The organism is Pseudomonas sp. LS44 (assembly GCF_024730785.1).
Taxonomy (GTDB): domain Bacteria; phylum Pseudomonadota; class Gammaproteobacteria; order Pseudomonadales; family Pseudomonadaceae; genus Aquipseudomonas.
The window spans coordinates 3,156,211-3,505,000 of sequence record NZ_CP102830.1 but is presented as its reverse complement, the minus strand read 5'-3'; the positions used below and the strand labels follow the sequence as shown (position 1 = coordinate 3,505,000).

General features: G+C 62.6%; 316 protein-coding genes, 3 tRNA genes, 2 rRNA genes, 1 other RNA gene, 4 pseudogenes and 1 riboswitch (2 of these 327 running past the window's edge). Of the genes and pseudogenes, 175 read left to right on the top strand and 151 right to left on the bottom strand.

Annotation, left to right across the window (positions count from 1 at the left end; all coding sequences use genetic code 11):
- The 5 genes from NVV93_RS15710 to NVV93_RS15690 all read left to right on the top strand — a co-directional run.
- Positions 1-531 (top strand): 23S ribosomal RNA (locus tag NVV93_RS15710); it begins 2,360 nt to the left of the window's first position.
- Between the two features lie 139 nt (positions 532-670).
- Positions 671-786 (top strand): 5S ribosomal RNA (gene rrf, locus NVV93_RS15705).
- Between the two features lie 166 nt (positions 787-952).
- Positions 953-1,612 carry a paraquat-inducible protein A gene (locus tag NVV93_RS15700; protein ID WP_258251578.1) on the top strand — a complete coding sequence of 220 codons (660 nt, stop codon included), beginning with the start codon at positions 953-955 and terminating at the stop codon, positions 1,610-1,612.
- The gene (locus NVV93_RS15695; protein ID WP_258251577.1) at positions 1,599-2,219 is read left to right on the top strand and encodes a paraquat-inducible protein A; all 621 of its coding nucleotides are present in this window, start codon (positions 1,599-1,601) and stop codon (positions 2,217-2,219) included. Before NVV93_RS15700 ends, NVV93_RS15695 begins: the two co-directional genes overlap by 14 nt.
- Positions 2,212-4,512, top strand: a complete 2,301-nt coding sequence (locus NVV93_RS15690; RefSeq protein WP_258251576.1) for a PqiB family protein — start codon at positions 2,212-2,214, stop codon at positions 4,510-4,512. Before NVV93_RS15695 ends, NVV93_RS15690 begins: the two co-directional genes overlap by 8 nt.
- Before the next feature lie 97 nt (positions 4,513-4,609).
- Here the strand turns inward: NVV93_RS15690 and mksF are convergent, their stop codons facing one another.
- The 3 genes from mksF to mksB all read right to left on the bottom strand — a co-directional run bounded on the left by mksF (position 4,610) and on the right by mksB (position 9,515).
- Positions 4,610-7,441, bottom strand: coding sequence for an Mks condensin complex protein MksF (mksF, locus tag NVV93_RS15685; protein WP_258251575.1), 2,832 nt, complete (start codon positions 7,439-7,441; stop codon positions 4,610-4,612).
- Positions 7,438-8,133, bottom strand: a complete 696-nt coding sequence (gene mksE, locus NVV93_RS15680) for an Mks condensin complex protein MksE (RefSeq protein WP_258251574.1) — start codon at positions 8,131-8,133, stop codon at positions 7,438-7,440. Before mksE ends, mksF begins: the two co-directional genes overlap by 4 nt.
- Positions 8,134-8,279: 146 nt before the next feature.
- Positions 8,280-9,515 (bottom strand): Mks condensin complex protein MksB, encoded by a 1,236-nt coding sequence (gene mksB / locus NVV93_RS15675; protein ID WP_258254393.1) that lies wholly within the window; start codon positions 9,513-9,515, stop codon positions 8,280-8,282.
- Positions 9,516-9,784: 269 nt separating this feature from the next.
- Between mksB and NVV93_RS15670 the strand changes: the two genes are divergently transcribed.
- The 10 genes from NVV93_RS15670 (at position 9,785) to can (ending at position 21,543) form a co-directional block, all read left to right on the top strand.
- A complete protein-coding gene (locus tag NVV93_RS15670; RefSeq protein WP_258251573.1) occupies positions 9,785-10,864 on the top strand; it encodes a DUF6160 family protein in 1,080 nt (359 codons plus the stop codon).
- A gap of 2 nt (positions 10,865-10,866) precedes the next feature.
- On the top strand, positions 10,867-12,045 hold the full coding sequence (locus NVV93_RS15665; RefSeq protein ID WP_258251572.1) for a hypothetical protein: 1,179 nt from the start codon (positions 10,867-10,869) through the stop codon (positions 12,043-12,045).
- Positions 12,032-12,640, top strand: coding sequence for a DUF6160 family protein (locus NVV93_RS15660; RefSeq protein WP_258251571.1), 609 nt, complete (start codon positions 12,032-12,034; stop codon positions 12,638-12,640). The genes NVV93_RS15665 and NVV93_RS15660 overlap by 14 nt, the downstream gene beginning before the upstream one ends.
- An 11-nt stretch (positions 12,641-12,651) precedes the next feature.
- Complete coding sequence (locus tag NVV93_RS15655; RefSeq protein WP_258251570.1) at positions 12,652-15,015, top strand: DUF6160 family protein; 2,364 nt, start codon at positions 12,652-12,654, stop codon at positions 15,013-15,015.
- Between the two features lie 449 nt (positions 15,016-15,464).
- The gene (locus NVV93_RS15650; RefSeq protein ID WP_258251569.1) at positions 15,465-16,562 is read left to right on the top strand and encodes a carboxynorspermidine decarboxylase; all 1,098 of its coding nucleotides are present in this window, start codon (positions 15,465-15,467) and stop codon (positions 16,560-16,562) included.
- Positions 16,563-16,584: 22 nt separating this feature from the next.
- Entirely contained in the window at positions 16,585-17,829 is a 1,245-nt protein-coding gene (locus NVV93_RS15645) for a saccharopine dehydrogenase family protein (protein ID WP_258251568.1), read from the top strand.
- A gap of 167 nt (positions 17,830-17,996) precedes the next feature.
- Positions 17,997-18,809, top strand: a complete 813-nt coding sequence (locus NVV93_RS15640) for an energy transducer TonB (RefSeq protein WP_258251567.1) — start codon at positions 17,997-17,999, stop codon at positions 18,807-18,809.
- On the top strand, positions 18,802-19,254 hold the full coding sequence (gene rimI, locus NVV93_RS15635) for a ribosomal protein S18-alanine N-acetyltransferase (RefSeq protein WP_258251565.1): 453 nt from the start codon (positions 18,802-18,804) through the stop codon (positions 19,252-19,254). The genes NVV93_RS15640 and rimI overlap by 8 nt, the downstream gene beginning before the upstream one ends.
- A 229-nt stretch (positions 19,255-19,483) precedes the next feature.
- Positions 19,484-20,827 carry a flavin monoamine oxidase family protein gene (locus NVV93_RS15630; RefSeq protein ID WP_258251564.1) on the top strand — a complete coding sequence of 448 codons (1,344 nt, stop codon included), beginning with the start codon at positions 19,484-19,486 and terminating at the stop codon, positions 20,825-20,827.
- 71 nt (positions 20,828-20,898) lie between these two features.
- On the top strand, positions 20,899-21,543 hold the full coding sequence (gene can, locus NVV93_RS15625; protein ID WP_258251563.1) for a carbonate dehydratase: 645 nt from the start codon (positions 20,899-20,901) through the stop codon (positions 21,541-21,543).
- A 42-nt stretch (positions 21,544-21,585) separates the two neighbouring features.
- Here the strand turns inward: can and NVV93_RS15620 are convergent, their stop codons facing one another.
- The 7 genes from NVV93_RS15620 to NVV93_RS15590 form a co-directional block, all read right to left on the bottom strand.
- Positions 21,586-21,999 (bottom strand): hypothetical protein, encoded by a 414-nt coding sequence (locus NVV93_RS15620; protein WP_258251562.1) that lies wholly within the window; start codon positions 21,997-21,999, stop codon positions 21,586-21,588.
- A 189-nt stretch (positions 22,000-22,188) separates the two neighbouring features.
- Positions 22,189-22,265, bottom strand: a tRNA-Met gene (locus tag NVV93_RS15615).
- 158 nt (positions 22,266-22,423) lie between these two features.
- Positions 22,424-23,116 carry a peptide-methionine (S)-S-oxide reductase MsrA gene (gene msrA, locus NVV93_RS15610; RefSeq protein WP_375162933.1) on the bottom strand — a complete coding sequence of 231 codons (693 nt, stop codon included), beginning with the start codon at positions 23,114-23,116 and terminating at the stop codon, positions 22,424-22,426.
- 75 nt (positions 23,117-23,191) lie between these two features.
- Complete coding sequence (gene msrB / locus NVV93_RS15605; RefSeq protein WP_258251559.1) at positions 23,192-23,704, bottom strand: peptide-methionine (R)-S-oxide reductase MsrB; 513 nt, start codon at positions 23,702-23,704, stop codon at positions 23,192-23,194.
- A gap of 79 nt (positions 23,705-23,783) precedes the next feature.
- Complete coding sequence (locus NVV93_RS15600) at positions 23,784-24,062, bottom strand: hypothetical protein (protein ID WP_258251558.1); 279 nt, start codon at positions 24,060-24,062, stop codon at positions 23,784-23,786.
- 71 nt (positions 24,063-24,133) lie between these two features.
- Positions 24,134-24,922 (bottom strand): molybdopterin-dependent oxidoreductase, encoded by a 789-nt coding sequence (locus NVV93_RS15595; RefSeq protein WP_258251557.1) that lies wholly within the window; start codon positions 24,920-24,922, stop codon positions 24,134-24,136.
- A 9-nt stretch (positions 24,923-24,931) separates the two neighbouring features.
- Positions 24,932-25,567: a cytochrome b/b6 domain-containing protein gene (locus tag NVV93_RS15590; RefSeq protein WP_258251556.1), complete on the bottom strand. Its 636-nt coding sequence runs from the start codon at positions 25,565-25,567 to the stop codon at positions 24,932-24,934.
- Positions 25,568-25,717: 150 nt separating this feature from the next.
- Between NVV93_RS15590 and NVV93_RS15585 the strand changes: the two genes are divergently transcribed.
- Positions 25,718-26,440: a response regulator transcription factor gene (locus NVV93_RS15585; RefSeq protein ID WP_258251555.1), complete on the top strand. Its 723-nt coding sequence runs from the start codon at positions 25,718-25,720 to the stop codon at positions 26,438-26,440.
- Positions 26,437-27,894 carry a HAMP domain-containing sensor histidine kinase gene (locus NVV93_RS15580; RefSeq protein ID WP_258251554.1) on the top strand — a complete coding sequence of 486 codons (1,458 nt, stop codon included), beginning with the start codon at positions 26,437-26,439 and terminating at the stop codon, positions 27,892-27,894. The genes NVV93_RS15585 and NVV93_RS15580 overlap by 4 nt, the downstream gene beginning before the upstream one ends.
- A gap of 85 nt (positions 27,895-27,979) precedes the next feature.
- Here NVV93_RS15580 and ychF read toward each other — a convergent pair whose 3' ends face one another.
- From ychF to NVV93_RS15540, 8 genes are all read right to left on the bottom strand, one after another.
- A complete protein-coding gene (ychF, locus tag NVV93_RS15575) occupies positions 27,980-29,080 on the bottom strand; it encodes a redox-regulated ATPase YchF (RefSeq protein WP_258251553.1) in 1,101 nt (366 codons plus the stop codon).
- A gap of 44 nt (positions 29,081-29,124) precedes the next feature.
- Complete coding sequence (gene pth / locus NVV93_RS15570; protein WP_258251552.1) at positions 29,125-29,709, bottom strand: aminoacyl-tRNA hydrolase; 585 nt, start codon at positions 29,707-29,709, stop codon at positions 29,125-29,127.
- Positions 29,710-29,740: 31 nt separating this feature from the next.
- Positions 29,741-30,343: a 50S ribosomal protein L25/general stress protein Ctc gene (locus NVV93_RS15565; protein ID WP_258251551.1), complete on the bottom strand. Its 603-nt coding sequence runs from the start codon at positions 30,341-30,343 to the stop codon at positions 29,741-29,743.
- 123 nt (positions 30,344-30,466) lie between these two features.
- Positions 30,467-31,408, bottom strand: coding sequence for a ribose-phosphate pyrophosphokinase (locus tag NVV93_RS15560; protein WP_258251550.1), 942 nt, complete (start codon positions 31,406-31,408; stop codon positions 30,467-30,469).
- A gap of 46 nt (positions 31,409-31,454) precedes the next feature.
- Positions 31,455-31,529: transfer RNA gene (locus tag NVV93_RS15555), tRNA-Gln, on the bottom strand.
- A gap of 34 nt (positions 31,530-31,563) precedes the next feature.
- On the bottom strand, positions 31,564-32,415 hold the full coding sequence (ispE, locus tag NVV93_RS15550; RefSeq protein WP_258251549.1) for a 4-(cytidine 5'-diphospho)-2-C-methyl-D-erythritol kinase: 852 nt from the start codon (positions 32,413-32,415) through the stop codon (positions 31,564-31,566).
- Between the two features lies 1 nt (position 32,416).
- Positions 32,417-33,037: a lipoprotein insertase outer membrane protein LolB gene (lolB, locus tag NVV93_RS15545; protein ID WP_258251548.1), complete on the bottom strand. Its 621-nt coding sequence runs from the start codon at positions 33,035-33,037 to the stop codon at positions 32,417-32,419.
- 4 nt (positions 33,038-33,041) lie between these two features.
- Positions 33,042-34,772, bottom strand: coding sequence for a tetratricopeptide repeat protein (locus NVV93_RS15540; RefSeq protein ID WP_258251547.1), 1,731 nt, complete (start codon positions 34,770-34,772; stop codon positions 33,042-33,044).
- Between the two features lie 190 nt (positions 34,773-34,962).
- Here NVV93_RS15540 and hemA point away from each other — a divergent pair, with 190 nt between their 5' ends.
- The 6 genes from hemA to NVV93_RS15510 all read left to right on the top strand — a co-directional run bounded on the left by hemA (position 34,963) and on the right by NVV93_RS15510 (position 40,569).
- Positions 34,963-36,231 (top strand): glutamyl-tRNA reductase, encoded by a 1,269-nt coding sequence (gene hemA / locus NVV93_RS15535; protein ID WP_258251546.1) that lies wholly within the window; start codon positions 34,963-34,965, stop codon positions 36,229-36,231.
- Positions 36,228-37,310: a peptide chain release factor 1 gene (prfA, locus tag NVV93_RS15530; RefSeq protein ID WP_258251545.1), complete on the top strand. Its 1,083-nt coding sequence runs from the start codon at positions 36,228-36,230 to the stop codon at positions 37,308-37,310. Before hemA ends, prfA begins: the two co-directional genes overlap by 4 nt.
- Before the next feature lie 159 nt (positions 37,311-37,469).
- A complete protein-coding gene (gene prmC, locus NVV93_RS15525) occupies positions 37,470-38,318 on the top strand; it encodes a peptide chain release factor N(5)-glutamine methyltransferase (RefSeq protein ID WP_258251544.1) in 849 nt (282 codons plus the stop codon).
- On the top strand, positions 38,318-39,073 hold the full coding sequence (locus NVV93_RS15520; protein ID WP_258254392.1) for a molybdopterin-synthase adenylyltransferase MoeB: 756 nt from the start codon (positions 38,318-38,320) through the stop codon (positions 39,071-39,073). Before prmC ends, NVV93_RS15520 begins: the two co-directional genes overlap by 1 nt.
- On the top strand, positions 39,066-39,860 hold the full coding sequence (gene murI / locus NVV93_RS15515) for a glutamate racemase (RefSeq protein ID WP_258251543.1): 795 nt from the start codon (positions 39,066-39,068) through the stop codon (positions 39,858-39,860). The genes NVV93_RS15520 and murI overlap by 8 nt, the downstream gene beginning before the upstream one ends.
- Before the next feature lie 196 nt (positions 39,861-40,056).
- Entirely contained in the window at positions 40,057-40,569 is a 513-nt protein-coding gene (locus NVV93_RS15510) for an acyloxyacyl hydrolase (protein WP_258251542.1), read from the top strand.
- Between the two features lie 71 nt (positions 40,570-40,640).
- Here the strand turns inward: NVV93_RS15510 and NVV93_RS15505 are convergent, their stop codons facing one another.
- Both NVV93_RS15505 and NVV93_RS15500 read right to left on the bottom strand, forming a co-directional pair.
- Positions 40,641-40,949 carry a YkgJ family cysteine cluster protein gene (locus NVV93_RS15505; RefSeq protein ID WP_258251541.1) on the bottom strand — a complete coding sequence of 103 codons (309 nt, stop codon included), beginning with the start codon at positions 40,947-40,949 and terminating at the stop codon, positions 40,641-40,643.
- 158 nt (positions 40,950-41,107) lie between these two features.
- Positions 41,108-42,094, bottom strand: coding sequence for an NAD(P)/FAD-dependent oxidoreductase (locus NVV93_RS15500; protein WP_258251540.1), 987 nt, complete (start codon positions 42,092-42,094; stop codon positions 41,108-41,110).
- Between the two features lie 191 nt (positions 42,095-42,285).
- On the opposite strand from NVV93_RS15500, the gene NVV93_RS15495 reads away from it, so the two are divergent.
- The 3 genes from NVV93_RS15495 (at position 42,286) to NVV93_RS15485 (ending at position 45,774) form a co-directional block, all read left to right on the top strand.
- Positions 42,286-43,188, top strand: a complete 903-nt coding sequence (locus NVV93_RS15495) for a TIGR01777 family oxidoreductase (protein WP_258251539.1) — start codon at positions 42,286-42,288, stop codon at positions 43,186-43,188.
- Positions 43,189-43,200: 12 nt separating this feature from the next.
- Positions 43,201-44,229, top strand: coding sequence for a ferrochelatase (gene hemH, locus NVV93_RS15490; protein WP_258251538.1), 1,029 nt, complete (start codon positions 43,201-43,203; stop codon positions 44,227-44,229).
- Between the two features lie 171 nt (positions 44,230-44,400).
- A complete protein-coding gene (locus NVV93_RS15485) occupies positions 44,401-45,774 on the top strand; it encodes an MFS transporter (RefSeq protein ID WP_258251536.1) in 1,374 nt (457 codons plus the stop codon).
- A gap of 57 nt (positions 45,775-45,831) precedes the next feature.
- On the opposite strand, the gene NVV93_RS15480 is transcribed toward NVV93_RS15485, so the two are convergent.
- Together NVV93_RS15480 and upp are read right to left on the bottom strand one after the other, a co-directional pair.
- Positions 45,832-47,109, bottom strand: coding sequence for a uracil-xanthine permease family protein (locus tag NVV93_RS15480; protein ID WP_258251535.1), 1,278 nt, complete (start codon positions 47,107-47,109; stop codon positions 45,832-45,834).
- 3 nt (positions 47,110-47,112) lie between these two features.
- Positions 47,113-47,751, bottom strand: coding sequence for a uracil phosphoribosyltransferase (upp, locus tag NVV93_RS15475; RefSeq protein WP_258251533.1), 639 nt, complete (start codon positions 47,749-47,751; stop codon positions 47,113-47,115).
- Between the two features lie 271 nt (positions 47,752-48,022).
- Between upp and NVV93_RS15470 the strand changes: the two genes are divergently transcribed.
- Entirely contained in the window at positions 48,023-48,580 is a 558-nt protein-coding gene (locus tag NVV93_RS15470) for a hypoxanthine-guanine phosphoribosyltransferase (RefSeq protein ID WP_258251531.1), read from the top strand.
- Positions 48,581-48,584: 4 nt separating this feature from the next.
- Positions 48,585-49,058 carry a WbuC family cupin fold metalloprotein gene (locus tag NVV93_RS15465; protein WP_258251530.1) on the top strand — a complete coding sequence of 158 codons (474 nt, stop codon included), beginning with the start codon at positions 48,585-48,587 and terminating at the stop codon, positions 49,056-49,058.
- Here NVV93_RS15465 and dauA read toward each other — a convergent pair.
- Complete coding sequence (gene dauA, locus NVV93_RS15460; RefSeq protein WP_258251529.1) at positions 49,025-50,773, bottom strand: C4-dicarboxylic acid transporter DauA; 1,749 nt, start codon at positions 50,771-50,773, stop codon at positions 49,025-49,027. The genes NVV93_RS15465 and dauA overlap by 34 nt on opposite strands.
- A 113-nt stretch (positions 50,774-50,886) precedes the next feature.
- On the opposite strand from dauA, the gene NVV93_RS15455 reads away from it, so the two are divergent.
- The 3 genes from NVV93_RS15455 to NVV93_RS15445 all read left to right on the top strand — a co-directional run bounded on the left by NVV93_RS15455 (position 50,887) and on the right by NVV93_RS15445 (position 51,902).
- Positions 50,887-51,051, top strand: a complete 165-nt coding sequence (locus tag NVV93_RS15455; RefSeq protein WP_258251528.1) for a hypothetical protein — start codon at positions 50,887-50,889, stop codon at positions 51,049-51,051.
- Between the two features lie 66 nt (positions 51,052-51,117).
- Positions 51,118-51,405, top strand: coding sequence for a PA4642 family protein (locus tag NVV93_RS15450; protein WP_258251527.1), 288 nt, complete (start codon positions 51,118-51,120; stop codon positions 51,403-51,405).
- Between the two features lie 92 nt (positions 51,406-51,497).
- Positions 51,498-51,902: a VOC family protein gene (locus NVV93_RS15445; protein ID WP_258251526.1), complete on the top strand. Its 405-nt coding sequence runs from the start codon at positions 51,498-51,500 to the stop codon at positions 51,900-51,902.
- A 77-nt stretch (positions 51,903-51,979) separates the two neighbouring features.
- On the opposite strand, the gene mqo is transcribed toward NVV93_RS15445, so the two are convergent.
- Positions 51,980-53,536 carry a malate dehydrogenase (quinone) gene (gene mqo, locus NVV93_RS15440; RefSeq protein WP_258254391.1) on the bottom strand — a complete coding sequence of 519 codons (1,557 nt, stop codon included), beginning with the start codon at positions 53,534-53,536 and terminating at the stop codon, positions 51,980-51,982.
- Between the two features lie 412 nt (positions 53,537-53,948).
- Positions 53,949-54,182: a hypothetical protein gene (locus tag NVV93_RS15435; protein ID WP_258251525.1), complete on the bottom strand. Its 234-nt coding sequence runs from the start codon at positions 54,180-54,182 to the stop codon at positions 53,949-53,951.
- Between the two features lie 174 nt (positions 54,183-54,356).
- Here NVV93_RS15435 and NVV93_RS15430 point away from each other — a divergent pair, with 174 nt between their 5' ends.
- Positions 54,357-54,941: a YajG family lipoprotein gene (locus NVV93_RS15430; RefSeq protein ID WP_258251524.1), complete on the top strand. Its 585-nt coding sequence runs from the start codon at positions 54,357-54,359 to the stop codon at positions 54,939-54,941.
- Between the two features lie 82 nt (positions 54,942-55,023).
- Here the strand turns inward: NVV93_RS15430 and NVV93_RS15425 are convergent, their stop codons facing one another.
- The gene (locus NVV93_RS15425) at positions 55,024-55,230 is read right to left on the bottom strand and encodes a hypothetical protein (RefSeq protein ID WP_258251523.1); all 207 of its coding nucleotides are present in this window, start codon (positions 55,228-55,230) and stop codon (positions 55,024-55,026) included.
- A 209-nt stretch (positions 55,231-55,439) separates the two neighbouring features.
- On the opposite strand from NVV93_RS15425, the gene NVV93_RS15420 reads away from it, so the two are divergent.
- The gene (locus tag NVV93_RS15420; protein WP_258251522.1) at positions 55,440-55,730 is read left to right on the top strand and encodes a hypothetical protein; all 291 of its coding nucleotides are present in this window, start codon (positions 55,440-55,442) and stop codon (positions 55,728-55,730) included.
- A 48-nt stretch (positions 55,731-55,778) separates the two neighbouring features.
- On the opposite strand, the gene NVV93_RS15415 is transcribed toward NVV93_RS15420, so the two are convergent.
- On the bottom strand, positions 55,779-56,945 hold the full coding sequence (locus NVV93_RS15415; RefSeq protein WP_258254390.1) for a 1-acyl-sn-glycerol-3-phosphate acyltransferase: 1,167 nt from the start codon (positions 56,943-56,945) through the stop codon (positions 55,779-55,781).
- Positions 56,946-57,191: 246 nt separating this feature from the next.
- On the opposite strand from NVV93_RS15415, the gene NVV93_RS15410 reads away from it, so the two are divergent.
- The 3 genes from NVV93_RS15410 (at position 57,192) to NVV93_RS15400 (ending at position 58,377) form a co-directional block, all read left to right on the top strand.
- Positions 57,192-57,374, top strand: a complete 183-nt coding sequence (locus NVV93_RS15410) for a CPXCG motif-containing cysteine-rich protein (protein WP_258251521.1) — start codon at positions 57,192-57,194, stop codon at positions 57,372-57,374.
- Positions 57,374-57,634: a DUF2007 domain-containing protein gene (locus NVV93_RS15405; RefSeq protein ID WP_258251520.1), complete on the top strand. Its 261-nt coding sequence runs from the start codon at positions 57,374-57,376 to the stop codon at positions 57,632-57,634. Before NVV93_RS15410 ends, NVV93_RS15405 begins: the two co-directional genes overlap by 1 nt.
- 125 nt (positions 57,635-57,759) lie before the next feature.
- A complete protein-coding gene (locus NVV93_RS15400; protein WP_258251519.1) occupies positions 57,760-58,377 on the top strand; it encodes an SOS response-associated peptidase in 618 nt (205 codons plus the stop codon).
- Positions 58,378-58,467: 90 nt separating this feature from the next.
- Here the strand turns inward: NVV93_RS15400 and NVV93_RS20200 are convergent.
- A pseudogene (locus NVV93_RS20200) lies at positions 58,468-59,064 on the bottom strand (methyl-accepting chemotaxis protein); the annotation flags it as partial.
- A 309-nt stretch (positions 59,065-59,373) separates the two neighbouring features.
- Positions 59,374-60,342 (bottom strand): annotated as a pseudogene (locus NVV93_RS20195) (methyl-accepting chemotaxis protein); the annotation flags it as partial.
- Positions 60,343-60,776: 434 nt separating this feature from the next.
- On the opposite strand from NVV93_RS20195, the gene NVV93_RS15390 reads away from it, so the two are divergent.
- Together NVV93_RS15390 and NVV93_RS15385 are read left to right on the top strand one after the other, a co-directional pair.
- Positions 60,777-61,595, top strand: coding sequence for a M48 family metallopeptidase (locus NVV93_RS15390; RefSeq protein WP_258251517.1), 819 nt, complete (start codon positions 60,777-60,779; stop codon positions 61,593-61,595).
- 64 nt (positions 61,596-61,659) lie between these two features.
- A complete protein-coding gene (locus NVV93_RS15385; RefSeq protein ID WP_258251516.1) occupies positions 61,660-62,646 on the top strand; it encodes an NAD-dependent epimerase/dehydratase family protein in 987 nt (328 codons plus the stop codon).
- Positions 62,647-62,661: 15 nt separating this feature from the next.
- Here the strand turns inward: NVV93_RS15385 and NVV93_RS15380 are convergent, their stop codons facing one another.
- The 5 genes from NVV93_RS15380 to NVV93_RS15360 form a co-directional block, all read right to left on the bottom strand.
- Positions 62,662-63,105 carry an ester cyclase gene (locus tag NVV93_RS15380; protein ID WP_258251515.1) on the bottom strand — a complete coding sequence of 148 codons (444 nt, stop codon included), beginning with the start codon at positions 63,103-63,105 and terminating at the stop codon, positions 62,662-62,664.
- 103 nt (positions 63,106-63,208) lie between these two features.
- Positions 63,209-63,790, bottom strand: coding sequence for a TMEM165/GDT1 family protein (locus NVV93_RS15375; protein ID WP_258254389.1), 582 nt, complete (start codon positions 63,788-63,790; stop codon positions 63,209-63,211).
- An 80-nt stretch (positions 63,791-63,870) separates the two neighbouring features.
- Positions 63,871-64,002: riboswitch (yybP-ykoY riboswitch) on the bottom strand.
- 38 nt (positions 64,003-64,040) lie between these two features.
- Positions 64,041-65,444: an amino acid permease gene (locus NVV93_RS15370; RefSeq protein WP_258254388.1), complete on the bottom strand. Its 1,404-nt coding sequence runs from the start codon at positions 65,442-65,444 to the stop codon at positions 64,041-64,043.
- A 381-nt stretch (positions 65,445-65,825) separates the two neighbouring features.
- Entirely contained in the window at positions 65,826-66,827 is a 1,002-nt protein-coding gene (locus tag NVV93_RS15365) for a class I SAM-dependent methyltransferase (RefSeq protein ID WP_258251514.1), read from the bottom strand.
- A 47-nt stretch (positions 66,828-66,874) separates the two neighbouring features.
- The gene (locus tag NVV93_RS15360; protein ID WP_258251513.1) at positions 66,875-67,834 is read right to left on the bottom strand and encodes a 2-hydroxyacid dehydrogenase; all 960 of its coding nucleotides are present in this window, start codon (positions 67,832-67,834) and stop codon (positions 66,875-66,877) included.
- Positions 67,835-67,974: 140 nt separating this feature from the next.
- Between NVV93_RS15360 and NVV93_RS15355 the strand changes: the two genes are divergently transcribed.
- Both NVV93_RS15355 and NVV93_RS15350 read left to right on the top strand, forming a co-directional pair.
- Complete coding sequence (locus NVV93_RS15355; protein ID WP_258251512.1) at positions 67,975-69,552, top strand: sensor domain-containing diguanylate cyclase; 1,578 nt, start codon at positions 67,975-67,977, stop codon at positions 69,550-69,552.
- A gap of 310 nt (positions 69,553-69,862) precedes the next feature.
- Positions 69,863-70,495: a LysE family translocator gene (locus NVV93_RS15350; protein WP_258251511.1), complete on the top strand. Its 633-nt coding sequence runs from the start codon at positions 69,863-69,865 to the stop codon at positions 70,493-70,495.
- Positions 70,496-70,936: 441 nt separating this feature from the next.
- Here the strand turns inward: NVV93_RS15350 and mapR are convergent, their stop codons facing one another.
- Complete coding sequence (gene mapR / locus NVV93_RS15345) at positions 70,937-72,346, bottom strand: GntR family transcriptional regulator MpaR (RefSeq protein WP_258251510.1); 1,410 nt, start codon at positions 72,344-72,346, stop codon at positions 70,937-70,939.
- A 64-nt stretch (positions 72,347-72,410) separates the two neighbouring features.
- Complete coding sequence (gene ccoG / locus NVV93_RS15340) at positions 72,411-73,826, bottom strand: cytochrome c oxidase accessory protein CcoG (protein WP_258251509.1); 1,416 nt, start codon at positions 73,824-73,826, stop codon at positions 72,411-72,413.
- Positions 73,827-74,373: 547 nt separating this feature from the next.
- Between ccoG and NVV93_RS15335 the strand changes: the two genes are divergently transcribed.
- The 4 genes from NVV93_RS15335 to NVV93_RS15320 all read left to right on the top strand — a co-directional run bounded on the left by NVV93_RS15335 (position 74,374) and on the right by NVV93_RS15320 (position 78,293).
- Positions 74,374-75,207: a hypothetical protein gene (locus tag NVV93_RS15335; RefSeq protein WP_258251508.1), complete on the top strand. Its 834-nt coding sequence runs from the start codon at positions 74,374-74,376 to the stop codon at positions 75,205-75,207.
- Positions 75,208-75,536: 329 nt separating this feature from the next.
- On the top strand, positions 75,537-75,950 hold the full coding sequence (locus NVV93_RS15330) for a PaaI family thioesterase (protein ID WP_258251507.1): 414 nt from the start codon (positions 75,537-75,539) through the stop codon (positions 75,948-75,950).
- A 166-nt stretch (positions 75,951-76,116) separates the two neighbouring features.
- Positions 76,117-77,787, top strand: a complete 1,671-nt coding sequence (locus tag NVV93_RS15325; protein ID WP_258251506.1) for a nitrite/sulfite reductase — start codon at positions 76,117-76,119, stop codon at positions 77,785-77,787.
- Entirely contained in the window at positions 77,784-78,293 is a 510-nt protein-coding gene (locus NVV93_RS15320; RefSeq protein ID WP_258251505.1) for a DUF934 domain-containing protein, read from the top strand. Before NVV93_RS15325 ends, NVV93_RS15320 begins: the two co-directional genes overlap by 4 nt.
- A 345-nt stretch (positions 78,294-78,638) precedes the next feature.
- Here NVV93_RS15320 and NVV93_RS15315 read toward each other — a convergent pair whose 3' ends face one another.
- Complete coding sequence (locus NVV93_RS15315; RefSeq protein WP_258251504.1) at positions 78,639-79,814, bottom strand: acetyl-CoA C-acyltransferase; 1,176 nt, start codon at positions 79,812-79,814, stop codon at positions 78,639-78,641.
- A 145-nt stretch (positions 79,815-79,959) separates the two neighbouring features.
- On the opposite strand from NVV93_RS15315, the gene NVV93_RS15310 reads away from it, so the two are divergent.
- From NVV93_RS15310 to NVV93_RS15295, 4 genes are all read left to right on the top strand, one after another.
- Positions 79,960-81,642: a fatty acid--CoA ligase gene (locus tag NVV93_RS15310; RefSeq protein ID WP_258251503.1), complete on the top strand. Its 1,683-nt coding sequence runs from the start codon at positions 79,960-79,962 to the stop codon at positions 81,640-81,642.
- A 218-nt stretch (positions 81,643-81,860) separates the two neighbouring features.
- Positions 81,861-83,816 (top strand): DUF1302 domain-containing protein, encoded by a 1,956-nt coding sequence (locus NVV93_RS15305; protein WP_258251502.1) that lies wholly within the window; start codon positions 81,861-81,863, stop codon positions 83,814-83,816.
- A gap of 28 nt (positions 83,817-83,844) precedes the next feature.
- Positions 83,845-85,212 carry a DUF1329 domain-containing protein gene (locus NVV93_RS15300; RefSeq protein WP_258251501.1) on the top strand — a complete coding sequence of 456 codons (1,368 nt, stop codon included), beginning with the start codon at positions 83,845-83,847 and terminating at the stop codon, positions 85,210-85,212.
- Between the two features lie 389 nt (positions 85,213-85,601).
- A complete protein-coding gene (locus NVV93_RS15295; RefSeq protein ID WP_258251500.1) occupies positions 85,602-88,328 on the top strand; it encodes a LuxR C-terminal-related transcriptional regulator in 2,727 nt (908 codons plus the stop codon).
- Between the two features lie 108 nt (positions 88,329-88,436).
- On the opposite strand, the gene NVV93_RS15290 is transcribed toward NVV93_RS15295, so the two are convergent.
- Positions 88,437-89,300 (bottom strand): hypothetical protein, encoded by an 864-nt coding sequence (locus NVV93_RS15290; protein ID WP_258251499.1) that lies wholly within the window; start codon positions 89,298-89,300, stop codon positions 88,437-88,439.
- Between the two features lie 313 nt (positions 89,301-89,613).
- Between NVV93_RS15290 and NVV93_RS15285 the strand changes: the two genes are divergently transcribed.
- Positions 89,614-90,555 (top strand): alpha/beta fold hydrolase, encoded by a 942-nt coding sequence (locus NVV93_RS15285; protein WP_258251498.1) that lies wholly within the window; start codon positions 89,614-89,616, stop codon positions 90,553-90,555.
- A gap of 365 nt (positions 90,556-90,920) precedes the next feature.
- Here NVV93_RS15285 and NVV93_RS15280 read toward each other — a convergent pair whose 3' ends face one another.
- On the bottom strand, positions 90,921-91,355 hold the full coding sequence (locus NVV93_RS15280; RefSeq protein WP_258251497.1) for a MerR family DNA-binding protein: 435 nt from the start codon (positions 91,353-91,355) through the stop codon (positions 90,921-90,923).
- A gap of 193 nt (positions 91,356-91,548) precedes the next feature.
- On the opposite strand from NVV93_RS15280, the gene NVV93_RS15275 reads away from it, so the two are divergent.
- Positions 91,549-92,187: a cation transporter gene (locus NVV93_RS15275; protein ID WP_258251496.1), complete on the top strand. Its 639-nt coding sequence runs from the start codon at positions 91,549-91,551 to the stop codon at positions 92,185-92,187.
- A gap of 13 nt (positions 92,188-92,200) precedes the next feature.
- Here NVV93_RS15275 and NVV93_RS15270 read toward each other — a convergent pair whose 3' ends face one another.
- Together NVV93_RS15270 and NVV93_RS15265 are read right to left on the bottom strand one after the other, a co-directional pair.
- The gene (locus tag NVV93_RS15270) at positions 92,201-93,040 is read right to left on the bottom strand and encodes a metal-dependent hydrolase (protein ID WP_258251494.1); all 840 of its coding nucleotides are present in this window, start codon (positions 93,038-93,040) and stop codon (positions 92,201-92,203) included.
- Between the two features lie 312 nt (positions 93,041-93,352).
- Entirely contained in the window at positions 93,353-94,186 is an 834-nt protein-coding gene (locus tag NVV93_RS15265) for a metal-dependent hydrolase (protein WP_258251493.1), read from the bottom strand.
- A gap of 132 nt (positions 94,187-94,318) precedes the next feature.
- On the opposite strand from NVV93_RS15265, the gene NVV93_RS15260 reads away from it, so the two are divergent.
- The 3 genes from NVV93_RS15260 (at position 94,319) to NVV93_RS15250 (ending at position 96,848) form a co-directional block, all read left to right on the top strand.
- Positions 94,319-95,344, top strand: a complete 1,026-nt coding sequence (locus NVV93_RS15260; RefSeq protein ID WP_258251492.1) for an AraC family transcriptional regulator — start codon at positions 94,319-94,321, stop codon at positions 95,342-95,344.
- A 79-nt stretch (positions 95,345-95,423) separates the two neighbouring features.
- Positions 95,424-96,062 (top strand): MBL fold metallo-hydrolase, encoded by a 639-nt coding sequence (locus tag NVV93_RS15255; protein WP_258251491.1) that lies wholly within the window; start codon positions 95,424-95,426, stop codon positions 96,060-96,062.
- A gap of 99 nt (positions 96,063-96,161) precedes the next feature.
- Positions 96,162-96,848, top strand: coding sequence for an OmpA family protein (locus NVV93_RS15250; protein WP_258251490.1), 687 nt, complete (start codon positions 96,162-96,164; stop codon positions 96,846-96,848).
- Positions 96,849-96,917: 69 nt separating this feature from the next.
- On the opposite strand, the gene NVV93_RS15245 is transcribed toward NVV93_RS15250, so the two are convergent.
- The 4 genes from NVV93_RS15245 to NVV93_RS15230 form a co-directional block, all read right to left on the bottom strand.
- Positions 96,918-97,826 carry an acyltransferase gene (locus NVV93_RS15245; protein ID WP_258251489.1) on the bottom strand — a complete coding sequence of 303 codons (909 nt, stop codon included), beginning with the start codon at positions 97,824-97,826 and terminating at the stop codon, positions 96,918-96,920.
- A 426-nt stretch (positions 97,827-98,252) separates the two neighbouring features.
- Entirely contained in the window at positions 98,253-100,346 is a 2,094-nt protein-coding gene (gene pta / locus NVV93_RS15240; protein ID WP_258251488.1) for a phosphate acetyltransferase, read from the bottom strand.
- A 91-nt stretch (positions 100,347-100,437) separates the two neighbouring features.
- Complete coding sequence (locus tag NVV93_RS15235) at positions 100,438-101,625, bottom strand: acetate kinase (RefSeq protein WP_258251487.1); 1,188 nt, start codon at positions 101,623-101,625, stop codon at positions 100,438-100,440.
- Positions 101,626-101,630: 5 nt separating this feature from the next.
- A complete protein-coding gene (locus NVV93_RS15230; RefSeq protein ID WP_258251486.1) occupies positions 101,631-101,963 on the bottom strand; it encodes a DUF3565 domain-containing protein in 333 nt (110 codons plus the stop codon).
- Between NVV93_RS15230 and NVV93_RS15225 the strand changes: the two genes are divergently transcribed.
- From NVV93_RS15225 to NVV93_RS15200, 6 genes are all read left to right on the top strand, one after another.
- Entirely contained in the window at positions 101,932-102,417 is a 486-nt protein-coding gene (locus NVV93_RS15225) for a peptidylprolyl isomerase (RefSeq protein ID WP_258251485.1), read from the top strand. The two genes, NVV93_RS15230 and NVV93_RS15225, sit on opposite strands and share 32 nt — an antisense overlap.
- A gap of 72 nt (positions 102,418-102,489) precedes the next feature.
- Entirely contained in the window at positions 102,490-102,972 is a 483-nt protein-coding gene (locus NVV93_RS15220) for a glutathione peroxidase (protein ID WP_258251484.1), read from the top strand.
- A gap of 372 nt (positions 102,973-103,344) precedes the next feature.
- Positions 103,345-104,082, top strand: coding sequence for a nitroreductase family protein (locus NVV93_RS15215; protein ID WP_258251483.1), 738 nt, complete (start codon positions 103,345-103,347; stop codon positions 104,080-104,082).
- Between the two features lie 236 nt (positions 104,083-104,318).
- The gene (locus tag NVV93_RS15210) at positions 104,319-104,909 is read left to right on the top strand and encodes a TetR/AcrR family transcriptional regulator (protein ID WP_258254387.1); all 591 of its coding nucleotides are present in this window, start codon (positions 104,319-104,321) and stop codon (positions 104,907-104,909) included.
- 59 nt (positions 104,910-104,968) lie between these two features.
- Positions 104,969-106,075 carry an NADH:flavin oxidoreductase gene (locus NVV93_RS15205; protein WP_258251482.1) on the top strand — a complete coding sequence of 369 codons (1,107 nt, stop codon included), beginning with the start codon at positions 104,969-104,971 and terminating at the stop codon, positions 106,073-106,075.
- 384 nt (positions 106,076-106,459) lie between these two features.
- A complete protein-coding gene (locus NVV93_RS15200) occupies positions 106,460-108,322 on the top strand; it encodes an ABC transporter ATP-binding protein (protein ID WP_258251481.1) in 1,863 nt (620 codons plus the stop codon).
- Positions 108,323-108,650: 328 nt separating this feature from the next.
- On the opposite strand, the gene NVV93_RS15195 is transcribed toward NVV93_RS15200, so the two are convergent.
- On the bottom strand, positions 108,651-109,751 hold the full coding sequence (locus NVV93_RS15195; RefSeq protein ID WP_258251480.1) for a CapA family protein: 1,101 nt from the start codon (positions 109,749-109,751) through the stop codon (positions 108,651-108,653).
- A gap of 373 nt (positions 109,752-110,124) precedes the next feature.
- Positions 110,125-111,462 (bottom strand): amidohydrolase, encoded by a 1,338-nt coding sequence (locus NVV93_RS15190; RefSeq protein ID WP_258251479.1) that lies wholly within the window; start codon positions 111,460-111,462, stop codon positions 110,125-110,127.
- A gap of 90 nt (positions 111,463-111,552) precedes the next feature.
- Here NVV93_RS15190 and NVV93_RS15185 point away from each other — a divergent pair, with 90 nt between their 5' ends.
- The 3 genes from NVV93_RS15185 to NVV93_RS15175 all read left to right on the top strand — a co-directional run bounded on the left by NVV93_RS15185 (position 111,553) and on the right by NVV93_RS15175 (position 113,918).
- Entirely contained in the window at positions 111,553-112,497 is a 945-nt protein-coding gene (locus tag NVV93_RS15185) for a LysR family transcriptional regulator (protein WP_258251478.1), read from the top strand.
- Between the two features lie 41 nt (positions 112,498-112,538).
- Positions 112,539-113,261, top strand: coding sequence for a lipoate--protein ligase family protein (locus NVV93_RS15180; protein ID WP_258251477.1), 723 nt, complete (start codon positions 112,539-112,541; stop codon positions 113,259-113,261).
- 69 nt (positions 113,262-113,330) lie between these two features.
- Entirely contained in the window at positions 113,331-113,918 is a 588-nt protein-coding gene (locus NVV93_RS15175) for a DUF4157 domain-containing protein (RefSeq protein WP_258251476.1), read from the top strand.
- Between the two features lie 241 nt (positions 113,919-114,159).
- Here the strand turns inward: NVV93_RS15175 and NVV93_RS15170 are convergent, their stop codons facing one another.
- From NVV93_RS15170 to NVV93_RS15160, 3 genes are all read right to left on the bottom strand, one after another.
- Positions 114,160-114,873 carry a tRNA (adenine(22)-N(1))-methyltransferase TrmK gene (locus NVV93_RS15170; protein WP_309137396.1) on the bottom strand — a complete coding sequence of 238 codons (714 nt, stop codon included), beginning with the start codon at positions 114,871-114,873 and terminating at the stop codon, positions 114,160-114,162.
- A 241-nt stretch (positions 114,874-115,114) separates the two neighbouring features.
- Complete coding sequence (locus NVV93_RS15165) at positions 115,115-115,612, bottom strand: hypothetical protein (protein WP_258251475.1); 498 nt, start codon at positions 115,610-115,612, stop codon at positions 115,115-115,117.
- 193 nt (positions 115,613-115,805) lie between these two features.
- On the bottom strand, positions 115,806-116,300 hold the full coding sequence (locus tag NVV93_RS15160) for a helix-turn-helix domain-containing protein (protein ID WP_258251474.1): 495 nt from the start codon (positions 116,298-116,300) through the stop codon (positions 115,806-115,808).
- Positions 116,301-116,412: 112 nt separating this feature from the next.
- Here NVV93_RS15160 and fabF point away from each other — a divergent pair, with 112 nt between their 5' ends.
- Complete coding sequence (fabF, locus tag NVV93_RS15155) at positions 116,413-117,687, top strand: beta-ketoacyl-ACP synthase II (protein WP_258251473.1); 1,275 nt, start codon at positions 116,413-116,415, stop codon at positions 117,685-117,687.
- A gap of 191 nt (positions 117,688-117,878) precedes the next feature.
- Here the strand turns inward: fabF and cysZ are convergent, their stop codons facing one another.
- Entirely contained in the window at positions 117,879-118,625 is a 747-nt protein-coding gene (gene cysZ / locus NVV93_RS15150; protein ID WP_258251472.1) for a sulfate transporter CysZ, read from the bottom strand.
- A gap of 530 nt (positions 118,626-119,155) precedes the next feature.
- Here cysZ and trxB point away from each other — a divergent pair.
- Positions 119,156-120,103, top strand: coding sequence for a thioredoxin-disulfide reductase (trxB, locus tag NVV93_RS15145; protein ID WP_258251471.1), 948 nt, complete (start codon positions 119,156-119,158; stop codon positions 120,101-120,103).
- 161 nt (positions 120,104-120,264) lie between these two features.
- Here trxB and NVV93_RS15140 read toward each other — a convergent pair whose 3' ends face one another.
- The 5 genes from NVV93_RS15140 to NVV93_RS15120 form a co-directional block, all read right to left on the bottom strand.
- Positions 120,265-120,606, bottom strand: coding sequence for a HopJ type III effector protein (locus tag NVV93_RS15140; protein WP_258251470.1), 342 nt, complete (start codon positions 120,604-120,606; stop codon positions 120,265-120,267).
- Positions 120,603-120,896 carry a DUF1244 domain-containing protein gene (locus NVV93_RS15135; RefSeq protein ID WP_258251469.1) on the bottom strand — a complete coding sequence of 98 codons (294 nt, stop codon included), beginning with the start codon at positions 120,894-120,896 and terminating at the stop codon, positions 120,603-120,605. Before NVV93_RS15135 ends, NVV93_RS15140 begins: the two co-directional genes overlap by 4 nt.
- Complete coding sequence (locus tag NVV93_RS15130) at positions 120,893-121,426, bottom strand: hypothetical protein (RefSeq protein ID WP_258251468.1); 534 nt, start codon at positions 121,424-121,426, stop codon at positions 120,893-120,895. The genes NVV93_RS15135 and NVV93_RS15130 overlap by 4 nt, the downstream gene beginning before the upstream one ends.
- Before the next feature lie 22 nt (positions 121,427-121,448).
- Positions 121,449-122,132: a dihydromonapterin reductase gene (gene folM, locus NVV93_RS15125; protein WP_258251467.1), complete on the bottom strand. Its 684-nt coding sequence runs from the start codon at positions 122,130-122,132 to the stop codon at positions 121,449-121,451.
- Positions 122,133-122,332: 200 nt separating this feature from the next.
- Entirely contained in the window at positions 122,333-122,938 is a 606-nt protein-coding gene (locus tag NVV93_RS15120; RefSeq protein ID WP_258251466.1) for a PilZ domain-containing protein, read from the bottom strand.
- Between the two features lie 351 nt (positions 122,939-123,289).
- Between NVV93_RS15120 and NVV93_RS15115 the strand changes: the two genes are divergently transcribed.
- Positions 123,290-123,739 (top strand): flavodoxin, encoded by a 450-nt coding sequence (locus NVV93_RS15115; protein WP_258251465.1) that lies wholly within the window; start codon positions 123,290-123,292, stop codon positions 123,737-123,739.
- The gene (locus NVV93_RS15110) at positions 123,739-124,203 is read left to right on the top strand and encodes a cupin domain-containing protein (RefSeq protein WP_258251464.1); all 465 of its coding nucleotides are present in this window, start codon (positions 123,739-123,741) and stop codon (positions 124,201-124,203) included. The genes NVV93_RS15115 and NVV93_RS15110 overlap by 1 nt, the downstream gene beginning before the upstream one ends.
- A gap of 208 nt (positions 124,204-124,411) precedes the next feature.
- Here NVV93_RS15110 and NVV93_RS15105 read toward each other — a convergent pair whose 3' ends face one another.
- Positions 124,412-125,299 (bottom strand): LysR family transcriptional regulator, encoded by an 888-nt coding sequence (locus tag NVV93_RS15105; protein ID WP_258251463.1) that lies wholly within the window; start codon positions 125,297-125,299, stop codon positions 124,412-124,414.
- Positions 125,300-125,387: 88 nt separating this feature from the next.
- Between NVV93_RS15105 and NVV93_RS15100 the strand changes: the two genes are divergently transcribed.
- From NVV93_RS15100 to NVV93_RS20105, 11 genes are all read left to right on the top strand, one after another.
- Positions 125,388-125,771, top strand: coding sequence for a CidA/LrgA family protein (locus NVV93_RS15100; protein ID WP_258251462.1), 384 nt, complete (start codon positions 125,388-125,390; stop codon positions 125,769-125,771).
- Positions 125,761-126,447 (top strand): LrgB family protein, encoded by a 687-nt coding sequence (locus NVV93_RS15095; RefSeq protein ID WP_258251461.1) that lies wholly within the window; start codon positions 125,761-125,763, stop codon positions 126,445-126,447. Before NVV93_RS15100 ends, NVV93_RS15095 begins: the two co-directional genes overlap by 11 nt.
- 106 nt (positions 126,448-126,553) lie before the next feature.
- Entirely contained in the window at positions 126,554-127,330 is a 777-nt protein-coding gene (locus NVV93_RS15090) for a class II aldolase/adducin family protein (protein WP_258251460.1), read from the top strand.
- Positions 127,330-128,229, top strand: coding sequence for an alpha/beta fold hydrolase (locus tag NVV93_RS15085; protein WP_258251459.1), 900 nt, complete (start codon positions 127,330-127,332; stop codon positions 128,227-128,229). The genes NVV93_RS15090 and NVV93_RS15085 overlap by 1 nt, the downstream gene beginning before the upstream one ends.
- 355 nt (positions 128,230-128,584) lie before the next feature.
- Positions 128,585-129,496, top strand: coding sequence for an SDR family oxidoreductase (locus NVV93_RS15080; RefSeq protein WP_258251458.1), 912 nt, complete (start codon positions 128,585-128,587; stop codon positions 129,494-129,496).
- Positions 129,497-129,630: 134 nt separating this feature from the next.
- Positions 129,631-130,398 (top strand): crotonase/enoyl-CoA hydratase family protein, encoded by a 768-nt coding sequence (locus NVV93_RS15075; protein WP_258251456.1) that lies wholly within the window; start codon positions 129,631-129,633, stop codon positions 130,396-130,398.
- A 608-nt stretch (positions 130,399-131,006) separates the two neighbouring features.
- Entirely contained in the window at positions 131,007-132,857 is a 1,851-nt protein-coding gene (locus NVV93_RS15070; protein ID WP_258251455.1) for a DUF1302 domain-containing protein, read from the top strand.
- An 18-nt stretch (positions 132,858-132,875) separates the two neighbouring features.
- The gene (locus tag NVV93_RS15065; RefSeq protein WP_258251453.1) at positions 132,876-134,249 is read left to right on the top strand and encodes a DUF1329 domain-containing protein; all 1,374 of its coding nucleotides are present in this window, start codon (positions 132,876-132,878) and stop codon (positions 134,247-134,249) included.
- Between the two features lie 211 nt (positions 134,250-134,460).
- Entirely contained in the window at positions 134,461-137,055 is a 2,595-nt protein-coding gene (locus NVV93_RS15060; RefSeq protein WP_258251451.1) for a LuxR C-terminal-related transcriptional regulator, read from the top strand.
- 529 nt (positions 137,056-137,584) lie between these two features.
- On the top strand, positions 137,585-138,949 hold the full coding sequence (locus tag NVV93_RS15055) for a DUF1329 domain-containing protein (protein ID WP_258254385.1): 1,365 nt from the start codon (positions 137,585-137,587) through the stop codon (positions 138,947-138,949).
- Between the two features lie 131 nt (positions 138,950-139,080).
- Positions 139,081-141,672, top strand: coding sequence for a LuxR C-terminal-related transcriptional regulator (locus tag NVV93_RS20105; RefSeq protein ID WP_309137378.1), 2,592 nt, complete (start codon positions 139,081-139,083; stop codon positions 141,670-141,672).
- Here NVV93_RS20105 and NVV93_RS15040 read toward each other — a convergent pair.
- Positions 141,647-142,451: pseudogene (locus NVV93_RS15040) on the bottom strand (SirB1 family protein). The gene NVV93_RS20105 and the pseudogene NVV93_RS15040 overlap by 26 nt on opposite strands.
- A gap of 355 nt (positions 142,452-142,806) precedes the next feature.
- Between NVV93_RS15040 and NVV93_RS15035 the strand changes: the two are divergent.
- Positions 142,807-143,829, top strand: coding sequence for a Glu/Leu/Phe/Val dehydrogenase dimerization domain-containing protein (locus tag NVV93_RS15035; protein ID WP_258251450.1), 1,023 nt, complete (start codon positions 142,807-142,809; stop codon positions 143,827-143,829).
- A gap of 143 nt (positions 143,830-143,972) precedes the next feature.
- Here the strand turns inward: NVV93_RS15035 and NVV93_RS15030 are convergent, their stop codons facing one another.
- The 4 genes from NVV93_RS15030 to NVV93_RS15015 form a co-directional block, all read right to left on the bottom strand.
- Positions 143,973-144,233 (bottom strand): YebG family protein, encoded by a 261-nt coding sequence (locus NVV93_RS15030; RefSeq protein WP_258251449.1) that lies wholly within the window; start codon positions 144,231-144,233, stop codon positions 143,973-143,975.
- A gap of 182 nt (positions 144,234-144,415) precedes the next feature.
- Positions 144,416-146,107 (bottom strand): GMC family oxidoreductase, encoded by a 1,692-nt coding sequence (locus NVV93_RS15025; RefSeq protein WP_258251448.1) that lies wholly within the window; start codon positions 146,105-146,107, stop codon positions 144,416-144,418.
- Positions 146,108-146,400: 293 nt separating this feature from the next.
- Positions 146,401-147,024 (bottom strand): metalloregulator ArsR/SmtB family transcription factor, encoded by a 624-nt coding sequence (locus tag NVV93_RS15020; protein WP_258251446.1) that lies wholly within the window; start codon positions 147,022-147,024, stop codon positions 146,401-146,403.
- Between the two features lie 61 nt (positions 147,025-147,085).
- Entirely contained in the window at positions 147,086-147,721 is a 636-nt protein-coding gene (locus NVV93_RS15015; RefSeq protein WP_258251445.1) for a hypothetical protein, read from the bottom strand.
- Between the two features lie 356 nt (positions 147,722-148,077).
- On the opposite strand from NVV93_RS15015, the gene NVV93_RS15010 reads away from it, so the two are divergent.
- Both NVV93_RS15010 and NVV93_RS15005 read left to right on the top strand, forming a co-directional pair.
- Positions 148,078-148,545: an aminoacyl-tRNA deacylase gene (locus tag NVV93_RS15010; RefSeq protein ID WP_258251443.1), complete on the top strand. Its 468-nt coding sequence runs from the start codon at positions 148,078-148,080 to the stop codon at positions 148,543-148,545.
- Positions 148,546-148,741: 196 nt separating this feature from the next.
- Positions 148,742-149,239, top strand: a complete 498-nt coding sequence (locus tag NVV93_RS15005) for a phosphate-starvation-inducible protein PsiE (RefSeq protein ID WP_258251441.1) — start codon at positions 148,742-148,744, stop codon at positions 149,237-149,239.
- A gap of 40 nt (positions 149,240-149,279) precedes the next feature.
- Here NVV93_RS15005 and NVV93_RS15000 read toward each other — a convergent pair whose 3' ends face one another.
- Entirely contained in the window at positions 149,280-149,552 is a 273-nt protein-coding gene (locus NVV93_RS15000) for a DUF3509 domain-containing protein (RefSeq protein ID WP_258251440.1), read from the bottom strand.
- 248 nt (positions 149,553-149,800) lie between these two features.
- Here NVV93_RS15000 and NVV93_RS14995 point away from each other — a divergent pair, with 248 nt between their 5' ends.
- The 5 genes from NVV93_RS14995 (at position 149,801) to NVV93_RS14975 (ending at position 154,766) form a co-directional block, all read left to right on the top strand.
- Positions 149,801-151,969 carry a TonB-dependent siderophore receptor gene (locus tag NVV93_RS14995; RefSeq protein ID WP_258251438.1) on the top strand — a complete coding sequence of 723 codons (2,169 nt, stop codon included), beginning with the start codon at positions 149,801-149,803 and terminating at the stop codon, positions 151,967-151,969.
- 165 nt (positions 151,970-152,134) lie between these two features.
- Positions 152,135-152,428, top strand: coding sequence for a DUF3649 domain-containing protein (locus tag NVV93_RS14990; RefSeq protein WP_258251436.1), 294 nt, complete (start codon positions 152,135-152,137; stop codon positions 152,426-152,428).
- Positions 152,425-153,957, top strand: a complete 1,533-nt coding sequence (locus NVV93_RS14985; RefSeq protein WP_258251435.1) for a PepSY domain-containing protein — start codon at positions 152,425-152,427, stop codon at positions 153,955-153,957. Before NVV93_RS14990 ends, NVV93_RS14985 begins: the two co-directional genes overlap by 4 nt.
- Positions 153,957-154,283, top strand: coding sequence for a DUF3325 domain-containing protein (locus tag NVV93_RS14980; protein WP_258251433.1), 327 nt, complete (start codon positions 153,957-153,959; stop codon positions 154,281-154,283). Before NVV93_RS14985 ends, NVV93_RS14980 begins: the two co-directional genes overlap by 1 nt.
- Positions 154,284-154,481: 198 nt before the next feature.
- Entirely contained in the window at positions 154,482-154,766 is a 285-nt protein-coding gene (locus NVV93_RS14975; protein WP_258251432.1) for a DUF3509 domain-containing protein, read from the top strand.
- Positions 154,767-154,839: 73 nt separating this feature from the next.
- On the opposite strand, the gene NVV93_RS14970 is transcribed toward NVV93_RS14975, so the two are convergent.
- The 3 genes from NVV93_RS14970 to NVV93_RS14960 form a co-directional block, all read right to left on the bottom strand.
- Positions 154,840-157,377 (bottom strand): TonB-dependent receptor, encoded by a 2,538-nt coding sequence (locus NVV93_RS14970; protein ID WP_258251429.1) that lies wholly within the window; start codon positions 157,375-157,377, stop codon positions 154,840-154,842.
- A gap of 97 nt (positions 157,378-157,474) precedes the next feature.
- Positions 157,475-158,434: a FecR domain-containing protein gene (locus NVV93_RS14965; protein WP_258251427.1), complete on the bottom strand. Its 960-nt coding sequence runs from the start codon at positions 158,432-158,434 to the stop codon at positions 157,475-157,477.
- 9 nt (positions 158,435-158,443) lie between these two features.
- Entirely contained in the window at positions 158,444-158,947 is a 504-nt protein-coding gene (locus NVV93_RS14960) for a sigma-70 family RNA polymerase sigma factor (RefSeq protein WP_258251425.1), read from the bottom strand.
- Between the two features lie 152 nt (positions 158,948-159,099).
- Here NVV93_RS14960 and NVV93_RS14955 point away from each other — a divergent pair, with 152 nt between their 5' ends.
- Both NVV93_RS14955 and NVV93_RS14950 read left to right on the top strand, forming a co-directional pair.
- The gene (locus NVV93_RS14955; RefSeq protein WP_258251424.1) at positions 159,100-159,492 is read left to right on the top strand and encodes a PA2779 family protein; all 393 of its coding nucleotides are present in this window, start codon (positions 159,100-159,102) and stop codon (positions 159,490-159,492) included.
- Positions 159,493-159,557: 65 nt separating this feature from the next.
- Positions 159,558-160,445: a PA2778 family cysteine peptidase gene (locus NVV93_RS14950; protein WP_375162932.1), complete on the top strand. Its 888-nt coding sequence runs from the start codon at positions 159,558-159,560 to the stop codon at positions 160,443-160,445.
- Between the two features lie 67 nt (positions 160,446-160,512).
- On the opposite strand, the gene NVV93_RS14945 is transcribed toward NVV93_RS14950, so the two are convergent.
- A complete protein-coding gene (locus NVV93_RS14945; RefSeq protein WP_258251421.1) occupies positions 160,513-162,102 on the bottom strand; it encodes an AMP-binding protein in 1,590 nt (529 codons plus the stop codon).
- Here NVV93_RS14945 and NVV93_RS14940 point away from each other — a divergent pair.
- Entirely contained in the window at positions 162,091-162,237 is a 147-nt protein-coding gene (locus NVV93_RS14940; RefSeq protein ID WP_258251420.1) for a hypothetical protein, read from the top strand. The genes NVV93_RS14945 and NVV93_RS14940 overlap by 12 nt on opposite strands.
- 115 nt (positions 162,238-162,352) lie before the next feature.
- Here the strand turns inward: NVV93_RS14940 and NVV93_RS14935 are convergent, their stop codons facing one another.
- A complete protein-coding gene (locus NVV93_RS14935) occupies positions 162,353-163,228 on the bottom strand; it encodes a helix-turn-helix domain-containing protein (RefSeq protein ID WP_258251419.1) in 876 nt (291 codons plus the stop codon).
- 327 nt (positions 163,229-163,555) lie between these two features.
- Between NVV93_RS14935 and NVV93_RS14930 the strand changes: the two genes are divergently transcribed.
- Complete coding sequence (locus NVV93_RS14930; protein WP_258251418.1) at positions 163,556-164,467, top strand: DMT family transporter; 912 nt, start codon at positions 163,556-163,558, stop codon at positions 164,465-164,467.
- 8 nt (positions 164,468-164,475) lie between these two features.
- Here NVV93_RS14930 and NVV93_RS14925 read toward each other — a convergent pair whose 3' ends face one another.
- The 38 genes from NVV93_RS14925 to NVV93_RS14740 form a co-directional block, all read right to left on the bottom strand.
- Positions 164,476-164,706 carry a hypothetical protein gene (locus tag NVV93_RS14925; RefSeq protein ID WP_258251417.1) on the bottom strand — a complete coding sequence of 77 codons (231 nt, stop codon included), beginning with the start codon at positions 164,704-164,706 and terminating at the stop codon, positions 164,476-164,478.
- 78 nt (positions 164,707-164,784) lie between these two features.
- Positions 164,785-165,174, bottom strand: coding sequence for a hypothetical protein (locus tag NVV93_RS14920; protein ID WP_258251416.1), 390 nt, complete (start codon positions 165,172-165,174; stop codon positions 164,785-164,787).
- A gap of 64 nt (positions 165,175-165,238) precedes the next feature.
- Positions 165,239-165,889 carry a pyridoxamine 5'-phosphate oxidase family protein gene (locus NVV93_RS14915; RefSeq protein WP_258251415.1) on the bottom strand — a complete coding sequence of 217 codons (651 nt, stop codon included), beginning with the start codon at positions 165,887-165,889 and terminating at the stop codon, positions 165,239-165,241.
- A gap of 144 nt (positions 165,890-166,033) precedes the next feature.
- Positions 166,034-166,687: a glutathione S-transferase family protein gene (locus NVV93_RS14910; protein WP_258251414.1), complete on the bottom strand. Its 654-nt coding sequence runs from the start codon at positions 166,685-166,687 to the stop codon at positions 166,034-166,036.
- A gap of 104 nt (positions 166,688-166,791) precedes the next feature.
- Positions 166,792-167,226 (bottom strand): GFA family protein, encoded by a 435-nt coding sequence (locus NVV93_RS14905; RefSeq protein WP_258251413.1) that lies wholly within the window; start codon positions 167,224-167,226, stop codon positions 166,792-166,794.
- Positions 167,227-167,404: 178 nt separating this feature from the next.
- Positions 167,405-168,070: a uracil-DNA glycosylase family protein gene (locus NVV93_RS14900; RefSeq protein ID WP_258251412.1), complete on the bottom strand. Its 666-nt coding sequence runs from the start codon at positions 168,068-168,070 to the stop codon at positions 167,405-167,407.
- Between the two features lie 135 nt (positions 168,071-168,205).
- The gene (locus NVV93_RS14895; protein ID WP_258251411.1) at positions 168,206-169,036 is read right to left on the bottom strand and encodes an SDR family oxidoreductase; all 831 of its coding nucleotides are present in this window, start codon (positions 169,034-169,036) and stop codon (positions 168,206-168,208) included.
- Between the two features lie 256 nt (positions 169,037-169,292).
- The gene (locus NVV93_RS14890; protein ID WP_258251410.1) at positions 169,293-169,757 is read right to left on the bottom strand and encodes a multidrug transporter; all 465 of its coding nucleotides are present in this window, start codon (positions 169,755-169,757) and stop codon (positions 169,293-169,295) included.
- Positions 169,758-169,999: 242 nt separating this feature from the next.
- Positions 170,000-171,445, bottom strand: coding sequence for a mannose-1-phosphate guanylyltransferase/mannose-6-phosphate isomerase (locus NVV93_RS14885; protein WP_258251409.1), 1,446 nt, complete (start codon positions 171,443-171,445; stop codon positions 170,000-170,002).
- Positions 171,446-171,727: 282 nt separating this feature from the next.
- Entirely contained in the window at positions 171,728-172,396 is a 669-nt protein-coding gene (locus tag NVV93_RS14880; protein ID WP_258251408.1) for an alginate O-acetyltransferase AlgF, read from the bottom strand.
- Between the two features lie 23 nt (positions 172,397-172,419).
- Positions 172,420-173,568 carry an alginate O-acetyltransferase gene (locus NVV93_RS14875; RefSeq protein ID WP_258251407.1) on the bottom strand — a complete coding sequence of 383 codons (1,149 nt, stop codon included), beginning with the start codon at positions 173,566-173,568 and terminating at the stop codon, positions 172,420-172,422.
- Positions 173,569-173,578: 10 nt separating this feature from the next.
- Positions 173,579-175,087 (bottom strand): MBOAT family protein, encoded by a 1,509-nt coding sequence (locus NVV93_RS14870; RefSeq protein WP_258251406.1) that lies wholly within the window; start codon positions 175,085-175,087, stop codon positions 173,579-173,581.
- A gap of 493 nt (positions 175,088-175,580) precedes the next feature.
- Positions 175,581-176,693, bottom strand: a complete 1,113-nt coding sequence (locus NVV93_RS14865; RefSeq protein ID WP_258251405.1) for a mannuronate-specific alginate lyase — start codon at positions 176,691-176,693, stop codon at positions 175,581-175,583.
- Between the two features lie 10 nt (positions 176,694-176,703).
- Positions 176,704-178,131 carry an alginate O-acetyltransferase gene (locus NVV93_RS14860; protein WP_375162931.1) on the bottom strand — a complete coding sequence of 476 codons (1,428 nt, stop codon included), beginning with the start codon at positions 178,129-178,131 and terminating at the stop codon, positions 176,704-176,706.
- A 29-nt stretch (positions 178,132-178,160) separates the two neighbouring features.
- Positions 178,161-179,705 carry a mannuronan 5-epimerase AlgG gene (gene algG, locus NVV93_RS14855; protein ID WP_258251403.1) on the bottom strand — a complete coding sequence of 515 codons (1,545 nt, stop codon included), beginning with the start codon at positions 179,703-179,705 and terminating at the stop codon, positions 178,161-178,163.
- A 321-nt stretch (positions 179,706-180,026) separates the two neighbouring features.
- The gene (locus NVV93_RS14850) at positions 180,027-181,472 is read right to left on the bottom strand and encodes an alginate export family protein (protein ID WP_258251402.1); all 1,446 of its coding nucleotides are present in this window, start codon (positions 181,470-181,472) and stop codon (positions 180,027-180,029) included.
- Between the two features lie 11 nt (positions 181,473-181,483).
- Complete coding sequence (gene algK / locus NVV93_RS14845; RefSeq protein WP_258251401.1) at positions 181,484-182,896, bottom strand: alginate biosynthesis TPR repeat lipoprotein AlgK; 1,413 nt, start codon at positions 182,894-182,896, stop codon at positions 181,484-181,486.
- Positions 182,889-184,079, bottom strand: coding sequence for a PilZ domain-containing protein (locus NVV93_RS14840; RefSeq protein ID WP_258251400.1), 1,191 nt, complete (start codon positions 184,077-184,079; stop codon positions 182,889-182,891). The genes algK (NVV93_RS14845) and NVV93_RS14840 overlap by 8 nt, the downstream gene beginning before the upstream one ends.
- Positions 184,080-184,112: 33 nt before the next feature.
- Complete coding sequence (gene alg8, locus NVV93_RS14835; RefSeq protein WP_258251399.1) at positions 184,113-185,594, bottom strand: mannuronan synthase; 1,482 nt, start codon at positions 185,592-185,594, stop codon at positions 184,113-184,115.
- Positions 185,595-185,804: 210 nt separating this feature from the next.
- Positions 185,805-187,115, bottom strand: coding sequence for a nucleotide sugar dehydrogenase (locus NVV93_RS14830; protein ID WP_258251398.1), 1,311 nt, complete (start codon positions 187,113-187,115; stop codon positions 185,805-185,807).
- A gap of 471 nt (positions 187,116-187,586) precedes the next feature.
- Positions 187,587-189,026: a mannose-1-phosphate guanylyltransferase/mannose-6-phosphate isomerase gene (locus NVV93_RS14825; RefSeq protein ID WP_258251397.1), complete on the bottom strand. Its 1,440-nt coding sequence runs from the start codon at positions 189,024-189,026 to the stop codon at positions 187,587-187,589.
- Between the two features lie 301 nt (positions 189,027-189,327).
- Positions 189,328-189,993, bottom strand: coding sequence for an alginate O-acetyltransferase AlgF (locus NVV93_RS14820; protein WP_375162893.1), 666 nt, complete (start codon positions 189,991-189,993; stop codon positions 189,328-189,330).
- A gap of 15 nt (positions 189,994-190,008) precedes the next feature.
- Positions 190,009-191,157, bottom strand: a complete 1,149-nt coding sequence (locus NVV93_RS14815; RefSeq protein ID WP_258251395.1) for an alginate O-acetyltransferase — start codon at positions 191,155-191,157, stop codon at positions 190,009-190,011.
- An 11-nt stretch (positions 191,158-191,168) separates the two neighbouring features.
- Positions 191,169-192,701, bottom strand: coding sequence for an MBOAT family protein (locus NVV93_RS14810; RefSeq protein ID WP_258251394.1), 1,533 nt, complete (start codon positions 192,699-192,701; stop codon positions 191,169-191,171).
- Positions 192,702-193,004: 303 nt separating this feature from the next.
- On the bottom strand, positions 193,005-194,090 hold the full coding sequence (locus NVV93_RS14805) for a mannuronate-specific alginate lyase (protein WP_309137377.1): 1,086 nt from the start codon (positions 194,088-194,090) through the stop codon (positions 193,005-193,007).
- Between the two features lie 170 nt (positions 194,091-194,260).
- Entirely contained in the window at positions 194,261-195,688 is a 1,428-nt protein-coding gene (locus tag NVV93_RS14800) for an alginate O-acetyltransferase (RefSeq protein ID WP_375162892.1), read from the bottom strand.
- Between the two features lie 7 nt (positions 195,689-195,695).
- Positions 195,696-197,288, bottom strand: a complete 1,593-nt coding sequence (gene algG / locus NVV93_RS14795) for a mannuronan 5-epimerase AlgG (protein ID WP_375162930.1) — start codon at positions 197,286-197,288, stop codon at positions 195,696-195,698.
- A gap of 440 nt (positions 197,289-197,728) precedes the next feature.
- On the bottom strand, positions 197,729-199,213 hold the full coding sequence (locus tag NVV93_RS14790) for an alginate export family protein (RefSeq protein WP_258251391.1): 1,485 nt from the start codon (positions 199,211-199,213) through the stop codon (positions 197,729-197,731).
- Between the two features lie 32 nt (positions 199,214-199,245).
- Positions 199,246-200,688, bottom strand: a complete 1,443-nt coding sequence (gene algK, locus NVV93_RS14785) for an alginate biosynthesis TPR repeat lipoprotein AlgK (protein WP_258251390.1) — start codon at positions 200,686-200,688, stop codon at positions 199,246-199,248.
- A 2-nt stretch (positions 200,689-200,690) separates the two neighbouring features.
- Complete coding sequence (locus tag NVV93_RS14780; protein WP_258251389.1) at positions 200,691-201,857, bottom strand: alginate biosynthesis protein Alg44; 1,167 nt, start codon at positions 201,855-201,857, stop codon at positions 200,691-200,693.
- A gap of 34 nt (positions 201,858-201,891) precedes the next feature.
- Entirely contained in the window at positions 201,892-203,373 is a 1,482-nt protein-coding gene (gene alg8, locus NVV93_RS14775; protein ID WP_258251388.1) for a mannuronan synthase, read from the bottom strand.
- 226 nt (positions 203,374-203,599) lie between these two features.
- On the bottom strand, positions 203,600-204,910 hold the full coding sequence (gene algD / locus NVV93_RS14770) for a GDP-mannose 6-dehydrogenase (RefSeq protein ID WP_258251387.1): 1,311 nt from the start codon (positions 204,908-204,910) through the stop codon (positions 203,600-203,602).
- A 772-nt stretch (positions 204,911-205,682) separates the two neighbouring features.
- Complete coding sequence (locus NVV93_RS14765) at positions 205,683-206,723, bottom strand: DUF2157 domain-containing protein (RefSeq protein ID WP_258251386.1); 1,041 nt, start codon at positions 206,721-206,723, stop codon at positions 205,683-205,685.
- Between the two features lie 332 nt (positions 206,724-207,055).
- Positions 207,056-208,522, bottom strand: a complete 1,467-nt coding sequence (gene rhlB, locus NVV93_RS14760) for an ATP-dependent RNA helicase RhlB (protein ID WP_258251385.1) — start codon at positions 208,520-208,522, stop codon at positions 207,056-207,058.
- A 102-nt stretch (positions 208,523-208,624) separates the two neighbouring features.
- The gene (locus NVV93_RS14755) at positions 208,625-209,788 is read right to left on the bottom strand and encodes a dipeptidase (RefSeq protein ID WP_258251384.1); all 1,164 of its coding nucleotides are present in this window, start codon (positions 209,786-209,788) and stop codon (positions 208,625-208,627) included.
- Positions 209,789-210,082: 294 nt separating this feature from the next.
- Positions 210,083-211,021, bottom strand: a complete 939-nt coding sequence (locus NVV93_RS14750) for a GGDEF domain-containing protein (protein ID WP_258251383.1) — start codon at positions 211,019-211,021, stop codon at positions 210,083-210,085.
- Positions 211,022-211,231: 210 nt separating this feature from the next.
- The gene (locus tag NVV93_RS14745; protein WP_258251382.1) at positions 211,232-213,139 is read right to left on the bottom strand and encodes an acyl-CoA synthetase; all 1,908 of its coding nucleotides are present in this window, start codon (positions 213,137-213,139) and stop codon (positions 211,232-211,234) included.
- Between the two features lie 292 nt (positions 213,140-213,431).
- Entirely contained in the window at positions 213,432-214,088 is a 657-nt protein-coding gene (locus NVV93_RS14740) for an alpha/beta hydrolase (protein WP_258251381.1), read from the bottom strand.
- 431 nt (positions 214,089-214,519) lie between these two features.
- Between NVV93_RS14740 and NVV93_RS14735 the strand changes: the two genes are divergently transcribed.
- The 8 genes from NVV93_RS14735 to NVV93_RS14700 all read left to right on the top strand — a co-directional run bounded on the left by NVV93_RS14735 (position 214,520) and on the right by NVV93_RS14700 (position 221,949).
- Positions 214,520-215,548 (top strand): amino acid ABC transporter substrate-binding protein, encoded by a 1,029-nt coding sequence (locus NVV93_RS14735; RefSeq protein WP_258251380.1) that lies wholly within the window; start codon positions 214,520-214,522, stop codon positions 215,546-215,548.
- 91 nt (positions 215,549-215,639) lie between these two features.
- Positions 215,640-216,824, top strand: coding sequence for an amino acid ABC transporter permease (locus NVV93_RS14730; protein ID WP_258251379.1), 1,185 nt, complete (start codon positions 215,640-215,642; stop codon positions 216,822-216,824).
- Between the two features lie 148 nt (positions 216,825-216,972).
- Positions 216,973-218,067, top strand: a complete 1,095-nt coding sequence (locus tag NVV93_RS14725; RefSeq protein WP_258251378.1) for an amino acid ABC transporter permease — start codon at positions 216,973-216,975, stop codon at positions 218,065-218,067.
- A gap of 10 nt (positions 218,068-218,077) precedes the next feature.
- Positions 218,078-218,845 (top strand): amino acid ABC transporter ATP-binding protein, encoded by a 768-nt coding sequence (locus tag NVV93_RS14720; protein ID WP_258251377.1) that lies wholly within the window; start codon positions 218,078-218,080, stop codon positions 218,843-218,845.
- Positions 218,846-219,109: 264 nt separating this feature from the next.
- Entirely contained in the window at positions 219,110-219,823 is a 714-nt protein-coding gene (pcsA, locus tag NVV93_RS14715; protein ID WP_258251376.1) for a phosphatidylcholine synthase, read from the top strand.
- A gap of 131 nt (positions 219,824-219,954) precedes the next feature.
- Positions 219,955-220,653, top strand: coding sequence for a glutathione S-transferase family protein (locus NVV93_RS14710; protein WP_258251375.1), 699 nt, complete (start codon positions 219,955-219,957; stop codon positions 220,651-220,653).
- Positions 220,650-220,967 (top strand): GIY-YIG nuclease family protein, encoded by a 318-nt coding sequence (locus tag NVV93_RS14705; RefSeq protein ID WP_258251374.1) that lies wholly within the window; start codon positions 220,650-220,652, stop codon positions 220,965-220,967. Before NVV93_RS14710 ends, NVV93_RS14705 begins: the two co-directional genes overlap by 4 nt.
- 46 nt (positions 220,968-221,013) lie before the next feature.
- Positions 221,014-221,949 (top strand): glutathione S-transferase family protein, encoded by a 936-nt coding sequence (locus NVV93_RS14700; protein ID WP_258251373.1) that lies wholly within the window; start codon positions 221,014-221,016, stop codon positions 221,947-221,949.
- On the opposite strand, the gene NVV93_RS14695 is transcribed toward NVV93_RS14700, so the two are convergent.
- The 5 genes from NVV93_RS14695 to NVV93_RS14675 all read right to left on the bottom strand — a co-directional run bounded on the left by NVV93_RS14695 (position 221,930) and on the right by NVV93_RS14675 (position 226,492).
- On the bottom strand, positions 221,930-222,871 hold the full coding sequence (locus NVV93_RS14695; protein WP_258251372.1) for a DUF4344 domain-containing metallopeptidase: 942 nt from the start codon (positions 222,869-222,871) through the stop codon (positions 221,930-221,932). The genes NVV93_RS14700 and NVV93_RS14695 overlap by 20 nt on opposite strands.
- Positions 222,872-222,998: 127 nt before the next feature.
- Positions 222,999-224,006: a nucleoid-associated protein YejK gene (yejK, locus tag NVV93_RS14690; protein WP_258251371.1), complete on the bottom strand. Its 1,008-nt coding sequence runs from the start codon at positions 224,004-224,006 to the stop codon at positions 222,999-223,001.
- Positions 224,007-224,160: 154 nt separating this feature from the next.
- Positions 224,161-224,787: an isochorismate family cysteine hydrolase YcaC gene (gene ycaC / locus NVV93_RS14685; RefSeq protein ID WP_258251370.1), complete on the bottom strand. Its 627-nt coding sequence runs from the start codon at positions 224,785-224,787 to the stop codon at positions 224,161-224,163.
- 59 nt (positions 224,788-224,846) lie between these two features.
- On the bottom strand, positions 224,847-225,533 hold the full coding sequence (locus NVV93_RS14680; protein WP_258251369.1) for an isochorismatase family protein: 687 nt from the start codon (positions 225,531-225,533) through the stop codon (positions 224,847-224,849).
- 92 nt (positions 225,534-225,625) lie between these two features.
- A complete protein-coding gene (locus tag NVV93_RS14675; protein WP_258251368.1) occupies positions 225,626-226,492 on the bottom strand; it encodes a pirin family protein in 867 nt (288 codons plus the stop codon).
- Positions 226,493-226,620: 128 nt separating this feature from the next.
- On the opposite strand from NVV93_RS14675, the gene NVV93_RS14670 reads away from it, so the two are divergent.
- A complete protein-coding gene (locus NVV93_RS14670; RefSeq protein ID WP_258251367.1) occupies positions 226,621-227,526 on the top strand; it encodes a LysR family transcriptional regulator in 906 nt (301 codons plus the stop codon).
- Positions 227,527-227,713: 187 nt separating this feature from the next.
- Here NVV93_RS14670 and yjeH read toward each other — a convergent pair whose 3' ends face one another.
- Positions 227,714-229,009: an L-methionine/branched-chain amino acid transporter gene (yjeH, locus tag NVV93_RS14665; protein ID WP_258251366.1), complete on the bottom strand. Its 1,296-nt coding sequence runs from the start codon at positions 229,007-229,009 to the stop codon at positions 227,714-227,716.
- A 187-nt stretch (positions 229,010-229,196) separates the two neighbouring features.
- Between yjeH and sbcD the strand changes: the two genes are divergently transcribed.
- Together sbcD and NVV93_RS14655 are read left to right on the top strand one after the other, a co-directional pair.
- Positions 229,197-230,414 (top strand): exonuclease subunit SbcD, encoded by a 1,218-nt coding sequence (sbcD, locus tag NVV93_RS14660; RefSeq protein ID WP_258251365.1) that lies wholly within the window; start codon positions 229,197-229,199, stop codon positions 230,412-230,414.
- A complete protein-coding gene (locus NVV93_RS14655; protein WP_258251364.1) occupies positions 230,411-233,833 on the top strand; it encodes an AAA family ATPase in 3,423 nt (1,140 codons plus the stop codon). The genes sbcD and NVV93_RS14655 overlap by 4 nt, the downstream gene beginning before the upstream one ends.
- A 65-nt stretch (positions 233,834-233,898) precedes the next feature.
- On the opposite strand, the gene rlmF is transcribed toward NVV93_RS14655, so the two are convergent.
- The 6 genes from rlmF to NVV93_RS14625 all read right to left on the bottom strand — a co-directional run bounded on the left by rlmF (position 233,899) and on the right by NVV93_RS14625 (position 240,770).
- Positions 233,899-234,903, bottom strand: coding sequence for a 23S rRNA (adenine(1618)-N(6))-methyltransferase RlmF (rlmF, locus tag NVV93_RS14650; protein WP_258251363.1), 1,005 nt, complete (start codon positions 234,901-234,903; stop codon positions 233,899-233,901).
- Between the two features lie 95 nt (positions 234,904-234,998).
- Positions 234,999-235,295, bottom strand: coding sequence for a winged helix-turn-helix domain-containing protein (locus NVV93_RS14645; protein WP_258251362.1), 297 nt, complete (start codon positions 235,293-235,295; stop codon positions 234,999-235,001).
- 148 nt (positions 235,296-235,443) lie between these two features.
- On the bottom strand, positions 235,444-238,275 hold the full coding sequence (locus NVV93_RS14640; RefSeq protein WP_258251361.1) for a valine--tRNA ligase: 2,832 nt from the start codon (positions 238,273-238,275) through the stop codon (positions 235,444-235,446).
- Positions 238,276-238,408: 133 nt separating this feature from the next.
- Positions 238,409-238,780 (bottom strand): DNA polymerase III subunit chi, encoded by a 372-nt coding sequence (locus NVV93_RS14635; protein WP_258251360.1) that lies wholly within the window; start codon positions 238,778-238,780, stop codon positions 238,409-238,411.
- A gap of 8 nt (positions 238,781-238,788) precedes the next feature.
- Entirely contained in the window at positions 238,789-239,208 is a 420-nt protein-coding gene (locus NVV93_RS14630) for a DNA polymerase III subunit chi (protein WP_258251359.1), read from the bottom strand.
- A gap of 74 nt (positions 239,209-239,282) precedes the next feature.
- The gene (locus tag NVV93_RS14625) at positions 239,283-240,770 is read right to left on the bottom strand and encodes a leucyl aminopeptidase (protein ID WP_258251358.1); all 1,488 of its coding nucleotides are present in this window, start codon (positions 240,768-240,770) and stop codon (positions 239,283-239,285) included.
- Between the two features lie 136 nt (positions 240,771-240,906).
- Between NVV93_RS14625 and lptF the strand changes: the two genes are divergently transcribed.
- Together lptF and lptG are read left to right on the top strand one after the other, a co-directional pair.
- A complete protein-coding gene (gene lptF, locus NVV93_RS14620) occupies positions 240,907-242,028 on the top strand; it encodes an LPS export ABC transporter permease LptF (protein ID WP_258254383.1) in 1,122 nt (373 codons plus the stop codon).
- Positions 242,021-243,082 carry an LPS export ABC transporter permease LptG gene (lptG, locus tag NVV93_RS14615; protein WP_258251357.1) on the top strand — a complete coding sequence of 354 codons (1,062 nt, stop codon included), beginning with the start codon at positions 242,021-242,023 and terminating at the stop codon, positions 243,080-243,082. Before lptF ends, lptG begins: the two co-directional genes overlap by 8 nt.
- Positions 243,083-243,123: 41 nt before the next feature.
- Here the strand turns inward: lptG and NVV93_RS14610 are convergent, their stop codons facing one another.
- The 10 genes from NVV93_RS14610 to NVV93_RS14565 form a co-directional block, all read right to left on the bottom strand.
- Positions 243,124-243,618, bottom strand: coding sequence for an RDD family protein (locus tag NVV93_RS14610; protein ID WP_258251356.1), 495 nt, complete (start codon positions 243,616-243,618; stop codon positions 243,124-243,126).
- Between the two features lie 86 nt (positions 243,619-243,704).
- Entirely contained in the window at positions 243,705-243,917 is a 213-nt protein-coding gene (locus NVV93_RS14605) for a cold-shock protein (RefSeq protein WP_003459665.1), read from the bottom strand.
- A gap of 594 nt (positions 243,918-244,511) precedes the next feature.
- Complete coding sequence (locus NVV93_RS14600) at positions 244,512-245,132, bottom strand: hypothetical protein (protein ID WP_258251355.1); 621 nt, start codon at positions 245,130-245,132, stop codon at positions 244,512-244,514.
- Between the two features lie 72 nt (positions 245,133-245,204).
- Complete coding sequence (locus NVV93_RS14595; protein WP_258251354.1) at positions 245,205-245,750, bottom strand: hypothetical protein; 546 nt, start codon at positions 245,748-245,750, stop codon at positions 245,205-245,207.
- A complete protein-coding gene (locus NVV93_RS14590; protein WP_258251353.1) occupies positions 245,747-247,333 on the bottom strand; it encodes a hypothetical protein in 1,587 nt (528 codons plus the stop codon). Before NVV93_RS14590 ends, NVV93_RS14595 begins: the two co-directional genes overlap by 4 nt.
- A 35-nt stretch (positions 247,334-247,368) precedes the next feature.
- Complete coding sequence (locus NVV93_RS14585) at positions 247,369-248,211, bottom strand: toprim domain-containing protein (RefSeq protein WP_258254382.1); 843 nt, start codon at positions 248,209-248,211, stop codon at positions 247,369-247,371.
- 104 nt (positions 248,212-248,315) lie between these two features.
- On the bottom strand, positions 248,316-248,561 hold the full coding sequence (locus tag NVV93_RS14580) for an AlpA family transcriptional regulator (RefSeq protein ID WP_258251352.1): 246 nt from the start codon (positions 248,559-248,561) through the stop codon (positions 248,316-248,318).
- 77 nt (positions 248,562-248,638) lie between these two features.
- Positions 248,639-249,361 carry a hypothetical protein gene (locus NVV93_RS14575; protein WP_258251351.1) on the bottom strand — a complete coding sequence of 241 codons (723 nt, stop codon included), beginning with the start codon at positions 249,359-249,361 and terminating at the stop codon, positions 248,639-248,641.
- Positions 249,358-250,590 (bottom strand): tyrosine-type recombinase/integrase, encoded by a 1,233-nt coding sequence (locus tag NVV93_RS14570; protein ID WP_258251350.1) that lies wholly within the window; start codon positions 250,588-250,590, stop codon positions 249,358-249,360. The genes NVV93_RS14575 and NVV93_RS14570 overlap by 4 nt, the downstream gene beginning before the upstream one ends.
- Positions 250,591-250,754: 164 nt before the next feature.
- A tRNA-Leu gene (locus NVV93_RS14565) sits at positions 250,755-250,839 on the bottom strand.
- Between the two features lie 109 nt (positions 250,840-250,948).
- Between NVV93_RS14565 and queA the strand changes: the two genes are divergently transcribed.
- The 6 genes from queA (at position 250,949) to NVV93_RS14535 (ending at position 257,026) form a co-directional block, all read left to right on the top strand.
- Positions 250,949-251,998: a tRNA preQ1(34) S-adenosylmethionine ribosyltransferase-isomerase QueA gene (queA, locus tag NVV93_RS14560; RefSeq protein WP_258254381.1), complete on the top strand. Its 1,050-nt coding sequence runs from the start codon at positions 250,949-250,951 to the stop codon at positions 251,996-251,998.
- A gap of 14 nt (positions 251,999-252,012) precedes the next feature.
- A complete protein-coding gene (gene tgt, locus NVV93_RS14555; RefSeq protein ID WP_258251349.1) occupies positions 252,013-253,128 on the top strand; it encodes a tRNA guanosine(34) transglycosylase Tgt in 1,116 nt (371 codons plus the stop codon).
- Positions 253,129-253,167: 39 nt separating this feature from the next.
- Positions 253,168-253,497: a preprotein translocase subunit YajC gene (yajC, locus tag NVV93_RS14550; protein WP_258251348.1), complete on the top strand. Its 330-nt coding sequence runs from the start codon at positions 253,168-253,170 to the stop codon at positions 253,495-253,497.
- 63 nt (positions 253,498-253,560) lie between these two features.
- Positions 253,561-255,429 carry a protein translocase subunit SecD gene (gene secD, locus NVV93_RS14545; RefSeq protein ID WP_258251347.1) on the top strand — a complete coding sequence of 623 codons (1,869 nt, stop codon included), beginning with the start codon at positions 253,561-253,563 and terminating at the stop codon, positions 255,427-255,429.
- 12 nt (positions 255,430-255,441) lie between these two features.
- The gene (secF, locus tag NVV93_RS14540; protein ID WP_258251346.1) at positions 255,442-256,353 is read left to right on the top strand and encodes a protein translocase subunit SecF; all 912 of its coding nucleotides are present in this window, start codon (positions 255,442-255,444) and stop codon (positions 256,351-256,353) included.
- A 121-nt stretch (positions 256,354-256,474) separates the two neighbouring features.
- A complete protein-coding gene (locus tag NVV93_RS14535; protein WP_258251345.1) occupies positions 256,475-257,026 on the top strand; it encodes a glycine zipper 2TM domain-containing protein in 552 nt (183 codons plus the stop codon).
- Between the two features lie 52 nt (positions 257,027-257,078).
- Here the strand turns inward: NVV93_RS14535 and suhB are convergent, their stop codons facing one another.
- Entirely contained in the window at positions 257,079-257,894 is an 816-nt protein-coding gene (gene suhB, locus NVV93_RS14530; protein ID WP_258251344.1) for an inositol-phosphate phosphatase, read from the bottom strand.
- A gap of 145 nt (positions 257,895-258,039) precedes the next feature.
- Between suhB and trmJ the strand changes: the two genes are divergently transcribed.
- From trmJ to NVV93_RS14425, 21 genes are all read left to right on the top strand, one after another.
- Entirely contained in the window at positions 258,040-258,819 is a 780-nt protein-coding gene (gene trmJ, locus NVV93_RS14525; protein ID WP_258251343.1) for a tRNA (cytosine(32)/uridine(32)-2'-O)-methyltransferase TrmJ, read from the top strand.
- Positions 258,812-259,588 carry a serine O-acetyltransferase gene (cysE, locus tag NVV93_RS14520; protein ID WP_258251342.1) on the top strand — a complete coding sequence of 259 codons (777 nt, stop codon included), beginning with the start codon at positions 258,812-258,814 and terminating at the stop codon, positions 259,586-259,588. The genes trmJ and cysE overlap by 8 nt, the downstream gene beginning before the upstream one ends.
- Before the next feature lie 138 nt (positions 259,589-259,726).
- Positions 259,727-260,218: a Fe-S cluster assembly transcriptional regulator IscR gene (gene iscR, locus NVV93_RS14515; protein ID WP_258251341.1), complete on the top strand. Its 492-nt coding sequence runs from the start codon at positions 259,727-259,729 to the stop codon at positions 260,216-260,218.
- A 29-nt stretch (positions 260,219-260,247) separates the two neighbouring features.
- A complete protein-coding gene (locus NVV93_RS14510; protein WP_258251340.1) occupies positions 260,248-261,462 on the top strand; it encodes an IscS subfamily cysteine desulfurase in 1,215 nt (404 codons plus the stop codon).
- 46 nt (positions 261,463-261,508) lie between these two features.
- Positions 261,509-261,895: a Fe-S cluster assembly scaffold IscU gene (gene iscU / locus NVV93_RS14505; RefSeq protein WP_258251339.1), complete on the top strand. Its 387-nt coding sequence runs from the start codon at positions 261,509-261,511 to the stop codon at positions 261,893-261,895.
- A 23-nt stretch (positions 261,896-261,918) separates the two neighbouring features.
- On the top strand, positions 261,919-262,242 hold the full coding sequence (gene iscA, locus NVV93_RS14500; protein WP_258251338.1) for an iron-sulfur cluster assembly protein IscA: 324 nt from the start codon (positions 261,919-261,921) through the stop codon (positions 262,240-262,242).
- An 8-nt stretch (positions 262,243-262,250) separates the two neighbouring features.
- On the top strand, positions 262,251-262,772 hold the full coding sequence (gene hscB, locus NVV93_RS14495) for a co-chaperone HscB (RefSeq protein ID WP_258251337.1): 522 nt from the start codon (positions 262,251-262,253) through the stop codon (positions 262,770-262,772).
- A 41-nt stretch (positions 262,773-262,813) separates the two neighbouring features.
- The gene (gene hscA, locus NVV93_RS14490) at positions 262,814-264,679 is read left to right on the top strand and encodes a Fe-S protein assembly chaperone HscA (RefSeq protein WP_258251336.1); all 1,866 of its coding nucleotides are present in this window, start codon (positions 262,814-262,816) and stop codon (positions 264,677-264,679) included.
- Between the two features lie 6 nt (positions 264,680-264,685).
- Positions 264,686-265,024, top strand: coding sequence for an ISC system 2Fe-2S type ferredoxin (fdx, locus tag NVV93_RS14485; RefSeq protein ID WP_258251335.1), 339 nt, complete (start codon positions 264,686-264,688; stop codon positions 265,022-265,024).
- A 21-nt stretch (positions 265,025-265,045) separates the two neighbouring features.
- On the top strand, positions 265,046-265,246 hold the full coding sequence (gene iscX, locus NVV93_RS14480; protein ID WP_258251334.1) for a Fe-S cluster assembly protein IscX: 201 nt from the start codon (positions 265,046-265,048) through the stop codon (positions 265,244-265,246).
- Positions 265,247-265,348: 102 nt separating this feature from the next.
- The gene (gene ndk, locus NVV93_RS14475; RefSeq protein WP_258251333.1) at positions 265,349-265,780 is read left to right on the top strand and encodes a nucleoside-diphosphate kinase; all 432 of its coding nucleotides are present in this window, start codon (positions 265,349-265,351) and stop codon (positions 265,778-265,780) included.
- Between the two features lie 23 nt (positions 265,781-265,803).
- On the top strand, positions 265,804-266,952 hold the full coding sequence (rlmN, locus tag NVV93_RS14470; RefSeq protein ID WP_258251332.1) for a 23S rRNA (adenine(2503)-C(2))-methyltransferase RlmN: 1,149 nt from the start codon (positions 265,804-265,806) through the stop codon (positions 266,950-266,952).
- Between the two features lie 11 nt (positions 266,953-266,963).
- A complete protein-coding gene (gene pilW, locus NVV93_RS14465; protein ID WP_258251331.1) occupies positions 266,964-267,725 on the top strand; it encodes a type IV pilus biogenesis/stability protein PilW in 762 nt (253 codons plus the stop codon).
- Positions 267,722-268,780: a RodZ family helix-turn-helix domain-containing protein gene (locus tag NVV93_RS14460; protein ID WP_258251330.1), complete on the top strand. Its 1,059-nt coding sequence runs from the start codon at positions 267,722-267,724 to the stop codon at positions 268,778-268,780. Before pilW ends, NVV93_RS14460 begins: the two co-directional genes overlap by 4 nt.
- 3 nt (positions 268,781-268,783) lie before the next feature.
- Positions 268,784-269,896: a flavodoxin-dependent (E)-4-hydroxy-3-methylbut-2-enyl-diphosphate synthase gene (ispG, locus tag NVV93_RS14455; RefSeq protein WP_258251329.1), complete on the top strand. Its 1,113-nt coding sequence runs from the start codon at positions 268,784-268,786 to the stop codon at positions 269,894-269,896.
- Positions 269,897-270,040: 144 nt separating this feature from the next.
- Entirely contained in the window at positions 270,041-271,330 is a 1,290-nt protein-coding gene (gene hisS / locus NVV93_RS14450) for a histidine--tRNA ligase (RefSeq protein ID WP_258251328.1), read from the top strand.
- A gap of 24 nt (positions 271,331-271,354) precedes the next feature.
- Positions 271,355-271,996, top strand: a complete 642-nt coding sequence (locus NVV93_RS14445; RefSeq protein ID WP_258251327.1) for a tetratricopeptide repeat protein — start codon at positions 271,355-271,357, stop codon at positions 271,994-271,996.
- A complete protein-coding gene (bamB, locus tag NVV93_RS14440; protein ID WP_258251326.1) occupies positions 271,989-273,140 on the top strand; it encodes an outer membrane protein assembly factor BamB in 1,152 nt (383 codons plus the stop codon). Before NVV93_RS14445 ends, bamB begins: the two co-directional genes overlap by 8 nt.
- A gap of 77 nt (positions 273,141-273,217) precedes the next feature.
- Entirely contained in the window at positions 273,218-274,687 is a 1,470-nt protein-coding gene (der, locus tag NVV93_RS14435; protein WP_258251325.1) for a ribosome biogenesis GTPase Der, read from the top strand.
- Between the two features lie 132 nt (positions 274,688-274,819).
- Entirely contained in the window at positions 274,820-275,968 is a 1,149-nt protein-coding gene (locus tag NVV93_RS14430; RefSeq protein ID WP_258251324.1) for a pyridoxal phosphate-dependent aminotransferase, read from the top strand.
- Positions 275,969-276,049: 81 nt separating this feature from the next.
- Positions 276,050-276,832 (top strand): amidohydrolase, encoded by a 783-nt coding sequence (locus NVV93_RS14425; protein ID WP_258251323.1) that lies wholly within the window; start codon positions 276,050-276,052, stop codon positions 276,830-276,832.
- A 130-nt stretch (positions 276,833-276,962) separates the two neighbouring features.
- Here the strand turns inward: NVV93_RS14425 and leuA are convergent, their stop codons facing one another.
- The 3 genes from leuA to xseA form a co-directional block, all read right to left on the bottom strand.
- Positions 276,963-278,633 (bottom strand): 2-isopropylmalate synthase, encoded by a 1,671-nt coding sequence (leuA, locus tag NVV93_RS14420; RefSeq protein ID WP_258251322.1) that lies wholly within the window; start codon positions 278,631-278,633, stop codon positions 276,963-276,965.
- A 478-nt stretch (positions 278,634-279,111) separates the two neighbouring features.
- On the bottom strand, positions 279,112-279,930 hold the full coding sequence (locus NVV93_RS14415; RefSeq protein ID WP_258251321.1) for a M23 family metallopeptidase: 819 nt from the start codon (positions 279,928-279,930) through the stop codon (positions 279,112-279,114).
- Between the two features lie 56 nt (positions 279,931-279,986).
- Entirely contained in the window at positions 279,987-281,366 is a 1,380-nt protein-coding gene (gene xseA, locus NVV93_RS14410) for an exodeoxyribonuclease VII large subunit (RefSeq protein WP_258254380.1), read from the bottom strand.
- A gap of 153 nt (positions 281,367-281,519) precedes the next feature.
- On the opposite strand from xseA, the gene NVV93_RS14405 reads away from it, so the two are divergent.
- The 5 genes from NVV93_RS14405 to tadA all read left to right on the top strand — a co-directional run bounded on the left by NVV93_RS14405 (position 281,520) and on the right by tadA (position 287,521).
- Positions 281,520-282,107 (top strand): sugar ABC transporter ATPase, encoded by a 588-nt coding sequence (locus tag NVV93_RS14405; RefSeq protein WP_258251320.1) that lies wholly within the window; start codon positions 281,520-281,522, stop codon positions 282,105-282,107.
- Between the two features lie 66 nt (positions 282,108-282,173).
- Positions 282,174-283,643 (top strand): IMP dehydrogenase, encoded by a 1,470-nt coding sequence (gene guaB, locus NVV93_RS14400; RefSeq protein WP_258251319.1) that lies wholly within the window; start codon positions 282,174-282,176, stop codon positions 283,641-283,643.
- Between the two features lie 215 nt (positions 283,644-283,858).
- A complete protein-coding gene (guaA, locus tag NVV93_RS14395; protein WP_258251318.1) occupies positions 283,859-285,439 on the top strand; it encodes a glutamine-hydrolyzing GMP synthase in 1,581 nt (526 codons plus the stop codon).
- Between the two features lie 129 nt (positions 285,440-285,568).
- Positions 285,569-286,936 carry a multicopper oxidase family protein gene (locus tag NVV93_RS14390; RefSeq protein ID WP_258251317.1) on the top strand — a complete coding sequence of 456 codons (1,368 nt, stop codon included), beginning with the start codon at positions 285,569-285,571 and terminating at the stop codon, positions 286,934-286,936.
- 108 nt (positions 286,937-287,044) lie between these two features.
- Complete coding sequence (gene tadA / locus NVV93_RS14385; RefSeq protein ID WP_258251316.1) at positions 287,045-287,521, top strand: tRNA adenosine(34) deaminase TadA; 477 nt, start codon at positions 287,045-287,047, stop codon at positions 287,519-287,521.
- A gap of 33 nt (positions 287,522-287,554) precedes the next feature.
- On the opposite strand, the gene mltF is transcribed toward tadA, so the two are convergent.
- Positions 287,555-289,018 (bottom strand): membrane-bound lytic murein transglycosylase MltF, encoded by a 1,464-nt coding sequence (gene mltF / locus NVV93_RS14380; RefSeq protein ID WP_258251315.1) that lies wholly within the window; start codon positions 289,016-289,018, stop codon positions 287,555-287,557.
- Between the two features lie 165 nt (positions 289,019-289,183).
- On the opposite strand from mltF, the gene purL reads away from it, so the two are divergent.
- The 3 genes from purL to NVV93_RS14365 all read left to right on the top strand — a co-directional run bounded on the left by purL (position 289,184) and on the right by NVV93_RS14365 (position 293,945).
- Positions 289,184-293,080 (top strand): phosphoribosylformylglycinamidine synthase, encoded by a 3,897-nt coding sequence (gene purL / locus NVV93_RS14375; protein WP_258251314.1) that lies wholly within the window; start codon positions 289,184-289,186, stop codon positions 293,078-293,080.
- A gap of 100 nt (positions 293,081-293,180) precedes the next feature.
- Positions 293,181-293,456: a CDGSH iron-sulfur domain-containing protein gene (locus tag NVV93_RS14370; protein WP_258251313.1), complete on the top strand. Its 276-nt coding sequence runs from the start codon at positions 293,181-293,183 to the stop codon at positions 293,454-293,456.
- A gap of 171 nt (positions 293,457-293,627) precedes the next feature.
- Entirely contained in the window at positions 293,628-293,945 is a 318-nt protein-coding gene (locus NVV93_RS14365) for a YqfO family protein (protein ID WP_258251312.1), read from the top strand.
- Positions 293,946-293,995: 50 nt separating this feature from the next.
- On the opposite strand, the gene NVV93_RS14360 is transcribed toward NVV93_RS14365, so the two are convergent.
- Together NVV93_RS14360 and NVV93_RS14355 are read right to left on the bottom strand one after the other, a co-directional pair.
- On the bottom strand, positions 293,996-294,499 hold the full coding sequence (locus tag NVV93_RS14360; protein WP_258251311.1) for a murein L,D-transpeptidase family protein: 504 nt from the start codon (positions 294,497-294,499) through the stop codon (positions 293,996-293,998).
- Positions 294,500-294,538: 39 nt separating this feature from the next.
- Positions 294,539-295,093 carry an NUDIX hydrolase gene (locus NVV93_RS14355; RefSeq protein ID WP_258251310.1) on the bottom strand — a complete coding sequence of 185 codons (555 nt, stop codon included), beginning with the start codon at positions 295,091-295,093 and terminating at the stop codon, positions 294,539-294,541.
- 164 nt (positions 295,094-295,257) lie between these two features.
- Here NVV93_RS14355 and NVV93_RS14350 point away from each other — a divergent pair, with 164 nt between their 5' ends.
- From NVV93_RS14350 to purT, 4 genes are all read left to right on the top strand, one after another.
- Positions 295,258-295,860: a CoA pyrophosphatase gene (locus NVV93_RS14350; protein ID WP_258254379.1), complete on the top strand. Its 603-nt coding sequence runs from the start codon at positions 295,258-295,260 to the stop codon at positions 295,858-295,860.
- 36 nt (positions 295,861-295,896) lie between these two features.
- On the top strand, positions 295,897-296,421 hold the full coding sequence (locus tag NVV93_RS14345; protein WP_258251309.1) for a gamma carbonic anhydrase family protein: 525 nt from the start codon (positions 295,897-295,899) through the stop codon (positions 296,419-296,421).
- Positions 296,421-296,609, top strand: coding sequence for a DUF1289 domain-containing protein (locus NVV93_RS14340; protein ID WP_375162891.1), 189 nt, complete (start codon positions 296,421-296,423; stop codon positions 296,607-296,609). The genes NVV93_RS14345 and NVV93_RS14340 overlap by 1 nt, the downstream gene beginning before the upstream one ends.
- 66 nt (positions 296,610-296,675) lie before the next feature.
- Positions 296,676-297,857: a formate-dependent phosphoribosylglycinamide formyltransferase gene (gene purT, locus NVV93_RS14335; protein WP_258251308.1), complete on the top strand. Its 1,182-nt coding sequence runs from the start codon at positions 296,676-296,678 to the stop codon at positions 297,855-297,857.
- 83 nt (positions 297,858-297,940) lie between these two features.
- On the opposite strand, the gene NVV93_RS14330 is transcribed toward purT, so the two are convergent.
- The 3 genes from NVV93_RS14330 to NVV93_RS14320 are packed head-to-tail and all read right to left on the bottom strand — an operon-like array spanning position 297,941 to position 300,875.
- Positions 297,941-299,254: an MFS transporter gene (locus tag NVV93_RS14330; RefSeq protein ID WP_258251307.1), complete on the bottom strand. Its 1,314-nt coding sequence runs from the start codon at positions 299,252-299,254 to the stop codon at positions 297,941-297,943.
- Complete coding sequence (locus NVV93_RS14325) at positions 299,251-300,078, bottom strand: transporter associated domain-containing protein (protein WP_258251306.1); 828 nt, start codon at positions 300,076-300,078, stop codon at positions 299,251-299,253. The genes NVV93_RS14330 and NVV93_RS14325 overlap by 4 nt, the downstream gene beginning before the upstream one ends.
- A complete protein-coding gene (locus tag NVV93_RS14320; protein ID WP_258251305.1) occupies positions 300,075-300,875 on the bottom strand; it encodes an inner membrane protein YpjD in 801 nt (266 codons plus the stop codon). The genes NVV93_RS14325 and NVV93_RS14320 overlap by 4 nt, the downstream gene beginning before the upstream one ends.
- 154 nt (positions 300,876-301,029) lie before the next feature.
- Between NVV93_RS14320 and ffh the strand changes: the two genes are divergently transcribed.
- The 5 genes from ffh (at position 301,030) to rplS (ending at position 304,493) form a co-directional block, all read left to right on the top strand.
- Positions 301,030-302,403 (top strand): signal recognition particle protein, encoded by a 1,374-nt coding sequence (ffh, locus tag NVV93_RS14315; protein ID WP_258251304.1) that lies wholly within the window; start codon positions 301,030-301,032, stop codon positions 302,401-302,403.
- 130 nt (positions 302,404-302,533) lie between these two features.
- Positions 302,534-302,785: a 30S ribosomal protein S16 gene (gene rpsP / locus NVV93_RS14310; RefSeq protein WP_258251303.1), complete on the top strand. Its 252-nt coding sequence runs from the start codon at positions 302,534-302,536 to the stop codon at positions 302,783-302,785.
- 5 nt (positions 302,786-302,790) lie between these two features.
- Positions 302,791-303,327, top strand: coding sequence for a ribosome maturation factor RimM (gene rimM / locus NVV93_RS14305; RefSeq protein ID WP_258251302.1), 537 nt, complete (start codon positions 302,791-302,793; stop codon positions 303,325-303,327).
- A gap of 20 nt (positions 303,328-303,347) precedes the next feature.
- The gene (gene trmD / locus NVV93_RS14300; RefSeq protein WP_258251301.1) at positions 303,348-304,100 is read left to right on the top strand and encodes a tRNA (guanosine(37)-N1)-methyltransferase TrmD; all 753 of its coding nucleotides are present in this window, start codon (positions 303,348-303,350) and stop codon (positions 304,098-304,100) included.
- A 42-nt stretch (positions 304,101-304,142) separates the two neighbouring features.
- The gene (gene rplS / locus NVV93_RS14295) at positions 304,143-304,493 is read left to right on the top strand and encodes a 50S ribosomal protein L19 (RefSeq protein ID WP_258251300.1); all 351 of its coding nucleotides are present in this window, start codon (positions 304,143-304,145) and stop codon (positions 304,491-304,493) included.
- 92 nt (positions 304,494-304,585) lie between these two features.
- On the opposite strand, the gene NVV93_RS14290 is transcribed toward rplS, so the two are convergent.
- Positions 304,586-305,260: a hypothetical protein gene (locus NVV93_RS14290; RefSeq protein WP_258251299.1), complete on the bottom strand. Its 675-nt coding sequence runs from the start codon at positions 305,258-305,260 to the stop codon at positions 304,586-304,588.
- A gap of 294 nt (positions 305,261-305,554) precedes the next feature.
- On the opposite strand from NVV93_RS14290, the gene xerD reads away from it, so the two are divergent.
- The 4 genes from xerD to thrC all read left to right on the top strand — a co-directional run bounded on the left by xerD (position 305,555) and on the right by thrC (position 310,108).
- On the top strand, positions 305,555-306,451 hold the full coding sequence (xerD, locus tag NVV93_RS14285) for a site-specific tyrosine recombinase XerD (RefSeq protein ID WP_258251298.1): 897 nt from the start codon (positions 305,555-305,557) through the stop codon (positions 306,449-306,451).
- Positions 306,452-306,544: 93 nt separating this feature from the next.
- Positions 306,545-307,270, top strand: coding sequence for a DsbC family protein (locus tag NVV93_RS14280; protein ID WP_258251297.1), 726 nt, complete (start codon positions 306,545-306,547; stop codon positions 307,268-307,270).
- Between the two features lie 112 nt (positions 307,271-307,382).
- Positions 307,383-308,687, top strand: a complete 1,305-nt coding sequence (locus NVV93_RS14275) for a homoserine dehydrogenase (protein WP_258251296.1) — start codon at positions 307,383-307,385, stop codon at positions 308,685-308,687.
- A gap of 11 nt (positions 308,688-308,698) precedes the next feature.
- Positions 308,699-310,108 carry a threonine synthase gene (gene thrC, locus NVV93_RS14270; RefSeq protein WP_258251295.1) on the top strand — a complete coding sequence of 470 codons (1,410 nt, stop codon included), beginning with the start codon at positions 308,699-308,701 and terminating at the stop codon, positions 310,106-310,108.
- 187 nt (positions 310,109-310,295) lie between these two features.
- On the opposite strand, the gene NVV93_RS14265 is transcribed toward thrC, so the two are convergent.
- The 3 genes from NVV93_RS14265 to NVV93_RS14255 all read right to left on the bottom strand — a co-directional run bounded on the left by NVV93_RS14265 (position 310,296) and on the right by NVV93_RS14255 (position 313,092).
- Positions 310,296-310,991, bottom strand: coding sequence for an endonuclease I family protein (locus NVV93_RS14265; protein ID WP_258251294.1), 696 nt, complete (start codon positions 310,989-310,991; stop codon positions 310,296-310,298).
- Between the two features lie 90 nt (positions 310,992-311,081).
- Positions 311,082-311,864: an ABC transporter substrate-binding protein gene (locus NVV93_RS14260; RefSeq protein WP_258251293.1), complete on the bottom strand. Its 783-nt coding sequence runs from the start codon at positions 311,862-311,864 to the stop codon at positions 311,082-311,084.
- 31 nt (positions 311,865-311,895) lie between these two features.
- Entirely contained in the window at positions 311,896-313,092 is a 1,197-nt protein-coding gene (locus tag NVV93_RS14255; RefSeq protein WP_258251292.1) for a CaiB/BaiF CoA-transferase family protein, read from the bottom strand.
- Between the two features lie 216 nt (positions 313,093-313,308).
- Between NVV93_RS14255 and NVV93_RS14250 the strand changes: the two genes are divergently transcribed.
- The 4 genes from NVV93_RS14250 to NVV93_RS14235 all read left to right on the top strand — a co-directional run bounded on the left by NVV93_RS14250 (position 313,309) and on the right by NVV93_RS14235 (position 317,840).
- Positions 313,309-314,454 (top strand): diguanylate cyclase, encoded by a 1,146-nt coding sequence (locus tag NVV93_RS14250; RefSeq protein WP_258251291.1) that lies wholly within the window; start codon positions 313,309-313,311, stop codon positions 314,452-314,454.
- A gap of 120 nt (positions 314,455-314,574) precedes the next feature.
- Entirely contained in the window at positions 314,575-315,114 is a 540-nt protein-coding gene (locus NVV93_RS14245; RefSeq protein WP_258251290.1) for a YaeQ family protein, read from the top strand.
- A 148-nt stretch (positions 315,115-315,262) separates the two neighbouring features.
- Positions 315,263-316,975, top strand: a complete 1,713-nt coding sequence (gene recJ / locus NVV93_RS14240; protein WP_258251289.1) for a single-stranded-DNA-specific exonuclease RecJ — start codon at positions 315,263-315,265, stop codon at positions 316,973-316,975.
- A 79-nt stretch (positions 316,976-317,054) separates the two neighbouring features.
- A complete protein-coding gene (locus tag NVV93_RS14235) occupies positions 317,055-317,840 on the top strand; it encodes a hypothetical protein (protein ID WP_258251288.1) in 786 nt (261 codons plus the stop codon).
- A gap of 219 nt (positions 317,841-318,059) precedes the next feature.
- Here NVV93_RS14235 and NVV93_RS14230 read toward each other — a convergent pair whose 3' ends face one another.
- Positions 318,060-318,536, bottom strand: a complete 477-nt coding sequence (locus NVV93_RS14230) for an ester cyclase (protein WP_258251287.1) — start codon at positions 318,534-318,536, stop codon at positions 318,060-318,062.
- A 209-nt stretch (positions 318,537-318,745) separates the two neighbouring features.
- On the opposite strand from NVV93_RS14230, the gene NVV93_RS14225 reads away from it, so the two are divergent.
- Entirely contained in the window at positions 318,746-319,546 is an 801-nt protein-coding gene (locus tag NVV93_RS14225; RefSeq protein ID WP_258251286.1) for an SDR family oxidoreductase, read from the top strand.
- A gap of 181 nt (positions 319,547-319,727) precedes the next feature.
- Here the strand turns inward: NVV93_RS14225 and NVV93_RS14220 are convergent, their stop codons facing one another.
- The 6 genes from NVV93_RS14220 to ydcS all read right to left on the bottom strand — a co-directional run bounded on the left by NVV93_RS14220 (position 319,728) and on the right by ydcS (position 325,555).
- A complete protein-coding gene (locus tag NVV93_RS14220) occupies positions 319,728-321,152 on the bottom strand; it encodes a gamma-aminobutyraldehyde dehydrogenase (RefSeq protein ID WP_258251285.1) in 1,425 nt (474 codons plus the stop codon).
- A 171-nt stretch (positions 321,153-321,323) separates the two neighbouring features.
- Positions 321,324-322,130: an ABC transporter permease gene (locus NVV93_RS14215; protein ID WP_258251284.1), complete on the bottom strand. Its 807-nt coding sequence runs from the start codon at positions 322,128-322,130 to the stop codon at positions 321,324-321,326.
- Positions 322,120-323,067: an ABC transporter permease gene (locus tag NVV93_RS14210; protein WP_258251283.1), complete on the bottom strand. Its 948-nt coding sequence runs from the start codon at positions 323,065-323,067 to the stop codon at positions 322,120-322,122. The genes NVV93_RS14215 and NVV93_RS14210 overlap by 11 nt, the downstream gene beginning before the upstream one ends.
- 1 nt (position 323,068) lies before the next feature.
- The gene (locus tag NVV93_RS14205; RefSeq protein WP_258251282.1) at positions 323,069-324,112 is read right to left on the bottom strand and encodes an ABC transporter ATP-binding protein; all 1,044 of its coding nucleotides are present in this window, start codon (positions 324,110-324,112) and stop codon (positions 323,069-323,071) included.
- Between the two features lie 146 nt (positions 324,113-324,258).
- Positions 324,259-324,333, bottom strand: a non-coding RNA gene (locus NVV93_RS14200) — sX9 sRNA.
- A 61-nt stretch (positions 324,334-324,394) separates the two neighbouring features.
- Positions 324,395-325,555 (bottom strand): putative ABC transporter substrate-binding protein YdcS, encoded by a 1,161-nt coding sequence (ydcS, locus tag NVV93_RS14195; protein WP_258251281.1) that lies wholly within the window; start codon positions 325,553-325,555, stop codon positions 324,395-324,397.
- A gap of 203 nt (positions 325,556-325,758) precedes the next feature.
- Between ydcS and NVV93_RS14190 the strand changes: the two genes are divergently transcribed.
- From NVV93_RS14190 to NVV93_RS14145, 10 genes are all read left to right on the top strand, one after another.
- Complete coding sequence (locus NVV93_RS14190; protein ID WP_258251280.1) at positions 325,759-326,475, top strand: tellurite resistance TerB family protein; 717 nt, start codon at positions 325,759-325,761, stop codon at positions 326,473-326,475.
- A 105-nt stretch (positions 326,476-326,580) separates the two neighbouring features.
- The gene (locus NVV93_RS14185) at positions 326,581-327,336 is read left to right on the top strand and encodes a tellurite resistance TerB family protein (protein WP_258251279.1); all 756 of its coding nucleotides are present in this window, start codon (positions 326,581-326,583) and stop codon (positions 327,334-327,336) included.
- Between the two features lie 10 nt (positions 327,337-327,346).
- The gene (locus NVV93_RS14180) at positions 327,347-328,339 is read left to right on the top strand and encodes an autotransporter domain-containing protein (RefSeq protein ID WP_258251278.1); all 993 of its coding nucleotides are present in this window, start codon (positions 327,347-327,349) and stop codon (positions 328,337-328,339) included.
- Positions 328,340-328,431: 92 nt separating this feature from the next.
- A protein-coding gene (prfB, locus tag NVV93_RS14175) for a peptide chain release factor 2 (protein ID WP_258251277.1) occupies positions 328,432-329,527 on the top strand; the annotation gives its coding sequence in 2 pieces (ribosomal slippage) (positions 328,432-328,503 and positions 328,505-329,527; 1,095 coding nt in all).
- Positions 329,528-329,589: 62 nt separating this feature from the next.
- Positions 329,590-331,107 (top strand): lysine--tRNA ligase, encoded by a 1,518-nt coding sequence (lysS, locus tag NVV93_RS14170; protein ID WP_258251276.1) that lies wholly within the window; start codon positions 329,590-329,592, stop codon positions 331,105-331,107.
- 238 nt (positions 331,108-331,345) lie between these two features.
- Entirely contained in the window at positions 331,346-332,023 is a 678-nt protein-coding gene (locus NVV93_RS14165; RefSeq protein ID WP_258254377.1) for a TetR/AcrR family transcriptional regulator, read from the top strand.
- Positions 332,024-332,235: 212 nt separating this feature from the next.
- Positions 332,236-332,787, top strand: coding sequence for a hypothetical protein (locus NVV93_RS14160; RefSeq protein ID WP_258251275.1), 552 nt, complete (start codon positions 332,236-332,238; stop codon positions 332,785-332,787).
- Positions 332,788-332,812: 25 nt separating this feature from the next.
- On the top strand, positions 332,813-334,102 hold the full coding sequence (locus tag NVV93_RS14155) for a flavohemoglobin expression-modulating QEGLA motif protein (protein ID WP_258251274.1): 1,290 nt from the start codon (positions 332,813-332,815) through the stop codon (positions 334,100-334,102).
- 166 nt (positions 334,103-334,268) lie between these two features.
- Positions 334,269-335,201, top strand: a complete 933-nt coding sequence (locus tag NVV93_RS14150; protein ID WP_258251273.1) for an alpha/beta hydrolase — start codon at positions 334,269-334,271, stop codon at positions 335,199-335,201.
- Complete coding sequence (locus NVV93_RS14145) at positions 335,198-335,524, top strand: hypothetical protein (protein ID WP_258251272.1); 327 nt, start codon at positions 335,198-335,200, stop codon at positions 335,522-335,524. Before NVV93_RS14150 ends, NVV93_RS14145 begins: the two co-directional genes overlap by 4 nt.
- Before the next feature lie 243 nt (positions 335,525-335,767).
- Here NVV93_RS14145 and NVV93_RS14140 read toward each other — a convergent pair whose 3' ends face one another.
- A complete protein-coding gene (locus NVV93_RS14140) occupies positions 335,768-336,112 on the bottom strand; it encodes a pilin assembly protein (RefSeq protein WP_258251271.1) in 345 nt (114 codons plus the stop codon).
- 219 nt (positions 336,113-336,331) lie between these two features.
- On the opposite strand from NVV93_RS14140, the gene ppc reads away from it, so the two are divergent.
- From ppc to NVV93_RS14105, 7 genes and pseudogenes are all read left to right on the top strand, one after another.
- Positions 336,332-338,968 carry a phosphoenolpyruvate carboxylase gene (gene ppc / locus NVV93_RS14135; protein WP_258251270.1) on the top strand — a complete coding sequence of 879 codons (2,637 nt, stop codon included), beginning with the start codon at positions 336,332-336,334 and terminating at the stop codon, positions 338,966-338,968.
- Between the two features lie 154 nt (positions 338,969-339,122).
- A complete protein-coding gene (adk, locus tag NVV93_RS14130; protein ID WP_258251269.1) occupies positions 339,123-339,770 on the top strand; it encodes an adenylate kinase in 648 nt (215 codons plus the stop codon).
- Positions 339,771-340,017: 247 nt separating this feature from the next.
- Positions 340,018-340,695 (top strand): tRNA (adenosine(37)-N6)-threonylcarbamoyltransferase complex dimerization subunit type 1 TsaB, encoded by a 678-nt coding sequence (tsaB, locus tag NVV93_RS14125; protein ID WP_258251268.1) that lies wholly within the window; start codon positions 340,018-340,020, stop codon positions 340,693-340,695.
- Positions 340,696-340,794: 99 nt separating this feature from the next.
- Positions 340,795-341,106 (top strand): hypothetical protein, encoded by a 312-nt coding sequence (locus NVV93_RS14120; RefSeq protein ID WP_258251267.1) that lies wholly within the window; start codon positions 340,795-340,797, stop codon positions 341,104-341,106.
- A gap of 11 nt (positions 341,107-341,117) precedes the next feature.
- Positions 341,118-341,981 (top strand): DUF72 domain-containing protein, encoded by an 864-nt coding sequence (locus NVV93_RS14115; RefSeq protein ID WP_258251266.1) that lies wholly within the window; start codon positions 341,118-341,120, stop codon positions 341,979-341,981.
- A gap of 6 nt (positions 341,982-341,987) precedes the next feature.
- Positions 341,988-342,215 (top strand): annotated as a pseudogene (locus tag NVV93_RS14110) (extensin family protein); the annotation flags it as partial.
- A 75-nt stretch (positions 342,216-342,290) separates the two neighbouring features.
- Complete coding sequence (locus tag NVV93_RS14105) at positions 342,291-343,073, top strand: class I SAM-dependent methyltransferase (RefSeq protein ID WP_258251265.1); 783 nt, start codon at positions 342,291-342,293, stop codon at positions 343,071-343,073.
- 140 nt (positions 343,074-343,213) lie between these two features.
- Here NVV93_RS14105 and NVV93_RS14100 read toward each other — a convergent pair whose 3' ends face one another.
- The gene (locus NVV93_RS14100; protein ID WP_258251264.1) at positions 343,214-343,858 is read right to left on the bottom strand and encodes a TetR/AcrR family transcriptional regulator; all 645 of its coding nucleotides are present in this window, start codon (positions 343,856-343,858) and stop codon (positions 343,214-343,216) included.
- A gap of 104 nt (positions 343,859-343,962) precedes the next feature.
- Here NVV93_RS14100 and NVV93_RS14095 point away from each other — a divergent pair, with 104 nt between their 5' ends.
- The 3 genes from NVV93_RS14095 to wecB form a co-directional block, all read left to right on the top strand.
- Positions 343,963-345,066: an efflux RND transporter periplasmic adaptor subunit gene (locus tag NVV93_RS14095; protein ID WP_258251263.1), complete on the top strand. Its 1,104-nt coding sequence runs from the start codon at positions 343,963-343,965 to the stop codon at positions 345,064-345,066.
- Between the two features lie 5 nt (positions 345,067-345,071).
- Complete coding sequence (locus NVV93_RS14090) at positions 345,072-348,140, top strand: efflux RND transporter permease subunit (RefSeq protein WP_258251262.1); 3,069 nt, start codon at positions 345,072-345,074, stop codon at positions 348,138-348,140.
- Between the two features lie 168 nt (positions 348,141-348,308).
- Positions 348,309-348,790 carry the start of a non-hydrolyzing UDP-N-acetylglucosamine 2-epimerase gene (gene wecB, locus NVV93_RS14085; RefSeq protein WP_258251261.1) on the top strand. It continues 670 nt past the right edge of the window, so 482 of the gene's 1,152 nt are visible here — the first part of the coding sequence; its start codon is at positions 348,309-348,311; its stop codon lies off the right edge, out of view.

Genomic DNA, 348,790 nt, shown 5'->3' with positions numbered 1-348,790 from the left:
CGAAAGTAGGTCTTAGTGATCCGGTGGTTCTGTATGGAAGGGCCATCGCTCAACGGATAAAAGGTACTCCGGGGATAACAGGCTGATACCGCCCAAGAGTTCATATCGACGGCGGTGTTTGGCACCTCGATGTCGGCTCATCACATCCTGGGGCTGAAGCCGGTCCCAAGGGTATGGCTGTTCGCCATTTAAAGTGGTACGCGAGCTGGGTTTAGAACGTCGTGAGACAGTTCGGTCCCTATCTGCCGTGGACGTTTGAGATTTGAGAGGGGCTGACCTTAGTACGAGAGGACCGGGTTGGACGAACCTCTGGTGTTCCGGTTGTCACGCCAGTGGCATTGCCGGGTAGCTACGTTCGGAAAAGATAACCGCTGAAAGCATCTAAGCGGGAAACTTGCCTCAAGATGAGATCTCACTGGAGCCTTGAGCTCCCTAAAGGGCCGTCGAAGACTACGACGTTGATAGGTTGGGTGTGTAAGCGCTGTGAGGCGTTGAGCTAACCAATACTAATTGCCCGTGAGGCTTGACCATATAACACCCAAACAATTTGCGTGTTAGACGTCGAAGCCGACAATAAACCGAAAATTTGCAAGAACTCGCAATACCGCCGCAAGGCTCTATCACACACCCATTCGGGATGGCGTCTAACCACGACATCCCAACCCAATTGCTTGACGACCATAGAGCGTCGGAACCACCTGATCCCATCCCGAACTCAGTAGTGAAACGACTCATCGCCGATGGTAGTGTGGGGTCTCCCCATGTGAGAGTAGGTCATCGTCAAGCTTCTATCCCAAACCCCCGATTCGCTCACGCGAATCGGGGGTTTGTCTTTGGGCCGAGGAAGCTCAGGGCTGCTCTGGAGGCAGACTCGGCAAGCTACAGACTCAGCAATGGGCAGAGTTGATACGACCCCGTCTAAAATAGAGCCTTATCTTCAAGAGTCTTGCATATGCCAGATCCGGTCGATTCTCGTAGGTTATCTGAGCTCCCCTTGGAAGCGCTGACGGGCTGCCACGAGTGTGATTTGCTAATGTACAAGCCCCAGCTAGTGGACGGTGAAAGGGCCGAATGTCCGCGCTGTGGTTACGAGCTTTTCGCTTATCGCCATCAGGTGATTCGTCGCAGCATGGCGTTAGTGCTCGCTGCATTGCTGATGTATATACCCGCCAACTTCCTTCCCATCATGCGTCTTAATCTTCTCGGTCAAACCAGTCAGGATACCGTGTGGAGCGGTGTTATCAGTTTGTATGAGAGTGGCATGCAGGGACTCGCGCTACTGGTTTTTCTCTGCAGTATGGGAATACCGCTGCTCAAGTTGCTCTGCCAATTACTGGTGCTTTTAAGCATCCGCTGGAGCATTGGGCGTAGCTATGGCTTGGTGATCTATCGGATCTACCAACACTTGCGCGAGTGGGGAATGCTTGAGGTTTACTTGATGGGCACTTTGGTGGCCATCGTCAAACTGATCGATCTGGCAGAAGTTAGCCTGGGTATCGGCCTGGCAGGATTCGTCAGCTTATTGCTGCTGCAGGTCTGGCTGGAAGTGACCATGTCGCCACATCAAATCTGGGAAGCCTTGTCTGGGGAGGACGCTGTTGCGCGCCATTGATGCAGGGATTCTGATTTGCCCTGAATGCCACCAATTAAATCGGCAAATTGCACAGGAGGATAGCCAGACCTGCACGCGTTGTGGCTCGATAGTACATGCGCGGCGGCCCGATAGTCTGGTACGCACTTGGGCATTGTTGGTGACGGCAGCGATCCTTTATATCCCGGCCAATCTGCTCCCCATCATGACCGTCAGCACGCTGGGTAAAGGCGATCCGTCAACCATCATGGCGGGTGTGGTTGAGCTTATTAAGTACGGTATGTGGCCGATTGCTGCGGTTGTGTTTATCGCCAGCATCCTGGTGCCGACCTTCAAGTTGGTGGGGCTGTCCCTGCTGCTGTATTCGGTGCAGCGACATCAACCGATGTCGGAGAAGCGGCGCATCATCATGTACCGTTTTATTGAATGGATAGGGCGTTGGTCGATGCTCGATATCTTTGTAATCGCGATTCTGGTGACCTTGGTGAAATTCGGCAGTTTGGCCACGATTGAACCCAATTTTGGGGCTGTGGCTTTTGCCAGTGTGGTGGTTTTGACCATGCTGGCTGCTCTTACTTTTGAACCGCGGATGATTTGGGATAATACGGAGACGGATGACCATGAGTGATTTGCCTGCGGCGAAAGTTCGCCCCGCTTCCAGCTGGAATGCTATCTGGGTGCTGCCGCTGATTGCTCTGGTAATAGGCGGCTGGCTCGGCTGGCGTGCCTATAGCCAGGCCGGGATCGACATCGAGGTGTTCTTCGAGTCTGGCGATGGCCTCCAGGCCGGCAAGACCGAGGTGATGTACAAGGGCATGCCGATCGGCAAGGTCAAGGCCTTGGCCCTGGACAGCACTGGGGAAAAGCGCGGGGTGATCGCGACCATCGAGATGAACAAGGAGGTCGAGCCGCACCTGCGCAGCAATACCCGCTTCTGGCTGGTCAAGCCGAGCGTGACGCTGGCCGGCATCACCGGCCTGGAAACCCTGGTCTCCGGCAACTACATCGCGGTCAGTCCGGAGGACGGCGAGCCCACCCTGAAGTTCAAGGCGCTGGACGCGCCGCCGCCGCTGCCGGACGACCTCCCTGGCCTGCACCTGATCCTGAAGGCCGAGCGCCTCGGCTCGCTGAACCGCGACAGCCCGGTGTTCTACAAGCAGATCCAGGTCGGGCGGGTGAAGAGCTACACCTTGGCAGAGGATCAGAGCACCGTCGAAATCAAGGTCTTCATCGAGCCGGCCTACGCCAACCTGGTGCGCAAACACACGCGGTTCTGGAACGCCAGCGGGGTGACCGTCAATGCCGACCTCACCGGGCTGAAGGTGCGCACCGAGTCGCTGGCCAGCATCGTTGCCGGCGGCATCGCCTTCGCCACCCCGGAGAATCGCGCCGACAGCCCGCCCACCGACCCGAGCTTTCCCTTCCGCCTCTACGAGGACTTCGATGCGGCGCAGGCCGGGATCAAGGTCACCGTGACGCTGAGCGATTTCGACGGGCTGCAGGCCGGGCGTACCCCGGTCATGTTCAGCGGCATCCAGGTCGGCACGCTGAAGATGCTCAAGCTCAATGATGATGCGAAGAGTGCCACCGCCGAGCTGACCATGGCGCCGCAGGCCGAGGACTATCTGGTCGAGGGCACCGAGTTCTGGGTGGTCAAACCGTCCATCTCGCTGGGTGGCATCACCGGCCTGGAGGCGCTGGTCAAGGGCAACTACATCGCCGTGCGCCCTGGCGCCAAGGGCGAGGAGGCGCGCCGCGAATTCGTCGCGCTCAGCAAGGCGCCACCGCTGAACCTGGATGCTCCCGGCCTGCATCTGGTGCTGTCCAGCGACAGCCTCGGTTCGCTGCAGGTCGGCAGTCCGGTGCTCTATCGTCAGCTCAAAGTCGGCTCGGTGCAGAGTTTCCAGCTGTCCAGGGACCGTCGCCGGGTGCTGCTAGGCGTGCACATCGAACCGGAGTACGCCGCTCTGGTGAACAGTTCGACGCGCTTCTGGAACGCCAGTGGCATCACTCTCAGTGGCGGGCTGAGCGGTATCGAGGTCAAGAGCGAGTCATTGCAAAGCCTGCTGGCCGGCGGTATTGCCTTTGAAACCCCGGACGTGAAGGCGCCGGTGACCAAGCGTATTCAGCGCTTCCACCTGAACCCGGACCGCGAAAAGGCCCTGCAAAGCGGTCAGGCGATCCAGATTCGCGTCGACAGCGGCGACGGTTTGCGCCCTGGCATGCCGATTCGCTACAAGGGCCTGGATGTCGGCAAGGTCGAGACCGTCGAGCTGACCGACGACCTGCAGGGCGTGATCCTCAATGCGCGCATCACCGAAGGCGGCGAGCGCATCGCCCGTGCCGGCAGCCAGTTCTGGGTGGTCAAACCGGAAATCGGTCTGATCCGTACCGCCAATCTGGATACCCTGATCAGCGGGCAATACCTGCAGGTGCAACCGGCGAGCAAGCCCGGCGCCGTGCAGACCCGTTTCACCGTGCTCGGCCAAGCGCCGAGTCAGGCGGAGCGCGAAGCCGGGTTGAGTCTGGTGCTCAGCGCTTCGCGGCTGGGCTCGGTCAAGGAAGGCGTGCCGGTGACGTTCCGCGAAGTGCGGGTGGGCAAGGTGACCGGTTTCGAGCTGGGTGCCCAGGCCGACCAGGTGCTGATCCGGGTGCTCATCGAGCCGCGCTATGCGCCCCTGGTGCGCTTCGGCAGCCGTTTCTGGAACGCCAGCGGCATCGGCGTCGAGGCCGGGCTGTTCAAGGGCGTGCAGGTGCGCACCGAATCGCTGGAGGCCCTGGTCGCGGGCGGTATCGCCTTCGCCACCCCGGAGGGCGCGCAGATGGGCGCACCGGCCAAGCCAGGGCAGACGTTCGTGTTGTTCCCCGAAGTCGAGGACGAATGGCTGCGCTGGGCGCCGCGGATTTCGCTCGCCAAGTGAGCCAATGCCAGGCGCCGCGTTGGCGCCAGGCAAGAAAAACGCCGCTTACCGGGAAAGGTAAGCGGCGTTTTTTATGGCGCCCGTCTGAGTCGGTGCATCACGCTTCGGCGCGCTCCAGCGCTGGCTCCATGACGCTCGTCTTGGCCGTTTGGCGCGGTCTGATGAACTTCCAGTCGGCCTCATCGATGTAGATGCCGCTCGGCCCGCTGCCGCCTTCCAGGTCGATGGCCACATGCGCCGAGACCTGCGGCTTGACCGAGGCGAGGATCGGTACGAAGCCCAGCTGCAGGCTGGTCTCGATCAATGCCTGCTGGTTGCGCTCGTCGATGTCGGCCGCCTCGTCGAGGTAGTAGGGCAGGCGTACGCGTCCGGCCTGCTCGCGGTCCATCAGGTGCAGCAACAGGTACATGTTGGTCAGCGCCTTGATGGTCATGGTCGTGCCGTTCGAGGCCGCGCCGTCGATGTCGGTATGGATGACGGGCTGGCCACCGACCTTGGTGATCTCGAAGGCCAGCTCGAACAGGTCCTTCAACCCCAACTGGTTGTGATTGGCCGCCACCAGGCGCGATAGATAATCCTTGGCTTCTTCGTTTTTGGCGTCCTGATCGGCGCTCTGCGACAGGTCGAACACCGACAGGGTTTCGCCTTCCTCGTACTGGCCGGCGCTGTGGATGATCTGGTCGATGTGCTTGAGTGCCTCGCGGTTCGGCGCCAGGACGATGCGGAAGCTCTCCAGGTTGGAGACTTGACGACGGTTGATCTCGCGGTTGAACAGCGCCAGCTGGTGTTCCAGGTTGTCGTAGTCGCTGCGGATGTTGCGCAGCGTGCGGGCGATGTCGGTGACCGCCGCGCGTCTGGCCTTGGCTAGAGTGAGCGCCTCGTCCTGGCGGTGCGCGTAGGCGTTGATCAGCAGTTGCAGGCGGCGCTCGACGTCGTCCTCGCTGTCGAACTTGGCCACGCCCTTGAGGCGGATCTGCGCGTACAGCGCCTCGATCTGGCCGTCGACGCGCTGCAGCGCCTGCCAGCTGTCCTGGTAGTCATTGAGCAGCGGCAACAGGTTGTCCAGCGAGTCGTCCACCGGGTCCATGAACGGCGTGCCGAACGGTAGGTCGGCCGGCAGTAACTGGCGACGGCGCAAGGCGTCTTCCAGGGTGCGTTGCTTGGCTTCCAGGTCGGCCAGTTGCCGGCCAATTAGTTGCAGCTTGGCGGACAGCTGTTGGACGCGCTCGGCGAAGGCGTCGCTGGCCCGCTTGAGCTCGTCCTGGGCGGCTTCGCGCACGGCCAGCTGTTCCAGTTTGCTGGCCTCTTCGACACTCAATGTCTGGCAGCGACGGAAGTCTTCCAGGGCCTTTTGTGCATCCAGCACGGCTTGATACAGCTGCTCGGCCTGGGCCTTGCTGGCATGGCGATCGGCAGTCACCGCCTGTTGGGTCTTGAGCTGTTTCAGCTCCTTCTCCAGGCGCTCCTTCTGGTCGCGCAGTGCGGCGCGGTCGGCCAGTGCTTGCAGCGCCGGTGGTTCGATGTGCGACAGGTCGATGGACAGACCCGGCACTTCGAACTGGTTGCCTTTGAAATGATCGAGGACGTTTTCCACGGCCTTGATCCACGCATCGCCTTCAGTCTGGATGCCTTTTTCGCCCAACGGCAGGCTGAACAGCGCGCCGTTGAACAGGCGCATCAGGCGGTCGACATCGGCTTGCGAGAACTCCTCGCGCAGCCGGGCATAGCTGTTGTTGTCGGCGTGCTCGAGCTGCTGCTTGACCGACTTCAGGCGTTTTTCCAGGTCGCGCAGACGCTCGTCGAGATCTTCAGCGGAGAACTGCCGCGACTGCGCGAGGGCGCCGGCCAGCTCGTCGTGGGCGTCCTTGGCAGCGAGCAGTTGCTGTTCCAGCACCAGGGTGTCGTCGACCAGGGCGAAACGGTTTTTCAGTACTGCCAGCTCGCCGAGCCAGCGCTGGGTCTCGCTGATCTCGCGCTCCAGACGCATCAGTTCGGCGGTGCCGCTGCGCTGCTCGTGCTGCAGGCCGTCCTGCTGGCTGCGGTAGTGTTCGGCCTGGATCACCAACTCTTCCTTGCGCGCGCCGGCGTAGTCCTGCCAGGTGCCGAGCAGCGAGTCGAGCAGTGGCGAGAGGCGGTGCAGCTTGCCGCGCTGCAATTCGCGCTGGGCCACGCCAGCGGCCAGCGCCTCGACCAGCGGGCCGGCGGCGACCAGGGCTTGGTAATCGCTTTCCATGCGCCGCACATCGCGGAACGCCTCTTCGGTGGCGGCGATGTAGTCGACGCTACCCGAGCGCAGGCTGTGCTCGAAGGCATCGAGGAACAGCTGCTTGAGCTTGGCGGCGGTGATTTCGCGCATGTGCAGCAAGTTGATGAATAGCGCGCGGAAGGTCTTCAGGCTCTGTTCGCTGGTCGAACGCAGCGGAATCAGGGTCAGGTCGAGTGGCACCGAGGTGTGCCCGCCGACCAGCAGGCGGCGCAGTTCCTCGGGCTTCAGTTCATAGGCCTTGATGCCTTCGCGTTCGAGGTTGTTGAACAGCTCGCGCTGACGCAGGCAGGTGCCGTTTTTCTGGTAGTGCTCGAGATCCAGCTCGCCCTGATAGGCGAAAAACTGGTGGCCGAAGCCGCCGCCTGGACCGCGACCGGCCACGCCGATCACATGCGGGCCGTGGGGCAGGGCGACTTCGACGAGGATGTAGCTGGTATCCGTGGCGAAGTAGAACTTGCGAGATTGTTCGAGGCTGTACTTGCCGAAACTCATGTCCGACATGCGCGCCAGGATCGGGAACTGCAAGGCGTTGATCGACGCGGATTTGCCGAGGTTGTTGGCGCCGTACACCGACAGCGGATTCTCCAGCGGAAACAGGCCGAGGCTGTAGCCGGCAGTGTTGAGCAGGGCGAAGCGGCGAATGCCGTAGCGTTCCGTGGTCATGCTTCAGCCTCCAGCAGTGCTTGTTCTTCGGCGATGGCGCGGGCCAGGGCGTCGTCTTCGGATTCGGTATCGGTGGGCGCGTCGATGATCACGATTTCATCCTCGTCGGCGTCGTCCAGCAGCACCGGAGTCGGCAGCGGCAGGTCGCTGTGCAAGGTGGCGGCCAGATCGCGGTCCTGCTGCACGCTCAGGCACACATCGAGGAAGCGATGCATCGGCGGCAGGAAGCGGTACACGCCATTGTCTTCGCCGGCGAAACCGAGCTGGGTCATACGGCGCATGACCTTCTCTTCCAGTTCTTCCTGGGTGGTGACTTCGGCCTGCAGGAGCAGGTCGCGGTACTTCTCCAGCAGCGGCGGTAGTTCGTCGCGGCCGAGGCTGCCGCCATCCAGCACGGCCAGCGGGTCGCGGCCCTGGTCGGCGAGGTGCTCGACGAGAATGAAGGTGAACAGCGCCAGGCGTTGGGCGGTCTTGTTGACCTGCGCGCCCATCTGCTCGGGAACGAAGTAGTAGAAGCCGCGGCGGTCGCAGACCAGCTCGAAACCGAGCGCGCGGAACAGCGCGCGGTACTGGTCCTGCTGATTGGTCAGCTGGGCGTACAGCTCGGCATCACGCTGGCTGACGTGGTAGCCCTTGAATAGCTCGCGGAAGATCGGCGCCAGCTGGGAGAGTTCTTTGAGGTCGATGTTCATCGGCGTGCTCGGAAGTTAAACCTTGATCTCCCCTCGCCCATTTATGGGAGAGGGGCCGGGGGAGAGGGAGACAGGCGACACATGGCCCTCTCCCCAGCCCTCTCCCGCAGGCGGGAGAGGGAGCAGTCCGGTGTGGCGGGGAAGGCTCATGGCCTGCCCATCAGCGCATAGGAGCTCAGGCTGACCTGATGCTCGCGGGTCAGGTAGTCGCGGCGCTCCAGGCGCTCGCGCTGGAAGCGCGCATCCCGCGACAGGCGCGAGAACCAGTAGAGCAGTTCGTCGGTGGCGCCCTCCGGTTCCTGCTCGAGTAGCCAGACCATCAGGTCGGGTAGCGGCAGCGCCTGTTCGCAGCGGTCGAGCATTTCCCGGGCGGTCTGCGGCGCGCGTGGTGCGTCGCCCTTGCGTGTGCCGCTGGCCTTGGGGAATTGCGCCGGCTTCGGCTCGAAGCGGGCCAGGGCGTAGACGTAGGCTTCGACTTGCGAGGCATTGCCGAGGAAGGTGCTTTGCGGCCGCGAGAAGAGGGGTAGCGATGCTTGCGGCACGGCGTCCAGGCCCTTGCGGCGGATCGCCGCCAGCGCCAGTGCCGCTCCGCGGGTCACGGCGTTGTGCCGGCGCGCTTCTTCGCGCAGCGGCAGCAGCAGTTCGCGAGCGCGGCGCAGGGTCAGCTGGGCGGTGGTCTGCATCTCGAGGATGCGCGCGTGGGTGCGCAGCAGCAGGTCGTCGTCGACCAACTGGCCGAGGCGCTGCTGGTCGCCGAGCAGTTTCAGCAGTACCTGCTCGACGCGGCGTACGCCCTGCTCGAAGGCGCCGTCGGCGGCGACTAGCTGGATCATCGGCTCGACGTATTCGTCCCAGGTCGCCAGCACTTCGGCGTAGCGCTGACGCAGCGGGATCTGCCGGTCGCTGGTCTTGGCCCGCTCGGCGACGGCGACCAGCGCCTGTTCGTCGTTGGCCAGCTTCTTCAGTACATCGCGCACGCGCATATCCAGCAGACGCAGCTGGCGTGCCAGGTCGCCGGCGTCGCGGACCTCGAAGGCATCCTGGATATAGCCGGCCAGGCGCTCCAGGTGGCGCAGGTAGGCCTCGATCTCCAGGCACAGACCCAGGCGATGCTCACGGCGCAGGTAGGCGAGGAAATCGTGGATCTGCGCGTTCAGCTCGAAGCGGTTCGGGCTCTTGGCCACCGGGACGAGGATGTCCAGGCGAATCCACTGATCGAGCAGGGTGGTGATATCGACGGGGTTGCTGTCCGGCAATTGCGCCGCGAGCTGGCCGCGCAGTTCGATCAGGCTCAGGGTGCCCTGATCAAAGCGTTCGCACAGCGGCTCGAGCAACGTCCAGTGTTCGGCGAGGGCGCGCAGTACGCGCTTGGGGTCGATCATCGAGGGGCCGCTGGTCTGCCTGAGAAAGGAAAGGCCGGATTGTACTGCATCCATCGGGGCTGGCTTCACCCTCGAGCGATCGGAGGTTTGTACGTCCGTGCGGTGTTACGCGGTTGTGGCAATGGGTAACAGCCGCTGCGCCCGTTTGGCCGACTCAGTGCACGATTCTCGACTATGGGTCGGCCCGGCGCTTGGCGGCGCTGCTTATAGTGCTTACACGGATTCGAGTCGTCGCTGCTCGAGCAGAACAAGAATAAGCAGGTGTTCGTATGCCGCTGTCCTTTCGTCCTTTAGGCCGCCTTATCGTCCTGCTTGCCGCCAGCCTGTTGGCTGTCAGCGCCCAAGCGCAGCTGCAGGCGCTGGAAGACCACGAGTTGTCGAACATCACCGGCCAGGCCTTCATCAACCTGAGCACCGAGAGCGCCAACGGCATCAATTACTCGCGCATCAATTTCGGCATGGATGTGAATACCCAGCTCAATATCAACAAGCTCGAGCTGGGCAACTACGCGCGCACCGGCGAGACGGTCCCGGCGGACCTCTCGATCAACAACTTCGCCCTCGGCACGGTCAACGCCGACGACAGCATCAACCCGTTCCTGATCCGCAACCCCTACCTGGAACTGGCCTACAAGGACAGCAAGGTGGTCGGCGTGCGCATCGGCTTCGGCGAGGCGCAGGGCTTCCTGTCCGGCGACATCAACAGCTTCACCGGCAACCTGGCGATCGATATCTATGGTACCGGCCAATACCTGGCCCAGCAGATCAAGGCGCAGAACGGCTGCGGTACGATCGATCTGCGCATCAACTGCACCCTGGCAGGCGCGCTCAACCTGTTGTCCAGCGATGCGACGTTCAAGGCCCAGGCCGAACTGGTCTGTGGCCCGGCCATGAGCAACTGCAACGCAGGTAACCCCGATGCCCTGCGCGCCCTGTACGCTGGCCTCAAGGACGGTACCGTCCTGACCATTCCGGAGAACAACGGCTTGGGTTCGGTGCTGGTGTCTGCCCTGCTGCCTTTGATTACCTCCCAGGACTGCTCGATCGTCGGTCTGACTTCCTGCTTCAAACTGAGCGACTACAAGACCCTGCCGGTCGGCAAGTTCGACACCACCACCCAGCAGTTCACCGACACCGCCAAGGGCGTATTCATCGCCATGCAGACCGAGAACCTCAACTGGCGCGACCCGCAGAACGCCAACAACTTCATTACCGCGCTGGCTGGTGCGTTCATGAACATGCCGCGGAACGCCGATGGCTCAGGTGCGGTAACGCTTGATTTTGTGCAGGCGCTGCAGGGGGCTGCTCGCCAGGACACCTGCCTCGGTGCTGCGACCCACGGGTGCTGAACATGCGCCGCCTGAGTTGCCTCGCCCTCGCCCTGCTGAGCTTCGCCGCCCAGGCCGAACTGCGCGAGCTGGACGACGGACAGATGGCCGAAGTGCAGGGTGCCGGCTTCGGCTTCGTCCTCGACCAGGTGCTGATGGACGCCAGCGGCGCCAAGATCACTGTCAACGACATCACCCGCAGCAACGGCACCACCACTGAGAACATGCCGATCAAGGTCTCCGAGTTCTACCTCGGCGCCGCCGGCAGCAACAAGGGCGCGACCCTGACACCGGTCAGCGTCGGCCGGCTCAACTATCCGTTCACCCTCAGCCTGGACAAGGGCGAGGCGATGCGCACTTTCAGCGAGACCTACACCCTGCAGAGCAAGCCGGTCACCGAGGGCGGCGAGCCCAAGACCGTGCAGTACTGGGGGCCGAGCGGCACCAGTCAGTGGGTGCAGACCACCCCGGACAACGTCGCCGTGCTCGGCCTGACGTTCCCCGAACGGCTGCAGACCGGTGGCGGCGAGTGCATCGCCGGCTACACCCGCGCCGGTAGCAATTGCTCCAGCCGGGCCAGCGAGAAGGCCGACCTTGGCCTGCGGCTGGACTTCGAGGTGGCCAAGAGTGCCCGCACCGACGTGCTCAATATCGACATCGGCCAATTGGCGATGGACGGCTCCTACCTGCGCCTGTGGGGCGACAAGGCCCGCGCGCAACTGGTCGGCGAAATGCGCCTCAACCTGTTCGCCAAGACCCTCGACATCAGCATTTGCAGCATGGGTACCGGGCAAACGGACTGCAGCCCTGCCGCGGCACTGGCGGGCACCGTCTACACCAGCAACAGCTTCGCCAACATCGCCCTCGGCTTCGGCAAGCTGCAGCCGCTGCTGTTCGACGTGACCAGCGACGGCCAGTTCGTCCTTGAGCTGCTCAGTCCGGTGGATACTGCACTCAACCAGACTCAGCGCAACGCCCAGGCGGCCGACTACTACGCCAATGCGCCGCGCACCAGCCTGGTGTTCGACAACCTCAACGTCGGCCTCGGCCGTCCACCGGCGAACGGTTTCGCAAACATGCCGGCGGCTGCCGCCGGTGCCGGCAACGGCGGGTACACCGGCGGCGGCTACAACCTCGGTCGCAACGAGATTTCCGGGCTGACCATCAACTACATGAGGGCGACCAGCCATGACCTGCGCTAGAGCCGTGCTGGGCCTGTTGCTGGTGCCGCTGCTGGCGCACGCCGAACTGCAGCCGCTGGCCGACGAATCGCTCAGCCAGATGAGTGGCCAGGGCGGGGTGTATCTGTCCGGTGAGTTCAGCATCAACAAGGACGGCGGCGCGCTGTGGAGCACACCGGCGAGCAATAACCCGGCGCAGTGGACCGCCAGCCAGCGCAGTTGCGCCAGCGGCGGTACCTCGGCGGCGGTCGAGGCCTGCGGCATGCGCCTGGCGATCCGCTCCGAGGCCGCCGGCGGCTGGTACGTGCTGGACAACCTCAAGGGTATCTTCAGCTTCGAAGGTCTGACCCTGCGCACGCGCACCATCAACAGCGGCTTCAATGGCGACGGGGTCGGCTTCAATCAAGAGGTACTGGAGTTCGGCCTGCCCAACGAGCTGCGCTGGAAGCAGGGCAGTTTCGCCTTCGGCGTGGCCAACCAGGGCGGCTGGCGCAACAAGGCGATCAGCGCGGCCAGCGGCGGCGATCCGAGCTACCAGCAGACCAACATCTTCTCGGCGCAGATCGACGGCAGCATTCGCATGCAAGGCAATGTGCTGGTGTTTCCGAAGAACTGAGGGAGTCGTCCATGCGTAAGACCCTGCTGCTGCTGCCGCTGCTGTTCAGCCCGCTGAGCCAGGCCATGCAGGCACTCGACGACGAAAGCCTGTCCGGGGTCTCCGGGCGCGACGGCATCAGCATGGAAACCACCGGCAGCGGCTGGTCGGCGAGCAGCCTCAGCTACAGCGACGACGGCCAGAGCATCGCCCTCAAGGAGGTCAGCGACCGTCCGCAGAGCGCCGGCAGCAAAACCACCACCAGCCTCGACGTGAGCAACGGCCAGCTGCGCATCGAGCACGCCGCCGCGCCGCAGGTGCTCAACATCAACAACGTCGAAATGGCCGGCAGCAGCAAGAGTTTCGGCGCCTTTAAGGCCTTCTACACCCTGGGTGCCAGCCTCAAGCTGAAGGGCGGTGGGGCCAGTGGGGTGACGGGCTTCGCGGTCGACGACAGCCGCCTGTCGCTGCGCGACGTGACCTTCTACTACCGCGACAACGGCCTCGACCTGATCGTCAACGGCCCGTCCTTCGACCTGTACCTGAACAACGCCTACGTCGACATCGTCAACGGCGGCAGCGGCCAGCGCGTCCAGCTGAACCTCGGCACCACCCGGCTGGTCGGCCAGCTCGGCGGCATCAGTCTGGATCTGGCGCACAGCGAGCCGGCTGGCCTGAGCGTGACGCCGAGCACCCCGGACACCCGCGACCCTAACTACCTGCGCAGCCTCGGCCAGATCAAGCTCGACCTCAACCTCGGCGGCAGCCTCAGCATCGGTGGCGGTGGCGGTGGGGCCAGCGGCAGCGGCCTGCGCATCCTGCCCAACGTCACCATCGCCAACAGCCTGTTCGAGTACACCGACGAGGGCGTGCTGCGCGCGGAGAACTTCGGCGGGGTGCTGAGCAGCAGCTCCGGGCTGACCCTCGATCTGGAACAGGATGCCGGTGGCAGCTACGCCAAGGTGGCCTTCGCCGACCTACGCCTGAACGCCACCCTCGGCGGCCTGGTGATCGGCAACGCGGCCAACCAGAAACTCGGCAGCCTGGCCATCGACCTCAATTTCCAGGACGACGGCGTGCGGCAGAACTGGCTGAAGCTGCGCCCCGGCGGCGACCCATCATCCGGGCTCAAGGGGGTGAGCGCCGACCTCAGCTGGAACATGGTCAACAGCTCGCTATCGCTCACCGATAATGGCAACAGCTTGTGGTTCAGCGGCCTGCGCACCCACGGCAGCGGCCTGATCACCGTCGACCTGACCAAGAACTGCGCCGCCGCCGGCAACGGCTGCCACCCGAGCATCTGGGGCGGTGCCGACCAAGGCAGCTACGCCGGTCACTTCGACGGCCTGCGCCTGGGCCTGAACAACGTCAAGGGCAGTTACAGTTTCGACGGCCTGCGCGTCGGCACCGCCAACGCACCGCTGCAGGGTGGCACCGAGCTGCTGGTGCTGATGGAGATCTTCCCGGCCTTCGACTTCAACCTCAACGGCCAGTTGACCATCCAGCCCGGCGGCTCGGTCGGCAACGGCCTGCGCTACAACGCCGACTTCTTTATCAGCGAGTCGCGCGCGGCGATCACCGTCGACGAGACCGGCAAGGGCCTGTGGCTGGACGGGATGAACTACGACATGCACTTTCGCGGCGGCAGCCTGGATGTCAGCAGCGGCACCGGCGTGGCGGGCGATAAGGGCGGGATCGAGCTGCGCAAGGGCACCTATTGGTCGAAGCTGGATGTTTCCAACGTGCGCTGGGGTGATCGCGCCACCGGCACCAGCCTCGGTCGCATCGTTCTCAAGCGCTACGAAAGCGGTTCGACCCTGGCGCTCAGCTCAGGTGGCGCGGGTGCGCTGTGCGTGGGCGGGGCCGGCAGCAGCGCGGCGGCCTGTTCGGCCAGCGGCGGGCGCTGGGAAGATCGCGGCAACGAAGGGGTGTCGGTCAAACTGAAAAGCGTATTGGTCCGCGACACCAGCGGTAACCCGGCCACTACGGTGTCGACCAACGACAAGCGCAACCAGCTGATCTGGGAAACTAATCGCCAGAAAGACAGCAACGGCAAGGACATCAACGGCAGCGGCAGCCAGCTGGTGGTCGACAACTTCTATACCGCCGATGGCGACGTCGCCAATCCGAACAAGAATGACTATGGCCTGCAGCTCGACCTCAACCTCGACGTCGCGCAGACCAAGGTCAAGGTCAAGAGCGGGCCGAACGCCGGGCAGAGTGTGACGCCGGACCCGCTGGGTTTCGCGGTCAACGGACAGATTCGCTTCAAGGAAATCAACGTCGATCGCCTGCAGAGCGTCCATCCCACCGGCGGCGCCACCACCGCCATGTACGGCATCAAGGCGCAGAACGCCGATATCCGCGCCAACCTCACCGCCACACCGATCAACTGAGCCGCTCGAACACCGCGTTCGGCCTCGGCGGGTTACGCTGTAGGCTAACCCGCCCTACACAAGCCCCGACACCTGCTCGAAACCGTAGGGTGGGTTAGCCGCGCAGCGGCGTAACCCACCAGCGTTGTCGGCATGCGCTCGATCGGGCTGACCAGGGATGCTGGAGATCCAGATTCCGCGCTGACCGCTTCCCGGATTGCATCCGGGCTACGGCTGGCTGTCGTCTGATTGTCACGCCCGAAAGGCATTCTGCGCAGCGCGCCATTCACCTATCTTCACCACGTGGCGAGGCCTGCAGAACGTGCGTGAGTGCGTCACCAATGGTCAGCAGACTGACGAAATGCCATCAATGGACTTTCGATATGCGCCGGTTGTCGGCACAATTCGCCTCCGCTTTTCCGGGTGGGGGCCGCGCGGTTCCTGCCGGCTGACTTTGCATGGGGGCAGAGATGATTAAGACGCCGTACTACCTCATCGACAAACAGAAGCTGCTGGGCAACTTGCAGAAGATCGCTTATGTGCGCGAGCAATCGGGTGCCAAGGCGTTGCTGGCGCTGAAGTGCTTCGCCACCTGGTCGGTATTCGACCTGATGCAGCAGTACATGGACGGCACCACGTCGTCGTCGCTGTACGAGCTCAAGCTCGGCCGCGAAAAGTTCGCCGGCGAGACCCACGCCTACAGCGTGGCCTGGGCCGACGACGAGATCGACGAGATGCTCGTCAACTGCGACAAGATCATCTTCAACTCGATCGGCCAGCTGCAGCGCTTCGATGAAGCGTCGGCCGGTGCGATTCGCGGTCTGCGGGTCAATCCGCAGGTCAGCAGCTCGGATTATCTGCTCGCCGACCCGGCGCGGCCGTTCAGTCGCCTGGGCGAGTGGGACCCGGAAAAGATCGCCGCAGTGATCGGCAAGATCTCCGGTTTCATGTTCCACAACAATTGCGAGAACAGCGACTTCGGTCTGTTCGACCAGATGCTCGGGACCATCGAGGAACGCTTCGGTCACCTCTTGCATCAGGTCGAATGGGTGAGCCTCGGCGGCGGCATTCATTTCACCGGGGAAGGCTATCCGCTGGATGCGTTTTGCGCGCGGCTCAAGGCTTTCGCCGAGCGCTACGGCGTGCAGGTGTATCTGGAGCCGGGCGAAGCGGCCATCACCCAGAGCGCCTCGCTGGAAGTCTCGGTGCTCGACACCCTGTACAACGGCAAGCATCTGGCGGTGGTCGATAGCTCGATCGAAGCGCACATGCTCGATCTGCTGATCTATCGGCTCGATGCCAAAATGGCGCCCTGCGACGGCGAACATACCTACATGGTGTGCGGCAAGTCGTGCCTGGCCGGGGATATTTTCGGCGAATACCGTTTCGATCGGCCGCTGGCCATCGGCGATCGCCTGTCGTTCATCGACGCGGCGGGTTACACGATGGTCAAGAAAAACTGGTTCAACGGACTCAAGATGCCGGCCATCGCCGTGCGCCAGCTCGACGGCAGCGTCGAAGTGGTTCGCGAGTTCGGTTTTGCCGATTACCTGCACAGCCTGTCTTGAGGCTGGCAGCGAGGGGAAATAGATGAAAAAGAATGTACTGATCATCGGTGCCGGAGGTGTGGCCAAGGTTGTGGCCCATAAGTGCGCGCAACATAACGACGAGCTTGGCGAAATCGCCATCGCCTCACGCAACATCGCCAAGTGCCAGGCGATCATCGACAGCGTCAACGCCAAGGGCGCCCTCAAGGTGCCGGCTGAGATCCGCGCTTACAGCCTGGATGCGCTGGACGTCGAAGCAACCAAGGCACTGATCCGCGAAACCGCTTCGCAGATCGTTATCAACGTCGGCTCGGCGTTCCTCAACATGGCGGTGCTGCGCGCCTGCATCGACACCGGCGTGGCCTACCTGGACACCGCGATCCACGAAGAGCCGGGCAAGGTCTGCGAAACGCCGCCGTGGTACGCCAACTACGAGTGGAAACACCTCGAGGAATGCGCGGCCAAGAACGTCACCGCGATCCTCGGCGTCGGCTTCGATCCGGGCGTGGTGAACGCCTACGCGGCGTTGGCCCAGCAGCAGTATTTCGATCAGATCGACTCGATCGACATCCTCGACGTGAATGCCGGCTCGCACGGCAAATACTTCGCCACCAACTTCGACCCGGAAATCAATTTCCGCGAGTTCACCGGGCAAGTCTGGAGCTGGCAGAACGCCGAGTGGACCAGCAACAGCATGTTCGAGGTCAAGCGCACCGACGACCTACCGGTGGTCGGCGAGCAGAGCCTGTACCTGACCGGGCATGACGAAGTGCACTCGCTGTCCAAGCACCTCAAGGTGCCGAACGTGCGTTTCTGGATGAGCTTCGGCGAGCATTACATCAATGTGTTCACCGTGCTGAATAACCTCGGCCTGCTTTCCGAGCAACCGGTCACCACCGCCGAAGGGGTGAGCGTGGTACCGCTCAAGGTGGTCAAGGCCGTGTTGCCCGATCCGGCCTCGCTGGCGCCGGGCTACAGCGGCAAGACCTGCATCGGCGATCTGGTCAAAGGCCAGAAGAACGGCCAGGCGCGTGAAGTATTCATCTACAACGTCGCCGACCACGTCGACGCGTTCGTCGAGACTGACAGCCAAGGCATTTCCTACACCGCCGGAGTGCCGCCGGTAGCCGCGGCGCTGCTGGTCGCCCGTGGTGAGTGGGATGCACAGCGCATGGTCAACGTCGAAGAGCTGCCGGCCGAGCCGTTCCTCAAGCTGCTCGACGTGATGGGTCTGCCGACCCGCATCAAGGACGAGCACGGCGACCGTCCCTGGGATCAGCCGCTCTGATCAACTTGGCACCCGGGCCATCAGGGCTCGGGCGCCAGGCTTCCCGCTCGCGACGTTTCACGCGACAATCGCGCATCCATCCCGCGCCGCTCCAGGATCTCCAGCATGAGCCCCAGACTTGCCATGACCCACGCTGCTCTCGGAGCGACTCTTCAGGTGCTGCGCAGTTGATTCCCGAACTGCGCCGCCGCGCCTATCTGAGTGCCATGCAGGTGGCCGCTTGGCTGCCGCGGGTGACGCTGCCATTCGCCGCGCCCTCGCGTGCCGAGTTGCTGGCACCGCAGCCGGTCGACAGCCAAGGCGCCAAACCCGTGCTACCGGCAATCGTGGAAGCGCCGGTCGCGGCAGCCGAAGTCGTCGTGCCGCGCAGCGCAGAACGGGCTCCGCAGGAACGCCTGCCCCAGGAAAGACCACGGGTCACTCTGCCGACCCCGGTAGCCGCCGAGCCCAGCGTCGAAGCGCAGCCCGCTGAAAGCACCGCGCCCGTGCGCCAGGCGCCGCCGCGCTTCGCCCTGCAACTGCTGCGTTCCGATCGCTGTTTGCTGCTGGTCGAGCTGCCCACCGGTGAGCCGTTGGAGCGCCGCGATCCGGCTTATCTGCTGCTCAAGGATCTACTGCGCGCCGCCGGCCTATCGGACAGCCCGCAGTTGCTTGGCGAGCCGGTGCGCTGGCCGCTTATGACGCGCGGCTCGATGGATCAAGGCCCGCAAGCGGCGCTGGAATATGTGCAGAGCTTCGTTGCCGCGCAGCTTGAGCAACAGGCGGACTGCGTCTGCCTATGGCTGGTCGGCCTGCCGGCGGTGCGTTTCGCCGGCGAGGCAGATGCCGAGGCGTTCAACCGCGAGCTACAGATCGACGGCCTGGGCCATGCCTGGGCGCTACCCGGATTGGAGTTGTTGATGGACGAGCCGGCACGCAAAGCCGAGTTGTGGCGCGCCATGCGCCGGGTAATGCGCCGCTGGCAGGTTGCCAATGAGTGATGCAGTGGTGTTCCGCCGGATGACCGAGGCGGATCTGGAAACGGTACTGAAAGTCGAATACGCCGCGTTCAGCCATCCGTGGACCCGCGGGATCTTTCAGGATGCACTGAACTCCTACGACTGTTGGGTGATGTTCGAAGGCGGCCAGCAGGTCGGTCACGGGGTGATCAACGTGATCATCGACGAAGCACATCTGCTCAATATCACCGTCAAACCGCAAAGCCAGGGTCGCGGCCTGGGTCTGCTGCTGCTCGAGCACCTGATGCGCCGATCTCTGGAGCTCAACGCCGGGGTGTGCTTTCTCGAGGTGCGCGCCAGCAACCAGTCGGCCTACCGGCTGTACGAGCGCTACGGCTTCAACGAAGTGGGCCGGCGGCGCGATTACTACCCGGCGGTCGGCGGGCGTGAAGACGCGCTGGTGATGGCCTGCACACTGCTCGACTAACAACTAGTCCTGGTCCGGACGGCGCTTCTCCGGCTGTCCATCGAGCGAATCGACTTCTGCCAGTTCGGCCTCATCGAGACCATCGCTGCCACCGATGTCGTCTTCGCCGACGATGCTCAGATCGTAATCCGCCTGCCGATTTGCCTCGCGCTTTTGGCATTCATGGGCTGTTGCGGCAACTTGGTACTGACGTACTCTTTGGCAGGCGCTGGATCAGGGGAGGGCGCGTATGAGCGATGCCGAGGTAATCGTCGTAGGCGCCGGGATTTCCGGGCTGACCGCCGCCTGGCGGCTGGCCCAGGCCGGCAAGCGGGTGCGCGTGCTGGAAGCCAATGGGCGCGTCGGCGGGCGCACGCTGAATCACCGATTTGATAGCGGCGAGGTGGTGGAGGTCGGCGGTCAGTGGGTCGGGCCGACCCAGGAACGTATCCTCGGTCTGCTCGGCGAACTCGGTCTGCAGACCTTTCCACTGTGGAATCAGGGCGACAACCTGACTCTGTTCGGCGGCAAGCTGAAACCCTATCGCGGCACCATTCCGCGCTTCGCCCCGCATGTGCTGCTCGATGTGTTGCAGGCCCAGCTGCGTCTGGATCGCCTGGCCCGGCAAATTCCGCTGGATGATCCGAGTCGCCATCCGCGCGCCGCCGAATGGGACCGCATGAGCTTCGCCGAGTGGATTCGCCGCAGCCTGAAAACCGCCCATGGCCGCCAGGTGATGGAGCTGGTCAGCGGCGCGGTGTTCGCCGCGGCGCCGCACGATCTGTCGTTTCTCCATGTGCTGTTCTACATTCGCAGCGGCACCGATCTGGACACCCTGCTCGGCGTGGCCAACGGCGCGCAGCAGGACCGCATCGTCGGCGGCTCGCAGCGCATTTGCACGGAATTGGCCGAGCGTCTCGGCACCGCCGTGCAGCTCGATCAGCCGGTGCGCGCGCTGCGCCATAACGCCAGCGGCGTCGAGCTGATCACCGACAGCGGCACGCATCGAGCGGAGCGGGTGATTTTCGCCATCCCGCCGACCTTGCTGCTGCGCATTACCCAGGAGCCGCTGCTGCCGGGCTGGCGCGACCAACTGCTGCAGCGCCAGCCGCAAGGCTCAGTAATCAAATGCATGGCCTTGTACGACACGCCGTTCTGGCGTACGCGTGGCTTGTCCGGGCAGGTGACCAGCGAGCGTGGCCCGGTGCGCCTGACCTTCGACAACAGCCTGCCCGATTCGCCAAAAGGCGTGTTGATGGGCTTTATCGAAGGCGACGAGGCCCGTCAGTGGAGCGCCGCACCGGCCGCCGAACGCCGCACGGTGGTGCTCGAATGTTTCGCCCGCTACTTCGGCGACGCGGCGCTGCAGCCGTTGGAGTACGTCGACCAATGCTGGGCCGACGAGCCCTTCGCGCGTGGCTGCTATGCGGCGCTGTTTCCGCCCGGGCTATGGACCAGCGGTGCGGCGCGCCTGCGTGAGCCGTTCGGCCGTGTGCATTTCGCCGGCACCGAGACGGCGACGCGCTGGATGGGCTACTTCGATGGCGCCGTGCAGGCCGGGGAGCGCGCCGCGGCCGAAGTGCTCGCGGTGTGACGCGGGTCGCCAGCGGCTTGTCAAAGCGCCGCACGCTTCGTAAGGTGCGCCAGCGGACAAGAGGATGAGCAATGAGCGATCTACAGCAACTACTGGACAACAACGCCCGTTGGGCCGAAGCGATCAAGGAAGAAGACCCCCAGTTCTTCGAGAAGCTGGCCAAGCAACAGACGCCGGAATACCTGTGGATCGGCTGCTCGGACGCGCGGGTGCCGGCCAACGAGATCGTCGGCATGCTGCCCGGCGACCTGTTCGTCCACCGCAACGTCGCCAACGTGGTGCTGCACACCGACCTCAACTGCCTGTCGGTGATCCAGTACGCGGTGGATGTGCTCAAGGTCAAACATATCCTGGTCACCGGCCACTACGGCTGCGGCGGGGTACGCGCGTCGATGCAGGACACCCAGTTCGGCCTGATCGACGGCTGGCTGCGCAGCATCCGCGACCTGGCCTACGAGCAGCGCGAACACCTGGCTCAGTTCGCCACCGAGGAAGAGCGGGTCGACCGCCTCTGCGAGTTGAACGTGGTGCAGCAGGTGGCTAACGTCAGCCACACCACCATCGTCCAGAACGCCTGGCACCGCGGTCAGGAGCTGGCGGTGCACGGCTGCATCTACGGCATCAAAGACGGCCGCTGGAAAAACCTCAACGTCACCGTCAGCGGCCTCGAACAACTGCCGCCGCAATACCGCCTGCGCCCGATGAGCGCGAACTGAAGCAATTAAGGTGAGAGCAGCGGAAGCGCTGGCTGGGCGCGCTTAGCCCTGGCGGGCGTTGACGCTGCGGGTGGCGGCGGGGAGTTGCGGTGGCAGACGCTTGCTGCTGTCGATCTGCAGGCTCTGCGGTATTGCCGAACCGAGCTTGGGCGAGAAACTCTCGCCGATCAGCTTCACCGTGAAGGTCGCCAGCAGCAGGTTGAACAGGAACCAGGTGAGCATCAGGCCAACCCCGCCAAGCCAGATACCCAGGGCGATCTGCAGCGTCAGGCTGCGCTGGCGAGCGGGGCGCCGAACCTCGGGCTGGCGGTAATCGTCCAGCTCATCCATTCCCATCGACTCGCCCTCGCGAGCACTGAAACTTTCCAACCGCGTACGCTTGTCCCGCTCCATCCTGCTGCCCATCCGCTTCGGTGAATGCTTGTTGGACTGCTCGGCGCGAAGCTGAGTTCGCACGGCGCACAGCCAATCGGGTTGTCTCTTAACGAGCTGCTGTTGTCATTCGCCGCGCGGTCGCCGTGTAGCGAAGCACTAAAGGGAGCGGCTTGTAGTGGCCGGTTATGCTCTTTTGTCCACTGAAGCGCGGGCGTAATAACTACCCCAGAAAGCACAAAGGCCTACCTTTCGGTAAGCCTTTGTCTTGTATGGTGGCTACGCAGGGACTTGAACCCCGGACCCCAGCATTATGAATGCCGTGCTCTAACCAACTGAGCTACGTAGCCATTTGAGGCGCGCATTATTCTAGCGGTCGGGCAGGCTGTCAAGCTTTGGTCTGATGAATTTTCTGCGCGCGATCAAATGCTTAGATCATGCACCTGGGGCCGGTAGGCGGCTCAGGCGACGCGTCCGGGTCGGTCGCGCTTTGCCAGCGCTGCCATGTCTATGGATTGACCAGCACCGGCTCGGGCCGATAGCGCGCGGCGAACAGCTTGGCCAGGTTGTCGATCTTCGGTTGGTCGTTGATCACGATGTACATGCTTTGCGGGTTATGGACCAGGTAGTCCTGGTGATAGGCCTCGGCGGGGTAGAAGCCCTTGAGCGCTTCGATAGTGGTGGCTAGCGGTTTGGCGTAGACACCGGTTTGGTTCAGTTGGGCGATGTAGGCCCGGACGATCTGCCGCTGCTGTTCGCTGCTGGTAAAGACGGTGGAGCGGTACTGCGTGCCCGAGTCCGGGCCTTGGCGGTTCAACTGGGTGGGGTCATGGGCGACCGAGAAGTAGATCTGCAGCAGTTGCCCGTAGCTGATCTGCGTCGGGTCATAGCTGACCTGCACCGCTTCGGCGTGCTTGGTGGCGCCCGCGCTGACGTCCTCGTAGTTAGCGCTGCTTACGTCGCCGCCGGCGTAACCGGACAACGCCTGGGTGACGCCGGTGACGTGCTGGAACACTGCTTGTACGCCCCAGAAACAGCCGCCGGCAAAGACTGCGGTGGCGCTGTGGGTCGGCACTGCCGGCTCATCAAGAGTCGGGGGTGGAATGACGAACGCCTGCTCGGCGGCGTGTCCGCCACGCAGACCGCTGAGCAGCACCGCGGCGACTAGTGCGGCTGCGCCCAGCCAGTAGAGGGCCGGCATGTAGGGGCGGGCGAGGGTGGTAGTGGATGGCGATCTGTTCATGATGGGTCTCCGGAATCGAGCGGGGAGCGCCGATCAGGCGGGGCGGAAGGTCATGGCCACGCCGTTCATGCAGTAACGCAGGCCGGTAGGCTTGGGGCCGTCATCGAAGACATGGCCGAGGTGCCCGCCGCAGCGGCTGCAATGCACTGCGGTGCGCAGCATGCCGAGGCTCTGGTCGCGGGTTTCGCCAACGGCGTTGGGCAGCGGTTGATAGAAGCTCGGCCAGCCGGTGCCGCTGTCGAATTTGCTCTCCGAGGCGAACAGGTCCTGCTGGCAACCGGCGCAGGCGAACGTGCCTTGCCGGTGTTCCTCGTTAAGTGCGCTGGAGTAGGCGCGTTCGGTGCCTTCTTCGCGCAATACCCGGAACTGCTCCGCGGTCAGCAGCTCGCGCCATTCGCTGTCGCTGTGGGTCACGGCGAACGCTGCCTCGCCGGCCGCGTGCGCTTGGTTGATCAGGCCGGACTGCCGCGCCCAACTGCCAAACAGGCCGGCCGCGAGCAGGCCCGAGGCGGCGGCCGTCAATATCGATCTACGGGTGTAGCGCATGGTGCCCTCCCAAGGGAGTTACGTGCCGGCCGCGGTGGGTCGGCATGCTGCGATGAGTATCCGGGCAGGATCGGGGCGGTTAGTAGCCCGACGGTTTGGCAGGCTTGGTGTCCTTGGTGTCCTTGGACATGCCGTCTTTCGACATGCTGTCGTGCTTGGTGTCGGCTTTGCTGTCCTTGGACATGCTGTCGTGCTTCATGCCGTCCTTGCTGTTCTGGCCCATCGGGTCGTTGGACATGCTGCCTTTGTCGGTGCCGTCTTTGCCGGTGTCATCCTTGTTCATGTCTTCGCCGGCCAAGACGCTGGCAGCGCCCAAGGCCAGGCACATGGAAAGGATGGTTGCGGTGAGCTTTTTCATGCTGTCACTCCTTCGAGCGTGGGGTGGAAAGACGCGCAACCGGTGTCGCGCGCGGTGCTTGGCGTGGCCGCTCAGCTGCCGGCAAACCAGTTGTAGCCTTGGTCTTCCCAGTAACCGCCGGGGTAGGTGTTGCTGACGAAAATCGCCTGGATGTGCTTGGGATTCTTGTAGCCAAGCTTGGTCGGCATGCGCAGCTTCATCGGGAAGCCGTACTCGCGCGGCAGCCGGTGGCCATCGAAGCTCAATGTGAGCTGGGTCTGCGCATGCAGGGCGGTGGGCATGTCGATGCTGGTGTAGTAGTCGTCGGCGCACTTGAAGCCGACGAACTTGGCGGTGGTGTCGGCGCCGATGCGTTGCAGGAAGTCGGAGAAGCGCACGCCGCCCCAGCGGCCGATGGCGCTCCAGCCTTCGACGCAGATGTGCCGGGTGATCTGCTCGGTCTGCGCCATGGCGCGCAGTTCTTCGAGCCGCCAGCTGCGCTTGTCGGCGACTAGTCCGCTGATTTCCAGGCGATAGCTGTCCTCTTCGACGTTGGGCGCCTCGTCGATACCGTAGAAGGCGTTGAACGGAAACGGCCGGGTGATCATCGACTCGGGATAGGTCGGGGCCATGGCGTTAGGGTCGAAGATCCAGGCCTGGGCGCGGTCGTTGAAGCGCGAGATGGCCATCAGCGCCGTCTCGACGCTGTTGTTGTCGGTCAAGTTGCAACCCGACAACATGGCTACGCCGCCGAGGGTCAAGGTGCGCAGCAGGAAGGCGCGGCGCGCCGGTTGCTCGATCTGCGGGGCGAGGATCTGGCGGGCGTCCTTGAGGATCGAATCAGCATCCAGATCCAGGCGCGGGCGTTTTCCGATAGGCATGGCGACTCCTTAGCGTCCGCGAATCATGCTGAGCAGGCTGCGCGGCACCAGCGCCACCATCAACAGGTGTACGCCGACAAAACCGACCAGCAGAGCCATGCTGACGAAGTGCACGTGGCGCGCGACTTCATAGTCGCCGAGCAGTTCGCGGAGCAGGTCAAACTGCACCGACTTCCACAGCACCAGGCCGGACACCACCAGCACGGCGGTGTCGAGCATCACGAACAGGTAGGCCGCGCGCTGCACCTGGTTGTACTGGCGCAGGTCAGCGTGGGTGAGTTTGCCGCGCAGGGCGGCCCGAAAGTCGCGCAGCACGCCGCGCGGTGAGAGTGGGAAAAAGCGCCGGAAGAGGCGGCCGCTGGCCAGGTTCAATGCCAGATACAGCAGGCCGTTGAAGACCAGCAGCCACATTCCGGCGAAATGCCACTGCAGCGCGCCCGCCAACCAGCCGCCGAGGGTGATGGCGTTGGGGAAGGCGAAATCGTACAGCGGCGAGGCGTTGTAGATGCGCCAGCCGCTGGGGACCATTACCAGCACTGCCAGGGCATTCAGCCAATGGGTCAGGCGCAGCCAGCGCGGATGGATGACACTTCCCGGCTGGTGGTGAGGAACGGCGGGGCTGGAAAGCTCGGATGCCACGGACATTGTCGAACTCCTGCTGATGCAATTACTGAGGCTCAGTGTTGAGGGCTGGCGGTCGCGGAGTCCTCACGCAAACTTAAATTAAATGTGATAACTCCCAGGACCTTTACTAGTGACAATGAAGTCACGGTTTTTGTCGGGGCAAATACGGTTATGGATCGGCTCAAGCGCGTGTTGATCGTGGAAGACGATGCCCACATCGCCGAGCTGCTGCGCATGCATCTCAGCGATGAAGGCTATGTCGTCGAGCATGCGGCCGATGGCGCCGTCGGCATGCGCATGCTCGAAGAGAATAGCTGGGACGCGCTGGTCCTCGATCTGATGCTGCCGGGCATCGATGGCCTGGAGATCTGCAAGCGCGCCCGTGGCATGGCCCGTTATACGCCGATCATCATCACCAGCGCGCGTTCTAGCGAAGTGCACCGGATTCTCGGTCTGGAGCTGGGTGCCGACGATTACCTGGCCAAGCCGTTTTCCATGCTCGAACTGGTGGCACGGGTCAGGGCGCTACTACGGCGTAGCGATGCACTGGCGCGCAATGCGCGGTTGGACGCCGGGTTGCTGGTGCGTCACGGGGTTACTATCGATCCGCTGGCGCGCGAGGTGAGCCTCGAGGGCGTGCCGCTGGAGCTGACGCCGCGGGAGTTCGACCTGCTGTATTTCTTTGCCCGCCATCCCGATCAGGTGTTTTCCCGTCTCGAGTTGCTCAACGAGGTGTGGGGTTATCAGCACGACGGCTACGAACACACCGTCAACACCCACATCAACCGCTTGCGCACCAAGATCGAGGAAGACCCGGCCGCCCCGCGGCGCATCCTCACAGTCTGGGGGCGCGGCTACAAATTCGCCGCCGGAGTCGAGGAGGGCGGAGCATGAAACACCTGACCCTGACCCAGCGACTGTCCCTGGTGTTCGCGGTGCTGTTGCTGGCCTGCAGCGGCGTGTCGGTGTGGTTGCAGATCAATGCCAGCACGCGTCATGAGCAGGAGGTGGTGCAGCGGCTGTCCAGCGGTCTGGCCGCGCATATCGCCGGCACGGCGCAGTTGATGGATACCAGCGGTTGGCGGCCCGCTGCGGTGCGCGAGCTGTTCGACAAGCTGATGGCGGTGAACCCGGCGGTCGAGGTGTATCTGCTCGGCAACGACGGGCGGATTGTCGGTAGCGCGGCGCCGGCCGGGCATGTGAAGCGCGACAAGGTCGACCTGGCGCCGATCCGCCGTCTGTTGGCGGACGCACCGTTACCGGTGCTCGGCGATGACCCGCGCAGCACGTCCGGACAGAAGGTGTTCAGCGCGGCGCCGGTGCGGGTGGCCGGGCGCGACGCCGGGTATGTGTACGTGGTGTTGCAAGGCGAGGCGCACGATGCGCTGGTGGCGTCGCTGGCGGCCGACTCGGTGCTGCGCCTGACGCTGTGGGCTATGGGCATCGTCGCGTTGCTCGGGCTGATCATGGGGCTGGTGGCGTTTCGTTTGATCACCCGGCCGCTGCGCGCACTGACCCAAACGGTGCGGGGCTTCGCGGGCAATGGCGAGCTGGCGGCAGCGTTGGCGGCGGATGCCGAGCCGCGCGGTGATGAGATATCCATCCTGCGCAGTGCGTTCGCGCAGATGGGCCAGCGGATTGCCGAGCAATGGCGCGAGTTGACCCGTCAGGACCAGCAACGCCGCGATCTGGTGGCGAATATCTCGCATGACCTGCGCACCCCGCTGACCTCCTTGCATGGCTATCTGGAGACCTTACGGGTCAAGGATGAAACCTTGAGCGTGGCCGAGCGCCGCCGCTACCTGGATATCGCCCTCGGTCAGAGCCGCAAGGTCAGTCGCCTGGCCCAGGAGTTGTTCGAGTTGGCGCGCCTGGAGTCGGGCCTGGTGCAGCCAGAGCCGGAGGCGTTCGCCTTGCCGGATCTGGTCCAGGACGTGCTGCAGAAGTTCGAACTGGCCGCCGAGGCGCGTGAGCAGCAACTGCTGGTCGAGATCCCGCAGGCATTGCCGGCGGTGCGCGCCGATCTGGCGATGATCGAGCGGGTGCTGACCAATCTTCTCGATAACGCGATTCGCCACAACCCGCACGGCACGCGGATCGCCGTGCGCCTGCAGGGCCAGGCGCAGGCCGTACAGGTGGAGATCAGTGACACCGGTGCCGGCATCCCGCGAGACATGCGCGAGGGCTTATTTACCCGGGCCAGCGCCTTGCGGCGCAGTTCGCCGGAAAGCGGCGGGCTGGGGTTGATCATCGTCCAGCGCCTGCTGCAGCTGCACGGCAGCGACATTCAGTTGGTCGACGATGCCCAGCCAGGGGCGCTGTTTCGCTTCAGCCTGGCGGCCGCTTAGGCCCTTGCCTCGACTGACTCGTAGCGGAAACAAAAAAGCCGCGAATCCAAAGATTCGCGGCTTTTTCCGTGAGGCTTTTTAAGCGTCAGACGTTGAAGCGGAAGTGCATCACGTCGCCATCCTTGACGATGTATTCCTTGCCTTCCAGGCGCCATTTGCCGGCTTCCTTGGCACCGCCTTCGCCCTTGTACTGGATGAAGTCGTCATAGGCGACCACTTCGGCGCGGATGAAGCCTTTCTCGAAATCGGTGTGGATCACTGCGGCGGCTTGCGGCGCCGTCGCGCCGACGCGCACGGTCCAGGCGCGGACTTCCTTCACCCCGGCGGTGAAGTAGGTCTGCAGATGGAGCAGCTCGTAACCGGCGCGAATCACGCGGTTCAGGCCCGGCTCTTCGAGGCCCAGCGATTCGAGGAACATGTCCTTCTCCTCGCCATCATCCAGCTCGGCGATTTCCGCTTCGATCTTGTTGCATACCGGCACCACAACTGCGCCTTCTTCATCGGCGATGGCCTGGACCACGTCGAGCAACGGGTTGTCGTGGAAGCCGTCTTCGGCGACGTTGGCGATGTACATCACCGGCTTGCTGGTGAGCAGGTGGAAGCCGCGAACCAGTTGCTTCTCGTCTTCGCCGAGGGTCTTCAGCAGGGTGCGTGCCGGCTTGCCTTCGGTGAAGTGCGGAATCAGCTTCTCGAGCAGGGCTTTCTGCGCGACGGCTTCCTTGTCGCCACCTTTGGCGTTGCGAGTGACTTTCTGCAGCTGCTTCTCGCAGCTGTCGAGGTCGGCGAAGATCAGTTCCAGATCGATGATCTCGATATCACGCTTCGGATCGACGCTGTTGGATACGTGGATGACGTTGTCGTCCTGGAAGCAGCGCACCACATGGGCAATCGCATCGGTCTCGCGGATGTTGGCGAGAAACTTGTTGCCCAGGCCTTCACCTTTCGAGGCGCCGGCAACCAGCCCGGCGATGTCGACGAATTCCATGGTGGTCGGAATCACGCGCTCGGGTTTGACGATCTCGGCCAGGGCGTTCAGGCGCGGGTCGGGCATCGGCACGATGCCGCTGTTTGGCTCGATGGTGCAGAACGGAAAGTTCTCTGCCGCAATACCGGATTTGGTGAGGGCGTTGAACAGGGTGGATTTGCCAACGTTGGGCAAACCGACGATGCCGCAATTGAATCCCATGATGTATCCCTCGCGCGGAGTAAGACAGAGAACGAAAAAGTGGGTCAGGCCTTCTGACTGTGCAGTTTGTGCATCGCTTTGCTCCATTCGCCGGCAAGCATTTCCGGCAGGACGCCCAGAGCGAAATCGATGCTGGCATCCAGTAACTCCTGCTCGCTGCGCGGTGCGCGGCTGAGCACGAAATTGGACACCATGCTGGCATGTCCGGGATGACCAATACCCAGGCGCAGACGGTGGAAACTGTTCTGATTGCCGAGCTGGGCGATGATGTCGCGCAGCCCATTATGCCCGCCGTGCCCGCCGCCCTTTTTGAGCTTGGCGACGCCGGGAGGCATATCGAGTTCGTCATGCGCCACCAGAATCGCCTCCGGAGCAATCCGGAAGAAATTTGCCAACGCCGCCACGGATTGGCCGCTGCGGTTCATGAAGGTGGTGGGGATGAGCAGACGAACGTCGCGGCCCTGATGGCTGAACTTGCCGACCAGGCCAAAATATTTGCGATCAACGCTAAGTGTGGCGTTCTGGCTATCAGCCAGGCGCTCAACAAAAAGGGCCCCTGCGTTATGCCGGGTCTGGTCGTATTCAGGGCCTGGATTTCCCAGGCCGACGATCAGTTGGACGGCAGTCACGACAGGAGCCCCCTTCAGGCTGGGCGAGTGATTACTCGGCCGCGCCTTCTTCTTTCACCACGCGGGAAGCGTGGATGTTGGCTACAGCCAGGTCATTGCCATGGGCCAGAGCAACCAGCTCAACACCGGCCGGTACTTTCAGATCGGAGAGGTGAAGGATCTGGCCGATTTCGACTTTGGCCATGTCGACTTCGATGAATTCCGGCAGGTCTTTCGGCAGGCAGGAAACTTCGACTTCGGCGATGGTGTGGGAAACTTCGCCACCTTGCTGCTTCACGCCAACCGAACCTTCTTGGTTGATGAAGTGCAGCGGTACGTGGGCGGTCAGTTTCTGGCCGGCAACGACGCGCTGGAAGTCAGCGTGCATTACATAGCCTTTGGCCGGGTGACGTTGCAGCGCTTTGATCACGACGTTTTCGGCAGTGCCGTCAACGTTGAGGCTGATCACGTGGCTGAAAGCAGCTTCGTTTTCCAGCAGCTTGGCAACATCTTTAGCGATCAGGCTGATGGATTGCGGGGCTTTGTCGCCACCGTAGATCACAGCCGGGATCAGGCTGGCGAGACGACGCAGGCGGCGGCTCGCACCTTTCCCCAGGTCGGCACGCGATTCGGCACTCAGGTTAAAGTCATTCATGTTGAATCTCCAAAATAGCAACACGCCCGCAACGCTTGCGACCGGCGTTCGGGCGGTTGGCAAAAAAGCCCCGCACTAGGCGGGGCGCTTTTCGTTCGACGCGGTGGGCTGAGGGGTGAACCCTCAGCGGAACATCGCGCTGATCGATTCTTCGTTGCTGATACGGCGAACCGCTTCGGCGACGACCGGGGCGATATCCAGTTGGCGGATACGCTTACAGGCCTGGGCCGCGGCGGACAGCGGAATGGTGTTGGTCACCACCAGCTCGTCCAGCATGGAATTTTCAATGTTCTCGATGGCGCGACCGGACAGCACCGGGTGGGTGCAGTAGGCGAACACCTTGGCGGCGCCATGCTCTTTCAGCGCTTTCGCTGCATGACAGAGCGTGCCGGCGGTGTCGACCATGTCATCGACCAGGATGCAGGTACGGCCTTCAACGTCGCCGATGATGTGCATCACTTCCGATTGGTTGGCTTTCTCGCGGCGCTTGTCGATGATCGCCAGGTCAACGCCCAGGGATTTGGCCACGGCACGTGCACGCACTACGCCGCCAATATCCGGGGAAACGATCATCAGGTTTTCAAAGCGCTGGTCTTCGATGTCATCCACCAATACTGGCGAGCCGTAGATGTTATCCACGGGGATATCGAAGAAGCCTTGGATTTGATCCGCGTGCAGGTCGACGGTGAGTACCCGGTCGATGCCTACCACAGTAAGCATGTCAGCCACGACTTTAGCGCTGATTGCCACACGTGCGGAGCGCGGACGGCGATCCTGGCGGGCATAGCCGAAGTAGGGGATAACAGCGGTGATTCGAGTAGCTGAGGAGCGGCGGAAGGCATCGGCCATCACTACCAGTTCCATCAGGTTGTCGTTGGTTGGCGCGCACGTCGGTTGAATCAGGAAGACGTCTTTACCGCGAACGTTTTCGTTGATTTCGATGCTGATTTCGCCGTCGGAAAATTTTCCAACGGAAGCATCACCGAGAGGGATGTGCAGCTGACGTACGATACGTCGCGCCAGATCGGGGTTAGCATTCCCCGTAAAGACCATCATCTTGGACACGCGCAGTACCTGCCGGCTGAGGGTATACCTGGATGAGTATAGAAAATGGCAGGGGCGGCTGGATTCGAACCAACGCATGGCAGGATCAAAACCTGCTGCCTTACCGCTTGGCGACGCCCCTGTATAGTGCAACTGGATGCTTGCGCATCCGCTTCTCAGGACAAGTTTTCTAGTGTTCGGTGCAACATCGAAACGTTGCTGCCTTTCGCTACAAAACTTGGCAGGGAGGCTGGAAGTTGGGCGGCGACTCTATCAGCTTCGCCTTGGTTTGGGAAGCTCCCAAACACACAACCTCCAGTGCCGGTTAATCTAGCTGAAACAAATTTATTCAGCAAGATCAAAGCGTTACGAACATCTGGGTAACGCTTCTCGACAACCGACTGACAGTCATTACGACCGCCTCGCTCGAGAACGGAGCGCACTTTAATTGCCGGAGTATCGCGTGTCAACTCCGGGGCGGAGAAAATTTCTGCTGTGCTGACAAATACTTGCGGCACTGCGACGAGGAACCACGGTTCGTCGAGTTCCACCGGGGTCAGCTGCTCGCCCACGCCCTCGGCGAATGCCGCGCGGCCACGGACGAATACCGGCACATCCGCGCCCAGGCCCAAGCCCAAGGCTGCCAGACGATCGTCGCTCCAGTCGAGCTGCCAGAGATGATTGAGGCCGAGCAGGGTAGTGGCGGCGTCCGAGCTGCCACCACCAATGCCGCCGCCCATGGGCAGGCGCTTATCGAGCCAGATATCCGCGCCGAGTGGGCAATTGCTCTGCTGCTGCAATTGGCGAGCCGCGCGGACGATCAGATTGCTGTCATGAGGGACGCCGGTAATCTGCGTGTGCAGGCGGATTTCACCGTCCTCGCGTACGACGAAGCTGAGTTCGTCGCCGTAGTCGAGAAACTGAAATAGGGTCTGCAGTTCGTGGTAACCATCGGCGCGTCGGCCGAGGATGTGCAGCATCAGATTGAGCTTGGCGGGAGCTGGTAGGGTTAGGCGCTTGCCGGGCATTTCACAGGCCGAGCTGGCGCGGTTGCCAGTCCTTGATCACCAGGGTCACGTCAAGATCGCGGCCGTGCAGTTTCATGCGTTCCGGTAGCCAGTAGCCGTTTTGCTCGACATAGCTGAGATATTCGACCTGCCAGTCGTCCTGCTCGAGGCGGGACAGGCGGCTGGCGCTGTCGAGGGTCAGCTGGCTCTTGCTATCGGGAGCTGGTAGGCCGCGTATCCACCAGACCAGGTGGGAAACCGGCAATTTCCAGCCTAGCTGTTCTTTCAGCAGGTCTTCCGGGGACGTGGCCTGGTAGCGGCCCTGATTGGCGACCTCCAGAGTCACGGCGCCGGCATGTCCGGTCAGGCGGGCGGCGCCGCGACCGAGCGGGCCGGATAGGCGGATATCGTAATAATCCTGACGCTGCAGCCAGAACAGCGTGCCGCTGCCCGAATCTTTAGGTGCGCGGATGCCGACTTTGCCGCTGATTTGCCAGCCGTCGAGGCGGGTGGTCTGCTGCTTGTGGGTTTTCCAGCGGGCTGGGTCGCCAGTGCCCTGCAGGGATTCATGGGAAATCAGGCCGGCGCAACCGCTCAGCAGGGCGAGCAGGCCGAGGGCCAGGAGATGATGACGCGCGCGCATGAATTTACAGGGTCTCGGAGCCAGTCAGGCGCAACAAGGTGTCGCGCAAGATGCTGTTGTCGGGTTGTTGATGCAGAGCGTCGGCCCAGACTTTGCGGGCTTCGCGTTGTTTGCCAGCGGCCCACAGGACTTCACCTAGATGCGCGGCAACTTCCGGATCGGGGAAGCGCTCGACAGCCAGTCGCAGCAGGCGTTCGGCCTCACCGAGATTGCCCATCCGGTAATTGGCCCAGCCAAGGCTGTCGAGGATTGCCGGGTCGTCCGGGCTGAGCTGATGAGCTTGCTCGATCAGTGCCTTGCCCTCGGCGTAGCGCGTGGTGCGGTCGACCAGCGTATAGCCCAAGGCGTTGAGGGCCATGGCATTGTCCGGCTCGCGCTCGATGATGAAGCGCAGATCCTTTTCCAGCTGGCCAAGGTCATTGCGTTTTTCCGCCAGCATCGAGCGGGTATAGAGCAGGTTGAGATCATTCGGAAACTGTTTCAAGGCCTGCTGGATCACTTGCCAGGCAGCGTCATAGCGTTCACGGTTGGAGAACGCCTCGGCTTCGATCATGTACAGCTGGATGGCTACATCCGGTTGAGCTTCGCGCGCCTTGGCCAGTCTGCTCGAGGCCTCTGCAGCGTGGCCTTGCTTGAAGAGCAGCTCGGTCTGGCGCTGCTGGGCGGGCAGATAATCATTGCCGGCGCCGACCATGCCGTATTCGCTCAAGGCGCTCTCGGTTTCACCTAATTCCTCATATGCGCGGCCAAGGTTGAAGTGGGCGGAGTCCACATGACTGCGACGTTCGACCAACTCTTCCAGATAGACAATGGCTTCTTTCCAAGCCTTGGCTTCCAGGCACACGAGGGCCAGCGAAAAGCGCAGGTCATCATCATCGGGTGCCTGTTGCAGCAAGGTGGCGAATTCGGCCTTGGCATCCTCGATGCGGTTCTGTTCGACCAGCAGGCGTGCATAGGACAGGCGCAGGCGCTTGTCGTCAGGGTTCTTCTTGATGGCTTTTTCCAGCAGCGGCAACGCTTCTTCGCCACGCTGCATGCTTTGCAGTAGGCGGGCGCGGAGCAGTAGCGGTGCGACATCGTTATTGGCTGCTGGCTGATCTTCGAGCAGCTTCAGGGCTTCGTTGGGATGGCCATCTTGCTGCAGTAGCAGGGCCTTGCCGAACAACAGTTGGCCGTTATCTGGATATTTGGTCAGCAAGCGATCGAAGCTCTGCAGCAGGCCGGCGCGGGTGTCTGGATCGGTCTCTGCCGCGGATAGCGCGAGGAAGTCGAAGTGGGTGTCGCCCTGGCCTTTGAGCACGCGTTCCATGTAGGCCATGGATTCGTCGTAGCGGCCGGCGCGGGCCAGCTGGATAGCGGCGGCGCGCTGCGCGTCGAGGTTGTCCGGCGCGGCTTTGGCCCAGATCAGCCCGGTATCCAGCGCGGCCTGGTCGGCACCCAGGTATTCGGCGATGCGAAAGCCACGTTCGGCGACGCCAGGATCCTGAGTCTTGGTGGCCTGCTCGACGTAGTTGTTGAGCGCGATATCGAAGCGATTGCGCTGCCCGGCCAGTTCGGCAGTCAGCAGGGAATACAGGGTGTCTTCGTTGAAGGAGCTGTAAACCTGCGGTTCGGCCTTGGCAGGCGTAGCTTCGGAGTCATCGACAGGGGCGCTGCCGTCGGATGGCGACGAAGTCAGAGATTGGCAGCCACCCAGGAAGGCCAGGGCGGCGAGCAAGGCGAAAAATCTATTCATATTAGGAAAGGATGACTTACCTGCGGTGGGCGCATCATGACACAAGCCGGTAGGCAAACCCATGGGCGACTACCGCACTAAAGAGAGGGTGCAGACTTGACCTGAGAGTTAGGACAATCCGTCGCAGTAGTTGTTCTACCTCTGGCGAAGTAGGAGAATTACCGGCCCCCGTTTTTGTCAGCGACTCTGCATGGCCTTTCTTGCCCTCGGTATCAACCATAAGACCGCTTCAGTGGAGGTTCGCGAACGCGTGGCCTTCAGTCCAGAGCAGTTGGTTGAGGCCTTGCAGTTGCTTTGTTTGCGCACTTCCAGCCGTGAAGCGGCGATTCTTTCGACCTGTAATCGCAGCGAGCTGTATCTCGAACAAGACGCGCTGGGCGTTGACGAGGTGTTGGTCTGGCTGGCCGATTACCACCAGTTGAGCCTCGACGAGTTGCGTGCCTGCGCCTACGTGCATGAAGACGACTCGGCGGTGCGGCACATGATGCGCGTGGCCTCGGGGCTCGATTCGATGGTGCTGGGCGAGCCGCAGATTCTCGGCCAGATGAAGTCCGCCTACGCGGTGGCGCGCGAGGCCGGCACTATCGGTCCGCTGCTCGGTCGCCTGTTCCAGGCTACGTTCAGCACCGCGAAACTGGTGCGGACCGACACCGCCATCGGCGAAAACCCGGTGTCCGTGGCGTTTGCCGCGGTGAGCCTGGCCAAGCAGATCTTCAGCGACCTGCATCGCAGCCAAGCGCTGCTGATCGGCGCCGGAGAGACCATCAGCCTGGTCGCCCGACACCTGCATGATCAAGGCGTCAAACGCATCGTTGTCGCCAACCGCACGCTGGAGCGCGCCAGTTCGCTGGCCGAGCAGTTCGGCGCGCATGCGGTGTTACTGTCGGACATTCCCCAAGAGCTGGTGCACAGCGACATCGTGATCAGCTCCACCGCCAGCCAGCTGCCGATTCTGGGCAAGGGTGCGGTGGAAAGTGCGTTGAAACAACGCAAGCACAAGCCGATCTTCATGGTCGACATCGCCGTGCCACGCGATATCGAAGCGCAGGTCGGCGAGCTGGACGACGTCTATCTGTATACCGTCGATGATCTTCACGAAGTTATCGCCGAGAACCTCAAGAGCCGCCAGGGCGCTGCGCAGGCGGCCGAAGAACTGATTGCCGCCGGTACCGACGACTTCATGCAGCGGCTGCGCGAACTGGCAGCGGTGGATGTGCTCAAGGCCTACCGTCAACAGGCCGAACGCCTGCGCGACGAGGAACTGGCCAAGGCCCAGCGGTTGCTCGCCAATGGCAGTTCGGCCGATGAAGTGCTGGCGCTGCTGGCGCGCGGGTTGACCAATAAATTGCTGCACGCACCCAGCGTGCAGTTGAAGAAACTCTCCGCCGATGGCCGCATCGATGTGCTTGCCGCGGCTCAAGAGCTGTTCAGCCTCGATGAAGGCGAGTCGAAACAATGAAAGCGTCATTAGTAAACAAGCTCGACGCCCTGCAAGATCGCTTCGAGGAGCTCACCGCGCTGCTCGGCGATGCTGAAGTGATCAGCGAGCAGACCAAGTTCCGCGCCTACTCCAAGGAATATGCCGAGGTCGAGCCGGTTGCCCAGTGCTTCCGCGACTACCGCAAGGTGCAGGAGGATTTGCTCAGCGCGCAGGCGCTGCTCAAAGACAACGACCCCGACATGCGCGAGATGGCGGCGGAAGAAGTCGCCCAGGCCAAGGAGCAGCTGAGCGAGCTGGAGAGTCGCCTGCAACGCATGCTGCTGCCGAAAGACCCGAATGACGGTCGCAACGTATTCCTCGAGATCCGCGCCGGCACCGGCGGCGACGAGGCGGCGATCTTCTCCGGCGACCTGTTCCGCATGTATTCGCGCTATGCCGAGCGTCGCGGCTGGCGCGTCGAGGTGCTCTCCGAGAACGAAGGCGAGCACGGCGGTTTCAAGGAAGTCATCGCCCGCGTCGAGGGCGACAACGTCTACGCCAAGCTCAAGTTCGAGTCCGGCGCACATCGCGTGCAGCGCGTGCCGGAAACCGAGTCGCAAGGGCGCATCCACACCTCCGCGTGCACCGTGGCGGTATTGCCGGAGCCGGACGAGCAGCAAGCCATCGAGATCAACCCGGCCGATCTGCGCGTCGATACCTACCGCTCCTCGGGCGCCGGTGGCCAGCACGTCAACACCACCGACTCGGCGATCCGCATCACCCACTTGCCCACCGGCATCGTCGTCGAATGCCAGGAAGAGCGCTCGCAGCACAAGAACCGTGCACGGGCCATGGCCTGGCTGGCGGCCAAGCTGCAAGACCAGCAGGAAGCCGCCGCGCACAAGGAAATCTCCGAGACGCGCAAGCTGCTGGTCGGCTCTGGCGACCGTTCCGAGCGCATTCGCACCTACAACTATCCGCAGGGCCGGGTCACCGATCACCGCATCAACCTGACCCTCTACAGCCTCAACGAAGTGCTCGCCGGTGGCGTGGATGCGGTGATCGAACCGCTGCTAAGCGAATACCAGGCCGACCAGTTGGCGGCGCTCGGCGATTGATGGATTGCGCCCCTCTCCCACTCATGGGAAAGGGGCGGGGGAGATGGGTGTTGGTAAGCGTATGGCGTGATCCTGCCACCCCTCACCCCAACCCTCTCCCCAGTGGGGAGAGGGAGTAAAGGCATCGCCAGTACTTTGGCTTCCACGGACACCTGCCCCATGACCACCATCCAATCCCTGCTCGACAACGCCGCGCTGCCCGACTCGCCGACCCCTGGTCTGGACGCCGAGCTGCTGCTCGCCGCCGCGCTGGGCAAGCCGCGTAGCTATCTGCGTACCTGGCCGGAGCGAGAGTTGTCGGAGCAGCAGGACGCCGACTTCCAAGCCGCCCTGCAACGCCGGCGCAACGGCGAGCCGGTGGCTTATATCCTCGGCCGCCAAGGCTTCTGGAGCCTCGATCTGGAAGTTAGCGAACACACCCTGATTCCCCGCCCGGACACCGAGTTGCTGGTGGAAACCACCCTGGCCCTGTTGCCGGCGACACCGGCGCGGGTGCTCGATCTGGGTACTGGCAGCGGCGCTATTGCCCTGGCCCTGGCTTGCGAACGGCCGGGCTGGACGGTCTGCGGGGTCGACCGGGTGAGCGAAGCGGTGGCGCTGGCCGAACGCAATCGCCAGCGCCTCGGGCTAACGAATGTTGAATTTCGCGAGAGCCAGTGGTTTTCCACGCTGCTTGGCGAGCGCTTCCAGGCGATCGTCAGCAATCCGCCCTATATTGCCGCTGACGACCGCCACCTCGGCGAGGGCGATGTACGTTTCGAACCGGCTAGCGCGCTAGTGGCAGGCGCCGATGGTCTCGACGACATTCGCGCGATCATCGGCCAGGCGCCGGCGCATCTTGAGGTTACTGGCTGGTTGTTGCTCGAACATGGTTTCGAACAGGCCGTGGCGGTACGGGCGTTGCTCGCAGCGGCCGGTTTCACTGCCGTGGAAAGTCGCCGCGATCTTGGCGGCCACGAGCGCATCAGCCTGGGCCGTTGGGCGGGCGACGAGAAGGTGGAATGTTGATGCTTACTGACGAAGAACTGCTGCGCTACAGCCGCCAGATTCTCCTGGCGCAGATCGATATCGATGGCCAGCTGCGCCTTAAGGCCAGCCGGGTCTTGATTGTCGGTCTCGGCGGGCTGGGCTCGCCCGTGGCGCTGTACCTGGCCGCCGCTGGGGTGGGCGAATTGCATCTGGCCGATTTCGACACGGTCGAGCTGACCAACTTGCAACGGCAGATCGTTCACGACAGCCAGAGCATCGGCCAGAGCAAGGTCGATTCAGCCAGCACGCGCCTGATCGCCCTGAATCCCGAGATCCACCTGCAGGCGCATCGCCAGGCGCTGGACGAGGATTCGCTGGCCGCCGTGGTGGCCGCGGTCGATCTGGTGCTCGACTGCTCGGACAACTTCGCCACCCGCGAGGCCGTCAATGCCGCCTGCGTGGCGGCACGTAAACCTTTGGTTAGCGGCGCGGCGATTCGTCTGGAAGGCCAACTCTCGGTATTCGATCCGCGGCGTGCCGACAGTCCCTGTTACCACTGCCTGTACGGTCACGGCAGCGAGGCCGAGCTGACCTGCAGCGAAGCCGGCGTAGTCGGCCCGCTGGTCGGTCTGGTCGGCAGCTTGCAGGCGCTGGAAGCACTGAAACTGCTGGCCGAGTTCGGCGAGCCGCTGGTGGGCCGCTTGTTGTTGATCGATGCGCTGGGCAGTCGTTTCCGTGAGCTGCGGGTCAAGCGCGATCCGGCGTGTGCCGTGTGCGGTAGTGCGCATGGCTGATCAGGCGCCGATCGGGGTATTCGATTCCGGCGTCGGTGGCCTGTCGGTGTTGGGGGAAATCCGCCGTTTACTGCCCAACGAGTCGCTGCTCTACGTCGCCGATAGCGCCCATGTTCCCTATGGCGAGAAAACCCCTGCATTCATCCGCGAGCGCAGCACGGCGATTGCCGAGTTCCTCCTTGGTCAAGGCGCCAAAGCCTTGGTGTTGGCCTGTAACACCGCCACGGCGGCGGCGGTAGCGGAGCTGCGCGAGCGTTATCCGCAGCTGCCGATCATCGGCATGGAACCGGCGGTCAAGCCCGCTGCGGCGGCGACCCGCAGCGGTGTGGTCGGCGTGTTGGCCACCACCGGCACGTTGAAAAGCGCCAAGTTCGCCGCTTTGCTCGATCGTTTCGCCAGCGATGTGCGAGTGATTACCCAGCCGTGTCCGGGCTTGGTCGAACGCATCGAGGCGGGCGAACTCAACGGTGCGGCGACCCGCGAATTACTCCGCGGCTGGGTCGAGCCGCTGCTCGCCGAGGGCTGCGATACGTTGATCCTCGGCTGCACGCATTATCCCTTCATCAAACCGCTGCTCCGCGAGCTGGTGCCGGAGTCGGTCAGCCTGATCGATACCGGCGCGGCGGTGGCTCGACACCTGCAGCGCGTCCTCGGCGAACGCGCGCAGCTGGCTGCGGGGCCTGCACTTGCCGCGCGCTTCTGGTCGAGCGGTGCACAGAGCGAATTGGCGGCGGTATTGCCGCTGCTGTGGGGTGATAAAAAAAATGTCGAAGCTTTCGTTGGCTAGCGCGGAGCAAGCGGTAATTGGGGGTCAACGCGAACGATCAGTCGCGATCTGACAATATTCCTTGCTCGCGACAGTGGCATCCAAGGACGACTTTTCGATGTCTGTCAGTGGCTTTCGTTTGCGCTGGTTATTCCTATAATTCCTAACAATCACACCTGTTGCGCTTTTCTTACTGACACTGAAAAAGGAAGTTCCCATGCAGTTACGTTCTCTAGCTGTGATTGCCGCACTCTCGCTTGGGGTTGTCGTTCCCGCATCGGCTGCCGATGTGACCTTCGCGGTCGGGCAGTCGGGAGAGTCGACCATGGTGTACCGGTTGGGTGCCCAGTTCGATTTCGCTTCTAGCTGGTGGCAGAGCGATGTCGGACGCCTGACCGGTTACTGGGATGTCGGTTACACCTATTGGGACGGCGACGAGGGCTCGAGTAACCACAGCATTTCCTTCACCCCAGTGTTCGTATACGAGTTCGCCGGGGAAGCGGTCAGACCCTATATTGAAGCCGGCATCGGCGTGGCGGCGTTCGCCAATACCGAGTTCGAGGACCAGGATCTCGGCTCGTCTTTCCAGTTTGAGGATCGCATCGGTCTGGGCCTGCGTTTCTCCGGGCAGGAAGTCGGCGTGCGGGCCATTCACTACTCCAACGCCGGACTGCAGACGCCCAACGATGGTTTGGAGTCTTACACCCTGCATTACCGGCTCAGCTTCTAGACTTAGCGCGTTAAAAAAACCGGGCTCTGACCCGGTTTTTTTATGCCTGCAATGGGCTCGGCGAGACGGGTTCAGCGATAGATATCGGACATGCCACGGCGCTCTTCGAGGCATTCGGCCGAGCTCATCTCGAACTCACGGCAGATCAGCGGGCGTTGTTCGTAAATGCTGCAACGCATGGTGTCGCGGTCGAGGGCCGCGCACCAATTGTCATCCAGACGCCGCATCACTTCGCCGCCCCAGTCGTCGGTGTCGATGAAGCGTTGCGGCACACCGGTATCGGTGATCAGCATGACTTCCAGCTGACAACAGCAGGCGGCGCAATTTGAACAGCTGACGGCGGGTTCGACAGGGAGTTGGACCAGAGGGATTTCGATCATGGCCGGGAGTTTACGGCAGCCATCCGGCGATGTGGCGGCGCGGCGACCAGCGACAAAAAAGCTGCACATAAATTATCTGTGCCGATTCGCTCTGGCTGGTTGCGGCGCATCAAGCTGCACCGTGCCCGGATACTGAGCAAAACGGCAAGGAAGAAGATTTACTGCAGGTGAGCAAGCAGGCGCCGTGCGGCTTCCTGGCCGCTCAGCCAGGCGCCTTCGACCCGCCCCGATAAGCACCAGTCGCCACAGGCATATAGGCCCAGATCGGCATCGGCCAACACCCCCCACTCATGGCTACTGACCGGGCGGGCGTACAGCCAGCGGTGGGCGAGGCTGCTGATCGGCGCAGGCACGGCGCAGCCGATCATCTCGGCGAAGGCGCCGTGCAACTCTTCGATCACCTGTTCTTTGGGCAAGTCGAGGTGCTCGCGGCTCCAGGCGCTGCTGGCGTGCAATACCCAGGTGTCCTGCGCGCCGTTCCGTCCGGGTTTACTGCGGTTGCGGGCCAGCCAACTGAGTGGACTGTCTTGGACGAAGCAGGCCTCGACCGGCGTATCCAGGGGAACGCTGAAGCCCATCGCCACCGCCCAGGTCGGCTCCATGGCCACACTGGCGGCGGCGCCGGCGAGCTTCGGTGCGGCGGCCAGCAAGGCGCTGGCCTGGGGCGCCGGCGTGGCGATGATCACCTGGCTGAACGGGCCGTGGTTTTCGCCGTCGGTGTCCTGCAGCTGCCAGTGGCGGGTGCCGCGAAACACTTCGCTGATGCGGCAGGTGAACTGCACCGGCAGGGCGCCGAGCAATGCGCGGGTGATGGAGCTCATGCGCGGCGTGCCGACCCAGCGGGTCTGCTCGTCCGGCGAGTAACTCAGCTGGCCGGCGCTGAAGCTGTACAGGTTGGGAGCCCATTCGGCGACCCAGCCGCGGCTGTTCCAGCGGCGCACGGTTTCCAGGAAGCGCCGGTCGCGGGCGGTGAAATATTGCGCGCCCAAATCGAGTGTGCCGCCGTCGCTGCGCCGGCTGGCCATGCGTCCGCCGCTGCCGCGACTTTTCTCGAATAACTGCACGGTCTGACCGGCGTTGACCAGGGCTTGGGCGGCAGAAAGACCGGCCAGGCCGGTTCCGATGATGGCAATGGAAGAACTCATTGGGACTGCCTCGTTACCTTTGTTACAGGCTACGGTTTAGACAAATTCCGAGCCAGTAGATTACTGGCTGTGCGTTCGGCAGTTCGGGCGCTGCTATTAAATAGGACAGCAAGTCGTCCGAAAAAAGACACGTGAGGTAGAGATAAACCACGCTTATCTGACATCAGCCTAGGCCATGCGAGGAGAACGTCATGCATATCTTGTTGACCGGAGGAACGGGTTTGATCGGTCGCGGACTCTGTCGTCACTGGCTCGCCCAGGGCTATCGAGTTACAGTCTGGAGTCGCCGTCCGCAGCAGGTTGCCAGGCTGTGCGGCGCCCAGGTGCGTGGTATCGGTCGGCTCGACGAGTTGGCCGACGAGCCGCTCGATGCGGTAATCAATCTGGCTGGCGCACCGATCGCCGACCGGCCCTGGACGCACAAGCGCAAGGCGCTGCTGTGGACGAGCCGGATCAATCTGACCGAGCAGCTGCTGGCGTGGCTGGAAAGTCGCGAGCAGCGGCCGGAGGTGCTGATCTCCGGCTCGGCGGTGGGCTGGTATGGCGATGGCGGCGAGCGCGAGTTGCGTGAGGATATGCCGCCGATCAGCGAGGATTTCGCCAGTCAGTTGTGCGTGGCCTGGGAAGAAACCGCACAACGCGCGTCGACGCTGGGGATCCGAGTGGTGCTGGTGCGCAGCGGGCTGGTGCTGGCCCGCGATGGCGGATTTCTCAAGCGCCTGCTGCCGCCGTTTCGTTTGGGGCTGGGCGGACCGATTGGCAATGGCCGGCAGTGGATGCCGTGGATCCATCTGCAGGACGAAATTGCCGCGATAGATTTTCTCCTCCGCCATCAGGGCGCCGAGGGTCCTTATAATGCGTGCGCGCCGCAAGCGGTGCGCAACAAGGACTTCGCTCGCGCGCTGGGTCGGGCCTTGCACCGTCCGGCGCGGCTACCGGTGCCGACGCTGGTGCTGCGCGTCGGCCTGGGCGAATTGGCCGGGCTGTTGCTCGGTGGCCAACGAGTGATCCCGACGCGGCTCGCAGAGGCCGGCTTCATCTTTCATTACCCTGAACTGGATCGAGCCCTGGACAATTTGCTCGGTTCACCCTGACTAGGATTGCGCATGACCGATCACGCCCTGCTGCTCGTCAATCTGGGTTCGCCTGCCTCTACCAGCGTCGCCGATGTGCGCCGCTATCTTGATCAGTTCCTCATGGACCCTTTTGTGGTCGACTTGCCCTGGCCGCTGCGACGTTTGCTGGTCTCGCTGATCCTGCTCAGGCGCCCGGCGCAGTCGGCACATGCCTATGCCTCGATTTGGTGGCCGCAAGGCTCGCCGCTGATCGCCATCAGCCGCCAGTTGCAGGAGGCGATGCGTGATCATTGGCCGCATGGCCCGGTGGAACTGGCGATGCGCTATGGCGAACCGTCCATCGAGCAGGCGCTGCGTGGGTTGGCCGGGCAGGGCGTGCAGCAGGTGACGCTGGCGCCGCTGTATCCGCAGTTCGCCGAGAGCACCACCACCACGGCGATCACCGAGGCGCGGCGGGTCATCGCCGCGCATGCTTTGCCACTGGAGGTGCGCGTGCTGGAGCCGTTCTTCAGTCAGCCGGAATACCTCGATGCCCTGGTGGCCAGCGCCCAGCCGTATCTGCAGCAGGACTTCGATCACCTGCTGCTGAGCTTCCACGGCCTGCCGGAGCGGCACATCCGCAAGCTGGTCAAGTCGCTCGATGCGCATCACGACCTGCGTGCCTCGAGCAGCCGCGAGGTGCGCGCGGAGATCCTCGCGCTGTGCTATCGCAGTCAGTGCCAGCGCACCGCCGAAGCCTTCGCTGCGCGGGCTGGGCTACGCCCGGAACAGTGGTCGGTGTCGTTCCAGTCGCGTCTGGGCCGTGACAAATGGATTGAGCCGTACACCGAGGCACGTCTTGATGAATTGGCGCGGCGGGGGGCTAAAAAGGTGTTGGTAATGTGTCCGGCGTTCGTCGCCGACTGCATCGAAACCCTCGAGGAGATCGGTATCCGCGGCGAGGAACAGTTCACAGCGGCGGGCGGCGAGGAGTTGCAGCTGGTGCCGTGCCTGAACAGTCAACCGCAATGGGTGGCCGCTCTGGCGAAATTGGCCGAACGGGCCGGCGGTAGTCTGTAATCAACAAGCCGTTATTAGTGGGGCCAGGGTGCCAGCATTCGCGCGAGACCAGCGCGCCGATTCAGCGTGCTGATAATTCTTTAGAGCGATATTAACGAATCTTTATATCGGCCTAAGCTGGCATATCTTTCAACCGTCGCGCGCCGCAGTTCAGCGCCGAGGAGAATGCCAGTGCCTAATAACAATAACGGTTACCCCTCCAGCCTTTCCGCCTGGACCACAGTGTCCATCCTCATGGTCGCGTACGTGCTGTCTTTCATCGATCGGCAGATTCTCAATCTGCTGGTCGGCCCGATCCGCCGCGATCTGATGATCAGCGATACCGAGATGAGCCTGCTGATGGGTTTGTCCTTCGCGATTTTCTACACAGTCTGTGGCATCCCGCTGGGGCGCCTGGCCGACACCAAGAGCCGCCGCGGCTTGATCGCCATCGGCGTGCTGTTCTGGAGTGCGGCCACCGCGGCCTGCGGTATGGCCAAGCTGTACTGGCAGTTCCTGATCTGCCGCATCGGCGTCGGTGTCGGTGAGGCGGCGTTGTCGCCAGCAGCCTATTCGCTGATCGCTGACAGCTTCCCCAGCGAGCGCCGCGCCACCGCGATCAGCGTCTACTCGATGGGCGTGTACCTGGGATCGGGTATCGCCTTTCTGCTTGGCGGCTTGGTGATCAAGTTCGCCTCGGCGCAAGGCGATGTGGTTCTGCCGGTGCTCGGTGAAGTGCGTCCCTGGCAGTTGATCTTCCTGATCCTCGGCGCTGCCGGGGCGTTGTTCACCCTGTTGATGCTGGCCGTGCGCGAGCCGGCGCGCCGCGGCGTCGGTGCCGGTGTGGCGGTGCCGCTTTCCGAAGTCGGTCGCTATATCCGCAGCAACCGCCGGACCGTGCTCTGCCACAACCTCGGCTTCGCCGGCCTGGCTTTCGCCGGCTATGGCAGCGCGGCCTGGATTCCCTCGTTCTTTATCCGCACCTATGGCTGGGACGCCGGCCATGTCGGCGTGGTCTACGGCAGCATCGTCGCGGTGTTCGGTTGCCTCGGCATCGTCTTCGGCGGGCGTCTGGCGGACTGGATGGCCAAGCGCGGGCGCACCGACGCGAACATGCGTGTCGGCTTGTATGCGGCCATCGGTGCCTTGCCAGCGGTGCTGCTATTCCCGCTGGCAGGAACCGGCAACCAGGCCGCGGCGCTGCTGGCGCCTTCGGTGTTCTTCCTGAGCATGCCGTTTGGCGTGGCTCCGGCGGCAATTCAGGAAGTGATGCCCAACTCCATGCGCGGTCAGGCATCGGCGATCTACCTGTTCGTGATTACCCTGATCGGCCTGGGCATCGGTCCGACGGCGGTGGCGCTGGTCACCGACTTCGGCTTTGGCGACGACAACGCGCTGCGCTATTCGCTGTTGATAGTCACGGCGATCGCGGTGGTCAGCTCGATCATCCTGCTCAGCAGAGGCCTGCGGCCGTATCGCGAGAGCATGCTGCGCCTCAAAGAGTGGCGTGCCGACAGTGCGCAAGTACGCGACGGGTCTGGCGAGGCGCTACTGCGCCAGAGCTGAATGGCTGATTAAGACGAACAAAAAGCCCCGCATTGCGGGGCTTTTTGTGGAGCTGGGTCAGAGGTCCGGCGGTGCAGTCGGCGCCTTGTGCTTCCAATTCTCATGGCCGGGCAGCAGCAGATTGAGGCCGATAGCCACTACGGCGCACAAGGCGATGCCTTTCAGACCGAAATCCTCGGCGCCGGTGCCGGTACCGATCAGCATGCCGCCGATGCCGAACACCAGGGTCACCGAGACGATCACCAGATTGCGGGCCTCGGCCAGATCGACCTGGTGGCGGATCATGGTGTTCATCCCCACCGCGGCGATGGAACCGAACAGCAGGCAGAGGATGCCGCCCATCACCGGCACCGGAATGCTCTGCAAAATGGCGCCGAACTTGCCGACGAAGGCCAGGCCGATGGCGAAGCAGGCCGCCCAGGTCATGATTTTCGGGTTGTAGTTCTTGGTCAGCATCACCGCGCCGGTGACTTCGGCATAGGTGGTGTTCGGCGGGCCGCCGAACAGGCCGGCGGCCGAAGTAGCCAGGCCGTCGCCGAGCAGGGTGCGGTGCAGGCCGGGTTTTTTCAGGTAGTCACGGCCGGTCACGCTGCCCACCGCGATTACTCCGCCGATGTGTTCGATGGCCGGCGCCAAAGCGACCGGGACGATGAACAGAATCGCTTGCCAGTTGAATTCCGGCGCGGTGAATTTCGGTAGTTCCAGCCATGGCGCGGCGGCAATCTTGGCAACATCGACCACGCCGAAATAGAACGACAGGGCAAAGCCGAGCAGCACGCCGGAAATGATCGGCACCAGGCGGAAGAAGCCTTTGCCGAATACCGCGACGATCAGCGTGACGAGCAGCGCTGGCATGGAGATCAGCAGCGCGGTGCGATAGGGAATCAGCTCGCTGCCGTCGCCAGCTTTGCCCATCGCCATGTTGGCGGCGATCGGCGCCATGGCTAGGCCGATGGAAATGATCACCGGACCGATCACCACCGGCGGCAGCAAGCGGTCGATGAAACCGGTGCCTTTGATCTTCACGGCGAGGCCGAGAAAGGTGTAGACGAAGCCCGCGGCGACCACGCCGCCCATGGTCGCGGCCAGGCCGAACTGGCCCTTGGCGAGGATGATCGGGGTGATGAAGGCGAAGCTGGAGGCCAGAAACACCGGAACCTGGCGGCCGGTGACGATTTGGAACAGCAAGGTGCCAAAGCCGGCGGTGAACAGCGCGACGTTGGGATCGAGGCCGGTAATCAGCGGCATCAGCACCAGCGCGCCAAAAGCGACGAAGAGCATCTGCGCGCCGGAAATCACCTGGCGCCAGAGAGGATCGTTGAATTCACTGCTCATCAATCAGGCGTCCTTCTGCTTGGTGCCGAAAATCTTGTCACCCGCATCGCCGAGGCCGGGAATGATGTAGCCGTGTTCGTTGAGGCGCTCATCGATCGAAGCGGTGAAGATGGTCACGTCCGGGTGCGAATTGGCGACGGCGCGGATGCCCTCTGGCGCGGCGACCAGCACCATGGCACGGATTTCCTTGCAGCCGGCTTTCTTCAACAGGTCGATGGTGGCGACCAGCGAGCCGCCGGTGGCGAGCATCGGGTCGATGATCAATGCCAGGCGTTCGTCGATCTCCGGTGCGAGTTTTTCCAGATAGGTGTGCGCTTCGAGGGTCTCCTCGTTGCGCGCAACGCCGACGGCGCTGACCTTGGCGCCGGGAATCAGGCTGAGCACGCCGTCGAGCATGCCGATGCCGGCGCGTAGGATCGGCACCACGGTGATCTTCTTGCCGGCGATTTTCTCCACGGTCACGGTGCCGCACCAACCCTTGACCTCGTAGTTTTCCAGAGGCAGATCCTGGGTGGCTTCATAAGTGAGCAGCGCGCCCACTTCCTGGGCCAGTTCGCGGAAGTTTTTCGTGCTGATGTCGGCGCGGCGCATCAGGCCGAGCTTGTGGCGGATCAGCGGGTGGCGGATCTCACGGATGGGCATGGCAAAGGTCTCCGGCGGGCTCGCAAAAAAAGTGCGTTAGAGTAAAGCATTGGCTATGCCAGTTAAGGGCATGACCGCATGGTCAGCGAAATTTCTTGGCTCTATGGGCAGGAGTCCGCCGTTCGGTTGCTCAGAGTATGGTCGACGTTGGTCTGCAGAGGGTTGCTCGGCAGTCAGCGGATGAGTACCTTTGCCGGCTTTTATCTTGACGCCCCGATCAACTTCCCTGGACGCCGACCGCTCCGCTCCAGCTGAAACCGAGGAAATTCCCATGTCCGTTGATCTCGCCCACATTCGCCAGGTGATGGCGGAAGCCGACTGCCTGTACCCCGAAGCCGAAGTGGAGGCCGCCATCGACCAGGTCGCCGAAGCCGTCAACGCGCAGCTGGCCGAGCGCAACCCGGTGGTGTTCTGCGTGATGAATGGCGGGCTGATCTTCGCCGGCAAACTATTGCCCAAGCTCAACTTCCCGCTCGAGCTGTCCTATCTGCACGCCACGCGCTATCGCAGCGAAACCACCGGCGGTGAGCTGTTCTGGAAGGCCAAGCCGGAAATTTCCTTCATCGACCGCGACGTGCTGATCATCGACGACATTCTCGATGAGGGTTACACGCTCGGTGCCATCGTCGACTTCTGCCGACATGCTGGGGCAAGCAACGTGCATATCGCCGTGCTGATCGACAAGGATCATGACCGTAAAGCGCGTCCGGACATGCAGGCCGATTACGTCGGCTTGTCGTGTGTCGACCGCTACCTCTTCGGCTACGGCATGGATTACAAGGGCTACTGGCGCAATGCGCCGGGCATCTATGCGGTCAAGGGACTGTAAACCGATGAGCAGCCCACGTTTTCTCGATCAAGCCTTGTTCGGTGAGCTGGCGGATCTAGCTGCGGCCAACCCGCGCGGCCGCCAGCACCATAATTTTCACGCCATGGAAGAGCCTTGCCACCGTCTGGCGGTTGGCTTGCAGCCCAATACCTACATCCCGCCGCATCGCCACCTGAGCGCCGACAAGGCGGAAACCCTGCTGGTGCTAAAGGGTCGGCTGGGTTTGCTGATTTTCAGCGTTGACGGCGAGCTGCTGGAGCAACGCGAATTGGTCGCCGGCGGCGATTGCGTCGGCGTCGACCTACCGCCTGGGGTATTCCACAGCTTGGTGGTGCTGGAGCCTGACACTCTGATGTTCGAGTGCAAGGCCGGCCCCTACCGTCCGGTGGGTGATGGCGAACTGGCCCCTTGGGCGCCGCGCGAAGGTGAGGCCGGCGCCCCGGCCTACTTGGCCTGGATGCGTTCGCTGTTCGCCTGAGCCGGTTCCGGGTTCAACCATTGCAAGGCCTTCTCGCGCGCTTGTTGCAGGTTGCGGACGAAGGCCAGCAGGCCGTCGGCGCGCTGCACCCCGGCGCGCCGCAACTTCAGGCGCACCTGCGCGGTGGTGCCGACCAGAATCAGGCCGATGCCCTGTTGGCGGTAATCGCGCAACACGTTATCCAGCGCCGCCAGGGCGGTCATGTCCAGCAGCGGCACCGCGCTCATCTCCACCACCACGACCCGTACCTCCGGATTGAAGCGGCGCAGCACGCTCAGTGCCTTTTCCGCGGCGCCGAAGAACAGCGGGCCGCGGATCGCATAGGCCTGCACATGCGCGGGCAGGTCGTGGAGCTCCCGGTACAGGCGCTTGGGCAATTCGGCGGTATCGGTCAGGTCGCTGATGCGCTTGATGAACAGGCCGGCCGCCAGCAGTAGGCCGACGCCCACCGCCATGACCATGTCGAACAGCACGGTGAGCGACAGACAGGTCAGCAGCACCAGCACGTCGTTGCGTGGAGCGATGCGCAGGGTGTGAGCGACATGGCGGGCCTCGCTCATGTTCCACGCCACCATCAGCAGCAGGGCCGCCAGCGCGGCCATCGGCAGATAGCTGAACAGCGGCGCGAGCAGCAGAATCGCCACCAGCACCACGCCGGCATGGATGATCGCCGCCAGCGGCGAACAGGCGCCGGCGCGGATGTTCGCGGCGCTGCGGGCGATGGCGGCCGTGGCGGTGATGCCGCCGAACAGCGGGGCGGCCAGATTGCCCAGGCCTTGGCCGAGCAGTTCGGCGTTCGGATCGTGTTTGCTGCCGGTCATTCCGTCGGCAACCACGGCGCACAGCAGTGATTCAATCGCGCCGAGTATGGCAATGGCGAAGGCCGGGGAGAGCAGTTGGCGAAACAGCTCGAAGGACAGGCGTAGCGGCTGGCCGTTAGCGTCGGGCAGCTGCCAGGGCCAGGCCAGGCTCGGCAGGAAGGGCGGGATGCCGGCGTGGGTCACGCCGTCGAGGCTGTAGCTGAAGCGTTCGCCGAGAGTCGCCACCGGCAGGCCGATGCGTTCCAGCAGCAGGCCGAACAGCGCGCCGACCGCGAGGGCGACCAGGTGCCCTGGCACCTTGGGCACCCAGCGCGGCCAGAGGATTAGCACCGCCAGGCAGACCAGCGCCACCAGGGCATCGCCGGCATGGGCACTGGGCAGAGCCAGCGCCAACGCCTGCAACTGCTCCACATAGTTCTGCGGCTGGCCGCCCGGCTGCAGGCCGAGCAGGTCCTTGAGCTGCAGAGTGGCGATGACGATGCCGATGCCGGCGGTAAAGCCCAGCGTCACCGGATAGGGAATGAACTGGATCAGCTTGCCGGCGCGCAGCAGGCCGAGGCTGATGAGGATCAGCCCGGCCAGCATGGTGCACAGCAGCAGGCCACCGAGGCCGAACTGCTGGGTGATCGGCAGCAGGATCACCACGAACGCGGCAGTCGGGCCGCTGACGTTGAAGCGCGAGCCGCCGGTCAGGGCGATCAGCGGGGCGGCGATCAGCACCGTGTACAGGCCATGCTGCGGCGCCACTCCGACGGCGATCGCCAGGGCCATGGCCAGGGGAATGGCGATGATGCCGACGGTAAGGCCGGCACTGATATCGCCGCGCAGGGCGCTCCAGCCATAACCGGCGCGCAGCACCTGGCGCCAGGCGGCGAACAGCGGTGGCAAAGTCATAGTCCTTCCCCCAGACAATTGCCGGCAGTATAGGCGGCGGAGCCTGGCCCGTGGCCTCGACTCTGGTCGGCTTGTTGGTGGGCTAAACCCGCGTGCTAGGGTGTCTGGCTGATTTGCCCGGGGGCGAAAGCCTGAAGAAACCCAGCTACGCCCCCAAGACCCGGATGCTCAGCCTGAACTATCCGCCGACCCAATACCGCGTACGTATTGCCGGTTCCTCAGCTCCCAACGGCCATGTCTGGGCCGACCTGCATACCGGCGTGCAGCGCGCGCGTTGAGCCGCGCTGCGGCGTGGGGGTAAACTGCGCGCCCGAAGTTATCCGGTCAGTGGGTGGGAGTGAGCGATGCGCAAAGACAAGAAACAGGTGATTGGCGAAGAGGTCGGCGACGAGCAGATCAAGCTGTTCCTCGCGGTGGAGCCGGGCGATGCCACGCCGCCGTCGCTGCACAAGCTGGTCAAGGCCTATCGCGGTCTGCGCGTTGATGACTTCGAGCGTTTCGTAGGCTTCTTCGTGGCCGCTGGCTACGACCTGAGCGCCAAGGATGACCAGGGCAATGACTTCATCGCCCTGATCCGCGACCAGCGTCAGGCTGAGCCCTATATTGAAGTGATCGAAGCCGCCCGCGGTTAAGTCAGAATCGATGTAAAAAAGCCCGCGAACATCGCGGGCTTTTGCTGTCAGCTCCTAAACCGGGTGTGCCCGTCAACTTTGGGAGCTTCGTTATGCAAGTCGAACCGTATCTATTCTTCAATGGTCGCTGCGAAGAGGCGATGGCGTTCTACGGCAAAGCCATCGGCGCGAAAACCTCCTACCTGATGCGCTTCAAAGAGGCTCCGGAGGCCGAGAGCAACGGCTCTAACGATCCGGAAAAAATCATGCATGCCAATCTGCAGATCGGCGCCAACCAGATCATGTGTTCGGACGGCATGAATGAGGGCCCGACCAATTTCGCCGGTTTTAGCTTGTCGATTGCCGTTACCAGCCCGGAACAGGCGAAACAGTTGTTCGATGCGCTGGCGGACGGTGGTCAGGTAACCATGCCGCTGCAGCAAACCTTCTGGGCGAAAAGCTTCGGCATGCTGGTCGACCGCTTCGGCGTGCCATGGATGATTAACTGCGAGCAGTGACAGTCGGTTGGCTCACCATCCCAGTGGGCATAAAAAAACCGCCCGAGAGGGGCGGTTTTTTTAGGGCGCAGCAGGCGTCAGACGCTGGCTGCAGCAACCGAGCTCTTGTTGGCCAACTGCAGCAGTTGATCGCTGTGCTCGCTGACCTTGCGGTACAGCTCGGCATCGCTTTCCAGGGTTTTTTCCCGCGCCGGGAAGATTTCCGCCAGTTTGCCGACCCACTCGTCACGGGCCTTGCCGGCGAAGCAGCGCTCGATCAGCTCGAGCATGATCGACACGGTCACCGACGCGCCCGGCGAGGCGCCGAGCAGGGCGGCGATGGAGCCGTCTTCAGCCGCGACCAACTCGGTACCGAACTGCAGGATGCCGCCTTTTTTCGGGTCTTTCTTGATGATCTGCACGCGCTGGCCAGCAATCTCCAGGCGCCAGTCCTCGGTCTTGGCATCCGGGTAGAACTTGCGCAGGGCGTCCAGACGCTGTTCCTGGGACTGCATCACTTCCTTGATCAGGTAGCGGGTCAGGTCCATGTTGTCGCGCGCCACGGCCAGCATCGGGCCGAGGTTGCTCGGCCGCACCGACAGCGGCAGGTCGAGGAACGAGCCGTGTTTGAGGAACTTGGTGCTGAACCCGGCATACGGGCCGAACAGCAGGGAGGTCTTGCCGTCGACGACGCGCGTGTCGAGGTGCGGAACCGACATCGGCGGGGCGCCGACTTCGGCCTGGCTGTAGACCTTGGCCTGATGCTGTTTGACCACTTCCTGGTTGTCGCAGCGCAGCCATTGGCCGCTCACTGGGAAACCACCGAAGCCTTTGCTTTCCGGGATGCCGGACATCTGCAGCAACGGCAGAGCACCACCGCCAGCGCCGAGGAACACGAAGCGCGCGTTGACTTCGCGAGCCTGGCCGCTCTGGGTGTCTTTGATTTCGACGCGCCAGCCGTTAGCGGTGCGTTGCAGGCCGGTTACTTTCTGGTTGCACTTGACCTCGGAAGCGGTCTGCTTGTTCAGGTAACCGAGCAGTTGGCTGGTCAGTGCGCCGAAGTTGACGTCGGTGCCGCCCAGCACGCGAGTCGCGGCGATGGGCTCGTCGGCCGGCCGGTTGGCCATCATCAGCGGCATCCACTCGGTCATGGTGGCGCGGTCTTCGCTGTATTCCATCTCGGCGAAAGCATGGTGCTTGCTCATCGCGGCGAAACGGTTCTTGAGGAAGTTCACACCCTTGGCGCCACGCACGAAGCTCAGGTGCGGGATCGGGTTGATGAATTCGCGCGGCGAGGTGAAGGCACCTTTGGCGATCAGATAGGCCCAGAACTGTTTCGACACCTCGAACTGGGTGTTGATGTTCACGGCTTTCTTGATGTCGACCGAGCCGTCAGCCGCTTCCGCCGTGTAGTTCAGCTCGCACAGGCCGGCGTGGCCGGTGCCGGCGTTGTTCCAGGGGTTGGAGCTTTCGATCGCTCCGGACTCCTGCAACTCGACGATTTCAAGTTTGATGCCGGGGTCGAGCTCTTTCAGCAGCACGGCCAGGGTGGCACTCATGATGCCAGCGCCTACCAGCAACGCGTCCACGGTTTCAATTTCGTTCTGCGCCATTAACGCTTCTCCAAGATCTACAGCACTAGATTGACGACATATGCCTGCGCGCGATGTTCAGCGCAGGGTATGTGAAGGCCGGAAGTGTCGAGAGCAGGAAGGGGGATCGTTAAGGGTGCACTGGTCAGCCGCAAAACTATTCATCTGTCGCCACACTCTTGTGAAGTTGATAACCCGTTTTTTCACGCTCTTTTGGAGTCGTGAACCTCAAAGATCGTGCGCGTGCGGTGCGCTGTCGGCACCCGTGCGGCGTTGTGCGCCAAGGGGTGAAGGCAGTCGGCAACCGTGTGGGGCAGCACGAAGTGGGCGGCTCTACTGTGGGCGAAGCGGCTGATGCTGAACGCGTCAGAATAAGTGCGGGGCCCGATCAGGAGACGTCCTTATAATCGGGGCGCGATTATAACGGTGAAATCGGCAAAGTTGGGCGTTTACGCTGACTTTTCTTTGCCGCGGCTCAGGCTGCCCGCGGCAAACGGCGCGGGCTCTGGGCGATTTGCGGGCGGCGGTGGGCGCTGGCGGGCAGGGGCTGGTGCAGCCAGGAGAGGCGTGATTCATTGACTTCAACCCAGCCAGCGCCTTGCGGGGCCATGCGCGCGTGGCGCAGCGCGCGGCAGATGCCTTGTGCATCGAGCAAGGCGTAATGGCGCCATGGGCTTGGCCAGAAAGACAACAGGCTGAGCAGATTCATGGCGCGGTCTCTGGTAGTGGCGATGCCGGCTTTATCCCATGGCCGCGTGACGCCCGTATGACAGGAACCGCTACGTCGCCGCCGGGTCGAAATGTTCGGCGCTGTTAGACGTTTGCAGCGCTGGGTATACTGCCCGCCGGTTTTTTAGCCCGATTTCCTTTTGGAGAGATGAGCATGTTGCATCGTTTGTTGTTTGGTTTGATCGCTGTCACCGGCCTGACCCTGGGCGGTTGTGCCCTCAGCCCGCAACAACTCAGCCCGCAGCCCAAGCTGACCAGCTCCCTGACCGCGGTCGGTCAAGGTCAGCCAGTGGTGGTGCGGGTGGTTGATGGTCGTCCTTCGCCGTCGCTGGGTACCCGCGGTGGTTTGTATGCGGAAACCAGCGCGATCACCGTCACCAGCGCCGATATCGTCCCCAAGCTGCAGGCCCAGGCCGAGGCCGCGGTGCGTTTGCTCGGCTACACGCCGACGCCGAACGCTTATAACGCGCCGCAGCTGACCCTGACCTTGGCCGAGCTGAAGTATCAGTCGCCGAAAGAAGGCATGTACGTCACCGAGGCGAACATCAGTGCCTCGTTCCGCGCCGATGTGCAGAACGCTAGCCGTCGCTACAGTGGCCGTTACGGCGCTTCGCTGAATCAGCGCTTCGGTACCGCGCCGAATGAGCAGACCAACACCAAGCTGGTCGGCGATGTGCTCAGCGATGCCATGACTCGGGCGTTCAAAGACCCGACTATTGGCCAGATGCTCGGTCAGTGAGGCCGCGCGGATAACTCATCGCGAATTAACGGAAAAGCCCGGCTCGACCGGGCTTTTTTGTGCCTGACGGATTCTTCGGCGCTCAGTCTGGTTGTTCGTACAAGGCCAGTTGCGAGATGCCGGTAAGCAGGTCGGCCTCGGGCAATTCGGGGTGCAGATGGCCGCCGAGGGCGCAATAGGTCAGCCAATTGCAGTCCTGGACATTAATGGCGAACGCGTCGATCAGCGCCTGTTGTTCGTCGCTGTGGGCGATCCGGTACAGCGGGTCCTGATTGTGCGCATGCAGCATGGCCGAGCTCCGGCTGGCGAGGGAGCAGCAAGGCTGCCGATCCGTGATGACAAGGCCATGACAGACGCCTGGCAGTCCGTCGGAAACGACGCGCGGCGCAGAATCGCTCGGGTAGACTGCGCCGCCATATCCTGACCGCCAGATCAATTTGGCGCGGTTGCCTTTCCGGTAGTGTGCTCGCCACCGTTTACCTAAGCGGAGTTTTCTCGATGTCGTTGCAGGTGCTCTGGAGCCTTTTGCAGGCCTATCCCGCCCACGTGATCAATGGTCTGGCGCTGTTTTTTGCGGTCGCCGGTAGTTGGCTGCTGCTCGCCACCCGTCTTCGCGAGCATCGCGCCCTGGCGCGCCTGGCCATCGATAGCGAGCTGCAGACGCTGGACGATGAGACCAACCTGCTGGTGGACGGACGCACCCTGCGCATCAATCGCTTCTTCACGCGTTTCGGCGGGCTATGTCTGGTTGCTGCGCTGTTGCTGTCCTGGGCGAGCACTCAGTTGTAACGGCAATTACGCATACAAAAACGGCGACCCTGAGGTCGCCGTTTTGCGTTACAGCTCCAGCCCAGCGGTGATCCGGTAGTGATTTCGCACCGGATTGGCGTATTGCAGGATCAGGTACGGACGCTGCTCGGCAGGGCAGACGGCCAGGCGCTTTTGCCATTCGGCCTGGGCAGCGGCCAGCTCGGCGGCGGGGAACAGTTCCGCAGCGCTCGGTACCGCGAGTGCCGGATCGCGCTGATCCCACTGGGCGTAGGCCAGGTAATGCACGGGAAACAGGCGATAACTGCTGAGAATCTGCCGGTCGATTTCGCTGGCCAGCAGCTTGGCGTCGGCGGGCGGCGCGCTGATTGGCGCGCAGAAGCTCAAGTGCACGCGGCCTTTGTAGCCGGTGATGCCCAGGCCGATGCTCTGGTCATCCTCGCCCGGTACCTTGGTGTAATCCCCGGTGCTGGCGCGGATATACAGCTCGCGGGCCTTGGCTTGGTCGCAGGGATCGTATTCGTAGCTGATCGCCACCGGCGTCACGCGCAGCTCGCGCACCACGTCGGCAAACGCCTCGTTTTTGCGGCTCATGTGGAACATCTTGAGGATCGCCGAGTCGGTACGGTCGTCGCCGTCTTTGGCACGCCCCTCGGCTTGGGCGATCCACACCGATTCGCCGTCCGCGCGGATTGAATGATTGATGTAGGCCGACAGCAGCTGGAACGCCGCCAGCTTCTCGCGGCGATTGCTCAGTGAGCGGTGCACGATAAAGCTCTTGTTCAGACGCATCAGGTCGCTGACATACGGCTTCTGCAGCAGGTTGTCGCCAATGGCGATGCGCGGGGTTGGCAAACCGGCGTGGTACACCGCGTAGTTGACGAACGCCGGGTCCATGACAATGTCGCGGTGGTTGGCGAGGAACAGATAGGCGCTGCCGGCCTGCAGCTGTTCGACGCCGGAATAGCTGATGCCATCGGTGGCGCGCTCGATGGTGTGGTCGACGTAGGGTTCGACTTTATCCTGCAGGCGGGCCACCGAATCGATGCCGTTGAACTCGCGTTTCAACCGATGAGCTATAAGAGGTTTAAGCAGCCAGCCAAACGATTTGGCCAGCCGCGGAAAGCGGAAGCGCGTGATGATTTCCAAGAATGCCTGATCGGTCAGCAGGCGCGCCAGCACCGCGGGGACTTCGGCGTCGGCGTAAGGTCGGATGGCATCGAATTCGCCCATCATGTTCTCTTGTTTGTGCGTGCGGTGATGAAAAAGCAACAGGCTCTAGCAGGCCGTTGAAAAACGTAGCGAGCGAAGGCTAGACAAGGCGAAATCAGGCGAAAAAGCGCAGTTTACGAGTGGTAAATGAGCATTTTGAGCCTGATTTCAACGCGGTATAGCCGAGCGCAGTAGTTTTTCAACGGCCTGCTAAGCGGAGGTCGAAAATAGACCGGCCGAGTATACGGCAAGTCACAACCGGAGGCCGCGATGCTGGAAACGCAGGCGTATCAGTGCCCTTACTGCGGCGAGCCGGTCGAGGCGTTGCTGGATTTGTCGGGCGGCGATCAGCAATACATCGAGGATTGCCCGGTGTGCTGTCGGCCGATCGTCTTCGACTTGCGCAGCGACGGTATGGAATGGTCCCTGGACGTGCGTACGGAGAACGATTGATGCAGCGAATCTATGATCCGCAGGATTTGATCGAGGCCGAACTACTGGTCGGCATGTTGGCCAGCGAGGGCGTCGATGCGCATGTGGTCGGTGGCCACCTGCTCGGTGCGATTGGCGAGCTGCCGGCGTGCGGCTTGCTGGGTCTGCTGGTGGTCAACGAGCAGGCCGAGCGCGCGCGCAACCTGATCGCTGCGTACAATACCGCGCAGCCTCTGCCGGGCGATGAGCCCGATAGCTTTCCCGGCGTGTTGCTCTGCTGAGAACCTGCCTCGATCTGCGGTGTGTCGGCGATACGGCGTTAGAGCTAGCCTCAGAACGCAGCTTGCCGCTAGTGCGCTTCGGCCGTTGCAGTCTTCCATTTTCCTTTTGAAGAGTTGTTCCGCCCATGTGTGGACGTTATGCCCTGTTCCGCTGGTCGCCCGCATTTGCGGCGTTACCCGGTTTCCCGGCGGACCAGCAGCCGGCCTGGAGCATTGCTCCGAACAGCCAGGTGCTGCTGGTGCGCAGCGTGGGTGGGCAACGTCAGCTCGAGCGGGTGCGCTGGGGGTTGACGCCGGCTTGGCTGACCGACTTGACCAAGACCCCGGCGCAGGCGCGCGCGGAAACCCTCGCCGAGCAGCCGATGTTCCGTGAGGCGTTCGTCGCGCGTCGCGGTCTGCTGCCGGCCAACGGTTTCTATGAGTGGCGGGGGAGCGTGCGCAAGCGCCCGTACTGGCTGACTGGCGAAGCACCGACGCTGTACTTCGCGGCGCTTTGGGAAGCCTACCCGGTCAGCGGTCATACCTACCTGAGCGCGGCCGTGGTGACGTTAGCGGCGGCCAATCAACGCCGACCGCTGATCCTCGATGAGGCCGGTCAGGCCGCCTGGCTAGCGGCGGAAACAGCGTTGCCCGAGCTGCATGGGCTGCTCTGCCAAGCACAGCCGCAACTGCGCGAACGGCCGCTGGCCACCCTGGTCAATGATCCCAAGCTCAATGGGCCGGAGTGCCTGACGCCGGCCTAAAGGTGGGGTGGCCATCGCGAATGAATTCGCTCCTACGATTCAGGTACGGAGCCGTAGGAGCGGCCCATGGCCGCGAAGACCTCCGTTCCCCTACACCTTGAACTGATTGATCAGGCGGCGCTGCTGTTCGGCCAGTTTGGTCAGTTCGGCGCTGGCCTGGCTCGACTCGTCGGCGCCGCTGGCGACCTGGTTGGCAACTTGGCCGATGGTGGTGACGTTACGGTTGAGATCCTCGGCCACCGCGCTTTGCTGTTCGGCGGCGCTGGCGATCTGAATGTTCATGTCATTGATCACCGACACCGCCTGGGTGATCGATTCCAGCGCGTGCGCTGCTTCACTGGCCTGTTGCACGCTGTTCTCGGTCTTCGCCTGACTGTCTTCCATGACCTTCACCACCTCACGGGTACCGTGCTGCAGCTGCTGGATCATGCTCTGGATTTCTTCGGTGGCTTGCTGGGTCTTTTGCGCCAGGTTGCGGACTTCATCGGCGACCACCGCGAAGCCACGTCCTTGCTCGCCCGCGCGCGCCGCTTCGATGGCGGCGTTCAAGGCCAGCAAGTTGGTCTGCTCGGCGATGCCGCGAATGGCGACGAGGATCGCGTTGATGTTCTCGCTGTCCTTGGCCAGGGTCTGCACCACGCCGACTGCACGGCCGATTTCGTTGGCCAGCGCGCTGATCGAGTGGGCGGTGCCTTGCACCGTGAGCTTGCCGTGACTGGCCGCCTGGTCGGCATGATTGGCTGCTTCGGCCGCCTGGCTGGCATTGCGCGCGACATCCTGCGCGGTGGCAGTCATCTCGTGCACCGCGGTGGCGACCAGTTCGATCTCCGAGAGCTGTTTCTGCACGCCCTGGTTGGTGCGGATGGCGATGTCGGCGGTGTACTCCGAGGAGTCGCTGACCTTCTGCACCGAGCCGACCACCTGGCCGATCATGGTTTGCAGTTTGCTCAGAAAGGTATTGAAGCCGCTGGCGATCAGGCCCAGCTCATCGACGCGATCGCTGTGCAGGCGGCGGGTCAGGTCGCCTTCGCCCTGGGCGATATCGTCGAGCATGGCGACCATCTGCTTGAGCGGTCGCGCGATGCCGTGGCCGACCATCCAGACCACCAGCAGGCCCAGTCCGGCGACCAGCAGGCCGATCAGAATCATGCCCAGGGTGTCTTCTTCGCGCTGCTCGGCCAGATCCTTCTGCATCGCGGTCAGCTCGGCGAAAACCGCCTGCTGGGGAATTTGCAGCATCAGCGTCCAGCGGGTATCGGTGCCCGCCACGCTGAATGGCAGATACAGCTCGAGGTGACCATGTTCTGGGTCTAAATCGAATTTGGCCTCATCGATTTGCAGGTTCTTGAGGTTCTTCAGCTCGTTGGCATCCAGCGCATTGGTTGCCGTGGCCCCGAGTTTGCTCGGGTCCTTGGTGTAGGCGACCAGTCGATCGTTGCTGGAGATCAGGGCCATTTCCCCAGCACCGTCGTACAGCTGCTGGTCGGCCTTGACCAGCAGTTGCTGGATGAACTCCAGTGACAGGTCGGCGCCGGCAACACCCTTGAACTCGCCGTTGACCAGAATCGGCGCGTTGAACGAGGTGAGCATGATCTTTTTGCCGTTCAATTCGTCGGGGGTCGGGTCGATGGCGCAGTTACGCTTGCTCTGCTTTGGACACAGGTAGTACTCGCCTTCGCGTACGCCGGTGGACAGTACCTTTTCGCTGTCCATGCTGGCACCGAGGGTTTCCAGCTTCAGGCTGCCATCGCTGTCGCGGAACCACCAGGGCATGAAACGTCCACTCGCGTCATGGCCTGGTTGGTTGGCGTAAAGGGCGTCGCTGGCATCGATGGCATTTGGCTCCCAACCCACATAGGCATCCAGCAGCTTGGGATTGCCGTGCAGAGTCTGCTGCACTAGCCGGGACAGTTCCTCGCGGCTGATACCCAGCTGCGCATCGCCGTTGGCGTCGGTTTTACCCATCAGCACATTGCTTTGCGCCAGGCTGCTGGCGATGGTCATCGGCAGGTCCAGCTCACGCTGGATTTGACTGGCCTGGGCACGGGCCAGGGCGGTCAGGCGACCTTCAATCAGCTGCTGAAGCTGCTTCTGCGTACGCTCCTCGACCAGGGCCTGGGTACGACCGCTGGCGAACAGTGCATACAGCACCAGGGCGATCACGACGGCCAGGACACTCGCGCCAGCCAACGCGGCAACGGAAAACTGAATGGATCTGAATTTCATGCGGCACCACAAGTCGATTGCAATCGGTGGCCGGTTATCGGCAGGTGGCAAATAAGTCATGAGTACAGCGGTGAGAAAAATGAATACCGTTGGTCTATTCGCTCAATACGCCGGCGGTTGCCCGGGCAATTGACGGCGCCTAGCATGTCGTCCTCGTTCACTGGAGAGTCACCATGGTTTCCTTGTTTCGTCTTGGCGGGTTGAGCGCAGCGTTGCTGCTGGCAGGTTGTCAGGCGGTGAATACCACCAGCGGCGGCGCCGTTGGCGTCGAGCGCAAACAGTACATGTTCAGCATGCTGTCGACCGACCAGGTCAATCAGATGTATGCCCAGTCCTATCAGCAAACCCTGAGCGAAGCCTCGGGCAAGGGCGTGCTGGACAAAAACAGCGCGCAGTCCCGCCAGGTCGATAACGTCGCGCGCCGCTTGATCGCCCAGGCGCCGGTGTTCCGCCCGGACGCCGCGCAGTGGGACTGGCAGGTCAATCTGATCGATAGCCAAGAGCTCAACGCCAACTGCGGGCCGGGCGGCAAGATCATCGTCTACAGCGGCCTGATCGATCAGCTCAAACTTAGCGATGACGAATTGGCCGCGGTGATGGGCCACGAAATCGCCCACGCCCTGCGCGAGCATGGCCGCGAGGCCATGTCCAAAGCCTACGGCGTGCAGATGGCCAGCCAGATCGGCGCCGCGATGGGCGTTGGCGCGGGCAGCATGCAGATGGCCAACATGGGCGTGGAGTACCTGATGACTCTGCCCAACAGCCGCAGCAATGAGAACGAGGCTGACTTGATCGGCCTGGAGCTGGCGGCCCGCGCCGGCTACAACCCCAACGCCGCGGTCACCCTGTGGAACAAGATGGCCCAGGCCAGCGAAGGCGCGCCGCCGGAGTTCATGAGCACCCACCCATCGTCCGGCAGCCGCATCTCCGCGTTGCAGGCGGCGATCCCCAAAGTGATGCCGCTGTATGAGCAGGCCAAAGGCCGTCAATGACTGCTGGTGTATCGAAAAATGCCGTCCTAGACTGCTCGCTTCGGGTTGAAGGCAAGGAGCTGTCGTGAAGATTGGCGTTCTGGGGGCGACCGGTTTGCTCGGTCATCATTGCGCCCGCGCGGTGCGGGCGGCCGGCCACCAATTGGTGCTGATCCACCGGCCATCCTCACGCATCGAGCGGTTGGCCTATCTCGAGCCGGAATACCGCTCCGCCGAGTTGCTCGATCACCAGGCCCTGAGCCGCGCCTTGCAGGGGCTGGACGGGGTGATGTTCTGCGCCGGTTACTACCCCACCAAGCCGCGGCGCTGGCAGGACGATGTGTCCAACGCGTTGAGCCGCAGCAAGCACTTCTACGCGGCCTGTCAGGCCGCACGGGTACCGCGGATTCTCTATGTCGGCGCGGCCATCGCCTTGCCACGCCATCCACGGGGCCTGCCAGGGCATGAAGGGTTGTTCCACGAAGCCATGCCGAGCTGGCGCAATGCCTATCTGCTGAGCAAGTGGGCGCTCGACGAGCAGGCCCGCGAGCAGGCGCGTAGCGGTTTACCAGTGGTGATCGGCATTCCTGGTATGAGCCTCGGCGAATTCGATGTCGGACCGAGCACCGGGCGTTTGATTACCGCCATGAGCAACGGCCTGATGAGCCGTTACGTATCGGGCCAGCGCAACCTGATCGATGCCAGCGATGCCGGGCGCGGTTTGCTGTTGGCATTGGAGAAAGGGCGCATTGGCGAGCGCTATCTGCTCACCGGGCACAACATCGATATGCGCGAACTGACTGGGCGGGTCGCGGCGTTACTGGGTGTGCCGGCGCCGACCCCGTTGCCATTGCCGGCCGCCAAGCTACTCGCCGGGCTCGGTCGAGTGCGTTATCGACTGACCGGCAAGCTGCCGTTGCTGGACGACACGACGATTGCGGTGATGGCGGGCGGGCAGTATCTGGATGGCCAGAAAGCCCGTGACGAACTCGGCTTTGTCGCCGAAACGTCGGTGGAAGAGACGCTGACCCGCACCATCCAGTGGTTTCGGGCCAACGGCTATCTGAACTAATCGGCGGACGCTGCTTTACGGCAGGGCGGTTTCCGCCAGCGGGCGAGACTGCAGCCCCAGCTGAGCGCGGAAGCTTTCCATGTCGAACATGGTGCAGATTTCTTCGATCAAGCCGTTGCTGCCGATGGTCCAGCAGGCCATGGCGGAAATACTCAACACCTTGTCGCTGACCGGATAGCCAAACGCCGGTTTGCTGATAGTGCCGATCAGCGTGCTCCAGCTGAACACCTTGTTGCCCTCGGCCAGGCACTCCTCGACCACCACCTCCAGATCCGGCATGGCACCGCGGATTTCCTGAACCAGAGCGACGAAAGCGGCGCTATTTATGGGGTGACCGGCAAACGAGCTTTTGTACAGAAAGGTCTTGCTGTGTAGGTGCTCGGCGAGAGCCAGCCGCCCACGATTCCAAGATAGATCGATGTGCTGGCGAATCAGCCGTTTCATGTCGTCCAGGGTCATCCGTTACTCCAGAGTGCGTCGAGGAAGAGGCTTCGACGCACTCTAGCAGTGCGGATCGGAGCGGCATTGGCCGAAACGCCGCTCTGCCGGCGTCAGGGTCAGGTCAGATGAAGCCGCTCAGTTGCAAGGCGTGGTAGCCGGCAGCTGCCGCCAGAATGGCGAAGGCGATGGCAGCAATCTTGCGAATCAGATCCAGCGGTAAGCGCTCGGCGGCAAAGTTGCCCGCTAGTACCACCGGTACGTTAGCCAGCAGCATGCCCACCGTGGTGCCGATCACTACCATCAGCAGGTGCGGGTATTGCGCGGCGAGCATCACCGTGGCGATCTGCGTCTTATCGCCCATCTCGGCCAGGAAGAAAGCGATCAGGGTGGTGAGGAACGGGCCATAGCGTTTGAATTTCGAGGCTTCGTCGTCATCCATTTTGTCCGGCACCAGCGTCCATAGCGCCACGGCGGCGAACGAGGCAGCCAGAATCCAGCTGAGGGTCACGGCGGAGAAGAAACTGGCGACCCAGTTGCCGATGGCGCCGGCGGCGAAATGGTTGGCCAGGGTCGCGGCGACGATCCCGGCGATGATCGGCCAGGGCTTGCGAAAGCGTGCGGCCAGCAGCAGGGCGAGCAGCTGCGTCTTATCACCGATTTCGGCGATGGCAACGATTCCGGTAGGGACCAGTAGGGATTCCAGCATCAGACTTCCTAAGGGGCGGGTCGACTAATCACATATGACACGTACGCCTGCCCACCCCGGGTCAGGTCATTCGTGTCATAGGTCTTGTCAAACCGCGAGCCTGTCTGAGCAGGCTTGGGTCGTACGCGCCATGGTCTGTGGACCAAGTATGTTGACGCGTACCATACGAGCAGGGCGCTCGTGGGAGACTACTCCCCTAGGACGGGGTGCATTGTGCCCAAGACGTGGGGGGTGAGCAACTTTTTGCTCACTCTTGCTCGTGGGCCGAGCGTACGTTCATTTCCTCGTAGCGCACGAATTGCGAGTGATTTTTCAGCCGATAGCCCCACCAGATGGCGAGGAACAGCGGCAAGCTGATGTACGTGGCGACCAGCCCGGCCCAGTCGATCTGCTCGCCAAAGAAGGCCTGATAGTTCTGCCCGAGGGTAATCGCCAGACACAGGCAGAAGGCGAACAGCGGGCCGAATGGAAACCACTTGGCGCGATAGGGCAGCTCGTTGAGATCGCCGCCTTGCAGCACGAAGCCCTTGCGGAAGCGGTAGTGGGAGATGGCAATACCCAGCCAAACGATGAAGCCGCACATTCCCGAGGTATTCAGCAGCCAGGTGTACACTGTCTTGTCGCCGACGAAGCTGGTGAGGAAGCACAGCGCACCGATCAGCGTGGTCGCGTACAGCGCGTTGCGTGGCACGCCGTTCTGCGACAGGCGGCTGAACAGCTTGGGCGCCTTGTGCTGCACGGCCATGGTGTAAAGCATGCGCGCCGAAGCATACATGCCGGAGTTACCGGCCGAGAGGATCGCCGAGAGGATCACCGCGTTCATTACCCCGGCCGCCGCAGCCAGCCCGGCGCGCTCGAACAGCAGGGTGAATGGCGAAGTGCTGATGCTCGCATCGCCGGTCTTCAGCAGGTTGGGGTCGGTATACGGAATCAGCATGCCGATGACGAAGATCGACAGGATGTAGAACATCAGGATGCGCCAGAACACCTGGCGGATCGCCACCGGAATGGTCTTCTGCGGGTTCTCCGACTCGCCGGCGGCGACCCCGATCAGCTCGGTGCCCTGGAACGAGAAGCCGGCAATCATCGCCACCCCGACCATCGCCTGCAGGCCGCCGACGAAGGGCGCGTCGCCACTGGTGAAGTTGCTGAATCCGGGCGAGTCGATGCCATGCATGATGCCGATGATGCTCGCCAGGCCGACGCCGATGAAGATCACCACGGCGATCACCTTGATCAGCGCGAACCAGAACTCGCTCTCACCGAAACCCTTCACCGAGAAGAAGTTGAGCAAGAACATCAAGGCGAGAAATATCGCGCTCCAGTACAGGCCGGGCACGTCGGGGAACCAGAAGCTCATCACCAATTGCGCCGCGACCAGCTCGGCGGCGATGGTCACCGCCCAGTTGTACCAATAGTTCCAGCCCATGGCGAAGCCGAAACCCTCGTCGATGAAGCGACTGCCATAAGTGCAGAACGAGCCGGAGTCCGGAATGTAGGCGGCCAATTCGCCCAGGCTGGTCATCAGGAAGAACACCATCAGGCCGATCAGCGCGTAGGCCAGCAGTGCGCCGCCGGGGCCGGCGGTGGCCACCGTGCTGCCGGAAGCAACGAACAGCCCGGTGCCGATCGAGCCGCCGATGGCGATCATGTTCAGGTGGCGTGGTTTCAGCGAACGCTTGAGTTGCGGTGGGGTCTTTTCCGGCGATTTGGCGAAGATTAGCGCGGCTTCACGGGTGACGGTCTTCAAGACAACCTCGATAACAGGGGGCATGCGGCAGTGCGCCGATCCGTTGGCTTCATGGAGTGTGCGTGCTGATTGTACAAAAGCAAGTGGGCGGGCTTGATGGGAAGATGCAGGCGAAGGTAAACCGTAGGGCGGGTTAGGCGCGCCACGGAGTATTGATTGAGCGCCGATATGAGCGCGCCGTAACCCGCCGCTTGGTGTCCGGGCAGACAGCGCTGGTGGGTTACGCCGCGCTCGGAGGCCGTGATGAATTTAGGCCTCTCGGTATGGCGCTGCTAACCCACCCTACGCTTTGCGCCGCGCGCGGTAGATGCGGAAGCCGTCGCCGCTGGCGAGGGTCTGGCAGGCGCCGAGGTACTGCTCGATCAATGGCGGGTATTTGAGAAAACTGTTGGCCACCAGGCGCAACTCGCCTCCGGGCTGCAAATGGCGGGCGGCCTCGCGCAGCAGATCTTCGCTGGCCTGGTAATGGGTATGCACGCCCTCGTGGAACGGCGGATTACTGAGAATCGCGCTGAGCTCTAGCGGCGCGGCGGCGATGCCGTCACCGCACAGTACCTCGGCGTCCAGCGCATTGGCGGCCAGGGTCAGACGGCTGCTGGCGGCGGCGAAGGCATCGACGTCCAGCATGGTCACCCGGTTGTGTGGGTAGCGGCGCTTGAGCACCGCACCCAGGACTCCTGCGCCGCAACCGAAATCGAGCAAATGTCCGGCTGGCAGATTGTCGAGCTGACCGAGCAATAGCGCGGTGCCGCGATCCAGGCGGCCATGGCTGAACACCCCGGGCAGGCTGACCACCTGCAGTGGGCCATCCTCCAGCGGCAATTCATAACGGCGCGCCAACCCTTCGAGATCGGGCGCGGCGGGCGTCTGCTCGACCTGCACCTTCCACAATTGGCAGTGCCGCGCGCTATCGAGCTTGTACGGCTGGCCGAAGGGTTGCAGTTGCTTGGCCGCGCGCTCGATACCGGCGCGTTTCTCGCCGACCAGGAACAGTTCGGCGCCGGGCAGGCGCGCGGCCAGGGCGGTGAGCAGGTAATCGGTGAGTTCGCGGGATTTCGGCAGGAACAGTACGGCGGCGCTGAATGCGGTTGCCGGTGGTGCGACGCCGAACTGGCTGCGACCGGTGAAGCGTTGCTCGAGTCGCGCCTGATCGCCGGCGTGCCAGCTCCAGCCCTGGGCGTGCGGCAACTCGGCGAGCAAATCGTCAGCTGGTAAGCCGGCCAGCAGCAGGTTGCCGCCGAACAGTTCGGCTTGGCGCAGCAGCACTTCGCTTCGCGGGTCCATAGGCGTTCTCCGATTAAAACCGCAGCTAGAAAATAAAGCCGCGCAGCTTAGCCGACCACGCGGATCGGTGCACCGGCGAAGAAGGCCTGGGCATTTTCGCTCAACTGACCAACGATGCGTTGGCGCGCCTCGCGGCTGCCCCAGGCGTTGTGCGGGGTGATGATCAGTCGCGGGATGTCGCCGGCCAGCAGTGGATTGCCCTGGCGCGGCGGCTCTTCGGTCAACACATCGGTGGCCGCACCGCCCAGGTGACCGGCGCGCAAGGCATCGGCCAGCGCCTGTTCGTCGATCAAGCCGCCCCGTGCGGTATTGATCAGCAAGGCGCTGGGTTTCATCAGCCGTAGCTCGGCGGCGCCGATCAGGTTGCGGGTTTGTTCGTTGAGTGGGCAGTGCAGGGTCAGGGCATCCACCTGCGGCAGCAATTCGCTCAACGGCAGGCGCCCGTCGCGCGCCGGGCGGCCGGGCAGCTGACCGAGCAACACGCGCATGCCCAGCGCTTCGGCGAGCTTGGCCACCGCGCCGCCCAGTTCGCCATGTCCGAGCAGGCCGAGGGTCTTGCCTTGCAACTCGATGATCGGGAAATCCAGCAGGCAGAACTGGCTCGCCTGCTGCCAGCGCCCGGCCCGTACCGCGTCGTGGTAGTCGGGCAGGCGGGTGGCGAGGGCGAGCAGCAGCATCAAGGTGTGCTGGGCGACCGATGGGGTGCCGTAGCCCTGGCAGTTGCAGACACGCACGCCCTGGGCGCGCGCGGCGTCCAGGTCGACATTGTTGGTACCGGTGGCCGACAGCAGCACCAGCTTGAGGTCCGGGCAGGAGGCCAGGGTGGTGGCGTCGATCGGCGCCTTGTTGCTGATCACCACCTGCGCGCCGCGCAGGCGTTCGGCAATTTCTTCCGGGCGGCTGGCGTCATGCACGACCAGTTCGTCGAACGACTGGCGCAGCGGGATCAGATCAAGATCACCTAGGTCGAGGGAAGCAAGATCGAGAAAAACGGCACGGTTAGTCATGGGGGATTCCGCTTTAGCTGACGAGATGAGCAGAGCACGATAATCGACTTATTGGAGTAAACCATTGCACCTTTGGCTGTCGGCTCGGCGGCAAAGGTGCTTATATGCGTGCTATCCATCCGCGACTCCAGTAGTGGTCCATGACCGATCTGTCGCCACGCCAACCGCTTTCGACGCGCTTGCTCAAACCTCACAGGCTGCTGCCGATGGCACGGCTGTTCGTGGTGTCGGTGGCGCTGTCGCTGATTCTCGGCGTGGCCTGGATGATCGATGCGGCCCGCGACGCCCGGCTGCAGGAAGCGCAAAGTTCGACCTCCAACCTCGCCTACGCTCTGGCGCGCCATGCGCAGGACACCCTGATCAAGGCCGACACCGTATTGGTCGGGCTGGTCGAGCGGCTGCAGACCGATGGCCAGGGACCGGCGGCCATGCCCCGCTTGGAACGCTTTATGAAGCTGCAGACTGGCGGGCTGTCGCAGTTGCTCGGTCTGTTCGCCTTCGATCGCGACGGTAACTGGCTGGCCAATTCGTTCAACCATCTTCCATCCGGCGTCAATAACAGCGACCGCGAGTATTTCCAGTTTCATCGCGATAACCCCGGCAGTGGTCCGCATGTCGGCCTGCCTGTGCGCAGCCGCACCACCGGCGACTGGATCATTCCGGTCTCGCGGCGGGTCGACGATGCGCAAGGCCAGTTCGCCGGCGTGGTGCTGGCGGCGATCAACATGAGCTACTTCCAGCAGTTCTACGACACCTTCGATCTGAAGGATCACGGTGCCATTACTCTGGCTCGCGATGACGGCACGCTGCTGGTGCGTCAGCCGTACCTGGAGAGCATGATCGGCAAGAAGCTGTCTTCCAGCCCGATTTTCAGCACCTACCTGCGTCAGCAACCGGTCGGTAACGCGCGCTTCGTCTCTGTCATGGATGGTGTCGAGCGGCTGTACAGCTACCGGCATCTGGAAGGCTACCCGCTGGTGGTCACCGCGGCGCTGTCGCGGGATGAAGCGCTGGCCAGCTGGCGCAGCGAGTCGTATCGACAGGCGGCTGCGACACTTTTCGTGGTCGTGCTGCTGGGTTTGTTCGGCTTCTACCTGATTCGTTTGATCAAGTCCGGGATGCTTGCCGCAGAGCAGCTGCGCAGCGCTCGCGACAGCCTGGAAACGCTGAATCAGCGCCTGGAAAAGCTGGCCCTGGAGGACGAGCTGACTGGCTTGGCCAACCGCCGCTGCTTGATGGCCCGGCTGGACGAGGAGGTCCTGCGAGCCACGCGTCATCAACGGCCGCTGGCCTTGGTGCTGCTGGACGTCGATCACTTCAAGCAGTTCAACGACCTGTATGGCCATAACGCCGGCGACGAGTGTCTGCGCAACGTGGCGCAGGCGCTACGCTGTGGCCAGAAGCGCCCGGGCGATCTGGCGGCGCGTTACGGTGGCGAGGAGTTCTGCGTGCTGCTGCCGGAAACCGATGCGGCGGGCGCTGAGAGCGTCGCCGAATTGATTCGGCATACCCTGCAAGCCCAGCACATCGTGCATGCCGGCAGCTCGTTCGGCGTGGTGACTATCAGCGCCGGGCTGCACGTGCTGGTGCCGTCTGGCGAGGGCGAAAGTGCGGCTGCTTTGCTGCATTGTGCCGACCGGGCGCTGTATCAGGCCAAGGCTGCTGGGCGCAATCGGGTGCGGCGGTTCGATCTCAGCCTGTTCAAGGAAAAGCTCTAAGAACCTGTTTACGATCTGCTGCGCGTCGGCCCTGCTGCGTTAAAAACAGGCTCGGAAAGCCGCTTGTGGCTAACGCGCTGCAGCGCGACCCGAAGGGCGAGTGAAACGAGTAATGCTCATTTACAGCCCGTAAACTCCGCTTCCTCGCCTGTTTTGTCTTGCATGGCTCTAGCTCGCGAGATCGTAAACAGGTTCTAAGTCAGGTGGTTTGGCGAGATTTGCCTGCTGATCCTGGTCGATCGCTTCCAACTGTATCTGTCGACGGCTGCCAAGGCGGCGTAAGGTGAGCCGCGAGCTTTTGGAGAGTGCTATGTACTGGGCGGAATTCCTTACCGTTGTCCTCATTCACCTACTGGCTGTCGCCAGCCCCGGTCCGGATTTCGCCATCGTGGTGCGTGAAAGCGTGGCCAACGGTCGCCGCGCCGGTACCTGGACTGCGCTGGGCGTCGGCACCGGGATTTTCGTGCATGTCGGCTATTCGCTGCTCGGCATCGGCTTGATCGTCTCGCAGTCGATTCTGCTGTTCAACGCGCTGAAATGGCTGGCCGCGGCTTACTTGCTGTACATCGGCATCAAGGCCCTGCGCGCCAAGCCGGCGGCGCCGGCCAGCCTCGAGTCGTCCAGCGTCGAGCCACTGGCGCGCAGCTCTCGCGGCGCTTTCGTCACCGGCTTCGTCACCAACGGTCTGAACCCCAAGGCGACGTTGTTCTTTCTCTCGCTGTTCACCGTGGTCATCGACCCGCACACCCCACATTGGGTGCAGGCCGGCTATGGCGTTTACCTGGCGCTGGCCACTGCGCTGTGGTTCTGCCTGGTGGCGCGGTTGTTCAGCCAGCAGCGCGTGCGCGCCGGTTTCGCGCGCATGGGCCATTGGTTCGACCGGGCGATGGGTGCGGTGTTGATTGCCTTGGGCGTGAAGCTGGCGTTCACCCAGCTGCGCTAGTTGCTGCTTGGGTGGGTCGAGCGTAGCGATACCCATCGCTATCGGTTTTTTGGGCATCGCTGTGCTCAGCCCAACCTACGGTCTGTGGCGATACGGTGCGCTGACTCCCCTCTGCCCATTTATGGGAGAGGGGCGGGGGGAGAGGGCTGAGGTGTAGCGTCTGCACGACCCCTCTCCCTAACCCTCTCCCCGGCGGGGCGAGGGGATACGAAACATGAAATCCCCGCCGTCTATTCATACCCGGATCGTAGGATGGGTATCGCTGCGCTCAACCTGCGCGGCCCGCCCCATCCTACGGTTCTCGCCTGTGAGAATTATCGGCCGGCGGAGTGGTGGATAAGCACAGCGTTATCCACCCCTGTCAGGCCAGCGCTGGCCGGTTCGTATCGCTGCCCGCGTAGGGTGGAAAACTGCGCAGCATTTTCCACCGTTTGCACGGCTTCAAAACGTCGCGAGAATCCGCCCCAGCACTTCCATGGCCCGCTCGCTCTGCGCCGTCCACGGATGGCCGTGGTTGAGGCGGGCGCAGTTGCGAAAGCCGCGGGTGGCGGAAAAGATCGGCCCGGGGGCGAGGCTGATGCCTTGGGCCAGGGCCAGCTGGAACAGCTGCAGCGAATCCACCGCCGCGGGGAACTCGAACCACAGAAAGTAACCGCCGCTCGGTCGGCTGACTCGCGTGCCCGGCGGAAAGTGTCGGGCGGCGGAGGCGAGCATGGCGTCTTGCTGGCTTTCCAGGGCATGCCGCAGCTTGCGCAGGTGGCGATCGTAGCCGCCGTGCTGCAGGTAATCGGCGATCGCCGCTTGGGCCGGCACCGAGGGCGAGATAGTAGTCATCAGCTTGAGCCGGCTGATCTGCTCGGCATACCGCCCGCCAGCCACCCAGCCGACCCGATAGCCCGGCGCCAGGCTCTTGGAGAACGAGCCGCAGTGCATCACCAAGCCGTCGCGGTCGAAGCTCTTCACCGGCTTCGGCGGCTGGCTGCCGTAATACAACTCGGCGTACACGTCGTCCTCGATCAGCGGCACCTGATGCTGGTGCAGCAGCTCGTACAGCGCGCGCTTGTTGTCTTCGCTGATGCTCGCGCCGAGTGGATTTTGCAGGCTGCTCATGAACCAGCAGGCCTTGATCGGCAGGCGCGCCAGGCTATCGGCGAGGGTCGCCAGGTCGATGCCTTCGCGCGGGTGCACGGGAATTTCCACCGCCTTGAGCTGCAGGCGTTCGAGCACCTGCAGGGTGGCGTAGAAGGCCGGCGACTCGATGGCGACCAGATCGCCTGGGCTGGTCACGCATTGCAAACACAGGTTCAGCGCCTCCATGGCACCGTTGCTGATCACCAGCTCCTCCAACGGCAGGCGCACGCCGCTGGCCATGTAACGCAGGGCGATCTGCCGGCGCAGGTCGGGATTGCCGGCGGTCATGTCGGCGATCACCGCGTGCGCCGGCATGTCGCGCAGGGCATGAGCCATCGAGCGCGCCAGGCGCGCGAGGGGAAACAGTTCAGGGCTCGGAAAGGCCGAACCGAATGGCACGGTGTGCGGGTCTTTCAGCGAGCCGAGCACCGAGAACACCAGCTCGCTGACGTCCACCGAGGTGGTGCGCGCGGCTTGGGCAGTGGCCTGCGGTTCGGCCAGCGGGTGCTCGGCCAGTTCGCGGACGAAGTAGCCGGAGCGCGGCCGGGCGCTGATCAGACCGCGATCTTCGAGCAGGTAATAAGCCTGGAACACGGTCGATGGGCTAACCCGGTAGGTGCGGCTGGCATGCCGCACCGACGGCACCTTGTCGCCGGCGGCGAGCACCCCGGAGCGGATCAGGTGAGCGATCTGGTCGGCGAATTGTTCGTAGCGTTTCATCGAGTCCGCGCGAGCTGCCTGCAGGTGCCGCCACTTTACGGGGAGTTGTGCGGCCATGCGACGCTCAGCGCAGCGCGGGGGCGATGAAGATGCTGCCGGCCTGGGCCCGCTCGCCGGCAGCGGCCAGGTTGCGCACCTGAAACTGCACGGGCGTGGTGCTGGCCGGCGCTTGAGCGGCGGTCAGGGTGACGCTTACCGGTAACTCAAGAATCTCCCCGGCCGCCAGCTGCAATTGCTGGTGCGCGCCCTCCAGGCGGAACGGCCCTTCATTCAGCAGGCCCAGGGCATAGCGCTGCGGTTCCTGGGTCTTGTTGATCAGCTTGAGGCGATAGACGTTCTCGATCTGCCCAGCGGCGTTCTCGCGGAACAGGCTGCGGTCGCGGGCTACTTCGAGCGATACCAGCGGACGCACATCCAGCGCCCAGACGAACGCGCCAAGCATCAGCAGCAGGGCGCCGGCATAGCCGAGCAGGCGAGGGCGCAGCCAATGCGTGCTGCCGCCCTGCAGCTCGCGTTCCGAGGCGTAACGCACCAGGCCGCGCTCGTAGCCCATCTTGTCCATGATCGAATCGCAGGCGTCGACACACGCTGCGCAGCCGATGCAGTCGACCTGCAAGCCGTCGCGGATGTCGATGCCGGTCGGGCAAACCTGCACGCACAGCTGACAGTCGATGCAATCGCCGAGGCCGGCGGCGCGATGGTCGCTGCCTTTCTTGCGCGGTCCGCGGCCTTCGCCGCGCGCCGCGTCGTAGGCCACGGTGAGGGTGTCCTGATCGAACATCACGCTCTGGAAGCGTGCGTAGGGGCACATGTACACGCAGACTTTCTCGCGCAGCCAGCCGGCGTTGAGGTAGGTCGCGCCGGTGAAGAACAAAATCCAGAACAGCTCGGCGCCTTCCAGTTGCAGGCTGAACAGCTCCAGCGCCAGCGGCCGGATCGGCGTGAAGTAGCCGATGAAGGTCAGTGCGGTGGCCAGGCTGAGTGCCAGCCACAGACCGTGTTTGGCGCTACGGCGCAGCAACTTGCTCGGCGACCAAGGCGCGGCATCCAGGCGAATACGCTGGTGGCGCTCACCCTCGGTGAGGTTTTCCGCCCACATGAACATCCAGGTCCACACGCTCTGCGGGCAGCTGTAGCCGCACCAGACCCGCCCGGCGACCACGGTGATGGCGAACAAGCCGAATGCGCAGATGATCAGCAACGCCGACAGGAGAATGAAATCCTGCGGCCAGAAGGTCGCGCCGAAGATGTAGTAGCGGTGTTCGGCGAGATTCCACAGCACCGCTTGGCGCCCGTCCCAGTCCAGCCAGGCCGTGCCGAAGAACAACAGGCACAGCAGGCCGGCGCCGTAGCGCCGCAGATTGCGAAACTGGCCGCTGAAACTGCGGGTGTGGATCGGCCCGCCGGCCAGGGACGGGGTCAGGCGGATTGGCTGGGGATCGATGGATTCGACGATCCGGGCGGGGATGCGTTCGGTCATGGCATTAAGCCTCATCAGAGCTTTCTAGGAATGAGGCGAATGGTCCGCGCAAGGCTGATTGAGTAACAGATTCAGATCGGCGAATAAAAAACGGATCAGATGGGGTGTGGCCGATCCGGCTGGTGCAGGAAGGGAGAATCCTGATGGTTCCCACGCTCCGCGTGGGAATGCCTCCCAGGACGCTCAGCGTCCGGCTCGGGCCTGCGGCGCAGAGCGCCGCGGGTCGGTGCTCCCACGCTGGAGCGTGGGAGCTATCAAAGGAAGGGAGGATTAGTTGTCGCGGGTTAACGACGGACAGTCGTTTTGGGGTGGTAGGGAAGTAGTGGAATTGGGCGATTGTGTTTGCTCAATCGGCCACGCTAACCTCGGGCTCGGCAAAACATTGCGAATACGGATTTTTCGTTATGGGGCATAACCGCCATATGCCACTGTTGCCTTTCCGTTTGCTGCGGCCTGTGTTGTGCGTGGCATGTACCCACCAACCCCGTTTGGCGTGATATGCACCAATTGGTTTATAAGCCCAGTTAGACACAACCGGAGATTAGCCATGGACAATGAAGATAAACATATTCGAACAGAAGAATTTATTGTCTATGATCTTGCTATTATTAAAAATAGAAGCAAGTGGAAGAGATACTACAGAGTAATTGCAAATGCCATGAGCTCAATTCCTTGGGTAGGGCCAATAATTTCGGCGCAGAAAGAGTTTTCTGGAGACCCAGAGCAAGACGAAGTAAATGAGCTGTATCAGGAATGGCTAAAAGTACACAAGCACAAAATAGAAGGACTCATGATTTCTCTAGATGAGGTTACTGAGCGATTAGAGACAGTACCTGACCAGCTAGAAAGTAGAATAAATTCAGAAGAGTACCTCTCGCTAGTGCGGCGCGCGTTCAAAAGCTGGGATAATGCTGAAACTAAAGAGAAAAAAGAATACATTGTTAATCTTATCTCCAACTCAGCCTCCACAAACATGTGTCCGGATGACCTAATTCGGCTTTTTAATGACTGGCTTGATCAATACCATGAAATTCATTTCAAAGTCATTCGTGCCATTTATCAAAGCAATGGCATCACTCGTTTGGGCATATGGAAGTCTGTAAGTAGCGTAATACCGCGCGAAGATGGCGCAGAAGCGGATTTATTCAAGCTACTAATTAGAGATTTAAGCACTGGCGGCGTTATAAGGCAGTATAGGGAAACAAATTACCACGGTGAGTTTGTAAAGAAAACGCCCGCAAAGAGCAGTTTCAAAGGCAGTTCATCTAGCACAATGGAGTCTGCTTTTGAAAATACAAAACCCTATCAGCTAACCGAGCTTGGGTCGCAATTCGTACATTACACTATGAATCAAGTAGTGAAACGAATTGGGAGCGCCTAACAAATCGCTCACTTCGTTCGCTGGGACGGGCTAAAGCCCGCCCCTTAGCTTAATCGTTAGCGAGGTAGCGTGGATAACTTGCGGTGGAAAACGCTTCGCGGTTTTCCACCCTACGGGATCGAGAGGTAGGGTGGACAACGTTTACTTGTCCACCATCAATGTATCCCGCAACGCAACGCTCAAGGGTGAGCCGTCATGTCCAATTACCGCCGCGCCTTACTTGGCATAGAGTGTGGCGCGGAGAGTGGTCATTACAGAATTCAACCTCGCACCCCTTCGTTCGCTAGACAGCCACAAACCTAATTATTAGCCATTCCTTGGACCCGACCATGTCAACCAAACAACAAATTGCCGACTTCATCAAAACCGAATTCCCCCACTCCAGAATCGCCATCGAAGCCGTCGGCGATAAGTGCGCCACGGTCTCGCAGGAAATCGGCGAGTCTGAACTGCGTCCCGGCGGTACGGTGTCTGGGCCGACGCTGATGGCGGTGGCGGATGTGGCGCTGTATGTCGCGGTGCTCGGCGAGATCGGCATCGTGCCGTTGGCGGTTACCACCAACCTGACCATCAACTTCCTGAGAAGGCCGGAGGCGGGCAAGCGCATCATCGGCGAGTGCCGGCTGATGAAGGTTGGCAAGACGCTGGCCATTGGCGAGGTGTCGCTGTATTCGGAAGGTGGCGAAGAGCCCGTCGCCCACGTGGTGGGGACCTACGCGATCCCGCCGGTGCATCTGCGCTGATCTCGGTCAGGGCGGGCGTAGCTGCAGGGGTGCGCCGCCTGAACGCCATCTGATCTGCTTTTTCTCTTTGGATCTGAGTCTGTTACGTATCCCCGCCACCACGCCACCACGCCATAGTCGCCTCACGCTGAGCCCCGCACAGAGGGCCGCTGATGAGGCCATTGGCATGTATCAATACGACGATTACGACCACGCGCTGGTACGCGAGCGCGTCGCGCAGTTCCGCGATCAGGTGCGCCGCCGCCTCAGCGATGAGCTGAGCGAAGAAGAATTCCTGCCGCTGCGGTTGCAGAACGGCCTGTATCTGCAGAAACACGCCTACATGCTGCGCGTGGCGATCCCTTACGGCACCTTGTCGTCCGTGCAGCTGCGCACTTTGGCGCACATCGCTCGTGAATATGACCGGGGTTACGGCCACCTCACCACGCGGCAGAACATTCAGTTCAACTGGATCGAGCTGGAACAGGTGCCGGACATCCTCGAGTGGCTGGCCGAGGTGGAAATGCATGCGATCCAGACCTCCGGCAACTGTGTGCGCAACGTCACCACCGAGGCGTTCGCCGGCGTGGCAGCCGACGAGTTGCTCGACCCGCGACCGCTGGCGGAACTGCTGCGCCAATGGTCGACGGTCAACCCGGAGTTCCTGTTCCTGCCGCGCAAGTTCAAGATCGCGCTGAGCTCCGCCCGTGAGGAGCGCGCCGCGGTGCAGGTGCATGACATCGGCCTGCAGCTGTACCGCGATGGCGACGGCGAACTGCTCCTGCGCGTGCTGGTCGGCGGCGGCCTGGGGCGCACGCCGATCATCGGCGTGGCGATCCGTGACGGTCTGTCGTGGCGTCACCTGCTCAGCTATGTCGAGGCCGTCCTGCGTGTCTACAACCGCCACGGCCGGCGCGACAACAAGTACAAGGCGCGAATCAAGATTCTCCTCAAGGCGCTGGGCGCCGAGGCCTTCGCGCGTGAGGTGGAGGAGGAGTGGGCGCAGATCAAGGACGGTCCGGCCGAGCTGACGATTGAGGAATACGCGCGGGTCGCCGCGCACTTCTTGCCGCCGGGTTATCTGGCACAGCCCGCTGTCGACCTCGATTTCGGCAGCCAGTTACAGCGCGAACCGGCCTTCGCCCGCTGGTTTACGCGCAACGTGCAGCCGCACAAGGTCGCCGGCTACGCCAGCGTGGTGCTGTCGACCAAGCCGGGAGCCAGCGCACCGCCGGGGGACATCACCGCGGCCCAGATGGAGGCGGTCGCCGATTGGGCCGAGCGCTTCGGCTGCGGCGAAATCCGCGTCAGCCACGAACAGAACCTGGTCCTGCCGGACGTGCCGCGAAACCAGTTGTTCGCGCTCTGGCAGGCGGCCACGGCAGCCGGGCTGGCGACGGAGAATATCGGTTTGCTCAGCGACATCATCGCCTGCCCCGGCGGTGATTACTGCGCGCTGGCCAACGCCAAATCGATCCCTATCGCCCAGGCGATCCAGCAGCGTTTCGAGGATCTCGACTACCTGCATGACATCGGCGCGCTGAGCCTGAATATCTCCGGCTGCATGAACGCCTGCGGGCACCACCACATCGGCAATATCGGCATCCTCGGCGTGGATAAGAACGGCAGCGAGTGGTACCAGATCACCCTCGGCGGCGCCCAGGGCAACGCCAGCGCGCTGGGCAAGGTGATCGGCCCGGCGTTCAGCGCCGAACAGGTGCCGGAGGTGATCGAGCGGATCATCCGGGTCTATCTGCAGCGCCGCGAGGAGGGCGAAGCATTCGTCGACACCTGTGCGCGCGTCGGCCTGGAGCCGTTCAAGGCGCAGATCTATCGGGCGCAGGAGCAACCGGCATGAACAACCTGATCAAGTTGCTGGATGGCGCGGCGCAGGTGGTGCAGGACGATCCTTGGCAGCTGGTGCGCGAGGCGGAAGAGCTGGACGCGTCGGGACCGCTGATTCTACCCCTGGCCGTGTGGCGCGAACGGCAGAGCGATGCAGTACTGGCCGGTCGCGAGCCCAGCGCGGATGGCCTGTGGTTGGCACCTGACGATGAGGTGGAAAGCCTGGTCGCCTGCCTGTCGGCGTTGCCGCTGCTGGCCGTCGACTTTCCCAGTTTTCGCGATGGTCGCGGTTACAGCCAAGCGTATCTGCTGCGCTCGCGCCTCGGCTGGAGCGGCGAGTTGCGCGCGGTCGGCGAGGTGCTGCGCGATCAGCTCAGCCATATGCGCCAGTGCGGTTTCGATGCCTTCGCGGTGCGTGCCGACAAGTCGGTGGACGATGCACTGCTCGGTCTGGCCGGCATGAGCGTGCAGTACGGCCGCTCGGTGATCGAACCGCGGCCGTTGTTTCGGCGGCGTTGAGGGATTTGCAGCCTGCCCGTTCGCGTAGGGTGGAAAACTGCGAAGCATTTTCCACCAGATCTCGGATCGCGAGACGTTGAACAGCTTTGGAGGATGGGTCGGGCCGCGCAGGTTGAGCGAAGCGATACCCATCGACATCGGTCGTGGTCGTTGGGCATCGCTGCGCTCAGCCCAACCTACGGTCTGGCTCCCCTCTGCCCATTTATGGGAGAGGGGCGGGGGAGAGGGCTCAGGTAGGAGCGGTGTGATCTGCCCCCCCTCTCCCTAACCCTCTCCCCGGAGGGGCGAGGGGATAAAAAGCAAAAGCCCCGCATTAGCGGGGCTTTTTATTAGCGGTAAAGCCGATCAGATCAGCTCGATCGCCACCGCCGTCGCTTCGCCGCCGCCGATGCACAGCGAGGCCACGCCGCGCTTGCCGCCGGTGTTCTTCAGGGCGTTGATCAGGGTGATGATGATCCGCGAACCCGTCGAGCCGACCGGGTGGCCCTGGGCGCAGGCGCCACCGTAGACGTTGACCTTGGCGTGATCCAGGCCGTGTTCGCGCATCGCCAGCATGGTCACCATGGCGAAGGCTTCGTTGATTTCGAACAGGTCGACGTCGTCCTTGCTCCAGCCGGTCTTCTTGAACAGGTTGGTCATGGCGCCGATCGGGGCGATGGTGAACTCGCTCGGGTCCTGGCTCTGGGTGGCATGGCCGACGATCTTGGCCAACGGCTTGAGGCCGCGTTTGGCGGCTTCTTCAGCGGTCATCAGGACCAGCGCGCTGGCACCGTCGGAGATCGAGCTGGCGTTGGCCGCGGTGATGGTGCCGTCTTTGCGGAAGGCCGGCTTGAGGCCAGGAATCTTGTCCAGGTTGGCATTCAGCGGCTGCTCGTCGTCCTTGACCACGACTTCGCCTTTGCGGCTGGTCACGGTGACCGGGACGATTTCGGCATCCAACGCGCCGGCCTTGATCGCGTTCTGGGCGCGCTTCAGCGACTCGATCGCATAGGCGTCCATGTCTTCACGGCCAATGCCGTACTTGTCGGCGGTTTCCTGGGCGAAGGAGCCCATCAGGCGGCCGGTGCGCGCGTCTTCCAGACCGTCGAGGAACATGTGGTCCTTGATCTCGCCGTGACCCATGCGCAGGCCGCTGCGGGCTTTTTCCAGCACGTAAGGCGCGTTGGACATGCTTTCCATGCCGCCGGCGACCATCACGTTATTGGTGCCGGCCTTGAGCAGGTCATGGGCCAGCATCACCGCTTTCATGCCCGAGCCGCAGAGCTTGTTGATGGTGGTGCAACCGGCGGCGCTCGGCAGGCCGGCGTTGAGGGCGGCCTGGCGGGCCGGGCCTTGCTTGAGGCCGGCGGGCAGCACGCAACCCATGATCACTTCCTGCACGTCGGCAGGAGCGATGCCGGCACGGCTGACGGCTTCGCGAATGGCGATGGCGCCCAGGTCGACGGCGCTGACGCCGGACAGGCTGCCTTGAAAGCCACCCATCGGGGTACGGGCTCCGCTGACAATAACGATATCGGTCATGGTGTCACCTCTACTTAACTAGGCTCTAACGAATTCGGGCTGCGGATTCTAGCGGAAATCATTCTTAGGGCTGATTCTTCCGCCTCGCGAGCGTCCTACAGTCTGACGAAATGTCCAATAATCGTCACGTTCCCAGGTACTTGCCATGCTCCAGACCCGTCTCATCGCCCCGGCCGACAATGCCCATGCCTATCCGCTGCTGATCAAGAGCCTGCTGCTGTCTGGCAAGCGTTACGAGAAGAACCGCGAAATCGTCTATCGCGACAGCGTGCGTTACAGCTATGCGACCTTTAACGAGCGGGTCGCGCGGCTGGCCAATGTGCTGACCGAGGCCGGCGTGAAGGCGGGCGATACTGTGGCGGTGATGGATTGGGACAGCCATCGCTATCTGGAATGCATGTTCGCCATCCCGATGATCGGCGCGGTGCTGCACACCATCAACATCCGCCTGTCGCCGGACCAGATCCTCTACACCATGAACCACGCCGAAGACCGCTATGTGCTGGTCAACAGCGAGTTCGTGGCGCTCTACCAGGGCATTGCCGCGCAACTGACCACGGTCGAGAAGACGTTGTTACTCACCGATACAGCGGGCCGGCACGCCGAGCTACCCAATCTGCTCGGTGAATACGAAACCCTGCTGGCCGCGGCCAGCCCGCAGTACGCCTTCCCCGATTTCGACGAGAACTCGGTGGCCACCACCTTCTATACCACCGGCACCACCGGCAACCCGAAAGGCGTGTACTTCAGCCATCGCCAGCTGGTCCTGCATACCTTGTCGATGGCCGCGACGGTCGGCAGCCTGGACAGCATCCGCCTGATGGGCAGCGACGACGTGTACATGCCGATCACGCCGATGTTTCACGTACATGCCTGGGGCGTGCCGTACGTGGCCACCCTGCTCGGGGTCAAACAGGTCTACCCCGGACGTTACGAGCCGGACATGCTGTGCCGCCTGATTCGCGAAGAGAAAGTGACCTTCTCGCATTGCGTGCCGACCATCCTGCAGATGGTCCTCAATGCGCCGACCGCCCAGGGTTACGACTTCGGCGGGCTGAAGATGATCATCGGCGGCAGCGCGCTGAACCGCTCGCTGTACGAACTGGCCAAGTCGCGTGGCATCCAGCTGACCGCCGCCTATGGCATGTCCGAGACCTGCCCGCTGATTTCCTGCGGCTACCTCAACGAACAGCTGCAAGCAGGTAACGAAGACGAGCGCACCACTTACCGGATCAAGGCCGGGATTCCCGTGCCGCTGGTCGACGCGGCGATCATGGACGAGCATGGCCACCTGCTGCCGGCCGACGGCGAGTCCCAGGGCGAACTGGTGCTGCGCGCGCCTTGGCTGACCCAGGGCTATTTCCGCGAACCGGAGAAGGGCGTCGAACTGTGGCAGGGCGGCTGGCTGCATACCGGCGACGTCGCCACCATCGACAGCATGGGCTTCATCGACATCCGCGACCGCATCAAGGATGTGATCAAGACCGGCGGCGAGTGGTTGTCATCGCTGGAGTTGGAGGACCTGATCAGTCGTCACGCGGCGGTGCGCGAAGTGGCGGTGGTTGGCGTGCCCGATCCGCAGTGGGGTGAGCGGCCGTTTGCCCTGCTGGTATTGCGCGAGGGGGCCAGTCTGGATGCCAAAGCGCTGAAGGAGCACCTCAAGCCGTTCGTGGAACAAGGGCTGATCAACAAGTGGGCGATCCCCAGCCAAATCGCTTTTGTTACGGAAATCCCCAAGACCAGTGTCGGTAAGCTCGACAAGAAACGCATTCGGGGCGATATCGCCCAATGGCAGGCCAGCGGCAGCGCGTTTCTCTCCACGTTGTAAGCCTTTTGGGTTGCCGGCCTGCACCGGCAACCCGTCTTTTCCGCTGGGATACCGCGCTTTTCACCTCTTTCGGGTGAGGATGGCCGCAAAGGCCAGTATTGAGCGCCTTGGTCTATAGTGTTTGGCAGTTCAAATCACACTTTAGGCTGATCAAGGTACTAATACCTACTGGCTATAGTTCGGCCATCCATAACAAAAAAACACATGGAGTAGCGTCGATGACCACAACAAGAGCATTCTGGCGCCTGGCGAAACTGCCGCTGGCAGTCAGCCTGGCTTCCTCCCTCGCTTCCCCGGCCTTTGCCGTCAATTTCAACATCGGTGAAATCGAAGGTCAGTTCGACTCCGCGCTCTCCGTCGGCGCCAGCTGGTCGACCACCGACCCGAACCGCAACCTGATCGGCGTCAACAACGGCGGCAAAGGCCTGTCGCAGACCTCCGATGACGGCCACCTGAACTTCAAGAAGGGCGAAACCTTCTCGAAGATCTTCAAGGGCATCCATGACCTCGAACTGAAATACGGCGACTTCGGCGTGTTCACCCGCGGCAAGTACTGGTACGACTTCGAGCTGAAGGACGAAAGCCGCCTGTTCAAAGACATCGACGATCACAACCGCAAGGAAGGCGCCCAGTCTTCCGGCGCGCAACTGCTCGATGCCTTCGCCTACTACAACTATGCGGTGGCCGACCAGCCGGGCTCGGCACGCCTGGGCAAGCAGGTGGTGAGCTGGGGTGAGAGCACCTTTATCCAGGGCGGCATCAACAGCATCAACCCGGTCGACGTGTCCGCGTTCCGCCGCCCCGGCGCGGAAGTCAAGGAAGGCCTGATTCCGGTCAACATGTTCTTCGTCCAGCAGAGCCTGACCGAAACCCTGTCCGCCGAGGCCTTCTATCAGCTGGAGTGGGACCAGACCGTGGTGGACAACTGCGGCACCTTCTTCTCCCAGCCGGACGTGGTCGCCGACGGCTGCGACCAGAACCTCGCGGTGCTGACCAACAACCCGACGCAGATCGCTGCAGTCAACGGATTACTGCGCAACGTTGGCCTGGGTGTTACTCCGTCGCAGTGGGGCGAGGGCCTGGTGGTCCAGCGCGGCCCGGACCGCGATGCGCGTGACAGCGGCCAGTTCGGCGTGGCGTTCCGCTATATGTTCGAACCGCTGGACACCGAGTTCGGCGCCTACGCCATGAACTACCACAGTCGTGCACCGATCTTCAGCGGTGCCGGTGCTTCCACTAGCGCGGCCGCGCGCATCAATGGCCTGGCTAGCAACATCGCTGCCGCTGGCAGCTTTGCACCGGGCTCTGTCGCTCTGGCCGGACAGGTCGCTGCAGCCGGCATGGCCGGAAACTCAAGCTACTTCGTGGAGTATCCGGAGGACATCCGCCTGTATGGCCTGAGCTTCTCCACCACGCTGCCCACTGGCACCGCCTGGCAGGGCGAGTTCAGTTACCGGCCGAATGCCCCTGTGCAGCTGAATACCACCGATATCCTGTTCTCCGGCCTGGACCCGATCGCCATTACCACCCCGCTTGGCGTGGTGCGTCCATTCAACAACGCCTCGGTGCTCACCGGCACCGCCGGCCAGGACCAGCCCGGCTATCGGCGCAAGGAGATTAGCCAGCTGCAGACCACCTTCACCCACTTCTTCGATCAGGTGATGGGTGCCGAACGACTGACCCTGGTGGGCGAGGTTGGCTGGACCCACGTCGGTGGCCTGGAAAGCACCTCGAAGGCGCGCTACGGCCGCGACCCGGTATTCGGCCCGGGGCCGCTGCCGGGCACTATCTCCGGCCAGCCGTCCTGCCAGGCGCTGAACATCTCTACGCTGGGCACCGCCAACGCCAACAACGTCAGCCGCTACTGCGAGAGCGAGGGCTACACCACCTCCGATTCCTGGGGTTACCGCGCCCGCGCCATCTGGGATTACAACGACGTGTTCGCCGGGGTGAACCTCAAGCCGAACGTGGCTTGGTCGCACGACGTCGACGGCTATTCGCCGGGCCCGGGCGGCAACTTCGAGGAAGGCCGCAAGGCCGTCAGCCTGGGGGTGGATGCCGAATACCAGAACACCTACACCGCTAGCCTGTCGTACACCAACTTCTTCGATGGCAAGTACACCACCGTTGATGATCGCGACTTCGTCGCGATGAGCCTCGGCGTGAACTTCTAAGCGGACTGAATCAAGGAAAACCATGACGATGAAAACGACAAAACGCCTATTGCAAACCGGCGCCGTGGCCTTGTCTCTGCTGGCGACCAGCGTGATGGCGGCGGTTTCCGCCGACCAGGCCAGCAAGCTCGGTTCGACCCTGACGCCAGTTGGTGCGGAAAAAGCCGCCAATGCCGATGGCAGCATTCCGGCCTGGACCGGCGGTCTGCCGAAGAATGCCGGTACGGTCGACGCCAAGGGCTTCCTGTCTGATCCGTTCGCGGGTGAGAAGCCACTGTTCACCATCACCGCGCAGAACGCCGACCAGTACAAAGACAAGCTGACTCCCGGTCAGCTGGCGATGCTCAAGCGCTACCCGGAAACCTACAAGTTGCCGGTCTACACCAGCCATCGCACCTCCACCCTGCCGGCGGAAGTGTTGGCCGCCACCCAGTACAACGCCACGCACACCAAGCTGGTGGAGGGCGGTAACGGCCTGGAAGACTTCAAGTCCGCCAACCCGTTCCCGATTCCGCAGAACGGTCTGGAAGCGGTGTGGAACCACATCACCCGCTACCGCGGCGGCAGCGTGCGCCGTCTGGTCACCCAGGCCACGCCGCAGCCGAACGGTTCCTACTCGCTGGTGTACTTCCAGGACGAGTTCGTGTTCAGCGACAAGCTGAAGGGCTACGACGCCAGCAAGCCGAGCAACGTGCTGTTCTACTTCAAGCAGCGGGTCACCGCGCCAGCGCGTCTGGCCGGTAACGTCCTGCTGGTGCACGAAACCCTCGACCAGGTGAAAGAGCCACGTCTGGCCTGGCTGTACAACGCCGGCCAGCGCCGTGTACGCCGCGCCCCGCAGGTTTCCTACGACGGCCCGGGTACCGCCGCCGACGGCCTGCGCACCTCCGACAACCTGGACATGTACAACGGTGCGCCGGACCGCTACGACTGGAAATTGGTCGGCAAGCAGGAGCTGTACATCCCGTACAACAGCTACAAGATGGATGATCCGAAGATCAAGTACAGCGAGATCATCAAGCCCGGCCACCTCAATCCGGACATGACCCGTTACGAACTGCACCGCGTCTGGCGCGTGACCGCGACCCTGAAATCGGGCGAGCGGCACATCTACGCCAAGCGCGACATGTTCATTGACGAGGACACCTGGCAAGCCGTGGAAATCGATCACTACGACGGCCGCGGCCAGCTGTGGCGAGTCGCCGAGGCGCACAACCAGTTCTACTACAACAACCAAGTACCGTGGTACACCGCCGAAACCCTGTATGACCTGCAGTCCGGCCGTTACCTGGTGCTGGGCCTGAAGAACGAAGAGAAGCAGGCCTATGACTTCGGTTACAGCGCCTCGGAAAGCGACTTCACCCCAGCGGCCCTGCGCCAGTCGGGCGTGCGCTAAGCCTCTATTCGGCGTGAATTGAACCGGCCTCAGGGCCGGTTTTTTTATGTCTATAGCCCAGCTACGTGTCGAGACGTGCAGGCCCGCTAGGTGATGCCTGCGGCGATGATTCGTAGGGTGGGTTAGCCGTAGGCGTAACCCACCGACCAGACTGGACGCCAGTGTTCTGCGCGGTGCTGCTGGTGGGTTACGCCGCTGCGCGGCTAACCCACCCTACAAAAGCGGTGCGCAACACTTAACGGGTACATGAGTTTTTTATGCCGCGTGCGAGGGCAGGGGAGAACCGCAAGTCGCACTGTTACCTAAACAGGTAGGCCAAGGCTTCTATTACGGGAGCCAAGCGTCTAGGCTGCGAGCGGCCCATTAGCCAGGCATAACAAAAGTCGGTGATGACAGACCTTTCGCGTTCCCCGAATTTTTCCCTGCCCCTCAGCATTGCCGACGGACGTTTCTTTCGTCCGCCGCTGCCGGCTGGCTACGTTTCGCGTCCGCTGCTCTGCGAGCGCCTGGCGCATGGGTTGTCCGGCCGCCTGCTGTTGGTCTGCGCGCCGGCCGGCTTCGGCAAAAGCTCGCTGGCCAGTGAGTTCTGCCAGCAGTTACCGGCGCATTGGCGCAGCCTGTGGCTGGGTTTGAACCCACGCGACAGCGATCCGAGCCGGTTTCTCGAACGCTTGTTGAGTGGTTTGCAGCAGTTTTTCCCCGATCTCGGCGCTGCCGCGTTCGCCCTGTTGCGCATGCGCCAGCGCCATCAACCGTTCGCCTTCGAAGAATGGCTGGACGGCCTGCTTGACGAACTGAGCAGCCATCTCGACCGGGCCCAGCCGTTGCTCCTGGTGCTCGACGATTACCACCTGGCGCAGGGTGCAGTGCTCGATCGCTGTCTGCAGTTTCTTCTCAATCATTTACCCGCCGGCCTGCTGTTGCTGGTCACCAGCCGCCAGCGTCCGGACTGGCATCTGGCCCGCCTGCGACTTTCCCAGCAACTGTTCGAGTTGCAGGAACAGGATCTGCGCCTGACCCCTGAAGAATCCACCGAGCTGCTCGCCAGTCAGGGCGCCGACCTGCATGGCGAAGCCCTGCAAACGCTGGTGCGGCGCAGCGAAGGCTGGGTTGCCGGGTTGCGCCTGTGGTTGCTGGCTGCCGAGCAGGAAACCAGCGGCCCGGCGCCGGCCCTGTATGGCGCCGATGGGTTAATCCGCGATTACCTGCTCGAAGAGGTGATCGAGCGGCAGAGCAGCGAAGTCCAGGCGTTTCTCTACGACACCGCCTGTCTCGATCGCTTCTGCGCGCAGCTTTGCGATGTCGTGCGCGAGAGCCACGACAGCGCGGCGATCCTCCGTCATCTGCAGGCGCATCAGGTGTTTCTAGTGCCGCTCGATGAGCAGGGCCAGTGGTTTCGCTATCACCATCTATTCACCGACCTGCTGCGGGCACGGCCGTCCGAGGTCGGGCAATCGCCGGCGCGCCTGCATCTGCGCGCCTGCCGCTGGTTCAGCGCCCAAGGGCTGCTCGACGAAGCCATCGACCAGGCGCTGTGCGCCGGTCAGCCGGACGTGGCGGCTAGCCTGGTGCAGAACCTTTCCGAGGCGCAGCTGCTCGGCGAGCAGAACGTGGCGATGCTGTTGCGCTGGAAGATGGACCTGCCGGAAAGCCTGCTGATCAGCACTCCGCGGCTGATCGTGCTGTATGCCTGGGCGTTGGCCCTGGCCTGTCAGTCGGATGCTGCCGAAGAGCTGGCCAGTCAGTTGGCGAAATTTCTGCCGGCCCCTTCGGCCAGTGCGCAACGTTCGATGCTCGCCCAATGGTTGGCCTTGAGCGGCATCATCGCCCGGGGCCGCGGTGAGGGCGCGCGCGCCGAGGAGTATTGCGACGAGGCGTTGGCCAGTCTGCCGCGCGAACGGACCGGACAGCGGCAGATGTGCCTGTCGACCCTCTCCAACCTGGCGGTGGTGCGCGGCGACATGTGGCGCGCCCGCGGCCTCAATCGCGAATCGTTGGAGCTGGCCCAGCGGGTCGGCAATCCGCTGTTCGAGGCATTGGCCCATTACGACCGGGCGCGCGTCCTACAGGCCCGCGGCGAAGTGCTGCGCGCCCTCGACGAAGTGCACCATGGCCAGGAGCGCCTCCGCGAACTGCCGGCGCAGCGCCTGTACGCGGTGCGCGCGCGCCTGACGTTGTACGAAGGGCTGCTGCTGGCGCTGCGTCTGCAACCGGACGCCGCGCGGCTCAAATTGCAGGCCGGCATCGTCGAGGCGAGCGCCTGTCGGGATCTCAGCCTGTTGACCGGCTACTACTTGCTGGCTGGCCTCTACGGCCGCGAAGGGCGGTACGCCGAAGCCTTCGCCCAGCTCGCCGAGGCCGAGCGGCTGATGCATATCTGGGATGTGCCACCGGTGTATTACCTGGCCATCCTGACCTTGGCCAAGTGTGAGCTGTGGCTGGCCCAGGGGCAGCTGGAGCTGGCCAGCTTATGGTTGGGGCGGTTGGCGAAAACCTACTGCGGCCTCCAGGCGGCCAGCGCGCCGGAATATCACCCGCAGTTGCCGTTGTATCTGGAACTGCAACAGGCCGCCCTGGAGCGTGTGCAGGGTTTGTTGCCGGCTGCCGAACGGCGGCTGCGCGCACTCAGTCAGCGCGCGCGCAGCCGCGGAGGGCAGACCATGAGCGTGCTGGCCGAGGTGCAGCTGATCGTCCAATACCTGCAGGTCGGCCAGCTGCGCGATGCCCAGCAACATCTGGGCTTGTGCCTGGAGACGGCGGCTGGCGGGGCGTTGCTGCCGTTCGATGAGCTGCTGCAAAAACATCCGCAATGGCTGCGCGAGCAACTGTTGGGACGCCCGGCCTGTGCCCTCGGTGAAATGCTCCTGGCACACCTGCCGCAGACGGACGACGAGCCGCTGCCCGCGGCTGGCAACGCCGCCGAATCCCTCAGCTCGCGTGAGTTGGCGGTGTTGAAGCTGATCGCCCAGGGCTGCTCGAACCAGGAAATCAGCGAGCGCCTGTTCATCTCCTTGCACACGGTGAAGACTCACGCGCGGCACATCAACAGCAAACTGGGTGTCGAGCGCCGCACCCAGGCGGTAGCGCGGGCCAAGGCCTTGGGCCTGCTGCGCTGAGCCCTCGGGTGGGGGTAGGTTGGTGCTGAGCGCAGCGATGCCCAACGGGCGTCCTCCGCGCGTTGGGCATCGTCGCTGGCTCCTCAGCCCAACCTACGGGTTACCTGGCTACGGCGTGGCCGCGGCGGGCACGCTGAGATCGAGTTTGGCCGCGGGCGCTGCGGGCTTGGCATTTTTCGCGGCGGCCAACTGGCTCTGCACATCGCCCTGAATCGCCACTAACACCGGTTGCAGTTCGGCCATGCTGGCGCGGATTTCTGCGTAGCCATGTTGCTCGGCCAACTGGCTGACGCGGGCCAGAATCTGCGGGCGCACCTCGGCGCTCAGGTGCACGAACAGCTCCGGCAACTGCTTGCCGAGTTCGGCGGCATACAGCACCAGATCCTCGCGATTGAACTGCTTGGTCAGGCCCAGATAGTCCAGTGCGCTGGAGGTGAGCATGGCCGCCGCCGCCTTGGTTTCCTGCAGACCTTGCAGACGCACCGGGTTGCTCTGCTCCTTTTGCGAGAGGGTCATCCAGAACTCGGTGGTGAGGGTGAATAGCACCGCCTGCTGGCGTAGCGAGTAGGTCATCAGGCCCAGTGCTTCGGTGCCGTAAGGCTGCTGCGCGGCGCGGAAGTCGAAGTACAGGCGCATCAGCTCCTTGAGCTGGAACAACACCTCGCGCGCCTCGTTCTGGCGCAGCTCCAGTGGCGCATAGATGTTCAGCTGTGGACGAAAATTCTCCTCGCTGACCATGCGTCGGTAGATCGGCCCGGTGAATTCGCCGCTGCGGCGCGGCAGGGCGTTGATCTGGCTGGTGTCGACCTTCTGCAACGCCGCCAACAACTGATGGTATTGCGCGCTGCCCCACGGCTGGTTGAGGTCGGGAATCTTCTGCCCGAGATAGAACAGTTCGGCGGCGGCCAGCGGTCGCAACACGACCAGCAAGAGGATGGCCAGCGGCCAGAGCAGACGGCGTAGGAGCGTCATCGCGAAGAGGATTCCAGCGGTCAAGGGCTTTTGTAGGGTGGGTTAGCCGCGCAGCGGCGTAACCCACCGGCGGTGCCGCCATGGACCCCGGTGTCCAGCAGGGCTGGTGGGTTACCCACCCTACACCGCCAACACCTTTTGAGGCATAGCCTTAAATAACCTGCTCAAGAGTAACCAGCGCAAGCATCGGCGTCACCCAGAGCCTTGGTTGGGTGCGCCTGGTTCGTCGTTCACGCTCAACCTAGGTTGGGGCCTCAAGTGCGGCCTGGCGTGCTTTGCTAGGCAAAACCATAACAACTGCCGAGGTGCCTGCATGTCCGCTTCCAGCCTTTCTCTGAATCCACCGCTGGCGGCCGGCTTCGCCCGCCTGGGCTTCGGCGCCTTGCCGCTCGAACGGCTCAAGGCGCGCTACGCCAGCGTCGACAGCGGTTCGCGCTTCATCGAACTGGATGGCTTCAATATCCACTACCGTGACGAAGGCAGTCGCGACAAGCCGGCACTGGTGCTGATTCACGGGGTGGTCGCTTCGCTACACACCTGGGACGGCTGGGTGCAGGCCTTCGCGCCGCATTACCGGATCATCCGCTTCGATGTGCCCGGCTTCGGCCTCACCGGCCCGGCGCGCGACGGGGTGTACAGCGCCGAACGCATGGGGCGGGTCTTCGAGCTGCTGCTCGACTATCTGGGCGTCAACAAGGCGGTGGTCGCCGGTAGTTCGCTGGGCGGCTATATCGCCTGGAACTTCGCCCTGGCCCAGCCGCAGCGGGTCGAGAAGTTGATCCTCATCGATCCGGCCGGCTACTCGATGAAGAAAGTGCCGTGGATGATCGCCTCCGCCGCGCTGCCCGGCGCGCCGCTACTGATGCCGCTGTGGATGCCGCGCGCGCTGATCGCCCAGGGCATCAAGGAAGTCTATGGCGAGCCGGGGCGGATCAAGCCTGGGGTGGTCGACCGCTACTACGACCTGAGCCGGCGGCCGGGTAACCGGCGGGCGATGATGGACATCTTCCGCGTGCTGCTCGACGCCAATCGCGACGACCTGCCCAGCACGCCGGCCCGCGTGAAGGCGCTGCAAATGCCGACGTTGCTGATGTGGGGCGAGCGCGACCGGTGGATCTCGCCCAAGCATGTGCCGCTCTGGCAGCGTGATGTGCCGGGCATCCAGATCAAGACCTATCCAGGCGTCGGGCATGTGCCCATGGAAGAAATTCCCGAGCAGAGCGCCGCCGACGCCATGCGTTTCCTGCACGGCTGATCGTGCGACCGCGCCACCCTACGAAATCTACGGGTCTGACGTAGATTTTTTTGTAGGAGCGGATTTATCCGCGATAGCCGGCGCGGCGGATCGCGAATGAATTCGCTCCTAACAAGGCGCTGAATCCAGCTTTTGTAGGGCGGGTTAGCCGCGTAGCGGCGTAACCCGCCAGCGGCACGGTCCCGGCCATCGGCGTCCAGCCTGGTCGGTGGGTTACGCCTACGGCTAACCCACCCTACGAATCTGAGTCATGTTGACCGGATCGATATGGACTCCTATCTCGATGCGGCCGTGGGAAGTGCTCGCTGCTTTCGTCGATCAGCACATGGCGGCAGCTGCGGATCGAAGATGGAGATACGCGGTGCTCAGGGTGCGCCTGTTGAGTCGTCCGCGGCGCAGCAGGTTCGATTGTCCAGCGCTTCGAGCAGCCGGCAATGTTCGGCGTGTTCGCTGCGACAGGCGCTGACCTTGCGCAGCTCGGCCTGCATGGCGCGCAAATCGCGGATGCGTGCCTCGATGGCAGTGAGGTGTTGCTGGACCAGCTGGTCGGCTTCATCGCAGGGGCTTTGCGGATGATCGGCGAGGCTCAGCAGAGTCTGGATCTCGTTCAGGCTGAAACCCAGTTCCCGGCCGCGGCGGATGAAGCGCAGGCGGCGCACATCGGCGTCCTGGTAATGCCGATAGCCAGACGCACTGCGCAGCGGTTCGGGCAGCAATCCGCTGCGCTCATAGAAACGGATGGTTTCCAGATTGACGCCACTGGCGCGGCTGAGGACGCTGATCGTCAACGGCTTGCTCATTGCTTGACTCCGTAGTGACTACAGGGTTTAGCGTACGCCCTAGAACCTGTTTACGATCTTTTGGACTAGAGCCAGACAAGGCAAAAACAGGCGAGGAAGCGGAGTTTACGAGCTGTAAATGAGCATTCCGAGCCTGTTTTTAACGCGGTATGGCCTCGTAAACAGGTTCTTACACCTCTGGGAGAGAACCATTATGGGCATACATTGCTGCGATCACGACACCGCGGGGCCGCAAACCGCGGCACAGGGCGGCGGCCAGCACGGCCGCTATCGAACGATTCTGTGGATCGCCCTGGCGGTCAATCTCGGCATGTTCCTGGTCGAGATTGGCGCCGGGGTGCATGCCGGCTCGGTGTCGTTGCTCGCCGACGCGCTGGATTTCGCTGGCGATGCCGGCAACTACGCGATCAGTTTATGGGTGCTGGGTTTGGGCGTGGCGCTGCGCGCCAAGGCCTCGCTGTTCAAGGCCCTGTGCATGTTGCTGTTCGGCGTCGGCGTGCTCGGCGCGGCGGCTTGGAGTGTGCTGGTTGGCAGTGTGCCGAGTGCGCCGACCATGGGTGCAATCGGTGTCTTGGCGCTAATGGCCAACCTGGCGGTGGCGGCGCTGCTGTATGCCTATCGGCAGGGCGACAGCAACATGCGTAGCGTGTGGTTGTGCACCCGAAACGATGCCTTGGGCAACCTCGCCGTGCTGCTCGCCGCGTTGGGTGTGTTCGGCACAGGCAGCGCCTGGCCGGACTTGCTGGTCGCCGGGATCATGGGCAGCTTGGCGATCTCCGCCGCGCTGCAGGTACTGCGCCAGGCTCGTCAGGAGCTGGCGCTGGCGTCCTGAGACCGCGCGGCGCTCAGCTGGCTTGGGCCAGGGCCTGTGGCTCGAACTCTTCGCGGGTCTGGTACAGCAGGTCGAGATTGTCGTGCTGCCAGGGATGGAAGTCGGCCTTGAAGAAGTCCAGATACGGGCGGACCAACTGGCGGAAGATACCGTCCTTGCCCCAGGTCCATTTCAGCCCGTCGCGCCAGACCCGCCAGTTCCACAGCAGGCCATCGCGCTGGAGCATATGGATCAGCCCGCGGGTGGTGTCGAGCAGGAAGAAGAAGGTGCCCATGATCATCGCCCGGCGCAGCAGTTTGCGATTGCCGCAGACCTGGTTGTAGACATCGAAGGCCACCGCTTTGTGCTCGGTTTCCTCCAGCGCGTGCCAGCGCCACAGGCGTTGCAGGGTCGGGTGCGCGCCCTCGAGATTGGCCGGGTTCTTCAGCAGGCCGTCGGCCATGATTGCGGTGATGTGTTCCAAAGCCGCGGTGGCCGCCAGTTGGCGTTTGGCGGAGAACTTCTTCTGCGTGTAGCGGATGCGGACTTGCGCACGACGCTCCAGGCTGGTGATGTCGTAACCCAGGTCGCGCAGACGGGCGCTGTATTCCAGATGCTCGCGGCTGTGATGGCCTTCCTGGCCGATGAAGCCGCGGATCTGTTCTTTCAGCACCGGGTCGTCGATCTGGTCGCGGAACTGGCGCACCGAGTCGATGAAAAAGCGCTCGCCATCGGGAAACATCACCGACATGGCATCGAACAGGTGCGACTTGAAGGCATCGCCGCTGTGCCAGTGGCGCGGAAACGGGTTGGGCAGATCGAAATCCATGTGCCGTGGACGGATGACCAGGCCTTCAGGGGTGGTGCTAGCCATGCGGACTCTCCTGAGTCGTGGTTGTTCATGGCCGCACTATGGGGCGGGGCCGGCGAGCGGCAAAGGTTATGACCAGCCAATCTGCGAGTCATTTATGGCCACCGGCCGGCGGTTTGATTTTCGCTATGTGTAGGGTGGGTTAGCCGCAGGCGTAACCCACCGACCGGCCACCTGGCCGGCAATGGCACGCTCTGTGGCATCGATGGTGGGTTACGCCGCTGCGCGGCTAACCCACCCTACGAAAACGCCGAGCTGCTGTATGCGGGGCTCTTTGCTGCCTGGCAGCCGGCAGGTCAGGGCAGGGCGGTGCGATCAGGCCACTTTGGTCGGCGCATCGAACTCGCGCCGGTACTGTTCGACCAGATAGAGATTGTCGTGCTGCCAGGGATGGAAGCCGCCGCGATAGAAGTCCAGATAGGCCTTCACCAGTTCGCGATAGATGCCGTTCTTGCCCCACAGCCAGCTCAGGCCATCGCGCCAGACCCGCCAGTTCCACAGCAGGCCATCGCGCTTGAGCATGTGGATCAGGCCTTTGAGAGTGTCGATGGTGAAAAACACCGTGCTTTGCAGCATCGCCCGGCGGCGCAACCAGGGGCTGGCGCACACGCTCTGGTAGACGTCGAAGGCCACCGCCTTGTGTTCGGTTTCTTCCAGCGCATGCCAGCGCCATAAGCGCGCCATCGTCGGATCGGCGCCCTGCAGCCAGAGCGGGTTGCGCAGCACGGCGTCGGCCATGATCGCGGTGAGGTGCTCGACCGAGCAGGTGGCGGCCAGTTGCAGCTCGGCGGGCAGGTGTTTCTGGATGAACGCCAGGCGTCGTTTCAGGCCACGCTCCAGGTAATCGACGTCGTAACCGAGCTCCCGTAGGCGCTCGCTGTAGTGCGCATGCTCACGGCTGTGATGGGCTTCCTGACCGATAAAGCCGCGAATCTGCTCTTTCAGCAGCGGGTCGTCGATCTGCTCGCGAAATAAGCGCACCGAGTCAATGAAGAAGCGTTCGCCGTCCGGAAACAGCACCGACATGGCATCGAACAAATGCGTTTTGAAAGCATCGCCGCCATGCCAATGGCGCGGCATCGGCTCAGGTAAGCCAAATTTCGGCTGGCGCGGGTGAATTTCCAAACCTTTAGGTGTGGTACTGGCCATACACACTGCCTCGATAATCTGGAACGCTGGTCCCGACTATGCGCGCGCTGCTGAGCAGCAACAAGGCAAAAGCGGCCAATCAGCAGGTCCTATCCGGCCATCTGCAGCCACCCATAACAATAAGCGGCCGCTATGAAACAGCCACTGAATTTCACTGCCGAACTGGTGCCTCTGGCGTATGTCGAGGCGTTGCTGACCCTCGCTGGCGAGCGGGGCATTACCCGCGACGAACTGCTCGCCGCCGCGCGCTTGCGCCCCGAAGTGCTAGGCAATCCCAACGGGCGCTTGTCGTTCATCGATTTCAATCTGCTGGTCAGCGCGGTGATGCTGCGCTGTGACGAGCCGGCGCTCGGTTTGCTGCTCGGTCAGCGGCTCAACGTCTCGACCCACGGCATCCTCGGCTATGCGGTGCTGTCCAGCGCCAACCTGGGCAAGGCCATTCAGTTCGCCTTGCGTTATTACCGGGTCCTGGGCCTGGCGTTCGAGCTGGAGATGGTCGAGGTCGGTGAACATGTCGAGCTGCGCGCCAGCGAGTCGATGCCGCTGGGTAGCCTCAATCGCTTCGCCGCCGAAGGCTTGATGACCAGTCTGTGCACCATCGCGCGTTTTCTGGTGGGCGAGCATCTCGGCGACATGCAGGTCGGTTTCGCCTATTCACCGCCATCCTATGTGGCGCGCTACCAGGAGGTGTTCGGCGTATTGCCGCTGTTCGATCAGCCGTTCCATCGTCTGAGCCTGCCGCGGATCTATCTGGACCGCCCTATGGCGCTGGCCAACCCGGCCACTGTGCAGATGTGCGAGCAACAGTGCGAGGCGCTGCTGGCCACCCTGGATGTGCAGGATGGCCTGCTCACGCGCATTCGCCGCCTGCTGCTGGCGCGCCCCGGCGACTTCCCCGACCTGGCCAGCGCCGCCCACGCCTTGCATACCAGCAGCCGTACCTTGCGCCGCCACCTCGGGCAGATGGGCACCAGCTACCAGCAGGTGCTCGACGACGTCCGCAAGCGCCTGGCCCTGGAGTACCTAGGCACCACCCATCTACCGCTGTTCGAGGTCGCCTATCTGCTGGGCTTCAGCGACCCCTCGAACTTCCGCCGCGCCTTCAAGAAGTGGACGGGCAAGTTGCCAAGCGACTATCGTGCCGGGCCTGATAATTAGCCGACCAGATTAAGTGCAGGCAGCCAATCATCCTTGCGATGCGGCTGCTGACGATCTGGTCGTGATCTACGGAGTCCCCATGAGCCAGCCCAGCCTGATCCGCGAAACCTTTCCCGTCGGCCCGTTGCAGTGCAACTGCACGATCATCGGCGATCCTGTCAGTAAGAAGGCCATCGTGGTCGATCCAGGTGGCAATCCAGAGCTGATCATGGCGCGCCTGGAAGCCCACGGGCTGAAGGTGGTCAGCATCATTCACACCCATGCGCACCTCGACCATTTTCTCGCCTCCGGGCAGATGAAAGAGAAAACCGGCGCGACCTTGCACCTGCATCAAGGTGACCAGTTCCTGTGGGACAACCTGGAAATGCAGTGCAATCGCTTCGGTGTGCCATATACGCCGGTGCCGGCGCCGGACCAGTGGCTTAGCGATGACGAGGAGCTGGCCTGCGGTTGCGGCGTGGCCCTGCATACGCCGGGGCATACGCCGGGCTCGATGAGTTTCTGGTTTCCCGAGGCCAAGCTGTTGATCGCCGGCGATACCTTGTTCAAGCGCGGTATCGGTCGTACCGATTTATGGGGCGGCGACTACGCGGCCATCGAGAAGTCGATCAAGCAGCGCCTGTACAGCCTCGACGAGGACGCGACCGTGGTGACCGGCCACGGCCCAGACACGCGCTTGGGCGATGAGATGCGCGAGAACCCGTTTATCCGTGCCTGACCGCCTGCTCCGATTCGTTTCGGGCAGGGAATTTTCCGATTGAAAAACGTTCAAATCGCGGCAGCCCCGAGAGGCTGTCCACACCCAGGAGTACAGTTCATGTTCGTTTCGCGTCGTCTGATCGTTGTCGCCGCCTCCGTCGCCTTGTTGGGTGGCTGCGCCTCGCAGAATCCGTATGACAATCAGCCGCCCAGCTCCAACAAAACCGCCACGTACGGTGGCCTCGGCGCACTGGTCGGTGCGGTCGCGGGTGCGGCGATCAACCATGACAACCGTGGCAAGGGCGCGTTGATCGGCGCTGCCGTCGCGGGTGCCGCCGGTGCCGGTTACGGCTACTACGCCGACAAGCAGGAAGCCGAGCTGCGCCGTAGCATGGAAGGCACCGGCGTGGAAGTGCAGCGCCAGGGCGACACCATCCAGCTGATCATGCCGGGCAACATTACTTTCGCCACCGACTCGGCGAACATCGCCAGCAGCTTCTACAGCCCGCTGAACAACCTGGCCAACTCGTTCAAGCAGTACAACCAGAACAGCATCGAAGTGGTTGGTCACACCGACAGCACCGGCAGCCATGCGCATAACATGGACCTATCGCAGCGCCGCGCGCAGAGCGTCGCCGGTTATCTGACCGCGCAGGGCGTCGATGCCAGCCGGGTCAGCACTCGCGGCATGGGTCCGGACCAGCCGGTGGCCAGCAACGGTACGGCTGATGGTCGCGCGCAGAATCGCCGTGTCGAAGTGACCCTGCGACCGCTGCCAGGCGCCCAGGGCGCTCCCGCCCAGTAAGTGCACCGCCCATGAAAAAGCCCGCCAATTGGCGGGCTTTTTTTGTGGTCTGGATAAATCCCCGTGGGTTCAGGCTTGTGGTGGAAACTCGCGGTGCAGGCGTTCGAGCTCATGATCCTTGGTTTCCCACAGTTGGTTGACCCACTGCTGGAAGGCCAGGCGATGGGCCGCGTCGCTGTTGTAATCCCGGCCGAGGAATTCCGCAGGAATGTCCTGGCGGTGATAGCGCACCACGATCTGCCGCACGTTGCCGCACAGGAAGTCCCAGAAGCTCGGGTTGCCGTCGGGATAGTGGATGGTGATGTTGACCAGCGATTTGAGCTGCTGACCCATGGCGTCGAGGACGAAACCGATGCCGCCGGCCTTGGGCTTGAGCAGGTAACGGAACGGCGAGCCCTGCTCGTCATGTTTGGCCTGGGTGAAGCGAGTGCCTTCGAGGAAGTTGAAGATCGCCACCGGCACGTGGCGGAATTTCTCGCAGGCGCGGCGGGTGGTGAGGGTGTCTTCGCCCTGTTTTTCCGGATGCTTGGCCAGGTAGGCCTTGCTGTAGCGCTTCATGAACGGGAAATCCAAGGCCCACCAGCACAGGCCAATGATCGGCACCCAGATCAGCTCCTGCTTGAGGAAGAACTTGAAGAATGGCATGCGCTTGTTCAGCGTGTGCTGCAGGACGACGATGTCCACCCAGCTCTGATGGTTGCTGGTGACCAGATACCAGCCGTCGTACTTCAGCTGTTCGCGACCATTGAGGTTCCAGGCGGTTTTCTGGGTCAACCACATCCAGCCGCTGTTGCCGGCGATCCACGCCTCGGCCACCCAGTTGGACAGCTGGTTGCACGCCTTGCGCATCGATGGGACCGGCACGCAGAGCTTGACCAGGGCGATCAGAAACAGGAACCAGCACCAAAACAGGGTGTTGGCGAACAGCAGTATGGCAGCCAGGATGCCGCGCAGCGGGGCAGGCAGAAAGCTCAGCATGAGAGACTCAAGCCTCGAATTTTAGGGGCGCGCCGGGCGCCTCAGGTGTCGGTGGAATGGCCGCAATCCCTGGCCTGGATTATTTTTCGGGCGCAATAGTTAACGCTTGGGCCCTGAACTGCAAGCCTGCCCGCCGGTATGTTCCCAAGCAGGCCGTTGAAAAATTACCTACGTTGCCGATACGGCGTTAAAAACGGCCTCGCGTGCGAGCCCAGTCAAAATGCTCATTTACAACACGTAAACTGCGCTTTTTCGGCCGCTTGACTCGCTACGCTCACCCTGCGGGCAGCCTTCGGCTGTTACTCCGCTTCGCTGCGTTGCGCCTTGTCTCGGCTGCCTCGCCTACATTTTTCAACGGCCTGCTAAGTAGTGTAGGAGCGGATTCATCCGCGATCGGTTTTGGCCGTATCGCGAATGAATTCGCGCCTACACGATTTTGCTCGCCGCCTGGATCGCCGTGAGGGCGATGGTGTAGACGATGTCGTCGACCAGTGCGCCGCGTGACAGGTCATTTACCGGCTTGCGCAAGCCCTGCAGCATCGGCCCGACGCTGATGCAGTTGGCGCTGCGCTGCACCGCCTTGTAGGTAGTATTGCCGGTATTCAGATCGGGAAACACGAACACCGTGGCGCGGCCGGCCACCGGGCTGTCCGGTGCCTTTTGTCGGCCGACGCTGGCGATCGCCGCGGCGTCGTATTGCAGCGGCCCGTCGAGCAGCAATTGCGGGCGCGCGTCCCGGGCCAAACGGGTGGCCTCGCGCACCTTGTCGACTTCCGCACCGCTGCCCGAATCGCCGGTGGAATAGCTGAGCATCGCCACCCGTGGCTCGATGCCGAAGGCACTGGCCGAATCGGCGCTCTGCAGGGCAATTTCCGCCAACTCGGCGGCCGTCGGGTCGGGGTTTACCGCGCAGTCGCCGTACACCACCACCTGGTCGGGCAGGAGCATGAAGAACACCGAGGACACCAACTGGTAGCCGGGCGCGGTCTTGATCAGCTGCAGTGCCGGGCGAATGGTATTGGCGGTGGTGTGGATGGCGCCGCTGACCAGCCCGTCGACCTCGTCCAGCGCCAGCATCATGGTGCCGAGCATCACCGTGTCGTCGAGTTGCGCGGCGGCCATCGGCGCGTTCAGGCCCTTGCCCTTGCGCAGCTCGACCATCGGCGCGACGTAGCGCTCGCGGATCAGATCGGGATCGAGAATCTCCAGGCCGGCCGGCAACTCGATGCCGTGCGCGCTCGCCACGGCGCGCACCTCGTCCGGCTTGGCCAGCAGCACGCAGCGGGCGATGCCGCGCGCCTGACAGATCGCAGCGGCCTGCACGGTGCGCGGCTCGCTGCCTTCGGGCAGGACGATGCGTTTGTTCGCCGCCTGTGCGCGCTTGACCAGTTGGTAGCGGAACGCCGGCGGCGACATGCGCAGTTCGCGGGGTTCGCCGCAGCGGGCGCGCAGCCAGTCGTGGTCGATGTGCCCGGCGACGAAGTCGGCGACGCGCTCGGCGCGCTCGCGATCGTCCACCGGGATCTCCTTGTTCAGGCGATTCAGGTTGGTCGCCGTGTCATACGAGCCGGTGCCCACCGTCAGCACCGGCAGGCCGCTGTGCAACGCGCCGCGGCACAGCTCCATGATCCGTGGATCAGGCTGGAAGTCGCTGCACAGCAGCAATCCGGCCAGCGGTACGCCGTTCATGGCGGCCAGGCTGGCGGCGAGGATGATGTCGTCGCGATCGCCCGGCGTGACCACCAATACGCCGGGCTTGAGCAGTTGCACGGTATTGGCCACCGCACGGGCGCACAACACGATGCTGAGCATGCGCCGCTGCTCGTAGTCGCCGGCATTCAGCACCCGCGCGCCGAGCAAGTCGGCGATGTCGCGGGTGCGCGGGGCGTTCAGTTCGGCCTGCCACGGAATGCAGCCCAATAGGCGGAAGGCCTCGGTTCTGAGCAGCGGCGAGAGTTCGCGCAGGCGCTCGGCGAACGCCTCGATGCTGTCACTGGTGCGGACTTTATTGACGATCACGCCGAGTACTTTGGGGTCTTGCGGGCCGCCGAACAGTTGCGCCTGGATCTCGATGCGGTCGGCCAACTCATTCAGCGGTTCGTCTTCCGGCGCCGAGACCAGAATCACCTCGGCATCCAGGCTCTTGGCCAGGTGGAAGTTGACCCGCGCGGCATAGCTGGCATGGCGGGTCGGTACCATGCCCTCGACGATCACCACATCTTTATCCGCGGCGGCTTGCTGATAGAGGCTGATGATCTCCTCGAGCAGCTCGTCGAGCTGGCCGTCGCCGAGCATGCGTTCGACCTGGGTGAGCGCCAGGGACTTGGGCGACGTCAAGCCATGGGTGCGGGCGATCAGTTCGCTGGAGCGCTCCGGGCCGAGGTCGCCGGCATGCGGCTGGGCAATCGGCTTGAAAAAGCCAACCTTTAGCCCGTCCCGCTCCAGAGCGCCGACCAGACCGAGGCTGGTGGAGGTGAGGCCGACGCCGAAACCGGTGGGGGCGAGGAAGAATGTCTGCATGAGGTCTCCAATCGTGTCAGGCGGCGCGATTTGCCATCGCCGTCCGGGTGTTGGGCATCGGTGCTGCGCGCCTCAGCCCAACCTACAAAAATCAGCTATCCAGTAGCGTCAGGGTATCCAGGGCGATCTGCCGTTCCTCGTTGGTCGGCACCACCAACACGCGCGGATGCCCGTAGCTCTGGATCGCCCCGGCGACTCCGCGGATGCAGCGGGCGTTGGCTTCCTTGTCCAGCGCGAGGCCGAGCAGCTTGAGATGCGCCACGGTCTTGCTGCGGATCAGCGGCGAATTCTCACCGATCCCGCCGGTAAAGATCAGCCCATCCAACTGCGGTAGCGCGCAGCTCATCGCGGCCAGGGATTTGGCCAGGCGATAGCAGAACACCTCGATGGCCAGGGTGGCGCCGGCGTGGCCTTGCTCGCGCGCCTGTTCCAGGCTGCGCATGTCGTTGGACAAGCCGGACAGGCCGAGCAGGCCGCTTTCTTGATTGAGCACGCGTTCGATCTGCTCCAGGTTCCAGCCCAGGGCGCGCGCTAGATGGCTGTGCAGATTGGGGTCGACATCGCCGCTGCGCGTGCCCATCGCCAGGCCTTCCAGCGGGGTCAGACCCATGCTGGTGTCGCGGCTCTGGCCGTTGACGATGGCGCAGGTCGAACAGCCGTTGCCCAGATGCGCCGATAACCAGCTGCTGTCGCCGCTCGACAAGCCGGCCATGTCCGCTGCACGGTGGCTGACATAGCGATGGCTGGTGCCATGGAAGCCGTAGCGGCGCACGCCGTGCTGGCGGTACAGCGCATCGGGCAGGGCATAGCGGTAGGCGTGTTCGGGCATGCTCTGATGGAAGGCGGTATCGAACACCGCGACATGCGGCAGGGCCGGATAGAGCTTGAGCGCCGCCTCGATGCCGAGCAGGTTGGCCGGATTGTGCAGCGGCGCCAGCGGCGCGGTGCTGCGGATCGCCTCGAGCACCTGAGTGTCGATCTTGCGTGCATTGCTGAAATGTTCGCCGCCATGCACCACTCGATGGCCAATGCCATGCAGCTTACCGCCGGCTGCGCTTTGCACCAGCGGCAGCAATTGCGCGAGCGCTGCGCGGTGATCGGCGCTGGGAATCATCAGGCTGTCCTGCTCGCCGCCGCGTTGCCAGCGCAACACGGCCTCCGGATGGCCCAGGCGCTCGGCGATACCGCTCAGGGAGAATTGCCCGTGCGCTTCATTGACCAGGGCGAATTTGATCGACGAGCTGCCGCAATTGATCACCAGGATGTTCCGTGCCGGCATCGCTATTACTCCTTATCGGTGTCGCTTTCCTGAGTGCACCAGCCGCACGCGAACTGCTGGCCTAGCTGCGCGGCGCGCAAAGCGGGATCGAGCACCCAGGCGCGCGATTGCCACGGTGGTTGATGGCGCAGATGTTGAGTATGGCCGCAGGACAGCACAGCCACCCAATGGCCGTCCTCGTCCTGGCGAAAGTCGAGGATTGTCGGGCTGGCGGTGGGTGGCCGTCTATCCGCGTGTGGGTCGCTTTCATCGGTTTGCTTGTTTAAACTTGCCCGTTCCACATTCTTTCGCAAAGGTTTCGCCCTCATGCTGATCGCCGCCAACAAGGCCGTCTCCATCGACTATACCCTCACCAACGACGCCGGTGAGGTGATCGACAGCTCCGCAGGCGGCGCGCCGTTGGTCTATCTGCACGGTGCCGGCAACATCATCGTTGGCCTGGAAAAAGCCTTGGTTGACAAGCAAGCCGGTGACGAGCTGAACGTGACCATCGAGCCGGAAGAAGCCTACGGCGAGTACAGCGCTGAGCTGGTCAGCACCCTGAACCGCAGCATGTTCGAAGGTGTCGACGAGTTGGAAGTCGGCATGCAGTTCCATGCCTCGGCGCCGGACGGCAGCATGCAGATCGTGACCATCCGCGACCTCGATGGCGACGACGTAACTGTCGACGGCAACCACCCGCTGGCCGGTCAGCGCCTGACCTTCCAGGTTAAGGTCGTCAACGTGCGTGACGCCAGTGAAGAAGAAGTCGCTCACGGTCATGTGCACGGTGAAGGTGGTCATCACCATTGATTCTGCTGCTAAGCTGAATTTCACCGGAAAGGCGCCTGCGGGCGCCTTTTTTGTCAGTTATGGGAGTCTGAGATGAGTGCCTTTCACGACGTCAATTTACGCGCGCTGGACGGTCAGGAACTGCCGTTGGCGCCCTTCAAGGGTCAGGTAGTGCTGGTGGTCAATGTCGCCTCCAAGTGCGGTATGACCCCGCAGTACGCGGGCCTTGAGAGCCTGTATCAGCAGTATCGCGACCAAGGTTTCAGTGTGCTGGGCTTGCCGTGCAACCAGTTCGCTGGGCAGGAGCCGGGATCGGAAGACGATATCCGCGAGTTCTGCAGCCTCAACTACGGGGTGAGCTTTCCGCTGAGCGGCAAGCTGGAGGTTAATGGTCCGGCCCGGCATTCGCTGTACCGCCTGCTGGCGGGCGAGGGCGCGGAGTTCCCCGGCGATATCACCTGGAATTTCGAGAAATTCCTGGTTGGCAAGGATGGCCGGGTCCTGGCGCGCTTCTCGCCGCGCACCACGCCGGAAGATCCGGCCCTGATCCAGGCAATCGAGAAAGCCCTCGCCTAAGAACCTGTTTACGATCTGCTGTGCGTCGGCCCTGCGGCGTTAAAACAGGCTCTAGTTCGCGAGGTCGTAAACAGGCTCTGAGGGAATCCGACCGGCGCAATGCCGGTCGGAGCTAGTGGTCTGTTTGGTTAATTCAGTTAGTCAATTTCGGCGCCTGAGATCCTGATACTGCGTTACCGCTCCTCGTCATAGCCCTGCTATGACTCGTCGCGGCGCCTTGTCTCAGAGCCTCAGTCATCCGAACTTGAGATAACCAATTAACCGCACAGGCCACTAGGCTGTTTCTGCCAAATCGTGCTGTTTTCCCTGCCAAGGCTTGTTGATCGTGGCTGTCAGACGGCTTAATTGACGTCTTGCTCAAGGAAAACCCTCATGACCAGTTTTCGCACCGATGATCCAGTCACCCATGCCTCGCCCACCGCGCTGCGAGCGCTGATCGAAAGCCGTCGCTCTGTACGCCGCTTCACGGCTGAGCCGGTGCCTGACGAAGTGATCCGCGATTGCCTGGAAATGGCCGTGCTGGCGCCCAACTCCTGCAATCTGCAGCCGTGGAGTTTTCAGGTGATTCGCGATCCGGCGCTGCGCGAGCGGCTGGTGCCGGTGTGCATGGGCCAGAACGCCGCCAAGGCGCCGCTGCTGATCGCCGTGCTGGCGCGCCCGGATACCTGGCGCGAGGCTTGCGACAATGTCCTCAAGTACTGGCCGGAGGAGAAAATCCCGGCAATCACCCGCGCGTTTTACTCCGGCAAGGCGCAGTTCCAGTACAACCAGGGTCCGTTCGGCTTGCTCGGCCTGTTCAAGCGCCAGCTGGTGCGGGTGGTCGGCCTGCGCAAGGCATTGATGCGCAAGCCGCACAGCAAGGCGGAGATGCGCGTCTGGGCGGTGAAGTCCACGGCACTGGCCGCTTCGAATCTGATGTTGGCGTTCCAGAGCCACGGCTATACCAGCTGTCCGATGGAAGGCTTCGACGAAGTGCGCCTGCGCAAACTGCTGGATATTCCGCGCCAGGCCATCCCGATCATGATTCTCGCGGTCGGCCGGCAAGGCGAGCGGGCGATCTACAACCCGCGCCTGCGCTTTCCGCTGGAGCAGCATGTGACTTGGCTGTGATTTGGCTCCCCTCTCCCGTTTACGGGAGAGGGGCCGGGGGAGAGGGCAAGTCGGCCCGAATGTGATGTCAGGCGCCTTTCCCTCTCCCTAGCCCTCTCCCACGAATGGGAGAGGGAGCAAAGCGTGCGCTGGATCGGCCAGCGTGCTGACATTCACAAGACGCGCTGCTTCTAACCCGCAATCACCGAAATCGATAGTGCTGGGTGGACGAGACGACCGGTCATATCCTGCCGGCCATGAATACCAGCACCCGACTCGACAAGCGTGACCTGATCCTCGCCAAAGGCGCCGAGGTGATGACCCGGCGCGGTTATCACGGCACCGGGGTGCAGGAGATCGTCCAGGCCGCGGGCATCCCCAAAGGCTCGTTCTACCACTACTTCGCCAGCAAGGAAGACTTCGCCCTGCAGGCCCTGGAACACGTCTACACCCCGCGCCTGGCTCGCTATGAGCAAGCCTTGGGCGATCCGCGGCTGAGCCCGCGGGCGCGCATTCTCGCCTACTACGGCGAACTGCTGGCGCATTTCGAACAGCAGGAAAAACTCGAATACCACTGCTTCATTGGCAGCCTGAGTTTCGAGATGGCCGAGCTGTTGCCGGCCATCGGCGCGCAGGTCGATGCGGTGTTTCAGCGCTCGGCGGCGCTTCTGCAGGCGTGTCTGGAGCAAGCCCAGGCAGTTGGCGAGTTGGCGGTCGATGAGGATTGCGCCAACCTCGCGATATTCATCACCAATGCCTGGCAAGGTGCGCTGACCCGTCTCAAGGTCGGTAATCCGGCGCCTATCAAAGCTTTCGTAGTACGCCTGGAACATCTGTTGCAGGCCTGATTTTTTAAAACCCGCTTAACGAGACGACCGGTCATCTGGCCGGCATTCAGGAGCTTCGCATGACCGTAAAAGCACTGTTCGAACCCTTCCGCCTCGGCACTCTGGAACTGCCGACCCGTGTGGTGATGGCGCCGATGACCCGTAACCTGACGCCCGGCGGCGTGCCCCACGCGCAAGTGGTCGAGTATTACCGTCGCCGCGCTGCCGCTGCCGTCGGCTTGATCATCACCGAAGGCACGGTGGTCGACCACAAGGCCGCTAACGGCTATCCGGGCGTACCGCATTTCTATGGCGCCGAGGCGCTGGCCGGCTGGAAGAACGTAGTCGAGGCAGTACACGCCGAAGGCGGCAAGATCGTCCCGCAACTCTGGCACGTCGGCGCCGTGCGCCGTCTCGGCGTCGAACCGGATGCCAGTGTGCCCGGCTACGGTCCGAGCGGTAAGGTCAAAGACGGCGTGGAAATCGTCCACGAGATGAGCAAACAGGATATCGCTGAGGTCATCGCCGCCTTCGCCCAAGCCGCCAAAGACGCCCAGGCGATCGGCATGGATGGTGTGGAAATCCACGGCGCTCACGGTTATCTGATCGATCAGTTCTTCTGGGACGGCAGCAACAAGCGCACCGACGAGTACGGCGGCAGTCTGGCCAACCGTTCGCGCTTCGCCATCGAGCTGATCAGCGCGGTGCGCGCCGCAGTCGGTCCGGACTTCCCGATCATCTTCCGCTTCTCGCAGTGGAAGCAGCAGGACTACACCGCGCGCCTGGTGCAGACCCCAGAAGAGCTGGCCGCCTTCCTCGCGCCGTTGTCCGCGGCTGGCGTGGATATCTTCCATTGCTCCAACCGCCGCTTCTGGGAGCCGGAGTTCGACGGTTCCGAGCTCAACCTGGCCGGCTGGACGCGCAAGCTGACCGGCAAACCGACCATCACCGTCGGCAGCGTCGGCCTGTCTGGCAGCGAGTTCACGCAGTTCCTTGGCAAGACCGAGGAAGTCGCCCAGCCAGCTGGTATCGAAGGTCTGCTGGCGCGCCTGAACGACCAGGAGTTCGACCTGGTGGCCGTCGGCCGCGCGCTGTTGAGCGATCCGGACTGGGCACTGAAAGTCCGCGAAGGGCGCCAGCAGGAGATCCTGCCGTTCAGCCGCGCGGCGCTGACCAGCCTGGTCTGAATTGATTTACCCCACGGTGTGCGGCTCGCCGCCACCGTCTTCTGGCCCCGGTAATCCCGGGGCTTTTTTTTGGCTATGTCCCGGTTACGTGTTGCATGGTCTCGCCCGGAACACTGGCGTCCAACCTGGTTCTACGGGTCTGACGTAGATTTTTTGTAGGAGCGGATTTATCCGCGATAGACGACGCCGCGGATCGCGAATGAATTCGCTCCTACCAAGGCGCTGAAACCAGCTTTGGGGTGGGTTACGCCGCTACGCAGCTAACCCGCCCTACAAAAGCGCCGCCAAGCGATTTTCCGCTCTGCCAGCGTTGCTGCGCCTAGGCTGAGTAGCAGCTCCGCGTGCGTTCGCAGGAGCGTGTCGATCCATCAGGTGCATTCGCTTATGCCCACACCCTCAGTTGCTCGGCCCTCCAGCACCATCATCACGCTGTATCGCGACCTGTGGCGGTACGCCGTTGGCATGCGCAAGCTCGCCGTGCTCGCCTTCGGCCTGTTGCTGGTTTCGCAGCTGTTCAAGCTGGCGGTGCCGTGGCTGACCGGCAATGCCATCAACACCCTACAGCAACAGGGTTTGGCTGGACTGGGCAGTGCCGGCATGTGGCTGGCCCTGGTGTTCGGGGCGACGGTGGCCAGCTGGTTGCTGCATGGGCCGGGGCGGGTGCTGGAGCGCAACGTGGCACTGCAGGTGCGCCGGCGCCTATCTGGCGAGTTGGTCGACAAGCTGTTTTCGCTACCGTTGGCCTGGCATGAGCATCATCACTCCGGGGAAACCGCGCATCGTTTGCGCCAGTGCAGCAACGCGCTGTTCGACTTCGCCCAGAGTCAGTTCATCTACCTGCAAAACGCCGTGAAACTGATCGGTCCGGTGATCGCGCTATGGCTGATCGCACCCTATGTCGGCGGCGTCGCGGTGATCGGTTATGGGGTGATCGCCCTGGTGATCACGCGTTTCGACCGGCGCATGATCGTCCTCGCGCACCGCGAGAACGAGACCGAGCGGCGTTACAGCGCGGCGCAGCTCGATGCGCTCGGCAACATTTTCTCGGTATTCGCTTTGCGCTTGCAGAAGGGCTTGGCGGCGCTGATCGAGCAACGCCTGCTGGCGATCTACCAGCCGCTGCGCTCGTCGATCGTACTCAACGAGTGGAAGTGGTGCAGCGTGGATATCCTCAGCGTGGCGCTGAGCTGCGGCCTGGTTGCGTTGTACGCGCTGCTGGCTTTGCGCGGTGTACACGATATCGATCTGGTGGCGTCGCCCACTGCTACGCCGACGCTGCCCTTGGGCAATCTGTTCATGGTCTACCAATACGCCGCCGAAGCCGGTGGGGTAATCACCGCCATCGCCGCGCACTTCCAGAGCTTCGCTCGCCAGCAGGCCGACTATGCCAGCGGCGATGTGATTCGCCAGGCCGTCGACTCGCATCTCGACGATGACGACTTCGCTGCCGCGCCGACTTGGCAAACGTTGCAACTCGACAATCTGCGCTTCTGCCATCCACGCGATATGCAGCGGCGGCGCGCCGACGCTGCCGACCAGCAGCGCCCGAGCCTGGCGGTGGAGCGCCTGACCCTGGAGCGCGGCAAACGCTACGCGCTGATCGGCAGCAGCGGTTCGGGCAAAAGCACGCTGCTGCGGGTGCTGTGCGGTCTGTATCTGGCCGAGCGCATCGAGCTGCGCCTCGACGCTGAGCCGCCGCTCAGCTCCGCCACGCAAAGCTCGGCGGTGTTGCGCACCATCGCCACGCTGATTCCGCAGGAGTCCGAGTTGTTCGAGGGTTCGCTGGGCGAGAACCTGCTGATCGCCGAACGCCGCGATGGGGTCGCCTCGGAGCAGGACCTGCAGGACGCGCTGGGCGTGGTCCGCGCCAGTGCCTTTATCGATAGCCAGGCCGGCCTGGAAACCCGGGTGGCCGAGCGCGGCGCCAACTGGTCGGGTGGCCAACGCCAGCGCCTGGCCCTGGCGCGCGGGGTGCTGGCGGCCAGTGACTGCGGGCTGCTGCTGCTCGACGAGCCGACCGCCAGCCTCGATCCGGAAACCGAACAGGCGGTGTACGCCAACCTGTTCGCTGCCTTCCGCGAAAGTTGCGTGATCTCCTCGGTGCATCGCCTCAATCTGCTCGAACACTTCGACGAGGTGTTGCTGATGCACGATGGCGAGCTGATCGCCCGTGGCACGGTCGCCGAATTGCACGCGTCGTCGGCCGACTTTCGCGCCTTGCGGGCGGGGCAGCGGGCGGCGCAGTGATCGGCAGTTCCCTGCCTCCAATGCGCGGTTTGATCCGCGCAGCCCTTCGGGTCCCGGTAAGCGGTGAAGAACCTTTTTATGGCGATGTCCCAATTGCGTGTTGAGGCGTACAGGCTAGGTAGGTGATACCTGAGGCGATGACTCGTAGGGTGGGTTAGCCGTAGGCGTAACCCACCAGCCCTGCTGGACGCCGGTGTCCAGGGCGACGCCGGCGGTGGGTTACGCCGCTGCGCGACTAACCCACCCTACAAAAGCGGTGCGCAACACTTAACTGAGACATAGTCTTTTTAATGTCTTGCTTTAGGGCCCTGGGCCGGGCTTGGCGCGCCTACCTCTGCAGCGTGAAGGCATTGTCCGGACCCAATTGGATGCGGCTGCCCAAGCGTGCGCACTCGCGCGCTAGGTTGTGCTGCAGCCAGTGCCGGTCCTCCGCGTCGGCGCGGCACAGGCGCAAGCGCTGGAGGCGGGTGGGGACCAGTTCGAGCGCCTGCAGGCGCCCGTCCGGCTCCAGGGTGGCGAAGTACAGCAGGCCCAGATCGCCGCGAAAGTCCGCGTAGCCCTCGATGCCTTCGTAGTCGTTGAGCAGGTCGCCGCAGCCATACAGGATCAGGCGCTGGCGGTACACCTCGATGCCCTTGACGTGGTGCGAGGAATGCCCGTGCACCAGGTCGACGCCGGCCTCGTCGATCAAGGCATGGGCGAAGCGCAGCTGCTCCGCTGGGATATCGAAGCCCCAGTTGCCGCCCCAGTGAATCGACACCAGCAGCCGATCCCCCGGGCCCTTGCTCGCGCGCAGGCGCTTGGCCAGCGGGCCCAGGCTGTGCGGCGACAGGTCCGCCAACCGCGCCACCCCAGCACGCTTGTCGGTGGCGGCCCAGTCCGCTGGAATGCCGCTGTCGGCCGCGCCGAGGCCGAACACCAGCAAACGCCCACCGCCAAGCAGGGGCAGCACGGCAGGGGCTTCGGCCGCTTGCCGGTCGCGCCCGGCGCCGGCGCCGCGCACGCCGTGGCTCACCAGCGTCGCCAGGGTATCGACCAGGCCGGTGACGCCCCAATCCAACACATGGTTGTTGGCCAGTGTGCAGCAGTCGATGCCGGCCGCGCGGATGGCCGTGAAGTTCTCCGGACTCATGCGGTAATGGATGCCCTTGGGCGCCGGTCGGCCGTGACGGGACACCGCCGTCTCCAGATTGATCAGGCGCACGTCGGGCCGGCGCCGTTCGAGCTCGGCCAACGCATCACCCCAGACATAGGCGAAATCGACGGGGCGGGGAATCGGGCCGCTGCATCTTTCTGCCAGCCGCACGTAATCGTCGGCATTCTTCACGTAGGCTTCGTACAGCCGCGGGTCGCCGGGGTGTGGCAGGATGGCGTCGATGCCGCGGGCGGTCATGACATCGCCGGCGAGGAACAGCTTCAGCGTATCCATGGCAGCCTCCTGGCGATCCGCAATAGGGTCCGCCGCAGCGATCGGGGCAGTTCCCGATCGGCTTACTTTGCGACCGCCAGCGCCGCTTGCCAACAGCGGGCGAGGGGCGGCCATTTCCCAGCTACAAGGGCCAGAAACGAGGGGTTATGCAAGCGATACAGCGATTCTCGGTGCAAGCGGGGCTGGATGCCGAACGCCAGCTGCTCGACCAGATGCCCGGCGGCCATGGTGACTGCGCGCCGCAGCGCCCGGCATTGCGGCGCCGGCTGGCTCCCCGATGTGCAGCCGCGAGCTGCGCACGGGGCTATTTCCCTCGGCCCTTTCGGGAGAGGGAAAAGCGCTTGCGGGGTGACCCAAGCAGAGCCTGCGGCGCTCACTGGCCCGCGTTGAAGAACGCCAGCAGCGTCGCACTCATCGCCCGCGCGCCGGCGGCGATGGCCGGCAGTTCGACGACGAACCCCGAGGTGTGATTCATCGACGGCGGCAGCTGCTGCTTCTCGACCAGGTTCTTGTAGACATCCGGCTTGCCCGAACCGACCGCAATGAACACCACCGGGGTGTCCGGATAGGGGCTGGCGAGCATGTGAAAGTCCTCGGAGCCCATAACCGGCGGCATCCCCGGGAGTACCTTGTCGGCGCCCAGTTGCGCCACCAGTGCGGCCTGGGCCTGCTCGGTCTGCACCTTGGCGTTGATCACCGGGGTGGAATAGCCCTTCATGGTGTATTTCGCCGCATAGCCTTCCGGCACATCATTCATCACCAGCACGCCGGAGGTGACCGATTTGATCCCGGCAATCAGCCGCTCGCGCATCTGCTGGTCGTACCAGCGCAGGTTGAGCTTGAGCACCGCACGATCGGGAATCACGTTGTTGTTGACCCCCGCCTGCACGGCGCCGACGGTGAGCACGGCGGGCTTGGATTGGTCGACCATGCGGCTGACCACGGTCTGGTAACCCATCACCGCCATCGCCGCCATCACCACCGGGTCCTTGGTCACGTGCGGGGTCGAGCCGTGGCCACCGATACCTGGCAGCTCGACGTCAATCTGGTCGGTGCCGGCCATGCGCGGCCCGTCACGCAGGCTGACGCTGCCCGCCGGGACGACCGGCGAGACGTGCGCGGCGACCAGCACATCGGGTTTCGGTGCGAAGTCGTAGAGGCCGCCGTTGACCATCGCCACGGCGCCTTCGAGGATTTCCTCGGCCGGCTGGGCGACCAGCACCAGGGTGCCGGACCACTGACCCTTGAGCTGCACCATCACCTTGGCGACTTCCAGCAGCCAGGTGGTGTGCGCATCGTGGCCACAGGCGTGCATCACCGGTTGGCTGGGGTTGTTCAGCCAGGGGGTGACCTTGGTGCTCTGGTAGGGCAGGCCAGTTTCTTCCTTGATCGGCAGGGCATCCATGTCGGCGCGGTACATCACCACCGGCCCCGGGCCGTTGCGCAGGATGCCGACCACCCCGGTGGTGCCGATCGCGGTCTTCACCTCGAAACCCTGTTCGCGCAGGGTCTTGGCCACCCGCGCGGCGGTCTCCGTTTCCTGGAAGGCCATTTCGGGATTGCGGTGCAGCTGCTTGAACACCTCGACCAGCTGCGCTTCGTCTTGCTCTACGAGGCTGTCGATGCGCTTGTTCAGATCGCGAGTGGCGGCTTGGGCCGAGGCGGCACAGAGACTCAGGGCGAGGGCGCTGAGTAAGGGACGAAATGGCATGGCGACAATCCAATAGTTGTTGTTGTGCTAGCCAGTCTGCAAAGGCTGCGGTACAAGCGTCCAATGCAAAGATAATCAGGAATTGATGCATTGGCTGACTTAATCGACCTCAAGCGCATCCGCCACTTGGTGTTCCTCGGTGAGGAGCTGCACTTCTCCCGCGCCGCCGAGCGGGCGAATTTGTCGCAGACCGCCTTCAGTCGCAGCATCCAGGCGCTGGAGGCAGAATTGGGCGTGCGCCTGTTCGACCGCGACACCCGTTCGGTGGCGCTGACCGCCGCCGGCCGCCAACTGCTGGCCCGCGCCCGCGAGCTGCTGAGCAGCGCCAGCCGGCTGAGCGCCGAGGCCAACCACATCGCCCACGCCGAAGGCGGCGAGCTGAGTTTCGGCGCCGGCATGATGGCCGCCAACCTGTACCTGCAGGACGCCCTGAGCACGCTGCGCCAGCGCCTTCCCAAGCTGATGGTGAAGGTTGAGGTGAACCACTGGCATCACCTGATCCAGCAGCTCGACCAGGAGCAGATCGAGTTCTTCGTCGGCTACACCAACGAGAAGGTCAGCGATCCGCGCTTCGCCATCACCCCATTGCCGGCGCAACCGGCGTCGATTTTCTGTCGCCGTGACCACCCCTTGGCCGTGCAGCAGACGCCCATTACCCGCTTGCAACTCGCTGCCTATCCCTGGAGCTCGGTGCGTGCCAGCGATACGCTGCCCGTCCAGCTGCGCGCGGCGCTGGACTTGCCGGCCGGCACGCCGGTGCCCCTGGCGTTGAGCTGCAACGACCTCAGCCTGCTGCGCGAAACCACCCTGGCCAGTGATGCCCTGCTGTTCACGTGGAGGGCCTGGTTGGAGGCCGATCTGCGCAGCGGCGCTCTGGCCGATCTGGCGGGGCGACTGCGGCCGGCACTGCCGCCGTTGAGCCTCACCTGTGCGATCGTCTGCCATGCTGGACGCAGCCTGTCGCCGATCGCCCGCCAGGCCATCGAGCTGATCCAGGCCAGTGCCCAGCGCCAGATCGGCGATTGGATCGCGTGACCCTAAACGCCGCCCAAGAGCTGAAATATCAGGGGAATCCTATGCAAGCGATACGCGAATTTCGGGTGGAAGAGGGCTTGGATGCCGAGCGCCTGTTGCTCGATCAGGTGCACGGCGGTGCGGGCGACTGCGCGCTGTTGTGCTGGCAGCCGAGCGAGCAGGCGCTGGTGATGCCGCGCAAGTTCAGCCGATTGCCGGGCTTTGCCGCGGCCTGCGCAGCGAGCGAGGCGCAGGGCTGGCCGGTGGCCTTGCGCGACACCGGCGGCGAGCCGGTGCCGCAGTCGCCGGGCGTGCTGAATGTCGCCCTGGTGTATGCCGTACCGCCACAAGACACCGAGTTGACTCGCCTGGAATCCGCCTACCTGCGCCTGTGCCAGCCATTCTGTGCCTGGCTCGCGGCGCAAGGGCTGGAGCCGGGGCTTGGCGCCGTGGATGGGGCGTTTTGCGACGGCCGCTACAACATCACCCTGAATGCGCGAAAATTGGCCGGTACCGCCCAGCGCTGGCGTCGCCGACCTAACGCCGGCCCGGCGGTGGTCCTGGCCCACGCGGCGGTGATGATGGATAACCAGCGCGAGGCGATGGTCGAACTGGTCAATGCGTTCTATCAGGGCTGTGGCCTCGATGAGCGCTGCCGCGCGAGCAGTCATGTGGCGTTGGCCGAATGTCTCGATCAGCCGTGGGCCTCGGTCGACGAATTGCCGGCACTGTATCGGCAAACTCTGGTCGAAGCGGGGCTGGAGTTGTCGGAACAGTTGCGCTGAACCGAGCGCTCCCAACCCATCTAAGAGGTAAGTCCAGCCTGGCTGGGCTGTCGTTGTTCTGGAGACCCCATGTTGATTGCGTGTTTGCCCAAGTCCTTGCGACTTGCGCTGTTGTTCGTTTCGCTCGGTAGTCCGGCGCTGGCGTTCGCCTGCCCGCAAGGGCAGTTCGAAGTCTGCGTGACCGCCTGTGTGTGCGTGCCCAACGCCGGCGAAGTGCTCGGCCCGCTGTACGAGCAAATGACCCAGGTCGCCGCACCGGTGTTGCAGCAGTGGCTGGTTCAATCCCGAGATTCGGCAGCCCTCGAAGGCACGCAGGCGATCCCGCTGAATATCAAGATCCAGCTGGAAAAATATTACTCGCTCGAGGTGCTGGAGAGCGTGCGCTACAAGGTCGGCGATAACAGTGAAATGAGCGCCGCACGCACCATGCTGCAGAACCCGGATATCACCGCGGTCACCCTGATCGACATCATCGTGTTCCGCACGGAAGACGATGCGCTGAACAATGTCGCCCTGTGGGCGCACGAGCTGAAACATGTGCAGCAGTATCAGGAGTGGGGCGTGCAGGAATTCGCCATCCGCTACACCCGCGACTTCAGCGCCGTGGAAGCGCCGGGCTATGAGATCCAGCGCGAAATTGCCAAAGCGTTGCGGTGATGGGCGAGGGTGGCCTATGGACCGTTCTTGACGCGTTCACCGGTTTCGGCCAGAAGCGGATGTTCGTGATCGACAGCTTTCGACCCAAACCAGCCGGTCGCGATAGGCATCAACCGGCCACTTTCTGCCCGGCACCATCGACCGCTTTAGGTCGTTTGCGAAGGCCAAGAGAATATACGTTCAAGCTGTGCTGCCGGTGCGCTGCGCGCACTCATATCCGAAGCGCACGGGCATCAGCCCTTCAGCGCCTCTCGCCTCCTGGTGCAAGCAGTTCGCTGATCCACCTGGCCTGTTGAGCGACCTCTTGCACCTTCTCCTCAGGCACGGCCTTCCGCGCTCGGGCGAAGTTGGTCAGGGTCTGCTGCTTCAGACGCAATATGCGCTGCCACTTGGCTAGAAATGCCGAGCTGCGTTCCTGCAATTGAAGTGGGCCGAAGTACAGCTCCTCGGCGCTATACATCGCCGGCCCGATGCGCTCGGCGACAATAATTTCGTAGTCGAAGCGGTTTTCCCGCAGCACTTCCTCGCAGAGGATGCGGTAGCCATTTTCCATCAGCCATTTGCGCAGTGGCTGCTCGCCGCCGTTGGGTTGCAGGATCAGGCGTTCCTCGCCGCTCAGGTGTGCCTTGCCGCTGTCCAGGATATCGCGGATCGTCTCGCCGCCCATCCCGCAGAGGCTGATCGCCGTGATCCCGTCTCCTGGCTCAATCGCTGCCAGCCCATTGGCCAGGCGTACGGTGATTCGTTGGCTCAGGCCATTCTCGCGCACGGTACGTTGAGCCGAGTGAAACGGCGTCAAGGCTACCTCGCCGGCTACCGCCGCCGCGATGACGCCACGGTTCATCAATGCTACGAGCAGGTAGCCGTGATCCGAACCGATATCGGCCAGCCGCGCGCCTGCCGGCACATGCGCCGCCACGCGATCCAGGCGCACGGACAATCTCTGTTCGTTCAACTGCAATCCCTTTTCACCACGGCCGCCTGGTACGTTGGGCCGAATCGGCGCGAGATTTTGTCGAGCAACACCCTGCATGGCAAATTCCTGCGACCAGTGCCATGGCTCGATGACTCCAGGGTCCGCCCACAGCGGCCCGGCCATGGGTTGCTTCTGGCCGTTCATAGCCCCTCGCGCGAGTCAGCTTTCGGCCAATCGTGGTCTGCCCCGATAACCTAAATAATCTGTCCGCTTTCCTCTTTTATGGGCGGACGCCTGGGGTACCGCGAGCGTTCTTCTTTTGCAGGATCTGCGACGCTTCGTTGTAGGCATTCTGGAAAGCTTCGCCGCCGATCCAATCCACTGCCGTGTCGTCGTCCTCATCGTGGAAGATCCCGCGATAGGTAATCAGCAGGCCCATCATGAAGTCGGTGGCCGCCTCTTCCGCTTCCTCAGCGACCACCAGCTCCAACACCGGGTATTGCAGGAACACCAGGCACATCGCTAGCAGGCTGATGCCTTCGCCGACTTTCATCGCCTGGAACAGATCGTCGAAGTGCGCCGGGTCGAAACCGTTCTCTTCGATGTCTTTGAAGTCGAAAGTGCTCAGGTCGATTTCGACATCATCGAACGGCTCGTTGATCAGCGGATTGGCCAGCACCGGATGTACGAGATTGGCTTTGGACTTGCCCGAACGGTTCTGCTTGGCCTTGGCTTTGGCCCGCTGTGCGCGTTTTTGCTGTTTATCTGGGGAGGCCATGGAGGCGAGTTCCTTGTTCAATGCAGCCATATTCATGGCCCGGGGTAATCGGGCGCACAGTGTATTAGCCTTGGCGGGGTTCGTCGGCCAAAGGGGACAGATTTTCCCTGCTCTGAACGGCCATTTGCGGCCAATCAAGCAGTGACCTGATTTTCAAACGTGCATTGAGTGACAGCTCTGGCGCAGCTACCACTCAGTCCTGAACGCTCTTCATGCGCCCCAGCCGTTCTTGCATGCCTTGACTGGCGCCGGGCCCGTGCACCACTTCGCACTCATCCCATGGCACCACCCGGCCCTCGGCGGCATCGACCATCATGGGCTGCAGCGTCCGACCTGTCGCCCGGTCTACAACCTGGACACTTACCTCGTCCTGGACGAAATGCCTGTTGCCCCATGCGATCAGCGCGAAGAGTACACCCTTGAGGTCACGGCCTCGTTCGGTCGGAATGTACTCATGTCGCAGCGGTTTGACGCTGTAGGCGCGGCGCTCCAGCAATCCTGCTTCCACCAGCGCGTTGAGCCTGCGAGTGAGCATGTTCGGCGATATCTCCAGGCTTCTGGAGAAGTCGTCGAACCGACTCAATCCCTGCAGGGCATCGCGCATGATCAACAGGCTCCACCACTCGCCAACGCGCTCCAGGCTGAGCGCGACCGGACATTCGGAATTCAGAAGGTTCTTGCGCTGCATCGAGGTAGCTCACCGCTTGTATAGGAAAAATTCTGCTTTGGGTGTTACTTTCATAATGAAAGTGACGTCCTTCATCCAGATATTACCAAACAGCGAAAGGAGTGAAACCCTCATGAGAAAGCGTGTCGTCGTTACCGGAATGGGCGCGGTCACACCGCTTGGCTGTGGCGTCGAGCACGTCTGGCAGCGCTTGCTGGCAGGCGAATCGGGTATTCGTCAGCTCCCGGAGTCACTGATAGGCGACCTGGCCATACGAATTGGCGGCCAGGTTCCGGGCGTCGATGAGGATCCCGCCGGCGGGTTCGACCCCGAATGCGTGCTTCCCCAGAAAGAACAACGCAAGGTCGATCGCTTCATCCTGTTCGCGCTGGCGGCTGCGGAAGAAGCGCTGGCGCAGGCGAAGTGGGCACCGGAATCGCCGCGGGAACAGGAACGCACCGCCACCATCATCGCCTCCGGCATCGGCGGTTTCCCGGCTATCGCAGACGCCGTGCGTACCACAGACAGCAAGGGCCCCCGCCGTCTGTCGCCGTTCACGATCCCGTCGTTCCTGTGCAACCTGGCTGCCGGCCAGGTCTCCATTCGCCACCGATTGAAAGGGCCGCTTGGCACACCGGTGACAGCTTGCGCTGCCGGGGTTCAGGCCATTGGCGATGCGGCTCGCATGATCAGGGCTGGTGAAGTGGACGTGGCGCTATGCGGCGGCGCCGAAGCCGCCATCCACCGGGTCAGCCTGGCCGGATTCGCTGCCGCTCGCACCTTGTCGAGCGCATTCAACGACAGGCCGGAAAGCGCATCGCGTCCGTTCGACGAGGCGCGAGATGGCTTCGTCATGGGCGAAGGCGCCGGCCTGCTGGTAATCGAAGAGCTCGAGCATGCGCTAGCACGCGGGGCCACGCCGATAGCCGAACTGGTTGGCTACGGCACCAGTGCGGATGCCTACCACATCACCTCGGGGCCGGAAGATGGCGATGGCGCACGGAGGGCGATGCGGCAGGCATTGCAGCAAGGGGACGTCGCTCCAGGCCAGGTTGGCCACCTAAATGCCCATGCCACATCGACCCCGGTGGGAGACAAGTGCGAGCTGGCGGCCATCAAAGCCGTCTTCGATGGCGGGCCGTCGCCGGCGATCAGCGCGACCAAGTCCTCTACGGGGCACCTGTTGGGCGCAGCGGGCGGGATCGAGGCGATCTTCACTGTGCTCGCCTTGCGCGATCAGGTCGCTCCGGCGACGCTCAACCTGCTCGATGCCGATCCCTCTGCCGACGGGCTGAACATCGTTACTGGCGGCCCTCACGCGATTGAAACCGACTATGCGCTTTCCAATGGTTTTGGCTTCGGGGGGGTAAATGCCAGCGTTCTGTTCCGCAGGTGGGCCGATCAATGAACAGCCGCAACCCTGCACTTCACCACTCGGCACTGGACTGCGATGGAGCCATTACGCGACAAGCGAGGCACGAAGGGACGTAAAAGGGGACAGATTTATTTCCCCCTCAGCACAAAAGCCCGCTTTTGAGCCGCTAGCCGCCAGTCACTAACGAGGCATCCCTCTCGTGGCTGGCGGGCTATCTGCACGAGTTACTTCACCAATTCCTTGTCACCACGCTCGCGTACCCAGAACAGCGTTGCGCCGGCCACCGCGGCCGGCATGGCCAGCAGGTTGACCACCGGGATCAGTAGCGCCAAGTAAGTGATGCCGCCAAAGCCCAGGCTCTGCCAACGCTTCTCGCGCAGCCAGGCGAGCATCTCGTTCCAGCCGAGCTTGTGGTTGTCGGCCGGGTAATCGATGTACTGGATGGCCATCATCCATACGCCGAACAGCAGCCACAGCGGCGCGGCGATCAGGTTCAGTCCGGGGATGAACGACAGGATGAACAGGCCCAAGGCGCGCGGCACGAAGTAGCTCAGCTTGCGCAGTTCGCGACCCAGGGTACGCGGCACCATGGCCATCAATTCGGCCCAGCTGAAGGCCGGGAAATCATCCTGACCGCGCACCACCACTTCGACTTTTTCCGCGAGGAAGCCGTTGAACGGCGCGGCGATGATGTTGGCGAGCATGGTGAAGCTGAAGAACACCATCAACAGCACCAGCACCACGAACAGCGGCCAGAGGAGGTAGTTGAGAAAGCCCAGCCAGTCCGGCAGGGTCGGCATCAGGTGGTCGACCCAACTGCTGAAGCCATTGACGGCAAAGCCGATCAGCGCGGCGAACAGCAGCACGTTGACGGCTAGGGGCAGCAGGACGAACAGCCGCAGGCCGGGGCTAAGGACCAGTTTCAGGCCTTCGCGCAAATATTGCGGGCCACTCAGCGCGGGGGCGGACATAGGATTCACCTCGATTGGATTCGCGCCGACCTTACCGATTTCGCCCCGCAGTGCCTAGCTTGGTGGCGGATCGATGCACGCCACGATGCGCCGCCGTTTGGCTGGCTCCAAGCGCGGTCGGCTGGCTTGGTCAGGGCTTGCGGGCTTTCGCGTACTTTGGGCAGCGCGCGAGGCCGATACGCGGGGTAACAAAATCGCAGGGTAGGGCGGCCAGTTCGGTCGGCTGATGTTCCCCTCCTGAAGCATCTGTTGATCTACGACAACCCCGGCGCGTCCGAGAAGGGCAAAATTTACCCAAGGTGGCCAACCCTGCTCTGCAGATAGGGTGTGGCTATGGCGTGGATTGGAAATCGAAACTTCCGTGGCGCACGTTCGGCGCTTAGCCTTGCCGACAATTCTCTTGCATTGGCTGCAAGAGCCAGGCGCCGCTTGCCGGTCGCTCACGTTTTTCAGGGACCACCGTCGTCTACGAGCCTTCCCCAAGTGCTTGGTGGTCCCTTTTTATTCGCTCGCCTCGCAAGGAGATCGTCATGTCTGAAGTGCGTCACGCCAAGGTGATCATCCTCGGCTCCGGTCCTGCCGGTTACAGCGCGGCAGTGTATGCCGCGCGGGCCAACCTCAAGCCGCTGTTGATCACCGGCATGCAGGCTGGTGGGCAGCTGACCACCACCACCGAAGTGGATAACTGGCCCGGCGATGTGCATGGCCTGACCGGCCCGGCGTTGATGGAGCGCATGCAGCAGCACGCCGAACGCTTCGAGACCGAGATCGCCTTCGACCATATCAATGCGGTCGATCTGGCCGGCAAGCCGTTCACGCTGATCGGCGATAGCGGCCGTTACAGTTGCGATGCGTTGATCATCGCCACCGGTGCCAGCGCCCGTTACCTGGGTTTGCCATCGGAGCAGGCGATGATGGGCAAGGGCGTGTCGGCCTGCGCGACGTGCGACGGATTCTTCTACCGCAATCGCGAAGTGGCGGTGATCGGTGGCGGCAACACGGCCGTGGAAGAGGCGCTGTACCTGGCCAACATCGCCAGTAAGGTGACCCTGGTGCATCGCCGCGACAGCTTCCGCGCCGAGAAAATCCTCCAGGACAAACTGCAAGCGCGAGTTGCCGAAGGCAAAATCGTTCTCAAGCTGAACGCCGAAGTGGATGAAGTGCTGGGCGATGCCATGGGTGTTACCGGCGTGCGCCTCAAGCAACGCGATGGCGGCTATGACGAGCTGAAGGTCGACGGCGTGTTCGTTGCCATCGGCCACACCCCGAACACCGCGTTGTTCGACGGTCAGCTGACCTTGCGCGATGGTTATCTGGTGGTGCAGGGCGGCCGCGAAGGGAATGCCACCGCGACCAGCGTGCCTGGCGTGTTTGCCGCGGGTGATGTGGCTGACTCGGTGTATCGCCAGGCGATTACCTCGGCCGGTGCCGGGTGCATGGCGGCGCTGGATGCCGAGCGGTATCTCGACGGTCAGTAAGTTACAGCGCGCGGCACATGCCGGGCGGTTAACGCAAAACGCCGCTTACCTGTGAGGGTACGCGGCGTTTTTTATGCTTGTTGTAGGAGCGAATTTATTCGCGATGGAGGCGCGCGGAGTTGCCAATGTTCGCGAATGAATTCGCTCCTACACAGGCAGGCTCAGGCTTTGTGCTTGAGCGGCTGGTGCTCGAAACGCACGCCGGCCAGGCCGGTATCCATCAATGCACGGATATTGCTGTGGTCGCTGCCCTCCGGGCTGGCCAGCACGCTGCGGTAGTGTTCGCCGAAGCACAGCAGCGCTTCGTCCAGGCTCAGGCCTTCGAGCAGGGCCAGGCCGAGGGTCTTGCAGGAGCCTTCGTTCTGTCCGGCGGCATTCTCCACCGATCCGTTGCTGAAGGCGCTGGATTGGTAGTCGTAGAACTCGGCGATGAAGACCAGGGTGGCGGCAAACAGATGCTGGTCGCTGCGCAGGTTGGTGCGGAAGTCGGTCAAGGCACTCATTTTTTGCTGTTCGCCTCGAAAGCGGCCTGTTGGGTGGCATTGGCCTCTTGCTGGTACTTGGTTTTCCACTCGTTGTACGGCATGCCATACACCTCTTCGCGGGCCTGTTCGAGGCTGACGTCCAGACCGCTGTCGTCGGCCGCGGCCTTGTACCACTTGGACAGGCAATTGCGGCAGAAACCGGCCAGGTTCATCAAGTCGATGTTCTGCACATCGGGGCGGGCGCGCAGGTGCTGAACCAGTTGGCGAAAGGCAGCAGCCTCAAGTTCAAGTTGTTGTTGCTCGGTCATTGCAGGGCCCTCGTTTGAGCGAGTGGGGAAAGGGATAGCGGATGTGCGACGGCAGCTGCGGGAGGCCGGGCGGCGAGCGCTTCCTGGCGGGCCTTGGTGCATTCGTCGCGGAACTGCTGGTTGTACGCGTTCTGACTGAGTTGGTAGACCGACTCGTCGACCATCAGTGCCTTGATCAGATTGTAGAGTTTGTCGCGCTCTTCCAGCTCGTGATAGCCGTATTTCAAGCCGATGAAGTCGGAGAACGCCACGTTGAGAATCATCAGCGCCAGCCATTTACGCTGGATTTCCTCGTCGCTGGGTAATTCGCCACCCGCCGCCAGCAGGCTTTCGGCCTGGCGCAGTAGGTGGGGTTTATCGAGCAGGCCAAGGTCGATCTGAATCCACGAATCGCGACCGGCCTTGATGTAGTCGAGCGTGGCCTTCTGTTTCTGCGAGCGATACAGAATTACCGGAATCACGATGCTCGCCGCCCCGGTGAGCAGGGTGGAGACGAAGGTGGCGATGTCCATTACCTGTTTGAAGTCCATGACGGTTCCGGTCCGCTACTGATCAGTTGTTACGCAGGTGGCGGCCGCCATTGATGACGATATTGCTGCCGGTGCTGTAGTTGGAGTTGAGCAGGTAGAGCACCGCCTCGATCAGCGGCTCGGCGCCTGGCTCGAATTTCAGCAGGGCCTTGTTCAGGGCTTTCTGCTGGTACTCGTGGTTGCTGTCTTCCTTGAAGATCAGCAAGCCCGGGGAAATCGCGTTGACGCGGATATCCGGCGCGTACATCTCGGCGAACGACAGGGTCATGTTCTGCAGCGCGGCCTTGGTCGCGGCGTAGGCGACATGGCCGCGACTGCCGCGCGAGGCGCTTTCGTCGCAGATGTGGATGATATCGGCCTTGGTGGAATTCTTCAGTAACTCGCCCAGCGCCATGTTCAGGTGAAACGGCGCTTCAACGTGGATCTTGAACATGGTGGTGAGGTTGTCCAGATCATCGTCGAGCCACAGCGAAGCGTTGTGGATGATGCCGCGCAAGCTGCCGAAACGGTTGCTGACGAAGGCGATCAATGCCGCGCGATCGTCGTTGCTGCGCAGGTCGGCTTGGAACGTGGTGATCCGTGAGTGCGTGACGGTGGCTGGCGAACGACTCACCGCGAGCACGTCGAAGCCGGCCTCGGCCAGCTGCTGGGCAAGTTGCTGGCCAACGCGTTTGTTGGTGCCGGTGATCAATATAGGGCTGGTCATACGGGCTCGATCGGTTGCGAAAACTCTGTCCGAACGGACTGCCTTGAATAGCTGATGCAGCGAGCTGGCTGCCGCTGGGGGGCGGGCTCGCCGGTCCGCCGTAAAGGTCAGCCGGTCAGTGCCGGCAACGTTACCGTAGTCCGCTGCGGGGCACAAAGCCGGTCGGTCCGGCAGCAGCGGGAAAATAGCCAGGCAGGGGCTTACAGCGGGCCGTCGGTCAGCTCGTTCAACTGGGGATGGTGATCGAGGATGAATTTGCGCAGCCGCTCATGTTGGCGGACTTTGTGCTGGCTGAGGCGATAGGCGATCAGATGCTGCTCGGTCTCACGGATCAGAGTGCCGCGCAACTCGATGGGTTGCGCATCGGGGACCGGCATCCACAAGGTGAAGCGTTTGGGAATAGGTCGGTCGCGGACTTCAACCAACAGGCCACTTTGCGACAGCGAGTGCAGCCATAGGCCGCTGGCCTTGCCGTCGGCATCCAGCAGCGCCAGCGGTTCGGGGAACGGTAGGCGCCAGGGCCGGTTGGCTGCGGCTTGCTCGACGATGGTGGGTAGGCCGAGTTGCACATGCAGGGCGTGAAACTCATCTTCCACCAGATGCACCGGGAAGGAGACCCGCTGGTTATCGATCTGCGCTTCGATGGTCAGATGTTCATGAACCGCCAGGCGGGCGAGCAGCTCCTTGGTGCGCTCACCGCCATCGACCAGCAGCGCGGTGGTCGGCGGGTCTGCCGGGCGCGGTGCATTCTGCAATTCGCGGATGAACTGCAGTTCGTCGTGGGTCAGTATCGATTCGTCTTGCATCTATTCGAGGCTCGCGCAGATGAGGAGACAGCGTACGACCGTAGGAACAGCGATTGGTTGACCCGGAGCAGCTATTGCGGCGCTCACGAGGCCGCCTGTCGGTCGGCAAGGATTCAATGCCGCCGCGTGAAGTGGTTCCGGCGATATACCTGAAGGGTAGTCGATCCGGCTGCCGCAACCCAGAGGTGGGGCGGCAAATCACCGTGAGCTAGTCGACATCGTGGACTATCGTGCAAGAAACCTCCACAGTCGCGCCGGCTGCGCTGGCGCGGGGATGCGACCGACTAGGCGATGACGGAATGCATTGCGGCATAATGTCCGCCTCTTATTCAGTCAGCTTGGGGGTAATTCATGAAAGTCGCCGTCCTCTCCGGTTCGGTCTATGGCACCGCCGAGGAAGTTGCCCGTCACGCCGAGCGCTTACTAAAAGCGGCGGGATTGCAGGCCTGGCACAACCCGCGGGCGAGCCTGGAAGAAATTCTCGCCTTCGCCCCGGAGGCCCTCCTGGTCGTGACCTCGACCACCGGCATGGGCGAATTACCCGACAACCTGCAGCCGCTGTACCACGCCATCCGCGACCGCTTCCCGGCCTGGAGCGGGCTGCCCGGCGGGGTGATTGCCCTGGGTGATTCCAGTTATGAAACTTTTTGCGGTGGTGGCGAGCTGGTGCGTGAGCTGTTCGCCGAGCTGGGCATTCGTGAAGTGCAGGACATGCTGCGCCTGGATGCCAGTGAAACGGTCAACCCGGAAGCGGATGCCGAGCCCTGGCTCGCCGCGTTCGTCCAGGCACTCAACGGCTGATGGACCCTCGCGCCGCGGAACTGATCCGGAGCCTCGACCTTGCGGCGCATCCGGAGGGCGGCTATTACCGGCGCACCTTCCAGTCTGCGCAGATGATCGACGGCCGGCGCTGCTCCAGCGCGATCCTCTATCTGTTGCCCGGTGGGGTGAATAACCGCTGGCACGCGGTGGATGCCGATGAGTTGTGGCATTTCTACGAAGGCGCGCCGCTTGAGTTGCTGATCGCCGAGACGCCGGAGGTGGTGCGCATCGAACGCCTCGGCCCGGTGGCCTCCGGCCAGTTGCCGCAGCGCGCGGTGCCGGCGCATGCCTGGCAGGCGGCGCGCAGCCTGGGCGCCTTTACCCTAGTCGGCTGCACCGTGGCGCCGGAATTCCAGTTCTCCAGCTTCCGCCTGCTCGCTGAGGATGCCGCGGCGCAGCGCCAGTGGCCGCAATTGGTCGATCAGTACGGCGCGTTTCTCTAGGCTATGTACCCGTTAACTGTTGCGCATCGCTTTTGTAGGGTGGGTTAGCCGCGTAGCGGCGTAACCCACCAGCGGCATCGCCCGGAGCACTGGTGCCCAGCCTGGTCGGTGGGTTACGCCTACGGCTAACCCACCCTACGAATCATCGTCTCAGGCATCACCTATCGGTTTTGCACGCCTCAACACGTAATTGGGGCATAGCCTTTCTCTAACCCGGCAGCATCGGGCGTTCCTTCAACAACTCCAGCCAGGCCTGCGCCGCGCGTGACAGGTAGGCGCCGTTGCGCCAGATGAACGCGATGTCCCAGCGCAGGTCCGGCTCGCGCAACCGCAGGCAGACCACTCCCGGGCGGAGCAGCTTGCGGGCCACCACCCGCGGTAGCAGTACCACGCCCTGACCGGCCGCCACCAGGGCGACGAGGAAATCCGCCTGGCCGCTGCGCCCGGCCTCGCGGGGGATGAAGCCGGCCTGGCGGCAGGCCTGCAGCAGGCGGTCATTGAGGATGAAACTCTGCTGGTAGAGCAGGAACGGCGTGTCGGCGAGCTGGGCGAGGGCGACGTCAGCCTGTCCGGTCAGCGGGTGGTCGGCGGGCAGCAGCACCTCCAGCGGCTCGTTGCAGAACGGTTGCGCGGCGAAGGCCGGATCGTCGCGGGTGAGGCTGCCGCCCAGCTCCAGTTCGCCGCTCAGCACTAGCGCCTCGATGCTCTTGCTGCCGCCTTCCTGCAGGTGCACGACGATGTTCGGGTAGCGCCGGCGGTACTCGGCGAACAGCTCGGTGAACAGCGCGTCGCTGCCGATCAGCGGCAGGCCCAGGCGCAGTTCGCCACGCGCCAGCTGGCTGAGGTCGTCGAGTTCATGGTGCAGCTCGCGTTGCAGGCGCAGCAGCTCTTCGGCGCGGCGCAGCACCACGGCGCCGGCATCGGTCAGGCGGACCTGCGGGCCCTGACGTTCGAGCAACTGCACGCCGAGGCGCTGTTCGAGCTGCGCCACCTGCTTGCTCACCGCCGACTGGCTGGCATTCAGCCCCTTGGCGGCCTGGGTGAAGCCGCCGTGGTGGACCACGGCGACGAAGCTGCGCAGCTGTTTGAATTCCATTTTGGAATGGCCTGTAGTCGAGCAATTCGCTTTTGGGATGATAGCCGCCGGCGTAGCCTCAAACCATCTGGAATTGAGGATTGCCGTCATGTACCGCACGTCGCTGCGCTTCGTCCGTCTGTGTACCGAACTGGCCGTACTGATCGGCCTGTACAGCGTCGGCACCGCGCTGGCCGCCTGGCTCGGCTGGCCGATTCCCGGTGGCGTGTTCGGCCTCGCCCTGTTGCTGCTGGCGTTCGCCAGCGGCTGGCTGCGCCCGGCGGCGCTGAAACTCGGCGCTGGCCTGCTGCTCGCCGAGATGCTGCTGTTCTTCATTCCGGCGGTGATGAGCCTGCTCGACTATGGCGCGCTGCTGCGCAGCGAGGGCTGGCGGATTCTGCTGGTCATCGGGGTCAGTACCTTGCTGGTGATGCTCAGCACCGCGCTGGCGGTGGAGTGGGTGTGCCGCTGGAGTGCGCGGCATGAACACTGATCTGCAGGCCTGGTTCTGGCTGGCGCTGACCCTCGGCGTCTATGTTTTCAGCCGCTGGCTGTACCGGCGCAGCGGCCGCTACCTGCTGTCGCCGCTGCTGCTGGTACCGGCGGTGCTGCTCGCCGTGGCCGTGCCGCTGCACATCCACTACGCCGACTACGCCGGGCTGACCCACTGGTTGGTGGCCCTGCTCGGCCCGGCCACCGTAGCCTTCGCCGTGCCGATCTGGCAGCAGCGCGGCATGCTTGCCCGCCATTGGCCGGCGCTGCTGGTCGGTATGTTGGTCGGCAGCGCGGTGGCGATCGGCAGTTCCTGGGCGCTGGCCAACCTGCTGGCGCTGGACGACAGCGTGCGCCTGTCGCTGCTGCCACGCTCGATCAGTACGCCGTTCGCCATGCCGCTGGCTGCTGACCTGGGCGGTGTGCCGGGGCTGACCGCGGTGTTCGTGCTGATCACCGGGGTACTCGGCGCCGCACTCGGCGGCGTGCTGCTGAAGTGGCTGCCGCTGCGCAGCAGCCTGGCCCGCGGCGCGCTGTTCGGCGTTGGTGCTCACGGTGCCGGCGCCAGTCGCGCCCACGAAATCGGCCATGAAGAAGGCTCGGTTGCCGGTCTGGTGATGGTGCTGATGGGCCTGCTCAATCTGCTCGCCGCGCCGCTGCTGGTTCAGTTGATCTGACCCGCAAGGCCAGCGCGCTGGCCGCCAAGGCAACTACCAAGAGCGGCGCCGCTCGCTAGACTCAAACGACAACCACCCGCACAACTACAACACCGAGGTGAATGCCGTGACCGCTGTCCATGCTCTGCCCGCCGTCAAAGACCAGGTTTCCGCTGCCGAGTGGCAAACCCGCGTGGATCTCGCTGCCTGCTACCGGTTGATCGCCCTGCATGGCTGGGACGACCTGATCTTCACCCACATCTCGGCGAAGATTTCCGGCACCGAAGAATTCCTGATCAACCCGTTCGGCATGATGTTCCATGAGATCACCGCTTCGAGCCTGGTGAAGATCGACCTGGCCGGCAAGAAGCTGATGGACAGCCCGTACGACATCAACCCGGCCGGCTACACCATCCACAGCGCGGTGCATGAAGTGCGCCACGAGGTGGCCTGTGTGGCGCACATCCACACCGCCGCCGGCATCGCCGTGTCGGCGCAGAAACAGGGCTTGCTGCCGCTCTCGCAACAGTCGCTGTTCGTGCTCTCCAGCCTGGCCTACCACGGCTACGAGGGCGTGGCGCTCAACCACGACGAGAAGACCCGCCTGCAGGCCGACCTGGGAGCGGCCAACTTCATGATCCTGCCCAACCACGGATTGCTCACCGCGGCGAACAGCATCGCCGATGCGTTCCTGATGATGTTCATCCTGCAGCGCGCCTGCGAAATACAAGTGATGGCCCAGGGCGGTGGCGCCGAGTTGATCCACATTCCGCAGCAGATTCTCGATGGCGCCAAGGCCATGGCTGCCGGCGTAACCAGAAGCAAGCAGGGCATGGGCGGCGCGCTCGCCTGGCCGGCCTTGCTGCGCAAGCTCGATCTGCACATGCCCGGCTACGCCGAGTAATGATGCTGCCGGGGATTGCCCTGGATGAGTGGCGCGAACGCGGCCAGACATTCGCCTTTCAGGGACATGCGATCCGCTATTGGACGGCAGGCGAGGGCGCGCCGCTGCTGTTGATCCACGGCTTTCCGACGGCCAGTTGGGACTGGCATTACCTGTGGGCGCCGCTGGCGACGCGCTACCGGTTGATCGCCTGCGACATGCTCGGCTTCGGCGACTCGGCCAAGCCGCGCGACCACGAGTATCGTTTGATCGAGCAGGCGGATATCCAGCAGGCGCTGTTGCGCCATTTGGGCATCGGCGAGCCGGTGCACGTGCTGGCCCATGACTACGGCGACAGCGTCGCCCAGGAGTTGCTTGCGCGGCACGGCGAAGGGCGTTTCGTCATGGCCAGCGGGGTGTTCCTCAACGGCGGGCTGTTCCCCGAAACCCATCATCCGGTGCTGGCGCAAAAGCTCCTGCTCAGCCCGCTGGGGGCGCTGATGGGGCGCTTGTTTGGTCGGCGCCAGCTGGCGGTCAACTTCGCCAAGATCTTCGGTCCGGCCACCCAGCCCAGTGCGACCGAGTTGGATGCTTTCTGGAGTTTGCTCGAGACCAACGACGGCGCGGCGGTGATCCACCGGCTGATCCGTTATATGCCCGAGCGCCGCGAGCAGCGCGAACGCTGGGTGACGGCGATGCAGGCGATCCAGGTGCCGCTGCGCGTGATCGACGGCGCGTTCGACCCGATTTCCGGGGCGCACATGGTGGCGCGCTATCGCGAGCTGATCGCCGATGCCGATACCGTGCTGCTCGACAATATCGGTCATTACCCGCAGGTAGAGGCGCCCCAGGCGGTGCTCAAGCACTACCTGGAGTTTCGGGCCAGGGTCGCCAAGCGGGAGGCGGTTATCGACTTGTAGCCCGGATGCAATCCGGGACTGGGGTGGCGGCATCCCGGATTGCATCCGGGCTACGGGGTGGAATCGACCACCGTTGTAGGAGCGAATTCATTCGTGATCGGGCCAGCCATGCCAGCGCCAATCGCGGATAAATCCGCTCTTACAGTCAGCTGTAGGATGGGGCGGGCCGCGTAGGTTGAGCTGTAGTAATCAACCCATCGCCGCTTGTTGGGTATCGCTGCGCTCAACGCCAACCTACAAAAACCGCTATCGCCTCGCCTTATCGACCTTTATTCAGCACCGAGCCTTTTGCTTGTGACACCCCCCTTACTCGTCGACACTCGGCTTTTCCTTTTTCTGCCCAGGAGTCCGCTTTATGAGTGATGCCATCCGCTTCGAAGACAAAGTCGTCATCGTCACCGGCGCAGGTGGTGGCCTCGGCCGCGCCCATGCGCTGCTGTTCGCCAAGCACGGGGCGAAAGTGGTGGTCAACGACCTCGGCGGCAGCACCCACGGCGAAGGCGCTAACGCCTCGGCTGCCGACAAGGTGGTCGCGGAAATCCGCGCAGCCGGCGGTACCGCGGTGGCCAACCACGACTCGGTGACCGATGGCGGCAAGATCGTGCAGAACGCTCTGGATGCTTTCGGCCGTGTCGATGTGGTGGTCAACAACGCCGGCATTCTGCGCGACAAGACCTTTCTGAAGATGGAAGACGCCGACTGGGACCTGGTCTACAAGGTCCACGTCGAGGGCGCCTACAAGGTCACTCACGCCGCCTGGCCACACCTGCGCGAGCAGAACTTCGGCCGGGTGATCTTCACCGCGTCGACCTCCGGCATCTACGGCAACTTCGGCCAGTCCAACTACGGCATGGCCAAGCTCGGCCTGTATGGCCTGACCCGCACCCTGGCCATCGAAGGACGCAAGAACAACATCTTCGTCAACGCCATCGCCCCCACCGGCGGCACCCGCATGACCGAAGGGCTGATCCCGCCGCAGGTGTTCGAGCAGCTCAAGCCTGAGCTGGTCAGCCCGTTGGTGGTTTACCTCGGCAGCCAGGCCTGTGAGGAAACCGGCAGCCTGTTCGAAGTCGGTGGTGGTTGGGTCGGCAAGGTGCGCTGGGAGCGCAGCAATGGCGCCGGTTTCGACCCGCGTGCCGGCTTCAGCCCGGAAGACGTCGCTGCCGCTTGGCAGCAAATCGGCAACTTTGAAGGCGCCAGCCACCCGGCCGACAGCAATCAGGCGCTGGGCGCGATGCTCGCCAACCTGCAGAAATATGTAGGTTGATGCCGTAGGGCGGGGGTAACCCGCGAAACATGCGGCGGGTTGCACCCGCCCTACGCAAAAATGAGTGTTACTGGGCCGGCTTTATGCCGGCCTTTTTTGTTTTATGGTTGCGCAAACCCACCAGGAGAGTCGTCATGAGCGTCATTGTCGAGAAGAGCGGCCCCGTCACCACGCTGATCATCGATCGCCCGGCGGTGCGCAACGCCGTCGACCGGCCAACCGCCGAAGCCTTGGCCGACGCCTTGCGGGCGTTCGAGGCCGATGACGAGGCGCGCGTGGCGGTCCTCACCGGCGCCGGCGAAACCTTCTGCGCCGGTGCCGATCTGGGCGCGGTGGCGCAAGACGCTACCCGCGCTAATCGCCTGGAAGTCGACGGCGACGGGCCGATGGGGCCGAGCCGCATGCAGTTGAACAAACCACTGATCGCCGCCATCGAGGGCTATGCGGTGGCCGGCGGCCTGGAGCTGGCGTTGCTCGCCGACTTGCGAGTGATGGCCGCGGACGCGGTGCTCGGGGTGTTCTGCCGCCGCTTCGGCGTGCCGCTGATCGACGGTGGCACGGTGCGTTTGCCGCGCATCGTCGGGCAGGGTCGGGCGCTGGATCTGATCCTCACCGGCCGCCCGGTGCAGGCCGACGAAGCGCTGCAGATCGGCCTGGTCAATCGAGTGGTGGCCAAGGGCGAGGCGCGGGCTGCCGCCGAGCAGTTGGCCCGTGACATCGCGGCTTTCCCGCAGCGCTGCATGCTGGCCGATCGCGCCAGCGCTTATCGGCAGTGGGAGTTACCGTTCGGGCAGGCGCTGGAGAATGAATTCGCTGGCGGCCTGGAGGTTATCCACAGCGGTGAAACCCAGGCGGGTGCCCAGAGTTTCAAGAGTGGCCGGGGGCGGCACGGGCAGTTTTAGTGGCCTGTTTGGTTAATTCAGCCGTAGGGCGGGTTAGCCGCGTAGCGGCGTAACCCGCCATGGGTGTCGGCCAGCATCGCTGTGGCTGACTCTGCGGCCAGTCGGTGGGTTACGGCCTGCGGCCTAACCCACCCTACGAAAATCAAGACATCCAAGGGCCGGATCAGCGCGGCAGTAATCCCTCTAATCCCTTTTTGCCCCGTTTTAACCGCCGGCCGTTCTCGTGATGAGCGCTGCGCCCTCTGATCTGTTTCCTCGGCGGGTCGGTGCAGCTTCTGATCGCTGTCCTTTTCGTCCTGTTGGCGAGCCGATTGTGGCGCGCGACAAACCCGCTGCAATCGGTCGCTGCGCTGCATTATGGCCTGCAATGATGGGCGTTCATTAGCCAGACCATGGCTGGCTTTGGACTGTTTCCTGGCGGTAGCGGCACATTGAGTAGGAACTTCCCGCTCGTGCGGCGCGCGGTCGGCGGAAGCCGTCGAGAGGGAGAAAAATGCTCCTGATTAATCCTTTCGAGCGACAAGAAAGAATCCGCCCTTAGTGCGCTTATCCGACTTCTCCCCGCTCGGTAGGGTGGCCTGGCTGATTTACCCAACCAGGAGCGCCAAATGACAAGAAAAACAAGGCCGGCCACCTTCCTGCCAAAAACGCTGGCAGTGGCTGTGGCCATAGGCCTGAGCAGCCAGGCTCAGGCGGTGAACTTTAATATCGGGGAAATCGAGGGGCAGTTCGACTCGTCGCTGTCGGTCGGGGCCAGCTGGAGCATGGCTGATCCGGATAACAAGCTGGTCGGTGCGGCCAACATTGTGCCCGCCACTGGCAAGCGCGGCACCGGTTATACCCAGACCGGCGATGACGGGCGGATGAACTTCAAGAAGGGCGAGACCTTCTCGAAGATTTTCAAAGGCATCCACGACCTCGAACTCAAGTACGGTGACGCCGGCGTGTTCCTGCGCGGCAAGTACTGGTACGACTTCGAGCTGAAGGACGAAAGCCGCCTGTTCAAAGACATCGACGACCATGGCCGCAAAGAGGGCGCCAAGTCCTCCGGCTATCAGCTGCTCGATGCCTTCGCCTATTACAACTACGCCATCGCCGACAAGCCGGGTTCGGTGCGTCTCGGCAAGCAGGTGGTGAGCTGGGGTGAAAGTACTTTCATCGGCAACTCGATCAACAGCATCAACCCAGTCGACGCTGCCGCCTTCCGCCGCCCCGGCGCGGAGATCAAGGAAGGTCTGATTCCGGTCAACATGTTCTATCTGTCGCAGGGCATCACCGACAATCTGTCCGCTGAGGCGTTCTACCAGATCGAGTGGGACCAGACCGTCGTCGACAACTGCGGCACCTTCTTCTCTTCGGCCGACGTGCTCGCCGACGGCTGCAACAACAACTACACCATCCTCGACCCGGCGACCATTGGCGCGCTGCGCGCTCCCGCGACGGCGGCAGGTTTGCGTGCGCTGGGCGTGTCGGTCGTGCCGGAAGGTCTGATCGTGCCGCGCGGCGCCGACCGCGATGCCAGCGACTCCGGTCAGTTCGGTACGGCGCTGCGGTGGCTCGGCGATGAGGCTGAATACGCCGCGTATTTCCTGAACTACCACAGCCGTACACCGAACGTGAGCATGCACACCGCCAGTGCGACGGATATCCAGCGTGCCTTTACCACTGCCGGCGGTGCGTTGGCGCAGCCGATCATGCTCGGCCGCGGCAACTACTTCCTGGAATACCCCGAGGACATCCAGCTCTACGGTCTGAGCTTCTCCACCACGCTGCCCACCGGCACCGCCTGGTCCGGCGAACTCAGCTACCGGCCGAACATGCCGCTGCAGATCAACGGTACCGACATGACCGCCAAACTGGCGACCGTTCCGGCCGGCGCATTCGCCGCGGCGGGTGGTGGCGCGGCCGGCGTCGGCGCGGCGATGCGCCAGGGCAACCAGGACCTCCGCGGCTACAACCGCAAGGAAGTCACCCAGGCACAGACCACCTTCACCCACTTCTTCGATCAGGTCCTCGGCTCCGAGCGTATGACCCTGGTGGGTGAGATTGGCTACACCCGCATCGGCGCTCTGGAGAGCACCAACGAAGTGGCCTACGGTCGCGACTCGATCTACGGCTCGCCGCATGGCACCGCCGCATCGAACATCGCCGCCGCCCGCGACTATGGCTACAACGGCTTCTACACCTCCGGCTCCTGGGGTTATCGCGCCCGCGGCATCCTCGACTACAACGACGTGTTCGCCGGGATCAACCTCAAGCCGAACATGGCCTTCGCGCATGACGTCGATGGTTACGGCCCGGTCTTCAACGAAGGTTCCAAGGCCGTCAGCCTGGGCGTCGATGCCGAATATCAGAACACCTACACCGCCAGCCTGAGTTACACCGACTTCTTCGGTGGTGACTTCAACACCCAGATCGATCGCGACTTCGTTGCGCTCAGCGTCGGCGTGAACTTCTAAGGTTCAGGAGAGAATTACATGACAATGCGCAAGACCATGCTGCAATGCAGCGCCCTGGCCCTCAGCCTGCTGGCTGCCAACGTGATGGCCGCGGTGTCCGCCGACCAAGCCGCCAAACTCGGCGCCAGCCTGACGCCGCTGGGCGGCGAGAAAGCCGGCAACGCCGACGGCAGCATCCCGGCCTGGGACGGTGGCCTCAAGCCCGGCGCGGCGCCGGTCACGGCGGCCGGCTTTCTCGGCGATCCGTATGCTGGTGAACAGCCGTTGTTCACCATCACCGCGAAGAACCTCGATCAGTACAAGGACAAGCTGAGCGTTGGCCAGCAGGCGATGTTCAAGCGTTACCCGGATACCTATGTGATGCCGGTGTACACCACGCATCGCTCGGTGTCGGTGCCGGACAACATCAACCAGGCGGCCAAGACCAGCGCGCAGAAAACCACGCTGCGCGAAGGGGGCAACGGTCTGAAGGATTTCACCGACAGCCGCTACTACGCGTTCCCGGTCCCGCAGAACGGTCTGGAAGTGGTGTGGAACCACATCACTCGTTATCGCGGCGGCAACCTGCGCCGGCATATCGTGCAGGCCACCCCGCAGGCCAATGGCAGCTACCAGCTGGTCAATTTCGAGGACGAAGTGGCGATGCCGGAAGGCTTGCCGGATCTGACGCCGGATAAAGCCGCCAACGCCTTGCTGTTCTTCAAGCAGCGGGTCACCGCGCCGGCGCGTCTGGCCGGCAACGTGTTGCTGGTCCACGACTCGCTCGACGCGGTCGCCGAGCCGCGCATGGCGTGGATCTACAACGCCGGTCAGCGTCGCGTGCGGCGTGCCCCGCAGGTCGCGTATGACGGTCCGGGTACCGCTTCGGACGGTCTGCGCACCTCCGACAACTTCGACATGTACAACGGCGCACCGGATCGTTACGACTGGAAACTGGTCGGCAAGAAGGAGCTGTACATTCCGTACAACAACTTCCGCATCGCTATGCCGACCGTGAAGTACAGCGACATCCTCAAGGCCGGTCACACCAACCAGCAACTGGCGCGCTACGAGCTGCACCGGGTCTGGGAAGTGGAAGCCACGCTGAAGAGCGGCGAGCGCAACATCTACGCCAAGCGCCGCTTCTTTGTCGATGAAGACTCCTGGCAGATCGCGGTGTCCGAGCACTACGACGGCCGTGGTCAGCTGTGGCGTATCGGCCAGGCGCTGTTGCTGCAGCATTATCAGAAGCAGATCCCGGTCTACGCGTTTGAAGCGCTGCACGACATCATTTCCGGTCGCTACCTGGCTATTGGGATGAACAACGAGGAGAAGCGCTCCATCGAGTACGGGATCAAATCCACCGTTGGCGAGTTCACCCCGTCCGCTCTGCGCAGCGCCGGCGTCCGGTAAAACCGCAACCAGCAGTAGAAAAAAGGCGGCCCAGATGGCCGCCTTTTTTTCACGATACTTTGCTGAGCTTGTCGAGCGCTCTAAATCGGGGCTTTCAGAGGAACGTGCAAAAATGTTATCCAAGGCCATTCATACCAAGGGGTGATGCGGCACGTCTTCCCCCGTGGGGTTACCATCATTCATCGCCCGAACAATAAGAAAGAGCGAAGCGATGACCAGGCATGCCCACGTTCGAGTTCTTGATAGCCGACCCGTTGCCAGCCCCCAGCTGCCGCGTTTGTCCGTCAGCCATGTGCTGCGCCCGCGCCTGAGTCAGCCGCTGCTGGACAGCGGTTGTCGTCTGTCGCTGCTGTGTGCGCCAGCCGGTTTCGGCAAGAGCGCGCTGCTCAACGAATGCCTGCGCCAGGCACCACCGGCCACCCAGTTGGTCTGGCTGGATTTGCTTGGCCGCCCGCTGACCCCCGCCGAATTACTCGCCCGTCTGGCTTTGGCTCTGGTCCAGACCCCTGTGTCTGGCGATCCCGAGGGGGCCTTGGCCGAGTTGCTGAGCCGTAGTGAGCAACCGCTGTGGATCGTCCTGAATGATTACCCGCGCCACTCCAGCCCGGAACTGGACGCCTGTCTCGATCGGCTGATCGAGCAGACCCCGGCGAACCTGCGCTGGTGGGTCTGCGGTCGGCGGCGCCCGGCCTGGAACCTGCCGCGTCTGCTATTGCAGGGCGATCTGTTCGAGCTGGACGGCCAGGCTCTGGCGTTCGACGAAGGCGAGTTGCGCGAGCTGCTCGAGGTGCAACGCCTGGCGGTGTCCGAAGAGTTGCTCGGCCAGTTGTGGCGCGACAGCGAAGGTTGGCCGGCAGGCATTTGTCTGTTGTTGTTCAAGACCGATAGCGCAGGCCTGCGCGAACGCATGGTGGCGGGTACGCCGCTGTTGCAGGAGTACCTCGGTCGCGAGGTGCTCAACGACCTGCCGCTGCCGTTGGCCCGCGCCCTGCGCGTGCTGGCGCATATTCCGCGCTTTTCGGCCGAACTCTGCGAGCAGTTGCTGGAAGAGGGCGGTGCCGAGATGCTCGGTGAGCTGCGCGATCGGCAGTTGTTCCTGCAGGGTTTGGACAGTGCGGGCCAATGGTTCCGGCTGTGGCGGCCGCTGGCGTTGAACCTCAAGCGTCAGCCCGGCGGGCTGCCGATCCAGGCGCATCTGCGCGCCTGTCGCTGGTTCTTCCAGCATGGCGAAGTGCGCGAGGCGGTTGAGCATGCGCTGTGGGCCGAGCAACCGGAAGTGGCGGCCAGCTATCTGCAGCGCTTCGGCCAGGAACAGTTGCTGGTCGAGCACAGCGTGACCCAGTTCCTGCAATGGCGCGACGAGTTGCCGGGCGATCTATTCGCCAGTACGCCGCGACTGATTACGTTGCTCGGCTGGGCGTTGCTGATCTGCGCGCGCCTCGATGAAGCGAACGAGTGCCTGACCAATCTCGGCCGCTTCCTGCCCCAGGCCGATCCACATCGTCAGCGTCAGTTGATTGCCCATTGGCAAGCGCTGCAGGGCGTGTTGCGCCGCCAGCAGGGCGATCCCAACTCGCGTGCGCACTGTTTGGCCGCCTTGGCCGACCTGCCCAAGTCGGCGTGGTCGCAACGGATTCTCTGTCATCAGGCGCTCACTCAGCAGGCGTTGGCACAGGGCGAGTTGGAGTTGGCGCGCAGCCATGTCGAAGAGGGTCTGCGCTTGTCGCGACTGAATGGCAGCCTGGTCTTCGAGGCCATGCTGGAGGTTGAGCACTGCCAATACCTGACCTTGGCTGGCGAGTATCAGCGCAGTGTCGAGGTGGTTAACGAAGCGATGGCGCAGGTAGCCGGCAGGCTTCGGCATGGTCCGGTGATCGCTCGGCTGCAGCTGGTCCGCGCTGGCCTGCTGATGGCGCAGGGCTATCGTGACGAGGCGCGCGATTGGTATCAGAGCGGTTTGCACGAAGCGGCCCGTTGCGAAGATGCCTCGCTGTTGTTCGGTTATCTCGGCTTGATCGACATCGCGGCCGAGGATGGCGATTTCTCCCTGGCCGCCACGCTGCTCCAGGAAGCTGAAAGGACCATGCAATGGCAGCATGTACCGGAAGTGCGTTACGGCGGCGCGCTACAGCACGTCCAGGGTCTAATCCTCTTGGCTCAAGGCAACCTGGAAATGGCGGCCGAGCAATTCCAAGACTTGCTCGAGCGTTATCGCAGCCAGGGGCGCCTATCGCCTTCGGGCTTTACTGATTTGCTGCGCCGCACCCGGTTCGGGCTGGCCCTGTGCAACCTGCGCCAGGGGCAGCTGGAGGTGGCGCAGCAAAGCTTGCGCCAGCTGCGCGAAGAGTGTCTGACACAAGGTTTGTTGCCGCTGGCTTGTGAATGTCGCTTCGCGTTGGCCGAAGCCTTGCTCGCCGGTGGTCGGCACAGCCAGGCAGAAAGTGAATTGCGCCGCGCGTTGAGCGAGGCCCAGCGCATGCACTTGCTGCGGCCGGTGCAAGCGTTCTACCGGCTGCAGCCCGCTCTGGTGCTCCAGCACGTCAGCGCTGCCCAGCGCGAAAGGCTGTTGCAGGAACAGCCGGTGGCGCAAGTGCCGCGCCGCGACGACGGCTCGCTCTTGAGCTGTCGCGAACTGGTGGTGTTGGGGTTGATCGCACAAGGGTTGTCCAACCAGGAAATCGCCGAGCAGTTGTTCATCTCCCTGCACACGGTGAAAACCCACGCGCGGCGCATCAACAGCAAGCTCAAAGTCGAGCGCCGTACCCAAGCGGTGGCTCAGGCCAAGGCACTCGGGTTAATCGAGTAGTCGCTGACGGTGATGTGACGTTTTAGCCAACATTCAGCACATTAATGTGCTGGCTGTGGCTCGACTGATAAGACATACAGCCGGCATGTGGGCTGCTCTCTTCCCAGGGCCACGCATGGCGCATGCTTGCGACTGGCGCCCGCCAAAACTGGTAGTCAGTCATACTTTGGATTGATATGGAGAATCAATCCTTCGCCCGCTTATCCATCCATGAGGCGCTGAGTAGGGTGGAGGCGTAACCGGAGTGCCAGATGACAACTACAAAAACGGCCGCCGCTTCGCCCCATATCCCTGGTCATGGCGTTCGCCCTCCAGCGTGATCTGAGATGAGCGCGACTTTATCGTCGTCATCCATTCCATCGAATCCGTTCGCATTGCCGCTCTGACCCGGTCACCCACCGTGTCGTGCAGGGGTGTGGACAGCCAAGCGCCTTAGCCAACTCGGCAACGGCGTGAGTGAAACCGCCCAGGCAATTGCGATGGCCCGCGTTCTGTCTCGGCACGCTCTTCTGCGAGGAACACCATGTATTTGCGTAAAACCCTGCTGCAATGCAGCGCCCTGGCTTTGAGCCTGGTAGCCGCCAACGTGATGGCCGCGGTAAGTGCCGAAGATGCGGCCAAGCTCGGCACCAGCCTGACCCCGCTGGGCGGCGAGAAAGCCGCCAATGCCGACGGTTCGATCCCGGCCTGGACCGGCGGTCTGGCCAAGGACGCCGCACCGGTTGACGCCAAGGGCTTCCTCGGCGATCCGTTCGCCAGCGAAAAACCGCTGTTCGTGATCACCGCGCAGAACGTCGAGCAGTACAAGGACAAACTCTCCGAAGGCGAAGTGGCGATGTTCAAGCGCTACCCGGACACCTACAAGATGCCGGTGTACGCCTCCCATCGCACCGCTGCTGTCCCGGAAGAGGTAGCGGCTGCGGCGAAGACCAGCGCGCTGAAAACCTCGCTGGCTAGCGACGGCGTCGGTCTGGATAACTTCCCTACCCACGTCTATCCGTTCCCGCTGCCGACCAAAGGCGTGGAAGTGATTTGGAACCACATGGCCCGCTACCGTAGCCCCAGCACGATGCGCGTCAACGTGCAGACGCCAGTGCAAACCAACGGCACCTTTACCCCGGTAGTCATCGATGAACTGGTGGCCTACCCGAGCTCGCTGCCTGATTTGCCGGCGGACAAAGCCGCCAACATGCTGTTGATGGGCAAGCAGACCGTCACCGCTCCGGCGCGCATGGCCGGCACCGTGGTACTGCTGCACGACACCATCGATCCGGGCAAAGGCCCGCGTAAAGCATGGGTCTACAACGCCGGCCAGCGCCGCGTCCGCGCCGCTCCCCAGGTTGCCTATGATGGCCCGGGTACCGCCGCTGACGGCCTGCGTACCTCCGACAACACCGATATGTTCAATGGCTCGCCGGACCGTTACGACTGGAAACTGGTCGGCAAGAAAGAACTGTACATCCCGTACAACAACTACCGCCTGGCGTCGCCGCAACTCAAGTACAGCGACATCATCCAGCCGGGCCACATCAATCCTGACTACACCCGTTACGAGCTGCACCGCGTGTGGGAAGTCGAAGCAACCCTGAAGAGCGGCGAGCGCAACATTTACGCCAAACGTCGTTTCTTCATCGACGAGGACAGCTGGCAGATCGCTATCTCCGAGCTGTATGACGGTCGTGGCCAGCTGTGGCGTGTAGGTCAGAACATGCTCATGCAGCAGTACCAGGCGCAGGTGCCATGGACTGCCATGGAAAGTCTGAACGACCTGATCGCTGGGCGTTACATCACCTCGATGATGGCCAACGAACAGAGCCACCCGAGCAAGTTCGGCGTGAAAGTCGCGTCTACCGACTTCACCCCGGCCGCCTTGCGGAATGCCGGTGTGCGTTAAGCGCGTCAGCCACGTTTGAGAAAGGCGACCTTCGGGTCGCTTTTTTTATGGGCGATCACCTCTGTCGGCAGCTGGCTTGAGCGGTATCATGCGCCGGAGTTCGTGTCCGGGTCCGAGAGAGTCGAGGGGTAATGAGTCAGCCAGTCGTTGTTTCCAGTCGCCAGCCGCGCTTGCCGCTCGTGCATGTGCCGCGTCCGCGTCTGTATCAACAACTATTGGCAAACGACTGCCGGTTGAGCCTGGTCTGCGCTCCGGCCGGTTTCGGCAAGAGCGTGTTGCTCAGCGAATGTGCACGGCAGATGCCGAGCGGTACGCGGCTGCTCTGGCTAGATCTCGGCGGCCGGGCACTGAGCCCTGCCGATCTGCTCGAGCGCCTGGCTGGCGCGCTGGGAGTGGTGGCGCCGGCCGGAGAGCCCGGCGAGGTGCTGGCCGGCTTGCTTGAGCGTGTCGAGCAGCGCCTGTGGATCGTTCTCGATGACTACCCGCGCCAGCCGAATGCCGAGCTGGACGATTGCCTCGATCGGCTGTTCGATCATATCCCACCGAATCTGCGCTGGTTTGTGGCTTGCCGGCGACGCCCGGCCTGGAACCTGCCGCGCCTGATGTTGCTCGGCGAGCTGCTGGAAATCGACGCTCCAAGCCTAGTGCTGGACGCCGCCGAGTTGCACCAGTTGTTGCTGATCCACGGCCTCAAGCTGTCGGGAGAACTGCAAGAGCGCCTGCGCCAAAGTAGCGAGGGCTGGCCGGCGGTGATCAGTCTGCTGCTGCTCAAGCTCGACCCGGCGCACCTGCACGAACGACTGTTGGCAGGCACGGCGTTGCTGCGCGATTACTTCGCTCGTGAAGTGCTGGGCGGTTTGGCTGCGCCGTTACCGGCGGCGCTACTGACTCTGGCTCATCTGCCACGTTTCTCCGAAGCGTTGGGCGAACACCTGCTGGGTGGTGCGGACGGCGGCGTGTTGGAAGAGTTGCGCAATCGCCAACTGTTGATCGGCGACAGTCCGGATCAGTCCGGCGAGCCGCTGCGGCTGTGGCGTCCGCTGGCGCAAGTCCTGCAGCGCTCGCAGGGGGCGGCCGTGGCAGCGCAGGTCCGTCAGCGCGCCGCGCAGTGGTTGTTCGAACATGGCCAGGTGCGTGAGGCGATCGACCAAGCGCTGGCGGCGGACCGCCTGGATTTGGCAGCGAATTACTTGCAGGGCTTTGATCAGAACCAGTTGCTGGTCGAGCGCAGCGCCAGCCAGTTCCTGCAGTGGCGCGACGAACTGCCACGCTTGCTGTTCGCCAGTTCGCCCCGCCTGATTTTCATGAGCGCCTGGACATTGATGTTCCGCGGCCGGCTCGACGAAATCGATGGTTGCCTGGCGGATCTGACGCGTTTTCTGCCCGAGGCTGACACGGGTCGGCAGACTCAATTGCTCGCCGAATGGCAGGCGGTGCAGGGCGCCTTGGATCGCCAGCGCGGTTTGCCGATGGCGCGCGAGCATTGTTTGGCCGCGCTTGCGGCGCTGGCGCCGACGAGCTGGGGCCCGCGCATGCTGTGCATGCAGACCTTGGCGCAGCACGCGCTGGCCTCTCAGCAATTGGAGCAGGCTGATGAGTTGCTGGCTGAGAGCGTGCGCCTGGCAAGGCTCAACGGCAATCTGACCTTCGAGGCGCTGTTCAACCTCGACTGCATCCACTTGCTGGCCATGCGTGGTGAGTTCGTCCAGGGCCTCGAACTGGCCGAGCGGACGGCGCAGCAAGTGGCCGCCGGTATGGCCCGCGGACCGGTGCTCGGGCGGCTGCGGCTGTTGCGCGGGGCGCTATTGGTCAGCTTGGGGCGCACCGAAGAGGCGCGCCGTGAATTACGCGAGGGGCTGCAGGAAACTGGCCACTATGAGGATGTCTATCAGCTGTTCGGTTATTTCGGCTTGGCTGAGCTGGCGGCGGAGTCCGGTGACTTCGCCCAGGCCCAACAGCTGGTGCGTGATGGCGAGCGTCTGTTGCAGTGGTTCAGGGTTCCGGAAATCCGCTATCGCGGCATACTCGATCTGGCCACCGGCTCGTTACTTCTGCGCCAGGGTGAATTGGCGGCGGCCGAGGCGATCCTGCAAGGTTTGCTCGAACACTATCGGCAGCACGATTTGTTGGCGCCATCCGGTTTCTACAGCCTGATTCCACGAGTACAGCATCGCCTGGCGTTGATCGCGTTGCGCCACGGGCGGGTCGATGCGGCCTTGGACGGGTTGTTCGAATTGCGCGACGTGTGCCTGGCTAACGGTCAGCTTGGCCTGGCGTGCGAGTGTCGCTTCAGCCTGGTGGAAGCGTTGCTGGCGGCTGGCCGCGCTGACGCAGCCAAGCAGGAGCTCCGCCAGGGGCTGGCGGATGCACAGCGGATGCGCATGATCCGCCCGTTGCAGGCGCTTTATGCGCGACAGCCGGACCTGCTCCTTGAGCACGCCAGCGAGGAACAGCAGCAGTTGCTTTTGCGCTCGCGTAAGGCGGATGACGCCGCGGAACTGCTCAGCGCCCGCGAGCTGGAAGTGCTCAAGCTGATTGCCGCCGGTCGTTCCAACCGAGAGATTGCCGAACTCCTGTTCATTTCCCTGCACACGGTGAAAACCCATGCGCATCGGATCAACACCAAGCTCAAGGTGGAGCGTCGCACCCAGGCGGTGGCCCAAGCCAAGCTGCTCGGCCTGCTCGACGAAGCCAAGTTCAGTGCAGTGCCGGACTTGGGCTGATTTGCCCCAGGCGTTGATTCAAAAGCAGGCGCTCGGCCGGATCGTCACTTAGTAGCAGGGCGTGTTCGAGGTCGTAGCGTTCGGCTTGCGGGCAGTCCAGATGACGATAGATTTCCGCGCGAGCCAGGTGATCGTGGGCCATGGGCGGACCGAGCAGCAGGGCCCGCTCGGCATCCTTGAGAGCAGCCAGATAGTCCTCGGCTTGCAGATGCAGCAACCGCAAGTTGCGCGACAGCCGTTGCAGGATGGTGTTTTCGTCGGTGGGTTGCAGTAGCGCGGCGGACAGTTCGGCGCGCGGTCCCAGCTTTCGCAGCAACAACTCGCGGCAATCATGGCTATACAGGCGCCGGCCACCGCAGGGGTCGAGTAGGTGATCGGCGCCCGGAACGCGGAGCAGAAAGCGGCCGGGGAAGTTCACCCCCGCACAGGGGAATGTCCAGGCGCCGTGCCAACTCCAGAGCGAGCAAGGCCAGTGATAGCGGTTGACCGCGACGGCGCTGCAGGACCCGGTGCAGCAAGGCCGCTTGCGGACGCAGCGGCACATCGTCGTCTTCATGAAAATCCAACTCGTTGAGTCGCCGCAGCAGCGGTTGCGCCAGCTCCCGCACCGGCAAATCGGGCAAGCCGGCACGGACTTGCTGGACTAATCCGCCGAGGCTATCCAGCAGCGTCTGCGGTTGCACGCTGGGATGGTGCTCGGCGGCAATCCACAGGGCAGCTTCGAAAAGCCCGCGAGGGCCTTGGTGCAGGCAGTCGAAACAGTGTTGGCGCGGGGTCATTGCAGCCTCCCAATAACTCCTTTGCTATTTAGCGGCTTGGTTAAATTTCGTCCAGTTTTTCCAGCAACGCTGCGGTAGGTATCGCTGTGCTCGAGCCATCCACAAGCAAACTGTAGGAGCGGATTTATCCGCGATTGCCGCAGGCATGGTTGGCCCGATCGTCCTACACGAGCAAAGTCGGCGAGCGGTTCGTGGGTTGGCGTTGAGCGCAGCGATACCCAACCCGATTGGCCCGCAAGTCACGCGGTACTTATGTACGCAACATCGCTTCACTGCCCGGCTTATACCGGGCTGATCAGTCCGTTGCGGGCTTGCCACCTATACTGGCTCTAGTCACCAGCAAGGGAGCCACACCATGTTTGCCATCATGGAAGCAGCCCGGCTAGAAGCGCTGCATCTGGCGCAGGACCCGGTCACCGGTCTCAAGGCGATTATCGCCATCCACAGCACCAAACTCGGCCCCGCGCTCGGTGGCTGCCGCTATCTGGCCTATCCCGACGACATCAGCGCGATGCGCGATGCCGTGCGCCTGGCTCATGGCATGAGCTACAAAGCGGCGCTGGCCGGCCTCGATCATGGCGGCGGCAAGGCGGTGATCATTCGTCCGCCGCATGTGGACAATCGCGCCGCGCTGTTCGAGGCCTTCGGTCGCGTTATCGAGTCGCTCAAGGGGCGCTATATCACTGCCGTCGACAGCGGTACCTCGAGCGCCGACATGGATTGCATCGCGCAACAGACCCGCCACGTGACTAGCACCACCAGCGCTGGCGATCCTTCGCCGCATACCGCCATGGGCGTGTTCGCCGGTATCCGCGCGACTGCCCTGGCGCGGCTCGGCAGCGATGACCTGGAGGGTCTGCGCATCGCCGTGCAAGGCCTCGGCAATGTCGGTTATGGGTTGGCCGAGCAGCTGCATGCGGCGGGTGCCGAGTTGTTGGTCAGCGATCTGGATGGCGGCCGGGTACGCTTGGCGGTCGAGGAGCTGGGCGCTCAGCCGATTGCCCCGGAGGCGCTACTCAGCACCCCGTGCGATATCCTCGCGCCCTGCGGCCTAGGTGGCGTGTTGAATTCGCATACGGTCAGGCAATTGCATTGCGCGGCGGTGGCCGGCGCCGCCAACAATCAACTGGCCAGTGTGGAAGTGGCCGACGAACTGGAGGCGCGCGGCATCCTGTATGCGCCGGACTATGTAGTCAATTCCGGTGGGTTGATCTACGTAGCGCTGCGCCATCGCGACGAGAGCCTGGTCGCGATCACCTCACGGATGTCGCAGATCGGGCTGCGCCTCACCGAAATATTCGCCCATGCGCAGGCCGATAAACGTTCACCGGCGCGGGTCGCTGATGATCTCGCCGAGCGCCTGCTATACGGCAATTGATCGTCCGGCGATCCGGAAGAAGCGGGATTTACCCGGTGTGGCGAAGCGGCGCGATCCCCCGGCGCGCTGGAAGTGTCGGAGGGGTAAATGCAACAGGCCCCTGGAAAGGGGCCTGTTTTTTATTCCGTACGGCGTACTTCAGGCTAGGTGGCTTCGCCGGCACTCAGCTCGTTCAGCGCATCGGGCTGATTCTTGAAGGCGCGAGCGAAGATGTCGCGGTTTTTCGCCATGTAGATGCCTAGTTCTTCGACCTGCTGCTCGCTCAGCGAAGGCACGGCTTTTTGCAGGACGTCCGCCAGCGATTCGGCCAGCTCGAGCATCTTGTCATGACGATCTGCTTCGGCCTTATCCATGAACAAACGCTCCGGGTCCCGGCTGCTGCGATACACCACTTCGACGGCCATTCATCACCTCACCTTCATGCTGGTCAGTTAATTCGATACTGTTGTTATATACAGTATTGCGAGCATAAAGCAGTGCAAGGCTTTTAGCCAGCAGCGGCATTCGTGGCAAGTCTTTATCCCGGAGAAAGCAAAAAGGGGCGCCCCATGGCCGCCCCTTTTTCCTGTCGCTTAAGCGTTTGCCATCAGCCGGCCAGCGCGGCTTCCGGGGTAGCCGCGGTGCTGCCATCCGCGCGTGCGGCGGCGCGGATCAGGTCGGCGGCCTTCTCGGCGATCATGATGGTCGGCGCGTTGGTGTTGCCGCCCACCTGCGTCGGCATGACCGAGGCGTCCGCCACGCGCAGGCCTTCCACGCCGCGCACGCGCAGTTGCGAGTCGACCACCGAGTTGACGTCGCTGCCCATGCGGCAGGTGCCGATCGGGTGATAGACGTTGTCGGCATGCTTGCGAATCATCTGTTCCACGGCGCGGTCGTCGCTGCCGTCGAACTTCAGATGGCCGTGGAACAGTGGCTTGCCGCCGAAGCGGGTCAGTGCCGGCTGCTCCAAAATGCTGTTCACGATTTTCGCGCCCTTGAGCATGGTCTGCATGTCGCGTTCGTCCTTGAGCAGGTTGAACTCGATCAGCGGAGCGTCGCGCATGTCGGCGGACTTCAGGCGGACTTCGCCGCGGCTGTGTGGGCGCAGCACGCAGACGTGCACCGAGTAGCCGGAACCGTAGTGGAAGGTGCGGCCGTGGTTGTCGCCGGAGGACATCACGAAGTGCAGCTGCACGTCCGGATCGGCCAGGCTCGGGTCGGTCTTCAAGAAGGCGCCGGCCTCGGTGAAGGTGCGGGTGAACAGGCCACCGCGCTCGCGACGGTACTTGAGCAGCTGCCAGGCGTAGCTGAGCATGCCGCGCACGGTGACGCCGAACAGGTCGGTGCTGAACTTGCGCTTGTGCAGGATCAGGTCGGGGTGTTCCTGCAGGTTCTTGCCGACTTCCGGCGAGTCCTGCACCACTTCGATGCCCATCTCCTTCAGGTGCTGGGCCGGGCCGACGCCGGAGGCCAGCAGCAGTTGCGGGGAGACCAGGCTGCCGGCGCTGATGATCACTTCGCGGCGGGCGCGCAGGACCACTTCCTGGCCATTGCGCTCAACCAGCACGCCGACTGCGCGCTTGCCCTCGAAGACGATGCGCAGTGCGCGGGTGTTGGTCAGCACACTGAGGTTGCGGCGGCCGCCGTTGTGGGTGCTGTCTTCAACCTTGCCCCGGTGCAGGTAGGCGCGCGCGGAGTTCCAGCGCTCGCCGTTGTGCTGGGTGACCTGAAAGTAGCCGACGCCTTCCTGCTTCGGGCCGTTGAAGTCGTGGTTGTACGGGTAGCCGGCGTGGGCGGCGGCCTCGATGAAGTGGCGTGCGTAGGAGCAGGGTGCGCGCGGGTCGGTCACGTGCAGCGGGCCGCTGCCGCCGTGCAACGGATCGTCGTCGCGGCCGGCGACCCGTTCGTTGTTTTCCGAGCGTTTGAAGTAGGGCAGCACGTCCTGCCAGCTCCAGCCCTCGCAGCCCAGTTTGGCCCAGCGGTCGTAGTCGGACGGGGTGCCGCGCAGGTAGAGCATGCCGTTGATCGACGAGCTGCCGCCCAGGCCGCGGCCGCGCGGCACGTAGCTGGCACGCTCGGCCATGCTTGGCTGCGGCTCGGTTTCGTAGGCGTAGTTGAACTCGCCTTCGCGCGGGATGACCAGGGCGATACCCACCGGGGTGGTGATTTTCGCGTTGTGATCATGGCCGCCGGTTTCCAGCAGGGCGATGGTTTCGCTGCCGCTGTCGGCCAACCGGCCGGCGACCGCGCAGCCGGCCGAGCCGGCACCCACCACGATGTAGTCGAATGTGTTTTCCATCTGCTGTTCCTGTCGTTGATCTTGTGGGGATGCAGGCATCGGTATCCAGCGGGGTGCCCGAAGGAGCGTCGAAGGGCAGGGCATGCGCCCACGAGCAAAAATTGCTGAGTAGGGATTATTCGACGACGACTGTGCGGTTCCATCGTTCTTTTGAACCATTTCACGACTCAGCCAGCCGCATGACCGTATCCAGGCTTGCAGGGCTGATGCGCCGGGAACTTCCGAGCAGCATCTGCAATGGAGGGTGGGCTAGTTGTGGGCATGGCCCGCATCATCGCGACCTGCCTGGGCCTTTAGGGCTTGTCGGTTTTGTCCATCAGCCGGAAGCGACAGACGGTACCGCCGCGCACCATGCACTCCAGGTGCTGCACGTCGCCGCCGCCGAGGGCACCGATCAGCGCCAGGTCGAGTTCGCAGACTTCCGGATGGGCCTTGGCCAGGTGATGGAATACGCAGTTGTGCGCGACTATTTCCGGCTCGCCGGTCGAGCGGAAGAACACCTCGGCCTCATAGCCCGCGTCATTCATATGGCTGGCGATCTGCGCTTCGCTGACCACCTGCGGTTCCATGCCGGCGGCCAGCTTGCGGCCGAGGCTGCGCATTAACTGGACGAGCTTGTCGTGGCCGATGATGGCCGCCACTTCATCGATCAACAGGTCGGCCAGCAGCTGGTATTGGCGGGGAAACAGTTCCCGGCCGCGTGGCGAGAGCAGGTACAACTGCTGCGGACGCCGGCCGGTTGGCCGGGTTTCACCGCGCAGGATCAGGCCGTCGCGTTCCAGCGCGGCGAGATGTTGGCGGATCGCCGTGCGGGTCACCGCCAGGTGGCTGGCGAGCTCATCGATGCTCATGCCTGCCGCTTGGTACAGCAGGGCGCTGAGCAGATCTTGCTGGGTGCGACCCATTCCCTGAAGCATTCACCTACCTCGCCGGCAAAGAGGGGGCGTGGCAACGCCCCGGTTGGTCTCAGAGCTTGTTTCAGAACTTGGCCGGGAACTGCTTGACCAGTGCCGCCGTCAAGGTGTCCGCGAGGACCAGCATGTGTTCGCGCATGGCCTGCCAGGTTTTCGCTTCCGCGGCGTAGTCCTGCTTGCCCAGCTGATCGATCTGAGCGACATGGTGTCCGCCGTGCGCACTGAGCATGGTGACCAGGGTGTTCTCCGGCAAGTTCGGATTGGCCGTGGCGAGGAACTTGGCAATGGCCTTGGCATTGCTGGTCAGCTCGCTGACGGCGGCCTTCTTACCGGCCGCATTCTTGGCGACAGCCGCATCGCTGTAGTGCTTGACGGCGCCCCAGTGCCCGGCCAGCAGCTTGAGCAACTGATCGGCAGCCGGCTGGCCATACAGCGGCGCGAGGCTGTTGGCGATCGCCGTGGCATTGGCCACCACCTCGGTGACCGCGGTATCGGCCTGCTTGCGCTCGTCGGCCTGATTGGCGATCACATAGTTGCGCACCCAGAAAATATGCTCCACCCACAGATCCCGCAGCGCCAGGCGCGTACTTAGCGCGGCAGAGTCCGCGCCAGCGGGTTGGCTGCGGCTTTGTTCCATCTGGCTCCAGACGGGTTGAGCGCATAGTGCAAGCAACAGTAAGACCAGGGTTCTAATGTTCATGGCGATATCCTCGTGTGGTGGACTGCCCTACAAAAAACAATTAAAGCATAAAAAAATGCCAATATTGTTGGGCACAACTTTTCCTGCGTAGATCGCGATGTGCGGGAGGTTTTTGGGGCATCGCTATCGGGTGTTCGCGCGCTGCCATCCGCCGTGCGGCACAGGAGCGACGAAGCCGCTGCACTAAACTGATAACAGGGCAGCGGTGTTTGTCGCTGCCGGGCGGGGAACCGGAGGTTTCCCGGGTGCGCAACCGCGCAGGTTGCCCTTCGGGCCGGTGCCTAACCGGCTGACGCTGGAGTCATCAGGAACATGATTGCGGCGCCGATCCTCAGACCCACGGCTGGAGGTGCATCATGACCATGGCCACCCGTTTACAGAGCTATCTGTCGCAGCGTCATTCGCACTACGACATGCTCCAGCATGACCCTTCCGTGACCACTCGCGAAGCCGCGCGCCGCGCCGGAATACCGCCGCAGCTGATGGCCAAGCCGGTGATTCTCGATGACTTTCAAGGGCACTGGTTGATGGCGGTAGTTCCCGCAACTCGCCAGGTCGATCTGCAGAAAGTCCACAAGCTCACCAAGCGGCATTGGCGGTTGGCGCGGGAAAGCGAATTCAGCAGCAGCTTCGGCGATTGCGATCTCGGTGCGATTCCCGCCGTCGGCAGTGCGTTCGGTATCGAGACGCTGATCGATCAGTCGCTGGCTGGCGTCAAGGACGTGTATTTCGAGGCCGGTGACCATGAGGCGCTGGTGCATATGAGCAGCGAGCAATACCTCAAACTCATGCCCGACGCGCCGCGCGCGCCGCTCAGCGAGTGAGCTGATGGCGCCAGTCGCCTGAGCGCTGCGGCCCATTGTCGATTTACTCTGCCAGGTGCTGTTGTGTGCCTGGCGGAGCCGTGTCCCGCGATCACCCTTTATAGAATGCAGCTGGCCCTGTTTCTGCATAACGTCATGTGCGGTCGGCATCATGGTTGGCCGGTGTTTCAAGGACGTTGTTCAAGGAGCTGCAATCGTGAAGATCAATTGGGCCGAGTCGCTACGCGAAAGCGTGCATGAACTGGCGGAGTCGTTGGGCAATCTGTTCGTCGAGAGCTTCCACTACCTGGCGCTGTTCGCCATCGGCGGCATCACCGCCTGGGCGGCGGTCGCGGCGTTTCTGCAGATGGTCGAGAAGGGGCATATCGCGGTCGATGACATCCTGCTCCTGTTCATCTATCTCGAACTGGGCGCCATGGTCGGCATCTATTTCAAGACCAATCACATGCCGGTGCGCTTTCTGATTTATGTGGCGATCACCGCGTTGACCCGTCTGCTGATTTCCGATGTGTCGCACCACAATGGCCTGAGCCTGGGCGTGGTGTACGTCTCGGCGGCGATTCTGTTGCTGGCGTTGTCGATCCTCGTTGTGCGCTACGCCTCGTCGCAATTCCCTTCGGTGTCGACCGAAAGGGCTGGTCGCCGAAAACTCCGTCGTGGTGCGGAGCCAGACAGCGAGCCGGGCGAAATCTGAAGTAAAAATTTGAGCTGGATCAGCGGGCGATGGACTGCATCTACCGCTGCATCGCGCGCCGTTCACACAGCGAGGCCAGCGCTTCGCGTGGCGCCTGACCACGTTCGATGGCGATGCCGAACTGCACACTTTCAATCAGATGGTGCAGGCGCTTCGGATCATTGCGTTGCGCCGGGCTGATCCGCCGTTTGGCGATCACGCTGTCCTCATCGGAAAGGGTCAGCATGATGCTGCCGTCCAGACTTTCGATGCTGAAATTGACCCGATATTGCGGGTGAAAGGCGTCGGTGAGTAAGCGAAAAGGGTTGTCCATGGCGGGTTACCGGGAAATTGGGAATCAGTAGGTGGACAGGCTTACTAACGAAAAAGTTCGCTATGCCAATCCTCTTAGGGCCGCTGGAGCACGGCTCCAATAACCGCGCGAACCAGCGCGGGCAGGGGTTGCCGGGGATCCTACAGTTTACAAATGCGAATTACTCGCAAATACTCACTTAAACTATTTGTAAATGCGATTTATTCGCGCAAATCTCCCCGACAGCTTTCCCCCATAAGGATTTCCCGATGTCGCCTGTCACCACGCGCAAGCCCCTTGCTATGGCCGTCCGCGCCGCATTGTTTGGCTTTCCTCTGATGGTTGCCCCGTTGAGCATGGCCGCCGAATCCTCGTCGGCCAGCGCAGCGCAAAGCAAGAAAGGCGAGGTGCAGCTGCGGGCAGTCAACGTCAACGGCGTGGCGGAAGAGCAAAGCGCATTCGCTCCGGTGACCGGTTATGTGGCCGAGCGGCAGTCCAGCGGGACCAAGACCGACACGCCGATTCTGGAAACCCCGCAATCGATCTCGGTAGTCACCGCCGACCAGATTCGCGATCAGGGCGTGGTGACCGTGCAGGACGCGCTGCGCTACACCGCCGGTGTGCGCAGCGAGGCGTATGGCAATGACAGTCGCGGCGATTGGGGCATGATTCGCGGCAGCGAACCGGTCATGTATCAGGACGGAATGCAGAAAACCTTCGGCTTCTACTCCAGTTCGCGTCCTGATCCGTACACCCTCGAGCGTATCGAAGTGCTCAAGGGGCCGTCGTCGATGCTCTATGGTTCGAGTCCGGTGGGCGGCTTGGTCAATCTGGTCAGCAAACGTCCGCAGGCCGAGCAACGCGGCCAGGTGCAGGTGCAATACGGCAGTTTCGACCGCGCCCAGATTGCCGGCGATCTCACCGGTTCGGTGAACGAGGATGGCACGCTGTTGTACCGGATGATCGCGATCGGCCGGGATAGCAACACCCAGGTCGACCATGTCGGCGACGACCGCAAAGTCCTGGCTCCGGCGATTACCTGGCGTCCGAACGATCAGCTCGAGTGGACGGTTCTGGCCAGTTACCAGAAGGATGAAAGTGGCTCGACCAGCCAATTCCTGCCACATGCCGGCACTGTGCTGCCGGCTCCCAATGGTCGTATCAGCACCGAGCGGTTCATGAGCGAGCCGGGATTCGATAGGTACGACACCGAACAAAAATCGGTTACTTCGCTGTTCTCCTACACGCTGGACGATGTCTGGACGCTGCGCCAGAACCTGCGCTATGCGAACAGCGAGGTCGATTATCAGAGCATGTACCCGGCCTTCCCACCGACCATCAATCCAGACGGACGCACCATCAACCGCTCGTACTGGATGGCCAAGCCGGACCTCAAATACTGGACTGCAGATAACCAGGCCGAAGCGCATTTCGGCACCGGGCAACTTGAACATACCCTGCTGATGGGCATCGACTATCAGCACGCGGTGAACAATCGGGATTGGCAGTTTGGCTCTGCAGCGCCGTTGGATCTGTACGATCCGGTCTATCTCGGATTCGACGCGCCAACCGATTGGATTTCCGATCCCGAGCAGACCCTTACCCAGAAAGGCATGTATGTGCAGGATCAGCTGAAGTGGGATGAGCACTGGCTGCTGACGCTGGGCCTGCGCAAGGATTTCGTGGAAAACCGCTTCGACGGAGTGGGTACCCAGAAAGATGACAAAGTCACCGGGCGTGCCGGTCTGACCTATCTGTTCGATAACGGTTTTGCGCCGTACCTCAGCTACAGCGAATCCTTCCAACCGGAAATCGGTCTCGATCTGTCGACCGGCGCGGCATACACGCCCAAAGAGGGTAAACAGTGGGAACTCGGCGTGAAATATCAGCCGCCGGGCAGCCGCAGTCTATTCACCGCAGCGGTATACGACCTGGTGGAAAACAATCGGTTGGTGGCCGATCCAACCAATCCGTTCAATCAGATTCAAATCGGCGAGGCCCATGTGCAGGGCCTGGAGCTGGAGGCGCAGGCCGGGCTCACCGAGAACTGGGATTTGATCGCCACCTACAGCTACGCCGATAGCGAAGTGAGCAAAGGCACTCCGGGCTACGACGACGGTAAGCGTCTGCCGAGCGTGCCGGAACACATGTCCTCCCTGTGGAACGTCTACCGTTTCAGCCTCGGCGACATTTCCGGCTTCCGCGTGGGTGCCGGCGTGCGTTATGTGGGCGAAAGCTGGGATGGCACCGACACCCTGAAAACCCCGTCGACCACCCTGTATGACGCGATGTTCGGCTACAGCTACCAGAACTGGGATTTCATGCTGAACGCCAACAACCTCGAAGACGAAACCTACTACACCACCTGCCTGGCCCGGGGTGACTGCTTCGTGGGCGCGCGCCGCAATATCGTCGGCACCTTGGCGTACAACTTCTGATTTGCGCTGCCGTACGCCACGTTCGGTGGCGTATGGCAGGCGTGACTGGCCTGGGGACATCTAGAGAATAATCGGACTTTCTGGTGCGAATATTTCTCAATACTATATGCATCTTGTTGGCATTTACGGCGGCACCCCCAGCAACCTTCAATTAGAGAAATTACTGTGGCCAAGAACCAAGCCTCTCCGTGGGGCATCACGTCGCGCGTGTTGGCAGCGATTGTCGGCGGCTACGCGTTGGCCTACGGCTTTACCGCGTTCTTCACCGTCTACCTGCCGCTGGCCCGTCCTGATCGCGTAGTGTTTTCCAGCATCCTTTGCTTCGCCGTATGGACCGCCGCGGTGATTTACGTCTTCGCCGCGCGCAGTGCTACCCGTGCCTGGCTGGTGTTGGCTGGCTTGACCCTGGCAATGGGCCTGGCGGCCTTCCTACCTTCTGGACTGGGAGCGCGACCATGAGCCTCAGACAAAACATCGCGGGCCTGCATACCTGGGGCGGACTGCTGCCCAGCTGGCTGCTCTACGTGATCATTTTCGCCGGCACCATCGCCTGCTTCGACAAGGAGCTGGAGCGTTGGATGCGTCCGGCGCTGCATCAAACCAGCGCATCGAGCATGAGCGCCGACGAGGTGCGCAGCTGGGTGCAGCAGAACGTCAAAGACGATCTGCATGCCTTCTGGATGCACGGCCCCACCGCGCGCGAACCCTACTGGCGGCTCGGCTGGGAAGTGAACAAGACCGAAGAGATTCACAACGTCGCCTTCGATCCGTTGAGCAAAGCGCCGATGCCGGAAACCCTCGGCGGCGAGTTCTTCTTCACCCTGCATTACAACCTGCACGCCGGCACGATTGGCATGTACATCGTCGGCCTGGCCGGCATGTTCATGCTGGTGGCGCTGATCAGCGGAGTGATCATCCATCGGCGGATCTTCAAGGACTTCTTCACCCTGCGGCCGAACGCCAACGGTCAGCGGGCCTGGCTGGATGCGCACAATCTGTTCGGCGTGGTCGGTTTTCCGTTCCATCTGGTGCTGGCCTATACCGGCGTGGCGATCTTCGTCGCCTCCTACATGCCCGCCGGGGCGCAAATCGCCTACAAGAACGATGTCGAACATTTCTTCAGTGAGGTGATGGGCAGTTTCGAGCGGGCGGAAACCCATCAGCCGGCGCTGCCGCCGGTATCCCTGAATGCCTTGATCGAGCGCTCGCAACAACAATGGGGCGATGGCCAGCCGGGCTGGGTCAGTGTCCATCATCCCGCCGACAGCTCAGCGGTGGTGGACATCCGTCGTTACGACCGTTCGCGCATTGCGGCCTACCAATACACCCTCAGCTACGACGCCGGCAGCGGTGAACTGCTCAATGTGCAGAAGCCGTTCGGCCCGGGCTACCAGACCTACAGCTGGCTGGCGGGTCTGCACATGGCGCAGTTCGGCGGGAGCCTGGTGCGCGCGCTGTACTTCCTGATGGGCTTGGCCGGCTGCGCCATGCTGATCGGTGGTCTGAAGGTCTGGCTGAGCAAGCGCGAAGCACGTGGCGGTCGCGGTATCGGCGTGGTGCGCGCGCTCAACGGCGCGGTGCTCGGCGGTTTGCCGGTGGCCAGCTTGGCGCTGCTGTGGGGCAATCGCCTGTTGCCGGCTGGCCTGGCCGAGCGGGCGAGGGCAGAGGCCTATGTGTTCGTCGGCAGCTGGTTGCTGCTGGCGCTGTGGGCGGTGCTGCGGCGCAATAGCGGCCAGGTCGCCCGCGATGTGCTCGCGCTGCTCGCCGTGCTGGCGCTGGGTCTGCCGCTGCTCAATGCGCTGACTACCGAATACGGCCATCTGGGCTCGACGCTGCTGCGCGGCGACTGGGCGTTGGCCGGCGTCGATCTGACCTTGCTGCTGGTCGGCGGCCTCTGTGCGCTGTTCGCCTGGCGCTTAGCCCAGCCACAGACGCAGCGCCTGAAAGCGCCGCGTGTCGCTCGGCAACTGGTCGAGGAGGGCGTGTGATGCTCTGGTTGAGTTTTGCCTTGAGCTATCTGGCGATGACCCTGCTCAGTCTGGCCATGCCCCGTCATCACAAGACCCTGTTCGGCGCGGCGCCTGTGCGGGGGCGGGTGTTGCTCCTGCGTCTGCTGGCTGGCGTTGGTTTGATTGCCGCGTTACTGCTGTGCCTCGCCCAGTTGGGCGGGGAGATCGGTGCGGTGATCTGGTTGTGCCAGCTGATGCTCGCCGGTGTGCTGTTGGTGTTGTTGCTGGCCTGGCGGAAACGCTGGATTCTGCCGGTCGCCGCGCTGCTGCCGGCGGCCAGCGGTTTGTCCCTGCTGCTGTTTTAACGCCCCGCCGCTTGCTCGCAAACAGGGCAAGCGGCGCGCTGTTGCGCCTTCGTCGTTCACCTGGCCGGCGCAGGCTTGCGCGAAAACCCAGAAAAAATCCCAGTATGCGGCGCTCGCGACCGCTGGTCGTAGCGCCCCGCAAGTTGGCCCCTGGCTTGCTCCGTACTCAGCGAGATCCAACGCTGCAGGTACCTGGCCATGCTCAATCCCTTCAAGTTCGTGAGTGATTCATTCAAGGATGAGTTTCTGGTGCGCTTCAGCATCGGCAGCCCGGACGGCAGCGCCACGCTGTCGCTGAGCAACCAACAAGGCACGGTGGCGCAGCGGGTGCTCAGCGGCGAGCAGCTGGCTGATCGAGCCAAGCTGGAACAAGCGATCCAGAGCATTCGGTTTGGTCTGGCTATCGATGAGGGCTCGGGGGTTTCCTGTCTGGACAAGATCAGCCGCCCGGCGGCCAACGAGGCGATCAGTGCCGCTCGTTGAGCCGGAAGTTGGATGCGAAAAAGCCAGGCATCGCGCCTGGCTTTTTGTGGGTGACGGGGTAATCACAGCGGGATCAGAACTCGACGCTGTAGCTCACATCGAAGGTGCGTCCGCGACCCTTGTAATCGAACATCGCGGCTGGCGCGAGGCTGCCGTAGAACACCTGCGCGCGCTGGCCCCAGACCGTGGTGTAGTCCTTGTCCAGGAGGTTCTGGATGCCGAAGTTCAGCGTCCCTACCGGTAGCTGCTGGCTGGCCAACAGGTCAAAGGTGGCGTAGCCGTCGATCTTGTGGTCTTTGCCGTCGAAGCTACCGTTGACCAGGTTGCCATCGTCGCTCAGGTTGAAGGTACGCACGCCCTGCAGACGCACGCTGGTGACGCCGTTCTGCCAGCCGGCGAAGGCGGTCAGCTTGGATGGGCTGGCGGCGGTGACGTCCTGCTTTTCCCAGTGGTCGTTGGCCTTCTGCTGCGAGCGAATGGCCAGGGCGCTGGTGCCGACCTGCCATTGATCGTTGAGCCAGTAGCTGACTTGGCCTTCCAGGCCATAGTTGCGCTTCTTGTCAGCCAGTTGCTCGACCAACAGCGTCGTGCGGTTGTAGGTGATGCTCTTGTCCGACCACGAGTAGAACGCGGCGATCTGCGCGTCCAGGCTGCTGTCGTAATGACGCCAGCCGAGCTCGACCTGCTTGGTTTTGATCCCATCGAGCGCCGAGTCGGCGACATTCACGCTGCGCAGCAAGGTCCAGCGTCCAGCGGCGCTGGTCGGCGCGGCATACACGCCCTGGCCGTAGTATTTGGCCGGGTCAGGAATCTCGAAGCCTTCCGAGTAGTTGGTCCAGATCTGCTGGGCCTTGCTCAGCTTGAATACGGCGCCGGCGTTGTACAGGTCCACCTCATAGTCCTTGCTGCCGCCGGGAATCGCGTCGGCGCTAGCCCCCAGTCCATTGGCGATCGAAATCTGCTGGGTGGCGGCGACGAAATCGTCGACCTCGGTAGTGGCTTTCTGGCGACGGATGCCGCCGGACAGGGTCAGGTCGTCGGTGGCTTTCCAGCTCAGCTGGCCGAACAGCGAGCGGCTGTCCGTGTCGATGCCGGGATAACGGCCGACCTTGGCGATCTGATCGGCAACCAGGCCGCCGGTTTGCGCGGCGGTGGGGATGTCGAACAGCGCCTGATCGGACTCGAAGCTTTCCCACTCCATGTCCACGCCGTAGTTGAGGCTGACCCGATCCCACTCTTTCACCAGCACGGTCTTCAGGCCGTAGTAGTCGGTGTCCTGCTGCGAGGCGGAATAGTACGAGCTGCTCGGCAAGATCGCCCCGGACGGGCTGAAACGCACATTGGGGAAGGGTTGGAAGGCCATGTTCTCGCTGCGGTAATAGGCCTGAACATAGAGATCCTGGCCGAGCACTTCCGGAGCGTGATAGGTGGCGTTGAACTGCTGACGCTCGGTTTCCGGTTCGCGGTCGTAATCCGCGCCGCCTTCGACCCCGAACGGCGCCGCGCCCCGTAGTGCCTGGAAGCTCTGCCCGAGATACAGGCCTTTCTCGCCGTCGTAGCCGGAGTCGTACCACTGGGCGCCGAGGGTCAGGCTGTGGCCGTTGGCGAAGGCGAAATCGGCGCTGCCCATCACGTCCACCGCCTGGTTGTATTGCAGGTCGGTCTGGGTGATATCGAGCAGCACCTGATCGTCGTTGCCGTCATAGGCCGCGCCGTTTTTCTGATAGGCCACGGCCAGGCGGCCGTTGACGGTGTCGCTGCCGCCGCTGATCGACTGGGCGGCGCGCCAGTCGTGATCGTCACTGTGTTTGAGACCACTGCGCACGCCGACTTCGGTGTTGTATTGAGCCGCACCGGCCGCGCCTTTCTTGGTCACGATGTTGATGATCCCGCCGGTCGCGCCGCCGCCGTACACCGCGCTGGCGCCGGAGAGCACCTCGATGCGCTGGATGTTGAACGGATCAATCGAATCGAATTGCCGGCTGATGCCGCGCGAGCTGTTCAGCGATACGCCATCGATCATCACCAGGGCGCTGCGGCCACGCATGTTCTGGCCGTAGTTGGTGCGGCCTTGCGGGCCGATGTCGAGGCCGGGAATCAGTTGTCCGAGCGCCTCTTTGAACGGCACGCCACCACGGGTCTGCTCGGCCAGTTGTTGTTGGTCGATCACCCAGACGGTGCCCGGCAGCTCACTGATGCTGGTCGGTGCGCGTGAGCCGATCACCACTTGGCGATCGATTTCCAGCGCCGCACCGCTGACCAGCGTGAAGCCACCGCCAGCGGCTGGAGAGGCCTGCAGGCCGCTTCCGACGAGCAATGCGGCGAGTCCTTCGTTGACGCTGTAATTGCCCTGCAGGCCAGGGCTTTGGCGGTCGGCGGTTTGTTCCGGGCGGAACGACAGCAACACGTTGGCCTGACGTCCGAACTGATTGAGCGCAGCCTCCAGCGGGCCGGCGGCAATCTGGAAATCACGGCGGATCTCGCTCTGCGATTCGCCGGCCTGTACTGCGGGGCTGACCAGCAGGCTGCTGCCGCCGAGGCTGAGGGCAATGCACAGGGCGTGAGCCAGCGGCGTGCGACGCAAGCGGGAAGGGCGTGAAAGCTGTGACATGAGGTTTCTCTTGAAAGGTGACAGAAAGGTTTTCTTCTCTGTCACGCGAGCCCGGCAAAAAGGCTCAGCCCGGCGCAAAAATATTTTCGCAGGGCGCTCAGCTCACCGCCTGAAGCGGCTGAATGCGCACCCAATAGCGGGTCAGACGCTGTACCTGGACGGGCAGGGTTTGCGGCAGCAGGGCGAGGATTTGCTCGCTGTCATCCAGCGGGTAGGTACCGGACAGCTGCAACGCGGCGACTTCCGCCGCGCAGCTCAGGTGGCCATGGCGATAGCGAGCGAGTTCGCCGATAAAGCGGTCCAGACGCATGCCGCTGGCAATCAGCATGCCGGCGGTCCAGGCGTTGCTGGTGGGTTCCGCCGGGCGAATCGGGCTGCGGCTGTCGCTGGTGAAGCCGAGCTGTTCGCCGCCTTGCAGGAGCAGCGGTTTAAGCATGGGTTGCTGCAGCTGGAGCTCGCCGTCGAGGACCTGCACCTGCATCTGCTCGGCGTCCATGCGCACGTTGAAACGTCCGAGGCCAGCGAGCAGCTCGCCGTTCGGGGTGCTGACGCGCAGCGGGCGCGGGTCGGCTTGGCTGGCGAGGAATATTTCGCCGCGGCGCAATTGGATCAGGCGTTGCTGCGCATCGAAGCGGATGTCCACCGCGCTGTCGCTGTTCAGCGTCAGCTGCGATCCATCGGCCAGCGTCAGCTCGCGGCGTTCGCCGATGGCTGTGCTCTGGTCGGCGAGCAGTGGTTGCCAATCGATACCGCGGCCAACGCCCAGGGCGGCCACGCTTCCGGCGCCGAGCAGCAGCAGCTTGAGCGCGTGGCGGCGTTGCGGTGAGCTCGGTTGGCCGAGACTGGCTTGCACCAGCGGTGCCGGCAGGCCGCGCAAGCTGTGGTTGATGGCTTCGATGCGGCGCCAGGCGCGGGCGTGCTGCGGGTCGGCATCGCGCCACTGCTGCCACGCCTGTACGCGCTGTGGCTCGTAACCGCTGGCTTGCAATTCGACCAGCCACTGCACGGCCTGGGCGCTGACGGCCGGGGAGATTTTTTCCGCTGGTGGCATAGGCATGTCAGCTGCTCACTGGCAATCGGCGAAATAACAGCAATGCGCGGCCTTGACCATGTAGCGCTTCACGCTGGCCAAGGAAATATTCAATTGCTGGGCGATTTGTGGGTAGGTGAGGCCGTCGATCTGGGCCAGCAGGAACGCCCGCTTCGCCAGCGCCGGCAGGCTATCCAGCAGGCGATCCAGCTCCACCAGGGTTTCCAGCAGAATCGCGCGGCTTTCCTCGCAGGGCACTTGGCTCTCTGGCAACTGGGCGAGCGCTTCCAGGTACGCGCGTTCGACCTGCTGGCGCCGGTAATGATTGGCCAGCACGCGTTTTGCCAGGGTGGTCAGGAACGCGCGGGGTTCGAGGATGCTCGGCGCCTGGCGGGCGGCGAGCACGCGTATAAAGGTGTCTTGGGTCAGGTCGGCCGCGTTGTGCGGACAGCCAAGCTTGCGTTGCAACCAGTGGTAGAGCCAGCTCTGATGCTGACTGTACAGCCGCTGCAACGCCTGATCTGGCGTGGCATCCCCCATGGCCCATCCCCTGTTGGCGCGAAGCGCTGTGCCTTAAAGTAGAATTGTTCTCATTCTAATCGTGAGCACAGGGGGCCGGCAACGCTTGGCCAGGGAACCACCGCTTGCTGGCCAGGGTCTAGGCTGCATCAATAAATAAGGAGAAACACCCCATGCCTGCATTTATGCGTCGTCTTGCTGCTGTGATGGCTGCCGTGCATTTCATGTTGTTCGCCCAAATTCCCTTGGCCCAGGCGGCCATGCTTGGCACGCCGCAAGTGCTGCACGAGCAACAGCAACAGGTCGACCGCCAGCAATTGCTCGGCATGCTCGACGATCAGCAGGTGCAGAAGAAGCTCGAGTCGATGGGCGTTGAGCGCAGCCAAGTCGAGGCGCGCATCAACAGCCTGACGCCTGGCGAGCTGGCGCAGTTCAACCAGCAGCTGCAAGAAGAGCCGGTAGGCGCCGGCGTGGTGGGCATCATCGTGCTGTTTCTGGTGATCTTCATCATCACCGACATGCTCTGCGCCACCGACATCTTCAGTTTCATCAAGTGCATCCGCTAACCGCGCTGCGCATCGCAACCCTGGCTGTGCTGGGGTTGCTGGCCGGCTGCGCGGGGCAGCTGCAGATGCCTGCGCAGAGTGATCGGCTGCCACAAGCGGTGGAACTCACCGAGGTGCCGTTCTTTGCCCAGGACGCCTACCAATGCGGCCCGGCCGCGCTGGCCACCATGCTTGGCCAGCGCGGTATCGCGACCACACCGGGGCAACTCAAACCGCAGGTGTATCTACCGCAGCGCAAGGGCAGCCTGAAGCTCGAGCTGGTCGCCGCGGCGCGTCAGCACGGCATGCTGGTCTATCCGCTGGAGCCGAATCTGGATGCCTTGCTGGCTCAGGTGGCCGCCGACAATCCGGTGTTGGTGATGCAGAACCTGGGCTACGACTGGTGGCCGCAATGGCACTTCGCGGTGCTGGTTGGCTACGACCGCAGCAAACAAGAGCTAATCCTGCGTTCGGCGACCACCAAGCGCTGGCGGACGGATTTCAAAACCTTCGACAACACCTGGCGGCGCGCCGAGCGCTGGGCGGTGGTGACCCTGCCGGCCGAGCGTCTGCCGGCCGAGGCCGAGCTGGCGCCCTGGCTGCAGGCGGCCAGCGATCTGGAAGAAACCGGTCAGCGCCGGGTGGCCGAACGCGCCTATCGCACCGCGGCTGCGCATTGGCGGCAAGAGTCGATGCCAGTGTTCGCCCTGGGCAACGCCCGCTATGCCGAAGGCGATCGCAATGGTGCGGAGCAGGCGCTGCGCGACAGCGTGCAGCGTCAGCCGGGGTTCGCCATCGGCTGGTTCAACCTGTCTGAAGTGCTCAACGAACAGGGCTGCGTCAAGCAAGCCAGCGCTGCCCGCGCCTGCGCGCAGCAATTGGCGCCCGACGACAAGCGGCTCGCCACGCCGCTGGAGGCTGTTGGTAAAGGCGCCGGTCGGTGCGAGGCAGTGCCGGCCTGTCCGCTGCGTTAATGGTGACGTGCGGCGGACTCGTCTAGCAGTCCGCCACGTCATCCGTGCGGCGGACTGCTGATCCGTCTTACGTAGGGTTTTGCGCCGCCAACTGCTTGCGCAACTCGGCCTTGGCGATCTTCTCCAGGGTCACGCGGGGGAAATCATCGACGATGCGCCAGCCAGTCGGCACCTTGAAATCCGCCAGATGCTCACGACACAAACCTTGTAAGCGTTCGATGAATTCACCGTGGCGCTCGGCGGCGATGTCGTCGGCCAGGCGCACGAAGGCGAACGGCACCTCGCTGAGCATCTCGTGCGGCTGGGCCACCACCGCCACCTCGACCACGCCCGGCAAGCCCATCAATACGCGCTCGACTTCCGAGGCGGCGACGTTCTCACCGCCGACCTTGAGCATGTCCTTGTCGCGGTCGCCAAACTGGATCGTGCCGTCCTCGAGCAACTTGACCCGGTCGCCACTGACAAACCAGCCCTGCTCGTCGAACGCCGCGGCGGTGGCTTCGGGATTGTTCAGGTATTCGAGGAACAGCGACACCCCGCGCACGCCCAGCACGCGCAGCTCGCCGCTTTCACCGAGTGTCGCCGACTGCCCCGCCTCGTTGATCACGCACACCTGGTAGCTGACCGCCGGGCGGCCGATGCTCATGGCGGTGTTGGGCATTGCGCAGAGCCCGACAATCGGGTGCGAGATGGTCTCGGTCATGCCCCACCAGCCGATCACCTTGACGCCAAACGGCTGCGCTGGCGCCGGGTCGCACATCGCCGTGCCCCACAGGCGGAAGTAGTGGCGCTCGGGGATTGGCTGGGCGAGCAACGCGCGCATGAAGAACGGCAGGGTCGAGTGCCAGGTGCAGCGGTTGCGCAGAGCGATGTCCCAGAAGCGGCTGGCCGAGAAGCGCGGCATCAGCACCAGGGTGCCGCCGACCCACAGTGAACCGAGGAACGAATAGCCCAGCGCGTTGGTGTGGAACAGCGGCATCGCCGCCAGCTGCACGTCGTCGCTGCGCAGTTCCATATGCAACGCGTTGACCCGCGCGGACCACAACGCGTTGCCATGGGTCAGCACCACGCCCTTGGGGCGCGAGGTGGTGCCGGAGGTGTACTGCACGTACATCGGGCGCAGCGGGTCGGCCGGTACACGGCGACGTTCGGCGGCCGGTTCGGCAGCCAGCAGCTCGGCAAATGGCAACACGCCGACCGGCAATTCGGCGAGTTCGCCAGCGTTGTGCGCTGTGCAGGCGACCCAACGCAGCTGCTCGCGTACACGGCTCAGGCTAGGCAGCAGGTTCGGCTGGGTGATGGCTACGCGGCAGTTGCTGTGGCTGACGTAGTAGTGCATTTCCTCGGCCGAGGAGCGGGTATTGGTGTTCACCGCAATCGCGCCCAACTCGCCGCAGGCGGCCCAGGTGAAAAGGAATTCGGGGCAGTTTTCCAGGTGGATCAGCACCCGGTCGCCAGTGCGTACGCCGAGGGCCTGAAGGGCGGCGGCGACCCGTCCGACGGCCGTGTGGAACTGCGCGTAGCTATAGGTTTCGGCGGGGCGGTCGAAGGGTTCCCAGATCAGCAGCGGCTTGTCGGCGAAGGCTTGTGCCTGGGTTTCGAGTAGCCCGTTGAAGTCCTGGCCGGCGAAAGGATTACAGGGTTGATGCGTGAACATTCGGTCCTCTCTGATTTGTTGTTATTGCTGGAGGTGTCCGGATTCTTGCACCACTGCGAGGTGTGGCTGTGCAACTTTTTGTATCTGGCAGGTGCGGCGATGGGTATCGCTGCGCTCGCGCGGATCGCCTTGTAGGAGCGAATTCATTCGCGAAAGCGCTCCCGCAAATCGCGAATGAATTCGCTCCTACAAAAGCACCGGTGAACCCCGCGCGATGACGGGCTGGCGACGGGTATCGTGGCCAGGGGACTCAGCCGCCGAACGCGCTGCGGTATTCGCCCGGGGTGGCGCCGAGCGCCGCGCGAAAGCGGTTGCTGAAGTGGCTGGCGCTGGCGAAGCCGCAGGCCAGGGCGATTTCGCCGAGCGCCAGGCGGCTGCTACGGAGCAGCTGGCGGGCTCGCTCGAGGCGGCGCGCCAGCAGGTAGCGATGCGGAGGCAGACCGAAGCTTTCGCGAAACATGCGAGCGAAGTGATATTCGGAAAGCGCTGCCAAGGCCGCCAGTTCGCCGAGGCTGATCGGTTCGGCCAGATGCTGCTCGATGTAGTCGACCAGCAGCCTGCGCAGGCGCGGCGCAAGACCACCCTTCAAGCGCAAACCCTCGCGGCGGCCAACCTGGGTGAGCAGAGTATGGCTGAGCAGCTCGTGGGCCAGGCTGCTGGTCAGCAGGCGTTCGCCCGGCTCGTGCCAGTTCAGCGCGACCAACTGGCGGAAGCGCTGGGCCTGCTGCGGGTCGTCGAGGAAGGTGCCTTCGCGCAGCTGCAACTCGCGCGGTTCGCTGTCGAGCAACTGCACCGCAGCGAGGGCGAAGCGTTCCGGGTCGATGTACACATGCGCCAGGCGGATCTCGCCATTGATCACCCAGGCCGACTCATGGCCAGCCGGCAGGATGCACAGCTTGTCCGGCGCGCCCTTGCTGTCCGGGCGCTCGCGGCGAAAGGTGCCGGTACCGCCTTCCAGGTAGCAGGACAAGGTGTGCTGGCTGGGCCCCTGATATTCGCGGGCGTCGTGATGATTGCTCCACAGCGCCGCGCCCAGGCCATCGCCCAGCTCGGCGACCGCCTCGAGGCGGGCGTGCGGCGAGCTGCTCAGCGATTGGAAGACCTGGTTCTGTTCGAGTTGCGACATGTCGGGATCTGCGCGTGTTCGGGGTTATTGATCAGGCCAGCTGAAGTTTGAACTCTCAGCCGGCACTCCGCAGTCGTAGGGCGGGTTAGCCGCGTAGCGGCGTAACCCGCCATGGATGTCGGCAGGCACCCCTGTGGCCGGCTGGTGGGTTACGGCCTGTGGCCTAACCCACCCTACGAAAATCAGGGCATCAAAGGGCCGGATCAATAGTCATGCTACCGCGCACAGGCGCGAGCGCCAGCCCGGCGGGGCGAAAAAGCGCAAGTTCGTGCAAGCCGGATTGCCCAGCGCCGCGCAGACTTTCGCCTATCGCTAGCGGAGCCTGCCATGAACCTTGCGCTGTATTTGCTCACCGTCCTGATCTGGGGCACCACCTGGATTGCCATCAAGCTGCAACTCGAGGTGGTCGCCATTCCGGCGTCCATCGCCTACCGCTTTGCCCTGGCGGCGCTGGTGTTGTTCGTCGTGCTGCTCGCCAGTCGCCGGTTGCAGCGCCTCGATGGGCGCGGGCAATTGATCTGTCTGGCGCAGGGCCTGTGCCTGTTCTGCGTGAACTTCATGTGCTTCTACACCGCCAGCCAGTGGATCCCCAGCGGACTGATCGCCGTGGTGTTTTCCACCGCCACGCTGTGGAACGCCATGAACGCACGGATTTTCTTCAAGCAGCGGATCGCCGCCAACGTCCTCGCTGGCGGGGCGTTGGGCTTGGGCGGACTCGGCTTGCTGTTCTGGCCGGAGCTGGGCGGCCACCGACCCAGCCAGCAGACTCTGATCGGCCTGGGCTTGGCGCTGTTCGGCACGCTGTGTTTTTCCGCCGGTAACCTGCTCTCCAGCCTGCAGCAGAAAGCCGGTCTCAAACCGTTGACCACCAACGCCTGGGGCATGCTGTATGGCGCGCTGATGCTCGCCGGCTATTGCTGGGTCAGCGGCACGCCGTTCGCCTTCCAGTGGACCAGCGGCTATGTCGGCTCGCTGTTGTACCTGGCGATTCCTGGCTCGGTGATCGGCTTTACCGCCTACCTGACCCTGGTCGGGCGCATGGGCCCGGAGCGCGCCGCCTATTGCACGGTGCTGTTCCCGGTGGTGGCGCTGAATATCTCGGCGTTCGTCGAGGGCTACCAGTGGACGGCGCCCGCGCTGGCCGGCTTGCTGCTGGTCATGCTCGGCAACGTGCTGGTGTTTCGCAAGCCCAAAGCCGCGCCGCTGGCGGACCCAGGTCTCGCCCCTAGCCGACCATAGATTGTCGGTTAGGCGAGCGTCTTGCGCGCCCCGCGGATGTTCATCGCCGCGAGGCAGAACTGCAGCAGAATCAGCGCGTAGGCATGGGCGTACAGGCCCCAGGCGATCCACAGCACATTGCTGGCGAGGAATACCCAGAAACCCAGATTGCGCCGCTGTTTGTGTTGCGAGCCGATCAGCCAGGCGGCGGCGACGGTCACCAGCATCGCCGGCCATTGCAGCCAATCCAGATAGTCCATGGGCAGGTCCTGATCAATCCGCTGTCGATCTTCTAGTGAGCGATAACGACGCCGACGGTTCCGTTAATCGACCCGCATTCACACCACGCCGAAGCGGCTGAACAGGCGTGGCGACAAACACAGCCAGAGGCTCAGCGGATACACCAGGTAGTGCAGGAAAAACAGCAGCAGGCCCATCGGGCTGGGCTGGTCTTGCAGGTAGATCATCAGCAGCAGACCGAGATACAGCAGCCCCAGTGCGGCGCCGTAGAGCAGCGTCAAACGCCAGCGTTCGGCCAGGCTGGGCGCGCGTTTGACCAGCAGGGCGAAGCCGATCGCCAACGCCCCCGCGACCAGCACGGCCACGCACAAGGTCGCGGCAATGCCGCCGACCTTGATGAAACTGCGCAGCAGCAGATTGAGCAGCACTACCGCGATCACCCCGGCGAGGGCGTAATGGCGGGTGGCGAGGGAATCGCTGGGGTTCATCGGGTACTACCTGGGTAATGGTCTTTCCTGCATCTTGGCACTCCAGACGCGGGCGGCGTAACCATCAAGCGCCGGCCTTCGCTTTGGCGATCAACTCGGCGATGCTAACGATGCCGGCGGCCTGGGCCTTGGCCACATCGTCGGCGCGCAGCACATCCTGGAACAGATCCACGCGCTTCCATTCGGCCAGTGGCGTTTCGCAGACCTCGCGCGGCACGTAAGGGGAGGGCTCGACCTTCTGATAACGATGGACGTAGCGCGGGCAGTTCTGCCACAGCTCGCTGAGCTGCACGCGGACGATGCAGTCCGCCTCCTTGTAATCGGCCATCAGCGGGTCATCCCGCGAGACGCTGGCGGTGCCCTGCACGCGCAGGCGATGCGGGCGTTCAAAGGAGATGAACAACAGGCCGACCTGCGGGTTCTGCGTGGCATTGCCCATCGACAGGTGCATGCCGTTGCCGTCGTAGCTCGGGAACACCAGGGTGGTGCTATCGACGATCCGCACAAAGCCCGGATCGCCGCCTTTGTAGGACACGGTTGGTCGGCCCAGATGGTCGATGGTCGACAGGAAGAACATGTCCATGCTTTCGATAAAACCCTTCGCCGCCTCATCGAACTCCGTCTTGCACGCCAGCCGCTCGATGCGATCAGCCATGTTGCGCGTGCCGAAGGCCTCCTGCAGGGCGCGATGCTGGTCGCCGTAGAGTCTGCTCATGTGTCCGCCTCTGAATATTTATTGCTGTTATGGAGCGCAAGCCTAACCTTTCGTGCCGGCAGACGTCAGCGCAGCAGGCTCGCACCGGCCCATGAGCAGCCAGCTGCTAAGCCAGGCGGGGCGTTTTTGCGAGTCAGTCGCGAGTCAGTCCCGGTCGGGCGCGCCAAGTGGAAACCATGCGCGATACGGCCGCGCTTCCTCCACCAGCCGGGCGTACGACGGGCGGGCGAGCAGGCGCTGGCGATAGGTGCGCAGATGCGCAAACGTCGGATCGATCTGATGCACCCAGTCGGCATAGAACAACGCCGGCGCGGCGGCGCAGTCGGCCAGGCTGAAGGCGCCACCCGCCGCCCATTGGCGCTCGACCATGCGCTCATCGAGCCAGCGATAGGCGGTATTGAGCAACTCGATGGCTTCGGTCGTCCCCTGGTGGTCGCGATTCTCCTCACTGCGCATGCTGTCGAACACCATCTTCATCATCGGCGTCATCACGTAGTTGTCGAAGAAGCGGTCCAGCAGGCGCACCTCCAGCGCAGCCTCGGCCTCCTGCGGAACCATGCGTACCGCGCCGGGGTAATGCAGATCGAGGTACTCGATGATGATGCTCGACTCCGGCACCGTGCGCTGCCCATCGACCAGCAGCGGCATCCGCTTGAGCGGCCACAGCGCCGCATGCTCGGCTGCCGCCGTGTCGTCGTCGGGGCCAAGCAGGCGTAACTCGAACGAGGTGTGGTTTTCGTAGAAGGCAATCAGGGCCTTCTGGCAGTAGGACGAGAACGGGTGGGCGTAGAGCTTCATGACGGGGCATCTCCTGGGCGGTCTATCGACTAGTCGGCTGGCCGTCGTCGAAATCGACAAGCGCACTAGGGAAGGCCGCACTCGCCAGTCCACCGAACGCGCGGCTACTCCGGCAGATTGATGCCCGAGCCACCCATTTCCGCGGGGAAGTCCTTCATCTTCGGCAGGCCGTCCTTGATGTGCAGCACCGTCTCCTGATAGTTCACGTGCACCGCCGGCTGGTGCGCGAAGCCCGGAATCACCGCGGCATACACGTCGGTGAAACCCATCCCCGGATGCTCGCTGAACAGGTGCCCGCCGCAGGTCTTGCACCACTTGCGGAAGCTATTCGGGGTCTTGTTGTAGGTGCCGATGTTGTCCGCGCCCTGAGTGATCTGCAGCGCATCGGGCTGCCACAGACTGAACGCATTGACCGGCCCGGCCGACCAATGCCGACACGACTCGCAGTGGCAATAACCCATCGCCACCGGCTCACCGGTCACGGTGAACTGCACCGCGCCGCAGAAGCAGCTGCCCTTGTAGGTATTTGCGTTGCTCATGACCTATCTCCTCGACGAAGGAAGACACGTCCGTGTGCGGGACTGGTCGACAGCGCCGGGTGACGGCGCTCACCGGGAGACGCAAGTGTAGTTCGCAGGCCAGAAAGAGGATTCATCGTAGGGCGGGTGAAGCCCGCATGCTGGAAGTTGTACCTGGCCTACACACTGGAGCCCCTTGTTAGAGCGCACTTGCTGCGGCCTCGGCAACTTTCGCTAGGTAGGCCTCGGCCCAGCGCGACCACTTATTCCATTGTGGTGGTGCAAGGCTTGGAATTACGAACACTCTGATACCGCTAACCTCCGTAGATTGAGGTGGCGATAGGGACGATGGCGGGGCAAGCAGCGGCTTTCCCACTAATGCGCTCAAGGCGTCTCTTGTTCCCGATCCGTGAGCGATGATGACCTTTGGCTTTACGAAGTGAAGCAGCGTGCGGAATATTTCGGTACCGCGTAGCGTCCCGCCGCTATGACGTGGCAAGCAAAGATGACTGCTCATAGGCGTGGAATAGCAAACAACATTGGTTTCAAGAACCCTATCAATTCCGGCCTGCGCGAGAATGGAGCGAAACATATTTGTGTTTAGTCTCGTGGGCGATGGAGAGTGCCCCGTGAGTTCGTCGTAGAGTCTGCGACAAGACTCATTTTCTCGGTTAAACAGCGCGTTGATGTGCCGCTCATGCGTAACATTTTCCGTGCTGTATCCCTTGGCTTGATTCTTCCCGACGATAAGAACATTCGCTTTTTGCGGGTCAGTAAGATCGGTCATCCAGGGGCGCGGGAATTGCCCATTGAGGGGGGGCGTCAGATCTGAAATAGCAGCCTCGAATTCATCTTGCTCTGTCATGTTGTGCGCTCTCACTCTTAATCGACGCCAAATGGTGCGATAACAGCCCGCCGGTGTCGGCTAACCGCCGGCTTCTAGTTCAGGCACTACTATTTCGCCATTACCCCGTCCAGCTCCCCTCTGTCTGCTTCGAATTCACACCGCTCGGTTCAATCCAAACCGCCTCTTCAACACCGCTTCCAACAACCCTTTCGGTACCAGCGCGGCGAGCAATGGCAAGGCGCGGCTGCCGTTGCCCAGGCGCAGCAGGCGCGGGCGTTTGCGCTTCTGGATGGCGGCGAGCAGGTCGCGGGCGAGGTCGCTGGCGGGGGTGGGGTGGTCTTGCGAGGCGGTGGCGCGGGCGCGGATGCCGTCGCGGAAGGGCCACCAGGGCGAACCTTCCTGGATCAGTTGTTCCGCCTCGCGGCTGGCGTGGTTGCCGAAGCTGGAGGCGATGGCGCCGGGTTGGACTTCCATGACGTCGATGGCGAACGGTGCCAGTTCCAGGCGCAGGGCGTCGGAGAGGGCGTGGACCGCGGCTTTCGAGGCGCAGTAGGCGCCGGCGAAGGGGGTCACCAGTACGCCAGAAACGCTGCCGATATTCACCACCACGCCGCGCTTCTTGCGCAGCGCCGGGAACAGCGCGCGGGTAATATCGATCACCGCGAACACGTTGGTTTCGAACTGCCGGCGCAGGGCCTCGCTGCCGCCATCGAGCAGCGGGCCCATGGCGCCGTAGCCGGCGTTGTTGATCAGCACGTCGAGGCCATCGGTTTCCCGCTGCAGGCGCTCGCCGAGGCTGGCGACGGCGTCGGCATCGTTGACGTCCAGCTGCACGCCGACGAAGCCGGCAGCGCTCAAGGCGGCGACGTCTTCGGGTTTACGCGCGGTGGCCCAGACTTGATAACCGGTGCTGATGAACGCATCGGCGAGGGCGCGGCCGATACCGCTGGAGCAGCCGGTGATCAGGGCGATGGGCTGGGACATGAGGCGCTTCCTTGTGATGAGCGAAAGGCGCCAGCTTGCGGGCACGTCGCGGTAGGGGCAAGAGGCTGAGCGGGTCGAACGGGTGCCGAGTGGGTCGGGGCGCTCCACCTGGGCACCCCCGTCCTACGAACGACGCTAAGCGGGATCTTCGTAGGAGCGAATTCATTCGCGATTGCCCCAACACCATCGCGAATGAATTCGCTCCTACGCGTTGAAACACTCAAGTGCAACGCCAGGCCAGCTGTGTAGGGTGGGATTAGTCGGCGAAGCTGCCTTGCAGGCGTTCGGCGCGAAACTCCAGGGTGTCCGGGCGATAGCCCGGGCGAAAGGGCGGCAGCGGCAGGCAGTCGTGCCAGGTGTCGCCGGGCAGTAGCTCGCCAGGGCCACGGTAGCGCGGGGCATCGTAGAGGGTTTCGACCAGGTTGACGCTGTCGCCGGGGGCGTACGCGGCGATCCGCCAGCGCAACTCTTGCAACGGGCTACCGCCGCCGTTTTTCAGGGTCAGCGCCAGGGGGCGATCCGCTGGGCAGCGCGTGGGGGCGTAGTCGAGGCGCAGTTCGAGATGGGCCAGCTGGCGGGCTTCGCGGGTGTCGAGCCAGTACATCCAGGCTCCGACCAGCAGCAGACCGATCAGCGCCGCGCCGGACACCGGCAGCGCCTTGGCCGGGTAGCGGATCAACAGGATCAGCCAGGTGAGTATCAGTAGGGCGCCGATCAGCATGAGCGGCCGCCGGGCTTGCGGCTATCGGGCGCAGAAACGAGCGGTTGCATGGGCGGGCCTCCTACCTGGATGGGTTTTTCATCCTAGAGGGGCTGGTGAGGCGTGGAAAGCCCTGGGCTGCAATGCGCTAAAGATGAATGAGGGAGTGGGAGAGACAGCGTCACAGCAGTACCCTCTCCCCCAGCCCCTCTCCCATGAATGGGAGAGGGGAGAAAAAAGCAAGGTAAGTGCACACGCCACCCTCATCGCGAACCGGGCAGCTCGGATTTGGCGATCTCCGCGCCGCGGCCGTAGACGTCGTCCAGGCGGGTGATGTCGTCCTCGCCAAGATAACTGCCGGTCTGCACCTCGATCAGCACCAGTGGGATCTTGCCGGGGTTGGCCAGGCGGTGCACCGAGGCGATAGGGATGTAGGTCGACTGGTTTTCGGTGAGCAAAAATACCTGGTCGTCGCAGGTCACCTGGGCGGTTCCGGAGACCACGATCCAGTGTTCCGAGCGGTGATGGTGCATCTGCAGCGACAGCTGCGCGCCCGGGTTGACGGTGATGTGTTTGACCTGAAAGCGCCCGCCGGTATCCACCGAGTCGTAAAAGCCCCACGGGCGGAAGACCTGACAGTGATTTTCCGCTTCGCTGCGGTCGAGCGAGCGGAGCTTCTCGACCAACTGTTTGACCTCCTGCACGCGGTCCTTGCGGGCGATCATGATGGCGTCCTTGGTTTCCACCACCACGATGTTTTCCAGGCCGATCACCGAGACCAGCTTGCCGTTACCGTGGAGCAGGCAGTTGTGGCTGTCCTGGACGATCACATCGCCTATGGTGACGTTGCCGTCGGCATCCTTGTCGTGCACATCCCAGATCGATGACCAGCAGCCGACGTCGCTCCAGCCGGCATCCAGCGGCACCACGCAAGCGCGCGAGGTTTTCTCCATCACCGCGTAGTCGATGGAGTTTTCCGGGCAGCAGGCAAAGGTCGATTCGTCGATATCGATGTGCGTGCCGTTGCGCTTGCTGCGCTCCAGGGCCAGCACGCAGGTGTCGTAGATATCCGGTTCGTGTTTCTTCAGTTCATCGAGGAAGCGGCTGGCGCGGAACAAAAACATGCCGCTGTTCCAGAAGTAGTCGCCGGACGCGACGAACTGGGCGGCACGTTGCTCGTCAGGCTTCTCGATGAACTGGGCGACCCGGTTGATGCCCTTCGGCAAGCCGGGATCGGCATGCGCCTTGATATAGCCGTAACCGGTTTCCGGTTTGTTCGCCGGCACGCCGAACAGCACCATCTCGCCGTTTTCGGCGGCGATGGTGGCCAGCGCCAGGGCGCGTTTGAACGCTTGCTGGTCTTCCAAAACATGATCGGACGGCAGCACCAGCAACAGCGCGTCACGGCCCTCGTTGAGCAGTTGCAAGGCGGCGATGGCCACCGCCGGCGCGGTATTGCGACCGAACGGTTCGAGCAAAATGCCTTGGATCGAGAGTTTCAGCTCAGCGAGCTGGTCCTGCACGATGAACCGGTGATCCTTGTTGCAGACCAGCAGCGGCGCCTGCATGCCGTCGAAGACCAGGCGTTCGAGGGTCTGCTGGAACAGGGTGTGCTCGCCGGTGAGGGCGAGGAACTGCTTGGGAAACTGCCGGCGCGAGAGCGGCCAGAGCCGTGAGCCGCTGCCGCCTGAAAGAATGACCGGGATCATGATGGTTCTCCTGATTTCAGTGGGTTTAGAGTCTCCCGCACGGCATTCGGCGGGACGGTGTTGTGGTGCTTTTTCTCCCCTCTCACTTCAGGGAGAGGGGCCGGGGGAGAGGGCGGGGGCCACAATTCCGACCGGCCGTTGCCCTCTCCCTAACCCTCTCCCTGAAGGGCGAGGGGACTGATTTGTGCAAACCGCCAGCCTCGTAGCCCGGATGAAATCCGGGAGGGCCGGTGATGACTTCCCCAGATTTCATCCGGGCTACGGCGCTACCGTTGTGAATGTTCAATTGGACGCCCGCGGGCGCTTGACCCAGACCGGGGCGAGCTTGCCGGTGCTGCCGGTGACGTACAGGCACACCACCTCGCCGCGTTCCAGCGTCACCGGTTTGAGATCGCTGACTTTCTTGTCGCCGTCGTACAGCGCCAGGTTGACCTTGACCGGGTTGATCTCGCGGTCGCCGGAACCCTGCGGCGCGACGTTATCCACCACCGCGGTCTTGCCGTCGGCGGTCTTCAGACTGAGTGGCGTGTTGCTGAGGTTCTGCACGCGCAGCAGGGCTTTTTGCTTGTTGGTGTAGGGTTTCTCCTCCACCAGGCGTGGCTGGCCGGCCGGCAGACTGACCAAGGTGTAATAGCGTCCGGAATCGAGCTGGACCGGCACGGTCTGGCCACCGACCTGCGCGCTATAACTGCCGCCCGGCATGAAGCTGAAGTCGCTGCTGGCCAGCGGGCCGACGTCATCGAGCTTGGTGTTGCCGACGTTGGCGCTGACCTCCTGATTGCTGGCGTTGTACAGGCGCACGAAGGTCGACCCCTTTGGCGCAGACGGCCCATAGAGCGCGGCGTCGACGGCGGCCTGGGCCTGCCAGCTGAACAGTCCGACAAGTAGCCAAGTGCAGATGGCGATGGCGCGGTGACGATTGAATGAGTTGGCCAGCGGGGAGTTCTTCATGGGTGGTTTCTCCTTAGCGCGGATCATTTGGCCGTGGCAGTCAGGCGTTGACCTGGCGCGGCGGCGGCTTTGAGCTGCTCGACCGACTGTGGGTCGAGTTGGCTCAGGTCAGTCGCCATCGGCAGGTAACGCTCGGGAAATTCCCAGATCACCAACTGTGGCGGCGAGTCTTTGAAGGCATCGGTTTGCAGGTACTTGAGCATCGGTAACAGCGGTCCGTGCCCGTCCTCGGCATAGCTGAGCAGGTCGCTGCCCAACGCCTGGCGCAGCGCGCCGAGGAAGTTCCAGTTGGGATTGGCGCTGTAGCTGGTACCCACCAACACGAGGGGAATGCGCAGGTCGGCGAACAGCGCCGCGGCTTCGTCGGCCTGTCCGCTGTCGACGGCGCGGGTGCTGCGCACTTGCAGCGGATCGGGCGGCGGCAGCAGCTTGCTGAACAATGGGTCGAGCGGCAGGAAGCGGGTCAGGTCACCGTGGTACGGCCGGGACGCGTCGATGTCGGTGACGAACTGCTGCGCCGCGCCGGACAGTGGCGCCTCCCGCTGAATGATGCGGGCCAGATGGGCGGCCACCAACTCGGCACCTTGCGGGGTCCAGTGCGTGTCGGTGCGCAGGAACAGCGCGGTGTTGGCTTTGCCCTGCTGCAGCATGGCGAGCAGGTCGGGCGCGGCGATGTCGGCCTTGGCCAGATCGGCGTGGAAGCGTCGATACAGCCCGCGTTGCAGCCTGGCCGGCTGTTCTTCGGCGAGGTATTCCGGATACACCCGCGCCTTGGCCGGAACGATGACCAGCAGCAGTTCGATGCCGCGTTGCTCAAGGGTCTGCTGGACGCCGCGGATCAGCCTGAGGTTGTCCTCGATATGCTGCTCGCCGCGCGCCACCGGTTTGAATTCCTCGTCACTGAACAGCCAGTCCTGGCGCCCCAGAATCACCCCCGGCCGGCCCTCCTCGAACAGCGTGTAATCCAGTGCGGCCCACAGGTTAGTGCCCAGGCGCTTGAGCGGGAATTCCGCGTCGTAGCGGGTTTCCAGTGCCTTGGCCCATTTGCCGTCGAGCCAGGTGGTGCCCGGCGGCACGCTGTAGTCGCTGAAGGCGCGCAGCGACAGGCCGCCGAGCACCAGGAGCAGGGCGAGGAACAGGGCGGAGTAGAAAATGCGCAGGGATCGGTTCATGTGTTCGCCCTCAGAACTGGAAGTACAGGAAGGGCGAATAACTCTGCGCCGAGAGTTTCAACAGCGAGGCGCCGAACAGCAGGAGCAACAGCGGCCAGTGCAGGTAGGCCGTCCAGCTTGAGGCGAGGCGGACTGCCGTGCTGGAAGCCGCCGGCAGGCTCTCGGCAATACCCGGGGCAGGGTTGCTGGCGATGTCGTCGACCGCGGCCTTGGGCGCCGCATTGGCGAGCGGCTTGGTGTAGAAGTCGCGCAGTCCGAAAAAGGCCAGGCTGAGGTAGGCGATCAGCATCGTCGCCACTTGCAGATCGCTGAGGGCGGCGCTGCCCAGCTCGGAGAGTTGCCAGTCGAAGCTGAACATCGCCTGGTACATGCGCGCGGCCACATGCAGGTTCTCGGCGCGGAACAACACCCAGCCGAGAATCACCATCAGGAAGGTCGCCGCCCATTTCAACGGATTGAAGCGCCGCGGCGCCGCATCCACGCCCAACGCCCGCTCGATGGCCAGCCACATGCCGTGCCAGGCGCCCCACAACACGAAGGTGATGTTGGCGCCGTGCCACAGGCCGCCGAGCAGCATGGTCAGGAACAGGTTGCGGTAGGTGGCGAACGTGCCACCGCGATTGCCGCCGAGGCTGACGTACAGGTAATCGCGCAGCCAGGTCGACAGGCTGATATGCCAGCGCCGCCAGAATTCGGTGATCGACTGGCTGATATAAGGCTGTTTGAAGTTTTCCAGAAAGCGGAAGCCCATCATCAGGCCGAGACCGATGGCCATGTCGCTGTAGCCGGAAAAGTCGAAATACAGCTGCGCGGTGTAGGCCAGGGTGCCGAGCCAGGCGTCGCCGGCGCTGGGGTTTTCCAGGGCGAAGCAATGGCTGACCAGCGGCGCCAGGCTGTCGGCGATAAAGACCTTCTTGATGAAGCCCTGCATGAAGCGCATGCAGCCCTCGGAGAACTTATCGAGGGTGTGGGTACGGTTGTTGAATTGCCCGGCCAGATCGCGAAAGCGCAGCACCGGGCCGGCGATCAGGTGCGGGAAGATCGCCACGAAGGCTGCGAAGTCGATCAGCTTGTGGGTAGCCGGGGTGTCGCCGCGGTAGACGTCGATGATGTAGCTGATCGATTCGAAGATGTAGAACGAGATCCCGATCGGCAGCAGCACGTGGGTAATGATGAATGGCTCGAGGCCGATTGAGGTAATCAGCGTATTGAGGCTGTCGACGCCGAAGTTGGCGTATTTGAAATAGCCGAGGATGGCCAGATCGAAGCTTACGCCGAGGATCAGCCAACGCTTGGCCAGCGGCGTGCGCACCCCGGCGGCGCCAACTTTGAGGCCGATCCAGAAATTCCACAGGGTGACGAGGGCGAACAGGGCGAGAAAGTCGATCCGCCACCAGGCGTAGAAGACGTAGCTGGCGATCAGCAGTAGCAGATTGTGAAAACGTGGCCCGCTCAAGTAGTACAAGCCGAGAAAGGTCGGCAAGAACAGGAACAGGAACACGTTGGATGAGAAAACCATCCGCGTTTCTCCGCTGAAGAACTGTCAGGGCCCGCAGGCCCAGCTGTTTCTCCCCGGTTGTCGCTAAGGATGTGGCGCCCGTTCGCATCTGCTGTGCGGGTGGGGTGGTGCTCCCGGATTTCATCCGGTACGGCCTGATCTCGGAGGCCGGAACGTACATCGCTCGGACATACTTACGGCGCCGCTTTGCTCCCCTCTCCCGTTACGGGGGCACGCCTAGTGGAGAGGGGCTGGGGGAGAGGGTTGGGTTGGCGAGTTGCGCTTGAGCCTTTTCCCTCTCCCTACGCGGGCCGCCCTAACCCTCTCCCACCCGTGGGAGAGGGGACTGATCTCGGTAGCTTCGTAGCCCGGATGAAATCCGGGAAGGCTGGTGATGACTTTCCCCGGATTTCATCCGGGCTACGCGCTACGAACGGTTCATCCAATTCATGAGGATCGATCGCCACCCGGTGGATGACCGCGAAACGTTATCCACCGGGTGGCGATCCACCGTTCAGCCTTTCTTTTCCTTCTCCTCCGCCTTGGGCTCGAACAGCTGGGTGAGGTCGCCACCGAGGCGAAAGTTTTTCAGCGGTTGCATCGACTGCTTCCACTTCAACGTCTCGGCACTGCAGCGGTACAGCGTGCAGTACGGCTCCAGCCAGGCGAATTTGCCGGCTTCGTCGAGGTCGGGAATTTTCTGGCTCTTGCCGACTTTGGTGACGAAGGCTTGCGGATCGGCAATGCCCTGCATGACCCGCTCGGCCACGCGGCGCAGCGCTTGGTCGTGGTCGTCGCGCAGGTCCACGCCGTTGGCTTGGGCGAACGCGGCGATCATCGCCAGCGGCGGCAGGGCATAGTTGTGGTAGTCGAGCGCGCGTTTCTGGCGCTTCAATTCGTTGGGCAGAAAGCCGTCGCTGTCGACCTGGCCGGCGGCTACCTGGAATTGCTGCACCGACCAATCGAACAGATCGCGGCGGTCAGTCACCACCGCTGTGGCCATCACCGACCAGGCGGCCCAGTAGGAGTGGTTGTTGATCTGCTGGAGCGGCAGGTCGCTCCAGTCCTTGACCGTCTGTTCGGCCACTTCGGCGAACCAGGCTTCGATCTGCTGGCTCTGCGGCGCGTACGGCGTAAGCGGTTGCGATTCGCTGAACTTGAGGCGCAGCCAGGCCGACGAGAGACTGCCCAACGCCCATTTGCGCATCGATTTGCCGGTGTGGTTGTAGTCGGTGGACAGCAGCGCGTTGGCCTGCGCCCAGGCCGTAAGCCATTGCAGGGTGCATTGCAGGCTTTGCGGGTGACTGTCCTGCATGTAGCGCATCACCTGCTTGTTGACCCCGCGCTCGAGTTCGTTGATGGCTTTGGTCTTCTCGCGAAAGTCCTTTTCGGCTTCGCGGTTGAGGGTGGCGCGCGCCTGGCCCGAGCCTTCGTACTTGCTGCGGAACACCAGGGCGTCGGTATAGGGCGTCGGCGTCGCCAGCGCACAGGCCTGGGGCTCGGCTTTTTTGTCCTGCTCGATCGCGGCGTAATAGCCGGGCGGCGGCACCAGCCCGGCGGCTTGCACCGTGCCGGTAGCGAACAGGGTGCAAGTCAGGAGGCTGAGCAGCAGGCGTTGGGCACGCATCACGGCGTCCTCATGGCTCGGCCTGGGCGGTGTGCTGCGCCGGGGCGGAGAAGCGGTTGCGCTGACACACCTTGGCCTCGACCGCGAGCGGCTTGCTGCCCGCTGGCGGGCCTTGCAACTCGAGGGAGAGCAGGGTCTGGTCGGCCCAGTCCTGGTCCGCGCGCAGTTCGAAGGCGAAGCGGCCGTCGGTTTCGGTGGTTTTCGGCTTCTCGATCTTCAACGTCTCGCGCCGGCCGTTGAGGTACCAGAGGGTGGCCTGCAGGGTCTTCACCGAGGTGTCGGCGAAGCGGATGTCCATCTGGTATTGGCCGTTGCGCACGTCCTTGAGGCCGTTGCTGCCGTTGACCAGCACCTCGTTGCTGCCGGGGCGCAGCTTGGTCTTGGCCGATAGCACGGCTGGCTTGTCGGCGCAGCCGTTGTCGAGCAAGGCGAACAGCTGGCGGTAGCTGCTGTCCTGATCGAGGGGATAGAGCGGGGAGAGTTCCCAGATCAGGATCTTCGGTGGGTGGTCGCGAAATTCCTGGCTGCCCAGGTATTCGATCATCGCGCCTTCCAGGCCGCCACCGGGGACGGCGGCGTTGAACACATCGGCACCGATGTACTCCTGCAGGAAGCCGGCGAAGTTGTAGTCCGGCCCGCTCTGGCTGGTGCCGAGCAGGGTGATTTGCGGGTTGCCGGTATCGCCGAACAGCTCGTCGCTGCCGCTCGCGTCCTTCGGTTCGGTGGCGAACTGGTCTATGTATTCGATGGCATAGCTGGTGCCGCACAGCTGGCCGGCGACGTTGTGCAGGGTGCCGCGCTTGCCCATGCGGCCGATCACCTCGCTGACGAACTCGCGCTTGGGGATGCCCTGGTAGACGGGCAGCTGCTTGATCGTCGCGGCCACGCGCTTGGCCACGCGCTGCGCGCCGTAAGGGGTCCAGTGCTGATCGCCGCGGAAGTAGAAGGCGTGTTCTTCCTGCTCGTCGGCCAGCGGCGAGAGGTCCGGCACGTGGTAGCCCATCTTCGCGAAGCGGCCGAGCATGGCCTGGTAGTTGGTCAGCGCCCGTTGATAGTTGAAGCTGGCCATCTGTGCCGGGTTGAGCTTGTCGCGATTGACCAGGCCGCGGGTCGGTTGATAGACCAGCACCAGTTCGATGCCCTTGCTCTGGAAGGCATCGTGCAGCTGTTGCAAGCGGCGGTAGCCGGCCGGGGTGGTGTCGAACTCGGTGCGCAGATCTTCGCGGGTGCGGAACAGCCAGTCGCCCTGGGCCTGCACCAGGGTGATGAAGTTCTTCTGGTAGTTGCTGGTGTAGCGGCTGGCATCGTGCGCCGCTGGGCATAGGTTGCAGCAGGGCTTGGCCTGGTAGGCCGGGGCCAGCGGCGGGTTTTCCGCCAGCACTGCGTTGGCGGCGAACAAAGTCAGGGCCAGCGGCGCCAGGCGTATCCAGTGACCCATTCGGTTGTGTGCTTGCATGGCGATTGTCCTCACTGCTGGAGTTCGGCCTGGCTTTCCACCGGGTCGATCAGCACGGCTTTCTGCTGGCGTACCAGCAGGTCGAGAATTTCTTCCTGGCGCTCGCCGAGGATGCCGCTGAGGCTGATGCCCGAGGTCTTGCTCGGCATCAGCATGTCGACCCGATACAGCTCGACGCTCAGCGGCGAGTCGATGGCCAAGGGGCTTGAGCCGTTGCCGGCGAGCTTGCCGCCGACCACGATCATCGACACCTTGGTGTCGAAGGGGTCGAGAGCGATGTCGCGGTCGGTGTCGGAGAGGTCCTTGGTGTGCCCGTAGATGCCGCTCAGCCCATTGCCGGCGGCGAGGTTCTCGTACAGGCGGATGTTCACGCTGTTGCGCAGGCGGATGCCGTGTCGCGCGTTGTCGACGACGCGATTGCCCCACAGCAGGTTGTTCGAGCTTTCGTAGAGGGTGATGCCGTCGGCACGGTTCTGGTACACCTCGTTGTAGGCCACCAGGTTGTTGCTGCTGTTGCGGTCGAGAACGATGCCGGAGAGCTGGTTGTCGTAGCTCTTGTTGTTGAAGATCCAGCTGTCGTTGACCTCGCGGGAGACGATGATGCCGTGCTTTTTCTTGGTGCCGTGCACGGTGTTGCCGGCGATGATCAGGCGCTGCGAACGGTCGTGCGGGTCGATGCCGTAGATCAGGCTGTCGCGGTAGGTGTTGCCCTTGACCACGATGTCCTGCGCTTCGTAGCAATAGAAGCCGTACCACAGGTCGACGAACTCCGAGTCGATCAGCCAGCCGCGTGGCGCGGCGCGGCCCATGCGCTTGCGCATGTCCGGCGAGTACTGCGAGATATTCAGGCCGTAGGACTTGCTCTCGTCGTAGCCAAGGCTGGTCACCGTGCTGTTGACGATGTAGGTCTCGGTGCCACCCCAGGACAGCAGGAACGGACGGAATTCCTTGGCCGTGCGGAAGCTCGCCGCGGCGTTGGCCGCCTCGCGCCAGCCGATGATCTGGCTGCCTTCGATGAACAGCTTGCCGTCATTGACCAGGAAGGCGCCGCGCTCCTGCGACAGGCGCAGGGTCTGGCGGTCGATATGCAGGGTCGCGCCCTGCGCCACCACGATCGGCAGGCGCGCCAGATACACACCCTTGGCGGTCTGGCTGAAGTACTGCTTGGACAAATTCTGCGCCAGCTCGGCGAGGTTGACGTAACCGCCCTCGATGAAGATTGCCTGCGGCATGCCGCGCTGGCGCCTGACCCATTCGGCCAGGCGGTTGTTGCCGCCGACGAACTCCTTCAACGCGTCCTGCCTCAGCATGCGCCGCAGCGTTATCCGGCCGGGCTTGCTGCGCTGGATCTTGGCCTGCACCGCCGCGGCGCTGTAGCCGGACAGATCGGGCAGCTTGGGCTTGGCCAGGTGCAAGGGTTCGATCGGTGCACTGGTAACGGTATAGGTCTTGGCTTCGCGCAGTTCTTGGGTCGTGCTGGGGACCAGCGCCGCGTCCGGCGGCCTGGCCAGAGCGGCGGTGCTGCCGAGCAGCAGCAAGGCGGCGAGCAGAGTCACCCCTCTCCCGTTTACGGGAGAGGGGCCGGGGCATAGGGTGGGTTGCCGGACGCCAGCCCTCTCCCCAACGCGGTCCGCAGCCAGGCTAGCGGCTGAGCCCCTCACCCCAGACATCTCCGGTGGGGGAGGGGGCGATCCGAGGTGCCTGCCCCGTAGGATGGGTCGAGCGCAGCGATACCCATCGAACCGTGCCGCGACGGGTTACGCGGCGCGACAGATTGGCACTGACCAGCGAACTCGTGCTCCTCGCCGCTAACCCAGCCTACGGTCGGTGTTTGCCGGGGCTCCCCGCCATACCGCTTCATATCCCGATCCTCCGCATCAGAAGCGCCAGATCGCGTCGACGAAGGCGCGGTGCATCTTCGAGTCGACGCCGCTGCCATAGGCATCGCCCGAGAAGAACATCCCGCCGCGAAAACGCAGCAGCGCCGAGGGTTCGTCGATCGCCTGGCTCATCGAGGCCGGCAGCAAGCCTTCCTTGAAGTACTTGGTGAGCACCAGGTCGACTTCCTGGCCGATGTCCTTGTCGTTGCTGGCCAGCGCCGCGTTGATTCCATTGCTGCCCACGTCCTGGTCGCCATCGACGCGCCAGAACTGGTGAAATACCAGGCTGGCGTCGTACTCGTCGCGCAGTTGCCAGGAGCCGAACAGGGTCGCCGTTTGCAGATTGCTCAGCTCGCCGCGGAACGCCTCGCCGAAGCGGTGCACGCGCGAGCGAGTGCCGGTGTAGCTGGAGCGATTGCTCTCCAGGCCGGTCTGCTGGAAGTTTTCCTTGCCGTCATCGCCACCGCCGCTACCGCGTGCATAGGCCACGCCGGCTTGCCAGTTCTGGTCGAAGCTCCAACGCAGACCGAGGTCGGTACCCCAGGCATTGACGTCGCCGCTCTCTTTGCCAAGTGCGATGCGTTGGCCGGTGGGCGCGGTGCCGGTGAGCAGCTGGTCGCGGTCACCGGTCAGCCAGATCAGGCTGCCCCAGTAATTGAGTTGCTGTTCGTTGCGCGGGTTGAAGGCGTCGCTGTTGGCTTGCAGGCCGACCCAGGTGAGGTCGCCGGTAGTGTCTTTGTCCAGGTCGTCGACGGGTTCGCCGGGGCTCGCCAGGTCGCCGTCGTCGCGGCTGTGATGAAGGTTGAGGCCCGCCCAGTGGCCCGGCATCCATTGCGTGGCGATATCGCCGTAGACATGCAGGCGATCCTCATCGTCGGGAGCCAGATCGTCGATATCGGTGCGGTAGTCACTGAAGCGTTGGGCGACCCCGGCATGGGCGCGCAGCAGGGTGGTATCGAAGGTCCAGTTCAGGGCCTCGATATTGGTGTCGCGCCACAGGCTGTCGTCATTGCGCAGGCGTTGCCGGCCCAGACGCAGTTCTTCGCCCGGGTAGGCGGTGAGGCCGGAGTAACCGATCCAGAATTCGCGCAGGGCCAGGTAACTCTTGTCCGGCTCGCGGCTGTCGTTGGCGCTGTCCTCGGTGCCCAGATCATCGTTCTGCAGGGTGTCGGTTTCGATGATGTCGGTGGCGCTGACCGCTTGGGCCATGCCATAGGCGCTCCAGTTGCCGCTCTGAAAGTAGGCCCACGGACGCAGATCGATACCGATGCCGTTGACGTCGCCACCATCGCGCGTGCCGAGGTCGCGGTCGTCCTCGGATTGAGCGGTGATTTTGATGTCCAGACCGTACGGCTTGTCAGCCGAAGGTGCGGCGGCCCAGACCGGGGCGCTGCACAGCAGGGGAAGAGTCAAACTAGCGCGAATCCATTGGTGTCGTTTCATAGTCAATTCCGTTATGGGCGAAGGTCGACGGTGCTGCTGACGGACGGCTCGATATGCAGAACGTTAGTGCCAGCAGCAGGCAGCATAGTGCTATCACCCCGGAACTGCCGCTCGGCGTGCAAACGTTGTTGCGCTTGGTCACGCTGGGCGGGTGTCAGTTGTTGTTCGACCTGCGCGGCGAGCGCCGATGCCTCGGGTTTTCCACCCTGCACGGCGAGTTGGCTGAACACATAGGCGTTGACCGGGTCGGGCTGGATACCGCGACCTTGGGTGAACAATTGGGCGAGGGCGTAATCGGCGCTGTTCTGGCCGCTGCGGGCGGCGCTGAGCAGGTAGTCGAGGGCCTTGTCCGGGTAGACCTGGCCGAGATAGCCGCGGCGGTAGATCTGCCCAAGGTAGTAGTTGGCACTCGGCTCGCTGGGCGCCGCCTTGAGCAGATGCTGTTCGGCCTTGTATGGGTCCGGCGGGATCAACTTGCCTTCGTAATACAGCCGGCCGAGGAGCAGCTCGGCGCGCGGTTGGGCGGCATCGCGACCCTTCTGCAGGTAGCCGAGCAGCTCGTCGACACTACCCTGGTCGGGTGCGTCGTAGATCAACTGGGCGAGGCTCACCCAGGCCGCCGGGTAGCTCGGCGCGATGCTTTCCAGCAACGCCTTGGCGGTGGGGAAGTCGGGCGCGCCGAGGTCTGGATCGGCCAGCACCTGGGCGACCGCGTCGACCCGTTGCGGGGGCACCGCGCCGCTCTGATAGGCGCTTTGCAGCTGCGTGACCAGAGCTTGTTGCTGCTCGGTTTGACCGCGCTTCTGGTACACCGTGGCCAGCTCGACGTAGCAGACATCCTGAGTCGCCAGCGCCGCTGTGCAGATCCGTTCGACGTCGGCCAGATGCTGCTCGTAGGTACCCTGGCTGCGATACAGGAGGATTTGCGCGAGCTCTGCCTGCGGCTGGCCGGCGGCGAGCCATTGGCTGATCTGCTGCTGCGCGTTCACCTGCGGAAAGCTCTGCGGATGTTGCAAATAGAGCAGCGCCAGCGGCATCAGGGTGCTCTGCTCGCCAGCGGCCATGGCTTGCTTGAGCAGGGTTTCGGCTTCGTGCAGCTCGGCATCGCTGGCCCCCGGCTTGCTGGCCAGCAGCCGCCCGAGGCGCGCGGCGGCGCGCGGCGAGTCGCTGGCGGCCAGGCGGTAGGTCGCCTCGGCCTTGCGCAGCTGCGCGGGGTCGCCGCTTTCCACATAGATATCGGCCATGCCGACCTGCGCTTCGGTGTAGCCCATGTCGGCAAGCTGCTGGTAGTTCTGCTCGGCAACGGCGGTGTCGCCGCGCGCCATGGCTTCCTGAGCCAGGCGCTGGTCGGGCAGGCCAGCGCAACTGGCCAGGCCCAGCGTGGCGAAGAGGAGGAATAAAGGTTGCGCGGCGCGATTAACCACGAGGCGATCCTCCGAAAAGCTCCATGGCCTTGGCTTTCTCAATCAGCCAGTTAAATGAGGGGCCACTGCCCGCGCTGACCTCCACCGGGCGCCCGGCCAAGGCATTGTCGAGCGGCTCATCGGGGAGGATCTGCACGTGAATTTCACCGGCCAGATCGTTGTTCCTATCCAGGTCGAGGTTGCTGCTGACGATTTTGCCACTGTGCGATTCATGCTCTCCGGCGACCACGAAGCTGACCCGCGTGCCCGGTCCCACTTCGTTGAACTTGGTGTAGGGAAAGCGCGCCTGAATGCTTGCCTGACTGCCACGCGGGGCGAGCTCGAAGATCACCTCGCCCCGGCTCGCGTATTGACCGTCGGCCACCAGTTGGCGCACCAGGGTGCAGTCGCAGGGGCTGGTCAGGGTGCCCTTCATCTGCTTGCCGAACAGCTCCTCGATCTTCGCCGGCTTGAGGTCGCTGTCGTTCAGGTGACCCTTGAGCATTTCCAGCATCGAGGTGCTGAAGGTGCCGATCGGTGCGCCCTTGGTGACCAAGCCGTCTGCGCCGATCAGGCTCTGCACGGTGCCCTCGCGCGGCATGTTGACTTGCACACTGGGAACGCTGACCAGCGCGGCCTGGGCGTGGGTGACGAAATACAGGTCATACAGCGACTTGCTGATGAACACGAATGCGGCCAGCCCGACCGCCAGCACGCCGAGGCTGATCAGCATCGCGCGCAGGCGACCGAAAAAGCCCAGGCTGGCGGCTTTTTCCTTGCGCGGGCGGCTGAAGTTGTCGCGTTGCAAGGTACTGAGCAGTTCGCCGACGCTGACCAGCTCACCGGACAGGTGCGCAGTAATCAGATGCCGCAAGGTGACGATGTCGCGCGGCTTGAGGTTATGGAACTGGCAGCCGACCCGACCGTTGGCGGCATTCACCGAGCGCACCTGAAACTCCACCGGCATGCTCAGGTCCAGGTTGTCGATGGCGAACAGCAGTTTGCCCTGGTGGTAGTCGCCAGCGGAAACCGGCGCTTTGCCTGCCTCATAGCTGAAGCCGCCGGCCGATAGCTCCTGCAAGGTGTATTCGCTCGCCTGCTTGTGCTTGCCGGCGAAACGGATCCTGGTAGGAAGTCGTACGCGAGCGTGCTGGCGCTGGATTTCCGATTCATGCACAACGTCAACGTTCACGGCAGTATTCATTGAGGTGTTCCTGCGTGGATCCATGTGGATTGCTCAGACCACGAGCAGCAGCGTGGCGATGAACAAACTGGCGGCAGAGAAGGTCATGGAACGCGACGACCAGGTGTTGAACCAGCGCTGGAAACTGGCCAGATCGCGGTTGAGCCGGGTGTTTTGCCGGGTCCATGACTGTTGATCGAGGCGGAAGAACACGTACACCTTCACCAGCGCGCCAACGATCTGGTTGTAATAAAGAATCAGTGGATAAGCCGGGCCGATGGGATGGCCGGTGACGGTTAGTAACAGGGTGAGGACCAGCCGGGTGGTGCCGATCCACAACAGATAGATGAGCAGGTAGACGATGCTGTATTTGAGGCTGGCGATGATCGCCACGGTCAGGCCGAGCAGGCAGGTCCACATCGACACGCGCTGGTCGAACAGGACGAGGGTGCTGAACCAGCCGAGGCGCCGTGGGCCAAGCTTCATGGCCCGCGAGTTCTGCCGCAGGGTGTTGCCGTACCAGCGGAACATCAGCTTGCGACTGGCCTTGAAGAAGCTCTTTTCCGGCGGATGCTCGACCGTGTTGATCGCCGCATCCGGCACGTAGAAGGTGTCGTAGCCCAGGCGCATCAGGCTGAACCAGCTGGACTTGTCGTCGCCGGTAAGGAAACGGAAACGCCCCAAGCGCCAGTGTTCGAGGTGGTCGCTCTCGACGTCGGCGATGAACTCCGGGTTGGTCACCACGCTGGCGCGGAACATCGACATGCGCCCAGTCATGGTCAGCACGCGCTTGGAGAGCGCCATCGAGCACATGTTCAAATGGCGCTGGGCGAACCGCAGCTTGTGCCACTCGCTCATGATGTAGCTGCCGCGCACCTCGCAGAACTCGTTGGTGGTCAGCCCGCCGACATTCGGGAAGAGCTGAAAATACGGCACGGTTTTGCGTACGATGCCCGGCTCCAGCACGCTGTCGCCGTCGATCACCACGGCCGCCGCTCGTTCATCGGGCAGCAGACGGGAGATGGCGCGGAAACCATTGGCCAGGCCATCGCGCTTGCCGGTACCGGGAATCCGCACGAACTTCAGCCGGACCCGCGCCGGTGGGTCGTATTTGGCCCACAGGCTTTTGATCAACAACTCATCGGACAACTCGACGATCGAGCAGATCACGGTGGTGGGGTAATGGCAGGCGATGGCTTCCTCAATCACCGAGCGATACACCATAGCGGTGGTCAGCGCGTCGATGCGAAAACTGGTAACCATCAAAAACACATGAGAAGGGTCCGCCGCCTTGCCGAGTTTTCTGACCTTGCGGCGGTAGTGCGGGTAGACGACGTAGAGGAACAACACGCCGCGCAGGAAATGGGCGGCGCCCATGGAGTAGCGCCAGATGCCGACCGCGCCGATCAGCAGTAAGAACTGTTTGGACTGTGGGTCGAACAGGGTCTGCGGCACCGCCAGGGCAATGCCCATCAGCACGCTGAGGTAGAGCAGCCAGCCAGCGCTTTCGATAAACCCTTGCGTGAATCTCTCCATCGTCGGTGCGTCCGCCATCGGTTTCGGACAGGGCGAATTCGCGCTTCGCCAATGCGCTTCCAGCAGCCCGCAAGGGTTCTTCAGCTATCAATGCGTTTTGCGGCCACGCCATCGGCGTTGCGGTCCGTCACTTGGCGGCCAGCAAAACTGAGCTTTTCTGGCGAGCGCGGCACACGGCATCAGCCGAGCCGCGCCCGCCAGGTTCAAGTGTTACCAACAGATGCCTTCGCGGTTGCCCTCGCTGGCGTGCGCCATGAAACCGACCAGGTCGACGACTTGCTTGCCGTCCGGGACCTGCTCGGCGACGCTCCGGAAACGTTCGTCGCCATTGCCCAGGACGATGATCTCGGCGTGTTCGATGACCCGCTGCAGATCGCTGTCGAGCAGCGACGACACGTGGGGGATCTTCGATTCGATGTAGTCCTTGTTGGCGCCGTTGACCCGTGCGTATTCGACGTTGTGATCGTAGATACGCAGGTCGAAGCCCTTGCCGATGAGCATCTCGGCCAGCTCCACCAGCGGGCTTTCGCGCAGGTCGTCGGTGCCGGCCTTGAAGCTCAGGCCGAGCAGGGCGACTTTGCGTTTGTCATAGCTGGTGATGATGTCGAAGGCATGCAGCACTTGCGCGTCATTGCTGTGCATCAGCGAGGCGATCAGCGGAGTTTCGACATCCAGCTGGCTGGCTCGGTAGTTGAGGGCGCGCACGTCCTTGGGCAAGCATGAGCCGCCGAAGGCGAAGCCGGGGCGCATGTAGTACTTGGAAAGGTTGAGCTTGTGGTCCTGGCAGACCACGTCCATCACTTCGCGACCATCGACGCCGACCGCCTTGGCGATGTTGCCGATCTCGTTGGCGAAGGTCACCTTGGTGGCGTGCCAGACGTTGCAGGTGTACTTGATCATTTCCGCCACCTCGATGCTCTTGCGCACGATGGGGGCGTCGAGCTCTTGGTAGAGGTCCTGCAACAAGTCGCCGGAGCGGCTGTCCAGCTCGCCGATGACGGTCATCGGCGGGAAGTTGTAGTCCTTGATCGCGGTGCTCTCGCGGAGGAACTCCGGGTTGACCGCGACGCCAAAGTCCACTCCGGCCTTCTTTCCGGAGCATTCTTCCAGGATCGGGATGATGAAGTTCTTCACCGTCCCCGGCAGCACCGTGCTGCGCACCACCACGCCATGCCAGGCGGACTTTTCGCGCAGGGCGACACCGATTTGCGCGCACACCGACTCAATGAAATGCAGCGCCAAGTCGCCGTTCTTCTTGCTCGGCGTGCCGACGCAGAGCATCGACAGTTCGCTATCGCGGATCGCCTCGGCGACGTCGGTGGTGCCGCGCAGCAGGCCGGCCCGAATACCTTGCTGGAGGAGCTCTTCGAGTCCCGGTTCGACGATCGGCGACTTGCCGTTATTGATCAGGTCGATCTTGGTCGCGGATATATCCACGCCAATAACTTCATGACCACGCGAAGAGAGACAGCCTGCGCATACCGCGCCGACATAACCAAGGCCAAAAATACTAAGCCGCATTGTTATTCTCCTGATTCCGTTATCAAGCTTTTAAAAAAGTTCGCTGATATAACGGGTTCGGCTTAATAACTGCACCGCCGAGCGCCGGCATGAGAAAAGCCGAGTGAAAACTGTTTTAGCACTCGCTAATTCAGGTCGTTAAAGTTTTTCGATATGACCGGGCAACGGCCTAATGCCCCGCAAAGCCTGGCGTGCAGGCGGCTGTCGCTGAGTTGGTGAGTATCCCCCGCGCATGTTGATGCACTAATCACTTGATGAGAGATGTGAGAGGGGCTAGCAGTAAAGAGAGTTCCAATAATGTGGTGTAATTATTTGCAATTAATATCTAGCTGATATCGCAAATTGGAATTTTGAATCGAGGCGGAAAGTACAAGTAACTGGTTAAGGTGTGACTTGAACTTGGCGTCAATAACATGCCCTGTTCAAAAGCCCTCTCCCAGAGCGGGAGAGGGGCGCGGGATATCTTTTTAATTAACGCGCGTGACTGACGTTGCGCACTTCGGCGGTACGCCCGTAGACGTCTTCCAGACGTTCGATATCGTCTTCGCCGAGGTAGCTGCCGGACTGTACCTCGATGAGCTCCAGGGGAATCCTGCCGGGGTTGGCCAGGCGGTGCACCGAGGCAATGGGGATGTAGGTCGATTGATTCTCGGTGAGCAGGAAGGTCTTGTCGTCACAGGTGACCTGCGCGGTGCCGGAGACCACGATCCAGTGCTCGGCACGGTGGTGGTGCATCTGCAGGGAGAGCTGGGCGCCGGGTTTGACCGAGATGCGCTTGACCTGGAAGCGCCCACCCATGTCCACCGAGTCGTAGGAACCCCACGGCCGGTACACCTCGCAGTGGTTCTGGGTTTCGCTGCGGCCCTGCTTGTTGAGGGTGTTGACCAGCTGCTTGACCTCCTGCACGCGGTCTTTGTGGGCGATCATCATGGCGTCCTTGGTTTCCACGACGACGATGTTTTCCAGACCGATTACCGAGACCAGCTTGCCGTTGCCGTGCACCAGGCAGTTGTGGCTGTCCTGCACCACCACGTCGCCCTTGGTGACGTTGCCGTCGGCGTCTTTCTCATGCACGTCCCAGAGCGACGACCAGCAACCGACATCGCTCCAACCGGCATCCAGCGGCACCACGCAGGCGCGCGAGGTTTTTTCCATCACCGCGTAGTCGATGGAGTTGTCCGGGCAGCAGGCGAAGGTGGCTTCGTCGATGTCGATGTTGTCGCCTTCGCGAGCGCTGCGCTCCAGGGCCAGCAGGCAGGTGTCGTAGATATCCGGATCGTGCTTCTTCAACTCGTCAAGGAAGCGGCTGGCGCGGAACAGGAACATGCCGCTGTTCCAGAAGTAATCGCCGGAAGCGACGAACTGCGCGGCGCGTTGTTCGTCGGGTTTCTCGACGAACTGGGCGACCCGGTTGACGCCATCGGGCAGGCCGGCGTCGGCGTTCGCCTTGATGTAGCCGTAGCCGGTTTCCGGTTTGCTCGCCGGCACGCCGAACAGCACCATTTCACCGGCTTCGGCGGCGATGGTGGCCAGGGCCAGGGCGCGTTGGAAGGCTTTCTGGTCATCCAGCACGTGGTCGGCGGGTAGCACCAGCAGCAACTCGTCGCGGCCTTCGTTAAGCAGTTGCATGGCGGCAATCGCCACCGCCGGCGCGGTATTGCGGCCGAACGGTTCGAGCAGGATCGCCTGGGTGGCCAGCTTCAGGGCCTCGAGTTGCTCCTGGACGATGAAGCGATGGTCTTTGTTGCAGACCACTACCGGCGCTTGCATGCCCTCGAACGTCAGGCGCTCGAGGGTTTGCTGGAGCAAGGTGTGGTCGCCGGTCAGGGCGAGGAATTGCTTGGGGAACTGCTTGCGCGAAAGGGGCCAGAGTCGTGAGCCGCTACCACCTGAAAGAATGACTGGGATCATGGTGTTTCTCCTGAGTTTCCGTGAGATTTTTCGCTGCGTTTCTAGCGCCCCGTACGGTGTTCCGGCGGGGCGGCGTTGTTGTTTCTTTTCATTCCCTCGCCCCTTTGGGGAGAGGGTTGAATACATGCGGACGGTTAAGTTCACGCTGTCGTGCTTTGCTCCCCTCTCCCGTGCAACGGGAGAGGGGCCGGGGGAGAGGGCAGGGGCGTCAAGAGTTGCGGAGGCCGTTGCCCTCTCCCTAACCCTCTCCCAGAAGGGAGAGGGGACTGATTTGCGTAGCTTGTAAGCCCTTCGGTTGTCCTCAGTTCGCTGCGGCGGGGCGCTTGACCCACACCGAGGCGAGCTTGCCGGCGCTGCCGGTGACGTACAGGCACGCCGCTTCGCCGCGGGCCAGGGCCACCGGTTTCAGGTCGCTGACCTTCTTGTCGCCGTCGAACAGCGCCAGGTTGACCTTGACCGGGTTGATCTCGCGGTCGCCATGGCTGTTCGGGGCGACGCCCTCGACGACCGGGGTTTTGCCGTCGGCAGTCTTCAGGGTGAGCTTGGTGTCGCTGAGGTTCTGTACGCGCAGCAGGGCTTTTTGCTTGTTCTTGAACGGCGGCTCTTCGACCAGCTGCGGCTTGTCGCCGGGCAGATTGACCAGGGTGTAGTAGCGGTCTGGGCCGAGTTTGACGGGCACGGTCTGGCTGCCGACCTGGGCGCTGTAGCTGCCGCCGGGCAGGAAGCTGAAATCGCTGCTACCTTGCGGGCCGACATCGTCGAGCCTGGTATTGCCAACGTTGGCGCTGACTTCCTGACTGCCAGCGTTGTACAGGCGCACGAAGCTTGAGCCTTTCGGTGCGGCCGGGCCGTACAGGGCGGCGTCGCCGGCGGCCTGAGCCTGCCAGCTGAACAGCCCGGCGAGCAGCAGGGCGCCGGTGGTGGCGATGGTTTTGCGGTGCAGGGTACGAGTCGCTTTCATGGTCATGTTCTCCATTAGCTCTTATCGGTCGGCCGTGCTGGCCAGGCGTTCGTTTATTGGTGCGGAAGCTTTGAGCTGGGCGATCCACTGCGGATCGAACTGGCTCAGGTCGGTCGCCATCGGCAGGTAGCGTTCGGGGAATTCCCAGATCACCAACTGCGGCGGCGCATCCTTGAATTCGGTGCTTTGCAGGTAGCTGAGCATCGGTTGCAGCGGTCCGTGACCGTCCTCGGCGAAGTTGACGATGTCGCTGCCCAGCGCCTGGCGCAGCGCGCCGAGGAAGTTCCAGTTGGGGTTGGCGCTGTAGCTGGTGCCGACCAGCGCGACCGGCACTTGCTCTTCGCTGAACAGCGCGTCGGCGCTGCTTGGTTGGGCGTCGACGGCGCGGGTGCTGCGCTGTTGCAGGCGATCGGCCGGCGGCAGCAATTCGCTGAATAGCGGATCGAGCGGCAGGAAGGTCAGCAGGTCACCCTGATGGCGTTTGCTGGCACCGAACTCGGTGACGAAGCGCTGCGGCTCGATGTCCAGAGGCGTATGGCGCTGCACGCTCAGGCCGAGTTGCTGGGCCACCACTTCGGCGCCGTGTGGCGTCCAGTGGGTGTCGGTGCGCAGGAACAGCGCGCCGTTGCCTTTTTCCTTCTGCAATGTGGCGAGCAGGTCGGGAGCGACGATGCCGGCGTTGTCCATGCTCGCGTGGAAGCGTTGATAGAGATCGCGCTGCAGGCTGGCCGGCTGTTGCTCGGCGAGGTACTCCGGATACAGGCGGGCCTTGGACGGGATGATCGCCAACACCAGTTTCACCTGCTGACGCTCAAGGGCATGGCGCACGCCCTCGATCAGCTGCAGGTTGTCGTCGATGTGCTGCTCGGCCTTGGCGATCGGCTTGAACTCCTCGTCGCTGAACAGCCAGTTCTGGCGACCCAACACCACGCCGGGACGGCCTTCATCGAACAGGGTGAAATCCAGCGCGGCCCAGAGGTTGGTACCCAGGCGTTTGAGCGGGAATTCTTCGTCGTAACGAGTCTCCAGCGCCTTGCTCAGCTTGCCATCGAGCACGCTGGTGCCCGGAGGCACGCTGTAGCCGTGGAAGGCGCGCAGCGACAGGCCGCCGAGCACCAGCAACAGGCCGAGGAACAGGGCGATATAGAGGATGCGCAGGGAACGGGTCATGGCAGCGGTCCTCAGAATTGGAAGTACAGGAAGGGCGAATAGCTCTGCGCCGAGAGCTTCAGCAGCGAGGCGCAGAACAGCAGCAGGATCAGGCCGCGCAGCAGGTAGCGGGTCCAGTCGATGCTGGCCGCGCTCGACGCCACCACCGCACCGCCGGCGCTGACGTGCAGCTCGCCGGGAGCGTCGGTGAGCAAGCCGGATTCACCAGCCGGCGTTTTGGTGGCCGCCGCTTTCGGCGCGCTGCCGTCCAGCGGGTGGCGATAGAAGTCGTACAGACCACATACCGCGAGGGTGGCGTAGGCGATGACCAGGGTGGCGATCTGCAGGGTGGTCAGGTCGGCGCGGCCGAGCTCGGAGAGCTGCCAATCACCGAAACTGAACATCGCCTGGTACATGCGCATCGCCACGTCCAGGTTCTCGGCGCGGAAGATCACCCAGCCGATCACCACCAGCAGGAAGGTCGCCGCCCACTTCAGCGGGTTGAAGCTGCGCGTCGCGGCGTTGACGCCGAGGGCACGTTCGATGGCCAGCCACATGCCGTGCCAGGCGCCCCAGATCACGTAGGTGATGTTGGCGCCGTGCCACAGACCGCCGAGCAGCATGGTCAGGAACAGGTTGCGGTAGGTGGCGAGCGTGCCGCCGCGATTGCCGCCGAGGCTGATGTACAGGTAGTCACGCAGCCAGGTCGACAGGCTGATGTGCCAGCGCCGCCAGAACTCGGTGATCGACTGGCTGATGTACGGCTGCTTGAAGTTCTCCATGAAGCGGAAGCCCATCATCAGGCCGAGGCCGATGGCCATGTCGCTGTAGCCGGAGAAGTCGAAGTACAGCTGCGCGGTGTAGGCCAGGGCGCCGAGCCAGGCGTCGCCGGTACTGGGGTTTTCCAGGGCGAAGCAGTGGTCGGCGACGATCGCCAGGGTGTCGGCGATGAAGACCTTCTTGATGAAGCCCTGCATGAAGCGCGTGCAGCCCTCGGAGAACTTGTCGAGGGTATGGGTGCGATGGTTGAACTGGTCGACCAGGTCCTTGAAGCGCAGCACCGGGCCGGCGATCAAGTGCGGGAAGATCGCCACGAAGGCGGCGAAATCGATCAGGTTGTGGGTCGCCGGGGTGTCGCCGCGGTACACGTCGATGATGTAGCTGATCGACTCGAAGATGTAGAACGAGATACCGATCGGCAACAGGATGTGGGTGATGATGAACGGCTCAAGGCCGAACGAGGCGATGATCGCGTTGAGGCTGTCGACGCCGAAGTTGGTGTACTTGAAGTAGCCGAGAATGGCCAAGTCGACGCTCACGCCGAGGATCAGCCAGCGCTTGGCCAGCGGCGTGCGCACTCCGGCAGCACCGACTCGCAAGCCAATCCAGTAGTTGAACAGCGTCACCCCGATGAACAGGGCGAGGTAGTCGATCCGCCACCAGGCGTAAAAGATGTAACTGGCAACCAGCAGGAGCAGGTTGCGGTAGCGGTTGCCGCTCAAGTAGTACAAGCCGAGGAAGATCGGCAGGAACATGAACAGGAACACGTTGGATGAGAAAACCATCCGCGTTTCTCCATCGAAGAATTGTCCGGGCCATACGGCCCACCTATTCCTCCCCGGTGCTGCAAACAAGGTGTTGCGCCCGCCCGCATCTGGTGTGCGAGTCGGGGGTGTTGCAGGTGGCCTCTGTAGCCCGGATGCAATCCGGGGAGGCCGATCGTTCATGCCCCGGATTGCATCCGGGCTACGCGGCTACGGCGCTTCGTCGTCAGTAGGATGGGTCGAGCGCAGCGATACCCATCACAGGCCGCGGTCGAAACTCCCCCCGGATTTCATCCGGGCTACGCCGCTACGGATTACGAGGCCTCAACCTTTCTTCGCCTCCGCTTTGGGATCGAACACCCGGGTCACGTCGCCACCGAGGCGGAAGGTTTTGAACGGTTGCATCGACTGCTTCCACTTCAGCGTCTCGGCGCTGCAGCGGTACAAGGTGCAATAGGGCTCCAGCCAGGAGAACTTGGAGTCTTTCTTCAAGTCGGTCATGTCCTGGTCTTCGCCGCTCTTGTCTGCGAACTCATCCGGGTCGTCGACCCCGGCCATGACCCGTTCGGCCAGGCGGCGTAGCGCATGGTCGTGGTCTTCACGCAGGTCCACGCCGTTGGCTTGGGCGAACGCGGCGATCATCGCCAGCGGCGGCAGGGCATAGTTGTGATAAGCCAGCGCGCGCTGCTCGCGTTTCATCTCGTTGGGCAGGTAACCGCCTGCGTCGACCTGGCCGGCCGCCACCTGGAACTGCTGCACCGACCAGTCGAACAGGTCGCGGCGATCAGTCACTACCGCGGTGGCCATCACCGACCAGGCGGCCCAGTAGGAGTGGTTGTTGATCTGCTTGAGCGGCAGGTTGCTCCAGTCCTTCACCGTCTGTTCGGCGAGCTTGGCGAACCACGACTCGATCAGCTGGCTCTGCTGTGCATAGGGTGCGAGCGGCTGCGATTCGCTGAACTTCAGACGCAGCCAGGCCGACGACAAACTGCCCAGTGCCCATTTGCGCATCGATTTGCCGGTGTGGTTGTAGTCGGTGGACAGCAGCGCATCGGCTTGCGCCCAGGCGCTCAGCCACTGGATGGTGCACTGCAAGTCCTGCTGCTGGCCGTCGCGCATGTAGCGCATCACCTGTTTGCTGATGCCGCGTTCGAGTGTGGTGATGTCCTCGGTCTTCTCGCGGAATGCCTTCTCGGACTCCCGATTGAGCGTGGCGCGGGCCGAGTCCGAGCCCTCGTATTTGCTGCGGAACACCAGCTTGGCGGTATACGGCGTCGGTGCCGCCGAGCATTTCTGCGGCTCGCCAGAGGCGACTTTCTCGATTGCCGCGTAATAGCCTTGCGGCGGCTTCAGACCGGCAGCCTGGACGGCGCCGGCGAGCAGCGATAGGCCGAGCAGGGCCGGCAGCAATAGCGGGGATATAGCAGGCCGTTTAAAAATTACCTGCGTTGCCGATACGGCGTTAAAAACGGCCTCAAAATGCTCATTTACAGCACGTAAACTGCGCTTTTTCGGCCGTTTTTGCCTTGTCTCGGCTGCCTCGCCTACATTTTTCAACGGTCTGCTAGTCATGGGTAACCTCACAGTCCGGCCACGTCATTGCCGGCGGTTTTGCGTTGACAGAGCTTGGCCTCGACTTCGAGCGGCTGACCGCCGGCTTCCGGACCTTCGATTTCCATGGCCAGCAGGTTCTGGCCGGCCCAGTCCTTGTCCTCGCGCAGGTTGAATACGAAGCGGCCGTTGGTGTCGGCGGTCGTCGGCTTCTCCAGTTTCAGCGACTCGTGACGGCCGTTGAGGTACCAGAGCTTGGCCTTGACGGTTTTCACCGAGGTGTCGGCGAAGTCCAGCTCGATGCGCCCGTTGCGGTTGGCGATTGTCTTGGCGCCGCTATTGATCAGTACCTCCTGGCTGCCCGGGCGCAGCTGGGTCTTATTGGCGAGCACCACCGGCTTGCTGTCGCAGCCATCGTCGAGCAGGGCGAACAACTGGCGGTAGATGGTTTCCTGATCGAGGTTGTAGAGCGGCGAGAACTCCCAGATGAGGATCTTCGGCGGGTTGTCGCGGAACTCCGGGCTGCTCAGGTACTCGATCATCGAGCCTTCCAGGCCGCCGCCGGGGAAGGCCACGTTGAGTACATCGGCGCCGATGCTTTCCTGCAGGAAGCCGGCGAAGTTGTAGTTCTGGCCACTGTGGCTGGTGCCGACCAGGACGATCTCGGGATTGCCGCCGTCGCCGAACATGTCGTCGCTGCCGCTGGAATCCTTCGGTTCGGTGGCGAACTGGTTGATGTATTCGGTGGCGTAGCTGGTGCCGCAGAGCTGCCCGGCGACGTTGTGCAGGGTGCCGCGTTTGCCCATCCGGCCGATCACCTTGCTGACGAATTCGCGGCGCGGAATGTCCTTGAACGCGGGCATCTGATGCACGGTTTCGGCCACGATCTGCGCGGTGCGCTGCGCGCCGTAGGGCGTCCAGTGCTGGTCGCCGCGGAAGTAGAAGGCCTGCTCGGCGTGCTCGTCGGTCAGTGGCGAGAGGTCCGGGACGTTGTAGCCCATCTTCTCGAAGCGCCCGAGCATGGCCTGGTAGTTGCCGCGTGCGCGCTGGTAATCGAAGCGCGCCTTCTCCGCCGGGTTGAGTTTGTCGCGGTTCACCAGGCCGCGGGTCGGCTGGTAGACCAGTACCAGCTCGATGCCGCGCCGTGCGAAGGCGTCGTGCAGCTGCTGCATGCGCTGGTAGCCGATGGCGCTGGTGTCGAACTCGGTGCGCAGGTCTTCCTGGCTGCGGAACAGCCAGTCGCCCTGGGCCTGTACCAGGGTGATGAAGTTCTTCTGGTAGTCGGTGGTGTAGCGGCTGGCGTCATGCACCGCCGGGCATAGCTGGCAGCATGGCGCGGCCTGAAAGTTCGGCGCGGCGGGCAGATCTTCGGCGCGCACTTGGCCTGCGGCGGCCAGGGCCAGGGCGATGGGCGACAGAGCGATCCAGCTGCGCAGTTTCAGGTGTTTTTTCATCATGGGGTCCTCAGTTCTGGAGCTCTGCCTGGCTTTCCACCGGGTCGATCAGCACGGCTTTGTTCTGGCGCACCAGCAGGTCGAGAATCTCTTCCTGGCGCTCGCCGAGAATGCCGCTGAAGGTGATGCCTGAGGCCTTGCTCGGCATCAGCATGTCCACCTGGTACAGCTCCACCGACAGCGGTGAGTCGATGGCCAGTGGGCTGGTGCCGTTGCCGGCGAGCTGGCCGCCGACCACGATCATCGACACCTTGGTGTCGAAGGGGTCGAGGTCGATGTTGCGGTCGGTGTCGGAAAGGTCTTTGGTGTGCCCGTAAACGCCGACCAGCTTGTTGTGGGCGGCGAGGTTCTCGTACAGGCGGATGTTCACGCTGTTGCGCAGGCGAATGCCGTGACGCGCGTTGTCGACCACGCGGTTGCCCCACAGCAGGTTGTTGGAGCTTTCGTAAATGGTGATGCCGTCGGACTGGTTGCCATGCACGTCGTTATAGGCGACCAGGTTGTTCACGCTGTTACGGTCGATGACGATGCCGGAGAGCTTGTTGTCGTAGCTCTTGTTGTTGAAGATCCAGCTGTCGTTGACCTCGCGGGAGACGATGATGCCGTGCTTCTTCTTGGTCCCGTAGACGGTGTTCTCGGCGATGATCAGACGATGCGAGCGATCGTGCGGGTCGATGCCGTAGATGATGTTGTCGCGGTAGGTGTTGCCCTTGACCACGATGTCTTGCGCTTCATAGCAGTAGAAGCCGTACCACATGTCGATGAAGTCCGAGCCGAGCAGCCAGCCGGTGGGTTCTTTGCGGCCCATCTGCTTGCTCATGTTCGGCGTGTACTGCGAGATGCTCAGGCCATAGGACTTGCTCTCGTCGTAGCCCAAGCTGGTCACCGTGCTGTTGACGATGTAGGTCTCGGTGCCGCCCCAGGACAGCAGGAACGGGCGGAATTCTTTGGGGTCGCGGAGGGTCGCCGGGCCGTTGTCGGCCTCGCGCCAGGCGCTGAGTTTGCTGTCGGTGATGAACAACTTGCCGTCGTTGATCAGAAACGCGCCGCGTTCCTGGGACAGGCGCAGTTCGCGGGTCTGGGCATCGACGTGCAGGGTCGCATCGTGGCCGACGACGATCGGCAGGCGCGCCAGATAGACGCCTTCCGCGGTTTCGCTGAAGTACTGCTTGGGCAGTTTTTTCGCCAGCTCGCTGAGATTGACGTAACCACCTTCGACGAAGATCGCCTGCGGCATACTCTGCTGGCGCTTGACCCATTCGGCCAGGCGGTTGTTGCCGCCGACGAACTCCTTGAGAGCGTCCTGCTGGAGCATGCGCCGTACCGTCACAGTGCCGCGCTTGCTACGGTCGAGCTTGGCGTTCACCGCTTCGGCGGTGTAGCCGGACAGGTCCGGCAACTTCGGCTTCGCCAGGTACAGCGGTTTGATCGGAGCGCTGTTGACGGTATAAGTCTTGGCCTGGCGCAGCTCCTTGGTCGCCCCGGCGACCGGCGCCACGCTCGGCTGGTTGGCCAGAGCGGTGGTGCTGCCGGTTAGCAATAGAAGAGCCGCGGCGAGCAGCGACGCACCACGACCGCTCGGCTGAGGTAGCCCGGATGTAATCCGGGAAACGGAGTTGCCGGCCTCTCGGATTGCATCCGGGCTACGGGTGGTGGCCTGAGCACTGGCGCTTTCGCGAAGGCTGGCCTTCTCCCTAATGCGGGCCCTCTCCCCAGCCCTCTCCCATAAATGGGAGAGGGGGCCGATCGGAGTTGCCGGTGAGATAGATGAATGCGCGCCAGCTGGATCAGGCGCGGTGCAGCTTGTCTCCCCTCTCACGCACGCGGGAGAGGGGCCGGGGGAGAGGGGCCGGGGTAGCCCGGATGCAATCCGGGAAACGGAGTTACCGGCCTCCCGGATTGCATCCGGGCTACGGGATGGGCTTGGGGAGCAGGGCTGGCGGTGTGCGCAGCTCTGTTCGCCGTAGGATGGGTCGAGCGCAGCGATACCCATCGCGGTCTTGGCTCTATCACTGGGCTGTTTCATCTCGCCGGTCCTCCGCATCAGAAGCGCCAGATCACGTCGACGAAGGCACGATGCATCGTCGAGTCAGCCTGGCTGCCATAGGCGTCGCCGGGCTTGAACACGCCGCCGCGGAAACGCACCAGCGCCGACGGCTCGTCGATCGCCTGGCTCATGGCCGCCGGCAGCAGGCCTTCTTTGAAGTATTTGGTGACGATCAGGTCGACTTCCTGACCCACGTCTTTGTCGTTGTTGGGCATCGCCGCGGTGATGCCGCTGTCGCCGATCGGCTGGTCGCCATCGACCCGCCAGAAGCGGTGGTAAACCAGGCTGGCGTCGTACTCGTCGCGCAGCTGCCAGGAGCCGAACAGCGTGGCGCTCTGCAGATTGCTCAGCTCGCCGCGGAATGCCTCGCCGAAACGGTGCACGCGCGATCGGGTGCCGGTGTAGGTCGAGCGGTTGCTCTCCAGGCCGGTCTGCTGGAAGTTCTCGTCGCCGTCATCGCCACCGCCGCCACTGCCGCGCGCATAGGCCACACCGGCCTGCCAGCTCGGGTCGAAGCGCCAGCGCAGACCAAGGTCGGTACCCCAGGCGTTGACGTCGCCGCTTTGCTTGCCGGTGGCGATCCGCTCGTCGCCGATGGTGGTGCTGGTCAGGCGCTCGCGGTCGCCGGTCAGCCAGGTCGCGCTGGCCCAGTAGTTGAGTTGCTGGGTGTTGCGCGAGTTGTAGGCGTCGCTATTGGCTTGTAGGCCGAGCCAGGTGAGATCGCCGGTGCTGGTCTTGTCGAGCGGGTCGACGACTTCACCGGGCTGGTCGAGGTTGCCGTCGTCGCGGCTGTGGTGCAGGTTGAGGCCGGCCCAGTGGCCCGGCGTCCATTGCGTGGCGATATCGCCGAACAGGTGCAGGCGATCCTCGTCTTCCGGGGCCAGGTCGTCGATGTCGGTGCGGTACTCGCTGAAGCGTTGCGCCGCGCCAAGATGGGCGCGCAGCAAGGTGGTGTCGAAGCTCCAGTTGAGTGCCTCGATGTTGCTGTCGCGCCACATGCCGTCGTCGCTGCGCAGGCGCTGGCGGCCGAAACGCAGTTCTTCGCCGGGGTAGGCGGTAAGGCCGGAATAGCCGACCCAGAACTCGCGCAGCGCCAGGTAGCTCTTGTCCGGCTGGCGGCCGTTGTCGCTGCTGTCGTCGGCGCTGAGATCGTCGGATTGCAGGGTGTCGGTTTCGATGATGTCGGTGGCGGTGACCGCCTGGCCCATGGCGAAGGCACTCCAGTCGCCACGCTTGAGGTAGCCCCACGGACGCACGTCGAGGCCCAGGCCGTTGACGTCGCCGCCGTCGCGGGTGCCGAGGTCGCGGTCGTCTTCGGACTGCGCGGTGATCTTCACATCCAGGCCCCAGCTGTCGTCGGTCATCTGCACGGCCCAGGCCGAGCTGGCGAGCAGCGGCAAGGTCAGCGTGCTGCCGAGCAGGGTTTTGCCGAGCACGCTCTTGCCTAGCAAATGCTTACCGAGCGGGGAGGGGCGTTTCATAGGCATGTCCATCAGTTTCATCAGATCGTCCTTCAAGGTTTCAAAGCGGCTGAGCTGGGCGCTGGAGTCGCGTCTTCAGCGCTGTCGTCGGCATCGATAACCGCGGCTACCGCGGCGGTTTGCGCAGTGCTCGGCTGGGTGCCTCGGAACTGCCGTTCAGCCTGCAACAGGCTGTCGGCTCGACTGCGCTGGGCGGCCGGCAATTGCGCGGTGAGCTGCGCGGCGAGGGTCGTGGCCTCGGGTTTGCCGCTCAGCAGCGCGAGCTGGCTGAATACGTAGGCGTTGACCGGGTCGGGCTGGATGCCGCGGCCCTGGCTGTACAGCTGGGCCAGGGCCAGGTCGGCATTCGGCTGACCACCGCGGGCGGAGGTCAGCAGGCGCTGCAGGGCTTTGTCCGGATAGACCTGGCCGAGGAAGCCGCGGCGGTAGATCTGGCCGAGGTAGTAGTCGGCGGCGCTCTCGCCGGCGGCTGCGGCCTTGAGCAGGTATTTCTCGGCTTGGAACGGGTCCTGCGGGACCAGCTTGCCTTCGTAATACAGCTTGCCGAGCAACAGGTCGGCGCGCGGCTGGGCGGCGGTGCGGCCTTTGTCCAGATAACCCATCAACTGCTCGGTGTCGCCCAGCTCCGGGTTGTCGTAGAGCAGGCGGGCGAGGCTCACCCAGGCGGCCGGATAATTCGGGGCGATGTCTTCGAGCAGGCCCTGGGCGGTTTTCGCATCGGGCGTACCAATAGCTGGGTCGGCCAATACCGCGGCCACTGAATCGAGTCGCTGCGGTGCAATCGCGCCAGCCTTCCAGCCGCTATGCAGACGCTCGATCAAGGCTTTCTGCGGCTCGGTCTGGCCACGTTTCTGGAACACCGTGGCCAGCTCGACATAGCAGAAATCGTTGGTCGCCAACTCGGCCTGACAGATCGTGGCGATTTCGTTGAGATGCTGGTCGTAGGTGCCCTGGCTGCGATACAGCAGCACTTGCGCCAACTCCGCCTGCGGCTGGCCGGCGGCGCGCCACTGGCTGATCTGTTGCTGCGCGTTCACCTGCGGAAAGCTCTGCGGGTATTGCAGATAGAGCAGGGCCAGCGGTAGCAGGGTGTTCAGCTCACCGGCGGCTCCGGCGCGCTTGAGCAGCGTTTCGGCTTCCTGATGCTCGGCGGCGCTGGCGCCCGGTTTGCTGGCCAGCAGGCGGCCGAGGCGCGCGGCGGCGCGTGGCGACTGCTCGGCAGCCTGGCGATAGGTGGCTTCGGCTTTGTTCAACTGCGCCGGATCGCCGCTTTCCACATAGATATCGGCCATGCCGACCTGCGCCTCGGTGTAGCCGAGGTCGGCGAGTTGCTGATAGTTCTGCTCGGCGGTCGCGGTATCGCCACGGGCCATGGCCTGTTGGGCCAGGCGTTGGTCAGGCAGACCGGCGCAACCGGTCAGGCCGATGGCTACGGCGACGCTGAGTAGCAGTAGGCAATGCGGTTGCGCAGTCATGCTTAGAGCCCCGCTGCCACGGCTTTGTCGATCAGCCAGTTGAGGGACGGGCCACGGCTGGCGCTGACTTCCACCGGGCGGCCGGCGAGGGCGTTGTCCAGCGGCTGGTCGGGCTTGATCTGCACGCGCACGTCGGTCGACAGGGCGGCGTTGTCGTTCAGGCTGCTGCTGACGATCTTGCCGTCGCGGCTCTGGCCATCACCGGCGACCACGAAGCTGACCCGGGTGCCGGGCTGGATGTCGTTGAATTTGGCGTAGGGGAAGCGCGCTTCGATGGTTGCCTGGCTGCCGCGCGTGGCGAGCTGGAAGATCACGTCGCCCTTGCTGGCGTACTGGCCGTCGGCAACCACCTGGCGTATCAGCGTGCAGTCGCACGGGCTGGTCAGGGTGCCCTTCATTTGTTTGTCGAACAGCTCTTCGAGCTTGGCGGGCTGCAGGTCGCTGTCTTGCAGATGACCCTTGAGCATTTCCAGCATCGAGGCGCTGAAGGTGGCGATCGGCGCGCCCTTGCTGACTACGCCGTCTGCGCCGATCAGGCTTTGCACGGTGCCTTCGCGCGGCATGCTGACCTGCATCCCGGGCATGCTGACCAGCGCCGACTGGGCGTGGCTGACGAAGTACACGTCGTACAAAGATTTGCTAATGAAGGCGAAAGCGCCGGCGCCGATCAACAGCACCCCGAAGCTCACGGTCACGGCGCGCAGGCGCGACATCACGCCCATGCCGCCACCGGCCTTGTCCTTGCGCGGTTTGGTGAAGTTGTCGCGCTGCAGGGTGCTGAGCAATTCGCCGACGCTGACCAGCTCACCGGACAGGTGCGCGGTGATCAACTGGCGCAGGGTGGCGATTTCCCGCCCCTGCAGATTGTGGAATTGGCAGCCGATCCGGCCGTTCTGCTGGTCGACCGAGCGGACCTGGAATTCGATTTCCAGGCCCAGGCTGAGGTTGTCGATGGAGAACATCAGCTTGCCGCGATGGTAGTCGCCGACCTGCACGGGAATCTTCGGCGCGGCGTAGCCGAAGCCACCGGCAGAGATATCCAGCAGGGTCTGTTCGACCACTTCACGGTTGCGTCCGGCAAAGCGGATCTTGGCCGGGATTTTTACCCGGGCGTGTTGGCGCTGGGTTTCCGATTCATGCACGACATTGACGTTCAGAGCTGTATTCATGGCGGTTTTCCTACTCAATTCCATTCGGGTTGGCTCAGACCACGAGCAGCAGCGTGGCGATAAACACGCTGGCAGCCGAGAAGGTCATGGAGCGTGACGACCAGGTGTTGAACCAGCGTTGGAAGCTGGCGAGGTCGCGGGTGAGCTTGGTCGGCTGGCGCGTCCAGGACTGCTGGTCGAGGCGGAAGAACACGTAGATCTTCACCAAGGCGCCGACGATCTGGTTGTAATAGAGGATGACCGGGTAGGCCGGTCCGATGCGGTGGCCGGTGACCGACAGCAGCAGGGTCAGGACCAACCGGGTGATGCCGATCCACAGCAGGTAGATCAGCAAATACGCAATGCTGTATTTGATGCTGGCGATGATCGCCACGGTCAGGCCGAGCAGGCAGGTCCACATCGACACGCGCTGGTCGAACAACACCACGCTGGTGAACGCGCCGAGGCGTTTCGGGCCGAGTTTCATGGCCCGCGAGTTCTGCCGCAGGTTGTTGCCGTACCAGCGGAACATCAGCTTGCGGCTGGCCTTGATGAAGCTTTTCTCCGGCGGATGCTCGACCGTGTTGATCGCGGCGTCCGGCACGTAGAAGGTGTCGTAGCCCAGGCGCATCAGGCTGAACCAGCTGGACTTGTCGTCGCCGGTGAGGAAGCGGAAACGCCCCAGACGCCAGTGTTCGAGGTGATCGCTTTCGACATCGGCGATGAACTCGGGGTTGGTTACCACGCTGGCGCGGAATACCGACATGCGCCCGGTCATGGTCAGCACCCGCTTGGAGAGGGCCATCGAGCACATGTTCAGGTGCCGCTGGGCGAAGCGCAGCTTGTGCCATTCGCTCATGACGTAGCTGCCGCGCACCTCGCAGAACTCGTTGGTGGTCAGCCCGCCGACATTCGGGAACAGCTTGAACCACGGCACGGTGCGCTTGACGGTATGCCGCTCGAGCACGCTGTCGCCGTCGATAACCGCGACCACAGCGTTTTCATCCGGCATGTGCCGGGAGATGGCGCGGAAACCGTTGGCCAGACCATCGCGCTTGCCGGTGCCGGCGATGCGCACGAAGTCCAGCTTGACCCGTTCTGGCGGTTGGTACTTGGCCCACAGGGACTTCACCAGCAGCTCATCGGAGCGCTCGACGATCGAGCACACCACGGTGGTCGGGAAGCCGCAGTCGATGGCTTCCTCGATCACCGAGCGATAGACCATGGCGGTGGTCAGTGCGTCGATGCGAAAGCTGGTGACCATCAGGAATACGTGAGAAGGGTCGGCATCCCTGCCGAGTTTTCGTACCTTGCGGCGGTAGTGCGGGTAGACGATGTAGAGGAACAACACGCCGCGCAGGAAATGGGCGGCGCCCATGGAATAGCGCCAGATGCCGACCGCGCCGATTAGCAAGATGAAGTCTTTCGAATCCGGGTCGAAGAGCGTGCGAGGCAATGCCAGGGCGAGCACCATCAGCACGCTGAGGTAGAACAGCCATCCGGCAGTTTCGGCAAACGCCTGCTTGAGCCTATCCATTCGTCTCCAATCCATCAGCAAATGCGGACAAACCTGTGGCGGTGGGGCGCGATAAGCGCCCACATGGCTACGGCTGTGCGCAGGTATAAGGCAGGTAATCCAAGGTTCCGCCGGCGTGATCCGAGCGTTGCGGTGCGCCACGGGCGTCGGCGGAACTAACGGCCTGTCGATGCTGCCTGGCGGTGCCAGGCGACGGACCGGGGTCTTTCTAGTCGGTCATCGGCTGCTACCAGCAGATGCCTTCACTTCCGCTACGAGTGGTGTGGGCCATGAAACCGACCAGATCGACGATCTGTTTGCCGGCCGGCACCTGATCGGCGAGGGCGCGGAAGCGTTCGTCGCCATTGCCTAGCACGATGATGTCGGAGCGCTCGATCACGCCGTCCAGATCGCTGTCGAGTAAGGACGACACATGTGGAATCTTCGATTCGATGTAGTCCTTGTTGGCGCCGTGGACCCGGGCGTATTCGACGTTGCGATCGTAGATGCGCAGGTCGAAGCCCTTGCCGATGAGCATCTCGGCCAGCTCTACCAGCGGGCTTTCGCGCAGGTCGTCGGTGCCGGCCTTGAAGCTCAGGCCGAGCAGGGCGACGCGGCGCTTGTCGTGGCTGGAAATCAGCTCGAAAGCGTTCTGCACCTGGGCGACGTTGCTACGCATCAGCGAGCCGATCAGCGGCGCTTCGACGTCCAGCTGGCTGGCCCGGTAGTTGAGGGCGCGCACGTCCTTGGGCAGGCACGAGCCGCCGAAGGCGAAGCCGGGGCGCATGTAGTACTTGGAGAGATTGAGCTTGTGGTCCTGGCAGACCACGTCCATCACTTCGCGACCATCGACACCGACCGCCTTGGCGATGTTGCCGATCTCGTTGGCGAAGGTCACCTTGGTGGCGTGCCAGACGTTGCAGGTGTACTTGATCATCTCGGCGACTTCGATGTCCTTGCGGATGATCGGTGCGTCGAGTTCTGCGTAGAGGGATTCCAGGGCGTCGCCCGAACGGCTATCCAGCTCGCCGATGACGGTCATCGGCGGGAAGTCGTAGTCCTGGATCGCGGTGCTTTCACGGAGGAATTCCGGGTTGACCGCGACGCCGAAATCGACCCCGGCTTTCTTGCCCGAGCAGTCTTCGAGAATCGGGATTACCACGTTCTTCACGGTGCCCGGCAACACGGTGCTGCGCACCACGACGGTGTGGCGTTCGGTCTTGCTGCGCAGAACCAGACCGATCTGGCGGCATACCGATTCGATGTAATCGAGTTCCAGATCGCCGTTCTTCTTGCTCGGCGTGCCGACGCAGAGCATCGACAGTTCGCTATCGCGGATCGCCTCGGCGACATCGGTGGTGCCGCGCAGTTTTCCGTTGGCGATACCCTGTTGCAGAAGTTCTTCCAGACCCGGTTCAACGATTGGCGATTTGCCACTGTTGATCAGGTCGATCTTGGCCGCGGATATATCCACGCCGACCACATCATGACCACGTGCAGAGAGGCAACCGGCACATACTGCACCGACATAGCCAAGACCAAAAATGCTAATACGCATTGTATTCACCTGTTCGTTTATCACGCCGCTAAATATGCCGGATTTATACTTTCCGGCGCCTTGGTGGCACTCGGCTCCATATTAATTGGCCGAGCGCAGGCATAATAATTTTGGAGTGCCATGAATTGTGGCGCTCAAATTGGGCATGTTATTAGGAGAGTTGCCCCGAAAAGCGGCAGAGCGGCCCGGTACTGGGCGTAATGCCGCGTATATCCTGCTTGTGGTGCTGCTTTGGTGCATTGATACCGAACTTCTACAGATATCCAGAAGACTATCTGCCTTATCAAAGTGCTATTACCTGGAGCAGATTCAGTAACCAATCCTGGGGACTTCTAAGGTTGGCTTCAGAAGTTTGGCAATGACACTTTGTTTGCCGCTGTTGAAACTTGTTACGGGGCTATGAGCGGGTTTTTTAAACGATAGTTCCTAACCGTTCGTCAGACTTGCTAGGCGCTACCGGTAAAAATTTAATGGAATAAGTAATTTCATATTAATGGCCATTGCGCTGGAGGCCGTATGACAACAGGCTTAGTTTGCGCGTGGTGACTATTTGCCAGTATTGGCGGCGCGAAAAAGTTTTCCGATAAATAATTGGCAAATTTGCCAGAGTGCGAGGCGGGTTTGAGAGGCGCACAGATGAATCGGGGACAACCGGTGTGTGATTGCACCGGCTTATTGCCGATTTCAGGCTGGCGCTTCACCGGTTTTTTGGCGTGAAGCGCAGGTTTAAGCAGGCAACCTGGCCCGTTATCGGCTGCCTGGTTTAGGTGCGTTAACGACGCAGGGCCGGCAGATAGTTCAGCAAACTGTTGGGCAGACGTGCGCGCAGGCCTTGAGTGAGGGCATCCCGACGTTTCTGGTAGACCAGTCCGAGGCCAATCAAGGCCAAACCGATGAGGGTCAGCACAATCGGAAACAGCAGCGAATCACGGAACACCGTGTAAGAAAGATGGCCCAGGTAGCCGGCCACGCCGAGTGCGCCGAAGACCATGAACAGCGGCCGGCGTAGCAACACCGCAATCGCCATTAGGCCGAGATTGATCAGGCAATACAGTGCTTTGCCCAGCTCGCTGCCGCTGTCCATCAGGCTCAATCCGCCCCAGAACGCCAGCAGGCCGGCGAAGTAGCCCCAGAAGGCGAAATCCTGGCGGCTGCGGCCATCCACCAGCAGGCTGACCAGCAGCAGGGCTAGGCCGAACCACAGGGAGATCCAGCGCCGCTGATCCCAATCGAAGATACCGCCATACACCAGCTCGGTGAGGTCCATGGACATGAACCACAGCGCTATAGCGATCGGCATGACGATGAACGGGAAGGGCAGCAACCGCAGCATCAGCAGGCCGACCAGTACGGTGGCGACCTCCATCGCCAGCCAGCCGCCGCGCACGTAGACGTAGTAGTCGTGGAAATCCTGCTGGCCATCGTCCAGCGGCCATAAGCCGGTCAGTCGCTCGACGGCGAATACCGCCAGCGGCGTCAGGCTGACCGCCACGGCGCCGAGCAAGCCGCCGGGAATCCTCTGGCCGCGTTTCCACAGACTTACCCCGGTGACGGTAAACAGCAGCATGTAGATGAGCGCGATCGCCAGCAGGGCGAGTTCGCCGATATCCATCCAGGCTTCGGTGAGCAACCAGCCCATGGCGCCCATGATCAGCAGCGCGCCGAAATAGTAGGCGATATGCGCGAGCTGGAAGCTGGCGCGGGTCTCTGGTTGCTGGCTGAAGAACTCCAACAGGGTGCGGTCTTGGCCGGGTTGCAGCACGCCGGCGCTGACGGCGCGGGCGAAGTCTTGGGCGTCGAGTTTCAGGGTCATACGGGCCTCCATTGCCCAGGGTGATAGGAGATTCTGGCGCTAACGGTTATTCCTAGAATGGATGGATTTGTAGGAAGGGTCGAGGAGCGCAGCGACGATACCCATCAATGTATGCCGATGGGTATCGCGGTGCTCAGCAGCGTAGGGCGGACCGGAGCGCCGGCGGCTCAGGAGCGCAGCGAACAGTCCGCCGAATTGTCAGGGCCGACATCGCGGCGTACTGCTGCGCGAGTACGCCCTACAGCTTGAGCCTGGCGATACCCCGATGATCGCCAGCCCAACAAAAAAGGCGAAGCCCAGTGGCTTCGCCTTTTCTCTTTCTCACTTGCCGATCAGCGCTTGTGCGGCACGGCCTGGAGCAGTTCGACTGACGGGTACTCGCAGTTGATCTTGCGCCCGAGCAGCGCTTCGATCGGCGGCAGGGCGAAGGCATCGTCCTCGCCGGCGAAGCTGATCGAGGTGCCGCTGGCGCCCGCGCGACCGGTACGGCCGATGCGGTGCACATAGTCGTCCGGCACTTCCGGCAGGGTGAAGTTGATCACGTGGCTGATGCCGTCGATGTGGATGCCGCGACCGGCAACATCGGTGGCCACCAACACGCGAATCTTGCCTTCCCGGAAGCCTTCGAGGGTCTTGATTCGTTTGTGCTGCGGCACATCGCCAGACATCTGCGCGGCGCTCACGCCGTCGCGCACCAGGCGCTCTTCGATGCGCCGCACTTCATCCTTGCGGTTGGCGAAGACCATTACCCGGGTCCAGTCGTTCTGGGTGATCAGGTTGTACAGCAGCTTGTACTTGTCGCTGCCGGCGACCGCATAGACATGCTGTTCGACGGTATCGCTGGCGACGTTTTCCGGCTCGATTTCGACAATGGCCGGGTCGGTGGTCCATTGCTTGGCGAGGTTCATCACGTCTTCGGTGAAGGTCGCGGAGAACAGCAGCGTCTGGCGCTCGCTCTTCGGCGGGGTCTGGCGAATGATCTGCCGAACCTGCGGGATGAAGCCCATGTCGAGCATGCGGTCGGCTTCGTCGAGGACCATCACTTCGACCATGTCCAAGTGCACTTCGCCGCGCTGATTGAAGTCGAGCAGACGGCCAGGCGTGGCCACGAGGATGTCGCAGAAGCGCGTTTCGAGCTGGCGCAGCTGTTTATCGAAATCCATACCGCCGACGAAGCTCATCACGTTGAGGCCGGTGTACTTGGTCAGCGTTTCGGCGTCTTTGGCGATCTGCACCACCAGTTCGCGGGTTGGCGCGATGATCAGTGCACGCGGCTCGCCCATGTAGCGCTCTTTCGGCGGCGGGGTTTGCAGCAGCTGGGTGATGATCGAAATGAGGAACGCGGCCGTCTTGCCGGTGCCGGTCTGGGCGCGACCAATGGCGTCCTGGCCCTTGAGGGTGAAGCCGAGGACCCCGGCCTGGATCGGCGTGCAGTAGGGGAAACCCAGGTCGTGCAGGGCATGCATCAACTCGGGAGCGAGGCGGAAATCGTGGAAACGCGTTTTGCCTTCCTGCGGTTCGATCGCGAAGTCTTCCAGCTTCCAGGTGCTGACCGGCGGTTTGGCCAGGCGCTCGCGACGCGGTTTGGCGGCTGGGGCGGATTCGCTAGGCTCCGTCTGCTCGAGCTCGCTGGTCGCTTCGCGTGGCTTGGCCACGCGGGCCGGCTTGTCGGCTCGCGGCTTGCGGGAGCGGGTTTCGCTGCTGTCGACGCTAGCAGATGCGGAAGAGCCGGAAACCGGGGCGGACGCCGGCTGTTCGCCTTCGCCCTTGCCAAACATTTTCTTGAGTGCTTTGAGCACGGCGATCTCTTCAATTGGTTAAGGAATGAACGGCCGCCAGTGTAAAGCAAGATGCCAGTGCGGCGAAGCGCCGCGCACCGGGCATCTTGCCTAGGGCGAGATTCAGGCCTCTGGCAGGGCGGCGAGCAGCAGGCGCTGCACATTGCCGCCCATGATCGCGGCGATCTGCTCGGGACTGAAGCCGGCCTGCTGCAGGCCTTCGGTGAGTTGCGCCAGGCCCGTGGCGTCGAATGGCGCATGGATGGTGCCGTTGAAGTCCGAGCCGAGGCCGACATGCTCGACGCCGATCTTGTCGGCGGTGTAACGGATCGCCTTGACGATGGCGGCGACCGAGGTGGCGCACACCGCGGTATCCCAATAGCCGATGCCGATCACTCCGCCGGTGGCGGCGATGCGCCGCAAGTGCTCGTCGCTGAGGTTGCGCGGCCCGGGGCACGTGCCCTCGACACCGGTGTGCGAGACCAGCACCGGGCGAGTGGCGATGGCCAGCACGTCATCGATCAATGGCCGCGATGCGTGGGCGAGGTCGATCAGCATGCGTTTCTTTTCCAGGCGGGCGACCACTCGCCGGCCGAATGGAGTCAGACCACCTTTATCCACGCCATGGGCGGAGCCGCCAACCTCGTTGTCGAAGAAGTGGGTCAGGCCGGTGATGCGAAAGCCGGCGTTGTACAGCCGGTCGACGTTCTCCAGGCGGCCTTCCAGCGGGTGCAGGCCTTCGGTGGCGAGAATCCCGGCCAGGCGCTGTGGGTCGCGTTGCCAGGCGGTGATGAACTCGCGCAGCTCCTGGCGGTTGTTGACCAGTACCAGGCGGCCATCACTGGCGGCTGCAGCCTTGTGCAGTTTTTGGCTCTGATACAGCGCCCGTTCGAGCAGGCTGTCCCAGGTCGCTGGCGGCCAGCGCTGGGCCATGATCAGCAGGGTGATGTTGTCGCTGTCGCTGGCGTTGCGATCGTAGTTGAGATCACGCGGGGTCTTGGTGACGGTGGAAAACACCTGCAGGGCGACCCCTCCGTCCAGCATCCGCGGGATATCGGAGTGTCCATAGTTCAAGTGCTTGAGCACATCGCGCTCCCACAACAGCGCATCGTCGTGCAGGTCCGCGATAAACAGGGTCTTGTGCAGCTGTTCGGCCGCCGGACTGGCGGGATAGGGCGCCGGCGACTCGACGGTATTCATCCGCCGGTCAAGCACGCTGGGCAGGCTGAAGAACACGCCCAGACCGATGACGACCAATAGCAGCAGGGCGATAGGCAGTTTGCGCATGATTGCGTCCGTGTTGTTGTTATTAGACTCGGGACTCTAGCGCAGCGGGCGGCCTGGCGGAAACGGCCAGCAACGAACGCCTGATTCGCCACGCTGGGTATCGTCGCTGCGCTCCTCGCCAGATCCTATGGGCTTGTTGTATTTGCCTGGAATAAAACCTGAGATTGGCAGCGAGCGAGCCGCGTCGAGACAAGGAGCCTGGCGCGCAGAAACCGCAATGAACTGCTGTTCATGAGGATTTTGAGCACCACGCGACGCAGTATCGGCGTGGCGCAGCCGCTGCCAGCTCAGGTTTCAGCCGGAGAGACAGTTGCGACCTTGCTGCTTGGCTTGATAGAGCGCGCAGTCGGCGCGGGCGATGAGGCTTTGCAGACTGTCTTTGGGACGCATCTGCGCCAGGCCAATCGATACCGTGACGCCCGGTAAAATGCCGACCGGCGAGTAGAAGTTGGGGATTAGCTCGAGGCTCTGGCGCAGGCGCTCGCCGATGCTGCGGGCTTCGTCGGCGGCCAGCTCCGGCAGCACGATGAGGAATTCCTCACCGCCGTAGCGGACCATGCTGTCCTTGGGCCGTAGCTGATTGCGCAAGGTGTGCGCGACCAGGCACAGGGCATAGTCGCCGGCCAGGTGGCCATGCTGGTCGTTGTACGGCTTGAAGTGATCGACATCGATCATCAGCATGCACATCGGCTGCTCGTTGAACGCGCAGCGGGTGTTTTCCCGTTCGAAGACATGTTCGAGCCAGCGCCGGTTGAAGCACCCGGTCAGGGTGTCGATATTGGCGTTCTGCTCACTGTCGAGAATGATCTGGTTGCCCTGGCGCACCCGATTGCAGAGCAGTTCGAGCAGGTTTTGCATGATTTGCGGCGATTGGCTGAACAGCTTGAGCAGCGATTCGCGATGCAGGCGCAGCACTGTGGAAGCTTCGGTGGCGACCACGTAGGCGGACGGATGATCGTTGTCGATGAAGCTGATTTCCCCGGCGCAGTCGCCACGCTTCAGCGTGCTGATCGGCTGGTTATCCAGTGAGCCGAGATAGACCTTGAGCTCGCCTTCGAGGAGCAGATAAAGATGCTGATTGCGATTGAACGGGGTGAGGAGCACTTCCCCGCTGTCCAGCGTGCAGGCGTGGAACTCCTTGAGCAGCTGGGTAAGGATGCTGGAGGCAACTTTATTGAACAGCCGCACATGGCTGAGCTGTTGAAGATTTTCCTGCCAGATAGTGGGCTTCATGGCAGGAAACAGTTCAATGACTGGTGTCGGTTAGCCGCGGGCATCGCAAACGCTCCCTGTCGTTAATACGCGTACCTGCCGTGACGTTATTCCGCCACTAGTTAGCCGGCAATCCTTTGCTGTAAGCCAACCGACCGGCGGTCTCGCCGGTGGCGCCGCGGAAACCAGGTCGGCCGCGGCTTACCACAGGCCTTGCGTGTCGCGCGGCGCTCAATCGATTGCGATGATTTCCGCTCTCACCGAGAAGCCGGCAAGCGTCTGCTTGACGCTCGCGTGCAGGGCATCAGTCAACTGCGGCACGTATATGCGAGCGAGCTGCCCGTAGCAATCATCGGCGACCACTTCGACGCGAATACCTGCGGCAAGTGGCTGCAAGCGCGCTTCGAATGTGCGACGAATGGCATCGAAGCGCAGCGCCGGTTTGAACGTCTTGCCGACTGCGGTGAGCGGAAGACTCTCGACGATCCACACATCCTTGGGCACCGCGGGTGGTTCGGCGACATGCGCCGCGGCATGCGCGATCAGTTCCGCCTCGCTGACCTGTGCGCCCGGCTTGAGCTGCACATACGCCACCGGTAGCTCGCCGGCTTTCTCGTCGGGTTTGCCGACCGCCGCGGCCATGGCCACCGCCGGATGCTTGTGCAGCGCCTCTTCGATCATCTGTGGGTCGATGTTGTGGCCGCCGCGGATGATCAGATCCTTGCTGCGCCCGGTCAGCCAGATGTAGCCATCGGCATCGATGCGCCCCAGATCGCCGGTGTTGAACCAGTCGCCATCGATCCAGATGCCCTTGTTCTTGTCGGCCTGCAGATAGCCGTTGAATACGGTTATACCGCGCAGGCACAGGTTGCCGATCTCGTTTTGCTGGGCATCGCGCCGATAGCCACCTTGCTCGTCGAGTACGGCGATCTTTACCTCGCAGTACGGCATACGGATGCCAATCGAGCCGGCACGCCGCTCGCCCGCCGGCGGATTGCCGCAACTGCCGCAGGTACCTTCGGTGAGGCCGTAGCCCTCGATGATTTTCACCCCGGTCTTGGTCTCGAACTGGCGGATCAGTTCCACCGGCATCGGCGTGGCGCCGCACAGCGCGTAGCGCAGACTGGACAGGTCGTGGCCGTCGCTCGGCACTTGCAGCAGCCCGGCATAAATGGTCGGCACACCGCTGAAGAACGTGACCTTGTAGCGCTCGATAATTTTCCAGAAGTTCTGAATCAAGGCCGTACTGCGGTAGCCCTGGGGCGTGGCGAGCAGCACCTGGGCGCCGACGCAGAAGGGCGCCAAGCCGGTGACCATCACGCCGTTGACGTGAAACAGCGGCAGGCCGCAGAGGGTGATGTCGCGCTCGCTGAAATTGATCGCATAGGACAGCACCATCGCCATCGCCACTTCGTTGCGGTGGGTATGCGGGGCCAGTTTCGGCGTGCCGGTAGTGCCGCCGGTGTGGAAGTAGCTGGCGATGTCGTCGGCCTGAATTTCGCGGCCGCTTTCCAGGTGATCGGCCGGGCACTGGGCGATCAGCTCGTCGAAGTCCAGCACGCCTTCCGGCAGCGGCCCGCGCTGCGCCTTGAGCGCACTGCGCTGCGGTTCGGGCAGATAGTTGGCCATGTCCACCACGATCACCGCGTTCAACTCCGGCAGCTGGCCACGCAGGCTCTCGACCTTGGCCCACAGGTCGGTGCCGGGGAAGGGCGCCAGGGTCACCAGCACTTTGGAATTGGAGGCGTGAATCAGCTCGGCGATGTGCTCGGCATCCAGTAGCGGGTTGATCGCATTGACGATGCCCGCCGCCTCGCCACCCCACAGGGTGAAGTGGGTGTGCGGCAGATTGGGCAGCAGGAATGACACGGCGTTGTCCGGCCGCACCCCGAGACGATGGAAGGCATTGGCGGTCTGGGTGATCTTGCCGAACAACTCGGCGTAGCTCAGCTGCCAGGGGTGTTCCTGGCCATCGCCCTGCAGCAGGAAGGTCAGCGCCGTGGCCTCGGCATGCTCCCGTGCGCTGCGACGCAGCAGCTCGTAGGTGCTGGCCGGCATGTCGCGATCCGGCAAGGAAATGCGTTCGATCGACTCGGTATCGCGCAGCGAAGCGATGGCGGGAATGGCGGTCTGGTCCATCTGCGAGGTCCTTGTATGAATGGCGCGACTGTTATCGGTTGATTCAGTTTGTGTAGGGCGGGTTTTCCGCACCGCGGCGTAACCCGCCAGCGCTTTGGCTGAACCTGTTTCAGTAAACCGGACACCGATGTCCGGCAGGGTTGGCGGGTTACGCCTTCGGCTAACAGGCCGTTGAAAAATTACCTACGTTGTCGATACGGCGTTAAAGCGGCTTGTTAACCCACCCGGACCAGCCTGTTTCAGGTATCACCTGTCAGGGGGGGCATATTCCAACACCCGCTCTGTTAATGGCTCAGCCCAGTCGCGCGGTCAGCCAGGTGCCAATATCGCGCACCTCTTCGGACAGCACTTCGTGCGCCATCGGGTATTCCTGCCAGCTCGCCGGGACGCCCTGGGCGATCAAGTAGTCATACGCGGTGCGACCCATCGCAGGCTGCACCACGTCGTCGAATGTGCCATGCAAACAGTAAACCGGAAGTTGCTTTTTGTTATCCGCGACGCTCAAGTCGGCGGCGAACGTGGGCGCATAGGTGGACAGCGCCAACACCCCGCCAAGCGGGCCTTGCCAGCGCAGGAAGGCGGTGTGCAGCACCACTGCGCCACCCTGAGAGAAGCCGGCGAGGAAGATCCGCGCGGGGTCGATGCCACTGTCGCGCTCGGCTTCGATCAGGTTGATGACTTGCTGCGCCGAGGCCTCCAACTGCTGATTGTTGATCGCCCGTGCCGGGCTCATGGCGAGGATGTCGTACCAGCTGGGCATGGTGTAGCCGCCGTTGATGGTCACGGCGCGGTTCGGCGCTTGCGGCAGGACGAAGCGGGTGCTGAGCAGGCGTTGCTGCAGGGCTTCGGCCACGGGCAGGAAATCGTAGCGGTCAGCGCCCAGACCATGCAGCCAGATGACGCTGGCGTCGGCGTTAAGTGTGGGCTGAAGTATCAATGTATCGCTCATGGGTAGCTCCAGTGTGGTGCGGGCGCTTCGCCATGGAGCGGCGGCGCCGTGTGAGTGCGGTGAATCGCGAAAGAAGATGTCGCAAGGGTACAAGTTTCACTCTTGACCCGCTGCAAAGGGGCGGAAAAAGCCGCTGTGGTACGCCGCTTGCTATAGCTCGGATGTAAATAGCTTCGCCGCCAGTTGGTGTGCCCAGTTGTCGTAGCAGAGCCTACCCACAACGCCGGCGCATCAAGGGAGTAATGCGGTCTCCCGCTCATTCGACCAATGGGCGAGAGGTGATTTTTGGCCTGCTGGCGTATCGCCAACTAGGCTTGAACCTTAGGTCTTCACTCCGGTCGATCTTGCTGGGTCCAGAGGATCGAACGTGCCCCACAAGGGTACGGCGGAAGGACTGAGACTCCACAAAAAAATAGCAACTGGAGGTTGTGATGAAGATGGTGAAATCCACCCTGGCTGTACTGACCGCTGCAGCGGTACTAGGCGTCAGCAGCTTCGCCCAGGCGGGCGCTACCCTGGACTCAGTGAAAAAGAAAGGCTTCGTGCAGTGCGGAATCAGTGACGGTTTGCCGGGCTTTTCTTACGCCGACGCCAAGGGTAACTACCTGGGTATCGATGTGGATATCTGCCGGGCCGTCGCAGCCGCTGTTTTTGGCGACGCCAACAAGGTCAAGTACAGTCCGCTGACCGCCAAGGAGCGCTTCACCGCGCTGCAGTCCGGCGAGGTCGACATCCTTTCGCGCAACAGTACCTGGACCAGCTCGCGTGATGCGGCGATGGGCCTGAACTTCACCGGTGTGACCTATTACGACGGCCAAGGTTTTCTGGTCAACAAGAAGCTTGGCGTATCCAGCGCCAAGGAACTCGATGGCGCCACCGTGTGTATCCAGGCGGGCACCACCACCGAGCTGAACCTCTCCGACTACTTCCGCGCCAATGGCCTGAAGTACACCCCGATCACCTATGACACCTCCGACGAAAGCGCCAAGTCGCTGGAAGCCGGGCGCTGCGACGTACTGACGTCCGACCAGTCGCAGTTGTACGCCCAGCGCATCAAGCTGGGCGCGCCGGGTGACTACGTGGTGCTCCCGGAAGTGATCTCCAAAGAGCCGCTTGGCCCGGCAGTCCGCCAAGGCGATGAGGAATGGTTCGATATCGTGCGCTGGACGCTGTTCGCCCTGGTCAATGCCGAGGAGTTGGGCCTTGATTCGAAGAATGTCGTCGACACCGCGAAAACCACCAAAAACCCGGATATCGCTCGTCTGCTGGGCGGCGAAGGTGACTTCGGCAAGGATCTGAAACTGCCGAAGGATTGGGCGGTGCAGATCGTCAAGCAAGTCGGTAACTACGGCGAAGTGTTCGATCGCAATATCGGCGCCGGTAGCGAACTGAAAATCGAACGTGGCCTGAATGCCCTGTGGAACAAGGGTGGTCTGCAGTACGCGCCGCCGGTGCGTTGACCCTCAAGCCAGCGCTGCTTCGCGGCGCTGGTCGTTCTGATTCGCTGAATCGCGCCCTGCACTCAAGGGCGCGGATTCGCAGAGGGCTCTTATGCAAAGCACTGCTGAGGTTCCGCGCCCGCGAGGTTCGATCTGGACCGACCCGAAGGCGCGCGCATGGGTCTTCCAGCTCATCGCCGTGGCGATCGTCGTGGCGTTTGGTTGGTTCCTGTTTCACAACACCCAAGTCAACCTGGAGAAGCGCGGCATCGTCTCCGGCTTCGACTTTCTCGATCAGAGCGCCGGCTTCGGCATCTCCCAGCATCTGATCGACTACACCGAGCGCGACACCTATGGCCGGGTGTTCGTCATCGGTCTGCTCAACACCCTGCTGGTCTCGGTGATCGGCATCATCCTGGCGACCATCATTGGCTTCATCCTCGGCGTGGCGCGGCTCTCGCCGAACTGGCTGATCCGCAAGCTGGCGACTGTCTATATCGAGACCTTCCGCAACATTCCACCGCTGCTGCAGATATTCTTCTGGTATTTCGCGGTGATGCTGCCGATGCCCGGGCCACGCAATAGCCTGAGCCTGGCGGACATGTTCTATGTCAACAACCGCGGGCTGTACATGCCATCGCCGACCCGCGCCGATGGTTTGTGGCCGTTCCTGATTGCGCTGTTCATCGCCATCGTGGCGATCGTCATCATTTACCGCTGGGCCAAAGCACGGCGCGAGGATACCGGTGCGCGGTTCCCGGTGTTGTGGTCGTCGCTGGGCTTGCTGATCGGTCTGCCGGCCCTGAGCATCCTCACGTTCGGCAGCCCATTTCACTGGGAAGTCCCGCAACTGACCGGCTTCAACTTCCGCGGCGGTTGGGTGGTGATTCCCGAGCTGGTGGCACTGTTGATGGCGCTGTCGATCTACACCGCGGCGTTCATCGGCGAGACCGTGCGCGCCGGCATTCAGGCGGTCAGCCACGGGCAGACCGAGGCGGCACGCTCGGTGGGACTGCGGCCGGGGCAGATCTTGCGCCTGGTCATCGTGCCGCAGGCCTTGCGGGTGATCATTCCGCCGCTGACCAGCCAATACCTGAACCTGGCGAAGAACTCCTCGCTGGCCGCCGGTATCGGCTATCCCGACATGGTCTCGTTGTTCGCCGGTACGGTGCTCAACCAGACCGGCCAGGCCATCGAGGTCATGGCCATCACCATGAGCGTGTACCTGGCCATCAGCATCAGCATTTCCATATTGATGAACTGGTACAACAAGCGCATCGCGCTGGTCGAGCGATGAGCCTGGTCATGACCTTGCGAGCTAGGCGAGGCAAGGCAAAAACAACCGAGGAAGCGGAATTTACGACTGTAAATGAGCATTCCGAGGTTGGTTTTAACGCCGAATCGCCGACGCACAGCAGGTTGTGGGTAGGCTCAAAGGAGCTGGTATGACGACACATACATTTAAACCCGACCGGCCGGCACCGCGTACCGTCTTCGGCCCCATGGCTTGGCTGCGCGACAACCTGTTCGCCAGCCCGCTGCATGTGTTGCTGACTGCATTGGCGCTGTATCTGCTGTGGCTGATCGTGCCGCCAATCATCAACTGGGCGTTCCTGCAGGCCGACTGGGTCGGTAGCACCCGTGCCGACTGTACGGGCGAGGGCGCCTGCTGGGTGTTCGTCAAGGAACGTTTCGGCCAGTTCATGTACGGCTTCTACCCCAGCGAGCAACGCTGGCGCGTCGATCTCACTGTGTGGGTGGCGATTATCGGCGCGGCGCCGCTGTTCCTGCCGATGCTGCGGCACAAGGCCTGGTACGGCATCGGTTTTCTGGTGATCTACCCGCTGCTGGCCTACTGGCTGCTGCATGGCGGGCCGGGCCTGGAAGAGGTGCCGACCAGCCGCTGGGGCGGCCTGATGCTGACCCTGGTGATCGCCTATGTCGGCATCACCGGCGCCTTGCCGCTGGGCATCCTGCTGGCCCTCGGGCGGCGTTCGGACATGCCGGCGATCAAGGTCATCTGCGTCACCACCATCGAGTTCTGGCGCGGGGTGCCGCTGATCACCGTGCTGTTCATGTCGTCGGTGATGCTGCCGCTGTTCCTTCCCGAAGGCATGGGCCTGGATAAGCTGCTGCGGGCGCTGATCATGGTGATTCTGTTCGAGGCCGCGTACGTCGCCGAAGTGGTGCGCGGCGGTCTGCAGGCGATTCCCAAGGGCCAGTACGAGGCCGCCAGTGCGCTCGGCCTTGGTTACTGGCGCAGCACCGGACTGGTGATCCTCCCGCAGGCGCTGAAGCTGGTGATTCCGGGGATCGTCAACACCTTCATCGCGCTGTTCAAGGACACCAGTCTGGTCATCATCATCGGCCTGTTCGACCTGCTCAACAGCATCAAACAGGCGGCTACCGATCCGAAATGGCTGGGCATGTCCACCGAGGGTTATGTATTCGCCGCGCTGATTTATTGGGTGTTCTGTTTCAGCATGTCCCGCTACTCCATGCATCTGGAGCACAAGCTGGACACCGGCCACAAGCGTTAGGAGTGAAGTGATGAGCGAAGCGATTCAGAAGCAACCCGCCACCGGTGAGCCGATCATCCAGCTCCAGGGCGTGAACAAATGGTATGGCCAGTTCCACGTGCTCAAGGACATCAACCTAAACGTCCGCCAGGGTGAGCGCATTGTGCTGTGCGGGCCGTCCGGTTCAGGCAAGTCGACCACCATCCGCTGCATCAATCGCCTGGAAGAACACCAGCAGGGGCGTATCGTGGTCGATGGCACCGAGTTGACCAGCGACCTCAAGCAGATCGAGGCGATCCGTCGTGAAGTCGGCATGGTGTTCCAGCATTTCAACCTGTTCCCGCACCTCACCGTGCTGCAGAACTGCACCTTGGCGCCGATGTGGGTGCGCCAGCTACCCAAGCGCAAGGCCGAGGAAATTGCCATGCATTATCTGGAGCGGGTGCGCATTCCTGAGCAGGCGCTGAAGTTCCCGGGCCAGCTCTCCGGCGGCCAGCAGCAGCGCGTGGCGATTGCCCGCGCGCTGTGCATGAAGCCGAAGATCATGCTGTTCGACGAGCCGACCTCGGCGCTCGATCCGGAAATGGTCAAGGAAGTGTTGGATACCATGGTCGGCCTGGCGCACGATGGCATGACCATGCTCTGTGTGACCCATGAAATGGGTTTTGCCCGCACCGTGGCGGACCGGGTGATTTTCATGGACAAGGGCGAGATCGTCGAAGAAAACGAACCCACTTCCTTCTTCGACAATCCACAGAATGAGCGGACCAAACTGTTCCTCGGGCAGATCCTGCACTGAGGCGACGCGGGTTTCACCCGCCCTACGCGAGCTACGTAGGGCGGGTGAAACCCGCCGATGGCCCTCGACGCGTCAGCGGGCGCGGCGGACTGTTCGCTTCGCTCCGAGTCCTACGTGCTGGAGTAGGCGTGGGGTATTCGCGGTTGGCGCTGCCCCTGTAGGAGCGGATTTATCCGCGATCAGCGCTGACCCTATTCGCGAATGAATTCGCTCCTACTCGCCAGCGGAGCGATCATTGCTCAACGACTGAGCCCAGGAGCCTAATTGAGCGCCACCCTCACGCCCTTCAGCAAAACCAAGGCCTGGAGTGTCCATGCGGTCACCGCCAGCGGGGTGATTCTCGCGCTGCTGGCCTTGCTGGCGCTGCTCGACAATCGCCCAGGCGACTGCCTGTTATGGCTTGGCGCGGCGTTGTTGGTGGACGGGCTGGATGGCACGCTGGCGCGCAAGTTCGAGGTCAAGGAAGTGCTGCCGCAGTTCGATGGCAGCACCCTCGATCTGGTCATCGACTACCTCACCTACGTGTTCATCCCGGCGATCTTCGTCTACCGCTTCGTGCCGCTGCCGGACTACAGCGCGCTACCGGCGGTGGGGCTGATTTTGCTGTCGTCGCTGTTCTGCTTCTGCAACGTCAATATGAAGAGCCGCGACAACTACTTCGTCGGCTTTCCGGCCGCCTGGAACGTGGTGGCGGTGTATCTCTACCTGCTGGATTTTTCGCCCTGGACCACGTTGCTCGGCATCATCGGGCTGGCGGCTTTGACGCTGACCCGGATGAAATTCCTGCACCCGTTTCGCGTCCGGCAGTTCATGCCGCTGAATATCGCCGTCACCTTCGTGTGGATGCTGTGCTGCGCCTGGCTGATCCTCGTTTATCCGCAGCGTCCGGTCGCCTTGCTGGTGGTCTGGCTGCTGGCCTCGGCGTACTTTCTCGGTATCTGCCTGTGGCGCAGTACCCGCGAATGGTTCAGCCCGTAGGTGCGGAACGGCCTGTTAGGAGCGAATTTATTCGCGATAGGCCCGTCGCGAATAAATTCGCTCCTACGGAAACGCGCGGTACGGTCTTCTCCGGCTAAACTCGCCGACGACTTTTTGCAGGATGCTTGCCGATGATCACCCTGTTCCAATTTCCCGCCGCTCTCGATGTCCCTAACCCCAGCCCGTTCTGCCTCAAGGTGGAAACCTTCCTGCGCTTCACCGGCCTGGACTATCAGGTCAAGGCGTTGCGCAATCCCGGTAAGGGGCCGAAGGGCAAACTGCCGTTCATCAAGCTCGATGACGAAGTGGTCGCCGACTCGGCAATCATCCTGCGCACCCTGCAGGAGCGCCTGGCGCTGGGTATCGACAGCCACCTGGACGCCGCCGGACGTGGCCGTGCGCTGGCCATCACGCGGCTGTGCGACGAGCACCTGGCGCAGTTGATGGTGTATTTCCGCTGGGTCGACGATGCCGGCTGGGCCGAGCTCAAACCGGCGTTCTTCGGCAGCCTGCCGATGCCGCTGCGCGCGCTGGTACCGAACCTGGTGCGCAGCAAGATTCGCAAAGCGTTGCTGGCCCAAGGCCTGGCGCGTCACTCCGGCGAGGAACTGCTGGCCTTTGCCCGCGAGGACCTGCAGGCGCTCAGCGACATGCTTGGCGCCGCACCGTACTTCGGCGGCCTGCAGCCGTGCAGTGCAGACGCCTCTACTTTTGGTGTGCTGGCCAACCTGATCCATTGCAGCCTGAGCAATTCGCTCAGCCAACTGGCGCGCGAGTATCCGGTGCTGGTCGCCTACTGCGAGCGCGTGCGCGACAAGTTCTGGGCATGAGCGAAAGCATCGCCAAACCCTGGTTCGTCTATCTGGTCCGCGCCGCCAACGGCGCGCTGTACTGCGGGATCAGCGACGATCCGCAGCGCCGTTTTGCCCAGCACCAGAGCGGCAAGGGCGCGCGTTTCTTTCATTCCAGCCCGGCGCAGGCGCTGGTGTACGTCGAGGCCTGCGGCGCCAAGGGCGAGGCGCTACGCCGCGAGCGGGCCATCAAGGGCATGGCGAAAGCCGCCAAGGAAGACCTGGTGCTCAATGGTGCAAGCATTCATCACGCTGATGCTGTGGAATCAGGGCAAAGCGCTGCGCAGCGCTGAGTGATCGGGCTAAGCTCCGGGTTCACTCCCTGTCCGTGAGCGCGCCATGCATGAGCTGATCCTGCACCACTATCCGACCTCGCCATTCGCCGAAAAGGCCCGCCTGCTGCTCGGCTTCAAGCAGCTCTCGTGGCGTTCGGTGCAGATATCTCCGGTGATGCCCAAGCCCGACCTGACGGCCTTGACCGGCGGCTATCGGAAAACCCCGGTTCTGCAAATTGGCGCAGACATCTACTGCGATACCGCGTTGATCGCCCGGCGTCTGGAAGCCCAGCAGTCCGTCCCGGCGCTGTTCCCGCAAGGCCAGGCATTCACCATTGCCAGCTTCGCCCAGTGGGTCGACTCGGTGGTCTTCCAGCATGCGGTGAGCCTGGTGTTTCAGCCGCAGTCCATTGCCGTGCGCTTTGGCAATCTGCCGCCGGAGACGGTCAAGGCGTTCATCGCTGACCGCGCTGCGCTGTTCAGTGGCGGTAGCGCCAAGAGTGTGCCGGCCGCAGTCGCGCTGCATAACTGGCCGACTCTGATGGGCCGACTGGTACAGCAACTGGACGAGGCACCCGGCGATTTCCTGTTTGGTGAGCCGTCCCTGGCGGACATTTCTCTCGCCCACTGCCTGTGGTTCCTCAAGGCCACGCCGGTGACTGCACCGTTGGTGGATGACTATCCGCTAGTTGCGCAATGGCTCGATCGCGTGCTCAGCTTTGGCCACGGTTCGGCGAGCGCGCTGTCGGCCGCTGAAGCGATCGAAATCGCTCGCGCGGCTACGCCGGCGGCACTACCGGATGAAGTGTTCGTCGACCCCAACGGCTTCCACGCCGGCCAGGCAGTGGCGATTGCCGCGACCGACTATGGCGTCGATCCGGTCGTCGGCGAGCTGCTGTTCGCCGGGCGCGAAGAGCTGATCTTGCGCCGCGAAGATGAGCGCGCCGGACTGGTTCACGTGCACTTCCCGCGCCTGGGATTCAGCATCCAGGCTCAGTAAGGACATCCCACATCGCTTTGGCCGCGTCCGTGCATTCCAGCTCGGGTCCCGGCCGACGCTGTGGTGGCAGGGTTTCCGCCAGCTCGCGGAAATGCTGCAAGCGCTCGTGGCACAGGGTCAGTTCGGCCTCATCGCGGTTGTACCAGGCGTCTGGTGAGCCGCAGGCGGCGATGCGCACGGTTAACGTGCGCGGCGGGGTGAACAACCGACTGACCTGGCGGAGCATGTCCTCCAGGCCGCCTTGGCGTAATTGCTCGAGCAACAGCTCGGCATCCGGCACGTTGCTCGGCGGTGGGTCATAGATCATCCGGATGCGCGGTCGCCCCTGGATGGCGACTCGCCGGTAATGGTTGCGAATCCAGTCGAGGGCCTTGCGCGCCTGCTGATGTTCCAGGTCGCAGTACAGGGCTCGCTCCACCGGCAGGCCGGTGGCCCGTAGCACCCATTCCATCTGCTCCGGATCGCTGCCGTAAATCAGGCAGGCAATGTTGTAGAAACGCTGTTCGTCCAGCCCGTGGGTATCCCAGGCCGGGACCTGTTCGTTGCGCGGGCGCGGGCGCTGCCATTCCAGACGCCAGTAATCGACGATCGCCAGCAAATCGGCATCAAGCTCCGCCTTCGCCACGCCTTGGTTCACACGATAGAAGATCATCATGCCGAGCTGGTCGGCGGCATCTTCCTCGCGGCCGAACAGCGGCAGATCCAGCTCGGCAATGAGCATGTGGCCCATCTCGTGGAGCATGGTGAATTCGGTATTGGCAACGATGAAGCGGCTGACCAGCGGCGAGAGCAGAGGCGGCTGTTGCCGTGCCGGCTCGGCCATCAGCGTGCCCGCCAGCAGGAGCAGAGCCAGCCAGGGATAGCGGGTGCGCCCGCCGTGTTGCGGTCGGGCAGTTGACGCGGTAGGTGCGAGGCCGGCCATGAACAGGCTCCCCTGCAGGTTGCCGATCAGCTGTTCCTTTACCAACCCTAGCAGTCTAGACCGCGCCAGCCGCGGGCTTGGTCGAAATCAGCCGGCGGCCGGACCGGCCGTCCGATCCGACGACCGATCAGTCTTTGCGGCGTTTGAGCTGATCTTTCAGCTGGGTGGGCAGCTGGCGGATGATCAGCATGTCGCGCGCCTCGTCGTACTCGATCTTCGAGCCGAGCAGATGCGCCTCGAAGCTGATCGACAGCCCCTCGGCGCGCCCGGTGAAGCGGCGGAACTGATTGAGAGTGCGCTTATCCGGCGGAATTTCCGGCGACAGACCGTAATCCTTGTTGCGGATGTGCTCGTAGAACGCCCGTGGGCGCGCTTCGTCGATGACCCCGGAGATTTCCTCCAGCGACATCACCTCACCCATGCGCGCCTGGGCGCTGGCGTAGTCGACCAGTGCGGTGGTCTTTTCGCGGGCTTGCTCTTCGGGTAGATCCTCGCTTTCGACGAAGTCGCTGAAGGCCTTGAGCAGCGTGCGCGTCTCGCTCGGCGCGTCGACGCCTTCCTGGCAGCCGATGAAGTCGCGGAAGTATTCCGAGACCTTCTTGCCGTTCTTGCCCTTGATAAACGAGATGTACTGCTTGGACTGCAGGTTGTTCTGCCACTCGGAAATATTGATGCGCGCGGCCAGATGCAGTTGGCCAAGGTCCAGGTGCTTGGCCGGCGTCACGTCGAGCGCCTCGTTCACCGCCACGCCTTCGCTGTGGTGCAGCAGGGCGATCGCCAGATAGTCGGTCATGCCTTGCTGGTAGTGCGCCAGCAGCACATGGCCGCCGACCGACAGGTTGGACTCGTCCATCAGCTTTTGCAGATGTTCGACCGCCTGACGGCTGAACGCGGCGAAATCCTGGCCGCCATCCAGGTAATGCTTCAGCCAACCGCTGAACGGATAGGCGCCGGATTCGCCGTGAAACATCCCCCAGGCCTTGCCCTGCTTGGCGTTATAGCTGTCGTTGAGGTCGGCGAGCATGTTTTCGATGGCCTGCGACTCGCCAAGTTCGGACTCGCGGGCGTGCAGCACCGACGGGGTGCCGTCAGGCTTCTTGTCGATCAGGTGAACGATGCAATGGCGGATCGGCATGGGCGTCTCGTCGGGTAAAGCGGAAAGGCCGCAAGTTTACCCGACCTGCTCCTGCCGAGTCGTCTGCAACCGCTTGCCGCTCGCCACATGTAGACAAGCCCGCAGCATGCGGGCTTGTCATCTTCGCTGAGCGAACCGAGGTGGCTCGCGGCGCTTACTTGCCTTGGGTCAGCGTGTTGTAGCTGGTGATCAGGTTGCGATAGTCAGGGATGTGGTTGGAGAACAGCGTGCCCAGCCCTTCGATGTCGTTGCGCCAGTCGCGATGCAGCTCGCAGGCCAGGCCGAACCAGGTCATCAATTGCGCGCCGGCATTGGACATGCGGTCCCAGGCCGAGTGACGGGTGATTTCGTTGAAGGTCCCCGACGCATCGGTGACCACGAACACTTCGAAACCTTCGGCGATCGCCGACAACGCCGGGAATGCCACGCACACCTCGGTGACCACACCGGCGATGATCAATTGCTTCTTGCCGGTGGCTTTCACCGCCTTGACGAAATCCTCGTTGTCCCAGGCGTTGATCTGGCCGGGGCGGGCAATGTATGGCGCTTCCGGGAACTGCGCCTTCAGCTCGGGGACTAGCGGGCCGTTGGGGCCGGACTCGAAGCTGGTGGTGAGGATGGTCGGCAGATTGAAATACTTGGCCAGGTCGCCGACGGCCAGCACGTTGTTCTTGAACTTGTCCGGATCGATATCGCGGACCAGCGACAGCAACCCGGTTTGGTGGTCGACCAGCAGGACAGCGGCGTTGTTCTTGTCGAGACGGGTGTAGGGAGTGGCCATGGTGGATCTCCTTGCTTGGCTGAATGCTCCGCATTGGTTAACGCGGAGCAGAGGGGAAATTAGCGCTGGGAGTCCAGCTGCTCTTGTTCGGTGACGACCTGTTGAGCCTTGCTGTAGCTCTCGATCAGCAGGCGGTAGTGCGGGAAGATCAGGCTGTAGGCCTCGGCCCATTGCGCGGCGTCCGGGCGGTTCCAGGTTTTCTGGATTTCCGAACAGACCGCGGCGGTGTCCATCGGCACTACGCCGGCCTGGACCACGCGGGCCAGGGTGATTTCCTGGGCCATCTTCGAGTAGGTGCCCGAAGCGTCGATCACCGCGAACACCTTGTAGCCGGCATTCACCGCGGCAATGCTCGGAAAGGCCATGCACACGCTGGTGATGGTGCCGGCGATGACCAGGGTTTTCTTGCAGGTGGCTTCCACGGCGGCGACGAATTCGGCGTTGTCCCAAGCATTGATTTCGCCTTTGCGCGCCACGTACTTGGCATGCGGGGCAGCTTCGTGGATCTCCGGAATCAGCGGGCCGTTGGGGCCTTGCGGTACCGAAGCGGTGGTGATTACCGGAATCTTCGCCAGCGTGGCGATCTTCGCCAGGGTGATGGCGTTGTTACGCAGCTCGGTCATCGGCATGTCTTTCACGGTTTGGAACAGACCGCTCTGATGGTCGATCAGCAGCATGGCGGTATCGTCCGGATCGATTACCGGACGCTGGCCATTGAAGTTAGCGACTTGCGCAAAATTACCCATTTTCTCATCCTCGTTGAAAGGCCCGTCCGCGGCCGTTGAGTCCACGCGTCCCTGCGTGGCAGTTGTTCCGAACCAGGCCCAGCCAGGTCCGCTTAATGCGCCATCTGGCCGAACTGGCCACTGTTGAAGTCGTCGATGGCCTGGTTGATCTCGGCCTGGCTGTTCATCACGAACGGGCCGTAACCGACGATGGGTTCGTCGATCGGCTCGCCGCTGAGCAGCAGCAGGGTTGCGTCGGTGTTGGCTTCGATCTCGACGTCGTTGCCAGACCGGTCGAACTGCACCAACTGCGCCTCGCGCACCACTTCCTGGCCGTTAACCAGCACGGTGCCACGCAGCACCACCAGTGCCAGCGCGCGCCCAGTCGGAATGCTGAAACGGCCCAGGCCGCCCTGGTTCAGGCGCACATCCCAGACGTCCATGGGCGTGAAGGTCTGCGCCGGGCCGCGCTGGCCATCGAACTCACCGGCAATCACCCGCACGCGTCCGGTGCCATCCGCCAAGGGCACGGAGGGAATTTCTCGATCCAGCAGCGTCTGGTAGCCGGGCTTGGCCATCTTGTCCTTGGCCGGCAGGTTGACCCACAGCTGGACCATTTCCAGGGTGCCGCCCTGTTTGCTGAACGCCTCGGAATGGAATTCCTCGTGCAGGATGCCGCCGGCCGCTGTCATCCACTGCACATCGCCCGGGCCGATATGGCCACCGGCGCCAGTGGAGTCGCGGTGATCGACTTCGCCCTGGTAGACGATGGTCACGGTCTCGAAGCCGCGATGCGGATGCTGACCGACGCCGCGCTTCTGCTGGGTCGGGGTGAACTCCGCGGGGCCGGCATAGTCGAGCAGCAGAAATGGGCTCAGATGCGCGCCGTGGCTGGAGTAGCTGAACATCGAGCGCACCGGAAAACCGTCGCCGACCCAGTGCGGACGGGGCGCGCTGTAGACACCGAGGATCTTCTTCATGGTCATCTCCTGATACGTGGGGCAACAGGCCCCGAGCGATGGAGAAAGAATATTTGTGGAACGATTTGCTCGGTAGTCGGCAATAATTGCCATCAGAGTTCTATTAGAAGAACGATAAGGACGTGCCAATGCGCGATTTGAACGACCTTTATTACTTCGTCGAAGTGGTGAACCACGGCGGCTTCGCGCCAGCCGGGCGCGCGCTTGGAGTGCCGAAATCCAAGCTTAGTCGACGCATCGCCTTACTTGAGGAACGCCTTGGCACTCGCTTGATTCAGCGTTCGACGCGGCGTTTTGCGGTCACCGAAATCGGCCAGACCTACTACGCGCATTGCAAGGCGATGCTGGTGGAAGCCGAGGCAGCCGACGACGCCATCGCCCTGACCCATGCGCAGCCGCGCGGCATCGTGCGCATGAGCTGCCCGGTGGCGCTGCTCGATGCGCAGATCGGCGACATGCTGGCGACCTTCATGGTCGCTAACCCGCTGGTGGAGATTCATCTGGATGCCACCAACCGGCGCGTCGATGTGATCGGCGAGGGCGTCGACATCGCCATCCGCGTGCGTCCGCCACCCCTGCAGGACAGCGATCTGGTGCTGCGCGTGTTGGCCGATCGCGGCCAGTGTCTGGTCGCCAGTGCTCAGTTACTGGAACAGACCGGCGTGCCGCAAAGCCCGGCCGATCTGGCCGGTTTACCCAGCCTGGATCTCGGCACCCCACAGAACGAGCATGTGTGGAATCTGTTCGGTCCGAACGGTGCGCAGGCGGCGATCCGTCACCATCCGCGGCTGGTGACGCGCGGCATGCTGGCGTTACGCGCGGCGGCGGTGGCCGGGGTGGGCGTGGTGCAAATGCCGACGATGATGGTCGCCGAGCAAATCGCGCGGGGTGAACTGGTCCAGGTGATCCCCGAGTGGGCGCCGCGCCGCGAGATCATCCATGCGGTGTTCGCCTCGCGCCGCGGGCTGCTGCCCTCGGTCAGGGCACTGCTGGATTTCCTCGCCCAGCGCTTCGCCGAGCTAGAGGAAGATTAGGGGCCGCTGAAGTTTGAACTTTCAGCCGGCACTCCGCAGTCGTAGGGCGGGTTAGCCGCGTAGCGGCGTAACCCGCCATGGATGTCGGCAGGCATCCCTGTTGCCGGCCGGTGGGTTACGACCTGCGGCCTAACCCACCCTACGAAAATCAAGACATCCAAGGGTCGGATCAATAAGTCGCGGGCATTCAAGAATCGGCGCCTGCCGAGCGGCGCGCGGCCCTGCCGTCGAGTCGCCGCCGTGAGCGCGCCGAGTGCCAGCGGTCGAGCAGCGCGAGCACGGCGAGCAGGCCCAGCGCATAACCGGCGTCGCTGCCGAGGGCCAGCAGGACCAGGGCGCAGAGCAGTGTGCTGAGCCCCGCCAACCAGCGCCACACGCCGCGCAGCAGCACCCAGCCGGCTGCCATGCTGAGCAGGTAGATGACCACGAAATTGCCGTTGGCGTAGCGGATCAGGTGATCCACCGACAGGTCGAGCAGCCCGGCGATCACCGCGCACACCGCGCAACACAGGACCACCAGCAGCAACGCCCGCGCCGGCACGCCATGGCGGTTGCGGCGCTCCAGCGGCGCCGGCAACTTGCCTTCCTCGGCGAGACTCCAGATCAGCCGGGCGAAACCCTGGATATACACGTTAATCGAGGCGAAGCAGGCCAGGTAGCCAACCGTCGCCACCAGCCAGCGTGCCCGATCGCCGAGCAGTAAGTCGAACAAGCGGGGCAGGGCAGTGGCATCGCTGCGCACATCGCCGTAGGTAGCAAAACTCAACACCGCCACAGAACAGGCCCAGTACACCAAGCCGGCCAGCAGCACGCCGAGCAGCAAGGCCAGCGGAAAGTCGCGGCGCGGGTGCTTGAACTCTTCGCCCAGGTGCGTGAATGCCTCGATGCCGACGAAGCACCAGAACATCACCCCCAGCGCGGCCGGCAGCAATCGCCAGGAGTCGCCGAGTGGCGGCAACAGCGGCTGGCTGGCCAGCGGCAGATCGCCGGCCCACCAGACCAGCGCGATGCTGGCCACGATCGCCATGGCGATCAGCCCCTGGACCAGGCCGGAAGCCCGCGCCGGACGCTGGCCGAGCAGCAGAATGGCGCCGAGCGTGGCCAGTTGAATCGCCAACACCTGGCCGCGACTCAACTCGAACAGCGCCTGCCAGAAACCGGTGGCGATATTCAGCGCGGCGGGCAGGCCAACCGGCAGCACGGCGAGAAATAGGAAGGCCATCAAGCGTTCCATGCGCGCACCGAACGCCCGGCCGATCAGATGCGGCGCGCCGCCGGCATGTGGAAAATGCCGGCCGAGCTGGGCGAAGGTGAAGGCCACCGGCAGCACCAGGCCGATCAAGATCAGCCAGGCCCACAGCGATGCCGGGCCGGCAGCGGTGGCGGCCAGCGCCGGCACGACGAAAATGCCGGTGCCGAGCAGTGAGGTGCTGAGCAAACCGATGCCTTGCAGCAGGCCGAGTTCCTGATTGAGGCGGCTCATGTTGTATGCTCGTTTTCCTGCTTAGAAAGCCGTCATGGTAGGCGGAAATCACCTGCCTCGGCTGCCTCGCCTACATTTTTCAACGGCCTGCTAATTACCTATCGCCCGGGAGCTTCGTGGACAAGTTCGATCGCCAGATTCTCGCCCTGCTGCGCTCCTCCGTCAGCCCGATCGGGGCGAGCTGAGCATGCGCATTCTGCATACCTCCGACTGGCATCTCGGCCAGCATTTCATGGGCAAGACCCGCGAGGCCGAGCACCGCGCCTTTCTCGCCTGGCTGCTCGAGCAAGTTCGCGTGCAGGCGGTAGACACCGTACTGGTGGCTGGCGATATCTTCGACACCGGCGCGCCGCCCAGTTATGCCCGCGAGCTGTACAACCAGTTCGTTGTCGAACTGCGGCAGACCGGCGCCGAGCTGGTGATTCTCGGCGGCAACCACGACTCGGTGGCCATGCTTGGCGAGAGCAAGACGCTGCTGGCGCAACTCGGCACGCGGGTGATTCCTGGGGTGGGCATCGATCTGCACGAGCAGTTGCTGGTGCTCAACCGGCGCGACGGTAGCCCCGGCGCCGTGCTCTGTGCGATTCCCTTCATTCGCCCGCGCGATGTGCTGCAAAGCCAGGCCGGGCAGAGCGCGCAGGCCAAGCAGACGTCCTTGCAACAGGCTATTCAGGAGCACTACCGAAGCCTTTACGAACTGGCCGAAGCGCGCCGAGAAGCCCACGGTGGCGGGCTGCCGATCATCGCCACCGGCCACCTGACCACGGTGGGCGCCAGCGCCAGTGAATCGGTGCGGGAGATCTATGTCGGCGCGCTGGAAGCCTTTCCCACCAACGCCTTTCCGCCGGCCGCGTATATCGCCCTCGGGCATATTCACAAGCCGCAGAAGGTCGGCGGCCTGGAGCATATCCGCTACTGCGGCTCGCCGATTCCGCTGAGCTTCGACGAGGCGCGCCAGCAGAAGGAAGTGCTGCTGGTCGAGCTCACTGCGGCCGGTTTGGCTGCGGTCACGGCGCTGCCGGTGCCGCGCTTTCAGCCCCTGATCGCGTTACGCGGCTCGTTGGATGAGTTGCGCCAGCAGATTGCCGAAGCGGCCGCGCTGGGCAGCGCCGCGCAGCCGGTCTGGCTGGAAGTGCAGGTCGGCGGCGACGACTACCTGAGCGATCTGCAGCCACGCATCGCGGCATTCTGCGAAGGACTACCGGTCGAAGTGCTGCGCATCCGCCGCGAGCGCGGCACCGCGCAGGCCGGCCTGCAACGCCAAGCCCAGGAAACCCTCGACGAGTTGAGCGCCGAGGAAGTCTTCGATCAGCGCCTGGCCCAGGAAACCCTCGAAGCGCAGCAGCAACAACGCCTGCGCGGCTTGTACCGCCAAGTGCTCGGCGAGCTGGAGGGCGAGGCATGAAGATCCTCAGCCTGCGCCTGAAAAACCTCAATTCGCTGAAGGGCGAATGGAAGATCGATTTCAGCGCCGAACCCTTCGCCGGCAACGGCCTGTTTGCCATCACCGGGCCGACCGGCGCCGGCAAGACCACTCTGTTGGATGCCATTTGCCTGGCCCTTTACCACCGCACGCCGCGCATGAGCAGCCTGTCGCAGAGCGGCAACGAGCTGATGACCCGGCACACCGCCGATTGCCTGGCCGAGGTCGAATTCGAGGTCAAGGGCGTCGCCTACCGCGCCTTCTGGAGCCAACGCCGTGCGCGCGACAAAGCGGATGGCGCGCTACAGGCGCCGAAGGTCGAACTGGCCCGTGCGGATGGCGAGATTCTCACCGACAAGATCAACGACAAGCTCAAGCACACCGAAGCGCTGACTGGCCTGGATTTTGAGCGCTTCACCAAATCCATGCTGCTCGCCCAGGGTGGTTTCGCCGCCTTTCTCGAAGCGGATGCCAAGGCTCGTGCTGAACTGCTCGAGCAACTGACCGGCAGCGAAATCTACGGGCAAATTTCCAAGCGAGTTTACGAGCGCACCAAGCTGGTGGAGAACGAGCTGGCCAAGCTGAAGAGTCGAGCCGAAGGCGTCGAGCTGCTCGCGGATACACAACGCACGGCGCTGGCCGAGGAAGCCGCGCAACTGCTCGCCAGTGAAGTGCAGACTCAGACGCAACTGCTTGGCGTGCAGGCCGAACGTCAATGGCTGAGTGATCTGGCCAAGGCCGACGAACAGCTGCAACAGGCGCTCGCCCGACACAGCGCGGCACAGCAGGAGCAGGCTGCGGCGGCCGATGACCTGCAGCGTCTCGCCGCAAGCGAGCCGGCGGCGCGTTTGCTACCGACCTATCGCGCACGCCAGGAGGCTGAGCGGGCGCTGGCGGAAACGCAGCGGGAAGTGGACAGCAATCGCGGCGAGCAGGCCGAGGCAACTGCCGAATGCACTCGCCACCTGTGGCAGGCGCACGCGTGCAGCACGCAATGGGCAGCGCAACAGCAAGCCGCGCTGGATGAGCTGCTCAGTCGTCGGCAGGAGCTTGAGCAGCGTCTCGCCGGCCAGGCCCAGCATGCGCTGCTCGGCGAACACCTGAGCGGTTGGCGTAACCGCCTGGATGCCCGCGAGGCCGGGCGCGTCGAGATCGCCAAGGGCGAGGCGCGCCAGCAGCAGGATGCGCAACGTCTGCATCAGTTGGACAGCGAACTGGCGCAGCGCCAACAGGCCGGGCAGGTCGCGCAGCGCGCGCTGGAAAAGGTCCAAAGCGCGCTGGCGGCCATCCAAAACGGCTGGCAACAGGCTTTGGGTGGTCGCAGCGAGGCCGAGTGGCGCGCCGATTGGCAGCGCCTGCTTAACCGCGGCGCGGCACTGGAGCAGTTGCAGCAACTCGCCGAGCGGCGTCGGCAACTCGATACGCAGGGTGGGCAATGGCGCGCCAGCCTGGCCGAACAGCAACACCTGCAGGGCGAGAAGAATGCCGAGTTGACTGCGCTGCGTGAGCAGTATCGCGCGGTCGGTCAGCAGGTCCGCGACAAGGAAAAGCTGCTCGAACAGGAGCAGCGGATCCAGGCGTTGGAGGTGTACCGCGCGCAACTGCAGGAGGGCGAGGCATGCCCATTGTGCGGCTCCCACGAGCATCCGGCGATCGCCGCTTATCACGCGCTGGATGTCTCCGAAACCCGCCAGGCGCTGGCAGCCAAGAAAGCCGAATTGGACGGTTTGGCCGAACAAGGCCAGCGCCTGGGCGCTGAAGTCGCCGGGCTGGACGCGCAGATCAAGCAGTTGGGCGAGCAACTCGACGCTGGCCAGCACCAGCTGACGGCACTGGATGCTGACTGGCAGCGCCAATGCCAACTACTCGGCTTGAGCGTCGAGGGGCCAGCGTCGATAGCTGCCGAACAGGTGCGTCAAACCACTGGGCTGGCCGAGGTGCAGCGCACTTTAGAGCAACTCGATGGCCTGAAAACTGAACTCGAACGCGACCGTCAGGCACTGCAGCAGGCGGAACAGGCGCATGTAGAGGCGAGCCAGGCGCAGACCAGCGCCGACAGCGCCCGACTCGCTGCGCAGACCGAGCTGAACGAACGCGCCATCACTCTGCAACAGCTGCACGCCCAGCAGTCGCGGGGCGACGCGGAACTGGCTGCTGACTTGGGTGCGTTCGGCTATGCACTGCCCACCGACGGCGCCGCCTGGTTACGCGAGCGTCAGGCCGAACTGGCGGCCTGGCAACAGGCCCAGCAACAGCGCCAGGCCTTGCTCGACCAGCAGACTGCTCTGCAACATGCCACCACGGCCGCCGTCGAGCAGGCGCAGCGCTGGCAGCAACGCTGGCAGGCGAGCGGCCAGGACGCGTCGGGCGAGTCGCAGCGGCTTAGCGATCCTCACGTGGAACTGCACAGCGCCACCGAGCGACTCGCGGTGGCCGAGCGCCGTAGCGCCGAACTGCAGGGTACGCAAAGCACGCTGGCCGCGCGCTTGATCCGCGATCAGGCGCTGCAGCAGGAAGCCACGGCGAGCTGGCTAGCTGCCCTGGCGAGCAGTCCGTTCGCCGACCAGAGCACCTTCCTCGCCGCGTGCCTGGACGAGGCGCAACGTGCCGGCTTGCAGGCGCTGAAAGAGCGCTTGCACACCACCCTCACCGAAGCCCAGGCACTCAAGACGGCTGCCGAACAGGCGCTGGCCGCGTTGCGCGCCGCGCCGCAGACCGAACAGTCCGCCGCGCATTTGGACGAGCGCATGACGCAACTGCAAGCCGAGCTGAAGGCCTTGAGCGAACGCCAGGGCGAGATTCGTAGCCAGCTACAGGGCGACGAGCAGCGCCGGCAGAGCCAGCAAGCGTTGTTCGCCGAGATCGAGCGGCAGACCGGCGAGTACGATCTGTGGCAACACCTCAACGGCCTGATCGGCTCAGCCGATGGTGCCAAATACCGCAAGTTCGCCCAGGGCCTGACCCTCGATCACCTGATCTATCTGGCCAATCAGCAGTTGCAGCGCCTGCACGGGCGTTACCAGTTAGCGCGGCGAAGCAGCGGCGAGCTGGAGCTGGAAGTCATCGATACCTGGCAGGCCGATGTGGCCCGCGATTGCCGCACCTTGTCCGGTGGCGAGAGCTTCTTGGTCAGCCTGGCGCTGGCCTTGGCGTTGTCCGACCTGGTTAGCCACAAGACCAGCATCGACTCGCTGTTTCTCGACGAAGGTTTCGGCACCCTGGACGGCGAAACCCTCGAAGTCGCCCTGGATGCCCTCGACGCCCTGAACGCCAGCGGCAAGATGATCGGTGTGATCAGCCACGTCGAAGCGTTGAAGGAACGCATCCCGGTACAACTCAAAGTGCATAAGGGCGTCGGCATGGGCTATAGCCGGCTGGAGGCGGGCTTTGCGGTGACGTAGGGTGGCTTTTGGCGGATAGCCACCCTGGTCGTAGCCCGGATGTAATCCGGGAAATGGTGAGCCGGTTAAGCCGGGGTATGCCAACGCTGTTTGCGCCAGGCGCGGCGCTGATTCTTGTCGAGGAACGTCCAGGCCACGAAGCGGCTTTGTTTCTGGCCCTGCGCCATGTGCACCACGCGGATGTCGGTGGCGCCTAAAGCGTTCAACGCTTCTTGCAGCGCGGGAACGTTACCGGCTTTGGACACCAGGGTGCTGAACCAGAACACTTGCTGGGCAAACTCGGCGCTTTGGGTGGCCATGCGCCCGATGAAGGCCGCTTCGCCGCCTTGGCAATACAGCTCGGCGTTTTGCCCGCCGAAGTTCAATTCCGGCAACGTGCGGCTCGGGTCGAGCTTGCCGAGGTTCTTCCATTTGCGCTTGCTGCCGCTGCGCGCCTCTTCCAGTGAGGTGTGGAAGGGCGGGTTGCTGAGGGTGAAGTCGAAGCGTTCTTCGGCGCCGATCAGGCCCTGGAAGATGTTCTGCGCATCGGGCTGCAGGCGCAGTTCCACCGCTGCGGCAACGCGTGGATTGGCCTGCAGGATGGCATTCGCCGAAGTCAGTGAGGCCGCATCGATATCCGCACCTACAAAGCTCCAGCCGTAATCGTGATGGCCGATCAACGGATAAATACAGTTGGCACCGATGCCGATGTCCAGGCCGCGAATCGCCGCGCCGCGCGGGATCACGCCGTCATGGCTGGCGCCGAGCAGGTCGGCCAGGTAATGCAGGTAGTCGGCGCGTCCGGGGATCGGCGGGCACAGGTAACCGGCGGGAATGTCCCAGTCGCGGATGCCGTAGAACTGCTTGAGTAGCGCGCGGTTGAAGACTTTGACCGCCGCCGGATCGGCGAAGTCGATGCTCGGCTTGCCATACGGGTTGGTGATCATGAACTGCGCCAGTTCGGGGTTGGATTCGATCAGCTGCGGGAAATCGTATCGGCCTTGATGGCGATTACGCGGGTGCAGCAGGGCCGCTTTGCTGCCGTCGGCTTTGTTGGTCGGCGGGGTAGGGCGTTTCGGTGAATGCGACATGGCCACTTGATCGAGAAGGCGAGACCGGGAAGTTTCCCACAGTGGGCGGCGGCTGTCGCAGCGCGTCGTCTGCGGCTCGGGCTTGGTCGGTACCCTCAGGGGTAGCCGAGCACCGTTTTGATGGTACTCAGGTGGGCGGCGATCCAGTGTTTGTCCACCGCGCCCCAGTCACGGATTTCGTAGTGTCCGGCGTTGTTGCGCTCGCCCGCTTGCTGCACGAACTGGCAGTCGATATCCAGATCGGCCAGCGCGGCCAAGGTGTCCTGTGCGGTACGCCGGGGCATGCCGGTGGCGGCCATCAGCGCCGCTACGCTGGGCGCGGTTCCGCTGTCGATCAGCCAGGCGACGTACAGGCGGCGGTAGAAGCTGGTTTTAGTTTTGCTGACTTCCATGGGCGAGTCCTTGCGGTTATCCATCCGGAGAGCGGTCGTAGGAGCGAATTTATTCGCGATTCGGCGGGTAGCATCGCGAATAAATTCGCTCCTACGGCCAGATAGCACAAGGCCCGCAATTGCGGGCCTTGTGCTCGTTAGGTGTAGCTTACAGATTGGCGATCTTCTCGCGCTGCTCGACCAGCTTGCCCAGGGCCTGTTCGGCCTCGGCCAGCTTGGCGCGCTCCTTGTCGAGCACTTCGGCCGGCGCTTTGGCGACGAAGCCTTCGTTGGCCAACTTGCCGCCGACGCGCTTGACCTCGCCGTCCAGGCGCTGGATTTCCTTGTCCAGACGCGCCAACTCGGCATCCTTGTCGATCAGCCCAGCCATCGGCACCAGCACCTGCATCTCGCCGACCAGGGCGGTGGCGGACATTGGCGCTTCTTCGCCAGCCGCCAGCACGCGTACCGACTCCAGCTTGGCCAGCTTGTTGAGCAGCGGTGCGTTGTCGTTGAGGCGGCGCAGGTCTTCGGCGCTGGCGTTGGCGACGATGATGTCGATGCGCTTGGCCATGGAGATCTTCATCTCGCCACGGATCTGCCGTACGCCGAGCATCAGCTGCTTGACCCACTCGATGTCGCCTTCGGCGGCGGCGTCGATGCGGCTCTCGTTCGCCACCGGCCAGGCCTGCAGCATGATGGTGTCGCCGCTGACGCCAGCCTGGGCCTTGATCCGCTGCCAGATTTCTTCGGTGATAAAGGGCATAAACGGGTGGGCCAGGCGCAGAACCACTTCCAGCACGCGGATCAGCGTGCGGCGGGTGCCGCGCTGGCGCTCGGCCGGGGCGTTTTCGTCCCACAGCACCGGCTTGACCAGCTCCAGGTACCAGGCGCAGTACTGGTCCCAGACGAACTCGTAGAGCGACTGGGCGGCCAGGTCGAAGCGGAAACCGTCGAGGTGCCGGGTCACGTCGGCCTCGGTGCGCTGCAGCTGGGAGATGATCCAGCGGTCCACCGAGGACAGCTCCACCGCTTCGCCATTGATGCCGGTGTCCTGGCCATCGGTGTTCTCGAGGACGAAGTTGGCGGCGTTCCACAGCTTGTTGCAGAAGTTGCGGTAACCCTCGACGCGACCCATGTCGAACTTGATGTCGCGGCCGGTGGAGGCCAGCGCCAGGTTGGTGAAGCGCAGGGCGTCGGTGCCGTAGGCGGCGATGCCGTCGGGGAACTCGGCGCGGGTCTGCTTGGCGATCTTCTCGGCCAGCTTGGGCTGCATCAGGCCGGTGGTGCGCTTCTCCAGCAGCTCGTCGAGGGTGATGCCGTCGACTATATCCAGCGGGTCGAGCACGTTGCCCTTGGACTTGGACATCTTCTGGCCCTGGCCATCGCGCACCAGGCCGTGCACGTACACGGTCTTGAACGGGATCTGCCCGGTCAGGTGGGTGGACAGCATGATCATCCGGGCGACCCAGAAGAAGATGATATCGAAACCGGTGACCAGCACGTCGGTGGGGTGGAAGGTCTTGAGGAAGTCGGTCTGCTGCGGCCAGCCGAGGGTGGAGAAGGTCCACAGGCCGGAGCTGAACCAGGTGTCCAGCACGTCTTCGTCCTGGCGCAGGTTGGCGTCGCCGAGGTTGTGCTTGGCGCGCACTTCCGCCTCGTCGCGGCCGACGTAGACGTTGCCGGCGTCGTCGTACCAGGCCGGGATGCGGTGGCCCCACCAGAGCTGACGGCTGATGCACCAGTCCTGGATGTCGCGCATCCAGCTGAAGTACATGTTCTCGTACTGCTTGGGCACGAACTGGATCTCGCCGCTCTCGACCACGGCGATGGCTTTTTCCGCCAAAGGTTTAGTGGAGACATACCACTGGTCGGTCAGCCACGGCTCGATGATGGTGCCGGAGCGGTCGCCCTTCGGTACTTTCAGGGCGTGGTCGTCGATCTTCTCCAGCAGGCCGGCGGCCTCGAAGGCGGCGACTATCTGCTTGCGCGCGACGAAACGGTCGAGGCCGGCGTAGTCGGTCGGCAGGCTGCCGTCGATCTCGGCGTTGACGCTGCCGTCGACGTTGAACACCTGGGCAGTGGCCAGCACTTCGGCGTTCTTGTCGAAGATATTGAGCAGCGGCAGGTTGTGGCGCTTGCCGACTTCGTAGTCGTTGAAGTCGTGGGCCGGGGTGATCTTCACGCAGCCGGTGCCGAACTCGGGGTCGCAGTAGTCGTCGGCGATGATCGGGATGCGCCGGCCGACCAGGGGCAGCTCGACGAAGGTGCCGATCAGGGCCTTGTAGCGCTCATCTTCCGGGTGCACGGCCACGGCGGCGTCGCCGAGCATGGTTTCCGGGCGGGTGGTGGCGACGATCAGGTAGTCCTTGCCGTCGGCGGTTTTATTACCGTCGGCCAGCGGGTAACGCAGGTTCCACAGGTGGCCCTTCTCGTCGTGGTTTTCCACTTCGAGGTCGGAGATGGCGGTGTGGAACTTGGTGTCCCAGTTGACCAGGCGCTTGCCACGGTAGATCAGGCCGTCCTGGTGCAGGCGCACAAAGGCTTCCTTCACTGCTTCCGAGAGGCCCTCGTCCATGGTGAAGCGCTCGCGCGACCAGTCCACGGAGGAGCCCAGGCGGCGGATCTGCCGGGTGATGGTGCCGCCGGACTGTTCCTTCCACTCCCAGACCTTCTCCAGGAACTTCTCGCGGCCCAGGTCATGGCGGCCGATGCCGTCGGCGGCCAGTTGGCGCTCGACCACCATCTGCGTGGCGATGCCCGCGTGGTCGGTGCCCGGCTGCCACAGGGTGTTGCGGCCCTGCATGCGGCGGAAGCGGATCAGCGCATCCATGATCGCGTTGTTGAAGCCATGGCCCATGTGCAGGCTGCCGGTGACGTTCGGCGGCGGGATCATGATGGTGTAGGGCTCGCCGGAACCTTGTGGGGCGAAGTAATTGTTCTTCTCCCAGGTCTGGTACCAGGAAGTTTCAATGGCGTGCGGCTGGTAGGTCTTGTCCATGTGCGGCGGGACCGAAGGCTGATAAACGGAAAGCCGGCAAGTATAAAGGCAAACCGTTATTGGTGGGTTTATGGGTTTCCGCCGCGCGCCAAGGCCGAGCGGGCCTGCACTTACTCGCGGTTACCGCTCGGTGTCAGGGTTTGCGCTGGCTGAGCAGGCGCTCGAGGCGGACTTCGAGGCGGCGTTTGAGTTCGGCTTCGATCTGCGGCACGAAATCGTCGATCACGTCCTGGAGCAGAAGCTGGGCGGCGGCCCGTAATTCATCGTCAAGACGCTTGAGCTCGCTGCCGGAGGGTTTGGCGCTGGGCTGCTGGCTCGATGGCGTGGCCGGCGCGACACGTTCGGGAGTGGGCGCAGCGACGATTTCGGATAGCACGGGAATGCCATCGGCGTCGACTGTTTCGGTCAGCAACGGCGGTTCCACGCCCTCGTCGAGCAGTTGCCGGATCGACTCGAGATCATCGAGCAGATGGGTGGTTTTTTGCGGCGGTTTTGGAGTGTCCATGACGGGATTTACAGTTCTACACGCTTGGGATCATAGCCGCGCTGACGGTAGAGGCGGAAATTCTCCCGGCAGGCGGTCAGCAAATCCGCTTGTTGATTGACGATTTCGATCACCCGGCTGAAGTATTCGAGGTGTGGCGAGATAGTCGTCTGCAGGTTGATCAGCAGGCCATTGCGGCTCGCTGGCGGCTCATCCAGACCCAGGACAACCGGCGCTTGGGGATCATCGGCATGCAGGTTGTGCGGCACGAAGGTTTCCGCCTTGAAACGCCACAGCAATTCGTCCAGCTCAAGGCTTTGCGCCTCGTCCTGACAGCGTATGAAGACTGGCAAACCATGGCGCCAGGCTTTCATGGCCAACTGACAGGCCGCCCGCAGACGGTCTGCGGGGCTGGCTGAGGAGAGGACGTAAAACTCGATTCGAAGCATTCACAGTGCTCTGTAGGAGCGGCCCGAAGGCCGCGAAAAGCGCGGTCGCGGCCAGGAGCCGCCCCTACGAGATTTTAAACCTTGGCGCGATCCAGCAGGTATTGGGTCAGCAGCGGTACCGGTCGGCCGGTAGCACCTTTGTCCTTGCCACCGCTGATCCAGGCGGTACCGGCGATGTCCAGGTGCGCCCAGTGGTACTTTTTGGCGAAGCGCGACAGGAAGCAACCAGCGGTGATGGTGCCGGCTTTCGGTCCGCCAATATTGGCGATGTCGGCGAACGGGCTATCCAGCTGTTCCTGATATTCATCGAATAGCGGCAACTGCCAGGCACGGTCGTCGGCGTGTTCGCCAGCCTTGAGCAGCTGCCGGACCAGCGCATCGTTGTTGCCCATCAAGCCCGAGGTGTTGCTGCCCAGGGCGACGATACAGGCGCCGGTGAGGGTGGCGATGTCGATCACCGCTTGGGGGTTGAAACGTTCGGCGTAGGTCAGGGTGTCGCACAGCACCAGACGACCTTCGGCGTCGGTGTTGAGGATCTCCACGGTCTGTCCGCTCATGGTCGTGACGATATCGCCCGGCCGGGTGGCGCCGCCGCTGGGCATGTTCTCGGCGCAGGCGAGCAGGCATACCAGGTTGATCGGCAGCTGCAGTTCGAGCACGGCGCGCAGGGTCCCGAGGACGCTGGCGGCGCCGCACATGTCGTACTTCATCTCGTCCATACCGAGGCCGGGCTTGAGGCTGATGCCGCCCGTATCGAAGGTGATGCCCTTGCCAACCAGGGCGAAGGGTTTGTCATCCTTGGCACCACCGGTGTATTGCAGGACGATCATCCGCGGCGGCTGGTCGCTGCCTTGGGCGACGGCGAGGAATGCCCCGGCGCCAAGTGCGGCGAGCTTTTTCTCGTCCAGGATTTCGACTTTGAGATTCTTGTGAGCCTTGCCCAGCGCCTTGGCTTCCTCGGCGAGGAAGCTCGGTTGGCAGATATTCGGTGGCAGGTTGCCGAGGTCACGGGTGAAGGCCATGCCGCTGGCGATCGCCTGGGCATGCAGGCTGCCGCGCTCGACGTCGGCCAGCTGTGCCTTGTCGGCGATCAGGGTGATTTTCTTCAGTGCGCGCGGCTCGGCTTTCTGGCTCTTGAAACGGTCGAATACATAGCCGCCATCGGCCAGCGTTTCCACCAACAGGCGGGCTTTGCCGTAAGCATCGCGCCCTTTGACCGTTAGTTCACCAAGTGCCACGACTGCATCGCTGCCGCCCAGCCCTTTCAGGTTGGCGAGCACCGCCGCAACCAATTTGCGGTACTGGCGGTCGGATAACTCGCCCTTACCGCTACCGACTAGCAGGACGCGCTCGGCCTTGAGGTTGGGCAGGCTATGCAGCAACAGGGTTTGGCCCACCTTGCCGGCCAAGTCGCCGCGCTTGAGTAAGGCGCTGATCGCGCCGGCGCTGGCGGTGTCGACAGCCTTGGCAAGCTCGCCGAGCTTGCGGCCTTCGCCAATCGCAATCACCAGCGTGGCGGTTTTCAGGGTTTCCGGACGAACGCTTTTGACGAGGAATTCCATGAGCTGTGTCCCCAAGACAACGAGTCGGTATTGCAGGATAATGCCGGGCATTTCGTGGTCCGCTACAGGCGGGCCGGCAACAAGCGGCTAGTTTGAGCGTAGCCGCTTGAGCCTGACAACCCTGGAGCGTCTTGGTTTGATTGTCTTCCGTTATCTGTCCCGAGAACTGCTGATCACTCTGAGCGCAGTCAGCGCCGTGCTCCTGGTTATCATCATGAGCGGGCGTTTCATCAAATATCTGGCCCAAGCAGCCTCGGGTGCGCTCGATCCGGGCGTGCTGTTCATGATCATGGGTTTCCGCATTCCCGGCTTCCTGCAGTTGATCCTGCCGCTGGGTCTGTTCCTCGGCATTTTGCTGGCGTACGGGCGTTTGTATCTCGATAGCGAAATGACCGTACTGTCGGCTACTGGCATGAGCCAACAACGTTTGCTCGGCTATACGTTGGTGCCGGCGACTTTGGTGGCGCTGCTGGTGGCCTGGCTGAGCATGGGGCTGGCGCCGCAAGGCGTGGCGCAGGTGGCACGCATCCTCAACGAGCAGGACGCGTTGACCGAATTCGATACCTTGGTGCCGGGTCGCTTTCAATCGATGAAGAACGGCTCCCGCGTCACTTATGTACAAGACATGAGCAAGGATAGTAGCGAGCTCGGCGGGATTTTCATCTCCGACAAACGCCTCTCGCGCGACGGTGACAAGGAGCGCGGTATCACCGTGCTGATTGCCGAAAAAGGTCGCCAGGAAGTGCACGCAGATGGTTCCCGTTACCTGATTCTCGACAATGGTTTCCGCTACGACGGCAATCCGGGCAAAGCTGATTACCGTGCGATCCAATACGACACCTACGGCATTCTGTTGCAGCGTCCGGAAGTGAGCGGTGAAATCAGCGAGCGCGAGGCGATTCCCACCAGCGAATTATTGGGTAGCGACGATCCTCGCCATGAAGCCGAATTGCAGTGGCGCTTATCCATCCCGCTGCTGGTGTTCGTGGTGACGCTGTTGGCGGTACCGCTGGCGCGCGTCAATCCGCGCCAAGGTCGCTTCCTCAAGCTATTGCCGGCAATCCTTCTGTATATGGCCTATTTGTCGCTGCTGATTGCGGTGCGTGGCGCGCTGGATAAAGGCAAGCTGCCATTGACCTTTGGTTTGTGGTGGGTGCACGCGATCTTCTTTGTGATTGGCCTGGGGCTGCTGTATTGGGAGCCGTTACGTCTGAAGTGGGCTGCCCGTCGAGCAGTGCAGGAGGTGGCCCATGGTTAAGCTGGATCGTTATATCGGCAGTAGCGTCTTCGTATCGATTCTTGGCGTGCTCGGCGTAATCGTCGGGTTGGCGCTGTTGTTTGCATTCATCGACGAGATGGGTGATGTCGAGGGCGGCTACGGGTTGCTCGATGCCGCCTGGTATGTGGTGCTGACCACGCCGCGGCGCGTGTACGACATGCTGCCAATGGCCGCCTTGATCGGCTGCTTGATCGGCTTGGGTAATCTGGCTAGCAACAGCGAATTGACCATCATGCGCGCTGCCGGCGTTTCAGTTGGTCGCATTGTTTGGGCGGTGATGAAGCCCATGCTGGTGCTGATGATGGTCGGCATTCTGATCGGCGAATACCTCGCGCCGTGGAGCGAAAATCTGGCGCAGGCCAGTCGCTCGATGGCTCAGGGCGGTGGTGAAGCGCAGAGTGCCAAGCGTGGTGTGTGGCACCGCCAGGGCAATGAGTTCGTGCATATCAATGCCGTGCAACCGAATGGATTGCTCTACGGCGTGACCCGCTACCAGTTCGACGAGCAGCGGCATTTGCAGTCGGCCAGTTTCGCCAAACGCGCCCAGTATCAGGGCGATCATTGGCAGCTCAATGAGGTGTCCACCACGCATTTTCGTGAAAGTAGCACTGAAGTGGTCAACCTTCCTGAGGAACGTTGGGATGTACAGCTGACGCCCCAGTTGCTGGGCACGGTTGTGCTCGAGCCTGAAGCGCTTTCGGTTACTGGATTGTGGCGCTACATCCAGTACCTAGCTGAGCAGGGTCTGAACAACGGCCGCTACTGGCTGGCGTTCTGGGGCAAGCTGCTGCAGCCCTTGGTGACGGCGGCGCTAGTGCTGATGGCGATTTCGTTCATCTTCGGTCCACTGCGCTCGGTGACCTTGGGTCAGCGGGTGTTCACCGGTGTGTTAGTCGGCTTCGTGTTCCGTATCGCTCAGGATCTGCTCGGCCCATCGAGCTTGGTGTTCGGCTTTTCGCCCTTGTTGGCGGTGCTAATCCCGAGTGGTATCTGCGCCTTGGCGGGGATATGGATGCTACGAAGAGCGGGTTGAGCGCGCGATAAAATGAAAAAGCCGGCTATAAGCCGGCTTTTTCATTTCTTGTGAGCACTCTTGGGTAGCTGGACGACGATCGAGTCTGAATAAATGTCGTGCCAGCTGCGTTTCTGCTTATCCCAAAGAATCCAGAGAAACCCCAAACCAACACAAAGCCACGACAGTATGGCAAGCAAGAAGCGCAGAAGGGCTTGCCAGAGATCAATTGCTGAGCCGTCGAGGTTTTGGATGCGAACTCCCCACACCTGCATGCCCAGCGTCTGGCCATTGTAAGTCCAGAACTTGGCGAAGAAGGCGAACAGGCAGAGAACCAGGATGGTGGCCAATAGCGGGTCGTGATCCAGCGCGCCGGAGTCGCTCAGTTCGCGCAAGCGGGCTTCGCCGTAGATGGCGATCTGCACCATCTTATAAATCAGGGTGACCACCATCAGCAGGGCAATGCTCAACAGTGCATCGTAAAACATCGCCGCTAGGCGGCGGGGTAGGCCCGCGCGGGGAAATTCACCTTGCGGGCGTAGCAAATGCTTGGGCATGCGGTGTGTTGTTCCTGGTGACAAAGTTGAGGGCATAAAAAAGCCCCTGATGTCGCCATCAGGGGCTTCTATCGGCGCAGCGGCGATTAGCCCAGGACTTGAACCTGGTCGGCCTGCATGCCTTTTTGACCTTGTACTGCGACGAAGCTGACTTTTTGGCCTTCTTTCAGGCTCTTGAAGCCGTTGCCTTCGATCGCACGGAAGTGGACGAACAGATCCGGACCGCTTTCAGGAGTGATGAAACCAAAACCTTTCTCGTCGTTAAACCACTTGACGGTACCGTTCTGACGATTCGACATATCTTATTTCCTTGGAACTAGAGTTGATGACAGTCTCTTAATATAGAAGAGAACTGGACTGGTTGCAGAGAGTAAGAGGCGTCGAGCGGGATGTAGCAAATCTATCGATCTGCTGCACCAGGTCACGATTCAAAGCGACCCCATGCAAACACAGCGGGGAAACTCTACGTCAAGAGTAAGAATGAATTCAACCCCTGAGGGTGGCACCTGACCACTGGATAAAGGCCGTGCCGGTAGGGTTGAAGTAAGGCGAGATGATCTTTAAAACTAGATAGCCTGCCATTGCGACAGTCTCAAAAATGGTGCCGGGGGAGACGCTAACTTTCCAGTAAATACGGGGCTTGTATCGTCGTTGTTATGGTTGGCATACAAGCTGGCATACACGGCGCCGGCTGCTGGGGTGTTTTTGCATGATTTCCGAGCGGAGCATAACCGTCTTGGCGTGCTGAATATCAACATTTCTCAGCAGCCAATGCTCCCAGCGCGTCCCTTTTTAGGGATCAAAGAAACTCGATTACATGAGGTTGTTTCGCAAACGGGGGAGCAAGGGGCACGGCGGTCTGAATCTTAGGTTTTGTTAGGTTCCGGCATGGGTCAAAGACGATCAACAGAAGCGGCGTAAATGCCCATACCTCGCTCGATACTGGCGAGCATAGCGGCGGCATCCTCCAGGGCACGGGCGTCTACCTGCTTAAGCTGCTCAATCTTCCGCTCGAACGTCCGCCAGTGCATACCCTTCGGCTTGGGAATGAACTCGGCGGGGGTGAACAGAAATCCCTCATCGCAGCCCAGGGCATCGCGCAGCTTGAATGACTGGTCAGACGCCCGGTCGCGTTTGTTCGCTTGCTGGCTCGCATAGTTCAGGCGCCAGCAGTGACGGCAGGCGAACTCGCTGCCGCCGTAGAGCTTCGCCACTCGACGGCCACAGGATGGGCACAGGAACCACGGGCGCTCCCCTCCAAGGTGGCAAGGCGTCCAAGTGATCGGCACGGGGTAATCCCTCGGTTCTGGCTTGCCTCTCACCTTTGCCTGATAGCGCAGACGTATGCAGGTCGGGCTTTCCGTGCGAATGCCGATTGACGCCACCACGACGCCACGGCGTTTCCACTCCAACGAACAGGAATAGCCCGACAACAGAGCGCCGCGACGATGAAGCCACCGAACGTCTAAGGCGCGGTAATCCTCGGTCGCGTCTTTTTCCTTCGCTCTGCTCATTTCAGGAACCTAAATCAATTGGGAATTTGGGGGTAATGCGTAACTGGTGCGAACCGCGAACCATCACGCGAATCATTGAAGGCCCGCGCTCAGATACCGGGCGCGCAGCTCTGCCCCTGTTACACAGTAACGCCCCGTAGGCGCATGGCAGTGCGGGCAGTTGCCTAGCGCGTGGGCGTGGAAGGCATCACGGGCGGCGATCCACTCCGGCGATGCGGTGGCCGCTGTGCGGTGGGCGTACTGCGGCTGGTGCTGCTCTAGGTGCTCCAGGTGATCGGTCTGCGGTATCCATGCCGGGTTACTGCGAATCAGGTTGGCCGTGAATCGCGGGTGCGTCCGGTGTTGTTCCTCCAGGTCGTGACGGTCGATAAAGCCGCGCTCTCGAAGGTAGGCCGGCGAGCATCCCAGCAGGCGAGCGACACGCCCCAACCAGGCCAGCGCCTCGGGTGAATCGTTCGCCGGGGTTAGTGCTTCGATGATCTCCAGACGATGCGCCTTGATCTCGGCGAGCAGGTCGGCGGGCGGTTGGTGGTCTGCCTTCCAGGTCAGCCTGTCGCCTTCCAACACCAGCGACACGCCTTCGGCCTCGGCGATCTCCAACACTTCGGCGGCGCTCATATGTCACCTCCGAAAAGCGCGGGCGCGGGGGATAGCTCCTGACCCAATGTCCTGCATGTCCTAATGTCCTGCTGGTTGACTGTTTTTTGATCGTTTACCAGGACATTAGGACTTTCAGGACATTGCTTCGGGAGTTTTCTTTTTACTGTCCACTTCACGGCGCCGCCGACTTTGCCCAGACATTTGCAGTCGATACTCATCTGACGAAGTGCGGGCGCTGCACGGCGCAAGGCATCGCCCAGCCCCTTTGGTGACTTCGGCCAGGAATCGCAGCCGGTCGGTCGGTACTGCTCCAGGGTCAGAAGGATTTCTTTTGCCGGCGCGGCCACGCCTTCCGGGCGCGCTTCGATCAGCTCCACCACGGCAGCGGCTACCGGACTGGCATCGATGGTGCGCGCCAGACTCTCCTGCCTGCTGGCGTTGAACTCCTTCATGAAGTCATCCGGCTTTTTCTCGACGGCCTTGGCGACCGCCATTCCTAGTAGTGCGAACTCGACAAGGCGCGGACGATCATCAGCAGGCAGGCTCATGCTCGGCAGGACGGCCAGCGCCCGTGCGGCGATATCCAGCAGCGCCCCCAGCAGACTAGCGCGCCTTTCTTCGTACTCGCTCCACAGACCCGCTACCTCCCGGCGCTCGACGATAACCGGCGTCTCGACGGTGATGGCGCGGTCTACAAGGTCTTGCGCGGTGACGGCGGCGGCGATGCCGTTGAGGATGATCGGGCGCTTGACGCTGATAACGCTCTCTTCGCTGTCGCTGTACAACTTGCGCTTGGCGAATCCGCCTCCCGTGGCTAGCACGCACAAAGCGTCCTGCATCTGTCCCGGCAGGTGCGAAATGTTCTCGTAGCTCACCAATGCGCAGGCTCCGGCTGAGACGAAAACATCCTCGACCGACTTGGGCGCACCGCGTAGGTCGCAAGCGTTTGGATCGATCAGCCGGCGTAGTGCCGTTTGCGTCGTGCTCTTGGCGCTGCCCTGTTCGCCCAGCAACTCGAGCACGGGGTAAGGCGTATCAGGGCGCAGGCATTCGATTAGCCAGGCCAACACCAACAGGCGGCAGTTTTCGGGGACGTTGGCGACCTCCCACAGCGCGTCAATGCTCCCGCCGTGGATCGGCACGGGTAGCGGTTGCATGGTTTCGGGGCGCACGAAGGCGACCTCTGGAGCCTCGACGATCTCCCAGCGACCGGGCTGCAAGCGGATGGCACTGCTACTGCCAGGTACGGCCAGATCTAGCCAGTAATCGCCGGCAGCACCAGCGAAACGCAGATTAACTTGGCGCTGCTCGCCATCGAATCGACCGATGCCGGCCAGGGTGCCCAGCGCCTCGCGAGCCGACTGGTCACGCGCCGACTTGCCAGTGTCCTTGTAGAAGCCGGCCAGCAGGCAGTCACGGAACTGGCGGGATGCCAGGTTGCGCACCTCGCCAGTTTTGCGGTCGCTGGTGTAAACGTCCTTGTTCTCGTCGTGGAATAGCTCGAAACGCTGCTCGACGAACTTGACCAGTTGTGACGCCTGGCTCTGCTTATCGTCCGCCTCCCGGTCTTCGACTTCTTGGCGATCTTCGGCTTCCGGCATGACGGGATCGGGGATCAATTGGAACTCGGCAACAGTCATTGGCGGCCCTCCATCCATTGGCGCAGGTCATTGAAGTCGCTCAACTCCAGCGGCGCGTCATCCGGCCACTGCGGCAGCACCAGCCCGCAACCGAGCGCGGCGGCGGCTTTGATGGCGGAAGTACGCCCAGGGTTGCCCTCGGTCTGGCGGTCGTCATCACCCGCAAAGATCGGCACGGCCTCGGGATAGCGGTGGCGCAGCTTCAGGCCGACCAGCAGCAGGTTGCCGGCATTCATCGCGCAGGCGACCGGGTGGCCGGTGCTTTCGTGGATCGTTGCCCCAGTCGCCCAGCCTTCGCAGGCGTACCAAGGTTGACCGTCCTTGATGCTGCCCAGCGGCGAATAACAGCCCTTCATCATGCCGCCATACAGAAAGCGCTTTTGCCCATCCGGGCCGATGCGTTGCAGGTTCACCAACTGGCCGGCGTGGTACAGCGGCACCAGCAGCACATCACCCAACTGGCGCAGGGCGTGCGGTCGGCAGCCCTTGGCGATCAGGTAGGGGTGATCGGGATCGGCGCGGCGAGCATCACGCCAGAGTCGATTGCCCTTCTCGGCGGCTTGTTGCTGGAGCTGGTGCCGCTCAGCTTCCCGCTGGCGCCTGGCCTGCTCGATACGCTGGGCGATTAATTGCGCCTCCAGTGGATCGGCAGGCTTGCGACTGCTCCAGGTGTGCGAGCTACCCGCCTTCCAGCTACCGAAACAACCGGAGGCGATGCCATTGGCAAACAGCAGATACCAACCGTTTAGTGTGCCGGCCTTGTCGTCAGGGACGTGGAAGCGGCGGATGGTGCCGTCTGCAATCGGCACAAAATCCAGCTTGCCGAGCGTCGCCGTCATGGTCTGGAGAAATTCAAACTCGGGGCGGGAGGTGTTATGGTGTAACGGCTGATTGTTGTTTCGACTGAGCCCGGTTGCCGCCGGGCTTTTTCGTGTCTGGGTCATCATGCCGCCCCCCTCGCGTCCAGTTTGGATTGCAGCCATGCAGCGATCTCGCTGGCGACGAAGAACGCACGGGCCGAGCGTGCATCACCGTCTTTAACCGGCTTGGGAAAGGTGGGATCGCTGGTCATCAGCTTGTAGACGCCAGAGCGCGATTTGCGCAGCAGGCTACAAACGTCGCCGAAGGTCAGCAGTTGCGACAGGCCGGATGCCTGGCGCTGAGGGTCTTGCAGTTGGATAGGTTTCAATGGGATGCACTCCGTTGTGTTGGGGTGCTCACATTTTTTCCGACTTATCCAAACTGGTCAGGGACAAAGAACTTGCTCTATTTGTCCCCAGGTCTGCGCCAGCCTTTAAGCGAGAAACGGGATTTCTCAATGCTCCGCTGGGTCGCTTTCTTCAGGCTATCAGCAGGGTCGGAGCGCCAGCTGGCAGGCACAAGGTCTGGCCGCTGCTCAATCGCCTGAGCCATAGCCTTGTTCCAAGAAAGCTTGCCGGCCTTTACCTGAATCGCTACAGCCAGCTCATAAAGCTCATGGCCAAGCTCAGGGTCGGGTTGCTTCCATGATTTATTGGCTGGAGCCATTCCTTCCGAGAACTTTTCGACCAAGAAAGGCATGAACTCGGGATGAAAGAGGACTTCCGGGAGGTCGTTCTTTACATCATCAAAATCCACTAATCCCGCCTCGATTAGCTTGCGTGTCCTGCGGGATACCAAGTCATTGCTAGCAACCACGAACAGGACAAGCATGTTCGAAGCCTCAATGCTGTCCTTCGGCTCAAGCTCTTGCCGGCTCAAGATTGTATTGCGGTAGCGGCTGAACCAGCGGGGGACGAACAGAATCGTCTGCCATAGACCATCTTTATCATCCACGGCGAGGCTGAAGCCGTCGTCAAGCAGCCGAACCTCGTGAACTTGAATTGGGTCTGCCAGTTGTTCGCAGGTAACTCCAAGCAGAGCACTCGCAACCTGCCATGGCACGTCTTCCTGTAGTTGTTCACCATTGGGCAGCAAAAACGTGATGCCGCGCTTTTGCTCTGTGCTCATGCCCGCCTGATCTCCACCACGTTGCCGGCTGCCAGTTTGTCGAGGTGGTCGGCATACCATTGCATCATGGTCGTGCGCTGCTCTAGGTACTGGGCTTTGTTGTAGATGCCGGCTATGCCTTCTTCCTTGTGAGCCAGTTGCGCCTCGATGTGGTCTTTCTGCCAGCCGTTTTCGCGTAGCAGGGTGCTGGCCGTGTGGCGGGTGCCATGCCCGACCAAGCGGCCTTTGTAGCCGATACCGGCGAACACCTTATTGATGGTGTTTTCGCTGATCGTCGGGTTCTTTGGCCCGACGCCGGGGAACAGCCAGCGGCTACGGCCAGTCACCCTATGCAGTTCGCGCAGGGCATCGAGTGCCTGGCGGGGGAGCGGTGCCACATGATCCCGACGCATCTTCATCTTGTCGGCTGGGGTCGTCCAGGTGGCTGCGGTGAAGTCGATTTCCGACCATTCAGCCAGGCGAACCATGCCGGGCCGGGATGCCGTCCAGATGCAAAGCCAGGCGGCGGTCTTGGCCGGCAGGCGGCTGGTGGTGGTTTTCAGAGCACGGATGAACTCCGGCAGCTCGGGCTCCAATAGATGAGGGTGCTGCTGGGTCTTGGGGGTGGGGGCGGCTATATCGCGCAACCTACTGGCCGGGTCATTCTCCGTCAGCCCCAGGCCGATAGCCCGGCCAAATATCTGATTGACCCAGGTGCGGCACTTCTCGGCAACGTTATGGGCGTTGCGCGCTTCGAGTGAGGCTTGCAGGGCGGCGCAGTCGGTGCGGGTGATTTCGTCCAACTGCTTGTCACCCAGGGCGGGAAGTATGTCCTTATCCAGATAGGTGCGGATCTTGCTCAAGGTGGAGTCGGCTAGCCCTTTATCTACTTTGGCCTTGAGCCAGCCATCAGCCGCGACGCGGAATGTTCGGGTCTTGGCTATTTCAGTGGCAGCCTTATCGGCGCGCTTTTGCTCAAGGGGATCAATACCCCTGCTGAGTTGATCGCGATTCTCTCTGGCTTTCTTGCGCGCCAGTTCACCGCCAACCTCTGGATAGCCGCCAATACCTAGCCAAGACCATTTGCCGGTGGTTGCCTTAAAGCGCAGCTCCCAGGACTTAGCCCCGTTGGGCTTGACTCGGAAATACAGCCCTTCGCCGTCAGGCTCGCGATATACCTTGGCATCAGGCTCAAGACTTGCCAGAACGGTGTCTGCCAAGGGGCGACGTTTGATCTCTGAACGCTTCATCTGTGTATGCCAAAGTTATGAGCTTTAAGAAGCATACAAGCTGGCATACACGGAGACAACGGATATACGGGGGCATGCAGGAATATGCAGGCACAAAAAAACCGGCTCAATGGCCGGTTTATCTGGGTTTCCACTGCATGTGTGTGCATGCGTGAATATGTAATTGGTGCCCCGGGGGAGACTCGAACTCCCACTCCTTTCGAAAACGGATTTTGAATCCGCCGCGTCTACCGATTCCGCCACCGGGGCACAGACGGCGCGCAGTATAGGGATAGCCTACGCAGTGGTCAATCGGCTTGCGTGGTCAAATTTGCCTATTTCCGCTAAACTTCGCCGCCCTGCGAAACGACCCTTCATCATGCGTGTTGCTGACTTCAATTTCGAGCTGCCAGAGGCGCTAATCGCTCGGCATCCCCTGGCGGAGCGCCGGGCTAGCCGCTTGCTGGTACTCGACGGCGAAAGCGGTGAATTGCGCCATCGCCAATTTACCGACTTACTCGACTACCTAAATCCTGGTGACCTGATGGTGTTCAATGACACTCGGGTCATCCCTGCGAGACTATTTGGCCACAAGGAGTCCGGCGGCAAGCTTGAGATACTGGTCGAGCGGGTTCTCGATACTCACCGGGTCTTGGCTCATGTGCGAGCCAGTAAGGCGCCGAAGCCGGGCTCGCTGATCAAACTTGATGGTGGTGGTTCGGCAGCGATGCTGGCGCGCCATGAGGCTTTGTTCGAGCTGCGCTTTTCCGAGGAAGTGTTGCCGCTTCTCGAGCGCGTCGGTCACATGCCGTTGCCTCCTTATATCGACCGGCCAGACGAAGCAGCTGATCGTGAGCGCTATCAGACCGTCTATGCCGAGCGTGCGGGCGCGGTTGCTGCGCCAACTGCAGGTCTGCATTTCGATCAGGATTTGCTCGAGTCGATTCGCGCAAAAGGCATTGCCACGGCATTTGTCACTCTACATGTAGGGGCGGGCACTTTTCAGCCGGTACGGGTCGAGCGTATCGAAGATCACCACATGCATCGGGAATGGCTGGAAGTTAGCCAGGATGTGGTCGATGCAGTTGCTGCTTGTCGCCAGCGTGGTGGTCGGGTCATCGCCGTCGGCACGACCAGCGTGCGCTCCCTGGAGAGCGCAGCGCGTGACGGGGTGCTTAAGGCGTTCAGTGGCGATACCGACATCTTCATTTATCCGGGTCGACCCTTTCATGTGGTCGATGCGCTGGTGACCAACTTCCATTTGCCGGAGTCCACGCTGCTGATGCTGGTATCCGCGTTTGCCGGTTATCCGCAAACCATGGCGGCTTACGCGGCCGCGGTGGCGGAGGGTTATCGCTTCTTTAGTTACGGTGATGCGATGTTCATCACCCGCAATCCCGCACCCTGTGGGCCAGAGGAACAAGCATGACTGGTAGCTGCCGTATGTCCTTCGAGCTGTTGGCGACCGATGGCAAGGCGCGCCGTGGACGACTGACCTTCCCGCGTGGCGTGGTAGAGACGCCGGCATTCATGCCGGTCGGCACCTATGGCACGGTCAAGGGCATGCTGCCGCGGGACATCGAGGCCATTGGTGCGCAGATCATTCTCGGCAATACCTTTCATTTGTGGCTGCGCCCCGGTACCGAGGTCATCAAGCGAATGGGTGATCTGCATGACTTCATGCAATGGCAGGGGCCGATCCTTACCGATTCCGGCGGTTTTCAGGTGTTCAGCCTGGGGGCGATGCGCAAGATCAAGGAGGAGGGCGTGACCTTTGCTTCGCCGGTTAACGGCAGCAAGGTGTTCATGGGGCCGGAAGAGTCGATGCAGGTGCAGCGCGATCTGGGCTCGGACATCGTGATGATTTTTGACGAGTGCACACCGTATCCGGCGGACGAACAAGTGGCGCGTACCTCCATGGAGCTGTCGCTGCGCTGGGCCAAGCGCTCGAAGATCGCCCACGGCGATAACACGGCGGCATTGTTTGGCATTGTGCAGGGTGGCATGCATGAGGATTTGCGCATGCGCTCGTTGGAAGGCTTGGATCAGATCGGGTTCGATGGATTGGCGATTGGTGGTTTGTCGGTCGGTGAGCCCAAAGAAGAAATGATCCGCGTCCTGGATTACCTGCCCGGGCAGATGCCAGTCGATAAGCCCCGCTATTTAATGGGGGTGGGCAAGCCTGAGGATCTGGTCGAAGGCGTGCGCCGCGGCGTCGATATGTTCGACTGTGTTATGCCTACTCGCAATGCCCGCAATGGTCATTTATTCACCGAGACAGGCGTATTGAAAATTCGTAATGCGGTGCACCGTCACGATGATTCGCCGCTAGATGCAAGTTGTGATTGTTATACCTGCAAACACTTCTCCAGAGCCTATCTACACCACCTGGACAAGTGCGGTGAAATGCTCAGTAGCATGTTGAATACCATCCATAATTTGCGACATTACCAACGCCTTATGGCTGGTTTGCGCGAGGCTATTCAACAGGGTACATTGGCCGCCTTTGTCGATGCCTTCTATACCCGGCGGGGTCTGCAAACACCGCCGCTGGCCTGATGAATCAAACTTTCCAAGACCTAATAACAGGAGTCCCCTATGAGCTTTTTGATTCCCGCAGCATTTGCTGATGCACCGGCCGCTGCCGCCCCCGCTGCCGGCTTCGAGTGGGTTTTCCTGGTCGGTTTCCTGGTGATTTTCTATCTGATGATCTGGCGTCCGCAGGCCAAGCGTGCCAAGGAGCATAAAAATCTTCTGGGCGGCCTGCAAAAAGGTGACGAAGTTGTGACCTCGGGTGGTATCGCCGGTAAGGTCAACAAGGTTTCCGATGACTTTGTAGTTATCGAGGTGTCCGACACCGTAGAACTGAAAATTCAGAAAGGCGCGATCGCTGCAACACTGCCGAAAGGCACGCTGAAAGCCATCTAACCCACACATTATTCCTAATCGACGGGGCGCTATAGGCGCCCCGCGTCATAAGCGGGCGGCGTCATGCTGAACAAATATCCCCTGTGGAAATACCTGTTGATCCTGGCAGTGCTGGTGATCGGCTTCGTTTATTCCGCACCCAACCTGTATCCCGATGATCCGGCTATTCAAATCAGCGGCGCCAGTACGGCGCTGAAGATCGAGCAGGCTGATCTCGAGCGCATCGGCAAGGCATTGGCTGAGGCCAATATCTCCGTCAAGGCAAGCAGCCTGAAGGCGGATGGCAAGGATGCATTGTTGCGTCTGGCAAAGCAGGAAGATCAGCTGCCGGCCAAAGAGGTCGCGCGCAAGGTTTTGGGTGACGATTATGTAGTTGCGCTGAACCTTGCGCCGACTACACCACAGTGGTTGCGCAGTCTGGCTGCGTCGCCGATGAAGCTTGGTTTGGACCTCTCCGGTGGTGTGCATTTCCTTCTCGAAGTGGATATGGAGAAGGCGCTCGACGCGCGCCGTAAGGTTTACGAGGGTGAGGTCAAGAGTGCGCTGCGTAAAGAGCGTGTGCGCTATCGCAGCTTGCCGCAGAGTGGCGGCGCGATTCAGCTGGGTTTTGCTGACGACGAGTCGTTGAGCAAGGCGCAGGATCTGATCCGCAAGGACTTCAAGGATTTCCAAGTTACGACTGTAGAGCGTAATGGTCTGCAGGTGCTGCGTCTGGAAATGACTCCCGCCAAGCTGGCTGAGATTCGTGAGTACTCGATCAAACAGAACTTGACCACCGTCCGTAACCGAGTCAACGAGCTGGGTGTGGCGGAGCCGCTGGTTCAGCGTCAAGGCGCCAACCGTATCGTCGTTGAGCTACCAGGCGTGCAAGACACCGCTGAGGCGAAGCGGATTCTTGGCAAGACCGCCAACCTCGAGTTCCGCCTTGCCGCTGACCAGGATGCGACCAAAGCAACGACCGAGTCTTTTGAGTTTCGTGAGTCGGGTCGTCCGCCGGTGCCGCTGGAGCGTGGTCTGATCATCACCGGTGACCAAGTCACCGATGCGCAGGCGAGCTTCGACGAAAATGGCCGTCCGCAGGTGAACATTCGTCTGGATGGTCATGGTGGTGAATTGATGAATCGCGCCACGCGGACCAATGTCGGGCGCAGCATGGCGGTGATTTTCATCGAGCAAAAACCGCTGACTCACTACGTCAAGAAGATGGTCGATGGCGTTGAAAAAGAAGTCGCAGTGCCGACGTTCAAAGAAGAGAAGAAGATCATCAGTCTGGCGACTATTCAGTCGCCGCTCGGTAGTCAGTTCCGCATCACTGGGTTGAATGGCCAGGGTGAATCGTCTGAGCTCGCTTTGCTGCTGCGGGCCGGTGGGCTGGCGGCGCCAATGTACTTCGCTGAAGAGCGGACTATTGGTCCGAGCCTGGGGGCCGACAACATCACCAAAGGTATCGATGCTTCGCTGTGGGGCATGCTCTTTGTCTCTCTGTTCATTCTGGCGATTTATCGTTTCTTTGGCGTGCTGGCAACTGTCGCGCTGGGGTTGAACATGGTGCTGCTGCTGGCGCTCATGTCCCTGTTAGGCGCGACACTGACGCTCCCGGGTATCGCCGGTATCGTGCTGACCATGGGTATGGCCGTGGACGCCAACGTGCTGATCTTCTCGCGTATTCGTGAAGAGATAGACAACGGCATGCCAGTTCAGCGAGCTATTCATGAAGGTTTCGATCGTGCTTTCACGGCAATTCTGGACGCCAACCTGACTACGCTATTGGTCGGCGGCATCCTCTTCGCTATGGGTACCGGGCCGGTCAAAGGCTTCGCGGTGACCATGTCGCTCGGCATTTTTACTTCGATGTTCACAGCCATCATGGTGACCCGCGGTATGGTCAACCTGATATTCGGTGGTCGTGACTTCAAGAAGTTGTGGATTTAAGGGGAAGCGGCGATGAAACGTACGATCAATTTTATGGGCGTGCGCAATGTTGCGTTCGCCGTCACGCTGTGTCTGACCCTGTTGGCTGTGTTCAGCTTGGTAACTAAGGGGTTGAACTTCGGTCTGGATTTCACCGGCGGTACGCTGATTGAGCTGACCTACGAACGCCCTGCCAATCTTGGCGAGGTGCGTGAGCAACTGGTCAAAGCGGGTTATTCGGAAGCCGTCGTGCAGAGTTTTGGTGCCACCACGGATCTGCTGGTGCGTATGCCGGGCGAGGATCCTAAGCTCGGGAGTCAGGTAGCCGAGGCCTTGCGGAAAGCTGCTTCGGACAACCCTGCACAGGTCAAACGTGTCGAGTTCGTTGGTCCGCAGGTGGGTGAGGAGCTACGCGACCAGGGTGGTCTGGGGATGCTGTTGGCGTTGGGCGGCATCATGTTGTATCTGGCCTTCCGCTTTCAGTGGAAGTTTGCAGTAGGTGCCATCGTTTCCTTGATACATGACGTGATAGTCGCGGTGGGGATCATTTCCTACTTCCAAATCACTTTCGATCTCACGGTATTGGCAGCGGTCTTGGCGATCATTGGTTACTCGCTCAATGACACCATCGTGGTTTTTGACCGCGTGCGGGAAAATTTCCGTGTACTGCGCAAGGCTAGTCTGATCGAAAACATCAATATTTCGACCACCCAGACCCTGCTACGGACCATGGCGACGTCGATCTCCACGCTGCTGGCCATTGTCGCTTTGCTGTTCTTCGGCGGAGATAACCTGTTTGGTTTTTCCATCACTCTGTTTATCGGTGTTTTGGCGGGTACCTATTCGTCAATCTACATCGCAAACGTGGTGCTGATCTGGCTGAATCTGCGCGTCGAAGACCTGATTCCACCTGCTGTGGCTGAAGAGGTCGACGAGCGTCCCTGATTGATTTCATATGCTTTGGTGGTTGGGTTTGACGGTGATAAAGGAACCAATTCACCGTCAAATGCTCCAAGGCTGGGAGTGAGCCATTTAGTGCTGGATATTCAAAAGCCAGGAGGTAGAAGTGAATAAGTCCATGCTCGTTGGTGCTGTGCTGGGAGCGGTAGGTGTTACTGCTGGCGGTGCTGTAGCCACCTACAGTTTGGTCAAGGGTGGGGATTCCGATTACGCCGAAGTGTTGGCTGTAGAGCCCGTTAAGGAAACCATCAAGACTCCTCGGCAGGTCTGCAAGGAGGTCGCCGTTACCCGGCAGCGTCCCGTCCAGGATCAGCATCAAATCGCCGGTACCGTCTTGGGTGCGGTTGCGGGTGGTCTGTTAGGTAATCAAGTCGGCGGCGGTACTGGGAAGAAAATTGCAACGGTCGCCGGGGCAGTGGGTGGTGGTTATGCCGGGAACAAAGTGCAAGAAGGCATGCAAAACCGCGACACCTACTCCACTACTGAAACTCGTTGCCATACCGTTACCGATACCAGCGATAAAATATCGGCCTATGACGTGAAATACGAATTGGATGGCAAGGTTGGTCAGGTGCGCATGGATCACGATCCGGGCCGCCAGATCCCAGTCGCCAATGGGCAGTTGGTGCTAGTGCAGCCCCAATCGACCTCGCAATAAATTCACGCCATAAAAAACGCCCTACGGGGCGTTTTTTTATGCGCAATGAAACTCAGCGTTTCATTGAGGGTGCGAGGTGCGGCTGGATGGCGGTGAGGACGGCTTTGAAGCATTTGGTGTTGCCGGCAACGATGTGTCCTTTTTCAAGGAATTCATGACCGCCAGTGAAGTCGCTGACTAGGCCGCCCGCCTCTTGAATCAGCAGAGCGCCTGCGGCTATATCCCACTCGGACAAGCCGAACTCCCAGTAAGCGTCGAAGCGACCAGCCGCCACATAGGCGAGATCGAGGCTGGCCGAGCCGGCGCGACGAATGCCGGCGGTCTGACCTACTAGACTGCGGAACATGCCGAGGTAGTTGTCGAGATTTTCGAGTTGGGTGTCGCGAAACGGAAAGCCAGTGGCAACCAGCGCGCCATCGAGGCTTTTGCGGGGGCTAACGCGCAGGCGTCGACCGTTAAGTGCAGCGCCACGGCCACGACTAGCGGTGAACTCTTCCTGGCGAACTGGATCGAGTATTACGGCGTGCTCGAGGCGCCCGCGGTACTTGCAGGCAATGCTCACCGCGAAGTGCGGGATGCCATGGATGAAGTTTGTGGTGCCATCCAGCGGATCAATGATCCACAAATAATCGGCGCCTTCACCGCTACCTTCGATAAGGCCGCCTTCTTCGCCCAGAAAGCCATGATTCGGGTAGGCCTTGCGCAGCGCATAAATAATGCTCTGCTCGGCGGCGCGATCGACTTCTGTGACGTAATCCTTGGCTTCTTTCTCGTTTACCGAGATGGTATCCAGGCGCTCAATGGAGCGGAAAATCAGTTCTGCGGCGCTGCGGGCTGCGCGCAGCGCGATATTCAGCATGGGCTGCATGGAGTGTCTCACCTGGGTCGTTAAAGAAAGCCGAACATTCTAACAGAAAAGCCCAGACTAAGAAGGATTGCCTGTTCCTTGCGTGGTATTCGTCAGGACGCTTCTGTAAGCTTTTCTGCCCTTGGTTGTCTGGTAGGTGCTCGCGGTGCTGCAAAATATTCGCGTGGTTTTGGTGAATACCAGTCATCCCGGCAATATCGGCGCTGCCGCGCGTGCGATGAAGAACATGGGCTTAATGCGCCTGGTGCTGGTTGATCCGGTCGATTTTCCCAGTGAGGAGGCGTCTGCGCGGGCGTCTGGCGCTGACGACATCCTGGCTTCTGCCTTGGTGGTTTCAAGTCTGGAGGAGGCGCTAGCGGGTTGCGAGTTGGTCCTGGGCACTAGTGCGCGTGAGCGGCATATTCCCTGGCCTTTGCTGGATCCGCGAGAAAGTGGCGCGAGCGTGGTGGAGCGGGCTGTTCAAGGTGCGCAGGTGGCTTTGGTGTTCGGGCGCGAGTATGCCGGTCTTACCAATGACGAGTTGCAGCGTTGCCACTTCCACGTTCACATTCCTTCTGATCCACAGTTCAGTTCCCTGAACTTGGCTGCTGCTGTCCAAGTGCTCACCTATGAGGTGCGCATGGCGTGGCTCGCTACGCAGGGGCAGCCGACCAAGATGACCAGGCAAGAGGTTGGCGAGGAGCCTGATGAGCAAGTGGCTACGGCGGATGAGCTCGAGATGTTCTACGGCCATCTCGAGCGTACTTTGGTGGATATCGGCTTTCTCGATCCTGAGCGTCCGCGCCATTTAATGCCGCGCTTACGACGTCTTTATGGTCGTAGCGCTATCAGCAAGCTGGAAATGAACATCCTGCGCGGTATTTTGACCGAAACGCAGGCAACGGCTCGCGGGCTACCCCACAAGTGGAGGAAGGATGATGTTTGAGCGTGTGCGGGAAGATGTTCAAAGCGTGTTTCATCGCGATCCGGCTGCGCGCAATACCCTTGAAGTGCTGACTTGCTATCCCGGGCTGCATGCGGTCTGGCTGCATCGGCTCGCGCATGGGTTGTGGGTGATGGGGTGGAAGTGGTTTGCGCGGCTGGTATCCAATTTTGGTCGCTGGTTGACTGGGATTGAAATTCATCCGGGTGCAAAAATCGGGCAGCGATTCTTCATCGATCACGGGATGGGCATCGTCATTGGTGAAACCGCTGAGATCGGTAACGACGTAACGCTCTATCAAGGTGTGACCTTGGGGGGGACGAGTTGGAACAAAGGGAAGCGCCATCCCACATTGGAAGATGGCGTGGTGGTCGGGGCTGGGGCCAAGGTGCTTGGGCCGTTCACTGTGGGTGTGGGGGCTAAGATTGGCTCGAACGCGGTGGTGACCAAGGAGGTACCTGCTGGCGCCACCGTTGTCGGCATTCCGGGGCGCATCATCGTAAAGTCCGATGATGCGCTGGAAGCCAAGCGTCAGGCTATTGCCGAAAAATTTGGCTTCGATGCCTATGGCATGAGTCAAGACATGCCTGATCCGGTGGCTCGGGCGATTGGCCAGCTGCTCGATCATGTGCAGGCAGTGGATGATCGCCTTGAGGGTATGTGCGCAGCCCTCAAGGCGCTGGGTAGTGACTATTGTGGCAAGGACTTGCCCGCGTTGCGGGATGAGGACTTTGCCGGCGTGAAGGATGCGGGTGATAAGCCCGCCGCATGATTCGCGTAGGGCGCGCATTCTGGTATGCTGCGCGCCCTTTTCTGTGGCTAATCCCGAGTAAGGTTCTAGGTCTAATAGTTGACTTAAACACTCGGGTATAGCATACTCGCGCCAAACCAGCACCCTGCGGTAGAAGCCATGCGATTGACCACCAAAGGCCGGTATGCCGTAACCGCCATGCTTGATTTGGCGTTGCATGCTCAGCGTGGACCGGTATCTCTGGCCGACATTTCTGAGCGCCAAGGCATCTCTTTGTCCTATTTGGAACAACTGTTCGCCAAGCTGCGGCGTGGCGATCTGGTTTCCAGTGTGCGCGGTCCGGGTGGTGGCTATCAGCTATCCCGTGATATGGCAGTCATTCAGGTGGCCGAAGTCATTGACGCTGTTAATGAGTCCGTAGATGCCACGCGTTGTCAGGGCATGGGCGATTGCCATGCCGGAGATACCTGTCTGACTCACCATCTGTGGTGCGATCTGAGTCAGCAGATCCATGAGTTTCTTAGCGGTATTAGCCTGGCCGATCTCGTGACTCGCCGTGAGGTTCAGGAGGTCGCCCAGCGCCAGGATCAGCGTCACTGCACTAGCCGAACGCCGCACCTGGATAAGATTGAAGCGTCCACCGTCGATTGAGTGGGGCGCCTGCCCGATAGGAGAAATCAATGAAATTGCCGATTTATCTCGATTATTCCGCGACGACGCCGCTCGATCCGCGCGTTGCGCAGAAAATGAGCGAGTGCCTTCTGGTTGATGGCAACTTCGGTAACCCGGCTTCGCGCTCCCACGTATTTGGCTGGAAAGCCGAGGAGGCAGTGGAGAATGCTCGTCGTCAAGTGGCTGAACTGGTAAATGCCGACCCGCGTGAAATCGTTTGGACTTCGGGTGCCACCGAGTCAGACAACCTCGCGCTGAAAGGGGTGGCGCACTTTTATTCGGGTAAGGGCAAGCATCTGGTCACCTCCAAGATCGAGCACAAGGCGGTGCTCGATACCGCGCGTCAACTTGAGCGCGAAGGGTTTGAGGTGACTTATCTGGAGCCCGGCGAAGATGGCCTGGTCACTCCTGGTATGGTCGAGGCAGCCTTGCGTGAAGACACTATTTTGGTGTCGATCATGCACGTCAACAACGAGATCGGCACCATCAACGATATCGCCGCTATCGGCGAGCTGACTCGTTCCCGTGGCGTGCTGTTCCATGTAGACGCTGCGCAGTCCACCGGCAAAGTTGAAATCGATCTGGCCAATCTCAAGGTCGATCTGATGTCCTTCTCAGCACATAAAACCTATGGCCCGAAAGGCGTCGGCGCGCTGTATGTAAGCCGTAAGCCTCGCGTGCGCCTGGAAGCCCAGACCCACGGTGGCGGGCATGAGCGCGGTATGCGCTCTGGCACTTTGGCGACCCATCAAATCGTTGGCATGGGTGAAGCCTTCCGCATCGCCAAAGAAGAAATGGCCCAGGAGCGCGAGCGCATTAGTGCCTTGAGCGAGCGTTTCTTCAAGCAAGTCGAGGATCTTGAGGAGTTGTATGTGAATGGCAGCGTCACTGCCCGCGTACCACACAACCTCAATCTGAGCTTCAACTATGTCGAAGGCGAGTCGCTGATCATGGCGCTCAAGGATCTGGCGGTATCGTCGGGCTCGGCCTGTACGTCGGCGTCGTTAGAACCTTCCTACGTACTGCGTGCGCTGGGTCGCAACGACGAACTGGCGCACAGCTCGATTCGTTTCACCTTCGGGCGTTTCACTACCGAAGAAGAGGTCGACTATGCCGCGCAGAAGGTTCGCGAGGCGGTCACCAAGCTACGCGAACTGTCGCCGCTGTGGGACATGTTCAAAGAGGGTGTCGACATTTCTAAAGTCGAATGGCAGGCGCACTAAGTAGTCGCCGTTCAGAGCGACCCCTGATGAAAGAGGAATAATCACCATGGCATACAGCGAAAAGGTCATCGACCATTACGAGAATCCGCGCAACGTCGGCAAGATGAATGCTGAGGACCCTAATGTGGGGACCGGCATGGTCGGCGCTCCGGCGTGCGGTGACGTGATGCGTCTGCAAATCAAGGTCAACGAACAAGGCGTCATCGAAGATGCCAAATTCAAGACCTACGGCTGTGGCTCCGCCATTGCTTCCAGCTCCCTTGCCACCGAGTGGATGAAGGGCAAGACCCTGGATGAAGCGGAAACCATCAAAAACACCCAGTTGGCTGAAGAACTGGCTCTGCCGCCAGTAAAAATCCACTGCTCGGTGCTTGCCGAGGACGCCATCAAGGCGGCCGTGCGCGACTACAAGCAGAAGAAAGGCCTGCTCTAAGCTGCAACGTGTAAGGAGTTCCGATGGCTATCAGCATGACCGAAGCTGCTGCCCAGCACGTACGCCGCTCCCTCGACGGGCGCGGCAAGGGTGAGGGTATTCGTTTGGGGGTTCGGACTACCGGCTGCTCGGGCCTAGCCTATGTGCTTGAGTTCGTCGACGATCTGGCTGGCGAAGATCAGGTGTTCGAGAGTCACGGGGTGAAGGTGATCATCGATCCGAAAAGCCTGGCTTATCTCGATGGCACCGAGCTGGACTTCGTGAAGGAAGGCTTGAACGAGGGTTTCAAGTTCAATAATCCCAACGTGCGTGGCGAGTGCGGTTGCGGCGAGAGCTTCAACGTCTGAGGCGTGTTGTGGGTACTCCCTGTCATTTTGCCCTGTTCGATCTGCAACCATGTTTCCGTCTGGATCTGGAGCAATTGGCTGTTCGCTACCGCGAGCTGGCCCGTAGCGTACATCCCGATCGGTTCGCTGATGCGGGAGTGCGCGAACAGCGCCTTGCGCTTGAGCGCTCTGCCAGTCTCAACGATGCCTATCAGACCCTCAAAAGCGCGACGTTGCGCGCGCGCTATCTATTGACCCTGAGCGGTTCCGAGTTGCCCTTGGAGGCGACCGTTCAGGATGGGCAGTTCTTGCTGCAGCAGATGCAGTGGCGCGAAGAGCTCGAAGAGCTCCAGGACAATGCCGATCTAGACGGTATCGCCAGCTTCAAGCGGCGCTTGAAAAAGGCTCAGGAAGAGCTGAATGACAGTTTTGCTGCCTGTTGGGATGATTCGCAGCGTCGTGAGGAGGCTGAACGCCTGATGCGGCGCATGCAGTTTCTCGACAAGCTTTCCTACGAAGTGCGCCAGCTGGAAGAGCGCCTCGACGACTAACCTTGCGTCGCTTTTGTGGCGCGTCAGACAACCAGATTTCTATGGCCTTATTGCAGATTGCCGAACCCGGACAAAGCCCCCAGCCGCACCAGCGTCGTCTGGCGGTGGGGATTGATTTGGGTACTACCAATTCGCTGGTTGCCGCGGTACGTAGCGGTCTGGCCGCACCATTGCCCGATGACGAGGGGCGGGTGATTCTGCCGTCGGCAGTGCGTTATCACGCCGATCGTATCGAGGTTGGCCAGTCCGCCAAGGCCGCTGCAGCTAGCGATCCGCTGAATACCGTGCTGTCGGTAAAGCGTTTGGTCGGGCGTGGGCTGGCTGACGTCAAGCAGCTTGGCGACCAGTTGCCCTATCGCTTCGTCGATGGCCAGTCACATATGCCGTTCATCGAAACCATTCAGGGCCCCAAAAGCCCTGTGGAAGTGTCGGCCGATATTCTCAAGGCGCTGCGCCAGCGTGCCGAGGCCACCCTTGGCGGCGAGCTGGTAGGCGCAGTAATCACTGTGCCGGCCTATTTCGACGAGGCACAACGCCAGGCGACCAAAGACGCTGCGCGATTGGCTGGCTTGAGTGTGTTGCGTTTGCTCAATGAGCCAACTGCGGCAGCGGTCGCCTATGGCCTGGATCAGCAGGCTGAGGGGATTGTGGCGATTTACGATCTGGGCGGCGGCACGTTCGATATCTCCATCTTGCGTTTGTCGCGTGGCGTTTTCGAAGTCTTGGCTACCGGCGGTGATAGCGCGTTGGGTGGCGATGATTTCGATCATGCTATCGCCGGCTGGATCGTTGAGCAGGTCGGTTTGTCGGCTGATATCGACCCCGGTGCTCAGCGCAGCTTGTTGCAAAGCGCCTGCGCAGCGAAGGAAGCGCTGAGCGCTGCAGAGCAGGCGGATGTGGTGCATGGCAATTGGCGTGGCCAGCTGACTCGCGCGCATTTCGACGCCCTGATTGAGCCGTTTGTGCTGCGCAGCCTCAAGGCGTGCCGCCGCGCGGTACGCGATGCCGGCATCGAGATCGAAGATGTCGAGGCGGTGGTGATGGTCGGCGGCTCCACGCGTGTGCCGCGAGTGCGTGAGGCGGTTGCTGAGTTGTTCGCGCGTCCGCCGTTGACCGATATCGATCCGGATCAAGTGGTCGCCATTGGTGCAGCGATCCAGGCTGATACGCTGGCTGGCAACAAGCGTGATGATGGCGAAGAGTTGCTGTTGCTCGACGTGATCCCGCTGTCGCTGGGGCTGGAAACCATGGGTGGCCTGATGGAGCGGGTGATTCCGCGCAATACCACCATCCCGGTTGCGCGTGCGCAGGACTTCACCACATATAAAGACGGCCAAACGGCCATGATGATTCATGTCCTGCAGGGTGAGCGCGAGCTGATCAGCGCCTGCCGTTCGCTGGCGCGTTTTGAGCTGCGCGGCATTCCCCCAATGGTGGCGGGCGCGGCGAAGATTCGCGTGACCTTTCAGGTCGATGCCGATGGTTTGCTTAGTGTCGCGGCGCGCGAGCTGGGTTCTGGGGTTGAGTCGAGCATTCAGGTCAAGCCGTCCTATGGTTTGACCGATGGCGAAATCGCCAGAATGCTGCAGGATTCCTTTCAAAATGCGGGTGAGGACAAGGCGGCTCGGGCCTTGCGTGAGCATCAGGTGGATGCGGAGCGTTTGCTCGAAGCAGTGCGGTCGGCCCTTGACGCCGACGGCCAGCGCTTGCTTAGCGAGGACGAATTTGCCGCCATTACCGTGCAGATGAGTGCTCTGCGTGAGCTGCTGTCCGGTGACGATGGCATCGCCATCGAGCAGCAGACTAAGCGTCTTTCCCAGATTACCGATGCCTTCGCCGCACGGCGGATGGATGCCACCGTCAAGGCGGCCCTGGCTGGCCGCCGGCTCAACGAAATTGAGGATTAACTAGAAATGCCGCAAATCATTATCCTGCCGCATGCCGAACACTGCCCCGACGGTGTGGTGATCGAGGCGCAGCCAGGTGAAACGGTATTGAACGCTGCGCTACGCAGTGGCGTGGACATCGAGCACGCGTGCGAGAAATCCTGTGCGTGCACTACCTGCCACGTGATCGTGCGTGAAGGCTTCAATTCGCTGGAGGCCTCCGACGAGTTGGAGGACGACATGCTGGACAAGGCTTGGGGTCTGGAACCTAATTCGCGGTTGTCCTGCCAGGCAGTCGTGGCGGATCAAGACTTGGTGGTCGAGATTCCCAAATACACCATCAATCAAGTGTCCGAAGGGCACTGAGCCGGCCGTAGGAGCACGAGCATGAGTCTGAAGTGGGCTGATGTATTGGATATCGCGATCGAACTGGCGGAAAGCAAGCCGGATGTCGACCCGCGCTATGTCAATTTCGTCGATCTGCACCGTTGGGTGCTGCAGCTGCCGGATTTCAGCGACGACCCGCAGCGCGGCGGCGAGAAAGTTCTCGAAGCGATTCAGTCGGCCTGGATCGAAGAGTCCGACTGAGCAAACGGCGCCGCTGGGCGCAGACCTACGCATTTAACCGGAACCTGCGTATAATTCGCGGGTTTAATTTTTCGCTTTAATCCTTAGTTTCTGGAGTTTCTCATGGCTGTTCAACGCACTTTCTCCATCATCAAGCCTGACGCCGTTGCAAAAAACGTAGTGGGCGAGATCGTCACTCGTTTTGAAAAAGCCGGTCTGCGCGTCGTGGCCTCGAAGATGGTGCAACTGTCCGAGCGTGAGGCCGGTGGCTTCTACGCCGAGCACAGCGAGCGTGGCTTCTTCAAAGATCTGGTGGCCTTCATGGTTTCCGGTCCGGTTATCGTTCAAGTGCTGGAAGGTGAAAATGCCATCGCCAAAAACCGCGAACTGATGGGCGCTACCAACCCGAAAGAAGCTGCTGCCGGCACCATTCGCGCTGACTTCGCCGTATCCATCGACGAAAACGCCGTGCATGGCTCCGATTCCGAAGCCTCCGCCGCGCGCGAAATTGCTTACTTCTTCGCTGCTACTGAGGTTTGCGCGCGTATTCGCTAAGGCGAACTCGCGAGGATGAAGTCATGACTACTACCACCGGCAAAATCAATCTGTTGGGTCTGACCCAGCCTGAGATGGAAAAATTCTTCGAGTCTATCGGCGAGAAGCGTTTCCGTGCCGGCCAGGTAATGAAGTGGATTCATCATTTTGGCGTCGATGATTTCGACGCCATGAGCAATGTCGGCAAGGTCTTGCGCGAGAAGCTCAAGACCCATGCCGAGATTCGCGGCCCGGAAGTCGTCAGCCAGGACATCTCCAGCGATGGCACCCGCAAGTGGGTGGTACGCGTGGAATCGGGCAGCTGTGTCGAGACTGTGTACATCCCGCAGGGCAAACGCGGCACTTTGTGCGTGTCCTCGCAGGCCGGTTGCGCGCTGGATTGCAGCTTCTGCTCGACCGGCAAGCAAGGCTTCAATAGCAACCTCACCGCCGCCGAAGTAATCGGTCAGGTGTGGATTGCCAACAAATCCTTCGGCTCCGTGCCCGCGACCGTCGATCGCGCCATCACCAACGTGGTGATGATGGGTATGGGCGAGCCGTTACTGAATTTCGATAACGTAGTCGCCGCCATGCATCTGATGATGGATGACCTCGGCTATGGCATCTCCAAGCGCCGGGTGACGCTGTCCACCTCCGGCGTGGCACCGATGATCGATGAGCTGGCCAAGGTCATCGATGTGTCGCTGGCGCTGTCACTGCATGCGCCGAATGACGAGCTGCGTAACCAGCTGGTGCCGATCAACAAGAAGTATCCTTTGTCAATGCTGTTGGAAACCTGCAAGCGCTACATGTCGAGCCTCGGTGAGAAGCGCGTACTGACCATCGAGTACACACTGCTTAAAGATGTCAACGATCAGCATGAACACGCTGAGCAGATGATCGCATTGCTGAAAGACGTGCCTTGCAAGATCAACCTGATTCCCTTTAATCCTTTCCCGCATTCGGGATACGAGCGGCCGAGCAACAACGCCATCCGCCGTTTCCAGGATCAATTGCACCATGCCGGTTACAACGTCACCGTCCGCACTACGCGCGGTGAAGACATCGATGCGGCTTGTGGTCAGTTGGTCGGGCAGGTAATGGATCGCACTCGTCGAAGTGAGCGTTACATTGCTGTGCGTCAGTTGGCTAGCGAAACTGACGCACCCCGTACCGCTGCGAGTCGAACCTGAAGAGGATGTTCATGAGCTTGCGTCCTGCGCTGTTGCTGTTACTTGTCGGTGTACTGGTCGGCTGCGTGTCGTCCGGCAATGTCGATCCGATGAAAACAGATAAGGGGCGCGACAAAGCCCGCGATGCCTATGTCCAGCTGGGTATCGGCTATCTCCAGCAGGGTGCAACTGGCAAGGCCAAGCTGCCGTTGAAGAAAGCCCTGGAACTCGATCCTTCCAGTAGCGATGCGCACGCCGCGCTGGCGTTAGTCTTTCAGGCCGAGATGGAGCCGGAACTGGCGGATCAACATTTCCGTGAAGCCTTGGCCAAGAACGGTAAGGACTCACGCATCCTCAACAACTACGGTAGTTTCCTGTTCGAGCAGGGGCGCTATCCCGAGGCTATGGAGCGCTATCTGCAGGCGTCCCAGGACACCCTTTATCCTGAGCGCTCGCGGGTATTTGAAAACCTCGGCATGGTATCGCTGAAACTGAAGCAGCCAGAGCAGGCGGAAAAGTATTTCGAACGCGCGGTGCGACTGAACAGGCATCAGCCGCGTGCGCTATTGGAACTCGCCGAGTTGCATTTTCAGCGCAAGGAATATGTTCCGGCGCGGACGTTCTATGACACGTTCAGCCAACTGAGCGAACAGAGCGCGCGCAGCTTGCTGCTGGGTTCCCGTCTCGCGAGTATTTTCGAAGATCGTGACAAGGCCGCCAGTCTAGGCCTGCAACTCAAACGTCTTTATCCCGGCACGCCGGAATATCAGCAATACCTGTCGGAGCAACGATGAAAGCGGCGCATCCCGAAGCTGTGACGACTTCTCGCGTCAATCCAGGCGAGACCCTGCGCAAAGCCCGTGAAAACAAAGGCTGGAGTGTCACCGAGGTGGCCACTCAGTTGAATCTGACGGTCCAGCGGTTGACCCAGCTGGAAGGCGGGGAGTTCGATAAGCTGCCAGGCCATACCTTTGCGCGCGGTTATCTACGTGCCTATGCCAAGGTACTCGGGCTCGACCAAGCAGCAATCGTCGAAGAGTTCGACCGTTTCACAGGTACCGACGCGCGAGGCAGTAGCGTGCATGGCCTGGGGCGCATCGAGGAACCGGTGCGGTTGTCGCAAAACGTGCTGCGCTTTGTCAGCTTCGCCTTGCTCGTCGCGCTGGCTGGAGTCGGTTTCTTCTGGTGGCAGGATCAAGCGGATGATCGCGCTGCCGAACAGGGCGGTGTCAACATCGGGCACGTCGAAGTCGAAAGTGCCGACGGCACCACCCAGATTCATCCTCTGGACGAGCCAGAGGATCAAGCCGTGGTCGAAGCGCAGAGCGAAGGCCAAGCGCCCATTATCGAAGTATCGCCGGAATTGGCAGCCCAGCCTGAAGCCGAAGCTGTCCCGAGTGGCGCCGCGGCTGGGTCTAGCTCTGTCCTAGCGAACGCTACCGTTCCCAATCCGGTAGCCAGTGCTCAACTGCCAGCTCCTGCGGCATCGCCCGCACCGTCATTACCCAGCAATCCATCGCAACCGCTTCCGGCTCCCGCGCCGGTAACCGCTACAGCACCTGTGGCAGCAGTCCCCGCTCCAAGTGCGCCGGTGACTGCTGCCGAAGGGGAAGGCGTGGTGCGCCTGGGTTTCACGGCAAATTGCTGGATTCAGATTACCGATGCGCGTGGCAAGGTATTGGCCAGTGGTCTGCGCCGTCCCGGCGACAGCGTCGAAGCGGTCGGCAAAGCACCGCTGGAAGTGCGACTGGGCTTCGCCCGCGGCGCCCAGGTCAGTTACAACGGCCAGGCAGTGGATGTCGCGCCGTTTATCAGTGGCGAGACTGCACGCCTGAAGCTGGGGCAATGAGTCATGCACGGTGAATCTCCGATCAAACGTCGCGTTTCGCGAAAAATCTGGGTCGGCTCGGTAGCGGTAGGCGGCGATGCGCCGATTGCCGTGCAGAGCATGACCAATACCGATACCTGTGATGTCGCTGCCACGGTCGGCCAGATTCGCCGCCTGGAAGAAGCGGGCGCCGATATTGTGCGTGTCTCGGTGCCGGATATGGACGCCGCCGAAGCATTCGGCAAGATCAAGCAGCAGGTACAGGTGCCGCTGGTTGCCGACATCCATTTCGATTATCGGATCGCCCTGCGCGTGGCTGAACTGGGTGTCGATTGCCTTCGGATCAACCCGGGCAATATCGGTCGCGAAGACCGGGTCCGGGCGGTGGTCGAGGCCGCGCGCGACAAGGGCATCCCGATTCGGATCGGCGTGAATGCCGGTTCGTTGGAAAAGGATCTGCAGAAGAAATACGGCGAGCCGACTCCGGCTGCGCTGGTCGAGTCCGCGTTGCGGCATGTGGAACATTTGGATCGGCTGAATTTCCCGGATTTCAAGGTCAGCGTGAAGGCCTCTGACGTGTTCATGGCCGTCGAAGCCTATCGCCTGCTTGCCAAGCAGATCGAGCAGCCGTTGCACTTGGGTATCACCGAAGCGGGCGGTCTGCGCTCGGGTACGGTGAAATCCGCGGTTGGCCTCGGCATGCTGCTGGCCGATGGCATCGGTGACACCATCCGCATCTCCTTGGCGGCGGATCCGGTGGAGGAGGTCAAAGTCGGTTACGACATCCTCAAGTCCCTGCATCTGCGATCTCGGGGGATCAATTTCATCGCCTGTCCGAGTTGCTCGCGGCAGAACTTCGACGTGGTGAAAACCATGAACGAACTGGAAGGGCGCTTGGAAGATCTGCTGGTACCGCTGGATGTCGCCGTGATCGGTTGCGTGGTCAACGGCCCCGGCGAAGCCAAGGAAGCGCACATTGGCCTGACCGGCGGTACGCCGAACAACCTTATCTACATCGACGGCAAGCCGGCGCAGAAGCTGGGTAATACCAATCTGGTGGACGAGCTGGAAAAGCTGATCCGCCAGAAAGCGGCCGAGAAGGTCGAAGCCGATGCGGCGCTGATCGCCCGCGGCTGAAAATAAGCCTGGTCTGCGCGTCGCGAGCGCGGGCAGGAAGGACTGGCGAGAACAGCGCGGTCTGCGAACCGTAAAAGTGAGTATTTCGAGCCTGCTTGATGCGGCGCGAAGCCGCGTTAACAAGCAGGTTTTTAAGGATTCCGTGTGAGCAAGACTTTGCAAGCCATTCGTGGCATGAACGACATCCTGCCGGATCAGAGCCCGCTCTGGCGGTATTTCGAAGGCACCGTGGCAAGCCTGCTGGATGGCTACGGCTATCGGCAGATTCGTATGCCGATCGTCGAAGCCACCGAGCTGTTCAAGCGCTCCATCGGCGAGGTCACCGATATCGTCGAGAAGGAGATGTATACCTTCGATGATCGTAACGGCGACTCACTGACCCTGCGTCCGGAAGGCACGGCGAGCTGTGTGCGAGCGGTGCTCGAACATGGCTTGAGCAACAACGGCCAGGTGCAGAAGCTCTGGTACATCGGCCCGATGTTTCGTCACGAACGTCCGCAGAAAGGTCGGTACCGGCAGTTCCACCAGATCGGTGTGGAGGTTTTCAATCTCGCCGGTCCGGATATCGATGCCGAACTGATTCTTCTGACCTGGCGTCTGTGGGGTGTGCTGGGTATCCGTGATGCGGTGACTCTGGAGCTCAATAGCCTGGGCACCAGCGAGGCGCGTGCGACCTACCGGAATGCCTTGGTCGATTACCTGGCGGTGCGCGGCGAGCAGCTTGATGAAGATAGCAAGCGTCGCCTGGCTACCAACCCGCTGCGTATCCTCGACAGCAAAGTGCCGGAAACTCAGGCGCTGCTGGTCGATGCGCCGAAGTTGGCCAATTACCTCGATGACGAATCGCAGGTGCATTTTGACGGGCTCAAGGCGCGCCTGGATGCCGCCGGTATTCCCTACGTCATCAACACCAAGCTGGTGCGCGGGCTCGACTACTACAGCAAAACCGTCTTCGAGTGGGTCACCGATCAGCTCGGTGCCCAAGGCACCGTCTGTGCCGGTGGCCGTTACGACGGCCTGGTCGAGCAGATGGGCGGCAAACCGACCACTGGCGTGGGCTTTGCCATGGGTATCGAACGCCTGATCCTGCTGCTGGAAACCTTGCAGCAGGTGCCGGAGGCGATCAATCGTCAGGTGGATGTGTATCTTTGCGCGCTGGGCGAGGCTGCCGAGCTGGAAGGCCTGGCGCTGGCCGAGCGCTTGCGCGATCAGCTGCCGGGCCTGCGTTTGCAGGTGAACGCTGGCGCGGGCAATTTCAAGACGCAACTGAAAAAGGCCGACAAGAGTGGCGCGTTGTACGCCCTGGTAATGGGTGAAGACGAGTTGGTCCAGCAAGTGATAGGTTTCAAACCCCTGCGTGGCCAGGGGGAACAAGACAATATTGCCTGGGCGGGTTTATCCCAGCACCTGGCGGCCTGCCTCAAGCAGGCGTGAGCACTTAGCGAAAGGAGTATTGGGGTGTCGAGTACCGAAGATGAACAGCTGGCGCAAATCCAGGATTGGTGGCAGCGCAATGGCAAACCCCTGCTGACTGGCGGCGCTCTGGCGTTGGTAGTGGTATTCGGTTGGCAAGCCTGGCAGAAGTACCAGACCAATCAGGCGCACGGCGCTTCGATGCTCTATCAGCAACTGCTGGAGACCACCTTTACCCCGAGCGGCGCGCCTGATGCTGCGCGGGTAAGCGAGTTGGCCGGCAAGCTGAAGAGTGAGTATGCCGGCAGTTACTACGCCCAATACGGTGCCCTGTTCGTCGCCAAAGTCGCGGTGGATTCCGGCAAGCTGGATGATGCTGTCACCGAACTGCAGCCGGTCGTGAACAAGCCCGCCGATGAAACCCTCGGTGAGCTGGCGCGTCAGCGTCTGGCTCGCGTGTTGTCCGCACAAGGCAAAACCGAAGAAGCGCTCAAGCTGCTCGATGGCGAAGGTGACAAAGCGTTTTTGGCCAGTCGTGAAGAGCTGCGTGGCGATTTGCTCGCCAAGCTTGGCCGCACCGACGAGGCGCATGCCGCATATAACAAGGCTAAGGAATCACTGTCCGACGATGCGGCAGTGGGCAGCCTGCAAATGAAACTCGACGACCTGGCGAAAGGGGATGCGTGACGTGATGCGCTGGAAATATGCCGCACTGCTGGCCATCGCCGTTCTCGCGACTGGTTGCAGCAGCAACAGTAAGAAGGACTTACCACCTGCCGAGTTGCCGGACTTCACTGAAGAGGTCGAGTTGAAGACCGAGTGGAGCCGCTCCATCGGCGACGGTCAGGGCGATACCTACAACATGCTGGTGCCGGCCATCGACGGCGACAGCATCTTTGCTGCCGACGTCAACGGCGAAGTCGTGGCCATGAACCGCACCAGCGGTGACGTGCTCTGGAAGCAGGATCTCGATCTGCCGGTTTCCGGTGCGGTCGGTGCGGGTTCCGGGCTGGTGTTGCTCGGCACTCTGCGCGGCGAAGTAGTCGCCCTCGACAGTGCTTCTGGCGAAGAAAAATGGCGTGCACGGGTCACCAGTGAAGTGCTGGCGCCGCCGGCCACCAACGGTGACGTGGTAATCGTGCAGACCCAGGACGATCGGGTGATCGCTCTGGACGCCGCAACCGGCACTCAGCGTTGGGTATTCGACAACACGCCGGCGGTGCTAACCCTGCGCGGTACCAGCGCACCGCTGGTCACCAGCCGACTGGCGATCGCCGGCCTGTCCAGCGGCAAAGTCATTGCCCTGGATACCCAGCGCGGCTTGCCGGTGTGGGAACAGCGCGTGGCCGTGCCGCAAGGCCGTTCCGAACTGGACCGCATCGTCGATATCGACGGTGGTCTGCTGCTGTCCGGCAACACCCTCTACGTCACCAGCTACCAGGGTCGCGTCGCCGGGCTGGATCTGGATAGCGGGCGGATTTTGTGGCAGCGCGAAGCGTCCAGCTATGTCGGCCTGGCCGAAGGGGTGGGTAGCGTTTACGTGAGCCAGGCCAGTGGCACCATCGAAAGCATCGACGAGCGCTCTACTTCGTCGCTGTGGAGCAACGATGCGCTGGCGCGTCGTCAACTGTCGGCGCCGGAAGTGTTTTCCAGCTATGTGGCCTTCGGTGATTTCGAGGGTTACCTGCACCTGGTGAGCCAGACCGACGGTCGCTTCGTCGGCCGCGAGCGGATCGACAGCGATGGCCTGCGGGCTCGTCCGTTGGTGGTCGGCGATTGGCTGTATGTCTACGGCAATGGCGGCAAGCTGGTCGCACTGACCATCCGCTAAGCTGTGATTTAGTGTCCGGCCGCTGCCGTTTCACGGCAGCGGCCTTTGTGTTTTCTGAAATTGACTGGAGGGGCCTCATGGTTCCCGTTATCGCCCTGGTGGGCCGCCCGAACGTGGGCAAATCCACCTTGTTCAACCGCCTGACTAGGAGTCGCGACGCTATCGTCGGGGATCTTTCCGGTCTGACTCGTGATCGCCAGTACGGTGAGGCGCGTTGGCAGGGGCGTACTTACATCGTGATCGACACCGGTGGTATCTCCGGCGACGAAGAAGGTATCGACGCGAAAATGGCCGAGCAGTCCCTGCAAGCCATCGAAGAAGCCGACATCGTTCTGTTCATGGTCGACGCGCGGGCCGGCCTGTCGGCCGCGGATCAGATGATCGGCGAGCATTTGCGCCGGCGTAACAAGCAAAGCTATTTGATCGCCAACAAGGTCGACAACCTCGATCCGGACCTGGCGCGCGCCGAGTTCAGCCCGATGGGCCTTGGCGATGCATTGCCGATCGCCGGTGCGCACGGTCGCGGCATCACGCAGATGATGGAAGCGGTGCTCGGTCACTACCCGCGCGACGATCAGGACCAGGAAGAGGCGCTGGCCGAAGAGGTCGCCGAAGGCCAGGAAGCCAAGCGCATCCCCGGCCCGAGCGAGAAAGATGGCATCAAGATCGCCATCATCGGCCGTCCCAACGTGGGCAAGTCGACGCTGGTCAACCGCATGCTCGGCGAGGATCGGGTCATCGTCTATGACCATCCCGGTACCACGCGCGACAGCATCTATATCCCCTTCGAGCGCGAAGGTGAGAAGTACACCTTCATCGACACCGCCGGCGTGCGCCGGCGCGGCAAGATCAACGAGGCCGTCGAGAAGTTCTCGGTGGTCAAGACGCTGCAGGCGATCCAAGACTCCAACGTGGTGATCTTCGTCATGGATGCCCGCGAAGGAGTGGTCGACCACGACCTCAACCTGCTCGGCTTCGTGCTGGAAACCGGCCGGTCGCTGGTGATCGCGCTGAACAAGTGGGACGGCATGGAGCCAGGCGAGCGCGACTACGTGAAGGTCGAGCTGGAGCGCCGGCTGTTCTTCGTCGACTTCGCCGACATCCACTTCATTTCTGCGCTGCACGGTACTGGTGTCGGCCATCTGTACAAGTCGGTCCAGGCGGCCTTCAAATCGGCGATCACCCGCTGGCCGACCAGCCGGCTGACGCAGATTCTCGAAGATGCCGTGAAAGAGCACCAACCGCCAATGGTCAATAACCGCCGCATCAAGCTGCGTTATGCCCACCTGGGTGGCGCCAACCCGCCGCTGATCGTGATCCACGGTAACCAGGTCGACGCGGTGCCCAAGTCGTACTCGCGCTATCTGGAGAACACCTACCGGCGGGTACTCAAGCTGGTCGGCACGCCGATCCGCATCGAGTACAAGGGTGGCGAAAACCCCTACGAGGGCAAGAAGAACACGCTGACCGACCGCCAGGTGAACAAGAAGCGTCGCCTGATGAGCCACCACAAGAAGGCCGACAAGAAGCGTCGCGACAAACGCTGAGTTCTCAGCGCGATCTGCCAAAGGCGTAGAAGCATTGCTTCTGCGCCTTTTTCATTGGTGCAGCTGCTGCGTGCGGCGTCGACCATCGGCTATCCTCGCCGCTCGCGTCACGTCAGAAGGAGCGCCGCACGCATGCTCACCAGCAAGTTGCCCAATGTCGGTACCACCATCTTCACCCGCATGTCCCAGCTCGCCGCACAAACCGGCGCGCTCAACCTGTCGCAAGGCTTTCCCGATTTCGATAGCCCGCTCGCCCTGCGCGAGGCGGTAAGTCGGCATATCGCCGCCGGTCACAATCAATACGCGCCAATGAGCGGTTTGCCGGCGCTGCGCCAAGAGGTGGCGGCCAAGGTCCTGGCGCTGTATGGCCGCGCCGCCGATTTCGACAGCGAAGTGACCATCGTCCCGGGCGCTACCGAAGCGATCTTTTGCGCCGTGCAGGCGCTGATCCACCCGGGCGACGAGGCCATCGTTCTCGATCCGTGTTACGACAGCTATGAGCCCTCGGTGGAGCTGGCCGGCGGGCGCTGCGTGCATGTGCCGTTGGCGCTGCCGGATTTCGCCGTGGACTGGCAGCGCCTGGCCGATGCCATCACCCCGCGCACCCGGCTGATCTTCATCAACTCGCCGCACAACCCCAGCGGCGCATTGCTGTCGCGCGGTGATCTGGATCGCCTGGCGGCGCTGATTCGCGATCGCGACATCCATGTGATCAGCGACGAGGTCTACGAACATCTGGTGTTCGACGGCGTGCAGCACGCCAGCGTATTGGCCCACGATGAGTTGTATCAGCGCGCCTTTGTGGTCAGCTCATTCGGCAAGACTTATCACGTCACCGGCTGGAAGACCGGCTACGTGGTGGCGCCGCCGGCGCTGACCGCGGAGCTGCGCAAGATCCATCAGTACGTGACGTTTTGTGGGGTGACACCGCTGCAGGCCGCGCTGGCCGACTTCATGGTCGAGCATCCGGAGCACATCACGCAGCTGCCGGCCTTCTATCAGACCAAGCGCGACTTGTTCTGCGACCTGCTGGCGATCTCGCGCTTCACTTTCAGGCGCGCCGCTGGCACCTATTTTCAGCTGGCTGACTATTCGGCAATTCGCCCCGAGTTGAGCGATATGCAGATGGCCGAGTGGCTGACCCGCGAGCACGGCGTGGCCGCAATTCCGGTCTCGGTCTTCTATCAGAACCCGCCGCGCGACCTGCGGCTGGTGCGCTTCTGTTTCGCCAAGCGCGAAGAGACCTTGCGCCAGGCGGCGGAAAAGCTTTGTGCGGTCTAATGCTGCTCTGTAGGAGCGAATTTATTCGTGATATCGCGGATCGCGAATGAATTCGCTCCTACACCGCTCAATGGAGGCGACATGAACAAACCTGACCTCAAGCTGGCGCTGATCCAGACCCGCCTGGCCTGGCACGATCCAGCGGCCAACCATGCGCACTTTCACGCCTTACTCGAGCAAGCGCGCGGCGCAGACTTGGTTGTCCTGCCGGAAATGTTCACTACCGGTTTTTCCATGGACTCGGCGACCCTGGCCGAGCCGGAGGAGGGGCCGACCTACGCCTGGCTGCGCGAGCAGGCGCGCCGCTTGGATGCGGTGGTCACCGGTAGCCTGATCGTCCAGGCCGCCGACGGCAGTCATCGCAACCGCCTGCTGTGGGCGCGCCCGGACGGTGAGGTGCTGCACTACGACAAACGCCACCTGTTCCGCATGGCCGGCGAGCACAAGCATTACACCCCCGGCGAGCGCCAGGTGTTGCTGGAGATTAAGGGGTGGCGGGTGCGTCCACTGATCTGCTACGACCTGCGTTTTCCGGTGTGGAGCCGAGACCCGCACGATACCGACTTGCTGCTGTATACCGCCAACTGGCCAGCCGCGCGGCGCCATCATTGGAACCGTCTACTGCCGGCGCGGGCGATCGAAAACCTCTGCTATGTGGCGGCGGTCAATCGGGTCGGCACCGACGGCAAGGGCCATCCCTACAGCGGCGACAGCCAGGTGCTGGACTTCCAGGGCGAGAGCCTGCTGAACGCGGGGGAGGGCGACGGGGTGTTCCGTGTGCGTCTCGACGCAGCGGCGCTGGCCGCCTACTGCGAGCGCTTCCCGGCGCATCTGGATGCCGATTGTTTCGAACTGAAACCGTAGGATGGGTTGAGCGCAGCGATACCCATGAGTCCGCTTGATGGGTATCGCAGGCTCAACCCATCCTACGACTTCGCGAACCGCACAAAAAATAACGCCGGGCAGTGCCCGGCGTTGTTGTAACTGCGGTCGCTTAGGCGGCTTGTGCCTCGGCCTGGCTGATGGCGCGGTTCAGGGCGCTGAACAAGGCACGGAAGCTTGCCGTGGTGATGTTTTCGTCGATGCCGATGCCGTGCAGCGCGCGACCACCGTCGACGCGCAGCTCGATGTAGGCCGCTGCCTTGGCGTTGGTGCCGGCGCCGATCGAGTGCTCGGAGTAGTCCATGATCTCGACTTTCTCCGGCAGACTGGCCACCAGCGCTTCCAGCGGGCCATTGCCCATGCCACGCCAGTGCTGGGTTTCACCCTTGACGCTGACTTCGATATCCACGGCGCTGGTGCCGTTCTCTTCCTGCAGGCGATGGCCTTTCAGGGCGTACGGCACGGTGGCCTTGAGGTACTCGTTTTCCAGCAGTTCGTAGATCTGTTTGGCGCTCATTTCCAGGCCCAGGCGGTCGGTCTCGCCCTGGACCACCTGGCTGAACTCGATCTGCGTGCGGCGCGGCAGGCTGATGCCGTATTCCTGCTCGAGCAGGAAGGTGATGCCGCCCTTGCCGGACTGGCTGTTGACGCGGATCACCGCCTCGTAGCTGCGGCCGATGTCAGCCGGGTCGATCGGCAGGTATGGGACCTCCCAGACTCCGTCGCTCTTCTGCTGGGCGAAGCCCTTGCGGATCGCGTCCTGGTGCGAGCCGGAGAACGCGGTGTGGACCAGATCGCCGACATACGGATGACGTGGATGCACCGGCAGCTGGTTGCATTCCTCGACCACCTTGCGCACGCCGTCGATGTCGGAGAAGTCCAGGCCAGGGTGCATGCCCTGGGTGTACATGTTCAGCGCCAGGGTGACCAGATCGACGTTGCCGGTGCGCTCGCCGTTACCAAACAGGCAGCCTTCGACGCGATCGGCACCGGCCATAAGACCCAGCTCGGTGGCGGCCACGCCGGTGCCACGGTCGTTGTGGGTGTGCAGGCTGATCAGCACGCTGTCGCGGCGGCTAATGTGGCGGCCGAACCATTCGATCTGGTCGGCATAGATGTTTGGCGTGGCGACTTCCACGGTGGCCGGCAGGTTGAGGATCACCTTGTTCTGCGGGGTCGGTTGCCAGACGTTGAGCACCGCGTCGCAGACCTGTACGGCGAACTCCAGCTCGGTGGAGGTGAAGATCTCTGGCGAGTACTGGAAGGTCCACTCGGTTTCCGGCTGCTGCGCGGCGAGCTTCTTGATCAGCTTGGCGGCGTTCACCGCGATGTCGACCACGCCTTGCTTGTCCTGGTTGAAGACGATGCGGCGGAACGCCGGGGCGGTGGCGTTGTAGACGTGGACGATGGCTTTCTTGGCGCCTTTCAGCGATTCCATGGTGCGGATAATCAGGTCGTCACGCGCCTGGGTCAGCACCTGGATGGTGGTGTCGTCCGGGATGTGGCCGCCTTCGATCAGTTCGCGGACGAAGTTGAAATCGGTATCGGAAGCGGACGGGAAGGCCACCTCGATCTGCTTGACGCCGACCTGCACCAGGGTCTTGAAGAAGCGCATCTTCTTCGCCGAATCCATCGGCTCGATCAGCGACTGGTTGCCGTCGCGCAGGTCAGAGCTGCACCAGATCGGCACCTCGGTGATGGTTTTCGACGGCCAGGTGCGATCCGGCAGATTGATCGCCGGGAAGGCGCGGTATTTGTTCGAGGGGTCGTTCAGCATGCTCATGGGGAATCCTTTTTCTTCGCGGCCTGGCGGTGGCCGATCAGCTAAATACGTGAATATCGATCAGGCGTGCATTGAGCACTGCAGTCGTGGACTGACCAGCGTCAGGCAGGCGTGTTGCCGCAGCAAAATGAGGGTATGGGCGATATGCATGAAGCCAACCCTAAGCGCATAGGTTAAAGCTGGCAAGCATTGCGAAAAAAACGACGAATCCTGTCTTCAAATGTGAGTTTTAGAGACTTTATTGCTGGCAACCCTGTAATGGGTGGAGAAAATTGCGCTGGTATTTAAGCGGCTTCAATGCCGCCAGAGGCTGCTGATTGGCTTGTGCGAGGATGCTCTGACGGATCACCTGGCGGGAGGTCAGGTGGGCGGTTTCCGTGGCACGGCGGTCTCGCCCCGCACTATAGCAATGCTGGCGTCTTGATCTATCGGCTACAAAGTCAGGTGAGCGATCTCTGCCCGCATGGCGAGCGTGGCCTCAAGGTTGGAAGGCGTTGATGAAGATCGCCGGATCGACGCGGGCGTCGTTCAGGCTGATGTTCCAATGCATATGCGGCCCGGTCGCCCGGCCGGTGGCACCGACTCGGCCGAGCACCGTGCCGCGTGGCAATTGCTGGCCGGGGCGCACATCGACTTTCGACAAGTGGCAAAACATGCTGATAAAGCCCTGGCCGTGATCGACGAATACGGTTTTGCCGTTGAAGAAATAGTCGCCGATCAGCGTCACCTTGCCGGCGGCCGGTGCCTTGATCGGCGTGCCGGCGGCGACGGCAAAATCCAACCCGGCATGCGGATTACGCTCCTCGCCATTGAAGAAGCGGCGCACCCCGAAGCGGCTGGATAGCGGGCCGTCGACGGGCCTGTCGAGCAGCAGGTTGCTGGGCGTGTTGCTGCTGAAGTTGCGATAGGCGCGGGTCTGCTCGGCCAGTTCGCGCTCGATGCGCTTGAGGTCCTCGGGCAGCGGATTGACCTGGCGCTGGTTCTTCAAGGTGATGCGCTGCTCCGCGTACTGCTTGGCGCCGACGGCAAAGCGCAGGGCGCGGCCGTCCGCCTCCAGCGTTTGCCCGCCCGGGCGGACCGTCAGGGGAATGCCGACGATGGCGATCCAGCGGCGGCCGTCTTCCTTGACCACCAGCACCGGCTTACCGTCATAGCGCGCTTGCGGCGCGGTCTGGCCATCACCCAACGGCACCACGGCGACGCCGCCGGGCACCGGTTTGTTGAGCAGGCGGGTGAGAAATTCCTCGGCGTGGGCGGGCAAGGCGAGGCAACACAACAGCAGAGCGATCAGGCGCATGCGAATTCGGGTCACGAAGCAAGTCAGGTAAGTAGGTTGGCCCAGTCAGCCGCAGGTTAATCGAGCAGCGACAGGGTGACCGGTGTCAGATGGTTGTCTTCCACGCGAACCTCCAGCTCACCTTCGCCCAGCTTGGCGGTGAGCTTCTGGCCCGGACGCGTCTGCGCAGCGCGGCGGATCGCCTGGCCGCGCTCATCGAGAAGAATGCTGTAGCCGCGGCCCAGTGTCGCCAGCGGGCTGACCACATGCAGCGTCTGCATCTGGCTGTTGAGCTGCAGACGGCGTGCCTTGAGGCCTTCGCTCATGGCGCGAGGCAGGCGGGCGGCCAGGCTGTCGACACGTTGGCGCAGCAAGGCCAGCGCACGGCCGGGATGCTGAGCGGAGAGTCGTGCAGCGAGGCGCGCCAGCTGCTCACGGCGGCCATTGGCCTGACGTTCGAAGGCGCGGCGCAGGCGCATGTCCAGATCGTCGACGCGTTGCGCTTGTTGGCGCAGGCGTTCGCCGGGGTGGCGCAGGCGCCGGCTCAGACCGTCCAGGCGCATGCGCTCGCGGCTCAGCTGCTCACGCATGCGCAGCAGCAAGCGGCGTTGCAGGCTACTCAGGCGCAGCTGCAGATCGTTGCTATCGGGCGCCAACAGTTCGGCGGCGGCCGAGGGCGTCGGGGCGCGCACGTCGGCGACGAAGTCGCTGATCGACACGTCGGTTTCATGGCCCACGGCACTGACGATCGGGGTTGTACAGGCCGCCACGGCGCGCGCCAGGGATTCTTCGTTGAAGCACCAGAGGTCTTCCAGGGAGCCACCGCCCCGCGCCAGGATCAGCGCGTCAAAGCCGCCTCTATCGGCGAGCGCCAGGGCACGGACGATCTGGGCGGTGGCGTCACGGCCCTGCACCGCAGTGGGAATCAGGGTCAGGCGCACCTGCGGCGCGCGGCGGCGAAACACGCTGATGATGTCGCGGATCACCGCGCCGGTCGGCGAACTGATGATGCCGATGCGTTGCGGATGCGCGGGCAGGGCGCGCTTGCGTTCGACGGCGAACAGGCCTTCGCCGGCGAGCTTGTCTTTCAGTGCCTCGAAGGCCAGGCGCAGCGCACCGTCGCCGGCCGGTTCGAGGGTATCGACGATCAGCTGATAATCGCCGCGGCCTTCGAACAACGAGACCTTGCCGCGTACCCGCACCGCCAGGCCGTCTTTGAGCGCCTGACGCACGCGGCTGGCGTTTTGCCGGAACAGCGCGCAACGCACCTGCGCCTGGCTGTCCTTGAGGGTGAAATAGATGTGCCCGGAAGCCGGTCGGGCGAGATTGGAAATCTCACCTTCGACCCACACTTGAGCGAACACGTCCTCCAGCAGCACGCGGGCACGGCCGTTGAGCTGGCTGACACTGAGAACCTCGCGGTCGAGACCGAGGCGGGCGAAGGGATCGTTGAGCATGGGCGGCATGATAAAGGCTTTGTCGCGGCGCGGGGCACCGCGTTCACCTGTTCGGTGCTCAGACTGCGCAATGGCTTGCGCAAGCGACTACTGACCTTGACCTGGCCGGGCGGCGCTTTAAGCTGCCGGTTTTGCCTAGCCGCGAGCGTTGCCATGCACGATCAGCAGACCATCCTGGTCCCCCAGGTTTCCAGCTTCCCCGGCCCTGAGGCGAAGGCGCGGGCGATGCTTCGCTGGCTGGTGCAGCAGAACATCGTCGAGGGGTATCTCAGTGCCTGCGTGGGCGCCTTGCCGCGTCAAGGGTATGCGCTGGCGGCTGGCGCCGAGCGCATCGTCCAGGTGCCGGCGGGCAAGACGCTGAATGACTGTCTGCCGTTCGGTCGGCCGGTCAACGGTCTGGAAATCATCACTCGCCGCTGCATCTATATGCCCGAGACGGGTTTCCGCAGCCAGGCGCGCTGTCCAGAGTGTCGCGCCCAGGTCGGTACGGTGCTGCTCGAGCATCTTGAGGAATGGATGCCGGGCGACACCGACAACTTCATCTGCCCGCACTGCGCGTTTGAAGATGACATCAACGGCTTCCCGTTTACTCAGGCATGCGCCTTTTCCGATCTGGGTTTCATCTTCCATAACTGGGACGCGGCCTGTTTTAGCGCCTCGTTTCTCAAGGAATTTGCCGCCCGGTTGGGTTTCCCGCTGAGCGTGGTGCAGGTGGCGGGCCGCGAGGGCGCGGCTTTGTGATTGAGCGGCACCCGCTCTCTGGGTATAATGCCGCGCTTCTTATTTTCCCGCCCGGGAGCCCCCGCCATGCTGCGTATCAGCCAAGAAGCCCTGACGTTTGACGACGTTCTTCTCATCCCTGGTTATTCTAATGTCTTGCCTAAGGACGTCAGCCTCAAAACTCAGCTGACTCGCGGCATTTCGCTGAATATCCCTCTGATTTCCGCGGCGATGGACACCGTGACCGAAGCCCGTCTGGCCATTGCCATGGCTCAGGAAGGCGGCATCGGCATCGTTCACAAGAACATGACCATCGAGCAACAGGCCGCCGAAGTGCGCAAGGTCAAGAAGTTCGAGTCCGGCGTGGTCAAGGATCCGATCACCATCGACGCCGACGCCAGCGTCCGCGACCTGTTCGAATTGACCCGCCAGAACAACATTTCCGGTGTGCCGGTGCTGTCCAACGGCGATCTGGTCGGCATCGTCACCTCCCGCGACATTCGTTTCGAAACCCGCATGGATGTCCGCGTGCGTGAGGTCATGACGCCCAAAGAGCGGCTGGTGACTATCAAGGAAGGTGCGGACAAGCAGGAAGCCCGCGCGCTGCTGCACAAGCACCGCATCGAGCGCGTGCTGATCGTCGACGACGCCTTCAATCTGAAAGGCATGATGACCGTCAATGACATCGAGAAAGCCAAGGCCTACCCGCTGGCCAGCAAGGACGATCAAGGTCGTCTGCGCGTCGGTGCCGCAGTCGGTACCGGTGCCGATACGCCGGATCGGGTCACCGCGCTGGTGGCCGCCGGGGTCGACGTGATCATCGTCGACACTGCCCACGGTCACTCGCAGGGCGTGATCGACCGCGTGCGTTGGGTCAAGCAGACTTATCCGGAAGTGCAGGTGATCGGCGGCAATATCGCCACTGGCGATGCTGCCCGGGCCCTGGCGGAAGCCGGCGCGGACGGCGTCAAGGTCGGTATCGGTCCAGGTTCGATCTGCACCACGCGGATCGTTGCCGGCGTGGGTGTGCCGCAGATAACCGCGGTCGCCAACGTTGCCGCGGCGCTGGCCGGCACTGGCGTGCCGCTGATCGCCGATGGCGGGATTCGCTTCTCCGGCGACCTGGCCAAGGCCGTGGTCGCGGGTGCGTACTGCGTGATGATCGGCTCGATGCTCGCCGGTACCGAAGAGGCTCCGGGCGAAGTCGAACTGTTCCAGGGTCGTTCCTACAAGGCCTACCGCGGCATGGGTTCGCTGGGCGCCATGGCGCAGGCGCAAGGTTCGTCGGACCGCTATTTCCAGGACTCCTCGGCCGGTGCCGAGAAACTGGTGCCGGAAGGCATCGAAGGTCGTGTGCCGTACAAGGGTCAAATGAGCGCCATCGTGCATCAGCTGATGGGCGGTCTGCGCGCTTCGATGGGCTATACCGGCTGCGCCAGCATCGAAGAGATGCGTACCAAGCCGGAGTTCGTGCGGATCACCGGTGCCGGCATGGCCGAGTCGCACGTGCATGACGTGCAGATCACCAAAGAAGCCCCCAACTACCGGGTCGGCTAAAAAAATCGATTTGCCGCTGCTGCGCTCGAACAGGCGGCGTTGGAAGGAGGCTCGAAATGCTCATTGGCTGTAGCCAACTGCGCTTTCTCACCTCCTTCCGCCTTGCCTCTTCTTCGCTCGCGACGTGGCAAATCGATTTTTGTGAAGTTTGATAAGACACGGGGCTGTTCCAATCAGCCCCGTGTCATTTGTGAATTCCGCTACGAGAGACGGCCATGGCTCACCACGATATCCACGCCCACCGCATCCTGATCCTCGACTTCGGCTCCCAGTACAGCCAGTTGATCGCCCGCCGCGTACGCGAGATCGGCGTGTATTGCGAGCTGCACCCGTTCGATATGAGCGATGAAGACATTCGCGCCTTCGCCCCGCGCGGGATCATCCTCGCCGGCGGTCCGGAGTCGGTGCATATTGCCGATAGCCCGCGTGCGCCGCAGGCGGTGTTCGACCTCGGCGTGCCGCTGTTTGGCATCTGCTACGGCATGCAGACCATGTCGGAGCAGCTCGGCGGCAAGGTCGAGGGTTCCAACCTGCGCGAGTTCGGCTATGCGCGCGTCGATGTGGTCGGCAAGTCGCGGTTGCTCGATGGCATCGAAGACCATATCGATGGCGACGGCGTGTTCGGTCTCGATGTGTGGATGAGCCACGGCGACAAGGTCACCAGCCTGGCACCGGGTTTCCATATCCTGGCCAGCACGCCGAACTGCCCGATCGCCGCCATGGCCGACGATGCCCGTGGTTACTACGGCGTTCAGTTCCACCCGGAAGTGACCCATACCAAGCAGGGCGGGCGCATTCTGTCGCGCTTCATCCTGGATATCTGCGGCTGCGAAGCACTGTGGACGCCGTCGAATATCGTCGACGACGCTATCGCCCAGGTACGTGCTCAGGTCGGCGACGCTAACGTGCTGCTCGGCTTGTCCGGCGGGGTCGATTCCTCGGTGGTCGCGGCGCTGCTGCACAAGGCTATCGGCGATCAGCTGACCTGCGTATTCGTCGACAACGGCCTGCTGCGTCTGCATGAAGGCGAGCAGGTGATGGCCATGTTCGCCGAGAACATGGGCGTCAAGGTGATCCGTGCCGATGCCGAGGCGCAGTTCCTCGATAACCTCGAGGGTGAAGCCGACCCGGAGAAGAAGCGCAAGATCATCGGCCGTACCTTTATCGACGTGTTCGATGCGCAGGCGTCCAAGCTGCACAACATCCAGTTCCTCGCCCAGGGCACCATCTACCCGGACGTGATCGAGTCGGCTGGCGCCAAAAGCGGCAAGGCGCATGTGATCAAGTCGCACCACAACGTCGGCGGCCTGCCGGAGGAAATGAACCTCAAGCTGGTCGAACCGCTGCGCGAACTGTTCAAGGACGAGGTGCGCAAGCTCGGTCTGGAGCTCGGTCTGCCCTACGACATGGTTTACCGTCACCCATTCCCGGGCCCGGGCTTGGGCGTGCGGATCCTCGGCGAAGTGAAGAAGGAATACGCTGACCTGTTGCGGCGTGCCGACCATATCTTCATAGAAGAGCTGCGCAAGGCCGACTGGTACCACAAGGTCAGTCAGGCCTTCGTGGTGTTCCAGCCGGTGAAATCGGTTGGCGTGGTCGGTGACGGCCGCCGCTACGCCTGGGTCGTGGCCCTGCGCGCGGTGGAAACCATCGACTTCATGACCGCGCGCTGGGCGCATCTGCCCTACGAACTGCTGGAAGTGGTTAGCGGGCGGATCATCAACGAGATCGAAGGCATCTCCCGCGTCACCTACGACGTGTCGAGCAAGCCGCCGGCGACCATCGAGTGGGAATGATCTGAGCGACAAGGGCAGCCACGGCTGCCCTTGTCGTTTACGGGGTGGGTGCGGCGTTCTGTCGGCTCGCCTGCATTGGTGTTAAGTGAGAAGATCTCTCATCTCTGCTGGCTTACCTCGGAACAGAATATGGCGTTTACCCGCAGGCAAGTGCTCGGCGGCCTGGTTGGCCTCGGTGTGGTCGGCTTGGGTGCCGGTGGCGTGCACTATTGGTTGGGGCGCAGCAGTGCGGCCAGTCATGACTACGAACTGATCGCCGCGCCCTTCGACCTGGAGCTGGTGTCCGGGCATATCACTCCGGCCTGGGGCTATAACGGCCAGGCGCCGGGGGTCGAGCTGCGCTCGCGGCAGGGCGATTGGTTGCGCGTGCGCTTCATCAACAAGCTCAGCGAGCCGACCACCATCCACTGGCACGGTATCCGCCTACCGCTGGAAATGGACGGCGTGCCGTACGTGTCGCAGCTGCCGGTGCTGCCCGGCGAATACTTCGATTATGTGTTCAAGACCGAGGACGCCGGCAGCTTCTGGTATCACCCGCACCAGGCGAGCAGCAAGCAGCTCGGCCACGGCTTGGTCGGCCCGCTGGTGGTCGAGGAGCGCGAGCCGAGCGGCTTCCGCCACGAACGTTCGCTGAGCCTGAAGACCTGGCACGTCGACGCGCAGGGCGCCTTCACCGACTTCAGCGTGCCCCGCGAAGCCGCGCGCGAAGGCACCCGCGGGCGCCTGACCACGATCAACGCCCAACCGACGCCGACCCTCGAATTGCCGGCCGGGCAGGTGGTGCGGCTGCGCCTGTTCAACCTCGACAGCACGGTGACCTACCGCCTCAATCTACCCGGCAGCGACGTACGCATCTATGCACTGGACGGTCATCCGGTGCAGCCGCGTCCGCTCGGCAAGGACTACTGGCTGGGTCCGGGCATGCGCATTTGCCTGGCGATCAAGGTGCCTGAGGCGGGCCAGGAGCTGTCGCTGCGCAACGGCCCGGTGCGCCTCGCCACGCTGAAGAGCGTCGCTTCCAGCGAGCCAGCGGGTGACTGGCCGGCGGCGCTGCCGGCCAATCCGGTGGCCGAGCCCGACCTGAGCATTGCCGAGACCCTGAGCTTTCGCTTCGAGTGGGCGGCGATGCTGGTCGACAACGTCGAGCAGGGCGGCCAGTACAAGTACTGGCAGATCAACGGCCAGGCCTGGGATATCGACGACAAGAGCTGCGCCGAGCGGCCGATCGCCACGCTGAAGAAGAACGGTCACTACATCTTCGAGCTGCGCAACATGGCGCAGTACCAGCACCCGATTCATCTGCACGGCATGGCGTTCAAGGTGCTCAGCTCGGATCGCAAGCCGATCATTCCGTACTTCACCGACACCTACCTGCTGGGCAAGAACGAAACCGCACGCATCGCCCTGGTGGCGGATAACCCCGGCGTGTGGATGTTCCACTGCCATGTCATCGACCATATGGAAACCGGCCTGATGGCCGCCATCGCGGTGGTCTGATGATCGCCGCACACGCTTTTGGTAGGGGCGGATTCATCCGCGAGCATGGCTGGGGCCTGCATCTTTTTTCGCGAATGAATTCGCTCCTACATTCGAGCCGGATAGACCATGAGTAGAGTCAAGATCATCGATCGCTCGCAGGACGAGCGTTTCATGCGCGCTGCGCTGGAGCTGGCCGGCCAGGGTGCGCAACTTGGCGAAGTGCCGGTGGGTGCGGTGCTGGTGCAAGGCGGCGAGATTATCGGGCATGGCTTCAATCGGCCGATTTCCAGCAGCGATCCCAGTGCTCATGCGGAGATGGTCGCGATCCGCGCCGCCGCCACGGCGATCAACAACTACCGGCTGCCCAACAGCACCCTGTACGTGACCCTGGAACCATGCAGCATGTGCGCCGGGTTGATCGTCCATGCGCGTATCCAGCGGGTGGTATACGGCGCTCGCGAACCAAAGGCTGGGATAGTGGAAAGCCGCGGACAATTCTTTGCCCAAGAGTTTCTCAATCACCGGGTGCTGGTCGAGGGTGGCTTGCTGGCGGAGGAGTGCGGGGCGGTATTGAGCGCGTTCTTCAAGGCTCGGCGCGCCTAGCTCCGATTAGCTGTTTTGGCCCCGCCGCTTGGATTACAGCTGCGGAGCGGCGTCTTCGGAGGGTTTGCGCTTGTCGATCGCGGGGATATGCAGGCCGCTTTCGGCGATTTTGCTGCCTTCCAATTGCGGCTGGGTCACCCAGGTGAGGATGTCGTAATAGCGGCGCACGTTCTGCACGAAATGCACCGTCTCACCGCCGCGTGCATAGCCATAACGTGTCTTGCGATACCACTGTTTCTGCGACAGGCGCGGCAGCATCTTCTTCACATCGAGCCACTTGTTCTGGTCGAGGCCCTCGGCTTCGGCGAGCTTGCGGGCGTCGCCCAGGTGCGCTATGCCGATGTTGTAGGCGGCCAGTGCGAACCAGCTGCGATCGGGCTCCTTGATCTCGGCGGCGAGGCTATCGCGGAGCATGTTGAAGTACTTGCCTGCACCGACGATGCTCTGTTTGGGGTCCAGACGGTTGGCCACGCCCATTGCCTTGGCGGTGTTCTGCGTAAGCATCATCAGGCCGCGCACGCCGGTCTTCGAAGTGGCTTCAGGCTGCCAGAGCGATTCCTGATAACCCATCGCAGCAAGCAGGCGCCAATCCAGTTGATCGGTCTGCGCGGCATTGCGGAAGTGTTTCTCATAGCGCGGTAGACGTTGCTGCAAATGTTTGGCGAAGGTGTAGGCGCCGACATAGCCGAGTACGTCAACGTGCCCGTAATAGCGATCTTTCAAGCGTTGCAGCGTGCCGTTCTGTTTGGCGCGCTGGAGGAATGCATTGACCTCGCTAAGCAAGCTGAGGTCCTCGCCGGAACTCACCGCCCAACTCAGGCTGCTGGCGTCGCCGAAGTCGAAGGCAACTCGCACGTTGGGGAAGTACACCTGATTCATCGCCAACTCATTGGAGTCGACCAGGGTCAGGTCGATCTGCCCTTCGTCGACCATGTGCAGCAGGTCGACCACCTCAACCGCGTCGGACTCCTCGAACTCCAGGCGCGGCAACTGGCGCTGCAGTTTGCGCAGTTGCTCGGCATGGCTGCTGCCCTTGAGTACCAGAATGCGTTTGCCGAGCAGATCGTCGGGGCGGGTCGGACGCCGTTGGCCGTTGCGATACACGACCTGTGGACTGACCTCGAGATAAGAAGCAGAAAAACGCGCCTGGGCTTGTCGTTCCTCGCTGGCGGTCAGACCGGCCGCCGCCAGCTCCGGACCATTCGGCTGGCTTAGGCGGGAATAGAGTTCATCGAGGTTGTCGGCGGTTTCGATCTGCAGTTCGACACCCAGATCGTCGGCGAAGCGTTTGGCCAGCTCGTACTCGAAACCGGTTTCGCCGCTGCGATCCTGAAAATAAGTGGCAGGGCTGTTGCGGGTGATGACGCGTAGCACACCCTCCTTCTGGATTCGCTCGAGGCTGGTCGACTCATCGACACAGCCAGACAACGACAGAAGGATTCCGATCGCCAGCAACCCGACGGTGCAGCGCTTGCGGAACGCAGTGTATGCAGACATCCGGGAAGTATACGCAAAGCGCCCCAGTCGCCATATCTCGACAGCTGCATGCATCTCTGTTACTGCGGCAGTTGTCCGCTAAGGCCCGCCACGGGTGTCTTGGCGGGCGCTTTCAGCTAGAATGCACCGCCTCAAAGCTCCCCCTTTTCCGAGGCTGTCCCGAAGATGTTGATCCTGCGCGGCGCTCCCGCCCTTTCCGCCTTCCGCCACGGCAAACTTCTCGCGCAACTGACCCAGAAAGTCGCCACCGTCAGCGGTGTGTATGCCGAGTTTGCCCACTTCGCAGAGGTCACCGGCCTCCTCGCCGAGGAAGAGCACAGCGTCCTCGCACGCCTGCTCCAATACGGCCCGAGCGTACCGGTTCAGGAGCCAGCCGGTCGCTTGTTCCTGGTCGTGCCGCGCTCCGGCACCATCTCGCCGTGGTCGAGCAAAGCCACCGACATCGCCAATAATTGCGGCTTGGCCAAGATCGAGCGGATCGAGCGGGGCATTGCCTATTACGTCACCGGCAGTTTCGATGATGCCGAGGCCGAGCTGATCGCCGCCAGCCTGCATGACCGCATGACCCAGCAGGTGTTCACGGCCATGGAGCAGGTCGAAAACCTGTTCAGCCACGCTCAGCCGAAACCGTTGACCGCCGTCGATGTACTCGGCGGCGGCCGCGCCGCGCTGACCCAGGCCAATACCGAGTTGGGTCTGGCGCTCGCCGAAGACGAGATCGACTATCTGGTCGAAAGCTTCAAGGGGCTGGGACGCAACCCGCACGACATCGAACTGATGATGTTCGCCCAGGCTAACTCCGAGCATTGCCGACACAAGATCTTCAATGCCAGCTGGGACATCGATGGCGAAAGCCAGGAAAAATCCCTGTTCGGCATGATCAAGAACACCCACGAGCTGAACCGCGAAGGCGTGCTGTCGGCCTACAAGGACAACGCCGCGGTGATCGTCGGCAACGTCGCCGGGCGTTTCTATCCGAACCCTGACACCCGCGAATATGCCGCGAGCCAGGAGCCGGTGCACATCCTGATGAAGGTGGAAACCCACAACCACCCGACCGCGATCGCCCCATTCCCGGGCGCCTCGACCGGCTCCGGCGGTGAGATTCGCGATGAAGGCGCCACCGGTCGCGGCGCCAAGCCGAAAGCCGGTCTCACCGGTTTCACCGTCTCCAACTTGCAGATCCCCGGATTCGAGCAGCCTTGGGAAGTGCCGTACGGCAAGCCCGAGCGCATTGTCACCGCGCTGGACATCATGATCGAAGGCCCGCTGGGCGGCGCGGCATTCAATAACGAATTCGGCCGGCCGAACCTGACTGGTTACTTCCGTACCTTCGAGCAAGCGGTGAACAGCCCGCGCGGTGAAGAAGTGCGCGGCTATCACAAGCCGATCATGCTCGCCGGCGGCATGGGCAATATCCGCGAAGACCATGTGCAGAAGGCCGAAATCTCGGTCGGCGGCAAGCTCATCGTGCTCGGCGGTCCCGCCATGCTGATCGGCCTGGGCGGCGGTGCGGCGTCCTCGATGGCGACCGGCAGCAGTTCTGCCGATCTGGATTTCGCCTCGGTCCAGCGGGAAAACCCGGAAATGGAGCGCCGCTGCCAGGAGGTCATCGACCGCTGCTGGCAGCTCGGCGAGCAGAACCCGATCAAGTTCATTCATGACGTCGGCGCCGGCGGTCTGTCCAACGCCTTCCCCGAACTGGTCAACGATGCCGGCCGCGGTGGCCGCTTCGAGTTGCGCGCGGTGCCCAACGACGAGCCGGGCATGAGCCCGCTGGAAATCTGGTGCAACGAATCGCAAGAGCGCTATGTATTGTCGGTGGATGCCGCCGACTTTGAGCGGTTCAAGGCGATCTGCGAACGTGAGCGTTGCCCGTTCTCGGTGGTCGGCGAGGCGACCGAAGAGCCGCAATTGACCGTTGCCGACAGCCATTTCGGTAACAAGGCCGTGGATATGCCGCTCAACGTATTGCTCGGCAAGGCGCCACGCATGCATCGTTCGGCGGTCCGCGAGGCGGAACTGGGCGATGATTTCTCGGCCGCCAGTGTCGAGATCAGCGAGGCGGTGAGCCGCGTCCTGCGTCATCCGGCAGTGGCCAGCAAGAGCTTCCTGATCACCATCGGCGACCGCAGCATTACCGGTCTGGTGGCCCGCGACCAAATGGTCGGCCCGTGGCAGGTGCCGGTGGCTGACTGCGCCGTGACCGCCACCAGTTTCGACGTCTACAACGGCGAAGCCATGGCGATGGGCGAGCGCACGCCGCTGGCGCTGCTCGATGCGCCGGCCTCGGGGCGCATGGCGATTGGCGAGACCATCACCAACCTGGCTTCCGCGCGGATCGACAAACTGGCTGACATCAAGTTGTCGGCCAACTGGATGGCTGCTGCCGGCCACCCCGGTGAAGATGCGCGCCTGTACGACACGGTCAAGGCTGTCGGCATGGAGCTGTGCCCGGCGCTGGGCATGACCATTCCAGTGGGCAAGGACTCGATGTCGATGAAGACCCGCTGGCAGGATGAGGGTGCCGACAAGAGCGTCACCTCGCCGCTGTCGCTGATCGTTAGCGGCTTCGCCCCAGTGCTCGACATCCGTAATACCGTCACGCCGCAGCTGCGCATGGATCGCGGCGAAACCGATCTGATTCTGATCGACCTCGGTCGTGGCCAGAACCGCATCGGCGGCTCGATCCTCGCCCAGGTGTACGGCCAGATCGGTCGGCACGTGCCAGACGTCGACGACGCCGAAGACCTCAAGGCATTCTTCGCGGTGATCCAAGGCCTGAATGCCGATGGTCATTTGCTGGCCTATCACGATCGCTCCGACGGCGGCCTGCTGACCACTGCGCTGGAAATGGCCTTCGCCGGCCACTGCGGCCTGGACTTGAATCTCGACGCGCTCGCCGACGGCCAGGCGGATGTCGCCGGAGTGCTGTTCAACGAAGAACTCGGTGCGGTGATCCAGGTTCATCAGGACGCCACGCCTGAAGTGCTCGCGCAATTCAGCGCAGCCGGTCTGGGCGACTGCGTGGCGGTGATCGGTCAGCCGGTCAACAACGCCTCGGTGTCGATCAGCTTCGAAGGCAAGCCGCTATTCACGGGCGAGCGGCGTTTGCTGCAGCGCCAATGGAGCGAAACCAGCTACCAGATTCAGCGTCTGCGCGACAACGTCGAATGCGCCGACCAGGAATTCGATGTGCTGCTGGACGAGGAAAATCCGGGCCTCAACGTCAAGCTCGGGTTCGACGTCAATCAGGACATCGCTGCGCCGTACATCAAGAAAGGTGTGCGTCCGCAGGTTGCGGTACTGCGCGAACAGGGCGTCAACGGTCAGGTGGAAATGGCTGCGGCGTTCGACCGTGCCGGCTTTGCCGCAATCGACGTGCACATGAGCGACATTCTCGCCGGCCGCGTCAGCCTGGATGAATTCAAAGGGCTGGTCGCGTGTGGTGGCTTCTCCTATGGTGACGTGCTCGGCGCGGGCGAGGGTTGGGCCAAATCGATCCTCTTCAATAGCCGCGCACGGGATGCCTTCAGCGGCTACTTCGCCCGCCGCGATACCTTCGCCTTGGGCGTGTGCAACGGCTGTCAGATGCTCTCCAACCTGCACGAACTGGTGCCAGGTAGCGAGTTCTGGCCGCACTTCGTGCGTAACCGCTCCGAGCAATTCGAAGCGCGCGTGGCGATGGTGCAGATCCAGGAGTCGGCGTCGATCTTCCTGCAAGGCATGGCCGGTTCGCGCCTGCCGATCGCCATCGCCCACGGTGAAGGGCATGCCGAGTTCGAGAGCGAAGAGGCATTGCTTGAATCCGACTTGTCCGGATGTGTGGCGATGCGCTTTGTCGACAACAACGGCAAGGTCACCGAAGCCTATCCGGCCAACCCCAACGGTTCGGCACGTGGCATTACCGGCCTGACCAGCCGTGATGGTCGAGTGACCATCATGATGCCGCACCCGGAGCGGGTGTTCCGCGCGGTGCAGAACTCCTGGCGCCCGGACGATTGGCAGGAAGACGGCGGCTGGCTGCGCATGTTCCGCAACGCCAGGGTTTGGGTGGATTAATAGCTCGGCGGAAAACTCATCCGCGGCCCTCTCCGTTTAGGAGAAGAGCCGTGGGCGAGGTTGATCTTGTTCCCCTGGCGCCTCCTCTCGGTATAGTGCCGTGTCCGACGCCGATCCACTGCTACCGATCCTTCCTGAAGTCCGCCAGGTTCGCCCTGGCGACATCCTCCAGCTCTGTGTTTGCGGCCGGTCACCGGACACGCCCGATTGTCCTGCCGATTGCCGAAAAGCCAAGCGCCTGATCATCGCTCGCGACCAGCGCTTGCTGTTGTGCCGCTGCGGGCGCTCGGCGGATTTGCCGTACTGCGATGGCAGCCATGTGCCCGCTGCGTCAACCTGGCGAAGCAAATGGCGGCGTTTTTGGTTTGGCCAGTGAAATGTCGCTGTTATGCCAAATTGCTCTATGGTCGCGCCAAACGGAGCAACGGTTTGCCAGTCCAACGCTTGAGTTGTGAACCATTTTTGGACGAAGTGCGGCAATGTGCCATTACACTGTCGCCATTCAGATCTGGCAGTGCGCGGCACTGCTTTCGTTGCGGAGATCTCGATGTACAAGTTGTGTTTCTATGTCCCGGAATCCCATTTGGATGTAGTGAAGAACGCAATATTCGCGGCCGGTGGCGGGCGTATCGGTAGTTATGACAGCTGCTGTTGGCAGACGTTAGGGCAGGGACAATTTCGACCGCTGGCGCAGAGCCAACCGTTTCTCGGTCAGCAGGGGTTGCTTGAACACGTCGCGGAGTGGAAGGTCGAGCTAGTGGTAGCCGATGAGTTAATCCATGAGTCGGTCAAGGCCCTGCGCAAGGCTCACCCCTACGAGACGCCGGCCTTCGAGGTGTGGCGCCTGTCAGATTTGTTGTTCTAGCGACAGCGAACAAAAAAGGCGCCCATGGGCGCCTTTTTATTGAATGTGAGTTAGGGGCGGATCTCGATCAACGTGCCGTCTTTGACCAAACTCCAGATCTCCTGCATGTCGGCGTTTGTCATGGCAATGCAGCCTTCGGTCCAGTCCAGGCTGGTGAAATACCACTCCGGATATTCTTCGTCGATGGGCGTGCCGTGAATCATGATCATCCCGCCGGCGGTCACTCCGGCTTTATGCGCGTTGCTCTGATCGCGGATGTTCGGATAGGAGATGTGCAGGGCCAAGTTGTACTTGTCGCTGGTTTTTCGCCAGTCGATCCAATAGAAGCCTTCCGGAGTGCGTCGGTCGCCTTCGCGCTGCTTGGCGCCTTGCGGCTGCTTGCCTAGAGAGACTTTGTAGGATTTGAGCACGCTGCCCTTACCCATAAGATGCAGTTTGCGCTCGGACTTGAGCACCAGCACCTTGTCCACGGCCTGGCCCTCAAGCGTCGGTGTGGCGTTGGCCTGAGTGAGTGCGGCAAAAGACAAGCACAGAGCGGCTAGCAACCAGCGCATTGGAACGATTTCCCCAGAGATTCACGACCGCTCAGGCGGTCAGGCTTTTTTATAGTGCGCACGTAAGGCCTCGAGCGACTCGTTACGTACGGGGTAGGTCTGCGCTACCCGGTCGGCGAAGTAGCATTCTAAGGTACGCCCGACAGTCGGAAAAGCCAGCTCGGACCAGGGGATGTCAGCCTCGTGAAATAACCGCACTTCCAGGCTTTCATCACCAGCGCAGAAATCCAGATCAAGCAGTTCGGCGCGGAAGAACACATATACCTGACTGATATGCGGTAGATCGAACAGCGTGTAAAGATCCAGATGCCGAACGCGGGCACAGGCCTCTTCGAGAGTCTCGCGAGCGGCCGCCTGCTGCATGGTTTCGCTGTTTTCCATGAAGCCCGCGGGCAGCGTCCAGTAGCCACGGCGAGGCTCGATGGCGCGGCGACAGAGCAGCACTTGATCCTCCCAGATGGGCAGGCAACCGGCGACGATGCGCGGATTCTGGTAGTGGATGGTTTGGCATCCGCCGCACACATACCGCAGGCGATTGTCGCCGGGGGGAATGTACTGGCTCAGCACGCCGCCACAATGGCTACAGAATTTCATGCCGATTCCTCGTAACTAATGGCGCATCTTGACGCGGCGATGGCGATGGCGGCAAGTCAGCCACCAGATCATCTGGCCGAATGCTGCGACCATGTAGCGCAGGGCTTGGGCGCGTCAGTTTTTTCGTGCCATGATGCCGGCAGAAGAAAAGACCGAGAATGTTCATGCTGGATGAGCTGCTCCAACCTGTGCGCAGTCATACGCCGCGGATCTTGGAGACCGAACCAGGGTTTCCCGAGGCGGCTGTTTTGGTGCCAATTACCCGTTCCGATGATCCGGAACTGGTGCTAACCCTGCGTGCCAGCGGATTGTCGACTCACGGCGGCGAAGTCGCCTTCCCTGGTGGGCGTCGTGACCCTGAAGACCGCGATCTGATCCACACCGCTTTGCGTGAAGCGCAAGAAGAGGTCGGCCTGCCGCCCGGTCTAGTCGAAATAGTCGGCCCGCTTAGTCCGCTGGTGTCGCGCTATGGCATCCGGGTTACGCCGATCGTTGGGGTCATTCCCGATTTCGTCGAATACCAGCCTAACGACGCAGAGATTTCCGCGGTGTTTTCCGTGCCGCTGGAGTTTTTCCGCAAAGACCCGCGCGAGGTTACCCACCGTATCGACTACCAAGGTCGTAACTGGTATGTGCCCAGCTATCGCTATGGTGAATTCCGCATCTGGGGGCTTACCGCGATTATGATCGTCGAGTTAGTCAATCTGCTGTACGACGCCAAGATTCACCTGCATGAGCCGCCAGCCTCCTTCACCAAGCTGGCCTGAAATCGCGATAAACAAGAAGAACTGAGGAATCCCCTGATGAAATACCGTCTGGGCAATGCCTGTGTCGAAGCCCATCCGGATAGCTGGATCGCACCCACTGCGGCGGTAATTGGCAAGGTTAAGTTGGAGGCTGGGTCGAGTGTCTGGTTTGGTGCCGTACTGCGCGGCGACAACGAGCTGATCCATGTCGGCGAGAACAGTAACGTGCAGGACGGCACGGTGATGCACACCGACATGGGTTTCCCGCTGACCTTGGGCAAGGGCGTCACCGTCGGCCACAACGTGATGATGCACGGCTGTACGGTCGACGATTACAGTCTGATCGGCATCAACGCGGTGATCCTCAACGGCGCCAAGATCGGCAAGTACTGCATCATCGGCGCCAACAGCCTGATCGGCGAGGGCAAGGAGATTCCCGACGGCTCGCTGGTGATGGGCTCGCCCGGCAAGGTGGTGCGCGAGTTGAACGAGGCGCAGAAGAAGATGCTCGAGGCCAGTGCCGCCCACTACGTGCACAACGCCAAGCGTTATGCCCGCGACTTGCAGCCGCAGGACGACTGATGGAGCGCGAGCGTCCCGTCGCCTCACCCTGCGTGTCGATCTGCGCACTGGACGATGAGGATATCTGCATCGGTTGCCAGCGCTCGGCGGCAGAAATCACTGGCTGGGGGCGCATGGACAACACCGAGAGGCGCCAGGTTTTGCACCTCAGTCATGAGCGGGCCAAGGCCAAGGGCGTGCTGCTTTAGCCTCCGAAGCACTTCTCTGCTCCTATTCTTCGGCGCTTGCGCCAATCGATTCTTCGAGGAAACCCCATGCCCCGTATTGGAACCCCGTTATCGCCAACCGCGACCCGTGTGCTGCTGTGTGGCTCGGGCGAGCTGGGCAAGGAAGTGGCGATCGAGCTGCAACGCTTGGGCGTCGAGGTGATTGCCGTCGATCGCTATGCCAATGCGCCGGCCATGCAGGTGGCACACCGCAGCCATGTGATCGACATGCTCGATGGTGCAGCCTTGCGCAAGGTGATTGAGGCCGAGCGGCCGGACTATATCGTTCCAGAAATCGAGGCGATTGCTACCGCCACGCTTGTCGAACTGGAGGCCGAAGGCTTCACCGTGATTCCCACTGCGCGCTCTGCGCAGCTGACTATGAACCGTGAGGGCATTCGTCGACTGGCCGCCGAAGAGCTGGATCTGCCGACCTCGCCTTACCATTTCGCCGACTCTTTCGAAGACTGTCAGGCGGCGGTTGAAGCGCTCGGTTTTCCATGCCTTATCAAGCCGATCATGAGCTCCTCGGGCAAGGGGCAGTCGGTGCTGAAAAGCTTGGACGATCTGCAATCTGCTTGGGATTACGCCCAGGCCGGTGGGCGTGCGGGCAAGGGACGGGTGATTGTCGAGGGCTTCATCGATTTCGACTACGAAATCACTTTGCTCACCGTCCGCCATGTCGGCGGTACGACCTTCTGCGCGCCGGTCGGTCATCGGCAGGAGAAGGGCGATTACCAGGAGTCCTGGCAGCCGCAGGTGATGAGTCCTAAGGCGCGGGCCGAGGCTGAGCGGATTGCCCTTGCAGTCACTGGATCGTTGGGCGGGCGGGGATTGTTCGGCGTCGAGCTGTTCGTTAAAGGTGATAGGGTGTGGTTCTGTGAAATTTCGCCACGTCCGCACGACACCGGGTTGGTTACCCTGATTTCCCAGGACCTGTCCGAATTCGCCGTGCATGCGCGAGCAATCCTCGGTCTGCCAATCCCGGCAATCCGCCAGTTCGGCCCCTCGGCTTCGGCGGTGATCCTGGTCGAGGGCCATTCGCAGCAGGCCGCGTTCGCCAACCTCGGCGCCGCCCTGAGCGAGCCGGATACCGCACTGCGCCTGTTCGGCAAGCCCGAGGTCGCCGGTCAGCGGCGCATGGGGGTGGCCCTGGCGCGCGACGAGTCGATTGAGCAGGCGCGCGCCAAGGCCATGCGTGCGGCGCAAGCAGTGAGTGTCGAACTGTAAGTATTTCTGCACCGTGGCTGCAGGGCGGTCGCGCTAACGCTAGACAGGTCTGACGCTCTCAAAGGCGCCAACCTGTACTGCGCTCAGTGTATGGCGTTGAGATCCCGGTCGCGGGTTTCCTTCAAGCACAGCACGGCCAGCAGGCTGAGTGTCGCGGCGGCTGAAACATAGCCGCCGACATAGGCAAGCCCACCGATGCTCACCAGCTTCTGCGCAAAGAACGGTGCCGCCGAGGCGCCAACGATCCCGCCCAGGTTGTAAGCCGCCGAGGCGCCGGTGTAGCGCACTTGGGTGGGGAACAATTCCGGTAGCAGGGCACCCATCGGCGCGAAGGTAAAGCCCATGAGGAACAGTTCGATCGCCAGGAACAGCGTTACGGCTGCGCCCGAGCCCTGGCTGAGCAAGGGCTGCATGGCGAAGCCGGAGAGAATCGCCAGTCCGCAGCCCAGCAATAACACCGGTTTGCGCCCGTAACGGTCGCTGAGCCAGGCGGATAGCGGGGTGGCCAAGGTCATGAAGAGCACGGCGAAACAGAGCATGGCGAGGAAGCTCTCACGGCTGTAGCCCAGACTGGTAACGCCATAGCTCAGCGAGAACACCGTGGAGATATAGAACAGCGCATAACACACCACCATCGCCAGGGCGCCGAGCAACATCGGCCGCCAGTGCTGGCTGACGGTTTCTGCCAGCGGTAGTTTGACCCGCTCATGGGATTTCATCGCCTTGGCGAACACCGGCGATTCCTCCAGCTTCAGGCGGACATACAGGCCGACGATCACCAGCGCGGCGCTGAGCAGAAACGGAATGCGCCAGCCCCAGGCGCGAAACTGCTCATCGTCCAGCGTAAGGGCCAGGCTCAGGAATAAGCCGTTAGCGGCGAGAAAGCCAATCGATGGACCGAGTTGGGGAAACATGCCGAACCAGGCGCGTTTGCCCGGTGGTGCGTTCTCGGTGGCCAACAACGCCGCGCCACCCCATTCACCGCCGAGGCCGAGCCCCTGGCAGAAGCGCAATACGCACAGCAACAGCGGGGCCCAGAAGCCAATACTGTCGTAACCCGGCAGCACGCCAATCAGCGTGGTGGAAACCCCCATCAGCAGCAGCGAGGCGACCAGCGTCGATTTGCGCCCGATGCGGTCGCCGAAGTGGCCGAACAACGCTGAGCCCAGCGGGCGAGCGAGAAAGGCGATACCAAAGGTGATAAAGGCGGCGAGCATCTGCGCGGTGCCGGAGTTCTGCGGAAAGAACACTGGGCCAATCACCAGCGCGGCGGCGGTGGCATACACGTAGAAATCATAAAATTCGATGGCGGTGCCGATAAAGCTGGCCGTGGCGACTCGCGCTGGCGAATTGGTCGCCGGAACTGGGTAAGTTTCGCTCGGAATGGCGGAGGTCATATTTTGGCTGCCTGCCCGGCGCGCCAGGCGCGGACCTGATGGACACGGTTGTCTCGGGCTTCCACGGTTTCCAGGCGGTAAGGGCCGATTTTCAGGCATACCGGAGTGTCTGGAATCTGTTCGAGCGCTTCGGTAATGAGACCATTGAGGGTTTTCGGGCCGTCGCACGGCAGTTGCCAGCCGAGGGCGCGGTTCAGTTCGCGGAGATGCAGGGAGCCATCGAGGCGATAGCGGCCATCTTCTTCAGTTTGGATGGCTGGATTTGGGCCGAGCTCGTCGATATTGCCAAACTCGCCGACCAGTTCCTCGAAGATATCTTCCAGGCTGACTAGGCCAAGCACTTCGCCGTATTCGTCGACAACGATAGCGATGCGGCGTTTTTCTTTCTGGAAATTGACCAGCTGGGTGAGTAGTGGAGTGCTTTCCGGGATGAAATAGGGCTGCTTGCTGGCGCCCAGTAAGGCAGCGCCGTCCAGATCGTCGCGCCCGAGCAATTGGGTAATCTGGCGGACGTGCAGCAGTCCTTCGATATTGTTGATGTCGCCACGATAGAGCGGCAAACGGGTATGAGTGGCGTGTTGCAGCTGCTCGAGGATCTGCGCTGGCGCGGCATCGATATCGATGCCTTGGATCTCGCTGCGCGGCAGCATGATCGCCTTGATGCTGATCTGTTGTAGGGCATGCAGGAACGGGACGGGTCTGTCGCCTTGCGCCGAGACTTCGTCGCTGCGCTGCGGACGTTTGCGGCTCAGGCTGTGCACGGCCAGCGCGGCGGCCAAGGCAAGCAGGAGACCAAGCAGGAGCCCGCTGGCGAAGGTGTTCATATATGCAGGATGAATTCGCGTACCAGCTTGCTGCCAAAGTAGGCCAGCATCAGCAGGCAGAATCCCGCCAGTGTCCAGCGGATCGCTTTATGGCCGCGCCAGCCGCGCTGATGGCGACCCCACAGCAGTACGGCGAAAATCACCCAGGCGACACAGGCCAGCAAGGTCTTGTGGACCAGGTGCTGGGCGAACAGGTCGTCGAGGAACAGCCAGCCGGAAATCAATGACAGCGAGAGCAGCAGCCAACCGGCCCAGAGAAAGCCAAACAACAGACTTTCCATGGTCTGCAGTGGCGGGAAATTCTTGATCAAGCCGGACGGGTGCTTGTGCTTGAGCTGATGATCCTGCAGCAACAGCAACAGCGACTGGAACATGGCAATGGTCAACATGCCGTATGCCAGGACCGACAGCAGGATGTGCATGAGAATTCCGGGTTGCTCGTTGATGCCTTGCACGGTTCCGGCGGGCGCAAACTGGGCGAGCAGCACCGTCAGGCAGCCGAGGGGAAGCAACAGCAGGAGCAGATTGGTCACCGGAATACGGGTGCCGGCCAGCAAGGTCAGTGCAATGACTGCGGCGGCGATAAGACTGGCAGCATCGAAGAAGTCGAGAACCAAGCCGCTGGGGGTGATCATTTGCATGAGCAGGCCGCTGATATGCGCGATCAGCGCAAGCATCCCAAGCGGCAGCAGGATGCGCATTTGCGGCGCCTTGCGGCCAATCAAGCAGAAGGCCTGGTAGGCGGTGGCGGTCGCATAGAGAGCGGCGGCGATGAGACTGGGCAGCAGAGGGTGCATAAATCCGTGTAAGGCGAGCCCGAAAGGGCGTGAGTGTGGCATATAACCGCCATTCCACGAAAGACCGCTGGCGGTGTCGGTCGCCGGGACTCTTCGCTATAATCCGCCGCCTGCTGCAAGCTCAAGCCGGCCCTGGAGCCTGAAAGGAACGCGCATGTTTGAAAATTTGACTGACCGCCTCTCGCATACTCTGCGCACTGTCACCGGCAAGGCCAAGCTGACCGAAGACAATATCAAGGACACTCTGCGCGAAGTGCGGATGGCGCTGCTCGAGGCCGATGTCGCCTTGCCAGTGGTCAAGGATTTCGTCAATAAGGTCAAAGAACGCGCGGTCGGCACCGAGGTGTCGAAAAGCCTGACGCCGGGCCAGGCGTTCGTGAAGATCGTCCGCGCCGAGCTCGAAGAGCTGATGGGTGCTGCCAACGAAGATTTGGCGCTGAATGCTGTGCCGCCGGCGGTAGTGCTGATGGCCGGCTTGCAGGGCGCCGGCAAGACCACCACGGTCGGTAAACTGGCGCGCTTCCTTAAAGAACGCAAAAAGAAGAGCGTGCTGGTGGTCTCCGCTGATGTGTATCGTCCAGCGGCGATCAAGCAGCTTGAGACTTTGGCTGCCGATATTGGTGTGACGTTCTTCCCCTCGGACATCAGCCAGCAGCCGGTTGCCATTGCCGAGGCGGCGATCAAGGAAGCCCGGCTCAAATTCATCGATGTCGTAATCCTCGATACCGCAGGCCGCCTGCACATCGATGCCGAGATGATGGCCGAGATTCAGGCGCTACACGCGGCGGTCAAACCGGTGGAAACGTTGTTCGTGGTCGATGCCATGACAGGCCAGGATGCCGCCAACACCGCCAAGGCTTTCGGTGATGCGCTGCCATTGACCGGCGTAGTGCTGACTAAGGTGGACGGCGATGCTCGTGGCGGCGCGGCCCTATCCGTGCGTGCAATCACCGGCAAGCCAATCAAATTCATCGGCATGGGCGAGAAGAGCGATGCGCTCGAGCCGTTCCATCCGGATCGCATTGCCTCGCGCATCCTTGGCATGGGCGACGTGCTCAGCTTGATCGAGCAAGCCGAGCAGACGCTGGATCGCGAAAAGGCCGAGAAACTCAGCAAGAAGTTGAAGAAGGGTAAGGGGTTTGACCTCGAAGACTTCCGCGATCAACTGCAGCAAATGAAAAACATGGGTGGTCTTGGCGGCCTGATGGACAAGCTTCCGCAGATGGGTGGCGTTAATCTGGCGCAGATGGGCAATGCCCAAGGTGCGGCGGAAAAGCAGTTCAAGCAAATGGAAGCCATCATCAATTCCATGACCCCGGCCGAACGCCGCGATCCGGATATCATCAGCGGTTCGCGCAAACGCCGTATCGCCATGGGTTCCGGCACCCAAGTGCAGGACATCGGCAGGCTGATCAAGCAGCACAAGCAGATGCAGAAGATGATGAAGAAATTCACCGCCAAGGGCGGCATGGCCAAGATGATGCGCGGCGTAGGCGGAATGCTGCCGCGCGGCTTGCCGAAAATGTAAGAGCCCGAAAGGGCAAAGTGAAAAAGCCCTTTGCAAAAGGGTGGATAATCCTTAGAATATGCGGCCTTTCGGGCCTAGTGTCCGGCGTATTCTCAGATTTGCTAGTACCGACTACAGGAACGATGTTTACATGGTAACTATCCGTCTTGCTCGTGGCGGCTCCAAAAAGCGCCCGTTTTACCACCTGACCGTGACCAACAGCCGCAACGCGCGCGATGGTCGTTTCGTTGAGCGCATCGGTTTCTTCAATCCGGTCGCTGCCGGTGGTGAAGTGCGCCTGTCTGTAGACCAGGAGCGCGTTACTTACTGGCTCAGCCAGGGTGCCCAGCCGTCTGAGCGTGTTGCTCAGCTGCTCAAGGATTCTGCCAAGGCTGCCGCCTAAGTCACATGAACGTGACGTCCACCCCAGTTGATGACCTTATCGTCATTGGCAAGATTTTTTCGGTGCACGGCGTCCGTGGCGAGGTAAAGGTCTACTCCTTTACCGATCCGATCGACAACCTGCTGGATTATCGCCATTGGACGCTACGGCGCGACGGCGAGGTTCGCCAGGTCGAGTTGCTTAAAGGGCGCGCCCAGAACAAGTTTCTGGTCGCCAAACTTAAGGGGTTCGATGATCGCGATTTGGCGCAAGCACTCGCCGGTTTCGAAGTTTGCGTCTCCAGCAGTCTGCTGCCACAGCTTACTAACGGCGAGTACTACTGGTATCAGTTGGAAGGCCTCAAAGTTATCGATCAGGCCGGGCAATTGCTCGGACGCATCGATCACTTGCTGGAAACTGGCGCGAACGATGTCATGGTGGTCAAACCCTGCACCGATAGCCTGGATGATCGAGAGCGCTTGCTGCCTTATACGGCGCAATGCGTGCTGAGTATCGACCTCGCTGCTGATGAAATGCGGGTTGATTGGGATGCTGATTTCTAAACCACGGGTTAGTGCAAAAGATGGCTAGCCTGCGCGTTGAAGTGATCACGCTATTCCCGGAGATGTTTGCCGCCATTGGCGAATATGGCATCACCAGTCGTGCGGTGAAGCAGGGGTTGTTGCAATTGACCTGCTGGAACCCGCGCAGCTACACCTCGGATCGCCACCATACGGTGGATGACCGCCCCTTCGGTGGCGGACCGGGGATGGTGATGAAGATCAAGCCTCTGGAAGATGCTTTGCAGGATGCAAAGCAAGCTGCTGGAGAGGGGGCGAAGGTAATCTACCTGTCGCCTCAGGGTCGTCAGCTGGATCAGTTGGCGGTTCGAGAGCTGGCTGCTGAGGAAGCATTAATCCTCATCGCCGGTCGTTATGAAGGCATTGATGAGCGCTTTATTGAGGCGCATGTCGATGAAGAGTGGTCGATTGGCGACTATGTGCTATCCGGCGGTGAGCTGCCGGCCATGGTGCTGATCGATGCGGTAACACGTCTGCTGCCCGGCGCATTAGGGCATGCGGATTCGGCTGAGGAAGACTCTTTTACAGATGGCTTGCTCGACTGTCCGCACTACACCCGACCGGAGGTGTATGCGGGAAAGCGTGTTCCCGACGTGTTGCTTAGCGGCAATCACGCACACATCCGGCGCTGGCGTTTGCAGCAAGCCTTAGGGCGAACCTACGAACGACGTGCCGATCTTCTGGATAGCCGCTCGCTTTCTGGGGAAGAGACGAAGCTGTTGGCGGAATACCTTCGCCAGCGGGACGATAGTTAACGTATCGATGGCTAGCCAGATGGCCGGTCTTAGGAGCACAGCATGACCAACAAGATCATTCAGCAGATCGAAGCTGAGCAGATGAGCAAGGAAATCCCGACCTTTGCCCCGGGCGACACCGTTGTCGTTCAGGTGAAAGTGAAGGAAGGCGACCGTCAGCGTCTGCAGGCATTCGAAGGCGTAGTAATTGCCAAGCGCAACCGCGGTCTGAACAGTGCTTTCACTGTTCGTAAAATCTCCAGCGGTGTAGGCGTAGAGCGTACTTTCCAGACTTACAGCCCGCTGGTTGACAGCCTGGCTGTCAAGCGTCGCGGTGACGTGCGCAAGGCCAAGCTGTACTACCTCCGCGACCTGTCCGGCAAGGCAGCGCGCATCAAGGAAAAACTGGCTTAATTGCCTTTTCCTGGATGAAAAAAGCAGCCTTCTGGCTGCTTTTTTGTATCTGCGATTTGAATAGGAACGGCACCTTCGGGTCCCGTTCCTCGTTACGGGCGCAGGCTGATTTTCAAGCTCGCCTGCGAGAGATCGATTTCGCTAAGGGCCACGCTGCCAAAGTTTTGCTGCGGCGCTGCACCGGTCACGCGGATGTTGTCGAAGCGTAGCTCGCCGATAGAGCTGGGCAGGCGCACGTTGAGTGAGCCGTCGGCGTTAAGTTGGGGTGCCAACGTATTGGTGTCATAGCGTACGTCATGTAGCGAAGTTTCAGCGTCCAGGCTGTCTAACACCGGCATGATCAGTTTGACGAGCTGTTTGACCGTCACAACACCATCGCCATTTTCCGCGCGAAGGAACAAACCCTCCAAGCTGTCGTCCAGGCCGCGTGCACTGACCGTGCTCATTTCCGGATCGCTCAGGGGTTTCAGTCCGCGAGGGGCTTCCTGGCGACTGACGCTGGGTTGCAGGCGCTGGATATCGGCATTTGCCGCTTGGAACGGGCTGAACAATGCGGCGACCAGCGTGGCGGCCAGGCGCAAATTGGTTTGTTTTTTCAGCGCTTTATGCAGTTGGCGTTCGTTCAGCAGGCCTTGCGCGATAAGAACTTCGCCCAGCCGTTGATGGCTGGCCAGTTGCAGGCGTATGGCTGCATCCAGTTGTTGGCGGCTGATTAAGCCTTTACTGAGGAGAATCTGACCGAGGCGGGAGTTCTGTTGGTCGGACATAGGCTGAATCTGCGGTGCGCACGTTGTTATGTGGAAGCATGATGCGTATCGCGATTGGGCCTGTCACCAGACCAAAGATAGGGTGACGAGCAGTTTGGTCCTGCGGCTAAACCCATGACGACAAACGGTCATCGACTGCCTTTTGTGGGGTTCTCGCTGCAATCATTCAATGGCGTTTTTGATGATTTCTGCACCGCTCAATGCCTTGTAGACAGATAGCAAGATCGCTGCCTGGCCGCCGATGGCCGAGCTGTGAAAGACTACCGCCGCCTTCCTGTTGATGCAGTTTCCGACATGCCTGCTTTGGATCATCCACTAATCGATCGCTTCCTTGATGCCCTCTGGCTGGAGAAAGGCCTGTCCGCGCATACCCGTGCGGCCTATCGCAGCGATCTCGCGCATTTCAATGGTTGGTTGCAGGCCCGAGATCTGGAGTTGCCCGTGGCTGGCCGCGAGGTGCTTCTCGATCATCTCGCCTGGCGCCTCAACGAAGGGTATGTCGCGCGATCGACGGCGCGTTTTTTGTCCGGGGTACGCGGTTTCTATCGCTATTTGTTGCGCGAAGGCTTGATCGCTGACGATCCGACCTTGCAGGTCGATTTGCCGCAGATCGGCCGGCCGCTGCCTAAATCACTCTCCGAGGCGGATGTTGAAGCGCTGCTCGCCGCTCCGGAATTGAGCGATCCGATTGGCCTGCGCGACCGCGCCATGCTCGAAGTGCTGTATGCCTGTGGCTTGCGGGTTACCGAATTGATCAGCCTGACGTTCGAGCAGGTCAACCTGCGGCAAGGCGTCTTGCGGGTGTTCGGCAAGGGCAGCAAGGAGCGCCTGGTGCCCTTGGGTGAAGAGGCGATGGTGTGGATCGAGCGTTTCATGCGCGAGGCGCGGCCGTTCCTGCTCGATGGCAAGCCCAGTGATGTGCTGTTTCCGAGCCTGCGTGGGGTACAGATGACCCGGCAGACCTTTTGGCATCGGATCAAGCACCACGCCAGCGTCGCCGGAATCGGTAAGGCGCTGTCGCCTCATACGTTGCGGCATGCCTTTGCCACTCACCTGCTGAATCATGGTGCCGACCTGCGAGTGGTGCAGATGCTTCTTGGCCACAGCGACCTGTCCACTACGCAGATTTATACCCACATCGCCAAGGCGCGCTTACAAGAACTGCATGCGCAGCATCATCCACGCGGTTGAGTGGCTCCGACCTGCTGCGGTCGGCCAATCCGGGCATCTGTGGTAGTCTGCATCCACCCGCAATACCCGTTCGCCCGCTCGACAGGAGTACCCATGCGCGTGACCCGAATTTTCGCTGCAGCCGCTTTCGGCTTGGTCAGCGCTGCCGCTCTGGCCGCTGATCCCGATCAAGCCATCCGCAGCACCTTGAAGGCGTTGCAACCCGATCTGCCAATTGAAGCGATCGCGGAAAGCCCGATGAACGGTATTTACCAAGTGCATCTGAAGGGCGGCCGCCAGCTGTATGCCAGTGCTGACGGACAATTCCTCATGCAGGGCTATCTCTACCAGTACAAGGATGGCCAGGCGATCAACCTCACCGAGCAGGCGGAAAGCCGTGGTGTGGCCAAGGAGATCAATGCCATTCCAACCAGTGAAATGGTGGTTTTCGCGCCGAAAGAGCCGAAAACCCACATCACCGTGTTTACCGATACCGACTGTGGCTATTGCCAAAAGCTGCACAGCGAAGTGGCCGAACTTAACCGTCAGGGCGTCGAAGTGCGTTACGTCGCTTTCCCGCGACAAGGCGTCGGTAGCCATGGCTACAACACCTTGGTCAGCGTCTGGTGCTCGAAAGACCGCCAGGCAGCGATGAACCAGGCCAAGTCGCGTGAAGAGTTGCCGGCGGCCAAGTGCGACAATCCGGTGGCCAAGCAATTTGCGCTGGGGCAAATGATCGGTGTGCAAGGCACTCCGGCCATTGTCCTCGCCAACGGGCAGATGATTCCGGGTTATCAGCCGGCGCCGCAGCTGGCCAAACTGGCCCTCGAAGCCAAGTAATTCGCGGCCTGTGGCAGATTGACTATTAGTCGGCCGCTTCGTAAGGTGCGGCTCCTTCATTCACGGCCGGGCATTGCTCGGCCGTTTTACGCAGTGCAGATGGGAGTTCAGTGTGAAACCGGTCAAAGTTGGCATCTGTGGGCTGGGTACCGTTGGTGGCGGTACGTTCAATGTGCTCAAGCGCAACGCCGAGGAAATCGCGCGACGTGCTGGGCGAGGCATCGAAGTGGCGCAGATTGCGCTGCGTTCGCAGAACCCGCAGTGCGATATTACCGGCACCCCGATTACCCATGACGTGTTCGACGTCGCCAGCAATCCGGACATTGACGTGGTCATCGAGCTGATCGGTGGTTACACCATCGCCCGCGAGCTGGTGCTCAAGGCCATCGACAACGGTAAGCACGTGGTCACCGCCAATAAAGCGCTGATCGCCGTGCACGGTAATGAAATCTTCGCTAAGGCCCGCGAGAAGGGCGTGATTGTCGCCTTCGAAGCCGCCGTCGCCGGGGGCATCCCGGTGATCAAGGCGATCCGCGAAGGCTTGGCCGGTAACCGCATCAACTGGCTGGCCGGCATCATCAACGGTACCGGCAACTTCATCCTGAGCGAAATGCGCGAGAAGGGCCGGGCCTTCGATGACGTACTCAAGGAAGCCCAGGCGCTCGGCTATGCCGAGACTGATCCGACCTTCGATGTCGAAGGTATCGACGCCGCGCACAAGCTGACCATTCTTGCTTCGATCGCTTTCGGCATTCCCCTGCAGTTCGACAAGGCCTACACCGAAGGCATTACCAAGCTGACCACCGCCGACGTCAACTACGCCGAAGCGCTGGGCTACCGCATCAAGCACCTCGGTGTGGCACGCCGCACCGACGCCGGCATCGAGCTGCGCGTGCATCCGACCTTGATTCCGGCCGACCGCCTGATTGCCAACGTTAACGGCGTGATGAACGCCGTGATGGTCAATGGCGATGCCGCCGGCAGCACCTTGTTCTACGGCGCCGGCGCCGGCATGGAGCCGACCGCTTCCTCGGTGGTCGCCGACCTGGTCGATGTGGTTCGCGTGTTGACCACCGATCCGACCAACCGTGTGCCGCACCTGGCCTTCCAGCCGGATTCGCTGTCCGACCACCCGATTCTGCCGATCAGTGCCTGCGAGAGCGCCTATTACCTGCGCATCCAGGCCAAGGATCATCCGGGCGTGCTGGCCCAGGTGGCGAGTATCCTCTCGGCGGGCGGTATCAATATCGAGTCGATCATGCAGAAGGAAGCCGAGGAGCACGACGGCCTGGTGCCGATGATCCTGGTCACCCATCGCGTGCTCGAGACCCACATCAACAAAGCGATCAGCGCCCTGGAAGCCCTCGACGATGTAGTTGGCAGCGTCGTGCGGATCCGCGTCGAGCAACTGGTCTGAGGTAGAAAAACATGCGCTATATCAGTACCCGCGGCCAGGCACCGGCCCTGAATTTCGAAGACGTCCTGCTCGCCGGTCTGGCCAGCGACGGTGGCTTGTATGTGCCGGAAAACCTGCCGCGCTTCACCCAGGAAGAAATCGCTTCCTGGGCTGGCCTGCCGTACCACGAGCTGGCCTTCCGGGTGATGCGTCCGTTCGTGACGGGCAGCATTCCGGATGCCGACTTCAAGAAGATTCTCGAAGAAACCTACGGCGTTTTTGCTCACAACGCCGTGGCGCCGCTGCGTCAACTGAACGGCAACGAGTGGGTGCTCGAGCTGTTCCACGGCCCGACTCTGGCGTTCAAAGATTTCGCCCTGCAGTTGCTCGGTCGTCTGCTCGACTACGTGTTGGCCAAGCGCAACGAGCGCGTGGTGATCATGGGCGCGACCTCCGGCGATACTGGCTCGGCGGCGATTGAAGGCTGCAAGGCCTGCGAGAACGTCGACATCTTCATCATGCATCCGCACAACCGGGTATCCGAAGTGCAGCGCCGGCAGATGACCACCATCCTCGGCGAGAACATCCACAACATCGCCGTGGAAGGCAACTTCGACGACTGCCAGGAGATGGTCAAGGCCAGCTTCGCCGACCAGGGTTTCCTCAAGGGTACCCGCCTGGTGGCGGTCAACTCGATCAACTGGGCGCGGATCATGGCCCAGATCGTTTACTACTTCCACGCGGCCCTGCAGCTTGGCGGCCCGGCCCGCTCGGTGGCGTTCTCGGTGCCAACCGGTAACTTCGGTGACATCTTCGCCGGCTACCTGGCACGCAACATGGGCCTGCCGATCAGCCAGTTGATCGTCGCCACCAACCGCAACGACATCCTGCACCGCTTCATGAGCGGTAATCAGTACGTCAAGGACACCCTGCACCCGACCCTGTCGCCGTCGATGGACATCATGGTTTCGTCCAACTTCGAGCGCCTGCTGTTCGACCTGCACGGTCGCAATGGTGCGGCGATTGCCGGGTTGATGGAGACCTTCAAGCAGGGTGGCGGTTTCAGCGTCGAACAGGAGCGTTGGACCGAAGCGCGCAAGCTGTTCGACTCGCTGGCAGTGAACGACGAGCAGACCTGCGAGACCATCGCCGACGTCTATCAGGAGTGCGGCGAGCTGCTTGATCCGCACACCGCAATTGGCGTGCGGGCCGCGCGCGAGTGCCGCCGCAGCTTGGCCATCCCGATGGTCATTCTCGGCACCGCCCATCCGGTCAAGTTCCCCGAGGCGGTAGAGAAGGCTGGGGTTGGCGCGGCTCCAGCGCTGCCGCCGCACCTGGCCGACCTGTTCCAGCGTGAAGAGCGTTGCACCGTCCTGGCCAATGAGCTGAAGACCATCCAGGCCTTCGTCAGCCAGCACGGCAATCGCGGCAAGCCGCTGTAAGGCACCGCGAGACGAGAAAAAGGCCGGCATTTGCCGGCCTTTTTTATGCTTTCCTCGTAGCCCGGATGCAATCCGGGGAACCATCGCGATAAGTCCCCGGATTACATCCGGGCTACGAATTTGTTCGGGATGGAGTGCCTCGACTATTGTCGGATCGCGAATGAATTCGCTCCTGCAAAAAAGCGGGTCAGCTGGGGCAGGAGCGCTTGTCGAAGCCGCCGACGAAGGGATTGCCCCAGCCCATCACGCAGCCGACCTGTTGATTGCGCTGGCGTTCCCAGGTTTCGACGGGGTACTCGCGGTTCCAGGCTTCGTAGAGCTGCCGGTTTTGCTTCGACAGGCGCAGGCGGTAGCGGTCGCTCATGTACAGATAGGTGCGGGCGATCATGCCGCGCACCTGCTTGCGTGGCATCGCCAGTTTGGCGCGGAAATCGACCACTACCGGACAGGCGCCGTATTGGTTGGGCGACTGCGGTAGCCAGCCGTAGGCGAAGTTGCCGCGATCACCGTTGATCTCGCCGATGCCGGGCACCAGGTTGTGCAGGTCGGCCTCGGCGCGCTGGTAGACCTTGTCGTTCTTCGTGCAGTTCTTGCGCCCGCCGGTTTGCCAGCACTGGCGTTGATGGCCGATTTGCCAGGCCGGGACGATATGTTCCCACTCGATGCGCGCAGCGCGCTGCGGGTTCTTGCGCGGCACGTAACCGCAGCTTTTCAGGTCAACGCGGTGACCGCGGAATTTGCAGCCGCAGTAAAACTCGACGGATTGCCGGCCATACAGCTTCCAGCCGATTTTCTTGGCTTCGCTGAACGTGCGCGGAGGATCGGCAAGGGTGGCGGTGGAGCAGAGCAGAAGCAGGGCGGCGAAGGTACTGCTGACGCGCATGCGGAATCGTCCAAAAGCGCCGCATCATAGCGAGATAGAGCGGTTTGCCAAGACTGGCAAGGTGCTGGCCAGCAGTGGCCAAAGGCCGTCTCAGGGGCGGATGCCGTAGCGCTTCAACAGCTGCTCCAGCTCACCGTTGGCCTTGAGCTCGGTGATCGCCTGGTTGATCTGTGGCAGCAAGCGCACCGCGGGCGACTGACGCGACAGCCCGAGGTGGTAGCTGCTCTGCATATACGGCCGCGCGGCATGCACGATGTGGTCCTTGTAGGCTGGCTGTTCGTTCAACTCCTGAGCGGTCAGGTCGATGGCGAGGAAAGCGTCGAGCCGGCCGAGCAGGGCCATCTGGAATAGCTGCTGCACTGAGACCACCTCGAACACCTGCAGCGGCAGCTCGCGGCGTGCCTTCTCGAACTCTTCGCCGTAGTTGTGACCGATGACGATGCCGATCAGCAGCCCCTGCAGGTCGCGCCATTCGCTGAACTCGAGGGGCAGCGGGCGTTCGACGTTGTAGTAGAGATAGCCGCGCTTGTTCAGCACCGGTTCGGAAAACGCCAGGTAGCCGGCGCGTTCGGCGTTGCTGCTGATCATGGTCACGCCGTCTTTTTCGCCATGCCGCAGCTTCTGCATCAGGCGTTGCTGAGGCAGCAGCTCGAGGTCCGTCGGCCGTTGCAGGCGCTTGCCGATCAGTTGCAGCAGCTCGTAGGACAGGCCATTGCTGGCCATGCCGTGAGCTTCCTGGGTGAACGGCGGCCAATTGGCTTCCTCGGCGAAATGCAGCGGCGTGCCGGCGGGCATCTCGTCCGGCAACTCGAGGCTGCCACACAGACAGAGGTAGAGCAGCGCGGCCAGCGGCAGTGCGGTGGGTTTGTGCATCGGCAATCCTTTCCGAGTTGAACGACGGGGCTCAGAGTGCGCCAGCTGCCCGTAACGCGGTGATTTGATCCGCGCTGTAGCCCAGCGCGCCGAGGACGTCGGCGTTGTGTTCACCGAGTGTGGGGCCGGTCCAGGCGACATCGCCTGGGGTATCCGAGAGCTTGGGCACGATCCCCGGCATCTTGAACGGCTTGCCGTCCGGCAGCTTGGCGGAGAGGAACATCTCGCGGGCCAGAAATTGCGGGTCGGCGAACATGTCCGCGGCCGAATAGATGCGGCTGGCCGGCACTTCGGCGCGGGTCAGCAGGGTTTCCACCTCGACCAGTGGCAGGCTGGCGGCCCAGCGGTCGATCACCCCGTAGAGTTCGTCGCGGCGCGCATCGCGGCCGTCGTTGCCGGCCAGGCTCGGATCATCAGCCAGATCAGCCCTGCCGATGGCGTGCATAAAGCGCTTGAAGATCGCGTCGCCGTTGGCGCCGATCTGGATGTGCTTGCCGTCGGCACAGGTATGGATGGACGACGGGGTGATGCCGGGCATGATGTTGCCGCTGCGCTCGCGGATGAAGCCGAACACGTCGAACTCCGGGACCATGCTCTCCATCATCGCGAAGATCGCTTCGTACAGCGCCACATCGACGACCTGGCCCTGACCGCCATTGACCTCGCGGTGGCGCAGCGCCATCAGCGCGCCAATCACCCCCCACAGTGCGGCAATCGAATCACCGATGGAGATGCCGGTGCGCACCGGCGGGCGATCCTCGAAGCCGGTGATGTAGCGCAGCCCGCCCATCGACTCGCCGACCGCGCCGAAGCCCGGTTGGTCCTTCAGCGGCCCGCTCTGGCCGAAGCCGGACAGGCGCACCATGACCAGCTTGGGGTTCAGCGCATGCAACACCTCCCAGCCGAAGCCGAGCTTCTCCAGCACGCCGGGGCGGAAGTTCTCGATCAGGATGTCGGCTTCGGCGAGCAGCTGCTTCAGCACCTCGCGGCCCTGTTCGTGCTTGAGGTTGAGGGTGATCGACTTCTTGTTGCGCGCCTGCACGAACCACCACAGCGAGGTGCCCTCGTAGAGCTTGCGCCACTTGCGCAGCGGGTCGCCGCCATCGGGCGACTCGACCTTGATCACCTCGGCGCCGAACTCGGCACAGATCCGCGCGGCGAACGGGCCGGCGATCAAGGTGCCGAGTTCGACCACCTTCAGGCCGGCGAGGGGTTTGGCGCTGTCCATCTCTTCAATTCCATCCAGCGAAACAGGTCCGGCGACTCTAACCCGCGCTTCTCGGTGAGAACAGCGCGTCAGGTGATGTCTTTTTGATGGCGCTGCTGGCGGCAGCGGAACAGGCCACGTAGAGTGAGGACCTCTGCTTAGTGCCATTCGTTTCGCATTTCTCATGCCCACGCGCATCGCCATTTCCTGCTTCCGCTCCGTCGACCGTGCCCAGCCATGCAGCTGAGTATCCCGACGCTGGTGGTCATGGATATCTACATCCTGCTGTTGGTCGGTGTGTTGATGCTGCACGCGTGGAGCCGCGGTCGGCGCGAAGCGACCCTGGGCTACCTGGCGACGGCGCTACTGCTGGGCACCCTGGGCACGGTGCTGGTTAGCTTGCGCGGCCAGGGCTTGGACTTCGTGTCGATCCTGGCCGGTAACGTCGCTCTCCATCTGAGCGCCGCGTTGAACTGGACCGCGCTGCGGGTCTTCACCGGGCGGCGTATCCATTCGCCGGGCGTGCTGGCTGGCGCGGTGCTCTGGCTGCTGCTCTGCCTGGTGCCGATGTTCTACCAGTCGCTGGCCCTGCGGGTGCTGGTCGGGTCGCTGACCATGGCGACATACGCCGCGCTTGGCGCGTTCGAGCTGTGGCGTAGCCGCGCGCAGCTGGAGGTGGACTATCGACCGGCGCTGGTGCTGTTGCTGTTCCATGCCGGGTTCTATTCGGTGCGCGCGGTGTTCGACCGCGGCATGCCGTTCGACACGGTGTCCCAAGGCAATGCGTTTTTCGCCGTGGTGGTGCTGGAGACGCTGCTGTATGCAATCGGCATCTCCTTCGTCACCCTGGCGATGGTCAAGGAGCGCGCCGAGTTGCGTTACAAGAGCGCCGCGCTGCGCGATCCGCTGACCGGCATCGGCAACCGCCGGGCTTTCATCCACAGCGCTGGGCAACTGCTCGCTGAAAGCAAGCGGACGCAGCGGCCGGCGGTGGTGCTGCTGTGCGACCTCGACTACTTCAAACGCCTCAACGACAGTTTCGGCCATGCCGTCGGCGACCAGGCGCTGACCGCCTTCAGTCAGATTCTCAGCAGCCGTAGCCGGCAGCAGGACGTCTGCGCGCGGATCGGCGGCGAGGAGTTCGCCTGCCTTCTGGCCGATGCGGATCATGGCGTGGGCCTGGTGCTGGCCGAGCGGGTGCGTCGGGAGTTTGCCGAGCTGCCGTTCCTCGCCGGCGCACAACTCAGCGTGAGCATCGGCATCGCTGATGCCGCCCAGGCCGACCACGAGCTGACCCGCCTGTTGTCGCTCGCCGACCAGGCGCTCTACGCAGCCAAGGCGGCGGGGCGCAACCGGGTTGAGGTTTACCAGGAGACGCCCTGAGCGGCTGTTGACGAGCTGCTGCGTGTCGCCGAGATGGCGTCAAGCAAGATCGTGGCAGGCTTCGGGAGGTGAATTCGGGGTAGACTTGCGGCCCATTCGTACAGCCCAAGAAGCCCGCCCATGGCCCTGCAAGCCACGCCCTACAAAGTCGACCTCAACCTTACCGATATCGATCGCAGCGTTTACCAGACCCTGCGCTTCACCGTGGCCAAGCATCCCTCGGAAACCGAAGAGCGTCTGGCCGCGCGCCTGATCGCCTACGTCCTGTGGTACGGCGAGCAGCTGGGCTTCGGTCGTGGCCTGTCGGATGTCGATGAGCCGGCGCTGTGGGAAAAGAGCCTCGACGACCGCGTGCTGCACTGGATCGAGGTCGGCCAGCCGGACGCCGATCGCATCACCTGGTGCTCGCGGCGCACCGAGAAGTTCAGCCTGGTCGCCTACGGCAGCCTGCGCGTGTGGCAGACCAAAGTGCTCGACAGCGTGCGCAACCTGAAAAACATCAATGTCGTAGCGGTTGATCAGGACGCCCTGGAAAACCTCGCCCGCGACCTGCCGCGTTCGATCAATTGGAGTGTGATGATCAGCGACGGTGAGTTGTTCATCACCGACGAGCGTGGTCAGCACGAAATCCCCCTGGAGTGGCTGCACGGCGAGCGCTAAAGCGCTTTGATCGTTCCCACGCTCCGCGTGGGAATGCAGCCCTGGACGCTCCGTCCTGGGACTACGTATCTGTAGGGCGGGTGTAACCCGCCGCATCCAAATCGCGCGGGTTGCACCCGCCCTACGAGCTACAAGATAAAAAACATCCATGCGCATCGAATCCCGCCCGCTTCCCGCCACGCTGCCCGATCTGGGTAATCTGCCGCCGCTGTTGACCCGCCTGTACGCCGCCCGTGGCGTACAGTCCGCCGCCGAGCTGGACAAGGGTCTGGCGCGGCTGATCCCGGTGCAGCAGCTGAAAGGCATCGAGGCGGCGGTCGACCTGCTGGTGCAGGCCCTCGAACAGCGCCAGCGCATCCTCATCGTCGGCGACTTCGATGCCGACGGCGCCACCGCCAGCTCGGTCGGCGTGCTCGGCCTGCGCATGCTTGGCGCGGCGGCGGTCGACTATCTGGTGCCGAACCGATTCGAGTACGGCTACGGCCTGACCCCGGAAATCGTCGCGGTGGCCCTCGGTCGTCAGCCCGAGCTGCTGATCACCGTCGACAACGGCATTTCCAGCGTCGATGGCGTGGCGGCGGCCAAGGCGGCCGGGCTCAAGGTGCTGGTCACCGACCACCATTTGCCCGGTCCTGAGCTGCCGGCGGCGGACGCCATCGTCAATCCCAACCAACCCGGCTGTGACTTCCCGAGCAAGGCGCTGGCCGGCGTCGGGGTGATCTTCTACGTGTTGCTGGCCCTGCGCGCGCGCCTGCGTGAGCTCGGCTGGTTCGCCAACGGACGTACCGAACCGAACCTCGGCGAGCTGCTCGATCTGGTGGCGCTGGGCAGCGTCGCCGACGTGGTGCCGCTGGATGCCAACAACCGCATCCTCGTTCACCAGGGCCTGGCGCGGATCCGCGCTGGCCGCGCACGGCCCGGCCTGCGGGCGATCCTCGAAGTGGCTGGCAAGCAGCACGGGCGGATTACTTCCACCGATCTCGGTTTTATCCTCGGTCCGCGCCTGAATGCCGCGGGGCGCCTGGACGACATGAGCCTGGGTATCGAATGCCTGCTTTGCGAGGACGAAGGCGTGGCCCGCGACATGGCGGTGCAACTCGACCAGCTCAATCAGGACCGCAAGACCATTGAGCAAGGCATGCAGCGTGAGGCGCTGGCCCAGCTCAAGGACCTGCCGCTGGAAGACCTGCCGTTCGGTTTGTGCCTGTTCGAGGCCGACTGGCACCAGGGCGTGATCGGTATCCTCGCCTCGCGCCTGAAGGAGCGTTACCACCGCCCGGCGATTGCCTTTGCCGATGCTGGCGACGGCGTGCTCAAGGGTTCGGCTCGCTCGGTGCCGGGCTTGCATATTCGCGATGCGCTGGACGCGGTGGCGGCCAAGCATCCGGGGCTGATCTCTAAGTTTGGCGGGCATGCCATGGCCGCCGGGCTGTCGCTGCCGCAGGAGCATTTCGGCGCGTTCGCCGCGGCGTTCGACAGCGAAGTGCGCCGTCAGCTTAGCGAGGACGATCTCACCGGCCGGCTGCTGTCGGACGGCGCGCTGGCCGCCGAGGAGTTCCATCTGCCGCTGGCCAAGGAGCTGCGCAACGCCGGGCCCTGGGGTCAGCACTTCCCCGAGCCGCTGTTCCATGGCGTGTTCCAACTGGTGCAGCAGCGCATCGTTGGCGAGCGGCATCTGAAGGTAGTGCTCAAAAGTGAGTGCGGTTCGGTGCAGCTGGATGGCATCGCCTTTGGCATCGACCGCGAGCTCTGGCCGAACCCGACGGTGCGTTGGGTCGAGCTGGCCTACAAGCTCGACGTCAACGAATTCCGTGGCCAGGAGACCGTCCAGCTGCTGATTGCCCATATCGCCCCGCGCTAAGGCGGAAATCCCCGCTGCGCCACGGCAGGTTGGCTCGCTACCTTGTGAGCTAGCCAATTACAACAAGAAGGGCTGCCCCATGCGCGAATCGACCATCCGTCCTGCCACCACCGTGCTGTTACTGCGTCCGACCGTTCTGCCGGCGACGCCGCTGGAGGTCTTCATGGTGGTGCGCAATCACCAGATCGACTCGTTCTCCGGCGCCCTGGTCTTCCCCGGCGGCAAGCTGGAAAGCGCGGATGCCGCGCCGATGTTGCGTGAGCGCTGCAGCAACGCCGCGGCGATTGGCGATGAAGAGTTGGTATTCCGCATCGCTGGCATCCGCGAGGCCTTCGAGGAATGTGGCGTGCTGCTCGCCCGCCACCGCGATGAAGCCGAGTTGCTCAGCGCCGCGCAGCTGGCGCCGATCACCGCGCGCTGGCAGGCCCGGCTGAACAGTAACGAAGCGGGCATCGCCGAGCTGGTCGAGGCCGAGGACTTGCTGCTGGCAGTCGACTGCCTGGTGCCGTTCGCCCACTGGATCACTCCGGATTTCGTACCCAAACGCTTCGATACCAAGTTCTACGCCGCCGTTGCGCCTGTTGACCAACTGGCCCTGCACGACGGCTCGGAATCGGTCGACTCGCTGTGGATCACCCCGCAACAAGCGCTCGCCGAGGCGCAAGCCGGTCTGCACACCTTGGTGTTCGCCACCGAACAGAACCTGCATCTGCTCAGTCAGGCCGGCAACGTGGAGCAGGCGCTAGAGGCGGCGCGCAACCGCCGCATCGTCGCGGTGCAGCCGTGGCTGGAGGAGATCGACGGCGTGCGCCACCTGCGCATTCCGGCCGATGCCGGCTATGCGCGGACCAGCATGCCCCGTTGAGGCGGTGAGGTAGCCCGGATGCAATCCGGGAAGCGGAGTTGCCTGGTACCCCCGGATTCCATCCGGGCTACGGATTGCTTCGTAGGATGGGGCGGGCCGCGCAGGTTGAGCCTGCGGACTGGCGCTGGTCCGCAGGGGCGACAATCCCCCAAAACGCTAGGACGCTTGCGCTGCTCCTGCTCCTGCTCCGTAGTATCGGAGGCAGCGCTTGGCGCGGCTTTACCAGCCCAACTGCTTGTTGAAGCCCAGGGCGTCGTAATAGTCGCCCTGATAGACGATCTTGCCGTCCTTGACCCGCACGAAACTGACCCCCTCGAACTTCAGCGGCTTGTTGGTGGCCGGGGTTTCCGCGTTCCAGGCGCCGCTGTTGGTGCCGCTGAACTCCCACTGGAAGGCGATGCCGTCGGCACTGACGATGGGTTTGCTGGTCATCAGCCACTTGAGGTCCGGTACCGCACCGATAAATACCTTGATGACGTTATCGCGCGCCGCGGCTTTGCCTTTTTGCGGGGTGCCGACGGTGGCGTCGAAATATTCCGCATCCTCGGCGAGGAAGCTGGCGGCCTTGTCGACGTCATGGGCGTTCCAGGCGGCCATGTAGCCGTCAACCACGGTTTTCGGGTCGTCCGCGGCCTGGACGAGGCCGGTCAAAGCGCACAGCAAGATAAAACTGAAACTACGCAGGGCCTGGCGCATGTCTGTTCTCCTTGGCTGAGTGAGTGCGCGTCGGCGACAGCGGGCGGGCCCGGCGGCCCGATAAGTCTAGTTAGAAATTGGCCGCTGCGGCTAAGCCGCGCGGGCGCGCTTGCTTCTACAATCGACGGCTCACCGCGCCGGTGATTCGGCCCGAACCTGGCTGGCCGCTATCGCGCACCCACAACCGATCAACCGCAGGACAGCAACTCATGGACGCATTCAAAGAAAACGTACTGGCCGGCAAAGTCGTGCTGGTAGCCGGCGGCTCGAGCGGCATCAATCTGGGCATCGCCGAGCATTTCGCCCGGCACGGCGCCAAAGTGGCGCTGCTTAGTCGTAGCCAGGACAAACTCGATCAGGCGGTAGCCGGGATAAGCGCGGCGGGTGGTGAAGCGCTCGGGCTGTCTGCCGACGTGCGCGACTTCGCGGCAGTGGATGCGGTGCTGGCGCAGGTCCAGCAGCGCTTCGGCAATATCGACGTGGTGATTTCCGGTGCCGCCGGCAACTTCGTCGCGGCGGCCAAGGACATGTCGGCCAATGGCTTCAAGACGGTGATCGATATCGACCTGATCGGCACCTTTAACGTGCTGCGTGCGGCCTATCCGTACCTCAACAAGCCGGGTGCTTCGCTGATCTCCATCACCGCGCCGCAGGCGGTCAAACCGGCGGTCTATCAGGCGCATGTCTGTGCGGCCAAGGCCGGGATCAATATGCTGACCCAATGCCTGGCAATGGAGTGGGGGGCCGAGGGTATCCGCGTCAACGCCATCTCGCCGGGGCCGATCGCCGACACCGAAGGCATGGCGCGCCTGGCACCGACCCCGGAGATGGAGCAGGAGGTCAAGGCACGCCTGGCCCTGCGCGATTACGGCAGCAAGCGCGACATCGCCGATGTGGCGCTGTTCCTGGCCTCGGACAATGCGCGCTATATCACCGGGTCGATCATCGACTGCGACGGCGGCAGCAAGTTGGGCGATGCCACGCTGCCGGAATTGCCGCCGCGCCGTTGAGTCTGTTGGTGGGTTACGCCGCTTTGCGGCTAACCCACCCTACGGTTCTGTGCTCAACCCACCCCACGGGATGGCGCAGTGGTAGGAGCGAATTCATTCGCGATAGATGGGACCCCATGATCGCGGATAAATCCGCTCCTACCCCTCATCTTACGAGCGAGCTGCTGTCGCCACCCCCAGATCAGTGCTTGAACATCACATGGCGCACCGCCGTGTAGTCCTCCAGCCCGTACATCGACAGGTCCTTGCCGTAGCCGGACAGCTTCATGCCGCCGTGGGGCATTTCGCTGACCAGCATGAAGTGGGTGTTGACCCAGGTGCAGCCGTACTGCAGGCGCGCCGACAGGCGATGGGCGCGGCCGACGTCGCCGGTCCACAGCGAGGAAGCCAGGCCGTAGTCGGAGTCGTTGGCCCAGGTCAGGGCCTGCTCTTCGTCGCTGAACGGCGTCACCGAAACCACCGGGGCGAACACTTCGCGGCGGACGATCTCGTCGTCCTGCTGGGCGCCGGCCAGCACGGTCGGTTCGAAGAAGAAGCCGGCGCCGGCCACCGCCTTGCCGCCGGTGACCACTTCGATATGCGCCTGCTGGCTGGCGCGCTCGACGAAGCCGCTGACCCGCTCGCGGTGCTGGGCGGTGATCAGCGGGCCGAGCTCGGTGCTCGGGTCGTCCTGCAGGCCGTACTTGATGCTGCCAACCGCGGCGCCCAGTTCGGCGACGAACTTCTCGTAGATGCCTTTCTGCGCATAGATGCGGCAGGCGGCGGTGCAGTCCTGGCCGGCGTTGTAGAAGCCGAAGGTGCGGATGCCTTCCACCGCGGCGGCAATGTCGGCGTCGTTAAAGATGATCACCGGTGCCTTGCCGCCCAGCTCCATGTGCATGCGTTTCACCGTGCCGGCGGTGCTGGAGATGATGTTCGAGCCGGTGGCCACCGAGCCGGTCAGCGACACCATACGCACCTTCGGGTGGGTGACCAGCGGCGAGCCGACGCTGGCGCCGCGGCCGAAGACGATGTTGACCACCCCTGCGGGGAAGATTTCGGCGAGAAATTCGCCCAGCTTCAGCGCGGTCAGCGGGGTCTGCTCGGAGGGCTTGAGCACCACGCAGTTGCCGGCGGCCAGCGCCGGGGCGAGCTTCCAGGCGGCCATCATCAGCGGGTAGTTCCACGGCGCGATGGAGGCGACCACGCCGATCGGGTCGCGGCGGATCATCGAGGTGTGTCCCGGCAGATATTCGCCGGCGGCGGAGCCGTTCAGGCAACGGCTGGCGCCGGCGAAGTAGCGGAACACGTCGGCGATGGCCGGGATCTCGTCGTTCAGCGCGGCGGCGAAGGGCTTGCCGCAGTTCTGCGATTCCAGACGCGCGAGTTCGTCGGCATGCGCTTCGATCTTGTCGGCCAGGCGCAGCAACAACAGGGCGCGATCCTTCGGCGCGGTCTGCGACCAGCCGACGAAGGCGGCATCGGCGGCGCGCACGGCGGCGTCGACCTGCGACTCGCTGGCCTCGTTGACATGAATCAGCGGCGCGCCGAGCGCCGGGTTGAGCACCGGCTGGCTGGCGCCTTCGCCTGCGACCAGTTGGCCATTGATCAGCAGTTTGGTTTGCATGGCTCGACCTCATTCTTCGGTGTGTTTGTTCCCTCTCCCCCTCTTCATAAAAAAGAGCAGGGAGAGGGTTAGGGAGAGGGGGCGGATTTTCAGGGCAGCCCCTTCGCCGACCGGCCGACCCTCTCCCCCGGCCCCTCTCCCATGAATGGGAGAGGGGAGTAAAAGCTCCAATCACTTACCGCTGCCGGCCACGCCCTCGCCACCCTTGGTCAGGTAGTAGGCGGCGAGGATCGGCAGCATGGTCACCAGCATCACCAGCATGGCCACCACGTTGGTCACCGGCACGTCGCGCGGGCGCGCCAGCTGGTTGAGCAGCCACAGCGGCAGGGTGCGTTCGTGGCCGGCGGTGAAGGTGGTGACGATGATCTCGTCGAACGACAGGGCGAAGGCGAGCATGCCGCCGGCCAGCAGCGCCGAGCCGAGGTTGGGCAGGATGATGTAGCGGAAGGTCTGCCAGCCATCGGCGCCCAGATCCATGCTCGCCTCGATCAGGCTGTAGCTGGTGCGGCGGAAGCGGGCGATGACGTTGTTGTAGACGATCACCACGCAGAAGGTGGCGTGGCCGATGACGATGGTCAGCACCCCGGGCTCGATGCCGAGGGTCTTGAACGCCGCCAGCAGGGCGATGCCGGTGATGATGCCGGGCAGGGCGATCGGCAGGATCAGCATCAGCGAGATGCTCTCCTTGCCGAAGAAGTCGCGGCGGTACAGCGCGGCGGCGGCCAGGGTGCCGAGGATCAGGGCGATCAGGGTGGCCAGGCAGGCGATCTGCACCGACAGCTTGATCGCCTCGAGCACGTCGGCGCGGGCGAAGGCGACGCTGAGCCAGCGCAGGGTGAAGCCCTGCGGCGGGAAGCTGAACGCCGCGTCCTCGGTGTTGAAGGCGTAGATGAAGATGATCAGGATCGGGAAGTGGAGGAACAGCAACCCGCCCCAGGCCGCCAGTTTGAGGCCCCAGGAAGCTTTGTCAGAGTGCATCGAAGGCCCCCAGGCGTTTGACGATGGATAGGTAGACGGCGATCAGCACGATTGGCACCAGGGTGAAGGCGGCGGCCATCGGCATGTTGCCGATCGAGCCCTGCTGGGAATACACCATGCTGCCGATGAAGAAGCCGGGCGGGCCGATCAGCTGCGGCACGATGAAGTCGCCCAGCGTCAGGGAAAAGGTGAAGATCGAGCCGGCGGCGATGCCGGGGATCGACAGCGGCAGGATCACCTGGGTGAAGGTCTGCCGTGGCCGGGCGCCGAGGTCGGCCGAGGCCTGCAGCAGCGACGGCGGCAGGCGCTCCAGCGAAGCCTGGATCGGCAGGATCATGAACGGCAGCCAGATATAGACGAACACCAGGAAGCGCCCGAGGTGCGAGGTCGACAGGGTGCTGCCGCCGACCCCGGGAATGCCGAGGATGACCTGCAGCAGCGGAGTCAGACCGAGGTGGTCGACGAACCACTGCGCCACCCCGCCCTTGGCCAGCAAGAGGGTCCAGGCGTAGGTCTTGACGATGTAGCTGGCCCACATCGGCAGCATCACCGCGATGTAGAAGAACGCCTTGGTCTTGCCGTTGGTGTAGCGCGCCATGTAGTAGGCGATCGGGAAGGCCAGTACCGCGCTGGCGATGGACACGGCGACAGCCATGCTCAGGGTGCGCAGGATGATGTCGAAGTTGGCGGCCTGGAACAGCGCGGCGAAGTTGGCCAGGGTCAAGTCCGGGGTCACCGCCATGGTGAAGTCGTCGAAGGTGTAGAAACCTTGCCACAACAGGGTCAGCAGCGAGCCGAGGTAGATCGCGCCGAACCACAGCAGCGGCGGGATCAGCAGCAGCGCCAGGTACAGGTTGGGCTTGCGGTAGAGCAGGCTGGACAGGCGGCGCAGCGGACCGTCGGCACGGCCGGCTGGAAGGTTCAGTGCGGTGGCCATCTCACACACCCTCGGCCGGCGGGTTGTCGCGCAACTGCACCATGGCCTCGCGCGGCCAGCGCGCGGTGACCTGCTGGCCGGGCTGGTACTGATTGGCGCTGCCGCGCTGCCATTGATTGTTGGCCTGGCTGACGGCGAGGGTCTGGCCGTTGTCCAGCTGGATCTCGTAGCGGGTGGCGGCGCCCTGGTACTGGATGTCGTGGAGCAGGCCGCCGACCTGGATATCGTCGCCGCTCGCCGCGCCGTCGGCGAAACGGATGTGCTCCGGGCGGATCGAGAACGGCGCGCTGCTGCCGGCGATTCGCTGGGCCAGTTCGCCACGCAACACGTTGGAGGTGCCGACGAACTCGGCGACGAAGGCGGTCGCCGGCTGCATGTACAGGTTGCGCGGGGTATCGACCTGCTCGATGCGGCCCTTGTTGAACACCGCCACGCGGTCGGACATCGATAGCGCCTCGGTCTGGTCGTGGGTGACGAAGATGAAGGTGATGCCGAGCTGGCGCTGCAGCTTCTTCAGCTCGCTCTGCATCTGCTCGCGCAGCTTGAGATCGAGCGCGCCGAGCGGTTCGTCGAGCAGCAGCACCCGCGGCCGATTGACCAGGGCGCGGGCCAGGGCCACGCGCTGACGCTGGCCGCCGGACAGCTGCGCCGGCTTGCGCTCGCCGTAGCCGCCCAAGGCGACCATGGCCAGCGCCTCCTCGGCGCGCTTGAGGCGTTCGTCCTTGCCGACGCCTTTGACCTTGAGGCCGTAGGCGACGTTGTCACGCACGTTCATGTGCGGGAACAGCGCGTAGTCCTGGAACACGGTGTTGACGTCGCGCTGGTAGGGCGCCAGGCCGACGGCCTCGGCGCCATGGATGCGGATGGAGCCGGCGCTGGGTTGCTCGAAGCCGGCGATCAGCCGCAGGCAGGTGGTCTTGCCCGAACCGGACGGGCCGAGCATGGAAAAGAACTCACCGTCCTCGATGGCCAGCGATACCTGGTCGACGGCTTTCACCTCGCCGAACACGCGGGAGACTTCGGTGAACTCGACGGCGATGGTCATAGCTGCTCCAAGTAGGGCGGGTGCAACCCGCGTTCAGGGGCGGCGGCGGGTTGCACCCGCCCTACGGGATTGCGTGCTCATTGCGACAGCCCGAGCTGCTGTCCCCTTGGCCCTTAGGGGAGAGGGGAATGGTGCGCTTTGAAAGTGGCTCAGAGGGCGTAGCGAGCAGGCCTCAGCCGTGTCCGGCCAGCGCGCAGGAACCGCAGCGTACTGAAGTACGTGAGGATTCCGAGCACTGCCCGGGCGCGGATCAGGCCTGCGCAGTAGCCATCTGGGCCATTTTTACCGACCGCCCATGATCGCGATGTAGTCCTGCGTCCAACGGCTGTACGGCACGCACTGGCCCTGGGTCTTGCACTTGGCTTGCGGGGTTTTCCAGAAGGCGATGCGGTCGAACTGGTCGTAGCCGTTGGTGGCGCATCCGCCGGCGCCGAGCAGTTCACTGGCCTGGCAACCGGCCGGTACCGCCGGCAGCGAGCCGAACCAGGCGGCCAGGTCACCCTGCACCTTGGGCTCCAGCGACCAGTCCATCCACTTGTAGGCGCAGTTCGGGTGCTTGGCGTCGGCATGCAGCATGGTGGTGTCGGCCCAGCCGGTGACCCCTTCTTTCGGGAACACGGTGGCCACCGGCTGCCCTTCGGCCTTCAGGGTATTGGCCATGTAGCCCCAGGTGCTGGAGGCGACCACGCCTTCGTTCTTGAAGTCGCTCATCTGTACCGTGGCGTCGTGCCAGTAGCGGTGGACCAGCGTGTGTTGCTTGCGCAGCAGCTCGAGCACGGCGGCGTACTGTTTTTCGTTGAGCTCATAGGGGTCGTTGATGGCCAGATCCGGCTGGGCGGATTTCAGGTACAGCGCCGCGTCGGCGATATAGATCGGCCCGTCGTAAGCCTGCACGCGGCCCTTGTTCGGCTTGCCGTCGGCCAGCTGCTGCGCCTCGAACACCGCACTCCAGCTGTCCGGCGCCTTGCTGAACGCCTTGGTGTTGTACATCAGCAGGTTCGGGCCCCACTGGTAGGGCGTCCCGTAGGTCTTGCCATCGACGGTGTACCAGTCGCCGCCTCCCAGGCGCGGGTCGAGGTTCTTCCAGTTGGGCACCAGTTTCGGGTCGATCGGCTGCACGCGCTTGCCGTAGATCAGCCGCAGCGAGGCGTCGCCGGAGGCGGTGACCAGATCGTAGCCGCCCTTGTTCATCAGGCTGACCATCTCGTCGGAGGTCGCCGCGGTCTTGATGTTGACCTTGCAGCCGGTGTCCTTCTCGAACTGGGTGACCCAGTCGTAGTTCTTGTCGGTTTCGCCGCGTTCGATGTAACCAGGCCAGGCAATGATATCCAGGCGGCCTTCGCCATCGCCCACGGCTTTCAAGGCATCAGCAGCCTGCACACTGGCGCTCGCCAGCAAGGTGGTGGTCAGCGTGCCGAGCAGAACAGTTCTGTGCATGAGCATCGGGTATCCCTCTTGGTGGGTAGTCGGGCGACTTCTGCTATCGACTATTGATAGTAGGTTTGTTTTTGCCGAACGCTGGCAGTGCGCAGGGTGCGATCGTGGTCGCGGCGGCAATATCTCGAAGCACAGTCGGGCATGCCGTGGGGAATTGGCGCGGATAGAGTGCGGTCCACCACAGCATTCGATTTCGTCTGGAGAACGCCATGAACACTCGCGGTTTGCTCGATCAATTGCTCAAGTCCGGCCAACAGCTGTTGCAGAACGGGGTGCTGCAAAACGGTGGGCTGCAAAACGCCGGCAGCCAATCCAAGCCCGGGCAGGGCGGTGCCAATCCTCTGGGTGGCTTGCTCGGCAGCGTCGGCGGTGGCGCCCTGGGTGCCGGTGCCATCGGTCTGCTGCTGGGCAGCAAGAAGGCCCGCAAAGTCGGCGGCCAAGTGCTCACCTATGGCGGTTTGGCGGCGCTCGGCGTGGTCGCCTACAAGGCCTACAACAACTGGCAGCAACAGCAGGCCGGCGCGGTGCAGCACGAGCCGCAGACCGTCGATCGTCTGCCGCCCCCGCAGGTCGAGCAGCACAGCCACGCGATTCTTCGCGCGTTGGTGGCAGCGGCCAAGGCCGACGGCCATATCGATGATCGCGAGCGTCAACTGATCGATGGCGAAGTGCTGAAACTCACCGACGACCGCGAGCTGCAAGGCTGGCTGGATGGCGAACTGCACAAGCCGCTGGACCCGGCGGAAGTCGCCCGCGCGGCGCAAACCCCGGAAATGGCCGCGGAGATGTATCTGGCCAGTTTATTGATGGTCGATCAGGAGCACTTCATGGAGCGCGCCTATCTGGAAGAACTGGCCCGTCAGCTGAAACTCGACCCCGCTCTCAAGACCGAACTGGAAAGCCAGGCGCGCCAGGCCCTGCAATAAAATCCGCGGCGGCCGCTGCTACCGTTTGGCAGCGGCCATGGCGAACCGCCGTCATCGAACTATCGTTGCTAGCCTGAACCCGCCGTTCCGACGGGAGGAGGTGCTATGAATACCAGCGATTTGCTCGAACAACTGCTCCGTTCCGGTCTTGCTCCTCAAGGGGCAGGCGCGTCAGGCTCCGCGCCGTCGGGCGGCGGATTGGGTGATGTGTTAGGCGGCCTAGGCGGGATGCTCGGCGGCGGAACCGGCGGTACCAGCGGCGGTAGTGCCGGTGGGCTAGGCGGCTTAGGCGGTCTGGGTGGCCTGGGCGGTCTACTTGGCGGCCTGCTGGGCGGCGGCGCCTCACCGGGCGGCCAGAGCCAAAGCCGGGGTGGCTTGGGCGGTGGCGGCCTGGGTGCCGGTGGCCTGGCGACCTTAGGGATGCTGGCCTTCCAGGCGTTCAGCGCCTGGCAGCAGAACCAAACCACCGCGGCCGCGCGACAACCGCAAACGGTTAATACCCTCAGCGGTGCCGAGGCCGAAGAACACAGCCATGCGATCCTACGGGCACTGATCGCCGCTTCCAAAGCCGATGGGCGCATCGACGAGCAGGAGAAAAAGCTGATCTACGCGGAAATCGCCAAACTCACTGCCGACCCCGAGCTGCAGGCGTGGCTGGACGATGAAGTGGCCCGTCCGCTGGATGCCGCGCAAGTCGCCCAGGCCGCACAAACCCCGGAGATGGGCGCGGAAATGTATCTGGCTAGCGTGCTGTTGATCGGTGCCCAGCAGGGCGGCGAACGGGGTTACCTGGACGAACTGGCCAGCCAGCTGCGTCTCGATCCCGCCTTACAGGCCGAACTGGAAGCCCAAGTGCATTGAGTGCCCAGCCATGAGCGCCCGTTGGGCGTCGGCTGTGTTGGCGCTGTGGGCCGGCGCCAGCGGGGCCCAAGAGGGCGAGCTGTACGCCAGCAGCCAAAGCCTGTTGCTGGAAGACAGCCGCTTCGTTCGCGAGGCGGCGCTGGATCGCCTGCAGCAAATTCGTTTCGCCTTTCGTGAACCACCCGCCGAGCCCGGCCAGCAGCCGCTGTGGACGCGCGCCTATGGCAATTGGGGCTCGCGCGACAGCGATGGCGCCGCCGCGCGGGTCGAGCACGATAGCGGCGGACTGTTCATCGGTGCCGATCGCAAGCTCAACGAGCGCTGGGTGGCGGGCGTCTTGGGCGGCTATTCGCGGCTCGACCTGCGGCTCGATGACCGTCAGGCCGATGCCGATATCGACAGCTACCATCTGGCCGCCTACGCCGCCATGCGCTACTACAACCAACTCGGCCTCAAGCTCGGCGCCGCCTTCAGCCAGCAGCGGCTCGACAGCCAGCGCCTGGGTGCGCACGGCAGCACCGACGGCTACAGCGTGCAGGTCTTCACCGAAGCCATCTACGCCATGGATTACGAAGAGTTCACCGTCGAGGCCTTCACTAACCTGGCCTATGTGGCACTGCGCAGCGACGGATTGACCGAGAAGGGCGGTGCCACTGCACAAACCATCGCCAGTGCCGATGATCACACCACTGTCGCCACGTTCGGCTGGCGCGCCGTCCGCGGTGTACCACTGGCCTCAGGAAAACGCCTGGTCGCGCGCGGCAGTCTCGGCTGGCGACATGCGTTCGGTTCGACCGATGTGCAGCGCGACAGCGTGTCGCGGCTCGACGGCCTGGCGAGCCGCAGCGCGGGCGTACCGCTCAGCGAGGACAGTCTGCGTCTGGACCTGGGCCTTGACTACGAAGTGCTACCGCAGGTCTACGCGGGCCTCTGGTACGTGGGCAATTTTGCCGATGCCGCACGCGACAATGGCTTGAGCGCTCGGTTGAGCCTGAAGTACTGAGAGTCCCTGCGGCGCCGGACGGCGGGCTGCCAGGGCCGGGCAACTCGCGTATACTCGCCGGCTTTCACAAAGTTTTGTCGAGTGCTGCCCGTATGGAAATTCAACCGATCGTCAACAGCATCAAAGACCTCTCCGAGCGCACCCAAATTATTCGGGGGTATCTTTGACTACGATCACAAGCATGATCGTCTCGTCGAAGTAAACCGCGAACTCGAAGACCCGAACGTCTGGAACAACCCGGAATACGCCCAGAATCTGGGCCGCGAGCGCGCCACCCTGGCGCAAATCGTCGACACCCTCGACGAACTGGCCGGCGGACTCACCGACTCCCGTGACCTGCTGGATATGGCGGTCGAAGAGGACGACGAAGGCGCGGCCAATGACGTCGCCAGCGAAGTCGAGCGCTTGCGCGAAATCCTCGAGAAGCTGGAGTTCCGCCGCATGTTCAGCGGCGATATGGACCCGAATAACGCCTACCTCGACATCCAGGCCGGCTCCGGCGGCACCGAAGCCCAGGACTGGGCCAACATCCTGCTACGCATGTACCTGCGCTGGGCCGACAAGCGCGGCTTCGACGCCGCCATTATCGAACTGTCCGCTGGCGAAGTTGCCGGGATCAAGGGCGCCACTGTGCATATCAAGGGCGAATACGCCTTCGGCTGGCTACGTACCGAGATCGGCGTGCACCGCCTGGTGCGCAAGAGCCCGTTCGACTCCGGCAACCGTCGCCACACCTCGTTCTCCGCGGTGTTCGTCTCGCCGGAAATCGACGACAACATCGAGATCGATATCAATCCGTCGGACCTGCGCATCGACACTTACCGTTCCTCCGGGTCCGGTGGTCAGCACGTCAACACCACCGACTCGGCGGTACGGATTACCCACGTTCCGACCAATACCGTGGTGGCGTGCCAGAACGAACGCTCGCAGCACGCCAACAAAGACACCGCGATGAAGATGCTCCGGGCGCGTCTGTACGAGCAGGAAGTGCAGAAGCGCAACGCTGCCTCACAAGCGTTGGAAGACACCAAGTCGGATATCGGCTGGGGTCACCAGATCCGCTCGTACGTGCTCGATGCCTCGCGAATCAAAGATCTGCGGACCAATATCGAGCGCAGCGACTGCGACAAGGTGCTCGACGGCGATATCGACGAATACCTCGAAGCTAGCCTCAAGCAAGGCCTGTAATACCTTTCGATTCCGCTCTCCAGAGGAGGGCGGCAACGACCCCGTGACGGAAACCGATGACCATGAGCGACCAACAACTCGACCTGCAAGCCCTTTCCCAAGAAGACCGGCAACACGAAGAAAACAAGCTGATTGCCCAGCGCAAAGAGAAGCTTGCTGTCATCCGTGAGCAGGGCAACGCCTTCCCCAATGACTTCCGCCGCGACAACTACTGCGCCGATTTGCAGAAACAGTACGCCGACAAGAGCAAGGAAGAGCTGGAAGCCGCTGCCATTCCGGTCAAGGTCGCCGGGCGCATCATGCTCAACCGTGGCTCGTTCATGGTGATTCAGGACATGACCGGCCGCATCCAGGTCTACGTCAACCGCAAGACCCTGTCCGAAGAAACCCTGGCCGCGGTGAAGACCTGGGACATGGGCGACATCATTTCCGCCGAAGGCACTCTGGCCCGTTCCGGCAAGGGCGACCTGTATGTGGAAATGACCAACGTGCGCTTGCTGACCAAGTCGCTGCGCCCGCTGCCGGACAAGCACCACGGCCTGAGCGACACCGAGCAGCGCTACCGTCAGCGCTACGTCGACCTGATCGTCAACGAAGACGTGCGCCAGACCTTCCGCGTGCGCTCGCAGGTCATCGCCCACATCCGCAGCTTCCTGATGCAGCGCGACTTCCTCGAAGTCGAAACGCCGATGCTGCAGACCATCCCTGGCGGCGCCGCGGCCAAGCCGTTCGAAACCCACCACAACGCGCTGGACATGGGCATGTACCTGCGCATCGCGCCGGAGCTGTACCTTAAGCGCCTGGTGGTCGGTGGTTTCGAGAAAGTCTTCGAGATCAACCGCAACTTCCGTAACGAAGGCGTTTCGACCCGGCACAACCCCGAGTTCACCATGCTCGAGTTCTACCAGGCCTACGCCGATTACGAAGACAACATGGACCTGACCGAGGAGCTGTTCCGCGAGCTGGCCCAGCTGGTGCTCGGTAGCACCGACGTGCCGTATGGCGACAAGGTCTTCCACTTCGGCGAGCCATTCGCGCGCCTGTCGGTGTTCGACTCGATCCTCAAGTACAACCCAGAGATCAGCGCGGCCGACCTGCAGGACATCGACAAGGCCCGCGCCATTGCCAAGCAAGCCGGCGCCAAGGTGCTCGGCTTCGAAGGCCTGGGCAAGCTGCAGGTGATGATTTTCGAGGAGCTGGTCGAGCACAAGCTGGAGCAGCCGCACTTCATCACCCAGTACCCGTTCGAAGTCTCGCCGCTGGCCCGCCGCAACGACGACAACCCGAACGTCACCGACCGCTTCGAGCTGTTCATCGGTGGCCGCGAGATCGCCAACGCCTACTCCGAGCTGAATGACGCGGAAGACCAGGCCGAGCGCTTCATGGCGCAAGTGGCCGACAAGGACGCCGGTGACGACGAAGCCATGCACTACGACGCCGACTTCGTCCGCGCCCTCGAATACGGCATGCCGCCGACCGCCGGCGAAGGTATCGGCATCGACCGCCTGGTGATGCTGCTGACCAATTCGCCGTCGATTCGCGACGTCATCCTGTTCCCGCACATGCGCCCGCAGGCGTGATGAAGAAGCCGCCTCCGGGCGGCTTTTTGTTATTTGGCGGTGGTCAAAGCGAGCGCCTTTCGAGGCGCGCGTATTCAACGATGCGTTTTCCGTTGGCATTTTTTGCCAAGCCAGTCCCGCAGACAGCCGATCACATTGATTCCGCGTGGGAAAGCTCCACAATGGTTGCCAGTATCCCGCTTAGTCGAGGTAGAAACGCATCGTGACGCAAAGCCCGAAACCCGACCGTGCTGCCACCATGGCCAGTGCCGTCGCTGAAAGTGTCCAGTACCAAGGTCGCAAGGCCAGTCGCCAAGGCAGCGAGCAGCGCCGCCAGGCGATTCTCGATGCCGCCATGCGCATCATCGTGCGCGATGGCGTGCGTGCGGTTCGCCACCGCGCGGTAGCCGCTGAGGCCGATGTGCCGTTGTCGGCGACCACCTATTACTTCAAAGATATCAACGATCTGATTACCGATACCTTCGCCCAGTTCGTCGAGCGCAGCGCCGAAACCATGGCCGCGTTCTGGGATAGCACCGAAGGTCTGCTGCTCGATAAGGTCGGTCAGCTCGATGGCAGCATCGCGTCGCGGCGCCTGCTGGCCGATGAGATTGCCGGATTGGCGGTGGAGTACGTCCACCAGCAGTTGCTGACCCGCCGCGATCACTTGCTGGCCGAGCGGGCATTCCAGCAAGAGGCCTTGCTCAATCCGGGGTTGCACGAATTGGTGCGCTCGCATCGAAAAATTCTGCTGCAGGGCGTGGCCCACTTCTTCCAAGTGCTCGGTTCCAAGCAACCGGAACAGGACGCCAAAGTGTTGACGGGCATCATCGAGCGCATGGAATATCAGGGTTTGATCGATGGCATGGATCATCTCGACAACGACGACATGCGTGCCATTCTGCTGCGCTACATGCATCTGGTTCTGGGGCTGTAGATCATGGACGAGTCGGCTTCTGATCGCTGTGGTGTGCGGTCAGGATGTGCGAATTTGTCATGTTCACGGAGTAGGCTGCGCCGTTTTGCCGAACCGGCGTGGATGAGGAGAGTGGGTTTGGGTGCTTTGCTAGGGTTAGAAACACAATTGCGACCGGTGAACGTCGCAGCACACGCATCGCTATGTCGCCCTGTCCTCTCAAGGAGCCCGAAATGAAAGCCTGGCGCATGGTGTTTGCCTTGTCCTTCCTGTTGCTGAGCGGTTGTCTGGTCACCTTCAAGGATCCCATCCCGGCCAACGAGGCCGCGCCCATGCCGTTGCTGGGCGAGTGGACGCGCAAGAACGAGTGGGGCGAGCAGCAGTACCTGGAGGTCAGCCGCGCCGGCTCCAATCTGTACAAGGCGGTGACCTACGAGAACAGCCCGGAAAACAGCGAGACGCTCAAGGAATTCGGCTTCACCGTCTCCCACCATGGCAGTCGCTGGTACCTGTCGGCCGGCTTGCCGAAAAGCCTGGGCGCCAACTTCGCGATTGGCGGTTTCGAGCTGACCAAGGACAACGAGTTGGTGATCTACAACCTCGATGTCGACCGCATCCACCAGGAGCTCAACACCGGGCGGTTGGCCGGCAAGATCTTCGAAACACCGGAAGGCGATGGTGCGCTGATCAGCAGCCCGCTGGATCAGGTCTTCGCCTATCTAGACGACCAGGCCAATTCCGACGTATTCATCGAGGTGGCGCGCTTCCAGCGCAGCGGCCAGTGATCGCGCAAGCAGCGAGTAGGGAACGATGAACGACCATATGGTGCTCGACGAATATCAGCTGACCATCCGTACCCTGTCCGATCGCCTGGTCGAGGCGCAGACGCCGATTCGCGTGCTGGATGCGGTGAAGTGGGACGACAACATCCGTCAGGACTTCCTCAAGCACAAAGGCAAGGAGCCGCCAGCGGTCGATCGTGCCTATTACGAAAGCCGGCCTCTGGCCTTTGACCCCGGCGCGAAGAAGCTCGAATTCCAGAATATCGAGCGCGACATCACCCGCCTGCTCGGCCAGTTCAGCCCGGTCGGGCAGATCATGCGGCGCATGTGCCGGGAATACCGGATGGTCATCCGCATGCTTGAGGCGCGCGGCACTCCGGACTTCGGCCTTATCTCCCAGGAGCTCTATGGCGCGGCTTCGGATGCCTTCCATGCCGGCGACCCGACCCTCGCCGATCTCGGGCTGATGTTCTCCGACTACCTGAACAACATCGCCGATCGCGGCGATCTCGAAAGCGAACCCAAGACCCTCAGCGCCAACACGGCGGTGGAGATGCTGCAGAGCCGGTTGAGCGCGGTGTTCGGCGACGACACCATCCGCGTGTTCGAGTCCGACGGCATCCTCGCCGACGCCGCCGCCGGCGCCGACTACATCAAGGTGCGCAGCGACGCCCTGTTCAATGAGCGCGACGTGCGTGCCCTGGAAGTACATGAAGGCCTGGTGCATGTCGGCACCACCCTCAACGGCCTCAGCCAGCCGATCTGCACCTTTCTGGCCAAGGGCCCGCCATCCTCGACCGTGACCCAGGAAGGCCTGGCGATCCTCATGGAGGTGATCGCCTTCACCTCCTATCCGACCCGCCTGCGCAAGCTGACCAACCGTATCCGCGCCATCCACATGGCCGAGGACGGCGCTGATTTCCTCCAGGTGTTCGAGTTCTACCGCGAGCAGGGTTTCGGCCGCGAGGAAAGCTACGGTCACGCCAGCCGGGTGTTCCGCGGCTCGACCCCGAACGGTCTGCCGTTCACCAAGGATTTGTCGTACCTGAAGGGCTTCATCCTGATCTACAACTACATCCAGCTGGCGGTGCGCAAAGGCAAGCTGGAGCAAATCCCGCTGCTGTTCTGCGGCAAGACCACCCTGGAAGACATGCGCACCTTGCGTCAGCTGGTCGACGAGGGCCTGGTGGTGCCGCCCAAGTACCTGCCGCCGCAGTTTCGCGACCTCAATGCGTTGTCGGCCTGGATGTGTTTTTCCAACTTCCTCAATCATTTGAGCCTGGACCGGATCGAAGCGGACTACGCCAACATCCTCTGAGGGCTGAATCGGAGATGGGTCGGGCCGCGCAGGTTGAGCGAAGCGATACCCATCTCCGGCTGCCGCGCCGCCCGCTTGTTGGGGATCGCTACGCTCAATGCCAACCTACAGGGTCGGGGCGTAGCCCGGATGCCCTCCGGGAAAGGAGGGCAGGGGAGTTCGCCATATGTCCAAGCTGTCGATTCGTACCTTACTTCTGCTGCTTCTGGCTGTGCTGCAGGGCTGCAGTGAGCTGCTGTTCTATCCCGAGCCTGGCCAGCCGTTCACTCCGGAAAAGGCTGGTCTGGTCTATCGCGACATCGAGCTCACGGCTGCCGACGGCACCCGCCTGCATGCCTGGTGGCTACCGGCCAAGGCTGGCGTCGAAGTCAAAGGCACGGTGCTGCATCTGCATGGCAACGGCGGCAACCTAGCCAGCCATCTCGGTGGGAGCTGGTGGTTACCGGCGCAGGGTTATCAGGTCCTGTTGCTGGATTACCGCGGCTATGGCCTGTCGGCCGGTGAGCCGAGCCTGCCGGCGGTTTATGAGGATATCGATGCCGCCTTTGCTTGGCTGCAGCAGGCGCCGCAGGTGCAGGGCAAGCCGGTGATCGTGTTGGGTCAGAGCCTCGGCGGCGCCTTGGCGATTCACTATCTGGCCGAGCATCCGCCACAGCGTCAGCAACTTAAGGCGTTGGTGCTCGATGGCGTGCCGGCCAGCTACCGCGATATGGCCCAGTTCGCCCTGGCTGGCGCCTGGCTGACCTGGCCGCTGCAGGTGCCGCTGAGCTGGCTGGTGCCCGACGGCGACAGTGCGATCCATGCGATCGGTCAGCTGCAAGGCGTGCCGCTGTTGATCTACCACAGCATCGACGATCCGGTCGTGCCTCTTTCCAACGGGGTGCGCTTGTATCAAGCTGCGCCCCCGCTGCGGGTGTTCCAGCCGACCCGTGGCGGCCATGTGCAGACCTTCGCCGATCCGGTGTGGCGCGAAGTGATGCTGCGCTACCTCGACGATCCGCGTGGCTATACCGGCCTGCGCCGCCTCGCCGAAGTGCCGAACACCCCAACTCCAGACTTCCCGAAACCAGACGCCCCGAAACAAGAGAGTCCGCAATGAGTGAAGAACGCAACGCCATCCCCCTGATCCTTACCGGCATCGGCAGCATCATCGGGACGATTGCAGTGCTGTGGTTCTACGGTTATCTGCATTTTGCCAAGCCTGAGGATGCCTTGCTGCTGGCTGATTTCACCATGCTCAAGACCACCCCGGGCGAAGAGCTCAAACTGTCGCTGGAGCCGGCAGGGCAGGTCGCTCATTGCATCGACGGCGTGCTGGTGCTGTTCGATACGAAGCAGAAAGGCCTGACCGGCATTCTGGTCGATGAGCGCAAGCACGCGGTGCGTTGCGCGGGTCAGGAAACCCCGCAGGAAATCAAGTAATCCACATGTCTCGGTTTTGCGCCGGAGCGCATGATCGAGTCGATGCTTACTGCGCGAGTGATGAACGCGGCGCCACCGAGTGGCGTCGTTGGAGATCCTTCCCTCCATCCGCCGATCATCCCGAAAAACGCTTTTTCCCGGCGCGCGAGGTTTTACGCAGGAAATCGCTGCAAAATCGAATGTGAGGGTAGCCAGGATGTGTCTTAACGCCCCGCGCGGGGGCGCATCGACAGCAGGCGGGATTCAATGTTTGGCGCTTTCGTACTGGGCGCTCATTTCATGCAGATACTTGCGCGCCAGGGCAAGAAAACGCGGCGTCGGGCCGATGTCTTCGTAAAGCGGGTCGCCTTCCTCATCGGTAGCCACCACCTGGGTACCCTTGACGTAGGGCAGACCGCTTTCGAGCTCCTCAAGCGCGGCGCTTAGCAGCTCGCTGAGCAGTTCCTCGGCACTGCGTTTCGGATACATTTCGGCCAGTGCGGCCAGGCGTGCGGCGGCTTCCAGATCAAGATGAAGTTGGTAGCTGTTGCGAGTCAGACGGCCTTTGGCGTTTTGTTCCCAATGGCGAACGAGTTCGCGGATTTTCATAGGCACCTCTTCCTGTGCCCGCGGATAGCGGGCACCTATCGGATATTCCGGCTCCAGCCGGCCCCGGCGAGTCCTTATGAGGCTCGTCAATTATCAGACTAGCCCGCCGTAGAGCGCTCAGCCGCCATTCGTCGCGCCCTTGTAAGAAGTTGCCGCGCTGTCCACTCTTATGACAGATGCGGCCTGCGGGCTCGATTCAACTGGCAATGGAGAACGCTCATGGCGGAAATCGACGTGCGTCTGCGTGAGGATGTACACCTGCTCGGTGAGCTGCTCGGCGAAACCATTCGCGCCCAGTACGGGGCCGACTTTCTCGACAAGATCGAGCGCATCCGTAAGGGCGCCAAAGCCGCGCGGCAGGGCTCGGCGGCCGGCGCCGAACAACTCAGCAGCACGCTCGACGGCCTGGCCGAGGACGAACTGCTGCCGGTCACCCGTGGCTTCAACCAGTTTCTCAATCTGGCCAACATCGCCGAGCAATATCATCGGGTGCGCCGCTTGGCGCCGGGCGAGGCCGAGCCGTTCGAAGCCCTCGTGCTCCCCGAGTTGCTCGGCCGCCTGCTGGCCGCCGGGCAGAGCGGCGAATCGCTGGCCCGGCAGTTGAGCCGGGTGGAAATCGAGCTGGTGCTGACCGCGCACCCGACCGAAGTGGCGCGCCGCACGCTGATCCAGAAGTACGACGCCATCGCCGCCCAGCTGGCCGCGCAGGATCATGACGATCTGTCCGAGCGCGAGCGCGAGCAGGTGCGTAACCGCCTGCAACGCCTGATCGCCGAGGCCTGGCATACCGAGGAAATTCGCCGCAGTCGACCGACTCCGGTGGACGAAGCCAAATGGGGCTTCGCGGTCATCGAACACTCGCTGTGGCAAGCCGTGCCGCGCTTTTTGCGCGGCGTGGATGCCGACCTGCACGCCGCGACCGGCCTACGTTTACCGTTGCAGGCGGCGCCAGTGCGCTTTGCCTCATGGATGGGCGGCGACCGTGATGGCAACCCGAATGTCACCGCCAAGGTGAGTCGTGAGGTGCTGCTGCTGGCGCGCTGGATGGCCGCCGATTTGTATCTGCGCGATGTCGATCAACTGGCCGCCGAACTCTCCATGCAACAGGCCAGTGACGAGTTGAAGCTGTTGGTCGGCGTGCATCCGGAACCCTATCGCTGTGTGCTCAAACAACTGCGCGACCGGCTGCGCGCGACTCGCGCCTGGGCGGAGGCGGCGTTGGCTGGCGACACCGTGGCCAGCGCCGCTGTGCTGCAAGACAACCGCGAACTCATAGAGCCGCTGGAGCTTTGTTATCAATCGCTGCACCACTGCGGCATGGGTGTGATTGCCGATGGCGCGTTGCTCGATTGCTTGCGCCGGGCCGCCACGTTCGGCCTGTTTCTGGCGCGCCTGGATATCCGTCAGGACGCCACCCGCCACGCCGCCGCGCTGAACGAAATCACCGACTACCTGGGCATCGGCCACTACCAGGAGTGGGATGAAGACACGCGCATCGCCTTCCTGTTGCGAGAACTGGATAACCGCCGGCCACTGCTGCCGGCGCACCATCAGCCGTCTGCCGATACCGCCGAAGTGCTCGCCACCTGCCGGGTGATCGCGGCGGCGCCGGCGGCATCGCTCGGCTCCTACGTAATCTCCATGGCCGGCGCGCCATCGGACGTGCTGGCGGTGCAGCTGCTGCTCAAGGAAGCCGGTGTGCAGCGGCCGATGCGCGTCGTGCCGTTGTTCGAGACCCTCGATGACCTGGACAACGCCGGCCCGGCGATTGATCGCCTGCTCGGTCTGCCCGGCTATCGCGTGCGCCTGCATGGCCCGCAGGAAGTGATGATCGGTTATTCCGATTCGGCCAAGGATGCCGGCACCACGGCGTCCGCCTGGGCGCAATACCGTGCGCAGGAGGCGCTGGTGGATATCTGTCGGGCCCACGACGTCGAACTGCTGCTGTTTCACGGCCGTGGCGGCACGGTCGGGCGCGGCGGTGGTCCGGCCCATGCGGCCATCCTCTCGCAGCCGCCGGGCTCGGTCACCGGGCATTTTCGCACCACCGAGCAGGGCGAGATGATCCGCTTCAAGTTCGGCTTGCCAGACATCGCCGTGCAGAACCTCAATCTGTACCTGGCGGCGGTGCTCGAAGCCACGCTGCAGCCGCCGCCTACGCCAGAACCGGCGTGGCGCGAGCTGATGGATCGCCTCGCCGCCGATGGCGTGCAGGCCTACCGCGCGGTGGTGCGTGAGCATCCGCAGTTCGTCGATTATTTCCGCCAGGCCACGCCGGAGCAGGAGCTCGGTCGCCTGCCACTGGGCAGCCGCCCGGCCAAGCGGCGCGAGGGTGGGGTGGAAAGCCTGCGGGCGATTCCGTGGATCTTTGCCTGGACCCAGACCCGCCTGATGCTGCCAGCGTGGCTGGGCTGGGAGCAGGCGTTGGGCAATGCCTTGCAACGCGGTGACAAGGCACTGTTGGAAAGCATGCGCGACGACTGGCCGTTCTTCCGCACGCGCATCGATATGTTGGAGATGGTGTTGGCCAAAGCCGACGCGGAAATTGCCCGTTTATACGACCAGCGCCTGGTCGATCCGGCCCTGCAACCACTAGGTGCACATTTGCGCGACCTATTGTCGCAGGCTATTGCGGCGGTACTGGGTTTAACCCGACAGTCGCAGCTCCTCGCACATAGTGTTGAGACCCTCGAATCGATCAGTGTGCGCAATACCTATCTCGACCCGCTGCACCTGTTGCAGGCTGAGCTCCTGGCCCGTTCTAGACACTCTGCGGGGGAGGCCAGCGGCCCTCTGGAACAGGCCTTGCTGGTGAGCGTGGCGGGCATCGCCGCAGGCTTGCGCAACACCGGTTAACCGCCCGTTCCTGCTACTTCTGGATGGCTTGTGTGCTCCAGGGGCGCTGTGTATCTTGGTCAGCCTTTTTGGCCGCCCAGCGCTGCCGGAACCTTATTCCGAGATGAGCCCGTCGAGGCTATCCAAACTAATAATTAACCTTGAGGAAACATCGATGCGCGTGATTCTGTTGGGAGCGCCCGGTGCCGGCAAAGGTACCCAAGCTGGCTTCATCACCAAAAAGTTCGGCATTCCGCAAATTTCCACCGGCGACATGCTGCGTGCGGCGGTCAAGGCCGGCAGCGAGCTGGGCCTGAAAGCCAAGAGCGTCATGGAGAGCGGTGGCCTGGTTTCCGATGACCTGATCATCAACCTGGTCAAAGAGCGCATCGCTCAACCGGACTGCGCGAACGGTTTCCTGTTCGACGGTTTCCCGCGCACCATCCCGCAGGCCGAGGCCATGAAGGAAGCCGGCGTGGTGATCGATTACGTCGTCGAAATTGCCGTCGATGACGAGGAAATCGTTGGCCGCATCGCGGGTCGTCGCGTGCACCCGGCTTCCGGTCGCGTGTACCACACCGAACACAATCCGCCGAAAGTCGCCGGCAAGGACGACGAAACTGGCGAAGACCTGATTCAGCGCGAAGACGACAAAGAAGAAACCGTTCGTCACCGCCTGTCGGTTTACCATTCGCAAACCAAGCCTCTGGTCGACTTCTACCAGCAGCTCGCTGCCACTGAAGGCACGCCGAAATACACCGCCGTTGCCGGGGTGGGTTCGGTTGAAGAGATCACAGGCAAGGTTCTGACCGCGCTCAGCTAAGAACCTGCCCACGATCTGCTGCGCGTCGGCCATGCTGCGTTGAAAACGGCTTCGGACTGCTCATTTACAACTTGTAAACTCCGCGTCCTCAGCCATTTTCGCCTTGCCTGTCCTTAGCTCGCGAGCTCGTGAACAGGCGCTACGCGCTGCGTCTACCTTGAGCCAACGGCCCGCTTGCGGGCCGTTGGCGTTTTTCCGGGCCGCAGCCCGTATAATGCCCGCCCGTTTTTCTCCCCTGGAATACCCGATGACCACCTTGCTGGCCCTGGATACCGCCACCGAAGCCTGTTCCGTGGCCTTGTTGCATGACGGCAAGGTGATCAGTCACTACGAGGTGATACCCCGCCTGCATGCCCAGCGCTTATTGCCGATGATCCAGGCGCTGCTGGCCGAGGGTGGGGTGGCCATGTCGGCACTGGACGCCATCGCCTTCGGTCGCGGGCCCGGTGCATTCACCGGGGTGCGCATCGCCATTGGCGTGGTACAGGGCTTGGCATTTGGTCTGGATCGCCCGGTGTTGCCGGTTTCCAACCTGGCGGTGCTGGCCCAGCGCGCCATGCGCGAGCACGGCGCGCAGCAGGTCGCGGCGGCCATCGATGCGCGCATGGATGAGGTGTACTGGGGTTGCTACCGCGCCGAGCAGGGCGAAATGCGCCTGGCCGGCAGCGAGGCCGTGCTGGCCCCTGAACTGGCGAGTTTGCCGCGCGATGCCGCCGGCGACTGGTTTGGCGCCGGGACTGGCTGGGGCACCTTTGCCGCGCGCCTGAACGTGCCGGTCAGCGGTCAGGATGGGGCGATGCTGCCGCATGCCGAAGACCTGCTGCGCCTGGCCAGCTTCGCCTGGGCCCGTGGCGAGGCGCTGCCGGCCGATCAGGCTCAGCCGATCTACCTGCGCGACAAGGTGGCGACGCCCAAAGGGGCGTGACCACTGATCGGGCAATCGGATTTGCCTTGAGTCGTCTAGGCTGGTTAGATTGTCGACTGTTTAACGCTCGCTTACTCGGGCTTAGTGCCAGGTTTCTTGATGCGCATCGATAGTTCACCTTCTGCTTCCTACTCGCTGAACCGTGGCGCCCCCGCAGGCACCGCGGTTACGCCGTATCGCGAAGTGTCGAAGGGGGCCGAAACCCGCCGTGAACCGACCGAGCCGGTGCTGCTCAAACCGAGCAATAGCGCAGCAAGCAGCGACCGCTTTCCCGCCACGCCTGAGCCGCTGACCTATCAGCGCCCGCTCAACAGCCACGCCGCCCAGGCGCTGGCCAGCTACAGCATTACCGCCAGTTATGTCAGCGATGTCGATGCCCTCGAAGTGCTCGGCCTCGATCTCTACGCCTAAGCCGCTTCTCCGTGCTGCCCTACCACCTTGGCTGTCCGTCATGGAACGAGCCGGCTTGGCGCGGTGTTCTGTATCCGCCGGATGCGCGGCCGGCCGCTAGCCTCGAACACTACGTGCGCGTGCTCAACGCGGTAGAGGGCAACACCACTTTTTACGCGCCACCGACGACTGCTACGGTGCAGCGCTGGGCCGATGCGATGCCGACTGACTTCCGCTTCTGCGCCAAGGTGCCGTGTGATATCAGTCATCACGGCGATCTGCGCGATCGACTCGACGCCTGCGAGGCATTCCTGCGTTTGTTGGCACCGTTGGGTGAGCGAGTCGCGCCGCTCTGGTTGCAGTTGCCGGCCAGTTTTGGCCCGCAGCGGCTCGGCGAGCTGGCGGCCTGGCTGGAGCATTTCCAGCACCGCCGCATCGCCGTGGAGGTGCGGCATGCGGCGTTCTTCGCCAAGGGCGATGAGGAGCGCGCGCTCAATCGGCTGCTGCGTGAGCGCGCGGTCGAGCGCATCTGCCTGGATTCGCGGGCGCTGTTCAGCTGCCGGTCAGACGATCCTGCGGTGCGTCATGCGCAAGCGAAAAAGCCACGTCTGCCGGTGCGCCCGGCGGCGTTCAGTGACAGTCCGCAGGTGCGTTTTATCGGTGGGCCTGATCTGCCGGCTAACGAACCATTTCTGCTGCCCTGGGTGGACAAGGTCGCTAGCTGGATCGAGCAAGGCCTGACGCCTTACGTGTTTCTCCACACGCCGGATAATCAGCTGGCGGCCGCCCAGGCATTGCGCTTCCACGCATTATTGGCCGAGCGTCTGCCTGGCTTGCCGGCATTGACGGTTGAACACGACGAAGGCGCAACGCGAGAGCAACTCGTACTACTTTGAAGCGGTCAGCATGGCTCGGCGAATGCGCTGGATATCGCCGGTTTTCGCCTGCGCGACGGCCGACGCATCAGCCTGGCGCAGGATTGGCGCGACACCGACCGCGAAGCGTTGTTCCTGCGCAGAGTCCAGGCGGCGGCCTGCAAGCATTTCAACGTCACCCTGGGATCGGACTACAACGCGGCCCATGGCGATCATTTCCATGTCGGCATGGGCCTGTTTCGCATGTGCCGTTAGCCGCGATAGGAAAAACTCCGCGCCGCTCTGGCAAAATGCCGGCTGGTTGCGGATCGATAGACTGGGCGTGTGGCAATGAGTGACGAGCTGGAAACAATCCTGGTGCGCGTCGAAGCGCTGGAACCGCGCTATGCGGCGCAGGCGGCCAGTTGGGGTGAGCGGCTTGGGTTGCCGTTGGGCGGCGAGGCGCAGTTCGCCCTGCAACTGGGCGACGCCGGTCTGCAACTGGTCGACCTCGGCCCGCAGGCGCCAGGCCCTGTGCGGGTGGACTTTGTCGAAGGCGCGGCGGCGCATCGGCGCCTGTATGGCGGCGGCAGTGGGCAGATGATCGCCAAGGCGGTCGGCGTGCAGGCCGGTATCCGCCCGCGGATCGTGGACGCCACGGCGGGGTTGGGGCGCGACGCGTTCGTGCTGGCCGGGCTGGGTTGCCAGCTGACCCTGATCGAACGTCAGCCGATCATCGCCGCCTTGCTCGAGGATGGACTGGCTCGCGCGGCCTGCTCGCCCGAGGTGGCGGCAATCGCGGCGCGCATGCAGCTGCTCAGCGGCAATGCGATCGAGCGCATGCGCGGTTGGCAAGGCCCGGCGCCGCAAGTGGTGTATCTCGATCCGATGTTTCCGCACCGCGACAAGAGCGCCCTGGTGAAGAAGGAAATGCGCCTGTTCCGCCCGCTGGTTGGCGACGATCTGGATGCCCCGGCGCTGCTCGCTGCGGCGCTGGAGTTGGCCAGTCACCGGGTGGTGGTCAAGCGCCCGCGCAAGGCGCCGATCATCGACGGGCCCAAGCCGGGCTACAGCCTGGAAGGCAAATCGAGCCGCTACGATATCTATCCGAAAAAGGCGCTGGATAAAGACTGAGCGGCAGGCACAGCGCGTAGCCGCTTTTGTAGGGTGGGTTAGCCGCGTAGCGGCGTAACCCGCCAGCGGTACCGCTTGTGGGGCGTCGGAATTCCGCAAAGCTTGGTGGGTTACGCCTACAGTTAACCCACCCTACAGACTCAGTCGGGTCGCGGGTGATAAGCGCGGATAAACAGTTCGACTACTTCTTGGACGTGTTCTTCGGCTTCGCTCGGGCTGAGTTGCTCGCCGCAGCCGGCCAGTAGGCGGAAGTTGACGCCGCCCCTGATCAGGCAAAAGAAGTGTTCGGCGGCGTTCAGTGGCTTGCTGATCTGCAGCTGTCCGCTGGCGTGGACTTTCGCCAGCAGGTGTTCCATCTCGTGCAGTACGCGCTGCGGGCCGGCATCGAAGAACATTTTGGCCAGCGTCGGGTCCTGACTGCCCAGCGTCACCAGTAGGCGGTGCAGTTCGATCGACTCGCCACTGCTGATCAGCGCGTGAAACCCGCGGCCGATGTTCATCAGCACCGTTTCCATGGGTACGCCGTCGATCAGCTCGAACATCAGTTCCGGCAACTGTTCTTCGCATTTGGCCTTTACTGCGGCGGAAAACAAGGTCTCCTTGTCGGTGAAATGGCTGTACACGGTGAGCTTGGAAACCCCCGCCTCGGCAGCAATTGCATCCATGCTGCTGCCGTCAAAACCGTTGCGCAGAAACAGGGTTTTGGCGGCCTCAAGGATGGCCTTGCGCTTGGCGGGGTCCTTGGGTCGGCCGGGCCCGCTGGGTTGCAACGAATTGTCAGACATTTGTGGATTTATTCGCTCAGGAATACTGGACTGGTGAGTTTGGTATTTTTACTATACCGCGCAGTATAAATATTCAAACCGTTTCTTTCGTAAGGTGCACTGCCATGCGTCGCCGCATCCCGCCTCATGTCTTGCCGTTGACTCTTATCTGTCTGCTCGCTGCTTGTGGTAACGGGGAGCAGGTGGCTCAGGCCATTCGCCCCGCCATGGTCGTGCAGCCGCAGCCCGCTGGTGAAGCGGTCGATGCCTATCCGGGCGAGGTGCGCGCGCGATTGGAGCCGGACCTGGCCTTCCGGATTGGCGGCAAGGTCAGCAAACGCCTGGTCGACAGCGGCGCGCGGGTCAAGAAGGATCAGCCGCTGGCCCAGCTCGACCCCGAGGATGTGCGCCTGCAACTGGATGCCGCGCGCGCCCAGGTGGTCGCTGCCGAAGCCAACCTGAAGCTGGTGAGCAGCGAACGCGACCGTTACAAAACCTTGCTGGAGCGGCAGATGATCAGCCGCTCGCAATACGACACCGTGGAAAACCAGTACCGCGCCGGCGCGGCGCGGGTGAAGCAGATCCGCGCCGAATTCAATGTCGCCAGCAACCAGGCCGACTATGCGGTGCTGCGTGCTCCAGCGGCGGGCGTGATTGCCAGCCGGCGGGTCGAGGACGGTCAGGTTGTGGCCGCCGGACAAACCGTATTCACCCTGGCGGCCGATGGCGAGCGGGAAGTGCTGATCAGCCTGCCTGAGCATGCCATCGAGCATTTCAAGATCGGCCAGGCCGTTGCGGTCGAACTCTGGTCGCAACCCGGTGAACGCTTTGCCGGACAAATTCGTGAGCTGTCGCCAGCCGCCGATCCACAGTCGCGTACCTATGCGGCGCGGGTGTCGTTCAAGGACGGCAAAGTGCGTGCCGAGCTGGGCCAGAGCGCCCGCGTGTTCGTGCAGGCGAATGGCGATGTGCCGTTGGCGGTGCCGATGTCGGCGCTAACCGCAGAGAACAATCAGCCGTACGTGTGGGTGGTCGATCCACAAACCTCGACCATCCAACGCCGTTTGGTGCGCATTGGCGCGTACACCGACAAGCTGGTGCCGGTACTCGAAGGGCTCAGCGCCGACGATTGGGTGGTCGCCGCCGGCGTGCAGGTATTACAGGAAGGTCAGAAGGTGCATCCGGTGGACCGTGCCAATCGTGCGGTCAAACTGGCTGGTAAGGAGTAATCCCGATGGGCTTCAACCTTTCCGCCTGGGCGCTGCAGAACCGCCAGATCGTCCTCTATCTCATGCTCTTGCTGGGCATTGTCGGCGCCATCTCCTACACCAAGCTGGGCCAGAGCGAGGATCCGCCATTCACCTGGAAGGCCATGGTGGTGCGTACCCAATGGCCGGGCGCGAGCGCCGAGGAGATGTCGCGACAGGTCACCGAGCGCATCGAGAAGAAACTCATGGAAACCGGCGATTTCGATCGGATTCTGTCCTTCTCGCGGCCGGGCGAGTCGCAGGTGACGTTCATCGCCCGCGATTCGATGACCTCCAAGGAGATTCCCGAGCTGTGGTACCAGGTGCGCAAGAAGGTCGGCGACATCCGCCACACCCTGCCGCAGGGCATCCAGGGGCCGTTCTTCAACGACGAGTTCGGCACTAACTTCGGCAATATCTATGCACTGACCGGCGAAGGTTTCGACTATGCGGTGCTCAAGGACTATGCCGACCGCATTCAGCTGCAACTGCAGCGGGTCAAGGATGTGGGCAAGGTCGACCTGATCGGTCTGCAGGACGAGAAAATCTGGATTGAGCTGTCCAACGTCAAGCTGGCGACTCTCGGCCTGCCGTTGGCCGCGGTGCAGAAGGCGTTGGAGGAGCAGAACGCGATAGCCGCCGCAGGTTTCTTCGAGACCTCCAGCGACCGTGTGCAGCTGCGGGTCAGCGGTAAGTTCGACTCGGTGAAGGAAATTCGCGACTTTCCGATCCGGGTCGGCGACCGGACTTTTCGCATCAGCGATGTGGCCGAGGTCAAGCGTGGCTTCAACGATCCACCCGCGCCGCGTATGCGCTTCATGGGCGAGGATGCCATCGGTCTGGCGGTATCGATGAAGCCCGGTGGCGACATTCTGGTGCTCGGCGATGCGCTCGAGGCAGATTTCGCCCGCCTGCAGGAAAGCCTGCCAGCCGGTATGCAGCTGCGCAAGGTTTCCGACCAGCCGGCGGCGGTGAAGACCGGCGTCGGCGAATTCGTCCGCGTGCTCGCCGAAGCGCTGATCATCGTTCTGCTGGTGAGTTTCTTCTCGCTCGGCCTGCGTACCGGCCTGGTGGTGGCGCTATCGATTCCGCTGGTGCTGGCGATGACGTTCGCCGCCATGTACTACTTCAACATCGGCCTGCACAAGATTTCCCTCGGCGCCCTGGTGCTGTCCCTCGGCTTGCTGGTCGACGACGCGATCATTGCCGTGGAAATGATGGCGATCAAGATGGAGCAGGGCTACGACCGGCTCAAGGCGGCCAGCTATGCCTGGACCAGTACGGCCTTCCCGATGCTCACCGGGACGCTGATTACCGCCGCCGGCTTCCTGCCAATCGCCACTGCGCAATCGAGTACCGGTGAATACACCCGCTCGATCTTCCAGGTGGTGACCATCGCCCTGCTGGTCTCGTGGATTGCCGCAGTGGTGTTCGTGCCTTACCTGGGCGCGCGCCTGCTGCCGGATCTAGCCAAGCGCCATGCCGAGAAGCACGGCGGCAGCGACAAGGGTCACGATCCCTATTCGACCCCGTTTTACCAGCGCGTTCGGCGCGTGGTGGGGTGGTGCGTGCGGCGGCGCAAGACGGTGATCCTCCTCACCGCCGCCGCGTTTGTCGCCTCCGTCGTGCTGTTCCGCTTCATTCCCCAGCAGTTCTTCCCGTCCTCCGGGCGCCTGGAGCTGATGGTCGATCTGAAACTCAACGAAGGCGCTTCGCTGACCAACACTGCGGCGGTCGCCGGACGCCTCGAGGAGCTGCTGAAGAACCATCCGGGTATCGACAACTATGTGGCCTATGTGGGCACCGGCTCGCCGCGCTTCTATCTGCCGCTCGATCAGCAATTGCCGGCGGCGAGCTTCGCCCAGTTCGTGGTGTTGGCCAAGACCATCAAGGATCGCGAAGAGCTGCGCACCTGGCTGATCGACACCGTCAACGACGAATTCCCCACCGTGCGGACCCGCGTTTCGCGTCTGGAGAATGGTCCGCCGGTGGGTTATCCGGTGCAGTTCCGCGTGTCCGGCGAGCACATCGACGAGGTGCGGGCGCTAGCGCGCAAGGTCGCCGCCAAAGTGCGCGACAACCCGCATGTGGTGAACGTGCACCTGGACTGGGAAGAGCCGAGCAAAGTGGTGCGCTTGAACATCGATCAGGAGCGTGCGCGGGCCCTGGGCATCAGCACGGCGGAGCTGTCGAGGTTCTTGCAGAGCTCGCTGACCGGCGCGCCGGTTAGCCAGTACCGCGAGGACAATGAGCTGATCGACATCCAGTTGCGCGGCACCGTGCGTGAGCGTCAGGAGCTGGCCTTGCTGCCGAGCCTGGCGGTGCCGACCAGCTCGGGCAAAAGCGTGCCGCTGTCGCAGATCGCCACCCTCGAATATGGCTTCGAAGAAGGCATCATCTGGCACCGCAACCGCCTGCCGACGGTGACCATTCGCGGCGATATCTACGACAAGACGCTGCCGACCGGGGTAGCCAAGCAGATCCTGCCGAATCTCGAATCGATCCGTGCCGAGCTGCCGGCCGGCTATCTGCTGGATGTCGGCGGCACCGTGGAAGATTCCGGGCGTGGCCAGCGCTCGGTGAACGCCGGTATTCCGCTGTTCATCGTCGTGGTGCTGACGTTGCTGATGCTGCAGCTGAAGAGCTTCTCGCGCTCGGCGATGGTGTTCCTCACCGCGCCGCTGGGGCTGATCGGCGTGACCCTGTTCCTGCTCGTGTTCCAGATGCCCTTCGGCTTCGTCGCGATGCTCGGCACCATCGCCCTGTCGGGGATGATCATGCGCAACTCGGTGATTCTGGTCGACCAGATCGAACAGGACATCAGCTCCGGTTTGGACAAATGGAACGCGATTATCGAAGCGACCGTACGGCGCTTCCGGCCCATCGTGCTGACCGGTCTGGCGGCGGTGCTGGCGATGATCCCACTGTCGCGTAGTATCTTCTTCGGGCCGATGGCAGTGGCGATCATGGGCGGCTTGATCGTCGCCACGGTACTGACTCTGGTGTTTCTGCCAGCGCTGTACGCGGCCTGGTTCCGGGTCAAGCAGGAACGCTGAACTCTGTCTCTGCGATACGAAACCCGGCCAGCAGGCCGGGTTTCTTTTATCTACCATTGACGGCAGGGCTAAGCTGGAATGGCTTGATCCTCATCAAGCATGTTTCTGAACGCTCATGCGTTCATACGGGGCAGGAGCTCCGGATATGCCAAGTGAGGTAAAGATTCCATGTCCTATCGCGTAATGATGGTCTTCGGTACCCGCCCCGAGGCGATCAAGATGGCCCCGCTGGCGCGCGTGCTGCGCGAGCGGGCAGAAATCGAACTGTACGTCTGCGTCACCGGCCAGCACCGCGAGATGCTCCAGCAGGTGCTGGATGCCTTCGAGTTGCAGGTCGACGAGAACCTCCAGGTGATGACCGAGGGGCAGAGTCTAAACGGGCTCAGCCAGCAGTTGCTGGGACGGCTCGATCAGGTCTACGCGGCGCAACAGCCGCAGGTCGTGCTGGTGCATGGCGACACCACCACCAGCTTCGTCGCCGCCCTGGCCGCATTCTATCGGCACATCCCGGTGGCCCACGTCGAGGCCGGATTGCGCACGGGTGATGTCAACTCGCCCTGGCCGGAGGAGGCCAACCGTCACCTCACCGCGGTGATTGCCAGCCTGCATTTCCCGCCCACCCGGGTGGCCCGCAACAACCTGCTCAAGGA

Coding starts and splice junctions, on each gene's coding strand:
- purT (WP_258251308.1), top strand. CDS start 296,676: ATGCCCCGTATTGGAACCCCGTTATCGCCAACCGCGACCCGTGTGCTG.
- NVV93_RS15600 (WP_258251558.1), bottom strand. CDS start 24,062: ATGAAAAAGCTCACCGCAACCATCCTTTCCATGTGCCTGGCCTTGGGC.
- NVV93_RS14100 (WP_258251264.1), bottom strand. CDS start 343,858: ATGTCTGACAATTCGTTGCAACCCAGCGGGCCCGGCCGACCCAAGGAC.
- NVV93_RS15165 (WP_258251475.1), bottom strand. CDS start 115,612: ATGGCCTCCCCAGATAAACAGCAAAAACGCGCACAGCGGGCCAAAGCC.
- NVV93_RS14895 (WP_258251411.1), bottom strand. CDS start 169,036: ATGTCCCAGCCCATCGCCCTGATCACCGGCTGCTCCAGCGGTATCGGC.
- mltF (WP_258251315.1), bottom strand. CDS start 289,018: ATGTCTGCATACACTGCGTTCCGCAAGCGCTGCACCGTCGGGTTGCTG.
- NVV93_RS15080 (WP_258251458.1), top strand. CDS start 128,585: ATGAGTGATGCCATCCGCTTCGAAGACAAAGTCGTCATCGTCACCGGC.
- pilW (WP_258251331.1), top strand. CDS start 266,964: ATGAGCTTGCGTCCTGCGCTGTTGCTGTTACTTGTCGGTGTACTGGTC.
- NVV93_RS14575 (WP_258251351.1), bottom strand. CDS start 249,361: ATGAGCACAGAGCAAAAGCGCGGCATCACGTTTTTGCTGCCCAATGGT.
- NVV93_RS14790 (WP_258251391.1), bottom strand. CDS start 199,213: ATGAAACGCCCCTCCCCGCTCGGTAAGCATTTGCTAGGCAAGAGCGTG.
- NVV93_RS15655 (WP_258251570.1), top strand. CDS start 12,652: ATGCGTAAGACCCTGCTGCTGCTGCCGCTGCTGTTCAGCCCGCTGAGC.
- NVV93_RS14225 (WP_258251286.1), top strand. CDS start 318,746: ATGGACGCATTCAAAGAAAACGTACTGGCCGGCAAAGTCGTGCTGGTA.
- NVV93_RS14360 (WP_258251311.1), bottom strand. CDS start 294,499: ATGCGCTGGTTGCTAGCCGCTCTGTGCTTGTCTTTTGCCGCACTCACT.
- NVV93_RS14095 (WP_258251263.1), top strand. CDS start 343,963: ATGCGTCGCCGCATCCCGCCTCATGTCTTGCCGTTGACTCTTATCTGT.
- NVV93_RS14610 (WP_258251356.1), bottom strand. CDS start 243,618: ATGCCCAAGCATTTGCTACGCCCGCAAGGTGAATTTCCCCGCGCGGGC.
- NVV93_RS14680 (WP_258251369.1), bottom strand. CDS start 225,533: ATGGGTAATTTTGCGCAAGTCGCTAACTTCAATGGCCAGCGTCCGGTA.
- NVV93_RS15020 (WP_258251446.1), bottom strand. CDS start 147,024: ATGCTTCAGGGAATGGGTCGCACCCAGCAAGATCTGCTCAGCGCCCTG.
- NVV93_RS14940 (WP_258251420.1), top strand. CDS start 162,091: ATGCGTGAACATTCGGTCCTCTCTGATTTGTTGTTATTGCTGGAGGTG.
- NVV93_RS14890 (WP_258251410.1), bottom strand. CDS start 169,757: ATGCTGATCGGCGCCCTACTGATACTCACCTGGCTGATCCTGTTGATC.
- mksB (WP_258254393.1), bottom strand. CDS start 9,515: ATGATCGACCCCAAGCGCGTACTGCGCGCCCTCGCCGAACACTGGACG.
- NVV93_RS15260 (WP_258251492.1), top strand. CDS start 94,319: ATGAAACAGCCACTGAATTTCACTGCCGAACTGGTGCCTCTGGCGTAT.
- NVV93_RS15175 (WP_258251476.1), top strand. CDS start 113,331: ATGTTGATTGCGTGTTTGCCCAAGTCCTTGCGACTTGCGCTGTTGTTC.
- NVV93_RS14675 (WP_258251368.1), bottom strand. CDS start 226,492: ATGAAGAAGATCCTCGGTGTCTACAGCGCGCCCCGTCCGCACTGGGTC.
- upp (WP_258251533.1), bottom strand. CDS start 47,751: ATGCCCATCCGTGAGATCCGCCACCCGCTGATCCGCCACAAGCTCGGC.
- trmD (WP_258251301.1), top strand. CDS start 303,348: ATGGCTAGCCTGCGCGTTGAAGTGATCACGCTATTCCCGGAGATGTTT.
- NVV93_RS15500 (WP_258251540.1), bottom strand. CDS start 42,094: ATGAGTTCTTCCATTGCCATCATCGGAACCGGCCTGGCCGGTCTTTCT.
- NVV93_RS14235 (WP_258251288.1), top strand. CDS start 317,055: ATGCGCGAATCGACCATCCGTCCTGCCACCACCGTGCTGTTACTGCGT.
- folM (WP_258251467.1), bottom strand. CDS start 122,132: ATGACCAGCCCTATATTGATCACCGGCACCAACAAACGCGTTGGCCAG.
- leuA (WP_258251322.1), bottom strand. CDS start 278,633: ATGAGCATGCTGAACGACCCCTCGAACAAATACCGCGCCTTCCCGGCG.
- ycaC (WP_258251370.1), bottom strand. CDS start 224,787: ATGGCCACTCCCTACACCCGTCTCGACAAGAACAACGCCGCTGTCCTG.
- mksE (WP_258251574.1), bottom strand. CDS start 8,133: ATGAACATCGACCTCAAAGAACTCTCCCAGCTGGCGCCGATCTTCCGC.
- NVV93_RS15350 (WP_258251511.1), top strand. CDS start 69,863: ATGTACTGGGCGGAATTCCTTACCGTTGTCCTCATTCACCTACTGGCT.
- NVV93_RS14145 (WP_258251272.1), top strand. CDS start 335,198: ATGAGTGAAGAACGCAACGCCATCCCCCTGATCCTTACCGGCATCGGC.
- NVV93_RS15235 (WP_258251487.1), bottom strand. CDS start 101,625: ATGCCGGCACGGAACATCCTGGTGATCAATTGCGGCAGCTCGTCGATC.
- NVV93_RS15380 (WP_258251515.1), bottom strand. CDS start 63,105: ATGACCCTGGACGACATGAAACGGCTGATTCGCCAGCACATCGATCTA.
- NVV93_RS14245 (WP_258251290.1), top strand. CDS start 314,575: ATGGCCCTGCAAGCCACGCCCTACAAAGTCGACCTCAACCTTACCGAT.
- queA (WP_258254381.1), top strand. CDS start 250,949: ATGCGTGTTGCTGACTTCAATTTCGAGCTGCCAGAGGCGCTAATCGCT.
- NVV93_RS15280 (WP_258251497.1), bottom strand. CDS start 91,355: ATGAGCAAGCCGTTGACGATCAGCGTCCTCAGCCGCGCCAGTGGCGTC.
- NVV93_RS14585 (WP_258254382.1), bottom strand. CDS start 248,211: ATGACGGCGACGCTCGGCAAGCTGGATTTTGTGCCGATTGCAGACGGC.
- NVV93_RS14165 (WP_258254377.1), top strand. CDS start 331,346: ATGGCCAGTGCCGTCGCTGAAAGTGTCCAGTACCAAGGTCGCAAGGCC.
- NVV93_RS14220 (WP_258251285.1), bottom strand. CDS start 321,152: ATGCAAACCAAACTGCTGATCAATGGCCAACTGGTCGCAGGCGAAGGC.
- NVV93_RS15305 (WP_258251502.1), top strand. CDS start 81,861: ATGACCACAACAAGAGCATTCTGGCGCCTGGCGAAACTGCCGCTGGCA.
- NVV93_RS15325 (WP_258251506.1), top strand. CDS start 76,117: ATGTATCAATACGACGATTACGACCACGCGCTGGTACGCGAGCGCGTC.
- msrA (WP_375162933.1), bottom strand. CDS start 23,116: ATGCCGGCCCTCTACTGGCTGGGCGCAGCCGCACTAGTCGCCGCGGTG.
- hemA (WP_258251546.1), top strand. CDS start 34,963: ATGGCCTTTCTTGCCCTCGGTATCAACCATAAGACCGCTTCAGTGGAG.
- lolB (WP_258251548.1), bottom strand. CDS start 33,037: ATGCGCGCGCGTCATCATCTCCTGGCCCTCGGCCTGCTCGCCCTGCTG.
- NVV93_RS15295 (WP_258251500.1), top strand. CDS start 85,602: ATGACAGACCTTTCGCGTTCCCCGAATTTTTCCCTGCCCCTCAGCATT.
- NVV93_RS15290 (WP_258251499.1), bottom strand. CDS start 89,300: ATGACGCTCCTACGCCGTCTGCTCTGGCCGCTGGCCATCCTCTTGCTG.
- cysE (WP_258251342.1), top strand. CDS start 258,812: ATGTTTGAGCGTGTGCGGGAAGATGTTCAAAGCGTGTTTCATCGCGAT.
- NVV93_RS14325 (WP_258251306.1), bottom strand. CDS start 300,078: ATGAACACCTTCGCCAGCGGGCTCCTGCTTGGTCTCCTGCTTGCCTTG.
- NVV93_RS14605 (WP_003459665.1), bottom strand. CDS start 243,917: ATGTCGAATCGTCAGAACGGTACCGTCAAGTGGTTTAACGACGAGAAA.
- alg8 (WP_258251388.1), bottom strand. CDS start 203,373: ATGGATAGGCTCAAGCAGGCGTTTGCCGAAACTGCCGGATGGCTGTTC.
- NVV93_RS15700 (WP_258251578.1), top strand. CDS start 953: ATGCCAGATCCGGTCGATTCTCGTAGGTTATCTGAGCTCCCCTTGGAA.
- NVV93_RS15215 (WP_258251483.1), top strand. CDS start 103,345: ATGACCAGTTTTCGCACCGATGATCCAGTCACCCATGCCTCGCCCACC.
- NVV93_RS14840 (WP_258251400.1), bottom strand. CDS start 184,079: ATGAATACTGCCGTGAACGTTGACGTTGTGCATGAATCGGAAATCCAG.
- algK (WP_258251390.1), bottom strand. CDS start 200,688: ATGACTGCGCAACCGCATTGCCTACTGCTACTCAGCGTCGCCGTAGCC.
- NVV93_RS14960 (WP_258251425.1), bottom strand. CDS start 158,947: ATGGGGGATGCCACGCCAGATCAGGCGTTGCAGCGGCTGTACAGTCAG.
- NVV93_RS15250 (WP_258251490.1), top strand. CDS start 96,162: ATGTTCGTTTCGCGTCGTCTGATCGTTGTCGCCGCCTCCGTCGCCTTG.
- NVV93_RS15210 (WP_258254387.1), top strand. CDS start 104,319: ATGAATACCAGCACCCGACTCGACAAGCGTGACCTGATCCTCGCCAAA.
- yejK (WP_258251371.1), bottom strand. CDS start 224,006: ATGCCGATCCGCCATTGCATCGTTCACCTGATCGACAAGAAGCCTGAC.
- NVV93_RS15315 (WP_258251504.1), bottom strand. CDS start 79,814: ATGACCGATATCGTTATTGTCAGCGGAGCCCGTACCCCGATGGGTGGC.
- NVV93_RS15465 (WP_258251530.1), top strand. CDS start 48,585: ATGAGCAGCCCACGTTTTCTCGATCAAGCCTTGTTCGGTGAGCTGGCG.
- guaB (WP_258251319.1), top strand. CDS start 282,174: ATGCTGCGTATCAGCCAAGAAGCCCTGACGTTTGACGACGTTCTTCTC.
- prmC (WP_258251544.1), top strand. CDS start 37,470: ATGACCACCATCCAATCCCTGCTCGACAACGCCGCGCTGCCCGACTCG.
- NVV93_RS14935 (WP_258251419.1), bottom strand. CDS start 163,228: ATGTCGCAACTCGAACAGAACCAGGTCTTCCAATCGCTGAGCAGCTCG.
- prfA (WP_258251545.1), top strand. CDS start 36,228: ATGAAAGCGTCATTAGTAAACAAGCTCGACGCCCTGCAAGATCGCTTC.
- NVV93_RS15135 (WP_258251469.1), bottom strand. CDS start 120,896: ATGACCGAGCAACAACAACTTGAACTTGAGGCTGCTGCCTTTCGCCAA.
- cysZ (WP_258251472.1), bottom strand. CDS start 118,625: ATGTCCGCCCCCGCGCTGAGTGGCCCGCAATATTTGCGCGAAGGCCTG.
- NVV93_RS14735 (WP_258251380.1), top strand. CDS start 214,520: ATGAAGATGGTGAAATCCACCCTGGCTGTACTGACCGCTGCAGCGGTA.
- NVV93_RS15115 (WP_258251465.1), top strand. CDS start 123,290: ATGAAAGTCGCCGTCCTCTCCGGTTCGGTCTATGGCACCGCCGAGGAA.
- NVV93_RS14745 (WP_258251382.1), bottom strand. CDS start 213,139: ATGGACCAGACCGCCATTCCCGCCATCGCTTCGCTGCGCGATACCGAG.
- NVV93_RS14290 (WP_258251299.1), bottom strand. CDS start 305,260: ATGTCCGACCAACAGAACTCCCGCCTCGGTCAGATTCTCCTCAGTAAA.
- NVV93_RS15120 (WP_258251466.1), bottom strand. CDS start 122,938: ATGCAAGACGAATCGATACTGACCCACGACGAACTGCAGTTCATCCGC.
- thrC (WP_258251295.1), top strand. CDS start 308,699: ATGCGCTATATCAGTACCCGCGGCCAGGCACCGGCCCTGAATTTCGAA.
- NVV93_RS14140 (WP_258251271.1), bottom strand. CDS start 336,112: ATGAAAATCCGCGAACTCGTTCGCCATTGGGAACAAAACGCCAAAGGC.
- hemH (WP_258251538.1), top strand. CDS start 43,201: ATGACCGATCACGCCCTGCTGCTCGTCAATCTGGGTTCGCCTGCCTCT.
- mapR (WP_258251510.1), bottom strand. CDS start 72,346: ATGAAACGCTACGAACAATTCGCCGACCAGATCGCTCACCTGATCCGC.
- NVV93_RS15070 (WP_258251455.1), top strand. CDS start 131,007: ATGACAAGAAAAACAAGGCCGGCCACCTTCCTGCCAAAAACGCTGGCA.
- NVV93_RS14955 (WP_258251424.1), top strand. CDS start 159,100: ATGCCTGCATTTATGCGTCGTCTTGCTGCTGTGATGGCTGCCGTGCAT.
- NVV93_RS15470 (WP_258251531.1), top strand. CDS start 48,023: ATGTCCGTTGATCTCGCCCACATTCGCCAGGTGATGGCGGAAGCCGAC.
- NVV93_RS14705 (WP_258251374.1), top strand. CDS start 220,650: ATGAGCGAAAGCATCGCCAAACCCTGGTTCGTCTATCTGGTCCGCGCC.
- NVV93_RS15690 (WP_258251576.1), top strand. CDS start 2,212: ATGAGTGATTTGCCTGCGGCGAAAGTTCGCCCCGCTTCCAGCTGGAAT.
- yjeH (WP_258251366.1), bottom strand. CDS start 229,009: ATGAGCCGCCTCAATCAGGAACTCGGCCTGCTGCAAGGCATCGGTTTG.
- ccoG (WP_258251509.1), bottom strand. CDS start 73,826: ATGACCGAACGCATCCCCGCCCGGATCGTCGAATCCATCGATCCCCAG.
- tadA (WP_258251316.1), top strand. CDS start 287,045: ATGAGTAGAGTCAAGATCATCGATCGCTCGCAGGACGAGCGTTTCATG.
- NVV93_RS15330 (WP_258251507.1), top strand. CDS start 75,537: ATGTCAACCAAACAACAAATTGCCGACTTCATCAAAACCGAATTCCCC.
- NVV93_RS15585 (WP_258251555.1), top strand. CDS start 25,718: ATGGATCGGCTCAAGCGCGTGTTGATCGTGGAAGACGATGCCCACATC.
- fdx (WP_258251335.1), top strand. CDS start 264,686: ATGCCGCAAATCATTATCCTGCCGCATGCCGAACACTGCCCCGACGGT.
- NVV93_RS14825 (WP_258251397.1), bottom strand. CDS start 189,026: ATGATCCCAGTCATTCTTTCAGGTGGTAGCGGCTCACGACTCTGGCCC.
- NVV93_RS14350 (WP_258254379.1), top strand. CDS start 295,258: ATGCTGGATGAGCTGCTCCAACCTGTGCGCAGTCATACGCCGCGGATC.
- NVV93_RS14230 (WP_258251287.1), bottom strand. CDS start 318,536: ATGCGCCAGGCCCTGCGTAGTTTCAGTTTTATCTTGCTGTGCGCTTTG.
- NVV93_RS14965 (WP_258251427.1), bottom strand. CDS start 158,434: ATGCCTATGCCACCAGCGGAAAAAATCTCCCCGGCCGTCAGCGCCCAG.
- NVV93_RS15480 (WP_258251535.1), bottom strand. CDS start 47,109: ATGAGCAGTGAATTCAACGATCCTCTCTGGCGCCAGGTGATTTCCGGC.
- NVV93_RS15355 (WP_258251512.1), top strand. CDS start 67,975: ATGACCGATCTGTCGCCACGCCAACCGCTTTCGACGCGCTTGCTCAAA.
- NVV93_RS14830 (WP_258251398.1), bottom strand. CDS start 187,115: ATGCGGCTTAGTATTTTTGGCCTTGGTTATGTCGGCGCGGTATGCGCA.
- NVV93_RS14750 (WP_258251383.1), bottom strand. CDS start 211,021: ATGAAGCCCACTATCTGGCAGGAAAATCTTCAACAGCTCAGCCATGTG.
- mksF (WP_258251575.1), bottom strand. CDS start 7,441: ATGACCACGGAACGCTACGGCATTCGCCGCTTCGCCCTGCTCAACACT.
- xerD (WP_258251298.1), top strand. CDS start 305,555: ATGCCTGCTTTGGATCATCCACTAATCGATCGCTTCCTTGATGCCCTC.
- NVV93_RS15255 (WP_258251491.1), top strand. CDS start 95,424: ATGAGCCAGCCCAGCCTGATCCGCGAAACCTTTCCCGTCGGCCCGTTG.
- NVV93_RS15065 (WP_258251453.1), top strand. CDS start 132,876: ATGACAATGCGCAAGACCATGCTGCAATGCAGCGCCCTGGCCCTCAGC.
- NVV93_RS14720 (WP_258251377.1), top strand. CDS start 218,078: ATGAGCGAAGCGATTCAGAAGCAACCCGCCACCGGTGAGCCGATCATC.
- NVV93_RS14210 (WP_258251283.1), bottom strand. CDS start 323,067: ATGGCCACCGCACTGAACCTTCCAGCCGGCCGTGCCGACGGTCCGCTG.
- NVV93_RS14255 (WP_258251292.1), bottom strand. CDS start 313,092: ATGGACAGCGCCAAACCCCTCGCCGGCCTGAAGGTGGTCGAACTCGGC.
- NVV93_RS14260 (WP_258251293.1), bottom strand. CDS start 311,864: ATGCACAAACCCACCGCACTGCCGCTGGCCGCGCTGCTCTACCTCTGT.
- rlmF (WP_258251363.1), bottom strand. CDS start 234,903: ATGTCGCATTCACCGAAACGCCCTACCCCGCCGACCAACAAAGCCGAC.
- NVV93_RS14640 (WP_258251361.1), bottom strand. CDS start 238,275: ATGGACAAGACCTACCAGCCGCACGCCATTGAAACTTCCTGGTACCAG.
- NVV93_RS15660 (WP_258251571.1), top strand. CDS start 12,032: ATGACCTGCGCTAGAGCCGTGCTGGGCCTGTTGCTGGTGCCGCTGCTG.
- NVV93_RS14635 (WP_258251360.1), bottom strand. CDS start 238,780: ATGGACACTCCAAAACCGCCGCAAAAAACCACCCATCTGCTCGATGAT.
- NVV93_RS15320 (WP_258251505.1), top strand. CDS start 77,784: ATGAACAACCTGATCAAGTTGCTGGATGGCGCGGCGCAGGTGGTGCAG.
- NVV93_RS14900 (WP_258251412.1), bottom strand. CDS start 168,070: ATGACAGAGCAAGATGAATTCGAGGCTGCTATTTCAGATCTGACGCCC.
- fabF (WP_258251473.1), top strand. CDS start 116,413: ATGAGAAAGCGTGTCGTCGTTACCGGAATGGGCGCGGTCACACCGCTT.
- NVV93_RS15425 (WP_258251523.1), bottom strand. CDS start 55,230: ATGCTGCATGCGCACAATCAGGACCCGCTGTACCGGATCGCCCACAGC.
- NVV93_RS14430 (WP_258251324.1), top strand. CDS start 274,820: ATGCTCACCAGCAAGTTGCCCAATGTCGGTACCACCATCTTCACCCGC.
- NVV93_RS14700 (WP_258251373.1), top strand. CDS start 221,014: ATGCATGAGCTGATCCTGCACCACTATCCGACCTCGCCATTCGCCGAA.
- NVV93_RS15100 (WP_258251462.1), top strand. CDS start 125,388: ATGTACCGCACGTCGCTGCGCTTCGTCCGTCTGTGTACCGAACTGGCC.
- NVV93_RS15650 (WP_258251569.1), top strand. CDS start 15,465: ATGATTAAGACGCCGTACTACCTCATCGACAAACAGAAGCTGCTGGGC.
- NVV93_RS14590 (WP_258251353.1), bottom strand. CDS start 247,333: ATGCCGGAAGCCGAAGATCGCCAAGAAGTCGAAGACCGGGAGGCGGAC.
- murI (WP_258251543.1), top strand. CDS start 39,066: ATGGCTGATCAGGCGCCGATCGGGGTATTCGATTCCGGCGTCGGTGGC.
- NVV93_RS14105 (WP_258251265.1), top strand. CDS start 342,291: ATGAGTGACGAGCTGGAAACAATCCTGGTGCGCGTCGAAGCGCTGGAA.
- NVV93_RS14460 (WP_258251330.1), top strand. CDS start 267,722: ATGAAAGCGGCGCATCCCGAAGCTGTGACGACTTCTCGCGTCAATCCA.
- NVV93_RS14810 (WP_258251394.1), bottom strand. CDS start 192,701: ATGGTTTTCTCATCCAACGTGTTCCTGTTCATGTTCCTGCCGATCTTC.
- pta (WP_258251488.1), bottom strand. CDS start 100,346: ATGCAGACATTCTTCCTCGCCCCCACCGGTTTCGGCGTCGGCCTCACC.
- NVV93_RS15365 (WP_258251514.1), bottom strand. CDS start 66,827: ATGGACCCGCGAAGCGAAGTGCTGCTGCGCCAAGCCGAACTGTTCGGC.
- NVV93_RS15565 (WP_258251551.1), bottom strand. CDS start 30,343: ATGAATGACTTTAACCTGAGTGCCGAATCGCGTGCCGACCTGGGGAAA.
- NVV93_RS15400 (WP_258251519.1), top strand. CDS start 57,760: ATGTGTGGACGTTATGCCCTGTTCCGCTGGTCGCCCGCATTTGCGGCG.
- NVV93_RS14945 (WP_258251421.1), bottom strand. CDS start 162,102: ATGTTCACGCATCAACCCTGTAATCCTTTCGCCGGCCAGGACTTCAAC.
- iscU (WP_258251339.1), top strand. CDS start 261,509: ATGGCATACAGCGAAAAGGTCATCGACCATTACGAGAATCCGCGCAAC.
- NVV93_RS14185 (WP_258251279.1), top strand. CDS start 326,581: ATGAATACCAGCGATTTGCTCGAACAACTGCTCCGTTCCGGTCTTGCT.
- NVV93_RS14345 (WP_258251309.1), top strand. CDS start 295,897: ATGAAATACCGTCTGGGCAATGCCTGTGTCGAAGCCCATCCGGATAGC.
- rplS (WP_258251300.1), top strand. CDS start 304,143: ATGACCAACAAGATCATTCAGCAGATCGAAGCTGAGCAGATGAGCAAG.
- NVV93_RS15085 (WP_258251459.1), top strand. CDS start 127,330: ATGATGCTGCCGGGGATTGCCCTGGATGAGTGGCGCGAACGCGGCCAG.
- trxB (WP_258251471.1), top strand. CDS start 119,156: ATGTCTGAAGTGCGTCACGCCAAGGTGATCATCCTCGGCTCCGGTCCT.
- NVV93_RS15025 (WP_258251448.1), bottom strand. CDS start 146,107: ATGGAAAACACATTCGACTACATCGTGGTGGGTGCCGGCTCGGCCGGC.
- NVV93_RS15435 (WP_258251525.1), bottom strand. CDS start 54,182: ATGAATCTGCTCAGCCTGTTGTCTTTCTGGCCAAGCCCATGGCGCCAT.
- NVV93_RS14765 (WP_258251386.1), bottom strand. CDS start 206,723: ATGACCCTGAAACTCGACGCCCAAGACTTCGCCCGCGCCGTCAGCGCC.
- NVV93_RS15220 (WP_258251484.1), top strand. CDS start 102,490: ATGAGTGCCTTTCACGACGTCAATTTACGCGCGCTGGACGGTCAGGAA.
- NVV93_RS14755 (WP_258251384.1), bottom strand. CDS start 209,788: ATGCGCAAACTGCCTATCGCCCTGCTGCTATTGGTCGTCATCGGTCTG.
- ffh (WP_258251304.1), top strand. CDS start 301,030: ATGTTTGAAAATTTGACTGACCGCCTCTCGCATACTCTGCGCACTGTC.
- NVV93_RS14330 (WP_258251307.1), bottom strand. CDS start 299,254: ATGACCTCCGCCATTCCGAGCGAAACTTACCCAGTTCCGGCGACCAAT.
- NVV93_RS15415 (WP_258254390.1), bottom strand. CDS start 56,945: ATGATGGGCGAATTCGATGCCATCCGACCTTACGCCGACGCCGAAGTC.
- NVV93_RS15285 (WP_258251498.1), top strand. CDS start 89,614: ATGTCCGCTTCCAGCCTTTCTCTGAATCCACCGCTGGCGGCCGGCTTC.
- NVV93_RS15075 (WP_258251456.1), top strand. CDS start 129,631: ATGAGCGTCATTGTCGAGAAGAGCGGCCCCGTCACCACGCTGATCATC.
- NVV93_RS14975 (WP_258251432.1), top strand. CDS start 154,482: ATGCTCAATCCCTTCAAGTTCGTGAGTGATTCATTCAAGGATGAGTTT.
- NVV93_RS14670 (WP_258251367.1), top strand. CDS start 226,621: ATGCGCGATTTGAACGACCTTTATTACTTCGTCGAAGTGGTGAACCAC.
- NVV93_RS14120 (WP_258251267.1), top strand. CDS start 340,795: ATGCGCATCGATAGTTCACCTTCTGCTTCCTACTCGCTGAACCGTGGC.
- iscR (WP_258251341.1), top strand. CDS start 259,727: ATGCGATTGACCACCAAAGGCCGGTATGCCGTAACCGCCATGCTTGAT.
- der (WP_258251325.1), top strand. CDS start 273,218: ATGGTTCCCGTTATCGCCCTGGTGGGCCGCCCGAACGTGGGCAAATCC.
- NVV93_RS14870 (WP_258251406.1), bottom strand. CDS start 175,087: ATGGTTTTCTCATCCAACGTGTTCCTGTTCCTGTTCTTGCCGACCTTT.
- NVV93_RS15200 (WP_258251481.1), top strand. CDS start 106,460: ATGCCCACACCCTCAGTTGCTCGGCCCTCCAGCACCATCATCACGCTG.
- NVV93_RS14645 (WP_258251362.1), bottom strand. CDS start 235,295: ATGGAAGTCAGCAAAACTAAAACCAGCTTCTACCGCCGCCTGTACGTC.
- secF (WP_258251346.1), top strand. CDS start 255,442: ATGAAACGTACGATCAATTTTATGGGCGTGCGCAATGTTGCGTTCGCC.
- NVV93_RS15230 (WP_258251486.1), bottom strand. CDS start 101,963: ATGGAGACGGCCTTGTTGGCGGCGATCAGCATGAGGGCGAAACCTTTG.
- ndk (WP_258251333.1), top strand. CDS start 265,349: ATGGCTGTTCAACGCACTTTCTCCATCATCAAGCCTGACGCCGTTGCA.
- NVV93_RS15390 (WP_258251517.1), top strand. CDS start 60,777: ATGGTTTCCTTGTTTCGTCTTGGCGGGTTGAGCGCAGCGTTGCTGCTG.
- NVV93_RS14630 (WP_258251359.1), bottom strand. CDS start 239,208: ATGCTTCGAATCGAGTTTTACGTCCTCTCCTCAGCCAGCCCCGCAGAC.
- NVV93_RS14885 (WP_258251409.1), bottom strand. CDS start 171,445: ATGATCCCGGTCATTCTTTCAGGCGGCAGCGGCTCACGGCTCTGGCCG.
- ispE (WP_258251549.1), bottom strand. CDS start 32,415: ATGCCCGGCAAGCGCCTAACCCTACCAGCTCCCGCCAAGCTCAATCTG.
- NVV93_RS14860 (WP_375162931.1), bottom strand. CDS start 178,131: ATGGGTCACTGGATACGCCTGGCGCCGCTGGCCCTGACTTTGTTCGCC.
- NVV93_RS14915 (WP_258251415.1), bottom strand. CDS start 165,889: ATGAGCAGACTCTACGGCGACCAGCATCGCGCCCTGCAGGAGGCCTTC.
- NVV93_RS14880 (WP_258251408.1), bottom strand. CDS start 172,396: ATGAAGAACTCCCCGCTGGCCAACTCATTCAATCGTCACCGCGCCATC.
- dauA (WP_258251529.1), bottom strand. CDS start 50,773: ATGACTTTGCCACCGCTGTTCGCCGCCTGGCGCCAGGTGCTGCGCGCC.
- NVV93_RS15110 (WP_258251464.1), top strand. CDS start 123,739: ATGGACCCTCGCGCCGCGGAACTGATCCGGAGCCTCGACCTTGCGGCG.
- NVV93_RS15450 (WP_258251527.1), top strand. CDS start 51,118: ATGCGCAAAGACAAGAAACAGGTGATTGGCGAAGAGGTCGGCGACGAG.
- NVV93_RS14865 (WP_258251405.1), bottom strand. CDS start 176,693: ATGCGTGCCCAACGCCTGCTGCTCAGCCTCCTGACTTGCACCCTGTTC.
- NVV93_RS14280 (WP_258251297.1), top strand. CDS start 306,545: ATGCGCGTGACCCGAATTTTCGCTGCAGCCGCTTTCGGCTTGGTCAGC.
- NVV93_RS14190 (WP_258251280.1), top strand. CDS start 325,759: ATGAACACTCGCGGTTTGCTCGATCAATTGCTCAAGTCCGGCCAACAG.
- msrB (WP_258251559.1), bottom strand. CDS start 23,704: ATGCGCTACACCCGTAGATCGATATTGACGGCCGCCGCCTCGGGCCTG.
- NVV93_RS15095 (WP_258251461.1), top strand. CDS start 125,761: ATGAACACTGATCTGCAGGCCTGGTTCTGGCTGGCGCTGACCCTCGGC.
- NVV93_RS14340 (WP_375162891.1), top strand. CDS start 296,421: ATGGAGCGCGAGCGTCCCGTCGCCTCACCCTGCGTGTCGATCTGCGCA.
- NVV93_RS14625 (WP_258251358.1), bottom strand. CDS start 240,770: ATGGAATTCCTCGTCAAAAGCGTTCGTCCGGAAACCCTGAAAACCGCC.
- rpsP (WP_258251303.1), top strand. CDS start 302,534: ATGGTAACTATCCGTCTTGCTCGTGGCGGCTCCAAAAAGCGCCCGTTT.
- NVV93_RS15180 (WP_258251477.1), top strand. CDS start 112,539: ATGCAAGCGATACGCGAATTTCGGGTGGAAGAGGGCTTGGATGCCGAG.
- NVV93_RS14180 (WP_258251278.1), top strand. CDS start 327,347: ATGAGCGCCCGTTGGGCGTCGGCTGTGTTGGCGCTGTGGGCCGGCGCC.
- rlmN (WP_258251332.1), top strand. CDS start 265,804: ATGACTACTACCACCGGCAAAATCAATCTGTTGGGTCTGACCCAGCCT.
- NVV93_RS15580 (WP_258251554.1), top strand. CDS start 26,437: ATGAAACACCTGACCCTGACCCAGCGACTGTCCCTGGTGTTCGCGGTG.
- NVV93_RS15410 (WP_258251521.1), top strand. CDS start 57,192: ATGCTGGAAACGCAGGCGTATCAGTGCCCTTACTGCGGCGAGCCGGTC.
- NVV93_RS15370 (WP_258254388.1), bottom strand. CDS start 65,444: ATGATCGCCATCGGCGGCTCGATCGGCACCGGGCTGTTCGTTGCTTCC.
- NVV93_RS14950 (WP_375162932.1), top strand. CDS start 159,558: ATGCCTGCGCAGAGTGATCGGCTGCCACAAGCGGTGGAACTCACCGAG.
- NVV93_RS15265 (WP_258251493.1), bottom strand. CDS start 94,186: ATGGCCAGTACCACACCTAAAGGTTTGGAAATTCACCCGCGCCAGCCG.
- NVV93_RS14205 (WP_258251282.1), bottom strand. CDS start 324,112: ATGACCATCGCCGTCGAGTTCACCGAAGTCTCCCGCGTGTTCGGCGAG.
- NVV93_RS15140 (WP_258251470.1), bottom strand. CDS start 120,606: ATGAGTGCCTTGACCGACTTCCGCACCAACCTGCGCAGCGACCAGCAT.
- can (WP_258251563.1), top strand. CDS start 20,899: ATGAGCGATCTACAGCAACTACTGGACAACAACGCCCGTTGGGCCGAA.
- NVV93_RS14820 (WP_375162893.1), bottom strand. CDS start 189,993: ATGACCATGAAAGCGACTCGTACCCTGCACCGCAAAACCATCGCCACC.
- NVV93_RS14970 (WP_258251429.1), bottom strand. CDS start 157,377: ATGTCACAGCTTTCACGCCCTTCCCGCTTGCGTCGCACGCCGCTGGCT.
- NVV93_RS14415 (WP_258251321.1), bottom strand. CDS start 279,930: ATGCGCCTGATCGCTCTGCTGTTGTGTTGCCTCGCCTTGCCCGCCCAC.
- NVV93_RS15010 (WP_258251443.1), top strand. CDS start 148,078: ATGACCATGGCCACCCGTTTACAGAGCTATCTGTCGCAGCGTCATTCG.
- NVV93_RS14570 (WP_258251350.1), bottom strand. CDS start 250,590: ATGAAGCGTTCAGAGATCAAACGTCGCCCCTTGGCAGACACCGTTCTG.
- NVV93_RS14320 (WP_258251305.1), bottom strand. CDS start 300,875: ATGCACCCTCTGCTGCCCAGTCTCATCGCCGCCGCTCTCTATGCGACC.
- NVV93_RS14265 (WP_258251294.1), bottom strand. CDS start 310,991: ATGCGCGTCAGCAGTACCTTCGCCGCCCTGCTTCTGCTCTGCTCCACC.
- sbcD (WP_258251365.1), top strand. CDS start 229,197: ATGCGCATTCTGCATACCTCCGACTGGCATCTCGGCCAGCATTTCATG.
- NVV93_RS15195 (WP_258251480.1), bottom strand. CDS start 109,751: ATGGATACGCTGAAGCTGTTCCTCGCCGGCGATGTCATGACCGCCCGC.
- NVV93_RS14985 (WP_258251435.1), top strand. CDS start 152,425: ATGAGCCTCAGACAAAACATCGCGGGCCTGCATACCTGGGGCGGACTG.
- lptG (WP_258251357.1), top strand. CDS start 242,021: ATGGTTAAGCTGGATCGTTATATCGGCAGTAGCGTCTTCGTATCGATT.
- NVV93_RS15190 (WP_258251479.1), bottom strand. CDS start 111,462: ATGCCATTTCGTCCCTTACTCAGCGCCCTCGCCCTGAGTCTCTGTGCC.
- NVV93_RS15405 (WP_258251520.1), top strand. CDS start 57,374: ATGCAGCGAATCTATGATCCGCAGGATTTGATCGAGGCCGAACTACTG.
- NVV93_RS14930 (WP_258251418.1), top strand. CDS start 163,556: ATGAACCTTGCGCTGTATTTGCTCACCGTCCTGATCTGGGGCACCACC.
- NVV93_RS15160 (WP_258251474.1), bottom strand. CDS start 116,300: ATGCAGCGCAAGAACCTTCTGAATTCCGAATGTCCGGTCGCGCTCAGC.
- NVV93_RS14090 (WP_258251262.1), top strand. CDS start 345,072: ATGGGCTTCAACCTTTCCGCCTGGGCGCTGCAGAACCGCCAGATCGTC.
- tsaB (WP_258251268.1), top strand. CDS start 340,018: ATGACCACCTTGCTGGCCCTGGATACCGCCACCGAAGCCTGTTCCGTG.
- NVV93_RS14905 (WP_258251413.1), bottom strand. CDS start 167,226: ATGAGCAACGCAAATACCTACAAGGGCAGCTGCTTCTGCGGCGCGGTG.
- NVV93_RS14250 (WP_258251291.1), top strand. CDS start 313,309: ATGCAGCTGAGTATCCCGACGCTGGTGGTCATGGATATCTACATCCTG.
- NVV93_RS14510 (WP_258251340.1), top strand. CDS start 260,248: ATGAAATTGCCGATTTATCTCGATTATTCCGCGACGACGCCGCTCGAT.
- NVV93_RS14920 (WP_258251416.1), bottom strand. CDS start 165,174: ATGAACCCCAGCGATTCCCTCGCCACCCGCCATTACGCCCTCGCCGGG.
- NVV93_RS14800 (WP_375162892.1), bottom strand. CDS start 195,688: ATGATGAAAAAACACCTGAAACTGCGCAGCTGGATCGCTCTGTCGCCC.
- ydcS (WP_258251281.1), bottom strand. CDS start 325,555: ATGCTCATGCACAGAACTGTTCTGCTCGGCACGCTGACCACCACCTTG.
- NVV93_RS14925 (WP_258251417.1), bottom strand. CDS start 164,706: ATGGACTATCTGGATTGGCTGCAATGGCCGGCGATGCTGGTGACCGTC.
- NVV93_RS15670 (WP_258251573.1), top strand. CDS start 9,785: ATGCCGCTGTCCTTTCGTCCTTTAGGCCGCCTTATCGTCCTGCTTGCC.
- NVV93_RS14390 (WP_258251317.1), top strand. CDS start 285,569: ATGGCGTTTACCCGCAGGCAAGTGCTCGGCGGCCTGGTTGGCCTCGGT.
- recJ (WP_258251289.1), top strand. CDS start 315,263: ATGCGCATCGAATCCCGCCCGCTTCCCGCCACGCTGCCCGATCTGGGT.
- ppc (WP_258251270.1), top strand. CDS start 336,332: ATGGCGGAAATCGACGTGCGTCTGCGTGAGGATGTACACCTGCTCGGT.
- NVV93_RS15590 (WP_258251556.1), bottom strand. CDS start 25,567: ATGTCCGTGGCATCCGAGCTTTCCAGCCCCGCCGTTCCTCACCACCAG.
- yajC (WP_258251348.1), top strand. CDS start 253,168: ATGAGCTTTTTGATTCCCGCAGCATTTGCTGATGCACCGGCCGCTGCC.
- NVV93_RS14600 (WP_258251355.1), bottom strand. CDS start 245,132: ATGAGCAGAGCGAAGGAAAAAGACGCGACCGAGGATTACCGCGCCTTA.
- NVV93_RS15035 (WP_258251450.1), top strand. CDS start 142,807: ATGTTTGCCATCATGGAAGCAGCCCGGCTAGAAGCGCTGCATCTGGCG.
- tgt (WP_258251349.1), top strand. CDS start 252,013: ATGTCCTTCGAGCTGTTGGCGACCGATGGCAAGGCGCGCCGTGGACGA.
- NVV93_RS15275 (WP_258251496.1), top strand. CDS start 91,549: ATGGGCATACATTGCTGCGATCACGACACCGCGGGGCCGCAAACCGCG.
- NVV93_RS14655 (WP_258251364.1), top strand. CDS start 230,411: ATGAAGATCCTCAGCCTGCGCCTGAAAAACCTCAATTCGCTGAAGGGC.
- rimM (WP_258251302.1), top strand. CDS start 302,791: ATGAACGTGACGTCCACCCCAGTTGATGACCTTATCGTCATTGGCAAG.
- NVV93_RS15665 (WP_258251572.1), top strand. CDS start 10,867: ATGCGCCGCCTGAGTTGCCTCGCCCTCGCCCTGCTGAGCTTCGCCGCC.
- NVV93_RS14740 (WP_258251381.1), bottom strand. CDS start 214,088: ATGAGCGATACATTGATACTTCAGCCCACACTTAACGCCGACGCCAGC.
- NVV93_RS15030 (WP_258251449.1), bottom strand. CDS start 144,233: ATGGCCGTCGAAGTGGTGTATCGCAGCAGCCGGGACCCGGAGCGTTTG.
- suhB (WP_258251344.1), bottom strand. CDS start 257,894: ATGCAGCCCATGCTGAATATCGCGCTGCGCGCAGCCCGCAGCGCCGCA.
- NVV93_RS14595 (WP_258251354.1), bottom strand. CDS start 245,750: ATGAGCGCCGCCGAAGTGTTGGAGATCGCCGAGGCCGAAGGCGTGTCG.
- NVV93_RS14155 (WP_258251274.1), top strand. CDS start 332,813: ATGAACGACCATATGGTGCTCGACGAATATCAGCTGACCATCCGTACC.
- NVV93_RS15430 (WP_258251524.1), top strand. CDS start 54,357: ATGTTGCATCGTTTGTTGTTTGGTTTGATCGCTGTCACCGGCCTGACC.
- NVV93_RS14215 (WP_258251284.1), bottom strand. CDS start 322,130: ATGCACTCTGACAAAGCTTCCTGGGGCCTCAAACTGGCGGCCTGGGGC.
- NVV93_RS15105 (WP_258251463.1), bottom strand. CDS start 125,299: ATGGAATTCAAACAGCTGCGCAGCTTCGTCGCCGTGGTCCACCACGGC.
- NVV93_RS14730 (WP_258251379.1), top strand. CDS start 215,640: ATGCAAAGCACTGCTGAGGTTCCGCGCCCGCGAGGTTCGATCTGGACC.
- alg8 (WP_258251399.1), bottom strand. CDS start 185,594: ATGGAGAGATTCACGCAAGGGTTTATCGAAAGCGCTGGCTGGCTGCTC.
- NVV93_RS15630 (WP_258251564.1), top strand. CDS start 19,484: ATGAGCGATGCCGAGGTAATCGTCGTAGGCGCCGGGATTTCCGGGCTG.
- NVV93_RS15310 (WP_258251503.1), top strand. CDS start 79,960: ATGCTCCAGACCCGTCTCATCGCCCCGGCCGACAATGCCCATGCCTAT.
- adk (WP_258251269.1), top strand. CDS start 339,123: ATGCGCGTGATTCTGTTGGGAGCGCCCGGTGCCGGCAAAGGTACCCAA.
- NVV93_RS15205 (WP_258251482.1), top strand. CDS start 104,969: ATGACCGTAAAAGCACTGTTCGAACCCTTCCGCCTCGGCACTCTGGAA.
- NVV93_RS15335 (WP_258251508.1), top strand. CDS start 74,374: ATGGACAATGAAGATAAACATATTCGAACAGAAGAATTTATTGTCTAT.
- NVV93_RS15360 (WP_258251513.1), bottom strand. CDS start 67,834: ATGACTAACCGTGCCGTTTTTCTCGATCTTGCTTCCCTCGACCTAGGT.
- xseA (WP_258254380.1), bottom strand. CDS start 281,366: ATGCTCAACGATCCCTTCGCCCGCCTCGGTCTCGACCGCGAGGTTCTC.
- NVV93_RS15445 (WP_258251526.1), top strand. CDS start 51,498: ATGCAAGTCGAACCGTATCTATTCTTCAATGGTCGCTGCGAAGAGGCG.
- NVV93_RS15300 (WP_258251501.1), top strand. CDS start 83,845: ATGAAAACGACAAAACGCCTATTGCAAACCGGCGCCGTGGCCTTGTCT.
- NVV93_RS14995 (WP_258251438.1), top strand. CDS start 149,801: ATGTCGCCTGTCACCACGCGCAAGCCCCTTGCTATGGCCGTCCGCGCC.
- algD (WP_258251387.1), bottom strand. CDS start 204,910: ATGCGTATTAGCATTTTTGGTCTTGGCTATGTCGGTGCAGTATGTGCC.
- NVV93_RS15510 (WP_258251542.1), top strand. CDS start 40,057: ATGCAGTTACGTTCTCTAGCTGTGATTGCCGCACTCTCGCTTGGGGTT.
- guaA (WP_258251318.1), top strand. CDS start 283,859: ATGGCTCACCACGATATCCACGCCCACCGCATCCTGATCCTCGACTTC.
- NVV93_RS14160 (WP_258251275.1), top strand. CDS start 332,236: ATGAAAGCCTGGCGCATGGTGTTTGCCTTGTCCTTCCTGTTGCTGAGC.
- NVV93_RS15595 (WP_258251557.1), bottom strand. CDS start 24,922: ATGCCTATCGGAAAACGCCCGCGCCTGGATCTGGATGCTGATTCGATC.
- ispG (WP_258251329.1), top strand. CDS start 268,784: ATGCACGGTGAATCTCCGATCAAACGTCGCGTTTCGCGAAAAATCTGG.
- NVV93_RS15420 (WP_258251522.1), top strand. CDS start 55,440: ATGTCGTTGCAGGTGCTCTGGAGCCTTTTGCAGGCCTATCCCGCCCAC.
- NVV93_RS15270 (WP_258251494.1), bottom strand. CDS start 93,040: ATGGCTAGCACCACCCCTGAAGGCCTGGTCATCCGTCCACGGCACATG.
- NVV93_RS15130 (WP_258251468.1), bottom strand. CDS start 121,426: ATGGACTTCAAACAGGTAATGGACATCGCCACCTTCGTCTCCACCCTG.
- NVV93_RS14725 (WP_258251378.1), top strand. CDS start 216,973: ATGACGACACATACATTTAAACCCGACCGGCCGGCACCGCGTACCGTC.
- hscA (WP_258251336.1), top strand. CDS start 262,814: ATGGCCTTATTGCAGATTGCCGAACCCGGACAAAGCCCCCAGCCGCAC.
- NVV93_RS14875 (WP_258251407.1), bottom strand. CDS start 173,568: ATGAACCGATCCCTGCGCATTTTCTACTCCGCCCTGTTCCTCGCCCTG.
- NVV93_RS15015 (WP_258251445.1), bottom strand. CDS start 147,721: ATGAACATTAGAACCCTGGTCTTACTGTTGCTTGCACTATGCGCTCAA.
- NVV93_RS15520 (WP_258254392.1), top strand. CDS start 38,318: ATGCTTACTGACGAAGAACTGCTGCGCTACAGCCGCCAGATTCTCCTG.
- NVV93_RS14910 (WP_258251414.1), bottom strand. CDS start 166,687: ATGAAGCTCTACGCCCACCCGTTCTCGTCCTACTGCCAGAAGGCCCTG.
- NVV93_RS20105 (WP_309137378.1), top strand. CDS start 139,081: ATGAGTCAGCCAGTCGTTGTTTCCAGTCGCCAGCCGCGCTTGCCGCTC.
- NVV93_RS14850 (WP_258251402.1), bottom strand. CDS start 181,472: ATGAAACGACACCAATGGATTCGCGCTAGTTTGACTCTTCCCCTGCTG.
- ychF (WP_258251553.1), bottom strand. CDS start 29,080: ATGGGATTCAATTGCGGCATCGTCGGTTTGCCCAACGTTGGCAAATCC.
- iscA (WP_258251338.1), top strand. CDS start 261,919: ATGGCTATCAGCATGACCGAAGCTGCTGCCCAGCACGTACGCCGCTCC.
- NVV93_RS15245 (WP_258251489.1), bottom strand. CDS start 97,826: ATGCTGAGCTTTCTGCCTGCCCCGCTGCGCGGCATCCTGGCTGCCATA.
- iscX (WP_258251334.1), top strand. CDS start 265,046: ATGAGTCTGAAGTGGGCTGATGTATTGGATATCGCGATCGAACTGGCG.
- NVV93_RS15000 (WP_258251440.1), bottom strand. CDS start 149,552: ATGGACAACCCTTTTCGCTTACTCACCGACGCCTTTCACCCGCAATAT.
- NVV93_RS14425 (WP_258251323.1), top strand. CDS start 276,050: ATGAACAAACCTGACCTCAAGCTGGCGCTGATCCAGACCCGCCTGGCC.
- NVV93_RS14815 (WP_258251395.1), bottom strand. CDS start 191,157: ATGACCCGTTCCCTGCGCATCCTCTATATCGCCCTGTTCCTCGGCCTG.
- lysS (WP_258251276.1), top strand. CDS start 329,590: ATGAGCGACCAACAACTCGACCTGCAAGCCCTTTCCCAAGAAGACCGG.
- NVV93_RS14405 (WP_258251320.1), top strand. CDS start 281,520: ATGCACGATCAGCAGACCATCCTGGTCCCCCAGGTTTCCAGCTTCCCC.
- NVV93_RS14710 (WP_258251375.1), top strand. CDS start 219,955: ATGATCACCCTGTTCCAATTTCCCGCCGCTCTCGATGTCCCTAACCCC.
- NVV93_RS15505 (WP_258251541.1), bottom strand. CDS start 40,949: ATGATCGAAATCCCTCTGGTCCAACTCCCTGTCGAACCCGCCGTCAGC.
- NVV93_RS14780 (WP_258251389.1), bottom strand. CDS start 201,857: ATGAATACAGCTCTGAACGTCAATGTCGTGCATGAATCGGAAACCCAG.
- rimI (WP_258251565.1), top strand. CDS start 18,802: ATGAGTGATGCAGTGGTGTTCCGCCGGATGACCGAGGCGGATCTGGAA.
- NVV93_RS14695 (WP_258251372.1), bottom strand. CDS start 222,871: ATGGCCGGCCTCGCACCTACCGCGTCAACTGCCCGACCGCAACACGGC.
- NVV93_RS15060 (WP_258251451.1), top strand. CDS start 134,461: ATGACCAGGCATGCCCACGTTCGAGTTCTTGATAGCCGACCCGTTGCC.
- NVV93_RS15645 (WP_258251568.1), top strand. CDS start 16,585: ATGAAAAAGAATGTACTGATCATCGGTGCCGGAGGTGTGGCCAAGGTT.
- NVV93_RS14355 (WP_258251310.1), bottom strand. CDS start 295,093: ATGAAATTCTGTAGCCATTGTGGCGGCGTGCTGAGCCAGTACATTCCC.
- secD (WP_258251347.1), top strand. CDS start 253,561: ATGCTGAACAAATATCCCCTGTGGAAATACCTGTTGATCCTGGCAGTG.
- NVV93_RS14365 (WP_258251312.1), top strand. CDS start 293,628: ATGTACAAGTTGTGTTTCTATGTCCCGGAATCCCATTTGGATGTAGTG.
- purL (WP_258251314.1), top strand. CDS start 289,184: ATGTTGATCCTGCGCGGCGCTCCCGCCCTTTCCGCCTTCCGCCACGGC.
- NVV93_RS14150 (WP_258251273.1), top strand. CDS start 334,269: ATGTCCAAGCTGTCGATTCGTACCTTACTTCTGCTGCTTCTGGCTGTG.
- NVV93_RS15540 (WP_258251547.1), bottom strand. CDS start 34,772: ATGAATAGATTTTTCGCCTTGCTCGCCGCCCTGGCCTTCCTGGGTGGC.
- NVV93_RS15495 (WP_258251539.1), top strand. CDS start 42,286: ATGCATATCTTGTTGACCGGAGGAACGGGTTTGATCGGTCGCGGACTC.
- NVV93_RS15225 (WP_258251485.1), top strand. CDS start 101,932: ATGCTGATCGCCGCCAACAAGGCCGTCTCCATCGACTATACCCTCACC.
- NVV93_RS14980 (WP_258251433.1), top strand. CDS start 153,957: ATGCTCTGGTTGAGTTTTGCCTTGAGCTATCTGGCGATGACCCTGCTC.
- bamB (WP_258251326.1), top strand. CDS start 271,989: ATGCGTGACGTGATGCGCTGGAAATATGCCGCACTGCTGGCCATCGCC.